The sequence below is a fragment of the Planktothricoides raciborskii GIHE-MW2 genome, from assembly GCF_040564635.1.
GTDB classification, from domain to species: Bacteria; Cyanobacteriota; Cyanobacteriia; order Cyanobacteriales; family Laspinemataceae; genus Planktothricoides; species Planktothricoides raciborskii.
Window position 1 is genome coordinate 5,595,949 of sequence record NZ_CP159837.1, and the last position, 461,373, is coordinate 6,057,321.

Annotated in this window: 365 protein-coding genes, 1 tRNA gene, 1 other RNA gene, 11 pseudogenes and 1 riboswitch; of the genes and pseudogenes, 206 read left to right on the forward strand and 172 right to left on the reverse strand. The window is 43.2% G+C overall.

Annotated elements, in window-relative coordinates; all coding sequences use genetic code 11:
• Positions 1-55: 55 nt before the first annotated feature.
• The 3 genes from cobI to cobG all read right to left on the reverse strand — a co-directional run bounded on the left by cobI (position 56) and on the right by cobG (position 3,046).
• A complete protein-coding gene (gene cobI, locus ABWT76_RS23950) occupies positions 56-769 on the reverse strand; it encodes a precorrin-2 C(20)-methyltransferase (protein ID WP_054464198.1) in 714 nt (237 codons plus the stop codon).
• Positions 766-1,395, reverse strand: coding sequence for a precorrin-8X methylmutase (locus ABWT76_RS23955; RefSeq protein WP_054464197.1), 630 nt, complete (start codon positions 1,393-1,395; stop codon positions 766-768). The genes cobI and ABWT76_RS23955 overlap by 4 nt, the downstream gene beginning before the upstream one ends.
• A gap of 163 nt (positions 1,396-1,558) precedes the next feature.
• Positions 1,559-3,046, reverse strand: coding sequence for a precorrin-3B synthase (gene cobG, locus ABWT76_RS23960; RefSeq protein ID WP_190879200.1), 1,488 nt, complete (start codon positions 3,044-3,046; stop codon positions 1,559-1,561).
• A 56-nt stretch (positions 3,047-3,102) separates the two neighbouring features.
• Positions 3,103-3,320: riboswitch (cobalamin riboswitch) on the reverse strand.
• A gap of 39 nt (positions 3,321-3,359) precedes the next feature.
• On the opposite strand from cobG, the gene cbiE reads away from it, so the two are divergent.
• Positions 3,360-4,595, forward strand: coding sequence for a precorrin-6y C5,15-methyltransferase (decarboxylating) subunit CbiE (gene cbiE, locus ABWT76_RS23965; RefSeq protein WP_354635048.1), 1,236 nt, complete (start codon positions 3,360-3,362; stop codon positions 4,593-4,595).
• A 33-nt stretch (positions 4,596-4,628) separates the two neighbouring features.
• On the opposite strand, the gene ABWT76_RS23970 is transcribed toward cbiE, so the two are convergent.
• The 5 genes from ABWT76_RS23970 to ABWT76_RS23990 all read right to left on the reverse strand — a co-directional run bounded on the left by ABWT76_RS23970 (position 4,629) and on the right by ABWT76_RS23990 (position 11,803).
• A complete protein-coding gene (locus tag ABWT76_RS23970; RefSeq protein WP_231636519.1) occupies positions 4,629-5,462 on the reverse strand; it encodes a cobalt-precorrin-6A reductase in 834 nt (277 codons plus the stop codon).
• A 160-nt stretch (positions 5,463-5,622) separates the two neighbouring features.
• Positions 5,623-7,176 carry an ABC transporter ATP-binding protein gene (locus tag ABWT76_RS23975; protein WP_190879198.1) on the reverse strand — a complete coding sequence of 518 codons (1,554 nt, stop codon included), beginning with the start codon at positions 7,174-7,176 and terminating at the stop codon, positions 5,623-5,625.
• A 134-nt stretch (positions 7,177-7,310) separates the two neighbouring features.
• A complete protein-coding gene (locus tag ABWT76_RS23980; protein ID WP_354635049.1) occupies positions 7,311-9,404 on the reverse strand; it encodes a nitrate ABC transporter ATP-binding protein in 2,094 nt (697 codons plus the stop codon).
• A 119-nt stretch (positions 9,405-9,523) separates the two neighbouring features.
• Positions 9,524-10,375, reverse strand: a complete 852-nt coding sequence (ntrB, locus tag ABWT76_RS23985; RefSeq protein ID WP_082348687.1) for a nitrate ABC transporter permease — start codon at positions 10,373-10,375, stop codon at positions 9,524-9,526.
• A gap of 99 nt (positions 10,376-10,474) precedes the next feature.
• The gene (locus ABWT76_RS23990) at positions 10,475-11,803 is read right to left on the reverse strand and encodes an ABC transporter substrate-binding protein (protein ID WP_054464192.1); all 1,329 of its coding nucleotides are present in this window, start codon (positions 11,801-11,803) and stop codon (positions 10,475-10,477) included.
• A 774-nt stretch (positions 11,804-12,577) separates the two neighbouring features.
• Here ABWT76_RS23990 and ABWT76_RS23995 point away from each other — a divergent pair.
• Entirely contained in the window at positions 12,578-12,709 is a 132-nt protein-coding gene (locus ABWT76_RS23995) for a hypothetical protein (protein ID WP_255353124.1), read from the forward strand.
• Between the two features lie 232 nt (positions 12,710-12,941).
• Here ABWT76_RS23995 and ABWT76_RS30720 read toward each other — a convergent pair.
• The 5 genes and pseudogenes from ABWT76_RS30720 to ABWT76_RS24020 all read right to left on the reverse strand — a co-directional run.
• Positions 12,942-13,022 (reverse strand): annotated as a pseudogene (locus tag ABWT76_RS30720) (transposase); the annotation flags it as partial.
• A 687-nt stretch (positions 13,023-13,709) separates the two neighbouring features.
• The gene (locus ABWT76_RS24005; protein WP_054464190.1) at positions 13,710-14,150 is read right to left on the reverse strand and encodes a hypothetical protein; all 441 of its coding nucleotides are present in this window, start codon (positions 14,148-14,150) and stop codon (positions 13,710-13,712) included.
• A gap of 57 nt (positions 14,151-14,207) precedes the next feature.
• Positions 14,208-14,585 (reverse strand): phasin family protein, encoded by a 378-nt coding sequence (locus ABWT76_RS24010; RefSeq protein WP_054464189.1) that lies wholly within the window; start codon positions 14,583-14,585, stop codon positions 14,208-14,210.
• 117 nt (positions 14,586-14,702) lie between these two features.
• An RNA gene (ffs, locus tag ABWT76_RS24015) (signal recognition particle sRNA small type) lies at positions 14,703-14,799 on the reverse strand.
• A 358-nt stretch (positions 14,800-15,157) separates the two neighbouring features.
• Positions 15,158-15,454, reverse strand: a complete 297-nt coding sequence (locus ABWT76_RS24020) for a hypothetical protein (RefSeq protein ID WP_054464188.1) — start codon at positions 15,452-15,454, stop codon at positions 15,158-15,160.
• A gap of 189 nt (positions 15,455-15,643) precedes the next feature.
• On the opposite strand from ABWT76_RS24020, the gene ABWT76_RS24025 reads away from it, so the two are divergent.
• On the forward strand, positions 15,644-16,441 hold the full coding sequence (locus ABWT76_RS24025; protein WP_054464280.1) for an MlaE family lipid ABC transporter permease subunit: 798 nt from the start codon (positions 15,644-15,646) through the stop codon (positions 16,439-16,441).
• 258 nt (positions 16,442-16,699) lie between these two features.
• Here the strand turns inward: ABWT76_RS24025 and ABWT76_RS24030 are convergent, their stop codons facing one another.
• Positions 16,700-19,132 (reverse strand): GH116 family glycosyl hydrolase, encoded by a 2,433-nt coding sequence (locus ABWT76_RS24030; protein WP_354635050.1) that lies wholly within the window; start codon positions 19,130-19,132, stop codon positions 16,700-16,702.
• 313 nt (positions 19,133-19,445) lie between these two features.
• Here ABWT76_RS24030 and ABWT76_RS24035 point away from each other — a divergent pair, with 313 nt between their 5' ends.
• The 3 genes from ABWT76_RS24035 to ABWT76_RS24045 all read left to right on the forward strand — a co-directional run bounded on the left by ABWT76_RS24035 (position 19,446) and on the right by ABWT76_RS24045 (position 21,289).
• Entirely contained in the window at positions 19,446-20,597 is a 1,152-nt protein-coding gene (locus ABWT76_RS24035; RefSeq protein ID WP_354635051.1) for a putative sulfate/molybdate transporter, read from the forward strand.
• Positions 20,598-20,790: 193 nt separating this feature from the next.
• On the forward strand, positions 20,791-21,057 hold the full coding sequence (locus ABWT76_RS24040; protein WP_354635052.1) for a type II toxin-antitoxin system HicB family antitoxin: 267 nt from the start codon (positions 20,791-20,793) through the stop codon (positions 21,055-21,057).
• Positions 21,050-21,289 carry a type II toxin-antitoxin system HicA family toxin gene (locus ABWT76_RS24045; RefSeq protein ID WP_054464184.1) on the forward strand — a complete coding sequence of 80 codons (240 nt, stop codon included), beginning with the start codon at positions 21,050-21,052 and terminating at the stop codon, positions 21,287-21,289. Before ABWT76_RS24040 ends, ABWT76_RS24045 begins: the two co-directional genes overlap by 8 nt.
• Before the next feature lie 115 nt (positions 21,290-21,404).
• Here the strand turns inward: ABWT76_RS24045 and ABWT76_RS24050 are convergent, their stop codons facing one another.
• Complete coding sequence (locus tag ABWT76_RS24050) at positions 21,405-22,775, reverse strand: ATP-binding protein (protein ID WP_354635053.1); 1,371 nt, start codon at positions 22,773-22,775, stop codon at positions 21,405-21,407.
• A 205-nt stretch (positions 22,776-22,980) separates the two neighbouring features.
• Here ABWT76_RS24050 and ABWT76_RS24055 point away from each other — a divergent pair, with 205 nt between their 5' ends.
• The 3 genes from ABWT76_RS24055 (at position 22,981) to ABWT76_RS24065 (ending at position 24,845) form a co-directional block, all read left to right on the forward strand.
• Positions 22,981-23,211: a hypothetical protein gene (locus ABWT76_RS24055; protein ID WP_190879188.1), complete on the forward strand. Its 231-nt coding sequence runs from the start codon at positions 22,981-22,983 to the stop codon at positions 23,209-23,211.
• A 78-nt stretch (positions 23,212-23,289) separates the two neighbouring features.
• A complete protein-coding gene (locus tag ABWT76_RS24060; RefSeq protein WP_354635054.1) occupies positions 23,290-23,856 on the forward strand; it encodes a GNAT family protein in 567 nt (188 codons plus the stop codon).
• A gap of 8 nt (positions 23,857-23,864) precedes the next feature.
• Positions 23,865-24,845, forward strand: a complete 981-nt coding sequence (locus ABWT76_RS24065; protein WP_190879184.1) for an MvdC/MvdD family ATP grasp protein — start codon at positions 23,865-23,867, stop codon at positions 24,843-24,845.
• Positions 24,846-25,131: 286 nt separating this feature from the next.
• Here the strand turns inward: ABWT76_RS24065 and ABWT76_RS24070 are convergent, their stop codons facing one another.
• The 6 genes from ABWT76_RS24070 to ABWT76_RS24095 all read right to left on the reverse strand — a co-directional run bounded on the left by ABWT76_RS24070 (position 25,132) and on the right by ABWT76_RS24095 (position 27,630).
• On the reverse strand, positions 25,132-25,512 hold the full coding sequence (locus tag ABWT76_RS24070) for a PIN domain-containing protein (RefSeq protein WP_354635055.1): 381 nt from the start codon (positions 25,510-25,512) through the stop codon (positions 25,132-25,134).
• 31 nt (positions 25,513-25,543) lie between these two features.
• The gene (locus ABWT76_RS24075; protein WP_354635056.1) at positions 25,544-25,840 is read right to left on the reverse strand and encodes a hypothetical protein; all 297 of its coding nucleotides are present in this window, start codon (positions 25,838-25,840) and stop codon (positions 25,544-25,546) included.
• Between the two features lie 182 nt (positions 25,841-26,022).
• Positions 26,023-26,427: a type II toxin-antitoxin system VapC family toxin gene (locus tag ABWT76_RS24080; protein WP_354635057.1), complete on the reverse strand. Its 405-nt coding sequence runs from the start codon at positions 26,425-26,427 to the stop codon at positions 26,023-26,025.
• 2 nt (positions 26,428-26,429) lie between these two features.
• Positions 26,430-26,726: a hypothetical protein gene (locus tag ABWT76_RS24085; protein ID WP_354635058.1), complete on the reverse strand. Its 297-nt coding sequence runs from the start codon at positions 26,724-26,726 to the stop codon at positions 26,430-26,432.
• 207 nt (positions 26,727-26,933) lie between these two features.
• Positions 26,934-27,110, reverse strand: coding sequence for a PIN domain-containing protein (locus tag ABWT76_RS24090; protein ID WP_354635059.1), 177 nt, complete (start codon positions 27,108-27,110; stop codon positions 26,934-26,936).
• A 385-nt stretch (positions 27,111-27,495) separates the two neighbouring features.
• Positions 27,496-27,630, reverse strand: coding sequence for a hypothetical protein (locus tag ABWT76_RS24095; RefSeq protein ID WP_255353123.1), 135 nt, complete (start codon positions 27,628-27,630; stop codon positions 27,496-27,498).
• A 91-nt stretch (positions 27,631-27,721) separates the two neighbouring features.
• Here ABWT76_RS24095 and ABWT76_RS24100 point away from each other — a divergent pair, with 91 nt between their 5' ends.
• Positions 27,722-27,916 carry a hypothetical protein gene (locus tag ABWT76_RS24100; protein ID WP_156331441.1) on the forward strand — a complete coding sequence of 65 codons (195 nt, stop codon included), beginning with the start codon at positions 27,722-27,724 and terminating at the stop codon, positions 27,914-27,916.
• A gap of 344 nt (positions 27,917-28,260) precedes the next feature.
• Here ABWT76_RS24100 and ABWT76_RS24105 read toward each other — a convergent pair whose 3' ends face one another.
• The 11 genes and pseudogenes from ABWT76_RS24105 to ABWT76_RS24155 all read right to left on the reverse strand — a co-directional run bounded on the left by ABWT76_RS24105 (position 28,261) and on the right by ABWT76_RS24155 (position 39,351).
• The gene (locus tag ABWT76_RS24105) at positions 28,261-29,496 is read right to left on the reverse strand and encodes a DUF58 domain-containing protein (RefSeq protein ID WP_054464278.1); all 1,236 of its coding nucleotides are present in this window, start codon (positions 29,494-29,496) and stop codon (positions 28,261-28,263) included.
• 45 nt (positions 29,497-29,541) lie between these two features.
• On the reverse strand, positions 29,542-29,853 hold the full coding sequence (locus tag ABWT76_RS24110; protein WP_156331440.1) for a hypothetical protein: 312 nt from the start codon (positions 29,851-29,853) through the stop codon (positions 29,542-29,544).
• Between the two features lie 494 nt (positions 29,854-30,347).
• Entirely contained in the window at positions 30,348-32,528 is a 2,181-nt protein-coding gene (locus ABWT76_RS24115) for a HEAT repeat domain-containing protein (RefSeq protein WP_354635060.1), read from the reverse strand.
• A 400-nt stretch (positions 32,529-32,928) separates the two neighbouring features.
• A pseudogene (locus ABWT76_RS24120) lies at positions 32,929-33,938 on the reverse strand (transposase).
• A gap of 172 nt (positions 33,939-34,110) precedes the next feature.
• Positions 34,111-34,605, reverse strand: coding sequence for a hypothetical protein (locus ABWT76_RS24125; RefSeq protein WP_354635061.1), 495 nt, complete (start codon positions 34,603-34,605; stop codon positions 34,111-34,113).
• Positions 34,606-34,636: 31 nt separating this feature from the next.
• Positions 34,637-35,062: a hypothetical protein gene (locus ABWT76_RS24130; protein ID WP_199317400.1), complete on the reverse strand. Its 426-nt coding sequence runs from the start codon at positions 35,060-35,062 to the stop codon at positions 34,637-34,639.
• Between the two features lie 101 nt (positions 35,063-35,163).
• Positions 35,164-35,406, reverse strand: a complete 243-nt coding sequence (locus tag ABWT76_RS24135; RefSeq protein ID WP_354635062.1) for a type II toxin-antitoxin system HicA family toxin — start codon at positions 35,404-35,406, stop codon at positions 35,164-35,166.
• On the reverse strand, positions 35,403-35,612 hold the full coding sequence (locus tag ABWT76_RS24140; protein ID WP_354635063.1) for a 2-oxoisovalerate dehydrogenase E1 subunit beta: 210 nt from the start codon (positions 35,610-35,612) through the stop codon (positions 35,403-35,405). The genes ABWT76_RS24135 and ABWT76_RS24140 overlap by 4 nt, the downstream gene beginning before the upstream one ends.
• A gap of 82 nt (positions 35,613-35,694) precedes the next feature.
• Positions 35,695-36,915 carry a CoxE gene (locus tag ABWT76_RS24145; protein WP_354635064.1) on the reverse strand — a complete coding sequence of 407 codons (1,221 nt, stop codon included), beginning with the start codon at positions 36,913-36,915 and terminating at the stop codon, positions 35,695-35,697.
• A 121-nt stretch (positions 36,916-37,036) separates the two neighbouring features.
• Positions 37,037-37,996, reverse strand: a complete 960-nt coding sequence (locus ABWT76_RS24150; RefSeq protein WP_354635065.1) for a MoxR family ATPase — start codon at positions 37,994-37,996, stop codon at positions 37,037-37,039.
• Positions 37,981-39,351 (reverse strand): hypothetical protein, encoded by a 1,371-nt coding sequence (locus ABWT76_RS24155; protein ID WP_354635066.1) that lies wholly within the window; start codon positions 39,349-39,351, stop codon positions 37,981-37,983. Before ABWT76_RS24155 ends, ABWT76_RS24150 begins: the two co-directional genes overlap by 16 nt.
• Positions 39,352-39,536: 185 nt before the next feature.
• Here ABWT76_RS24155 and ABWT76_RS24160 point away from each other — a divergent pair, with 185 nt between their 5' ends.
• Positions 39,537-39,752 carry a hypothetical protein gene (locus ABWT76_RS24160; RefSeq protein WP_072160596.1) on the forward strand — a complete coding sequence of 72 codons (216 nt, stop codon included), beginning with the start codon at positions 39,537-39,539 and terminating at the stop codon, positions 39,750-39,752.
• Between the two features lie 549 nt (positions 39,753-40,301).
• On the opposite strand, the gene ABWT76_RS24165 is transcribed toward ABWT76_RS24160, so the two are convergent.
• Complete coding sequence (locus ABWT76_RS24165; RefSeq protein ID WP_054464161.1) at positions 40,302-41,072, reverse strand: hypothetical protein; 771 nt, start codon at positions 41,070-41,072, stop codon at positions 40,302-40,304.
• Positions 41,073-42,047: 975 nt separating this feature from the next.
• On the opposite strand from ABWT76_RS24165, the gene ABWT76_RS24170 reads away from it, so the two are divergent.
• Together ABWT76_RS24170 and ABWT76_RS24175 are read left to right on the forward strand one after the other, a co-directional pair.
• The gene (locus ABWT76_RS24170) at positions 42,048-42,602 is read left to right on the forward strand and encodes an NB-ARC domain-containing protein (RefSeq protein ID WP_231636517.1); all 555 of its coding nucleotides are present in this window, start codon (positions 42,048-42,050) and stop codon (positions 42,600-42,602) included.
• A 202-nt stretch (positions 42,603-42,804) separates the two neighbouring features.
• Positions 42,805-43,272, forward strand: a complete 468-nt coding sequence (locus ABWT76_RS24175; protein ID WP_231636516.1) for a hypothetical protein — start codon at positions 42,805-42,807, stop codon at positions 43,270-43,272.
• A 162-nt stretch (positions 43,273-43,434) separates the two neighbouring features.
• Here the strand turns inward: ABWT76_RS24175 and ABWT76_RS24180 are convergent, their stop codons facing one another.
• A complete protein-coding gene (locus tag ABWT76_RS24180; RefSeq protein WP_054464159.1) occupies positions 43,435-44,853 on the reverse strand; it encodes a hypothetical protein in 1,419 nt (472 codons plus the stop codon).
• 414 nt (positions 44,854-45,267) lie between these two features.
• Here ABWT76_RS24180 and ABWT76_RS24185 point away from each other — a divergent pair, with 414 nt between their 5' ends.
• The 3 genes from ABWT76_RS24185 to ABWT76_RS24195 all read left to right on the forward strand — a co-directional run bounded on the left by ABWT76_RS24185 (position 45,268) and on the right by ABWT76_RS24195 (position 49,050).
• Complete coding sequence (locus ABWT76_RS24185; protein ID WP_054464157.1) at positions 45,268-46,218, forward strand: alpha/beta fold hydrolase; 951 nt, start codon at positions 45,268-45,270, stop codon at positions 46,216-46,218.
• Positions 46,219-47,132: 914 nt separating this feature from the next.
• Positions 47,133-48,215 (forward strand): M23 family metallopeptidase, encoded by a 1,083-nt coding sequence (locus ABWT76_RS24190; protein ID WP_054464155.1) that lies wholly within the window; start codon positions 47,133-47,135, stop codon positions 48,213-48,215.
• Positions 48,216-48,573: 358 nt separating this feature from the next.
• Positions 48,574-49,050, forward strand: coding sequence for a hypothetical protein (locus ABWT76_RS24195; RefSeq protein WP_054464153.1), 477 nt, complete (start codon positions 48,574-48,576; stop codon positions 49,048-49,050).
• Between the two features lie 145 nt (positions 49,051-49,195).
• Here ABWT76_RS24195 and ABWT76_RS24200 read toward each other — a convergent pair whose 3' ends face one another.
• Positions 49,196-49,687, reverse strand: coding sequence for a hypothetical protein (locus ABWT76_RS24200; protein WP_054464152.1), 492 nt, complete (start codon positions 49,685-49,687; stop codon positions 49,196-49,198).
• A 255-nt stretch (positions 49,688-49,942) separates the two neighbouring features.
• On the opposite strand from ABWT76_RS24200, the gene aroA reads away from it, so the two are divergent.
• Entirely contained in the window at positions 49,943-51,271 is a 1,329-nt protein-coding gene (gene aroA, locus ABWT76_RS24205; RefSeq protein WP_054464150.1) for a 3-phosphoshikimate 1-carboxyvinyltransferase, read from the forward strand.
• Between the two features lie 103 nt (positions 51,272-51,374).
• Here aroA and ABWT76_RS24210 read toward each other — a convergent pair whose 3' ends face one another.
• Positions 51,375-51,815: a CAAD domain-containing protein gene (locus tag ABWT76_RS24210; RefSeq protein WP_354635067.1), complete on the reverse strand. Its 441-nt coding sequence runs from the start codon at positions 51,813-51,815 to the stop codon at positions 51,375-51,377.
• Positions 51,816-52,197: 382 nt separating this feature from the next.
• Between ABWT76_RS24210 and ABWT76_RS24215 the strand changes: the two genes are divergently transcribed.
• Positions 52,198-52,365: a hypothetical protein gene (locus ABWT76_RS24215; protein WP_354635068.1), complete on the forward strand. Its 168-nt coding sequence runs from the start codon at positions 52,198-52,200 to the stop codon at positions 52,363-52,365.
• A 93-nt stretch (positions 52,366-52,458) separates the two neighbouring features.
• Positions 52,459-53,211 carry a hypothetical protein gene (locus tag ABWT76_RS24220; RefSeq protein ID WP_354635069.1) on the forward strand — a complete coding sequence of 251 codons (753 nt, stop codon included), beginning with the start codon at positions 52,459-52,461 and terminating at the stop codon, positions 53,209-53,211.
• Between the two features lie 59 nt (positions 53,212-53,270).
• Here the strand turns inward: ABWT76_RS24220 and ABWT76_RS24225 are convergent, their stop codons facing one another.
• The gene (locus tag ABWT76_RS24225) at positions 53,271-53,423 is read right to left on the reverse strand and encodes a hypothetical protein (RefSeq protein ID WP_354635070.1); all 153 of its coding nucleotides are present in this window, start codon (positions 53,421-53,423) and stop codon (positions 53,271-53,273) included.
• 267 nt (positions 53,424-53,690) lie between these two features.
• Positions 53,691-53,774, reverse strand: coding sequence for a CxxxxCH/CxxCH domain-containing protein (locus ABWT76_RS24230; RefSeq protein WP_354636438.1), 84 nt, complete (start codon positions 53,772-53,774; stop codon positions 53,691-53,693).
• 205 nt (positions 53,775-53,979) lie between these two features.
• On the opposite strand from ABWT76_RS24230, the gene ABWT76_RS24235 reads away from it, so the two are divergent.
• The 7 genes from ABWT76_RS24235 to ABWT76_RS24265 all read left to right on the forward strand — a co-directional run bounded on the left by ABWT76_RS24235 (position 53,980) and on the right by ABWT76_RS24265 (position 69,983).
• On the forward strand, positions 53,980-56,748 hold the full coding sequence (locus tag ABWT76_RS24235) for a CHAT domain-containing tetratricopeptide repeat protein (RefSeq protein WP_354635071.1): 2,769 nt from the start codon (positions 53,980-53,982) through the stop codon (positions 56,746-56,748).
• Between the two features lie 102 nt (positions 56,749-56,850).
• Positions 56,851-61,134, forward strand: coding sequence for a filamentous hemagglutinin N-terminal domain-containing protein (locus ABWT76_RS24240; protein ID WP_354635072.1), 4,284 nt, complete (start codon positions 56,851-56,853; stop codon positions 61,132-61,134).
• Between the two features lie 238 nt (positions 61,135-61,372).
• Positions 61,373-64,186: a CHAT domain-containing protein gene (locus tag ABWT76_RS24245; protein ID WP_354635073.1), complete on the forward strand. Its 2,814-nt coding sequence runs from the start codon at positions 61,373-61,375 to the stop codon at positions 64,184-64,186.
• Positions 64,187-64,258: 72 nt separating this feature from the next.
• Complete coding sequence (locus ABWT76_RS24250; protein WP_190879167.1) at positions 64,259-65,617, forward strand: hypothetical protein; 1,359 nt, start codon at positions 64,259-64,261, stop codon at positions 65,615-65,617.
• Positions 65,618-65,884: 267 nt separating this feature from the next.
• Positions 65,885-67,306, forward strand: coding sequence for a magnesium transporter (mgtE, locus tag ABWT76_RS24255; protein ID WP_156331437.1), 1,422 nt, complete (start codon positions 65,885-65,887; stop codon positions 67,304-67,306).
• A 45-nt stretch (positions 67,307-67,351) separates the two neighbouring features.
• Entirely contained in the window at positions 67,352-69,037 is a 1,686-nt protein-coding gene (locus ABWT76_RS24260; RefSeq protein ID WP_054464143.1) for a WD40 repeat domain-containing protein, read from the forward strand.
• A gap of 808 nt (positions 69,038-69,845) precedes the next feature.
• Positions 69,846-69,983, forward strand: a complete 138-nt coding sequence (locus tag ABWT76_RS24265; protein WP_190879164.1) for a PAS domain-containing protein — start codon at positions 69,846-69,848, stop codon at positions 69,981-69,983.
• Between the two features lie 482 nt (positions 69,984-70,465).
• Here ABWT76_RS24265 and ABWT76_RS24270 read toward each other — a convergent pair whose 3' ends face one another.
• Together ABWT76_RS24270 and hisG are read right to left on the reverse strand one after the other, a co-directional pair.
• Positions 70,466-72,319, reverse strand: coding sequence for an ABC transporter ATP-binding protein (locus ABWT76_RS24270; RefSeq protein ID WP_190879162.1), 1,854 nt, complete (start codon positions 72,317-72,319; stop codon positions 70,466-70,468).
• A 203-nt stretch (positions 72,320-72,522) separates the two neighbouring features.
• Entirely contained in the window at positions 72,523-73,167 is a 645-nt protein-coding gene (gene hisG, locus ABWT76_RS24275; RefSeq protein ID WP_054464140.1) for an ATP phosphoribosyltransferase, read from the reverse strand.
• Between the two features lie 173 nt (positions 73,168-73,340).
• On the opposite strand from hisG, the gene rppA reads away from it, so the two are divergent.
• Complete coding sequence (gene rppA, locus ABWT76_RS24280; protein ID WP_054464139.1) at positions 73,341-74,060, forward strand: two-component system response regulator RppA; 720 nt, start codon at positions 73,341-73,343, stop codon at positions 74,058-74,060.
• A gap of 577 nt (positions 74,061-74,637) precedes the next feature.
• Positions 74,638-75,396 carry a tetratricopeptide repeat protein gene (locus ABWT76_RS24285; protein WP_354635074.1) on the forward strand — a complete coding sequence of 253 codons (759 nt, stop codon included), beginning with the start codon at positions 74,638-74,640 and terminating at the stop codon, positions 75,394-75,396.
• Here ABWT76_RS24285 and ABWT76_RS24290 read toward each other — a convergent pair.
• A complete protein-coding gene (locus ABWT76_RS24290; protein WP_054464137.1) occupies positions 75,393-75,884 on the reverse strand; it encodes a hypothetical protein in 492 nt (163 codons plus the stop codon). The two genes, ABWT76_RS24285 and ABWT76_RS24290, sit on opposite strands and share 4 nt — an antisense overlap.
• A gap of 241 nt (positions 75,885-76,125) precedes the next feature.
• On the reverse strand, positions 76,126-76,218 hold the full coding sequence (psaM, locus tag ABWT76_RS24295) for a photosystem I reaction center subunit XII (RefSeq protein ID WP_072160594.1): 93 nt from the start codon (positions 76,216-76,218) through the stop codon (positions 76,126-76,128).
• 343 nt (positions 76,219-76,561) lie between these two features.
• Here psaM and ABWT76_RS24300 point away from each other — a divergent pair, with 343 nt between their 5' ends.
• Entirely contained in the window at positions 76,562-77,287 is a 726-nt protein-coding gene (locus ABWT76_RS24300; protein WP_054464136.1) for a TerC family protein, read from the forward strand.
• A gap of 68 nt (positions 77,288-77,355) precedes the next feature.
• Here ABWT76_RS24300 and ndk read toward each other — a convergent pair whose 3' ends face one another.
• Together ndk and ABWT76_RS24310 are read right to left on the reverse strand one after the other, a co-directional pair.
• Positions 77,356-77,805 carry a nucleoside-diphosphate kinase gene (gene ndk / locus ABWT76_RS24305; RefSeq protein WP_054464135.1) on the reverse strand — a complete coding sequence of 150 codons (450 nt, stop codon included), beginning with the start codon at positions 77,803-77,805 and terminating at the stop codon, positions 77,356-77,358.
• 476 nt (positions 77,806-78,281) lie between these two features.
• Complete coding sequence (locus ABWT76_RS24310) at positions 78,282-79,061, reverse strand: DUF1868 domain-containing protein (protein ID WP_054464134.1); 780 nt, start codon at positions 79,059-79,061, stop codon at positions 78,282-78,284.
• A gap of 135 nt (positions 79,062-79,196) precedes the next feature.
• Here ABWT76_RS24310 and holA point away from each other — a divergent pair, with 135 nt between their 5' ends.
• Complete coding sequence (holA, locus tag ABWT76_RS24315) at positions 79,197-80,183, forward strand: DNA polymerase III subunit delta (RefSeq protein WP_054464133.1); 987 nt, start codon at positions 79,197-79,199, stop codon at positions 80,181-80,183.
• A 427-nt stretch (positions 80,184-80,610) separates the two neighbouring features.
• Positions 80,611-81,120, forward strand: a complete 510-nt coding sequence (locus ABWT76_RS24320; protein ID WP_072160606.1) for a DUF4168 domain-containing protein — start codon at positions 80,611-80,613, stop codon at positions 81,118-81,120.
• Between the two features lie 329 nt (positions 81,121-81,449).
• Here the strand turns inward: ABWT76_RS24320 and ABWT76_RS24325 are convergent, their stop codons facing one another.
• Entirely contained in the window at positions 81,450-81,647 is a 198-nt protein-coding gene (locus ABWT76_RS24325) for a pentapeptide repeat-containing protein (RefSeq protein ID WP_054464131.1), read from the reverse strand.
• Positions 81,648-82,662: 1,015 nt separating this feature from the next.
• On the opposite strand from ABWT76_RS24325, the gene ABWT76_RS24330 reads away from it, so the two are divergent.
• From ABWT76_RS24330 to ABWT76_RS24365, 8 genes are all read left to right on the forward strand, one after another.
• Positions 82,663-86,187 carry a helicase-related protein gene (locus ABWT76_RS24330; protein ID WP_354635075.1) on the forward strand — a complete coding sequence of 1,175 codons (3,525 nt, stop codon included), beginning with the start codon at positions 82,663-82,665 and terminating at the stop codon, positions 86,185-86,187.
• Between the two features lie 138 nt (positions 86,188-86,325).
• Positions 86,326-86,709, forward strand: a complete 384-nt coding sequence (locus ABWT76_RS24335; protein WP_054464129.1) for a GxxExxY protein — start codon at positions 86,326-86,328, stop codon at positions 86,707-86,709.
• A gap of 40 nt (positions 86,710-86,749) precedes the next feature.
• Complete coding sequence (locus ABWT76_RS24340) at positions 86,750-89,632, forward strand: DUF1156 domain-containing protein (RefSeq protein ID WP_354635076.1); 2,883 nt, start codon at positions 86,750-86,752, stop codon at positions 89,630-89,632.
• Positions 89,633-89,879: 247 nt separating this feature from the next.
• Entirely contained in the window at positions 89,880-90,173 is a 294-nt protein-coding gene (locus tag ABWT76_RS24345; protein WP_354635077.1) for a hypothetical protein, read from the forward strand.
• 1 nt (position 90,174) lies between these two features.
• Positions 90,175-90,573 carry a type II toxin-antitoxin system VapC family toxin gene (locus ABWT76_RS24350; protein WP_054464127.1) on the forward strand — a complete coding sequence of 133 codons (399 nt, stop codon included), beginning with the start codon at positions 90,175-90,177 and terminating at the stop codon, positions 90,571-90,573.
• A gap of 308 nt (positions 90,574-90,881) precedes the next feature.
• Positions 90,882-91,109 (forward strand): hypothetical protein, encoded by a 228-nt coding sequence (locus tag ABWT76_RS24355; protein WP_054464124.1) that lies wholly within the window; start codon positions 90,882-90,884, stop codon positions 91,107-91,109.
• Positions 91,110-91,117: 8 nt separating this feature from the next.
• Entirely contained in the window at positions 91,118-91,534 is a 417-nt protein-coding gene (locus tag ABWT76_RS24360) for a type II toxin-antitoxin system VapC family toxin (RefSeq protein ID WP_190880738.1), read from the forward strand.
• Between the two features lie 181 nt (positions 91,535-91,715).
• On the forward strand, positions 91,716-95,177 hold the full coding sequence (locus tag ABWT76_RS24365; protein WP_354635078.1) for a Swt1 family HEPN domain-containing protein: 3,462 nt from the start codon (positions 91,716-91,718) through the stop codon (positions 95,175-95,177).
• Between the two features lie 334 nt (positions 95,178-95,511).
• Here the strand turns inward: ABWT76_RS24365 and ABWT76_RS24370 are convergent, their stop codons facing one another.
• Entirely contained in the window at positions 95,512-97,464 is a 1,953-nt protein-coding gene (locus tag ABWT76_RS24370) for a mechanosensitive ion channel family protein (RefSeq protein ID WP_354635079.1), read from the reverse strand.
• A gap of 308 nt (positions 97,465-97,772) precedes the next feature.
• On the opposite strand from ABWT76_RS24370, the gene ribD reads away from it, so the two are divergent.
• The 5 genes from ribD (at position 97,773) to ABWT76_RS24395 (ending at position 104,162) form a co-directional block, all read left to right on the forward strand.
• A complete protein-coding gene (ribD, locus tag ABWT76_RS24375; RefSeq protein ID WP_072160605.1) occupies positions 97,773-98,852 on the forward strand; it encodes a bifunctional diaminohydroxyphosphoribosylaminopyrimidine deaminase/5-amino-6-(5-phosphoribosylamino)uracil reductase RibD in 1,080 nt (359 codons plus the stop codon).
• A 42-nt stretch (positions 98,853-98,894) separates the two neighbouring features.
• Positions 98,895-99,776 (forward strand): hypothetical protein, encoded by an 882-nt coding sequence (locus ABWT76_RS24380; RefSeq protein WP_054464121.1) that lies wholly within the window; start codon positions 98,895-98,897, stop codon positions 99,774-99,776.
• Positions 99,777-100,067: 291 nt separating this feature from the next.
• Positions 100,068-101,099, forward strand: a complete 1,032-nt coding sequence (locus tag ABWT76_RS24385) for a hypothetical protein (protein WP_054464120.1) — start codon at positions 100,068-100,070, stop codon at positions 101,097-101,099.
• Between the two features lie 687 nt (positions 101,100-101,786).
• A complete protein-coding gene (locus ABWT76_RS24390) occupies positions 101,787-103,481 on the forward strand; it encodes a methyl-accepting chemotaxis protein (RefSeq protein ID WP_054464119.1) in 1,695 nt (564 codons plus the stop codon).
• 372 nt (positions 103,482-103,853) lie between these two features.
• Positions 103,854-104,162 (forward strand): hypothetical protein, encoded by a 309-nt coding sequence (locus tag ABWT76_RS24395; protein WP_054464118.1) that lies wholly within the window; start codon positions 103,854-103,856, stop codon positions 104,160-104,162.
• A gap of 222 nt (positions 104,163-104,384) precedes the next feature.
• On the opposite strand, the gene ABWT76_RS24400 is transcribed toward ABWT76_RS24395, so the two are convergent.
• A complete protein-coding gene (locus ABWT76_RS24400; protein WP_054464270.1) occupies positions 104,385-104,579 on the reverse strand; it encodes a hypothetical protein in 195 nt (64 codons plus the stop codon).
• Between the two features lie 750 nt (positions 104,580-105,329).
• Positions 105,330-106,754 (reverse strand): MFS transporter, encoded by a 1,425-nt coding sequence (locus ABWT76_RS24405; protein WP_054464117.1) that lies wholly within the window; start codon positions 106,752-106,754, stop codon positions 105,330-105,332.
• 39 nt (positions 106,755-106,793) lie between these two features.
• Between ABWT76_RS24405 and ABWT76_RS24410 the strand changes: the two genes are divergently transcribed.
• The 8 genes and pseudogenes from ABWT76_RS24410 (at position 106,794) to ABWT76_RS24445 (ending at position 116,615) form a co-directional block, all read left to right on the forward strand.
• Positions 106,794-107,327, forward strand: coding sequence for a phosphoribosyltransferase (locus ABWT76_RS24410; protein WP_054464116.1), 534 nt, complete (start codon positions 106,794-106,796; stop codon positions 107,325-107,327).
• 74 nt (positions 107,328-107,401) lie between these two features.
• Entirely contained in the window at positions 107,402-108,307 is a 906-nt protein-coding gene (locus tag ABWT76_RS24415; protein ID WP_313890711.1) for a D-alanyl-D-alanine carboxypeptidase family protein, read from the forward strand.
• Between the two features lie 197 nt (positions 108,308-108,504).
• A pseudogene (locus tag ABWT76_RS24420) lies at positions 108,505-109,514 on the forward strand (transposase).
• A gap of 281 nt (positions 109,515-109,795) precedes the next feature.
• Positions 109,796-110,412 (forward strand): annotated as a pseudogene (locus tag ABWT76_RS24425) (Uma2 family endonuclease).
• Between the two features lie 523 nt (positions 110,413-110,935).
• Positions 110,936-112,819 carry an NAD(P)H-quinone oxidoreductase subunit F gene (locus ABWT76_RS24430; protein WP_242053147.1) on the forward strand — a complete coding sequence of 628 codons (1,884 nt, stop codon included), beginning with the start codon at positions 110,936-110,938 and terminating at the stop codon, positions 112,817-112,819.
• A gap of 24 nt (positions 112,820-112,843) precedes the next feature.
• Positions 112,844-114,421 (forward strand): NADH-quinone oxidoreductase subunit M, encoded by a 1,578-nt coding sequence (locus tag ABWT76_RS24435; RefSeq protein WP_082348683.1) that lies wholly within the window; start codon positions 112,844-112,846, stop codon positions 114,419-114,421.
• A 179-nt stretch (positions 114,422-114,600) separates the two neighbouring features.
• Positions 114,601-115,899 (forward strand): CO2 hydration protein, encoded by a 1,299-nt coding sequence (locus ABWT76_RS24440; RefSeq protein ID WP_054464113.1) that lies wholly within the window; start codon positions 114,601-114,603, stop codon positions 115,897-115,899.
• Between the two features lie 314 nt (positions 115,900-116,213).
• The gene (locus ABWT76_RS24445) at positions 116,214-116,615 is read left to right on the forward strand and encodes a fasciclin domain-containing protein (protein ID WP_054464269.1); all 402 of its coding nucleotides are present in this window, start codon (positions 116,214-116,216) and stop codon (positions 116,613-116,615) included.
• Between the two features lie 184 nt (positions 116,616-116,799).
• Here ABWT76_RS24445 and ABWT76_RS24450 read toward each other — a convergent pair whose 3' ends face one another.
• Positions 116,800-117,513, reverse strand: a complete 714-nt coding sequence (locus ABWT76_RS24450) for a hypothetical protein (protein WP_054464112.1) — start codon at positions 117,511-117,513, stop codon at positions 116,800-116,802.
• A 429-nt stretch (positions 117,514-117,942) separates the two neighbouring features.
• Between ABWT76_RS24450 and ABWT76_RS24455 the strand changes: the two genes are divergently transcribed.
• From ABWT76_RS24455 to metH, 8 genes are all read left to right on the forward strand, one after another.
• The gene (locus ABWT76_RS24455; RefSeq protein ID WP_054464110.1) at positions 117,943-118,155 is read left to right on the forward strand and encodes a hypothetical protein; all 213 of its coding nucleotides are present in this window, start codon (positions 117,943-117,945) and stop codon (positions 118,153-118,155) included.
• An 11-nt stretch (positions 118,156-118,166) separates the two neighbouring features.
• Complete coding sequence (locus tag ABWT76_RS24460) at positions 118,167-118,979, forward strand: SPFH domain-containing protein (protein WP_354635080.1); 813 nt, start codon at positions 118,167-118,169, stop codon at positions 118,977-118,979.
• A gap of 373 nt (positions 118,980-119,352) precedes the next feature.
• Complete coding sequence (locus ABWT76_RS24465) at positions 119,353-120,735, forward strand: AAA family ATPase (RefSeq protein ID WP_354635081.1); 1,383 nt, start codon at positions 119,353-119,355, stop codon at positions 120,733-120,735.
• A gap of 1 nt (position 120,736) precedes the next feature.
• On the forward strand, positions 120,737-121,102 hold the full coding sequence (locus tag ABWT76_RS24470; protein WP_354635082.1) for a hypothetical protein: 366 nt from the start codon (positions 120,737-120,739) through the stop codon (positions 121,100-121,102).
• A 359-nt stretch (positions 121,103-121,461) separates the two neighbouring features.
• Positions 121,462-121,926 carry an AAA family ATPase gene (locus ABWT76_RS24475; protein WP_354635083.1) on the forward strand — a complete coding sequence of 155 codons (465 nt, stop codon included), beginning with the start codon at positions 121,462-121,464 and terminating at the stop codon, positions 121,924-121,926.
• A 186-nt stretch (positions 121,927-122,112) separates the two neighbouring features.
• Positions 122,113-122,802 (forward strand): ATP-binding protein, encoded by a 690-nt coding sequence (locus ABWT76_RS24480; RefSeq protein WP_354635085.1) that lies wholly within the window; start codon positions 122,113-122,115, stop codon positions 122,800-122,802.
• Positions 122,803-122,805: 3 nt separating this feature from the next.
• Positions 122,806-122,997 (forward strand): hypothetical protein, encoded by a 192-nt coding sequence (locus ABWT76_RS24485; protein WP_354635086.1) that lies wholly within the window; start codon positions 122,806-122,808, stop codon positions 122,995-122,997.
• A gap of 305 nt (positions 122,998-123,302) precedes the next feature.
• Entirely contained in the window at positions 123,303-126,941 is a 3,639-nt protein-coding gene (gene metH, locus ABWT76_RS24490) for a methionine synthase (protein WP_354635087.1), read from the forward strand.
• A gap of 326 nt (positions 126,942-127,267) precedes the next feature.
• On the opposite strand, the gene ABWT76_RS24495 is transcribed toward metH, so the two are convergent.
• Entirely contained in the window at positions 127,268-127,411 is a 144-nt protein-coding gene (locus tag ABWT76_RS24495) for a hypothetical protein (protein WP_199317350.1), read from the reverse strand.
• Between the two features lie 278 nt (positions 127,412-127,689).
• Here ABWT76_RS24495 and ABWT76_RS24500 point away from each other — a divergent pair, with 278 nt between their 5' ends.
• From ABWT76_RS24500 to ABWT76_RS24525, 6 genes are all read left to right on the forward strand, one after another.
• Complete coding sequence (locus ABWT76_RS24500) at positions 127,690-128,481, forward strand: isopentenyl phosphate kinase (protein ID WP_082348682.1); 792 nt, start codon at positions 127,690-127,692, stop codon at positions 128,479-128,481.
• A gap of 1,194 nt (positions 128,482-129,675) precedes the next feature.
• Positions 129,676-130,470, forward strand: coding sequence for a DUF928 domain-containing protein (locus ABWT76_RS24505; RefSeq protein WP_190883147.1), 795 nt, complete (start codon positions 129,676-129,678; stop codon positions 130,468-130,470).
• A 413-nt stretch (positions 130,471-130,883) separates the two neighbouring features.
• Positions 130,884-133,574 (forward strand): S-layer family protein, encoded by a 2,691-nt coding sequence (locus ABWT76_RS24510; protein WP_354635088.1) that lies wholly within the window; start codon positions 130,884-130,886, stop codon positions 133,572-133,574.
• 220 nt (positions 133,575-133,794) lie between these two features.
• Entirely contained in the window at positions 133,795-136,458 is a 2,664-nt protein-coding gene (locus ABWT76_RS24515) for a CHAT domain-containing protein (protein ID WP_354635089.1), read from the forward strand.
• A gap of 96 nt (positions 136,459-136,554) precedes the next feature.
• Positions 136,555-136,692, forward strand: a complete 138-nt coding sequence (locus ABWT76_RS24520; protein ID WP_156331433.1) for a hypothetical protein — start codon at positions 136,555-136,557, stop codon at positions 136,690-136,692.
• 23 nt (positions 136,693-136,715) lie between these two features.
• Complete coding sequence (locus ABWT76_RS24525) at positions 136,716-136,931, forward strand: hypothetical protein (RefSeq protein WP_054464100.1); 216 nt, start codon at positions 136,716-136,718, stop codon at positions 136,929-136,931.
• A gap of 129 nt (positions 136,932-137,060) precedes the next feature.
• On the opposite strand, the gene ABWT76_RS24530 is transcribed toward ABWT76_RS24525, so the two are convergent.
• Positions 137,061-140,153, reverse strand: a complete 3,093-nt coding sequence (locus ABWT76_RS24530; protein ID WP_082348681.1) for an adenylate/guanylate cyclase domain-containing protein — start codon at positions 140,151-140,153, stop codon at positions 137,061-137,063.
• A 175-nt stretch (positions 140,154-140,328) separates the two neighbouring features.
• Positions 140,329-142,215 carry a diguanylate cyclase gene (locus tag ABWT76_RS24535; RefSeq protein WP_190878463.1) on the reverse strand — a complete coding sequence of 629 codons (1,887 nt, stop codon included), beginning with the start codon at positions 142,213-142,215 and terminating at the stop codon, positions 140,329-140,331.
• Positions 142,216-142,695: 480 nt separating this feature from the next.
• Here ABWT76_RS24535 and alr point away from each other — a divergent pair, with 480 nt between their 5' ends.
• Both alr and ABWT76_RS24545 read left to right on the forward strand, forming a co-directional pair.
• The gene (gene alr, locus ABWT76_RS24540; protein WP_054464097.1) at positions 142,696-143,913 is read left to right on the forward strand and encodes an alanine racemase; all 1,218 of its coding nucleotides are present in this window, start codon (positions 142,696-142,698) and stop codon (positions 143,911-143,913) included.
• A 222-nt stretch (positions 143,914-144,135) separates the two neighbouring features.
• Positions 144,136-145,050: a mechanosensitive ion channel family protein gene (locus ABWT76_RS24545; RefSeq protein ID WP_231636508.1), complete on the forward strand. Its 915-nt coding sequence runs from the start codon at positions 144,136-144,138 to the stop codon at positions 145,048-145,050.
• Positions 145,051-145,369: 319 nt separating this feature from the next.
• Here ABWT76_RS24545 and ABWT76_RS24550 read toward each other — a convergent pair whose 3' ends face one another.
• The 3 genes from ABWT76_RS24550 to ABWT76_RS24560 form a co-directional block, all read right to left on the reverse strand.
• Positions 145,370-145,615, reverse strand: coding sequence for an endonuclease/exonuclease/phosphatase family protein (locus tag ABWT76_RS24550; RefSeq protein ID WP_190878465.1), 246 nt, complete (start codon positions 145,613-145,615; stop codon positions 145,370-145,372).
• A gap of 85 nt (positions 145,616-145,700) precedes the next feature.
• Entirely contained in the window at positions 145,701-146,048 is a 348-nt protein-coding gene (locus ABWT76_RS24555) for a hypothetical protein (RefSeq protein WP_156331430.1), read from the reverse strand.
• Complete coding sequence (locus tag ABWT76_RS24560; RefSeq protein ID WP_054464094.1) at positions 145,985-146,275, reverse strand: hypothetical protein; 291 nt, start codon at positions 146,273-146,275, stop codon at positions 145,985-145,987. Before ABWT76_RS24560 ends, ABWT76_RS24555 begins: the two co-directional genes overlap by 64 nt.
• A gap of 118 nt (positions 146,276-146,393) precedes the next feature.
• On the opposite strand from ABWT76_RS24560, the gene ABWT76_RS24565 reads away from it, so the two are divergent.
• On the forward strand, positions 146,394-146,846 hold the full coding sequence (locus tag ABWT76_RS24565; RefSeq protein WP_054464093.1) for a VOC family protein: 453 nt from the start codon (positions 146,394-146,396) through the stop codon (positions 146,844-146,846).
• Positions 146,847-147,111: 265 nt separating this feature from the next.
• Here ABWT76_RS24565 and lepB read toward each other — a convergent pair whose 3' ends face one another.
• Positions 147,112-147,717, reverse strand: a complete 606-nt coding sequence (gene lepB / locus ABWT76_RS24570) for a signal peptidase I (RefSeq protein ID WP_354635090.1) — start codon at positions 147,715-147,717, stop codon at positions 147,112-147,114.
• A 521-nt stretch (positions 147,718-148,238) separates the two neighbouring features.
• Here lepB and ABWT76_RS24575 point away from each other — a divergent pair.
• The 3 genes from ABWT76_RS24575 (at position 148,239) to cruG (ending at position 152,228) form a co-directional block, all read left to right on the forward strand.
• On the forward strand, positions 148,239-149,564 hold the full coding sequence (locus tag ABWT76_RS24575; RefSeq protein ID WP_354635091.1) for a dihydroorotase: 1,326 nt from the start codon (positions 148,239-148,241) through the stop codon (positions 149,562-149,564).
• Between the two features lie 231 nt (positions 149,565-149,795).
• On the forward strand, positions 149,796-150,734 hold the full coding sequence (gene cruF / locus ABWT76_RS24580) for a gamma-carotene 1'-hydroxylase CruF (RefSeq protein WP_054464265.1): 939 nt from the start codon (positions 149,796-149,798) through the stop codon (positions 150,732-150,734).
• 246 nt (positions 150,735-150,980) lie between these two features.
• Positions 150,981-152,228 carry a 2'-O-glycosyltransferase CruG gene (gene cruG / locus ABWT76_RS24585; protein ID WP_082348694.1) on the forward strand — a complete coding sequence of 416 codons (1,248 nt, stop codon included), beginning with the start codon at positions 150,981-150,983 and terminating at the stop codon, positions 152,226-152,228.
• A gap of 178 nt (positions 152,229-152,406) precedes the next feature.
• Here cruG and rnhA read toward each other — a convergent pair whose 3' ends face one another.
• Entirely contained in the window at positions 152,407-153,246 is an 840-nt protein-coding gene (rnhA, locus tag ABWT76_RS24590) for a ribonuclease HI (RefSeq protein ID WP_054464092.1), read from the reverse strand.
• 298 nt (positions 153,247-153,544) lie between these two features.
• Between rnhA and ABWT76_RS24595 the strand changes: the two genes are divergently transcribed.
• Positions 153,545-154,498: a ChaN family lipoprotein gene (locus tag ABWT76_RS24595; protein WP_054464091.1), complete on the forward strand. Its 954-nt coding sequence runs from the start codon at positions 153,545-153,547 to the stop codon at positions 154,496-154,498.
• A 30-nt stretch (positions 154,499-154,528) separates the two neighbouring features.
• Here ABWT76_RS24595 and ABWT76_RS24600 read toward each other — a convergent pair whose 3' ends face one another.
• From ABWT76_RS24600 to ABWT76_RS24625, 6 genes are all read right to left on the reverse strand, one after another.
• Positions 154,529-156,760: a tyrosine-protein kinase domain-containing protein gene (locus tag ABWT76_RS24600; RefSeq protein ID WP_156331428.1), complete on the reverse strand. Its 2,232-nt coding sequence runs from the start codon at positions 156,758-156,760 to the stop codon at positions 154,529-154,531.
• Positions 156,761-157,121: 361 nt separating this feature from the next.
• A complete protein-coding gene (locus ABWT76_RS24605) occupies positions 157,122-159,413 on the reverse strand; it encodes an SLBB domain-containing protein (RefSeq protein WP_054464088.1) in 2,292 nt (763 codons plus the stop codon).
• Between the two features lie 68 nt (positions 159,414-159,481).
• Positions 159,482-160,264, reverse strand: coding sequence for a cyanoexosortase B system-associated protein (locus ABWT76_RS24610; protein WP_255353121.1), 783 nt, complete (start codon positions 160,262-160,264; stop codon positions 159,482-159,484).
• Between the two features lie 134 nt (positions 160,265-160,398).
• Complete coding sequence (gene crtB / locus ABWT76_RS24615; RefSeq protein WP_054464086.1) at positions 160,399-161,283, reverse strand: cyanoexosortase B; 885 nt, start codon at positions 161,281-161,283, stop codon at positions 160,399-160,401.
• Between the two features lie 125 nt (positions 161,284-161,408).
• On the reverse strand, positions 161,409-162,548 hold the full coding sequence (locus ABWT76_RS24620; protein WP_054464085.1) for a DegT/DnrJ/EryC1/StrS aminotransferase family protein: 1,140 nt from the start codon (positions 162,546-162,548) through the stop codon (positions 161,409-161,411).
• Between the two features lie 254 nt (positions 162,549-162,802).
• Positions 162,803-163,345, reverse strand: a complete 543-nt coding sequence (locus ABWT76_RS24625; RefSeq protein ID WP_354635093.1) for an adenosine-specific kinase — start codon at positions 163,343-163,345, stop codon at positions 162,803-162,805.
• A gap of 122 nt (positions 163,346-163,467) precedes the next feature.
• Here ABWT76_RS24625 and ABWT76_RS24630 point away from each other — a divergent pair, with 122 nt between their 5' ends.
• The gene (locus ABWT76_RS24630; protein ID WP_054464084.1) at positions 163,468-164,067 is read left to right on the forward strand and encodes a tRNA-(ms[2]io[6]A)-hydroxylase; all 600 of its coding nucleotides are present in this window, start codon (positions 163,468-163,470) and stop codon (positions 164,065-164,067) included.
• Between the two features lie 337 nt (positions 164,068-164,404).
• Here the strand turns inward: ABWT76_RS24630 and ABWT76_RS24635 are convergent, their stop codons facing one another.
• The 5 genes and pseudogenes from ABWT76_RS24635 to ABWT76_RS24650 form a co-directional block, all read right to left on the reverse strand.
• Positions 164,405-164,779, reverse strand: coding sequence for a response regulator transcription factor (locus ABWT76_RS24635; protein WP_054464083.1), 375 nt, complete (start codon positions 164,777-164,779; stop codon positions 164,405-164,407).
• 160 nt (positions 164,780-164,939) lie between these two features.
• Complete coding sequence (locus ABWT76_RS24640) at positions 164,940-171,305, reverse strand: AAA family ATPase (protein WP_054464082.1); 6,366 nt, start codon at positions 171,303-171,305, stop codon at positions 164,940-164,942.
• 80 nt (positions 171,306-171,385) lie between these two features.
• Positions 171,386-172,051 (reverse strand): annotated as a pseudogene (locus ABWT76_RS30725) (sensor histidine kinase); the annotation flags it as partial.
• A 390-nt stretch (positions 172,052-172,441) separates the two neighbouring features.
• Positions 172,442-173,764, reverse strand: a pseudogene (locus ABWT76_RS30730) (GAF domain-containing protein); the annotation flags it as partial.
• A 520-nt stretch (positions 173,765-174,284) separates the two neighbouring features.
• Complete coding sequence (locus ABWT76_RS24650) at positions 174,285-176,066, reverse strand: ATP-binding protein (protein ID WP_190878470.1); 1,782 nt, start codon at positions 176,064-176,066, stop codon at positions 174,285-174,287.
• 629 nt (positions 176,067-176,695) lie between these two features.
• On the opposite strand from ABWT76_RS24650, the gene ABWT76_RS24655 reads away from it, so the two are divergent.
• Positions 176,696-183,805: a LamG-like jellyroll fold domain-containing protein gene (locus tag ABWT76_RS24655; protein ID WP_190878472.1), complete on the forward strand. Its 7,110-nt coding sequence runs from the start codon at positions 176,696-176,698 to the stop codon at positions 183,803-183,805.
• A gap of 436 nt (positions 183,806-184,241) precedes the next feature.
• Here the strand turns inward: ABWT76_RS24655 and ABWT76_RS24660 are convergent, their stop codons facing one another.
• Positions 184,242-185,561: a lipid-A-disaccharide synthase gene (locus ABWT76_RS24660; RefSeq protein ID WP_054464077.1), complete on the reverse strand. Its 1,320-nt coding sequence runs from the start codon at positions 185,559-185,561 to the stop codon at positions 184,242-184,244.
• Between the two features lie 173 nt (positions 185,562-185,734).
• Between ABWT76_RS24660 and ABWT76_RS24665 the strand changes: the two genes are divergently transcribed.
• The 5 genes from ABWT76_RS24665 to ABWT76_RS24685 all read left to right on the forward strand — a co-directional run bounded on the left by ABWT76_RS24665 (position 185,735) and on the right by ABWT76_RS24685 (position 189,493).
• Positions 185,735-186,217 (forward strand): ankyrin repeat domain-containing protein, encoded by a 483-nt coding sequence (locus tag ABWT76_RS24665; RefSeq protein WP_054464076.1) that lies wholly within the window; start codon positions 185,735-185,737, stop codon positions 186,215-186,217.
• A gap of 159 nt (positions 186,218-186,376) precedes the next feature.
• A complete protein-coding gene (locus ABWT76_RS24670) occupies positions 186,377-186,919 on the forward strand; it encodes a XisH family protein (protein WP_322096553.1) in 543 nt (180 codons plus the stop codon).
• Between the two features lie 51 nt (positions 186,920-186,970).
• A complete protein-coding gene (locus ABWT76_RS24675; RefSeq protein ID WP_277926277.1) occupies positions 186,971-187,246 on the forward strand; it encodes a XisI protein in 276 nt (91 codons plus the stop codon).
• A gap of 236 nt (positions 187,247-187,482) precedes the next feature.
• Entirely contained in the window at positions 187,483-187,863 is a 381-nt protein-coding gene (locus ABWT76_RS24680; RefSeq protein WP_354635094.1) for a nucleotidyltransferase family protein, read from the forward strand.
• Positions 187,864-188,308: 445 nt separating this feature from the next.
• Positions 188,309-189,493: a caspase family protein gene (locus tag ABWT76_RS24685; RefSeq protein ID WP_354635095.1), complete on the forward strand. Its 1,185-nt coding sequence runs from the start codon at positions 188,309-188,311 to the stop codon at positions 189,491-189,493.
• Between the two features lie 664 nt (positions 189,494-190,157).
• Here ABWT76_RS24685 and ABWT76_RS24690 read toward each other — a convergent pair.
• Positions 190,158-190,917: pseudogene (locus tag ABWT76_RS24690) on the reverse strand (IS5 family transposase).
• Between the two features lie 153 nt (positions 190,918-191,070).
• Here ABWT76_RS24690 and ABWT76_RS24695 point away from each other — a divergent pair.
• From ABWT76_RS24695 to ABWT76_RS24705, 3 genes are all read left to right on the forward strand, one after another.
• A complete protein-coding gene (locus ABWT76_RS24695) occupies positions 191,071-191,235 on the forward strand; it encodes a hypothetical protein (protein ID WP_354635096.1) in 165 nt (54 codons plus the stop codon).
• Positions 191,236-191,347: 112 nt separating this feature from the next.
• Positions 191,348-194,503 (forward strand): CHAT domain-containing protein, encoded by a 3,156-nt coding sequence (locus ABWT76_RS24700; RefSeq protein WP_354635097.1) that lies wholly within the window; start codon positions 191,348-191,350, stop codon positions 194,501-194,503.
• Positions 194,504-194,850: 347 nt separating this feature from the next.
• A complete protein-coding gene (locus ABWT76_RS24705) occupies positions 194,851-198,846 on the forward strand; it encodes a magnesium chelatase subunit H (RefSeq protein WP_354635098.1) in 3,996 nt (1,331 codons plus the stop codon).
• An 884-nt stretch (positions 198,847-199,730) separates the two neighbouring features.
• Here ABWT76_RS24705 and ABWT76_RS24710 read toward each other — a convergent pair.
• On the reverse strand, positions 199,731-200,006 hold the full coding sequence (locus tag ABWT76_RS24710; protein WP_054464069.1) for a hypothetical protein: 276 nt from the start codon (positions 200,004-200,006) through the stop codon (positions 199,731-199,733).
• A 542-nt stretch (positions 200,007-200,548) separates the two neighbouring features.
• Here ABWT76_RS24710 and ABWT76_RS24715 point away from each other — a divergent pair.
• The 3 genes from ABWT76_RS24715 to ABWT76_RS24725 all read left to right on the forward strand — a co-directional run bounded on the left by ABWT76_RS24715 (position 200,549) and on the right by ABWT76_RS24725 (position 202,859).
• The gene (locus ABWT76_RS24715; RefSeq protein WP_054464068.1) at positions 200,549-200,944 is read left to right on the forward strand and encodes a RidA family protein; all 396 of its coding nucleotides are present in this window, start codon (positions 200,549-200,551) and stop codon (positions 200,942-200,944) included.
• Positions 200,945-201,258: 314 nt separating this feature from the next.
• Positions 201,259-202,383, forward strand: a complete 1,125-nt coding sequence (locus tag ABWT76_RS24720; RefSeq protein ID WP_156331422.1) for a ParM/StbA family protein — start codon at positions 201,259-201,261, stop codon at positions 202,381-202,383.
• A 5-nt stretch (positions 202,384-202,388) separates the two neighbouring features.
• Positions 202,389-202,859 carry a hypothetical protein gene (locus ABWT76_RS24725; RefSeq protein ID WP_054464067.1) on the forward strand — a complete coding sequence of 157 codons (471 nt, stop codon included), beginning with the start codon at positions 202,389-202,391 and terminating at the stop codon, positions 202,857-202,859.
• A gap of 243 nt (positions 202,860-203,102) precedes the next feature.
• Here ABWT76_RS24725 and ABWT76_RS24730 read toward each other — a convergent pair whose 3' ends face one another.
• From ABWT76_RS24730 to ABWT76_RS24745, 4 genes are all read right to left on the reverse strand, one after another.
• Positions 203,103-207,866 (reverse strand): PAS domain S-box protein, encoded by a 4,764-nt coding sequence (locus ABWT76_RS24730; RefSeq protein WP_354635099.1) that lies wholly within the window; start codon positions 207,864-207,866, stop codon positions 203,103-203,105.
• Positions 207,867-208,007: 141 nt separating this feature from the next.
• Complete coding sequence (locus ABWT76_RS24735; RefSeq protein WP_156331421.1) at positions 208,008-208,304, reverse strand: hypothetical protein; 297 nt, start codon at positions 208,302-208,304, stop codon at positions 208,008-208,010.
• A 6-nt stretch (positions 208,305-208,310) separates the two neighbouring features.
• The gene (locus ABWT76_RS24740; protein WP_190878486.1) at positions 208,311-208,514 is read right to left on the reverse strand and encodes a hypothetical protein; all 204 of its coding nucleotides are present in this window, start codon (positions 208,512-208,514) and stop codon (positions 208,311-208,313) included.
• Between the two features lie 212 nt (positions 208,515-208,726).
• A complete protein-coding gene (locus tag ABWT76_RS24745) occupies positions 208,727-209,410 on the reverse strand; it encodes a ComF family protein (protein ID WP_054464260.1) in 684 nt (227 codons plus the stop codon).
• A gap of 1,056 nt (positions 209,411-210,466) precedes the next feature.
• Here ABWT76_RS24745 and ABWT76_RS24750 point away from each other — a divergent pair.
• Positions 210,467-213,097: a putative PEP-binding protein gene (locus ABWT76_RS24750; protein WP_082348679.1), complete on the forward strand. Its 2,631-nt coding sequence runs from the start codon at positions 210,467-210,469 to the stop codon at positions 213,095-213,097.
• Between the two features lie 112 nt (positions 213,098-213,209).
• On the opposite strand, the gene ABWT76_RS24755 is transcribed toward ABWT76_RS24750, so the two are convergent.
• Positions 213,210-214,058 (reverse strand): DUF1361 domain-containing protein, encoded by an 849-nt coding sequence (locus ABWT76_RS24755; protein ID WP_054464063.1) that lies wholly within the window; start codon positions 214,056-214,058, stop codon positions 213,210-213,212.
• Positions 214,059-214,499: 441 nt separating this feature from the next.
• Between ABWT76_RS24755 and ABWT76_RS24760 the strand changes: the two genes are divergently transcribed.
• Positions 214,500-215,216: a putative N-acetylmannosamine-6-phosphate 2-epimerase gene (locus ABWT76_RS24760; protein ID WP_054464258.1), complete on the forward strand. Its 717-nt coding sequence runs from the start codon at positions 214,500-214,502 to the stop codon at positions 215,214-215,216.
• A gap of 391 nt (positions 215,217-215,607) precedes the next feature.
• Positions 215,608-217,341, forward strand: a complete 1,734-nt coding sequence (locus ABWT76_RS24765; RefSeq protein ID WP_054464062.1) for a HAMP domain-containing sensor histidine kinase — start codon at positions 215,608-215,610, stop codon at positions 217,339-217,341.
• Between the two features lie 604 nt (positions 217,342-217,945).
• Here ABWT76_RS24765 and ABWT76_RS24770 read toward each other — a convergent pair.
• Positions 217,946-218,107, reverse strand: a complete 162-nt coding sequence (locus ABWT76_RS24770) for a hypothetical protein (protein ID WP_156331420.1) — start codon at positions 218,105-218,107, stop codon at positions 217,946-217,948.
• Positions 218,108-218,415: 308 nt separating this feature from the next.
• Between ABWT76_RS24770 and ABWT76_RS24775 the strand changes: the two genes are divergently transcribed.
• Both ABWT76_RS24775 and ABWT76_RS24780 read left to right on the forward strand, forming a co-directional pair.
• Complete coding sequence (locus ABWT76_RS24775; RefSeq protein WP_231636504.1) at positions 218,416-219,030, forward strand: type IV toxin-antitoxin system AbiEi family antitoxin domain-containing protein; 615 nt, start codon at positions 218,416-218,418, stop codon at positions 219,028-219,030.
• Positions 219,027-219,638, forward strand: coding sequence for a nucleotidyl transferase AbiEii/AbiGii toxin family protein (locus ABWT76_RS24780; RefSeq protein ID WP_082348678.1), 612 nt, complete (start codon positions 219,027-219,029; stop codon positions 219,636-219,638). Before ABWT76_RS24775 ends, ABWT76_RS24780 begins: the two co-directional genes overlap by 4 nt.
• On the opposite strand, the gene ABWT76_RS24785 is transcribed toward ABWT76_RS24780, so the two are convergent.
• Positions 219,581-220,966 carry an ATP-binding protein gene (locus ABWT76_RS24785; RefSeq protein WP_354635100.1) on the reverse strand — a complete coding sequence of 462 codons (1,386 nt, stop codon included), beginning with the start codon at positions 220,964-220,966 and terminating at the stop codon, positions 219,581-219,583. The genes ABWT76_RS24780 and ABWT76_RS24785 overlap by 58 nt on opposite strands.
• 464 nt (positions 220,967-221,430) lie before the next feature.
• Here ABWT76_RS24785 and ABWT76_RS24790 point away from each other — a divergent pair, with 464 nt between their 5' ends.
• Positions 221,431-221,655, forward strand: a complete 225-nt coding sequence (locus ABWT76_RS24790; RefSeq protein ID WP_354635101.1) for a hypothetical protein — start codon at positions 221,431-221,433, stop codon at positions 221,653-221,655.
• Positions 221,656-221,988: 333 nt separating this feature from the next.
• Positions 221,989-222,663 (forward strand): GUN4 domain-containing protein, encoded by a 675-nt coding sequence (locus ABWT76_RS24795; RefSeq protein WP_354635102.1) that lies wholly within the window; start codon positions 221,989-221,991, stop codon positions 222,661-222,663.
• Between the two features lie 22 nt (positions 222,664-222,685).
• Here ABWT76_RS24795 and ABWT76_RS24800 read toward each other — a convergent pair whose 3' ends face one another.
• On the reverse strand, positions 222,686-222,814 hold the full coding sequence (locus ABWT76_RS24800; RefSeq protein ID WP_354635103.1) for a hypothetical protein: 129 nt from the start codon (positions 222,812-222,814) through the stop codon (positions 222,686-222,688).
• Positions 222,815-223,188: 374 nt separating this feature from the next.
• Entirely contained in the window at positions 223,189-224,688 is a 1,500-nt protein-coding gene (locus ABWT76_RS24805; RefSeq protein WP_354635104.1) for a UDP-N-acetylmuramoyl-L-alanyl-D-glutamate--2,6-diaminopimelate ligase, read from the reverse strand.
• Between the two features lie 135 nt (positions 224,689-224,823).
• Between ABWT76_RS24805 and ABWT76_RS24810 the strand changes: the two genes are divergently transcribed.
• Entirely contained in the window at positions 224,824-224,967 is a 144-nt protein-coding gene (locus tag ABWT76_RS24810) for a hypothetical protein (RefSeq protein ID WP_354635105.1), read from the forward strand.
• Here ABWT76_RS24810 and ABWT76_RS24815 read toward each other — a convergent pair.
• Together ABWT76_RS24815 and ABWT76_RS24820 are read right to left on the reverse strand one after the other, a co-directional pair.
• Positions 224,955-225,224 (reverse strand): type II toxin-antitoxin system RelE/ParE family toxin, encoded by a 270-nt coding sequence (locus tag ABWT76_RS24815; protein ID WP_054464056.1) that lies wholly within the window; start codon positions 225,222-225,224, stop codon positions 224,955-224,957. The two genes, ABWT76_RS24810 and ABWT76_RS24815, sit on opposite strands and share 13 nt — an antisense overlap.
• Positions 225,214-225,402 carry a hypothetical protein gene (locus ABWT76_RS24820; protein WP_054464055.1) on the reverse strand — a complete coding sequence of 63 codons (189 nt, stop codon included), beginning with the start codon at positions 225,400-225,402 and terminating at the stop codon, positions 225,214-225,216. The genes ABWT76_RS24815 and ABWT76_RS24820 overlap by 11 nt, the downstream gene beginning before the upstream one ends.
• A gap of 618 nt (positions 225,403-226,020) precedes the next feature.
• Here ABWT76_RS24820 and ABWT76_RS24825 point away from each other — a divergent pair.
• Both ABWT76_RS24825 and ABWT76_RS24830 read left to right on the forward strand, forming a co-directional pair.
• Positions 226,021-226,242 (forward strand): DUF2281 domain-containing protein, encoded by a 222-nt coding sequence (locus tag ABWT76_RS24825; protein ID WP_354635106.1) that lies wholly within the window; start codon positions 226,021-226,023, stop codon positions 226,240-226,242.
• Entirely contained in the window at positions 226,242-226,628 is a 387-nt protein-coding gene (locus ABWT76_RS24830) for a type II toxin-antitoxin system VapC family toxin (protein ID WP_354635107.1), read from the forward strand. Before ABWT76_RS24825 ends, ABWT76_RS24830 begins: the two co-directional genes overlap by 1 nt.
• Before the next feature lie 141 nt (positions 226,629-226,769).
• Here ABWT76_RS24830 and ABWT76_RS24835 read toward each other — a convergent pair whose 3' ends face one another.
• The 3 genes from ABWT76_RS24835 to ABWT76_RS24845 form a co-directional block, all read right to left on the reverse strand.
• Positions 226,770-227,093 (reverse strand): DUF4926 domain-containing protein, encoded by a 324-nt coding sequence (locus tag ABWT76_RS24835; protein ID WP_354635108.1) that lies wholly within the window; start codon positions 227,091-227,093, stop codon positions 226,770-226,772.
• Between the two features lie 255 nt (positions 227,094-227,348).
• Positions 227,349-227,858, reverse strand: coding sequence for a DUF3368 domain-containing protein (locus ABWT76_RS24840; protein ID WP_054464054.1), 510 nt, complete (start codon positions 227,856-227,858; stop codon positions 227,349-227,351).
• The gene (locus ABWT76_RS24845; RefSeq protein WP_054464053.1) at positions 227,842-228,102 is read right to left on the reverse strand and encodes a UPF0175 family protein; all 261 of its coding nucleotides are present in this window, start codon (positions 228,100-228,102) and stop codon (positions 227,842-227,844) included. Before ABWT76_RS24845 ends, ABWT76_RS24840 begins: the two co-directional genes overlap by 17 nt.
• 393 nt (positions 228,103-228,495) lie before the next feature.
• Between ABWT76_RS24845 and ABWT76_RS24850 the strand changes: the two genes are divergently transcribed.
• Complete coding sequence (locus ABWT76_RS24850; RefSeq protein WP_354635109.1) at positions 228,496-228,753, forward strand: hypothetical protein; 258 nt, start codon at positions 228,496-228,498, stop codon at positions 228,751-228,753.
• Between the two features lie 198 nt (positions 228,754-228,951).
• On the opposite strand, the gene ABWT76_RS24855 is transcribed toward ABWT76_RS24850, so the two are convergent.
• Positions 228,952-229,218: a glutaredoxin family protein gene (locus ABWT76_RS24855; protein ID WP_054464051.1), complete on the reverse strand. Its 267-nt coding sequence runs from the start codon at positions 229,216-229,218 to the stop codon at positions 228,952-228,954.
• A gap of 205 nt (positions 229,219-229,423) precedes the next feature.
• On the opposite strand from ABWT76_RS24855, the gene cysH reads away from it, so the two are divergent.
• Together cysH and sbcD are read left to right on the forward strand one after the other, a co-directional pair.
• Entirely contained in the window at positions 229,424-230,218 is a 795-nt protein-coding gene (gene cysH / locus ABWT76_RS24860) for a phosphoadenosine phosphosulfate reductase (protein ID WP_231636501.1), read from the forward strand.
• 159 nt (positions 230,219-230,377) lie between these two features.
• The gene (sbcD, locus tag ABWT76_RS24865; protein ID WP_054464049.1) at positions 230,378-231,676 is read left to right on the forward strand and encodes an exonuclease subunit SbcD; all 1,299 of its coding nucleotides are present in this window, start codon (positions 230,378-230,380) and stop codon (positions 231,674-231,676) included.
• A 452-nt stretch (positions 231,677-232,128) separates the two neighbouring features.
• Here sbcD and larC read toward each other — a convergent pair whose 3' ends face one another.
• Entirely contained in the window at positions 232,129-233,637 is a 1,509-nt protein-coding gene (gene larC, locus ABWT76_RS24870) for a nickel pincer cofactor biosynthesis protein LarC (RefSeq protein WP_190878500.1), read from the reverse strand.
• 159 nt (positions 233,638-233,796) lie between these two features.
• Between larC and ABWT76_RS24875 the strand changes: the two genes are divergently transcribed.
• Positions 233,797-234,456: an L-threonylcarbamoyladenylate synthase gene (locus tag ABWT76_RS24875; RefSeq protein WP_054464048.1), complete on the forward strand. Its 660-nt coding sequence runs from the start codon at positions 233,797-233,799 to the stop codon at positions 234,454-234,456.
• A 327-nt stretch (positions 234,457-234,783) separates the two neighbouring features.
• Here ABWT76_RS24875 and ABWT76_RS24880 read toward each other — a convergent pair whose 3' ends face one another.
• Entirely contained in the window at positions 234,784-235,326 is a 543-nt protein-coding gene (locus ABWT76_RS24880) for a pentapeptide repeat-containing protein (protein ID WP_054464047.1), read from the reverse strand.
• Positions 235,327-235,909: 583 nt separating this feature from the next.
• On the opposite strand from ABWT76_RS24880, the gene ABWT76_RS24885 reads away from it, so the two are divergent.
• From ABWT76_RS24885 to ABWT76_RS24940, 12 genes and pseudogenes are all read left to right on the forward strand, one after another.
• Positions 235,910-237,445 carry a SagB/ThcOx family dehydrogenase gene (locus tag ABWT76_RS24885; protein WP_054464256.1) on the forward strand — a complete coding sequence of 512 codons (1,536 nt, stop codon included), beginning with the start codon at positions 235,910-235,912 and terminating at the stop codon, positions 237,443-237,445.
• A gap of 90 nt (positions 237,446-237,535) precedes the next feature.
• Positions 237,536-237,706, forward strand: a complete 171-nt coding sequence (locus tag ABWT76_RS24890; protein WP_156331417.1) for a hypothetical protein — start codon at positions 237,536-237,538, stop codon at positions 237,704-237,706.
• 76 nt (positions 237,707-237,782) lie between these two features.
• On the forward strand, positions 237,783-238,217 hold the full coding sequence (locus ABWT76_RS24895) for a hypothetical protein (RefSeq protein ID WP_354635110.1): 435 nt from the start codon (positions 237,783-237,785) through the stop codon (positions 238,215-238,217).
• The gene (locus ABWT76_RS24900) at positions 238,178-238,420 is read left to right on the forward strand and encodes a hypothetical protein (RefSeq protein ID WP_054464045.1); all 243 of its coding nucleotides are present in this window, start codon (positions 238,178-238,180) and stop codon (positions 238,418-238,420) included. The genes ABWT76_RS24895 and ABWT76_RS24900 overlap by 40 nt, the downstream gene beginning before the upstream one ends.
• 548 nt (positions 238,421-238,968) lie before the next feature.
• On the forward strand, positions 238,969-239,106 hold the full coding sequence (locus ABWT76_RS24905; RefSeq protein WP_354635111.1) for a hypothetical protein: 138 nt from the start codon (positions 238,969-238,971) through the stop codon (positions 239,104-239,106).
• Between the two features lie 45 nt (positions 239,107-239,151).
• Complete coding sequence (locus ABWT76_RS24910; protein WP_054464044.1) at positions 239,152-239,454, forward strand: hypothetical protein; 303 nt, start codon at positions 239,152-239,154, stop codon at positions 239,452-239,454.
• 144 nt (positions 239,455-239,598) lie between these two features.
• A complete protein-coding gene (locus ABWT76_RS24915; protein ID WP_255353125.1) occupies positions 239,599-239,775 on the forward strand; it encodes a CHAT domain-containing protein in 177 nt (58 codons plus the stop codon).
• A gap of 391 nt (positions 239,776-240,166) precedes the next feature.
• Positions 240,167-241,282 (forward strand): transposase, encoded by a 1,116-nt coding sequence (locus ABWT76_RS24920; protein WP_354635112.1) that lies wholly within the window; start codon positions 240,167-240,169, stop codon positions 241,280-241,282.
• A gap of 96 nt (positions 241,283-241,378) precedes the next feature.
• Positions 241,379-241,918, forward strand: a pseudogene (locus ABWT76_RS24925) (CHAT domain-containing protein).
• 162 nt (positions 241,919-242,080) lie between these two features.
• Positions 242,081-242,530, forward strand: a pseudogene (locus ABWT76_RS24930) (DUF928 domain-containing protein).
• A 117-nt stretch (positions 242,531-242,647) separates the two neighbouring features.
• Positions 242,648-244,906 carry a CHASE2 domain-containing protein gene (locus ABWT76_RS24935; RefSeq protein WP_354635113.1) on the forward strand — a complete coding sequence of 753 codons (2,259 nt, stop codon included), beginning with the start codon at positions 242,648-242,650 and terminating at the stop codon, positions 244,904-244,906.
• A gap of 46 nt (positions 244,907-244,952) precedes the next feature.
• Positions 244,953-245,177 carry a DUF167 domain-containing protein gene (locus ABWT76_RS24940; RefSeq protein WP_054464725.1) on the forward strand — a complete coding sequence of 75 codons (225 nt, stop codon included), beginning with the start codon at positions 244,953-244,955 and terminating at the stop codon, positions 245,175-245,177.
• Between the two features lie 214 nt (positions 245,178-245,391).
• On the opposite strand, the gene ABWT76_RS24945 is transcribed toward ABWT76_RS24940, so the two are convergent.
• The 5 genes from ABWT76_RS24945 to gyrA all read right to left on the reverse strand — a co-directional run bounded on the left by ABWT76_RS24945 (position 245,392) and on the right by gyrA (position 254,946).
• Positions 245,392-245,604, reverse strand: coding sequence for a hypothetical protein (locus tag ABWT76_RS24945; protein ID WP_054464888.1), 213 nt, complete (start codon positions 245,602-245,604; stop codon positions 245,392-245,394).
• A gap of 130 nt (positions 245,605-245,734) precedes the next feature.
• Complete coding sequence (locus tag ABWT76_RS24950; RefSeq protein ID WP_054464726.1) at positions 245,735-249,421, reverse strand: PAS domain S-box protein; 3,687 nt, start codon at positions 249,419-249,421, stop codon at positions 245,735-245,737.
• 166 nt (positions 249,422-249,587) lie between these two features.
• Complete coding sequence (locus ABWT76_RS24955; RefSeq protein ID WP_354635114.1) at positions 249,588-249,776, reverse strand: hypothetical protein; 189 nt, start codon at positions 249,774-249,776, stop codon at positions 249,588-249,590.
• 411 nt (positions 249,777-250,187) lie between these two features.
• Entirely contained in the window at positions 250,188-252,020 is a 1,833-nt protein-coding gene (lnt, locus tag ABWT76_RS24960; RefSeq protein ID WP_082348730.1) for an apolipoprotein N-acyltransferase, read from the reverse strand.
• A 346-nt stretch (positions 252,021-252,366) separates the two neighbouring features.
• Positions 252,367-254,946: a DNA gyrase subunit A gene (gyrA, locus tag ABWT76_RS24965; RefSeq protein ID WP_054464728.1), complete on the reverse strand. Its 2,580-nt coding sequence runs from the start codon at positions 254,944-254,946 to the stop codon at positions 252,367-252,369.
• Between the two features lie 453 nt (positions 254,947-255,399).
• On the opposite strand from gyrA, the gene ABWT76_RS24970 reads away from it, so the two are divergent.
• Complete coding sequence (locus tag ABWT76_RS24970) at positions 255,400-256,314, forward strand: histone deacetylase (protein WP_054464729.1); 915 nt, start codon at positions 255,400-255,402, stop codon at positions 256,312-256,314.
• A gap of 312 nt (positions 256,315-256,626) precedes the next feature.
• On the opposite strand, the gene ABWT76_RS24975 is transcribed toward ABWT76_RS24970, so the two are convergent.
• Positions 256,627-257,778, reverse strand: coding sequence for a DUF262 domain-containing protein (locus tag ABWT76_RS24975; RefSeq protein ID WP_054464730.1), 1,152 nt, complete (start codon positions 257,776-257,778; stop codon positions 256,627-256,629).
• A gap of 146 nt (positions 257,779-257,924) precedes the next feature.
• Here ABWT76_RS24975 and ABWT76_RS24980 point away from each other — a divergent pair, with 146 nt between their 5' ends.
• From ABWT76_RS24980 to ABWT76_RS25010, 7 genes are all read left to right on the forward strand, one after another.
• Positions 257,925-258,182: a hypothetical protein gene (locus ABWT76_RS24980; RefSeq protein ID WP_190877052.1), complete on the forward strand. Its 258-nt coding sequence runs from the start codon at positions 257,925-257,927 to the stop codon at positions 258,180-258,182.
• A gap of 490 nt (positions 258,183-258,672) precedes the next feature.
• Entirely contained in the window at positions 258,673-261,192 is a 2,520-nt protein-coding gene (ppsA, locus tag ABWT76_RS24985; RefSeq protein WP_054464731.1) for a phosphoenolpyruvate synthase, read from the forward strand.
• A 239-nt stretch (positions 261,193-261,431) separates the two neighbouring features.
• A complete protein-coding gene (locus ABWT76_RS24990) occupies positions 261,432-261,683 on the forward strand; it encodes a hypothetical protein (RefSeq protein ID WP_054464732.1) in 252 nt (83 codons plus the stop codon).
• 253 nt (positions 261,684-261,936) lie between these two features.
• A complete protein-coding gene (locus ABWT76_RS24995; protein WP_054464733.1) occupies positions 261,937-262,236 on the forward strand; it encodes a DUF433 domain-containing protein in 300 nt (99 codons plus the stop codon).
• Between the two features lie 81 nt (positions 262,237-262,317).
• Positions 262,318-262,599 carry a hypothetical protein gene (locus tag ABWT76_RS25000; protein WP_231636588.1) on the forward strand — a complete coding sequence of 94 codons (282 nt, stop codon included), beginning with the start codon at positions 262,318-262,320 and terminating at the stop codon, positions 262,597-262,599.
• 311 nt (positions 262,600-262,910) lie between these two features.
• Positions 262,911-264,239 carry a DNA cytosine methyltransferase gene (locus ABWT76_RS25005; protein ID WP_054464734.1) on the forward strand — a complete coding sequence of 443 codons (1,329 nt, stop codon included), beginning with the start codon at positions 262,911-262,913 and terminating at the stop codon, positions 264,237-264,239.
• 23 nt (positions 264,240-264,262) lie between these two features.
• Positions 264,263-265,798 (forward strand): hypothetical protein, encoded by a 1,536-nt coding sequence (locus tag ABWT76_RS25010; RefSeq protein WP_354635116.1) that lies wholly within the window; start codon positions 264,263-264,265, stop codon positions 265,796-265,798.
• Between the two features lie 235 nt (positions 265,799-266,033).
• On the opposite strand, the gene ABWT76_RS25015 is transcribed toward ABWT76_RS25010, so the two are convergent.
• The 6 genes from ABWT76_RS25015 to acnB form a co-directional block, all read right to left on the reverse strand.
• Complete coding sequence (locus ABWT76_RS25015; RefSeq protein ID WP_054464736.1) at positions 266,034-268,130, reverse strand: tetratricopeptide repeat protein; 2,097 nt, start codon at positions 268,128-268,130, stop codon at positions 266,034-266,036.
• A gap of 27 nt (positions 268,131-268,157) precedes the next feature.
• Entirely contained in the window at positions 268,158-268,682 is a 525-nt protein-coding gene (locus ABWT76_RS25020; RefSeq protein ID WP_054464737.1) for a serine protease, read from the reverse strand.
• A gap of 370 nt (positions 268,683-269,052) precedes the next feature.
• Complete coding sequence (locus tag ABWT76_RS25025) at positions 269,053-269,151, reverse strand: DUF29 domain-containing protein (RefSeq protein WP_231636604.1); 99 nt, start codon at positions 269,149-269,151, stop codon at positions 269,053-269,055.
• 16 nt (positions 269,152-269,167) lie between these two features.
• Complete coding sequence (locus ABWT76_RS25030; RefSeq protein ID WP_231636589.1) at positions 269,168-269,275, reverse strand: DUF29 domain-containing protein; 108 nt, start codon at positions 269,273-269,275, stop codon at positions 269,168-269,170.
• A gap of 73 nt (positions 269,276-269,348) precedes the next feature.
• Positions 269,349-269,819 carry a DUF29 domain-containing protein gene (locus ABWT76_RS25035; RefSeq protein ID WP_054464738.1) on the reverse strand — a complete coding sequence of 157 codons (471 nt, stop codon included), beginning with the start codon at positions 269,817-269,819 and terminating at the stop codon, positions 269,349-269,351.
• A gap of 226 nt (positions 269,820-270,045) precedes the next feature.
• Entirely contained in the window at positions 270,046-272,652 is a 2,607-nt protein-coding gene (acnB, locus tag ABWT76_RS25040) for a bifunctional aconitate hydratase 2/2-methylisocitrate dehydratase (RefSeq protein ID WP_054464891.1), read from the reverse strand.
• A 640-nt stretch (positions 272,653-273,292) separates the two neighbouring features.
• Here acnB and ABWT76_RS25045 point away from each other — a divergent pair.
• Entirely contained in the window at positions 273,293-277,231 is a 3,939-nt protein-coding gene (locus ABWT76_RS25045) for an EAL domain-containing protein (RefSeq protein ID WP_354635117.1), read from the forward strand.
• A 30-nt stretch (positions 277,232-277,261) separates the two neighbouring features.
• A complete protein-coding gene (locus tag ABWT76_RS25050; RefSeq protein ID WP_156331509.1) occupies positions 277,262-277,543 on the forward strand; it encodes a hypothetical protein in 282 nt (93 codons plus the stop codon).
• A 551-nt stretch (positions 277,544-278,094) separates the two neighbouring features.
• Here ABWT76_RS25050 and ABWT76_RS25055 read toward each other — a convergent pair.
• The 3 genes from ABWT76_RS25055 to petN all read right to left on the reverse strand — a co-directional run bounded on the left by ABWT76_RS25055 (position 278,095) and on the right by petN (position 279,363).
• Positions 278,095-278,346 carry a gas vesicle protein GvpG gene (locus tag ABWT76_RS25055; protein ID WP_054464742.1) on the reverse strand — a complete coding sequence of 84 codons (252 nt, stop codon included), beginning with the start codon at positions 278,344-278,346 and terminating at the stop codon, positions 278,095-278,097.
• A gap of 162 nt (positions 278,347-278,508) precedes the next feature.
• Positions 278,509-279,090: a DJ-1/PfpI family protein gene (locus ABWT76_RS25060; protein ID WP_054464743.1), complete on the reverse strand. Its 582-nt coding sequence runs from the start codon at positions 279,088-279,090 to the stop codon at positions 278,509-278,511.
• 135 nt (positions 279,091-279,225) lie between these two features.
• Entirely contained in the window at positions 279,226-279,363 is a 138-nt protein-coding gene (gene petN, locus ABWT76_RS25065) for a cytochrome b6-f complex subunit PetN (protein WP_322096536.1), read from the reverse strand.
• Positions 279,364-280,480: 1,117 nt separating this feature from the next.
• On the opposite strand from petN, the gene ABWT76_RS25070 reads away from it, so the two are divergent.
• Together ABWT76_RS25070 and ABWT76_RS25075 are read left to right on the forward strand one after the other, a co-directional pair.
• On the forward strand, positions 280,481-285,106 hold the full coding sequence (locus ABWT76_RS25070) for a PAS domain S-box protein (protein ID WP_354635118.1): 4,626 nt from the start codon (positions 280,481-280,483) through the stop codon (positions 285,104-285,106).
• Between the two features lie 179 nt (positions 285,107-285,285).
• Positions 285,286-285,888 carry a pseudouridine synthase gene (locus ABWT76_RS25075; RefSeq protein ID WP_156331510.1) on the forward strand — a complete coding sequence of 201 codons (603 nt, stop codon included), beginning with the start codon at positions 285,286-285,288 and terminating at the stop codon, positions 285,886-285,888.
• Positions 285,889-285,981: 93 nt separating this feature from the next.
• On the opposite strand, the pseudogene ABWT76_RS25080 reads toward ABWT76_RS25075, so the two are convergent.
• Both ABWT76_RS25080 and ABWT76_RS25085 read right to left on the reverse strand, forming a co-directional pair.
• Positions 285,982-286,635 (reverse strand): annotated as a pseudogene (locus tag ABWT76_RS25080) (MAE_28990/MAE_18760 family HEPN-like nuclease); the annotation flags it as partial.
• Positions 286,636-286,674: 39 nt separating this feature from the next.
• The gene (locus ABWT76_RS25085) at positions 286,675-287,787 is read right to left on the reverse strand and encodes a DUF262 domain-containing protein (RefSeq protein ID WP_354635119.1); all 1,113 of its coding nucleotides are present in this window, start codon (positions 287,785-287,787) and stop codon (positions 286,675-286,677) included.
• A gap of 405 nt (positions 287,788-288,192) precedes the next feature.
• Between ABWT76_RS25085 and ABWT76_RS25090 the strand changes: the two genes are divergently transcribed.
• The 5 genes from ABWT76_RS25090 to ABWT76_RS25110 all read left to right on the forward strand — a co-directional run bounded on the left by ABWT76_RS25090 (position 288,193) and on the right by ABWT76_RS25110 (position 295,882).
• Entirely contained in the window at positions 288,193-290,430 is a 2,238-nt protein-coding gene (locus ABWT76_RS25090) for a 6-phosphofructokinase (protein WP_242049680.1), read from the forward strand.
• Between the two features lie 142 nt (positions 290,431-290,572).
• A complete protein-coding gene (locus tag ABWT76_RS25095; RefSeq protein ID WP_354635120.1) occupies positions 290,573-291,742 on the forward strand; it encodes a glycosyltransferase family 4 protein in 1,170 nt (389 codons plus the stop codon).
• A gap of 185 nt (positions 291,743-291,927) precedes the next feature.
• Positions 291,928-293,133, forward strand: coding sequence for a glycosyltransferase family 4 protein (locus ABWT76_RS25100; protein WP_354635121.1), 1,206 nt, complete (start codon positions 291,928-291,930; stop codon positions 293,131-293,133).
• Between the two features lie 310 nt (positions 293,134-293,443).
• Entirely contained in the window at positions 293,444-294,571 is a 1,128-nt protein-coding gene (locus ABWT76_RS25105; protein ID WP_190877071.1) for an RNA-guided endonuclease TnpB family protein, read from the forward strand.
• A gap of 105 nt (positions 294,572-294,676) precedes the next feature.
• Complete coding sequence (locus tag ABWT76_RS25110) at positions 294,677-295,882, forward strand: glycosyltransferase family 4 protein (protein ID WP_054464752.1); 1,206 nt, start codon at positions 294,677-294,679, stop codon at positions 295,880-295,882.
• Between the two features lie 295 nt (positions 295,883-296,177).
• On the opposite strand, the gene ABWT76_RS25115 is transcribed toward ABWT76_RS25110, so the two are convergent.
• The 5 genes from ABWT76_RS25115 to ABWT76_RS25135 all read right to left on the reverse strand — a co-directional run bounded on the left by ABWT76_RS25115 (position 296,178) and on the right by ABWT76_RS25135 (position 300,052).
• Positions 296,178-296,999: a WecB/TagA/CpsF family glycosyltransferase gene (locus ABWT76_RS25115; RefSeq protein WP_054464753.1), complete on the reverse strand. Its 822-nt coding sequence runs from the start codon at positions 296,997-296,999 to the stop codon at positions 296,178-296,180.
• A 121-nt stretch (positions 297,000-297,120) separates the two neighbouring features.
• Positions 297,121-298,212 carry a folate-binding protein YgfZ gene (locus tag ABWT76_RS25120; RefSeq protein ID WP_199317232.1) on the reverse strand — a complete coding sequence of 364 codons (1,092 nt, stop codon included), beginning with the start codon at positions 298,210-298,212 and terminating at the stop codon, positions 297,121-297,123.
• A 104-nt stretch (positions 298,213-298,316) separates the two neighbouring features.
• Entirely contained in the window at positions 298,317-298,706 is a 390-nt protein-coding gene (locus ABWT76_RS25125; RefSeq protein ID WP_054464754.1) for a hypothetical protein, read from the reverse strand.
• A 275-nt stretch (positions 298,707-298,981) separates the two neighbouring features.
• Positions 298,982-299,755, reverse strand: a complete 774-nt coding sequence (locus tag ABWT76_RS25130; protein ID WP_054464755.1) for a hypothetical protein — start codon at positions 299,753-299,755, stop codon at positions 298,982-298,984.
• A 174-nt stretch (positions 299,756-299,929) separates the two neighbouring features.
• The gene (locus ABWT76_RS25135; protein ID WP_255353138.1) at positions 299,930-300,052 is read right to left on the reverse strand and encodes a hypothetical protein; all 123 of its coding nucleotides are present in this window, start codon (positions 300,050-300,052) and stop codon (positions 299,930-299,932) included.
• Positions 300,053-300,246: 194 nt separating this feature from the next.
• Between ABWT76_RS25135 and ABWT76_RS25140 the strand changes: the two genes are divergently transcribed.
• The 3 genes from ABWT76_RS25140 to ABWT76_RS25150 all read left to right on the forward strand — a co-directional run bounded on the left by ABWT76_RS25140 (position 300,247) and on the right by ABWT76_RS25150 (position 302,550).
• Entirely contained in the window at positions 300,247-300,648 is a 402-nt protein-coding gene (locus ABWT76_RS25140) for a hypothetical protein (RefSeq protein WP_242049705.1), read from the forward strand.
• Positions 300,649-300,831: 183 nt separating this feature from the next.
• The gene (locus ABWT76_RS25145; protein WP_054464756.1) at positions 300,832-301,083 is read left to right on the forward strand and encodes a hypothetical protein; all 252 of its coding nucleotides are present in this window, start codon (positions 300,832-300,834) and stop codon (positions 301,081-301,083) included.
• A 279-nt stretch (positions 301,084-301,362) separates the two neighbouring features.
• Positions 301,363-302,550: a serine/threonine-protein kinase gene (locus tag ABWT76_RS25150; protein ID WP_054464757.1), complete on the forward strand. Its 1,188-nt coding sequence runs from the start codon at positions 301,363-301,365 to the stop codon at positions 302,548-302,550.
• A gap of 157 nt (positions 302,551-302,707) precedes the next feature.
• On the opposite strand, the gene pyk is transcribed toward ABWT76_RS25150, so the two are convergent.
• Both pyk and ABWT76_RS25160 read right to left on the reverse strand, forming a co-directional pair.
• On the reverse strand, positions 302,708-304,495 hold the full coding sequence (gene pyk, locus ABWT76_RS25155; RefSeq protein ID WP_054464758.1) for a pyruvate kinase: 1,788 nt from the start codon (positions 304,493-304,495) through the stop codon (positions 302,708-302,710).
• Positions 304,496-304,695: 200 nt separating this feature from the next.
• Entirely contained in the window at positions 304,696-304,875 is a 180-nt protein-coding gene (locus ABWT76_RS25160) for a hypothetical protein (protein WP_156331511.1), read from the reverse strand.
• Between the two features lie 148 nt (positions 304,876-305,023).
• Here ABWT76_RS25160 and crtR point away from each other — a divergent pair, with 148 nt between their 5' ends.
• Positions 305,024-305,926, forward strand: a complete 903-nt coding sequence (crtR, locus tag ABWT76_RS25165; protein WP_054464760.1) for a beta-carotene hydroxylase — start codon at positions 305,024-305,026, stop codon at positions 305,924-305,926.
• 307 nt (positions 305,927-306,233) lie between these two features.
• Here crtR and ABWT76_RS25170 read toward each other — a convergent pair whose 3' ends face one another.
• The 3 genes from ABWT76_RS25170 to ABWT76_RS25180 all read right to left on the reverse strand — a co-directional run bounded on the left by ABWT76_RS25170 (position 306,234) and on the right by ABWT76_RS25180 (position 310,233).
• The gene (locus ABWT76_RS25170) at positions 306,234-307,571 is read right to left on the reverse strand and encodes a TldD/PmbA family protein (RefSeq protein ID WP_054464894.1); all 1,338 of its coding nucleotides are present in this window, start codon (positions 307,569-307,571) and stop codon (positions 306,234-306,236) included.
• A 282-nt stretch (positions 307,572-307,853) separates the two neighbouring features.
• Positions 307,854-309,326 carry a TldD/PmbA family protein gene (locus ABWT76_RS25175; RefSeq protein WP_054464761.1) on the reverse strand — a complete coding sequence of 491 codons (1,473 nt, stop codon included), beginning with the start codon at positions 309,324-309,326 and terminating at the stop codon, positions 307,854-307,856.
• Between the two features lie 833 nt (positions 309,327-310,159).
• Positions 310,160-310,233, reverse strand: a tRNA-Pro gene (locus tag ABWT76_RS25180).
• 87 nt (positions 310,234-310,320) lie between these two features.
• Between ABWT76_RS25180 and lipA the strand changes: the two genes are divergently transcribed.
• Positions 310,321-311,208 carry a lipoyl synthase gene (gene lipA / locus ABWT76_RS25185; protein ID WP_054464762.1) on the forward strand — a complete coding sequence of 296 codons (888 nt, stop codon included), beginning with the start codon at positions 310,321-310,323 and terminating at the stop codon, positions 311,206-311,208.
• Positions 311,209-311,228: 20 nt separating this feature from the next.
• On the forward strand, positions 311,229-312,146 hold the full coding sequence (locus ABWT76_RS25190) for an NAD(P)H-dependent glycerol-3-phosphate dehydrogenase (protein ID WP_054464763.1): 918 nt from the start codon (positions 311,229-311,231) through the stop codon (positions 312,144-312,146).
• An 18-nt stretch (positions 312,147-312,164) separates the two neighbouring features.
• Here ABWT76_RS25190 and ABWT76_RS25195 read toward each other — a convergent pair whose 3' ends face one another.
• The 3 genes from ABWT76_RS25195 to ABWT76_RS25205 all read right to left on the reverse strand — a co-directional run bounded on the left by ABWT76_RS25195 (position 312,165) and on the right by ABWT76_RS25205 (position 313,963).
• Positions 312,165-312,413 carry a hypothetical protein gene (locus tag ABWT76_RS25195; RefSeq protein WP_054464764.1) on the reverse strand — a complete coding sequence of 83 codons (249 nt, stop codon included), beginning with the start codon at positions 312,411-312,413 and terminating at the stop codon, positions 312,165-312,167.
• Positions 312,414-312,500: 87 nt separating this feature from the next.
• Complete coding sequence (locus ABWT76_RS25200; protein WP_354635122.1) at positions 312,501-312,998, reverse strand: mechanosensitive ion channel domain-containing protein; 498 nt, start codon at positions 312,996-312,998, stop codon at positions 312,501-312,503.
• A gap of 446 nt (positions 312,999-313,444) precedes the next feature.
• The gene (locus tag ABWT76_RS25205; protein WP_054464766.1) at positions 313,445-313,963 is read right to left on the reverse strand and encodes a hypothetical protein; all 519 of its coding nucleotides are present in this window, start codon (positions 313,961-313,963) and stop codon (positions 313,445-313,447) included.
• 88 nt (positions 313,964-314,051) lie between these two features.
• On the opposite strand from ABWT76_RS25205, the gene ABWT76_RS25210 reads away from it, so the two are divergent.
• The 4 genes from ABWT76_RS25210 to ABWT76_RS25225 all read left to right on the forward strand — a co-directional run bounded on the left by ABWT76_RS25210 (position 314,052) and on the right by ABWT76_RS25225 (position 319,427).
• Positions 314,052-314,258, forward strand: a complete 207-nt coding sequence (locus tag ABWT76_RS25210; RefSeq protein WP_054464767.1) for a hypothetical protein — start codon at positions 314,052-314,054, stop codon at positions 314,256-314,258.
• A gap of 1,427 nt (positions 314,259-315,685) precedes the next feature.
• On the forward strand, positions 315,686-316,348 hold the full coding sequence (locus ABWT76_RS25215) for a hypothetical protein (RefSeq protein ID WP_054464768.1): 663 nt from the start codon (positions 315,686-315,688) through the stop codon (positions 316,346-316,348).
• A gap of 288 nt (positions 316,349-316,636) precedes the next feature.
• Positions 316,637-318,430 (forward strand): OmpA family protein, encoded by a 1,794-nt coding sequence (locus ABWT76_RS25220; RefSeq protein ID WP_054464769.1) that lies wholly within the window; start codon positions 316,637-316,639, stop codon positions 318,428-318,430.
• Between the two features lie 166 nt (positions 318,431-318,596).
• Complete coding sequence (locus tag ABWT76_RS25225) at positions 318,597-319,427, forward strand: hypothetical protein (RefSeq protein WP_054464770.1); 831 nt, start codon at positions 318,597-318,599, stop codon at positions 319,425-319,427.
• A 124-nt stretch (positions 319,428-319,551) separates the two neighbouring features.
• Here ABWT76_RS25225 and ABWT76_RS25230 read toward each other — a convergent pair whose 3' ends face one another.
• A complete protein-coding gene (locus ABWT76_RS25230; protein ID WP_354635123.1) occupies positions 319,552-320,757 on the reverse strand; it encodes a phosphoglycerate kinase in 1,206 nt (401 codons plus the stop codon).
• A 190-nt stretch (positions 320,758-320,947) separates the two neighbouring features.
• Between ABWT76_RS25230 and ABWT76_RS25235 the strand changes: the two genes are divergently transcribed.
• The 16 genes from ABWT76_RS25235 to dnaK all read left to right on the forward strand — a co-directional run bounded on the left by ABWT76_RS25235 (position 320,948) and on the right by dnaK (position 346,118).
• Complete coding sequence (locus tag ABWT76_RS25235; protein WP_354635124.1) at positions 320,948-321,361, forward strand: universal stress protein; 414 nt, start codon at positions 320,948-320,950, stop codon at positions 321,359-321,361.
• Between the two features lie 187 nt (positions 321,362-321,548).
• The gene (gene ylqF / locus ABWT76_RS25240) at positions 321,549-322,406 is read left to right on the forward strand and encodes a ribosome biogenesis GTPase YlqF (RefSeq protein ID WP_354635125.1); all 858 of its coding nucleotides are present in this window, start codon (positions 321,549-321,551) and stop codon (positions 322,404-322,406) included.
• 305 nt (positions 322,407-322,711) lie between these two features.
• Positions 322,712-323,863 carry a glutamate--cysteine ligase gene (gene gshA / locus ABWT76_RS25245; RefSeq protein WP_054464774.1) on the forward strand — a complete coding sequence of 384 codons (1,152 nt, stop codon included), beginning with the start codon at positions 322,712-322,714 and terminating at the stop codon, positions 323,861-323,863.
• 290 nt (positions 323,864-324,153) lie between these two features.
• Positions 324,154-326,454 (forward strand): spermidine synthase, encoded by a 2,301-nt coding sequence (locus tag ABWT76_RS25250; RefSeq protein WP_190877075.1) that lies wholly within the window; start codon positions 324,154-324,156, stop codon positions 326,452-326,454.
• A 408-nt stretch (positions 326,455-326,862) separates the two neighbouring features.
• On the forward strand, positions 326,863-328,179 hold the full coding sequence (locus ABWT76_RS25255) for a folylpolyglutamate synthase/dihydrofolate synthase family protein (protein ID WP_054464776.1): 1,317 nt from the start codon (positions 326,863-326,865) through the stop codon (positions 328,177-328,179).
• A 163-nt stretch (positions 328,180-328,342) separates the two neighbouring features.
• Entirely contained in the window at positions 328,343-329,449 is a 1,107-nt protein-coding gene (gene pilM / locus ABWT76_RS25260) for a type IV pilus assembly protein PilM (protein ID WP_054464895.1), read from the forward strand.
• Between the two features lie 5 nt (positions 329,450-329,454).
• A complete protein-coding gene (locus ABWT76_RS25265; RefSeq protein WP_354635126.1) occupies positions 329,455-330,258 on the forward strand; it encodes a PilN domain-containing protein in 804 nt (267 codons plus the stop codon).
• Positions 330,242-331,093, forward strand: a complete 852-nt coding sequence (locus tag ABWT76_RS25270) for a hypothetical protein (RefSeq protein ID WP_354635127.1) — start codon at positions 330,242-330,244, stop codon at positions 331,091-331,093. Before ABWT76_RS25265 ends, ABWT76_RS25270 begins: the two co-directional genes overlap by 17 nt.
• Positions 331,094-331,375: 282 nt before the next feature.
• Positions 331,376-333,775, forward strand: coding sequence for an AMIN domain-containing protein (locus ABWT76_RS25275; protein WP_354635128.1), 2,400 nt, complete (start codon positions 331,376-331,378; stop codon positions 333,773-333,775).
• 547 nt (positions 333,776-334,322) lie between these two features.
• Positions 334,323-334,604 carry an HU family DNA-binding protein gene (locus ABWT76_RS25280; protein ID WP_054464779.1) on the forward strand — a complete coding sequence of 94 codons (282 nt, stop codon included), beginning with the start codon at positions 334,323-334,325 and terminating at the stop codon, positions 334,602-334,604.
• A gap of 19 nt (positions 334,605-334,623) precedes the next feature.
• Positions 334,624-335,712, forward strand: coding sequence for a threonine-phosphate decarboxylase CobD (cobD, locus tag ABWT76_RS25285; RefSeq protein WP_354635129.1), 1,089 nt, complete (start codon positions 334,624-334,626; stop codon positions 335,710-335,712).
• Between the two features lie 425 nt (positions 335,713-336,137).
• A complete protein-coding gene (locus ABWT76_RS25290; RefSeq protein WP_354635130.1) occupies positions 336,138-337,547 on the forward strand; it encodes an NAD(P)/FAD-dependent oxidoreductase in 1,410 nt (469 codons plus the stop codon).
• Positions 337,548-337,653: 106 nt separating this feature from the next.
• Positions 337,654-338,157: a DUF4112 domain-containing protein gene (locus ABWT76_RS25295; RefSeq protein ID WP_054464782.1), complete on the forward strand. Its 504-nt coding sequence runs from the start codon at positions 337,654-337,656 to the stop codon at positions 338,155-338,157.
• 51 nt (positions 338,158-338,208) lie between these two features.
• On the forward strand, positions 338,209-340,320 hold the full coding sequence (gene ligA / locus ABWT76_RS25300) for an NAD-dependent DNA ligase LigA (protein ID WP_354635131.1): 2,112 nt from the start codon (positions 338,209-338,211) through the stop codon (positions 340,318-340,320).
• 493 nt (positions 340,321-340,813) lie between these two features.
• On the forward strand, positions 340,814-343,768 hold the full coding sequence (locus ABWT76_RS25305; RefSeq protein ID WP_054464784.1) for a response regulator: 2,955 nt from the start codon (positions 340,814-340,816) through the stop codon (positions 343,766-343,768).
• 427 nt (positions 343,769-344,195) lie between these two features.
• The gene (dnaK, locus tag ABWT76_RS25310) at positions 344,196-346,118 is read left to right on the forward strand and encodes a molecular chaperone DnaK (RefSeq protein ID WP_054464785.1); all 1,923 of its coding nucleotides are present in this window, start codon (positions 344,196-344,198) and stop codon (positions 346,116-346,118) included.
• 140 nt (positions 346,119-346,258) lie between these two features.
• Here the strand turns inward: dnaK and ABWT76_RS25315 are convergent, their stop codons facing one another.
• From ABWT76_RS25315 to ABWT76_RS25375, 13 genes are all read right to left on the reverse strand, one after another.
• Positions 346,259-346,666 (reverse strand): type II toxin-antitoxin system VapC family toxin, encoded by a 408-nt coding sequence (locus tag ABWT76_RS25315; RefSeq protein ID WP_054464786.1) that lies wholly within the window; start codon positions 346,664-346,666, stop codon positions 346,259-346,261.
• On the reverse strand, positions 346,663-346,911 hold the full coding sequence (locus ABWT76_RS25320) for a hypothetical protein (RefSeq protein WP_054464787.1): 249 nt from the start codon (positions 346,909-346,911) through the stop codon (positions 346,663-346,665). The genes ABWT76_RS25315 and ABWT76_RS25320 overlap by 4 nt, the downstream gene beginning before the upstream one ends.
• Positions 346,912-347,184: 273 nt before the next feature.
• On the reverse strand, positions 347,185-347,394 hold the full coding sequence (locus ABWT76_RS30735) for a hypothetical protein (RefSeq protein ID WP_375339275.1): 210 nt from the start codon (positions 347,392-347,394) through the stop codon (positions 347,185-347,187).
• Positions 347,375-347,563 (reverse strand): DUF6888 family protein, encoded by a 189-nt coding sequence (locus ABWT76_RS25330; protein WP_054464789.1) that lies wholly within the window; start codon positions 347,561-347,563, stop codon positions 347,375-347,377. The genes ABWT76_RS30735 and ABWT76_RS25330 overlap by 20 nt, the downstream gene beginning before the upstream one ends.
• A 281-nt stretch (positions 347,564-347,844) precedes the next feature.
• On the reverse strand, positions 347,845-348,171 hold the full coding sequence (locus tag ABWT76_RS25335; protein WP_354635132.1) for a type II toxin-antitoxin system PemK/MazF family toxin: 327 nt from the start codon (positions 348,169-348,171) through the stop codon (positions 347,845-347,847).
• A complete protein-coding gene (locus tag ABWT76_RS25340; protein WP_054464791.1) occupies positions 348,152-348,373 on the reverse strand; it encodes a hypothetical protein in 222 nt (73 codons plus the stop codon). Before ABWT76_RS25340 ends, ABWT76_RS25335 begins: the two co-directional genes overlap by 20 nt.
• Positions 348,370-348,555, reverse strand: coding sequence for a hypothetical protein (locus ABWT76_RS25345; protein ID WP_054464792.1), 186 nt, complete (start codon positions 348,553-348,555; stop codon positions 348,370-348,372). Before ABWT76_RS25345 ends, ABWT76_RS25340 begins: the two co-directional genes overlap by 4 nt.
• A gap of 335 nt (positions 348,556-348,890) precedes the next feature.
• Positions 348,891-349,112, reverse strand: coding sequence for a hypothetical protein (locus ABWT76_RS25350; protein ID WP_054464793.1), 222 nt, complete (start codon positions 349,110-349,112; stop codon positions 348,891-348,893).
• Complete coding sequence (locus ABWT76_RS25355; RefSeq protein WP_054464794.1) at positions 349,109-349,477, reverse strand: GIY-YIG nuclease family protein; 369 nt, start codon at positions 349,475-349,477, stop codon at positions 349,109-349,111. Before ABWT76_RS25355 ends, ABWT76_RS25350 begins: the two co-directional genes overlap by 4 nt.
• An 80-nt stretch (positions 349,478-349,557) precedes the next feature.
• On the reverse strand, positions 349,558-349,695 hold the full coding sequence (locus tag ABWT76_RS25360) for a hypothetical protein (protein WP_354635133.1): 138 nt from the start codon (positions 349,693-349,695) through the stop codon (positions 349,558-349,560).
• Positions 349,696-349,910: 215 nt separating this feature from the next.
• Positions 349,911-350,840, reverse strand: coding sequence for a YbjN domain-containing protein (locus ABWT76_RS25365; protein WP_354635134.1), 930 nt, complete (start codon positions 350,838-350,840; stop codon positions 349,911-349,913).
• Between the two features lie 126 nt (positions 350,841-350,966).
• On the reverse strand, positions 350,967-353,975 hold the full coding sequence (locus tag ABWT76_RS25370) for a DUF4157 domain-containing protein (protein WP_354635135.1): 3,009 nt from the start codon (positions 353,973-353,975) through the stop codon (positions 350,967-350,969).
• Between the two features lie 542 nt (positions 353,976-354,517).
• On the reverse strand, positions 354,518-356,899 hold the full coding sequence (locus ABWT76_RS25375; protein WP_354635136.1) for a DUF4157 domain-containing protein: 2,382 nt from the start codon (positions 356,897-356,899) through the stop codon (positions 354,518-354,520).
• Between the two features lie 323 nt (positions 356,900-357,222).
• Between ABWT76_RS25375 and ABWT76_RS25380 the strand changes: the two genes are divergently transcribed.
• Entirely contained in the window at positions 357,223-359,220 is a 1,998-nt protein-coding gene (locus ABWT76_RS25380; protein ID WP_354635137.1) for an ATP-binding protein, read from the forward strand.
• Between the two features lie 347 nt (positions 359,221-359,567).
• On the opposite strand, the gene ABWT76_RS25385 is transcribed toward ABWT76_RS25380, so the two are convergent.
• Positions 359,568-359,981 (reverse strand): c-type cytochrome, encoded by a 414-nt coding sequence (locus ABWT76_RS25385; protein WP_375341512.1) that lies wholly within the window; start codon positions 359,979-359,981, stop codon positions 359,568-359,570.
• Positions 359,982-360,206: 225 nt separating this feature from the next.
• Here ABWT76_RS25385 and petG point away from each other — a divergent pair, with 225 nt between their 5' ends.
• A complete protein-coding gene (petG, locus tag ABWT76_RS25390; protein WP_072160640.1) occupies positions 360,207-360,302 on the forward strand; it encodes a cytochrome b6-f complex subunit V in 96 nt (31 codons plus the stop codon).
• A gap of 3 nt (positions 360,303-360,305) precedes the next feature.
• Here petG and rsmD read toward each other — a convergent pair whose 3' ends face one another.
• The 3 genes from rsmD to ABWT76_RS25405 all read right to left on the reverse strand — a co-directional run bounded on the left by rsmD (position 360,306) and on the right by ABWT76_RS25405 (position 363,840).
• Entirely contained in the window at positions 360,306-360,893 is a 588-nt protein-coding gene (gene rsmD / locus ABWT76_RS25395) for a 16S rRNA (guanine(966)-N(2))-methyltransferase RsmD (protein ID WP_054464800.1), read from the reverse strand.
• 691 nt (positions 360,894-361,584) lie between these two features.
• The gene (locus ABWT76_RS25400) at positions 361,585-362,172 is read right to left on the reverse strand and encodes a YkgJ family cysteine cluster protein (protein WP_054464801.1); all 588 of its coding nucleotides are present in this window, start codon (positions 362,170-362,172) and stop codon (positions 361,585-361,587) included.
• 156 nt (positions 362,173-362,328) lie between these two features.
• A complete protein-coding gene (locus ABWT76_RS25405; protein ID WP_054464802.1) occupies positions 362,329-363,840 on the reverse strand; it encodes a glycosyl hydrolase family 57 in 1,512 nt (503 codons plus the stop codon).
• Between the two features lie 130 nt (positions 363,841-363,970).
• Between ABWT76_RS25405 and ABWT76_RS25410 the strand changes: the two genes are divergently transcribed.
• Entirely contained in the window at positions 363,971-364,864 is an 894-nt protein-coding gene (locus ABWT76_RS25410; RefSeq protein WP_054464803.1) for an alpha/beta fold hydrolase, read from the forward strand.
• Between the two features lie 94 nt (positions 364,865-364,958).
• On the opposite strand, the gene ABWT76_RS25415 is transcribed toward ABWT76_RS25410, so the two are convergent.
• From ABWT76_RS25415 to ABWT76_RS25425, 3 genes are all read right to left on the reverse strand, one after another.
• Positions 364,959-366,152, reverse strand: coding sequence for a GNAT family N-acetyltransferase (locus ABWT76_RS25415; protein ID WP_054464804.1), 1,194 nt, complete (start codon positions 366,150-366,152; stop codon positions 364,959-364,961).
• Between the two features lie 67 nt (positions 366,153-366,219).
• Complete coding sequence (locus ABWT76_RS25420) at positions 366,220-366,951, reverse strand: RibD family protein (RefSeq protein WP_054464898.1); 732 nt, start codon at positions 366,949-366,951, stop codon at positions 366,220-366,222.
• A 212-nt stretch (positions 366,952-367,163) separates the two neighbouring features.
• The gene (locus ABWT76_RS25425; protein WP_354635138.1) at positions 367,164-368,132 is read right to left on the reverse strand and encodes a DMT family transporter; all 969 of its coding nucleotides are present in this window, start codon (positions 368,130-368,132) and stop codon (positions 367,164-367,166) included.
• A gap of 139 nt (positions 368,133-368,271) precedes the next feature.
• On the opposite strand from ABWT76_RS25425, the gene ABWT76_RS25430 reads away from it, so the two are divergent.
• From ABWT76_RS25430 to ABWT76_RS25440, 3 genes are all read left to right on the forward strand, one after another.
• Positions 368,272-371,853 (forward strand): DUF4347 domain-containing protein, encoded by a 3,582-nt coding sequence (locus tag ABWT76_RS25430; protein WP_354635139.1) that lies wholly within the window; start codon positions 368,272-368,274, stop codon positions 371,851-371,853.
• A gap of 337 nt (positions 371,854-372,190) precedes the next feature.
• Complete coding sequence (locus ABWT76_RS25435; protein ID WP_354635140.1) at positions 372,191-375,694, forward strand: DUF4347 domain-containing protein; 3,504 nt, start codon at positions 372,191-372,193, stop codon at positions 375,692-375,694.
• 445 nt (positions 375,695-376,139) lie between these two features.
• On the forward strand, positions 376,140-378,173 hold the full coding sequence (locus ABWT76_RS25440; protein ID WP_156331518.1) for a nucleoside-diphosphate sugar epimerase/dehydratase: 2,034 nt from the start codon (positions 376,140-376,142) through the stop codon (positions 378,171-378,173).
• A 291-nt stretch (positions 378,174-378,464) separates the two neighbouring features.
• On the opposite strand, the gene rpsJ is transcribed toward ABWT76_RS25440, so the two are convergent.
• The 7 genes from rpsJ to ABWT76_RS25475 all read right to left on the reverse strand — a co-directional run bounded on the left by rpsJ (position 378,465) and on the right by ABWT76_RS25475 (position 384,972).
• Positions 378,465-378,773, reverse strand: coding sequence for a 30S ribosomal protein S10 (gene rpsJ / locus ABWT76_RS25445; RefSeq protein WP_197285216.1), 309 nt, complete (start codon positions 378,771-378,773; stop codon positions 378,465-378,467).
• Positions 378,774-378,933: 160 nt separating this feature from the next.
• Positions 378,934-380,163: an elongation factor Tu gene (gene tuf, locus ABWT76_RS25450; RefSeq protein ID WP_190877107.1), complete on the reverse strand. Its 1,230-nt coding sequence runs from the start codon at positions 380,161-380,163 to the stop codon at positions 378,934-378,936.
• Positions 380,164-380,190: 27 nt separating this feature from the next.
• Positions 380,191-382,266, reverse strand: coding sequence for an elongation factor G (gene fusA / locus ABWT76_RS25455; protein ID WP_054464811.1), 2,076 nt, complete (start codon positions 382,264-382,266; stop codon positions 380,191-380,193).
• Positions 382,267-382,688: 422 nt separating this feature from the next.
• On the reverse strand, positions 382,689-383,159 hold the full coding sequence (rpsG, locus tag ABWT76_RS25460; protein ID WP_054464812.1) for a 30S ribosomal protein S7: 471 nt from the start codon (positions 383,157-383,159) through the stop codon (positions 382,689-382,691).
• Between the two features lie 226 nt (positions 383,160-383,385).
• Positions 383,386-383,760 carry a 30S ribosomal protein S12 gene (gene rpsL / locus ABWT76_RS25465; RefSeq protein ID WP_054464813.1) on the reverse strand — a complete coding sequence of 125 codons (375 nt, stop codon included), beginning with the start codon at positions 383,758-383,760 and terminating at the stop codon, positions 383,386-383,388.
• Between the two features lie 182 nt (positions 383,761-383,942).
• Positions 383,943-384,278, reverse strand: coding sequence for an iron-sulfur cluster assembly accessory protein (locus ABWT76_RS25470; RefSeq protein WP_054464814.1), 336 nt, complete (start codon positions 384,276-384,278; stop codon positions 383,943-383,945).
• Between the two features lie 277 nt (positions 384,279-384,555).
• On the reverse strand, positions 384,556-384,972 hold the full coding sequence (locus tag ABWT76_RS25475) for a phosphomannose isomerase type II C-terminal cupin domain (RefSeq protein WP_054464899.1): 417 nt from the start codon (positions 384,970-384,972) through the stop codon (positions 384,556-384,558).
• 1,189 nt (positions 384,973-386,161) lie between these two features.
• On the opposite strand from ABWT76_RS25475, the gene gltB (ABWT76_RS25480) reads away from it, so the two are divergent.
• The 14 genes from gltB (ABWT76_RS25480) to ABWT76_RS25545 all read left to right on the forward strand — a co-directional run bounded on the left by gltB (ABWT76_RS25480) (position 386,162) and on the right by ABWT76_RS25545 (position 397,008).
• Positions 386,162-390,757: a glutamate synthase large subunit gene (gltB, locus tag ABWT76_RS25480; RefSeq protein WP_354635141.1), complete on the forward strand. Its 4,596-nt coding sequence runs from the start codon at positions 386,162-386,164 to the stop codon at positions 390,755-390,757.
• Between the two features lie 110 nt (positions 390,758-390,867).
• A complete protein-coding gene (locus tag ABWT76_RS25485; RefSeq protein ID WP_354635142.1) occupies positions 390,868-391,212 on the forward strand; it encodes a hypothetical protein in 345 nt (114 codons plus the stop codon).
• A 111-nt stretch (positions 391,213-391,323) separates the two neighbouring features.
• Positions 391,324-391,497 carry an element excision factor XisH family protein gene (locus tag ABWT76_RS25490; protein WP_082348736.1) on the forward strand — a complete coding sequence of 58 codons (174 nt, stop codon included), beginning with the start codon at positions 391,324-391,326 and terminating at the stop codon, positions 391,495-391,497.
• Positions 391,498-391,624: 127 nt separating this feature from the next.
• Positions 391,625-391,804, forward strand: coding sequence for an element excision factor XisH family protein (locus tag ABWT76_RS25495; RefSeq protein ID WP_197285217.1), 180 nt, complete (start codon positions 391,625-391,627; stop codon positions 391,802-391,804).
• Positions 391,792-391,902 (forward strand): XisI protein, encoded by a 111-nt coding sequence (locus tag ABWT76_RS25500; protein WP_231636594.1) that lies wholly within the window; start codon positions 391,792-391,794, stop codon positions 391,900-391,902. The genes ABWT76_RS25495 and ABWT76_RS25500 overlap by 13 nt, the downstream gene beginning before the upstream one ends.
• A gap of 16 nt (positions 391,903-391,918) precedes the next feature.
• Positions 391,919-391,993, forward strand: a complete 75-nt coding sequence (locus ABWT76_RS25505) for a hypothetical protein (protein WP_255353148.1) — start codon at positions 391,919-391,921, stop codon at positions 391,991-391,993.
• A 22-nt stretch (positions 391,994-392,015) separates the two neighbouring features.
• The gene (locus tag ABWT76_RS25510) at positions 392,016-392,183 is read left to right on the forward strand and encodes an element excision factor XisI family protein (protein ID WP_197285211.1); all 168 of its coding nucleotides are present in this window, start codon (positions 392,016-392,018) and stop codon (positions 392,181-392,183) included.
• A 73-nt stretch (positions 392,184-392,256) separates the two neighbouring features.
• Positions 392,257-392,472: a YgiT-type zinc finger protein gene (locus ABWT76_RS25515; protein WP_354635143.1), complete on the forward strand. Its 216-nt coding sequence runs from the start codon at positions 392,257-392,259 to the stop codon at positions 392,470-392,472.
• Between the two features lie 527 nt (positions 392,473-392,999).
• Positions 393,000-393,143 carry a hypothetical protein gene (locus ABWT76_RS25520; protein ID WP_354635144.1) on the forward strand — a complete coding sequence of 48 codons (144 nt, stop codon included), beginning with the start codon at positions 393,000-393,002 and terminating at the stop codon, positions 393,141-393,143.
• Positions 393,144-393,519: 376 nt separating this feature from the next.
• Positions 393,520-395,145, forward strand: a complete 1,626-nt coding sequence (gene gltD, locus ABWT76_RS25525; protein ID WP_354635145.1) for a glutamate synthase small subunit — start codon at positions 393,520-393,522, stop codon at positions 395,143-395,145.
• A gap of 171 nt (positions 395,146-395,316) precedes the next feature.
• Positions 395,317-395,754: a type II toxin-antitoxin system prevent-host-death family antitoxin gene (locus ABWT76_RS25530; RefSeq protein WP_072160641.1), complete on the forward strand. Its 438-nt coding sequence runs from the start codon at positions 395,317-395,319 to the stop codon at positions 395,752-395,754.
• Positions 395,751-396,116: a DUF86 domain-containing protein gene (locus ABWT76_RS25535; RefSeq protein WP_054464819.1), complete on the forward strand. Its 366-nt coding sequence runs from the start codon at positions 395,751-395,753 to the stop codon at positions 396,114-396,116. The genes ABWT76_RS25530 and ABWT76_RS25535 overlap by 4 nt, the downstream gene beginning before the upstream one ends.
• Before the next feature lie 231 nt (positions 396,117-396,347).
• A complete protein-coding gene (locus ABWT76_RS25540; protein ID WP_054464820.1) occupies positions 396,348-396,689 on the forward strand; it encodes a type II toxin-antitoxin system RelE/ParE family toxin in 342 nt (113 codons plus the stop codon).
• 4 nt (positions 396,690-396,693) lie between these two features.
• Entirely contained in the window at positions 396,694-397,008 is a 315-nt protein-coding gene (locus ABWT76_RS25545; RefSeq protein ID WP_054464821.1) for a helix-turn-helix transcriptional regulator, read from the forward strand.
• Between the two features lie 335 nt (positions 397,009-397,343).
• On the opposite strand, the gene ABWT76_RS25550 is transcribed toward ABWT76_RS25545, so the two are convergent.
• A complete protein-coding gene (locus ABWT76_RS25550; RefSeq protein ID WP_354635146.1) occupies positions 397,344-397,931 on the reverse strand; it encodes an ATP-binding protein in 588 nt (195 codons plus the stop codon).
• Here ABWT76_RS25550 and ABWT76_RS25555 point away from each other — a divergent pair.
• The gene (locus tag ABWT76_RS25555) at positions 397,919-398,101 is read left to right on the forward strand and encodes a hypothetical protein (RefSeq protein ID WP_354635147.1); all 183 of its coding nucleotides are present in this window, start codon (positions 397,919-397,921) and stop codon (positions 398,099-398,101) included. The two genes, ABWT76_RS25550 and ABWT76_RS25555, sit on opposite strands and share 13 nt — an antisense overlap.
• Positions 398,098-398,316: a hypothetical protein gene (locus ABWT76_RS25560; protein ID WP_354635148.1), complete on the forward strand. Its 219-nt coding sequence runs from the start codon at positions 398,098-398,100 to the stop codon at positions 398,314-398,316. The genes ABWT76_RS25555 and ABWT76_RS25560 overlap by 4 nt, the downstream gene beginning before the upstream one ends.
• 332 nt (positions 398,317-398,648) lie before the next feature.
• Here ABWT76_RS25560 and ABWT76_RS25565 read toward each other — a convergent pair whose 3' ends face one another.
• Entirely contained in the window at positions 398,649-401,222 is a 2,574-nt protein-coding gene (locus ABWT76_RS25565; protein WP_354635149.1) for a hypothetical protein, read from the reverse strand.
• Between the two features lie 533 nt (positions 401,223-401,755).
• On the opposite strand from ABWT76_RS25565, the gene ABWT76_RS25570 reads away from it, so the two are divergent.
• Both ABWT76_RS25570 and gltB (ABWT76_RS25575) read left to right on the forward strand, forming a co-directional pair.
• Positions 401,756-403,126: an AAA family ATPase gene (locus tag ABWT76_RS25570; RefSeq protein WP_354635150.1), complete on the forward strand. Its 1,371-nt coding sequence runs from the start codon at positions 401,756-401,758 to the stop codon at positions 403,124-403,126.
• Between the two features lie 612 nt (positions 403,127-403,738).
• Positions 403,739-408,427 carry a glutamate synthase large subunit gene (gene gltB / locus ABWT76_RS25575; protein WP_354635151.1) on the forward strand — a complete coding sequence of 1,563 codons (4,689 nt, stop codon included), beginning with the start codon at positions 403,739-403,741 and terminating at the stop codon, positions 408,425-408,427.
• Positions 408,428-408,703: 276 nt separating this feature from the next.
• On the opposite strand, the pseudogene ABWT76_RS25580 reads toward gltB (ABWT76_RS25575), so the two are convergent.
• Together ABWT76_RS25580 and ABWT76_RS25585 are read right to left on the reverse strand one after the other, a co-directional pair.
• Positions 408,704-408,808: pseudogene (locus tag ABWT76_RS25580) on the reverse strand (type II toxin-antitoxin system HicB family antitoxin); the annotation flags it as partial.
• Positions 408,809-408,850: 42 nt separating this feature from the next.
• Positions 408,851-409,480, reverse strand: coding sequence for a PD-(D/E)XK nuclease family protein (locus ABWT76_RS25585; RefSeq protein WP_354635152.1), 630 nt, complete (start codon positions 409,478-409,480; stop codon positions 408,851-408,853).
• Between the two features lie 238 nt (positions 409,481-409,718).
• Here ABWT76_RS25585 and ABWT76_RS25590 point away from each other — a divergent pair, with 238 nt between their 5' ends.
• The 3 genes from ABWT76_RS25590 to ABWT76_RS25600 all read left to right on the forward strand — a co-directional run bounded on the left by ABWT76_RS25590 (position 409,719) and on the right by ABWT76_RS25600 (position 411,538).
• The gene (locus ABWT76_RS25590; RefSeq protein ID WP_354635153.1) at positions 409,719-410,657 is read left to right on the forward strand and encodes a hypothetical protein; all 939 of its coding nucleotides are present in this window, start codon (positions 409,719-409,721) and stop codon (positions 410,655-410,657) included.
• A gap of 252 nt (positions 410,658-410,909) precedes the next feature.
• Positions 410,910-411,146: a type II toxin-antitoxin system prevent-host-death family antitoxin gene (locus ABWT76_RS25595; RefSeq protein WP_354635154.1), complete on the forward strand. Its 237-nt coding sequence runs from the start codon at positions 410,910-410,912 to the stop codon at positions 411,144-411,146.
• Positions 411,143-411,538, forward strand: coding sequence for a type II toxin-antitoxin system VapC family toxin (locus ABWT76_RS25600; RefSeq protein WP_190877137.1), 396 nt, complete (start codon positions 411,143-411,145; stop codon positions 411,536-411,538). The genes ABWT76_RS25595 and ABWT76_RS25600 overlap by 4 nt, the downstream gene beginning before the upstream one ends.
• 65 nt (positions 411,539-411,603) lie before the next feature.
• On the opposite strand, the gene ABWT76_RS25605 is transcribed toward ABWT76_RS25600, so the two are convergent.
• On the reverse strand, positions 411,604-411,807 hold the full coding sequence (locus tag ABWT76_RS25605) for a hypothetical protein (protein ID WP_354635155.1): 204 nt from the start codon (positions 411,805-411,807) through the stop codon (positions 411,604-411,606).
• A gap of 191 nt (positions 411,808-411,998) precedes the next feature.
• Here ABWT76_RS25605 and ABWT76_RS25610 point away from each other — a divergent pair, with 191 nt between their 5' ends.
• A complete protein-coding gene (locus ABWT76_RS25610) occupies positions 411,999-414,983 on the forward strand; it encodes a CHAT domain-containing tetratricopeptide repeat protein (protein ID WP_354635156.1) in 2,985 nt (994 codons plus the stop codon).
• 67 nt (positions 414,984-415,050) lie between these two features.
• Here ABWT76_RS25610 and mutS read toward each other — a convergent pair whose 3' ends face one another.
• The 5 genes from mutS to ABWT76_RS25635 form a co-directional block, all read right to left on the reverse strand.
• Positions 415,051-417,747, reverse strand: coding sequence for a DNA mismatch repair protein MutS (gene mutS, locus ABWT76_RS25615; RefSeq protein ID WP_375341513.1), 2,697 nt, complete (start codon positions 417,745-417,747; stop codon positions 415,051-415,053).
• 298 nt (positions 417,748-418,045) lie between these two features.
• Complete coding sequence (locus ABWT76_RS25620) at positions 418,046-418,435, reverse strand: type II toxin-antitoxin system VapC family toxin (RefSeq protein ID WP_054464833.1); 390 nt, start codon at positions 418,433-418,435, stop codon at positions 418,046-418,048.
• Positions 418,432-418,662, reverse strand: a complete 231-nt coding sequence (locus ABWT76_RS25625) for a hypothetical protein (protein ID WP_054464834.1) — start codon at positions 418,660-418,662, stop codon at positions 418,432-418,434. Before ABWT76_RS25625 ends, ABWT76_RS25620 begins: the two co-directional genes overlap by 4 nt.
• A gap of 256 nt (positions 418,663-418,918) precedes the next feature.
• Positions 418,919-419,101 (reverse strand): hypothetical protein, encoded by a 183-nt coding sequence (locus ABWT76_RS25630; RefSeq protein ID WP_156331521.1) that lies wholly within the window; start codon positions 419,099-419,101, stop codon positions 418,919-418,921.
• A gap of 66 nt (positions 419,102-419,167) precedes the next feature.
• Positions 419,168-419,368 carry a hypothetical protein gene (locus tag ABWT76_RS25635; RefSeq protein WP_156331522.1) on the reverse strand — a complete coding sequence of 67 codons (201 nt, stop codon included), beginning with the start codon at positions 419,366-419,368 and terminating at the stop codon, positions 419,168-419,170.
• 205 nt (positions 419,369-419,573) lie between these two features.
• On the opposite strand from ABWT76_RS25635, the gene ABWT76_RS25640 reads away from it, so the two are divergent.
• The 5 genes from ABWT76_RS25640 (at position 419,574) to ABWT76_RS25660 (ending at position 427,405) form a co-directional block, all read left to right on the forward strand.
• Positions 419,574-420,530 carry a class I SAM-dependent methyltransferase gene (locus ABWT76_RS25640; protein WP_054464836.1) on the forward strand — a complete coding sequence of 319 codons (957 nt, stop codon included), beginning with the start codon at positions 419,574-419,576 and terminating at the stop codon, positions 420,528-420,530.
• A 426-nt stretch (positions 420,531-420,956) separates the two neighbouring features.
• A complete protein-coding gene (gene fusA / locus ABWT76_RS25645; RefSeq protein WP_054464837.1) occupies positions 420,957-423,050 on the forward strand; it encodes an elongation factor G in 2,094 nt (697 codons plus the stop codon).
• A gap of 409 nt (positions 423,051-423,459) precedes the next feature.
• Positions 423,460-424,569 carry an endonuclease/exonuclease/phosphatase family protein gene (locus tag ABWT76_RS25650; RefSeq protein WP_231636596.1) on the forward strand — a complete coding sequence of 370 codons (1,110 nt, stop codon included), beginning with the start codon at positions 423,460-423,462 and terminating at the stop codon, positions 424,567-424,569.
• Positions 424,570-424,590: 21 nt separating this feature from the next.
• The gene (locus tag ABWT76_RS25655; protein WP_354635158.1) at positions 424,591-426,978 is read left to right on the forward strand and encodes an ADP-ribosylglycohydrolase family protein; all 2,388 of its coding nucleotides are present in this window, start codon (positions 424,591-424,593) and stop codon (positions 426,976-426,978) included.
• A gap of 232 nt (positions 426,979-427,210) precedes the next feature.
• Complete coding sequence (locus tag ABWT76_RS25660; protein WP_242052975.1) at positions 427,211-427,405, forward strand: hypothetical protein; 195 nt, start codon at positions 427,211-427,213, stop codon at positions 427,403-427,405.
• A 9-nt stretch (positions 427,406-427,414) separates the two neighbouring features.
• On the opposite strand, the gene ABWT76_RS25665 is transcribed toward ABWT76_RS25660, so the two are convergent.
• Positions 427,415-428,794, reverse strand: coding sequence for an ATP-binding protein (locus ABWT76_RS25665; protein ID WP_354635159.1), 1,380 nt, complete (start codon positions 428,792-428,794; stop codon positions 427,415-427,417).
• A 198-nt stretch (positions 428,795-428,992) separates the two neighbouring features.
• Here ABWT76_RS25665 and ABWT76_RS25670 point away from each other — a divergent pair, with 198 nt between their 5' ends.
• From ABWT76_RS25670 to ABWT76_RS25680, 3 genes are read left to right on the forward strand one after another with little or no spacing between them, the layout of a single operon-like run.
• Positions 428,993-430,318 carry a radical SAM/SPASM domain-containing protein gene (locus ABWT76_RS25670; RefSeq protein WP_354635160.1) on the forward strand — a complete coding sequence of 442 codons (1,326 nt, stop codon included), beginning with the start codon at positions 428,993-428,995 and terminating at the stop codon, positions 430,316-430,318.
• Entirely contained in the window at positions 430,315-430,920 is a 606-nt protein-coding gene (locus tag ABWT76_RS25675) for a hypothetical protein (RefSeq protein ID WP_354635161.1), read from the forward strand. The genes ABWT76_RS25670 and ABWT76_RS25675 overlap by 4 nt, the downstream gene beginning before the upstream one ends.
• A 52-nt stretch (positions 430,921-430,972) precedes the next feature.
• Positions 430,973-431,128: a hypothetical protein gene (locus ABWT76_RS25680; protein WP_354635162.1), complete on the forward strand. Its 156-nt coding sequence runs from the start codon at positions 430,973-430,975 to the stop codon at positions 431,126-431,128.
• A gap of 213 nt (positions 431,129-431,341) precedes the next feature.
• Here ABWT76_RS25680 and ABWT76_RS25685 read toward each other — a convergent pair whose 3' ends face one another.
• Both ABWT76_RS25685 and ABWT76_RS30740 read right to left on the reverse strand, forming a co-directional pair.
• The gene (locus tag ABWT76_RS25685) at positions 431,342-431,521 is read right to left on the reverse strand and encodes a DUF6887 family protein (protein WP_354635163.1); all 180 of its coding nucleotides are present in this window, start codon (positions 431,519-431,521) and stop codon (positions 431,342-431,344) included.
• 548 nt (positions 431,522-432,069) lie between these two features.
• Complete coding sequence (locus tag ABWT76_RS30740) at positions 432,070-432,162, reverse strand: hypothetical protein (RefSeq protein ID WP_375339276.1); 93 nt, start codon at positions 432,160-432,162, stop codon at positions 432,070-432,072.
• Between the two features lie 152 nt (positions 432,163-432,314).
• On the opposite strand from ABWT76_RS30740, the gene ABWT76_RS25690 reads away from it, so the two are divergent.
• Positions 432,315-432,518 carry a hypothetical protein gene (locus tag ABWT76_RS25690; RefSeq protein WP_190877153.1) on the forward strand — a complete coding sequence of 68 codons (204 nt, stop codon included), beginning with the start codon at positions 432,315-432,317 and terminating at the stop codon, positions 432,516-432,518.
• Positions 432,519-432,618: 100 nt separating this feature from the next.
• Here the strand turns inward: ABWT76_RS25690 and ABWT76_RS25695 are convergent, their stop codons facing one another.
• Together ABWT76_RS25695 and ABWT76_RS25700 are read right to left on the reverse strand one after the other, a co-directional pair.
• Positions 432,619-432,756 carry a hypothetical protein gene (locus ABWT76_RS25695; RefSeq protein WP_354635164.1) on the reverse strand — a complete coding sequence of 46 codons (138 nt, stop codon included), beginning with the start codon at positions 432,754-432,756 and terminating at the stop codon, positions 432,619-432,621.
• 200 nt (positions 432,757-432,956) lie between these two features.
• On the reverse strand, positions 432,957-433,718 hold the full coding sequence (locus ABWT76_RS25700; RefSeq protein ID WP_054464849.1) for a hypothetical protein: 762 nt from the start codon (positions 433,716-433,718) through the stop codon (positions 432,957-432,959).
• Positions 433,719-433,916: 198 nt separating this feature from the next.
• On the opposite strand from ABWT76_RS25700, the gene ABWT76_RS25705 reads away from it, so the two are divergent.
• Together ABWT76_RS25705 and ABWT76_RS25710 are read left to right on the forward strand one after the other, a co-directional pair.
• Positions 433,917-434,198 carry a hypothetical protein gene (locus ABWT76_RS25705; protein ID WP_354635165.1) on the forward strand — a complete coding sequence of 94 codons (282 nt, stop codon included), beginning with the start codon at positions 433,917-433,919 and terminating at the stop codon, positions 434,196-434,198.
• A complete protein-coding gene (locus tag ABWT76_RS25710) occupies positions 434,195-434,617 on the forward strand; it encodes a PIN domain-containing protein (RefSeq protein ID WP_354635166.1) in 423 nt (140 codons plus the stop codon). Before ABWT76_RS25705 ends, ABWT76_RS25710 begins: the two co-directional genes overlap by 4 nt.
• Positions 434,618-434,822: 205 nt before the next feature.
• On the opposite strand, the gene purF is transcribed toward ABWT76_RS25710, so the two are convergent.
• Both purF and purL read right to left on the reverse strand, forming a co-directional pair.
• Complete coding sequence (gene purF / locus ABWT76_RS25715) at positions 434,823-436,340, reverse strand: amidophosphoribosyltransferase (protein ID WP_054464850.1); 1,518 nt, start codon at positions 436,338-436,340, stop codon at positions 434,823-434,825.
• Positions 436,341-436,711: 371 nt separating this feature from the next.
• On the reverse strand, positions 436,712-439,060 hold the full coding sequence (gene purL, locus ABWT76_RS25720; RefSeq protein WP_354635167.1) for a phosphoribosylformylglycinamidine synthase subunit PurL: 2,349 nt from the start codon (positions 439,058-439,060) through the stop codon (positions 436,712-436,714).
• 486 nt (positions 439,061-439,546) lie between these two features.
• On the opposite strand from purL, the gene ABWT76_RS25725 reads away from it, so the two are divergent.
• The 4 genes from ABWT76_RS25725 to ABWT76_RS25740 all read left to right on the forward strand — a co-directional run bounded on the left by ABWT76_RS25725 (position 439,547) and on the right by ABWT76_RS25740 (position 443,366).
• Positions 439,547-440,584: an aldo/keto reductase gene (locus tag ABWT76_RS25725; RefSeq protein ID WP_354635168.1), complete on the forward strand. Its 1,038-nt coding sequence runs from the start codon at positions 439,547-439,549 to the stop codon at positions 440,582-440,584.
• 211 nt (positions 440,585-440,795) lie between these two features.
• The gene (locus ABWT76_RS25730; protein ID WP_354635169.1) at positions 440,796-441,203 is read left to right on the forward strand and encodes an ester cyclase; all 408 of its coding nucleotides are present in this window, start codon (positions 440,796-440,798) and stop codon (positions 441,201-441,203) included.
• A 75-nt stretch (positions 441,204-441,278) separates the two neighbouring features.
• On the forward strand, positions 441,279-442,376 hold the full coding sequence (locus ABWT76_RS25735; RefSeq protein WP_354635170.1) for a DegT/DnrJ/EryC1/StrS family aminotransferase: 1,098 nt from the start codon (positions 441,279-441,281) through the stop codon (positions 442,374-442,376).
• A gap of 36 nt (positions 442,377-442,412) precedes the next feature.
• Positions 442,413-443,366: a hypothetical protein gene (locus tag ABWT76_RS25740; RefSeq protein ID WP_354635171.1), complete on the forward strand. Its 954-nt coding sequence runs from the start codon at positions 442,413-442,415 to the stop codon at positions 443,364-443,366.
• 38 nt (positions 443,367-443,404) lie between these two features.
• On the opposite strand, the gene ABWT76_RS25745 is transcribed toward ABWT76_RS25740, so the two are convergent.
• Entirely contained in the window at positions 443,405-444,652 is a 1,248-nt protein-coding gene (locus ABWT76_RS25745) for a glycosyltransferase family 4 protein (protein WP_354635172.1), read from the reverse strand.
• 291 nt (positions 444,653-444,943) lie between these two features.
• On the opposite strand from ABWT76_RS25745, the gene ABWT76_RS25750 reads away from it, so the two are divergent.
• The 3 genes from ABWT76_RS25750 (at position 444,944) to ABWT76_RS25760 (ending at position 448,475) form a co-directional block, all read left to right on the forward strand.
• Positions 444,944-446,584 carry an alpha-amylase family glycosyl hydrolase gene (locus ABWT76_RS25750; RefSeq protein ID WP_354635173.1) on the forward strand — a complete coding sequence of 547 codons (1,641 nt, stop codon included), beginning with the start codon at positions 444,944-444,946 and terminating at the stop codon, positions 446,582-446,584.
• Between the two features lie 82 nt (positions 446,585-446,666).
• Complete coding sequence (locus tag ABWT76_RS25755; RefSeq protein ID WP_354635174.1) at positions 446,667-447,398, forward strand: TylF/MycF/NovP-related O-methyltransferase; 732 nt, start codon at positions 446,667-446,669, stop codon at positions 447,396-447,398.
• 111 nt (positions 447,399-447,509) lie between these two features.
• Entirely contained in the window at positions 447,510-448,475 is a 966-nt protein-coding gene (locus ABWT76_RS25760; RefSeq protein ID WP_354635175.1) for a glycosyltransferase family 2 protein, read from the forward strand.
• 899 nt (positions 448,476-449,374) lie between these two features.
• On the opposite strand, the gene ABWT76_RS25765 is transcribed toward ABWT76_RS25760, so the two are convergent.
• Positions 449,375-450,112: a glycosyltransferase domain-containing protein gene (locus tag ABWT76_RS25765; RefSeq protein WP_354635176.1), complete on the reverse strand. Its 738-nt coding sequence runs from the start codon at positions 450,110-450,112 to the stop codon at positions 449,375-449,377.
• Positions 450,113-450,335: 223 nt separating this feature from the next.
• Between ABWT76_RS25765 and ABWT76_RS25770 the strand changes: the two genes are divergently transcribed.
• Positions 450,336-450,959 (forward strand): histidine phosphatase family protein, encoded by a 624-nt coding sequence (locus tag ABWT76_RS25770; RefSeq protein ID WP_354635177.1) that lies wholly within the window; start codon positions 450,336-450,338, stop codon positions 450,957-450,959.
• Between the two features lie 376 nt (positions 450,960-451,335).
• On the opposite strand, the gene ABWT76_RS25775 is transcribed toward ABWT76_RS25770, so the two are convergent.
• The 5 genes from ABWT76_RS25775 to ABWT76_RS25795 form a co-directional block, all read right to left on the reverse strand.
• Positions 451,336-451,782 (reverse strand): hypothetical protein, encoded by a 447-nt coding sequence (locus ABWT76_RS25775; RefSeq protein ID WP_054464864.1) that lies wholly within the window; start codon positions 451,780-451,782, stop codon positions 451,336-451,338.
• A gap of 263 nt (positions 451,783-452,045) precedes the next feature.
• Entirely contained in the window at positions 452,046-452,618 is a 573-nt protein-coding gene (locus ABWT76_RS25780) for a hypothetical protein (RefSeq protein WP_054464865.1), read from the reverse strand.
• Between the two features lie 169 nt (positions 452,619-452,787).
• The gene (locus tag ABWT76_RS25785) at positions 452,788-452,922 is read right to left on the reverse strand and encodes a hypothetical protein (RefSeq protein WP_255353144.1); all 135 of its coding nucleotides are present in this window, start codon (positions 452,920-452,922) and stop codon (positions 452,788-452,790) included.
• Between the two features lie 118 nt (positions 452,923-453,040).
• Positions 453,041-454,300: a glycosyltransferase family 4 protein gene (locus tag ABWT76_RS25790; RefSeq protein WP_054464866.1), complete on the reverse strand. Its 1,260-nt coding sequence runs from the start codon at positions 454,298-454,300 to the stop codon at positions 453,041-453,043.
• A gap of 467 nt (positions 454,301-454,767) precedes the next feature.
• Positions 454,768-455,469, reverse strand: coding sequence for a hypothetical protein (locus tag ABWT76_RS25795; protein ID WP_354635178.1), 702 nt, complete (start codon positions 455,467-455,469; stop codon positions 454,768-454,770).
• Positions 455,470-455,832: 363 nt separating this feature from the next.
• On the opposite strand from ABWT76_RS25795, the gene ABWT76_RS25800 reads away from it, so the two are divergent.
• From ABWT76_RS25800 to ABWT76_RS25815, 4 genes are all read left to right on the forward strand, one after another.
• A complete protein-coding gene (locus tag ABWT76_RS25800) occupies positions 455,833-455,976 on the forward strand; it encodes a chlorophyll a/b-binding protein (protein ID WP_054464868.1) in 144 nt (47 codons plus the stop codon).
• A gap of 129 nt (positions 455,977-456,105) precedes the next feature.
• Complete coding sequence (locus ABWT76_RS25805; protein WP_054464869.1) at positions 456,106-456,249, forward strand: chlorophyll a/b-binding protein; 144 nt, start codon at positions 456,106-456,108, stop codon at positions 456,247-456,249.
• Positions 456,250-456,907: 658 nt separating this feature from the next.
• On the forward strand, positions 456,908-457,831 hold the full coding sequence (locus tag ABWT76_RS25810) for a LysR family transcriptional regulator (RefSeq protein WP_054464870.1): 924 nt from the start codon (positions 456,908-456,910) through the stop codon (positions 457,829-457,831).
• A 101-nt stretch (positions 457,832-457,932) separates the two neighbouring features.
• Entirely contained in the window at positions 457,933-458,967 is a 1,035-nt protein-coding gene (locus ABWT76_RS25815) for an anthranilate phosphoribosyltransferase family protein (RefSeq protein WP_054464871.1), read from the forward strand.
• A gap of 107 nt (positions 458,968-459,074) precedes the next feature.
• Here the strand turns inward: ABWT76_RS25815 and ABWT76_RS25820 are convergent, their stop codons facing one another.
• Both ABWT76_RS25820 and ebsA read right to left on the reverse strand, forming a co-directional pair.
• Positions 459,075-460,160 carry a phosphotransacetylase family protein gene (locus ABWT76_RS25820; protein ID WP_054464906.1) on the reverse strand — a complete coding sequence of 362 codons (1,086 nt, stop codon included), beginning with the start codon at positions 460,158-460,160 and terminating at the stop codon, positions 459,075-459,077.
• A gap of 245 nt (positions 460,161-460,405) precedes the next feature.
• Complete coding sequence (ebsA, locus tag ABWT76_RS25825; RefSeq protein ID WP_054464872.1) at positions 460,406-460,789, reverse strand: type IV pilus biogenesis protein EbsA; 384 nt, start codon at positions 460,787-460,789, stop codon at positions 460,406-460,408.
• Between the last annotated feature and the right edge of the window lie 584 nt (positions 460,790-461,373).

The window sequence follows — 461,373 nt, forward strand, 5'->3', positions numbered from 1 at the left end:
CGAGCCATTATATGAGCTATTATATGAGCCATTATATGAGCCATTATATGTGGTTTTATTGGGGTTTGGTTTGGCTAGGAATCAGAATTAAAGCCCAGTAGGTAGCCGCTGCTGGATCGACTTCCCGAATGGGAATAATTTTTTGATTGGGCAAGGTAGCTCGTTCAATATAAAGGGCGCGATCCAACAAGCCTAACTCATCGAGAATTTGCCGAACTTTGGCAAAATGTCTGCCTAATTTAATAATGGCAGCAGCATCGACCACGGATAGGCGATCACGCAAAATTTCCGCCTCTAATGTGGCAGGCATAATGGCAAATACATCATTGCGATAAGTAATAGGAACGCCCAGCATCGCCGCACTAGCCATTACCGAAGAAATTCCCGGTACAACTTCCACGGAAAACCCCCCCGATAAGCGATTAAAAATATACATAAACGTGCCATATAACATGGGATCGCCTAGACATAAGACGGCCACATCTCGCCCGGCACTGAGATGTTCGGCAATATTTGCCGCAGCCATATCATAATGGGGCTGAGAACTGCGTTTCACACTAAAGGGCAATGGCATAGGAATTTCTATTTGGTCAGGGCGAATAAATTCAGCCACGATCCCCCGGGCGAAAACTTTGCCATTCTCTAAAGTCGGATAAGCAATCACCGGAACCGTTGTCAAAATCCGGTGGGCTTTAAGGGTGAGCAATTCTGGATCCCCTGGGCCAATTCCCAATCCGTAAAGTTTGCCTAATTTGCCTAATTCAGTCATAATTCATTCTCTTTTGCTAACGCATTGACTGCCGCTGCCGCGATCGCACTTCCACCTCTGCGTCCGTGCAGAGTAATAAATGGCACACCGCGACTATTAGCGGCTAATTCGACTTTGGATTCTGCCGCGCCTACAAATCCCACGGGAAAACCTAAAATCAATGCCGGTTTTGCGACTCCTTCATCTAGCAATTCTAATAATCTAAATAGCGCCGTTGGTGCATTGCCAATCGCCACCACAGATCCGGCTAAATAAGGTTGCCAAAATTCTAAAGCTGCCGCTGACCGGGTATTATTAATTTTCTTGGCGATCGCCGGAACTTCTGGATGATTCAAAGTGCAAATAATCGGATTATTTTTCGGCAAACGAGCCTTAGTAATCCCATTAGCTACCATCTGAGAATCACAAAGAATCGACGCCCCCTGAGATAGGGCATTTCGTCCCACTTGTACCGCATCTGGTGACGCGGCTAAATCTTCTACAATATCGGTCATGCCACAGGAGTGAATTAGCCGAACCGCTACATGAGCTAAATCTTCAGATAACTTTTCTAATTTAGCTTCAGCGCGAATTATCGCAAAAGATTTACGATAAATTTCTTCGCCATTTTTAATGTAATCAATCATATTAACTGCATTTTTTATTATACTAAATTATTGATATTTTTGTGATGTTTTGGTGCCTTACGGCGATCGCCTAACGCACCCTACAACTACTACAAATAAACCAGCCAAATTTTTGTGAGGTTTTTTTCGGTGCGTTACGGCGATCGCCTAACGCACCCTACAACTACACGAGCCAATTTTTCTGTGATTTTTTTAAGTTTAATTGATTTTGGCGCAAAAAATCTTCTAGCCTGGGAAGAATTTCCGCAAAATTGCCCTGGAAAATTTGAGTCTTGAACGAGTCTTTCTCATCCCCCACATAGACTTCATAGCCTTCAAGTATTTCGCCATTTTGCTCAATGGTCGTGCCTAAAAGGGTAATTTCGGCTGGACTCGGTTGAGCACAGGATTTAGGACAACCTGTAACATGAATATTCACCCCCCCTTGATCCCCCCCTTCAAAGGGGGGGCTGATGGAGAAGCGAGCGCGCAAATAATCTGCCAAGATTAAAGCATGAACTTGGGTTTGAGTTGCCGCTGCTGCACAACCAGGTTTTCCCGCACAAGCAACAATCCCATCATCCCATCCCCGGTCTGGGGACAATCCTAATGATGTCAATTTGGGCAACAATTCTGACACTTTTTCATTCGGGATATTCGGAATTAAAATAGTCTGCCAAGGCGTTAATCGCAACTGACCGCTGCCAAAAGTTTCTGAAATTTCTACTAATGCCCACAGTTGCTCCGCCGTTAGTTTTCCTAATCTTAAACCTAAGCCAATATAGGATAATCCGGCCTGCTTTTGGTGGTGAATCCCCAGATGATTATAGGGCTGACTTGGTAATACTGATTCAGTAACAATTTGAGGTAAGGGATGCCCCCCTAAATGAGAAACTAAATGCCCCTGAACTTTTTCAACATATTTGGCAATGCCCCAATCTTTTAACAAGTGTTTCATCCGACTTTTTTTGCCTTTTTTAGCTGTCGTTTCTGGATTTTTCTGTACATAATCCAGATAAACTTGGACTAGGGCAGCGACTAAGGATATACAATTTTCTGGTTTAATCACTACATTGGTATCATCCAATTGCCGATCGCCTCCCAGGGACAATCGATAGTAAACCCCTGGGGTTAAATCCGGTTGATTTTCCGGTTGATTTTCTAAGGCAATTGCTGATAGCTGAATTTCGTTATAGCGGTGTTCCCAGGGGCGGGGCGATCGCATCCCAATGCCTACGGAACCTCCGCTATCAATGCCAATACTAAATTTAGGACTCAGGGCGGTAATTGCCGGATGATTCTGAATAAAATGATCTAATTCTTGGACTAAAGGCCGAGGATCGATTAATTCTTGAGGGTCAATACCAGCGGTAGGACTACACATAATATTCCGCAGATGATCGATCTGCGGATTCTGGGCAGCTAATCCTAACTTTTGTAAAGTTTGAAAATCTTCTAAGGTGGGCGATGTTTGCACGGCACGAATTTGCAGATTTGCCCGATTAGTCACTTGTATTGTAGTATGCCACCGGGCGAGCAAATTAGCGATCGCGTGAACCTGTTCCGCATTCAGCCAACCCCCAGGGGTGCGGATGCGAATTAAAAAGCCATCTTGGGCAGGAGTGCCGTAAAATAACCCTGGACAAACATTCGGTTTAACTAACCAATTCACAGTTGTTTTTTTCTCCATGCGACGCAGAGAAGTAGTCAGAAACTAAGTTTCTAGCAGAGAGTGAAAAAACTTGTCGTTGGCGTTCTGACTTCACTTGCGGAAAAAATAGAATGCCTGCCTAAGTAGCATTCCAAGAAACCCGGTTTCTTCAAGAAACCGGGTTTCTAATAACCGGCTTTTCTCTTGATTACAGTTGCGGCACAGTACCGGAATCCCACCGGACTTTCCCAACGACAAGTGAAAGCACTATAGCACAAGTTAAATTTTTTTTAGAGACATTTAGAGACATTTAGAGACAAAGGATGAGAATCTCATGGAGAAATGGCTATCGATTGTCGGCATTGGTGAAGATGGCTTAGAGGGATTAAACCAGGTGGGGCGAAGTCTTCTTTCCCAGGCATCGGTAATTGTTGGCGGTGAACGTCATTTAGCCATGTTGCCCCCAGAGGATTGTCGAGAAAAGTTGGTCTGGAGAACGCCGATCCAAGACTCCGTGAATGAGATTATTCGCCGTCGCGGTCAAAGGGTCTGTGTTTTAGCTAGTGGCGATCCTATGTGGTATGGCATTGGCGTCACCCTGACTCGGCACATTCCTATGACAGAAATCACGATTATTCCATCGGTTTCTACCTTAAGTCTGGCCTGTAGTCGCTTGGGGTGGTCCCTGACCGAGGTGGAAACCGTGAGTTTATGCGGTCGTCCTCCGGCTTTATTGAATGCCTGGGTTTATCCAGGGGCAAAACTTTTAGTCCTGAGTGAGAGCGGCCAAACTCCGGCTATTGTGGCGGAAATTCTTACTCAGCAGGGCTTTGGCGATAGTCTTATGGTGGTTTTAGAGCATCTAGGAGGGAAGCGCGAAAGGTTAATTGAAGGCACCGCTGCATCTTGGAATGCCAAAGATATTGCCAAAGATATTGCCGACTTGAATGCGATCGCGATTAACTGTAGAAGAAACCCGGTTTCTTCAAGAAACCGGGTTTCTCTAATTGGGCGCTTGCCCGGACTGCCGGACACAGCCTATCACCATGATGGACAGTTAACAAAAAGAGAAGTGCGGGCGATTACCCTGACAGCTTTAGCCCCTAACCCTGGACAACTGTTGTGGGACGTAGGTGCCGGTTGTGGTTCTATTGGCATTGAGTGGATGCGCTGCGATCGCCGTTGCCGGAGTATTGCGATCGAACATCACCCCAGCCGATTGCAATACATTGCCGATAATGCCAGCGCCTTGGGTACTCCCGATTTGCAAATTGTCGCAGGAATTGCACCCGCTGCCCTGAAAGATTTACCTCAACCAGATGCGATTTTTATTGGCGGTGGCATCACCGTCCCAGAATTGTTTGAAACCTGCTGGTCGGCACTGCGATCTGGCGGTCGTCTTGTCGCCAATGCGGTTACAGTAGAAAGCGAATTAATCTTATTTCAATGGCATAGTCAATTAGGGGGAGAACTAACCAGAATTGGCATTCAAAGAGCCGAACCTGTGGGCAAGTTTTTAGGCTGGAAAGCGATGGCTCCCATAACCCAGTGGACTGTACAAAAACCATAGTCAGAAACCGGGGGAGAAACCCGGTTTCTTCATTTAGCATCGGTTCTTCAACCACTCTAAAACCCTTTCTACATCCGCCACTTTTTCCCCTTCGGGAACCGATGGCCGTTGCACCATTACCACCGGAATTCCTAACTCTCGTGCGGCGACGATTTTGGCATAAGTGGCATCCCCGCCACTATTTTTACTGACGATCGCGCCGATTTGATATTCTTGCAAAAGCGATCGCTCTTGTGTCAAAGAAAAAGGCCCTCTTTCTAACAGTAACTTACCCGGTGGTACGGGAACATCTGCTGCCGGTGGATCGATCATTCGCATCAAAAACCAGATAGTTTTTAAATGGGCATAAGCGGAAAGTTCTTGCCGACCAATAGTGAGAAATATCCGTTCGGCTAACCCAGGTAAAGCCTCTGCTGCGGCTTGATTATTTGCCACCGAAATCCAATTGTCTCCCGGCTGTTTTTCCCAAGCGGGACGGACTAACATTAAGCGAGGAATGCCACATTCATCGGCTGCTTGAGCGGCATTAAAAGAAATTTGGGCAGCAAAAGGATGAGTAACATCAATTAAAATATCAATTCGTTCTTGCCGCAGATAATCGACTAACCCATTTACACCGCCAAATCCCCCGGTGCGAGTAGAAACCCGGTTTCTTGAAGAAACCGGGTTTCTTTGGTTGGTTGAAGAAACCGGGTTTATTTCAGCCCTAGTTTTTTCTGTGCGACCGGCAAAAGATGCGATCGCTTCTACACCGGGAATTTGCTCAATTTTAGTCGTTAATTCTGCGGCTTCTCCAGTACCCCCTAAAATCAACACTCTTTTCTGATTGGTCTTTTTCTGACTGGTCAAGGGAAAATTGCCCATCATTTATTCTTCTTCAGATTGTTCTTTAGATCCATTTCATTTTCTCAAAAAATCTGTCGAAATCGAATCATAAGCATCAAAAAGATATCCTCCAGTTTCTCAGGAGAAACCGGAGGACTCTGAACAGGAATTACATCACAACCCGCTGGATGCAGGGGATAAGTCAAGGTTGAACAACGGGCGTGACTTCCAACTCACCTGTAGGGGTGAGTACCACTTGGAAAGAAGCCAAAGGTGCTTGTGAATCTGAAGTGGCTGCGGGGTTGGCGGTATCGACCAAATCCGGGAAAGGCGTTTCTTGGAGATAGTCTGATGCGGCTTGATTGCTGGGCTGGTAGCTAAAGATATCCCCAGATGAGTTAACTTTGACCAAGTAAATCAAATCCTCGGTGAAAGTGGGGAATTGCTGCCAATTTTGGTCGATGAGATCGTACAGTTTCCAGTTCAATTCAGAAATTTGAGTCGGATCGGTAATTTCTGGGGTTACAGATGTCACCGATGGTGAGGAGATGCTGGGTGTGGCTGTGGTTTCTGGCTGATTAGTTGTTATTTCTGATGGCTGCGTCGCGGGGTCAGAAGCGATTGGCGGCAGCGATTCGCTTTGAGAGATCGCACTCGGTGCGGAAACCTGCGGTGCCGGGGTAATCTTGTCAGCATTGCCTCGTTGTAACTGGTTATTTTGTAACTGGGCATAAAGCACAGAACCCAACAAACAAATCGAAGCGGTGGCGGCTAAAGCAATCGAGCCATTGCGGAGAGAAAACGCTCTTAAAGCATTGGAAGCATTGGAAGCATTGGAAGCATTGGAAGCATTGGAAGCATTGGAAGCATATTCTGAACTGGGACTGACGGAATTTACCGCTATCGTGGGGGCGGGTTCTTCACTGTGAGCAAACCTGTGGAACAAGAAGTCCAAAGCACTGTTACGCAGTTCCTTGTAACGGGGATCGTCCATGACCTGAGTTCTGACGCGAGGACGGGGAAAAGGGATTTCCAGCACTTCGCCAATTTTAGCCGCAGGCCCGTTAGTCATCATTACCAATTTATCCGCGAGAAACAATGCCTCGTCAATGTCATGGGTAATCATCAAAACGGTACAGGGATGGTCTTGCCAAATTTGCAGCAGTTCTTCTTGTAATTCTTCTTTGGTGATGGCGTCGAGGGCGCCGAAGGGTTCGTCGAGAATTAGGACTTCGGGGCGAATGGCCAAAGCCCGAGCGATCGCCACCCGCTGTTTCATCCCCCCAGACATTTGTCCGGGACGCTTGTGTCGGGCTTCGGTGAGTCCGACCATTGCCAAGTGTTCTTCGGCGATCGCCACTCTTTCAGCGTGGGATTTTTTGGGATAGGCCGACTTGACTGCCAGGTAAACATTTTCAAACGCCGTTTTCCAAGGCAAAAGGCAATAGTTTTGAAACACCATCATGCGATCGAGGCCAGGTTTGGCGATGCGCTGGTTGCGTAGGCGCACCTCTCCCTCGCTGGGGTGGAGAAAACCCGCCACCATATTCAGTAGGGTGGATTTGCCACAGCCAGAATGTCCGATCAAGCAGATAAACTCGCCTTCAGACACGGTGAGATTGACATTTTCCAGGACAGGATAAGATCCTTTGGCGGTGTCATAAACCTTGGAAACGTTATCGATCGCCAGAAATGCTTCGCGACTTGCCAGAGGGTTAGTTGTCGGGTTAGTTGTCGGTAAGGTTTGGATTTGCATAATTGATGGCTATTGATGACTGATGAGGGATGGGGCATTTGGCGGCACAACTGTTGAGGCAGGAGGCAGGACTGTTAGGGCGCATCGGCCAAGGCTAAAGTGCTCCGCACTGCGAGAGCGAACGGACGACCGCCCTACAAAGCTTTAGTGGTTTCAGAAGTGGTTTCAGCATCGAGGAAAACTTCTTCGATGCGAATGTCGCGCTTGATGGTGAGGCGCTGGAGGTAGCCAATCGGATCGTCAGGGTTGAACACCATGCGATCGAAGAGTTGAAATGATTGGCGATTGGGTTCGGTATCTGGCCAACCTAATTGACGGGCGGCTTCGCCGTACAAGTCCACCCGGCGCAATCGTTCCAGAACAGAAATCCAGTTTTTCGGAAATGGAGTAATTCCCCAGCGAGCGAGTTGGGTGAGAATCCATAATCCCTCGACCCGCCCAGGACAGTTGCTATGATCCACATGAAATTGGTGGTATTGCCGTAGGATCTGGGGTTCTGCATCGGTTCCCAAGTGGTAGGGTTCGGCGAATCCGGGCGCTACCCAGGCGATATCGCAGCCGATATCGCCGCCGATATATTGGGGCTGAGACAGCATTGTGGCGATTTCCGAACGGTGCCGGAAATCGTCGCAGTATTCGCAAGCTTCCATTAAGGCTTTGAGAAGGGCGATATGAGTTTCGGGATATTTATTTGCCCATTCCTCGCGCACCCCCAAGACTTTTTCTGGATGACCGGGCCAAATATCCAGATCGGTGGCGATCGCAAATCCCAATTCTTGTTGGATAGCGCCGGTGTTCCAGGGCTCCCCAGCACAATAGCCGTCAAGATTCCCTTGCTTCAGATTGGCGGTCATTTCCTGCGGCGGCACCACCGTTAAATTCACATCTAAATCCGGGTCGATGCCCCCAGATGCCAGCCAGTAGCGCAGGATTAAGTTATGAATTGAGGCTTGGTTAGGAACACCCAGGGTACTGACCCGATCGGGATTTGCCGCGATCGCTGCTTTGAAATCTGCCAGAGTTCGCACCCCTTGCTGGTAAAACCGCTTGCTCAAAGTAATCGCATTGCCATTGCGGGAGAGAACCATTGCGGTGACGACAGGAACAGGCAGTCGATTGGAAGATTGCTTGCCCATGCCGATAGTCAAGGCGAGGGGCATCGCTGCCGCCATCATCGCCGCATCCAAGCTGCCAGAGGAAATCCCAGAAGCGATCGCCGGCCAGCTTTTTTCCCGAACCAGATTGACGTTTTCTAAGCCGTGTTTTTGGAAAAAGCCTTTTTCTTTGGCCACGATTAAAGGGGCGCAGTCAGTCACCGGCAAAAAGCCGATATCGAGGCTAACTTTTTCCAGGACTTGTGCCTGCTGGGAGAAACCCGGTTGCTTCAAGAAACCGGGTTTCTTGGTCTCGATCGCGATCGATTTGGATTGTTTTGCCTTGCGTTGTTTATCCCGCTTTTGCTGATTGAGGAAATCAATTATTTCACTTCGCAAGCCGTAATAGCTGGGATGCTTAACTACTTCCATCCGTTCGCGGGGGCGAGGAATGGGAACTTCTAAAATCCGACCGATGTGAGATTCCGGGCCATTTGTCAACATCACGATGCGATCGGATAGCAATAAGGCTTCGTCTACATCGTGCGTCACCATAATCGCAGTGACATTACTTTCTTGGCAAATTTGCATTAATTTTTCCTGCAAACCGCCTCTTGTCAAAGCGTCTAAGGCGCCGAAGGGTTCATCAAGCAGCAGCAATTTCGGACGAATTGCCAGGGCACGGGCGATCGCCACCCGTTGTTTCATCCCCCCGGACAATTCTCCCGGTCGCTTGTCCGCAGCGTGTCGCAATCCCACCAAATCGATATGGTGTTCGACAATTCCCCGCCTTTCCCCTTTCGGCTGATGTCGCAAAACTCGATTCACCGCCAGACCAATATTTTGGCGTACCGTCAACCAAGGCAACAGGGAATAATTTTGAAACACCACCATGCGATCGGGACCTGGGCCTTTTACTTGTCGCCCTTCCAGAATCACTCCTCCGGTAGAAGGTTGATCCAAACCGGCAATCATATTTAGCAGAGTAGACTTGCCACAACCAGAATGCCCGATTAAGGAGATAAATTCTCCTTGATTAATTTTTAATTGAATATTCTTCAGTGCGATATAGCTACCGCCGTTGTCCAAACGAAAAATCTTATCAATGTGATCGACTTCAACAAATACTGACATTGCTAACCCAAATAATTAGTAATAGTGAATTGATAATTTGCCTATTGATTACTTGCCTAATGCTAATGAGTAATTAATCATTTTTTATTTCTTACGATTTATTACCCATTAAACATTTGCTATTTTTGTTGTTCTTTCGGCACCACAATAGAACCGATATAGGCCACAAATCTGTCCAACAACAAACCGACAACTCCTACATAAACCAACGCCAATATAATCTGACTAATCAGAGAATTATTGTAGGCATCCCAAATAAAGAAACCGATACCAACGCCACCGACCAGCATTTCCGCTGCCACAATTGCTAACCAAGACAAGCCGATGCCAATTCTCAACCCGGTAAAAATATAGGGAACTGTCGCCGGAAATACGATATTCAAGAAATATTCAAAACCAGATAATTGGAGAACTCTAGCCACATTTCGGTAGTCTTGTGGTAGTTGTTGAACTCCCGCCGTTGTATTGATAATGATCGGCCAAATCGAAGTAATAAATATGACAAAAATAGCTGAGGGATTGCTTTGCTGAAAAGCAGCGAGGGCAATAGGCAGCCAAGCCAAGGGAGGAATGGTTCGCAACACTTGAAAAATCGGGTCTACGGCTTCGTAGATTAGTTTATTAATACCGATGACAATGCCTAGGGTGATGCCAACCACCGCAGACAGGGAAAAACCGATCGCCACCCGCTGTAAGCTGGCAAAAATTTGCAAAGCTAGACCTTTATCGGTGCCGCCGTTGTCAAAAAAGGGATTAATCAAATAAGGATTCCAAGTGTCAGCCAGCACTTGCATCGGTCCAGGCAATCCTTTTGAGCCAGGAGGACAGAGAATTTGCCATACCACCATTACGATCGCAAGAGCGATTAGGGGTCTAACCAGCTTTGGGGAAGTGTTTTGGAGAAAATTGCGGATTGGCTTGGGCAAAAATAGGGGCAGCCTGGAACGTCTGTTTCTGTTGATAGCAGTCATAGTTTTTATGGACTCGTGGGCAAGTGGGTATATGGGTACAGTCGTAATTAAAAAAGATGAGTATGGGGTATGGGGCGGGATGCCTCACCTGGAGTGCGACTAAACTTTCTTAATCGCTAGGCTCTTTAAGTATTCCTCTGGTTTGTCAGGGTCAAATTTGACCCCATCAAAGAAAGTTTCAATGCCGCGAGATGTGCTGGTGGGAATTTCGGCGGCGGCAACACCGAGAGTTTTGGCCGCTTCTCGCCACAAATCTTCGCGATTTACTTTGTCAACGATTTCCTTAATATTCGTGTCCGCAGGAATGTTGCCCCAGCGAATATTTTCAGTTAAGAACCACAAATCGTGGCTCTTGTAGGGATAGGAAGCATTATCAGCCCAAAATTTCATCCGCAGAGGGCTGTTGGTGACAAGGGGACGCCCGTCGCCGTAGTCGATATTGCCTTTGGAGCGCTCGATAATATCTGTGGCTGGTACTTTGAACCACTTCGCCTGAGAAACGATTTGGCACATTTCCTCTTTATTTTCCGGCTTTTCACACCACTGTTGGGCTTCTTGAACCGCCATTAAGATTGCTTTGGCTGCTTTGGGATGTTTGTCAACCCAATCCGATCGCATCGCCAAAGCTTTTTCTGGGTGGTCTTGCCAAAGTTCTCCGGTTACTAAAGCGGTATAGCCGATGCCTTGATTGACCAGTTGGGCGTTCCAGGGTTCGCCCACACAGAAGGCTTCCATATTGCCGGTTCTCATATTGGCAACCATCTGGGGCGGAGGGATAGGAACAACGGAAACATCTTGTTCGGGAACAATGCCGCCCGCTGCCAGCCAATAGCGCATCCACAGGTCGTGAGTGCCGCCGGGAAAGGTCATGGCTACGTTAAAATCAGTTTTGCCCCCTGACTTGGCTTGGGCGAAAGCATTTTTCAGCCCCTTGCTATCCAGACTAATTTTTAAGTCTTTATAGGCATTGGCAACAGAAATCCCCTGCCCGTTGGTATTCAACCGCGCTAAAATGTACATCGGCACGGGTTGCTTGTTCTTGGTTTGGCCCAAAGACATGAAGTACGGCATCGGGGTGAGAATATGCGCCCCATCAATACCGCCACCTTGGGAACCGATTTCTAAGTTATCTCGTGTCACTGGCCATGAAGCTTGTTTGACTACTTCGACATCTTTCATGCCGTATTTGTCAAATAAGCCTTTTTCTTTGGCAATAATCAGGGGTGCAGAATCGGTCAGAGCGATAAATCCTAACTTGGCTGCGGTGACTTCTGGGGCATCAGCAGGGTTGACGTTGACTGCTGGCACGGTGGTAGATGTGCTCGTGCTGGTGTTGGTCGGAGCGGAACTACAGCCGTGAGCCAGTAGGCTGGCTGCTGTCGCTGCTCCGGCGGTGAGAATGAATTGGCGTCGGGAAAATTTCGTCATTTTCTTCCAAGTATCAGATTTCTGGAGGTTTGGGCGGACTAAAAAGGTACAAAGGGGGGTAAAAAGGGGGGTTTTGCCCTCACTTAATGAAAGTTTGTTGCTTTAGGTTTCGATATTGCATCCGCAACGTTTCGCGAACGGCTTATGGGCTTTGCTTATAGGAACAATGACAAATATTTATTTGTATAGAGGGCAGCAAAACCAGAATTTTAATTCTCGTCAGAATTCCGAGCGATTCCCTCGCCCTCCGCAAGACGAGCGCACGGAATATATTTGGATAGGTTGATGGATTTGGCTGTCTCCTTGGTTTGTTGAACGTGAATTGTTGATAACTTAAGGGGATAAATCAGGCAAATTCGTATCTTTTGTGACAATATATTGCAAATTATGAATTTACTGCATTTTGTCTATGCAGCTTTTACATGGAGATGGGTTTAATCTCTAGGTTGGTCGTTTTTAGATGCGATATTTTGTGACCATAAAATCAATAGATGTAGCCCACAGAGACACAAAAAATACAAAAAGCTTTGTGAATCTTCTCTCTCTGTGTTCTCTGTGTATGTGTGGTTTAAAATAATTTGTTTTTTGGCAATTAAATTCAATACTAAATGGGTAAAAATCAGGTGAATAAAATCACGGCGATCGCGCTAATAATGGAATTAATAATATTCACAATTTTATTGGTTAACCAAGTGTAACGCGATGGCTTGCCCCAATCACAGTTTATAAATTCGTGGCAAGAAAAGCGGCAATCTAAACAAAAATGTAGAACTTATGGTATTTTCTGAAGTAACTTTGGCGTTTCCCTTGATGGCTGGCTATGCTTATGGCCAAGGTAACTGGCGCGATCGCTCGGTGCGTCGGTTGGCAAACTTATTTAGTCAACCGAGTTTAGTGACAGCCTAATAAAATAGCAGAAACTGGGTTGCTAATACTTCAGAGAAAAACCCCGGTTCCTAAATGTTTCTAAATATTCTGTAGTTTCTATGTTTTCTGTATTGATACAATTACAGATTAGTAACTAAAATAAATGATACCACCGCTTTTATAGCAGTAGCCAACGCGATTAGGACACGAGAGCTAGAAGATGATCCATCGCTTTATGCAAAGAATCAAATTGGTCAAGACATTTACTCTTCCGGGCTTTTAGCCAAGACCAACAGCGCTCAATTTTGTTGAGATCCGGCGAATAGGGCGGCAGATATAGTAATCGACACCCAGCCAGCGCCTAGAATCAACTCTTGAATCCGTCCTCCTTTATGAAAAGTGGCATTGTCAATCACCACCAATAGACAATATCTTCTGGATATATACCTGATATTTCTTCTAGAAATTCAGCCCATTTTTGCTCATATGTGTCTTTGTAGCCGAATGTTTTTTTCGGGTAAATCCTATTTTGCCTAAAGCTCTCGAAATTGTACGTTGCCTGATATCTTCCGGCCACAATTGAGTCCTGTACGGCTTGTGTCTTGTCACCATGAAGCTGAACCTTCCTCACGAAATGTCTCCCAGCAGATAATTTTGTGGTTATTTCCCTGCGATTGGGCAAAGCCTTGTAACTACCGGAAAGGGCGTGACGCTTCAGCCACAAGTAAGTGGTATTGCGACTGATGTTAAACACCCGAATGGCTTCGGTTTTAGACAGACTATCGTTGAGAATCGCATAACTTTTTGAAGTAAATCTTCACTATAAGGCTTGGCCATTTTGTGCCTCTATTTCGAGCGTGTTTTCTGTTTTTCTCTTTCGTATTATTATATGTTATAACTGCCTTGGCTACTGCTATAAATAACTATAAAAGCTAAAAAAATAAAAAAATTGTTAATTGTTATTGGTTTTCATGGACAAATAACCAATAACAATTAACAATTAAAAATTAGCAATTAACGATGAATCATCCATCATAAATTATTTGGGTTCCCAGTCCGGGCATTCTTTTTCCTCCCAGCCATAAGGATGCATCCCACACACTAACACATTGCCTGCGTAAACGTAGCCGTGATAATTTTGGCAGCCCACACAAGCGGGATATTGTTCGGGACTGGGTTCCACATAGTTGATAAAGATTTCCGCTTCCGGGTTGACTTCATCTACTTCGATTTCAAACTCAAAAATCGGGTCAATAAATTGCTGAAAAAAGTCTTCAATTTCAGTCAGAATTAGCTGGTTGAATTCTGCCCCAAATTCCTCCGCTTCCCGGAAAATATCTTCGGGAAATTCCCGTAATTCATCAACAATTTCTGTCACCTCTTCAGTGAGGGCTTGGAAATACTGATCCACCTCAGCCGAAACTTTGGTAGTCAGTGTTTCCAGCATTTTTAACCAATCATAATTTGGCCAATATTCCATGAGCAAGAAAAATGTTTTTTTGCGATCGCCCTTAATCCGTTACTGATTCTATTGATTCTATTGATTCTGTAGCCGACGTAGTTCGTCTTTTAAGGCGTCTACTTGTTGCCGCAACCGATCTACATTATCCGGCTGTTTCGAGGCTGGTTGTTCCTCGTCATCTTCGATAATTTCAATCCGTCGCGGTTCTTTATTTTGATTTGTGGCTGCCGTCGGGGACTCAGAGGCCGTTTTTTGCCCCTGCTGCATCACATCTTCCACAAACCGGCGGGCTTCTTCCGTACTCATTTCACCCCGTTGGACTAATTCCGCCGCCAGTTTTTGGGCTTGATCCCGTAATTCCCCTAACGTTCCTCCGGCTTTTTCCCCAGCTAATGAAGCTAACCCCACACCTAGGTAAAAGGCTTTTTGAACCATATCTCCAAAACCAGCCATTGCCAATCGAGCTCCTTTGACTTATTTGATCAATCAGATTATCTTGTGGACTTATTCCAGCTTATGCCAGAATTTCGCCAACTGCCCACTGACAACCTGGAAGAATTGGCCAAAAAAAGTGACCCGGATACCACGCCTGTTCCAAGCATCCCGTGTTGCTGCTACCTTCCGGTCCTGACAAGATTTGGGCGTTGGCACCGCATGGGTCCGAGTCACTTATGAATATATCATGGTTTTTGTAAAATTGAACCATCTCGGAAAAAAATTTATTTGCACTATCGTCAGCCAAGGGGTTGAACCCCTGGCTACAGGAACAAAATCCGCAGGTGGATGCTGATTTGATTTTTACCCAGAGTCCCGCCCCGGGGCTGACTGGGTTCATCTAGCCACAAGTTGCAACTCCTATGCTACAAGAACTGATGCGTGACTTCTTCGCAGAATTGAAGGGGTATGGGGAGACTGCTGCTAGGTTCGGGGACTAAAAGGTGCGATTCCCGCTTCGGGATCCGCACCTTTTTGAACATATAAAATCTAATAAAAATGGCGATAAAACACTGTCCGGGTACAAATTCTTAATTATTAGGATGAATATTGTGGTACTGATAAAATGCATAGGTGTCAAATAAACCTCCAACCAGTCCACAAGAGAGGGCAATTGCTAACACGCCTTGCCAGGGATCCCCACTGCCAAAGACAATTAAGAATTGTAACAAGCGATCGCCACTAAATTGAGTAAAACCTTGCAGTCCGGGCAAATAACTTAACAAATAGATACAAAGAAACAGTAGCCCGAGCAATAAACTCGGCGCCATAAAACTAACCAGGGTCGTGAGGAACAATGAACGCAGAAAACTTGGTAAGATACTCATCAATCGTCTATCAGACTCCCTAAATTACATTAAGCGGACGAGGTTTAGGCTCGTTCTGATTTCTAGAATAAGCCTAATTTCCCGACGGGCGATCAAAATGTTATAAATATTCAGTTTTGATCAAAAAACTTGTTGAAGATTCGTAAATTTTTTAAAGTTGATTTAGTCCTTACTTTTATTGTCATCGTCTTGAGTCAAACAAATTCTAATTCCCCCCTTGGATTATGGTCAAAACGCTTACTGGCCGCCATCTTACTCGGAGGCCAAGTAATCACCCATTTGCTCTTTGCCAAAATTCACCGCCGCAACACCTTAGAGCAAATGGTCAGCGTTGGCCCGGATTCTCTTTTAATCGCCCTACTCACAGCGGCAACCGTGGGCATGGTGTTTACCATTCAAGTAGCCAGAGAGTTTCTCAACTTTGGGGCAGGCAGTGTCGTTGGCGGTGTTTTAGCCCTCTCTTTATCCAGAGAACTCTCCCCAGTGCTGACCGCTGTAATTTTAGCTGGGCGTGTCGGTTCAGCATTTGCGGCAGAACTTGGCACCATGCGCGTCACCGAGCAGATAGATGCCCTCTATATTCTGAAAACCGATCCGATTGATTATCTGGTAATTCCCAGGGTAATCGCCTGTTGTTTGATGTTGCCCTTGTTGACCATTTTCTGTTTGGTGATGGGACTACTTGGGGGCATGGGGGTGGCTGAGATTATGTACAGCATTCCGCCCAGTGTCTTTATGTCATCGGTGCAAAACTTCCTTGCCCCTTGGGATTTGATTAGCGCGATGGTGAAAGCCTTTGTGTTTGGTGGATTGATTGGGGTGATTGGCTGTAGCTGGGGTTTAACCACCACGGGTGGCGCTAAAGGGGTGGGACAATCAACGACCACAGCAGTTGTCACCTCTCTGTTGGCAATTTTTATTTTTAATTTCTTTTTATCCTGGTTGATGTTTCAGGGCATCGGTGCGGGAATGAATCAAGCCCTGTGATCTGGGGTGGGGAAAGGTCGAACGGTAGGGTGCGTTAGTCGCAGCACTAAATATTTGACCCCGAACAAAAAATTTAAATTCCGCGACGTAATGCACCACCTCATTTTAAAAATGGACACAACGGTAGGGTGCGTTAGTCGCAGCACTAAATATTTGACCCCGAACAAAAAATTTAAATTCCGCGACGTAACGCACCACCTCATTTGCACAATCGAGCGTGGATAGTGAATCATGGATAATTATTAATAATTATCCATTTCAATTCTTTGCCGATGGTTTAAAGTCTGTTAAAATACCATAGATTCCCCAAATTGCCATCGCCCGAAGATAATGACTTGCCCGGAATGTTTGATTCGCCGTCACCGCTTCGGGAGTGCGGAATTGCAGGCCATTTTCATATACTTGATTTACCACCGCTTTGGTAATCTCAAAAGCCTCATTTTTCATGCCCATTTGTAACATGAATGCGGCTAATCCAAAGTTAATTCCTGTCCAAACTTCTAGGGGATGAGTGGCTTTGGGGTTTTCCGGGTAACCATCTAGCATTACCCCATTGGCCATACCAAATTCACCGTTTTGGAATTTTCGGAAGCAAGCATCATAGACGGTTTTTAAGGCAGATTCGGCGCGATCGCACGGCACAATATCTGGTAATCCCAATAAACGGGCATAAAATTGACCGCATAATTGGTCAGCCATCACCACCTCAGAACCGCTTTCACTATCCAGGCGATAATATTGCCCATTCCAGAGTTTTTCTTGATAGATTGGTTGGGCTTTTTCTAACCAATTATAATAAGTTTCTATGGTGGATGTAACTGCTTCTGGATCGGGAATTGACCAATCATAAATGCCGTCAATCGGTGGGTGATCGATTAGGGTTTTACCGATCGCGATCGCTGCTTCCAAAGCTGCCAACCATAAGCCCCCACAATAAGCGCTCACCCCTTGCATCCGCCAATCATCAAAAGTCTGGTCAGGGGCCCCACTATTTTCGGGAATCCCATCATCATCGCGATCGAAAGTTTTCAGATAAGCCAAGGTTTGCACAATGGAAGGCCAACATTCGCATAAAAACTCATAATCATCGGCCCCAGTCAGCAGAAAATCCCGATAAACCTGCAACACAAAATCACAGGGCAAATCTTTCCATAAATTACAGTCTTGATAACTGGTGTAATTGCTTTTTTGCCAAGGATGCTCATTCGGTGCCCCCAAATCGTGAGGGGTTGCCCCGGTAATGCCGCGTACTGCTTGGGCTTGGTTATAGCCAATAATCCGCACCGTATCATCACTGGTGGGGATGGCATGGGCAAAAGCCCGCAACACCGATTTATCCAATTCCGGCCATAGCATCAGTAGGGCAAAAGACCCATACAGTCGGACATCCAGGCTTTCATACCAGCGATAATCAAGACATTCCAGCACCGCAAACCGTCCCTGGGGGTTTTCTTCATCCGCTGGCGACCAGAGGGTGCCCCCTTGGGTGAGAATGTAGAGCTCGTTAAATAAGGCCATTTTCAACCAACTGGGCAAATCTTGTCGATCTAATACCGACTGCTGCCAGGTTTCAATTTGATTGCGCCATAAGTCATAGTCTTTCAGGGTCGCCCGAATCATTGACCAGACTCCTTGCCCGTTGCGACCAAAAAAGTCGGTATAACGGCGGTATTGGCAAACCCCAGCGGCAAATTCCGTCACGGGCAAGTCCCAAGCCAGAATAAAGGGAATTTTCCGGGTTTTGCCCGGTCTGAGGGTAAATTTGACCGCCAAAGCTACGGCTGTCCGTTCTCCCGGTGCAGCAGGTCTTTCGTCTTCTTGGTCGAGGAGAAAGCCGTCTTTGGCGAAGTAGTTCCAAATATCGGCACCATTGCTGGTAGGATTCCATCGGGTGTGGTAGTAAACTTCGACCGCTGCATTGGTCATGGTGGCGATCGCTAAACTTCCTTCTCCTTCTTGGGGTTCGGGACTGCTGATGGTTCCGGTCATGGAACAGCCAAGCCGATGGAAATCTTCTACTAAAGTATTGATATTGCCGCTACTTTCTCCCCAGCGGGGTTGATATTCATAAACCGGCGATCCATCATCCCGCACTTTCACTTCGGGATTTTTCAACACATTGGTAAACCAACCGACAATATTTTCCCAAGTGAGCATAATACTCACGGTGATGGGTTGGTCCGTGGGGTTATGGGCTGTCCATTCAAAAATCGCTACGGGATAACTGGTTTGCTGGTAATTTCCCGGCAAAATTGGCGAAAACTGCTCGCAAGTTAGTTCCGCTTGAAACACATTTTCATAGACAAACCAACTGCGGGGATATAAAGCGTGATAAGTCCCGGTGGTTTTCTCTGGGGTTGATGGGGGATACCATTTCCAGGCGGAAAGGCTGCCATCTTCTGGCGGTTGCGTGGACATGGCGTAAGCTTGCCGCCGTCCGTTGGCTTCTTCAAAGACGCTAAATTGACAAGCGGGCAAGGTTTGATAAGTATGTTCGCCCCCGTCTAGGTGCCAGAGATTAAAGTCACCGCGAGGCGATCGGCCAATGCAACCAGCCCCAAATCCTCCCAAGGGCATACCATGCCAAGGGCCATCGTCTAAATTGCTGGCATAGCGGACAGTGTAGGGGTTGTCCCAACCAAGACCAATGGGACGATTCCAAGTATAAGCAGGGATATCTGGGCGCGTCATAGATATTTTGGCTTTTTGATGTGATTCGATGATGGATAAAACCAAGATATCAATTAGTTGACCTTAGTCCTTGGTTCTTTGTTATTCGTTATTGGTTATTTGTTGTTGGTTATTTGTTGTTGGTTGTTGGTTGTTTGTTCAGCAGCCACCATCCAATAACGAATAACGAATAACCAATAACTAAGATCATCCGGGGATTGACAAAAGCCTAAATTTTAGGTGTAAATGCGATCGCTAATAATCGCTAATAATCGCTAATAATCGCTAATAATCGCTAATAATCACTACTACAATTATAGAGTAAAAATCATTCATGTTTGGTAAATTTGGTAAAAAAGTTCAATTTAATCGCCATGAAATCGCGGGCAGTTTCGGGGATATCGGTACTGACTTACCCTTAATTGTCGGCATGATTCAAGCCGTTAATTTAAACAGTGCCAGTGTCTTTATTATCTTTGGTATTTCTCAGATGTTCGCCGGGTTTTTCTATGGCTTACCCATGCCCATGCAGCCCCTGAAAGCGATGGCAGTATTAGTGATTACCCAAAAAGTACCTGGGGAAATTTTGTTTGGTGCCGGTTTAGCTATTGGCATTTTTATGCTGATACTTACCCTCAGTGGGGGTCTGAATTTACTGGCTCGGTTGATTCCGTTATGTGTGGTTCGAGGGCTTCAATTTGGCTTAGGACTTTCCTTAGCATCCCTAGCTCTCAAAACTTATATTCCCTCAGCAGGAATTCCCGGCTATATAATCGCCGCTTTAGGATTTTTAATTCTGATTACTACCCCAAAATCTAGTCGGATTCCCGCTGGGATTGCGGTGATTTTATTGGGATTACTATATGCGGGATTGTTTAGTTTAAACTTTCAGGAGATCGGGTCAAATATTGGGTTAGCAATTCCCGAATTTTATCAGCCGAAATGGTCAGATATTTTGACTGGTTTTGTGATTTTAGCGTTACCACAAATTCCTTTGTCAATTTCCAATTCTTTGATTGCGACGGAGCAGACGGTAAAAGATTTGTTTCCAGAGCAAAGGGTTTCCATTAGACGAATTGGTCTGACTTATGCGATCGCGAATGTAATTGCACCTTTTTTTGGCGGAATTCCGGTGTGTCATGGGTGTGGCGGTTTAGCGGGTCATTATGCCCTCGGTGCCCGCACGGGGGGTTCCGTTATTTTATATGGTTCAATGTATTTGATTATTGGCTTATTTTTTAGCCCAGTTTTTGGCGAAGTTGTGCAAGTTTTCCCCCAGCCAATTTTGGGAGTAATTCTTTTATTTGAATCTTTAACCTTGCTGTTATTGATTGCTGACCAAGCTGCGGAACGAAGCAAGTTTATAATTGCCTTAATTGTGGGGCTTTTTGCTTTGTTAGTGCCTCAAGGTTATATCCTGGGAATGATTATTGGTACAGGACTTTATTATTTATCCAACCGATTAACTTTTTTTACGCAAATGTAGGTGTTAAGGAATCTGGAATTTCCGCCCCAGGGCTTTACCCCCGCGCAGGTTTCGCGCCTTCGCGGGAACCGGATTTGGTATTATTTTAAATCTCGCTATTGTGGTAAAAGCAACGGAGAACCCGGTTTCTTGGTTTGACCGCGTTGACTGTAAGTTATAATAGGGAAAATTTCAACAGACGAAATCAACGACTATGAATTTTTATACGGTTATTTTAAGAAAAAGCCAAGAATATTGGGTTTCATTATGTTTAGAGAATGGCTTAGTTGGGCAAGGCAATAGTCCAGAAGAGGCGATTGATCGACTTCAAGAAGCGATCGCCTCTATGGAAGAGATATATCAATCAGAAAGTGATGTTTATTCTGGATCTATATCAATTCAAGAACTCCATGAATTTTTAACCATAGAAGACCAAGAGGAAAAAACAGATGTTTATGAATTGAGGAAAGTGTATGCCTAAAAATATACCTGCCCTCAAACCCAAACAACTGATTAAAATTTTGGAAAAAGCCGGTTGTGAATTTTATCGAGAAGGAAAAGGAGACCATTCTTTATACATTCGAGAGTTTCAAGACCTAAAAAGAATTGTGCCGATTGATATGGGGGCAAAAGAAATGTCTCCTGCTTATGTTTTAAGAATTTTTAGACAATTTGGTTTCACCGATGAGGAAATTGAAATTTTCATTAAATAATCAGCGTGGAGTCTCAGAAACCGGGTTTCTTATTTTAAATCTCGGTATTGTGGCAAAAATTGGAGGCAGAAACCCGGTTTCTTGGTTTCTTTGCCGTTATTTACGCGATCGTCAATCAATCTTGGCAATAATTTCTCACATATTCACTAAATACTGGAGACAATTTAAACAAAATTTTATCTGACTTAATTTTTGTAACTATATATCTGTATTGTAAAGATTGTAAACCCTTAACAAAATCCACTGAAGACAAAGCTAAATTTTCTTTTAACTCTTCTCTCGACATAGGTCGATCTAATTTACTGAACTCTAAAATTATTTGCTGTTCTATTGGTGACAATCTGTGAAATAAATTATTAAAACAAAATTGCATATTTTGAGTAATAACCAAGCTATTTTCTGCCAAAAAATCTGCTGCATCACCATCATAAACATCTTGAATTAACCTGGCAATATCTTTTAAGTAAGTGGGATTACCTTGATAAAGCTGAATTAATTTTAACCAACTATCTTGATTATTTAAACCTGTATTGTCTAAAATATTAATGTCATCTAAACCTAATAATTCTAAAGCTTTAACGGGATATAGGCGATCGTCTAAACATTGCATCTCAGCACATTTTTCTTGACTGATTAATATAATATTACTTTGATGCTCTGTTTCAGCGATCGTTGTGAAAAACTTTTGATAATCTTTAGATTCAGCTTGATATTGTCCAGCAAATTGTCCCGGAGTAAAGATATGCTGCACATCATCAATAATGATTAAACATCGCTTTTCTTTTAATAAAGTTAATAACTGGCAAACCGGCGAATTATTTAAATTTTCTGGAGTTTCAACTGTGGTTAATATTTCGGCGATAATTTGATTTAAGGAGGGAGTTAATTCAAGATTTTTCCAAATAATGACTTCAAAGCTATCTAAGTTTAAATCAATAAATCTTCTCACTAAAGAAGTTTTGCCAATTCCTGATAATCCTAAAACCGAGATTAAAGGAGTATTTTGATTAAATATCCAGTTATAAAGGGTTTGTAATTCAGTTTCTCTGTTAGAAAATTTGATTACTTTAGGCGCTAAGATTAAATCGCGATAAGCTGATATTGACTTCTTATGAGGCTCACTTTTTTGAGTATTATTTTTTTGAAAATTATTGTCTAATATCTGTGGAGGATATACATTATTATTTCCATTAATATTATAAACATTTAAAGAATTGTCACATGATTGAATATATACTCTTTCTAATACAGAGCGACAATTAGTTTTTTTTATATCCTCACCTAAAGCTTCAGACAAAAGTTTCCATAAGTCACCCCCCACTTCACCAACATGACTTTTATTAAAATGATTCTTTTCGCCAATCTCATTATAGGTGTCTCCTTCATAAGATCCTTTAACCACAGCCCTCTGCACATCATCGAGGTGTTTTCCGGTGTGTTGATAAACTAGGCCATCCACAAATTGTAAAATTTCCGTTACATTCATAAAAGCCATATAGGGTAAAGGTTACAACTATTATAGCTTACCTTGATCCCGATTTTTCCGTATTTTTCCGTATTTTTGCTTAACACTTTGTAACAAAACACCCGTAAAAATCCGTTTTTTTGGTATTGGAATCAGAGCAATAAGTAGATTATCTTGATAAAAACTAGGTTTAAGCTAGAAACAAAGGACGAAAGGATAATCAAATATGAAAACAGCAACACCAATCGCAATGCTTACCCGTGATGAATTTGATCTGGAAAAAAGAGGATATGAACCTATACCCGATCAATGGGATTATAATCCCAAAACTCAAGTTTCATCATTAATAGAAATGGGAGGACCAAGTGAACCTACTACAACAAGTTCAGTAGCGGGTACAACTGGCCTAATTAATACCGATAGCGATAACTCTAATGATGATAAAGGTACTGATTAAAATGAGATTTTAATTCTTCTAGGGTGGTTCTATCTATTCTTAGAACCACCTTGATAAAATACAATTTTAGCATTAAATATGTTTCAAAATCTACAACTTAGAAACGCTGTAGCTGAAATAGATCGGGAATTTTATCTAAAGTGTTTTTTATCTGATAAGTGGTCATTACCATTTGACTTAAATTTACATAATCCTAATCTTGATAAAGAACAATATATAAATCAAAAAATTTATGGTCAATATCCAGATGTCAATCGTCTGATGGTTTATGATTTGAAAACTCTTAGCCAAATTGTTTTTGGTAATATTTTAATAGAAGATCGTCAAACAAAAAGATGTTCTTTAGTTGGAGGAGTCGATCCAGATTTACTAGCTAAAGGTTATGGATCGGTTGGACTTTACTTTTTTCTAAAATATATTTTTTTAGAAATGAAAATGAATAAAGTTACTTGTCAAGTTTATAGTTTTAACTTTCCGAGTTTTCAACTATTAGCAAGTTCTGGCTTTCAATTAGAAGGAATTTTAAGACAACACGCTTTTAATTATATTACACAAGAATTTGTAGATGTCAAAATTTATTCTTTGCTAAAAAATGAATTTCTTGATAGCCGTATTTGTCAAACATTCGCCAAATTAAATTACTAAAGAATATTATGTCAAAACAAATAATTTTAATTGTAACTTCTAAAGAAGATTCTCATGCGGATTTAGTGATTTATAAACTTAATCACCGTAATTTACAAGATAGAGTCATCAGATTAAATACAGAAGATTTGTGGTCAAACACAGAAATAACAAGTAATGGTTCTGATTTTGATGTTAAAATTGTTGATTCTCAACGTATTTTTAACAGTCAAGATGTTTTAAGTGTCTGGTTTAGAAGACCAAAAGATATAGAAGTTTCTCATTTGGAAGAAGGAAGTCAAGCCTTTATTAAATCTCAATGTAATGCTCTTTTAAGAGGACTTTATTTTTGTACTCATGATACAGCAATGTGGGTTAATCCTTTACCTTCTCTCCATCGAGCTAGAATTAAATTACAACAACTACAATTAGCTAAAAAATTAGGTATAAAAATCCCGAAAACTTTAGTGACAAATAATCCTCAAGAAGTGCTTAATTTTTTTGAAAAAAATCCAAAAGTTTGCACAAAAAGTTTAGATGAGCCTAGTTTTGAAATTGATGGACATATTTTTCCTTTTTATACTCGTCTTATTGATATTAATGAAGTTAAAGACAATATAGAAGGAATAAAAATTTGTCCTACTTTATTTCAAGAATATATAGAAAAAACTTATGAGTTAAGAATTAATGTTATTGGCGATCGCATTTTTGCTTTAGCAATATATTCTCAAGATAACGAGCTTTCTCGGATTGACTTTAGGGGGTTATCACCAGCAAACATGAAACAAGAATTAGTAGAAATTCCTGATATTTTAAAAAAACAAATTTTTCAATTTGTTAACCATCAAGGCTTAGTTTTTTCAGCAATGGATTTTATTGTTACTCCTAATAATGAATATATTTTCCTAGAAAATAATTGTAATGGTCAATGGCAATGGGTGGATGAAGTTGCTAACGGAAAACTAAGTGAAGCAATGATTGATTTATTGTTAATATCAAAAGTCAAATAAGTTTGTAGGGTGGGCAATGCTTTTTTAATGTTTTATTATCACTAACAATTTAGATACACTGCCCACCTTAAATTTACATTGTAGGGGCATGACAACATCAAATATGATACATACAGTTAAATTTTAAAATATCATGCCCCAATTTTGTGATTTAAATCATTAATTTAATTATCAATTATTGATGGGTTTGGGCATCGCATTTTTTAGGTTATTTATTAGTAAAATAAGAATAAATTAACGATGCCATGCTGCTACATTTGTTAAAAATCAGTTGATTAATAAAATTTTATAAATCCACCCAATTCTCTAAATTCAAACCCTCAACCCTAGCTAAGTCAGTATCATTAGAAACCACAATTAAATCTTTAATTATCGCAGTCGCCGCAATTAAAATATCCTCAGTTTGAATCGGTAAACCCCTTAATCTCAGGTTAGCATGGATTTCAGCAGCTTTTTCTAATATTGCCAAATCATCTAAAAGAATAATCGGATATCTGTGACAAAAATCCTCAAATCTTGCCCGTTGTTTAGGAGCATCAACAGCTAAAAATCCTCTCCTAATTTCAAAATAAGTTATGCAACTCATAAAGATGCTTTTTCTTTGAGCTTTAAGTTCTCTAATTTTTTGATTAATTGAGATATTATTCTTAATAGCTAAAAGAAACAATATTAGTATCAAATAAGTAATCCATGATCGCCTATTTTCGTTTAATCGCGTCTTCAAAAATTGCCATTTGTTCGGGAGTAAAATTTTCTCCAATCTTTGATAAAAGTTCTATGGCTAATATGCCACGTGAATGTTGTTTCAATTCTTCATCTGACATACTATTAAACTCATCAAAAGGTAAATTATCTTCAAATAACTTAACTAAAAGCTTTACCATTTCTGAATAATTCAGATCCTCCTTGAATAAAGGATCCTCTTCCATCAAAAGGGAAACGATATTTTCAATTCTTTTAACCATTGATTCTTGTCTAATATCTGTTGATAACATAATTATTACCTCTCTACCGTTGATGACTATTATATCAGGTTTTTGAATTTTCGGCCATATCATGCGATAATGCGATCGCTCATCTATCCTAACATAGACATCTCCAAATATCCTTGCGGTTACAATTATCACTAATTACCATTATTGGTAAGAGAATTGTTAGGGTTAGGGGTGCGATCGCTTTATAAAGCTACCCAATTCTCTAAATTCAAACCCTCAACCCTAGCTAAATCAGTATCATTAGAAACCACAATTAAATCTTTGACTATCGCAGTCGCCGCAATTAAGATATCTTCAGTTTGAATCGGTAAACCCCTTAATCTTAAATTAGCATGGATCTCGGCGGCTTTTTCTAAAATTGCCAAATCATCTAAAAGAATAATCGGATATTTTTGACAAAAATCCTCAAATCTTGCCCGTTGTTTAGGAGCATTAACAGCTAAAAATCCTCTCCTAATTTCAAAGTAAGTTATACAGCTAATAAAAATATTTTCTTCTTTAGCATCAACAGCTAAAATTTTTTGCAAAATTTGAATATTTTGCTTAATTGCCAAAGACACGATATTAGTATCTAATAAATAATTCATAATTATTTCCGTTTAATTGCGTCTTCAAAAATAGCCATTTGCTCAGGGGTAAAATCTTCACCTATTTTAGCCAAAACTTGTACCGCCATCATTTTATCACAACGATTTTTTAAGCTTTCCTCTGATATACTATTAAATTCTTCAAAAGATAAGCATTTCTCAAACACTTCAGCTAAGTGTGCCACGATTTCTGAATAATTCAGATCCTCTTTGAATAAAGGATCTTCCTCCATCAAAATGGAAACGATATTTTCAATTCTTTTAACTATTGATTCTTGTCTAATATCTGTTGATAACATAATTAGTACCTCGCTACTGTTGATGACTATTATATCAGATTTTTTAATTTTCGGCCATATAATGCGATAATGCGATCGCTCATCTATCCTAACATAGACATCTCCAAATATCCTTGCGGTTACACTTATCACTAATTACCATTATTGGTAAGAGAATTTTTAGGGTTAGGGGTGCGATCGCTTGTTTGTGGGAAAAGTGCGATCGCTTTATAAGTCTGACCAATTCTCTAAATTTAACCCCTTAACTCTGGCTAAATCAGTATTATTAGAAACCACAATTAAATCTTTGACTATCGCAGTCGCCGCAATTAAAATATCTTCAGCTTGAATCGGTAAACCTCTTAATCTTAGATTAGCACGCCACTTGGCGCCAGTTGACGCCACTTGCTCTACTTGGGGAGACCCCAAGACCGCAGTGGCTTCTCTACTTGGGGAGACCCCAAGATCGCACTGGCTTCTCTACTTGGGGAGACCCCAAGACCGCAGTGGCTTATGAACTTCGGCGGCTTTTTCTAAAATTGCCAAATCATCTCCTAGGGAAGGGGCAACGGGGTGTGGAGCAGAGGGGCAGAGGATCTTCTGGTGCTTCTGGTGCTTCTGGTGCTTCTGGTGCGGGGGAGAGCAACCAAAGAATCCCTACCCAAAGAATCCCTACCCAATAATCAATAATCAATAACCAATAACAAAAGGGCTCAGATTACTCTGAACCCTTTTGCATAATTTTGAAAAATAAAAGTTGCCATTTGTTTAATAGCGAAAATTAAAGGAGCTAATCAACCGCAAGCATGGATAAAACTTGAGATAAGTTCATATTAACGCTGGTCGAAGCTTTCGGCGGACTCAGGTTGAGGACTAACTGAAGTAAGCCGGTAATAATCGCCGCTTGAATAAATTTTTGTAACATAATTGGGTGTCTCCCATATCAGAGCAGTATCAGCCAGAAACTCTATATAAATAGAATGTAGAAAATACTCATAAGTTTCAGACCCCGTTATGTGCCACTGTTTCAAGTGGCTAACGGTAATGACACTCCCTCAAACCGGGCTACCGGGGAAAATATTCTTTTTTTATTGCCCGTTCAGACCATCTCTAGCGATCGCCATTCTCGCAAAAAGGAGGTAAGTCATAAGATTAATCTCAGTCTACGCCACTGGAAGTCATCAAAACTGATGCCTGAATCACAAAAATGATTAGAATTTGAGTGGACGAGGCGCAGGTCTTGGGTGGGCGAGGGTGGGCGAGGGTGGACGAGGGTGCAGAAAACAAAGATCATATTAAACTACACTGGACAATCTCTCGACTGGCACTGACAAAGGATTACTCAATGGTTCCGTTAGTGGATGCAGTCGAGGGAAAATTTTCCTAAGAGGGAGTATCAATTATACATACTATAACATAGTACATAAGGGGTTTCACCTATCATCGGAGAAATTACAGATTTTGCGGGAAATTTTTGCGGGAAATTTTTGCGGGAAATTTTTGCGGGAAATTTTTGCGGGAAATTTTATTTGATCCTTCTGCTGGTAAGCGGGAATTATTTGCTCCTCGATTGCAGTTGCAGTTGCAGCGATCGCTCTGGGTCAATTTGGATGCCGGGGAAAGTCTGATGAGAAACCGGGTTTCTTTGTATAATCTCTGCCACCCCACCAACATTCTTATAGAAACCCGGTTTCTTTGCCTCTAAGTTCGGCCAGAATACCCAACGACTGCCCGGAGGTAAATTATTAAGACTTTCTGGATTTTGGGTGAGCCAAATTACAGGAATACTGGGTAATTCTGCTGAGGTCGGTTCTTGGGCATTGGTGGCGGCTAAAGTTTCCAAAACTCGGCGGTTGCCATGAACTAAACCTGTGGTGGCAGTCCAAAGTCGGACATTCATTTGATTTCGACTGGCGTAAAAATATAGCGAGGCAGCGGCAATGACCGCTTGTTCAAAGTAGTCAAAATTCCACGGACTGCCACTATCAAGGGCGATCGCTACTTCTTGTCCCCCGGTGGAAGTTTCTAATTCTCGGACGCGGAGTTCTCCGTAACGCGCACTACTACGCCAGTGAACCATGCGGATCGGATCGCCATAGCGGTAGGGTCTCAGGTTCCGGGTGATTCCTTCGTTGGCGTTATGGAATCGGCGATCGCTTTGATTTTGGTTGGTTTCTTGATCGCCGATATTTTCGATCAGGGGACAGGTGTTTAAGGGTAAAACTTTGGGATAAACGATCGCCGTTGCCGGGACTTGGCGCGATCGCCGACACCAAAATAAGCCCAAAGGAGTTCCGGTTCTCAGTTGGACTTCATGCCAATGGTAAACTCCCCGTCGTTGGGTTGGTTGATAATAAACCCAGCGATAAACCTGATTTGCGGGAATTTCTTCGATCGCGGTGGTTACGGGTTCGCCCAAGACCCAAGGTAAAATATCTTGGATTTGTAATAGAGTTTTCGGTTGGGACGTAGGATTGGTAATTTCTATTTCAATTCTGAGGTCATCCCCCGCGCTAATGGGTTGAGTAGAAATACGGTGAAGTTGCAAAGAACGCAGCGATCGCACGGGCAACACCGCAGCGATCGATAAAAGTGCGATCGTCACCCCACTAATCACATACAACCAACCGGACATAGTATTAGTAGCCGCCCCAAAGAAGAAAATCGCCAAAGCCAACAGTAACCAACCGGCATAAGCGGGTGTGGCCCACCGAGTTTCCAGCCAGTTGGCAATTTTGTGGCGGATTTTCTCACGGGCTTTTTTGGTAGAGATGCGATCGCTGTGATTCATATCCATGTTTATTCGGCCTTGTTGCTACGTCTATAAAGGGATTTTCTAGGACAATCTTAACTTTATGCGGTCGGAAAACTCCCATCTGCCTGTAGGGGCGATCGCTTTTCTGCCAACTCTAAGAAACCGGGTTTCTTTTTTGGGTGATAAAGATAACTGTTGGTAGCCCAGAAGAAACCCGGTTTCTGGGTATATGCGATCGCTTTTCTGCCAAGTAGGGGCGAAGCATTCCCGCAAAAAGTCTCCGCTTTTCACCAATAACCTATATACGGGAATGCTTCGCCCTCCGGGATAATCATAATAATATATCTGCCTGTAGGGGCGATCGCATTCCCGCAGAAAATCTCCGCTTTTCAAGTCTAAGAAACCGGGTTTCTTTTTTCGGTGACAAAGATAACTGTTGGTAGCCCAGAAGAAACCCGGTTTCTGGGTATAAAAACATGGGGTTTAGGGCGAAGCATGACCGGAATAAATTTCTAGTTTTAACCGATAAATTATTTGCGGTCATGCTTCGCCCCTACAATTATATAAAATATATAAAATAAATAAAATAAAAAATCAAACCGGGGATGGGTTTCTATTCGCCTATCTGTCCGACTTGGGTCGCCCCACCAAATTCAGATCGCAATTAAAACCCATTCATTTATCAATAGCTTGGCCATTTTATTGACATATAAACCACCGGACACAGGAATACCCTGTTAAGTAGGTGGGCAGAAATAAATGCACCACAGACCATATCAAAAGAAAAACTGTCATTCCCGCGAAGGCGGGAATCCAAAGCCTATCGGCGGAGAACGAAAAGTGCAATTAATTATGTTCACCTACTTATAAGTTGCTGAAGATATTGTTTATAAATGAGGATTTCCAGGGTCTATTTTTCTTAAACTCTCTATCGCTCGCAAACGGATATTTTTATTCTGAGTAGTTTTGATAACTTTAACCAAACCCGCGATCGCCTCTAGATTGCCTGGATCGATTTTCCCTAAACTCTCTGCTGCCTCCCCACGGGTATATTCATTCCGAGTAGTTTTGATAACTTTAACCAAACCCGCGATCGCCTCTAGATTGCCTGGATCGATTTTCCATAAACTCTCTGCTGCCTGAATCCGGGTATATTTATTCTGAGTAGTTTGGATAACTTTAAGCAAACCCGCGATCGCCTCTTGATTGCCTTGTCCGATTTTCTCTAAACTCCGAATTGCCAGCCTACGGATATATTCATTCGGAGTAGTTTTGATAACTTTAACCAAACCCGCGATCGCCTCTTGATTGCCTTGTCCGATTTTCTCTAAACTCTCTGCTGCTTGCAAACGGGTATTTTCATCCTGAGTAGTTTCGATAACTTTAAGCAAACCCGCGATCGCCTCTTGATTGCCTTGTCCGATTTTCCCTAAACTCTCAATTGCCTCCCTACGGGTATTTTCATTTCGAGTGGTTTCGATAACTTTAAGCAAACCCGCGATCGCCTCTTGATTGCCTTGTCCGATTTTCTCTAAACTCCGAATTGCCAGCCTACGGATATATTCATTCTGAGTAGTTTGGATAACTTTAACCAAACCCGCGATCGCCCCTGGATTGCCTGGATCGATTTTCCATAAACTCTCTGCTGCCTGAATCCGGGTATATTGATCCTGAGTAGTTTCGATAACTTTAACCAAACCCGCGATCGCCCCTGGATTGCCTGGATCGATTTCCTCTAAACTCACTGCTGCCTGAATACGGATATTGTCATCCTGAGTAGTTTGGATAACTTTAACCAAACCCGCGATCGCCTCTAGATTGCCTTGTCCGATTTTCCCTAAACTCACTGCTGCCTGAATACGGATATTGTCATCCTGAGTAGTTTGGATAACTTTAACCAAACCCGCGATCGCCTCTAGATTGCCTTGTCCGATTTTCCCTAAACTCACTGCTGCCTGAATACGGATATTGTCATCCTGAGTAGTTTGGATAACTTTAACCAAACCCGCGATCGCCCCTGGATTGCCTGGATCGATTTTCCATAAACTCTCTGCTGCCTGAATCCGGGTATATTGATCCTGAGTAGTTTCGATAAGTTTAACCAAACCCGCGATCACAATAGGAATGCCTTGTCCGATTTTCCCTAAAGTCTCGGCTGCCTGCCTACGGGTATATTCATTCTGAGTAGTTTCAATAACTTTAACCAAACCCGCGATCGCCGCTGGATTGCCTTGTCCGATTTTCCCTAAACTCTCTATCGCTTGCCAACGGGTAGATTCACTATGAGTAGTTTCGATAACTTTAAGCAACTCAGCGATTTGATTCTGAGTTGCTTCATCCTGGGGAGTATCCGGGGGACTGGCAATCAGTTCCAACAACTCTGGGGGAATAGAGATAGTAATATTATTCCCCAAATCAACTCGATCGCCTTTAATCGTTAACTGAATAACTTCACCTTTTGCCTCCTCATATCTCTTGCGGCGATAATGCCCCATTGCGCGGGCAAAAATCAGTAACTTTTCAAACTCTGGAATCGGTTGATGCAGCATTTCCGTCAGAGAAACCAAGCGCATTAAATCCGCTGGATTCTCTCCAAGCGCCCGTTCAAAAGCTGCCACCAACCGTCTCACGGACTCTTGCGGATTAATATAAGCTAAAGCCGCCCAAGTTTGAGACTCCGCAAAATCTTTATAATAGAAATCAGGATGATCTAAATCCCGCCGTACATAAGCCAGCAACAACCCCGCCACTTCTTGCAAGCGTTTTTCCGTAAACTTAGGATGATTTTTAAACTGGTTCAGCAACTCTTGACGAACTGTACTATCCATTTCATAAAGTTCATCCCCCACCTCATCACAAAGACTAGAAAGAATTAAATCAGAAACCGCAATCCAAGGAATCCCTAGCGGTTTCTGCTCAATATCTCGTTGAAAATTTCCCCAGATACAATAGAGTAAATCCGGGGTTAAAGCCAAGGGTAAAGCCGCATGGTAAGCTAAATAAACATGGGCATCACTAAACCTTTTTTTAAAAGCAGCAATTCGCCGTTGGGCAGCATCAAGTTTCATAGTTAATTAATAATATTATTCTGATTATTTAAGTAGGTGAACATAATTAATTGCACTTTTCGTTCCGCGCCGTAAATCCTTGGATTCCCGCCTTCGCGGGAATGACAGTTTTTCTTCTGATATGATCTGTGAGTAAACTCCTCGTAGGTTGGGTTGAGGAACGAAACCCAACATTGATCTGTGAGTAAACTCCTCGTAGGTTGGGTTGAGGAACGAAACCCAACATTTTTCTGTTAAGCATTGCTTTATTTCATCAGGACTTACGCAAGGACGCTATATATAGCGCATTAAGGATCAGGCGATCGCTTGATTCAGACAGAAGCACGATATGCTTCCGGCACGCTACGTGCAAATCGCTGATAATAAAGAGAATCAATCTGTGTTTGAATTGATGAGTAAACTAAATAAAAGAAAGTTTCAGAGAGGGATGTTTAAGCTCTTGGCTCAGGTAATCTGCTAATAAACCAGCTTTTAACTGATAGACAGTTTGAGAAACTTTCTTAGCCATACGAGTCAGAAAAACCCAAACCAATAAAGCGCAAGCAATGTGATTTTTTTGAATATTCGCTCGACGGCATTGACAAGATTCGATCCCGGTTAATTGTTTAATCTCTCGGTGGAATTCCTCAATTTTCCATCGCCGTTTACATTCAGATATGACTTCATCTATTGAAGACTGATTTAAATCATTTGTAGCTACATATTCCGTTCTGTTGGCAGAAACAGTCACCCGAAATAGTTTGACTTTTTTATCCTTAGGAAATTTGTTGATTTTGATTATTTTTCCCTGTTTTTTTTCAATCTCAGACCAAATTAACTGTTCAATAGGCTGATATTTTTTTTGACCTCCTGTATCATCAACCAACCGGTTTTTTTTGAGCGGAACATAATAAATTTTCCCCAAATTATCAATCAAAGCCATTAGCTTTTGGGCTGCATACCAGCTATAAGCACTTTCGCTACAGGAATCTTTTTTTTAAAGACGACATCATTCAGCATATCTGCTACATGATCCAGCTTGGTGTGACCATCCCCATCTGGATCGTAAATTCGATAATCAATCACTGAATAGTATCCCGTTTCGGGATTTACATAAATACAGCTTATTAAACCAATTCCTCGAATCACTCGATGTTCATTGCCACTATATTGACGGCGGACAAGTTCAATTTTCGAGGAAAATCTCTTGTCGAGTACCGTATCATCAAAAACCAAACAAGCTTCGGGATGGCGAGGAAGTTCTGAATGCACTTTTTCCCAAATCACTTCGGGTGTTAAGTTTTCTGAATTCAAGTAACGATTAATTGTATCATGGCTAAACTCTTGAATATGTTCAGCGAAGTTGGTTAGAGTATAATTGATTTGGCTAGTCAGGAGATACTGGCAATAGTATAAATAATTGATGCTCATAGTTTTGGGCATGAATTCTGATGCTATTTTAACATTCATTATTCTCCATTTCCAGATTTTTTTGGGGTTGGCGATCGCGCTTCTCCTTAGTACGCTACATATAGCGTCACTGCGTAAGTCCTGTTCATGTAGGAACCCAATGCCCAATCTACGTTATAAAGCTGATGCTAAATTATCTTTTTTTCAGATATTTTTGAAAATATTCTCCGGCTTCTCTAACATCTGGATCTTCATGTTGTAACGCTCGTTGCGCTAACCTTTCAGTCAGGCAATGGTCAATCTTAATATACAGTTCTAATAACCGCCGATACTCTTCATGCGTCCCATCAGTCAACCACTCCTCTGCACTGTTTTCAATATTGGCTAATAACCAATTTTTCGGCAGAGAAAGAATCGCTTCTCGGCATAGTTCAATATCGGCATGAGCAACAGTAGCTAAAGAGACTAAATCATTGAATAAACGCTGACGTTCTGATAAATTTAGGTAAAAAAATAATCGTAATGCCGTCCCTCTTTCTCTGGGATTTTGTAATCCTTGTTGAAGCATAGCTACTCGATCTGTACAACTGTTCAGAAATTCTTGACGACTCTGAATATAGCCTAATTCTCTGGTGACAACGGATTGCCACAAGTCAATATTTTGAGCAGTTAATTGTTGACTTAGCATAATTCTCCTTTTTTACTTTTTAGGTTTTAAGTTATTTTAGTTCTTTCTTCCCAACGTAAACCCACCCACTGTTTAGAAATTTATCCACAAATTCTGTGAATAGCATTTTTCGGTTAGGATAGATAGTATGATGAGTTGGTGAATGAGGACCGCCAACATCTCGGCCATCAGCGATTACGTCAAGACCTTCAGGCAACAGAGTATTTTTCTCTAGTCTATGATAGTGTCCGGTCAAAGGTGCAGAGTCAATATCTGCAAAAGTTGATGCACCTGTTGGGGGTTGGGTTGGTTGAACCTGATTATTTTCAACCGCAATATCTTTACCCTGACGTGGTGTACGAGGACTCTGTTTGTTGCCAAATGTGTATAGTGTTGTAGATAGTACAACTTGCTTAAGTCCATTAACAGACTCTTTAGGTTCTATGGGTTGACCATTGATATTATTATCGATCGCCACTGATGTTTTCTCGCTTTGATTAACTGTTCAATTTTATATCAAGTTTATATCAAGAATCCCTCGTTCCTAGGCTCTGCCTGGGAACCAGGAGTAAATCTAGATTAACTAAATAATTGATTTCGTAACTCTTCTCGATCTAAACCCAAGTGATTCGCTACATCTTTTAAAATGGCATTTAATGTACCAATTTTTAAAGGATTATGAGCCGGAATAGTAATGTGATGTTCTCCCTGTTGCTGTGTAGTTAATCGAATATGGCTCCCGGTTTGATGGCTAACCTCATAACCAAATATTTTGAGAGATTTGACTAAATCTTGACCGGATAGATCCCTAGGTAATTTCACGATGCAATCACCTCCTCTTGGACAATATGCAGCCTAATTATTTTAGGCCGTAATGCTTCATCAGGAAAATGACAGCGAACGGCATCTTTAATTTCTGTCTTGAGAGTTTCCAAATCATCAGCTTGGGTAATAATCGATTCCCCTAGGGCTTTGGCAATATATCCAGATTCGAGATCAAGTTCTACCAAAAAAATAATTTCATTCATCGCTGACATAACCTCCAATATTAACCTCCAATATATCGATCGTCTTAATCCATGTTCCCAGGAAAAACCTAGTCACCAGTAATTAACCAGTAATTACCAAATTACCCCGTAACACTTTAATGGCATTTTTTAAACCAATTTTATCGCATTCAAACATAGGCATAAACTGAGCAATTAATCCCGCACTTGTCCCAGCCCAACGGTCTTGGGGAACCGGGTTCAACCACGCCATATAGCGTAACTTTTCTCGCAACTGCCGGATAAATTTTTCCGTAAATTCTAGTCTTTCTTCACTATAGCCTCCCCGGGCTGCCCCGGCATCACTAAAAATCAATACAGAGGAATATATCGGCGATAATCTATCCAACACTTTATCAATCGTTAAATAGTCTAATCGGGCGCGATCGCGATAGAGAAAATTCACCGGACAATTGTGGAAATAATACACCTGCGATCGACCTAACCGTCCCCCCCGCATTGCCGTTTCCTTAATTCTATCTCCCAACCGATGAAATGCCACCATTGAACCATCAATATCCAACAACAAAACCAATTCCACTCGATTAAATCGTCGGGGAACTAACACGGGATTCAAGAAAAATCCCTCTTGAGAAATCTGTTTTATCGTCGCTACCACATCCACTTCAACCTTTGGGCCTTCGCGGATTGTGCGGCGTAAATAACGCCAATTTTGTTTCATCTCCCGACCCGTCACCGGCAAATAATCCGCCAACAAAAGATAACTGAACTCCCTTTGTTTGCTTTTGGCAACCTGTACCTCATCCTGAAATTTTAAAGGAATTTCTGGCGCCAAATCCGTATCCGTATTTACGACAAAATCCTGAGTCAATCCTGTAACAGATTGCTCATCTTTTTTCAATGACGGACTGGGTGATGGACTCGGTGACGGACTCGGTGATGGACTCGGTGACGGACTAGAATCGGTTATTGGTTGTAGTTCTGGCTTTGAAGTATCTGAAGTTAAATTATCCTCAGTTTTTTGCGGAACATTTGGGGGTAAAATTGGGGTTAATGCCACCGTTTCCTTAAGAATTGGTTCTCCCATTCCCTCGATAAAATAACTCTTAAAGTAAGCGTCAAAATAATAGTCAAAAATCTCGCTTTCTTTCTGGGACTTAACCCATAAAGTTTTGCACAATCTCCCTAAAGCCTGTTTGTCAGCTAAACCAAAACCCGCCATCAAAGATTGTAGCAACATTTGATAGTCATCAATGCCCAAAACAAAGCCAACCTCCCGGAGGTGATCGAACAAATCTCGCAAAGGCAAATCATTAACTTGCATCGGATTGTACCACTTTAAATAAATTATGCAACAGATCCCGTCTAGCCCTTCTAGCCCCCCTTTTTAAGGGGGGTTGGGGGGATCTAATCAGGGAGGTTGGGCGATCGATAATCATTAATTTTCACCATCCCTCTGCCTCCTCAATTCGCTTTAAATAACGGCGATGGTCATCCCAACTTTTCAACAAAACTCCCAAATAAGGAAGCCGACCATTTAATTTACCCCTCACCTCATCTTGGGGATAGCGTCGCAGAATATCAACCCAATCAATTAACTCGCTGGTACTCACTTTTTTAGCCCCTTGACCTTTTTCTTCCTGCAAAATTTCCCGCAACTCGGAAAACTTATCTACCGCCGCTTCTATTAAGTCTATTACAGGATTGTCCTCAGAAATATTAAAATGTGCCAGAACAATCTCAATCAAACGTTCTCGCTGAGGAAACTCAATATAATGAAACAAGCAACGACGCAAAAAAGCATCCGGCAAATCCCGTTCCGCATTACTGGTAATAAAAATAATTGGCGGATGCTTGGCGATGATTTCCTCCTTAGTTTCGGGAATGGTAAATCGCTTTTCGTCTAACTCCAACAGCAAATCATTGGGAAAATCAATATCCGCTTTATCAATTTCATCAATTAATAAAACCGTTCGCTGTTCATTCATAAATGCCTGACCCATCGGCCCCCAATCTCGATAAGTTTTAGGGTCATCTAGACGCTGAATTTCTTCTGGGTCGGTGACGCGATTTAGGGCTAGTAATTGAGCATCCCGCAATCGGCCTAAATTATTATAAGTATAGAGTCCATCTTGGGCTTTGCTGGTGGATTTAATATTCCAGGAAAGATAGGGTAACTTTAACTCAAATGCTACCGCTTGCGCTAATTTAGTTTTGCCCGAACCGGGTTCACCTTGCAATAACAAAGGACGCTGGAGGGTAATAGCTAAATTAACCGCTTCCACCAGTTCAGGACTGGGTAAATAGGGATAAATAATCAGCCCTTTTTCATCCTCATGCCCTGGGGGGGGTTGGACTTTTCCGGTATAGTTTAGCGTTAGGGTTGGTTCTAATATTTCAGCCATTTTAATTCTTGTTCCTCCAATTCAATCTTATAATTTTTACATATTTTTTTCATAATTTCTCGATGTTTTCCTTCGCTGCCTGCTAAAATTTTTTCTACAACCGTTGGTTGCGCGGGCAAATTTTCATCACAGAGAACTTGTTCTAGCCAACAAGATAATTCCCTCCGGGTAATCGGTTCTATTTTCTTAAATTTAATCAGCGTTCGAGGATGCCATTCTGGGGTAATTTCTTGGGTACAGGGGATCTCCCAGTCATTCGTACATCCGTCGAAGTCCAGCAAAAATAACAGTAACCCATAATTGTCACAGGTTGTCCCCTTTTTGTAGGCTAAATCCGCTATGGGTTGCCAGATTTTTTTTAGAAATTCTTCTAAATAAGTTTCCTCAAGACTATGGGTGTCGTTAAAAATTAAAATTACCGTTTGCGATCGCCATAACTCACAGATTTTTTGAGCAATGTCTGGGATAGCCCTTGATGAAATGCCAATTGCCTTGCTAATCTCCCTAGCAATGCTATCTATTGAAAACCTTTGAGTCTTCTGAGAAAAGCTAATTTGTTTCTCCCAGTTATTAGGGCCGCCATTGGGAACCTGATCAATCAATCGAGTCATCAGCCATTGTGGGCAACACTCTGCCGACCCATGAATTAAACAAGCCCCAATTTGGTGTTTCTTGACAAATTCGTCAAACAGCGATTGTTGTTTAATATAGTCAAGTTTAAGTAAGGCTTTATATAACTTTAGGTCAGGGGGTTCGCTGGTATTTTCTGGTTTATTTTTCTCATCTGGTAGCGGAGGTGATTCCTCAATTAAACCAAATTCTTTATCCACTAAATCCTTAATCACTGCTAATTGTTGATTTTTATTAGCTGCCTCCTGATTATACTTAAGTTTTATAGAAAATCGCCAATAACCAGTCCGACCCTCGATATCTTTAGGTTTTCTTTTATCTGTAAATATTCCTAAATCTGTCAAGCAACTAAAAATATCCTGAAAAGCTTGTGCGTGCTTATTCTTATCCCACTTTTGATAATTAACGGGAGTCTCATCTTGATTTTTCGGTAGCCTTAAAGCTTTCTCATCCTGCCAATACGCTTTCATTAAAATCCATAAATCCTTTTTGGTGGTGCCTAATTCACGCTTTTCTTTACGTCCGGTTCTTTTGCTGGTGACAACCCAAGTCTCACCGGATATGGACAACTGATTTGCGTCTTTTCCTACCCATTCAATTTTAAATGTATTCTCCAGCTTATCTTCTGCAATACTAATCTCCCCATAAGCCAGGGCAAGTATTGCCTCAACAAATTTTAAAACATTGCCCTTGGTAATTTCGTGATTGCCGTATTTTCGTGACATTCTGACATTTTCAGTAAAATTTGCAGTTGCTGGGGCTGGGTGAGTCAGCCCAAAGGCACTGGGTTGATTCAAGCCTCAAAGCTAATCCTACCATAAGGTTCGCGATTTGTTTGGGCAGTTTGGATTGGGCAAAGCCCAAAGAAACAATTCACCTAAAAGGCACAAATCAAAGCCAGAGGTGAATTATGGACAGCCAACAAAGCAAATGGAAACAACGGCAAGCCCTGGAAAATTGCTATAGCAATTTTGTTGAACCTTACGTTAATCAATTTATTGAAGTGAATACACAGTCTTTACCGGATGTTCCGGTGACATCATATTCTGGATTATGCTTTACATCAGGATGGCTACTGCTGACGCTTTTGTGTTGTGTGCGGATGATGCGTTGGCAAAGGAAATAACCCCCACCAAGAACTAAAAAAGAAACCGGGTTTCTTTGGTGGATAATAAAGATAACTGTTGTTAGCAAATAAGAAACCCGGTTTCTGCCGAGATGAGAAACCGGGTTTCTTTCGTGCATAATAAAAATAACTGTCGATCGCAAAGAAGAAACCCGGTTTCTGAGAATTGGGGTTGACTGTGGGGATGAGAAACCGGGTTTCTTTGGTGCATAATAAAGATAACTTTTGGGAGCTTTCCAAGAAACCCGGTTTCTGATAATTGGGGTTAACTGTGGGGATGAGAAACCGGGTTTCTTTGATAAATAATAAAGATAACTGTTGATAGCTTTCCAAGAAACCCGGTTTCTGGTGCTCGGTTTAATACACAGAATCAGCACACGGCGAAAGCCTATGTCCCTACTCTCCAATTGGTGAAACCGTCTATTGGACAGTCCATTAGACAATTCTGGCAAAATTTCGGTTAGCCATTGTTGAACCGTCAACCAGGGGTGAGGGGGGTTTCCCCAATCGAACCAGCCACGTGAAAATGCAAACCTCATTTCCTGAAAGTTAAGCTTTCCGTATTTCTACGGAATTGTTACATTTTTGCTGGTGCAAAATTTGTAAATCCTGGTCAGAAAGACGCTGCCAATTCGCCCGCGCTAGGGCGGCGTAGTTCAGGTTCTCTGTAACTGCGGCTGGGAGGCGATCGCGCAACCCATCGAGCCGTTCTTGCACATAATTAATTTGGACTTCCCACTGAGAGCGCAGTTGTTCAATCACCTGCATTCTGGCATCGTCCAAAGCCTGCAAATGAGCATTAGCCGCAGCCCAATTCCCATCATTCACAGCCTGTCGAGTCTTTTGCAGCGCTTGGTTGGCAGTTTGAGCGTCCAAAAGTCCTTGATTTACCAAAGCCTGATATTCAGACTCAATATTGGGGAGTCGCGATTTTAAATCTTGAATTTTGCGTTGAGCATCCCTGTCCTCTGGCTCTACCGTAGGACGGGATGGTGGTGACTTAACCGTAACTTTAGACTTACTGGCATTAGCGCGAACACGCGATCGCAGGTCAGCAATGCGCTGCTGAACCGCTTGCTCCCGTTGACGGGCCGCTTCCTCTTGGCGTCGCACTCTTTCCTGGTAAGCATGAACAGCCTGAGAACCCAAATTGGCGATCGCGACTCCAGCCGCCAAAACCGCCCCAGTAGCCAGTATCACTCTTGCTGCGGGGGCAACCGTTGCCAAAGCCGCACCGAAGATACTGGGTGCAGCAACACCAGTGCTGGCAGGGGCTGCGGCAGCGCCAGCCACGATCTCGTATGCTTTTATCCCACTCATAATTTAATCCTCATCAACATGAAACCGACCTGATATGCAGCCCGGTGTAATTTGGCATTTCTGGGCTGCTGGATAGAAACGAGTAATAAAATTTTCTTAATTGCAATATCGCTAATTTACCAGAATATTTTCAGTTCATGTTTCTCTCGGTTTTGTGTCAGCTTTCGCTCATTTTTTGCTGCAATTAGATCAAATGTAGGGGCGAAGCATATAGCCCTGCGGGCATGGCTTCGCTTACCGGGCGACAATTTCTCAGATAAAACCATAGATTTTATCTCCGAATGCTTCGCCCTAAAACATATCCGAATGCTTCGCCCTAAAACTGAACTGGACAATTGCGGCATAATCTGTTAATAGTCAAATGGGAACGACAAACAAAAGTTAATCGGCGCAAGCCGAAGCGCCCCTACATAAAATTTTGGCGACGGTAGGGGCGCTTCGGCTTGCGCCCTAAAATATTCGCGATCGCCCTAAGATGCCTCGGCTTTGATTACTATTACATTGGCTATAGGCGGAGAGCATCTTTGTGAAATACAAAGTCTCTATGGATTCCCCCCTGCCCGGGAATAACAATCTGAAAGATTTCCTCTTTTTATGCTTGCACGCAATCTTACTGTTGACAACTATACTTAGGAGTAATACTTAGGAGTAATTTAGTGTAAAATAACAATTATTTACCAAGTTAATTGTGGGTAAAAAATGCTAATTTAGTGGCAAAAAGAGTAAAATGGTCTAAGATAGTGTTAGTGTAATCTTAGACAGAAAACCACTTTGATCTATGCACGTTCAAGAAGTCTTAGACTAGACAGACCGGCTGGTATTCGAGAAAACGGGAAAGCAGACTTTCTGCAAAAAATCGTGCTTGAAGAGACTTGGGCAGGCAAGAAGTACCCCGAAATTGCTCAAAACTGTAATCGCGGCCACGATCGCATCAAAAAAGTGGCCAGGAAATTATGGCAATTAATCTCAAAATAATTGAGAGAAGATGTTAGGCAATCTAATTTTCGTTCTATAGAACAGGTAGAATATTCCAATATATTAAATTTTCGTTTCGGTGACAGCGTACAAATTGCTAATTTTAACTTCTGTAAGGAACATTGCCCTTATCCCAAAGTAAAGAAAGTAGGAAAATTGCGATCGCCCTCTGCCAATTCCTCCACAAATTACCCTAGCAAACAACCAGAACAAAGCCACAATTTAACCGAAGCCCCGGAATGGGAGCATCATAATAACCGCCGTGCAGAAATAACCACCCTAAAAAAGTGGATTTTGGATGAAAAAATCCGCATTATCACTATCTTTGGCTTGCCGGGAATGGGCAAAACCACCCTCCCTAGAGAACTGGTAGAACAAATTAAAGATAACTTTGACTATATTCTTTGGCGCAACTGTAGCGAAACTCTCAGCCTAAAATCTTTCCAAACCAATTTAATCGAGTTTTTTTCCCAAAATCAGGAAACGAAATCATCATCCCCGATCGACTATTTGCGTTTAAATCGTTGTCTCATCATTCTCGACGACTTCCAATAACTCTTTGCCCCTGAAAAATTCGCAGGCACTTATCTCCCAGAAGCCGAAAGTTATGGTAAGTTATTAAAAGAAATGGCGCGTAAAGCGTAGCTATCGCTTTAGCGAATCGCCTCACAAAAGTTTCTTCCTAATTCTGACTTGGGAAAAGCCCACAGAAATTGCCACCTTAGAAGGAGAAAACCGCCATTGCCGCAACTTACAAATGGGTGGTTTGGCAGCAGCAGCAACCGAAATATTGACCAACAAAGGGTTAAAGGATGAGGATAAATGGGGGAAACTAATCCAAATTTATAGCGGCAACCCGTCCTGGTTAAATATCGTTGCCGCTACCATCGAAGACTTATTTAACCGCAGCGTCGATCGCTTCTTATCTTATCCTACCTTATTTCTCGGAGACTTAGAACCCATCTTAGAAGAATATTATCAACGGTTATCTGAACCTGAAAAAATAGTCATCCAATGGTTAGCCAACCAAAAAGCAGTAGATATTTCCCAAAAACCAGGAGTAGGGGCGATTCACGAATCGCCCCTACCTTTATCGGATGCTGACTTCATCAAAGCCATCAAATCTTTAAGAAAACGGGGTTTAATCGAAAAAGCCACAGATAACGAATCGTCCCTTTTTGATATTCCCGCTTTGGTGAAAAATTATGTGAAAAATTACTCATAAATAAGGACACGGCAATGCCGTGTCCCTAGGGGTATGATGGCGCTAGAGAAAAAATTTCAGCAAAATCCCTCTTTAATATATCTCTTGCAAAATACCTGTTTCGATCCCCCCAACCCCCCGAGGATCCGGGGGCTTTGCACGAATTTTGCCAGAATTGCCTAATTAAGAGCGGCTTAAGGCTTCTCGGCGACTATCAAAGACTTTTAAAATCCCATCCGTCACCTGATTCGTCACCGTAGAATTAAACCCAGCAATAAATACTTTAGCCGCCGAAATCTTAGAGGGTAAGTCTCCAGCAGAATCTAGTTGTTTAAAAAACTCTTTAGCATGGTTTAATTGATGATTAATTTCATCAAAGCCCATTGTTTTGACAAAAAATGTGGCTAAAGGCGAATGCTTGATATCGTAGGCGGAACTTTTCGTCCGTCCTTTTTCCAATAAGTTCAAAACCGTGGTTTCTAACTCATCTTTCGGGTGATAAGCTTGATCGTTTAAATTCGGCAAAAAGTCTTCTAACTTTTTGGCGCTGGTGGTGCCCTTTTCCGGTAGTTCTCCCATCATGGTGGAGAGAGGAATATCTAAGCCAACCCGTAAAGATATCGCTTCTATAAAAGCAATCGTCACCACTTTGGTGCCCAGATACAGTCGAGCTACTTCAATATTTTTGCGGGAGCCATTGACTAAATTATTGTAGGTTTCCTCGTCCGGTTCTCCGGCAAATTGACGAAAGACTGATTCCGGTTTCAGGAAATTCATAAATCCTTCCATCTTTTGTAAGGAAACCCGATATTCCTGAACCGTATAAGTGCTGGAATTGATTAAATTATGATTAGTTTCTGGCAGCAGATTCCAGGTATTATCTAGAAAACTGGCGGCACTGGGGGTGGCAAACCCTTCCACGTCTCGGTTAGCCATCCGAACTGCTCTTTTCACCGTGCTTAAGATTTCTTCGTCCGTAAACTGGAGGTTAAACTGATTGTTAGTTTCTTGTATCCGTTTGTAGAGGCGATCGCTTGCGGTTAAGCCGTCTGCACTTGGCATCTGAAAAGGAATGGTTGCCTCGATACAAGCGCTAATTTGAACTAAGATTTTTTTAGAGACAAATTCTTGGAGCGCTTTTGCCGCTACCAGAGCACTTAAAAACTCATTTTGTCCCCCGAAGGGAGACAACTGTTGACCGGGAGTAAACCCAAATACTGACAGGACAATATCAAAAATATCATCTTTACCAATTTCTGAGCGATCGCGGATTTTTAAATGTTCCTTGCCGCCACCTTTCAAAGGTTTGACCTCTTTGATCAACCCACTAATATAGTAAGCCAGATTAAAATTTACACTTTGATCTACCTGGACATAGACGAGATCGTGAAATAGTGCGGCTAAAACTTCTATCGGATCTGTAGAACCACCGACTTCAAAAATATGATCGGGAGTATGGAAATAGCGCCAAGGACCAGTCATCGGTTGGACGATGAGTTCAGCGATCTGCTCAAGTTTCGTTTCAGAGACTTCAAATTGTAGATGATTAGTCGCCCAGACTAGCTTATCCAGGCATTTTTGATACTCCTGTTCAAAATTCATCACGACCTCTGCACCTTTAATTTAGCCGGATCATACTTTATCATACCAACAAGAGAGAAAATCCTATGGCGATCTGGAAAATCGCGATTCGCCCCACGGAGTCCCCATAACCCCATCAGAGCATAGGCCGGTTTTATAGCAAATCATCTTGCCCCTACTATATCTAAGGATGATTTAAGCCAAAATATTCCCAAGATTCAATATCAATCAGCGAAAATGTTTTAGATTCTTGGAAATTGGGCGAAAATTCAGCCAACAGCAGAAAGCAACTTTAATTATTAAGCTGTAATTTGCTCCGTCGGGGACACGGCAGAAAATGCGACGCTCAGGCAAAATCCAGGCAAAATCACCGATCCTTTTCAGGCAAGATATATGCAGTGTCCTCAGATCACATTACATTAAATAAAATTGACCATGCAATCCCCAACCCTGACCCCGAAATTTCCCACCCATCTGGGTTCACAAAGAAATTGGATTTGGCGTGGTTGGCAAATCCGCTACACCTATATCAGACCAGCGTCGGCAAATGCCACGGCGGGAAATTCCCTTCAGACCAATGGCGAAACCAGTCTGACCGCCAAGCCCCTCTTATTGTTACATGGATTTGGTTCCGCCTTGGGGCAATGGCGCTATAACCTGCAACCTTTGAGTCAACACCATTGTGTCTATGCCCTGGATTTTCTGGGTTTTGGCGCATCGCAAAAAGCACCGGCTCATTATAATGTCAGCCTTTGGAGTGAGTTAGTCTATGATTTCTGGCGTTGTATGATTGGAGTGCCTGCGGTGACAATCGGGCATTCCTTGGGGGCATCTGTGGCTTTAAATACTGTCGCCAATCATCCAGAAATGGCCTCGGATCTCGTATTGCTGACTCTCCCGGATACCCAGAGTAATCAACCCCCCGCGTTTGCGAGATATTTGGAAAAACTCTTTGCAAATCCCTTGCTATTATCCCCGTTATTTCGGTTGATCCGTCGTCCGGCAGTGCTGCGATCGGTGCTGAAAAAAATTTATCGCCGTCCCGAATTAGTGGATCGAGAATTAGTGGATTTGTTTGCCACTCCCCCCCAAGATCGCGGCGCTTTAGACGTATTTTGTCGCTTGGCGCGATCGCGCAATGACCCGGACTATGGCAGCAAATCACTCCAAGATTTACTCTCAAAAGTAGCCATCCCAATTTTGGCAATTTGGGGTCAACAAGATCAAATTGTTCCCCTCCAAGGGTTTCGGCGCTATCTCAGCTTAAATCCCCAGTTAAACTTAGTGGAAATTGCCCAAGCGGGTCATTGTGCTTATGATGAGTATCCCGAACAAATCAATCAAGAAATCTTAGATTGGATTAGACGTAGCAACACCGGATCCTGATTGATTATTCCCTTCATCCATGCAGACTTGATTTATTTATTTCCCCACGGGTTTTAACCCGTGGGCTTTTTCCGGGTCATTAATGGGGATCAAGAGGTAAGACGGTAGCAAGAATCCGGAATCGCCGGAAAAGCGATCGCACCAGTCAGTCTTGTTGGAAAATCCCCATAATTACATCAAACTTTTTAATACTTGTCGTCGCCTTCATCGCCAATGCTATAAGCAAACTGGTAGAATATCAAAAGATTGTTGGCTACCACTTAAATCCAACATCAAGGTGCGTTGCCAACCCGCTTTTGTGGAACCGCAGATCCCTGAGTCCCTTTTGACAAAAATAGCTCGCTGGCTTAACCTAATTTTTCGGTTTTGTCAATCTCCCAGGAATTACTGGCAGTAATTTACAATACTTTTAAACAAACTTTGTCAAAACTTCACAAAAATATCTTGTCAAAAGGAATATTCATCGCTTAAGATGAGAATAATTAAACGTATAGTAGAATATTAGCTTAAAAAATATCAGGGAATTTACTAGAAAACTGCCAATCTAAGGGCTACATCGATTAACCACTCCGTAAAAATACGGATTTTTATCGCTGTTAAAGATAGCAACTTCATTCTATGTTGCTGGCAATCAGAGGAATCTACTGAAAATCTGGCGATCTTTTTGGTAAATCTGCCTGATCTCTTGTATATGACAACGAATCAAGCAGGATTAGACTTTGATTAACCAAGATAGATCACCGAAAAGCTGCGACTATCATCGATTTCCCGTGGGTTGAATCATTCATTTGATCTCCCACAGATTCAAATTCAGGGTTTGAGTGCATTTTGATTGGAAGGATAGTCGCCAACCAATTCAATCTTTATTAATCAAGACAGTTGATTGTCTTGAGGATACCTCTGAGGTAAAAAACATGAAATCAGGAATTTTAGCTACTACCACTCTCTTGGTCATCCTTGGTGCTGTGGAGCAGGTGCAAGCTCAAGTTAACACCGATGAAGACTTTGAGTCTGATGTAACCGAATTTGCCGAGCCGTCTGCGGATGCTTTTATCCCCACAATGGTCGCAGGGAACAACGATGCATCGGTAAATTTAGCTGGGCAATTAGCTTGGCAAACCGGCTTTGACTTCCCATCAGCCGCGATCGCCTCTACAATCACAGCCACAGAGGATCTCGAACCCCTATCCCCTGTCACCGAAGCATCAAATCTGATGTTGACAGATTTTCGCACCAAACCAACCGAAAATAGTCTGGACCCAAAGAATTTTCTGAATCGGTCGAACCAATTCCGCCCCCATGTACCGCCTCGCACCGCTACCCCTACAGGCAAGCCGCCAACTGCTTCCGTGGGACAAGAAAATCGTTCCCGTACTGCTACCAGAAATTATTCCGATCGCAACCGTCAAGAATCAGTCGCCCATCCCCAAAGAAACCTAGACCCCAACTACGACTCCAACTACCCTTTGAGTACGTCCACCACAGCCCTAGAGGTAGCACTCTTATTCCCTGACTCCGTTCATACCCCAGCAATTCCCCCCCTTGCGTCCGCTACGGCTTACTTGCCAGAATTGCAACCAGAACGCCCAGTTTTTAATGGCTATAATTGGCCAGCCCAAGGAATTATGACATCAGGCTATGGTTGGCGATGGGGCAGAATGCATCATGGCATCGATATTGCCGGCCTCATTGGGACACCAATTGTGGCCGCTGCCGATGGGGTGGTGATTACCTCTGAATGGCATAGTGGCGGCTATGGCAATTTGGTGGAAATAGAACATCCCGATGGCAGTATAACCCTCTATGCTCATAATTCTGAGAATCGAGTTGAGGTTGGCCAGGTGGTGAAACAAGGCGAACTGATTGCATTTATGGGTTCTACCGGATACAGTACCGGGCCTCATTTACATTTCGAGTTACATCTGCCTGGACAAGGCACTGTCAACCCGATGGTTTATTTGCCTTCGAGTAATTCCGTTGCTCACCAGCATTGGTAATGATGCGATCGCCAATAAGCCCTTACAGCGGTTTTCTACTGAGTAAACCACATTAACCGCCGGGGAATGAATTCCCGCCTGTAGGGGTCAACGGCCGTTGACCCCTACAGGCGGTTAAAACCGACTGAAATTCTTTTAATATAAACTTCCTAGTCGGATTTATCCGACTTGCGCGACATTAGGCGGGGATTTCTATCCCCGCCGGCTGTGGTTTATTAATCTAAAAACCGCTGTAACCTTGACCGAACATTAAAGAAAATAAAGAAGCCGAGAGACAGATTATTCTGTCCCTCGGCTTCATAGATTCCATCAGAATACTAGGTAAATTAATTACTTCTTAATTTTTGGTAAATCTTCCATGCCGCTTCTTGCCCCACTTGAAAAAATTATTCCCGTTAGCGTTTTGCTGACTGTGGTCTTGTCCAGTTGTACTCACAGACCTTTGGCCGAATGTCGTCCACTGATGACGATGCTCAACCAAGGGAACGACCTGTTGACGAATGTTGCTCTCAATGATGGCAAGGCGATTTCCCAAAAAGCGAATAGTTTAAAGCTTCTTAGGCAAGAATTAGAAAAGTTGGCGGTGACAGACGAAAAACTGCAAGAGTTTCGCTCCCAATTTGTGCAGATTTATCAAATCTATGGCGATGCCTTTGCTCAGACCAGTGCGGCGATCGCCATAGTGAATAAATCGACCCTAGAAGTCACCTTGCCGCAAGTCAAACAAGCAAGACTCAAGGTGACTCAAGCTCGGTTGTCCATTAGTCAAGCCTCCCAAGAAGCTGAGTCACTCTCTAAGCAAATCAATCGCTATTGTAAGGTGCCATCACCGTAGGGAATGCGGGGGTGCGGAGATGCCGCGATCGCGGGGAGAACCCGCCATCGACTGGGGGCGGTTACTCTTTAGGAGAATCACCTAACGAGTAACCAATAACTAATAACCAATAACCAGTAACAGAAAAAATAGGCGATCGCGGCGGTTAATGATGAATTTCCAAGTTAAGAATATAGCGACCTAACTGGACTTTACCTGACCAGAGTTCATATTCTAAACGGAGATAGTCCGGGATGGGGCGTCCGGTCAGGGTCAGGCTGCGAGTATAGTTTCGCAAGCGCATCTGGTCTGTAGCCCCGTCGGTTTTATTTTGGATCCAGTAGCGGCTAATCCCGTACATTCCTCGTTCCCAAAGATGACGGTAACTATATTCTCCGTTGCCTTGCATGGTCATCGTCGCTCGATAAGGGGAAAATTCTAACCACAGGAGACGAGATTTCGGTGGAGCGGGGAGGGTGGCCACTTCGGTAGAATTTAGGCTATAAATTTTATCATAAATTGCCGGTTCTGTCAAGAGCAGATGAAAGCGATCTTGATCTTTTTGATAGAGGGTGGCGGCAGTGTCTACCGCAGACCAAACGGGCAGGTCGGTAGAAATCAGCGATAGGGAGACAGGTTTGCGACGATGAGTGAGCATAAAATTCATGGTTTGGTTTTTAGGTGACAGAGATGAGGGAAGCTTTAATATCAAGTTGTTAACAGGATTTGGGGATTAATTTATTCAGAGTTGGACATAATTAGTTTTGATTTCAGTTTTGATTTTCCCAGGGTGATTTGTGGAAATCACCATAATTTATAAACAATTAATTAGTCAGGCGATCCGGGGAGTTGCAGTGGTACGATGTCTAGGGCTCTTATTGATCAGTTTAGCCCAATCCCGCTTTTTATCGTTATGACGGACATCACAGCCAATCAAAAAGATTTGAGTATTCGACCGAGTGCCGATCGCTGCTTGCACGGAAATATCAGAGTGCCGGGAGATAAATCGATCTCTCATCGCGCTTTGATGTTAGGAGCGATCGCCACTGGAGAAACCACCATTGAAGGACTTCTCCTGGGAGAAGATCCCCGCAGTACCGCCCAATGTTTTCGCCGCCTCGGCGCGGAAATTTCTGAACTGAATACCCAACTGGTGCGGGTACGCGGGGTAGGCTTAGGGAATTTGCAAGAACCCACGGATATTTTAGACTGTGGCAACTCTGGCACAACTATGCGTTTAATGTTGGGGATTCTTGCCAGCCATCCTGATAAGTTTTTTACCATGACGGGGGATCATTCGTTGCGATCGCGCCCTATGTCTCGTGTGGTCAAGCCGTTGCAACAAATGGGGGCGCAAATTTGGGGACGGCAGGGTAATGCTTTGGCGCCTCTGGCAATCCAAGGTCAGCGACTCCAAGGGATTCATTATCATTCGCCCATTGCCTCAGCCCAAGTTAAATCCTGCATCCTGTTAGCTGGGTTAATGGCCGAAGGTCAAACTACGGTGACAGAACCAGCCCTGTCTCGGGATCACAGTGAACGAATGCTCAAAGCGTTTGGCGCGGAGATTCAGGTGGATCCGGAAACCCATAGTGTCACGGTGACAGGTCAAGCACAGTTACAGGGTCAGCCGGTGGTCGTTCCTGGGGATATCAGTTCGGCAGCATTTTGGCTGGTGGGGGCGGCGATCGCGCCTGGGTCAGAATTAATCGTGGAAAATGTGGGCGTAAATCCCACGCGCACCGGCATCCTGGAAGCCTTGGCGATGATGGATGCAGACATTGAATTGATTAATCAGCGAGTGGTGGCTGGTGAGCCGGTGGCGGACTTACGAGTGCGCCACAGTCAGCTTAAAGCTTGTACGATCGCGGGTGATATTATTCCCCGTTTAATTGATGAAATTCCGATTTTGGCCGTAGCCGCTATTTTTGCGCGGGGGACAACGGTGATTCGCGATGCTGCGGAGTTACGGGTGAAAGAAAGCGATCGCCTGCAAGTGATGGCCACCCAGTTAAACCGCCTGGGTGCCCGCGTCACCGAATTGCCCGATGGCTTAGAAATTACCGGCGGCACCCCGTTAACTGGCACCGAGGTGGATAGTCACGACGATCATCGGGTGGCCATGAGTTTGGCGATCGCGGCTTTATGCGCCAAAGACACCACCACCATTCATCGAGCCGAAGCCGCTGCCATTTCTTACCCGGAATTTACCAGCACCTTACAAGAGGCGATCGGCGGATAACCAACAAGGGCGATCGCCGTTTTCTTTCAATTCAACAAGGGCGGATCTAATCATCCGCCCTTTACTGATTTGGGGGCAGAAATTAAGTCAAGTTCGGCAAAGACTACTCGTCTTTTGCTCCGAGATACTGGCTTTTAATCCCATTAATGTCTTGCCACAACTCCTGACGAGTAGAAGCCCGCAGCATATAACGGTAAACAAACCAGATCGAGTAGCCCATCCCAACTAACTCAAAAATTGGCGCCAGTAGGGGAATTTCGTTCACCGCATCCACCACCGCAAAGGTCACTTTAATGGTGACTAAAACGGCGATCAAAAGGGTCACAGTGACAATGGGTTTCTGGTATTGGTTGAAAAAACCACCCACATAATCCGGCAGTTCAGATAAGATATCGACCACCGTATTCTTGATATTGTCCCATTGTTGCCCCGATTCTTCTTTAGAGGCAACGGTACTGAGTGAACCGGAGTCGTCCGTATTCACATCCATATCCATCGTTTCCACATCGGCCATTTCTGATGTTGGCTTCATTTCAGGATCCATAATCACACCTCACCAATGATGATTTGTACAATCCTCCAGGGGTCTCTTCCCCTGCCTTTGAACCATAGCACTAAGCAGAGAAGCTGTCAGACAGGATTGTTCTGACTTAGTTTCTCAAAAATTGGCGAATTCTGAAGATTTTTAACAGATAATTTGGTTTTTTGGGGAAAAAGCGATCGCCTCCGAGTCCAAGGTAAGTTGTTTTCCTTGCTTTTGAACTTATGAGGTCGTTATATGAAGCTGAAAATTCATCAAGGCAAATAATTTCACAAAATATCCGCCGCTTTTTATCATAAGCAAGGGATCGGCTTCAGGGGTCGAAGGTGATTTTCCGGTTTTGGTTTCCGGTTTTGGGTCGTTAGAAGACTTTTTTCATCAGGTCTTGACAATTGAGCGCTCGCCCACCCTAAGCGCACCGGATCTCACCCCCGGACGATCGCCAGAATATCGCCAATTGATTCGGATCCTAGCTGACTTAAATAAATCCCCGGTTTTTCGCTTCGCCCTGATGAACGTTTTGAAAATCGATTCATCAGGGCGATCGCTTTAATTTTATCAGGGAAAAAATCTGGAATCGTTCTATTTATTTTTGTAGAATCTAATAGAAATCGATAGACAAATTTTAACCCCTCAATACAGACTTATGTTATTTGCTAAATTGCCAATTAAATTCATGGGGATATTGGCGCCGCTCGCCACGGTTTTTCCCATGTTCCTCACCAGTGCGATCGCTCACGACCGCTTCCCTGCCCTGAATCCCCAATCGGTTCATCCGACCCGCTTGAGTCAGGGAATAGATTCAGACAATCCGGGGCTCATCATACCCACAGAGGATCGAAATTGGCAGGATATTTTCCAATCTTTAAAGCAAAAGGAAGAAGAAGAACCCAGTTTAAGCGCTAGAAGTGGAGAAGAAGCCATTTGTCTGGTGGCTCCAGCAATTTTTAGCGGGATTAAACTTTGGCATTCTGCCCCGTTATTTATGTGGCAGGGAACTGTAAATAAAATTAAAGTCCGTTCCCGCAATACAGACCAGGAAATGTGGAGTCAAGAGATTTTACCAGAACAGAGCAGTATTTTATACCAAGGTCAATTTTTAGAGCCTGGTATAAGATATGAGGTGTTTATTGACTATGGTTTATCTGAGTCGATTCGGTTTACATTAGAGTTGCTCAATTCTGAGGAAATTGAGCGGATATCCCGTGAGTTGCAACTAGGAGAAGCTGCCCTGAAGAGTGGAGGAGCAGATCCAGAAACGATTTCTCGATATCGGGTCAGATATTTTATGGCAAATAATCTTTTATCCGATGTGGTACAAGAAATATTAGCGGTGGAGAATCCATCTAATGATCTAAGGGAAATCCAGCAAAATACAATCAAGATGCTTTGTGATTGATGGGCAAATCCATCCTAAATTCAGAAACAGGGTTTCTTTTTTGGCGATCGCCGTTAATTTCAGGATGTCACCCCAGAAACCAGGTTTCTTGTGCTGGGCAACGGATGTTTGGCAATGGATGAATCAAGCATGGTTGGCAACGGATGAATTAATTCTGGTTGGCAACGGATAATATCAACTGTCAAAACCCCTTTGAGCGATCGGGAATTCATCCTAAAACTTTTCTGTCATTCCCGATCGGGAGGGAATCCATCTTATCCAGATCGGGTATGATTTACGAGTGTTTTTCTTGATATTACTTATGGATTACCGCCGGAAGCAGGAATGACAAATTAGCTTTATATTTATAGGCTATAATTATAATAGTTGGATAAAGCTACCGAGTTAAAAACCATTGGATTCATGTTTCAGAATTTATTAATCAGTGTGTTTCTCTGGCAAAGTCTGCCCAATTTTAAATTAGGACAGTCAACAATAATTCAGACTGCACCCCAGTCAATTGCCCAGAGAGCAGAACCGCTGTGGCAATTGACCCCAGAACAAGTTTTAGAGCGATCGCTCACTGCTGGAGAAAGCCACAGCTATCAAATTTACCTCAAACCGGGCGAATATCTACAGATTACTGCCGAACAACGCGGAATTGATCTAGCAATTACCCTCTTTTCTCCCGATAACAACCCCTTGGTAAAACAGGATAACACCTATCATTTTGGGGGCGAAGAGTCAATTTATTGGATAGCATAAACCGCCGGAAATTATCGGATTGAGGTGCGTTCCGAACAGCCCAATAGCATTGCCGGAACCTATCAGCTAAATATGGCTGCTTTGCGGGTGGCAAATACAACGGATCGACTACGCTTTACCGCCGAACAACTATCTCAAGCAGGCGATCGCCTTTACCAACAAAAAACCAGGGAGTCCGATCAAGCAGCCCTGGCAAAATATGCCGCAGCCCTGAAGATTTATCAGGAATTAGAAAATCCGCTTCAAGTGGCTTTAACTCACCTTTGGATTGGCAATGTTCACAAGGATTTATATCAATATCAAGCCGCTTTAGCCGCTTATCATCAAGCTTTGATAAAGTTAGAGGAAATTAACCAACCCTATTATCAAGCCGTTGTGCTGACCCAATTGGGTTCAGTCGATCAATTATTGGCCAATTATCAACAAGCTTTAGACTTTTATCAGCAAGCCCTTCCCCTCCGAGAAAGGATGCGCGATCGCCTAGGAGTTGCCCGGACTTTTACCTATATGGGCAATATTTATCAGGCATTTGGAGAATATCAGCAAGCCCTGAATTACTATCAGCAAGCCTTACCCCTGAGAAAAGAATTGCAAGACCGCAAAGGAGAGGCGATTAATTTAAATAATCTGGGTTTAGTTTATTGGAGTTTAGGGGATAATCAGCAAGCTTTAAATTATTATCAGCAAGCCTTGAGTATTCAGCAAGAATTAGGGGATATTCGCGAACAAAGCACTGTCCTGAATAATATCGGCAATGTCTATCGTTCATTAGAAGATACCCAGCAAGCACTAAAATATTTGAATCAAGCTTTACCCCTGCGTCGGCAAGTGGGCGATCGCCGTGGAGAAGCTGCAACTTTACATAATTTGGGCAAAGTTTATGGGAATGCCGGGAATACTGAATTAGCATTAGATTACTTTGATCAAGCTTTAAAAATTGATCGAGAAATCGACAATAAACTAGGGATGGCTTATACTTTGATGAATCTGGGCACGGTTCACAGTAATTATGGTGAATTTGACCCAGCCTTAAATTACTACAACCAAGCGTTATCTCTCTGGCAAACCATTGGCAGTAGGAATGGAGAAGCGGAAGTCCGTTATGGCATTGCGCGGGTGGAAAGTCAACGAGGAAATCTGCAAATTGCCCTCGATCAAATCAAAACTGCATTGGCGATCGTGGAGGATATTCGCACAAATGTCGCTAGTCACGATTTGCGGACTTCTTTCTTAGCATCCAAGCAAGATTACTACGAATTATATATAGACTTGCTGATGCAACTTCACCAACAGCAACCCACCTCTGGGTATGATGCTTTAGCATTGCAAGTTAGTGAAAAAGCGCGAGCTCGTTCTTTACTGGATATTTTAATAGAAGCCCAAGCAGATATTCGTCAAGGAGTAGACCCTCAACTGTTGGATCGGGAAAAGTGGTTACAACGGCAACTTAATGCTTTGGAAACTCAGCGTTTGGCACTTTTCAGCCGGGAAACGACTAAAGAACAAAGTCAGGCAATTCTCAACCACATTAACTTAGAAATTGAAAAATATCTGCGGGAAAATCAACTGCTGCAAGCCCAAATTCGGGCTAACAGCCCGCGATATGCAGCCCTGACCCAACCTCAGCCGCTGACTCTCGCAGAAATTCAGCAGCAAGTCTTGGATGAAGATACCCTATTGTTGGAATATTTTCTGGGGGAAAAACGCAGTTATCTTTGGGGTGTGACTGCCGATCAAATCACCAGTTATCAACTTCCCAATCGGCAAACTATTGAGGAAGCGGCGGTTGGTTTTCGTAATACTGTGGCTAGCCGAATCACTCGGAATAACTTAACTAAAGTCGCAACAGCCGCTCAGTCATTAACCGAGATGATTTTAGAGCCAGTTGCCGATCGATTAGGGAAAAACTTAGGAGAAAAAACCGGGCAGAAACGCTTAGTAATTGTTGCGGATGGGGCTTTACAATATGTGCCATTTGCAGGAGTGGCTGTTCCCGGAACCGGAGAAAGAGATCGCGATTATCTGCCCTTAATGGTGAACCATGAAATTGTTACGTTGCCTTCGGCTTCTACTCAAGCAATTTTACGCCGTGAACTGCGCGATCGCCCATCGGCAAAGAACACTTTGGCTGTGTTAGCCGATCCAGTATTTGGGCTAAGTGATGAACGGGTAAAAATGTCAGAAAGTCATACAGAAGAATCATTAGTAAATTTCTATGCAAGACTGCCGTTTACTCGTCAAGAAGCTGAGGCAATTTTGGCGATGGTGCCAGAGGGCGATCGCTTTGAAGCCTTTGATTTTGCTGCCAATCGAGAATTGGTATTAAGTCAGCAGCTAAACCAATATAAAATTGTTCATTTTGCCACTCATGGGCAGGCGAATACCCGCCACCCAGAATTATCTACATTAATTCTATCATTGGTAGACGAAAACGGCAAACCAGAAAATGGTTTTTTGCGACTCCACGATATTTTTAATCTGAAATTACCAGCAGAATTAGTGGTACTCAGTGCTTGTCAAACTGGATTAGGTCAAAAGATTCGAGGCGAAGGAATTGTGGGGTTAACTCGCGGATTTATGTATGCGGGTGCAGCGCGAGTGCTGGTCAGTTTGTGGTATATAGACGATGAAGCTACCGCCGAATTAATGGTAAAATTTTATGAACAAATGTGGCAAAATAGTTTGACCCCCGCTGCCGCATTGCAAGCAGCCCAAGTAGAAATGTGGCAAGAAGAAAAATGGCGATCACCCTATTATTGGGCTGCCTTTACTCTCCAAGGGGAATGGCAATAACTTGCAATAATCTTGTCCGACCCTACTTTTATATAAAAAGTGTTAAATTATGTAAAAAAATCCCCAAAGCACTAAATCAGCTACTAAAATAAAAGAAAGATTTTGGCCAATAAAATCATGGAACAGGGCAAGAATAATTTTTGGATCACCCTAGGAATTACTCTGGGTACAGTTTGTTTAGGCACCCTCGCCAGAATTGTCCCAGTTCGGGCACAAATTGCCCCGGATAATAGCCTGCCTACAGAAGTTTCCAGCCCAGATAATCTCAACTTTACCATTAATGGCGGCGCCACCGCAGGCAGCAATTTATTCCATAGCTTTCGGGAATTTTCGATTCCCACCAACGGCCAAGCATTCTTTAACAACGCCACAGATATTGTCAATATATTCAGCCGCATTACGGGCGGGAATATTTCCCAAATTGACGGGTTACTGCGAGCCAATGGAACGGCTAATTTATTTTTAATCAATCCCGCAGGGATTATCTTTGGGGCAAATGCCCAACTAAATATTGGCGGTTCGTTTATCGGGACGACAGCAAGCAGTATTTTATTTGAAAATAAACTATCTTTTGATAGTACCTCTGCCGATACTCCAGCGTTACTCAGTATTAATGTCCCTATTGGGTTACAATTTGGCCAAAATCCGGGCAAGATTGTGAATCAAGCATCGGCAGCTAATAGCGATGGAAATATCACCGGGTTAGAAGTACAACCGGGTGAAAGCTTGGCTTTAATTGGCGGTGATATTACGATTGATTGCGGGGGATTAAATGCCCCTGGTGGTCGCATTGAACTAGGAGGATTAGCCGGTGAAGGAACTATCGGATTAACCGTGAATAACCAGGAAATTCGCCTCAGTTTTCCAGAGAATAGTTCACTGGCTAATATTAATTTAGCCAACGATAGCAGAGTCGCGGTGCGGGGACAAGGGGGCGGAGAAATTACCGTCAATGCGAATAATTTGACTGCTACAGGTGGGGGGCGTTTGACCGCCGGAACTGAAGGGGCTGGGGATGCCGGAAATATTATTGTCAATGCCAATAATATTAATTTATCCGGGGTAGGAAATAGCGAATCATCCAGTGGTTTCTACAACAGTGCCTTACCGGAAAGCTCTGGGAATGCGGGTAAGATTATTGTTAATAGTAACTCCCTGTCACTCACTGATGAGGCGGAAATCCGTTCGGATACTTTTGGGGCGGGCACCTCTAGTGAAATTCAGATTAATACTGACTCATTTTTGCTGTCTAATGGGGCAACCGTATTATCGTCAAGTTCAAGCTCAGGAAACGTGGGCAATATTTCAGTCCAAGCTACAGATTTGGTTTCCTTACTGAATGCCAGTATTACTACCAGCCCATCAAGTGAAGCAACAGGCAATGCTGGTAATATTGAGATTCAAGCAAATAATATTTCAATCGATCGCAGTGATATTACCAGTTTCTCCTCCAAACAAGGTAATGCCGGAAATATATCACTCACCGCTAATGACAGAATTTCTGTGACTGGACAGAATTTTGGGGAGAGTTTGATTTCTACTACTGTGCTTGCTGAAGGAGTCGGGAAAGGTGGCAATATCAATATTTCTGCCAATAATTTTTCAATGGATAGTGGTGGGCTAATTTCAGCCGAAATTTCGGGACAAGGGGATGGAGGGAATATCTCAATTCAGACTGGTGAAAGTGTCAGTTTGTCTGGGGGTCTTATTTCCACTGGTTCTGTTGGGCAAGGGGTAGGATCGGGGGGTGACATTTCTATTGATACGGGTATTCTTTCTTTGACTAATAATAGTAATATTCTCGCCGGTACTTCCGGGCAAGGAGATTCGGGAAATATATCAATTCGCGCTACTGATGAGATTATACTAACGGATGAAAGCAGAATTGCTAGTAGCGTAGGAACGACTGGTAATGGGAATGGTGGTGATATTTCTATTAATACTGGTTCTCTGTCTTTAACAAATCAGTCTTCTTTGTTTGCTCCCACCTTTGGTAATGGAAATGCCGGGAATATCTCAATTCGCGCTAGTGATAAAATTACACTCACCGATGAAAGCAAGATTGCTAGTAGTGTGGGAACGACGGGTAATGGTAAGGGAGGTGATATTCAGATTAATACTGGTTCTCTGTCTTTGACAAACTCTTTCTTATCCGCTGATACTTTCGGGCAAGGAAATGCGGGGAATATATCGATTTATGCTACTGATGAGATTACACTGACGGATAGCAGAATGTACAGCAGTGTGGCTCCGACAACAGTGGGAAATGGTGGCAAAATTGCGATTAAAACAGGTTATTTTTATTTACAAAACTCTTTCTTATCCGCTGATACTTTCGGGCAAGGAAATGCGGGGAATATATCGATTGAGGCGAATGATGCGGTGGCGATCGCGAATAGTCAGATTTTCACAAATGTACAAAGCACCGCAATTGGTAATGCTGGCGATATTTCCATTGCAACTGGTTCTCTATCTTTAACTGATGAGAGTGGACTGTTTAGTAATACTAACGCACCAGGAAATGCAGGCAATATATCAATTCGCACTATCGATGGGATGACTCTCACAGAGAGCTACATTTCTAGTGGTGTAGAAAACACAGCAATTGGTAATGGTGGCGATATTTCCATTGAAACTGCTTCTCTATCTTTAACTGATAGCAGTGGATTGTTTAGTAATACTAACGCACAAGGAAATGCAGGCAATATATCAATTAACGCTACCGAGGGGATTACAATCACGAATAGCGGTATTTCTAGCGATGTGGGAAATACCGGGAATGGTAAGGGAGGTGAGATTCAGATTCAATCTGCATTTTTAAATATGAGCAATTTAGGTTTTATTTTTGCCGGAACCGCAGGGCAAGGAGATAGCGGAAATATCTCGGTTGAGGTTCAGCATGGGATTTTATTAGATAATACCAGTTTAATTAATACTTCCATATCTCCTGAAGGAGTGGGTCAGGGAGGCAATATTGAGCTTTCAGGGCGATCGCTTTTACTCAACAATAGTTCAGCGATTGCCGCGTCGGTTTTGGGAACTGATAATGACATTCCTGGTGGCCAAGGAGCGGGAGGAACCATTCGGATTAATATGACTGATTCGGTCATTTTGTCTGGGGTAAATACGGAAGGCATACCTAGCGATATTGTCACTGGAACTGCACAAGGTGCGACGGGTCGAGGGGGTGATATTTTGATTAATACTTCACAGCTACAACTCCTCGATGGTGCGGTCATCACTGCGGAAACGCAAAACAATAGTGATGGTGGAAATATTACGGTTAACACCAACCGATTGGCAGGTTTTGATGGGGGTAAAATTGCTTCCAGTAGCAGTAGTGGTGGTAATGCAGGCACGATTACTCTCAATGTTGCTGACCAAATCATTTTTTCTGGAATTGACCAGAATTTTGCCGAACGGGAAACAAGATTATTAGCTGAATTGGGCTGGACTGTGGGCTCGGCGGTTGGCAACAGTGGCGTATTTGCTAATACTTCTAAAGCATCTACCGGAAATGGTGGCACAATTAATATTAATACTGGAGAATTATTGCTTTATGACCAAGCTCAAATTACCGTCAGTAGTGATGGCATTGGCCCTGCTGGTAATTTAACCATTGCGGCGGAATCTTTACGTTTAGACCGTGCGGTGCTGAGTGCGGAAACTGCCGCAGGAAATCAAGGCAATATCTGGCTCAATTCCAGAGAGGTATTTCTCAAGAATAATAGTCAGATTACGACTAATGCCACAGGAGAGGCAACTGGGGGGAATATTAATATTAATACCGGGGTTTTAGCCGCTTTGGAAAATAGTGATATTAGCGCGAATGCTCAACAAGCCCAAGGCGGTCGGGTGATTATCGATGCTGCGGGGATTTTTGGCACTGAGTTTCGCGATTTTTCAACCTTTCAAAGTGATATTACTGCTACTTCTGAACTTGGCCCTCAATTTAGTGGCACCGTAGAAATTAGTACGGAACTTGATGTGACTTCGGGATTAGTTCAAAACCCGGTTTTGCCAGATATTACCGGATTGGTGGCAGGGGGTTGTCGCGACTATCGAGGTAGTAGCTTTATCGTTACAGGACGGGGTGGCAAACCGCCTTCTCCCGATGAACCCTTAATCCCTGAATCTTTGGCGGTGCTTGGTTGGGTGGAGTTGCCGAATAGGGAACAGGGAACAGGGAACAGGGAACAGGCAAGAGGCAATATTCCCCGTTCCCTGATAACCGTTCCCCGTTCCCTTTTTGCAACTGAAGTTGTGGAAGCAACAGGATATGCGATCGGGCAAAATGGTGAGGTGATTTTAACCGCAAATCAGGGGAATTTTAGCCGGTTTCTTCCCATATTTATGCCTCCAGTTTGTCCGGTGGGCAATCAATAAGTTGGCAGCGGTAGGGTGCTGCCTTCGGAACGAAGTGAAGCGTAACGCACCACTGGGTGTTCGCAGCGGATGTGGCAGCGGATAGGCAACGGATAGGCAACGGATAGGCAACGGATAGGCAGAATTCAGAAACCGGGTTTCTTTTTTGGCGATCGCCGTTAATTTAAAGATGTCACCCCAGAAACCCGGTTTCTTGTGTTGGGCAATGGATAGGCAACGGATTAGCGTGGAGATAATTATGCTGAAAATTCTGAAAAATACACAGGTTATTTTAAAAATATTCGCGGCTGGTTTGATCATGGGGTTGCCTTTATTTACTGAATTAGGCAAACCCGCGATCGCCTCTTTTAATCCAGCAAATTTTAAGCCAGCAAATTTTAATCTAGCAAATGCAAGAAGGGCAAAGCATTCGGATCGTAAATTATCTGTTGTCACCAATAGATGCTTGCCCGAATGCTTCGCCGCTACCAGTCGATCTCCTGATTTGCTAACAGAAGGCAAGGCATTTTATCAAGCGGGGCAGTTTGCTGATGCCGTGAGAGTTTTAGCTGAAGCTGCGGAAATTTATGCCAGTGAAGGAGATGTCTTCAAACAGGCCGTAACCCTCAGCAATATATCTTTAGCTTATCAGCAGCTTGGACAATGGGAACTGGCGAATTTAGCCATTGCTCAGAGTTTAGATATTTTAGCACAGTTTGAAGCAAAAAATCAAGAATTTTCCAGGATTAAAGCCCAAGTTTTGGAGATTTATGGAGCGCAGCAGTTACAACAAGGCAACCCGGAAACAGCCCTGAGTATTTGGCAAGAGTCAGAGAAAATATATAGCCAAATTGGGGATGAACTTGGCCAAATTCGCAGCCAAATTAATCAAGCCCAAGCCCAACAATCTCTAGGGCTTTATCGGCAATCTCTAAATACTTTAGCCCAGGTAAAAGCTACCCTGGAAAATCAACCGGATACTCTGGTTAAAGCGGTTGCCCTGCGATCGCTCGGTGAAACTCTGCGGGTGTTGGGAGATTTGCCAGAGGCGCAAAAATGCTTAGAAGAAAGTTTAAAAATTGCTCGACAATTCCGGTCGGCTACGGATATGGAAGCGGCGTTACTGAATTTAGGAAATACTGCCCGGTTTTTGTCTCTGAGGCTGGAAGATTTAGCCGCCAGAAAAGTTGCCGCATCAAGCGCCGAAATAAATCAACTTAAAGAACAAGCAGCACAGGAAATAGCCATAGCCTTGAATGCTTATCAAGAAGTGGCGAAAAGCAGCGATTCAGCGAATCGGCGAATGCAGGCACAACTGAATATATTACAGCTTTTCATCGAAACTAATCAAGTAAATTTGGCTGAAACGCTGGCTGAGGAGATTCAGGAAAGTATTAATGATTTAAGCCCCTCCCGTGAGTCGGTTTATGCCTATATTAATTATAGTCAAAGTTTAGCAAAATTAAGTCAAAAACAAAATCAAAATAGCCCGCGAGAAATTTTCCGGGCTAAGTTGCTGGCAACGGCTACACAAATGGCCAGAGATTTACAAGATAAACGGGCTGAATCATTAGCTTTGGGTAATTTAGGCAAGTTATATGAAACAGGGAAACAATGGGCGGATGCGAAATCAATTACGGAACAAGCTTTAATGCTGGCGCAAGTGACGAATTCCCCAGAAATTATCTATCAGTGGCAATGGCAGTTAGGACGAATTTTAAAGGGTAAAAATGAACGGGAAGGCGCGATCGCCGCTTATGGGGAAGCGGTGAATACTTTGCAAGGGTTACGCCGAGATTTAGTCGCCCTTAATCAAGATGATCAGTTTTCTTTCCGCGATCGCGTGGAGTTAGTTTATCGAGAATTTGTCGATTTATTACTATCAGAAACAACGCCGAGTCAGAAGCCGAGTCAAAAAAATATGCAAACAGCCCGCCAGACTATTGAAGGGTTACAGTTAGCAGAGTTAGATAATTTTTTCCGGGATGCTTGTTTGGATGCCCAACCGAAGCAAATCGATCAAATTGACCCCAAGGCGGCAGTAATTTATCCAATTATTTTGCCCGATCGCCTAGAAATTATTCTCTCTTTACCGGATCAAACCCTACGTCACCACAGCCAGAAAATTTCTCAAGCCCAAATTGAAAGAATGCTGGATTATTTCCAGGATGATGTTTCTAATCGGCGGAAAATTAATAGCGATCTCTTCTTAGCCGATGCCCAAAAACTCTATGATTGGTTAATTCGCCCCTTTGCCAACGATCTAGAAACCAACCATATTGAAACTTTAGTATTTGTCCTCGATAGCGGGTTGCGGAATATCCCGATGGCGGTGCTCCACGATGGAGAAAAATATCTGATTGAAAAATATGCGATCGCCCTCACTCCCGGTTTACAAATGTTGCGTTCCCAAGGGTTACAAACCCGAAAACTTCAAGCCTTAACTGCCGGACTCAGTGCAGCGAGAGAGGGATTTTCGGCTTTAGAGAATGTCGAGGCCGAAATCCAAGAAATTAATCGAAAATTACCGGCACAATCTTTGTTAAATGAACAATTTACCAAAACCCAGCTAAAAACTCTGATTGATTTGGTGCCATTTCCGGTGGTACATATTGCCACTCATGGACAGTTTGGTTCCGTGGCAGAAGACACATTTATTCTCACCTGGAATGAGCAAATTAATAGTAAAGAATTAGGCAATATCTTGCAACCCACAGACCCGACCGCTAGAGGTGCGATCGAATTACTGGTACTGAGTGCTTGCGAAACCGCCACGGGCGATCGCCGCGCTGGGTTAGGATTGGCAGGAGTAGCAGTCCGGTCAGAAGCCCGCAGTACCGTTGCGACCTTATGGCAAGTCAACGATCAATCTTCTGCGGCTTTGATGATGCGCTTTTACCAGGAACTCGCCCAAGGCAATGTCAGCAAAGGCGAAGCTTTGCGGCGAGCCCAAGTGAGTATTTTGCGCGATTCCCTGCGGGATAGCCCCGCTTCACGCACCACCGGCAATCGTCCTGAATACGCCCATCCCTATTTTTGGGCTGCTTATGTACTGGTTGGTAATTGGTTATAATTGCCTCAACTGTTTCAACTGTGTACCGAGCAAGGCAGAATTAAAGATGGGAACGTCTGCGAGAAATGATTGATGAACCAACAATATAAAGCCTTGCGCGAAAAACTCACACAGCTAACCGAACGAAAGCCCGGATTAGGGGCAAGAATGGCTCAAGCTGCCATTGAACTCAAAGATGCTGGAGTCCCTCCGGCAGAACTGCTATTAGAACAGTTAAGCGCCTATCGCCAAGAGTTTGCGGCTTTGCGAGATCAAGCCAGGGAATTGGCTAAATCTTTGCCGAAACCACCGATGCCACCGCAAATCACCTCCCTGAAAGATATTGAGAATATCTTAGAAGCGTTGGAGGCTTCAGGGGCGCCATCGGTGGGCGAGCGGGAAACGGCGTTAAAAATTCTTGACCAAGTATTAGCGATCGCTCATAGTGACGATCCTAAGTTTCCCCCCTTGGAAGACGCCAAAGCCAAAGCCAGAGAACTGCGGCGGCTAATTGCCCAAGCGCCCGCTGATGCTTTACCGCAACCCGTACAGACTTTGAACTCAGGAGATCATCCGTTTGCTGGGTTGCTAACCTTAATTAACCCACCGTCAGGTTTAAGCGACGATCGCTGGGGAATTTTAGTGGAAATCGTGACTCGTGCATTCAGCAAATCCCTGACAGTGGCAGCGGCACGAGGAAAATTAACTATAGACATGACCATTCCCTCGGTGTCAACGGTGGCGAATCAGTCAACCACTGCCACTCCTGCACCCCCGGCGCCATCAAAGCAAAACTTTCCCGAAGTGCTGATTCTTTCCGAAGCGGGAACCGTGGGCAATGCGCCTCAGCCGGAAGAGTCCGTGTTAAAACCACCCATAACACAGATCAATTCCCCGGATGTGATTATTTTGCCCAGTTATGAAGAACCGCCAAAGCAACCGGGGACAAGCCAACCGGCAAAAGTGGCAGAACCTTTGGTCTTTGGGTCGATGCCTTTATCCGAGCAAAAGAACCCTAGCCCACCCACTGTCGGCGAGTCTCAAGGATTAAAAGTCCTGGTTCACATAGAACGGTTGGGCGATCGCCTATTTGGTCACGATGAATTTGCCGGAACCCGGGGCAAAGCACTGCGGATCGAAGGGTTTGCCATTAATATTGAACCGCCCATTCCTGGTTTAAGTTTGGAATACATGGGGCACCTGGAAGGGATTGGGGATACTCCTTGGACGCCCCAAGGTCAATTTTTAGGGACTCGTGGCAGCGGAAAACGCATGGAAGGTTTTGCCATCCGACTAACTGGAGAAAAAGCCCATCAATATAATGTCTATTATGTCGCCCATATTCAGAATATTGGTGATTCTTCAGTCTGTTTCAACGGTGATTACTGTGGGACAAGGGGGCAAGGATTAAGAATTGAAGGCATGAAAGTTTGGCTTCAGAAAAAACCCTAGAAAAAACCCTAATTTTTTCGGTAATATCTGAGGTAATTCAAGGGTTTTTGCTGTTGCTAATTCACCACTTCAGACCGAAAATACAAGGATAGATTACCCTCTGTGTTATCTGTCTGAAGTGGGGTGAAAATTACCGGGTAAAATTTTCACCCATCACTCCTCCCTTGCCCAATCAAAATCCCAGACAAGGGATTTAAGAAATATCTCATCATTGCTATTCTAAAGAAATTATCTGCTAGATAAAACTAACCACCCCATTTAATCGGAATGGAACCAGGGAGGCCAGCTTTGACTGATAATAACAATGTAATCTCTCCCCTTCCGACAACCATTTCGCGGAGAGAAATACGGGATTTAGTGCGATCGCAGCTAAAGGCGCTTTTAGATGTCAATGACCTCAAAGGTGCTAAAGCGATTTTGGTGCCAGTACAGCCCGCTGATGTGGCGGAAGCGATCGAAGGATTACCAGAAGCAATGCAGGCGATCGCCTTTCGCTTGCTATCCAAAAATGAAGCCACGGAAGTCTATGAACATCTTGACTCAACCGTGCAGCAAAATCTGCTCGAAGATTTCCGGCGCCAGGAAGTCCTCGACATTGTAGAAAATATGTCCCCGGATGACCGCGCTCGTCTATTTGATGAGTTACCCGCCAAAGTCGTTCGGCGTCTGCGAGCCCAACTGTCCCCAGCGGAATGGCAAGTCACTGCCCTGCTATTAGGTTATGAAGCGGGGAGAGCAGGGCGGATCATGACTCCAGAGTATCTGTCCATCAAAGAACAGCTTACCGTTGGTCAAGCCCTAGAGCGCATCCGCAAATTCGCACCCGTGGCCGAGGTTGTTTATTATTTATATGTCACCGATAACGCCCGTCGGTTAACCGGCATCGTGTCCCTCAGAGATTTGGTTATCTCTGACCCCGCAGAATATATCAGCGAAATCATGGCTCGTGATATGGTCTTTGTTCACACGGACACCGATCAAGAGGAAGTAGCCCGGATGATTCAGCGTTATGACTTTTTGGCAGTGCCGGTGGTGGATAGCGAGCAACGTCTGGTGGGAGTAATCACCGTGGACGACGTGATCGATATCCTGGAACAGGAAACCACAGAAGATATTTATGCGTTAGGTGGGGTGCAATCCGACGGAGATAATTATTTTCAAACCAATTTACTCACCGTAGCCCGTCGTCGCGTAGTCTGGTTATTTGTATTGCTCCTCACCAATACAGTCACCGGGAGCATTATTAACTCCCAAAGAGAACTCCTGCAAGAGGTGGTGGTGCTGGCAGCGTTTATTCCTTTGCTGACCGGAACCGGGGGCAATGTAGGCGCTCAATCTTCTACGGTGGTGATTCGGGGTTTAAATACCGATACCATTAGAATGATGGGGCCGCTTCAGGTGATTGGGCGAGAAGCTTTAGCCGGTGCTTTGTTGGGCTTAATTTTAGGCAGCATAACAACGGTTTGGGCTTATTTCTTGCAAAATAATTTGCCTGTGGCGATCGCCGTAGGAACTAGCTTAATTGCCATTTCGGTTTTAGCTTCCGTGTCTGGTTCGGCCTTGCCATTTTTGTTTCGGTCAGTAGGTTTAGATCCTGCCTTGATGTCGGCTCCTTTTATCACCACGGCGGTTGATGTATTAGGCGTTTTAATTTACTTTAATTTGGCACGACTCATTTTAGGATTATAAAATCTCACTGTTTCTGCAAAATATGTGAGAATTTGGAGATACTCAATGTTAAATAATCGTAATTGGCTGGAAAGTGCAGAATATGTCTCTTTAATTGGTTCAGTAATCGGCTCAATTGTGGCCATTTTTTCTGGGAATGCAATTTATGCCACGGTTCCTTTATGTTTTTCGCTAATTTTTAATACGATTAATCGCTCTCGCTTTGAGGTGGGAGTCCGACGCAATAGCATCAGTATTAATCGAATCCAGCGACAAGTCAAAGAAGAACTCTCGTTGTCCCTAGAGCAGCGATCGCCTTCTCCAGGAGCGAACGCCATGCCCTCTTCTTTGGGTCAAAAGTTGCTCGATCAAGCTCGTAGACAAAAAGCAACCGCGACTGGAGAAAATTCTACTCCGAGCGTTCAAAATGATCCGCAGATTCAGAAACAAATCGAAGAATTAAAAGAGCAATATGCTAATTTGCTCGAATCAATTAATCGTGTGATTAATTATTTAAATTCTAATGGTTTAGTAGGGCGAGTGGAGCGATTAGAGCAGGCGATCGCCGAACGGATGATTAAATCACCCAGTCCCATGACTTCTGATAGTTCACGAGCAGCCCCAGCAACCCCCTCGGCAGCCCCAGCAACCCCCTCGGCAGCCCCAGCAACCCAGACCGCCAAAACTGGAGAACACAAGCCTCCTGACTCTAATATTCCGCCGCCCGATCAACCTCAAAAAAGTAACGAGACAGCCTCGAAGACCAGACAACAGAATAATTCTCCCGTGTTGCCCAAATTTCTTAGCCCCGAAACAACCCCCATGCCGCAAACTTGGAAATATATTCAGTCCTTGTCCGGTCATTTAGACTGGGTAAAGTCGATCGCCATTAGTCCCGCTTCCACGCAATTAGTCAGCGGCAGTCTTGACAGCAAAATTAAGCTGTGGAATTTAGTTACCGGGCAAATAGAAGCAACTCTGGATTATCACGATCGCGGCGTTTTTGCGGTGGCGATCAGTCCTGACGGTACAACCCTGGCGAGTACCAGTTGGGATAAAACTATTAAACTTTGGGAGTTACCCAGCGGCGATTTGATCGATACCCTAACTGGTCATTCTGGATCGGTGCGATCGGCTGTATTTACCCATGATAGCCATACCCTAATCAGTTGTAGTTTTGACGAAACGATTAAACTTTGGGATGTCCGCAAAGGTCAATTAATCAAAACCCTGACGGATTATTCCGCAGCGGTGTATTCTCTGGCACTTCACCCCAATGGCAAAACCCTAGCCACCGGCAGCAGTGACGGCAATATTATCCTCTGGAATTTGGCCACAAATTCAGAAATTGCGATTCTGTCCAGCAGCTTGGATGTGGTGGAGTCCCTCATTATTACCCCCAATGGTCGAACCCTGATTTCCGGCAATGGCGATGGCAGCATTCAACTGTGGCAGCTTAATGAAGCGGAGTTATTGAGCGATCACCCTTCCGTGGCCGTAGCCTCCCTGCAAAATACCCTAACAGTTCATACTGGGGAAGTCACCGCATTGGCGATCGCCCCTGACGGCGAAAGCTTTGCCAGTGCCAGTGCTGATGGCACCGTCAAAATTTGGCACCTAGACACCTTGCAGTTACTCTCCTCTTTGCCTGCGGATTCCGGGGCGGTCATGTCCTTAGCCATCAGCCCCGATGGTAAATTTTTGGCCACTGGTATGGCAGAAGGCTCGATTAAAATTTGGCAACGCGCCTAAAAAATAGACCAGAAAGCTTTCTTGTCTAACAGACAATTCTGGCAAAATTCGTGCAAAGCCGATGGCGGTCGATCCGCCATCGGTTGGGGGGATCGATACGTTATGAAAGCTTTCTTGTCTAATAGGTGGTTTGTAGATTTACACAAGCCTACTTAGAGGAAAATATGGATCTACCATACGCAACAGAAATCCGTATTTTACTCCTTATCAATAATATAAAAAAAATCTAGAATAGAGAGATAATAGAATTCAGTTAAACAACCGGATTTTTTTAGCTAAAAACCCGGTGTGTTCCCATCTCCGTATAGAAAATATAGCACTTGTCAGAGTTATTAAGTCAGGACTTATGCATAAACCCTAAATCTGTAGGGTTGATTCGCTTTATCAACCCTAGATTGATTGATATTAAATAATGCCTAAGTCCTGTAAGTACAAAAAAACCTGTCCCGAACCGCGCCCGCTAGAATCTATAAAACCTCTGTAATCCTGATAATAACCGCTATACGCTATACATTATTAGGGGTTACGAAAATATTTTTTTATCGCTGGTTTACCTGATAAAAAATATGAATGAGTCTCTGAATTTGTCAGAATTATAGCTGCCAGAGACCGATTGATGTGAACTGAATATATTTTTACAAAAAATTAACTAATTTTCAGAGTAATTGATGATTTACAGTATTTTAACACCCAAGAATCTCCCTTTTACCTCCCAGGGAAAAAAAATTAAAATAAAAAAAATTGAAAAAATCAACTATTTATTTTGTGTAATTAATCCTGACGTAAGTTTACAAACAATCAATCAAGCTTGGCACAATACAATATTTTGGGCTGGACGGAAAAAGAATTAGCCGGGCAACCTTGGAGTTACTTAATCCATAAAGATGAGCGATCGGCAATTTTAGCCAAGTTGCAAGAAAATCAAATCAACTCCAAAATCACCTGAGAAACTCGCTATGGTCATAATAATGGATATTATCGGTGGTTATCTTGGCATCTATTCCCCGAATAAAACGAGTTAATTTATGCTTTTGCCAGAGACATTACCGAGGAAAAAAAATCCGTAGTTTCACAGAACATTGGGTAACAAAAATTGAGACCATCGCGCCTGGAAAAATAAATTTGCCGAATTTTTGTGGTGGCGATCGATAAATGGGGGCAATTGGTATATAGTAATACCCCAAACTCAATTGGAGGTTTATTTATTGAGGCAGTTCATCCATGGGATCGCCTAACCACCCAAGAAAAATTAGAGAAATTGCTCAATTCCACGGAACAGAATGCCTTTGCTGGCAAGCCCATTTCCTTTGTCAATCGCTATCTGACTGGTGATGGATCGTACAAATTGCTATCCTGGAAAGCGACTTTTTTAACCAAAAATCAATTAATAGGCTTAGGGTGGGCAAATTGCCCACCCTACTAAGATGATTAAGTTAATCCCAAAAACTGTAAATTGTACAAACTGGCATAAAGTCCATCGAGACTCATCAATTCTTCATGGGTGCCTGACTCCACCAATTCACCCCGCTTGAGTACCAAAATCCGATCCACATTCTTAATCGTGGAAAGTCGGTGAGCAATAATAATCGCCGTGCGATTTTTTAACAGCTTATCCAGGGCTTCTTGAATTAACGCTTCCGTCTTTACATCTAAATTCGCGGTAGCTTCATCTAACACCAGAATTTTCGGATTGCGAATAGCTGAACGCGCAAAGGCTAAAAGCTGCTTTTGACCGCCAGAAAGATTTGTGCCTCGTTCCCGAAGTTCTGTATCATAACTGTGGGGCAAATTTTCAATAAAACTAGCCACATTAGTATCTTCCGCCGCTTGACGAACCGCCTCGATCGCATACTCTTCTCCCAGGGTAATATTACTTTTCACATCCCCGGCAAAGATAAAGCCATCTTGAAGAATCACCCCCACGTGCTGACGTAATTCAGCTTGTTTTAAATCTCTAATATCAATGCCATCAACCAGGATGCGACCTTGGCTAATTTCATAGAGACGACATAATAGTCGGATAATTGAACTTTTCCCGGAACCAGTCGGCCCGACTAAAGCAATTTTTTCCCCCGGTTTGATGGTAAAGCTGATATTTTTGATCGCATATTCATCGGGCTTATACCCAAACCAAACATTCTCAAAGCAAATTTCTCCCAGGTGTGCTTGATCCGCTGAATTTTTATCTTGATTTTTGGCTAATAGATGTTGACCGGCGGATATTTCTGGGTCGCCAATTTCAATGGGTTCATTGAAAATATCCGTGACTCGTTCAATGGAGGTCAGTCCCGCTTGAATGGCGGTGAATTTATCCGCAAACTGCCGTAATGGTTCAAATAGACGCTGACTAAATAGGATGAATTCTGAGAGTTGACCAAAAGCCAAAGTTTTATCCATGACTAACAGACTGCCGAGCCATAAAACCCCGGCGATCGCGACTAAGGCAATCCATTCCAAAGTTGCCGATACTGCGGCATCATAAAAGATGGTTTTATCCATCTCATCTATATACTCTTGATTATTCTTTCTAAACAAATCAGCATTAAAAAATTCTCGGCGAAATATCTGCACAACCCCAATGCCAATAATATTTTCTTGCAGTTTCGCATTCAGATTAGACAGTTCTTCTCTGGCGATATAGTTCGCTTTACGGTATTGCTGTTGAAAATAAATCACCAAAGCCGTAACCGGCAACAACATCATCAACAACATCAGGGCTAATTGCCATTGTCGGGCAAACATGATAATAATAATCACGGCCATCGAAAATAAATCGGTGACAATGCCGATCGCCCCGTTAGAAAAAACCTCTCCTAAAGCTTCCACATCACTGGTTAAACGAGTAATCAGTTTGCCCACCGGAGTTCGATCGAAAAATCTGGTCGCCAAAGAGGTCACATGAACAAATAAATCATTTCTAATATCCGCCGTAATTCTTTGGCCTACTTCTTGGACTAAATATAATTGCACAAATTGCAAAGATAACCGCAAAAAAATCGTCGCCCCTAGTAACAAGGCTAATAAATTTAACCCCTGGCTTAAGCTCAAATTTTTCAGAAAGCTAAAGGTATTGGGTTCATTTTGAATCAATGAAATCGCCTGACCGATGATCACAGGCTGAATGGCACCGGCTATGGACAATGGAATTAATAAGAACATCGAAATCAGCAGAATTCGCCCACTGCGTTGAGCATAAGGCAACAAACGCAAGAATAAACGCCAGTCCGTTTCTCGTTGGCGCTGATGTGTTTGACTGGATTTTGGCGGTGAATAAATCGTCATTTCTTAGATTAAGGGTAATTTTTTGCCCAATAAGTTAGGTTATCTTAGTAGCTTAACAAAACTTAATGGATTATACACTAACGGGAAAAGCCCGGTGGAATTTAAGAAATGCTGCCGATCAATTCTGGGGATAACTTCTATCAGCGATCGGGTAACAGCAGCTTGCTAACTGCTGACCCCAGACCGCTGACAATAGGATAAAATTATACTGCTGCTAAGGTCATCTCCCGTAATTTGGTAACTAAATCATTCATCCCTCCAGTATTAATCCGATAACTCAGAGGATGGGCAATCAATCTGGCGCTACTTTGAAACAATACCTCGATTTCAATTAATCCATTTTCTTGTAACGTCCGCCCCGTAGACACCAAATCCACGATCGCCTCTGACATTCCAGTAATCGGGCCGAGTTCCACTGAACCATACAAAGGGATAATCTCCACGGGCAAATCGAGACGGTGAAAATATTCCCGCGCACAGTGAACAAACTTAGAAGCCACCCGACTATTCGCTGGCAGTTCTAAAGACCGGCGATAAGGGCTGGATTCTTTCACGGCGACGGATAGACGACAAGTGCCAAATCCCAAATCGATCAAATGCGCCACTTTGGGGCTTTTCTCTCGCAGCACATCATAGCCGACAATTCCTAATTGGGCTTGGCCATATTCTACATAGACGGGTACATCATGGGTACGAACTAGCAAAGCTTTCGCGGTTCCGGTGGGATCGGTAATCATTAGTTGCCGGTTGCCGGAGTCGAGAAAAGCACTAAAATCTAAACCCACTGATTTGAGCATCCGAATGCTATCGCGTAACAGAGAACCTTTAGGAAGTGCAACGGTAAGCATAAATTAATTGATGGTTGGTGGTTGTTGGTTGTTGCCCCCCTTTGAGGGGGGTTGGGGGGTTATTGGTTGTTGGTTATTGGTTGGTGGTTGTTTGACGTAAATAGCGAATCACGAATAACGATCAACAAATAACGATCAACAAATAACATATAACCATGTAGGAGATTGAATCTATGCGAATTCTTTTGGTTGATGATGAAGTGGAATTAATTGACCCCCTGAGTCGCGTTCTGACACGGGAAGGATATCAGGTGGATGTGGCTTATGATGGGGCGACGGGCACGCAGTTGGCGTCAACGGGGGGCTATGATTTGTTGATTCTGGATTGGATGTTGCCCCATCGGTCTGGGTTGGAAATTTGCCAGCAACTGCGACGCAATGGAGATTTGACGCCGGTATTATTTCTGACCGCTAAAGATACTTTGGACGACCGGGTGCAAGGACTGGATGCGGGGGCTGATGATTATTTGGTCAAACCGTTTGAGTTACGGGAATTGTTAGCGAGGGTACGGGCACGAGTCAGGCGATCGCCCAGTCAAGAGTCTAGCATTGTTTCCCCTCCGAATGAAAGTCACCCTCGCCGGTTGCGGGTGGAAGATTTAGAACTAGATTGTGACAATCAGATTGCTTATCGGGGAAAACGGGCGATCGCGCTTTCAGAAAAAGAAAGCCAACTACTAGAATATTTAATGACCAACCCCAATCAATTACTCACCCACGAAGCTATCCATCAACATTTGTGGGGCAGCACCACCAAACCTAGCAGTAATGTATTAGCTGCCCAAATTCGATTACTCCGTCGCAAAATTGAAACCAATGATGAAGCTTCATTAATTCATACGGTTTATGGCAAGGGATATCGCTTTGGTTTATCCACGGCGACCAACGCTTAATCAAGAAAAATTTACAATTTTTAAGGGAGGGAGAATTTTGTCCCTTGTTTTCCTTTTCTGGGGAAATTCCCCCAATGAGCAATCGCATACTGAAATTATGTATTCTGCATTACCAGCCATGACCAATTTTGCATTACCAGGTATGCAGTGGGCTTAAGGAAATTTAAGGATCCCTCTTTCCCGGCTAAACCCCTAAACAGCGGATCTCACTCATTACTAACTGTTTTTATTTGCTTTTAAGCCGCCAAATCAGGGCAATGTACTTATCAAAAATAAATATTTTCTTAATTTAAACTAGGTATAAAATAGGATATTATCTATTTATACTAAAAAAAACTAACCTCTTGAGTGGAGTCCCGAATCGAGTGCCTTATGATTACTAAATCAATGCCTAAATAGGCTATTAAATATCATCCTTAATATGATCCATTAATGATCCAAATTGTTACCTAATGTGTTTTGTTGTGTACTGATTTGAATCAGGGGCATGATCCGGTTATAAAAGTGACACAACCACTACTCCATCACGCAACGGAAGTTTATAAGCTGATTCTAGTAAATCATTCAAAAAAAAATTATGAAAGCTCCTGATAAACTCAATCGCCAAGCTCAGAAAAACCAATGCTCTTCTTTAATGAGAATGCCGCTGCCACCAACGGCATCCCACCGGAGAAGTCCGAGCATGAATCAAGCAGTGCAAGAATCTGGTGAAAAATTACCCAAAGAATTTACGGTGCAGATGTTACGCCAACAAGCGGCGCATCACGCCAAACGGGGAAATTACCCGCAAGCGATTTCTCTGCTGACACAAGTAATTAACTCTAGTTTGAGTGGGCGAACTCCGATGGACTATAACAATCGTGGGTTGATGTATTTCCACTGTGGTCAGCTTGAAGAGGCGATCGCTGACTACAACCGCGCTTTAGAACTGAATCCTAATTTAGCCGCTGCTTACAATAATCGGGCTAACTGCTATGTCAACCAAGGGGAGTTGGTTTATGCCCTTGTGGACTACGATCGCGCCCTTGACCTCAACCCATTTCATCTTCGGGCTTTGATTAATCAAGGAGTGACATTCCGTCATTTGGGAATGTATCGGGAAGCCCTGGATAATTTTGACATTGCCTTAGCCCAAGGCAAGCTAGAAGCCTATATTTATGCTCAACGGGGTCGGACCCATCACCTAGCCGGGGATTGGAATTGGGCGATCGCCGACTACCTGCGATCGCTCCGATACCTCAACCAAGAAAAAAATGCCCTTGGGTCGCTAAATTCGGGGATTGGCAAATTCGTCAACACCTGGCTTAAAGCAATTATTGCCCCGCTGACTGCTTAAGGCGCTAAAGCGGTTGCCCTGGGATCGCTAGGCAGACTATTCACGGGTTTTTTGGGAATCTGCCGTTTGGGTGCTTCTCTGGTTGATGGATGATTATCTTGCCAAACAATCTGCAACTGCTGTGGATCTTGCAGTTCAGTTTGTTCCTGCATAATCTTTTGCGTCTGCTGTGGGTCGAAGTTGTGACTAAACTCGGAGCGTAAGCGCTGCACACGCGCTTCAGTGCGTTGGACTTCTTGGGTAATCTCTTGCAGCTTTTGTTGTTGTTCTTTGCAAGAAGGAATCAACTGCGCCAAGGTAGAAATTGCCACCACAGATATTGCCAGATTAACCACTAATTTCACACTGGTTTCAACGGCGATCGCTCGATTGGGATTAGCGCTGAGTTTCCGCTTGGGGGTAGGTTGGCGTCGGACTGAGGCGTTGTGACGACTACGATCCCTGGTTGCTGATTTTAAATGAGTTCGGGAGACTTGTATGGAGTTCATGAGCTTTAAATTAGGCGTTGAGATTGAATTTACTAACTATTTACTAATTATTTACTAATTATCACTTTCGCCACAATTTACTTTACTCCGTAGCATTTCCGCATTCGGCTTAAATTTATGATGAAATGGGGACATCCATCCAGGACGCCCCCACTTCCACATCGCGGATCAACCCTGCATGGGTAGGAAAGTAGAAGCCTTTTCAGGGTTACTTGCCGATGGCTTGATCCAATGTCAGAGATTACTTATACAATTCCAAAGCCAAGCGATAGGCCAAAATTCCAGGAATCAAGGCTAGTACGAGAGCTACATAAACTTGGGTATCCGATAGCATACGAGAAAACTCCTTTGACGGCTAGTTATTTTTAAACTAATTTGCGCTATCTCGTGAACTTTTGGAAGAATTTGTTACAAGACTCAACAAAAATTAAATTCGTGATTGGTTGTTGGTTATTTGTTGTTGGTTATTTGTTGTTGGTTATTTGTTGCTAGTTATTTGTTGTTGGTTATTTGTTGTTAGAATTGCGAATAACCAACAACAATTAACAATTAACAATTAACAATTAACAATTATTTACATCGCCAGGTATCCAAAGATGACGATCTTCTGATATTGATCCATAATAGAAGATTGACTCACGGCTCATTGATACCCTGTCAGGTCTGAAGGATAGTTAATGGTAGAGCAGTTTATTGACCTCTCGCCCAATTTTGGGATTGATACATTTTTCCTCCTGCTAATTTTAGTGGGACTGGAAGCGGTGTTGTCTGCGGACAATGCGATCGCTCTGGCATCAATTGCCCAAGGCTTGACCGATCCGAAGTTACAACGTCAAGCCCTTAACTTTGGGTTGATTGCCGCGTTTGCCTTGCGGATGTTGCTGATTTTAACCGCCACCTGGGTGATTCAATTTTGGCAATTTGAACTTATTGGCGCATTGTATTTGTTGTGGTTGGTGTGGCAATACTTTGCATCTGAACAAGAAAAAGATGAAGATGGCACCACTCACCATAAGCATAGCTTTACCGCTTTGTGGCAGGTGATTCCCCTGATTGCCATGACCGATTTGGCTTTCTCCCTCGATAGTGTGACGACGGCGATCGCGGTAGCTGACCAAACTTGGTTAATTCTCGCTGGGGGTGCCATTGGCATCATTGCCTTGCGGTTTTTGGCCGGATTATTTATTCGTTGGCTCGATGAATTTACTCACCTAGAGGATGCTGGTTATATCAGCGTTGGGTTGGTAGGCTTACGGCTGTTGTTGAGAGTAGTCAACCATGACTGGGCACCGCCCCAGTGGTTGATGGTTTCGGCGATCGCTTTAATCTTTATCTGGGGATTCTCGGAACGCACAAAAGATCACAGCCCAAAAATTCAAGAAAAACCAGACGCCAATCCGTAATTCATGCATCTGGCTGATAATTTTTCGGGGCGTCCACCATCGTGGACGCCCCCTAGTTTTAATTTAGCTTACTCATACAACCAAGGAGTGTTCGCTGGAGTCCAATTCACCAGTTCTTCATCTTTAAACCAAAGCTTAATTTCGGTTTTAGCAGTTTCTACTGCATCAGAACCGTGGATAATGTTCCGTCCCACATCCACACCAAAATCACCCCGAATCGTTCCCGGTTCGCTATACAAAGGATTGGTTGCCCCAATCAATTTCCGGGCTGAGGCTACCACCCCGTTTCCTTCCCAAACCATCGCCACCAGAGGGCCAGAGGTAATAAATTGCACTAACCCAGGGAAAAATGGTTTTTCCCGATGCACCCCATAATGTTGTTCAGCTAATTCTTTGCTGACTTGCATCAGTTTCAACCCGACTAAAGTAAAGCCTTTGGATTCAAAGCGACGAATAATTTCGCCAACGAGTCCCCGTTGGACGCCATCGGGTTTAATTGCGATAAATGTCCGTTCCAAAATGTCTGTCCTAGATTTGTATCAAATTATCCAAACACAATATTATCTCACAAAGGCAATCTTTTAAATATTAATGATTGTTTATTGGTAATTAATTATTTTGATAAAAGCCGGCCCCGAAAGCCCCGAAAGCCCCGAAAGTCCCGAAAGCCCACCCCCCACCGAACACATTAAAAAACCGGGTTTTTTAGACGGCAGAGCAAAAAAGTGAGTCATTGACCGAAAAAAGAAACCCGGTTTTTTAGGATGATGAATTAATGGGTTAACGGATACTTAACCTGGGGTGATGATTACTGTTGTTTCAGTAGTCTATGATGGTTTTACCGATAATATCCATCATGTAAAGATAGTTTAGCAAACAGTTTATCAAACAGTTTAGCAAACACCACTTGTTGAGCAAAAGTAGCTTTTTAGATCATTGCTATGATTGCTATGATTGCTATGATTGCTAATAATAATGTTTGAACAGCAACTCCTTAAAATTGAAAAAATGGCCAGTCTTGTTCGCGTCTATACTCAGTCATGTTTTCAAATTTACGCAATTCCGCTCGTTCTACTAATAATTTCTGCGGATTATCCATCAATTGATGGTTTAATTCAGTGAAAATGGAACTTAGGCGATCGCGCTCTAAATCTTCAGGAATTTTGCCAAAGTAGGCGACAGTAATGTGAGCCGTAAAATGATATTGTTGCTCAATTCCCAAGGCAATTAGTCCTTGATTTTGATAGATAGCACGGCGTAATTGCACAGTCTGACTATAAGAATGCTCATCCACCGGCACTAATAAAACGCCAATTGAGCGGTTGGATACCATGATCCCTATCACTTGCCAAGCAATCGGGTCTCCTTTGGTTAAGTGACTAGATTGTTGAAAGCTGTCAGCAATGCGATCGCGTAGTTGCCTTTCCAGATCCGGGGTACAAATCACCTGAAGATAAGTATCATCCCAGATTAAATCCGCTAGGGTTAAATGAAAACTATCTGGGGGCAATGCCACCAGCCAATTTCCGGGAATTTGCGCCAATAACTGCGTTTGGCATTCATGGATCTGCTGATAAAATTCAGCATTCTTTAAGTCATCTTTCCACGGAGGAGTAATTACCGAATATCCGGGGAATGGTACAGGTTTCCTGTTTCCCGCTTCATCCGGCTTGAACTTCGGAGACTCTTGAATATGTTGCAGGGCAGACAGATATTTTTCGGGGAGGGTCTGTCGCACTACGCGATTGAGATAGACCTGATATGTATCGTCCAATTTATCACTCCTAATTATTATACTAGAGTTAGGTGAACATGATGAAGTCAACCTCATCAAGTTTACGTTTTGTAACTTTACGGGAAAGACTACATCATTATCTAGTGTACTCATTATTTACACAGGTATTTCTTTGTGCCAATTTACTTGTATTGGGGTGAGGATGATTTTGCGATGGGCAAAGCTGTGGCCGCTTTGCGCGATCGCGTCTTGGATCCTGCTTGGGCGGCTTTTAACTATGAAAAAATTTCCCCAGATACCCCCGATGGGGTGATTCAAGGCTTGAATCAGTCCATGACCCCCCCTTTTGGCAGCGGCAGTCGTTTGGTTTGGTTGGTCGATACCACCATTTGTCACCATTGTTCCGGGGATATGTTAGCAGAGTTGGAACGCACTGTCACGGCGATTCCCGAGTCAACGGTGTTACTGTTGACTACGCCGAGTAAACCGGATGGCCGGATTAAATCTACTAAATTATTACAAAAATATGCTCAAATTCAAGAGTTTTCGCCGATTCCCCCGTGGCAACAAGATCAGCTAGAGAAAGCTGTGGTAAAAGTGGCTCAAGAAATGGGGCTGAAGCTGACCGATGCCAGCGTGCAACTTTTAGCCGAAAGCGTCGGCAATGAGACGCGATTGCTCTATAGTGAAGTTGAGAAATTACAACTGTATGCCGGAGAAAGGCGCGATCGCCCTCTCAAAGATGAAATTGTCGGCACATTGGTCACATCCAGCGCTGCCAATAGCTTAAAATTGGCGAGCGCCATTCTCCAAGGAGATACTTCTCGCGCTTTAACATTGATCTCTGACTTGATCGGTCGCAACGAACCGGCTTTAAAAATCGTCGCTACTCTCACAGGTCAGTTTAGAACCTGGTTATGGGTGAAGGTGATGATTTCCGCAGGGGAACGAGATGAGAAGGCGATCGCCCAAGCAGCAGAAATTGGCAATCCCAAGCGGATTTACTTCCTGCGTCAGGAAGTCAAAGCAATCACCCAAGGACAATTGCAAAAGACCTTGAGCATTTTGCTAGACCTAGAAGTAAGCTTAAAACGTGGGGCTGAGGAACTATCCACTTTGCAAACCAAAGCGATCGAACTTTGCCAAGCCTGTCGCCCTTGATTTATTTGATAAGATTTAATTAAGTTTAGGGTTAATTGGAACTTCCAGGTTTTAAAATAAATCAAACACCATAAGAGCGGTCAAAGACCATTGATTCCGATCATTGATTCTGGCCATTGAATTTTCTGATGTTTGAACTAAGTAACGACAACAACATTGCTCAAGATAACTAGAATGCTTAAGTGTCTATCTGTTCAGCGGTTTTTTTAACCAATTCTGGGATATAACAATTCTCAGAGTTATGAAGTACAAAAAAACTGTCATTCCCGCGCCAGCGGGAATCCAGAAAACCTCTGTAATTCGCACAATAACCGCTATAAGCACACTAAATAGCAATCATAACACCAGGGAACGAAATCTTAAAGCTTGACCTTGTTAATGACTGTTGTACTTTTCACATACCCTGTTTTGTTGGTTTAATTTGATTATGTTAACTTCTAACTTTTCCCCATTGACTTCTAAATGGTTATCTAGATCGCTCCTGGCGGCGATATTGTCCACCATGAGTTGTTTCACTGGTCTAACTCCCAGTATTTCCCTCAAATCTGCGGCTATTTTAGACTTTAATTCGGCGGCTTTGGCACAACAATCGGCTCCAAGTTTGTCCGCAGCGGAAATTACGAATTATGCGCGATCGCTTTTGGCCATTGAACCATTGCGGCAAGAATATTATAATCAGATTAAACAGCGGTTCACAGGTAGGGAAGAAATGCCCCAGATTATTTGCAGCGATCAAGATAGTGTGAATAGGCTGCCAAGAGAAATTCGCGAATCGGCGATCGACTACTGCCAAAAATCGATTGCAATTGTAGAAAACAATAGCTTAACCATTCAGCGATTTAACCAGATTACTAATTTATTAACCCAGGACACGAGAATCCTAGAGCGAATTACTGCGGAATTGCTGCGTTTACAAACCCCGAATTTGTTTCAGTAATTTGTTTCAGTAATTTGTTTCAGTAATTTGTTTCAGTAATTTGTTTCAGTAATTTGTTTCACTAAATTTTATGGGCGATTCTCTCCGGGACAGGGTGGGCAATACTAACCCTGTGGTTGTTGTAGGGGCGCTTCGGCTTGCGCCCTTGACCCCTGGTTGTCGCCCTTGACCCCTGGGAATCTGTCCTAAATTGAGGGCGCAAGCCGAAGCGCCCCTACATGAAATAACGATTTTTGGTCATCAAATTTATCACCTTGACAGGGCTGGGTGGGCAATGCTCACCATTTTCTAGTTCCCAGACTACAGCCTGGGAACTAGAAAACGAGAAATTATTCCTTAGTGCTGCCATCGGGCATGGTGGCACCTTTTAACTTAGCACCATTCAACTTAGCCCCCGTTAAATTAGCTTCTTTCAGATTCGCTCCTTCTAAGTTAGCATTTTCCAAATTTGCCCCACTCAAATTGGCTGAACTCAAATTAGCTTGACTCGAATTAGCGCCGGATAAATTAGCGCCACAAAAATTCATTCCCGTTAAAGGTTGACCACTTAAGTCATACCAATTTTAAAAATTATTGCTACGATTTCGAGGTTAATTTGGGCGCAAGCCGAAGCGCCCCTACAAGCATCTGGCGATTTATCATTTGGGGCACAGTGCTTGCGCCCCAAATGATGGCATATTTGCATATTTAATTAGAAATGGTATCAGAAGATTGAGTTGTTGCGCTTCTGGCAGATTTTGACAGCGTTCCGTCAGACTGTCTACCTGTCGTTTCAACCCTGCCACATATTTTTTCAGCAGGGCTTGTTGATCTTCAACCTTTTGCAATATGACCGAGAATTGCGACGATTTCTTGTAGTTGATGAGACATAGTAATTGATTCGCAAATGTTCTATTTTAATTGTCTCACCGATTGTGCTCCAGTGAGTAGTGAGTAGTAGGGTGGGCAAGGTTTTGCCCATTCTACGGATCAAGCTCATAGTTATACTTTTGTCTACCATCGACCCTTTGTTAGCGCTAACTCCAGAAGAGTTTACCCCGCTGCTGCTGCAATTATCCCGCGAAGAACTTATCCCTAGATTTGCCCAAAACTCTTAGCCTTGATCAAGAGCGATCGCGACTGACGACAAAAAAGCCATCTCGTTTACCAAAAGAAAAGCGCCTCAGATTCAAATCATCTCCACATTAGAATTAGTCAAATATTGAGCTAAAGAACTTAACCCAGATTTAAAGCAGTTACGTTTAGCCATTGAATTAATTAGAGTAAAAAGTAAATACATCCCCAACAAAAACCACCCTTTATATAGCTGGTGGAAAAAGCACATCGACTGAATCAATATTCTTTGTGTCCTTTGTGCCTTTGTGGTAAAAAAAACCCAATTTTTTCCCCAAAAACTATTGACAAATCCCAAAATACTCGCTAAAATAAAAAAAATGGTAAAGTGGGAAACTGTGCCGACATATATATAGAGGCCAGAAACCGGGTTTATTCCTATTTTGCTTTTCCCTCTCCCTGTCCGACTTCTGTGGTGAAACAAAATCAATGGCAAAACTTGAAGACCTCACCCCAAAAACCATCATCAAAGGCATTATCCCCAATCAAAATGTCACGGTGATTAATGCCGAATGGCATGGGAATGATGTAGTAGAGTTAACCTACAAAGATATCCAGGGACAACCCCATACACAATTATTATTTAGAGATAGTGAAGCGGATTTAGAAATTGTCACCGCAGGGCAACCTTGGAGTTTTGATGGGGATGGGGCATTATTTCGCCTAGTTTCTGAAGCCCACCGGATTAATTTAGGCCATCTTTTCGACCCTTTATTGGCAGTTCATACCTCTTTGGTGGAACCATTGCCCCACCAAATTATCGCTGTCTATGGGGAAATGTTGAACCGACAGCCCTTGCGGTTTTTGTTAGCCGATGACCCAGGGGCAGGGAAAACTATTATGGCCGGTTTATTTATTCGCGAGTTATTAATTCGCGGGGATTTACAGCGGTGTTTAATTGTTTGTCCGGGCAGTTTGGCCGTCCAATGGCAAGATGAGTTAGACCAGAAATTTCATCTGCCTTTTGAGATTTTAACTAAAGAGAAAATTGAAACCTCGCGGACTGGTAATCCTTTGGCGGAAATTCCCCTGGCGATCGCCCGTTTAGACCAACTCAGTCGCAGCCAAGATTTGCAGATAAAGCTGAAACAAACCGACTGGGATTTAGTCGTAGTCGATGAAGCCCATAAAATGTCCGCTTCCTTTTTTGGCGGCGATATTCGGGAAACTAAACGCTATAAATTGGGCAAACTTCTTTCTACCCTGACCCGTCACTTTCTCCTGATGACCGCTACCCCCCACAACGGCAAAGAAGAAGACTTTCAGCTATTTTTAGCCCTCTTAGACGGCGATCGCTTTGAAGGCAAATTTCGGGATGGGGTTCATGCTTGCGATACCTCCGACTTAATGCGACGTTTAGTTAAAGAAGACTTATTGAAATTTGACGCCAAACCCCTATTTCCCGAACGGTTAGCCCATACAGTTCAATATAATTTATCTGACTTAGAAGCCCATCTTTATAAACAAGTCACCGACTATGTACGAGAAGAATTTAACCGGGCAGATAATTTAGCCAAAAAACGCCGAGGGACCGTAGGTTTTGCCTTGACTATTCTGCAACGACGCCTCGCTTCTTCCCCGGAAGCGATTTATCAGTCGATCGCCCGACGGAAAGAACGCTTACAAACCCGACTCCGCGAAGAAGAATTGCTAAAACGGGGAGAAGAAATTGATGTTCCTGAAGATTGGGAAGAATACTTAGAAGACTTATCTTCCGCAGAACAAGAAGCCGCAGAAGAAGAATTAGTAGACCAAGCTACTGCCGCAAGAACGATCGCTGAATTACAAGCGGAAATCGATCGCCTCAAAGAATTGGAAAACTTAGCCCTGCGGGTTAGAAGGAGTGGTCGCGATCGCAAATGGGAGGAATTATCGCGGGTGATTTCGATGATTTTCTCACCACAAAGACACGAAGAACACAAAGAAGAACACCCTTTGTGGTCTTTGTGTCTTTGTGGTTATGCTAAAAAGTTGGTGATTTTTACCGAACACCGAGATACTTTAAATTATCTTTATCATCGGATTACTACTTTACTCGGTCGTCCCGAAGCGGTGGTGACAATTCATGGGGGAATGGGTCGAGAAGAACGGAAGAAAGCTGAGGAAGCTTTTAAGCAGGATGTTAGGGTTGAGGTGTTAATTGCTACGGACGCTGCGGGGGAAGGGATTAATTTACAGCGGGCACATTTGATGGTGAATTATGATTTGCCCTGGAACCCCAATCGGTTAGAACAGCGGTTTGGGCGAATTCACCGCATTGGGCAAACCGAGGTTTGTCATTTATGGAATTTGGTCGCAGGGGAAACTCGCGAAGGTGATGTTTATCTTTCTCTATTGAAAAAGTTAGAAATAGAACAAAAAGCCCTAGGGGGAAAAGTCTTTGATGTCCTCGGTAAGGCGATCGCCGGTCAGGAGTTGCGGGAATTGTTAATTGAGGCTATTCGCTATGGCGATCGCCCCGACGTGAAAGCCAAACTCAATCAGGTACTCAGCGATCGCCTAGATCAGAACCGCCTCCAAGACTTATTAGAAGAACGGGCCTTAGCCCGAGACTCAATGGATGCCAGCAAAGTCCAACGCATTCGGCAGAACATGGAACGGGCCGAAGCCCGCAAACTCCAACCTTATTTTATCGCCACCTTCTTCTTAGAAGCCTTTCAACACCTGGGGGGAACTATTCGCCAACGGGAACCAAAACGCTATGAAATCACCCATGTCCCCGCTACTATCCGCAACCGCGATCGCCTAATTGGGCGAAAAAATCCCATCTTGCGGTCCTACGAACGCATTTGCTTTGACAAATCACTCATCAGCATTCCGGGCAAACCCCTCGCGGAATTCATCTGCCCCGGACACCCACTATTAGACGCCACCCTAGACCTAATCCTAGAAAGACACCGCCAACTCCTCCGCCAAGGAACTATTTTAATCGATGAAAACAACCCAGAATCAGAAACTTTCGCCTTAATTTATCTCGAACATTCCATCAAAGACGGACGGGGACAAATCATCTCCAAACGGATGCAATATGTAGAAATTCCCTTAGCAGGGGAAAATGAACCACAAAGACACAAAGAACACGAAGGCAGAAACGCCGGATATGCCCCTTACTTAGACTATCGACCCATCACCCCACAAGAAATTCCTTTGTGTCCTTTGTGTCTTTGTGGTGAAAATACATCCCAAACCATTGAAACCAAAGCCAAAAACTATGCCATTCAATACTTAGTCAACCAACATCGCCAGGAAGTATATCAACATAAAAAAGAATTGCTGGATAAAATAACTTATGCCGTCAAAGACCGGCTGACCAAAGAAATCAACTATTGGGACTGGCGGGCAGCGGAACTCAAGCAACAGGAACAAGCGGGAAAAGTTAACGCTAAAATAAACTCGGCTAAAGCCCAGCAACGGGCTGATGAATTAGCTGCCAGACTGGAAAAACGCCTAATAGAATTAGAACAAGAAAAGCAAATCATCGCCAGCCCGCCGGTAGTAGTCGGGGGGGCATTAGTAATTTCCCAGGGACGATTAAACCAACTTCTTGAAAGAGAAAATATCAGCAATAGCCTAGACAAAAAACAAATAGAAATAGCCGCCATAAACGCAGTAATTAACGCCGAACAAAAACTAGACCATCAACCCCAAGACATTAGCGGGGAAAACCGGGGCTATGACATCGAATCCTTAAATCCCCAAACTAGCAGACTAACATTCATCGAAGTCAAAGGCAGAATAGCCGGGGCTACCAATGTCACCATCACCAAAAACGAAATCATCACCGCCTTAAACCAACCGGAACAATATATCCTAGCCCTAGTAAAAATATCCCCAAAAACCGATCCAGAAATCCGCTATATTGCCCAACCATTTCAAAAAGAACCGGACTTTGGGGTTAATAGCGTAAACTATAATTGGGCAGACTTATGGAACCGAGGAAAAAACCCTTTGTGAACTTTGTGCCTTTGTGGTAAAATAAAATAGATATAAAACCACAAAGACACAAAGAACACGAAGGAAATCCCCCTTTGTGAACTTTGTGCCTTCGTGGTGATAAAATATAAAACCACAAAGACACAAAGGACACGAAGGATGAGTAGAGAAAGGGCTAATGAATTATCGAATATAATTATTGGGGCAGCCATTGAAGTCCATCGAGAATTAGGTCCTGGGTTACTAGAGTCCGCGTATCGAGACTGTTTAGAGTATGAACTAAAACAGCGAGGGGTATATGTAGAACGCGAGGTTTTCCAGCCAGTGACTTATAAAGGAATACGACTTGATTGCGGTTATCGTTTAGACTTATTTGTAGAGAACTTAGTCATTATTGAAATTAAAACCGTAGAAAGTTTACAACCTATCCATACCGCCCAACTACTCACTTATCTTAGATTAAAACAACGTTGGCTAGGTTTACTGATTAATTTCAACGTCCCTGTTCTCAGAAACGGCATCAAACGCCTACTCAACGGTTAACTTCTTCGTGTCCTTCGTGTCTTTGTGGTTATCTTATCTTATGCGTAAAAAACTCATCGAAGTATCCCTCCCCCTGGAAGCCATTAATATGGAGTCAGCCCGGGAAAAGTCTATCCGTCACGGTCATCCCTCAACGTTACATTTATGGTGGGCACGGCGACCTTTAGCGGCTTGTCGGGCGGTGTTATGGGCTTCTCTTGTAGATGACCCCAGCAGTTGGCCCGATAGATTCCCTACAGAAGAAGAACAGAACAAAGAACGGGAGAGACTATTTGATATTTTAGGGCGAATTGAAATAGAGACTGATAAGAAAGGGAACAAAAAAGAGACAGTACGCGGGTTAGTGTCTTGGGATGATATTAAAGATGAGAAGATTATTCATCAAGCCCAAGCAGAAATAGCCCGGTGTTTGGCGTGGGAACGGGGAGAGGAACCGCCCACGAAACCGGAGGCTGTCCGAGAATATATTGCCAAATATGCGCCACCAGCTTATGACCCGTTTGCCGGGGGTGGGTCTATTCCCTTGGAAGCCCAACGGTTAGGGCTAGAGGCCCATGCCAGTGATTTAAACCCGGTAGCGGTATTGATCAATAAAGCATTAATTGAAATTCCGCCGAAATTTAAGAATTTGCCGCCGGTGAATGGGGAAGATCGGAAGCGGAGTAACTTAGAGTCTTGGAAAGGGGCACAGGGTTTAGCGGCTGATGTGCGATTTTATGGTGGTTGGATGCGGGAAAAGGCGTTAGAAAAGATTGGGGATTTATATCCTTCGTGTTCTTTGTGTCTTTGTGGTGAAGAAGAAAAAAAATTAACGGTAATTGCTTGGTTGTGGGCCCGGACGGTGAGATGTCCCAACCCCGCTTGTGGGTGTGAAATGCCTTTGGTGAGGAGTTTTGAACTTTCGACGAAGAAGGGTAAAGAGGCTTGGGTGGAGGTTGAGAACCACAAAGACACGAAGGACACGAAGGTTCGGTTTACGGTGAAGACCGGGGAAGGGAAGGCGCCGGAGGGAACGGTGAGTCGCAAGGGGGCGGTTTGTGTGGCTTGTGGGACTCCGGTAGGGTTGGATTATGTGCGGTTTGAGGGGAAAGCAGGGCGTATGGGTCAGCAGTTGATGGCGATCGTTGCTGAGGGAGATAAGGGTCGGATTTATTTGTCGCCCACCGAGGAACAGGAAAAGGTTGCTTTTTCCGCTAAACCAACATGGAAACCGGAAACGGAACTCGTTGATAATTCTCGTCACATGACTCCGGTAATTTATGGCATGACCAAACACGCTGATTTATTTACAAATCGTCAATTAGTTGCCCTGACAACGTTTAGTGATTTGGTGAGTGAGGCGAAAGATCGGGCGATTCAAGATGCGATTTCTGCCGGTTTACCAGATGATAATGTGCCCTTAAGTGACGGCGGTACTGGGGCAAGGGCTTATGGGGAAGCTGTAGCAACTTATTTGGCTTTTGCTTTAGATAAAAGTGCTGATTATTGGTCAGGTTTATGTAGTTGGCATTCTTCGGGAGAAAAAATGCGTAATACTTTTGGCCGTCAAGCTATTCCAATGGTTTGGGATTATGCAGAATGTTGTCCTTTTAGTGATTCAAGTGGTAATTGGATGGCTTGCATTGATTGGGTTTGGAAAGTAGTTGAAAAGTGTTCTTATTTAATTCCTGGAATAGTCAGCCAACACGATGCCACAGCCAGCCATGAAAACGACGAAATCCCCAAATTAATCTCTACAGACCCGCCATATTATGATGCGGTGCCTTATGCTGACTTATCGGATTTTTTCTATACTTGGCTGCGGGAATCTCTGGGTTCAATTTATCCTAATATTTGCAGCACTTTATTAGTACCAAAATCTCAAGAAATGGTGGCGGATAAATTTCGGCATGGTAGCCAAGCCAAAGCCAAACAATTTTTTGAGAATAGCTTAATTAAGGTTTTCAATCGAGTCAATCAAATCAATCATCAAGATTATCCGTTCACAGTTTACTATGCTTTGAAACAAACAGAAACAGACGATGATGATAATGTGGCTTCAACGGGTTGGGAAACAATTCTCGAAGGCTTAATGCAGGCTAATTTTAGTATTAACGGGACATGGCCATTAAGAACCGAATTAAGTAACCGTATGAGAGGACAAGGTTCAAATGCCCTAGCTTCTTCAATTGTCCTAGTCTGTCGCCCCCGACCAAAGAATGCCCCGAAAATTTCCCGCCGCCAATTCCTCAGTGAAATGCAGCGAGAACTCCCCAAAGCCCTAAAAACCTTACAACAAGGCAACATTGCCCCGGTTGACCTCGCCCAAGCGAGTATTGGCCCTGGCATGGCCATCTATTCTAAATATGCCGCTATTCTAGAAAATGACGGCACTGCCTTGCCAGTCCGAACCGCCCTGCAACTAATCAACCAACTCCTCGATCAATTCCTCACCGAACAAGAAGGGGAATTTGACGCCGACACTCGCTGGGCATTAACTTGGTTTGAACAAAATCAATTTAATGAAGGACTATATGGGGATGCGGAAACTCTTTCCAAAGCCAAAAATACCAGCATTCAAGGCTTAGTTGCCGCCGGTATTCTCGAAGCCAAAGCGGGTAAAGTCCGCCTCTTACAACGCCAGGAATTACAACCGGATTGGAACCCAAAAACTGATGAACGAATGCCGGACTGGGAAATCACCCAACAGCTAATTCACACCTTAGATAAACAGGGAGAAATAGCCACCGCCGAACTCTTATCCCAACTGGGAGATAAAGCAGAAATTGCCCGCGACTTAGCCTATCGCCTCTATAACCTATGCGACAGAAAAGGCTGGACAAACGAAGCCCTAGCCTATAATAGTTTAGTCATCGCTTGGCCGGAAATCCAGCGCTTATCCCATCACCAGAAATCTTCCCCCGAACAACTTGGTTTATTGTAACCTTTGTGACCTTTGTGCCTTCGTGGTAAAATAAATATAAAACCACAAAGACACAAAGAACACGAAGGAAAAACCCTTTGTGTCCTTTGTGCCTTTGTGGTAAAATAAATATAAAACCACAAAGACACAAAGAACACGAATAAAAAACCCTTTGTGTCCTTTGTGCCTTCGTGGTAAAATAAATATAAAACCACAAAGACACAAAGAACACGAAGAAAGTCCTATTCGTAAAATAAATACATCTATTATGAGTCCAGAAATTGAAGCCGCGATCGCGGCTATTGAAAAGTTATCTCCCCAAGAACGGCAACAAATTTTGCAAATGTTGCTGGAAAGCCAACAACCCAATCTCGAAAAACTTAGCGATCGCTTTTGGCAAGGATTTGCTTTGCATGAGTTAATAGAATCTCAAAAACCAATAACAGTAAATCAGCCCCAAGAACTCCGGGCATATTTTTGGCCAGAAGAAGAGTCTATTGATGATTTTTTAACTTTTATGAGAGAACAACGTCAAGGAACATTAAGCAGTGATTTAAGTTAAAATGGGTGTGATACTAATCGATACTGATATTACTTCTTTTATTTTCAAGGGTAGTAATTACGCTGACCCTTATCTACCGCTTTTGCCCGGTCATCAGTTAGCCCTTTCATTTATGACAGTTGCCGAACTATTTCAATGGGCAATTCTGCATCATTGGGGCGATCGGCGTCTCGCACAATTAGAGGAATATCTATTAAATTACTTGGTGATTCCAACGGATCTACCTCTTTGTCGGCAATGGGCAAAAGTTCGGGGCGATCGACAAAGTATTGGACGGCCAATTTCGCCTCAAGATGCTTGGATTGCCGCTACTGCTTTGCGTCATAACTTACCCCTTGTCACCCATAATGTAAAAGATTTTCTAGACATTCCTAATCTCCAATTACTTACTCCTCCGTGACCTTTGTGCCTTCGTGGTGATAAAATATAAAACCACAAAGACACAAAGAACACGAAGAAAAAACCCTTTGTGTCCTTTGTGCCTTCGTGGTAAAATAAATATAAAACCACAAAGACACAAAGAACACGAAGGAAAAACCCTTTGTGACCTTTGTGCCTTCGTGGTAAAATAAATATAAAACCACAAAGACACAAAGAACACGAAGGAAAAACCCTTTGTGACCTTTGTGCCTTCGTGGTAAAATAAATATAAAACCACAAAGACACAAAGAACACGAATAAATTAAATAAATTACTAAAGGATAAAATATGAATACTCAGTTAGTTGATTCGATTATTCAAGTGATTCAGGCATTACCCCAAGCCGAACGAAAAATGCTGATCGACCAACTTAATCGCATGGTAGAATCTGACACAAACTCTATTAATGAAGATGCCTGGGAAGTTTGGCGATCGCTAGGGGATGATGCCGTGGCAGGGCGGTTAGAAAATACTTCTATCTACCATGATAAATATCTCTATTCTCAGGAGCAATAAAAAAATTAATGAAAAAAATATTTGTAGATACAAGTGCTTTTGCTGCCCTAGCTGACAAAAATGATGATAATCATATCAAAGCGGTAGAATTTAATCGTCAAGTTAAGGGAATTATTCTCGTGACTAGCAATTATATTTTAGATGAGCTTTATACTTTGTTGCTGATGAATGTTGGGTACGACCCAACGGTAAAATTTAAAGCCAAGCTGGATATACTCATTGCTCATAACCTATTACAAATTGTCTGGATTTTCCCAGAAATTAACCGAAAAACTTGGCAAATATTCGAGCAATTCAATAGAGATAAGCAATGGTCTTTTACCGACTGTACCTCTTATGTAGTGATGAAAGAATCTGGAATTACTGAAGCATTTACTTTCGACCGCCATTTTTCGCAAATGGGCTTTATTCGTCGTCCTGATTAACTTTTAACCTTTGTGTCCTTTGTGTCTCTGTGGTAAAATAAATATAAAACCACAAAGACACAAAGAACACGAATAAAAAACCCTTTGTGTCCTTTGTGCCTTCGTGGTAAAATAAATATAAAACCACAAAGACACAAAGAACACGAAGAAGTCTAATTTAGTTTAATTCTCAAATACTATTATGGCTATTACTAATTATGACCGAGTGACTAAGGCTTTGGCTTTACTCCAGGAAGGTGTTTATCCTTTTTTGGAACGTGAGATGAGAAGTCATTATGGCAGTCGTTGGTTGTCAGCGGCTTCCGCTTGTTTGCCGGATAATTATTTGGGGCGAAAGCAGGATATTCAGGAGGTTTTGCGTCAGGATGTTTCCGCTTTGTTGATTGTGATGTGGGAACAGTGGAATAATGTTTTTAAGAGTGTTTTGGGGCGCAGCGAACGGAGTATTGTTAGCGAGTTACGGGATACTCGGAATGAGTGGGCCCATACGACTACTTTTTCTAGTGATGATGCTTATCGGGCTTTGGATAGTGTTGCCCGGTTGTTGTCGGCGGTTTCTGCCCCCCAAGCGGTGGCGGAAGTTGAACGGCATAAGAAGGAGTTGTTGCGAGTCCAGTTTGAGGAACAAGCCCGTTATCGGTCTCGACGGGCAGCAGTGATTCCGACGGAGGGGCAGCCCCAAGGGGGTTTGAGTCCTTGGCGTGAGGTGGTGACGCCCCATCGTGATGTGGCTTCCGGTCGGTTCCAGCAGGCGGAGTTTGCGGCAGATTTGTGGCAGGTGTATTTGGATGAGGGGAGTAATGAGTATCGCGACCCGACGGAGTTTTATGGTCGGACTTATTTGACGGAAGGGTTAAAGCAACTTTTGGCGAATGCCCTACGGCGGTTGAGTGGTCAGGGTGGAGATCCGGTGATTTCTTTGCAGACGAATTTCGGCGGTGGGAAAACTCACGCGATGTTAGCCCTTTATCATTTGACTAATGCTTTGAAAATTTCCGATTTGCCGGGGATGGAGTCGATTTTTCAGGATTTGGGTTTTCAGGAACCGCCCCAAGATGTGAATGTGGCGGTGTTGGTGGGGAATAAGTTACAGCCGAGTGGGATTGTTGGTTATAAGCCAGAACATGAGGGTCAAAGTCGCCCGGTGATTAATACGCTTTGGGGTGAGTTGGCTTGGCAGTTGGGTGGGGCGGAGGGTTATGAGTTGGTTCGCAAGGCGGATGAAACTTCGACTAATCCTGGGGATGCGTTGAAGGTTCTGTTTAATCGGTTTGCCCCTTGTTTGATTTTGATTGATGAGTGGGTGGCTTATGCGAGGCAGTTGCATGACCAGAGTGATATTGCCGGGGGCAGTTTTGAGACGCAGTTTACTTTTGCCCAAACTTTGAGTGAGTCGGCGAAGAATGCCGATCGCACTTTGTTGGTGGTGAGTATTCCCGCTTCTGATATTTCCGACCCTCATACGGGTCAAACTCGCAGCAATGATATTGAGACGGGAGGAGAACGGGGGAAGGAAGCCCTGGAACGGTTGAAGAATGCGATCGGGCGGGTGGAGTCCCCTTGGCGTCCCGCGACGGGTGAGGAGAGTTTTGAGATTGTCCGACGGCGGCTATTTCAAACCAATACAGACCCGAATTTATTTGTGAAACGGGATGCGGTGGTTCGGGCTTTTGCCGAAATGTACCGCAACCAAAGTCAGGAGTTTCCCTCGGAATGTAAGGAACCGGATTATCAGCAGCGAATGAAAGCCGCTTATCCTATTCATCCCGAACTGTTCGATCGCCTCTATTCGGACTGGTCGAGTTTGGATAAGTTCCAACGGACTCGCGGGGTGTTGTGTTTAATGGCGAAAGTGATTCATTCTCTGTGGGAACGCAATGATCAAAGTTTAATGATTATGCCAGCCCATGTAGCGATCGATGATGTCCAAGTGCAGTCGCAACTTAGTCGCTATTTAGAAGATAACTGGATTCCGGTAATTGAGAAAGATGTAGATGGGCCAAATTCCTTGCCCTTAACTCTCGATCGCCAAAATCCCAACTTTGGCCGATATTCTGCTTGTCGTCGAGTGACGCGGACAATTTATATGGGGTCAGCCCCCACGTTGCGGGCGGCAAATCGCGGCTTAGAAGACCGTCGGATTAAGTTAGGTTGCGTACAACCGGGAGAAAATCCGGCAGCGTTTGGGGATGCGTTGCGGCGGTTAAGCGACCAAGCGACCTATATCTATTTAGATGGTAATCGCTATTGGGTTTCGACACAACCGAATGTGAACCGAACGGCGATCGAACGGACCAATCAATTATTAGAAGAAAACGAACGCTATAAGGTTGAGGCAGAAATCGTCAGACGGCTGAAAAAAGATAAGTCCAAAGGTGAATTTAGTGCGGTATTAATAGCCCCAGAATCTACCGCTGATATTGCGGACGATGCCAACAATTTGGGGGTGCGGTTGGTGATTTTGGGGCCGCAATATCCCCATAGTCGGAATAATCCAGAAAGTAAGGGGCAAAAATGGGCGGAAGACGCTTTACACCATAAAGGAAATAGCCCCCGGTTTTATAAGAATACGCTGCTATTTTTAGCTGCCGATAGCAATAAAATTGAGAATTTAGCCCGGAATGTGGCGCAATATCTGGCTTGGGAGGCGATCGTTGAAGATAAGAAGATTTTAAACCTAGATGCTTTCCAAGAAAAGCAGGCGATTAATAAAAAAGAGCAGTCAGATAAAGATGTAGCGGTGATTCTGCTGGATACTTATCAATGGTTGCTGGTGCCGACGCAAGAGTTAAGAATAGAGGAAAGAGAAGATAGTAAAGCGGAAAATAGTCTCTCTCCTATCTCTTCTATTATCTCGCCGATTGAATGGAAAGAAACCCGCTTGCAAGTGCAAGGTTCTCTGGTAGAAACTGCTAGTAAAAAAGCCGAATATGAAAGTAATTTACTCACGACTTATGGCCCTAATCTTTTGCGGCTTGAAGTGTTAGATGAGATATTATGGCGCGAACGATATCATCTTGACCTAAGCAGCTTGTGGGACTATTTGACCCGCTATTTATATTTACCCCGGTTAAAGGATAAATCGGTTCTTTTAGAATGTATTCAAAAAGGGGTAAATGTGATTAATTGGGCGGATCACTTTGCATTTGCCACAGGTTTTGATGAGGTCAAGGGCGAATATATCGGGTTACAATTTGGCACTGCAATTACTCCTAGTATTAGCCCAAATAGCCTGATTGTCAAACCGGAAATTGCCCAAAGACAAATCGATGCGGCACAGGCGGCAAAAGCATCTAATAGTCCCAGTATTTCAAAATGTGCCGCAAAAGGTGGGGCAGATCAAACATCAGGAACTAGCGAAAAAACCGACGCTAATGATGATAGCATAAAGCCACCAGAAAAGCAACCCCCCCGCCGATTTCATGGCAGTGTGGAAATCGACCCGATGCGGATTAATCGAGATGTAAGTGCGATCGCTAATGAAATCATCCAACACTTGACAGCTTTAACAGGGGCAAAGGTAAAAATTACCTTAGAAATTTCAGCGGATATCCCCGAAGGAGCACCAGATAATATTGTCAGAACGGTGACAGAAAATTGCCTAACTTTGAAATTTAAACATCAATCTTTTGAGTCAGAGTAAATAGATTTGAGGGAAAAAATAAGTAATTTAAACCACAGAGGCACAGAGAAACACAGAGGAGTTCGTCAATTTGTCTTTGTTTCTATGGGAATTACTGGCGGAATAATGGTCTTGCAACAGCGATAATTTCTGATGTTTTCGTAAAACAGGTGACAACCAACAACCACCTTGCCCTGAGTTTCGACCCTTCGACCCCACTCCCTTTGACTTCGCTCAGGACTCAACTTCCGCGAAGCGATGTCCTGAGTTCTGAGTCCTGAGCCCTGAACCCTGAGCCGGTCGGGATGCGAAGGGTCGAGATGCGAAGGGTCGAAGGGCAACCAACAACCAACAGCTAATTATTGTCCTTCAAAGATAACAATTCTAAAGCATTATTCACAAATAAAGTTTGCTGCGGGATGCCAATAGAAATACCGGATTGATCTAATCGGGTTTTTAATCGACGACGGCATTCTCGTCCCACAATCAAATGTTGTAAAGGCTTTACCTTTATCCAAACCCGAATCATCAACCCCGCATGATCCATACGGTCAATGCCTAAAAGTTCTGGAGGGGCAATAATTTTCTCGCGCCATTCAGGTTCGTTGTAAATCTCATCAACCACTTCTTGAATTACCGCAAAAGCTTGATCGATATTTGTCTGATAAGACACATCCAAAGTCAGATCGACTCTAGCCCATTCTTTGGAAAGATTTTGGACAATGGTAATAGAACTGTTGGGAATTGTAATTAAGCGACCTTCTCCGTTTCTCAGTTGAGTGATGCGTAGATTCATGTTCTCCACCAGTCCACCGACATCACCCACGGCAATCACATCGCCAACGGCATATTGGTCTTCTAATAAAACAAAAAACCCATTTATCGTATCTTTAATCACATTTTGTGAACCCAAAGAAATAGCTAAACCTAAAATTCCGGCTCCAGCCAGCAACGGGCCAATATTAATCCCAATCACGGATAAACCGACGAAAATCCCTACAGTAATTAATAGGCCACTACTGAGATTTTTAAGCACTCTGGAAAACGTAGAAAATCTTAAAGCGAGGCGTTCAGAATTGTCAATCGATTTAAATTTTCTGTTTTCTAAAGCAGCAAAGAAGCGATCGATTGCCATTCGACCGATCCGAATCGCCAAATAAGTGGAAAGACCTGTAAATATTAGCTGTAAAGGAATTGGCAAAAGGGAAATAATTATAGGTTGTAACCAGCGGCTATAAGGAAATATGCCTAAAACAACATAAGTGCCAACTCCCAAAACTCCCCCTTGACCCAAAGGCACCAGCCCTTGTTGGATTTCGTTAAAATTTCGTTTTTGCAGTAGGGTAATCCGTTGTTGCAATAGAGGGTTTACTGCTTCAGAAGATTCTGAAAAATTTTCTAAAGAATCTAAATAATTTTCCGATGATTCCGAGATGTTGGTCTTGGTTTCAGTTTCTTTATCTGCGGTTTCTGGAGTAATTTTAATTTCAATTTTTTTATGGTCTTTTTGCAGTTTTTGCTGCATAGAAACCAGAGTCAAATTAGACAATATTATGATAAAAATTACTACCGCAGCGGACATGGCTTGTTTTTTAAGTGCTTCGGGTTGACGTTCTAACTCAGCGTTTTTTAAGGCTTGTTGAATTTCTTGAATCCATTGGTAGGCTAAGGTTTCTAAGTCAATGCCCTGAATTTCCGCATCGAGATTGGTAACGGTTAAAATATAAATGGGTTGGGGTTGATTTTGCCAAGAAACGTAAATAACTGGCAGACCATTAACCGTTTCATAGTAAACTTTAAGCGTGTTTGGCTCAAAATTGCTTTGAAGCACGGTTTTTAGATGATGTTCAATAATTTCTGTCCGATTGTTGGTTAAGGGAGCGATGGAAAATATGATTCTGCCATCCAGTCTGACCGGGGCAGGAGTAATTTTTTGATTTTGATTAGCAGATAATAGAGGCGGCAAAATGATTTGCCAGCTTGTTCTGGCGGTGGATTTGGTGACTGGTTTAAACAGGGGAGGTGTTGACGAAGTTGCTGGGCTAGATGCTTTTGGTTGATCTGACGAGTTGGTTGGAGTTACTAAGGCTGGTTGAGGGTTGGTTTGAGCTTTTGTTAGTGGTTCTGAGGTAGATGTGGTGTTTGGACGGGTCGGTTCGGTTTGTGACCAGGCCGCAGAAATGGCTGATGGGTTGAAGCTGAGGGTACAAGCGATCGCGATCGCCATCAGGGTTTTTCTTGGCGGCTTTTTCCGGGGATGCTTTCTGGCCATTTTATTATGGTGATACATGGTCTGATTTTGGTTCATCAATCGATTTAGGGTTTGCTTTTGTCGCTGATACATATTGATTTGAGGTAAAAAGTCTCATACAATCCTGATGAACTTCACAAAACTTCATTGTCAGAAGATTATCACGAAAGTTAGAAATCTATCAGAAACTTAGTGGTGCGTTCTTATTAGCATAGAGGGTGATGATTCGGTAAACTGATGGCAAGTTTTTCTGTTAACACTTAATTTTGGATCGGGAGGTAGCGGTGACTGGGGGATATTCACAGAACAACGATGATACCAATGTCAATAATATCAGCGATCGGGTCTGCGAGTTTGACCGGGCGATGATGCAAAAATGCCTGGAACTGGCACGCCTTGCCCTGGGAAAGACTGCCCCTAATCCCCTGGTGGGTGCAGTGGTGGTCAAAGATGGTCAAATTGTGGGCACGGGCTTTCATCCGGGTGCTGGTCAGCCCCATGCGGAGGTGTTTGCTTTGCGGGAAGCCGGGGAAGAGGCGAAAGGTGCGACGATTTATGTCAGTTTAGAGCCGTGCAATCACTACGGACGCACGCCTCCTTGTTCGGAGACTGTGGTGCAAGCGGGGGTGGCTAGGGTAGTGGTGGGTATGGTGGATCCGAATCCCCTGGTGTCTGGTGGGGGAATTGCCCGGTTGCGATCGGCGGGGATTGAAGTGGTGGTGGGAGTGGAAGAGGAAGCTTGTCGTAAGTTGAATGAAGCTTTTATTTACCGCATTACTCACCATCGGCCTTTTGGGATTTTAAAATATGCTATGACCCTGGATGGCAAAATTGCCACAATTACTGGGGATAGCAATTGGGTGACTCAAGATGCGGCTCGCCATGAGGTGCATAGGGTTCGAGCCGCTTGTGATGCGGTGATTGTGGGGACGAATACGGTTTGCCAAGATAATCCATTTCTGACCAGTCATCATGCCGGAACTCATAATCCATTACGAGTGGTAATGAGTCGGAGCTTGAAGTTGCCCGCAGAAGCTCATTTGTGGGATGTTTCTGAGGCGCCAACTTTGGTGTTTACAGAAGTGGGCAGTAATCCTGAGCTACAAAAATTGTTGCTGAATAAAGGGGTTGAACTGGTAGAGTTTGACACTTTGACTCCAGGAAAGGTGATGGAATCTCTATATCAGCGAGAGTTGCTCTCGGTGTTGTGGGAATGCGGCGGGACTTTGGCGGCTCCGGCGATCGCCTCTGGTGCGGTGCAAAAAGTTCTGGCCTTTATTGCGCCGAAAATTATTGGTGGAGAGAGTGCGCCTTCTCCGGTGGGCAATTTAGGTTTAACATCGATGAGTCAGGCATTGATGTTAGAGCGAGTACAATGGCGCACGGTTGGCTCTGATTGTCTGATGGAAGGATATTTACCGGAAAATCAATCGGCAAAACCGTAAAGGCTTTACCAGTATTCTGGTGCTTCTGGGGAAGATTTACTTATGCTTGAAGTTTTGATCTGGAGCCTATTTGTGGGTACGTTAGGCATAGATGGCGTGCTGGTCAGTGCATGGCTGCGTTGGCAGCAAACGGTTGTCACCACTGAGGAGGAAGAGGAGGAGGAAATTTTGAGTAACCATGAATTTAAAGATCGGTTGACTGGAGAATCTTTTTCCGGGGGGACGGTGGGGCGATCGCCTCAGACTTTGAATGGTTTAGCCAGTTCTGCCGTTCCGCATCCAGGTTCCACCGTCCCCCCTAAACCTGTCCCTCCAGCTACGCCTTTACCTAACCGGAAAAATATGGCGGCTATAAAAACTCAACCCCAGAAAGCTGACCTCCCGCAGGAGCAAACTGCTGTGATTTATGAGCCGACAAATTTAGCTAATCTTGAACCAGATATCCTGAGCCAGTGTCCGCCGGTTGTAAATGGTTTTGATTATGCTGAAATCAGAGAAAAGCCAATGTATTTTACCGATGCTTCCACCACTGAGTGGGAATATAAAATTGTTCGCGCTCATTATGATTTATTTGGCAATGCTAATGAGTTTGTTAAGTTATGTGAAGAAGAAGCCCAAGCGGGCTGGATTTTGTTAGAAAAGCTGGATGATCGCCGAGTAAGGTTTAAGCGTTCTGTGGCCATGCGCGAACAATTTGATGGGAGTCAGCTTTCTTTTGACCCTTATCGGTGTTATTATGGCCCTTCTAATCAATGGACTCATTTTGTGGGGGCGATCGCGGCGATGACGGTGATGGTTTTACCGGCTTATTTAGGTTATATTTTGGTGTCTCAGACTACACAAGAAGCCCCGAAACAAAATTCTCAAACCCAAGCCCCTGTAGAGTTGATTAATCCAGATTTTGCTCCGCCACAAATTCCTTAATTTGATACTAATTGATGCTAATTGATGCTTGATGCTAATTGATGCTAATTGATGCTAAAATTGCCGATATATGCGGATATATAAAGTGATTTATTTGGGTATTTATTTTTATTGTTATAAAAATAAAAATAAATAACTGATCTAGGCCAGATTTGCTAGATTATTGTTAGTTTGTGAGGGCGGGCCAGAGTATCTGTGATTTTTAATTATAAAGTTTTAATGATTAATTGATGAAGGATTTCGCCAAATGATGCTATGGTTGATGGTTGGTTGTTTTCTTGAAGAGCATCAATGGCTGAAGTCCCTACATCTGCGGCAGAACTGGTCGCGACCCTGGCGGAACTGCCGGATCTGAATTTTCAATTGCCAGATCCAGAAGATGAACAAATCTCCGATTTTGATTTTACCGATCAGGTGGAAAATGCCTGGAAAGTTTGCGATCGCTTTGATTTGCAAACCGATATCTGGCGGGGAAGGATTCTACGAGCAGTGCGCGATCGGGAAAAAAAAGGGGGAGAAGGACGCGGCGCCGGTTTTCTCAACTGGCTCAAAGACCGAGAAATTAGTAAAAGTCAAGCTTATGCCTTGATAGAACTGGCGAACAGTGCCGATACTCTACTAAGTCAGGGACACCTTGACCCAGAGAACATCAATAAATTCAGCAAACGAGCTTTTGTAGAAACGGCCAAGTCCGCCCCAGAAGTTCAAGAAACCATTGCTCAAGCGGCTCGGAATAGCGATCGCATCACCCGCAAAGAAGTGCGACAACTGTCGGACGAATGGACTGCCATGACCAGCGATCTCTTGCCAGAGGAACTCAAAGAAAAAGCCACATCCGGGTCTTTACCCACCCGTTATCTGGCGCCCTTGGTCAAAGAAATGGAAAAGTTGCCAGAAGCCCATCAAAAATCAATTCGCGCTGAGGCGGCAGAAAATCCCGACGTAGATACGGTCAAGCAACTAACCTCTGATGCTCGCAACCTAGCCAAATATATAGAAGCAGCGGCACAGGTTCAAACGATTAACGAACAGTCGTTAGATATTGAAATGGCTTTAGAAGAGGCTTTACGCTTAGGCTGTTTAAACACCGCCGCTGATATGGTCAAGCAAGCCGCTATCTTAGAACAGTCTGTCACCAAGCTCTACACCACCTGGCGCAGGTTAGCGAATTTAACCGATCGCCTCTATGTCGATACCGGGGCGAGCACCCCAAACTTACGGGCGTTACTCACTTGCTTGGATAAACTTGCCCGGAACACGATCGAGGTGCCAATGGACGAAGGTAGCGATCGCACCATTCGCCTACAAGTCCTCAACGAATAGAGAAGTTTCCGGGGCAGGGGGCATCCGGGGCGGGGATGAGGGGCTTTAGGAGAGAAAAGAGAGGAGAGAGAATTTTCATGGTTCACCTCTTTCATTAGCATCCTATGCATCCTCTTTCATTAGTATCCTCCCCCGCCTGATTGACGGCTCGATTGGCGGCTCGATTGGCGGCTCCCCATTAAGACGTGGTGGCACACCGTCAGCGCAATAGTTGTGAAACAACCGATTTGAAACATCCCAAGGGTCAGGTCGTCCATGTTAAAGAAAATGGTCAAGCGATCGCCACTGAGTTAAATTACTCGAATATTCAACTATTGACCGTTGACGGTTGATAGTTACAGAAACCCGGTTTTTTAATTGAGATTTGGCTTTGATGCCTAAGCCTGCCCCCGTGAAGACGGGGGTTTACTCATAAACTCTGTTTCTTGGCTCGGCGATCGGTTATTAGTTATTGATTTTCGGAGATCAATAATAACATCACTTACTTAATATTTAGGGTTTTGTAGGGGCAATCCCCCCGTGGTTGCTCTTTTTCCCTTGGTGGTGGTTGCCCATCTTTCGTGGCGGTGGTTGCCCTAATATAAGGTTAATAGGCAATTCCTAAATGAATAACTCATCAGCGATCGCCATCAATTTTAATAACAGAAAAAATCAATTAGCTAGATTAGCGTATTAGATAGACCACTGATGCACAATCCATCTATTTCTCGGCCAAATGTTCCTAAAAGTATAATTTTCGGTATCATCATCCTGTGTATCTTACCGTTTTTATTAAATCAATTGGGACTAGATTTTTCTACGCCAGGAACTCCCCTAGAAGTCACCGAAATCCTTGACTGGGACTCAGAAAAGTTAACCGATGCGCTGCATCTCACTTTAGCCGGTAGCTTTGTACATACTTTATTAGAATGGACTGCTTGTTGTGCTGCCATTGTAATTGTCTTTTTAAGCTTACTAAATTACACCGCAACCGGCAAACCTATCTCGCCAATTTTAGGGTTAGCATTATTTTTTGCTGGACTAATGGATGCTTTTCATACTCTGATGGCAAATCGACTCCTAGATTTGGCGATTGATAATCCGAATCTGATTCCTTTTACATGGGTAATCTGCCGTTTATTCCATGCTCTGATTATGGTTTTTGGCGTCAGTATTTTAATCGTTTATTCACCGGACACAGATCGAAAAAACCAGCGAAAAACTTTGATATTTATCTCTATATTTAGCTGCATTTTTGGCATCATTGCTTATGGTATTATTAATTTCTATGCCAGCAACCATAATCTGCCCGAAACTATCTTTCCTAATCAGATAATCTCTCGGCCTTGGGATGTTATTCCCATGCTAATATTTGCTTTTGCCGGATTGGTCATTTATCCCAAGTTTTACCAGCAAAATCCGAATGTTTTTACCCATTCTATCGTGATTAGTGTCATTCCTAACATAGCGACTCAGCTTTATATGGCTTTTGGCTCTAGCGCCTTATTTGACAATGGGTTTAACATCGCTCACTTTCTCAAGATTTTTGCCTATCTTGTACCTTTGATTGGCTTATCCTCTGACTATATTAATAGTTATCGCAACCAAAATCGCTCTTTGTCAATCGACTTACAGCGCAGTTGGGAATTTCTTAATTCTCTCGCGGATCAAGTTCTAGATTCAACTCGGTTAACTCGACCACTTCAGGAATCGGGAGAACAACTAGAAAGCATGGTAATTCAACAAGTCACAGCCACCCAAGAGGCTGTCCAGACAACTCAAGAAATATCGGCAGTTTCAGAACAGTTATTCTCAATAGTAGGCGAAATAGAGCAAGCTTTTACTAGGATAAAAAATTCTGGCGATTCCCTTTCCTCTAAGTTGGGCAATATCGCCCAAGAAACCACGCATTTACCTCAGATTATTAACCAAATCAACTATATTGCCACCCAAACCAAAATGCTGTCGCTTAATGCATCTATTGAAGCCACAAAGGTGGGCAAAGAAGGGACAGGATTTACGGTGATTGCTAATGAAATTATCAAGTTAGCGGAGCAAACATCAGCCATTACTCAGGAGATTAATCCCATGATTCAGGGAATGCAAGCGGCTGTCAACAGTGGGGTTAAAGAAATGAATAAGTTGAATCATTTGACAATAGAAGAAGTTAATAAATTGACGGCAATTACTCAAACAATTGATCGGACAATTAAAATGCAAAGAGACGGAGCTTATAAAATTCAAGAATCCTTGAAAGAACTGAGTTATGCTTCCGAAAATGCCTCAAATTATCTGAGGAAGACTCTAGATAAAACTAATGATTCTCTGGAGAATTTGCATCAATCTGTAGAACAATTGCAAGCAGAGATGCTTCGGTTAGCGGATCGAGATAAAGCATTCTAGAATAATTAACAGGATGTCATGGTGCCGGTCAGCTAAAGCTGACCAGTCAACGCTGACCAGCCTTGGCTGAACACCTACGAGGATGTTGATTTAGTTTCCGCTTAGTGAACGAGGACATTCTCGCTTTTCCTCTGTTAGTAAAACAGCAATACATGGGGCTGTGGTCTGAAAGTGGAATGGTTTGGGCGGTAAAGGCTATAGGCTGTTCCCGCTCTCGGAAGGAATCACCTTGTTTTCAGGGGAAATGATCCGATCAAATTTTGACCAGTGACTCTTTAGACAAAAATATTCCTAGAATCTATTCCTAGAATCTATTCCTAGAATCTATTTCTAGAATCCCAGAATATTCAACGAGCAATGGAGAAAATGAAGATGTTTGATTGGCGTAAGTTTATTTTACTGAATTTAATTGTCCTAAATATTGCGTTGGTAATTTTAGGTTTTAGCAGTTTAGTTTCGGCGAAACCGACTTTAGCAACTCTGCCCGGGCAAGAAGAAGTTATGGCGCAAAATCCCCGGGTTCAAAGATGGGATTATTGGAGAATTAGACTCAGAACTACATCTCTTGAAGAAGACTGGAAAACAGTGATCGAAAGCGGCAAAAATGGCTGGGAAATGATTAACTGTGATGTCGAAAGTAGTGATAATTCTATCTTGTGTTTTTTTAAGCGCCCGATTTGAAGGGAGAAAAAAATTATCTACTTTCTTGAAGTATCTTTGATGGAACCGATCGCCCCACGGTGAGTGCTGGTTGGGGCGATCGCCTGCAAGTGAAAACAATTTAGGCAGTAGATTAGCCCCACATGGGGTTTTCTACTGCCTAGACTTTATAATGATAGATAAATTATGTGATTCTCCCAGGCGGATCCTGAGAGCGAATCGCCCGATAGAAACCAGTCAAAATTAATCCTGGGCAGCGCCCATTTTTTGCATGGTTTCATCATCATTATTGTCTTCATTATTGTTAGACTTGCCATAAGACTGGTTATAGCCACCATATCTTTTGCCTCGACGACCTGTGGTGCGCTTCCGAAACTTACGGGCGTATGCTTTGTTGCGTTCTGCTTTTTCTTTTTTTAGATTACGACGTTTAGCCACAATAACCTCATTTATAGGACAAAATAAAGCTTTGGGGATACGATTTTTAGGTCGATGGGCAGTTCCCAAAGGCTTTATTATTTTGATTTGATTGTCAGCGCCAAAATATTCCTAATTAATTCCTAATTATTAATTTTATTAATTATTTAGGATAATCATTAGGAGTCACTAGGAGTCACTGATCTGGATGGTTGCCCACTGGATACCCAATTCCCAGCCCTTGGGGGATCTGATGGATTGATTCAGGGGAAAAGCGATGTCTTGGTTAATAACTTACTGGCGATCGGGACGTGACCTTGAACTTTCGCTCTCTAAAAGCATCGCTCTTGATCTTTAACGGTGATACAGTTCAAGGGCTTGAAGACTTGTTTACCCGTTTCACGCCGCCCATCAGAGAGACGCATTAGCCAGTTATTGACAAGGACAAATGTCAATTTTAGCGTCAATTTTAGCTTGCTGCCGCGATTTCGCCAATCCTGACGATCGCTACCAAGAGTGCTGGGGGTTCAAAAAATTTTTTGAACTTGGAACCGTGAGCGGTTTATTGCAATTTTAGCAGTAAATGCGCTTATCTACTGCTTTGAGTTTTTCTCCGATTTTAATCACCGCTTTTCCAGGCGATCGCGCCCTCTACTGCTCATTAAGCATAACCCCATTGAGCATAACATTTTGCCAAGAGGAAATTCAGGCTTGGTCAAGAAACGCTCATAAATAATAAATAATTGATAATTATTTATTATTTATTATTTATTATTGCTGACGCCGCCGTTCGGCGAGTTGCAGTAAAATACTGGCGTGGATTTCGCGGGTAATGGGATAAAAGTAGGCAAAAACTAAGCCCCCTAAGAGAACCAAGGTAGGCAAAGGCCCGATCGCCACTCGAATGGCCATGAGTGCAGATAGGGGTTGTTCGGGCAAAGGTTGTCCGGCAACTCGTTCGATAAACCCCGCCGACTCTAAGGAAATGCCGACCAAAAATAAACCCACCGCTAGACCGATTTTTTGCAGCAACACCATGAAAGCGTAGAAAATGCCCTCACGACGTTGCCCTGTTTTCAGTTCGTCGAGGTCGATAGTATCGGGCACCATTGACCAGGGAATTAGATAAGCGGTGGAGACACCACACCCGGCTAGGACTGCGAGGAAATACATGAGAGGAATTTGGTCTGGTTGCAGAAAAAATAGTCCCCCTTGGGCAACGATCCACAAACTAACTCCCATAAAATAGACGGCTTTTTTGCCGTAGCGATCGCTGACTTTGCTCCAAACAAATAACATCAACAGAGCGGTTCCTTGCACCATAATAGCCACTTGGGGAAATTTTTTCTCTTCGAGTTGCATACAGTTGACCACGAAATAGGGAAGTATGGAGGCGGTCATTTGCACCGCTAACCAGGAACAGAGATAGATGCCAATGACTAGGAGAAACGGGCGATTACTCCAGACAATTTTTAACTGTTCGGCTATGGGCAACGATACCGGCTCTTCCATTTCTGGTTGCCTTTGGGTCATCATGGTCAAGCGGTGACGAGTGCCAAAAAAGCACCAGTAAATCGGTAAAACCGAAATCAAGGCACAGATACCGCTGAGAATCAAATAACGTTGCTGGGGGTCTTCAACGGTGCCAAAAATTACTTGGGCTAATATTAGGGAGCCAATACTGCCACCGATGGAAAACGCGAAGCGAAAACTATTTAAACTGGTGCGTTCGTTGTAGTCCTGGGTCAGTTCTGGGGTTAAGGCCGTGTAGGGCAAGTTGATGGCGGTATAGCCCAGGTTAAATAAGACCCCGATCGCTACATAGTAAGCAAATAACCCCCATTGACCCAAGGGTGGGACAATCCATTGGCAAAAGAATAGAATGCCAAAGGGTATAGCCCCAAAAATCATCCAGGGATAGCGTCTACCCCAACGGGACTTGGTGCGATCGCTTAATACCCCGACAATCGGGTCGTTGATGGCATCAGAAATTTTGCCAATCATTAAAATACTTCCGGCCAACCCCGCAGGCAGACCGGCCACATTGGTAAAAAATATCATTAAGAAGAATACTAAGATGTTGGCAGTGATGGCCGCACCGAGATCCCCCGCCCCAAAAGCCAATTTGGTGGAAAAATTCATCGGCGGGGCGATCGATACCTGAGCCTGTGAGGGATTGGAGGGAGAATCATTCATGGTTTTGATGATAATTGCTAATAATTAATTTCTAGGGTTATGACTGATTTATATGTTTCTTGGCCAGAGTATCATCAAACAATTGAGCAGTTAGCTGCCCAAATTTATATTGATGGCTGGCAATTTAATCAAATTGTTTGTTTAGCGCGGGGTGGGTTACGGATTGGCGATGTGTTATCGCGGATTTACCGGCAACCTCTGGCAATTCTAGCAGTCTCTTCTTATGGTGGGGTGATGGGTCAAGACCAGGGAAAAGTGGCGATCGCCTCCCACATAACCATGACCAGCCAGAGTTTGGGGAGTCGGCTGCTGTTGGTAGATGACTTAGTAGACTCTGGGGGGTCGATCCAAGAAGCGATCGCCTGGTTAAATCGTCATTATGGACAGGAAATCCAGGAAATTCGGACTGCGGTACTGTGGTACAAAGCTGGTTCGCGGTTCCATCCCGATTATTTTGTGGATTATCTGCCAGATAATCCCTGGATTCATCAGCCGTTTGAACGATATGAGACAATCGACCCAGGAGAACTCGCGGCAATGGTTAACAACACCAGGAATACCAGCATATTTTGAGGATAATTGAGGATAATTATTCTGGTAGAAGCAATCGATTGCGGAATCAAGTTAAAATCTGTCTAACGATAAGCGTGGATCGTCTTTGTGCAGGAGTTTGTGTTTTGGATAACCCCAGTCTGTCTAAAAAATCAGAATTAACCTCTTACTCGGCGATCGCCGGTGAGGATATTCCCCAAGCGGTTCGGGAGCCAGGAAAAAAACCGTTGGTTATAGCATCTGAGTCTCGACCCAAAGCGCTTTGGGCGATTGGGGGATTGATTGTCTTAGGTGCCATAGGTGCGATAGGCGCGATCGCCACCAGTGCCGGAGTTTGGTATGTTTGGCCTGGGCAACAGAACTCTCAGGAAGCGACCGCCAATTCAACTGCCAATTCAACTACCAATTCAACGTCCAATTCAACTTCAGCGGTGGCCACCGCAGCTTCTCCCGCAGCAGACGTGAATGCTTCTGCCCCTCAACAGACGGAAAACATACTCGGGCATTTGCCATACGAAGAAGCCCCCGAGTCAGAACTCAGCCCAATTACTTCCGATGGTAGGCTGAAAATGCGCCAAGCGGCAGCCGAGGCATTTCTAAAAATGCAGGAAGCGGCCCGTTTAGATGGGGTTGAATTAGTAGCGATTTCCGCATTTAGAACCTTAGAAGACCAAGATTATTTGTTTTTTAGGATGAAAGCCGAACGGGGTCAAGGGGCGACAAAACGGGCGGAAGTTAGCGCCCCTCCAGGGTATAGCGAACACCACACGGGCTATGCGGTAGATATTGGGGATGGGAATGTTCCGGCTACGGATTTAAGCAAGAGTTTTGAAAATACTCCGGCATTTAAGTGGCTAGAAGAAAATGCCCCTTACTATAGTTTTGAGTTATCGTTTCCAGAAAATAACCCCCAAGGAATTAGTTATGAACCTTGGCATTGGCGCTTTGTGGGCGATCGCCATAGCCTAGAAACGTTCTACAGAGCACAAACTTTAAAATAATTAAGTGATTAATTATGATCAAAATTAGGGTGTGTTCGGCGCAAAAATTAGATGTTTTTAGACTTTAAATTAATCAGGACTTACGCAGTGACGCTATATGTAGCGTACTAAGGAGAAGCGCGATCGCCAACCCCAAAAAAATCTGGAAATGGAGAATAATGAATGTTAAAATAGCATCAGAATTCATGCCCAAAACTATGAGCATCAATTATTTATACTATTGCCAGTATCTCCTGACTAGCCAAATCAATTATACTCTAACCAACTTCGCTGAACATATTCAAGAGTTTAGCCATGATACAATTAATCGTTACTTGAATTCAGAAAACTTAACACCCGAAGTGATTTGGGAAAAAGTGCATTCAGAACTTCCTCGCCATCCCGAAGCTTGTTTGGTTTTTGATGATACGGTACTCGACAAGAGATTTTCCTCGAAAATTGAACTTGTCCGCCGTCAATATAGTGGCAATGAACATCGAGTGATTCGAGGAATTGGTTTAATAAGCTGTATTTATGTAAATCCCGAAACGGGATACTATTCAGTGATTGATTATCGAATTTACGATCCAGATGGGGATGGTCACACCAAGCTGGATCATGTAGCAGATATGCTGAATGATGTCGTCTTTAAAAAAAAGATTCCTGTAGCGAAAGTGCTTATAGCTGGTATGCAGCCCAAAAGCTAATGGCTTTGATTGATAATTTGGGGAAAATTTATTATGTTCCGCTCAAAAAAAACCGGTTGGTTGATGATACAGGAGGTCAAAAAAAATATCAGCCTATTGAACAGTTAATTTGGTCTGAGATTGAAAAAAAACAGGGAAAAATAATCAAAATCAACAAATTTCCTAAGGATAAAAAAGTCAAACTATTTCGGGTGACTGTTTCTGCCAACAGAACGGAATATGTAGCTACAAATGATTTAAATCAGTCTTCAATAGATGAAGTCATATCTGAATGTAAACGGCGATGGAAAATTGAGGAATTCCACCGAGAGATTAAACAATTAACCGGGATCGAATCTTGTCAATGCCGTCGAGCGAATATTCAAAAAAATCACATTGCTTGCGCTTTATTGGTTTGGGTTTTTCTGACTCGTATGGCTAAGAAAGTTTCTCAAACTGTCTATCAGTTAAAAGCTGGTTTATTAGCAGATTACCTGAGCCAAGAGCTTAAACATCCCTCTCTGAAACTTTCTTTTATTTAGTTTACTCATCAATTCAAACACAGATTGATTCTCTTTATTATCAGCGATTTGCACGTAGCGTGCCGGAAGCATATCGTGCTTCTGTCTGAATCAAGCGATCGCCTGATCCTTAATGCGCTATATATAGCGTCCTTGCGTAAGTCCTGTTAATGTGAAATACCGCGCCGTAACGCACCAATAACCCCAAAAAAACCCTCTATTACCGTAGGGTGTGTTAGGCTAGGAAGATGATCGGCTAAAATCTATCTAATGAGCCAATCTCTATAATAGGAGAGGTCAAAATGGTACATACACTTACAAAACCGGAAACCGAAACGCTGTTACTTGAGTTACCCAGAACCCTAAAACTTTATGTCACCCAGGAACAATTTACAGCCCTAGCAGCCAGCAATCGAGAATTACGACTGGAGAGAACCGCAAAAGCAGAGTTAATTGTGAATCCACTAACAGGTTGGGAAACTGGAAAAGGTAATTTCAGCATCATCGGACAACTGCATCGCCGGTATGAAGATTATCAACAGGGAGAAGCATTTGACTTTTAATACGGGATTTATTTTACCCAATGGGGCAAATCGTTCTCCCGATGCTTGTTGGATGGATTAGTCAAGAACGTTGGGATGCACTGACGGATGAACAAAGAGGTGCATTTCCGAATATTTGCCCGGATTTTGTGGTGTAATTGCGTTCTGCTTCTGATACTCTGAAGTCGCTACAAGAGAAAATGCAAGAGTATATGGAGAATGGGGCTAGACTGGGTTGGTTAATCGATCCGCAAAATAGAATTGTGGAAGTTTATCGAGTGGGTTTAGAAGTAGAGATATTGTCAAATCCGGCTGAGTTATCCGGTGAGGAAGTATTCCCCGGTTTTGTGTTTAATTTGCGTCGGGTTTGGGGTTAGAACCTGCCCCCGCTTTCGTCGGGGGACGGGGGGCGATCGCATAAAATAGGTGAATAGAAACAAAAACCCGGTTTCTCAACGGAGTTTTAGGCAACCGATAAAAATTTGAGTCAGAAACCGAGTTTTTGACCGACTAAATCGCTAATCTCTATGATAGGAAAAGTCAAGATGGTACAGAGACACCCGCAAAATCAGAAATGCGCTCTTATTTATGGAGACAAATAGAAACAATTAGATTTTCTTATGATAATTCAAGAAAATTGTTTATATATCTCTATGCCTCTGAAAAAAAGCTGTAAATTACTCCATATAACAGAAATAGACTAAAGGCGATCGGGGAGCAATCGAGGATAATTCAAAAAATATTACCGCAATTAAACATTCGTATTAGTAAATACTTATTGTCTTTTGCTTCATAAAACTTTATAATCTGCCTCTAGTCATAGACTTTTAACAATGCAACATAGAAAAAACATAAGTAAATCTCATGTTTTAGATTAAGTTTTACTAATGTTGCTGGACTATGGCCAACGTTTCACCCATAGCGATGACCCATTGCCCAATGAATACCTTTAGTCAAACGATTTGGTTAGTCCCGATCTACGCCGTACTCGGCGCGGTGCTGACTTTGCCTTGGTCGCCCGGTCTGATTCGTCGGTCAGGCCCACGACCGGCTGGCTATATTAACTTACTAATGACTGCAATAGCCGTAGGCCACAGTTTTTTGGCTTTGGGGGAGGTTTGGTCAGCCCCCAGAAAATTCTCGATTAACTGGCTGCACGCCGCTTCTCTGAATATTACTTTCGACGTGACAGTCACCGCCACCACCGTGGGGGCGTTAGTTGTAATTTTGGGTTTAAACTTGTTAACCCAAATTTATGCGATCGCCTATCTAGAAATGGATTGGGGTTGGGCGCGGTTCTATGCCTTGCTTGCTGGTTTTGAGGCGGGGATGGCTGCCCTAATGCTAACCAACTCTCTGTTTTTCAGCTATGTAATGCTGGAAATTCTCACCTTGGGAACCTACTTATTAATTGGTTTCTGGTTTAACCAATCCCTAGTGGTGACAGGCGCCCGGGACGGCTTCCTGACTAAGCGGGTTGGTGACTTAGTATTGCTGATGGGTGTGGTAGCCCTCTATCCCCTGGCAGGCACTTGGAACTACGATGAATTGGCTGCCTGGGCAAGTACCGCCAAATTAGACCCCACCGTTGCCACCCTCCTCGGTTTTGCCTTACTCGCAGGCCCGTTGGGGAAATGCGCTCAATTCCCTTTGCAGCTTTGGCTGGATGAAGCGATGGAAGGCCCAATGCCTGCGACTGTGTTGCGGAATTCGGTGGTGGTTTCCACTGGGGCGTGGGTGTTGATAAAAATGCAGCCTATTCTCGATCTGTCTCCGGTGGTGGTAAGTGCGGAAATTTTTGTCGGCGCGTTTACAGCGGTAAGTTGTGCGGCGATCGCCTTAGCCCAAATTGATATTAAGCGAATATTCTCCTACGCCACCAGTAGCTATTTGGGCGTCGTGTTCATTGCTGTGGGTACGGGAGAAGCTGAAGCCGCCCTAGTCTTACTCTTGACTTATGCGGTGGCTATGGCTCTAATGCTGATGAGTGTTGGCGGCATTATTCTTAACAATGTCTCCCAAGATATTACCCAATTCGGTGGCCTGTGGTCGCGGCGACCAGTTTCGGCAATTTGCTTTGTCGTGGGAGCTTTGTCTCTGGTAGCAGTGCCGCCCCTGGGTTGCTTCTGGGGTCTGGCAACCATTGCCAACAGCTTGCCCCCGGTATTATTAACCGTCTTGTTATTGGTGAACGGCTTAACCGCTTGCAGTTTGGCGCGGGTATTTGGTCATATGTTTACGGGTTCAGCAACCGACTGGACGAAGCGATCGCCAGAAGGTTTATGGGCGTTGGTGTTGCCCATGACCGTGTTACTGGGTATTGCTCTGCATTTGCCGCAACTGTTAGCAGTCTTGGGACTATTACCAGATTTGGCTTTAATCATAGAACCCACCACCTTATTATTAATCGGCTCAACCATAACTGGTGCCGGAGTTGGTTTATACCTCTATGTGGGCGATCTCATACCGAAGCCCATTCGCTTGCCTTACCCAGGGGTGCAAGATTTCTTTGCCTACGACTTATACACCGCCCAACTATATAAAGTAACGGTGATTTTCGTAGTGGGATTTGTGGCTAAGGCGATTGATTGGTGCGATCGCGTCTTAGTTGATGGAGCGGTGAACTTAGTCGGACTGTTCACCATTGCCAGCGGCGAAAGCTTGAAATACAACACCAGCGGACAAGTGCAATTTTATGCCTTGTCGATATTGCTTGGCACCATTCTATTTGGCTTACTGCTGTCCTATCCTCTGCTGTCTAATTTGCATTTGTCCCTGTTTTAAATTCCCCAACCAAATAGAGAAACTATGTTAACCCCATTACTTCTGGTGCCTCTGCTGGGGGCGATCGCGATCGCCCTGTACCCAAAACCCCAAGCCAGTCGAGAAATCGCCACAGCTTTCAGCCTTGCCAGTCTGGGCTGGGCAGTTTACTTGCTCAGTGAGTTGAACTTGAACCTAGGCGCTGTCCAATTTAGTGAATTCCATTCCTGGGTTCAACCCTTGGGTCTCAACTACAGCCTGGGAGTCGATGGTCTATCCCTGCCCCTGCTGACCCTAAATAGTCTCCTGACCGTAGTTGCCCTATACACCAATCGACCACAGCTAAATCGTCCTCGCCTTCATAACAGCCTAATACTGTTAATTAACGCGGGAATTGCCGGAGCGCTGATGTCCCAAAACCTGCTACTCTTCATCATCTTTTACGAGTTAGAACTAATTCCGTTCTATCTACTGATTGCTATCTGGGGTGGGGAAAAGCGCGGCTACGCTTCTACGAAGTTTTTACTCTATACCGCTGTTTCCGGTTTGCTGGTGATTTTCTCCTTCTTGGGTATCGCCTTCACCAGTGAATCGTTCAGCTTTGAATTTGGCCAACTGCAATTGCAAGCATTTTCAGGACTGGATTTAGTTACCCAACTGTTGCTATTAACCCCCTTACTAATTGGCTTTGCCATTAAAACCCCCCTGGTTCCCCTGCATACTTGGATGCCAGACACTTATGTGGAAGCCTCTCCCAGTACCACGATTTTGCTCGGTGGTATATTCGCCAAGTTGGGAACTTATGGCCTGTTGCGCTTTGGTTTGCAACTGTTCCCGGTAGCATGGCAAACCGTCGCCCCCGGTTTGGCCATCATTGGCACCGTCAGCGTAATTTATGGAGCTATGAGCGCGATCGCCCAACGGGATATTAAGCGCATGGTGGCTTATAGCTCCATCGGTCACATGGGTTATATTCTCGTAGCCTCGGCTGCGGGAACCGAACTGAGTGTCTTAGGGGCGATCGCGCAAATGGTTGCCCACGGCTTAATCTTAGCCCTGCTGTTCTACCTCGTCGGCATCGTCGAACAAACCACTGGCACCCGTGACTTAGACATTCTCAACGGGTTAATGAACCCCATTCGCGGCTTGCCCCTGACCAGTGCGTTGCTAATTCTCGCGGGCATGGCCAGCGCCGGAATTCCTGGACTGGTAGGATTTGCCGCTGAATTTGTCGTCTTTCAAGGTAGTTTTGCCACCTTCCCCATTCCCACCCTGATTTGTATCATCTCCTCTGGGTTAACCGCCGTCTATTTTGTCATTTTGATTAACCGCACTTGCTTCGGCAAATTGGACAATAGTCGCGCTTATTATGCTCGCGTCACCGTCAAAGATCAATGGCCAGCCTTAGTGCTCACGGCAATCATTCTATTTTTAGGCATCCAACCGAACGGACTATTGCGTTGGATGGAACCCACCAGCACCACGATGGTTGCTCAATTACATTACCCAAAGATCAGCAATCGCGGAGGGCAATTTGATGCATATAATCCCGCAGTCGTCCCCAAGGGGATTGATAATCTCCCCTTTGTCAAGGAAATGATTCGGCATATACCCCTAAAATAGGGATAGAGGTAGCAGAGGTAGTAGAGGTAGCGGTGACACTCCGAAGCATCAAAAAAACCCGGTTTCTTCTGTGAATATTAAAATTTATCTGCGAAATACCAAAAAGAAACCGGGTTTCACAAAACCAATAACCACCAACCAATAACCACCAACCAATAACCACCAACTAATAACAAAATATGTCTGCAACTTTGACTCACAATACAAAAATACCGCCTTCTACTCACAAATATGCTGATGTTATTCATCGCCTGGAAGCGGGCGGTTCGATGTTACCAGATACACCAGAAAACTTAATGCAAATTATCGGCATTTACAAAGCTTATGCCGTGCCGATGGACTTTTATTGGCGCGATTTACTTTATATTGCCGAACGAGTTTTTCTCGATCCTTTACCCTTCTTTAAATATTTCTTGCCCCAGGAATATTTAGACCTGCCTAACCACTATGCCGGGGATACCGCAGATTATCGCGTTTGGCAAAAAGGCAAAGCAACTGCCCACCCGGAATTGTTGGAGTTTATGGACAAAGGAGAGTTAAAGAAAAAACTCCCGAAATTGTTCCATCACCTGTGGCACGATCGCGTTAATATGGAGTTTGCCGAAGCCTGTATGCGGGCAATGTTGTGGCATCAAGGAATGGGCGGTCAATTTTATGATTACCTGGAAAGTGAGGAATATATCGCTAACTGCGATCGGGCCATCAAAGCTTACTTTAAAGGCAATCCCTTGATGCTGGGTTTATATAAACTATTCCCGGAAATGTTCTATGAAAAAGTCCGGGAACTGTCCTACTATGCCAACCTCGGATTATTCTGGGAAGTCATGGCCCCGGTCTTCTTTGAAATGAGCGATCGCTATGATGCCGGGGACTTTAAAACCGTCCCGGACGCCATGAACTTTCTAGTAAATGGCATCTTTATCGCTGCCGGACGACCCATCTATCATCATGTGTATATTGGTGGGGAATGCTATGAAATCATCCCCAAATCCAAAGGCTTTATGTGGCTTTATGAAGCCGCATTACCCTACGTTGAAGCAGTATTTTATCGCACCGCACCGTTCCGAGGCACAAAATCATATAACGCCCAAGCCAAACAAGTCCCAGCAGAGCAAAAAGACTTTCACTATGGCATCCTTTATGCCGATGTTTTCCCAGTGGGTACGGCGGGAATTCCCCCCACATTATTAATGCAAGATATGCTGCATTTTTTGCCCCCATATCTAGTAGAATATTACCAGAAATATTGCCGGGGGGAAGATGATGTGTTGATTCAATTAGGGATTACTTTTCAGCGATCGATGTACAACGTCACCTCCGCCGTAATTCAAGCCTTACGGACGGCTTTACTCTATCCCTTAGACGACCCCAACCCGGAACACTTATTAAAAAATCGTCAATTCTTTGAAGGCCAAATGGATCGTTTTCTCCGTCCCGAAGCCCGGTTAACCGACATTCAGCGGCAGGACTATCGGTAAGAGAGGGTGTAGGGTGTAGGGTGTAGGGAAGAGTGAATAGTGAATAGTGAATAGTAAATAGTGAATAGTGATATTTTTTTTGTACGGGCGAATGGCCATATAGCCTGACGGATTATGCTTCGCAAGGACGCCCCTACGACTTTTCACTTTTAACTTTTCACTTTCCCCCCCCCACACCGATGGCTGCCGATGGCGGCCGATGGCGGCCCCAACAAACAACAAACAACAAACAACAAACAACAAACAACAAACAACAAACAACAAACAACAAACAACAAACAACAAACAACAAACAACAAACAACAAACAACATTATGCCTAATATTGTCGAAATCGCTGTCAGTAATGATGCCTTTACCACCTTGGTGACTGCTGTCAAAGTAGCAGGCTTAGTTGAGGCATTACAACAACCAGGACCATTCACGGTTTTTGCCCCGAATGATGACGCCTTTGCCAAATTATTGCCGGGAACAGTGGATACATTAGTCCAGAATATTCCTCAGCTTCAGCGGATTTTAAAATATCATGTAGTAGCAGGTAATTATACCACAAATGAGTTAAAAAATCTGTCAACCTTAACATCTTTGGAAGGTTCGCCGATTCCGATTCGCTGTGGGGATATTTTTGAAGTCAAAAATGCCACAGTTTTGGCGGCAGATATTGAGGCAACTAACGGGGTTATTCATGTAATTGATACAGTCATTTTAATGGGATAGAGTACAGCAGAAACCGGGTTTCTTAATTAACCTCTGGGATATTTTCCCCAAAAATGGGCTTTTATCTCTTTGTGACCTTTGTGCCTTTGTGGTAAAATAAAAAATATAAAACCACAAAGACACAAAGGACACAAAGGTTGTTGGTTTTTCTTTGTGTCTTTGTTCTTTCGTAGCCGGGGGGAAATTACAGCTTTAGGTCTTCAGGTTTTGGTCGGGGAACATTCCAAGGAAGTTGTTGCACCCAATGGACTTTTTTCACCACAAACAGATTATTGATAGTATAAAAAGCAATTTTTGAATTTCCTTGAGACTTATCTTCAATTCGCAGTAACAAGCGAATATAAAACTTTGCCGGTTCTTTTAGTAATATACTGAGGCGCATAAATCTTTTGCGTCTTCGCTTATCTTTATTCAGCCTTGCCAGATTAATCAAAGCGCCATCAAGTTTCAGGGTTCCCGTTTCCGGATCTCTGGTTAATGCCGCTTCGCTGGATAATTTTTCTTTAAACCTAGTTCCCGGTGACAAAACCGTAAACATTTGCGGGGGTAATAGGTCAAATGTAGAACCAGGAGGCACGCGCACCAAGCGTTTGGATTCCCCATCTACGGAAATCAAACAACTATAATCCCACTCTAAATAAATCCATTGATGCTGGGAAATGTTCTTAATAATGATGTCTACATTTGAAGGCAAAGCACTCCGGTCATATCTGGGTTTCATTTTAAATTCAATGCTAATCACCTCTTTTAATAGTTGTAATTCTAGTTGGTTTTGTAAATCTTGCTTGTCAAAAGTTATTTCTACCTGTTCAATAAATAAGGCAGAAATCATCTGCAATAATACATAAGAAATGCAGGTTAAATAGATAATTATGAGGAAAAAATCTAAATCGTTCACAATTATTTGAAAAATTATTGTTTATTTGTTATTGTTTATTGGTTGTTTATTATTGTTTATTTATTCGTTGGTGTTTGGTGGTTATTTTTTGGTGTTTATTTGCTCCTTGTTGGTGGTTGGTGGTCAACAAACGACAAACAACAAATAACAAACAACAAACAATTATTCTGAACAAGAGATGATGCAAAATATTTTAACCCCAATTAAACAAAATTAAAATTTTATGGTGGTAAACTGTTACATTTTTTAACAATTGGCGAGGGATGCACGCAACCGCAAAGCTGAGAAGCTATAATAAATAAAATGTTTCTGTATTACTAGGATCATTACTAAAATAGAAGTTACGAAATCTAACCCAGGAAATTGATTCACAATATTCTGGTTCTGATCTGGATCGTAATTTAGGCCAAAATTTAACATGGAACTAACATGGAACTCGCTCTTAAATTTTTGGGAATTGCCATTGAAGCATTTATTATCTCCAGTATCTTGACCAAAGGGTTTAGACTGGTATCAGAACCCAGTGATGCAGATGTGACTTGGGGATTTTTACTCATTGTATCAGCGATCGCTGTGGGGATTGGCAGCCTCTTTTTTTGGTTTCCTGATTTACGCAAGTTTTTTAATAAAAATGAAAAATAGGAGAGTTAGCTATGAAGAAAATTACTCAACTTCTTTTATTAAGTGTAGTCGGTTGGGGGTTGACCTCCTGTACTACCATTAAACCCGGATATGTGGGGATTAGAATTAATAATTTTGGGGGCGATCGCGGGGTTCAAGACTATACCCTAGAAACAGGTCGGGTGATGTATAATCCTTGGACGGAAGAAATATATACCTTTCCGGTCTTTGTACAAAACTATGTTTGGACAAAAGATATTAATGAAGGCAGTAGCACCGATGAATCGATTACTTTTAATAGCATTGAAGGGGCAGTAGTGAATGCGGATGTGGCGATTTCTTTCGTTTTTAAACGGGAAAAAGTCCCGCAAATTTTCCAAGAATATCGCCAGACTGCTGATGATATTACATCGACGATTATTAGAGCGCAAGTGCGGGATGCGATTAATTTAGTCGCCAGTAAAATGAAAGTAACGGATATTTTTGGCGCGGGCAAAGAAGGACTTTTAACTGAAGTGAAAAATATCCTCAATCAGCGCTTAGAAGCAAAAGGAATTCAGGTGCAGTTAATTACCTTTGTCAATGCCCTGCGAGTGGATCAGCAAGTACAAAATTCCATTAATGCCACCCTAACTGCAGCCCAAAAAGCAGCGGAAGCAGAAAATCGCTTAAAACAAGCGCAAACGGAACTGGAAATTGCCAAAATTAATGCTCAATCAAATAAGGTTTTGAGTGATTCAATTACTCCCCAATTGCTTCAGAAAGAAGCCCTGGAAAAATGGAATGGTCAACTACCTATGTCTACCAGTGGGATGCCTTTTTTAGATTTGCCAACGAATAAGTAATTGAATCAATTATAGGACTTACGCACGGTGCTGATATTTAGGGTTTTGTAGGGGCAATCCCCCCGTGGTTGCCCCTATATATAGGGTTAGTGCGTAAGTCCTAAATTAGTCATTCATGCGATCGCTATTTCTGGGCAGCGGATATATTTGGGCAACGGATAGGTTTGGGTTGGGGGCGATCGCTAGAAAGTATTTATATTGTAGGGTGGGCAAAACTCTACCATCATATATGGTAGGTTGGGTAAAAATTTTTGCCCACCCGAAGAATCTTAGGGGCTGTGGGATGAATTGTTGTAAATGGTATAAGATTGATGGGAAAATATCAACAGTTAACTAAGAAACCCGGTTTCTCTCTGACGGTTTCAGGTCTTGTATGCAGATAAAAATCAAAAACCTCGGTATTTTAAAACAAGCAGAATTTTCCCTGGGAAATTTCACGATTATTTGTGGCGGCAATAATACGGGTAAAACCTATGCGACTTATGCTCTATTTGGCTTTTTGTTCTATTGGAAGCAAGTAATATCGATTGATATCAAAGATGCCACAATTCAGCAATTACTCAAAGATGGCGTGATTCACCTAGATATTGCCCAATATAGCCAAGAAATTGCGAACATTCTGGCTAAAGGTTGTCAGCAATATACGGCTTTATTGCCGAAAATTTTTGCCGCTCCCGAAACTCGGTTTAAAAATACAGAGTTTCAAGTCTATCTGACCGATCGACCCAACTATTTACAACGGCAATACCAAGAATCAATTGGTTCAGCCAATGTGGATCTATTTTCCCTGGTAAAAAATGCCGATAGCCCAGATTTGACGATCGCTTTGCTGCTGAAAAAAGAGCCAATTAAGTTTCCCACCGAGATTATTAAGCAAATTATCAGTGATGCCGTCAAAGAGATTCTTTTTGGGGATTTTTTCCCAAATCCTTTTATTGCGAGTGCCGAAAGAACTGGCACCGCAATTTTTAGAAAAGAATTAAATTTTGCCCGCAACCGGCTACTGGAAGAATTGAGTCAATCGGATAGAACAATTGACCCAATGGAATTGTTATTTAAAGGATATGATGATTATGCTTTGCCGATTAAAAGCAATGTAGAATTTACCCGAAAATTAGAAAGTATTTTTAAGCAAACTAGCTTTATTGCCGAACATCACCCGGATTTACTCCAGATTTTTGCGGAGATGATTGGCGGTGATTATACCGTCACACAACATGATGAACTTTATTATATTCCCCAGGGGAAAAAAGTAAAAATTTCAATGGATGAAAGTTCTAGTGCGGTGCGTTCTTTGTTGGACGTGGGCTTTTATTTAAAGCATATTGCTAAACCGGGAGATTTACTGATGATTGATGAACCAGAACTAAATCTTCACCCGGAAAATCAGCGGCGGATGGCCAGAATTTTGGCTCGATTGGTAAATCTGGGGATTCGGGTTTTTGTTACTACTCATAGTGACTATTTGATTAAAGAGTTAAACACTCTGATTATGCTGAATCAGGATAAGAATTATCTCAAGCAAATTGCCAAAGCTGAAGGCTATGTTCCTGAAGAATTGCTTTCAGTAGATCGCCTCAAAGTCTATATTGCCGAACTCGCATCGATTAAACTTGATGGGGGTCAGCGAAAAACTCGCTGCCAAACCCTGACCCCAGCGGATATTAGCCCAGAATTGGGAATTGAGGTGAAGAGTTTTGATAGCGCGATCGCCACCATGAACCGCATTCAAGAACAGATCATCTGGGGCGAATAATATGTATGAGTCAGAAGACCTGATAATTCTCGATCAAATGATTCAAGATAGTGCCAAAGTCCCCTTAACTGAAGCCTATGGTAAATTTCAAGTAGAGTTAAGAGAAACTCATGGAGTTAACTACGAAGTCACCATTAAAAATATTCCTAAAAATACTCTTGTGATTAAATCTGATGAGTTTCCCGCCCCGACCAAATTTTTTCAAGGAACCCAGGGAGAATGTAAACGGGCTGACTATTTAATTATTTCTGAAGATAACCAACGAAAATTTATTATTGTGATTGAAATGAAAGCTGGAAAAGCGATTGAAAAGGAAGTGATATATCAATCAACTGAGGGGTTCAGAATGCTTAATCGCTTATTGTGAGAAAATTGGTCAGCTATTTTGGCATCAGCCCAATTTTCTCACCGGGTATCAATATCGCTTTATTAGTCTAAAACATATTAACATTGCCAAACGTTCAACTCGCGAAAAGCCTAACTCTCAACCGTGCGATCGCCCCGAAAATATGTTAAAAATTTATTCTCCCAACACTTTGATGTTTAACCGCTTAATCGGTAAATTGGAATAGGTTTTCTTTGACACCGAGGGACAGAGAGACAAGAAACCGGGTTTCTTAAAGAAACCCGGTTTCTGGACACAGAAGAAACCCGGTTGCTATTTTCCTGAATTAAAACCTGTTAAACCTGATATTATAATGCCAAAAGCTAATTGAGGTTTTAATTATGCTTGTAGAGTTCAGCGTGGAAAATTATCGGTCAATTAAGGAAAAACAAACTTTAAGCATGGTGGCATCTACAGAAGAAACTTTGCTGGCAAGTAATAGTTTTCCGATGCCTAATAGTAAAAAAATTCGATTATTGACAAGTACAGCGATTTACGGACCAAATGCTTCCGGTAAGAGTAATTTAGTGCAAGCTATTCAAACTTTTCAGAGAATTGTGCTTAATTCTGCTAGTCGAATGCAAGTGGGCGATCGCTTTCCTGTTCAACCCTTTTTATTTGATACTGCTTATGAGCAAAAACCCACTGGTTTTGAAGTTATTTTTATTCAGGATAACATTCGTTATGCTTATGGAATATCTTTAGACCAGAAGCGGGTATATGAAGAGTGGTTACTCGCTTATCCCAAAGGAAGGGCGCAAACCTGGTTTTCTCGTCGATATAATCCAGAAAATCCTGATTTATAACCAGAAAATCATGGTTATGAATGGTCGTTTCCCTCATTAAAAGGAGAAAAAAAGCGCATTCAACAATTGGTGCGGCCAAATTCTTTATTTCTCTCCCATGCTGCTCAGAATAATCACCCTGAACTTACAGAGATATTTAGCTGGTTTTTAGATGATATAAAAATTATTAATTGTGAAAATATATTTTTGCGAGTATATACAGCCCAACTATGTGAAACAAATCCCCAATTAAAAAACTTTATTGTCACCATACTTAGACAAGCAGATTTTGATATTTATGACATCGCGGTTAAAACTGAAGCCTTACCAAATAATCAACAAAATTTGCTAGATGCCATACCTTCATTTTTATCAGAAAAAGTTTTTCAACAAGAATCTAATGAACCAGTCGTTGAAGACCTATACCAATTATTCAAACTAGATCAAACAGAAAAAATTTTTCTCATGCATAAATTAGAAAATGCTGAAAATGATTTTAGAGAATTACAATTAGAACAAGAATCAGAAGGAACTCAGCGTTTATTTGAAATAGCTGGGTTTGTGCTAGAAGTTTTAATCGAAGGAAAAATTATCATCATAGATGAACTCGATCGCAGTATGCACCCAATTCTGGCTAGGGAGTTAGTCAGAATGTTTAATAATCCAGAAATTAACAAAAATCATGCCCAGTTAATTTTTACCACTCACGATACTACTCTGTTAGATAGAGAGATATTTCGTGCGGATCAGATTTGGTTTACGGAAAAAAATCACAGTCAAACCAAGTTATATTCTTTGCTGGAATTTCGCCCTAGGGAAGATGAATCATTGCAGCGAGGTTATCTGTTAGGTAGATATGGAGCCATTCCTTTTATTAGTGGATTGAGTATTTATTGAGTATTGAGGGAATCAAAAAAATCCGGTATCCTGAAAAAGGGCGATCGCTATCAAAAAAATCTGTCATTATATCAACCGTTAAAAGATTACCAAACAACAGCCATCCAGCGAGCCGAAAAGCTGACTAAAACTGGACAGGATAACCCATCAACACAAGTTCACGAGTTAGTCAAATACTTAAACAGTCAGAGTTAAACTAATTCAGAGTTAAACTAATTTTGATGTTACTGGAATTTTCTCAATTTCAGGCAGTTAAATTCATGGTCGCTTTAAAGACCTATTTCGACTGGGAAAAGCCGATCGCGCACCCCTATCTCTCCCCTCCGTGTAACTCTGTGCCCTGAAGGAGACAAGAAACCGGGTTTCTACGCAAATTGGGGGAAAATATCCCAGGTTCATCAAGAAACCCGGTTTCTGGTGCCTGCACCCGAAAACAAGGCAAAATAGAATAGCGAATAATGAGAAAATCCTTAAGGATAAAGATTTTTGGGAGAACACGAATGAAAAGCCCCTTCCTGGAACGTCTCCACAGCCCCGATCGCCCAGTAATTGTCTTTGATGGCGCAATGGGCACCAACCTGCAAGTCCAAAACCTGACCGCTGCGGACTTTGGCGGGCCGGAGTATGAAGGTTGTAACGAATACCTGGTTTACACCAAACCGGAAGCGGTGGCAAAAGTCCATCGCAGTTTTTTGGCTGCGGGGGCTGACGTAATCGAAACGGACACCTTTGGCGGCACTTCTATAGTTTTGGCTGAGTATGACTTAGCAGACAAAGCTTATGAACTGAACAAAACGGCGGCGGAATTAGCAAAATCCGTGACCGCTGAGTTCTCCACCCCGGAAAAACCCCGGTTTGTGGCGGGTTCAATGGGGCCGGGGACGAAATTGCCCACCCTGGGACATATTGATTTTGACACCCTGTATCACGCTTTCGTCGAACAAGCGGAAGGACTTTATGACGGGGGAGTAGACCTATTTTTAGTGGAAACTTGCCAAGATGTGTTGCAAATTAAGGCAGCCCTGAATGGTATTGAGGCGGTTTTTGCCAAAAAAGGCGATCGCCGTCCGATTATGGTTTCCGTAACAATGGAACAAATGGGCACCATGTTAGTAGGGTCGGAAATTAACGCCGCTTTGTCAATTTTAGAACCCTATCCCATTGATATCCTCGGTCTAAATTGCGCCACCGGGCCGGATTTAATGAAAGACCATATCCGCTATCTTTGCGAACAGTCACCATTTATTGTTTCTTGTATTCCTAACGCCGGTTTGCCGGAAAATGTTGGCGGTCAAGCCCATTACAAATTAACCCCGATGGAATTCCGCATGGCTTTAATGCACTTTGTGGAAGATTTGGGCGTACAAATTATTGGCGGCTGTTGCGGAACCCGACCAGAACATATTGGCGCATTAGCAGAAGTTGTCCAAACTTTGAAACCGAAACCGCGCCCCGTTCGCAATCATTTGCAAAATGAACAAGACCGGGATATTCTCAACTATATTCCCGCTGCCGCATCTATATATAGTACCCAACCGTATCAACAAGATAATTCATTTTTAATTGTTGGCGAACGCTTAAATGCTAGTGGGTCTAAGCAATGCCGAACCATGCTGAATAATGAAGACTGGGATGGGTTGGTTGCTTTGGCAAAATCCCAAGTAAAAGAAGGAGCCCATGTCCTCGATGTGAACGTGGATTATGTGGGTCGGGATGGGGTACGGGATATGCATGAATTGGTGTCCCGGTTAGTCACAAATGTGACTTTACCCCTGATGTTGGACTCCACAGAATGGGAAAAGATGGAGGCGGGTTTAAAGGTGGCAGGGGGCAAATGTTTGCTGAATTCCACTAACTATGAAGATGGCGAACCGCGTTTTTATCAAGTATTAGAACTGGCGAAAAAGTACGGCGCCGGGGTGGTGGTGGGCACCATTGATGAGGAGGGTATGGCCCGCACAGCCGATAAAAAATTTGCGATCGCGCAACGGGCATATAATGCCGCCATTGAATATGGAATTCCCGCCCATGAAATCTTTTTTGATACTCTGGCTTTACCCATTTCTACGGGTATTGAAGAAGACCGAAAAAATGGCCAAGCCACCATTGAATCGATTAAGCGCATTCGCGAAGAATTGCCCGGTTGTCATGTTTTATTAGGGGTTTCTAATATTTCCTTTGGCTTGAATCCAGCAGCCCGCCAAGTGCTGAATTCAGTGTTTTTGCATGAAGCGATGCAGGTGGGTTTAGATAGCGCGATTGTTAGCGCCAGCAAGATTCTCCCTTTGGCAAAAATTGACCCCGAACATCAAGAAGTTTGCCGTCAATTAATTTACGACCAACGTAAATTTGATGGGGATGTTTGCATTTATGACCCCTTGGCAGAACTGACTAAATTATTTGAAGGGAAGACCACAAAGCGCGATCGCAGCGCCACGGAAAACTTGCCCTTAGAACAACGTCTCACCCAGCATATTATTGATGGCGAACGGATTGGTTTAGAACAGGTACTAGCCCAAGCCTTAGAAAAATATCCTCCCTTAGATATCATCAATATCTATCTATTAGATGGGATGAAAGTTGTGGGCGAACTGTTTGGTTCCGGGCAAATGCAATTGCCCTTTGTATTGCAATCTGCGGAAACCATGAAAGCCGCCGTTGCCTATCTCCAACCCTTCATGGAAAAAGAAGAAGCAGGGGATAATGCCAAAGGAACTTTAGTCATTGCCACGGTGAAAGGGGATGTCCATGATATTGGCAAAAACTTAGTCGATATTATTCTCTCTAATAACGGCTATCGGGTGATTAACCTGGGCATTAAACAGCCGGTAGAAAATATCATCGAAGCCTACCAAAAGCATAAAGCTGACTGTATTGCCATGAGTGGGTTACTGGTAAAATCCACCGCTTTTATGAAAGATAACCTGGAAACTTTCAACGAACGCGGCATTACCGTCCCCGTGATTTTAGGAGGGGCAGCTTTAACCCCGAAATTTGTCCATCAAGATTGCCAAAATACCTATAAAGGTAAAGTGATTTACGGAAAAGATGCCTTTTCTGATTTGCATTTTATGGATAAATTAATGCCTGCGAAAAAAGCAGGTAACTGGGATGATATCCAAGGCTTCCTGGATGAAATATCAGAAACTCAGAAACCGGGTTTATTAACAGAATCTCTGTCAAATAACCAAAATCCTGATATAAACCCGGTTTCTAATTCTAGCCCCGGTCAAAAAGAGGGAGAGCAAAAAGCAGAAACAATCGTAGAAATTGATACGCGACGTTCGGAAGCCGTTGCCGTGGATATTGAACGACCCACCCCACCATTCTGGGGTACGAAAATATTGCAACCGGCGGATATTCCTTTAGAAGAAATCTTTTGGCATTTGGACTTACAAGCCCTATTTGTGGGGCAGTGGCAATTCCGCAAACCGAAAGAACAATCACGGGAAGAATATGACCAGTTTCTCGCGGAAACCGTCCATCCGATTTTAGCGGAATGGAAACAGCGAGTGGTGGCGGAAAATATCCTGCATCCCCAGGCAATTTATGGCTATTTCCCCTGTCAAGCAGAGGGCAACACTTTATATATATATGACCCGCAAGCTGTGGCCGAAAATCAAGATATTCAGTCTCTAGAACCGATTACTTTCTTTGAGTTTCCCCGGCAAAAGTCAGGACGACGGTTATGTATTGCGGATTTCTTTGCCCCGAAAGAAACAGGTAAAATTGATGTGTTTCCCATGCACGCGGTGACAGTCGGCGAAATTGCCACGGAATACGCTAAGAAGTTGTTTGATTCTAATCAATATACCGATTATTTGTATTTCCACGGTATCGCCGTCCAAACCGCAGAGGCGATCGCGGAATGGCTTCATACCCGAATTCGTCGGGAGTTAGGATTTGCATCAGAAGAACCGGACAATATTCGCGATATGTTGCAACAACGTTATCGCGGTTCTCGGTATAGTTTTGGTTATCCCGCTTGTCCGAATATGCAAGACCAATATAAGCAGCTAGAGTTGCTAGGATGCGATCGCATTAATATGTATATGGACGAAAGCGAACAAATTTATCCTGAACAGTCAACTACGGCGATTATTACTTATCACCCAGTGGCGAAATATTTCAGTGCTTAAATCAATACCCAGAAACCCCTAAGTTAACCCAGAAACCCGGTTTCTTCAAGAAACCGGGTTTCTTTTTCCACACCCAGAAACCCGGTTTCTTTTCTTGAGAAGTGCGATCGCTTATTTGCCAATTAATCTATCATATTCACCATGAGACCCAATCCAAAACCATAAAATCCCATTTTCAACTTCTATCCCTAAAGCCCGATAGGATTTTCCCACTCTAACCGACCAATATTGATTAACTTTCTTAAAATGTAGAGAAGGATGATTCGGTATATCGCATTATATTTGTTGATAGTCTCCAGCTTCAAAGTCAGCCAGGGCTTCTTTAGCTAAATCATTTTACCATCCAGAATATCTTGTTCTAATTGTCGATCCCATTGTTGGTAATCTAAATCTAGTAACCAATTGCGTAATTTAGCAAAATCTGTTTCGGAAAGATTTAAAATAGCGGCTTCAATTTGTTCAACTGTCATAATTACTCAATTCTCCTAAACAGTTATTAAGATTATAGCATTTTTCAAATTAATTAGGCGGAGATTGCTTTTTCGGTCGGCAGGCGATCAGGTGGCGATCGCCTTTTCTGTCAGAAACCAAAGTCCCAAGAAAACCGGTTTCTTAACTAAGATGTGGGCGATGATGCTAAAATTAACCCAGAAACCGAGTTTTTTGATTAAGTTAACCCAGAAACCCGGTTTTTTTTTCGCAACCCGGTTTCTTTTTTGTCAGCGATCGCTTATCTAAGAAAATTGCCATGATGTTAACTTTTATTAAATTGGGTGGTTCTCTGATTACGGACAAACGAGAACCTAGCAGCTTTCATCGCCAAATTATCTATCAAGTTGCCCAAGAAATTGCCCAGGTCAGAAGAACACAACCGGAATGGCGCTGGTTAATTGGGCATGGTAGCGGGTCTTTTGGTCATTTTGTAGCCAAAAAATATGGCACAATCGATGGAGTTGTCACCGCTGAACAATGGCAGGGATTTGCCGAAGTTAGTGTCATGGCTAGACGATTAAATCATCTAGTTATCGAGACTTTATCAGAATTTCGTTTACCGATTTTTTCTGTACAGCCTTCGGCATCTACTTTATGTGAAAATGGCCAAATAATTCATATGCAAACGGTGCCAATTGTCACCGCATTAAAACATCGCTTGATTCCCGTGGTTTATGGGGATGTGGCAGTGGATGCACGGCTGGGAGGCACGATTATTTCTACAGAAAAAATATTTGCCTATTTAGCCAAAGAATTAAAGCCGCAGCGGATTTTTTTATTAGGAGAAGTGGCGGGTATTTACGATCGCACCGGCAAGATTATTGAGAAAATTACCCCAGACAACTTTGATGCGATCGCGCCAGAATTAGGCGGGTCTGATGGCACTGATGTCACCGGGGGTATGGCGGACAAAGTGGCAAAAATGTTAGCATTAATTCAAGAATTACCGGATTTAGAAGTTAGAATTTTTAGCGGTAAAGTTGTGGGACAAATAGAGGCAACTTTATTGGCTTACAAGACTCCAGGAACTTTAATTAGTCGGAAATAGACTGGCAAAAGTCACAGAACAGAAACCACGAGCGATCGGTTTAAATAAAGCAATTTTATTTGGCAATAAACATAATAATATTCTAGCCAAATTATAAAGTTTTGCAAAATCCATTTATAGGGGTATTTACCGGATTTTATACTATTTACAAAAATTCATCCAACAGTAGAGGCAAAGCATTCCGTAGGGGCGAATGGCCATTCGCCCGTACAAGGGCGAATGGCCATTCGCCCCTACAATGATCAAAATATTAACCTATATACCGGAATGCTTCGCCCCGCCCCGCTATTCTATGCTTTTTTAATTGTAAACGGTATTAATTGCCGAAAAAACGCGAATATCTACCAGCTAAAAGTCGCACATAATTTATCTGCATTTGCTAAAAAAAACGCCAACACCCCGTGAATGTCGATCTGGTTTATCGGGTTTTGCTGACCTAAGCTAAGGGTTAAAGGGTGCATTGATAGATTAATTTTTATTGCAGAACTAGACAGATCCCAATATTATGTGTTAGGTTAGTGCCTACAGGAACTCAAAATAGGAGTACCTATGAAATTTGTGAGCAGAATCGGGAAAATAGCGATTGTTGGTTTTATTTTTACGATTGGTGGAATCAGTGGAACTCTCCGACCATTTCTCAGACTAGCCTATCATTCCGTAACCTTCGCCCAATAACCTTCCCCAAAAGAAAATAAACGGGCTAAATATACACCACCACGAAGAGGATTTGACGGCACTCCTCTTATACTTGGGGGAGGTACTCATAGAGGACAATGGGAAGAAGACTCAAAAACAGCGCCCGGATTCACCAATGCCGAAATTGGCCGATCATTTTTATGAATGTTGATGATTGATGACTGAACTCCCAGACTGAAAAACCCAAGCTAAATTGCTATATGATTAATCAGGTTATTGTTATGATTTAAAATCATATGGCTGCATCTAAATTATGTTCTCAATTATGTAATTAGTCGTGCAATTAGGCCAAAATTTGCCTACTTACATAAATGTCTGATTCCCTGGTGAAGGCTTAGATGATGACGGCTGATATAGCAAAGGCGGCTTTCTGCTCTCGGCTATCGTGATTGTCTGTCAATATTAAATATATCCTAGTAGGATTTTCTAATTATGAGCGTTTTATGGAAATTAAGCATTTTCAGTTGTCTTGTTTCAATTAGTGCAATTGCGGGAATTGTGCGACCTTTTCCCGGAGAAGCTAATACCTCAGTAAAATTTGCGCCCGACCCTTCTCCACAAGAGAATCTATTGGCCCACGACTGCCCCATAGATTTCCCTGGTTGCCACGAGGGAAACGGTTATGCACCACCGCCACCAGAAGCATTTGAAACATCTAAGCCATTTGCTCTAGAAAATCGAGGAGGAAGATGCGAAGCCGACCAGGAGTTAGACCAGGATTTAATCGGACCATCCCTGGCTCCATTAACTCCTAAATTGCCGAATCATCCCCCAAGATCGGGAATGACGGTTTCCGCTTCTCCTCAATTTTTCATCTATAGTCCTCAAACGACGGCATCAACCGCAGAATTTGTTTTAAAAGATGAAAATGAGGAGGATATCTACAGAAAGACCTTTCCCATTTCTGGGGAAGCGAAAACCTTAGTTATCCGCTTGCCTGAATCGATTAATCTTGAAGTTAATCGTAGTTATCACTGGTATTTTTCTATCGTGTGCGATCCTGATAATTTAAGCAAGAATGTTGATATCAATGCCTGGACGCAACGAATCGAAGTTAATCCAGCTTTAGCGAATGAACTGAAAAATGCAGATACCCTGACTCAATCGGGCTTATATGCAAAAACGGGAATTTGGTATGATGCGATCGCCATTTTAGCCCAACTTCGGCAGGAAAACTCTGATGATGCGATCGCTGCGGAAAAGTGGCAAAATCTCTTAAACTCCGCAGGACTTCAAGAATTTGTGTCCTTACCAATAGAGACGATCTCATTAGAAGAATCAACAGAAGAATAGACTCCTTAATCTGAAAACGTAACAGTGTTTACGGAAAAATCAGGAGCTACTTCTGGTTAGGGTGGGCAAAATTTTACCCACCCTATTGCGCTCTCATTACAAGCTAATTGTTAACGATCGCCAAAATCACTTACAGCGGTTTCGCCCCTACTGAACCACGGTAGGGCGAAGCATTCCGTAGGGGCGAAGCATTCCGGTATTTAATTTAATATTTTCAGCATCAAACTTCTGCCGGAATGCTTCGCCCGTACAATATTGTAGGGGCGTCCTTGCGAAGCCCATGCCGTCAGGCTATATGGCCATTCGCCCCTACTGCGGTCATGCTTGGCCCCTACAGATATTTCTGGTTTTCTAAATAGAAAATTCCTTAACTTCTCTGAAATTTGGTTTGCTCAATCGATGGTTTAAGTATAATGAAATATTACCTAGAAAAAATCGTAAATTTACGATTAAAAATCCACCTAAATACTCAAAGGACAATATTAATTTTATCGATATTTTTCATAGATTTAACCTGTGCAGCTAAAGCTCAAATCGTCCCCGATGCAACTCTTCCAGTGAATTCCCTTGTCACCCCACAGGGGAATATTAATCAGATTGACGGAGGAACCAAATCTGGGGGAAACTTGTTTCATAGCTTTGAAACTTTTTCCCTGACCACTGGTAGCGAAGTATTTTTTAATAATGCTTTGGATATTCAAAATATCTTTAGTCGAGTGACCGGCAACTCGATTTCTCATATTGATGGGTTAATTCGAGCCAATGGCACCGCTAATTTATTTTTGCTAAATCCTAACGGGATTGTCTTTGGCCCAAATGCCCAATTAAACATCGGCGGCTCATTTTTTGCTTCGACTGCTCATCAAATTAACTTTGCTGATGGTGCGACTTTCAGTAGCCTACCCAGTGACACCACACCCTTACTCACTGTCACCCTTCCCGTTGGCTTACAAATGGGAGTCAATCCGGGCAAAATTATTGTCCAAGGTTCTGGAAATAATCTCTCTGTTGACCCAAATACCGGATTAATCCTCAGAAACAATCGTCCTATAGGCTTAGAAGTACAAGATAAAACCTTAGCTTTAGTCAGTGCTGACATTGAGCTAAACGGAGGAAACCTCACGTCAAAAGGGGGAAGAATTGAACTCGGTGGGATTGGAGATCGTCAAACCGTTGGCTTAAATGCCACAGACAATGGCTGGGACTTAGGATATTCAGAAGTCACCGATTTCCGAGATATTTACCTCAATGCTGCTGCCTCGTTAGATGCTTCGGGATCTGGTGGCGGTCGGATCCAAATTCAAGGGCGAAATCTCTGGTTAAGGGACGGGTCAGCGATTCTTTCTTTCACAGAAGGAAACCAACCTGGTCAAAATCTGACGGTTCGCACCACCGAGAGCATACAATTAAACGGTTCTAACCCCTTGGGTTTTGCGAGTCTTGTCGGCACTGGGGTTGATGTCAACGGCAGCAACAATGCAGGCACAGTTATCCTGGAAAGCAATAATTTAACTCTCTCTGATGGAGCCGCTATCACCACCTCAACTTTAGGACAGGGAAATGGGGGAGATTTGAGTATTCGGGCTGCGGATTCAGTGACTTTCAGTGGGTTAGATAGCAATGGCAGGGGTAGCCGCTTGCAGATGGCAGTTTATCGACAAGCCACTGGGAATGCAGGCAATTTGACTCTGGAAACGACAAAATTAAATCTCTATGATGGAGCTTTTATCTCTACAGCAACCTACGGACAAGGCAATGCAGGGGATTTGACGATTCGCGCTAGTGAATCAGTCACTTTAAGCGGGTTGAATGCTGCCTATAAATCCGGTAGCAGATTGGCGACTTCCGTGGAATCAGGAACTATGGGAAATGGAGGAAACCTATTGATAGAAACAGGCCAGTTAACTCTCTCTGATAGGGCTACAATTACTGCTTATACTAATAAACAAGGCAATGCAGGCAACTTGACGATAAAAACAGGTCAGTTAACTCTCTCTGATAGGGCTACAATTACTGCTTATACTTATACACAAGGCAATGCAGGCAACTTGACCATAAAAACAGGTCAGTTAGCCCTCGCTGATGGATCTCAGATCAGCGCTATTACTTTTGCGGCGGGGAATGCTGGTCAATTAAGCATCACAGCCGAAACCATAGAGCTAATTGGTCAGACTGAAAGCCGTCGCACTGGGTTATTGGCCAGTGCCATAGATGGGACGGAAAATGGCACTGGGACAGGAGCGGGCGGCGATGTGAATATTATTACCGATCGACTGACGATCCGGGATGGTGCTACCGTCAGCGCGAGTAATTTCCACAGTCGTAACCTAACTCCTCCAGGACAAGGGCCAGCGGGTAGTATTGAGATTCAAGCAAATTCTGTTTTATTGGATAACGAGGGAATTATTACGGCAAAGGCAGCCTCTGGAGACCAGGGGAATATTACTGTTAACGCATCAAATATTGAATTACGTCGGGGTAGTACCATGATCACCGAAGCCACCGGCCTAGCAACTGGTGGGAATATTACCATCAATACGGACAACTTAGTGGCTTTAGAAAATAGTGATATTAATGCCAATGCCGCACAAAGTTTTGGCGGTCGTGTGATGATCGATGCAAATGGGATTTTTGGCACAGCGTTTCGGGATGAACCAACCCCCAAAAGTGACATTACTGCTACATCAGCACTAGGTGCGGAATTTAGTGGCATCGTGGAAATTAATACAGAAATTGATGTGACTTCTGGGTTAATCCAGTTACCGGAAAATATTGTGGATGCCACCAAACAAATCGATTCTAGCTGCCGTCCCGGTGAGCAACAAAGCGAGTTTATTGTCACCGGCAAGGGGGGGATACCACCAAATCCAATTGATGCGATGAATGATGAGGCCACTTGGATTGATTTAAGACCCCTGGGAGAGTTTTTCTCTTGGGAAAAAATCCCAAATCCGGTGATTTCTGCACAGTCAAATCTGCCACTGGTGGAAGCCCAAGGATGGACGATTAATGCTAATGGAAATATGGAGTTGGTGGCTAAAACGCCGACGGCAACGCCGAATAATCTTAATCTAAGACCCCAGGAGGGCTGTCTTGTGAATTAATCAGGAATTACGCATGAACGCTATCCGTAGGGTGTTGTTCCGAGCAGTAACGCACCAATACGCCATATATAGATTCGTTCCGTAAGTCCTATTAATATCCGAATGAAAGAAACCGGGTTTCTGCGATGATTTTTGCGTCTATTCCCAACAATTTTGCTAGAAACCCGGTTTCTGTCCGATCGCACTTAATATTATCACCATCATTCCTAGGGGAATATCAATGAAAAATTATCCAAAATTCTTTTTTAGCCTTGGGGTGGGAATGGCGATCGCTATGATGCCGATTCTGCCAAATCCGATCGCTATTTTAAAATCAAATAGCGATGACACCAAAGATATAACAGCCCTTGCCCAAACTCCCCAGAATTATAATTATCAACAACGGTTGCAAGAAGGTCGGGATTTTTTCCAAGCGGAACAATTTTCCCAAGCGGCAACGGTGTGGCAACAAGCGGTGACAGAATCTCATCGGGCAGGAGATTCATTAAATGAAGCGTTGGCATTGAATTATTTATCTTTGGCCGCTCAAAAATTAGGACAATGGCCAGAGGCGACGAATGCGATCGCCTCTTGTATTGCCCTGATTAAAACCCCGGAAAAAACTGATTTTAATGCCGCAGAATTATCGATTTTAGCGCAAGCGTTCAATACCCAAGGTCATTTGCAATATGCGACAGGTCAAACGGAAGCAGCCTTAAGTAGTTGGCAGGATGCCGCAAAAACTTACGCCGAAATTAATGATACCGCAGGAGCGATCGGCGCCAAAATTAACCAAGCTCAGGCAATGCAAACTTTAGGACTTTATCGGCGATCGCGGACAACTTTGGAAGCGGTAGAAATTGCCATAAAAAATGAACCGGCCTCTTTAATTAAAGCCACGGGATTACGCAGTCTAGGCAATGTCTTACGGGCTACCGGGGATTTAGCCAAATCCCGGGAATTATTGCAGCAAAGTTTAACTATATCACAAAATTTAAGGTTATCATCGGCGATCGCAGAGGCTGAGTTAAGTTTAGCCAATACAGCTAGAGCGATCGCCAAAAATGCCCTCGAATTCAGAGACCAAAAAACCGCCAATACTGAAATCAAAATTGCTCTCAATGGCTATCAAAAAGTAGCGGATCAATCTAATTCTCCCGCTTTGAGATTGCGAGCGCAGCTTAACCAGCTTAGTTTACTAATTGATACAGAAAAACTCAAGGAAGCGCAATCTTTAGTTCCCTTAATTCAACAACAACTTGAGCAATTACCCATTAGTCGTCAATCGGTAAATGCTCGAATTAATTGGGTTAACAATTTAATGCGATTATCTTTCGATCGCGATTCATCCTTAAATGAGCGATCGCAAATTTCTAAGATGGCTAGGGAATTAGCGATCGCAGTTCAACAGGCCAAAAAGTTAAATGACCCCCGCACTGAATCTTATGCCCTAGGTAGTTTAGGGAAATTATATGAACTGACAAAACAACCGGAAGAAGCCAAAAATATCACCGAAAAAGCTTTAGTTTTAGCCCAATCCATCAATGCCACAGAAATTGCTTATCGATGGCAGTGGCAGTTAGGAAGAGTGTTGAAAGCCCAAGGAAATAGAAAAGAGGCGATCGCTGCTTATTCCGTTGCCGTGGAAACCCTGCAATATCTACGCAAAGATTTAGCTTCTATCAATCCCGATAACCCGGATATTCAGTTTTCTTTTCGGGACAGTATTGAACCCGTTTATCGGGAATTTGTCAGTTTATTAACCGCTCCGAATGAAGAAGCGACTCAAGAGAATTTACGAGCCGCTAGACAGGCGATCGAATACCTACAACTCGCTGAACTAGACAACTTTTTTCAAGAAGCTTGTTTAGACGCAAACCCTGTACAAATTGACCAACTTGATCCCACCGCTGCGGTAATTTATCCGATTATTTTACCGGACAGAATTGCCGTAATCTTAGCTTTACCCAACGCACCATTACGTCTTTACAATACAATGCAAACTCAGGTAAAAGTTGAATCAAAAATAAATAAATTAAGGCAAAATATCGCCCGAGAATCGGGTAACAATAAACGAGGTTTAGAAACGGCTCAACAAATATATAATTGGCTAATTTTGCCTGCTGAATCTGATTTAAAAAATAGTCAGGTGCAAACTTTGGTATTTATCCTCGATGGACTCCTGCGAAATATTCCAATGGCGGCTTTGCACGATGGAGATAAATATTTAATTGAAACCTATAGTATTGCCCTCAATCCTGGACTGCAACTCCTCCCATCTCAACCGTTATTTAGAGAAAATCTCCAACTACTAATCGCCGGTTTATCAGCAGCAAGGCATGGGTTCTCGGCGCTGCCGAATGTAGAGAAGGAAATACAGCAAATTACCACAGAAATTCCCAGTCAGGTTATCTTAAATGAGGAATTTACTAGCGCTACTTTACAAGAGCAAATCAATTCACTATCTTTTCCAGTAGTTCATATTGCTACTCACGGCCAATTTAGTTCTCAAGCGAAAAATACCTTTATTTTAAGCTGGGATGGTAAAATTAATGTCAAAGATTTAGATAATTTACTCCGCAAAAAAGAAGCAGAATTATCGAGGCCGATTGAATTATTGGTTTTCAGTGCTTGTGAAACCGCCGCTGGAGACGATCGCGCTGCCTTGGGATTAGCGGGTGTTGTGGTCAGGGCAGGGGCACGCAGTACCTTGGCCACATTGTGGCAAGTCAGCGATGATTCTACGGCACAGCTAATGGTCAGATTCTATCAGGAATTAGCCCGCGATCCCAACGTTTCTAAAGCCGAAGCACTGCGACGGGCTCAGTTAAGTCTTTTACAACAAGATGGATACAAATTTCCTTATTTTTGGTCGCCTTATGTTTTAGTGGGCAATTGGCGATAGGGACATGGATAAGTCGGTTAAGCTACGAATTATGGTGATTGGTTGGTGATTGGTTATCGATCAATTCACCGGAATAACCAATAAGGATCATTGACTGTGACCAAAATCATCATCAGGGATAACGGAAATCACGCGATCGCAGGGAAAAAATCACCAGTGCTTGACAGGTGCGATCGCTCTCGCGGCGCGGATGCGCTATCGCAGGTTAATCTGGGTAATGGGGAGATGATATAAGTATCGAGTTAAAAAAACGTCCCATGTTCCCCATTAAACTGATCCCCGGAGCCATTTCTGAACTACTTGCCGTTGTCCGCGACACTCATAAAATCACCAAAGCAGACCGCTATGGACTAATGGCCGCAATTTTAGATGAATCCATCAGCGAAGAAGACCGCTTTTCCGTTGATCGCCTCCTGGGTTCTATCTACCGGGGACGAGTGCAAATTGTCGATGAACTCTCTACCGTGCTCTAAACCGTGTTCTAAACATTAATCCAAACATTAATCCAAACATTAATCCAAATAACTCGATAAGTCACTTGATAAATACAAAAAAACCTCGGTTTGGGACAACCGAGGTTTTTTGTCAGTTAACTTGGTCGGTTAAATAGAAGTTTTAGCGGTTAGCATATAAGTAGTCATCAGACCTTTACCTTTAACCTCGATCTGCCCGCGCTGTTCAAAATGATATTTATCCTGGTTTTTGAGTAACTGATAAGTGGAGGTGGTGATTTGAATGCAGCCCGGAATGCCCTGAGACTCCATGCGCGAGGCAGTATTCACCGTATCTCCCCACAGGTCGTAAATAAATTTTTTCAAGCCAATTACCCCAGCCACCACGGGGCCAGAATTAATCCCAATGCGAATCCGCAACGGTTCCGGACAGGGGATATTTAACTCATGGTTAAACTGGACTACTGCCGCTTGCATATCCAGGGCCATTTCCGCGATCGCCTCCGCGTGATCCTGTCGAGGAGTGGGCAAGCCTCCCACCACCATATAAGCATCCCCAATAGTTTTAATTTTCTCCAACCCATGTTTATCCGCTAATTGATCGAACAGGGAGAAAATTTTATTTAACAATTCCACTAATTGCTTCGCGGAAATTTGGGCACTTAACTGGGTAAAACCGACAATATCCGCAAACATCACCGTTACTTCGGGAAAGCTATCCGCAATCACACTTTCATTCAGTTTTAACCGTTCGGCGATCGGTTTTGGCAAAATATTCAACAGCAATTGTTCCGATTCTTCCCGCTGATAACGCAGGGCTTCCGCCACAATTTTCCGGGTAGTAATGTCTTGAACCGTACCTTCATAATAAAGGATTTGACCATGTTCATCATAAACGGCGCGAGCATTTTCAGAAATCCAAATTACATTGCCCCCAGTAGAATAAGCTAAAGACTCAAAATCCGATACAGCCCCAGAATTGGCGATCGCATGAATAAAATCATCGCGACGTTTTGGATCGATATAAAGTTGATTGCGAATATCCGTCACCCGCTGCATCAAATCTTCCGGAGTCCCATAGCCCAAAATTCTCGCTAATGCGGGATTAGCACTAAGAAAACGTCCATCAGGACTGGTTTGAAAAATCCCCTCCGTCACATTCTCAAAAATACTTCGATATTTCGCCTCCGCAACTCGCAAAGCTTCCGTAGCTTGCTGACGTTCTTGAATTTCAATTCTTAATTGATGATTAGACGCTTGCAAAGCTGCGGTGCGTTCTTCTACCCTCATTTCCAACTCTTCATTAGCTTTTTGGAGTTCAGCCTCAGCCCGTTTTCTTTCCGACTCTTCCATCGCTAAAGCCACAAAATCCGCCAAAGAAGCGGCAAAATTTTCTTCTTCTAAAGCCCATTGCCGGGGACTGCCGGTATGTTCAATACAAATCACCCCAACAATCTTACCTGCTAGTCTAATTGGGGCATCCAAAAGAGAAACAATCCCTAAAGGTACTAAATAATTAGCCGCCAATTCTTGAGCCCTAGGGTCAGTTTCCACATGACTTATTGCCAGGATGCGTTCAGCGGTTAAAGCTTGAAAATATTGGGGATAATCACTGACGGATATCGGCATTTCTGAACCATGGCGATCGCTGCTTTGCTCATACAAATCAAAACAAACAATCGCGCTTTTTTTCTCATTATATAGCCAGACACTCGCCCGTTCCACTTCCAAAGTTCGAGCCGCCACTTCGCTAATTTCCTGAATGGCTAAATGTAAATCTCCCCCGGTCCGGGTGCGATGTTTTGTCAGTTCTAATAAAGCATTACTTTGCCGCCGCAATCTTTGTTCGCTGGATCGGAGCGTTTTTTCCACTCGATTCCGTTCTACAATTTCCTCTAAAAACTGTATATTCACTTCTTCCAAAGCCGCCGTACGTTCAGCAACTTTAGTTTCTAAAGTTTCATTCAGTTCTTGTAACTTAGCTTCGGCGCTAATATATTCAGAAATATCTCTAGAAATTGCCAGAATTTCTAATTCTTTAGAATTTTGGGGATTCCGCACTAAGCGGCGATTGGTTTCCACCCAAATATAAGCACCATCCTGACGACGGATCCGGTGACGTACCAAGGGATTATTGCTGTTAAATATTGGCACTTTATCTTCTGGATGAAAAAACTCATCCGCCAAACAACCAATCATTTCTTCTGGTTCATAACCTAATAAAGAGCGACAAGAATCAGAAACAAATAAATAAATGCCTTCTGGAGTTTGTCGAGAAATTAAATCATTAGTGTTTTCCGTAATTAATCGATAGTAAGCTTCATTTTGCCGAATCGCCAATTCCATTTGTTTACTATTGCCTACTTCTCGACCCAGATAAATATAAGTTGATTTAATTTCTGGGATTTCTGAGTGAATTAATACGGCGGAAAAAGCTAGATAAATTTCTTCACCTGTTTTTTGCTTGCATAAGGTTTCGACATATTTTAGGCAATCATCTTCGGCAACTAGATGGTTGTTTTTGATATAACTTAAAATATTGAAATCAGTAATAATTTCATTAATATTTATGGCAATTAGTTCATTTCTATGATATTTTAAGATTTTTTCAGCCGCATAATTAGCTTTCAAAATATCCCCAGAGTCATCAGTAATAAATAAAGGAAATCCTAGCCAATCAATGATTTGATCGATGGACAAGTGATCCGTTTGAATTTTGTTGAGTAAAAAATTAACCTGTTTGTCCTGTTTCGCTAATTTTTGTTCTAAGATAAAAGAGGCGGTGGTATCTTCCAGGAAAATCATCAATTGATGGGGCTGATTCGGGGTGGACAAGTCGGTAGGTGCAGCGTTATCGTTGGCGATCGCCCACAAATCAAAATAAACCGGAGGCTGGTTTTTTGACCCCCGATGAATCTTGCTTAACTGAAAATGATCGGTTTGCCCGCTTAAAACAGCACTTAAAGAGTCTTTCCAGTCGGAAAGTTCCGGTAAAAATTCATAGATATCTTTTCCCACTGCGAGAGTTTCTGGAGCAATCACAAACTTTTGAACGTCGTGAGAAAAATCTTGGATTCGCCAATGCTCATCGACCTTCAGGTACTCCAGACCACGCCCAGCGCAGAATTTTTTTAAAAAAGGATTCATTGCGCTTGCCACATTGCTCCCATAAACAAGTTTCTCAGACCCCTGATATCCGCGTACCCAAGCGTGATGATGAACATCAGATTTGGTTCGGTTCATTCCTTATTATGCTCTACAGGACTTACCCATTACCTTTGGGGGAATTTTTGCTTGATTCCAGGCTTGATTCCAGATTATCTGCTTGAACATTTTAATCGGATTTACCCTGCCTTGGTAATTTAGTCTCGGTGTTTAGGGTTGCCTAGGTTTTCCTCACCCAACCTCAAATATCTGCTCAGGGATCGAAATCATGGGATTTCCCATCGGCGATCGCGATATCCGCCGCTGTGACGACGCGATCGCGCCCTAGCCTTTTCGCCTCATACAAAGCCGCATCTGCTGCCGCCACTAAATCCGGGAGGGTCTGGCCATGTTCCGGGAAGCAAGCCACCCCAAAAGAGCCGGAAATTGATCCCAGAGATTGGCCTTTATCCTCTAACCGGAGCAACTTCACCCCTGACCGGAGTGTTTCGGCTTTGGCTTGAGTCACTTCCAAGTCAGCATTTGGTAATACCACCAGAAATTCTTCACCCCCGTAGCGACAAGCCAGATCCCCATTGCCAATCGATCGGATTAATAATTGGCCGATCACCTGCAAAACGATATCCCCAGCCTGATGTCCGAAAGTATCATTAAAGCGTTTAAAATAGTCCACATCCAAGATAATTATCCCCATCGATTGTTGTTGTGCTGCCGCTCGCTGGATTTGTTGTTCCACAGATTCTTGGAGATAACGCCGATTAAACAATCCGGTCAGGGGGTCGCGAATACTTTGATTCTTTAACGTTTCTCGCACGGTTAAGTTGATCAAAGCTAACCCAATATGTTCGGCCACGGTCATGGCTAATTCTTGTTTTTCCTGAGTGATTTGCTCTAATTCAGGCCAACTCAAATATAATAAGCCGATGGTTTGTCCTTGCACGAGCATGGGAATACAGCAAGATGAATCCCTTGATGAATCTAGGCCGATATTTTGCCGAAATGAGCATAGTTGATGATCACAAATAAAATAGCGTTGTCCTGATGTCCATGCCGGACAATTAGATATCAAGAAGTTTTGCCAGTTGCTCGCAGGTAAGTCACCCCAAGTCGTCACCAGTTTCGGCTCTGATTGATCGTCGAGCGTTGTCAATATTGCCCCAATGCTTTCGGGAAATATTGGCGGCACCATTGCCGCGATCGCTCTTTCTGCTTCCTCTAAAGTAAAACACCCTTGAAGTTGATAGCTCAATTTGCTTAATCGAGTAATATCCTGGTTACGCTCTTGTAATTGATGCACTGATTCGGTCAGATTTTCATTAGCTTTTTGCAGTGCCGCTTCCATCCGCAGGCGATCGGTGATATCTCGACCAATGTAAATATAATTTTGTAACTCAGCACTCTCGGTGGAAAACATAGAACAAGAAAAAGCCACCACAATTTCCTTGCCATTTTTAGTCCGGCAATTTACCTCTAGATATTTCCCACTTTTGTCTTCCCAGGGATAATTAGGATCTAACTCATCGCTTTGTTTACTGATTTTTTTCAAAACTATTTCATCGGTAATAATCAGCGAAATTTGCTGGCCAATTAGTTCCTCTTGCTCATAACCAAACAACTGCTTCGCCGCCTGATTCAATTGTTTAATTTTACCCGAAAATCTCGTAACAAATAAACTATCTGCCATTGAATCAATTAATCGATTAATATAAGCATTTGTTTCCATTATTTTGTTTAAGAATAGGTAGTAATTATTCACCGATTGTACATACTTCTGCTTGAGGGAAAACTCCCTAGTTACATCTTTGATTATTAAGACAATGAAACCAGGATTTACATTTTCAGCAATTCCGACAATGTTTAAGTTAAAGTAAACAGGTTTTTTATCGCTTTTTTCTCGTGATATACCTTCGATTTCAAAGCTATGTTGATCGGTATTATTTATCAGATCCAGGCATTTTGCTTCTAGGCCGAATATTTCGGGAAAATAATTTCTGATATCGTTTCCAATTATAATAACATCCGAAGCATCTGTATATTTATTAACATTATCTGACGCCATAACAATTTTAAAATTTTTGTCAATTACTACATAAATAATCGATTGTTTTTGCAAAATAACTTGTTCAATTAGAGTTAACATAATCAAAATAGATCCATTATCTTGTGTAAATAATTTATCATTGATCAATACTTGGTGATTTAGCAAGTAATTTTAGCAAGTAATTTTAGCAAGTAATTTTAGCAAGTAATTTTAGCAAATAATTATTAATGGTAAATAAATGTGATGAAGTTGAGTTGATTGACGGGCAATTGTGAGGGATTTTCAATGAAGTTATTGCCGATATTTTGCCTCAACAATAGCCACTAGAGGATGATTTATATTACTTATAAAGTATTGTTTATTGGTAATATAGCCTTTTGAATAACGAATAAGTAATAACGAATAGCAAATAAATAGATGGTAAACGGTCAGATTAAATTGTAACTTGAGGCGATCGCCTCTTAAAATCTCTGTTTAAAATCTACTTGTCAAGGACTTCCGGATAAATAGTGCCGTCCCAAGTTCAATAGTGGTGTGACAAAATTAGGCAACATTAGCCAAAACAAGGAGTGATGAAAGATGTTAAGCCCCGATCCAACCCCCAGAGTGCCATCAAGGAGTGAGAGCAAGAATTCGGTGGACTGGTTGCGTCAACGTGCTTGGGTAGAAGTTGACCTGAATGCTTTAAGCCATAATGTCCGAGAGATTAAACGGCTGATTTCATCGGAGACGGATTTGATGGCAGTGGTGAAAGCAGACGCTTATGGTCATGGGGCGGTCAGCGTTGCCCAAACGGTACTGAAAACGGGGGCAAGTTGGCTGGGGGTGGCGACTATTCCCGAAGGAATTGAACTGCGGCAAGCGGGAATTACCGCCCCGATCGTGGTTTTGGGTGCCACCTATACCCCAGAGCAAATCTGCGCGATCGCCCAATGGCAGCTACAACCAACAGTTTGCACGCCCCAGCAAGCCCTGGTATTTTCTGAGATTTTGAGCGATACCGATTGGGTCGTGCCGGTACATATTAAATTAGACACGGGAATGTCCCGACTAGGGGCACCCTGGCAGCAAGCGGCAGAGTTTGTCAAACTGATCCAGGGTTTGCCCAATCTCACCATTGCCAGCATCTATTCCCATTTAGCCACGGCCGATAGCCTAGATCAAACGGTGATGCGGCAACAACAAGCCCGATTTCAACAAGCCATTCGCACTATTGCTCAGATCCAGCCTAAAATGCCCCGCCTGCATTTTGCCAACTCAGCGGCGACATTAACAGATCCAGGATTACATTACGATATGGTGCGAGTGGGTTTGGGACTTTATGGATTATATCCGGCGCCCCATTTGCGCCATACTTGCAATTTGAAACCCCTGATGCAAATCAAAGCCCGTGTCACCCAGGTAAAAACCATTGAAGCGGGGACTGGGGTCAGTTACGGTTATAGGTTTATTGCCGATCGCCCCTTACGCATTGCGGTGATTGGTATTGGCTATGCGGACGGTGTGCCCCGTCTGCTTTCCAATAAAATGCAGGTGTTAATCCGAGGTCAGCAGGTGCGCCAGTTGGGAGCCATTACAATGGATCAGATGATGATTGATGTCAGTAGCGTTCCCAATGTACAAGCGGGAGAAGTTGTCACCCTGTTGGGCAGTGACGGAGATTATGAAATTACTGCCGATGACTGGGCAAACGCGATCGGTACGATTTCTTGGGAAATTCTCTGTGGTTTTAAACATCGACTGCCTAGAGTCACCGTGGATCAGCTAGAACCCCTGGAAAAAGTAGCGCGATCGTGACAGCTATATATAGGAGCGATTCGCGATCGCCCCTACCCGTTGCGGGCGCAAGCGGGCGCAAGCATTGTGCCCCTACCATTCCCTATTTTTACAGGGGTTTTCAGATTACTAAACCACGATCGGGCCTGCGCCCAAGGGTAGGGGCGTCCTTGCGGAGCATAATCCGTCAGGCTATATGGCCATTCGCCCGTACAGTTAATATTCTAAGCATCGTAGGGGCGAATGGCCATTCGCCCCTACACTGCCGGAATGCGCGGGCCGCTACAAATTATTGTGGTTTATTTAATAGAAAATTGCTGTATGATGCTTCACACTCTATTAATCGTTTTAATCTCCGATCAGGTATTAACGCAAATTTGGCTATTGCTGCCAAAACTTTTGGTGGCGATCGCTATTTTAGTGTTGACTCGGTTTGCCATTCGTTTGGTTAGTCGAGTGATGACTAAAACCCTCAGCCGAACCGAGGCAACCTTACGCAAATTCTTAATTCAAGCGGCGGAAACTTCTACTTTAATTATTGGCGTAATTGCCGCTTTGAATGCGTTAGGAATTCAATCCACTTCTCTGGTGGCAGTTTTGGGGGCTGCTGGTTTAGCCATTGGGTTAGCATGGCGGGATACATTGTCTCATTTTGCTGCTGGGGTGATGTTGATTACTTTGCGTCCTTTTGAAGTTGGTGATTTGATTGAAGCGGCTGGAGTATCGGGTTTAGTAGATGCCATTGGTATTTTTTCTACTACAATTATTACCCCAGATTATATTAAAATTATGGTGCCTAATGCCCAGTTATTTAATGGCACTTTAAAAAATACGACAACTTTAAAAATTCGTCGAGTAGATGTCACCGTAGACTTGGGCGAAATCTGCTTAAATGAAGCAAAAAAATATTCTTTAGATACCACAATTTATGAGTTATTACAATTAATCAAAACTCATCCTTTGGTACTGAAAGAACCAGCCCCTAGCTGTCTGGTGAAGGCGATTTCTCCTAAAAGCACCGTATTATCTTTACGTCCTTGGTGTCAGTCTCAATATTATGAACAAGTGCGATCGGATGTGCAGAAATTGGTTCAAGAATGGTGGTGGCGATCGGCAAAATCCTGGGAAGCTAATGATATCAAAGCGCCATCAGATTAAGATAAAATTACCAAAAATTCAGCATGATCTCGTTCTAATTGGTTTAATTGGTTATAATAGGGATAATTTTTGATCGGGTATGGTTTGTTTGGGGGTAGATATAACATTACAAACAAGCAATCAACAATAAACCATAATAAACCATTAAAAACAACTAATAACGAACCGCAATTTTGACCGATAAAGGGAGATGATCTGAACCGATATTTTTTCCCACAATGCGCTCATAAGTCACCAGAGATTTACTATGTAAGCAATGATCGATGGGAATCATTAAAAACCAAGAAAATCCCGCTAACCAGGTCGGTTGTAAGCCATATCATTTTTGAGAATTCATTAAATCACTCGATCGCGGCATATGCCGCGGTGCGGAGCACCTTCGCACAAACTGGCGAAATCGATCGGACCAAGGCGTACTATTAAAATCCCCAATAATTATCACTTCTCGATTAGCCTTTAACTGCCTTTGACTCCATTGGGCAGCGGCAGAAAACTCTATTTCTTGATAAGCGGAAGTATCTTGACTTCGGGAACGAATGGTATGTAAACTTAATAAAGAAAGCAATTTATTTCCCAAAAAAGCGCATAATCGATGCAATCATCGGTCGGTCGAAACCGTCGGGTAAATGAATAATTTCTGGGTTCATAATTTATACGGAGGTTGAATTATTAGCCACAAACATGGCCACTCCCTGAGTATTTTTTAAGGGTCGGGAAATCACCAACCGATAATCCGCTAGACTAGCAGAAAGTTCTGTCAACCATTGTGGGGTCACTTCTTGCCACAAGAGAATATCGGCTTTTTGATTTTTTAAATAGGCGATCGCCTCTGAAAAATTCTGATTATCGCGGTCTAAATTGGCATGAACAATCTGTAAATTTGGATGCGGTAAATTGGGGATAGCACTGATATTAACCGATTTAAAATCCTGGGTTAAAGGTGGGAAAAAAATAACGGCAAAATTAATCCCAAATTTATGGCAATCGGGATACACCAAATAAAAATAACACTTTTGTCAGTAATAGTTTTGCCAGCGATCGCCCCAGCAATCATCGCTAATACCAACAGTAAACAATATTGGGGTCTGGGATGATCCAGCAGTTCAAACCCCCACCAAATTCGACCAGCAAACTCCAACATTGTGCCTAAAAATGCGGCAAAAACCGCCGAATTTATGGCAAAAATAATCCACTGAACGCTTTGGGGAAAAAAAATAGTCAGCATCTAGGGTTTTCATGGAAAATGTTCAATCGTGCGATCGCGGAGACAAGGGGAAAAATTTTTCAATTACGTTTTTCAATTAAGATAGAATAAGACTAAAAATATAACCTAGAGAATCATCATGTCTAATTCAAATCTGACCGGGATTGAGGCTGGAAATTTACGTCGCGTTCACCATATTGCTTTTAACGTCCAAGATTTGCAGGTTTCTCGCCATTTTTACGGCCAGATTCTTGGGTTGCGTGAACTCACGGGAGCGGAAATTCCTGCAACCCTGAAAAAGTTAGTGGAGGAGGGAAAAGTGGCTAATTTTGTCACTCCAGATGGCACCGTCATCGATCTATTTTCTGAACCGGATTTATCTCCAGCAGATCCAGATCCGAGAAAAGCATTTACTCGGGCAAATCATCTGGCATTTGATATCGATCCAGAGTTATTTGACCAAGCGGTAGCCGTGTTGCGATCGCATCAAGTTCCCATTGACCACGGCCCAGTCAGTCGCCCTACAGGAAGAGGCATTTATTTTTACGATCCCGATGGCTTTATGTTAGAAATTCGCTGCGATCGCTCTTAGCAAACATTCAGATATTGTTGGTTGTTGTTTGTTGTTTGCTGTTGGAGAAATGGGAACAGTTATCAGGGAACGGGGAACGGTTATCAGGGAATATTGCCAGAATGCAAGAATGCCTGTTTCCTGTTCCCTGTTCCCTGTTCCCTGTTCCCTGTTCCCTGTTCCCTGTTCCCTGTTCCCTGTTCCCTGTTGTTTGTTGTTTTTCGCTAGTAATTGATAATTGATAATTGATAACTGGGTTTAATTATCAATTATCAATTTTAAATTATTAATTATCAGCAGAATCAATGCCACCCATGCGATTAAAAGGGAAAAAACGAATCACTGCTTGACCAATAATATTTTCGCGAGGGACAAAGCCCCAATAGTGGCTATCATAACTATTATTGCGGTTATCTCCTAACACCAAATATTGATTTTCCGGCACGACCACTGGGCCGTAATCATAGTTAGGTTGCTCTTGAATATATTGTTCTTGGATCGGTTGATCGTTAACATACACCACGCGGAGTTTAACTTGTACTTTGTCACCGGGTAAACCAATCACCCGCTTAATAAAAGCATCTTTAAAGTTTTCCTTTTGTAATGCAGGGGTCGGGCTAAAGACAATAATATCTCCCCGCTGCGGGTCTTTAAAATGATAACTCAACTTATCAATAATTAGGCGATCGTTGATCTCCAGGGTGGGTAACATTGAACCCGAAGGAATATAACGGGCTTCGGCGACGAAAGTGCGAATCCCTATTGCTAAAATTCCACTCAGTACAATGGTCTTTAGTGATTCAAGCCAGGGGTTTTCTTCGGTGTACTTTGGGGCTTGATTAACGGGTAATTGAGATTTAGAATCAGACACGGTTTCCTCGATACGGGTCATGTTGCCTATTTAGATCCAAGATTTAGATAAGTGAATAAAATGCTAGGGGCTTTTGGTCAATTCTCTTTTCACTGAAGCCAACAGAAAATCCTCACCTCAAATTTTGACGAGGGCTTTTATCGGTCGGAAAGAAAGAAGAACCGATCGCCGGTAATAGGTTTTGATGATTGTTTTCTTTGTACAAATGGTTAGTGTCAGTGATGACCAGTGGTTAGGGTAAGTTTGGTGTCAAATCTGTGACTGGGTAATATGGGGTCTGGTAAGGGGAAATTCCACAAAGCTGCCCTGGTAAGCATATTGAACTGTTTGGATGGGGGAGATAGCGGAATCGCCCCAGCCGCCGATCTTCAGATTTACCAACGTCTTACTTCTAATTTAAAAGGTTAAAAGAATTTTTGACAACTTTTTTATTTTTTTCAGTTCTATCCCCTGGTGGCAACCATTCGGCACCGGAAAGTCATATCCTAGTATTGTAAAGCGACTCGTGAGGAAAGGTGGGGGAACCCCGCCTAATTGAAGCCATGTCTGCTGATTCATACTTATTAATCCAACAAGCTCGGATCCTCCAAACTGATGGGGAATTTTTACTCGGTGATGTCTTGGTGCGGGGGGGAGCAATTGTCCAAATCGATCGAGAAATTTCGCCCCCTGAGAGCCACCACTGTGAAATTATCGACGCCACGGGCTTAACTTTGTTGCCTGGAGTCATCGATCCGCAAGTGCATTTCCGGGAACCGGGTTTGGAACATAAAGAAGATTTATTTACCGCCACCTGTGCTTGTGCTGCCGGTGGGGTGACTTCTTTTTTGGAAATGCCCAATACTCGGCCAATTACCAGCAACCAAGCAGCCCTTGATGATAAGTTAGCGCGAGCAGCCCAGAAATGCTTAGTTAATTATGGCTTTTTTATTGGGGCAACGGGCAAAAACTTAGAGGATTTACTCACAGCCACCCCCACTCCGGGAATTAAGATTTTTATGGGCTCGATGAAGGGGGATCTTTTGGTAGATACCGATGAATTGCTAGAGCCAATTTTTGCCAATGGTTCGCGGTTAATTGCCGTCCATGCGGAAGACCAAGAACGGATTAGTCAACGGCGACAGGAATTTGCCGGATGTACCGATCCCGCGATTCATTCAACCATTCAAGATAAGCAAGCGGCGTTGTTGGCGACTCAAAGAGCCCTACGATTGTCCAAAAAATATCAGCGACGACTGCATATTTTGCACCTGTCCACGGGGGTTGAGGCGAATTTGCTGCGCCAAGATAAACCCAGTTGGGTGACAGCAGAAGTTACACCGCAGCATTTACTCTTAAATACCAGTGCTTATGAAACTATTGGCACCTTGGCACAGATGAATCCGCCTTTAAGAGATCCCGAAGATAATGAGATTCTCTGGCAAGCGCTGCTGGATGGGGTGATTGATTTTATTGCCACGGATCATGCGCCCCATACTTTGGCGGAAAAAGCCGAAGCATATCCCAATAGTCCGTCGGGGATGCCCGGAGTGCAAACCTCTCTGCCGTTGATGTTGACCCAAGCAATGCAAGGACGCTGTACCGTAGCACAAGTGGCTCACTGGATGTCCGCCGCCCCCGCGAAAGGCTATGGTATTGCCAATAAAGGCGCGATCGCTCCTGGGTATGATGCGGATTTGGTGTTAGTGGATTTAAACAGCTATCATCCAGTATTGGCGGAAAATATGCTCACCAAATGTGGTTGGAGTCCCTTTGAAGGCTGGAATTTAACCGGATGGCCCGTGGTGACAATTGTCGGGGGACAAGTGGTCTATAACCGAGGAAAGATTAACACCGAAGTACGCGGTCAAGCCTTACAGGTATGGTAGTACAGCTTGTTCAGAAATAATCCGATCTGCTTTCAAAGTCCCTCTCCCTCCCCCCCTTTCAAAGGGGGGTAGAGGATCCGGATTTAGGGTGAGGGCAATGTGTTAAGTAAATAATGAACAAGCTGTATCTGACAATCTGATTGACAATCTGTGGTTTATTGTTTAAATGTAAAGTAATATAAAGTTTAAAGCGAACTAACTCCCTATTCTAAGAATTTCTTTATGATTTCGATAAGGCAACTTGTAACGATCGAGCGCATATGCCTAATTGGTCATATCGCTGCAATGGCCTTTGGATTGGCGGGACTCATCCTGGTGATTCCCAATCCAGAATTTATTTTGAGCTTGTCAAAATTTGGCCAAGATGTTTTCCAAGTGAGCATGGCGAATGGCGGGGTCGGATATATTGTGTTAGGAGCCGCCGCAGTTGCCATCTATGCTTATCGAGTATTAGGGGTGCGGCAGTGGTTGGGTTTTATGTTGCCAGCGGTGGTCTTGTCCTTAAGCAGTGAACTTTTAGGCACCAGCACAGGTTTTCCCTTTGGTCATTACCAATATTTAAGTGGGTTGGGATATAAAATTGCCGGTTTAGTCCCATTTACCATTCCCCTGTCCTGGTTTTATCTCGGTTTTTCCGCTTATCTCCTAGCCCGCGCTGGGTTGGAAAATACTAGAATAGCCCCTTGGATTCAGCAGGTTGGCGCGATCGCCCTGGGTTCCATCTTACTCACCGCCTGGGATTTGGTACTGGACCCCGCCATGACTCAGACCGCCGTTCCCTTCTGGCAATTCCAAGAAGTAGGAGAATTCTTTGGGATGCCCTATCGTAACCTCAGCGGCTGGATCGGCACTGGTGTAGTCTTTATGACCGTTGCTGCCATCGTCTGGGAGAAAAAACCCTTAAATGTGCAGCGATCGCAACTACTGGTTCCCCTGACGGTTTATCTGGTTAACTTCGCCTTCGGTGCCGTAATTACCGTTACTTCCTTAGACTCTCGCTTTTTAATTCCCACCGCCTTGGGCTTACTGGTGGGTGTCGTACCGGCGATCGTCCTCTGGTGGATGGCCGCACCAACTTCTACGGAAGAAGCAATCAGCAACAGCGATGGGGTCAAACCGGACAACGCAGAAAATTTAGTAGTGTCCCCGGTAAAAATGCTGGCAAAATAACCATAGTCTCCGCCGCACTGATTTAACCTAGCAGCACCTTGGATGGCAATACTCATGCATCCCATAGCACTGGACGACTAACGCCACCAGTGCTTTTTATTTCTTTTTATTTGTATTTATTAAGAGTTTTGCCCCGCTCAAAACCTTTAAAACCGTCAATGTTTGCCTGGAAACCATCCCGGAAACAATTATGATAAGCAACCAAGTGATAAGCAACCAAGTTGCCTGATTAAAGATTTTGTTATGATGATTTACTTTTTATTTGCCCAATTATTTGCCCAAACATCGATTTTCGCCGATTGGTCAATCAGCGCTTGGGTTGTACCACTCCTGCTGCTGCAAATCCCAGCGGTGATTTTGTTACTTTCTCGCTTGATCAAAGGTCCATTTAGGATGCCGCCAATTGAACCCCAGTCCGCCACTCTGGAACAATTGGGCTGGGTGACGGTGGTGGTGCCTACTTTGAATGAGGCGCAACGGATTCAGCCTTGTTTGGATGGCTTGACCCGCCAAAGCTATGAACTCCGGGAAGTGATTGTGGTGGATAGTTATTCCACCGATCGCACTCCCGAATTGGTTCAGGCGATCGCCCACAAAGACCCCCGCTTTCGCTTAATTAATGACGATCCATTACCAAAAGATTGGGTGGGACGCCCGTGGGCATTGCATACAGGTTTTTTACAAAGTTCTCCAGCCAGCGAGTGGATTTTAGGCATTGATGCGGATACCCAACCCCACCCAGGGTTAATCGCTGGTTTACTCAAAGTAGCCGAAGCGGGCGGTTATGATTTGGTTTCCCTTTCCCCGCAATTTATTTTAGAAACCCCTGGGGAAATGTGGTTACAACCGGCGTTGTTGATGACCTTGGTTTACCGCTTTGGCCCGACGGGGACCAACAGTGGTGGAGAGCAACGGGTGATGGCTAATGGGCAATGTTTTCTCTGTCGGCGATCGGTGTTAACTAAACTTGATGGCTATACCACTGCCCGGAAATCTTTTTGTGATGATGTGACTTTAGCCAGAAATGCCGCCAAACAAGGGTTTAAAGTGGGCTTTTTGGATGGGGCAAAAGTGCTCAAGGTGCGAATGTATGAGGGGATGAAAGAAACTTGGCAAGAATGGGGCCGCAGTCTCGATCTGAAAGATGCTTCATCTAAACTTCAGACTTGGGGAGATGTATTGCTGCTATTCGCGGTTCAAGGTTTACCGTTGCCGGTGGTGTTGACGGGTTTGTTCTCAGGTGTTTTCTCGTTGGGTTTCGTTCCTCAACCCAACATACTATTCCTACTATTGCTGAGGTTAAATATATTTTTGCTGGTGATTAGATTTGCTTTGAATTTTGCGATCGCCCCTTCTTACGATCGCAGTCGTGCCACTCCATTAGCTAAGTTGATGTTTTGGTTTTCTCCTCTCGCAGATCCATTCGCTTTTCTGCGGATTTTTATTTCCGCCATAAACCGACCCACTCAATGGCGTGGCCGTAGTTATCAATGATTTTAGTTAGTTTAATCGTTAGTTGTTTGTTGTTTGTTGTTAGTTGTTGGTTCTTAGTTGTTGGGTAGGGATTCTTTGGTTCTTAGTTGTTGGTTCTTAGTTGTTAGTTGTTAGTTGTTTGTTGTTAGTTGTTAGATTAATAACTACCAACTAACAACTAACAACTAACAACTAACAATTAGCTTTCTGCTGCTTCTTCACTGACCAAATCCACTCTTTCTAATTGCCAGAGAATTTGGTTTCCTTCGCGCCGCACTCGTGACACAATCCAATTACGCCATACCCAATTATCACCACGACTGGTGACAGCACTGGCATTGACATCCATCAAGTCTGCGAGTTCGGAACTGGTAATTAAATACCCTTTCGTGGAAATTTCATCAGCAATTTGCAGAGTCTCGATCAAGTTTCTCAGTTGGTTTACCCTAACCTCACGAGGTAAGGAATCTATAGATTCAGAAGATGCGTTAAGATTAATGTCCATATTTAAATCAGAGAGTTTATGGTCAGAGTTCCCCGAACATTGTAACCTCTCTATCGGACTGTGGGATTTTGGTTGATATTCTTGAAGTTTGACTTTGTTACCAAATGCATAAGCTTTGGCGATCGCATCACATCGTTCATTGTATCGATCGCCACTATGACCGCGCACATGTTGCCATTTAATGACAGAAGAGTTGAGGCCATCTAACTTTTGCCACAAGTCTTGATTCAGCACAGGTTTACCGCTGGCAGTTTTCCAGTCTTTATTTTTCCACCCATGAATCCATTGGGTAATTCCTTTGATTAAGTATTCGCTATCCGTATGCAAAATAATTGGCTCAATTTGTCCAGATTTCTTGAAAAATTCCAAGGCGGCGATCGCCCCTTGCATTTCCATCCGGTTATTAGTGGTACTGGGATCCCCTCCCCCCATTTCATGGATCTGCCCATCCTGATAACAAATAATTGCAGCCCAGCCACCACGCCCAGGGTTGCCGTTACAAGATCCATCGGTATAAATGCTTTTAATTGTCATAGAAGAAACTCCATATTTTTTTCTTTAGGGAATGCCTTAAAATCATTTTTGCCCGCTAATCTTAACATTATCAATGGATAAAATCATATAATTTTATATAAAAAGTATAAAATTATATGAATATTTTTTCATATAATTTTATACTTTTTGATATTTTTTGATATAATCTTATGATACTCAGGATTTTTGCCAAAAATTATCCGTCATGGCAATGGTTAAAATTAACCCAAAGCGCATCCATGAGTTCGCTCATTGCTCGGCCAAAAGTCATCATTAAAAGAAAAAAAGAAAATCCGATATGCTCAAACTTCAAATTTATAGCCTGGTTTTGTTGCTGATCGGCACCTTAGCGGTTAGTCAGAAACCTGTTTTATCGAATGAAGGGATTGTCAATTCCGTAGAACCTTACCCCATCAAATCCTCATCATCAAACCCATCCGCCCAAGAGATTTTAAAACAACTGTTTGATGCCAATGTAATTTACTTAGGAGAAACCCATGATAATCCAGCGGATCATGCAGCAAAATTAGAGATTATTCAGCAAATGAGCCGAAACAACAAAATTGCGATCGCCATGGAAATGTTCCAGCGACCTTATCAAAGTGTTTTAGACGAATACCTCCGAGGCAACCTCAGTGAAGCCGAACTCATTGAACAAACAGAATATCAAAACCGCTGGGGGTTTCCTTGGGAATTTTATGCCCCAATCTTACGGTTTGCTCAAGAAAATCAAATCCCCGTATTAGCCTTAAATGTTCCCAATGAAATTACCCGCCAAGTTGCCCGCCAAGGGTTAGAAAGTTTGACAGCAGAACAAAAAAAATTTATTCCTCCATTTTCAGAAATTCGCACAGATAACCTTGAATATCGTCAGTTAATCCGCGAAGTATATGACGCAATTCACCAAAATCATGGCAGTAGTGATAACTTTGAAAATTTCTTTTTAGCCCAAGTTCTTTGGGACGAAACAATGGCCGAAGTCATTGCCAAATTTCGGCAAGCTAACCCCGATTATCAAATCATTGTGTTAGCCGGAAAAGGTCATATTGTTTATGGTTATGGCATCCCCAGTCGAGTCCTGAGAAGAGTCACTGAACAAAACACCGAGCAAAACACCGAAAAAAACAAGCGAGAACCTTTTCGCCAACTTTCGGTACTTTTAAGTCCCATCCCGGAATTAGAATGGGACACAAACAAACCGCTCGCTGATTTTGTTTGGCCAACATCAGCAGAAATATCCGGGGCTGAGTAACTTCTAGAAATTTAGGTTTTCTATTATCTATTAGGCGATTTTACTACTCTCGTTCTTAGACTCTTGGGAACGAGAGCGATCGCCCCGAACACCGTTAACAGAAATGTCGGCACCAGAGGGTTCAAATTGTTCAAAAGAGTCAGTGGTAGGTGGATATTCTGGTAAAAATTCACTGGGATTTTCGGCAAAATTTACCGGAATATCCGCCCCATTAATAATCCCACCCAATATTGTGGTTTCCTCTTGTTCAATTAAGGGCTCAATATATTCCGCCAGCAAACTGCTTTGAGTGTAACCTGGTCGAGTCACGATCGCCATCCCATCAGTTAATGGTTCTAACAGAAATGCATCATTACAAACACTCAAAGGAGGCGCCTCTAAAACCACCATATCAAACCGATGAGCAGCTTCTTTAATAATTCGCCGCATTTCATTAGATTCAAGAATAGCCGCGCTATTTGGTAATGGCCCAACACTAGGAATAATATAAAGTTCTTCTACTTCTGGAGCCAAGCGAATACAATGACTCAAATCGCTATAGTAACGTAAAGGTTCTAATCTGGCTGAAGTATCTGGAGTTAATTTTAGGGAACGACAAGCAGAAGCCGATCGCAAATCGGTTTCAATAATCAGAGTGCGTTTGCCCGCTCTCGCTGAGGCGATCGCCAAATTATACGCACAAAAACTCTTGCCTTCATCTATTCCCACGCTGGTAATTAACAACATTTTGATCTGCTTTTCTCCCAAACGCCGTAAGTTACTGCGGAGTTGTTCACAAAAACTCAAATAGGGACTGGGAGAGTCTAAAATTAGTGGCATTAAATTACTCTCTGGATCTGAGGAAATCACCTCGGGCAAAATCCCCAAAACCCGCAAATCTAATCCCTGTAAACCCGCCTTGATTTCTTCCATTGTGTAGTATTTGCCTTCGAGCAAAGACAGCACAAAAATGATTCCGCCACCCAACACCGTACCAATCACACCAGCCATAACCACCGTCAACATAGCGCTGAATGGTTGGGGCTTGTTGGTATTTACATAGGGGTTTTGCTTCAACAAACTGCTGACGGTTTCCGCCTCAGCCGCGAGAGCATCAGACAAAGCGGTTTGCATGCGATCGTAGCGTTGTTTATGCAACGCTACCTGCTGGGCTAACCGTTGTTGTTCCAACTGCAAATTAGGCAGGGTCGCATATTCTCTTCTCAACTCCGCTTCTCGTTTCGTCATTGCACTAAGCTGACCTTCTAAGCTTTCTTTCTGAGTCGATAAACCAATCAGCGTTTGGGCTAACCGCTGCCGTTCGGGATCTAAACTACTATCTTTTCTAATTTGCGTCCCACTCAACAAAGGTGCCGTAATTCCATCTCCTCCAATCACCTCAGCGGCACGATTTTCTAACAGTTGGTTATACGCTTCTTGCTGTTTGCGTAACTCAACCATCTGAGGATGGGCAGGCCGAAAATTCTTACTCGACAGTGAAATCTGAGTTTCAATTTGATGTAATGCCGCTCGGATATCCGCAATAATCGGATCGGCGCTCAGGGCTTGGGACACATAAGCTTGATCCACCGTTAATCCCAATCTTTCCTCTAAATCGATCATTTGCCCTTGCACCCCTTCAATTTGCATTTGGAGTTGAGCTTGTTGCGCTTGATTCGCAACAATTTCACTGGCCAAACTGCCAGAACGGGCGGCTAAAATTGCCACTCCTTGTTGCCGTTCATACTGTTCTAATTTTCGTTCCGCTTGATCGAGATTCTGTTCCACCTCTGGTAATCGTTGATTAATTGTCGTAATCAAAGTCCGCAATCTTTCCGTATTAATCAACCGACTCTGCTCAATCATTGCATCCAATAAGGCTTCCATAATTTCCAGCCCTCTTTCTTTACTGGGAGCACCGTCATAGTAAACGGTAATCACAGGGGGGGAGTCTGGCTTCGGTAAGCGAACAGTAAACGTTTTTCTAATCCTTTTCGGATCTTCCTGAACTTTGGCAGCAGCAGTATTCAGCACAAAATCAGATTTTAGAATTTCCTCCGTCAGTGCTTTTCCTTGTTCTTGAATCAGTCCTCCCGTATCGGAAAAAGTTACAGGCGGATGATAATAGCTCAGGATACCTCTAGCATCATAAGTGGTTTCCGGCGTTTCCTTGGTCATAACGATGACACCCGCACCGGCCAAACAGAGTACCACTACGGCGAATCCGAACCATTTGTATTTAGCAAAAGCTATTTGATAACGCTTAACAATTGAAGGAGCCATAAGTCAAAAATAGGGGGGAACGGGGGGAACGGGGGCAGCGCTTGTGCGCTTGTGCAGGGAGGTAGGGGGGGCAGGGGAGCAGGGAGGTAGGGGTGCGCTTGTGCAGGGGGGCAGGGAGGTAGGGGCAATTCCTTAAGGCGGTGGTTGCCCCGGAGCTTCTGGTGCGGGGGGAACACAGATGTAGGGGCGCAATGCTTGCGCCCTTCTGGAGCAGGGGAGCAATAACCAATAACCAATAACTAATAACCAATAACCAATAACTCATAACCAATAGCTTGATTAGACTTCTGGCAAAATTCTAATAAGCCTCCCTTGGGAAGGGGGGTTGGGGGGATCGATTCGGATTTTTGCAAGAGGTCTATTAATTAGAACCGGGTCCAAAGAGAGCATCAGCGCTATCCCGTAACTGATCAAAAAATAGCAAAAAGCCAAGAACATCGCGAAAAGGCTGGGTAAACGTATTCAGTGAATAGGTCAACTTGGTTAGGAGATTTCGCCCAATCACCACCACATCATTATTTTGTAAAGGGATATTCTGGGAGTTATCACCTTCAAGTAATTTTTTGACATCCACTTTTCGGGTGACAGCACGTCCTTGTTCTGGGTCAAAGCGAATCACGGCAATGTCTCTTAAATCTGCTTGACTGAGAGGAATGGTGTTGAGAATATCCGAAAAGGTACTGCCATTGCGTAGGGTAATTAAATTTGCCCCTTGTCCAGGATAACTTAAAATTCGGACAGTCATTTCCGGGTTGGCCAAGGTGGAACGAGCGATAAGCAAGCGGTCATAATCTTGATCGGTGCCTGGTTCAATTTTCGGCACATACACTACATCTCCATTTCCTAGGCGTAAAGAAGGTAATTCTGCCCCGGTTTGTAAAGGAGTAAATAGGTCTACGATTTCTTCACTAACGGTGCCATTGCCAATTAATCGGCGCACCCGAACGGATCGCAAGTCCGCTTCACTGGTGGTGCCACCGGCAATCAGTAAAGCATTGGGCAGGGGACGGGGAGCCGGATCCAGAAGATGAAATCCCGGTTGAGCTACTTCTCCGAGTACCGTAATTTGCACAGGTTGCTGGGCGGCTAAGTTGGATTGACCGACGATATTATGATCATAATCTTGATCATCGCCTAATGGTCGTTTGGGGACAAATACTACATCCCCATTGCTCAAGGGAATGGAAGGAAGTTCTTCCCCATTCATTAAAGGAGTGAATAAATCAACGGTTTCTTCACTGATGGTGCCATCTGCGAGTAAGCGACGCACTTGAATATTTTTCAAATCTGCGGTTGGACTGGCTCCCCCAGCGATTAATAAGGCATCTGGTAAGGGGCGAAGGGATGCCGGGAGTATATGATAACCCGGTTGGGTGACTTCGCCGACAATGGTAATTTGTACAGGTTGTTGGGCGGAAATATTAGAGCGACGAGCCAAATTATTGTCATAATCTGGATCTGCTAATGGCAGTTTGGGAATAATCACTATATCCCCATTATTTAAGGGAAAGTCTGGCAAGGTTTGGCCGTTGGTTTGTAAGGCATTATAAATGTCTAAGAAAATCGGTTCGGTTAAAGTGCCATCATCTTGTAACCGACGCACGATGACGCAGCGGAGGTCGGCGGCAGGAGTGGCTCCCCCGGCAATGAGTAAGGCATCGGCTAAGGGACGAATGGAGGGGGGGAGGATATAGAATCCCGGTTGAGCGACTTCTCCCAGTACGGTAATTTCTACGGCAGACGGGGGGGCTACTAGGTTGGAGCGGCTGATGAGGCTGCGGTTATACTGTCGGTCTTCCAGGGATTCCCGTTTGGGGACAACGATCGCATCTCCATCTTCTAGGGGGATATCGGGAATTGGTTGTCCTTGGGTTAAAGGGGTTAACAAGTTAACTTCTTGTTCTCTGAGGATGCCATCGTTTTCTGTCCAACGTAAACGCACCTGCCGTAAGTCGGCATTGGCGGTGGTGCCTCCGGCAGTGGCTAATAGGGTGGCGAGGGTGGCTCCGGTTGGGGTGACGGGATAGAATCCTGGTCGGGCAACTTCTCCAGTGATGGTGACGTTAATGGGTCTTGGCACCAGCAGTTGCAGGCTGACGATGGGATTGACGAGATATTGATTTAATTGAGCCTGGATTTTTTGTTGGGCTTGGGCAGGAGTGAGTTTTTCTAGAGAAATTGCCCCGATCAGGGGCAGTACGATACTGCCTTCTGGGTTGATCGCGGTTTGCAGGCTGAGTTCGTTAAAGGGTTGCACTTCTATGTAGATTTGATCCCCAGGACCGAGGCGATAACGTCCTAGTCGGTTGGCGCGATCGCGCCTCGTCTGCCGTGGTACTTCGGCGGGGGGTGTAGGGAGTGGCGAAGTGTTTGGTAAGTCAGGTTCGGCAACAGGAGAGACGGGGATGCGGCTACCCGGAGAATTTAGGCTGGGAATTGGGCTGGGAATTAGACTGGGAATATTTCCGCCATTGGCTGTCCCGTTGGCTGTCGGAGGGACTGGGTTCGATGAAATACCGGCACGAGTTGGTAGTTGACAGATATTCGTGGCGGCCAAAACTTGGGCGGGTCTGGCGAATATAGAAAATGGCCACTGAATGACTCCTAAACAAACCAAAAGCAGGATGTTGAGGGTTGAGTGTTGACTGTTCATGGTTGGGTAGGGATTCTTTGACGGTTGACGGCTAAGGGCGAAGCATATAGCCTGCGGCATTGCTTCGCTTACCGTGCAGATATATTGTTAAACGCTTCTGCCATTAAGGTCGCTTGAACGGTTTTGGCAAGAGATTCGATGAGGGGTCGGGCTTTTTCAATGTCACCGTAAGGTTCAATGGGCATGATGATACATACGGCTACCCAAGGTTCCCGTTTGCCAGAGATTTGGTAGAGGCGATCGCGCCAAAACCAACGGCTCGCTTTGGGATGTCCTCCATCAGGGAAGGCATACCATTGCATGATGGCGTAGGTTTGCTGCCTGGTGACACCCCGGAAATAGCGGGCTTCAACTAATGCTAATTTTTGTTTTAGATCCCCGTTTTCTGGCTTTAGAGCCCCTTTTAGATCCCCGGTTTCTGGTTTTAGATCCCCGGTTTCTTCAAGAAACCGGGGATCTGTGCCCGGTATTTCCACGGTAAATTCAGACCAGGTTTCAGAGTCAGATTTCCATCGCCAATATCCATTAATATCCATCCATTCAACTTGGGGTTGTTCCGTCGATCCCCGTTGCGATCGCAGGAGCAATAATGCCATCTGATTGTTTTGGTTGAGTTCATGGAGTAACCATTTCCGCCCCCCGGCTTCGATTGTCACTTTGTTTACGGTTTCCCATCCAGCCACTTGAATGCCATTACTTTGTAATTCTTGTAGTTTTTTCAGCCCTGGAACTGGGGGGGGTTCTTTCCAAGGCTTGATACCCTGGAGATAGCTGGGTATGTTTGCTCCTCCCAATAGTAATAGCAGGAGCAACAGTAATAATATTCTCATTAGTGAAGATTGCTTTAACACTTTAAATATACTTTAAATAGAAAAAAATAGGACTTCATCTAATTCAGGATTATCCACGATTTAAAGAAACCGGATTAGAAACCGGGTTTCTTTAATAAACCCGGTTTCTTGGTTGTTTTATGCTGAAACCCGGTTTATGACTCGTGAGGTGGCACCGTTAAATGGTCAGCGATGTTTTCTATGCCAATCAGCAGGGGAATTAACAAACCTAACATACATGCTGAGTATAAATCTCCGCCCCAACTTTCATGTAACCAATGAAAAAGATGATCCCGTTCTGTGCCATAAAAAAATGTCAGTAACGTATTTCTAATAATATTACCCAGTACACTCAAAATCACTGTACTGAATAAAAATAGATTTATTTTGAATCGGGAGGATAAGTCATCTCTCCAGTATAGTAACATTAACGCTACATATAAACTCGTTAGTAACATTTTTAAGCCAGAACAATGGGGGGCTACTTCGACTACGGCATCATTGACATATAAATAAATATTTTCCACTCTAACATTTATGCTAAATTGAAGTAAAATAAACCCAGCGATCGCGGCAATAAATGCTTGCAATGGAATAATATAAGGAGAGATTAAGTAGGGAATTTGGTTAGGAGTGGCAAGGCAAACCAGCAACAGGGGAAATCCTTGCATTTTTAATCCATCGATTCCTTTTAACCATAAACAAATTCCCGCTAAAACTATCGGCAAGGATAAATTTACTAAGTCTGGTAAAGTGCTGAGATAAAATACCGCTGCTAAACCAAGTAAAAATCCACCTATGGGATGAGTTTTTTCAGGCAATTTGAGCCATTTTTGGCGATCGCCCCAAGCAATATAGGCAGCAAAAGGCAGGCCAATTAAGCCGTGGCTAAAATATTCGTGCTCAATACTAATACTTTTATTTAACCATCCGTCATACCAATACATGACTAAAGGCGCGTAAATTATCGTTAATAATCCGATAACGATCCAGCCGGAATATTGCTGAATTAAACTAGATTTTTTTTCCAGAATTTGCATGGCTAAAATTTGCGTAAAATTTGCGTAATTTTAGAAACCGGGTTAGAAACCGGGTTTCGCCAAAGTTACCCGGTTTCTTGTTTGGTGGCAAAACTTATGCCAGAAACCCGGTTTCTTGTTTTAGATTAGATCAAAGCTGATTCAATGGCGGTGACAACTTGCTGAATATGCCTTTCGTTGATGCCCGGATACATTGGTAATGACAAAATTTCCTCGCAGAGCATTTCTGCGTGGGGAAAGTCACCCTGATGATAACCTAAATTTTGATAGCCCGGTTGTAGATGACAGGGAATAGGATAATGAATTCCCGTTTGAATCCCTTGATGATTGAGTATATTTTGTAAAGTATTGCGGTCAATGGGACAATCTTCGGTGACTTGGATCACATAGAGGTGATATACATGGCCGGTATTGCTTTGATTTTGAATGGGTCGAATGCCTTGGCTTTGCAGGGGTGCTAATGCGGCGTCATATTGTTTACCGGCATGGTTACGCCATTGGTTCCATTGGGCAAGATGGGGCAGTTTTGTTTTGAGAATGGCGGCTTGTAAGGTGTCTAGACGGCTGTTGGTGCCCACTTCGGTATGTAAGTATTTTTTGGGGGCGCCATAATTCCGCAAGGTTCGCATTTTTTGGGCGACTTCGGGGTCGGAGGTGACGACGATGCCCCCATCTCCGAAGGCGCCGAGGTTTTTGCTGGGGTAGAAGCTGAAAGCGGCTGCCATACCGATTGAACCTGCCCGATCGCCTTCTTTTTCCGCTAGGTGGGCTTGGGCACAGTCTTCGAGGATAATCAGGTGATATTTTTCCGCCAGATATCTGAGTTTTTGCGGCGAAACCATTTGACCGTATAAATGGACGGGAACGATCGCACGGGTTTTCGGGGTAATGGCTTTTTCCGCTGCTTCCAGATCGATTAAAGCCGTCCAGCGATCGCAGTCTACCAACACCGGAATTGCCCCAGCCCTTTCCACCCCAATTAAGGTAGCAATGAAGGTATTCGCGGGTAACATTACTTCATCCCCTGGTTGGATGCCACAAGCTTTTAGTCCCAAGGCGATCGCGTCGGTGCCACAGGCGACACCAATGCCATAGTTTACTCCACAAGCGGCGGCAAAATCAGACTCAAATTCTGTGACCGCTTGCCCCAAAATGAAATCCCCTTGGTGCAGTACAGAGGCGATCGCTTTTTCTAAGTCTGTTTGAATGGGCTGATGAATAATTTGCAGGTCAACGAAGGGGACTTTAACGGTAGGGCTAGACATAAGTGCTGATTTAAAACAATTTTTGCCATTGATAGCGGGCGCAAGCCGAAGCGCCCCTACTATTGTTATGCACGATGTTTCCGCCGATCCGCCACTGTTAGGGGAGTGTGGGGAGTGTGGGGAGTGTGGGGAGTGTGGGGGGTGTGGGGGGTGTGGGGAGTGTGGGAAGGAAATTTCCCCTCTTCCCCCTCTTCCCCCTCTTCCCTCTCTTCCCTCTCTTCCCCCTACACCCTACACCCTACACCCCCCAGTAATCAAAGCTTATAGCCGATTTGTCGCAGAAAATCTTTGCGGTGCTTCACGTCTTCTGGGGTTTCTACGCCTTTGGGAGAAAAGCCATCGATGACGCCGAGAATTCCTCGTCCTTGTGCGGTTTCCGCCAAAATCACTTCTACGGGGTTAGCGGTGGCGCAGTAAATTGTGCAGACTTCTTGACATTGTTTGATGGCATTCAAGAAGTTGACCGGAAATGCTTGCTGCATCAGAATGACGAAGCTGTGACCTGCGGCGATCGCTTGGGCATTTTTGGTGGCGATCGCTTGCAGACGATCATCATTTCCTGTAACCCGAATTAAGCAAGGGCCAGAAGCCTCGCAAAAAGCCAGACCAAATTTGACTGACCCAGAAATTCCTACCAGAATTTCATGTAAATCTTCCACGGTCTTAATAAAGTGAGAGTGACCAATGATGACATTGGCCCCTTCGGGAATTTCTACAGCTACGGATTTGAGTTCCATCGTTTTTACCTCGATTTCTTGTAAATTACACAAATATCCGATATTTGGGGCAACCAGCATAACCAGGGAATAGTTCCCTTTCTGTTGGTTGCCATTCTTTTCACCATTAAAATTGCGATACAATCACAGCTTAGTCAAATTTGCCATCAAAAATTGCCGAGATATAGCCGGAGTGTTGCCCTGTGGTGTCCCCTACTTTGCCGAAAATCAAGTTTCTCAAGCAACCAACTTTGAACGAGTGGGTCGAACAAGCTTTATCTAATCTCGATACGATTCTCTTGGATCATTCCCACTGCGAACGGAAAGCGGCAGGAGTTGCCTTAAATTTAATGTTTCGTTATCCGTCGAATACGAAGCTAGTCCGACAACTGACCGCGATCGCCCAAGAAGAACTAGAACACTTTGAACAAGTCAACCAAATATTAGAACAACGGGGCATTCCCCTCGGTCCCCTTTCCGCCCCTCCTTATGCGGCTGGACTCAAAGCGGCAATTCGGCGAGATGAACCCAAAAGATTATTAGATTCTCTGCTGATTTCCGCATTAATTGAAGCCCGCAGTCACGAACGTTTGGGATTACTTGGCACCCATTGCCCTGATGCAGATTTGGCGAAATTTTATCGCGGATTAATGGCATCCGAAGCCCGACATTATGGCATTTATTGGGTATTAGCCAATACTTATTTTGACCCCACAGAAGTCACCGAAAGGTTAGAAGAATTATCCACCGTGGAAAGTGATTTATTAGCCACATTGCATCCCGAACCTCGGATACATAGTTAGGTTTAAAGAAACCGGCTTTTGTAAGAAACCCGGTTTCTTGGTTGGTGGCAAATATTTGGGAAAGAAACCCGGTTTCGGGAATTTCGTTATCTGGTTATTCCGTTATCCGTTTATCCGTTTATCCGTTTATCCGGTTATTCCGTTATTCCGTTATTCGGTTATTCCGTTATTCCGCCGGGGAATCGTCTTCCCTGGCTAATAGCTAAAGTCGGTTAAAACCGACTGAAATTCGTAATTTTAAATTATATAATTTTAGTCGGATTTATCCGACTTGCGCTATGAGGCGGGGGTTAAAACCCCCGACGGTTTCTAACCTCTGCCTGTTTCTTGGAGGGAATTAACCTAAAACTTCCATTGCTTTTGCCAAAATTTCATCGGGGTCAAAAGGTTTGGTCATGTAAAGGTCTGCCCCGGCTTCATTGCCTTTTTGTTTATCAAACTCTTGGCCTTTGGCGGTGAGCATAATAATGTAAATATTTGGCATTCCTAACTCATTTTTCACCTTTTGACAAACTTCAAAACCGTTCATTTTTGGCATCATTACATCAAGAAATACCAAATCAGGCTTTTCCTGTTGAATGATTTCTAATGCTTCTTCCCCATTGGTGGCTGTTAGCAATTCTACCCCTTCATCCTCCAATTCTTCCAGGGTTTGCGAAATCAAAATTCTGATATGGGGTTCATCATCGACAATTAATATCTTTTTAGACATAAGAATTTCCTATTTTTTAGATTATTTTTGTTAATAAACCGGGTGATAAACATAAAAAAACCGGGTTTCTATGTAATTCTTGTACTTCGGCAAAGATTTGGGATAGAAACCCGGTTTCTGGAATACACAAAGATTTGCGAGATAAACCCGGTTTCTGGAATTAATCTTCTTGCCGGTCAGCTAACAAGACAAATAAAACGTTTTCCAGCCCTTTTTCAAAGCGCAAAGTTTTGACCAAATCATGCTGCTGTGACAGAAGAGAATCCACAATAATCATATCAGGTTTTTCAGCTAAGGCTTTCTGAATACATTCTGAACCGGACAAGGCTTCAACCACACTATATCCTTTGGCTTGCAATACCTCAGTTAGGGTCTTAATCGCGGACACATCTTGATCCACTACCATGACTTTCTTAGGGGAACTGCCGCGAGAAATTAGCACCTCAATATTTTTCAACAGTTTTTCGCTATCAATGGGTTTGGTGAGGTAACGGTCAACCCCCAGTTTCCAGCCCCGTTGTTTATCTTCCACGATGGATAAGATGATAATCGGGATATCCATTGTGGTGGGATTATTTTTCAGTACCGCCGCTACATCAAAGCCGTTGATCGCAGGCATCATTACATCTAAAATAATCAAATCCGGGGGCACTTGTTTGACTTGGGATATCGCCTCCATGCCATCCGCAGCTTCTTTGACGATATACCCTTGGTCTTCTAATTGTTGTCGCAGAAGCGAGCGAATGGAAGGTTCGTCATCTACTACCAGAATGGTTTTTTGCTCTTCCGTAGATTCCGAAGACTTGGGTACAATACTTTGTTTTAATTGTCGCACGAGAGTATCGAAGTTTAGATTTTCTGTTCCCTGAATATTAGAAGAGTTTAAGGGTAAGGCAAAGGAGAAATTACTGCCAACTGCTAACTCGCTTTCCACCCAAATGCGACCTTCATGGTGTTCGATAATTTGTTGGCAAATGGGCAGTCCCAGTCCAGTTCCCTGGGGTTTGTCGGTCATTACTTCACCGACTTGTTTGAATTTTTCAAACACTTTTTCCCGGTTTTCCGGGGCAATGCCAATTCCCGTATCAATGACGCTAACGATAATTTGCGCCCCTCCCTCTGGGGAAAATTGCTGTGCGGCGGTGATGGTAATTGAACCTTGGTTGGTGAATTTAACCGCATTGGAAATTAGATTAATTAGCACTTGAAGTAAGCGGGCTGGATCGCCCTTGACCTTTGGCAGTTCATGGGGGACTTGTTTAATTAGCTGTAGTCCAGAAGTTTGCCATAGACAAGAGGTGGCATTGACGGCGCGATCGATGATTTCGCCCAAGTTGACTGGCTGCATTACCCATTCAATTTTACCCGCTTCCATTTTGGCAATATCGAGCACATCATTAATTAGGTTGGTCAGCCGTTCCCCTTCGGAAATGATAATATTAATATTGTCGCCAATTTGTTGCACAGATCGCACTGTTTTTTTGTCCGCTGAAACTAAGGCGGGAGTGATTTGTTCCGTGAGCTTTTTATGGATAATTTTGGCAAATCCCACCACGGAGGTTAATGGGGTGCGGAGTTCATGGGAGACGGTGGAGATAAAGTCGGTTTTCATGCGATCGATTTCTTTTTCCGCCGTGATATCCCGGATGATGATGGCACAACCAATCACTTCAGGGGATTTGTCTGTGGTAATGGCGGTGGCTACTGCCCCACCAATTCGCCCAGGAGTTAGGTTAATTTCTGCACTCAAAACTTCTTGTGGTTTGCTTAAGGTTTGCGTCACCAAAGTGCCAATTTCTACGGTTAATGCTTCGTGGCAATATTGGCTTCCCAGGGAGGCAGATGAAGCTAAACCAAACAAATGGCATAGGGCGGGATTATATTGAGTGATCCGACCCGTTCGATCGGTGACTAATAAGCCATCGGCAATGTTGTTGAGGATGCTTTTGAGATAGGCTAAGGTGTTTTGCACTTCGTTGACGGAACGGGCAAGTTCTAAGGAGATAGCCGCTTGTCCTGATAGCAGTTGTAAGAATTTCAGCCGATCGCTGGTAAATGCCCCAGTGGTGAGGTTATTTTCTAAATAGATAATGCCCACTAATTTTGACCCTTTAATAATGGGCGCACATAACAAGGATTTGACTTGATGCCGGGTGATATAAGGGTCATTGGTAAAGACACCTTGGGTTTGGGCATCAGCCAGCATCAGATGGTTGCCCGTTCGTTGCACATAGTTGATCACTCCCAGGGGCAAATCTGTATTCGGGGGTGTAGGGTGTAGGGTGTAGGGTGTAGGGTGTAGGGTGTAGGGTGTAGGATAGACGATCGCCTCTTGGTTGACTTGGGTACTAGCCGCAAGTCCTAATCCTGCTTTTTCTTTTAAGAATAAAAATGCTTTTTCGGCACCGGCATTTTCTAGGAGAATGTTGATTAATTGGCCGAGTAATTTATCCAAAACAATTTCACTGGAAATGGCTAGGGAGGCTTTCATTACGGTGGCTAAGTCCAGGGCGCCGGTATTGCCTAGGGTGGTTTTGACAATGGTGGTTTGAGTGGATTTATCAGCCAGAGTTTTGTTTCCTGCCTGTTGTTTAATTTGCTCTAATAATTGAGGATATGCGCTTTCTAAGTCTTGGACTTTGGCTACAGCGCCCCATTTGGCATAAGTGTAGTAGGCATCGGTGATATAGGTTTTGCCGATTTTTTCTCGTCCTAAAGATAGATAAAATTCGGCGGCTAGTTCGTTGGCTAGGGCTTCTTCCTGGAGATATTCGTTTTCTTTCGCTCCAGAAATGGCGCGATCGTATAGTTCCATTGCTGCTAAGTTTTGCCCCAAGACTCGCGCTTTTTCTGCGGCTACCAGGTCATATTTATGCTGAAAATTCATCGGCGCATGGTTCGCCCATTGCTGTAATTTTTGTTGGTTGATTTCTACTTGTTTTAGGTATTCGATTTGTTTTTCTTCCAGGGCATTGGGATAATTTTTGAGCAGCACTAAAGAATAGTAAAAATTATGAGCGGTCATGGTCAAAGCCCCACTCACTGCACCGACAAAATCGACTGCCATTAACCCATGATGCAGCGCCCCGCGATGGTCTTTATGTATGTAAAGCAAAATGGTTTTGGCTAGATGGAAGTTGAATAAAGACCAGTTATCGTTAGCAGCTTGCAACCGAGGTAAGGCGATCGCTTCATCAAAAGTTTCCCCAATCAACCGATATTTATCAGTAGCCCGCCCTTGTAAATTTGCCGTTAATTGAGTCCAAATACTGCCATCATTGAGAGAAATCTCATATTTCAGTTTTCGCAGTAATTTCATGTATTTCGCTTGTTCGGCGGCTACAGAAATCAAATATTCCCCACTTAAAAATAAGTAACTGCAATACTTACAAGCACAATAGCTGGCATATTCCAGATCGCCCATTTCTAAACCACTTTGCATCCCATCAATGAAAGCATTAATGGTATCTTTGACGGGCTGTTTCCAGTGCAGAATAAAAGCATAAACCATATTATACACTTGACATTTTAGGGAAGTCGCATGAAATTGTTCTAGCAATTTCAAGGACAATTGAGCCGCTAAATATCCAGTTTCCAGTTCCCCAGCACCACACAACATGGTGCCATACCAACTATAGGTAAAAGCGGATAAGGCAGAATGACCTTTTTCTAAACCAAGATGCACCATTGTCAACACTAGCTGAGGAAATATATCAGATTTTGTGTGCAAAGCTGGCGCTAATAAATTCATTAAAATCCGCAAAGCAGCTAGTTGATATGGATCGGTCATTTCTGGAAAAGTCTCTAATTCCTCAACGTCGGGCAATTTGACGATTTTATCCTGATTTTTCGGGATTTTTGTCAGAGAAATTCCCATGGTGTCTAAGGCTTGCATTCCGATCTCAATGGCTTTAATAATTTGATGTTGCGCCGCATACATTTGCATCTGAATTTCATAAACTTTGATGCGATCGAGCAAAGTTTTTGCTTTTGCTAAAATCACTTGCCCTAAAACTTCTGTCCGGTCAAAGTTGGTATAGAAATATTCCGCTTCCATTGCTTCGGTGTATAAAGCTAATGTCAAGTCATAGTTACTGACCCAACTATCTTCGCTTAATAGATCGATACCCAAACTTAAATACTTGACAGCCGCTTCATAAGCGGTAGCTTCTTTGGCTTTTTTCCCCGCTAAAAGATTTAAATAAGCCAGTTCATCTTTTTCCCTTTGGTCTTTGAGTAAATCAATTCCATAATTCAGTTGGTTGACCAGGGCAAAGATATGCTCTGATCGTTCAGCTTCACTGGTATTTCGGAGCAGGGATTGGCCAATTTTTAGATGGGTGGCTTTTTTCTGAGATTCGGGAATCAAAGAATAGGCGGCTTGTTGTACACGATCATGTAAAAACTTGTAATTTATCTTCACATCCGATCGCGGCTGCCCGTTTTTCTTATCATTGCCAAATACCAGAGGAATTTTATAATCTTTACTCAGGGGTAAAATTAACCCGGATTGTAAGGATGCCCATAAATCTCCTGCGGTTGCTGTCTGCGATTTTTCCGCCACAATTCCCAGCACTTCTAAATTAAATTGGTGGCCAATACAAGCGGCTATTTTTAAGACTTCCTGGGTAGATGCCGGAAGTTTTTGCAGATTTCTGGCAATCAGTTCTACCACATTATAATCGGTGATGCCTAGGGCTTGAATTTCCTGGATATTCCACTGCCATGAGCCTTGGCTATAGTCATAGACTAACAAGGATTCTGCATATAAAGTTTTCAGCAGTTGGGTTAAGAAAAATGGGTTGCCCTGGGTTTTGTGAGTCAGTAATTCCGCTAATTCTTCGGTTCCCGCACTGTTGGTTAGGGTATCGGCAAGGAAGGCGCAAACCTGGTGAAGTTCCAATGGCTTTAAAAGGATATTATTTACCGGAGTTCCAGCAGCGGCAATTTTTTCTATGGTTTGAATTGTGGGATGAGTGGGACTGACTTCATTGTCACGATAAGCGCCAATAAATAGCAGGTATTTGTTATCTGAATTAGTCAGCAATAGGTGGATTAATTTTAATGAAGCACTGTCTGCCCATTGTAAGTCGTCGAGGAAAATTACTAGGGGGTGTTGTTTGGTGGTAAACACGCCCATAAATTGCTGAAATACCCGGTTAAAACGGTTTTGGGATTCCGTGTGGCCGAGGGAGGGCACTTCTGGTTGTTCGCCAATAATTAGGGCGACTTCGGGAATCACATCACAAATCACTTGGCCGTTGCTTCCTAGGGCATTTAATAGTTGTTTTTTCCAAGTTTGAATGGCGCTTTCTGGTTCGGTTAGCAGTTGGCGAATTAGTTCGGCAAAGGCTTGAATTAGAGAACTATAAGGAATGTTTCGTTTATACTGGTCGAATTTGCCACTGATAAAATAACCCCGACTTTTAACGATGGGTTTGTGTACTTCTGAGACTAAGGCGGTTTTGCCAATTCCCGAATATCCAGAGACGAGGATCATTTCTGTCCCTGCTTGCCCAGGTTCGGGGGGGTTGGCAACACGGTCGAAGGTTTCCATTAGTTGAGTGACTTCCGCATCTCGACCATAGAGTCTTTGGGCAATTAATAATTGACCGGCGCGATCGCTTTCTCCCGGAATTAGGTTAACAGTTCCGGTTGTTTCTAACTGTTGGCAACAGGTTTGTAAGTCATACATTAGCCCGTTGGCACTGCGATAACGGTCTTCCGCAGCTTTGGCCATTAGTTTCAGCACTAAGCCTTCTATGGCTGGGGGAATTTCTGGATTAAACTGACTTAATTTGGGCGGTTTTTTGGCAATATGACAGTGAATTAATTCTAGGGGGTCGTCTGATTCAAAAGGCAGGCAGCCAGCGAGCATTTCATAAAAAGTAACTCCCAGAGAATAATAATCACTGCGATAATCTAAGGTGCGATTCATTCTGCCGGTTTGTTCCGGGGACATATAGGCTAGAGTGCCTTCTAATTGGTCGGGATTACTCACCGTGGCAATTTCTTCGCTGAGGCGAGAAGCAATGCTGAAATCGGTGATTTTGACTGACCCATTTTCCGGGTTAATAATGATGTTTTGCGGTTTGATATCTTTGTGGACAATTTGCCTTTGGTGTAGTTCCCCCAGAGTAGTAGCAAGTTGAATGGCAATAGAGAAAAATTCTTTTAAGCTTAAGCCAGAATAGCTTAAGCCAGAAATTTGGCTAGATTGGGCTGATTTTTGTTCTAGATATTGTTTCAGAGAAATCCCGCCCATGTCATTTAAAATTAGCGCCATTCCATTTTGGTAATTTAGTAATTCTATGGGGGTGACAATGCCGGGAATTTCTTGAATATTTTTACTCAGTTCATATTCATTTCTGAATTGAGTTAATTCTTCCAGGGTGGGATAATCTGCCACCAACATTTTTATAATCACTGGCTTTTGGTCGGCAAAGCGAATTCCCCGATAGATTTTTGTGTTGATTCCTTGGTGAATTTTTTCAGTGATTTGATATCCTTTGAGGGTCAGAGTCATTTTTTCTTCTCCTGATTGAATTTTTCAAGTGATTATACGTGATTAATAGATGGCATCCCTGAAAATAAATGAAAATAAAATTATGTTTTTAACGATGCTTGCGGAGATCGCTCCCTAGTTTGCCCTTGCAGGCTTTGTCGCAGGGGTAAAGAAATCACAAACTCGCTGCCTTTACCAAGAGTGGAAATACAATCTAATGTGCCATGATGTTTTTCTACCACAATCTGATAACTAATTGAAAGTCCTAAGCCAGTGCCTTTGCCCACGGGTTTGGTGGTGAAAAAAGGGTCAAATAACCGCCGTTGCACTGCCTCAGAAACTCCCGATCCGTTGTCAATAATCCGAATCATTGCCCGATCGCTACTCGGTACAATTACTGTATTACCATATTGCTCTTGACCATTGCCAGAAATTTGCTCGTTGGGGACGCCTCTTTTGACTTCCGTGCGAATCCAAATAGTCGGCGATCGCTCTCCAATTACTTTCGTTTCTATGGCAGTTTCTAGGGCATCAATGGCGTTGGCTAATAGGTTCATAAAGACTTGGTTTAGTTGACCCGGATAACATTCGATTTCCGGCAAATCCCCATAGTCTTTAATCACCTCAATGGTAGGATGCCCGGGCTTGGCTTTGAGGCGATCGCGCAAAATCAGCAGAGTCGAATCAATCCCACTGTGGATATCCACTGACTTCATTTGTGCCTCATCCACACGAGAGAAATTTCTCAAAGTCTGCACAATTTCCCGAATTCTTTCTGTCCCAATTCTCATAGAACCAAGAATTTGGGGTAAATCTTCGGCTAAAAATTGCAAATCCATCTCCTCGATCGCCTGTTGAATGGCTAATGATGGGCTGGGATATTCCTGCTGATACATTTCCACCAAGTCCAGTAAGTCTTTTACATAGTCTTGCAGGTAGCTTAAATTGCCGTGGATAAAATTAACTGGGTTATTAATTTCATGGGCAACCCCCGCTACCATTTGACCTAAGCTAGACATTTTTTCACTTTGAATCAACTGGACTTCTGCTTTTTTTAAGTCTTCCAGGGCTTTGTGCAATTCTTCCGCTTTGGCTTGGGCTATTTCTTTAGCGGTCTGACTTTGTTGGTATAGTTCGGCTTGATCGAGGGCGATCGCCAACTGAATGGCTACGGATTGTAGCAGTTCCACTTCATCGTCACTCCACGGACGTAACGTTTGACAGTTGCTACAACTAATCAATCCAATTTTTCCCGATCGCGTCTCCAGTGGTACGGCTAAAAGTGACAGCAACCCTTGGGCGAGAAAAAAATCGCGCATAGCCTTATCTTCTAAACAATTGATATCATCGATGCGGAGAATTTTCATGGCTAACAGTTCTTTCGTCCAGCCGGTTATTTTGCCAATTGGCGATTCTGCATAATAGTGATTAATCAGTCTGGGCATATCCGCTTGACTTGCTTCATTGACCACCAGCCAACCGCTAAATTTTTCCAATTTTTTTCCCGATGGCTCCGTGAATAGTTCGGCGGGACAATTTGCCGGTCTATACCACATAAATAGACAGCGATCAATTTGCAATAACCGGCGGATTTCTTTCAGGGCAATAGTTAAAATACAATTAGAGTCTAAAGACAACCTAATTTGACTAGCTAACCGAAATAATAGGGCTTCTTTGCGACTTTTTTTTAGCTTATTTTCGTGCAGCAAAGCATTAATTGCGCTGGCGGCCTGGGATGCCAAAGTGGTCAGAAGTTTGAGGTCTTCTGCGGTATATGTCACCGGTGTTTTGTTGCCAAGGGCGATCGCGCCAATTATTTTATCTTTGGTTTTCAAGGGAACGCAAATCATACAAGTCACCAGCAATTGACTATCAATTAACCGAGGATCTGATGACACTTCATTGACAATTTCTCCCCGACCAGAAGTAGCCACATGATAAACAAAATCCTCACTTTTCCAGGGACGATACGTCCGGTATTCCGTTGAATATTCTGGGTCGGAATCAAACGACCCGATGCTCTCCAGTTCGCCGGTACTGTCATCGAATAACATCACCACGCCATTAGTGGCTTTGATAAATTTACGGGCTTCTTCAAACACTAATTTTGCTACTTTTTCTGGCTCGATAATCCCTAATATTTTATCAGAAATATTATAGAATAGCGTCAGTTCACGGTATTTATCTAATACTTCTTGCGCTAGGGCTTTTTTCTCTAGTTCTTTGCTGGCAAATAACTCAAAGAGTATCGCGATAATTTTAGATTTTTCATCCCCCTCTACCCAGCCAATGATTTCTCCCTCCCAGGTAATCTGATATTGATTTTTTTGATAACGCTCGGATTTATTGCCGCGATCGATAATGACTTTCCCGTCTAACTCTTTCAAAGTCACTGGGACTCCTAAAGTTTGGATTAACTCATCCACTACTTCCATAATTTCTTTCTTGGCACATAGTTTTTTCAGACTAATTTGAGACATAAATTAACCTCTGGTTTATCATTTTTTTAGGATAACTATTTTTTTCAAAAAAGTAAACATTTAACCTTACGCTTTACCAATTTTTATCTGTTAATTACCAAATAAATTGATTAATTTATTTTATTAGTCAAAAATCACCTTAATCACTTTCAGTCAGTAATCTCTTAATATTCTTGTATGATTTTTTTTCATCAGCCTGATACCGCGCCCTGGCGAAGCATTAGCCCTTATGTCTATAGGCAGATATGCGGGTGATTTTCCAGCAGAAAATATTCTTCAGGAATGGTCGGTAATTTTCACCATACAATACAATATTATTTGTTTAGTTTCACCATTTCAATTAATCCATCAATCAATTAATATAGAGCAATTAGCGGCTATTCCATTGCCTAGATGCTTTATTTTTACAAAAATTAACAATTTGATTGCGGGACAAAATTGTTAATAATTGACTGGGGTATTCCCGTGGCAAATTGGTGATTCTAGGTGCGGCTTCAGCATTTGGGACGAACCGTTGTTGCTAAAATAATACGCCACTGCGGTGCGCCGACGGAGACCGACGGCGCACCGCAGTGGCGGCAGAATTTTTCCCTAATTCAATCGATAGTTTTAGAGGAATTTGAATATAAAATTCTGTACCTAGACCCGGTTGAGATAAACATTTGATGATTCCTCCGTGTTTCTCCACGATAATTTTGTAACTGATTGATAAACCTAAGCCGGTGCCTTTGCCTACAGGTTTAGTGGTAAAAAAAGGATCGAATAATCGCGAGCAAATTTCTTCAGGAATACCAAAGCCATTATCGCGAATTTTAATTAGTACGCTTTCGTTGCCATCATGGGACATGGGTTCTCCTGTTGTGGCCAAAAGCCTTGGTTTATGGGAAATTAACTCAGTAGTAATCACAATTTCTCCCGGTTTTTGTTGTTCTTCTAGGGCATCGATCGCATTACTCAGAATATTCATAAATACCTGATTCATCAGCCCCGCATGACATTCCACCAGCGGCAGATCGCCATAATTTTTAATCACTTGAATATTCGGGCGTCCGGGCTGGGGTTTTAACCTATGTTGTAAAATCATTAAGGTGCTATCAATCCCCGAATGCAAATCTACGGGTTTAGTTTGGGCTTCATCCAACCGAGAAAAGTTGCGTAGGGATAAAACGATTTCTCTAATGCGATCGGTTCCCAATTTCATGCTATAAATGAGTTTTGGAAAGTCTGCCGATAAAAATTCTAAGTCGATTTCCGCGATCGCTGCTTCCAGGGCTGGGGTCAGATTGGGGAATTCTTGCTGATAGAGTTGCAGGATTTTTAACAGTTCCTCAGTATATTGTTGGGCGTGACAAAGATTCCCAGAAATAAAATTAATTGGGTTATTAATTTCATGGGCAACTCCGGCTACTAACTGACCCAAACTAGACATTTTTTCACTTTGAATCAGTTGGCTTTGGGTTTCTTGCAATTCCCGCAACGCTTGCTGTAATTTTTCCGCTTGCAATTGGGCTGTAGTTGCGGCAATACAACTTTCTTGATAGAGTTGGGCATTGTCGATCGCTGCTGCTGCTTGAAATGCTAGGGTATTCATCCGTTTGAGATCCGCTGCGGTATAGGTAACGGGAGAAGAATTGCCCAGGGCGATCGCGCCGATCGGACGACCTTTGCTGATTAAAGGTATGCAAATTAAAGCACTCATCGTCGCCTCAAAATCCATACATCGCGGGTCATTGGCAACATCATTAATAATTTCTCCCAAGCCATTTTTCACCACCACACCCAAAATACTTTCATCCAAGGGAATACGGAGGCGATCGCGATTCCATTCCTGACCAAAAGCTGAGACTACCTTCAATTCCTCAGTGTTGCCTGTGTTTGACAGTAACATGACTGCCCCACTGGTGGCCTTAATTAACTCTTTAGCTTCGGCTAATAATAAGTTAACCAATTCATCAATATCTAAACTGGCAGTTAGCTTTTCGGACAGATCGTACAGAAAAGTAATTTCCCGATAGTTATCCAGGACTTCGTGGGCTAAAGTCTTTTTCTCTAATTCTTTTTGGGCGAAACAAGAGATAATTGAGGCAATAGGGGCGACTTTTGCCTCCCCGATCGCCCATCCTATGACCTCACCATCGATTTCTATGGGCAATTGACTGCCAGCTTTTTTACTCTCATCACCGAAAATCACCCGTCCTTTAGTATCCTGTATTACAATGGATGTACCCATAGACTTGACTAAATCGGCGATCGCCTCTAACAATAGAGGAGAGTCACATAATTTCTTTAAATTAATTGCCATAATCTTTCTGCTACTTTACTCTGGTTTTGATTATTTGATTATCTATTTAAGTATATTATCTGTTTGATTCCTCATTCCGTCATCCGGGAAAATCCAGAGATTTTTTTCCGTAAATTCACTCAAGTATTAGTCGTATAAATACGGACTTTTTTTGTTGTTGATTGTTGGGTAGGGATTCTTTGGTTAGGGATTCTTTGATTGTTGGGTAGGGATTCTTTGATTAGGGATTCTTTGGGTAGGGATTCTTTGGGTAGGGATTCTTTGGTTGGCGGTCATAAGATATGCGTAGACCAAAGAGAAAAAAATAATCAAAGAATAAATTTTCACCATTCATGGAGTAATTGCCTTAACAAAACTTTAATAAAATGCTATTGACAAAATAATATTTTTACGATTTTGCCTGGAAAATCGCTGAATTATTAGGCGATCGCTACTTTCTTAAAAAAAGCTAAAGAATTTAGTCGTTCGATCGCTTTTACGCTACAGTTGAAAGCTAATCATCGGATAATGTCTGGTGAAGTTTGCATATAGATAGCAGCGATCCCCTCCACGGTAGGAGTGGGTGATCGCGATCTTTGTTAGAAGTGCGGAATAAAATTTCTAGCCAATTTTCCCTAAAACAGGAACTTATGTACCTAACAAAAGACAAACTCCAACATATTAGTACAATTACCCATGAGGGTAAAATAGTCGTCTTAGCCACCGATAGCGAGGGAAAAATTTCCTATACGGTGAAGCAAGATGGGTTTGAAGATAGCTACCTCAACACCCCCGCCGATCAAAGAACCGGCTGGGAAAACTGGCAAACTCTGGAATTCGCTGATGAAGCTGATGACCAGTCGGTAATTGAAAAAGAAAAAGCCGAACTGACTCACCAACAAAATCCCAGTCAATATCTCCTCAAATCCCTTTACAAAACCGAAAATATAACCGCAGTTGCGCCAGTACAAGCGATTTCTGCCCTGGGACATATTTACGTTTTTCGTCAGTCCAAATCCAACACTTTATTGGTAGATCGTTTTATATTAGACGGCATGACCAATAAGCTGAACCGCAAGCTAGAAGTCCGGTTTAAGCGGAGTAAGCAGAAACACACCCCCACGAAAAATATGCAACAGGGGTCTAACGGACTGGTTAATGTTGATACCTTAGACTTTCGTGATGCCAACGGTAACTTTTTCTACGAACCCACCACCGAATTATGCTTAGTCAATAACCTGCATAAGGGCTGGTTTTCCGTCGTATTGGTTCCGACGATTGAAAATGATGTTTATCGCTGGCATATTTTCGCCTACAACAGTCAAACCCAGAAGGTCGAATTAACCACCATTCGCGCCTCGGAAGAAGGACTATTTGATGTTCAAGATTACACCATTTTTGAAGAATCAAAGGATAGCCTAGTTCCCCGGAAGATTCCTGGGGTGATTAAGCGGACTTTAGACATTAATGGGGTGACAGTCACCAACGGTTTATCTGCCACTAAATACGATTTACAACAGGCCCAGCAAACCCAGTCTGGGGAAGAACAACTGTTAAAGACTGCCACGCGATTAATGTTAGCGATTCCCACAGATAAAGGGGCGGCCGCTTTTAGTTTTGCCATCGCAGGGGATGGTACTTTAGGAGAAATTGACGAAACCCCAGATAGCAAGATTATTCGCAGTCGTCAGCGAGAAGTTTTGTTACCCTTAAACACCTTAGATGAAATAAAAGCAATAGGTGACAGAACTCCTCCTCCCCAAGGCATTATTAGCGGATTCTCCGCAGGAACTGATGAGGAAGATATAGAAGATTTAGTTAAAATATCCACCGATGGCGGTGCTTCAGATTTAGCCAATTACGATTTGGTAAAAATCAGCGGCACCAGTGATTATCAAGGGTTGTATCCGACGATTAAAGTAGATGAAAATACCTTTGATATTGACATCTCCTTGGATGGTGGATTGGGTTATTGGGAAAAAGAAGACCAAGAAGAAGGTGGTTTGATTGTTGATGGCATGATTACCGCTTATCAAAAAACTGCCGATGGCAAATTACGAGTCACCTGTGCTAATCATGGTTTGCAAAATGGCGATCAAGTCCAAATTACTGGCACAGAAGACTACAACGATAGCTACCCCGTGCAAAAAATTGATGACACCCATTTTGTAATTGAACGCAAATGGGTAATGGGAGAAGCTGTTAATGTGAAATTGGTATCCCAAAAGCGACGGGGGATCGTATTTGATGGGGTGGATGATTATGTCTCTCTATCCGAGATCAATCACAATTTCTCCGAAGGAATTACCGTAGAAGCTTGGGTTTGGTATGACAGTATCCAATCTTCTTCAAGAATTATTGACTTTGGCAATGGAAGCGCGGCGGATAATATTGTGTTTACCAATGACGGCACATCCAATGACCTAGCCTTTTTTATCTTTCAGGAAGGAAAAGTCCAAATTATTAAAGCCATAGGAGCATTGGAAACCGGAAAATGGCTGCACTTAGCCGCCACAGTTGATGATTCAGGAACTGCCAAACTATACAAAAATGGTCTGGAGGTTCAATCGGGTAAATTTGCCTTGCCTAATAATAACAAACGGACTAAGAACTATATCGGCAGAAGTAATTGGTCTAATGACAGCTACTTTAACGGTAAAATTAGCGATTTGCGTCTTTGGACAGTAGCCCGGACTGCTGAAGACATTAAAAATAGTATGTACCTACAACTGACAGGAAAAGAAGTCGGTTTAGTGGGGTATTGGCGCTTAGGTGGTATCTCTGAAGGCAAAGTAGTTGACTTTTCTGTGAACTGCAATGACGGCACTCTCTATGGTGAACCTTATGTCAGTGCGGCAACTCTCAACCGCAATCTTGCCGGAGGAGCTGCAGCGGTTAAATATAGCAATCCTGAGCTATTTGCCGTTAGCGAACGGGCAACTTACGCAGAAAGTTTTGAGTTTAAAGTTAACTCAGCCAATCCGGTTAACTTAGCCTATTTAGACAATGCCGATGGTAAAAATATTGGCACGAAGATTTTTACCTTTTCCTATTGGGGAAAAACCAGCCGCAGTGCCGAAGAGAAAAAGACCATTTCGGGGGTACAAAATAAGTTTGAAGACTTGGGCAATGGTTGGTATCGTGCTTCCTGTAATGTGACAATTCCCGATGAAGTCAGTGTGTTACGTTCCTTTGAAATTGCCAATGTTAAAGGAAGTTGGCAATCCTTAGCAATTCGCAAACACCGGATTCGCCTCTTATCCGATAGTATTACGGAAGCGAAATACTCAGATGGTGTGACTTTGGCAACTTTGGCCGATGACCATGCCACCTTAACAGCGAAGTTAAAAGAACTGGAGGTGAAAGAGAAACAGGAAATTGTTCTGCTCAAAGAAAAGCGAGAGTTAGAAGCAAAAATTGCTGCCTATAATGCTCAGGCTGCGACTAGAGCAGAGATTGAGAAATTAACCGCAGAAATTCAAAAACTCACCAGTGAAGAGCAAACCCTATTATCTCGATTTAATGCCGAAAATAGTAGCCCTTTTAATTATTTCTGCTACATTCTAGTAAAAGTCGGTGATTCTTGGAAAGGAATTCACGTTGAAAACCAGTCGAATAATGACTATGCTCGGCTAATTCGACATCAGGGTAATGGGAATCTTTTCCGATTCTATGCCGTTGACAGTGAAAATTCTTACGTTAATGTACAAGTAGGAACTGAGTGGAAAGGAATCCACGTTGAAAATCAGTCGAATAATGACTATGCTTCTTTGATTCGGCATCAAGGTAATGGGAATCTTTTCCGATTCTCTGTCGCTGACGGGGGCAATTATTACATCAGTGTACAAGTAGGAACTGAGTGGAAAGGAATTCACGTTGAAAACCAGTCGAATAATGACTATGCTCGGCTAATTCGACATCAGGGTAATGGAAATCTGTTTCAAATCCAAAAAACGAATCAGACTAGCAATGATAAAATTATTCTTGCACGCGAAGCTTGGGAGAAAAAACTTCAAGAACTCAACCAAGCACAAGACCGCTTTAAATTGCTTAATGCAGCATTAATTGCGACTCCTGCGGATAAAGCAGCTTGGGATGCGCGTTTGGCACAAGTGATTGCTTTAATCACTGCACTTCAAACAGAGTTAAATACCCTGAACACTGACTTCCTCAATGCTGTCAAAAACACTCAGGCAAAGCCTCAAACAATGCCCCAGGTTGCTAAAGATAGCAAGGGGTTAGTCACTCAAGGAGTGTTACTTGGTTTTGTGCAACCTGCCGGCCGTCTGAATGCCATTGAAACCTGTGAAGGCAATGTCCAATTGAGTTATTTGGACAGGGAAGGACGGATGCGACAAACGAACTATGATGCCACAGCAGACGGAAAAAATGCCGCCTTTGAACAGTGGATTCCTGATGCTCAACGGGCCTGTTTAAACTTTAGCAACAGCAATAGTATCGTTACCTTAAATCAAGCCTTGTATCTTCCAGATGACTGGAGTATTGAAGCTTGGTTTGTTTATCCATTACCAGAAACGGCAGAATGGAATACTTTAATCCGAGGAAAAGATGCCAATCATCACATTCTGGTCAGAAATCGTAAACAGTTAGGGATTTATCTGACCAATGATTCTTTGGGGCAGAACTTTTACGATAGCGGTTTCAATATGGAGTTGTTAACCGAGGGATGGCATCATGTCGCTGCTGTCGGTCGGGGGGATACGACTCTGTTTTATATTGATGGCAAAAAAGTGGGTGATGTGAAAGCAAAAGCCCTAAAAGATGCGGAAGAGAATCTGAATAAAAACCCCAACGATGCCGCCGCAAAGCAAAAGGTTACAGACATTAAAAAAGCTAGTCTGAAATCTAATAGCCATGTTTATGCGATTGCGAACAATCATTTAGCTATTAATCAGTCTCCTGATTATTCAGTGATGAAGTTTGATGGGGTAAATGATTTTGTATCTTTACCGGAAATCAACTATGACTTATCTAAAGGAATGTCGGTGGAAGCTTGGGTATGGTATGACAGTTTCCAATCTTGGTCCAGAATTATCGACTTTGGCAATGGTGCTGGTAATGAAAATATCCTGCTTGCCAATGACGGATCATCTAACACACTCCAATTTGGGGTATATCGGCAATCCACACAACAGTCAGTTAGAGCAACAGGTGCATTAGAAACAAAAAAATGGATTCACCTAGCCGCAACCATTGATGCTTCAGGAATGGCAACCCTTTATAAAAATGGTGAGCGGATTCAAACAGGCATAGTGCATCTTCCAAATAATCTGAGACGGACTATTAACTATATTGGCAGAAGTAACTGGTCTAGTGACAGATTTTTTCATGGCCAAATTACCGATGTCCGCATCTGGAATACAGCCCGCACCCAAGCAGAAATTAAGGCTAATATGTCTCGACGCCTTAGTGGAAAAGAAGCGAATTTAGTGGCCTATTATCCCTTTAATTTCATTCAAGTCGAAGGTGCTACCAGAAGAGTTCTAGACCTAGTGGCGAATAATCGTGGCACTGTGGTGGAAGCGAACATCGTGCAGGATCAAACCCTATCTATTGCCAGCTTCATCCGAGGTGAGCAGTTCGGTAAATTGGCAGAAGTTCGTGTTTGGAAAGTTGCCCTAAGTGATGATGAAATTGCTATCAACAGCACCCTACTTCTGAGTGGCAACGAACCAGGTTTGTTGGCTTACTACCCCATGAGTGAAGCCACAGGAGTGGAAGTGCGCGACTATTCCGGTAATGGCAATCATGCCACGGTATCGGGGGCAAATTGGTGGGGATGTACAGCACCCATTGGCAAAATTGACAATCTCCCTAGTGCCGATGCCCTAGTTTCTGCTGAGTACAGCAGCGTGACTGTGGAATCATCCACGAAAACCAAGGTGGCCATCATGCGGCGATTCTTTGCTTATCCTGCCACCAATGGAGTCACCCTGCTACCAGATAAGCGGATTGAAACCTTAGAACTGAAATGGATTGGTAACGCCCAATTTGCTCCGACTTTGTTGGGTTATATTGAAGGTCCACCCCCCGTACCCAGTGAAAACCTAACCTTGTCAGACGATTACAATGGCGCGACTTCTGTGGAATTAACCATGTCTGAAGATGTCGAGTTTAGCTGGAACCGTTCTCAAGATGCTGGGTTAGGAGCAACAATTGATACCTTTATTGGAGCAGGGGGAACAATGTCTTTCCTCACAGCACCTATGGGTGTGGGGACTTCCATCGACAGCAGTGCCAGAGTGGGTTTTAAAGGCAACTTTGACTTCAGCTACCAATTCCAAAATGAAAGTAACATTACTTCGAGTTCATCTCTGAGCATGACCGATAAACTGGAACTACGCGGCACACCAGAAGAAAGCACTAAGTTCCCTCATTTGGGGACACGATTTATTCCCAAGAATATTGGCTATGCGTTGGTTGTTTCAGCCTTGGCAGATGTGTTTGTCACCCGACTGGCCCGCACTGGCAAAATGGTAGGCTACCAAGTGCAGCCGGTAGATGGCATTCCTCCAGATGTCAACACCATCACCTTTTTGATGAATCCTGCCTACACGATGAATGGTAGCTTGGATGGGATGACCGGCAGCAGTGCCACGAGCCAGCGCTTCTTCAAGCACGTTCCCGAAATGCGTAGCCAGTATGGTTCCCTCTATCCCGCCAGTTACTATCGCCTGAAAGAGGCGTATGACTTAAAACGCCAAATTGAAGCGGAAGATAAACGCCGAGAATCTTACTTTTCTAACTTTAATGTGCGTTTAGTCGATGAACTCTCTTTAGATCGGAATATCGACAGTGGGGATGCACCAACCACCATTGGAGTACAACGGGAAGAAGACAAACCGAATACCCAAATGACTGACGAGGAGAAGAAAAAAGCCCAAGACCAAAAAGCCGAACAATTTCAAGCAGATGCTGCTGCTGCTTCTGACAAGAGCAACGCTGCCGCTAAAGCTAAACAAGCGGAGATTCAAAGCAAAATTACTGACCAAGACAAACGAGTGCAAGCCACAGAAAGTTTTGCAGGCTGGCAGAAACGGATGGAAAGTATCCAAATCCGGGCAGGTAAGCGCAACATCGTCAATACCTATGTTTGGGATGCGGACGGTGGTCTGCGAACTGAAGCTCAAAGCTTTGCGAACACCGTAGAACATACCATTGGTGGCTCTTTTGGTCTGAATGCCGGGTTAGGAGTTGACAGTTCATTCTCAGTAGGGGGGGTTGATGTAGAACTCACCGCCCAAGCTACGGTCAACTTAACTCAAACCATGAGCAAAACTGAAGCTCGGAGTAAGGGTTTTGAGTTGAATGTAGACCTGAGTGGTTTGGAATATAAAGGCATTACCGACTACAACGATCGCCCGATTATGCCTGGGGAAAAAGTAGACCGCTATCGGTTTATGAGTTTCTACCTAGAAGGCAGTAGCAATCACTTCCACGACTTCTTTAACTATGTAGTCGATCCTGAATGGCTACGGAGCAACGACGAAGAAGCGCGAGCCTTGCGTCAAGCCCAAGCAGGCAAGCCAAATAAAGCATGGCGGGTACTGCACCGGGTTACTTATGTGGAACGTCCAGCATTGATGGGCTTTGGTCGCGATGTCCGTAAATTGCGGGCGGCAGCGGAAATTTCGGAAAATCAAGCACTGTTGGATAAGATTACTAAATTGGAGGAGAAAAACCAAAAACTTGAGGAAAAACTGGATACTATCCTCAGTTTGTTGCAAGAGCAGAAATAGTCGATAATTAGATAATTAAAAAGGAGGGGAAATGATTTCCTCTCCTTTTTAATTATCGCAATTGTCATAGTTATAAATTACAAAAAAAACCTGTCATTCCCGCGCAGGCGAGAATCCAGAAAACCTCTGTGTTATAAATTACAAAAAAAACCTGTCATTCCCGCGCAGGCGGGAATCCAGAAAACCTCTGTGTTATAAATTACAAAAAAAACCTGTCATTCCCGCGCAGGCGGGAATCCAGAAAACCTCTGTGTTATAAATTACAAAAAAAACCTGTCATTCCCGCGCAGGCGGGAATCCAGAAAACCTCTGTAATCCCGATAATAACCACAAATATTGGGCTTGGGCGAAGCATTCCCGTAAAAAAATTTATGTTTCTAACCATAAATTATCTGCGGGAATGCTTCGCCCCTACAGTCCCATAAATTGTCTGCGGTTATGCTTTGCCCGTACAATCCAAAATCAATTGGGCAAATTTTTGGGCTGCCCCGGTTTCCCCCCGCAAACTCCGCAAGCGCGATCGCATTTCTGCTAACTTCTCTGGATTAGCCAATAAATCTAAGGCAATATTTGCTACAAATTCTGGGGTTAATTGCCCCACTAATTCGGGAATAACTTCCTCTTTTGCCCAGATATTTGGCCACGCATATAACTGTTTTTTTCTCAATACCCACCAGTTAATTAACTTGGCAAAATAAGACCCAAATCCCGGTAAATTGGCTAATAATCCGGGAATACCATCCCAAGCTCGCATCGCATCTAATTGTTGGGTGGGCAATAAAACAATTGCTGGCACCGCTAAAGCCCCCAATTCAGCGGTATTTGCTCCCACAGTAGTTAAGCATAAAGCACATTGGGAAAGCAGATTATAGGCAGGAGTTTCTGTATATAAATCTACCCGCAAACCCGTAGAAGTTTCTAAATAATAATTTTCTATTTTTGCTTGAATTTCTATATTTAAATATGCTATATTTAAATTATCTGTTTTTAATTGAGCAGCAGCCAAACCTCTGGGGAAAATCACGGGATTTTGTTCTGGGTCAGCATATTTTGCCAGAGTGATTAAATCTAAAGTTGGGGCTACGGGAATAATAAACCGAGTTTGCGGTCTTGACCCATGAATTTTTTCCGCGATCGCTAAAGTCAAAGGCACTCCCTGGGAAAGTTTTGCCGCTTTCGATCCGGGCATTAAAGCAATTATTTCATCGTGGCGATCGGCATTGATTAATAATTCTTGGTTAGTGCGATCGATCTGTCTGGGCAAATCAGCAATTAAATCGCCCACAACCGTAAATTTAGCCGCATATTTAGGGTTAACTCGTTCAAGAATTGACTGATTCATTACCCCAAAGCGATCGATCCAACCTTGCCACCGGGCTTCCCATTCCGCATAAACAACCGTGGAATAACCCAGCCGTTTACCAATGACCACGGTAAAAAATTGGTCGCCCCCCAAGAACACCACGACCCCTTGGGGATACCAGTCCCAATTTTCCGCCGTTTTGCCCCACAACAGAAATGGCCAAAAATCCGCCGCCCCTTGGACGCGATCGACTTCTGGGTATTTGCGGGCGATCGCCGCTTCTTGTCCCGTCGCATGAGTACAAGGGGACAACACCACGGAAATTCGCACCGTCGAACCATTGCCCCCAAGCTGTTGCCGCAGTTGTTGCCGTAGTTCTTTAACCACAGGTCTAACCCAAGTGACTAACTCCCCAGGGCCATTAGACAGAATTAAAATATCAAAGGGTTGCACAAGCCAAAACCTCAAAAACCGAGCTTATTTGTAATATATAAAATATTAAGCTATCTGTAGGGTGTGAAAGCGCGAAGCGTAACGCACCAATAACTCATATATAGAGTCGTTGCGTAAGTCCTATAATATATAAAATATTAAGTAAAATATTAAAGGTTTAAGGAGAACAGAAAATGACAAACCTGATCGATGCCGTAAAAAACGCCAACTTATCCCAAGTAAAAGACTGGTTAAACAGCGGAGTTGATGTCAATGAAACCGATGAAGAAGGCACCACAGCCATCATTGTAGCTGCTGAAACAGAAAACCCCGAAATTGTCGCCGCACTCATTGCTGCTGGAGCACAAGTTAATGCTCAAGATAAAGATGGTTGGACAGCCTTAATGGGTGCAGCAGCAGCGGGTTCTACGGACATCGTGAAACTATTACTAGATGCCGGGGCTGATATTAATGCTAAAGCAGGCTTTGGCTTAACTGCTTTAATGAGTGCCGCAGGTCGCGGTAAAAAAGAAGTAGTACAAATGCTAATTGACTATGGTGCCGATATTCGCCTCAGAGATAACAATACTTGGACGGCGTTAATTTGGGCGTCTCAAGATGGTCATAAAGAAGTGATGGAATTGTTGAAAAAAGCCAGAGATGGAAAATTAATTTAAAAGCGGGGGAGCGGGGGAAGCCGCCGTCGTGTAGGGTGTAGGGTGTGGGGTGTAGGGTGTAGGGGGAAGAGAGAAAAGAGATGCATAGAATAGAGAAAAGAGAATAGAGAATTTTCCTCTTTCCTATGCATCCTCTTTCCTATGCATCCTATGCATCCTATGCATCCTCTTCCCCTACACCCTACACCCTACACCCTACACCCTACACCCCAACCAACAACCAAAGAATCCCTACCCAACAACCAACAACAATTTATGCCAACCAAAGATATATTTCACAATGCCGTCAAAAATGCCTTAATTAAAGATGGCTGGACAATTACCGACGATCCGCTATATTTAGACTATGGCGGCATTGATATGTATGTTGATTTAGGCGCAGAAAAAATTATCGCGGCTGAAAAATTATCCGAAAAAGGCACCGAAAAAATCGCCGTTGAGATTAAAAGCTTTGTTCACCCTTCAATGACTTATGAATTTCATACCGCATTAGGACACTATCTAAATTACCGTTTAGCCTTAGACGATATTCAGCCGGAACGAAAATTATATTTAGCCATAAGCGAGGAAACTTATGAAACATTTTTTATACTGCCATTTACGCAAAATTTTGTGAATAAAAATCAGATATATTTATTAATATATGATAGCAACCAAGAGGTGATTAAGCAATGGAAAAATTGCCAAAATACCGAGAATTAGTGGAACGCTTAATTAAAGAATATGGTCAATATAAACCCAGATACGGGGAGATTGAAGTTCAGACTATCTGTGATCGCGAAGCGTCCCGGAGGGAATCGCGAACAAGATCATTACCAACTGCTAAATATGGGATGGCATGGCAACCGCAGAGTCCGGGGATGCGTGCTGCAAATAGATATTAAAAATGAGAAAATTTGGATTCAACATGATGGCACAGAAATTGGGGTAGCCAATGAGTTAGTAGAATGGGGCGTTCCCAAGGAAGATATTATCTTGGCTTATCATGCCCCTTACAAGCGACCATATACCGGATTTGGGGTCGAATAAAGATAGAATCAGAAACCGGGTTTCTTTAGCAAATCTCTGATTGAATGCAAAAATTATCCCTTGAGTCCCGGTTGCTTGGTTCATGCCTTGTTCCTACAAGTATAATGTAGGGACAAGGCATTGCCCTGTCCTACTAAGTAGAAGGGCAGAAATAAATGCACTAGATACCATATCAGAAGAAAAACTGTCATTCCCGCGAAGGCGGGAATCCACAGCCTATCGGCGGAGAACGAAAAGTGCAATTAATTATCTTCACCTACTATCTGAGGTACTATAATTTTATTGAAGGACTTAATATCATGTCACCTAATGTCCAAAATTACCTGGATATTCAAGCGTTACTGAAACAAAAACGAATAGAAATCATGGAGATAGCCGCCAAGCATGGTGCTAAAAATGTGAGGATTTTTGGTTCAGTGGCACGGGGAGAAGCAACCGCAGAAAGTGATATAGATTTTTTGGTTGATTATGATTTAGAAAAAATTACCCCTTGGTTTCCTGTTGGCTTAAAATTAGAATGGGAAACTTTGTTAGGAAAGCAGGTAGATGTGGCAACGATCGCCATGTTAAAACCTCGGTTGCGCGATCGCATTTTACAAGAGGCCGTAAATTTATGAGGCGAACCGATGAACGGTTACTATTGACGCGATCGCGGCAATTGACCGTTATGCTATGCGAGGGCAGGGAGTTTTTGAAGAAGATGAGTTAATTCAAGTCTGGATTGCCCATCATTTGCTTTCTTATTGGTGAAGCAGTTAATGCTTTACCTATGCTAGGAAGACTGGGAAGTGCGATCGCACATTTGGGGATATCGCTTGATTAATTAACAACCGGATATGAACAACCGGGTTTAGGCATCCAAATCTCATATTTCAATGCCGAAATTGTCGCCGAAACCCGATTTATTGGCTAGTTAACAAAAATTCATGATCAAGTCTGGAGATGAAGTTAACAAATTAACATGGTGCGATGGGACTGCGGATTGTGAAAATCATAATTAATTAAATTATGGCCGCACCTAACACACCCTACCCACTTATTTTAATCAAGGAAAAATCAAAAATGGTTAAACTATCTCGTCGTTATTTCTTGCAAGCAACCGGCGCCGCATTCACCGCATGGGCAATTAATCAAAAATTAGCAAAGTATCAACAAACTTTAGCCCAAACTACCTCTAGAAAATTGGCATTATTAGTGGGAATTAATCAATATGTCGATCGCAGTAAGAACCTGGGAGGTTGTGTGAATGATGCGATTTTGCAACGGCAATTATTAATCCATCGCTTTGGATTTAATCCGCAAGATATTGTGATGGTATTGAATGAAAATGCTACCAGACAAGGGATTTTAGATGCTTTTGAAGAACATTTAATTAAACAGGCAAAACCCGGAGATGTGGTGGTGTATCACTATTCCGGTCATGGGTCTTTGGTGCGCGACCCTAATCCGATTTTTATCGATCGCCGATTCAATGTGGGTGTGAATGGCACCTTTGTGCCCACCGATGCCAATTTGCCCGTGGACTATCCCGAACAAGGGGGCACCGTTGCTGATATTATGGGACATACTTTATTCTTGTTAATGTCGGCGATTCAAACAGAATATTTTACCGCTGTTTTAGATAGTTGCTTTTCCGGTGCTGCCACTCGAAAAATTACGGTGCGATCGCGGGATGGTGGCGAAAAAGTCGAAATATCTCCCCAAGAAAAAGCCTATCAAGAACAATGGTTAAGCCGCTTAGGATGGTCGCCAGATGAATTTGCTGATCGCTACAAACAAGGCATTGCCAATGGCGTGGTGTTAGCCGCCACCCAACGCGATCGATTAGCCATTGATGAGCAGCTTAATGGAATTGTTTCTGGTGCGTTTACCTATCGATTGACTCAGTATTTATGGCAAAATAATAGTACCCCCAAAGAGGCGATCGCTGTTGTAGGGTCTCAACTGCCCCGCGATTATAAGCAGCAACCTCTCTGGGAAGCAAAAGCCGATAGCGGTTTTGAAGCAAAGCCGTTATTTTTTATAGAAAATCCGGCAAATGTTGCCAATGCGATCGTATTGGAACAAAAAGGCAATATGGTTACAATATTGTTAACGGGAGTTTATCCCAACTCAATGGAAACGGGCATAGAATTTGTCACCCTAGAAACTGGGCAAATTCTGCGCTTAATCAGTCGGGAGGGCTTAGTCGGTGTAGCCGAAATTTCGGGAGAAGTGCAAGCCGGAGATTTGTTAAAAATTCGTTAAATTTATCGAAATTAATTCCGCCAGTTCACAATTCCGACAATTCACAATTCCGACAGGGATTAAAATCCCTGTCTCATAGCGCAAGTCGGTTAAAACCGACTGAAATCCTGACCAGATATTGCAGGAGACAATCTGTTAAAATTGATTAAAATTATAGCCATAATCAAAAAAATTAGATAATTCCAAGCGTTTAAAATAGGACTGGAATATAATTCTTTTCTTGTGGTCAGCCTTTTAGATTAGCCCATTTAAATAAACAAAAAGTCTTATTAAATATAACCTTCAGTCGGTTTTAACCGACTTTAGCTATGAGCCAGGGATTTTAATCCCTGGCGGACTGGCGGACTGGCGGACTGGCGGACTGGCGGGTTATGACGCTTATGGCAATAGACAAGCCGTTAAATTCCGCCCGCCCACATATTTCGCCCACATATTTCGCCCACATATTTCGCCCACATATTTCGCCCACATATTTCGCCCACATATTTCGCCCACAATTCCGACAGGGATTAAAATCCCTGTCTCATAGCGCAAGTCGGTTAAAACCGACTGAAATCCTGACCAGATATTGCAGGAGACAATCTGTTAAAATTGATTAAAATTATAGCCATAATCAAAAAAATTAGATAATTCCAGTCCGCTAAAATAGGACTAGGGCGTGTCATCAATTAAGCCAAATGACAGAAGCGATGAGATAAATTGCTCCTAAAAAATTACGAGCAGTCTTATCATAACGAGTTGCAATCGCTCTATATTGCTTCAGACGGGCAAAAAAGTTCTCAATTAAATGACGGGCTTTATAAAGCTCTTTGTCATATGGGTAAGAGACTGTGCGATTCCCTTTTGAGGGAATCACCGCCTCACATTTTTTGGCGGAAGATATCGCTTTCGAACTCGCTCATCTGCATCATATGCTTTGTCTGCTAAAACTGCCTCCGCTTCTATCTCTGGTAACAAGACATCCGCTCCCTCTAAGTCATGGGCTTGCCCCGCAGTTAAATGAAATCCGGTCGGATTCCCCAGTGGATCACAAGTGGCATGAATCTTAGTGCTCAACCCCCCTTTGCTACGTCCAATGGCTTGGTCTTCTCCCCCTTTTTTTCCGCCCCGGCACTGTGTTGATGGGCTCGCACAATCGTACTATCAATCATGGCATATTCATCATCCGCATCTTCTGCCAGTAACTCGAAGATATTCTCCCACACCCCAGAACGACACCAACGACTAAATCGAGTGTGAATCACCCTAAAATCACCAAATCTGTCGGGTAAATCACGCCAAGGAATACCGGCACGATAGCGATAGAGAACTGCTTCAACAAAGAGACGATTATCTTTGGCCGTAACTCCGACATGTCCTTTTCTGCCCGGAAGCAGAGGCTCAATTTTTTCCCATTGGTCGTCTCTGAGAGCGTAACGGCGCATAATTCACCTGATGATCTAAAAAGTTTTCTGCTTCTACCTCTGCATTTCTCCTGCTTTTTGTCAAGTCTTCCAATTGATGACACGCCCTAGAATATAATTCTTTTCTTGTGGTCATACTTTTAGATTAGCCCATTTAAATAAACTAAAAGTCTTGTGAAATATAACCTTCAGTCGGTTTTAACCGACTTTAGCTATGAGCCAGGGATTTTAATCCCTGGCGGACTGGCGGACTGGCGGGCTGACGGACTGGCGGGCTGGCGGACTGACGGACTCGCGGGTCTGCGGGTTATGGCGGGCTCTGGCCGGTTGGATTGGTAATCTAACTCTTTGTGCTCTCTGTGTCTTTGTGGTAAAATATCAGATAAAAGCTTTCGGAATTCAAGCTTTATCCTTGTTAAAACTTCGTTAAATTTAGGAGAAGCATAAGTCAATGAATTTAAGCACTAAAATTTTCACTGGATTAATCTTTACCGGAATCTTATTCACTGTTCCGGGAGTAAATTTGATCGTTACCCCGGCAGCCGTTGCCCAAGGGCAAAATGCCGAAGAATTAAGCGCTGAAGCAGAAAGACTTTTTCAGGAAGGAATACAACTATCTGAACAAGGAACTGCCGAATCATTGCAACAGGCGATGGAGAAGTGGAAACAAGCACTCCAGCTATTTAGAAGCGCTGCGGATCGACGTGGAGAAGCGAAAACTCTAGGAAATATTGGCATTCTTTATTCCAGCTTGGGAGAACAGGAAGCAGCCATTACTTATTTAAATCAAGCCCTGGAACTATCTGAAGCAGAAAACAATATTCCCAATCAAATTACTTCCCTAGTCAGACTTGGGTTAGCCCACCACCAACTTAAGCAATTCTCGCAATCAATCTCCTATTACGATCGCGCATTAACTCTGTTGCGAAATACGGGAGAAAAAGCCAAAGAAGCTCATGTTTTAGCACAAATCGCCTCAGCCTACCACTCTCTAATAAATTTCCCGCAAGCGATCGCCTATAATAATCAGGCTCTTAGCTTATATGAAGCAGAACAAGACTTGGCTAATGCCGCCAATATCCTTAAAGTTTTGGGTTTAATTTACCAATCATTAGGCAACAATGAGCAGGCGATAGACCAATACAAAAAAGCCTTAGAATATTGGCAAAAAATTAACTCCCAAAGTGATGTCGCCACCACCCTAAGATTTATGGGTGATGTCACGGGTAATTTGGGGAATTATCAGCAAGCAATTGACTACTACAATCAAGCCCTTGCTATTTGGCAAGAAATGGGAAAAAAACCTGAATCCGCTCAGGTGGCGCAAGTCCTTGGTCAAATTTACGAAAAATTAGGCGATATTGAGCGCAGTTTGTCCTACCAAAACCAAGCGCTTTCTCTGTGGAAAGAACTCAAAGATTTAGCCGGTCAAGCACAGATGCTTTCAGAAATTGGCCTAACATATTACGCTAAATTAGACGATTCAATCCAAGCTTTATCTTACTACGAACAGGCCGTTACCCTTTGGCAGCAATTGAATCAGCCAGTGGAAGAAGCTAAAATACTCAATCTTATGGGTAGTATTTATTCTGAATCGGAAAATTACCAACAAGCCCAGCAATATCTCACTCGGTCGCTGCAACTTTTACAAGGGCAAAAACTTCCTCGTTATGAAGCAGATACTCTGCTAAAAATGGCGAAGGTATATAGCTTGTTAGGCGATAATAATCAAGCGTTGGCATCCGTTAACAGAGGAATGGCGATCGCGGAAAGCTTGCCGGAAACAGAATTCGGATTTAAAGCAATTTCTTTTTCCCGTGCTGGCAATATCTACTACTTATTGAACAATTACGAAGCCGCATTAAAATACCATAATCAAGCCCTGCAAATATGGCAGACAACTAAAGATTATAGCAATGAAGCATTTGAGTGGGCGATTCTTGCAGAAATTGAACGAGATAGAGGGAATTTAAATCAATCTCTAGATAACATTGAAAATGCCATTGAAATTGTCGAAAACCTCCGCCGCAATATTATTAATCCAGACCTACGGCAATCCTACTTTTCCACAGTTCAAGATTATTATGAACTGAAAATAGACCTGCTAATGCAGCTACACCAACAACAGCCCAATCAAGGTTATGATGCCCTAGCTTTACAAACTAGCGAAAATTCCCGTGCCCGTGTCCTGACGGAACTCCTTACCGAAGCAAACCTGAATATCCGTGAAGGGGTTGACCCCAATTTGTTGGCAGAAGAAAAACGCCTAAATCAACAATTAAGTGCCAAAGAAAAACAACGGCAAGATTTAGTTAGTGCTAGTTATAATCAATCTGATTTAGACAAAATTAAAGCCGAAATTGACGGTATTCTCAAGCAACTCTCTGAACTGGAAACTAAAATCCGGCAAAATAGCCCCACTTACGCTAACTTAAAATATCCTCAAGCCCTTTCCTTAGCGGAAATTCAAGAGTTACTCGATGAAGATACTCTGTTATTAGAATATGCCCTCGGAAAAGAACGCAGTTATCTATTTCTGGTGGGTAAAAATAGTTTCCAGGTTCACCAAATCCCAGCGGATGCTCAAATTGATTCGGCAATTGAGGCATATTTAGAATTGCTTAAATCACCAAGCCAAACTGACCTGAATGCAGGGAAAAAATTAAGCGATATGTTGTTGTCTCCCATTGCTGACCAACTAGATAAGGAACGGTTAATTATCGTTGGTAATGGTAAATTACAACTGCTACCTTTTGCGGCTTTACCAATTTATAATAGCGGAGGGGCAACCACGGGTGAATTGCCCCTACTAATCAATCACGAAATTATTAGCCTGCCATCTTTTACCAGTATCGCGGTGCAACGAGAGGAATGGCAAAAACGTCCCCCTGCCCCGAAAACTTTGGCAGTTTTGGCTGACCCGGTTTTTGATGCTAATGACTCTCGCATTGACCCTAGCATTAAAGGTAAAATTGCGTCCAATAATCAACAACTAGCTGACATTATTCCAGTGGATAATAGAGGTTGCAGTAGTATCAGACGTTTACTTTATAGCGGTGAAGAAGCAAATAATATTTTAGCCCAAGTTACGGATGGTAAAACGTTTAGTGCTTTGGGATTTGATGCCACCCGCGCACAAGCGATTAGCCCGAATTTACAAGACTATAATATCGTGCATTTAGCGACTCATGGCTGTATTGAAGATAATCTTTTACTCTCTAGTTTGGCTTTTTCGCGTTATGACGAATCCGGGAATAGTCAAGATAGTTTTTTGCGCTTGCAAGATATTTTTAACCTGCGATTAAATGCGGAATTAGTGGTATTAAGTGCTTGTGAAACTGGCACCGGAGATAATGTAACCGGGGAAGGAATTGTCGGTTTAACTCGTGGGTTTATGTATGCCGGAGCCCGTCGAGTGGTGGTGAGTTTGTGGGCGGTTAATGATGCCGCGACTGCTAATTTAATGGATAATTTTTATCAAAAAATGCTCCAAGAAAACCTGAGTCCAGCGGCAGCTTTGCGGGCTGCCCAATTAGAGATGTGGCAAGAGGGAAATTGGCGATCGCCTTATTATTGGGCTGCCTTTACTATTCAGGGGGATTGGTAATCTAACTCTTGGTGTTCTTTGTGTCTTTGTCGTGCATAAAATAGCTGATCGACGTTCGAGCGATCGCCGTCCCAGGAGACATACCAAAACTGGGGTGATGGTTGGCGACTAAAATGCCTGGGATGCTCGCCGGTAAATTCTGACGAATTTGGCTAATTTATCTCCAGCTTAACATATTTATGAGTATATACTCGCATAAGTGTAAATATTTGTAAAGATTTATGGCACTTTTTTTATCAGATTGGGGCAAATTTGGGCAAAACCACTCATAAAGTCAAGATTTTCTGGTAAAAAAATATATATGGCAATAAATCTTAAACCCAGATACATCAAAGGAGTCAAACTGAATGTTCACTCAAGTGAAGCCCACCGTTCGTCATATAGTCCCAGACGATCTCAGGGGTCGATCGCTGGTTAAGGTGGTCTATGTGGTGCTAGAAGCCCAGTATCAAAGCACCCTGTCAGAGGCGGTGCAGACGATTAACAAAGGAAACCCGAACATCGCCATTGAAATCAGCGGTTATTTAATTGAAGAACTTCGCAACCCGGAAAATGTTGAAGCTTTGAAACGGGATGTGGCTGAGGCCAATATTTTCATCGCGTCTCTGATTTTCATTGAAGACCTGGCTGAAAAGGTCGTAGCGGCAGTAGAGCCGTACCGCGACTCCTTAGATGTCGCTGTGGTATTTCCTTCGATGCCGCAAGTGATGCGCCTCAACAAGATGGGCAGCTTCTCCATGTCCCAATTGGGGCAATCCAAGAGCGCGATCGCGGAATTCATGCGGAAGCGGAAGGAAAAATCCGGTTCTTCATTCCAAGACGGGATGCTGAAACTGCTGCAAACCCTGCCGAAAGTCTTAAAATATCTGCCCGTAGACAAAGCCCAAGATGCCCGGAACTTCATGCTTTCCTTCCAATATTGGCTGGGGGGTTCTTCCGAGAACTTGCAAAACTTCCTGCTCATGTTGGCGGCTAAGTATGTGTTTAAAGGGTCTCTGGGAACTGGCAACAATGTGCAGTTTGCTGACCCGGTGGTCTATCCCGATATGGGTATCTGGCACCCTCTGGCGCCAAAAATGTTTGAAGATGTCAAGGAATACCTCAACTGGTACAACAGCCGCACGGATATTTCTGATGACCTGAAAGACCCCCTCGCTCCTTGCATTGGTTTGGTGATGCAGCGCACCCACCTGGTGACGGGGGATGATGCTCATTATGTGGCAATGGTGCAGGAAATTGAGGCGATGGGCGCCCGTCCTATTTCCGTATTTTCCGGCGGTTTAGACTTTTCCAAGCCCGTGGATACCTATTTCTGGGATGTGGGCGCTAAAGGCGTAGAACCCTTGCCTTTAGTGGATACGGTGGTTTCTCTGACAGGGTTTGCCCTGGTGGGTGGCCCTGCCCGTCAAGACCATCCCAAGGCGATCGAATCCCTGAAACGGTTGAACCGTCCTTATATGGTGGCGTTGCCCCTGGTGTTCCAAACCACCGAAGAATGGGAAGAGAGCGAGTTAGGTCTGCACCCGATTCAAGTAGCATTACAAATCGCCATTCCCGAATTGGATGGGGCGATCGAACCGATTATTATGTCCGGTCGGGACGGGGCTACCGGGAAGGCGATCGCATTACAAGACCGGGTAGAAGCCGTCGCCCAACGAGCAATCAAATGGGCAACTTTGCGCCGTAAGCCCAAACTGGACAAAAAAGTTGCCATCACCGTCTTCAGCTTCCCCCCGGACAAAGGCAACGTGGGAACTGCTGCCTATCTCAACGTTTTTGGCAGCATCTATGAAGTAGTCAAAGCCCTGAAAAACAACGGCTACGACATCCCAGAATTGCCCGAATCCGCTGAAGCGCTGATGCAAGAGGTGATTCACGATGCCCAAGCCCAATATGCCTCCCCGGAATTAAACGTTGCCTATCGTATGTCCGTAGAAGAGTATGAAAAACTCACTCCTTACTCGGAACGACTCCATGAAAACTGGGGCCCACCCCCAGGCAACCTGAACAGCGACGGTCAAAACCTGCTGGTCTATGGCAAAGCTTTCGGCAATCTATTTATCGGCGTACAGCCCACTTTTGGCTATGAAGGCGACCCCATGCGGTTGTTATTCTCCCGTTCTGCCAGCCCCCATCATGGTTTTGCCGCTTACTATACCTATTTAGAAAAAATCTGGGGCGCTGATGCGGTGCTGCACTTTGGCACTCACGGATCTTTGGAATTCATGCCCGGTAAGCAAATGGGGATGTCTGGGGACTGCTATCCCGATAGTTTGATTGGCAAGATTCCCAACATCTATTACTATGCGGCGAATAACCCCTCGGAAGCGACGATCGCCAAACGGCGTAGCTATGCAGAAACCATCAGCTATCTGACTCCTCCCGCTGAAAACGCCGGTCTGTACAAGGGCTTGCAAGAACTGAATGAGTTAATCGGTTCTTATCAAACTTTGAAAGATACCGGACGGGGCGTGCAAATTGTCAACACCATCATTGAACAATCTCGGATGGTGAATTTAGACAAAGATATTGCTTTCCCAGAAAAAGACGCCTCCGAGTTATCCGCTGAAGAACGGGATAATATTGTCGGTTTGGTTTACCGCAAGCTGATGGAAATTGAATCGCGGCTGTTGCCTTGTGGTCTGCACGTTATTGGTAAGCCACCGAGTGCCGAAGAAGCGATCGCCACCTTGGTGAATATTGCCAGCCTCGATCGCGAAGAAGAGGAAATTCTCTCATTACCTCGGATCGTTGCTGCTTCAGTTGGTCGTGATATTAATGATGTCTACGCCAACAACGATCGCGGCATTCTCCAAGATGTCCAACTCTTGCAAGACATCACCCAAGCCACCCGCGACGCCGTTGCTGCCTTGGTCAAAGAACAGACCGACGCTGACGGACGGGTTTCCCTGGTGTCTAAGTTGAATTTCTTCAACATGGGCAAAAAAGAACCTTGGATCGAAGCCTTGCACGCTGCCGGTTTCCCCAAAGTTGACCCAGAACCGATTAAGCCCTTATTTGAATATCTGGAATTCTGCCTCAAGCAAGTGTGCGCCGACAACGAACTCGGTGCCCTATTGCGGGCCTTAGAAGGGGAATATGTGCTCCCCGGTCCTGGTGGCGACCCCATCCGCAACCCGGCAGTATTGCCCACCGGCAAGAATATGCACGCCCTCAACCCGGAAACCATCCCCACTGCTGCGGCAGTCAAGTCCGCCAAAATCGTGGTCGATCGCCTATTAGACCGGCAACGGCAAGACAACGGCGGTCAATACCCAGAAACCATTTCCTGCGTCCTCTGGGGAACGGACAATATTAAGACCTACGGCGAATCTCTCGCCCAAATCATGTGGATGGTCGGGGTGAAGCCTTTACCCGACTCCTTGGGACGGGTGAACAAACTCGAATTGATTCCTCTGGAAGAATTAGGTCGTCCTCGCATTGACGTAGTAATCAACTGTTCCGGGGTATTCCGCGACCTATTTATTAACCAGATGACCTTATTGGATAAAGCGGTGAAAATGGCCGCTGAAGCCGACGAACCCGTGGAAATGAACTTTGTCCGCAAACACGCCATGAAGCAAGCGGCAGATTTGGGGATTAACTTACGGCAAGCGGCGACTCGCGTTTTCTCTAATGCCTCTGGTTCCTATTCTTCTAACGTCAACTTGGCGGTGGAAAATAGCACCTGGGAAAATGAAGCCGAGTTACAGGATATGTATCTGAAGCGCAAGTCTTTTGCTTTCTCTTCCGATAATCCGGGCAGCTTTAGCGAAAGCCGGGATATTTTCGAGGCTTCCTTGAAAACTGCTGATGTCACTTTCCAAAACCTGGATTCTTCGGAAATCAGCTTAACGGACGTTTCTCACTATTTCGACTCTGACCCCACCAAGTTGGTGGCGAAGTTGCGCGGTGATGGCAAGACTCCAGCGGCTTATATTGCCGATACCACCACGGCAAATGCCCAGGTGCGATCGCTCAGTGAAACCGTGCGTTTGGATGCCCGCACCAAAATGCTGAACCCCAAATGGTACGAGGGGATGCTGTCCAACGGTTATGAAGGAGTCCGGGAACTGTCCAAGCGGTTGGTGAATACCATCGGCTGGTCGGCAACTGCGGGCGCCGTGGACAACTGGGTATATGAGGAAACCAACGACACCTTTATGAAAGATGCAGAAATGCAAAAACGTTTGTTAAACCTCAACCCCCATTCTTTCCGCAAAATGGTGACAAGTTTGTTGGAAGCCAACGGACGCGGTTACTGGGAAACCAGTGAAGAGAATTTAGACCGTTTGCGTCAGTTGTACCAAGAAGTTGAAGACCGCATTGAAGGGATAGAATAAGCCGTTTAGAAGGCAATTAGAAACCGGGTTTCTTGAAGAAACCCGGTTTTTTTTACCCTACAGCGGTTTTCAGATTGGTCAACCAGAAATATCTGTAGGGGCGAAGCATTCCGGCAGATATTGATGGGTTAACAACAGAGATTTAATGCTGGAATGCTTCGCCCCTACTAATATCTGTGGTCTATTCAACAGAAAACCGCTGTAAAGAGCGATCAACTCCCAACATTTCATCATAAGATAAAATGGTATTGTGGCACTTGTTAGCCAAGTGAATTAGCCAAGTCAGTTAGCCAAGTGAATTAGCCAATTCAGTTAGCCAAGTGAATTAGCAAATATGGAATTTACCAGATAATCATTAGCCTTGAGGTCAACCTAAATGCTTTTTAGCCCATAAAAATTATTGATTTTGAGCCAGTTATTGTGGCCAAAGATAAAAATAAAAATTTATTTTTAATGAATGATTGATGTCAGATTCTTTCGGTTTTATTCAGCCACCAAATTATAAATAAAAAAAAGGTAATAATATCAGCATATTTTTTTTATTTTTGTGAATTTTTAGGCTAATAAAATATACGAAACAACATTTTTAACGGGTTCTAAAGAAGTAGCAAAATTGCCTAAAAATTTGATTTTATTATTTATATCCATCTATATATGGTGGATATAATGCTATTTGAATCTTATTTAATTACTTTAATTCAAGCTTGGATCAAAGATTTAGCTTACCACTGGAAAATTCAAAAGCCTCCATCTATTGATTTAATTAAATAAATAGGTTTATTTGATTGTTTAGCTGATGGCTATACTGAACAATTAGAATATGACAATGTTTGCGATTTTATATCTTCAGGTAAAAAATATCGGCAAATAATTGTGATGATATTTCACCGTTTTTTTTCCCAGTAATCCCGACAACCGATCGCGTCTTCAGTTAGAGCGATTTTCGGTTGAACCGGACATTTTAAGCGGAGATCGTTGGTAAAGAATTGACAACCTGTACAAGGAATTTTGTGCATTTCTTTGGCTTGATGAATAGTAGAGGCGATCGCGTTGTAAATAGTGCCAACAGTCACCACCAAAATCAGCCAAGCCATTAAAAAACATAAGGGAATTAATACAGACTGAAACCCGCGAATTAAATAGACAATCAATTCAACCATATCCAGGAATCTCCTAAATATATCGTTAATATATAGTTAAGCTCAAAGTTTTTAATCGCCTAGATGAATTTTGGCAAGTCAAGATTTGCTCAAAAAAAGCTGATAAGTGTGATTATATCTCGATGGTTGATTCAGATCAAGTAGAGTCCGGCATAATCTTAAAAAATCTTAAAAAATCTTAAAAAAAATCTGGCCAATGGGGAAAAATTACGCAAATATCCCGAAAATTACCGAAAATTACCGAAAATTACCGAAAATTACCGAAAATTTGTGCGATCGCCGATAAAATATTTCCGCAGTTTCTCTTGGCGTTGCTATTGATTAGGGGGATAAAATTTTTCCCAACCGACTAACTTTAGGGAATTCAGGGTTAGGGAAAAACCAGGCGATCGCACCTCGGAAAAATTCCTGAAAAATATTGCCCACCGTTATCGAGGGTTTCCCTCTTCCGGTAAGATAGACCCATACCAAAACAGGTAGATCGGGGAAAACACTTCTGAGGTATTCTCCAACTATCAGAAATTACCGGACCATCCAGATTAATGAGTCATAAAATTATTTGTACCGATCGCGCTCCGGCACCCGTCGGGCCTTACAATCAAGCAATTATGGCCAAAGGGCAGATGCTCTTCGTCGCCGGACAAATCCCCTTGGATCCACAAACCAATCAAATTGTTGGCGGTGACGATGTTCAGCAACAAACGGAACAAGTTATGGCCAATATCGAAGCTATTTTGAAAGCAGCGGGAGCGACTTGGCAAAATGTCGTCAAAACCACTGTTTTTTTAGCGGATATGAACGATTTTGCGGCGATGAATGCCATTTATGCCAGATATTTTGAGCCTGCCACGGCTCCAGCCCGGGCAGCGGTGGAAGTAGCTCGGTTGCCCAAAGATGTGCGGGTAGAAATTGAATGTATTGCCATGATTTCAGACTAAGAGGATAAATTTTCCGCTTTTGAGGGTGCATAATCCTGATCTATTTGCCCGATTAGAGTATTGAACTGCGGCATGATAATGCTGACCCTAAAAAGAGGCCGTTTCAGATCAATTCACTTGGAACTGAAAGCCCCCGATTGCCCCAGGGAACGAAAACCGCCCTTCAGTCCCTGGATCTTCCAGATTCAGGGAGAGTCTTAATTCGCGGGCGATCGATATCGTGCAAAAATAAGTCAATTCATTTGATTCAACCATGAATCAGCTTTTATGCTCTAATTTTGAATGAGAGATTGCCCAATTGTAATGAGGTATTTATGACCAGCCAACAGCCAATCAATAATCCGGTAACGCCGACACCCACGGTGTCCGTAGCTAGACCAAGCGCCAGCAGCATCCGCACGACGATTCTCAGTGTTGACTTAGGTCGCACCGCCACTAAATCTTGTGTCAGTCGGGATGCTAAAGATGTAGTCTTTATCCCCGCCAACGTCGCCAAGCTATCTTTAGAAAAAATTCGCGGCGGTGAGTTTGAATCTCGTCCTTCCGATCCTTTGTTGGATCTGTGGATCGAATATCAAGGACAAGGATATGCCTTTGGTCAACTAGCCGCTGACTTTGGCGCCAAACTGCGGGTCGGGGCTTCCAAGGTAGAAGACGCACTGGTGAAAACCTTAGCCTGTGCCTCTTATTTTGAAGTGAAAGATGATGTGGCGGTCGTGCTGGGTTTGCCTTTCATGTCCCAAGAAGAGTTTGAACGGGAAAAAGAACAAATTATCAGCCAACTGACCGGGACTCATCTGATGAAATATCGCGGTGAGGAAGTTTCCATCAATATTCGGAAGGTCTGGGTGATGCCCGAAGGATATGGCAGCTTGATTTGGTTGGAAGCGCAACAAAAATTAGACAAAAAGCTGGCTACTACGGACTTTTCCCGTTTGCCGGTGGCGATCGTGGATATTGGGCATCAAACCACTGACTGTTTAATGATTGACAATTTCCGCTTGGCTCGTGGGGTGTCTCAAAGTGAACCTTTTGGCATGAACGAGTTCTACAAACAAGTGGCCAAAGAAATTGAAGGGGCGGATCCCGAATCCTTGGCTTTGATTGATGCGGTGAACCGTCCCAAAGGGGAACGCTTCTTCCGACCCAGAGGTGCCACGAAGCCCGCTAACTTGGATGATTTTCTGCCCAACTTGAAAGAGCATTTTTCTCGCGATATGCGCGATCGCGTCTTAGCCTGGTTGCCAGAACGGGTGACAGATGTGGTGATGACTGGTGGGGGCGGGGAATTCTTCTGGAGTGACCTGGAAATTTTGTTTAAAGAAGCCAAACTCAAAGCCCATTTAACTCAGCCTTCCCGACAAGCGAATGCTTTGGGACAATATCTTTATGGAGAAGCTCAACTCGCGACATCATACACGCGCTCTAGTAGAGCCTAAATCTGATGAGACTGTGGTCAAATAAAAAAACTAAAAATGTTGAATTTACCGATGAGGCAGCAGACGAAACCTTATTAGCGGCTGTAGAAAATGAGTTAGTCAAACAACCCAATAAGACTTTCAGTGACTTGTGCAAAGAAGCACTCTGGCAGTTATTATATGTGCCGGAATCAGTTAGACCCGACTCCAATAAATTGAGTCAGTTGGAATCACAAATTACTCAACTTCAGGGTCAACTGGCTTCTCTGGAACAACGGATAGCCGCCAGAGAAGTCAGCCGAATCGATGCCTTAGAAAGTCATCTACAGCAACTCAGTCTTCAGGTTGGGCAGTTGGCCACAGCGATCGATAGTGGAGGCTTTACTGTTTCTGCCTCAAAGGTAATCCCGATTTCAGAAAAACCTGAGCCGTTGCCTCCACCCCAGGAGGTCGATCCTTTACTCAGTCGTCTGGGTGCGCTGTTAGATGATTTCTAACCTTGCCTGGAGTTTTTAGTCATGGCTCTAAACGGTAAATTCTTAGGATATTTTCAGTCTTGGGGATTAGATTTTAAGTCAAAATCATCTGTCGAAATCGGCAAATGATTTTGACTTTTTTTATGACTTTTTTTAGGAAATCTGAAATGATTAGACAAGAGTGCAAAATACCTGTTTAGATCCCCCCCAACCCCCCTTTTTAATTAAGGGGGGCTTTTGAGCTTGAGAAAGCATTCTTGTCTATTATGTAGGCATAAATTTGGTGTTAAGTTGCGCTACGGATAATTTAACCCGACTAAAAGTTGCGTCAATTTCCATGACTAAATTTTTGGCTTTTGCTAAGTTGTTTTCTTGAGAGATCATTTCTAATTCTTTGGCGATCGCTTCCAGGGTACAGACTCTAACATTGCCACTGGCACCTTTGAGTTGATGAGCATAAAATTTAACTTGAATGAAATCTTGCTGATCAATGGCTTTTTTCAGCAATTCAATATTATTCGACGCATCCAGGACAAACGCTTGCAATAGTTCATGGGCGAACTCGCGATCGCCCTGACAAGTATTTTCCAAAAGTTCGGCAAAATTGATCGGATTTTCGGCAACGGATTCAGGAGTGACACCATCGGGAGCATGAGATGGCAGCGGTAAATCTTCTAATAAATCTTCTAACGGTTCATTGACTAAATTTGGCGTCGGCAATGCAATAGCTGGGGGCTGATTATGTTTCCCAAAGACAGAACACCAGTAATCTAATATCGCGTTTAAATCGGGAATTTTTACGGGTTTAGTTAAATAATCATCCATGCCAGCCTTCATACATTTTTCCCGATCGCCCTTCATCGCATTAGCAGTCAATGCAATCACCACCGTATGGCGATCGCTCCCTTCTCGACGGCGAATTTCTTCAGTAGCTTGATAACCGTCCAGAACGGGCATTTGACAATCCATAAAAATTAAATCATAATCAGTCTGCGCCAGTCTTTCTAAAACTTCCTGGCCATTCACCACCGCATCCGCCTCATATCCTAACAACCTTAATTGATGTAAAGCGACTTTCCGGTTCGTATTATTATCTTCCGCAATTAAAATTTTTAATTCTCCGGTATTCTTCCCTTCCCCATTGCTGGAATCAACGACCAACTCAGAAACCCCACTTCTTGGAGAAACCGGGTTTTTTTCAGCATCGGCATCAACCGGCTTTGTCAGCGGTTGACTGCCAATTGTTTTTGCTTCGGAGTCTAAACAGGGTTCTAAACAGGGTTCTAAACAAAGGGCATCCGCTAACGTAGCCTCTTCAGCCTGTTCCTGTAAAGCCAGCAAACATTCTAACAAATCAGAATCTTTCACGGGCTTAATCAACAATCCAGCAAAACCAAAAGACTTTAAGTCCTCTAATTCTGTTAGAGGATCGGCGGTCAGAGCAATCAGTTGAGTCTTCGCCCAAGCGGGATTAATTCTAATAATTTCCGCTAAAGTTTTTCCTTCTAAAAATGAATGAGGATTCTTGACATTGTTGGAGAATTCGTCGATATCACAAGCTAAAGTTAGGTCAAGGATCGAGAAATCATAAGCGCGATCGCTTAAAGCCTCTTGTAAAGCTTTCAGGGCTGCCACACTGTCTTCAACTTCCATCACAGTCATGCCCCAAGATAAAGCCAACTCACGCAACAGTTTTCGAGTTGTCAAATCCACAGAAACAATTAACAAGCGATCGCCTTTCAACAGGTTAACTTGACCAGTGGGAAAGGGAATCATCAACCAAAAAGTTGAACCCACTCCCTCTTTGCTTTCTACATTAATTTCCCCGCCCATCAAATCTATCAGTTGTTTACAAATGGCTAACCCTAAACCAGTCCCCCCGTAATTTCGAGTTGTCGAAGCATCCACCTGGGAAAAAGATCGGAAAAGCTTATGAATATCCTTCTCAGGAATGCCGATGCCGGTATCCGTCACCTTAAACAGAACTTTCACCGGATTTAACAGAGGAGACAGAGAATGATCCTCAACGACTTCTACAGAAAGCCTCACTTCACCAGAGTCAGTAAATTTAATCGCATTGCCCATTAAATTCAGCAAAATTTGCCGCAGCCGACCGGGGTCGCCTAATAATATCTCTGGGACATTAGGCGCGATCTCTTTAATCACTGGTAGTCCCTTCTTATTCGCTTGGGTGGAAAGTAATTTCACCACATCATTGACACAACTTCTGACACTGAATTCCAAAATTTCTAGAGGCATTTCCCCGGCTTCAAGTTTGGAGAAATCCAGAATATCATTCAGAATAATTAATAAGTTTTCGGCACTGGCATGAATGGTTTGGACAAAATCCTGTTGTTCTGGGGATAATTCCATTCTTCCCAACACATCAGCCATACCCAAAATGCCATTCATCGGAGTTCTAATTTCGTGACTCATATTCGCGAGAAATTGACTCTTGGCCAAACTAGCAGATTCAGCCATTACTTTCGCTTCTTGAAGTTCTTTCTCTGACTTCTTGCGTTCGCTGATATCGATATTCGTGCCCACCATTCGCAGCGGTTGACCATCTTCGTCTCGTTCAACCACCTTAGCTCGTCCGAGAATCCAACACCAATCCCCGGTTTTTTTCCGCAACCGATGCTCTACTTCATAGATCGGCGTCTTACCGTCCAAATGCCTTTGCAGTTCTTCGCTAACTCGGTCTTGATCCTCTGGGTTAACCAATGGCGCCCAAGCGGAGATATCTTCAGGTAAATCTCCCGGTTGATATCCCAGCATTTCTAACCAACGAGGACTGAAATAACATTCTCCCGTAGCGACATTCCAGTCCCACAGACCATCTTCGGTACTATCTAAAGCCAGTCTTAAGCGTTCTTGACTAATCCGCAATTCTTGTTGCGCCCGGGCGCGATCGCTAATGTCATGGTAAACACTAATACTACCGATAATAGCATCAGTCTGTTCATCTTTAAGGGGAACCAAAATCGTTTCACAAATCACTTCCTGCCCTTGTTTATTATACAAGTGCATTTCAACCTGATATTTTTGGGGATATTCTTGGGGATATTCTTGGGGATATTCTTGGGGGTATTCTTGGGCTGAGTCTTGGCAAGAAATTGCTAATCCGAAATTTTCCAGAGTTTTGCCGAACACTTCTGCCTTACTATAACCAAACATTTTGCTGGCAGCAGGGTTCCAATCGGTAATTTGGCCTTTGAGATTAGAGATCGCAATTCCATCCTGAATACTCTCGAATGTCAGGGCTTGTCGTCGGAGAATCATTTCCGCTTTTTTCCGCTGGGCAATCTCCACCGCTAATTCTTGATTAATCTTAGAAAGTTCTTGGGTTCGCTCTTCAACTCGTTGTTCTAGGGTATCTTTGGCGCTTTGAATTTCATAGAATTTTCGCTCTAGGGTGGCCCCCATTTCCTGAAAGTTTTGTAATAAAGAATAAATTTCAGTCACCAAAGAAGTAGGCCAGTGAATTGTTTCTTGTTCCAGAAGCTTATCCGGCAAATTAGTTGTGACTAGAGCCAAGCGAAGCAGGGGAGATACTAAGTTGCGACTGAGAATGGTTGCCAATACCACCGATAGTAAGGCGATCGCCATCATCAAACTTAAGTTTTTAATATATAAAATTTGTAAATTATTAATGTATAATTCCGCCGGTTTTCCTACATAAATTTTCCAAGGAATCTCTGGATCGATCTCAATAGCTTTCACATATACAGAGTTTTTCCACCGGGTCATGGGATTTTTGGTACTTCTGGGTAGCCAATGAAAAGTAATATAATTATTTGCTTGATGCATTTGACGAAGTTCTTGGCTGGGGTAAGCGGGAAAATCTTTCAAAACTTCAGCCTGACTCAAGCTACTACTGATGACCCGGTTTTTTCTATCCACCAGAGTCACTTCTATGTTCATTTCTTCGACTTTGGGATGAATTAATTGGTCGATTTCCTGGATAGAAAGGGCTGCATAAACCAAGCCAGCAAACTGATTTGCTTTGATAATCGGCACCGCGAGCCCCACATGAGGCGTTGGGGAAGTCGAATCAACATGAATCTCACTCAAAGCGGGTTGCAGATTAAGTTTTACTTGCTCAAAAATTGGCTCATTAGCAAGATTAAATCCGGTTTCTTGAGGAAACCGGGTTTCTATCTGAGGTGCCGATGCCAGAATCTGGCCAGAAGCATCGGTAATATATATTTCCAAGAATCCTGGAAATGCGTCTTTCATCTGTTTGGCACTATCTTGTAATTTTTCCAATGCTTCAAATTCTGATTGACCGACAATTTTTGCCAGTTGATTTACGGCATACTTATGTTGCTGATACCAAAAACTTACCTCCGATACTAACGCCGTCGATGATGTTTTTAGTTCTCTACTAATATCAAATTCAATTTCTTTAAATACTTGATTGGCATAAACAACGGTCAGTAATAAACATGGTAAAAACACCAAAGCAACGAATAAAATTAACAATGTTTCTTCAAGAAAAATTGTCTTTTTTTCTTTCTTATTACCCAGCAATTTTTTTATTGGTAAATAGTTGATAATTAAACTGGCAATAACCGCATTAAAAATCCCATTAGCAGACTGTTTCAGCACGACGAGTCCCGCTTGAATTGGAGCCATTTCTAATGGGCCAGAATAAAATATCCATACCAAGGGCATCCCGATCGCAAACCAATAAATTGCATCGAGAATCAGCAAGTTTTTGCTTCGGCGATTTAATGAAATGCCAAGAAACGCGGCTTCACCCACCAAAATCATGGCGGCGTAGGGATGATTCCAAAGGATGTAAGTATAACTGCCTGCGACGATTGAGGCGATCGTTCCCCAGGTCATGCCATAGAGAGAAACCACTAGGAGAACCGCAATGCTGCCAAAGATAAAATCGACCCCAAAAAAAAGAGACAAGCTTAAAGCATTGCCAACATACCCCGCGATCGTCAGAATGCCTAAACAGATATACAAACGATGTTTAACAATAAAATCAAGACAGTTTTTTATCGTTTTATACATTTTGATTCGACCGTCATTTTTTCAAGAAATTATCTAAATTATAACCTCTGGTAGCATCAGAAGAAACCGGGTTTATCTCAAAAACCCGGTTTCTGGGAGTTTCGCCGGAGTTACCCGGTTTCTTTTCTGCCCAGCCTAAAACTACTTTCCCTTTCGCAGCAAACCCCTTCTCTGCCGCCACTCATGGAGAGATTTACTCTGTTGCCTCAGTGTCTTCCTTTTCTCCTCTGGTAGAACCTGTTCCGGTTCCTCCGTAATTCGCCACCAGCAAGCAATGCAACCGGCACAGACTCCCGCGATCGCACCTAAAAACAAACTCAAAAGCGGATGATATCCTAGCCAAACAAAGGCAACAAAGAAGAATCCGCCTGTTTTAATTCCCGCATCAATACCAGCTTCTTGAGGAGAAACTTGTGACCCTCGATCACCATTATCCATGTTCATTCACCTAGAAACCCAGTTTCTTCGAGTAACCGGGCTTCTTTCTTCAAAGAAACCCGGTTTCTGACTTCCAAAACCAGCCCAAACTTGATTCGTTTTCATGGTTAAGCTGAAGTAAAAACCATCCGCAGACCGATCGCTATTAAAATCGCGATCGCTCACTTCCCCAAACACATAACCGACGGACACTCGTAAATCGGGAGTCACATAAAAGCCCAACTCTCCCACCCAGCCGAACTCATTATAATCCGCCTCTGGTTGGCGAATCCATCGCCCTTCCGCTGAAATATCCCAGCGATAAGCAAAGCGATAAGTAGCCCGGTACTTTGCCCGGTACTTTGCCCGGTACTTTGCCCGGTACTTTGCCCGGTACTTTGCCCGGTAGTTTGCCCGGTACTTTGCCAGCTACGATGTTGTGATTATTTTTTGGTGGTAGCGATCGCAACCATGCCATAAACGGGAATTTTATTTTGTTGGAGCACTCTTTGGGCTTCGCGACAGGTAGTGCCTGTGGTGTAAATGTCATCCAATAATAAGACCGGATTTTGAGGCGGGCGATCGCGAAAAGCCGCACCTAGCCCCATGGCTTGGTTGATTTCTTGCATTCGCTGTTCGAGCGATAAACCGTATAGGGCTTTGGTGGGGCGACTTCGGGTTAACCCTTGGGTTTGGCAGGGATAGCCGGTGATATCACAAAAGCTTTTAGCTAAGAGTTCCGCTTGGTTAAAGCCGCGTTCTTTTAAGCGTTGAGGGTCGGAGGGAATGGGTACGACGGTGAATTTTTTCCCATAGGATAGGGGGGATTTTAACCAGGCTTGTCCCAGCCATTTGCCCAGGGGTTTACTGAGTTCGGGACAGTTTTGCTCCTGAGATAATTTCATTTGGGCGATCGCTCGTTTCACCGTTCCCTGGTAAGCGCCCCAGACAAAGAGGGATGGCACTTCTTGCCGCCAAAAGCGATCGGGTTGGGCGAATTGATATTGCTGTAATTGGCGCTGGCAATATGCACAAATAATCTCTCTGGCGGGGCGATCGCACAGAACACAGTTGGGTTGAAACCATAAGTCTAAAATCGGTTTAAGCAGTCGATTCCAATTAGCCACAGCCACTTATTTTCCCGGAAAATTATCTTTTTAATTTTTAATTTGTGAATATTCAGAAATAAAATAACACATATTTTTTATAAAAAAAACTCATTTTTGCTTGATTGGATGTATTAAAAAATAATACATCTATTTTTTATTCATTTAAAAACATTATCTCTAATTTAACCTGCCTCGATCAATCATTTATTTTTGATGATCATCGTTAAAAATATAAGTTAATCTTATCTATTATTACCCAGTAATTGACTATGCCAAAAGATAATTTCTTGGTTTACTTTTTTATAAATCAAGGTTGTCACCCCCCTATTTCGGATGGGTAATCCGAGAAAACCTAGGACAAGGCAGGGTTTCCCAGGGGGAACGCCCAGGCGGAGTGACAAATTTTGTTTACACTTTCAACTATCATACCATATCCACTTAAGTAATCTGTAAAATTACGGAAGATTTTTGGGAAATTTTTTGTAAATTTTTTGTTTTTGCGATATTTACACCTAAGTATTTTTGGCCTGATAATCCGATCATAAAGACAAGTAGATCGCTAGGGATTTAGCTAAGTAGTTTCTTGAACTAAAATGAGAGGTGGCAGCACCCTACGGATATTTCCAGGTTTCTAGACTCCGAGTTTTATCGGCTCATATGTGAGAAATCATCGAGGAGAAGGCAAACGGCTTGCAGTTCGCCAGAGCAAAAACTAGAAGGCAAACGGCTTACACAAAAAACTGATCGATAAAATACAAGGAGCCTACTAGATAAAAATACTGAGAAAAATTTGCTATATTCAAATTTGTCACTCTTGTTTAAAAAATCTAGGACAAATAAATTGCCACCCTTCCCAGGAGGGTTTTTTGTTGGTTGTTGTTGGGTAGGGATTCTTTGGGTAGGGATTCTTTGGGTAGGGATTCTTTGGGTAGGGATTCTTTGGTTGTTAATTCTCAATTAATAACCAGTTACCAATAAATTATAAACAATAACATAAAAATAATTTACGGCGGGGCTAAATCTGCCCTATTTTCTGCTCTATTTAAAGAGTAGGATGAGTGATAGAAAAAATAAGTGACTTTAAGTGTAACTGTGGATACCCTGTTGTACTGGATAGGTAAAATTCAGCCATCAGAACGATCGCTGGTGGGAGATCGGGCGTTTTATTTGAGTCAACAAGCCCAAGTTGGACGGGCGGTGATTCCGGGGTTTGCGATCGCCGCCCCAGCATTACGAGAATTTTTAGCCACTAATAAATGGTCAGAACCACTGATAGGGGAACTCCTCACCTCAATGCTGCATATTAATGTGGATAATGTACAGCAGTTAAAAGGATTGGCTTCACATATTCGCCAAGAACTTTGCGAGGCTGAGTTACCAGAAACATGGGTCGATACCTTAGAAGTTGCGGCAGATCAATTAAATTCACCTGTGTTAATCTTTCGTCCTTGTTTGGTTGAACGAGTGATATCTAGAGGTGCTGAATATACCCAGAATTTTTCTCAGATTTCTGGATTGCTAGAAAGTCGGGTTTGCCGGAATAACCGATATTCTTTGAGTCGAGTATGGAAAGAAACTTGGGCGGAATTATTTAGCGCTCGGAGTTTATTTTATTGGCAAAAGTCGGGAATTTGTTTACAACAGTTAGATTTGGCGATTTTGGTTCAGCCGGTATGGAATGCGATCGCCGCTGGCAGTTTGGAAACCCGATCGGATATTTGGGAGATTAAAGGAACTTGGGGGTTAGGAATGTCGATTCCTGCGGGGAAAACGGTTGCGGATTATTACCAAGTGAATCCCATCACGGGCAGAGTCCAACAACAAACTTTAGGCAATAAGCTGATTGCTTATCATGTTCCGGTGAATCAAATCCCACCAAAGAGTTTCATAGAATATGCGCTGGCCAAAAACAGCCATGACCACTCATCAGATTTGCCTTGGGAAATGGAGGTTTCGGTGGCTACGAATCTGGACTTTTGCCAATTTATTCAGCCGTTGATGCTGGATGAAGCACAACAGCAACAGTATGCCTTGCCAGAACCATTCCTCTCAGAGTTAATTGGGTTCACGGAAACTCTGGTTGCCGATTTGGGCGAGCGCGTAGTTTGGGAATGGATTGTTTGTCCAGGCCAAAAAATAGAAATTAACACGAGTGCTGATTTTAATTATCAGAAATGGCCTAGTCTGCAACTGTATTTAAGTCAAGTGATCAGCTGGGATAGCACACCAAAGCCCTACCCAAATAATGTCCCAAATAATGTCCCAAATAATTTGGCAGATCAAGGGGAAAATATACGGGATAATCTGGCAAATTTTAGTGAAAATCATCCTTGGTTGCTGGGAGTAGGGGCATCTCCTGGAGAAGCGATCGCCCCGGCATTTGTGATTAGTGATTACGGTCAACTGCCAACCACTATCCCGCCCAAAAGTATGATTGTCGCCAAAACAATAAATGTGGATGCGCTTTTTTGTTTAAAAGAAGCCGCTGGAGTGATTGCCGAACAGGGGGGAATGACTTCTCATGCGGCAATCCTAGCCAGAGAATTAGGTATTCCTGCGGTGGTTGGGGTCATCGGTGCCACCAAAAAAATTAGGTCGGGTCAATTGTTATTGATTAATGGAGATCGAGGGAAAGTTTTCCAGATGCAATCCCAAATTTCCGAAGTTAAAAAAACTCTTAATCAACTTCCCCAAAAAACACCTGTGTCTATGAATTCAGATCCTTATAGTCTGCCAATGAGTTTACCCAACAATCCTGTATATAATAATTATGCCTATAATAATTCTGGATCTAATTCTGCATATAACTCTGCCTATTTTGAAGCAATTGTCACTCAAATTATGGTAAATTTGAGTCAAGTAAAATCTCTGGAAAAAATCGACAATTTGCCGGTAGATGGCGTCGGATTGTTGCGTTCGGAACTGATGATTTTAGATATTGTTGGCCCGCAAAACCCGCAAAATTGGATCGAAGCGGGACATCAGCAAGAATTTATTGATTTAATGAGCGATGCAGTGACGAAAATTGCCCGATATTTTTTCCCCCGTCCAGTTTTTTATCGATCTTGCGATCTACGTGCCGATGAATATCTCGGACCGGAAGAAAGAAATCCAGCCCTGGGGGTACATGGAACATTTAGTTATTTGCTTGATTCCAGTTTATTTGAATTAGAATTAGCGGTACTGGATCGAGTGCAAAATGATGGTTACACTAATATTAATTTAATCTTGCCGTTTGTGCGAAGTGTTGAAGAGTTTGTATTTTGCCGTCAAAAAGTGGAACAAACTGGACTGACTCGGGTGAATAGTTTTCAACTCTGGATTATGGCTGAAGTCCCTTCGGTATTATTTTTATTACAGGACTATGTTAAAGCGGGGGTTCAAGGGATTGCGATCGGCACGAATGATTTAACTCAGTTGTTACTAGGTTCAGACCGCAACCATCCCCAGTTTCAACATATCTTTGAAACCCCTCATCCGGCAGTGAAAGAAGCAATTCGGCAGTTAATTACTCTGACGAAATCGTTCAATATTCCTTGTTCTATTTGCGGTCAAGCGGTGGTGATGGATCCAAGATTTATCGATGATTTGGTGCGCTGGGGGGTGACGGGAATTTCGGTGGAACCGACTTCATTTGAAACGACTTATCGAGCGATCGCCCGTTCAGAAAAAAGACTGCTTTTAGAAGCAGCCCGTCGCGAATGATACTCTTTGAATTCTTAAGTATATTCTCAGATTATCCCCAGATGTGATCTATAGTTTATTTGCCCAGGGTTAGGGGTGATTGATCAATTGCCCCTTATTTAGGCGATACGGTTCAATGTTTTTGATTTTCTAACAAAAACTGGGAATTAATCTTTTTTCGATGATGACTCAGTTGTTGAACCCCTAAAGTCAGCCACTTCATTAACCAGTATAAGGCAGAAATTACCAGAAAGGTAATTACCATTACCAGTACGGGACGTTTGGCGATTAACTCTTCCATGACGCTGTTGATTAAAGTGTGGGTGTTGGTGATAATGTCCCAACTATTAAACCGGAGAAATCGGCCTAGATAAATAGCGATCGCACTCAAACCATGTATAATCACTTCAGCGAAGAAAATCAATCGTCCCCACCCTTGGCCCTGCATATATTCTCCCAGGTGCATTAAGGAGAGGACATAAGCTTGGAAACCGACAATCATAAAGATTAAATATAAAGGAATCAACGCCAAAGTAATAATCCAAACGGAATAGCCTTCGCGAATATCGTCAATTAAATGAATGATATCGGTTAAGACATAAGGAGCATTGGGTAAAAAACTGATAAAAATTAAAAAGCCTAACCACCAAGTTAGGGAACGGGAATGCGATCGCTTAATCACCCAAATATCCACGATCATTAGACCAACGGTGAGCAACAATGTACCAAGTAAATAGGGCATTCCTAAATCGGGAATCAGGTGACGGAGAAACCATGCCACAAGTCGCGCATTGGGGAAAAAAGTTAGACCCATCAGCAAACAAACTGCCCAGGGAAACCAGCGGGATGTGCTTGGTTTAAATAAGCAAAAACTTAACCCTAACGGGACTAAGGCTAAAAAAGTATTCCAAGTCATCCAGCGACTATTACTTAACATCGCTTGAGATGCGTAATCTATCCAAGTTAAACCTTGATCGAGCATAGAGAGTTCCTCTCTTTAATTATTGTCAAAAATTGTCAAAATACGTTCAAACCATAGACACAGGTTCAGAAACCAGATTTATTGACCCAAAGACAGATTTGGTGCCAAATTTTGGTTGGGCTTTGGGCAATTTCCTTGATCTAACTCCCAGCTTATCCCCTATCTGATTTCTACGGTAACAAGGCTCAAATACATCGTCCAGATCCATCGTGCATATATAGTATTGATTCATTTGCTTCTTGCTTAACTTCAGCCACGCTCCGGAAAATTTCGCAAAATTGACTATTGAAATTCAGTTTTGAATTTTACCCAATGCGGTATTAATCAGGGCTGGAGATTTTATCTGGGGATTTTATGGCGATTTCGTTTTAGTGGTAAAACTAAGATTTCAGGTCTAAATCTGCTGACCAGCAACCTAGTGAGGAAGTCGAAAATATGCCAATGGTCAATTCTACAGATAAAAAATTGGTGTCCGGTTTGGTGTCCGGTTTAATTGTATCTTGTCAAGCACCCGCTGATTCGCCGTTATATGAACCGAAAATCATTGCCGCGATCGCCCATGCGGCAATTCTGCGTGGGGCTTCTGGGGTGCGGATTGATACCCCTGCCCATGTGTCAGCGGTCCGTGAAGAGTTGCAAAAGAATTTTGAGACGCCCTATCCGATTATTGGCTTGTGGAAACAAACGTTGCCAGACTATGAGGTTTATATTACGCCTCGGTTTGCGGATGCAGAGGCGATCGCGGCTGCGGGCGCGGATATTATTGCTATTGATGCTACGGAAAGAAAGCGTCCTCCTGGGGAATCTTTAGCTAGTTTAATTCAGCGAATTCACAATGATTTGGGCAAAATGGTGATGGCGGATGTGGATACTATTGCAGCGGCGATCGCCGCCGAAAAAGCGGGCGCCGATATGGTAGGCACTACCCTTTATGGTTACACCGCCGCCACCAAAAATTTTTCTCCTCCAGGTTTTGACCTGTTAGAGGCAATGGTGACAACTCTCCAGGTGCCGGTGATTTGTGAAGGGGGAATTTCTGCCCCGGCAATGGCGAAAAAAGCCCTAGAAATTGGGGCGGATGCGGTGGTTGTGGGGACGGATATTACGGGCATTGATTTAAAAGTCCAAGCCTATCAAGGGGCGATCGCTCGTGGTTAAACGATCGTTTCACGATCTTCGATCCCCTGGAATGGCTTTTGTCGGCGGGTGCGATCGCCCGGACGCACGAATCTCTGATTATGCTAAAACAATCCTCTGGACTGTAAATTGTCTGTAAAAATATTGTCTGTAAAAATGCTGAGAGGCGATCGCCCATAAGTTTCTCTGAGTAAAGCATCGGATATTGCCACTTATTAGTTCGGTTCTACGAATTTCTTAAGTGTAACAGTTTCGTTAGTCTAGAGTTAGCATTTAAGAATTTTATAAATGCCACCACATTTGAGGGAACTCAATCGGTGGCTTCTCTCGGTGGCTTTAATTCTCTGGATTTAATGGCCTATCCGGAGCTTGATTTAATTAATTGACGATAACATTCTGGGGGTGTTGACTTTTGTATAAGTGGCTATTACCGACCATTAGTGAACTTTTGGCTGCTGCCAATGCGGATATCGCTGGTTCGTTAGATCCAATTTCCGCCGTGAGTTGGGATGTGAATGTCGATCGCGAACGCTGGCTATATCAACAATCAACCAAGGAAGATCGGCGCATCACAGCCCAACAGCAATGGTATGGGGCGATCGCCGCCTTTTCTCGTTTGTTACAACGGGAAGTAGCCACCATAGAAACCGAGAATCATCCTTTACTTAATAAAAAATTCGCGGGGGATCTGCGGAGTCACTCGGTGAATAGCGTGCTGTTATGTAGTGCTTTGCCGGTGGATATCTCCGCAAATTTTTCTCAATATTTTGAACCGTGGAGATTTATTTCTGAAGCACAACTACCGGGGGATGATTCGATGAGCGTTCGCGATAGCGTTGCGGAGCAATATCGCCAATTAGCCCTTCCTCAAATTGTGCGGACACTCACCAACGATCCGTTAAGCGACGAGCAATTTTGTGTCTGGTTAACCAAAGAATTTAGTTTAGTCATGGCCTTGGGACAATCTCCCCAAAATGAACCCATATTTCAGTTTTCTTTTGAGCCGAAAATAGTAGAATTAGCGGTCAAAGCATTGCGATCGCGTGTCACCCTCACGGGCAGTCCAGAAATGGCATCAATGCTAGACAATGATTTAGCCGAATTCGTCCCCTTGATACCGGATTACAAAACGGTGATGCTGTTTAGTCAGCTTGCTTTAAAATATCAAGCGGATTTCGCGGATTTCTCTCCTAAAGTGGCAAGAGCAACGCGGAAACCTTACCAGCTTTTAAGTGGTACTAGCGGCTCGGTGGTTTCTGTTAGTCACCAGGAAGATCGCTTTAGCCAAAAAGTTCAGCAAAAATCTCTGACTATGCCCTCCGGTGATGGAAAAACTACCATTAAAACCTTAAAAAATCACTCTTATAATGCCACTTCTAAACATATTTTAGCAAAACTTTCGGCCACGGGAGATAAAAATTTGCGGAATCAAACCCCAAATCAATCTCCTAGTTTGGATGTGGAATTGTTACAGGCGATCGCCCATGAAGTCCGCACCCCTTTAACCACCATTCGCACCCTGACGCGGTTGTTATTAAAACGGCGTAATTTAGATGCGGATATTATTAAGCGATTAGAAAGTATTGACCGCGAATGTAGCGAGCAAATTGACCGTTTTAGTTTAATTTTCCGGGCAGTAGAATTAGAAACCTGTGAAAAAACCCGATCCCTGTTACAACTGACTTCAACTTCTTTAGCAGATGTCTTTAACCATTGTATTCCCCGGTGGCAAAAACAAGCCAGCCGCAGAAATTTAAATTTAGAGGTAATTTTACCGCCGAAAATGCCCCCAGTTGTCACCGACCCCACTATGCTGGATCAAGTGCTTACGGGTGCTTTAGAAAACTTCATTTCTTCCGTTTCCGGAGGCAGTGATGTGCAGGTGAAAGTGATGCTGGCTGGAAATCAATTAAAAATGCAGTTACATTCAGAAATTAAAGCGGATAAATGGGATCCTAGTTCTGCGACTACTCCCCCACTTAAGTCGATTGGTCAATTACTGATGTTTCAGCCTGAAACTGGCAATATTAGCCTTAATTTAAGTACCACCAAAAATCTATTTCAAGCCCTGGGTGCGAAGTTAATCGTCAGAAAGCGATCGCACCAAGGTCAAGTGCTAACTATCTTTTTACCCTTAGAAGCTTAGATATTTTGGTTTTCTCTTTTTACCACAAAGACACAAAGAACACAAAGAGATAAATCCCTCTGTGTTCTTTGTGTCTTTGTGGTTAGGAACAAATCGCGGATTATTTGCTAAACAATAGCAAATTTTTCCTCTGCGATCGCCTTTGTTAACCGATGATGATCCGTGTAAATTGACCAAAAAAATTACCCACTTCTAACCAGTGTTGCTATCCGTCAAGGTAAGTCTATTAAAGAATTAGCTACAGAGGCGATCGATGTTTATTTAGAACCGTTGGGGAAATATAATGTGTTTGACATTTTTTTACCACAGAGACACAGAGAACACGGAGGGCATATCTTTGTGTCCTTTGTGTCTTTGTGGTGTAAAAAAAATTACAATTCTTGACCAAAATAAAAAGAAGTATCGTTAGTAAATTACAGTAATAAGAATGCCACTATTCTTAATCTCCCCAACTTGGTTAATCACCTCCGAAAGTGATCTTTTGCATATGCGAGTAATTTACCGTTTTTCAGCGCCACCCAACAACCGCGATACTCAGCCCGGTGTTCCTTAATCCAGTCGATATCTGCCTGGACATCTTGATTTGGATCGCGGGGAACCGTTTTCAATTTCGGATGGGCGAGAATATACTCATATTTTTTAATTCTGCATGGTCTGGAAAATGCTTTAATGTTTCCACGGCAATTTCCCAAGCGCCATGCAAATTGCCCCGTGTGATTTCTATATCGGCTTGTTTGATGAAGTCTTCCGCTATTTTATGGGTCATATTTGTTAATGGTTTTTTTGATAATTTTATTTTACAACATTTTTGATTTTAACCACAAAGACACAAAGGACACAAAGAGATAAATTGCTGAGTCAGGGCGAAGCATATAGCCTACCCTGATGCCGGTTCGCGTCTACGGCATCGAAATTACCGCGCTGAAATTTTATTGAAGAATCGCCAAGATTGTTCTGGGAATAGGACAGCCCCTACATCCCTCTTTCCAGAGATGCCTTCGCCTATTTGTGACAAAGTGTTGGTAAAATAAAAAAAATACCGACATTTTATCACTAGAGATAGCGGCATTCAATATGGCAAACAATATGACCAATCCTAGTTCAAGACAAGCGATCGAACTTGTCCGAGATGCGGGAATCATGCGATCGCGAGATTTGAGAAAGCACGGGATTCATCCAGAGTCCCTACGGAGACTGGAACAGCAAGGGATGCTGGTTCGCTCGGCTCGTGGCGTCTACACCCTCCCAGAAAACGATCTCACGGAAAATCAGAGCGAAGTTGAAGCTTGTGCGCGGGTATCTCATGGGATAGTTTGTCTGCTTTCTGCACTCCGGTTTCATGGACTGACCACCCAAGCTCCTTTTGAGGTTTGGATGGCGATCGCCAACAAAGCACGCCCGCCAAAAGACGATATTCTGCCTCTGCGAATTGTGTATATGTCAGGTAAGGCTTTGACTGAGGGCATTGAGGAGCATTACTGCGCCGGACTGCCTGTGCGGGTGTACGGTGTGGCCAAAACAGTCGTGGATTGTTTTAAATATCGCCACAAAATTGGGATTGACGTAGCGCTTGAAGCCTTGCGCGAATCTTGGTTTACCCATCGCTGCACCATGAATGAACTTTGGCATTATGCTCAAATCTGTCGCGTGACTCGCGTTATCTATCCTTATCTGGAGTCACTGACATGAACCAGAGCAATCAAAATCTAGCCGCTTCAGTTCGTCAAAAGCTGCAAAATTTTTCCCAGCAGCAAAAAGATGACTTTCAATCGGTTCTGACCCGCTATGCTTTGGAGCGGTTTTTGTACCGTTTAAGTCGATCGCCCTATCAAAATCAATTTATTCTCAAAGGTGCATTACTTTTTTTCCTTTGGAGTAACCAAACCCATCGACCTACACGAGACTTAGATTTACTAGGTTATGGCGAGTCAACTGTTTCCTCTTTAGAGGAAATATTTCGGGAGATTTGTCAGATTCCGGTAGAACCAGATGGCCTTGAGTTTAAGCACGAACAAGCGATCGGTTCGCCGATTAAAGAAAAGCAAGAGTATGAAGGAGTCCGAATTAAGTTACCCGCTTTTTTGTCAGGAACTAGGACTCGCATTAATCTTCAGATTGATATTGGCTTTGGTGATGCGGTGACACCAAGGGCAATGGAGGTTGAATTCCCGACAATTCAATCCGTTATTTTGCACTCTTGTCTCTCTTGTCTAATGATCTCCATTACCCCTGGCAATCTTCAATCCCATCCCCGATTTTTCGCATACTCTCTCAACACCGGATTGAGGAAAAATTGAGTGACGCCTTCTCGTTCCTGAATTTCCACAAAAAAGCGTCTGCCGAGGGATTGCATCACATTAAAAAACTCAGCAGGGGAGAATTGTGTTAGTTGTAACAGGTGCAGTAATGTCACGGGTTCGGTTGCAGTGGCAAGTTGGGCGATCGCCTTCTTTTCCGCTACCGTTAATCTATGAAACTTTTGGGCTAATTGCGCCTGCAAAGGTTCCCATACAACCAGGGTTTGATATGTTAAAAACTCTGCCACTCGACCGGCACATAATTCTCGGATTTCGGTCGCGGTTAACTCTAACCAAAGGGGATTACCGTGATAAAGATGGATTAACTGATCCCAGGTTTCTGAATCCGATAAATTTTGCGCTTGTAATATTGCTTTTGCGGCGTCACCTAAACCCCCCAACACCAGCGATCGCACCGGATAGTTTTGCTTTTCCAAGGTGGCGATCGCGATAGGTTTTTCGTCTGCGATCGCCACCACACAACTCTGATGGGTCACTTCGGCGATCATCTTAAAAAATAGCCGATGCTCTTCGTAAACCGATCCATCTTCCCCTGCCAGTTTGCCAGTATGGAAGGGAATCTGCAAATCATCGAGAATAATCAAACAGCGAGACTGAAGTAAATGGGTGAGGAGTTGGGAGATTTGCGTTTCCAGGCGATCGGGAATCTCGGCATCAGGAGAAAATATCTGCAACAGATTGGCGAGAATCGCACCCAGATCCGAGTAAAAGCGCAGACTGCGATAGATGACATACTCGAAGTGATTTTGAATTTGTTCAATCAGATGCAACGCTAGAGTCGTTTTGCCCATCCCACCGAATCCGAGAAGTGCCACCAGACGACAGCGATCGCCAACAATGGCGCGATCGAGGGTCGCGAGTTCCTCCGTTCGTCCGTAAAAATTGAAGATTTCCGGCGCATTTGCTAAGTCAATATGCGCTTGAGTTTGAGTTGGTTGGGGTTGAGGGCGATGGGTAGGCGATCGGCGAGCTTCCGAACAAAGATGAACATTATTAATTGTTACATAATCTCTACCAACTCTACCAATAGCTGCTGATGAATAATTATAAAAATTTGCTTTTTCTAATACCGCTCTAAAATTCGCCTTGCTAACCTCTTTTCCCAACCCCTCCGAAAGCAGTTTCCAGAGATCCGAACCCACATCTCTAACATGACCCTCGCTGGCATAAGTCTCTTCCGCAATTTTCGCGTAAGTCTCACCCTCCAAAGTCCCTTGCAAAATCGCCTCTTGCAGATAGTCCAAATGATTCCCCGTCTGAGTGAAAACTAGCTCATCCGCCAGTTTCAACACTTCCGTGATGTCCATAGATCAAGGATAGTGGTAAAGTTTGAGCTATTATATCCGATCTTTCCGACATTTCCGACAAATCCGATTGAGTTATCGGATCGAATCTCCGATGTTTCCGACTTGGCAGGACGCAGAGTTTCAGAGATGATGTTTGCATAAGGGCTAATCCTGAGCCCCAACAACCACCTCAGCGAAGGAAAAAAACCGTGAGTTACCCAAGATCTGCAAAATACCAAGCTGACCCAAATGGAGATAACTACGTTTGCGGCAGTTGCCAGAGAAGCCAAGATCCTAGAGAAGGGGTACCCTGTATTAAGTGTGGAAAACCAACCGTCACATGGCTACAATCTCAGGGTCAATCCTGGAGTGACGTCTTGAACGAATGGAGAAAGTGGCACGGGTAAATCGAAAGTCAAAAACAGCTATTGTTTGCTGGCTTTAAAACCCAATGAATTGATACAAAAAAATCTTTTGAAGAACGTATGGCTAGATCTCATCCAGTAAAACTTTCTGATATTGAGCAAACATATGGCGTTTTGTCGGACAAGAAGTTGGCAGCACTGAAACAAGGTCAAACACCTTCTGGCCCAATAGTTCTTGATAGAAGCCAAAAACCGTATAAAGTTATTGATGGACGTCATCGAATTCACCTAGCTCGTCAAAATGGAAAACAGATAATTGAAGCTTGTTTTTCCGATGAAATGTAATTCTATCAACTTCTATCCTGATATTGCTACGTTAACATGAGTGACATCGAAGTAAAAAAATTTTGTCACGAAAAGATGCTGGCATTTTAAAAGTATCAGGTTCATTCCAGAATCAGTAAGGTATTGAACCTGATCACTCCGCAACGGGTAGTTTTATAGGCGTTAATTAAAGCCAGTTTTATTGAAAATCCCAGAAAATTCAACGATTCAAAAAAGTTAATAAAATAAAATAAATATAGTGATGTCAGTTTACCTACCGATCGCTCCGCTAAAAGGCTCACAGCCTTCTTTAGTCTACTCCATTGAATCGAGAACCCCTATTATATGAGATATTTGAGTGTAATTAAAAGAAAGCTTTTTAAGTGGTTCCTGTTTTTGCGAGAAAAACTAACGGCTACTTGGAATCCAGAAAAAAAATACTTCCTTAACGATGATTATCCACTAATTAAGAACGACGTTCCATTGAATAGCAATTTTAATATAGACTATACAGTTTTACGGGATTTGCTTGCAAGTGGAAAGTGGAGAGCAGCTAATGATGAAACTAACAGAATTGTGGGTAGAATAGCCTGGTTGAATCGGAGAAGAGAAGGAGGATCGGGACGTTACTTTGGAAATCCTAACATGACACATCTAGACAGAATCGATACCTTTTACTTTCCTAGGTCTGATCTTCATACTATTGATCGATTATGGGTCAAGTTCAGTAGAGGACGCTTTGGCTTCAGCGTACAAAAGAGAATTTGGCTAAGTATGGGGGGTGAAATAAAACAAGCTATTAAAAGTTATAGCCTTCAGCAATATTATTTAGGTGTGAATTTTGAAAAGAAATTACAACAATATGAAGTAATATACGATCGAATAACTTTCGATATTAAGGCTTGTCCGGGACATCTCCCTGCTTTGGCAGAGCTTTTCTTGGGCAATGACAATCAAAGCAATCCGCATATCTACACTGAAAAAATATTGAGTCATTTCCAACTACAATATTTTTTTCATCAACTTTAGCCTCTACTATAGCAGTCCTAAATCAGTTGTGGTAAAACTCCATAATAATTTTGGTAAAATCCACGGCAATTTCCCAAGCCCCATGCAAATTGCCCCGTGTGATTTCTAAATCGGCTTGTTTGATGAAGTCTTCCGCTATTTTATGGGTCATATTTGTTAATGGTTTTTTTGATAATTTTATTTGACAACATTTTTGATTTTAACCACAAAGACACAAAGAACACAAAGAGATAAATGGTTTAGTCAGGGCGAAGCATATAGCCTACCCTGATGCCGCTTCGCGTCTACGGCATCGAAATTACCACAAGGATTTTTAAGTAGGTGGGCAGAAATAAATGCACCATAGACCCCATTAAAATAAAAACTGTCATTCCCGCGAAGGCGGGAATCCACGGATTTACGGCGGGGAACGAAAAGTGCAATTAATTATCTTCACCTACTTACATTTTACCACAGAGACACAGAGAACACGGAGGGCATATCTTTGTGTCCTTTGTGTCTTTGTGGTTCGCAAAAAATCGCTGATTACTCGCTAACCAAAGCCAACTTTTCCTCTAAGGCTGCCCGGGCTTGTTCGCGATCGTCAAAATGGATTTTTTCGGTGCCCAAAATTTGATAATCTTCGTGCCCTTTTCCCGCAATTACGATGCCATCACCGGGTTTTGCTTCCATAATTGCCCGACGAATGGCTTCAGCCCGATCGCAGATTACTAGAGGTGAAGTTTCTGGATCAATTCCTGCTAGGATATCTTCTAAAATTTTCTCTGGATCTTCGGTCCGAGGATTGTCGGAAGTCACCACCGCTTTATCAGAAAGACGGGCAGCAATTCCTCCCATTAAAGGCCGTTTGGTGCGATCGCGATCGCCCCCGCAACCAAACACACAAATTAAATCACCGGACACAAAGGGACGGGTAGCTTTGAGGACATTTTCCAAACTATCAGGAGTATGGGCATAGTCCACAATTACCGTTAAATCTTGATCGGGGGTAATTTGCACTTTTTCCATGCGTCCGGGGACTCCGGTAAAGTTGGGTAATGCCGCCACAATTTCCGACAATTCCAAACCTAAATGTAAAGCTGCCCCTACTGCCGCCAACATATTGGACACATTATATTTACCCACTAACGGCAAGGAGAAATCCGCATTACCAACGGGAGTATGTAACAAGCCTGTAACACCGGATGGACTGTAGGTTACGTCAGCAGTCCACAAGTCCGCGCTACTATCTTCTATGCTATAAGTCCAGTATTTTTCTTTGGGGAGGCGATCACACAACCGTTTCCCATAGTCGTCATCAATATTAATCACCGCCCGACCTTGGAGATAGCGATCGCTAAACAGCAGGGCCTTTGCCTCAAAATAGTCCTCCATCGTCTTATGGTAATCCAAGTGATCCTGAGTCAAATTGGTAAACACCGCCACTTCAAACCCACAACCGAGAACTCGTCCCTGGTCCAACGAGTGAGAACTCACCTCCATCACCGCAAACTTTGCCCCCGCTTTCACTGCTGCGGATAGTTGTTCTTGCAATTCCACACTAAACGGAGTCGTATGCACCGCCACTTGGGAAAATCCGGGCCAGCGAGTGTAAAGAGTTCCCAGCAAAGCGACGGGATATTGATTCAGCAAATATTCAATTAAATGAGTCGTGGTGGTTTTGCCATTAGTCCCCGTCACCCCCACCATAGACAACTGTTTTGCCGGATAGCCATAAAAAGCCGCCGCCAAATCAGCACAAGTTTGGGTCATATCCGTCACCGAAATCACCGGATCCGTGGCGGTTTCTGGGGGTTGTTTTTGGGCGGCTTCCTGGGTGATGACTGCCGCAACCGCCCCAGAAGCGATCGCTGACGGCCAAAACGTCCCCCCATCCACTCGTGTTCCTGGCATCCCAATAAACAAGTCTCCAGGCTTACAAGCATGGGAATTGGTACTTAAACCCGTCACTTCTCGATCCAAAACCGCCTCAGCAGGCTGATGGGAAATATTCGATACCTGGGCTAACAAATCGCGTAACTTCATTTTTCTTACTCCTCACAGCGATCGGGCTGTTACAAATGAATAGTTACAGATTTTATCCACAAATATCTGGATTGCCTAGTTAACCCCAGACTCAGAAACCGGGTTTCTTTGGAAAATCTTTGCGGAAAAACAGAAATGCTGCTAAAAACCCGGTTTCTTTGCCCCCACCCCAGACTCAGAAACCGGGTTTCTTTGGAAAATCTTTGCGGAAAAACAGAGTTGCTGCTAGAAACCCGGTTTCTTTGCCCCCATTCGGCATCCTTAAATCAACTCCGATAGACATCCCGACGATGCTTGACGCGCACAATCCGAACCACCCTTTCGGAATCATCAATTTCATAAACTACACGATAATCACCGATGCGAATTCGATAGAGATTATCGTCCCCCTTCAATTTTACCACTCCGGGCGGACGGGGGTCAAAACTCAGGCTATCGATCGCCTCCCCAATGTCTAACTGGAGATTGATATCAAGCGATCGCAGTTCCTTAGCCGCCGACTTCTTAAACCGGACAGCATACCCTTCATTTGCCATAAGCTTCTGCCTGGATTTCTTGTTTTAACTCCTCCCAAGACACCTCTTCCTCATGCTCACGAGTATGAGCCACCAACACATCATAGAAATCTTCCCATAGCTCACCCCACTCAGCCAAATCAATTAATACAGCCTGTTTTTCTCCAGCTTCATTCACAACAAATTGAATCCCTTTCATCACCTTTTTTCCTGAGTAATTGAGTTCAAGGTACAGCCGAGTTAATTTTGATATGGGATAGCCCGGTAATCTTCCCTTACCCTATCCAGAATCATATTACTATCCACGAGGAAATTCGTCATTCCTCACCCCGCGTTAAATTCAGAATCTCATCAGTGGTTATATCACCTGTGGCTTTTCCCCGCAAACTGGCGATTTTGCTCCTTTGGGCGAGGTATTTTGATACCGCCAAGCTAAAAAGTCTAATAATATTTTAGCTTTTTCCAGGGCGGGTTGGGGTAGATTGCGAAGGATAGCTAAGATTTCAGTTTCCGTGGTTAGCATGGTGCAACAACTTCAGGATAGCATTCCCATTTTACCCCATCCCCGCATCTCAGCCCCGCATCCCAGAAACCGGGTTTCTTTCCTAAACCTTTGCTGAGAAACAGAGATGCTGGTAGAAACCCGGTTTCTTTCCCCCAACGAGACTCAGAAATCTCTCAGAAACCGGGTTTCTTGCTTAAATTTTTGTGAAGAAACAGAGATGCTACTAAAAACCCTGTTTCTTTTTCCAGACTTTTTCCCCCTTTCCCCTACCAAAGTAGTATAATCAAAGAAATTCCAAAGTTGAGGTAAATAATGAGTCCTCTCCTAGAAAAAGTCTTAGCAGAAGTCACCCAACTCGATCGCCAAGAGCAGTTGCAACTTGTTTCCTACTTAATTACCGAGTGGCAACAACAGCCGAACCTATTTGTAGACCAAAAAATCAGCCGTAAAAATTTATTTGGTTGTATGCAGGGCAAAATAAAAATTGCCGAAGACTTTGACGCCCCCCTCAATGATTTTGCTGAGTATATGTAATGCGCTTATTATTAGATACACATATTTTTATTTGGCTGATAGAAGGCAACCCAAATCTTAGCCAAGCCGCAAGGGAAGCGATCGAGGATGAAAGCAACACTTTGCATCTAAGTATTGTTAGCCTCTGGGAAATAACCATTAAAACCAGCCTCGGTAAACTCGATCTGGCAATTCCACTCGAACAAATTGTCATCAACTTTATCCTTCCCAGCGGTATTCAAATTATCCCCATTCATCTGCCGCACTTATTGATATTACAAAAGTTACCCTTCCATCATCGAGATCCGTTCGATCGATTATTGATTGCCCAAGCCAAATCTGAAGGTTTAACCTTGGTATCAGAAGATGGTACGTTTGAGCAATATGAAGTAAAAATACTTTCGTAGTTCATCTCACCCCACCCCCCACCGCGACTCAGAAACTTTCCATAAACCACTCAGAAACCGGGTTTCTTGCTTAAATTTTGTAAAGGAATAGAGATGCTGCTAGAAACCCGGTTTCTTTACCCCACAGACGCTAAAAAAATCTTAATTTACCGGGGCTGTTTGGTCTTTTTGCACAAGAGAATCAAGGTATTCTTCCAGTTGTTTTTGTCGGTGTTTTGACAGGTTGCGAAATTTACTTAAAATTGCTTCCTCTCTCAAATAGTCACTCAGGGGCATAATCTGTGATGCCGTCACTTCAATGGTAATTTGAGGAACATCAAACCCTTCTAAACTATACCCATCTTCTTGGGACTCTGGGTTATGATAATGTTCAACAATCGTGGCAATATCGCCCCGTTTGAGATGATATTGGGGTAAGTCTTCAGTGAGGGCTACTTGGGAAAATAGAGGATATTGAGGTTTCATTCATTTTCTCCTTTGTCGGGGACTAGGGTTACAAATCGGGTTTCATTACTATTGGTCATTTATATTGATAAAAATCCCAGAAACCGGGTTTCTTTAGAAAATCTTTGTGAAGAAACAGAGATGCTGGTAGAAACCCGGTTTCTTTGACCCCCACCGCGACTCAAAAACCTCCCAGAAACCGGGTTTCTTGCTTAAATCTTTGTGTAGAAACAGAGATATGGGTAGAAACCCGGTTTCTTTCCCCAAACCCAAAATTCATAAATTGTTTAGCCTCTCAGTTTCATCCTCAGAAACCGCTTGCAAAACATCATAATACAGAGATTCATTAACCCAGTATTGGGCTTCTGTCATCATTGCATCTAACAGGGGTTTAACCTGGGGGATAATCCGGTTTTGTTTCCCTAAAATCAAAATTCCTAAAGTGCCAATTACATTTAATCCTAACTCTTGCGCCACTTTTCTGGCTCTTCTTTCATCCAATACAACCCTGGCTTTTTGTTCACTCAGTGCTAAAGCGATCGCCTCCCTTTCTCCAGCATCTAATTCTAAAGAGATCGATTCTGACATCTCCTCCACTAGCTTAACTTTAAGCCAACCTGCTTTAATCCCATTAACAATGGTTTCAGAGTTAGGAAATCCTGATTCAACGGTTTCCGAGTAAACCGCTTTGGGAATGACTATCTCAGTAAACAGAGATTTTAAGATATCTAAGCGACCAATACTGGCAAAGTTAATCAACGGTGTAGCATTACAAATGATTTTCACTATCCCACAATCCTGATTTAATTTCTTCTATATCCTCTGCTAAATCATTTTTATCGTATTGGCGATCGATATGATTTTCTCCCAACAGTTTTTGAAATTCCCACACGGAATAATTCAACAAACGACGTGCTTGCCCAAACGTAAATATATTGTTTTCATAAAGCTGCATGGCAATTTGTTCCAAAACTGCCGTCTCACCTTGCTCAATTAATTCGATGGGAATTTGTATATTAATAGCTTGCATCTATCATCACCTCATCCTTTTGAAAGACATTCATTAATCACTAGGCTACATCCGCCTGATGCTGTTGTTCATCCATAGCCGTTGGTTCAGGACAGTGACCCTATTTTACCTCATCCCCGCAACTGAGAAACCGGGTTTCTTTCGCAAATCTTTGCGGAAAAACAGAGATGCTGATAGAAACCCGGTTTCTTTACGCGATCGCCAACGACTAAATCACCCCCAAACCTGTATATTCTCGCAAATCAGGCGGCTGTAGCCCCAAAATAATACCATTTACAAAAAATTATGCAACAATAAGTATTTATATTGTAAGGTGGGCAGGCATTCCACGATCATATCTGGTAGGGTGGGTAAAATATGCCTGCCCACCCGAAGAATGTTAAGGGCTGTTGTATGAATTTTTGTAAATGGTATTATTATCTGAAAAGATTGGGATATTATGAATTAATGGGGATACGAAAATACTGGATTTTAGGCTATTTTGGTTTAGGTAGTGGCCGCTTTATTGGTGATGCTAAAATTCCGACTATTTCCGTTTATACTATGGTTGATGGGGAGGACGAAGTTAAGCAATTTCACGATGATAAAATCATCTATTTTTTGGTTTTTACAGAATTAAAATTAACCGCAGCCCAAATTTTTCAAGCATAATTAAAGCATAATTAAAGCATAATTTTGCTGGATAATACCGAAATAAAAAATTCGTAGGGGATCAATGCTTGCGCCCCCTCAGAATTGTATCAATCTTAATTCAACCAACTATAAGGGTGGGCAATGTTTTGCCCACCCTACGTTAGAAATAGAGGTGGTAGTAGAAATTGCCGATTTCAAAACTCGGAAATATTACGCTTAAATATTACTGGGAAAAAATTTCTTTAACATAAGTGTCAAATCTTCTACTGTGGCTTTTGGGGAAAGTCGCGGCAGCAGTTCCTCTCCCGTATTGGTCTGTTTGATTAAGACCGGGATTTCATATTGATAAGCAGTAAACCAATCCTTACGAGTCGTAATGTCTCGCATTTCTAACTCAAAATCTATCCCTTTAACTTGTTTTAGCTTTTGCTGCAAGTCTTCGCACAGGTGACAACCTGCTTTTGTGTAAAAAATTAATTCCATGAATTGCCTCTCAAACCCTTGATTTTCCTGATTTTATCCCAGTCCAGGCGATCACGATCGGGCTTTTTAACTGAGGAATAACTGAGGAATAACTGAGGAATAACTTACCAACTAATTATACTTATATAATTAAATATTGGTAATTAGACATTTACAAAAATATACAAAAAATCCGCATTCTCGATCGAGTTATGTGTGTATTTGATTGACAAATCTGATACTATTTGGTTTAGTGAATATACACCAAGGTTATAAAAAACAGCGTCACATGGTTCACACCCTAAAAGCACCAGTTCAACCCATCAGTTTTGACCTCGATGAGCTCAACCAAAGATTTGAAGGCGCTCATCCCCGCGAAATTCTCGCTTGGTGCATCAACAATATGAGACAAGGACTGGTGCAAAGCACTGCTTTTGGTGTCACTGGCATGGTAATCATGGATATGCTTTACCGTGACCTGCAACCCAACCCCCCGGTGCCAGTCATATTTGTCGATACCCTGCACCATTTTCAAGAAACTTTAGATTTAGTGGCAAAATCCAAAGCCCACTATAATTTAGACCTTTATATTTACAAGAACCGAGAAGCCAGCGATCGCGATGAATTTGCTCATCAGCACGGCTATGCCCTGTGGCAGAAGGATATTCATCAGTTCCATGTATTGACCAAGGTCGAACCGTTCCAGCGGGCAATGGATGAATTAAATGTAAAAGCTTGGATTAATGGTCGGCGCCGAGATCAAGCCTCAACTCGTGCAGAAATTCCGATCTTTGAAATCGACAAGCACGGTCGTCTAAAAATTAACCCCCTGGCTTGCTGGACGCGCAAAGAAACCTGGAAATATGTATTTGACTATGGGGTGCCTTACAATGTACTTCACGACCAAGGTTATGCCAGCATTGGTGATGAACCCTTGACCACTCCTGTGGCACATGGGGAACACGAACGGGCTGGTCGTTGGCGTGACAGTGACAAAACCGAATGTGGTCTACATATTTAATTTTGGTGATTAGTTATTGGTTGTTAGTTGTTGGTTTTTAGTTATTCGTTCTTGGTTATTCGTTATTCGTTAGGGCAATCCACTTAATAACTAATAACCACAAAAGAATCCCTACCCAACCACCAACTAATAACCACCAACAAACAACCAACAACAATTATGATTAAAATCCTCCACTTGTCGGATATTCATATCGGTAGCGGGTTTTCTCACGGGAAAACCAACCCACAAACGGGACAAAATACCCGATTGGAGGATTTTGTTACTACTTTAACCACTTGTATCGATCGCGCGATCGGCTCTGACGTTGATTTAGTCCTCTTTGGGGGAGATGCCTTTCCCGACGCCACCCCACCGCCATTTGTACAGGAAGCATTTGCCAGTCAATTTCGCCGGTTAGCCGACGCCAAAATCCCCACAGTCTTACTCGTCGGCAACCATGACCAACATTCCCTAGGACAAGGGGGTGCAAGTCTTTGTATTTATCGCACATTAGGAGTACCGGGATTTATTGTTGGCGACTCCCTGGAAACTCATAGAATTGAAACCAAAAACGGGTCAATTCAAGTTATCACCTTACCGTGGTTAACTCGTTCTACATTGTTAACCCGACCGGAGACGGAAAAACTATCTCTTTCAGAAATTAATCATCTGTTAATCGATCGCCTTTCCACGGTTCTCGAAGGAGAAATCAGAAAATTAAACCCACAAGTGCCCACGGTACTTTTAGGACATTTAATGGTAGACAATGCCGAATATGGGGCTGAAAGATTCTTAGCGGTTGGGAAAGGCTTCACCATTCCGCTTTCTTTACTCACAAAACCGCAATTTGACTATGTAGCATTAGGTCATGTTCACCGTCACCAAAACCTCAATCCGGGCAATAATCCCCCAGTGGTTTATCCGGGTAGTATTGAACGGGTAGATTTTAGTGAAGAAAAAGAAGAAAAAGGCTATGTCTTAGTAGAAGTAGAACCGGGCAAATGTCACTGGCAATTTTGTCCCATTCCCGTTCGCAAATTCTGCACCATTCGGGTTGACGTTTCCGAGGCCGCAGAACCGCAAGCCAAGTTAGTCAAAGCGATTAAAAAACATCGGATTAAAGATGCGATCGTCCGGCTGATTTATCAGTTACAACCGCAACAAATAGACCAAATTGATAATACGGTATTGCACGATTGTTTAAATGAAGCCCATAACTACCGAATTCAACCAGAATTAGTCAGTCAGTTAATGTCACCTCGCCTCCCGGAATTAGGGGCTGGTGGGGGTATCGATCCATTATCAGCATTGAAAACTTACCTGGAAAATCGAGAAGACCTGCAAGATATTGCGGAGGAAATGCTGGCCGCTGCGAATAGTTTATTAGCGGGAGAAGAGGAGTTTTTTGCGGAAGATGAGGCCGAAAAAATAAAATCAGCCGAACCGAATAGTCAGGATCAATTACAATTATTTTAGGCTAACGTAGGGTGGGCAAAATATTGCTCACCCTACACCTTTATTTATAACGTAGGGGAGGCAATATTTTGCCCGCCCTACAAATCTATTTCACTACACTTTTATTTATAACGTAGGGTGGGCAATATTTGCCCACCCTACAAATCTAGGGGTTTCACCCCTCTTCGTTCCGTGATGTTCATCACAGACGATGATTGATCTTCCTAGCGCCAACATCTGATTTAAGTTCCAAGCTATATTTCAAGGCAGATCCGGCTGACTATTATTTTAGCACTTCAAAATTTTCTCTCTGAGAAGCAAAAGTGCCAGTTTATCAACTGCTCAAAAACTACCTGGTAATATAAGCATTACTGAACCATATTGATAATTGATAATTTTTGGCTATTAATTATCAATTGTTAATTATTAATTATCAATTATTTTCCCCGTTTCCTGTTTTTATTGATAACTATTTAAACGGAATTGATGCTGTACCATGCGGCTAATGCTTGTCGATGGATTTCACGCCACGGGAGATGATGTTTTTTGGCTAGGGCAGCACAGTCTTCATATTCTGGTTGAACATTAATAATTTTTCCTGCTTCATTGGTGGCAACTTTGACCGGAATTTCTCCGAACTTTGTGGCCACTTTCTGAATGACTCGATTTAAAATATGCCGCTGTTGGGTGGAGCGACGAATTCCCAGGGTGCTGGTTTCTTGAAAAATTATTTGTTCGCAAGGGGAGACTTTTTCTGGGTGGCAAATAACCGTGAGCAAAATGCCCGTGCGGGATTTTTTCATGGCAATGGGTTGGGTGAATACGTCGATCGCACCAACCGCAAATAACCGATCGCAGGTATAGGCGATCGCTTGGGGGTTGAGATCGTCGATCTGGGTTTCCAATACCGCAATTGTTTCCAGGTTTTTGGTCAGTTCATTTGTCTCATTTGTCTCATCTGTCAAGGATTTTTGATTAAGCGGTGCCGATTCCCCAATCCACAAACGCAGAATATTCGGAATGGCAAAATCCTGTGAACCAGCCCCTAACCCAATGTGGTGCAGGGACATGGCTGGGGGTGGGCCAAAACTCGTGGCTAATGTTACGGCGATCGCTGCCCCGGTTGGTGTGACTAATTCTTTCTCAATTCCGTTGGCATAAATCGGCACTTGGCGCGATCGCAGCAACTGGAGCACTGCGGGGACGGGTACGGGCAAACGTCCGTGGGCAGCCCAAACCGTCCCACCCCCCGTCGGCAAGGGAGAACAAGACAAAGCAGGCCATCCCTGGGAATTACTGTCAATCCCCAACCAATCCAAACCCAAACAAGTCCCCACAATATCCACAATGGCGTCGGTTGCCCCAACTTCATGGAAATGGACTTGATTCGGAGACACCCCATGCACCGCCCCTTCTGCTTCTGCCAGTCGGCGAAATACCGCCAAACTCCAAAATTCTGCCCTTTCCGGTAACTTGGCAGCCTTAATCATTCCCTCAATTTCTGGCAAATGTCGGGTATGGTCATGGTCATGGTCATGGTCATGGTCATGGTCATGGTCATGGTCATGGTCATGGTCATGGTCATGGTCATGGTCATGGTCATGGTCATGGTCATGCTTATGTTTACCCTCATGGTCATGCTTATGACCATGCTTATGGTCATGGTCATGGTCATGGTCATGGTCATGGTCATGGTCATGGTCATGGTCATGGTCATGGTCATGGTCATGGAAATGTTGGGGGCGATTCGCGTTTGCGATCCCCTTTGCGCGATCGCCTGTGGACAAATCCACATAAACTTTCGTAGCGACTTGACCATTGCGATGAACCAATTCGCTTCTCAGGTGATATTCATCAGAAATCCCCAGTCGAGACAAATTTTCATCCAGATAATCCAAGGGGACACCTGAACTAACTAAAGCACCCAAACACATATCACCAGCAATGCCGGTGGGACATTCCAAATAAGCAATTTTTTTCATGGATCGGTTCTCGCTAACCTCAATAAATGCTGCCACCCAGCCAAAAATTAAGAAACCCGGTTTCAATTTTACCGATTAGAATGCATAGTGGTGTCTAATCCAGCGTGACAGCCAGGGAAAAAAATTTTTTTCTTTTGTAAAAACCGATGACTTATTATTATGGCCACAATTTATCACATTCATCCCGACAATCCTCAGTTGCGTAGCATTGAACCGATTAAAGACGCACTGAGTAACGGCGCCGTCATGCTTTATCCCACGGATACCGTGTATGCGATCGGCTGCGATATTCGAGTTAAATCAGCGGTGGAAAAGGTTAGGCAAATTAAGCGTTTGTCCAATGACAAGCCCTTAACCTTTCTCTGTCCTTCCTTATCTAATATTGCCACTTATGCCAAAGTGAGCGATCGCGCCTATCGGATTATCAGGCATTTGATTCCTGGGCCTTATACGTTCTTGTTGCCTGCCACCAAGTTAGTTCCCAAACTCGTCATGGATCCCAAAAGGAAAACCACCGGAATTCGGGTGCCCAAAAATACGGTTTGTTTGTCATTACTCAATGCATTGGAAAGTCCTATTATTTCTACTTCTGCCCATCTACCGGACAAAAAAGACTACGGAACCCTGGGTACAGCCGAATTATTCGATCAACTGGAGAAATTAGTGGATATTATTATCGATACCGGAGAAGATCCGGGCTATCAAGTTTCCACGATTCTGGATTTAAGTGGTGATGAACCGATCGCGATTCGCAAGGGTCAGGGATGGGAGGAAGTCACCGAGTGGCTGCCCGAACTCGAACCCAGTTATGCCAGTTAATCCCCCATAAAGCCCCTGTAGATCATAAATCATAAATTACCGTCATATTGGCGGTAATTTATGATTTTGTGAAAATTTATTTTTACCAGATAAATACATATTTTATAAAAACAATTAACATACAATTAACAGGTTTATGGCAGATAATTTTCAAAAAAATAAATAATTTGCCATAAATAATTTGCCAATGATCCGCAAATTATTTAAATAATCATTATTAATAAATCAAGTCAACCAATATAACAATTATAACCAAACAATTATAACCAAACAACTATAACCAAACAACTATAACTCACTAATTCAAACAGAAATTCAAACAGAAATTCAAACAGAGTCATCATTGCGACGATACCCGTCGGGATAAATTGTGGTTTCATCCCAATAAGCATCGGTAAAATCTACCCTTGTGGCGCGAAAAAAATTTGCACCCGTTAAATTAGCATGACTTAAATTCGCTTTATATAAATTGGCGCCGGTTAAATTTGTATCACTTAAGTTAGCGTCACTTAAATCTGCATTAGACAAATCAGCTTTAGTGAGATTAGCCCCAGCGAGATTTGCCCCTCGTAAGTTGGCATTGCGTAAATTTGCCCGACAAAGATTAGCCTCGCTCAGGTTAGCTTGGCTGAGGTCGCTTTGCGCGAGTTTGGCATCACTGAGTTCCGCGTGAGTGAGTTGACTTTGGCGCAAATTGACGAGAGAGAGATTCGCATAAGGCAGATAAGCCTTACTTAAGTTACTGCCAGTGAAATTGGCTCCGCGTAAATTGGCTTCAAACCAGTTATTCTCACTTAAATCTAAATACTCAAAGTTACGTTGACCGTTTGCATACTGTTTGAGTACCTCTTCACTATTGACTTTTTGCATTTTGTACTGCCTGATAGTAGCCTGAGCCAAAATGTATAGGGAACGGGGAATAGGGACCGGGGAACGGGGGAGCCGCCATCGAGCGGGGGAGCCGCCGTCGAGCGGAGGAGCGGGGGAGGCCGCCGTCGGCAGAGGAGATGAGGAGCAGAGGAGCAGAGGAGCAGAGGAGCAGAGGAGATGAGGAGAAAAATATCCCCCCTAGGGCTGGCGTGGCGCAGCCTTGCACCCCTAGGGCTGGCGTGGCGCACCCCCGCTCCCCTGCACTCCTCTCTCTCCTCTCTTTTCTAGGCATCTCTTTTCTCTCTTCTATATCTATTGGGTGTTTACTAGGGCGGGGATGAATCACATCCTTTATGAACAAATGTAACAATTTGTAAATTTATTCAGGTTTTTTTTAGCTTTTTTTAATTTTTTAAAATTTTAGCAGCATCACAGGCGAACCGATTTGCACAATTGGGCGATCGCTGTGATGGCTAAGTTCCAGGAATCAAGCCCAGGAGCAATCTTTCTCTGGCTGAGGGTGCATCCCAGTCATCTCAGATGTCAAGATGAAAGCAGTAATTACACCAACCATCCTGCTTTTATGGCAAAACAGCAATTTTCCATTGCCCAACACTACCACGAGCGCACCAAATACGATCCAGAAACTTTGGCCAGTAAAAAGCACTTTATAGACTGGTCACAGCAGCCAGTGCCTTTCAAAGATTACAAGATTGGTGCGACGATTGATTTAAAGCCTTATTTGAAAAAACGACCGGAGTTAGAACACGACCCGGCCCGCACAGGGTTAGAACGTTTATCGCGGTTACTCTTTTGTAGCTATGGCTTAACCGCTAAAGTCAGCACGATGATGGGAACCCCGTTGTATCTAAGGGCGGCTCCTTCAGCGGGAGGGCTGTACCCGGCAGAACTCTATTTAATCTCTTTGGGGACGGCGGAGTTGCCCCCTGGACTTTACAATTATCAGACAAAAACCCATTCTTTGATTCGGTTTTGGGATAGTGATGTTTGGCCGACGTTGAAAAGTGCCACGTTTTGGCATCCGGCTTTTGATACGACCAAATTGGCTTTAGCGACTACGGCGGTTTTTTATCGTTCCGCTTGGCGTTATGAAGACCGGGCTTATCGGCGGGTTTTTCTGGATACGGGTCATTTGTTGGGCAATATTGAGTTGGCAGGATCGTTTACGGACTATCGACCCCATTTAATTGGGGGCTTTCTCGATGATGCCCTGAATGAACTGCTTTATTTAGACCCGGATCAAGAAGCGGTGACGACTCTGATGCCTTTGGCGGATTTGCGAAAACTGGATGAAAATTTACCGCCTTATCGGACGGCTTTACCGTCAGGGGTGAAAAAGGACTACCCGGATATTCGAGATGGTGAGTTGCTGGCTTATTGTCATCAAGCGACCAAAATTGATGCGGATACCACGGGACAAGAAGGCTGGACAATGGTGGATCGGTCTTCGGAAGATGATAAATATAATTTTCCCTTTTGTACCAAGGTGTCTACGAAAAGCCAGCCGATTGATTGGGGCGATCGCCTCACGGGACTGGAAACGACGATTTTGCGACGGCGTTCGACTCGTGAGTACAATGGAGGGGCGATCGCTTTAGCCCAACTGAATGCGATTCTGGACTTTACTTATCACCCAAGTCACTACAGCTATCAAGGCTTAGATCCGTCTCCAGACTTTTTCGATCGCCAGCTTATTTCTACGTTTGTGGCGGTGTTATCGGTGAATGGTTTAGATGTTGGCTGTTATTACTATGCACCGATGGCCCAAGAATTACGACAAGTGCGGTTTAAGAATTTCCGCCAAGAGTTACATTATCTCTGTTTGGGGCAAGAGTTGGGTCGCGATGCCGCAGCGGTGATATTTCATACTGCCGATTTGAAAAAGGCAGTGGAAAAATTCGGCGATCGCGCTTATCGTTATCTGCACTTAGATGCGGGACACCTGGGACAACGGATCAACTTGGGGGCGCTGTACTTAGGGGTCGGCGTCAGTGGAATTGGTGGATTTTTTGACGATCAAGTCAATCAAGTGCTAGGAATTCCCGAAGATGAAGCGGTGTTATATATCACCACTTTAGGTTGCCCGAGAACCGCTTAAACCAGGAGAAATCGTCCTTTTCGTTCGATCCCAGAAATGTTTTGCTTTTGCTGGAAGGAATGGCGTGGTTGAGACAATGGATCGTCAGATATGGCCATCAAATTTGGGTTTGGCGCGACTGTTCCGTTTCTCAACCGCCACCAGAAATCAGAAAAGCAAAATGCCAGGGAATTGCCTCAATTTGCCATGACAGCGGATGAATCACAAAACAGCCGCGATCGTGCTATACATTATTTGGGGAATTTGATTACAGGGCAATAGCTTCAGGATTTTTGACAAAAATTAAATCAAGCCTATCTATCGGTAAGGATCGCGATTAAAACACGATAAAAATATTGTGTGGTTAAAAATTAAACCCAGATTTAACCATAAAAAACCAAACCGCTTATGGTGGCAAAGTGATTGGCGGTTCATTGGTGTTTTCTTGGTGACAATTTTATTGGTGACTACGGGATGGCCAGTTTTTCCGCAATTTTATCCCAGTCAGGCACAAGTTGTTCAACTTCAGACTCAAACCCTAGCCCAAACCCCGGAAGCGCGGCTAAAGGAAGGCCGAAATCTGTATCAAATCGGACAGTTTTCTGCTGCTGTCAGCCTTTGGCAACAGGCAGCGAGAGACTACGAAATACAAGGGGAAATTTTCAATCAGGCTTTAAGCTTAAATTATCTCTCCTCTGCTTATCAAAAAGTAGGAGAATGGCAGCAAGCAGAAGGGGCAATTTCTATTTGCGTTTGTTACAAAATCAAGGAGAACTGGATCAAAGAGGTTTAGCCATCTTTGCCCAAGCCTTAAATACTCAGGGGAGTTTACAACTTGCCCAAGGGCAAACTCAGCAGGCGTTAGAAACTTCGATTAAAGCTGAATCGGTCTATGAGAAAGCCAACAATGAAACGGGAAAATTAGGGAGTCAAATTAATCAAGCCCAAGCTTTACAATCATTGGGACAATATCGCCCGGATAAAAAAATACTATAAAATATTTTTGAACAGTTGAAAAGTCAACCGGATTCTTGGCTTAAAGCAGATAGCCTGAGAAGTTTAGGGGTGGCGTTACAAAGCATGGGCAATTTACTTCAAGTCAAAGGGTTTTTATAATTTGGCAAATTAGCGATCAATTAGGGGCAAAAACTAATATTAGTGCTAATCTTTCCCGTGTTGGCAATATTGCCAAATATTTGGGTAAATTTTCCAGTTATTTTGATTACTATGAAGAGGCAATCTCCTTAGCGCAAACCGACTTAAAACGAGAATAAATTCAACTCAATCAATTTAGTTTATTAGTCAAAAGTCCGCAATGGGTAGCCGCCAGCAAATTAAGCCCGGATATCCAGTCAAATATCAGCCAGATTTCTCCGAGGCGTCGTTCAATTTACCCTAGAGTATATCTGGCATAAAACTTACTTCAAATCTGGCAATCAGCCCCCAGTCCAGAGACCGTAAATTATCAAAATATCGCGGATTTATTAGTCACCGCAATTCAGCAAGCCAGGGAAATCAAAGATTTACGGGCGGAAGCTTATAGCTTGGATCAACTGGGGAAAATATATGCGGCAAATCACCAATGGGCTGAAGCCAAAAGATTAACGGAAAAAGCCCTAGAAATTCCCCAGGCAATTAAGGGCGACTATCTAGTTGCTCGGTCATCCAGTCAGTTGGGTTGAATTTCAAAAAATCAGGGGAATATCCCAGGGGCAAAAGCGGCTTATTTGAATGCTTATCAGACCAGGCAATCTTTACGCAGTGATTTAGTGGCGATTAATACTGATGTGCAGTTTAACTTTACCGAAACGGTGGAACCTGTGTATCGCCACCTGGTCAGCTTGTTGCTGCAAACTGATGCGAATCAAGCCACTTTGAGCCAAGCCAGAGATGTCATTGAAGCGTTACAATTGGCGGAATTAGATAACTTTTTCCGGGATGCTTGTTTGGAAACAAAGCCGGTGTTACTTGATGAGATTGACCCGCAGTCGGCAGTGATTTATCCGATTATTTTGCGCGATCGCCTATAAGTAATTTTATCCTTACCCGATCGCTCTTTACGCCCCTACGCCACCCCACTGCCCAAAGGGAAAATTGAAGAAATTTTACAACAATTCTATTCTTCCCTTTACCTGGGTTATTCTAGTGCGGAGCGCCTGCGAATTTCTGAAAAAATTTATGATTGGCTAATTCAGCCCGCTGAAGCAGATTTGAACCGCAATCAAACGCAAAACCTGGTATTTGTCCTGGATGTTTTTTTACGTTCATTACCGATGGCAGCACTCTACGATGGTCAACAATATCTGATCGAAAAATATAGTCTAGCGCTCAGTCCGGGTTTGAAACTGTAACGTAATTGTTGGACAGATTTACCCATTGCTACTCAAAAATTGGTAGCTTTTGTCTTGCCGTCAGATATGGAGACATCACTTAAGTAGTCGGACATTTTGGCAGGGGGACTAATTTTCGTAAACATACTAGAAACCCTTGTGGCACAATAATTACTGGATAGCTGTTCGGGGCATACTCGCCCTTATCTACGTTTTGGCTCATTAGAGATTTTTGGCCAGCCGGATTGACAAGTTTAATTATACTCATATATCATTGTCAAAGTGAAACATTTACTCTTGTCGAGTCAAATGCAGTTAGTTGAGAAGCATATAATTAACCGACAGCATAAATTTTGGCAGGAATGCGACTATTTAGCATGGCAATCCAAAAATCTTTATAACTCGGCTAATTATGTCCAGCGTCAATACTTCTTTGAAACTAGAAAGTATTACAACTCGATTGATATTTACCACCAGACGAAAAACAAAGATAGCTTATCGATACCTACCAACGAAGGTTAGTAAACAGATTGTCCGTCGAGTTGCTGAAGCTTGGAAAGCTTGGTGCAGAGCGTTAAAAGATTGGTCTGGGCATCCTGAAAAATATTTAGGTAAGCCGAAAATCCCAGGATACAAGCATAAAGAACGCGGTAGAAATGTGGTGATTTATCCCAAGGATGCGATCTCCTCTCCACTGCTATCTCGAGGCATTGTCAAGCTATCTCAGACTAATATTGAGTTGACCACTGAGGCTAATAATATAAACCAAGTACGAATTGTTCCTAAACTTGACCACTATGTAATTGAGATTGTTTACACGGTTAGCGAGCCAGATAAATTTGATGGTAAATATCTAGCTGGTGTAGACCTGGGTTTAAACAATTTGGTGGCTATAACATCCAATCATCCCGGTATTAGACCGCTGTTGATTAATGGTAGACCATTGAAAAGTATTAACCAATTCTTCAATAAAAGAGTAGCAAAAGCACAATCAATCAAGGCTTGTCGGCTGGTAAAACAGCTAAACAGCAAGCGAGATAGAAGGATTGACAACTACCTTCATACTGTGAGTCGGCGTGTTATTGATTGGTGTCAGTTAAATGAGATTGGTCAATTAATCATCGGGAAAAATCAACGATGGAAACAAGCTCTCAATATTGGGAAAAAGAATAATCAAGAATTTACCAATATTCCTCATGCCAAACTGATTAAATTATTCACCTCACAATTAGCAGGGATTTCTGTAGTTTTAACTGAAGAAAGCTACACTTCTAAAGCCAGCGCTTTAGATGGCGATTATTTGCCGAATATCCGGGCTAAAACAGAAGCAAAAGTTGTGTTTAATGGTAAGCGTGTTAAACGTGGTTTATACTTGACTTCCACTGGTAGAATCATCAACGCTGATATCAATGGAAGCATGAATATAGCTAGAAAAGTAATTCCCGATGCTTTTGAGGGAATAGAGGGATTGCCGTTTATTCCTGTAGTTTTAGACCTTTGGACTAAAATTACAAACGTAGCTGTCTAACACTGTCTACCTTTGGGTAACTTTGTCCAGATTTTTACGAGCGGTTTACAGCTATTTGCTGAAGGTTTGGAACGGAAAAAACTCACAGCCCTAACTGTGGGACTGACTGAAGCAAGGCAAGGGTTTGCGGCGTTGCCTGGGGTGGCACAAGAACTTGCAGAAATTTCGCAAATGGTTGATAGTAAAGCTTTGTTAAACCAGGACTTTACCCGCGATCGCTTTGAATCTCAGGTCAACGCCAAACCCTTTCCCATCGTTCACCTAGCCACCCACGGTCAATTCAGTTCTAACCCAGAAGAAACCTTTCTGCTCACTTGGGACGATCGCATTAACGTCAAAGACTTTGCGGAATTATTTGAAAATCGACTGGAAGGAAGCTTAAACCCAGTATAATTACTGGTTTTAAGCGCTTGTCAAACCGCAGCGGGCGATCGACAGGCTACACTAGGATTAGCAGGATTTGCACTTCGATCAGGGGCAAGGAGTATCTTGGCAACACTCAGGTCAGTCAGTGACCAATCTACCGCTGACCTAATGAGTGAATTCTATCTTCAACTGACTCAACCCAAGTTGAATTTGACCAAAGCGGAAGCACTGCGCCGAGTTCAACTGAGCTTATTGAAAAATCCTGAATAGGATCATCCTTATTTTTGGGCGCCTTTCGTCTTGACTGGAAATTGGTTGTAGATCAACTAAATAGATCAACTCAAGTTTGTACCTGACTTATCATGGGAACATCCCTTATGACTAGAACTTCTAGCTTGATGTCCAAAACACTTTTCTACGTCACTCTAGCGAGTGCCACGCTCATGTTCACGGTTTTTCAGTCTGCAAGATGCTAATCGCAATCATCACTATCAAAAAACATTCAAGATTTCTGGTCAAGGCGGTATTCTCGAATTGACGCTTCCCGATGATGCCCCAGAACTGGAGATGGGGAAAGAATATGTCTGGTTCTTTGCGCCGATCGCCCCCGACGGCATTCTTTGACCAGATAACTATAGTGTCACCGGATGGATCAAACGAGTGGAGTCTCCTGTTCCCAGGGATCGAGTTGGATCTTTAACCCCGGTTAAATTGGCAACAATTTATGCCAAAGAGGGGATTTGGTATGACACTTTGAAAATCTTAAACTCGGCAAAGTTGGCTCAACCTGATGATGCGACTTTGGCAAGTGAATGGTCAGATTTGTTAAAACAGGTGGGACTGGAGGCGATCGCCTCTCAACCAATCACCGAGCAGTTGTAAAACTGTGGATAGTCGTTCGTCGTTCCTGAATTCGGCTCAAAAATTTAGTCAAAAACCAAAAGATATCAGGATTGTAAACCGAGAAGCAATGATCGGATCCCAGCAAAAACCATTTTAATGTGGCCAAATAATAAACAACAAGTTAATCTTTGGAAGGGAGTATTTATCATTGCTCCCAGCGTGGCAGCGGTTGTCATTGCTGGGAGTATTTCTGGTTTATTGCAATTAATGGAATGGGCAACTCTGGATCAATTTTTTCGCTTACGTCCTCCAGAACCCATTGAAGAAAGAATTGTGATTGTCACTGTTGATGAGCCAGATATTAAATATCTGGCTAAATGGCCGATGACAGACCGAGTAATGGCTCAGTTATTAAAGAATATCAAAGCACAAAAACCGCGAGGAATTGGGCTGGATATTTATCGGGACTTAGTGGTGGAACCGGGACATGAAGAATTAGTCGATGTCTTTAAATCCACACCGCAGATTATTGGCATTGAAAAACTTGCCGGAAATTCCGTCGCTCCACCCCCAGTTTTAGACAAATCCGGTCAAGTAGCCGCCGCAGATTTAGTGTTAGATGCTGATGGTAAAGTCCGGCGGGCTTTAGTCCTGATTGGCAATTCTGAGGGTAAATCTAGACAAGGTTTAGGGGTGAATTTGGCTTTAATGTATTTAGAAGCAGAAGGGATAGAACTGCGGGTAATTGATTCAGAAAAAAAAATCTATGGGTTAGGTCAAGCGGTGTTTGTCCCCCTCACGGGAAAAGAATTGGGCTATCGGCAGGAATATACAGGGGGATATCAGATTTTATTGAATTTTCGCGGGGGAATTGATCGCTTTACTACCATATCGATGACTGATGTGTTAGAAAATCGAATTCCCCCAGATTTAATGCGCGATCGCATCGTATTCATTGGGGCGATTACCCCCAGTCTCCAAGATGTGTTTCAAACTCCTTATAGTAGTAACATGATCTCGGCGGGAGAACCGACTCCTGGGGTGGTGATTCATGCCAATTTAACCAGCCAAATTTTAAATGCAGCCCTGCACAATCGTCCTATGATGCAAGCTTGGCCAAAAAAAAATGCTGCGGGGTGGATTTTGGTTTGCTCCCTGGCTAGTGCCATAATTTGTTGCGTGTTGCTGCCGGAAAAACCATTCAAAAAATGGATTTTTTTTCAAGTTACATTAGGCAGTATTTTAATAGAAATATTGATTTTGTTATCAATCAGTTATCTAGCTTTTTTGACTGGGTTGCTGATTCCGGTATTCTCACCAATTTTAGCCGCGATCGCCTCCACAATTTTAACGGCAAATTACCACAATCAATGGCAGTTAAAAGTCATCAACGAAAAACTAGAACAGGCCAATCAGCAATTAAATGAGTATTCTAAAAACCTGGAAATGAAAGTTGAAGAACGCACCCAGGACTTGTTGCAGCGAACCAAACAACTTTCCGCTACGCTTCAAGAACTCAAATCCACTCAAACGCAGTTAATTCAAGCGGAAAAAATGTCCGCATTAGGACAATTAGTTGCCGGGATTGCCCATGAAATAAACAATCCAACCAATTTTATTTATGGCAATCTTGATCATGCTGAAGATTATTTTAATGATTTAATAGAATTAATTGAATTATATCAAGATTATTATCCCAGTCCTGGGGAAGAAATTGAAAAATTTATGGAGGAAATTGAGTTAGAATATTTAACTGAAGACTTTTCTAAAGTTTTACATTCAATGAAAATCGGCGCATCCAGAATTCGGGAAATTGTCAAATCTTTAAGAACTTTTTCCCGGTTGGATGAAGCAGAAATTAAAGATGTGGATATTCACGAAGGCATAGACAGTACCTTGATGATTCTCGATAATCGGTTACAACAAAAAAAAGATAGACCGGAAATTCAGGTGATTAAAGAGTATGGTAAATTACCCCCGATCAATTGCTACGCAGGGCAACTGAATCAAGTGTTTATGAATTTGCTCACGAATGCGATTGATGCCATAGAAAGCCAACCAATTAAAAATGATTTAAATAGTCATTCTTCTAGCCATTCTTGGATTAAAATTGTCACCAAGATGAAAAATGCTGCGGAAATTGAAATTGCGATCGCCGATAATGGTCCCGGTATTCCCGATGAAGTAAAACATCGCCTATTCGATCCATTCTTTACCACTAAGCCAGTGGGCAAAGGCACCGGATTAGGACTCTCGATTTCTTATTCAATTATTGTCGAAAAACATGGAGGTCAACTGGAGGTAAATTCAACCCCAGGTAAAGGGACGGAATTTATAATATCTATTCCGGTTAAATTATCCAGTTTATTAAAGCCATCAGCGCCGGAAAACATCCAACAAAAAGAAGTTAGTTGATTCATCATTTCGCCTTAAATTTTCTTGTCGTTTATATGATTAAAAAATGTCAATTATTCAAGTTAAAGTCAAGCCAAATTCTCAGCAACAAAAGATAATTTCAGCCGAAGATGGGAGTCTGACGGTCTATTTAAAATCTCCGCCTGTGGACGGGAAAGCTAACCAAGAACTCATTCAATTACTGGCGCAGAAATATGATGTACCAAAATCGGCAATTACAATTAAATCTGGCCTGAGTTCTAAAAATAAGTTAATTGTGATTGGTGATTAGTTGTTATTTGTGGTTGGGTAGGGATTTTTTTGTGGTTGGTTGTTTGGGATTTATCGGTGATTTTTTATAAAAACTAATCACTAACAAATGACTAACAATCAAAGAATCCCTACCCAAAGAATCCCTACCCAATAACTAATAACCAATAACCAACAACCCGATGGCGTTTGACCGCCATCGGGCAATAACCAATAACCAATAACCAATCAATAAATTATTTTGTTTCGGGGAAATCAGGAATCACCCATTTCGGGGGAGCCATACGTTTTTGCCGGAGTGCTTCTTCGGCAATTTCCAGCATTTGATCTAATGAAGTATTGTCAATAAATTTTGAAGCTTGGGCAGCATATTCTCGATTGGGACATCGATCCCCCAAAACGCAGCCATTTACACAATCGATCGCACAGTTTACCGTATTCTCTGTCACAATATCCTCCTGGTGTTCGCAATACCCACCAATGGGTTCTGATTCAGTTAAGTTTTTCCAGTTTAACATCTCTCAACCAATAACCAACCAACCCATAACCAACCACTGATAATTAATAAAGATATTAGATTTATTGATGAATGGGCAATTCAATGATTAACTCCGTTCCTTCTCCGGGTTGAGAAACACAAGACAAATTACCATGATGTCTTTGAACAATAATTTGATAACTAATTGATAACCCTAATCCGGTTCCAGAACCGACGGGTTTCGTGGTAAAAAAGGGATCAAAGATTCGCTGACGAATGCTTTCGGTCATCCCCGGTCCATTATCGCGAATCCGAATGACTACGCGATCGCCTTCTTGGACTTTAGTAGAAATATAAATTGTGGGAATTTGTCCAGAATTGACCTCGGTTTTAGGCTGAGTCATATGGCCGGAATTTGAGGCATAATCCCGATTTATATTAGTTTTTAATTCACTTTTTAGGTCGGCGGAATGAATTTTGGCGATCGCGCCATTTTGGTCAGAGTTTTGGCCGTGATTCATCAACGAATGCTTAGACATCATCGGCGAACTTTCTAAGGCATCAATAGCGTTACTGAGAATATTCATAAATACCTGATTGAGCAAACTGGCAAAGCATTCAATTTTCGGCAAATTTTCATAATTTTTAATCACTTGAATTTTTTTGCCATTGTGGTGATAACTGGGGGGAAAATCTTCCCCATAAAGACGATGTTGTAAAATCAGCAGAGTATTGTCAAGACCTTCGTGTAAATTCACCAATTTATAATTGGCTTCATCTAACCGGGAAAAATTCCGCAAAGATAGAACAATTTCCCGAATCCGATTAGCGCCTACCTGCATTGATGACAAAAGTTTTGGCAAATCATCGCGAATAAATTCCACATCACATTCTTCCAGAAAAGCCAAAATTTTGGCATCGGGTTCCGAGAGTTTTTCCTGATATATTTCCAGTAATTTTAATAGATTATTAGTATAATCTTGAATAAAAGTAATATTCCCAAAAATAAAATTCACCGGGTTATTAATTTCATGGGCAATCCCGGCGACTAATTGACCCAGGCTAGACATTTTTTCACTTTGAATTAATTGGGCTTGAGTTTTTTGCAACTTTTCTAGAGTCTCTTCCAGTTCTTCAGCCTTTTCTTGGGCAACTTGGGCAGCGGTTTGGGCTTGAGAATACAGTTCAGCTTGAAACAAAGCGATCGCCAATTGATTGGTAATAGCTTGAAGCAATGCCACATCCGCATCAGTCCACGGTTTAATTCGGCGAAAATTCCCACAACTAATCACCCCAATTTGCCCGCTGTGAGTTTTAATCGGTAAAGCTAAGATGGATTGATAGTGCCAATCCTGGTAAATTTTTTTTAAGTTAATATCCGTGGCAATGGCCAGATTATCTTCCCGAATAATTTCTAGGTTTTGGATTTTTTGGCTGAGAAATTCATCAGGATTGGCAGCATAATCTCCTAGGATACTAGGAAGACAACGATGTTTTGCTTCGGCGACTACCTGCCAAATCCATTCACAGTTTTGGGCTGCATTTTTTTGTCGATACCAAATAAAAACGCAGCGATCGAGGGATAATAAAGTGCGAATTTGTTGTACCGTAGTTTTCAAGATGGTACTCAAGTCGAGGGAATTGCGAATTTGTTCCGTAAGCTGATTAACCAGGGTTTCCTGACGAGCGAGTTGTTTAAATTTATTTTCCGACTGTCTTAGGGCTTTTTCGGCGGCAACCCGCTCGCGAATTTCGGCGATCAGCATATCGTTATTTGCTGTCAGTTCAGCGGTTCTTTCTTCAACTCTTTGTTCTAATTGAGCATGGGCTTCTTCCAAGAGTTGTTGGGCGTGTTTTTGTTCGGTAATATCCGTGGCAATTCCTTCAAATCTTAAGGATTTTTTATCAGGATCTTCGATCAGTTTTCCTCGGTCACGAATCCAACGCACTTCCCCATCCGGTCGAATAATGCGATATTCAATATCTCTTTCTCCACTGGCAAAAATTTCCGCAGAAAAATCTATCACGCGTGGGCGATCTTCGGGATGGATGACATCAAACCAAAGAGATGGCTGGGTTAAAAAATCATTCACTGAACGACCATAAACTTTAGCGATCGCCGGATTTACATAAAGGATTTCTTGACGATTAATCTCCATCGACCAGACAATATCATTCAGAGAATTTAAAATACTCTCAAGACGTTCCTCGCTTTTTCTTAAAGCATCCTCAGCCTGTTTGCGTTCGCTAATATCCCGGTTGACCCCAATGGTCGCAATCAACTTATTACTATGATCCCGCAAAGGCACCACAATAGTTTCGCAAATGCCCCATGAACCGTCTCCGCGCATAAAGCGAAACTCCCCAGTCCAACGACCCCGACTTAACACCCCATGAATGATTTGTTGGGTCAAATATTGAGCTCGATCTCCGTCGTGACCTAATGGGGGTGGCGGATAACGTAACATCCCAGTCATATGACCGACCATTTTGGTTTTAGGATAACCAAAAATTCTCTCCGCCGCTGGATTACAATCAATAATGTAACCATCTAAATCCGTGAGCAAAATACCATCATGGATGGTTTCAAACATCAGCGCTTGTCTGCGTAAACTTTCAATCGCTTGTTTATGGGCAGAGATGTCTTGAACTAAACAAACAATTCCCTCCACGCGATCGTGTTCATCCCACATAATCGAAGCGGAAAAAGATACCGGAATTTGCCGCATATCTTTGGTGACTAATACGGTTTCTTTGGTGCCTAAAAAACTGTTGGCAATGTTTTCGTCAATTCCCAAGATTTCCTGGCAGACTTTTGGCGACAAAAACAGGGTCTCAATTGAAGTACCCAACAATTCGGCTTCTTCATAGCCCAAGAGTAATACCGTTGAAAAATTAAAGTCTTTAATTTCATAGTTAGCATTTAAGACAATTAAAGACTCATTGATATTTCTAATAATCTTATCGACGTATTGTTTGGATTCATTGGTTTGTTTGAACTTTTCCACAATTTGATTAAACGCTTTCGCCAAGATGCCTATTTCATCTTCGCTGTTAATATCTAAATCCGTGTCCCATTCCCCTTGGCCAATTTTCAGAGCTACATTTTTCAGTTTTAAAATCGGGTTAGCCACTTGTTTCGCAAATAACCAAGCCATGATGATGGCTACGCTGGAACCAACGGTTAAGGAAATGATATTCAGAAATAATGAACGACGAGCAATTTTCTCACTCATCTCTTGATTTTTTTCCAGTTGCCAGAGTTGCGATGATATCGCTCGATCCAGGAGGTGGCTTAGGGATTGACTATGTTCAATTAATTGCTTTTGTTGAGCGATCGCAGCGGTTGGCTGATTGGCATTCCGGCTCAAATCAGTTAAATACTGCTTGACGGATTCATTAAACCTAATCGCAGCTTGTTCAATGGCTTCAAATTCTTCTAGCTTAATTGAATTACTGGAATCCATTGTATTTACTGCTAATCCTTTAGCTTTGACAATACTGTGCAATAATGCCTGATTCCAATGTTCAATATTATCTGACATATTATATGACATCTTTGATGGCTTTGAGTCGGTGGCGATCGTCATGGGTGTCAGGGACTCAAGCATCGTCAAGTTTTGGTAATTTTTGGCTTGACTAAATTTTAAATAAATTTCCCGATTTTTTTTAATGGTTTGATGTAACTGATTGTGGTAAAGATGCAGATAAAGATTAATGGTTTCTAAGCCAATCACACCTGTAGCGACGGTCAAAATTAAAATCAAGAATTTAGCTTTTAGTCTCATTGCTTTTTCATCAGGGATATTGGTGAATACGGATAGATGATCTGTCGCTGAATTTTCATCCCTTTAACATAGGATCGCGGTCAGTGACAGGCTTTAATTTTCCAGTTAATGACCCCACGATTTCATCACTTTAATCCGACATTTAACCCGATAATTGAGAAAGTTTTTATCGATCAAGATTAGCCCGATCGCCCAGCAAATCATCGGGATAAGGACATGGCAGAATTCGTGAGTCGAGTTTACCGCTCGGTGCGAAAAATTTGAACGGTACGATATGAAGCCTTTGTTGTAACTTTGATGATGTTTTCCAGTGGTAGTCAAACCCCTGAGAAATCAACATAACCATGAATAGCATTTTATATACTTATGCGATATAATCGACCGTTAACAAAAAACTGGATATTGTTGTTAAGACCTTTGCTGCTTCCGCCTCAGCAGACTTGGGCAAGGGATCCGATCGCTCCCATTAGCACGGCGATCGCTCGGATCAATCCACAGAAATCATTACCGAGCAAGAAGTATTTTGCTGACGACTTATTGATGCAGCCAAGACAGGCTGCGATCCGGCTTCTTTTTATTGTAGCTCTATAGTTGCCTGGACTTTGACTGAGTAGTCAGTTTTGTAAATATTGCCTCTTGTTTGTTGCCGGATGTTATCTGATGGCCGAAAGGACTTACGCATTTTTTCGGAGTCAAGCGGTTTTGCTAGGGGCAATTGATGCATTTGATGAATTGCCCCACCAACCGATCGCTATTTGCCCCAGACTTATTTTAAACTCAGCTTTCCGGCGATCGCGGCTAAAATTAATAATGCCGGAGTGAGGCGATCGCCCCAAAGGACATAGAGAGTTTTTGTGGTACGACGATAAATTGTACCGGCATACAAATCATACTGATTAATTTGTGAATGCCAGTGAGTTTTTCCATGAGGATCGACAATGGCTGAAAGTCCGGTATTCGTCGCTCGCACTGCCCAGCGATCGGTTTCAATAGCTCGCATTAATTCTAAAGCATGGTGTTGCCACATAATATCCGTATGATAATGGGCATCATTGGATGCGGTTAAAATAAACTCACCCCCAGCGGCAGCTTGACGGCGAAAATGTTCGGCAAAGGGTGCATCAAAGCAAATGCCCACAACGGCTCGAGCAAAGGGAGTTTCAAAGATTTGGTCTGGGGAACCCGCGACTAAATGAGCATCTAAGGGAGAGAGGCGATCGATGAACCCGCCGATATATTTTTCAAAGGGAATATATTCTCCTAATGGGACTAAATGGGTTTTATCGTAGCGGCTAAATGTTTGGCCATTTCCTATCACGGTAAATAAACTATTGGTATAGTCACTGACTAGCTTTTGACCATTGTTCACGAGGCCAAAAGTTCCCACCCAAGCGACTACCCCTTTTTCCAGAATTGCTTGATAAAAAGAACTCTGCATCTGATTTTGGGTGGTCCATAAATAGGGCAATGCAGTTTCGGGAATTAACACCGCATCCACGCCGCGATCGGCCAATTCTCGATACCCGCGAGTATAACCCGCTAAAGCCTGTCGCCACCCTTCGGAATTAAACTTAATATCATTAGAGATATTCCCTTGGATGATGCCAACTTTTAAAGCGGTTTCTGCCGGTTGAATTAAGGGTCGGTTCCATAAATAAAACCCTAGGCTATGGGCAGCGATGAATAAACCAACTGCGATCGCGATCGGTGCAAGGAAAGAGGATAGAGGATATAGGATAGAGGATATAGGATAGAGGAAAATTCTCTCTTCTCTATCCTCTTTTCTCTCTTCTCTATCCTCTTTTCTCTCTTCTCTTTTCTCTCCGCTTTTTTGGTGCAATATCCAAGATTCCGCGATTAATCCATTGACTGCTACAATCAGCGCTGTGATGGTATTTGGGCCAGAAAGTTGGCCTAGATGTAAAATAATTGGGTTATGAGGACTTTGGGTATAAGATAACGATGACCACCAAAGCGGGCCATTACTCCACAAATATTCTAGGCCACACCAAACAGCGGTGCCAATTAATCCGCGAGTTAAGAAAATTAACTGCGGAAATTGGGGATGTTTTTCCTGAGATAGATTTTCTGGATTTTTTCCCTGAGATATTCCCTGAGATATTCCCTGAGATATCTGTTGCCAAATCCAGCCACAGACTACTGCCCAAATGCTGACTAATGCCGCCCCCCAAAGGGTGACAAATAGCCAACAAAATATCGCGATCGCCAAACTCGCTAACCAGGGCACTCCCAGCCAAGTCATTGGGTGAATTCCCGTTAACCAAAATAAGGCTACACCGTGATAACCAATGCCCCAACATAAGCCAAAAATATATTGAGGAAAGAGGATAGAGAAGAGAGAAGGGAGAAAAGAGAAAAGAGCGGGGAGAAAAGAGTTTATAGAATTTTCCTCTATCCTCTTTCCTCTATCCTCTTTCCTATGAACTCCTCTCTTTTCTGCCTTGTTGGTTTCGGGGTCGGCGATCGCCACCCACAAAGGCACTAAGGCAACATAAGCCAAAGGCCAGATATTCAAAGGGGCGGGGGATAATCCCATCAGAATTCCCCCTAGTAAAACAATTCCTAAACGCAATATCATCCGTCGTTATTTTTAGGGTTATTTTTGGTTACAGCGGTTTTCAGATTGGTCAACCAAAAATATCTGTAGGGGCGAACCATGACCGCAGATATTTCTGGGTTAAAAATAGAGATTTAATGCCGGAAAGATCACGCCCTTACTCCAAATATCTGTGGTCTATTCAACAGAACACCGCTGTAGGATATATCCCCGGATTTTTTATCACACCGAAGCAATATCTTTTGGAGATAAATTAAGTGCAAAAATAAGTGCCAAAAGCAGCCGGGGATTTTGGGAGAAAACTGAGAAAAAACCAACTTAGACAAAGGCGATCGCCTAAGTTGATTTTTCTCATAGTTATTCTTGTTTATTCTTGTTCTTCTGCTGATTCCTGATCTTCTCCTGAAGGGGGCACCAATGCCACTGCCACGATCGCATCGTCTGGATCGAGACGCTGCACCCGGACACCTCCGGCAGCACGAGACTGACAAGAAATTGCTTTTGCCACCTGCCGAATAATAATGCCGCGACTGGTGACAATAATAAACTCATCATCTTCATTCACCACCCGCAGGGCTGCCAACCGATCGTCAGGATTGCGGAATTTAATCGCCTTAATGCCTTTCCCTGCCCGCTTTTGCAGTCGGAATTTGTTCACTGGCACTCGTTTACCCAAACCCCCGGTAGTCAGGATCAAAACCATTTGTCCTACTTGATCGGCAATTTCGGTTTCTTCCTCTTGATTTTCTAAATCAACATCGTCTTGGTCAGCTTCTTCCTCCTCTTGATCGCTCATAAGCGCCGTCAATTGACTAGGAATAATATCCATACTGATAATGCGATCGTTTTTCGCCAATTTCATCGACTTCACCCCTCGTGTATTCCGACCCAAAGGACGCAGTTGACTATCATCGGTTTTAAAATGAATCGCGATGCCATTACTGCTACCAATAATGATGCTATCTTCGGCGGTGGCGCGACGCACCCAGCGCAATTGGTCGCCTTCTTCCAGAGAAATGGCGATTAAACCATTAGCCCGAATATTATTAAATACTGAAAGAGCGGTTTTCTTAATATAGCCGTCTTGAGTCAGCATCACCAAATATTCATCATCACTGAATTCACTCACCGGCACGATCGAGGTAATTTTCTCATCGTGAGGTATGGGCAACAATTGCACGATCGCACTGCCTTGGGCAGTCCGAGAACTCATAGGAATTTGGTAAGCATTCAGGCAATATACTACCCCGCGTTCACTAAAAAATAGGACTTTATCGTGGTCGCAGCAGGTTAAAAAATGCTCGACCATATCATTGTCTTTCATCTTCGTGCCCGCTTTACCGCGAGTTGCCCGATTTTGTGCCTCAAAGGTATTCACTGGCATTCGCTTGATATACCCTTGTTTGGTCAACAAAATAATCGCTTTTTCATTAGCAATTAGGTCAGTTTCATCGATTTCCCCTTCTGAATGTTCAATCTGGGTGCGGCGGGGTGTGGCAAACTTATTCTTAATATCATTGAGTTCGGTTTCGATAATTTCGAGAATCCGTTCGCGACGGGCAAGAATATCTTTTAAATCCGCAATCTGTGCTTGTAAATATTCGTGCTCTTGTTGAATTTTCTCCGCTTCCAGGGCTGTCAGTCGCCGCAGTTGCATTTGTAAAATTGCATCGGATTGGGCTTCGGATAGACCAAAAGAATCGATTAATTCTTGACGAGCAGTGGCCGAGTCTGCACTGGAACGAATAATCCGAATAATTTCATCTAAAGAAGCCAGGGCGATTAATAACCCTTGCAACAGATGATCCCGTTCTTCCGCTTTCCGCAGTTCATAGCGGGTGCGTCGGGTAATCACATCGATGCGAAAATCAAGGAAAATTTCCAGAAATTCTTTGATTTGGAGTAACTTTGGTTCACCGTTGACCAAGGCCAACATATTGGCGCCAAAGTTACTTTGTACGGGGGTTTGTTTGTAGAGGTTGTTGAGCACGACCCGGGGATACGCATCCCGTTTCAGTTCGATGACGATCCGCATTCCGTCGCGATCGCTTTCATCCCGGATATCGGAAATGCCATCAATCCGCTTATCATTCACCAATTCAGCAATTTTCTCAATCAATGCTGCTTTATTGGTTTGGTATGGCAACTCGGTGATAATAATCGCTTCTTTATCCGGTCGTCCTCGGTGTTGGATGGTTTCAATATTGGCCACACCGCGCATGGTAATTGACCCGCGCCCAGTATTATAGGCATCTTTGATGCCCGAAACTCCCAGAATTTGCGCCCCAGTGGGAAAGTCGGGGCCGGGAATATATTGTCGGAGTTCTTTGTTGGTGATTTCTGGATTGTGAATCAGGGCGATCGTCCCATCAATCAGTTCTCCCAAGTTATGGGGCGGAATATTGGTGGCCATACCCACCGCAATACCGGAGGAACCATTGAGCAAGAGTTGGGGAATCCGGGCTGGCAATACTAAGGGTTCTTGCTGGGAACCGTCGAAGTTATCCGCAAAATCGACGGTTTCCGAGTCAATATCCCGCAACATGGATTCGGTGGTCAGGGCTTGCAGGCGACATTCCGTGTAACGCATCGCTGCTGGTGGGTCGTTGTCAATGGATCCAAAGTTACCGTGGCCATTGATTAGGGGCGATCGCATGGAGAAATCCTGCGCCATCCGCACCAGAGCATCATAGACTGCCGTATCACCGTGGGGATGGTATTTACCCAACACTTCCCCGACCACACGGGCGCATTTTCGGAAGGGGCGATCGGGTGCTAATCCGAGTTCATGCATGGCGTAGAGAATTCGCCGATGCACTGGCTTCAGACCATCCCTAGCATCTGGTAAAGCCCGACCGACAATTACGCTCATGGCGTATTCCAGATAAGACTGGGACATTTCGTTCCGCAGATCCGTCGGGATAATCCGCTCCTGGGAGGTTGTCATACAGTAAAATACTCCAAAAACTTCAGTTTGTTGTAGCCACAACTCAAAAAAACTTTGAATCCGCTACTTAGCCGTGAAATTATGCCAATTTTGTGACTGTATTTTATCATATTTTCATCAATGTTTCGGAAAATTAACTTTTCCCCGTAATTTCTGACTCATTTTACTCCCATCTTTTTAATGATTCCCCATTAAATATTTGATAAGTTTAACGGTTATTTTGTGATTTAAATAACCCCAGGACTAATTTTTATTTGAATGATTCAGCAGACCCAGAGGTACAGGGTAAAAATTGCCGGTGTCGGAAATCCCCAAAATCTTTGGTCGGTGAGCATTATATTTGTGATGATTGCTTAACTTAAGAGTTGAGGAAGATCAAGCCAATTTACTTGCAAATTTAGGCAAAATTTGCTAAAATCGAAGGTTATATTAAATTAACGATTATTCATTCCTATGTTTACTATAATTTATGCTGATGATTTTCTAGACCATCAAACAGGTGGATTGCACCCAGAACGCCCAGACCGCTTGAGGGTGATCGTCAATGCATTGAAAGCCGCACCCTGGGCAAGTTCTTTGCAATGGCAACTGCCCACCTCAATTTATACGCGGGATGTGATGCCAGCGATCGCCCGCGTTCATACAGTTCGCCACATTCACGAAGTGGAAGCCTTGGCCATGAAAGGGGGTGGCCGCCTGGATATGGATACGCCAGTTTCAGCGGACAGTTATGATGTGGCTTTGTTAGCGGTGAGTGGCTGGCTGGATGGGGTTGAGGCGGTGATAGAAAACGAAGAACCGGCATTTATTCTCGCCCGACCCCCCGGACACCATGCGGAAAAAGATCAGGGGATGGGATTTTGCCTGTTTTCTAATGCTGCGATCGCCGCTGACTATGCCCTGCAAAAACCAGAAATTGAGCGAGTGGCGATTCTGGATTGGGATGTGCATCACGGCAACGGCACCCAGCATCTAGTAGAAAACAATCCTCAAATTGCCTATTGTTCCCTCCACCAATTTCCCTGCTATCCCGGTACAGGTCGCAGTAGCGATCGCGGCGCCCACAACAACGTTCTCAACATCCCCATGTCTCCGGGCAGTACCATTGCCGAATATCAACCAGCATTTGAGAAACAAGTAATGCCGTTTTTGCGTAACTTTCAACCAGATTTATTAATTGTCAGTGCGGGCTATGATGCCAATGCCGCTGACCCCTTAGCCGGAATTAATTTACAACCCGAAGATTTCGGCACCTTTACAGACTATTGTTTGCAAATTACGCGGCGGATTTTATTCGGACTGGAAGGGGGTTATGACTTAGATGCCCTGAGTCAATCTGTCCTGGCAACTATTGAGCGCTGTTTGTAATTGGTTGTTGGTTGGGGTGTGGGGTGTGGGGTGTGGGGGAAACAAAGGGTGTGGGGTGTGGGGGGGAAGAGAGAAAAGAGAAGAGAGAAAAGAGAAGAGAGAAAAGAAAAGAGAGAAAAGAAAAGAGAGAATCTTCCTCTTTCGTCTTTCGTCTTTCGTCTTTCGTCTTTCGTCTTTCGTCTTTCGTCTTTCGTCTTTCGTCTTTCGTCTTTCGTCTTTCGTCTTTCGTCTTTCGTCTTTCCTCTTTCGTCTCTTCCCCTACACCCTACACCCCACACCCTACACCCTACAACAACCAACAACAATTCAGAATTATTGTCCTACCTGAAAATAGGGAACATCTAGACCAATTTGTAACAACTTATTGCGCCACTTATCTAAGCGCATTTGAATCCGGTCTTTGTTTTTGGTGGATGAAGTAATCGATTCATTGAATTCCGCATCCTCACAAACTTCTCGCAGGGCTTCCGCGATCGCCGCTTTTTTCGGTCGGATCGCCTCAGACTTCAAAGAAGCAAAGGACAACATAATCACATCATAAATAGCTCGGTTGATGGCATTTTCCCAGCCATTCTCAAAAGTATAGCGACGAAACGCCCGATTATCAAATACTTCATAGACATCGCCAATCACCCGCATGAATAAGTCTCGATGCTGTTGGATAGTGGCGTCATCAAAATGAGAGCCTTTTTCCAGATAATGATCCAAAAATCTAGACAGGTTGCCCCGGTAATCTTTCAAGGCATAATGAAAGGCAAAAAACCTGAGAATTAATTCACAATCTCGCATGCGTTTATCAATTTCCTTGATATTGCGAGTTTTCTGGAAAAGCTCATCTTCCGAAAGTTCTAAAATTAAATCATTAAGTTTTCCGCGATAAACACTATTGCGAAGTTCTTGGGCATTCAGGGCAACAAATCCGCTATTTAATCTTTCAAATACATCAAATTTAATATCCGGGTGAGATTCTTTGACAATCACAATACAACGAATCGTCCGAGAATAAATATACCGTTGATAAGCAACATCTAAATTTTTAAAGCTTTTCCGATTTAATTCTCGGAGAACTTTTAAGCCTCTAAGCGCATATTTATTGGTTAAAAATTGATAGATGGCCGTGAGTCTTTGTTGACCATCAATCACGCTATAAGAACCATCCTCTAATTCGGCAAAATAGCAAACCGGAATCGGTACATTCAACAATAAGGATTCAATTAATCGACTGCACTTACTCAAGTCCCAGACTTGACGCCGCTGGAATTTGTCCGCCAAAATCAGGCTACCATCATCAACTTGTGCTTTCAGGGAACGAATAATAAAGTCATAAGGGTGGGTGAGGAGATGCCGCTGCTGAACCGGAATGTCCAGTTCGGGAAATTCCTCCTCTTCTTCCATTTCAAAGTTTTCTTCTTCTTCTTTGGTGACGATTTCTTTTTCCATCGCCCGAGCCGAATTATCTAACATTACGTTCCTCCGCCATCACAGGTTTGAATTTTTATAGGGGGGTCAGATATTTGTTTAGTCGATAGAATTTTACTCTGATCGGGATACAAATCCAGGATTGATCCGCCACCTATGGTAATCCACTTTAACAGTTACCCGATCGCATATTGAAGTCTGCAAGCAATTTACGGATAGATTACCGCCTTGTGATAGGCGATCGCCCATCACTGATTTCGCTGATTTCGCCGATATTCGCATTTCTTGACGGATGGGTACGCATCCTGGGTGGGGCGATCGCACAGTCAGTCAGCACCGGGCTAGATATAATTCAGCAACATCCCCGATCATCCTCTCCTTGGCTAGAGATCGTCCAACGATTTCGGGGCGATCGCCCCCTTGGGCTAAACATCCTTAACTGCTCTTAATCAACTCTTAATCAACCATCAATTGAGGCTCCCGTACTGTTCCCCCGCGCCGCACCCGTGGGAGGCGGTTGCCCGTTGCTGCCGAAAAGCCAGCCCAGAATTGGACTTTCTGCTTTCATTGAGATATACCCTGATGGTTCGACCGCCCCACCATCGTCAGCGTCACGGGAATTTAATTAAGTTAATGAAGGTTTGTTGCATTTTTAAGCTTTTGGTTAAAATTTCAGTAAATTTTCTTAAGCTTTATGGATCAATTACTGGTGATTTGCGAATAATTGTTACATTGAGCCTAGAGTTAAAATCTCATAACAATTATTCTAAAAAACTGTGTTAAGATGGAAGGTTGATAATATTTAAAATATGGTAATATTAAGGTTTTTTTAATGTTTTTCTGGTGAATTCTGTGTTTATAATCAAAACTGTGCAAGTCAAACAAAAGACATTTGACAAAAAAGTCTAATAAGATGACAGACAACAGAGGAATAAATCTATGGTAACGTCTGCTCCGCAACAACAATCAAAAAGCTCTAAAGAGACAGCATTTGTCCTATTTTTCGAGGAAGTCGGTCTAGCGGATTTGGCTCTCGTGGGGGGTAAAAACTCCTCCTTGGGTGAAATGATCCAACAACTCGGATCCAAGGGCGTCAAAGTTCCCACGGGCTTTGCGACCACCGCTTATGCTTATCGCTACTTCATCGAAAAAGCTGGATTAGAAGCCAAACTGCGTAAGTTGTTCTCTGACTTAGACCTGGATGATGTGAACAACCTGCGGGAACGGGGCAAGCAAGCACGGGCAATGGTGATGAATACCCCATTCCCCAAAGAACTAGAAGAAGCGATCGCGGCAGCCTACTTAAAGTTGTGCGAAACCTACGGCCAAAACTATGAATTCTGCGAACGCTTTGGCCCAGAATATCAAGAAGAATGCAAGAAGTTCAGCAGCGACCTAGACGTAGCCGTTCGTTCTTCCGCAACTGCTGAAGACTTACCCGATGCCAGCTTTGCCGGTCAACAAGAAACCTACCTGAACGTTCACGGTGTCAAGGGTGTAGTAGAATCTTGCCACAAGTGCTTCGCTTCCTTGTTCACCGATCGCGCCATTTCTTATCGGCACCAATATGCGGAAAAACGCCCTGATTTCGACGAATTCAGCGTTGCTCTGTCCGTGGGCGTGCAAAAAATGGTCCGTTCTGACATGGCCACCTCTGGGGTGATGTTCTCCATCGATACAGAAACCGGCTTTAAGAATGCTGCCCTGATTACCGCTGCCTACGGTTTAGGCGAAAACGTGGTACAAGGTGCAGTCAACCCCGACGAATACTTTGTGTTTAAGCCCACCCTGAAAGAAGGCAAACGCCCAATTCTGGAAAAACGCCTGGGCAGCAAAGAAATCAAGATGGTCTATGATGTCGGCGGTTCTAAGCTCACCAAGAACGTCCCAGTTCCCCAACCCGATCGCGACAAATATTGCATCAACGATGAAGAAATCCTGACTTTGGCAAAATGGGCCTGCATCATTGAAGATCACTACAGCGAATCCCGGGGCAAGTACACCCCAATGGATATTGAATGGGCGAAAGACGGGATTACTGGCGAACTCTACATTGTGCAAGCTCGTCCCGAAACCGTACAATCCCAGAAATCTGGTAACGTCATCAAGAACTTCAAGCTCAATGGCACCAGCGATGTGATCGTTACAGGTCGCGCAGTTGGTGAAATGATCGGCCAAGGTAAAGCTCGCGTGATCATGGATGTCCATAAGATCGCTGAGTTCCAAGAAGGCGAAGTCTTAGTCACCAACAAGACCGACCCGGATTGGGAACCGATTATGAAGAAATCCAGCGCGATCGTCACCAACCAAGGTGGACGTACCTGCCACGCAGCCATTATTGCTCGTGAAATGGGAATCCCCGCGATCGTTGGTTGCGGCAATGCCACTGATGTAGTCACCACAGGTCAAGAAATCACCGTTTCTTGCTCTGAAGGTGAACAAGGCAAAGTCTATAACGGTTTAGTTCCTTTTGAAGTGATCGAAACCCCAATCGACAACCTGCCCACCACCAAGACCAAGATTCTGATGAACGTGGGCAACCCCGAAGAAGCCTTTGGTCTATCCTCCATGCCTTGCGATGGCGTTGGTTTAGCTCGCTTCGAGTTCATCATTGCCAACCATATTAAAGCTCACCCATTGGCCTTGATTCACTTCGACAAACTCGAAGATCAAGCAGTCAAGAAAGAAATCGCCGAACTGACCAAGCTGTATCCCCACAAGCCAGACTTCTTCGTAGACAAGTTGGCGCATGGTATCGGCACGATCGCCGCTGCCTTCTATCCCAACCCAGTAGTGGTGCGGATGTCCGACTTCAAGAGCAACGAATATGCCAACCTCTTGGGTGGTAAGCAATTTGAACCCAAAGAAGAAAACCCGATGATCGGCTGGCGTGGTGCTTCTCGCTACTACGATCCGACTTATGCGGAAGCTTACGGTTTGGAATGCGTTGCCCTGAAACGAGTCCGCGATGACATGGGTCTGACCAACGTTATCCCGATGATTCCTTTCTGCCGCACCCCCGACGAAGGTCGCAAAGTGCTCGAAACGATGGAAAAATATGGCTTGAAGCGCGGTGAAAACGGCCTGCAAGTCTATGTGATGTGCGAAATTCCCAGCAACGTCATCCTCGCTGACCAATTCAGTGAAGTATTCGACGGCTTCTCCATTGGTTCTAACGACTTGACTCAGTTAACCTTGGGTCTAGACCGTGACTCCTCCTTAGTGGCTCATATCTTCGACGAACGCAACAAAGCGGTTAAAGATATGGTGACGATGGTGATCCAAAAAGCCAAAGCCAATGGTCGCAAGATCGGTATTTGCGGACAAGCACCTTCCGACTATCCCGAATTTGCTCGCTTCCTGGTTGAACTGGGTATCGATTCTATCAGCTTGAACCCTGACTCTGTGATGAAGACTCTCCTCGACATCGCTAAGTTAGAAGAATCGATGAACAAGTAATTAGCTTGTACGGTGGGCAATTCATCAATTACATTCAACCATTGGTGAATCAATTTTCAATTGCCCACCCTACTTTGTAGGGGCGATTCGCGAATCGCCCCTACTGACGGACTATTAAGATTAACCCGCCTTCGACGGCGGGTTTTTTATTCCTTTGTGACCTCCGTGTCTTTGTGGTTTTTTCTGTGAATCGCCTAAGCTATAATCAAAATGCTGCTCAATTATCGGAGGTCTGCATAATGAAATTAACCGGCATTAAACATGGCAATACTATTGAACTTTCAGAAAATCCCAATATTCCAGACGGGACTCAAGTGGCGATCGAAGTTAAACCAGTTGAGACTATGACCATTGAGGAAAAGTTAGAAAAAATGAAAGAATTTTTAGAGCGTCCCTGGGAAGGAAGAGAAGATTTTGTGCAAACTATGGCAGAAATCGAGAGAGAACGTCAGATCGCTTATGAGAAAAAGCTAGAAGCTTTGGAAAAATAAGGGGAAATTGTTGTGTATCTACTAGACACTAACATTTGCATCGCTATTAATAACCAAAATCCCCAAGCAATTGCACAATTTTCAAGAAAATATGCTCAGTCCTAGCCCAGCAAAACCAGTTTGATTGTAGGGTGGGCAATTCATCAATATACATTTTAGTTAATCAAGAGTGTTGCAATAAGATACACGGTAGTATCCCATAATCAAGTTATAAAAATGCTATACTTAGCTTGACGATTATTTTTCAAAATTTATGTCATCAGTCGCGATCGCACAACACATTGAAATTACTCCCGGTGTCTGTGGGGGAAAACCCCGGATTGCCGGACATCGGATCAAAGTTCAAGATATTGTCATTTGGCATGAAAGAATGGGAATGTCACCAGATGAAATTATCTATCACCATCCCAGTATTACTTTAGCGGATGTTTATGCCGCTTTAACCTATTATCACGATCATCGAGAAGAAATTAGACAGCAGATTGAAGAGGGTGAAGCTTTGGCTAAACAATTACAGGGCGATCGACCATCTTTGATTTCCAAAATAACCTGAATTATATGAAGCGATCGCAAAGTAAGGGCGAAGCATGACCGGAAAAAATATCGGTTTTTCAGCAGGAATTTATCGGCGGTCATGCTTATCCCCTACAATAAAATGACATTTGAGGATGAGTTTATGGCTTTTTATGTCATGTTGATTAAAGTCAATGAAGATGAACATGGAGTTACTTATAATTTTGGCATTGACTCAGAACATTTAGGGAAAATTCATCTTGATAAACACCAGGGAATATTTCAAGAAATTGAAGCGATAGGTAGTGATAATTATCAAGATATTTTACTGAGAGCAGAAGTCAAGTTACGTCAACATTGGAAAGCAGGCAATTTTCCCGATCGCACTTGTTGGGCTTCCTGAATTTACCATGCTGACAATAAAAAAGTCCTTCGTAGGGTGGGACGAGACGCGGCAGTGATTTTGGCATAAAAGCGATCGCCTTTATTCCGCGTCGTAGCCCACCAAAACCAGTAATCCTCCAAAACCGTGGTGCTACATTTTGTTGTAGTGGTGCGTTACGGCTGGAATAGGAGTTAATTGTTTATATCTTTCCGCGAACACACCCTACATTTGGCTGAATTTACTGGATGAGAATGTGAGTAATGCGATCGCGAAAATTTAAAATAGCTTAAAATAGCATCGTCAATAAATTATGCGTCTTATGCATCAGAATGAAAAGTATTGTCAGTTTATTTTGCGGTTGTGGCGGCTTGGATATCGGTTTCAAGCAATCTGGGTTTGATTTACTCTATGCTTGTGATAATGACCCTGCTGCCATAGATTGTTATGCCCGGAATGTCGATCAAAATGTCGTCCTGAGAGACGTAACCTCGGCGGAATTTCAGGCTGATATTGCCAAGCTGAGTCATTGCGATATTGTTTTGGGAGGATTCCCTTGCCAGGGATTTTCTAAAGCTGGCCCGAAAAAAGCAGAAGATGTTCGCAATGGGCTTTATTTGAAAATGCTTGAGGCCATTAATCATCTTCGTCCCGCTCTTTTTATTGCGGAAAATGTAGATGGAATTTCTCAAAACTTTGGCGGGTCATATATCCAGAAAATTATTCAAGATTTCCAAGCAATTGGCTACGGTGTAGAATATCGTTTACTTGATGCGGCTGCTTTTGGGGTTCCACAACATCGCCGTCGGATATTTTTTGTGGGAATTCGCCAACCCGCTCAACATCAATTTCCTTGGCCATTTCCTACTCACGCAGTTAAAACCCGTTCAGGAGAATTTAAGCTACCGGAAACCAATATTGAGCAATTGCCACTGTTTAATTGGTCTGGTAATCATCATGGGAAATCTTTGTTGCCACCACCAAGAACGATCGGAGAGGCGATCGCTCATTTAATTGAAATTGACGATCGCATCCCCGACCACCAAGTGACTTATAATTGGCCGAAAAAATATGAAAAAATTTTTTCCGCCATTAAACCTGGACAAAAGCTTTGTAACGTTAGACACGCCCCCACCTCGGTTTATACCTGGGAAATTCCCGAAGTTTTTCATCCTGTAACCGAACGAGAAAGAATTATTTTAGAAACGATATCTCGACATCGCCGACATAAAAAATATGGCAATCTTCCCAATGGTAATCCCTTATCTATTAAGCAAATCGAACAGCTTTCTGGATTAATGGAGATAAACCGGGAAATTTTATGTTTAATGGAGAAAAATTATTTAAAAGAAACCCAGGAAAAATACGACTTAAAAGGGGCGATGTTCTGTTCCGGCTTATTTAAGCGACCGCTTTGGTCAGAACCCGCGCCCACAGTGCTGACAAATTTCCATAATCCCCGTTATTTTTTGCATCCGTTAAAAAATAGACCATTTTCTCTGCGAGAATGTGCAACTCTCCAAGGTTTTCCGCAAAGTTTTAAGTTTACAAATAGCGAGAGTCAGGTAAATTTAGTTGCGGGATATCGTTTGGTCGGTAATGCGGTTCCTCCACCCCTGTCAATCAAATTAGCGGCGGCTACTTTACAGTTTTTTCAATAAAATTATTTTTTAGATAGCTCAAAATGAAACTCCCGATTGCAGAAAAAAATATCCCTCTCTGGTTGGCAGAATTTGATTTATGGATTACGCCATGTCTGGCAGACATTAAAGATAGCGATCGCTTTCATCAAGAATTAGATATCGTGGCTAATATTTTGGAGATAATCGGTTCGGCGACACAAAATTTTCAACGATTAGAAGATTGTCACCCAGAGGCGATCGCCGAGCAATTTATTAATTTTATCAACAGTAAAACCCAAACAGAAGCAGAAACACATCTTCAGGCATTCTCAGCCGTTCTTTTCCTGGTGACAGGTAAATCTGATAATAATGCAAAATGTCAATTACCTTTATATTTGCGGGATGTAGCGCGTTGGGATAAATTCCCAAAGTTAAGGGAAACTCAGAATAAATCTCAGGTAGTTTTACAAAAAATTCCTAGAGTTTTAACAGCGGAAACTTACATGAAACGAGTGGCGAGTCTGAGGGCATATCCAGACCAGCAAAAAAGATTATTGCAGGAATTTGTAAACTTTCTTTTAAATGATGACTCTTGCATTTCTCAGCTATGGAGTATTGGGCGAAGTTATTTTATGCTCAAAGAGTTTAAAAAAGAGCGCGACCTTTTAACTCCATTAGTGATATTTCAAGTGCGCGGTTCGGTTGCCGCGTCCGGGGGTCACGAACCAGAGAAACTACTCCGACAACGACTCGCAGAATGGGGGCTCCGAGAAAATATTGATTATAATACGACAGATGTTAACTTGACATCTGTTAATGCAAATAAAAAAGAAAAAAAACGGGCTTATGATTTTGTTTTGCCTTACCAGACTCCCCAATGGACAGGGAATTGGGGCAAAAGAATATTCATTCAATGTCAGTTTTACGCGGGTGACTCAGGTAGCGTTTCCCATAAAAATGTGGATCAAACAAAGGCTTCTCGTGAATATGTGCTGAAAATCGCCCCAGATGCTCGGTTTGTAGAATATGTTGATGGGGCAGGATATTTTTCATCTCTAAATGGCGACTTAAAAAAGCTGTTGGAAATGCCGAACACTGGGTCATTTTTTCAGGTAAGAACTGCGGCAATTCGGCTACGTCGGGAACTCCAGCAGTTAGGTTTTTTGGTGCCATTGGATTTAGAACATGGTATTATACGTTGCAGCGATCGCACAGTGACATCTCTCTATCAAATTCTATTAGCAGAAAATTACGGTCGGGAAGAAATTGACAGATGTTTGCAGGATTGTATTCAACGTGGTTTAATTAGATTAGATAATGGGGTACTGTCACTCATTCCAGAACGACGGACAATCGCTAGAAGGTATTTCCTTTTGGATGTGGTGGCTGGATTTGGAAATTCACTCGGATCGACAAGTCAAAAATTGACAGGTTCGTTAATGATTCCCGGATATGGATCTTGTCACAGTATGAAGTTAGACGATCTCGTATCGAAATCCCTTAATCTTGCTCCCAGTTTGAGAACAGACTGGACAGATCCAACGGTTTTTCCCAGAGATATTCGCTGGCTTTGTGACGAAGGTTTGGCAGAAACCTAGAAATCGGGTTTCTTCAAGCACTATTAAGATTAACCCGCTTGATAGCGGGTTTTTTTAGTTTTGTTATACCAAGCATCAAAAATTATTGCTACAATTACGACCTTAATTTGGGCATTAGTAGGGGCAATCCGATGTAGGGACTGCCCTAAGTAAGTGGTCGCCTCGCGCCTAAATTATTGGATTTTTGATTGCAAGCGGTATCAGAAATCAAACCCAGACTATAGTAAGGATGAGTTTAGTCAAAAACCGCTTTTATGGCTTTGGCGTAATCGGCTATGGCTAAATCATATTTTTTTAAGTTTTTGTAGGCATCACCCCGGTTATTGTAAACATCAAAATTGGTCGGATCGAGTTCTATGGCCTTAGTGTAATCGACTATGGCTAAATCATATTTTTTTAAGTTTTTGTAGGCATCACCCCGATTATAATAAGCCCAAGAATAGTTAGGATCAAGTTCTATGGCCTTGGTGTAATCGGGTATGGCTAAATCATATTTTTGTAACTCTTTGTAGGCATTACCCCGACTATTGTAAGCCCAAGAATAGTTAGGATCAAGTTCTATGGCCTTGGTGTAATCGGCTATGGCTAAATCATATTTTTGTAAGTTATCGTAGGCCAAACCCCGATTATTGTAAGCCCAAGAATAGTTAGGATCAAGTTCTATGGCCTTGGTGTAATCGGCTATGGCTAAATCATATTTTTGTAAGTTATCGTAGGCCAAACCTCGATTATTGTAAAGGAAAGAATAGTTAGGCTCCAGGTTGATAGTCTGGCTGTAATCAGCTATGGCTAAATCATATTTTTGTAAGTCTTTGTAGGCATTACCTCGATTATTGTAAGCCCAAGCAAAGTTCCGATCCAGTTCTACGGCTTTGTTGTAATCAGCTATAGCTAAATCATATTTTTGTAAGTTTTTGTAGGCATTACCCCGATTATTGTAAGCCCAAGCAAAGTTCGGATCCAGTTCTATGGCTTTGGTGTAATCAGCTATGGCTAAATCATATTTTTTTAAGTCTTGGTAGGCATTACCCCGATTATTGTAAGCATTAACATAGTTCCGATCCAGTTCTATGGCTTTAGTGTAATCAGCTATGGCTAAATCATATTTTTGTAAATTATAGTAGGCATTACCCCGATTATTGTAAGCCCAAGCAAATTTAGGATCCAGTTCTACGGCTTTGGTGTAATCAGCTATGGCTAAATCATATTTTTGTGAGCAAAAATAGGCATTACCACGAAGATTGTAAGCCTCAGCATATTTGGAATTGAGTTCGATCGCTTTCGTGTAATTAGCGATCGCTGATTTATATTGTTTCAAGCCATAGTAGGAGTCACCCCCTTTAATGTAATCGGCTATAGCTAAATCATATTTTTTTAATTCTTTGTATGCCTTAGCCCGACTCTCGTAAGCATGAAAATAATTTTGCTCTAGTTTTATGACTTTGGTGTAATCAGCGATCGCTAAATCATATTTTTTTGATTCCAAGTAAAGTAGACCACGACTATTATAAGCCGCCGCATCTTGTGGATTTAGTTCGATTGCGTTGGTGTAATCAGCCATAGCTAAATCATATTTTTTTGATGCTGAGTAAACCCAACCACGACCATTATAAGCCGCCGCATCTTGTGGGTTTATTTTGATCGCTTTGGTGTAATCAGCCAGCGCTAAATCATATTTTTTTGATTCTGAGTAAACCCAACCACGACTATTATAAGCTGCCGCATCTTGTAAATTTAGTTCGATCACTTTTGTGTAATCAGCGATCGCTAAATCTAAACTATCTTTAGCTTTGTACAACCCATTCAACAACTGGTATGCCGAACCACGATTTTTATAAGCTGCCGGATCTTGTGGATTTAGTTCGATCGCTTTTGTGTAATCAGCGATCGCTTTTTCTAAATTATCTTTATTAATATTATACCGCGTATAGGCATTACCTCTAAGATTGTAATTCGCTGGATCTTGTGGATTTAGTTCGATCGCTTTTGTATAATCAGCGATCGCTTTTTCTGTGTTATCTAGAAAATAATGAGCCGTTCCCCGAAGGAGAAAAGCTTTGCCCATATTGGCATCGAGTTTTATAGCTTCGTCCAATGATCCCAAAGCGGCGGCATAATCTTTTTCATGGAAAAAAGCGATTCCTTGACTGTAATAATCATTAGCAGTTTTCTTTTCTTGTTGTTTCAGATTCGCGTAAGTTTCTGGATTGATAAATATCTGAATGGGAATCCCTAAATTCCAGCTATTTTCTATGCCCTTTTCATCGCGATCGCCTTTTGCGTGAACCCCGACAATTTCCCCTCGGTGATTCAACACCGGCCCGCCATTCATACCCGGTTGAGTATTCGCATCATAAATTCAAATATAACCATTCTTCGGTTCCGGTACTCTACCAGTAATCTTGCCTGAATTAAATAACACCGTGCGATGCGAAATTGCTGCACTACTACCAGGAACACCGAGAACATAAATGCTGGTTGCTTCTACCACCTTTTCTGAATCGCCCAATTTCGCCACTGGGTAATTTTTATCACTGGTAAAAGTCAGCACCCCTAAATCCACATCCGCCACAGGTTTGGTGATAGTATCTCCTTTCACCTGATAAGTTTCTTGGTCTGGAGTAATAATTAAACAATTCAAATCCTTCTTTTCCACCACATGATAGGCAGTCAGCACCGAATAAGTATTTCTTTCTCGCTTAACAATTGCCCCCGACCCGGCACCGCACCCATCAATAATCACCGTGAATTCCTTACCTTTTTTGGCGATCGCTTCCTGACCCAAAGGCAGATCAAGCCCATCATTTTTTACCACAGAACAGCCACCAATTCCGCCAATTACCAGGCAAGCAAAAACTATCCCCATTTTTTGCCATTTGATCATTTTTATTGCTCCTGACTGCCGAAAATAACTGTTAAAACCGTTTTAAATGAACCATTGTCATTCCCGCGAAGTAATTCATAAATTATAGCAATTTTCTACTGACTGAACCAGGGCGGTGTTGTATGACCGGATTACATTAGACAATTCAGAGCATTATTCGTTCAAAGCCGATTAGCGCTTGATCCTCATATATCCGCAACGCGGGAACGGTTGGGGGTATCGATCCGTTATTTTGTCAGAGGTCTATTAAAAAAAGCGTCTAGGAGGTGAAAAATATTTTACTGAAAATAGCAAAAATTTTTGCCAGTAATCACGCACCCTACCGGCTAATTGCTAATTTTATTGCCAAAAATCATCATCTAATATTTCCTCAACGGCATAAGGACATTCTGGGGGAAATAAATTCAAATATCCGGAGATCGCGCTTGCCCATATCTTCAATTTCTGCTAACAAATTTTCCCAATCCACCTTTTCATAATTGCGATTACCTACGGTAGGCTCCGCCAACGCGCAATAGTTTTAAAGTGGCTTCTATCCATTGCAAATAATCTTGGTCGTAAAGAGTTTTTTGCTTAACTTGAGATAATGTCATAGTTCTACCTGTGAAACATAATTTTATGACTACAGTAGATTAAGTGTGGTAGGGACACGGCTGGCCCAAGTCCCTACTCTGGCCAAAACTGGCGATCGAGTACATCAGCAATTTGATAGGGACAGTCTATGGGAAAGGTTTCCTGGGGTAATCCAGTTTCTAAATAAGCTTGTTCTCTAGCATCCTCATAACATCCAGAAAAAATGCTGTCAATATAGGCGATTAAACTGGGAGAATCTTTTAATAACTTGGCGATTCTTCTGCGATGTTCAGCAATACTTCCCGACCAGCTACCAGTTCTATGTTCCGGTTGAAATTGCCATTTTAACAGGTGCAATAAAACAATCACTAGATTACTTTCTAAGCTACGGCGATCGCGCTTGCCCATATCTTCAATTTCTGCTAACAAATTTTCCCAATCCACCTTTTCATAATTGCGATCGCGCAATTGTTGTAAAGTGGCTTCTATCCATTGCAAATAATCTTGTTCGTAAAGATTATTTGTGTCCTTAATTTTTGCATAATCAGCTAAACTCTGTCTCATTTTGATTTCTCCAAATGTTTTAATTTTTGCTCAAATTAAACGTTTTTTTTATAATTTATACCAAATTATAAAATTTTTTCTACAATTCCGAGGTTTATTTGGGCGCAAGCATTTTAGTCAATTTTTTGCTGATTAATTCGGTGCGTTACGGCGGGAACGAATACTTTGCTAAAATAGCAAAAGTTTTCGCCCGCCTAACACACCCTACAGGCTACCAAATATCGGATTACTTAGCGCCCACGGGGATGCCTAAAATATCTTCAATTTTGGGCATTTGTTCCAGAGGAATCACGCGACCTTCATCTTCAAAACCTGCAATTTGGTCAAAGTTGAGATAGCGATATAAATCGACCGCAAAGGGGTCAATTTTCTTGCCGACAATTTCCATATATTCCTCAACGGTGGGAATGCGTCCCAACAGGGCACAAACTGCCGCTAATTCGGCGGAACCAAGATAAACTTGTGCGCCTTTACCCATGCGATTATTGAAATTACGAGTAGAGGTAGAAAACACCGTTACCCCATCTTCAACTCGCGCTTGGTTGCCCATACAAAGGGAACATCCGGGCATTTCGGTGCGGGCTCCGGCAGCGGCAAAAATGCCATACATTCCTTCTTCCCGCAGTTGTTTTTCATCCATGCGAGTGGGGGGACAAATCCACAGGCGAACTTTCACCGGCCCTGCCCCTTCTAATACTTTGGCGGCAGCGCGATAATGGCCGATATTGGTCATACAAGAACCGATGAAAACTTCATGGATTGTATCACCGGCACATTCGGACATTAATTTAACGTTATCCGGGTCATTGGGTGCGGCAACAATTGGTTCTTTAATCTCGTTGAGATTGACTTCTAAAATTTCTGCATATTCCGCATCAGCGTCCGCCGACATTAATTCTGGATTGGCTAACCATTGTTCCATTTTAGCGACCCGGCGCATAATGGTTCGCCCATCTTGATAACCACGTGCGACCATATTTTTTAATAGGGCAATGTTTGATCGCATATACTCAGAAACCGTCTCAGTACCTAACTTAATGGTAGACCCAGCGCAAGACCGTTCCGCCGTAGCATCGGTTAATTCAAAAGCTTGTTCAACTTTTAAATCTGGCAATCCTTCCATTTCCATAATGCGCCCGGAGAAAACATTTTTCTTATTCTGTTTCTCCACGGTTAATAAACCTTTTTGGATGGCTACATAAGGAATGGCATTGACAATATCCCGCAGGGTGACGCCCGGTTGCAGTTCACCCGTAAACCGGACTAAGACCGATTCGGGCATATCCAAGGGCATCAACCCCAAGGCAGAGGCAAATGCCACCAACCCGGAACCTGCCGGGAAAGAAATTCCCAAGGGGAAACGGGTGTGAGAGTCGCCTCCGGTGCCCACGGTATCGGGCAATAACATCCGGTTTAACCAGGAGTGAATGATGCCATCTCCCGGACGGAGGGCTACCCCACCGCGAGTGGAGAAGAAATCAGGCAATTCTTTATGGGTTTTGATATCCACCGGCTTGGGATAGGCAGCGGTGTGGCAGAAACTCTGCATGGTCAGGTCTGCGGAGAAACCGAGACAAGCGAGTTCTTTGAGTTCGTCGCGAGTCATCGGGCCGGTGGTGTCTTGAGATCCGACGGTGGTCATTATGGGTTCGCAGGAAGTGCCGGGACGAACTCCGGGCAGTCCGCAAGCTTTGCCCACCATTTTTTGCGCGAGGGTGAAGCCTTTGCCGGTGTCCGCAGGCAGGACGGGACGGATGAATAGGTTGCTGGGTTCTAAGCCCAAAGCGGCGCGGGTTTTGTCGGTGAGACTACGACCAATTAATAAAGGAATCCGACCGCCTGCGCGAACTTCGTCGGTGATGGTGTCTGGTTTGAGTTTGAAGGTGGAAATGACTTCGCCATTTTCGTTGGTGATTTCCCCTTTGTAGGGATGAATGGTGATGACCATGCCGGTTTCCATTTTGGTGACATCACATTCAATGGGTAGGGCGCCGGAGTCTTCAGCGGTGTTGAAGAAAATCGGCGCGATCGCACCTCCCAGGATATAGCCCCCGCCCCGTTTATTGGGGACAAAGGGAATATCATCGCCAATATGCCACAACACGGAGTTAATGGCGGATTTGCGGGAAGAACCCGTCCCCACCACGTCTCCCACATAAGCGACGGGATGGCCTTTTTTCTTTAATTCGGCGATCGTGGCTAGACCGTCGGGCATCCGGGATTCCAACATGGCCAAAGCGTGCAAGGGAATATCCGGTCGGGTGGTGGCGTGAGGGGCTGGGGATAGGTCGTCGGTGTTGGTTTCCCCAGGCACTTTAAACACGGTGACGGTAATGCTTTCCGCTAAGGGCGATCGGCTGGTGAACCATTCCGCCGCAGCCCACGCATCTACCACTTGTTTGGCGTAGGGGTTGGTTTGTGACAGTTCTAATACGTCGTTGAAAGCGTCGTAAACTAGGACTATTTTGCTGAGGGCTTTGGCGGCGCTATTCGCCAAGGTTTCATCGGATACCTGTAATAAGTCAATCAGGGATTGGATATTGTAGCCACCAATCATAGTCCCCAGGAGTTCGATCGCTTCTAGGGGCGAAACCAGGGGGCTGGAAATTTCCCCTTTGGCAATGCCAGTCAGGAAGGAAGCTTTGACATAAGCTGCTTGGTCTACTCCAGGGGGAACGCGATCGCGCAACAGGTGCAGCGTAATATCTTCTTCCCCTGGGGGCGGATTTTTCAGGAGTTCACATAAATCGGCAGTTTGTTCCGCATTCAAAGGTAACGGCGGAATGCCTAAAGCTGCCCGTTGTGCAACCTGTTGACGATATGATTCCAACATAAAATAACTCTCCATTTCCGGGTCATTAAAGACTAATTTGATCGGTAGATCGAAAGCTGTTAGGGATGAGCGATCGGTGATTCGCCCTCTTGAATCAGGCTAGGGCGCTAACTACTGAACTTTATTCTTATCTTGCATCATTCAGCCTTCATCCTTACAGTTTCTTAGGTTTAAGTTATCAGATTTCAACATTCTGCCTGGGTGATTTGTCCTTGGTGATTTGTCCTTGGTGATTTGTCCTTGGTGATTTGTCCTTGGTGATTTGTCCTTGAGAAAATAACCAATAACTAACAACCAATCACCAATAACTAATAAATAATCATTTTAACGACGCCAAGTCAGCGATCGCCAATCGCCCCTAAGATTTAGTAACAGAGAAAACAAAACCAGAAACCGAGGGTCGATCGCCCTCTTGGTGGGGCGGGAGGGATATGAAATTACTGAGAATGATTTTGATCGGTTGGGGTAAATTTGCTAAAACTTAACAAAAAATTGCTAATTTTTATCTTTTATTAAGAGATAATATGAAAAATTTTTTAAACTTTACACACAAGTCCGGGCACTGCCAATATTATTTGTGTGTTTGGATATCAGGGCATCGCAGGTTGTCAGTAAACAAAATGTTATTAGGTGGTTGTTAATGTTTTCTAAAAACCAAGATAATTTCGGATGGATGTCCAAAGATTTTCAGACCAGAGTTAAACGGGAATTCCGCAAAGGAAATCATCTTCGTAAATTAGCCAAGACCAGTAAAAGTTTTATTGGTGAAACATCTATACAACATAAGCAAGACAAATTACAGGAAGAATTCTGTGTGGCAGGAAACAAAGAAGGTGGATCGATAAACCCACCATTAGAGTTATCATTATCGCTGCCAGGGTCATTGGAGGCGATCGCCGCTGCCATGCCGGTTGCTTTGCTGATTAGTCGAGTGGCGGATGGGGTGATTTTATTCGCTAATTGCCATTACTGTGAGCAGTTTAATTCCTGTCCCGGAGAAATATTGGGGCTTCACCTCTGGGAGATTTATCCTGATGCTCAAATTTATCAAAAATGGCAAGCTATCCTGACAACAAAAGGTGAAGTGACTGATTATGAAATAGAAGTCCAGAAAGCGGATGGAACTTCTAAATGGGTGGCAATGTCGGCAAAACTTCTCAGTTTTGAGGGCGATCGCTTCTTACTGATGACATTTAGCCCGGTCAAAATCAATCGGGAATCAGAGCAGACTCTGCAAACTTTAGTAAAGAGAACCGCTTCAGTTATTGGCACGGCTTTTTTCTCCGAATGTGTTCGTTATTTAAGCGAAGTTTTCGGTCTGCGATATGTAATGATTTCTGAGTTAATTGGCAAAAAGCAAGATCAGTTACAGGTACTTGCTTTTAGCGAACATGGACAAATACAATCAAAATTTACATACCCGATTGCCGAAACCCCTTGTGAAATGACCCTGAAAATCGGTGAGTTTATTTGTACGGAAGAAGTCAGGGAAAAATTTCCTCAACTTCAGAGTATGCAACAATGGGTCGGGTCTTCAAGTTATCACGGAATTGCCTTACTCGATAGCAGCAAAAAAACCATCGGGGTGATGTCGATTTTGGATGATAAAGTTTTCTCATTGAATCCCCGATCACACTCCATTTTAAAACTATTCGCCGCCCGAACTGCTGCTGAATTGGAACGACACCAAGTAGCCAAAGTCCAGATGGAAAATGAGGCTAGGTTACATCTGGCTTTGAAAGCAGCCCATAAGGGAGTTTGGGATTGGGATTTGGCTACGGGGATGATTAGTTGGTCGAAAGAAGTAGCCGGAATTTTGGGATTTCCCCTGCATCTGAGCCAAGGGTCTGCCAGCATTTTTCTGCAAAGGATTCATCCAGAAGATCGCCCGCAGGTAGAACAGGCGATCGCCTGCGCGATTTCCGAAGGTACAGAATACCATGTAGAATATCGCATTATTCATGCCTCAACCGGCCAAATCCGTTGGATTGCTTGTGATGCCAACATTGTTTGTGAATTGAGCGATCGCGATGTCCGCATTATGGGGACGATTGCGGATATTTCCGATCGCAAACAAACGGAATCCGCGTTGATTCAATCTGAAGCCAACTTAAGAGCTATTTTTGATTCTTCAGTTCAAGGAATTTTACTAATTGACCGATGCTATAAAATTCAAGCATTCAACCCCGCAGCCAGTCAGATTATTCAAGGGATTTGGCAAAAAGAAATTCATCAGGGTGATTCTATAATTTTTTGCTTAAAAAATGATCTAACTTTGGACGATTTTGCTCAATATTTTGCCGATGCTTTAGAAGGAAAATTTTTAGAAGAAGAAAAAAATATTCAAGGAATAAACCGAGAAGAGTATTGGTTTAAAATAAACTATCATCCGGTTTATGATAAAAAGAGTCAGGTGATAGCCGTTTGTTTGATTATTTTGAATATTACTGAGGAAAAGAAAGCCGTTAATGCTTTAATTAATAGTGAACAACGGTTTAAATCCCTGGTGCAAAATTCCTCAGATATTATCACAATTTTAGATCCTGATGGCATCATTCGTTATCAAAGCCCGTCAATTACCCGAATTTTAGGCTACGATCCGGATGATTTAGTGGGGGATAATGCCTTTGATTATGTTCACCCAGAAGAGCGCGATCGCATTTCGGCCATTTTTGTCAAAGCGCTGCAAAATCCAGGTTCAGAGGGAGAAATTCAATTGCGATTTCGTCATGCCAATGGTCATTGGGTTTATTTAGAATCAATCGGCAGAAATTGGCAAGACGATCCGAAAATTAATGGGTTCGTGGTGAATTCACGAGATGTTAGCGATCGCCGCGAACAAGCAGAACGCTTAAAAATGTTAGAACTGGCGATCGCTGCCAGTAAAAATGGGGTCATGATCGCCGACGTTAGAAACAATAATCGACTGGTTTATGTCAATCCGGGCTTTGAACAAATCACTGGATATTCGGCGGCGGACGTACTCGGAAGTAACTGCCGATTTTTGCAAGGATCAGAGCGGAATCAACCAGAATTAGACAGATTACGAGCCGCCATTAAAGAAGGAAAAGACTGCACTGTTGTCTTGCGAAACTATCGGAAAGATGGCAGCTTATTTTGGAATGAACTACAACTTTCCCCGGTCTATAACGCCCAAAATCAACTAACCCACTTTATCGGCATTCAAACGGATATTAGCGATCGCAAAAAAGTTGAAGAACAACTAACCCATCAAGCGTATCACGACCCCTTAACAGGTTTGGCCAATCGTTCTCTCCTGATTGAACGTTTACAAAAAGCCGATTTAAAAGCCCAGCAAACCCCAGGTTATTTGTTCGCCCTATTATTCCTGGATCTGAATCGGTTCAAAGTGGTCAATGACAGCCTGGGTCATGCGGTCGGCGATCTACTCTTAATCGTCATCTCCCTACGGTTACAAAGTTGTTTAAAACCCAACGATACTCTAGCGCGGATCGGCGGCGATCATTTTGTGATTCTGTTAGAAGATATCCAGGATACCCATGATGCGATTCGAGTTGCCGAACAAATTCACGAACAACTCCAAGAACCGTTTACCCTAAAAGGTCACGAATTCTTTATTTCCGGCAGCATCGGCATTTCCCTCAGTTCAATGGGTTACGAATGTTCGGCGGATCTATTGCGGGACGCCGACATTGCCATGTATCGGGCAAAACAAAGCGGCAAAGCCAAACACGCGGTGTTTGATAAAGCCATGCACGACCGGGTACTCGCTCGCTTAAACTTAGAAAATGAACTGCGTCATACAATTGAAGCGGTGCAAAGCGGCGACAGTAATGCGCTCTGGTTAGCTTATCAGCCGATCGTTTGTCTCCGCACCGGCAAAATTAAAGGCTTTGAAGCCCTGGTGCGTTGGCATCATCCAGAACGCGGTTTCATTTCTCCCGCAGAATTTATTCCGGTGGCGGAAGAAAGTGGTTTAATTATCCCTCTGGGGATGTGGATCTTGCGGCAAGCTTGTCGCCAATTGCAGGAATGGCAATCGATTCTAGTCAATAACCACGCCACATCCGCCGATCAGCTAACCATGAGTATTAATTTGTCGGCCAAACAATTTTTACAACTGGATTTGATTCACTTAGTAGATCAAATTCTCGCCGAAACCGGTGTCAGCCCATACAGTTTGAAGCTGGAAATCACGGAAACGGCGATCGTGGAAAATATGGAATATGCCCTAGAAACTCTCTCAGAACTGAGAAAAAGACAAATTTTGTTGTCCCTGGATGACTTCGGGACTGGTTATTCTTCTCTAAGCTACTTACACCAGTTTCCCTTGGATACCTTAAAAATTGACCGTTCTTTCGTTAACTCAATTCATCAGGAAAGTAAACACCGCAAAATTATCCAAGCCATTGTCACCTTAGCCCATGCTTTGGGGATGGATGTCACGGCAGAAGGATTAGAAACCTCCGAGCAACTTCAACAACTGAAAATGCTCGACTGCGAATTAGGTCAAGGATACTTTTTCTCTAAACCACTCGATCGCGTAGCTGCTTCTCACTTACTGCTAAAACCATCCCACTGGTCAATCCAGGGTTGAATATGATTCCCCATTTTCCCCTATTCCCTAATGCCTATTGCCTATCTCCTATCTCCTATTTCCTGTTCCCTGTTCCCTGTTCCCTGTTCCCTATCCATTGTCAAGAGTTTCCAGATGCGATCGCTCACCAGCAGCCGAATCATTCGCCCTAAAATCAGCACCATGCCTCGGCAAAGCAATCAGGCAACCACTTACCTAGAAATCTATCAACTGGCTGTAGAAAAAAAAGCGTCTAAAACAAGAATTACAAGCCATAGAAAAGCGAAAAGTTACTATTTATCAGCGACTAGAAGCGATCGCCGAACAAATTGATTTTCTAGACAAATCCGCCCATGAAATTAAGGGTAATTCCCCGGAAAGCGAACGCACTCAAGCCGAAACAACTCAAGACCCGCTTCAGTCCCCGGCTGAAAAAAAATCAGAACCAAAAGATGCTCAACCGGGCTATTATTTGGAAACCATGACTTTGGATTTTTAAGTTATTTGTTGTTAGTTGTTTGTTGTTGGTTGTTAGTTGATTGTTGTTAGTTATTAGTTATTAGTTTTTAGTTGGTTGTCCTTTGGTGATAGGTTACTTGTCAAAATTAAATCCCTATTAATAATACCGTTTCCAATTAAAAATGCAACACTTTTGGTCGCGGAGGCGAAGCATGACCGTATATAGGTTAATATTTTGAGCGGATTTGCATATGCCGGAATGCTTTGCCCCTACTGTTGGATGAATTTTTGTAAATGGTCTAATTTATATAGAGGATAAAAGACAATCAACAATCAACCAAAGAATCCCTACCCAAAGAATCCCTACCCAAAGAATCCCTACCCAACAACAATCAACAATCAACAATCAACAATCAACAATTTTATTATTCCTCTTCTTCTCTTAATTCGTCTTCTTCCAATGCCTCGATCGCTAATAAAAGCTCCTCTTCTTGGGCATCATAATCCTCTTCAGAAATATCCCCTAAATCAAAAGCTAACTGTAACGCTAACAATTGTTTTTGTAAATTTTCTTTACTGTCTAATTCCCCACTGGCTCGTTCTAAAATTTGCTCGCCAATCCAAATAATCCCTTCAACTGGGCCGGTAATCGGTAACGTTAATAAGCGTAAAAGCATAATTTTTTCTCCTTAATTTGTTATGGTTTGGGAAAATAATTAATTAACAAACCCGGTTTATTTATTTAAGAAACCGGGTTTCTTTATTTGTTCTCAACCAAAGAATCCCTACCCAAAGAATCCCTACCCAACAACAAATTATGAATTGTGAATTATGAATTATCAATGGCTAATTGTCGTACCCAAGACCTTGAGAAACTCGGCTAACCAGCGGGGATGGGCAGGCCATGCGGGAGCCGTGACTAAGTTGCCATCAGCGATCGCCTCATCCACGCCAATTTGGACATATTGACCACCGGCAGCCGTCACATCTGGGGCACAAGCGGGATAAGCGGTGCAGGTTTTCCCGGTAAGCACACCCGCTGCGGCTAACAGTTGTAACCCATGACAAATCGCCGCAATAGGTTTATTCCCATCAGCAAAATAGCGAGTAATTTCCAAAACCCGGGGATTTAAGCGGATATATTCTGGGGCTCTGCCACCGGGAATCACCAGGGCATCATAGCTAGAAGGATCGATCTCATCAAAGGTAGCGTTTAGGGTAAAATTATGACCCGGTTTTTCGCTATAAGTTTGATCCCCTTCAAAATCATGGACAGCCGTGCGAACCTTGTCACCAGCTTTTTTATCCGGGCAGACCGCATGAACGGCATAGCCGACCATTTGAAGTGCCTGGAATGGCACCATGACTTCGTAATCTTCTACAAAGTCACCGACTAACATCAAAATCTTCTTAGGAGCCATAAGAACTTTACTTTTTTTCGATGGTTAGAAATTGGGGGCAAGGATCGCCTGTTGGCATTGCCCCCACTATGCCCCCACTATAACTTAGTCGCCTTTGGCTACTTGGCGGGAACTCTTAAGGAGTTTTTCAGGAAATTAGAAGCCGTTGCGACCCCAAACCACCATAGAGATGGAAAAGGTAAACACAACCATCAGCGAAGCCCAACCCACTGTCAAAATATCCATAGCTAAAAAGTGAATCAATAATCTTGAACGGTACCAGGAGACAATCATACAGATACATTTAACCCGGAAAAATCTGGTAATAGCCGGAAGTTTCTGAGTATGGCACAATCTGAAGTGAAGTAATCACGCCAGATGTGGAGGTATCTCTCAAAGCCTTTAACAGTTAGGTTAAAAGCGCTATTGTTGAGTCAATTCTGGTGGCATATTCAATTGCTTACTACAATATAGCTATAGTCAGCTACTTGATGCTTCGGCAAACCACCTTTGGCTATTGCTTAACTCTCTACTCGATAGACTACCATACTTAGAAAAATATTTCCTGAAATATCAGGTTCTTACCAGTGAATCCCCCTCCAATCACCAACAGTTAAATGTGTCTTCAGCATCAGACTCAAGCCATTTCTTACTTGTTACTTGTTACTTGTTACTTGTTGCTTGTTATGATTGGGTTGTGTTTAAACATCTGAGGGTGGTTCGGTGGTCGCCGATCGCCCGCTATCCGCAAGGCTAGTGGATCCTGGATTTCCATCGAGGATCAACTGTCATGGTCGAAGTTTCAGAGTTTTCGATTTTTGGCATTGCGATCGCCGCCAACAGCTTTTGGTCAGTTCAGCGCCCCTAGAATCCGGGGAAAAACCCCAAGATTCACTAATAAGATTCGTTAATAACTCTTCAATCCATTACTCAAAGACTGTGAAGTTTTGGGATTGAATTACCATACAATATCCAGATTATTTTATCATAGAAGTTGAGGCTCTTTGCCGACTGGTGCTCCCGAATGGAATCGATTGTGGTCTTTAATACAAAAAACCCTATAATAGGTGGATTAACTATAGAACACAATATTTTTTTGAGGGAAGATCAGCCAAAACTGCTCAAGAGCGCGCTCGCTGATAAATCGCGGTGCTAAGATTATGGTAAAGTTTAGGGATTAATTATATTTTCAGAAACGTAAATTATGTGAGTGGTTTTGGCCATAGCATATATTGTTATTCAAACATATATATAATATAATTGCCAAAATATGCTGCTTATTTGTAGCGTAATTTATTTGCCAATACCTAGTAATAAAAAAACAATTATCAATAACATAAATTATAGATCAATGATTAACTTGCCTTTACAAATCCCCAAATCTAGCTCGGTTATCTCGACCATTTCACTGATGAGTCAACTGAGTCGCAGCAGTGTATTAATTGTAGACGGGCTTGATAATTATCCCAGTAATTATCTAGAAATTGCTCAATCGAATATCGCTCAATCAAACTCAGAAATCTCTTACAAGCTGGAAAAATTTCCCGCAGCATCATTGATGGGAATTTTTACCCAAAGTGATGTGATTCGTTTAGTGGCTAGTGGTCATCTTACCGAACATAATCTGACCATTGAAGAGGTGATGATTACTCCGGTGATTACCCTGAATTTATTAGAATTTGTCCCAGAACATGGGGCATCTATGGATAACTTGGATCGGTTTAGCCAGTTAAATAGTTTAACCCAAAAAATGGTGATCGAGCGAGTCCTGGAAATTTTTCAAGAAACAGCAATTAATCACCTGCCGTTAGTTGATGGTAGAGGTAGAATTTTTTATGTAATTAATCAAAATTTTATCTTGAATTATTTAAGTAATAATTACTTTGAAAAACGAAGTATTGATACCGACAAATTAAAGAGTAAAAAAAATAATAATTTGTCAAAATCATTATTTTCAAAAAAAGCCGGAATATTTCATAAATCAACTGCCTTAAAGCTACAGAAATTCAAGGATTTAAGCCCTAATTTAGCATCAGAAAGTTTTCTGGCTGAAAAAAAACCATTAGCTGGCGTTTTTTCTTCTGTCAATTACCTAGATATTCAAAGAATGCTGGGGCATGAAGTGAGATTGGTATTGGTGTTGAATGGAGCAGGATATATCCGCATCGCCGAAGGAAATGAGGAGGTGAAAGGTTGGCAAGCAAATGAACTGCTTGGCCGAAATTTTTTGGAGTTAAATCTGGATGTTCCAGAGGCGATCGCCCAACTTCGGCATTGCCTTGCGACTGGAGAAGATATCGAAACAATGGCTGAACTGCCTTTGCTGTTTGTGTCAGAAAGTGATGGTGGTCGATTTTACCAGTGGAAATATTTACCTGTGAACAATTCCCAGGGAGAATTAATCGGCGCGATCGCCCTAGCAGTTGATATTACCAAACGGCATAAAACGGAAGCGGAACTGCGATCGCTTTTCCAGGCAATTACTGATATGGTTTTTGTCCTCGATCGCGACGGACGTTATTTAAATATTGCCCCAACCAAAAGTAACTTATTCTACAAGCCACCGCGAGAATTGCTGGGCAAAACTTTGTCAGAAGTGTTACCACCAGAAACAGCGGCACTAATACTGAATCGGATTCAAGTTGCTTTAAATCAGCAGGAAACCGTTCAGGTAGAGTATAATTTATCGATTCAAGGTCGGGAATGTTGGTTTGACGCGCGGATTTCACCGTTTTTAGAAGATTCGGTGATTTTGGTAGCGCGGGATATTAGCGATATTGCATCCGCAACGCTTCGCGATAGCGCATCCGCGCCGCTTCGCGAACGCATTCAAAGTCAGCAAAACCTGAGACAATCTCAAGAATTTTTACAACAAATCATTAATGCTATACCCGACCCTATATTTGTTAAAAATGAAAACCATGAATTTGTGATAGTCAACCGGGCTTTATGTGAATTGATTGGCTGTGGTCAATCGGAGATTATCGGTAAAAGTGACCCAGATTTTTTCCCACCAGAACAGGTGAATGTTTTTTGGCAAGTTGATCAAAAAGTTTTAGAAACAGGCTGTGATTACACAATTCAAGAAGAATTGACCGATTCAGCCGGAAATATTCATATTATTTCTACCAAAAAAACTAGCGTGACAGACTCGAAGCAAAATAAATTTTTAGTGGGAACGATCCGAGAAGTCACGGAGCAAGTAAAAATTGCCGAAGCGCTGAAACGCAGCGAAGAACGCTACCGCGCTTTTATTACCCAAAGTTCTGAGGGAATTTACTGTTGGGAATTTAACCCACCGATTTCTATTGACCAGCCAGAAGCAGCCCAAATTGAGCAAATTTTTCAGTATGGTTACATTGTGGAATGTAATGATGCGATGGCTCAAATGCATGAGATGACTTCTGGGTTAGAAATGATTGGCACACCTGTCACCCAATGGCGTTCTCCCAAGGAACCAGAAACTCTAGAGAAAACTCGGCAGTTGATTCGGGCGGGATATCGGTTAAATAAAATCGAAATTCGATGGAGTAATACACCGGAAGGCGATCGCTATTTTTTGCTAAATTTCTTGGGAATTATTGAAGCGGGTTGCTTGCAGCGGTTGTGGATTAAGAAATTGGATATTAGCGATCGCAAAAAAGCCCAAATTGCCCTAGAACAAAGTGAAGCCCGTTACCGAGGAATAATTGAATCTCAACAAGATTTGATTGTCCGAATTAATCCCGCTGGTGAATTAACTTTTGTCAATGATGCTTACTGTGTATTATTTGGCCGTACTCGGTCAGAATTACTCGGTCAAAGTTATTTTGCGCTCGTGGATCAAGAGGAGCAAGCACATACCTTAGATGTGATGAAATTACTGGAATTTCCGCCCTATCGAGTCAGTTTTGAGCAGAAAGCGTCTACTCCTCAAGGCTGCCGCTGGATTGCTTGGGAAAACTACGCCATCCACAACGAACAGGGAGAAATTATAGAAATTCAGGGAGTCGGTCGGGATATTACCAATCGCAAAAAAACAGAATTAGCACTACGAGAAACGGAAAACTTACTGGAACTATTCTTCTCTAAATCCCTGGAAGGCTTCTTTTTTATGATGCTGGATGCACCAGTGCAATGGGACGATACAGTAGATAAAGAACAAATTTTGGACTATGTATTTGCTCACCAACGAGTCACCAAAGTGAATCAGGCGATGTTGACTCAATACAAAACAAAGCGTGAAGAATTCATTGGTCTAACTCCCAATGATTTATTTGCCCATAATCTTGAGTATGGGCGAAAACTTTTGCGACACTTGTTTGATCGCGGCAAGTTGGAAATTATCGCCGATGAACGGCGTTTTGATGGTACTCAACTGTGGATTTCAGGGGAATATATTTGTCTGTATGATGACCAAGGCCGAATTACCGGACATTTTGGGGTGCAGCGAGATATTAGCGATCGCTATCGCACCGAAGCCGCGTTGCGAGAATCAGAAGAACGCTTCCGACAAATTGCCGAAAATAGTCAAGAAATTTTCTGGATTGCTTCAGACGATCGCCAAAAATTACTTTATGTCAATCCGGCTTATGAGATAATTTTTGGTCAAACTTGTGCCAGTCTTTATGCGGAACCTCTGGGTTGGATTGACAAGATGATTCATCCCAGCGATCGCTATCGAATTCTCGGCGCCGTAATGCGGCAGATCCTTGACCCCCAAGAAATCAGTCACGAATATCGGATTATTCGACCCGATGGTCGCATTCGCTGGTTGTGGGAAAGAATTTTTCCCATTTGCAACGAACAAGGAGAAGTTTATCGTCAAGCGGGTTTGGTGTCAGATATTACCCAGCGCAAAGAAATCGAAGAAACCCTGCGAGTCACCCAAGAAAGACTGGGTTATTTAATTACCCGAAACCCTGCGGTAATTTATAGTATGGAACCTTGGGGAAATTGTCGGACGACCTTTATCAGTGACAATGTGAAAACCTTGCTGGGTTATGAACCAGAAAAATTCCTAGAAAATCCTGGTTTTTGGATCGATCATATCCACCCAGAAGATCTCCCGGAGATAGCGATCGCTCTTGAGTCAGGGTGGCAACCAGGTCAAACCATCAGTTATGAATATCGGTTTCTTTGTGCTCAGGGTAATTATCGCTGGATACGGGATGAAAATCGACTGCTGTTAGATGAACAGGGCAACCCCCTGGAAGTGGTGGGTTATTTGGCGGATATTACCGAACGCAAACAAGCGGAGGAAGAAATTCGCTCCTGCGTGAAAAAAGAACGAGAACTCAACGCCCTGAAAAGCCGATTTATTACCATGACTTCCCATGAATTCCGTACCCCATTAGCGACGATTTTATCTTCCGCAGATTTGTTGGAAGTCTATGTGCATACTGGGGCGATCGAAAAAAGCAGTCAGCATATCCGACATATTCAAGCGGCGGCTGAACATTTAACTAATATGCTGAATGATATTCTGGAAATTGCTAATTCCGAAGCTCGTCAAAAAGACTTCGATCCGGGAAGCCTTGATTTAGCGGCGTTATGTCGTGAGATTATTTCAGAAGTCAAAAGCGGTTATCCGCACCGTAGCGCGATCGCATTTACTTGTAGTCGCGAGGTAGAAGATCGACTATCTCAGTCTTTAGTGGATATTACTTTGGTACGACAAATTTTAATCAATTTATTGTCCAATGCCCTGAAATATTCTGGGCGAGATGGCCGGGTAGAATTAACCTTAAGCTATTATGAAGAAATTGAGGAAAATTCAGAAAATTCCTCATCACCAAGCCCAGAAAGTTTATCTAAGGTGGTCATGTTCCAAGTCAAAGATAATGGTGTCGGCATTGAAGCTGAAGAAAAAGACCGCATCTTTGATGCCTTTTATCGGGGCAATAACATTGGTAATACTACCGGCACTGGTTTAGGTTTGACCATTGTTAAACACGCCATAGATTTACATGGCGGAAAAATTACTTTTGATAGTACCTTTGGGGGGGGGACTACTTTTACGGTGACGTTACCTTTGAGCGTGAAAAGTGAAAAGTGAAAAGGCAACAGGCAACGGGGAACGGGGGAACGGGGGAGTCGGTGTAGGGGCTCCCCTAAGTGGTCGCCCCGGAGCGGGGGAGCGGGGGCGCAAGCATTGCGCCCCTACGTTGGGCAGGAATAAAGAATTAGGAATCAGTAGTAAAAATAACCGTCACCAGTCAACATAAAATATGAAATATAAATATGAAATATATTCTCTTTTACAAGCCCTATAATGTTGTCAGTCAGTTTAGTGATGTCGGGTCAAATTATGGTGACATTGTGGGGGATAAAAGTTATCAAACGTTGAAAGATTATGTCCCGGTTCCTGATGTTTATCCCGTGGGTCGTTTAGACCGAGATAGTGAAGGATTGATGTTATTAACTGATAATGGTCAGGTACAAAATCGGTTATGTTCCCCCAAGTTTGCTCATCCTCGAACTTATTGGGTTCAGGTGGAACGCATCCCCGATGAAAAGGCGATGCAAAAGTTAAGGAATGGGGTGACGATCGCTGATTACCGAACTCGACCGGCAAAGGTGCAGTTGTTAGAAGGTGAACCCACCTTACCACCACGGGATCCGCCGATTCGGTTTCGGAAAACGGTGCCGACCGCATGGTTAGAGATAACTCTGACTGAGGGAAAAAATCGCCAAGTGAGACGCATGACCGCAGCGGTGGGCTTTCCGACGTTGCGACTGGTGCGAGTGGCGATCGCGCATCTCCGGTTAGATGGGTTAGAACCCGGTCAGTGGCGGGATTTGACCCCAGAAGAGCGATCGCGTCTTTTAAAACTGTGAATGCTTCGCAAAGAAACCCGGTTTCTTGAAGAAACCCGGTTTCTGCGAATGCTTCGCCCTGAAAACGCCTTTCTAGCTTTTTTGCAGTTATAATTATTTTAAATATGCTTCATTGGACAGGTAGCTTTCTATATTGTGTAATATTTCCCTTAAATAACAAATCACTCTTTTTTGAATTTTTAGCAAGTCATCCACAGTAGCATTTTTACCAACTTCCTCAAATGACTTAAACCCATGTGCTAAATCATTTCTATTCGTTTTCACGGTTAGTAAATCGCGCCCATCTTTTGTTTTTTTAGCATTGGTTTTATAAGAAAAACCATACATTTCGGCGATTTTTTTGATTTTTTTAGCATCAATATTGCCTGAAAATAATTTTTGTTTATTAAAACCCGCAGATATAATATCAACTGAGATTGCTTGAATATTAGCTAAAAGCGTATCCGTGGATTGATTATCTTTCAAATTTTTTATAATAATTTTTTTCAAGTCATCTCTAACCTCATCAAAATAAATATTTTTATTTTTTAGTTGATCAAAAATTATTTCAATTGCATTACGCATAGTAGCTTCAATTAAGTTATAGAGTAACAAATATCCTGTGGCTTTAAGAGTCTTAGCTAAATCATCGTTAATTTTTTTAGTTTTTGTATGTTCCCCATGACCCATACTTAACTGAATTGAACCTTCCTGTAAATTCTTCAAAAAGAAAAAATATCTACTCACTTCTTGAGCGCGTTCATCAAAATCTTTAAGTAAATCTTAAAATAATGGATTTTTCATAAATTACTTACCTAAAAGGCGTTCGCGAAGCGGCGCGGATGCGCTTTCACGCACATACCCAATGCGATCGATAACTTTATTTTTAGAACTGCTGGCATCAGATTGAGTATATTTTTTAAACTCATCAGAATCTAAAAAATCAGTTGATTCGGGGATTAAATTCGGGTTTTCTCTTAAGGCTAAAGCAATACCTACAGAAATTGATTCAAACTTAATTCTAGTTGTTGGCTCATATTGATTTTTTGTTTTCCGATAAATATGTAAAGCATCAGGAAAATGCTTGTTGACAAATTCTAACATTGTATAGAACTCATTTTTCATCGCCTCAGTATTTAGCGAAATTGATTTATTTTCTCGATCTAAATAATCATCCAAAAATTCGTGAACTTTTCTGCCAGAGTAGTTCTGATAATTATTTAAAAATGCAAAAAACCGCAACACAAATTCTTGAGGATCTCTTTTATTAACTTCAGTTTCAGTAAAAGAGCATAAATCTTGAAATAGTTTATTTTTTGATATTTCTTCAATTAAATCCAGAAACTTTCCGGGTTTACTTCCTCTCCGCTTCTCCATTTCATTTAATTCAACGCTCCCACTATTAATTCTTTCAAAAAGGTCTCTTCTAACTTCTTCATCGGCTTCGTTGGTTAAAACGATCATTCTCATACTTGTTCTTTGAAACCGTCTTTGTCGTGACAGTGGCAAATCTTTAAACGTAAACCCATTAAGACTTGTTAACTTTTCAAGATTTTTTAATTCGAGATCGTTATTCATAAACTTAGTGACAGTACGAATCCGTTGTGTACCATCTATAATTTCTAAACGGGATAAATTTTCGTCTTCTGATATGTCGGCCACAAAAATATAAGGAATTGGTAAACCTAATATTAAAGATTCAATGAATTTTGATTGTCTATCTTCATCCCAAGCCATTTCTCGTTGATAATCAGGAATAAACAGTTCACTTTTATCTTCGTCTCTTCCCTTTAAATATTTTTCAACAATCACCTCGATAGGATATTCTAAGGTATTGTAGTCAACCCGCTTTGTGCGATCGCGGATTTCAGCCTCAGCCTTGGCTTTAAGCTCATCGGTAATTGTTAATTGTGTAACCATATTTGATAAGTTATTTGTGTAAGTGTTTTAAATAAACTTCGATAATACAACTGGATTAGCCGAGAAATTGCTTGATGATTAATCTATAGATTAGATTATACATTCGGTTATTTCTATACTATATAATAGTACATCCTATAATAGTACATCGTCGTAGTAAATGATCGTATAGATATTTTAGGGAATTTATAGAATGAGGACACCAAGCAATCATACAGACAAGGGATGTTGCTAACTATTGCTGCTCTCTACAACCCCTTAATCGTCAAATTATTGCAAATAAATAACCAGTAATAAAAAGTCAAGAAACCCGGTTTGTGTATTTTTGGTGATATCGGATCAGGCCCGATAAGGATAAAAATAAATCTGGAACTATTTTATTAATGAGGGTAGGAAGTCGGTATCTTGACTACAAAAAAATTAGGCATTTTGACCAGTGGCGGTGATGCTCCCGGAATGAATGCTGCCGTGCGAGCGGTGGTGAGAACAGCATTAGAGCGGGATGTGGAAGTTTACGCCATTTATGAAGGATATCAAGGAATGGTGGATGGGGGCGATCGCATCCATAAGTGTGATTGGGGATTTGTCGGTGGGATTTTGCAACGGGGGGGCACAGTCATTGGCACCGCCCGCTGTATGCCGTTTCAAACCAGAGAAGGACGACGCCAAGCAGCGCGAAATTTGCTCTCAAGGGGCATCGATGCCTTAGTCGTGATTGGTGGAGATGGTAGCCTGACTGGGGCGAATATTTTTTACCAAGAATGGCCAGAACTTTTAACAGAACTGGTGGAAGCTGGGGAAATTACCCAGGAAGTGGCGATCGCTCATCCTCAACTCAAAATAGTAGGGTTGCCTGCATCCATTGATAATGACTTTTATGGCAGTGACATGACCATTGGCACCGATACCGCCCTGCATCGCATTACGGAAGCGGTAGACGCCATTTCTTCCACCGCTGCCAGTCACCAGCGCACCTTTGTGATTTCGGTGATGGGACGCAATTGCGGCTATTTGGCCTTGATGGGGGCTTTGGCAACTGGCGCCGACTGGGTTTTAATTCCCGAAATGCCCCCCACAGACGACAACTGGGAAGAGAAAATGTGTGAAGTCCTCAAGGCAGGACGAAGTTTTGGTCGTCGAGATACCATTGTGATTGTGGCGGAAGGAGCCAGAGATAGTCACGGAAATCTCATTTCTTGCGACCAAGTGAAACATATTCTGGAAGAACGGCTGGGTGAGGATGTCCGGGTGACAATTTTGGGTCATATGCAGCGGGGCGGGGCGCCGAGTGCTTACGATCGCATCCTGAGCACGATTTTGGGGCATAACGCCGTTGAGGAAATTTTAGCGGACAAGCCCCACCGTGAGCCGATGTTGATTGGGATGCGGGGCAACCGAGTCACCCAGGCGCCGTTGATGGAATGCGTGCAAATTAGCCGTTCCGTGGTGCAGGCGATCGCCGCTGGGGACTACCAAAAAGCTATGCAGTTACGAGGCCATATTTTTGAAGAAGCCTATAACACTTTTTCCACACTGATTCAGGCGAAACCGCCCGGTAGTCTAGGCGAACGACCACCGGGCGGTCAAAAGTCTTTACGCATTGCCATTCTCAACTGTGATGCCGCTGCACCAGGGATGAATACTGCGGTTCGGGCAGCGGTCCGGTTGGGCATCGATCGCGGTTACACCATGTTAGGCATTGAACATGGATTTCGCGGTTTTATTCAAGGAAAAATTCGCGAGTTGGATTGGGTCAGCGTTCGCGGTTGGGCAACCATTGGCGGTTCAGAATTAGGCACCAGTCGCAAAACTCCCCAGGGACGAGATTTTTATGCGATCGCTCGTCACATTGAAAATAATCACATTGACGCCCTATTAATCATTGGTGGCTGGTCTGGTTATCAAAGCGCTTACTATTTATATCAGCAACGAGAAAACTATCCGGCCTTTAATATTCCCATCCTTTGTATTCCCGCCACCATTGACAATAATCTACCCGGTGCAGAACATAGCATTGGCAGCGATACAGCCCTGAATAATATTATCGAGGCGATCGATAAAATTAAACAATCCGCCGTCGCTTCTAATCGCTGTTTTGTCGTCGAAGTCATGGGTTTATACTGTGGTTATCTAGCTTTAATGAGTGGCATTGCCACCGGCGCCGAACGAGTTTATTTACACGAAGAAGGCATCACTTTAAAGAATTTGCAGCAAGATGTATCCGATTTAATCGCGGGATTTACGACAGGAAAAAGGTTAGGATTAGTTTTATGTAATGAAAAAGCTCACCCCGTTTACAACAGCAATTTTATTCGGGATTTATTGACCGAAGAAGGTAAAAAAATATTCCAAGTTCGGCAATCAATTCTGGGACACTTACAACAAGGCGGCGACCCCTCTCCCTTCGATAGAATTAGCGCCACCCGATTAGCCCAAAAAGGGATTAACTATCTGAGCGAACAAGCAGGAAAAGAATCACCAGGAGCGTCATTTATTGGCTTACAAGGCGGCCAAGTCAATTTTTGGAGTTTGGCCAAATTTCCCCAATGGACTGACCAAGAATTTAAACGCGCCAAAGAACAATGGTGGTGGGATTTACGGGCGATCGCCTCAATTTTGGCTCAACCGGCGCCCACGCCCTGAAAAATTTAGAAAAATGTAGGGTGGGCAATGCCCACCCATCTGGAAAATGCCAGAAAAATGTCAAAATATAAGCAATGCTCTCCTTTTTTTGCGACAAACATCACCCTCAAGAAAAAAACAAAAAAACCGGCTGTAAATCATTATGAATAAGCGCGTTGTTCTGCTCACCAACTTTATTCCCCCCTATCGGTTGCCCCTCTACCAAGCAATAGGGGACAGAGTTCCAGAATTTCAAGTATTAATTTCCACCCCAATGGAACCCAACCGCAGTTGGCAACCCAATTGGGACGGATTGAATGTCACCGTACAAAAAAACCTCACCCTGCAACGGAAATGGCGGCACCCTCATGGTTTTTCTGAAGACTTATATGTGCATATTCCTTATGACACTCTCTGGTTATTACACCAAAAGCAGCCAGATATAATTATTTCTGGAGAAATGGGATTTAGAACCTTGCAAGCAGCCATTTATCACAAGTTTAATCCGAAAAGCCGTCTGATTTTGTGGGCGACAGTTTCAGAATACAGTGAACAAGGACGGGGCAAACTCCGAGAAATTTTACGGCGGTGGCTGGTGCCCCAAGCGGATGCCGTATTAGTCAATGGTCAAAGCGGTGCCCGGTATGTCCGTCAATTTGGCATCAAAGATGAACAAATTTTTCCGGCACCCTATACCACCGATATTACTCCATTTCTTTCGGTGCCTTTAGCCAAAGATGCCGATCAAGCTTATCGCTTGCTTTACGTAGGTCAGTTAGTAGAACGCAAGGGAATAGAGCCATTTTTATCGGCTTTGACCCGATGGTGTCAGGCCCATCTTGACCGAAAAATCGAGTTTTGGTTAGTAGGAGATGGTCCGTTACGGAACACTTTAGAGGGGCTCTCTATGCCAAATAATTTATCCCTGCGGTTTTTAGGCAATGTGGCTTATGACCAGTTAGCAGACATTTATTACTCTTGCGGAATCTTTGTGTTTCCCACCTTAGCAGACGAGTGGGGTTTAGTCACCAATGAAGCAATGGCCGCTGGGTTGCCCGTCTTAGGTAGTTTGTATAGTCAATCTGTCGAAGAGTTAGTCACTGAAGGGGAAACGGGCTGGACATTTCGGCCTGATCGCCGTGAAATGGAGGCCGCCATTGAACGAGTGTTAACAACTCCTCTGAATGTGTTAGAACAAATGCGATCGGCAGGACGCGATCGCATTCGCAACCTCACCCCTCAGTTTGTCGCTGACGGAATATTACAAGCGATTAACTATGTTTCTACGCCAGTTGCTCTACTTGGGGAAACCCCAAGACCGCACTGGCTTTAGTTTCTTCGCCTTACACGAGCCAAACTGCCGTAATTTGAAATAAATAATTGATTTAATAATTGATTCATCCCAGGGGCATCGAAAATCACCACAAATTCCCATATTAGTCAATGGCGAATTTAGTCAAATGGCGAATATTGAGAATTGCTGGCCTTTCACCATTATTATTGGAGGCTTTCCCCAAAATGAGAATCTTACAGCTACATAACCTCTACAAAATCGCAGGAGGAGAGGATGTCGTGGTTCAGGCTGAGAAAACCTTGCTAGAAGCTTATGGTCACGAGGTGATATTGCTGCAAGCGGACAATCACAACATTACCAACTTCTTCAGCCAAACCATGACCGCCTTGAACACGGTTTATTCCTTCTCGGCCAAAAAACGAGTACAGGCAGAAATTGCTAAGTTTCAACCGGATGTAGTTCACGTCCACAATTTTTTCCCATTGTGGTCTCCGGCAGTTTACGATGCCTGTCAGGAAGCTAAAGTGGCCGTATTGCAGACTCTCCATAATTACCGACTGCTTTGCGCCGCTGGTTTATTGTTTCGGGATGGAAAGGTGTGCGAAGACTGTTTAGGCAAGCTTTTCACCTGGCCGGGAGTGGTTCACCGTTGCTACCGAGGCAGTCGAGTCGGCAGTGCGGTATTAGCAACAATGCAGGCCGTCCACCGTGCCAGGGGAACCTGGAACGAACGGGTCAATTTATATATTGCGATGACGGAGTTTAACCGCAATAAATTTATCGAGGCAGGCTTGCCAGCAGATAAAATTGTCCTAAAACCGCATTTTCTATTTTCAGATCCCCAGATAAAGCAGGGGCATGGGGATTACGCTCTGTTTGTGGGGCGGCTGTCCCCAGAGAAAGGAATCGATACAATGCTGGCTGCTTGGCGATTAAAGGCATCAAATGGGCTTGGTGAACAGGTTCAAAATTTTTTAGGGTCGCTCAAAATTGTCGGAGACGGGCCTTTAGCAGATCAAGTGGCTATGGCAGCACAGGAGATCCCAGGAGTAGAATGGCTCGGTAGACAGCCCCAAGAACAAGTACAAAAGCTGATGCAAAATGCCAAATTATTGGTGTTTCCATCTGAGTGCTATGAAGCTTTTGGCATGGTTATTTTAGAAGCTTACTCCGTGGGTTTGCCGGTGGTCGCCAGTAACTTGGGCAGTCTCTCTTCATTGGTTGATTCGGGTCGCACGGGTCTTCATTTTCGTCCCGGAGATGCCGATGACCTGGCGGCTAAAGTTGAATGGGCGATCGCTCACCCCCAAGAACTGGCGCAAATGGGACGAGAAGCCCGCGCCGAATTTGAAGCCCACTACACAGCAGAAGCCAACTATCGGCAATTAATGGAAATCTACCAGTTAGCCCTTGGTTCTCAAACTAGATGATTTGAACCGTTATGCAACCTCTGGGTTAAAGCAATGGATCAATAATTTATGTGCAGAGCAAGGATTTAATCTGAGACTTGCCGGACATCTACGGACAATAAGGTATAAGCACCAAGACAAAAATAATTGCATCCCTGCGGCCAGTCTGTACAAGGGTTTCAGCGCATTATGGTATGCAATTTATTTAGCATGACTGCTTAATACCCAAGCCGAGTCGCAACTCAATAACTGATATACGGTTAAAACCCGGACAATGCTGGATCTCGCCCCCTACCTACTAAGGAAGCCGGATTTATGGTAAAATGGAACAATGGTTTACAAAGCTTTCCGCACAAAACTAAAACTCAATGACCATCAAGCAACCCTGATGGCCAAACACGCGGGCTATGCTCGAAAAGTTTTTAATTGGGGATTACGCTTGTGGATGTTAGCCGATCGAGAGGGACTAAAGCCTAACCTTAACTCCATCAAAAAGGTTTTTACTAATCATGTGAAACCTCAATATCCTTGGATGTCTGAATTGTATTCTAGAGTTTATCAATATGCTTTTATTAATCTAGGCGATGCGTTCAAACGCTGCTTTACAGGAATAAGTAAGTATCCTAAATTTAAGAAGAAAGGCTACCACGATAGTTTTACTCTTGACAATTGTGGAAAACCAATCAGGCTGTCAGGAACTCGCCACAAGCTTCCCTTTGTTGGCTGGGTTTCTACATTAGAAGCTATACCAGAAAGTCTGGTTAAGAAAGTCACTATTAGCCGCCAAGCTGGTGACTGGTATATGAGCTTTTTTGTAGAAACTACCCCAGAAATTACACCTAAATGTCGAGAGATAATCGGGGTCGATCTGGGAATTAACAATTTGGCGACTTGCTCCGATGGGACAAATTTTTCTAATCCCAAAGCATATAAATCAGCCGCCAAAAAACTAGCTCGATTACAACGCCATTTAAGTCGCAAAATCAAAGGCTCGAAAAATTGGTATAAATGTCTCTTAAAAGTCCAAAGGCTACATCGAAGAGTAGCAAATATTCGCCGTGACACAATTCATAAACTAACTACTTTTTTAGCTAAGAACCACAGCCAAGTAGTCATTGAAGATTTGAATGTGTCTGGGATGTTGAGAAATCATCGTTTGGCCGGTTCTATTGCTGACGCCTCATTTTATGAGTTCCGTCGGCAACTGGATTACAAGAGCTCATGGTATGGTTCAAAATTGATTATTGCAGATAGATTTTATCCATCCAGTCAACTCTGTTCTAATTGCGGCCATCGACAAAAAATGCCGCTAAACCAACGGATTTTTCAATGTCATAACTGTGGTCTGGTGATAGATAGAGACTTGAATGCCAGTCTAAATTTAGAAAAATCGTCGGGCTGCGGCGATTACACTTGTGGACGGGGTGCTGCCGACAGTCCCGGACGAAGCAAGAAATAAACATCAATATCCGGCCATGTCCGGGTTTGTCTAAGTTTTATAAAGCAGAAAAGCACTAGGATATAAGAAATGATCAGCAAGATGAAACGAACATAAAATCGGTCGGTGAACAACTCTACCTTAAAAATTCTCTGTACAATTACTGCCTACCCTCCGTCAGTGGGCGGAGCCCAGCTACATACCCATAAAATTGTCAGCCTCTTAAACCAAAACCATCAAATTAGTGTCATCACTCATTGGACGGAAAATCGGAATGATTGGTTATTGGGCACTACGTTGAATGCTCCAAAAATGGTCAAAAATTATGACCTCGATGGCGTTCCCGTTAAACAAATTACCCTAAATCAGTCAGAAAGACTGGCTTTAATTCCTTATGTATTGGGATATTATGCGATTAAAAAAATAGCAGTCGATCGCATTTCCGATCGCCTGCTGCCTAAATTAGAAGCATCTGCACCGGCAGACTTAGATTTGATTCAGAATGTCCGCATTGGTCGCGAAGGAATCAGTTATGCTTCATGGAAACTAGCCCGAAAATTAGATATTCCATTTATTTTTACGCCCCTGCATCATCCCCGGTGGGTGGGATGGAATTACCGGGAGTATATCAATCTTTATCAACAAGCGGATGGAGTGATTGCCCTCACCAATGTAGAAAAGCAAATTTTAATTGAACTGGGGGTTAAACCAGAAAAAATCTTTATTACCGGAATTGGCCCATTAATTGCAGATACCGCCGAACCGGAAGCATTTCGTCAAAAATATGCTTTAGGACGCGATCCGATTATTTTATTTTTGGGTCAGCAGTATCCCTATAAAGGATTTCAATCGTTATGGGATGCCGCCCCAGAAGTCTGGAAACGGTTTCCCGATACTCGGTTTATATTTATTGGGCCACGCACGAAGTATTCAAAAAAAGTTTTTGCTCAAATCAAAGATGAGCGAGTGATAGAATTAGGCCAAGTTTCCCTAGCAGAAAAAACCAATGCCTTGGCTGCCTGCGATATTTTATGTGTGCCATCCATGCAAGAAAGTTTTGGCGGAGTTTATCCAGAAGCTTGGATGATGAAAAAACCTGTCATTGGTGGTGATATTCCAGCAATTCGGGAGGTGATTTCCGATGGCATCAATGGTTTTTTGGTGCAACAGGATTCGGCGGAAATAGCTGATAAAATTTGCCAATTGCTCCAGAATACTTCATTACGAGAAAAAATGGGTGCTGCGGGCTATCAAAAAGTATTAGAAAAGTACACTTGGGATAAATTGGCGGAAAAAATCAATGGGGCTTATCGGCAAGTTTTGCAAGGATAATTTTCTAAGCTTCATCAGATCAATTAGAAGTGAAATTAGAAAAAATATATGAGGGTTGGTGGGCGTTGCCCACCAACAAAAATACGGTTAATTTTGGGACATAATTCAGTTAATAGCATTTACAAAAATTCATTCAACAGTAGGGGCGAATGGCCATTCGCCCAATGCTCAAAATATTAACCTATATACCGGAAGGATCACGCCCCCCCGCCCAAAAGGGTTGCATTTTTGGAAAATTGGAAACGGTATAACAAATAGGGAAAGGGGTAGTAGGTAATCCAGCAGAATCATCCACCTAAGAAAAATTCTTTTTCAAAGGGGCTGAAAGTGGAAGTAAATTGATTAGCTGAAGGAACAACAGAATTAAATAGAGGGGATTTAAAAATACATAACGTTGCCAAAGACGAAGCGGTTCTTGCCGCAACCGAAATAACCACTCTAAGCCAGCTTTTTGCATCCACGGAGGTGCTTGGGGAATATTGCCAGCATGAAAATCAAAAGCAGCCCCGACACAAACCAAAGCACAGTTTAACTGCTGAGAATGTTTGAAAGCCCAAGCTTCTTGTCTGGGGCAACCTAACCCAATAAACACAATCCCTGCGCCAGATTCACGAATTTTTTGCGTGTATTCGGCGTCTTCTTCGGGAGTGAGTGGGCGAAATGGTGGAGAAATGGCGCCAGCGATAGTTAAGTTTGGGAATTTTTCTTTGAGATTTTGCGCCAACTTACCTAAGACTTCGATACTGGAACCATAGAGAAAAATCCCCATATTCTCATTGGCTGCTGAGGCGCAAAGATGCAGCATTAATGTTGGGCCATACACCCGATCTTTTAGAGGAACTTCATCAGGTTGGCGGAATAAATTCATCGCCCAACGCACTGGCTGACCATCAGGAACAACCAGGGTAAATTGATTGAGGCGATCGCCATGACCCTTGGGATCTAAGTAACCAGTCATAATCCCATGTACTGGGGTGGGAGCTACGGTACAAGACTGGCGGAGTTTAGCCGATTTAATAATAAATTCTGTACAGTCGTAGTAGTTAGTGCGACTTACGCCGATGCCTAACACGCTGGTTTTCTTAGGTGGGGTTAAAGAAAGTTGGTTGCTGGTCATTTTGTTATTGATTGTAACCTAGTAATTAAGCGGGTAATTAACCTGGTAATTAACCTGGTAATTAACCTGGTAATTAACCTGGTAATTAACCTGGTAATTAACCTGGTAATTAACCTGGTAATTAAGTCAAGTCTTTCATTTCTGCTAAATAACCGCGAGTTAAAAATGGCACATCCACCACTTCACCGGCAACATTTCCCACTTGTACCTTTAAGCCCAAACCTCCCGCTTTGGTTCTAATATAAGCCAAGGCAAATGACCCGGTGCTACTGTTAGTATAACTGGTGACGATACCAACTTTGTCTTCCCCAACCATGACCGCAGTTCCCGGTTCAACGGGGGCGGGTAGTTGCACTCCCCAAAGTTGCTGTTTGACTCCTTTATAGGTGTTTAACCGGGCAATTGTTTCTTGCCCAATATAACAGCCTTTATCAAAAGAAAGGGTGTGCCATAATCCTGCTTCTAAGGGATTATAATCTTCTGTGAGTTCACAATCTGGGGCAGGGCGTCCTTGTTCAATTCTTAACTGTTCCCAGCAATTTTCTCCCATAGGAACCGATCCCGTATTGGTGAGGGTTTGCCAAACCTTTGCCGCTGCATCTTTAGGCATGATTAAGGTGTAGCCTGGGGTGACTAAACCACTGCCTTCGGCAATGCGTAATTGGCAGCCATTTAGGTCTATAATTTGATGCTTTGTTTGCTCAGAGAAGCTCAAATCTTTGAGTCCAAGCTGTGCTAAAAGATGGTGACTTTTTGGGCCAATTAAGCTAAAGATGGCGGTGGCGTCGCTGAGGTCTTCTAGTTCGACTTTATCTGCTGGAAAAATATAGCGATCGAGCAATGGCATCAGTTTTTGCCGTCGGTTGGGGGAAACCAGGACTAATACGGTATTTTCGGTAATGTAGACCGTGGCTAGGTCAATGGTTCGGGCTGTGGAGGTGACAAATACGGTGTCACAACTTTGACCGGGTTTGAGAATTTGAATGTTGTTGGTGCTTTGGTTGTGTAAAAACCGCAGGCGATCGCCCCCAGAAAGTTGAATCAGTCCCCAATGACTGCGATCGCAAAGGGCAACCGCTGATCGGGCTGCGGTCAAGGCTGCCGCATCATTACCAAAACTCATGGGGATATTTTCCCCAGCGCTAGAATCGGCAAAAATTGCGCCGGATGACTGCTGCATTGCGAGTAATTTTTGGTTCACTTCTTGGTTCATTTTTGATTAATTGATTTCCTCAATGTTTAGCTTCACCGTTTAGCTTCACCGTTTAGCTTCACCAAATGGGCTACTTTTTGATAGGTGAATTTAGTATTATGTAATTAAAGGGATTTACTCGGTAAATTAGCGAACATTTTTTCTACTAATTTTTTGGCTTTTATTTCTAATTCATTCCAATTAACATCTCCGTTTTCATCAATTAAACTGGTGTCAATTTCTACTGCCTGTGTTTCTGCCTCAGCGTGGGTTTCTTTGTAGTTTAAAAAACAGATTTGATAGCAGAGTTCCCAAATATCAAATGTCACCTGATTCTCCCCTAGATTCAAACATAAAAGATAACCAGGAACGGGGGTTTGCACATTTTCATAAGTCCCTTCCCACGGGGAATCTTCCAGATACTTACGGATATTATCCAGTAAACGAATCAAGCAAGGTTGCATTAATAATTCGGCTTGTTGCCATGCCAAGGAATTTTTAAATTTAGGTTTCATCGTTCAAGGGTCTCATAAATATCATCAAATTTACACTGAATTTAAACTGATCTCAAGCATCACTACCTGTTCAACTAGGATATCTCAAAAATGCCCTGCCGCCAAGCGGCTCTCTTGGCGAAATTTCCCTGGCTATTGAAAAAAGAACACAGGCAAAAGTGAAAAAGGACTTTTGCCTGTGGGATCTGAATTGCCAATTTCCCGGAATTCTGGAAAGTCCCGGTTCATTGAACCCCGGTTAATTGTTTGCCTAAATCCTATTTTGACTTAATTCCTTAATTGATCGAAGGCAAGGTCTCAATTTTAGACGGCAAAGTGGCTGGCTGTTTTATGTCAGTCTCAGATGGCATGGTGTTCGTTTCGGGGGATTCTGTTTCGGGGGATTCTGTTTCGGGGGATTCTGTTTCGGGGGATTCTGTTTCGGGGGATTCTGTTTCCGTGATTTCTTCCCTGGGAGGCAAATTATCCAGTTTTTTGCTTTCTTCTTTGGGGGTTTCCTCCGTGGGAACTACGACATCAGCACTTAGGGATGCATCAAAGAAATAAACGCGATCGCAATATTGAATTTTGCTAGAACAAATAGTTTCAATTGCGATATTACTAATATTGCTGACATCGAGGGCTAAAACGACTCGTTCTCCCGATGACACCGTATTGACGGAAGCTTGTTCGCCATCTAAATAGACAATCACTTGATTGGCAGGACTGGCACTATGTCGATCGCGCATTCCAAATTCCAACTTCAGACTTTGGAAATTTTTTTTCTTAGATGTTTCAGTATCTTCACTTTGGCGGATTCTACAGGCGAGAGACGCAAATTGGCTGCCCGGTCCCAGAAACATCACCGATCGATAAACTTCTCTACCGACCGAAACATCTTCTACTTCCCGTCGCCATCGTCCAGGACTTTCGCTGACACATTGCGCTTCAAATAACCAAGCTAAACGGGATTCGTCTTTTGCTTGGGCGAGGAAAGGACTTAAGGGCAGGATCGCAACCGACAGGACGCCAGCGGCAAGTAATTTAGCGATCAACTGGGTTGTTTGCATAGGGGAAAAGAAAAGCTAACAGATTTTAAATTCTCTGATCATATCGAATCTATTTCCAGGGGATCGCCACCGAGCGGATTTCTTTAGCCGTTGATGATTGGCGATCAGGGTTTTCCCGTCTAGTCTGGAAGGTTGAATCCTCAGAACCCAGACCAGACTGAGGTTGAATGATGTTTATTTTTTACTCGTAAACACGGTGGTAAACATCATCAGCATTCCACCGAGGAATAGCGCGATCGCCAATCCACCCGCAATCCAATTTTCTAGTTCAGTAATTTCCATGAGAGGTCGTTGCACTCTTTTAGATACTCTTACTTATTATCATCTCATAGTGATCGCCTGCTTGAACCTATTACTGAGTCTTCGGATGCCCAAGTAGGCGATCGCGGTGAATCCTTGAGACCTCGTGGCTGATGTTTTCTCGGAAATACAGCCGTGTTTCGGCTCTGATTTACTGATGTTCTTTTAACTGACATTAACCATTGACTGAAATGATTGACAGGATTTTTGCCTTTTCCCACACTCACTGCCTTGCCATTTGTGGCTTTTTGGTGCCCGCGAACCTGCTGGCCACCTTACAAACCATGATTTTTACCCCTTGGCCTCGATTTCGTTCACGGGTGCCGATCCTCGTCACCATTGCCAGCTTGTATGCCTTGGCGATGGTATTTCACGTTTTTACCTGGTTTGCCGTTGGGGTCGTGATGGCGCCGACCTTTATTTTGCTATTTTTAGCCTGCGTTTGTTTAACGATTAATGGTTGGGCGATCGCACATCCTACCAGTCTTAGTCAACTCTTACTGCAACTTTGGCACTGGTTGAAATTGTTAGGCAATCATTTGGCCATAACATTTCCCCTGCGTTCGGTACAATCTTCGGTGAATCCCGATTAACCGACAGGATTTACGCAGAAACCGGGTAATTGACGAAAATCTCTGTAATCCCACCAAAATTGTCATAGAAACCCGGTTTCTAGATCATGCGTAAATCCTGTCGCTCAAATTAATTTGCTCAAATTAATTTGCTCAAATTAATTCAAAGTCAATCACAAAGTCAAACACAAATTTTAGCCCACGATGAAAGATAAACTTTTGAATGGATTAAACATATTCTTAATGGTCGATGTATTCTTCGTACTATTAAGCTTTTTTTGGTTTGCGATCGCCCTGGTCGGTCGTTCCATTGGCGTTCCCCTAGGGTTTGACCTTTGGTATAGCCTCTGGGAGCCGGTTTTTACCCCCGCGATCGGCATTCTCATGGCCGGTGCCATTCTCACCGGCATCATTAACTGGATTTCTAAAAGGCTTAGTTCCCCCACCGCCAAATAACCAGTTCAGTCACAATATTCCCTGTAGGGACACGGGCTTTCGCCGTGTCCTTATTTACATATATCTTAATCTATATCTAATACAAATTAAAAAAAAATTGCTCCAATTCTAAAGTTTATTTTGGCGCAATCATTGCCCACCTAATGCTAACTATTGTAAATAATAGAAGTTTTTTACCAGCCTAAAAAATATAAACTTTCTTTAAAAAACGTAACATCATTACCCCAATCAAAATTTTAACGTTAAATTAGAAAAAATGGGTTTACAGGGAAAAAAGCCATGCTTGCGATCGATCAAATCATCCAAGACCGTTATCAACTCCAAGGGCAATTAAGTGATAATCCCGTCCGGCAAACTTGGCTGGCCAGAGATTTATCAGCCACGGAAATTGAGCGACAATTAGTGGTGATAAAATTCTTAGCATTTGGTGGCCTAGTCCAGTGGGAACACTTAAAACTATTTGAACGAGAAGCCAACGTATTAAAACAACTGGATTATCCGCGCATTCCCAAATATTATGATTATTTTCATCTCGATGACCAAACCCTTTGGTTTGGCTTAGTCCAGCAATATATACCAGGTAAATCCCTAAAACAATTACAAATTGAAGGGAAACGCTTTACCGAATCAGAAGTGCGGGAAATCGCTAAACAAGCATTAAATATCCTGATTTATCTGCACGAACTGAATCCCCAAGTTTTACACCGGGATATTAAACCCAGTAACTTAATTTTGGACAACAAAGGTTGCCTTTACTTAATTGATTTTGGTTCGGTGCAAGATTCATCTCCTGGGATAGGATCTACTTTCACCGTCGTCGGCACATTCGGTTATGCCCCAATGGAACAATATGGCGGCAGAACTGTCCCCGCTTCTGACCTTTATGCCCTCGGTGCCACCTTAATTCATTTACTCAGTGGCACTTCACCTGCAGATTTACCCCAATATGATGCCCATATTCAATTTCGTCATTTAGTTAATGCTAGTCCCAGCTTTTTGCAGTGGCTAGAAATGCTAACCGAACCATCCGTAGAAAAACGCCCAAACTCTGCTCGTGAAGCGAAAAATATGCTGGAATCTGGCATTATTTTAAGTAAAGAAAATCCCGAAAAAGTTGCCAGTAATTTTGTCAATAATTCGGGACAAGGGGGTTTATTTGACTCCTCTGTACCCGTCCCCGATGAAATTAAAGGTTGGAATTGGGGTGCTTTTTTGTTTCCCCAATTTTGGCCATTGACCAATCAAACTTGGATTGGATTGTTATCCTGGGCGCCGTTTATTGGGCCATTTATGACCTTTGTCCTCGCTTATAAAGGCAATGAATGGGCTTGGAAAAGTCGCAAATGGCGCAGTATTGAGCAATTTAAAGCCCACCAACGGGGCTGGACGATCGCCGGACTTCTGTTTGGGATTCCCGTATCTGTGGCTATTTGGGTCAGTGCGATCGCCTTTCTGATTGACTTGTAACATAAAGCGGGAGAATTCCTCACAAATCAAGCAGGGGCTGGTTTGAACCCGCCCCTGCTGAAACCTACCCCAGAATCAAGAATAACCAATAACGAATAACCAATAACTGTCAACGGCAAGCGGAAACGCCACACGCTGATAGCTAATTAATAGCTAATTAAGGAGTCAGAATCGTATCAGTTGAACTCGTACCCGTAGCACCGGAATAGACTAAACCCCGCTCGAGATCCATCGTCAGAATCGATCCTTCGCGAATCTTTTTCGTAGCATTTTTCACCCCCACCATCACGGGAATCCCTAAACGCAAGCCAATGACGGCTGCATGGCTGGTGAGACTCTCTTCTTCAGTAATCACTCCGGCTGCTTTTCTAATCGCATCAATATAATCAGCGGTAGTTTTGGGGGCAACCAGAATTTCTCCAGGGTTAAAATTGGCAACTTCCAAGGGGCGATCGGCAACTCTAGCCCGACCACTAATCGACCCTTGACCCAAACCGACCCCTTTGCCGAGTACAGACGTGACCACTTCTACCTTAATTAAGTCAGTAGATCCCGACATCCCTTGCAAAGTACCCGCCGTCATTACCACTAAATCCCCTTCGGTCAGGAATTCGTTTTCCATCGCCACATTAATCGCCGCTTGGAAAGTTTGACCCGTAGAAGGTAAATCCAGGACTAGCAAGGGTTTAACCCCCCAAACCACCTGAAGTTGACGCGCCACATAAACATGGGGTGTGATCGCCAAAATCGGCGTGTGAGGGCGAAACTTGGAAACATTCCGGGCTGTCGCTCCAGATTTTGTCATGGTCATAATTGCCGCTGCATGGAGTTGTTGAGCAATTTTCCCCACCGCTTGACTGATGGCATTGGGAATAGATAACCCGGTTTCTTGAGTTGTAATTTTACCGATCGCCTGATCCCGTTCAATGCGACAAGCAATCCGGGCCATTGTTTCCACCGCTTCCACGGGATATTTGCCCACCGCTGTTTCGTTGGAAAGCATCACCGCATCGGTGCCATCCAGAATAGCGTTCGCCACATCGGAGATTTCTGCACGGGTAGCCCGAGGGCTGCTCACCATGCTATCCAACATTTGCGTGGCGGTAATCACCGGAATTCCCAAACGGTTGCAAGTAGTAATTAAGCGTTTTTGGATAATCGGCACTTCTTCAGCGGGAATTTCTACCCCTAAGTCGCCGCGAGCTACCATCACCCCATCGCAGAGAGAGAGAATAGCTTCCATTTGCTCAACCGCTTCGTGCTTTTCGATTTTGGCAATCACCGGCACATTCTTATCGGCACTGGAGATAAACTCTTTGATTTCTAAGATGTCTTGGGGGTTACGCACGAAACTCATGGCCACCCAGTCTACTCCTTGGTCAAGACCAAAGAGTAAATCTTCCCGGTCTTTTTCCGTTAGGGCTTTAATCGAGAGATACACTCCCGGAAAGTTTACCCCTTTGTTGTTGGAAAGGACGCCACCAACCACCACTCGACAATGAAGATTACCGGATTCACGATCGATTTTGTCCACGAACATTTCCACCCGTCCATCATCAAGGAGAATGGTGGCGCCTTCGGGAACTTCATCGGCGAGGCGATCGTAGGTGACACAAGCGATCTCTTGGTTGCAAGCCACGGGGCGGCTGGTTAGGATAAAGCTATCCCCTTTTTTAACCTGAATTGAGCCTTTTTCAAATTTGCCCAAGCGAATTTTTGGCCCTTGCAGGTCTTGTAAGATGCCGACGGGCTGATTCAGTTCAAAGGAAACCTGACGGATCAAGCGGATACTCCGCTGATGATCTTCGTGACTCCCATGAGAAAAGTTCAGGCGTAAAGTGGTTGCACCTGCTTCGATTAAATCGCGCAACACTTCTGGTTTACTGGTTGCCGGTCCAATAGTGGCGACAATCTTTGTCCGACGCAAAAAATTTCGCATTTCCATAAGCAGAAAGCTAAGGGATAGATGGGGATAAATGATAAATAAGGATTAATGGATCATCACCAAATCCTGCGGATTTTTGTCTGGAAGTCTTTTAGAATAAACCATTGTGGATCGCCCCGCCCTTGATTACCCTTGATTACCGATGGAATTCCATCGCAGAAATTTGACCTGAGTCAAAATTTCTTCACCAGTCCGGCAGCTTAGAATATCATTGCCAGTTTCAGAGGCAAGAAATTCCCCAGGTGAGCCAAGGATTTCGGCGATCGCGGCAGGCCATCTTGGGGATGGGTTTGCTCGATCGCCGGGACACAAATCAGACAAAAACAACACAGTTCTGACAGATAGATGGGAGATGAACCGTCGGGTTGAATTGAAAGCAACCTTATTAACTGTCACTGTATTTATAAATAAAACTTATAAAATGTTCACTTATAAATACAATTATTTACAAATATTTACAAAAGTTTATATAATTCGGTTCATTATCGTATACTAAGCCTTAATTTATTGAAAGGAGTACAAAACAAGATGCCAGAGGCCCAGCACCCCACGCTGACGATTCCCAAGGAGTTTCTCGGGCCCCCTCCTGGCAGGATTAATCCCAACCTACTTATGTTTGTAGCCGCCGTGACTTTGGTTATCATGTCTACGATTGGTTACTGGCGTTGGGACTGGCCGGGGTGGTGCTGCTTTACGATTAATGTGATCGCGTTGCACCTGTCGGGGACAGTGATTCACGATGCTTCACACAATGCAGGGCATCGTAATCGTATCGTGAATTCCATCTTAGGGCATGGTAGTGCCTTAATGTTAGGATTTGCTTTTCCAGTTTTTACGCGAGTTCATTTACAGCACCATGCTCATGTCAACGATCCTGAGAAGGATCCGGATCATTTTGTGTCTACAGGGGGCCCGTTATGGCTAATTGCCGCCCGCTTTTTTTACCATGAAATCTTTTTCTTTAAACATCGTCTCTGGCGAAATTATGAATTGTTAGAGTGGTTTTTCAGCCGGTTGGTGGTGGTAGCTGTGGTCTATGCAGCGATTCAATATGATTTTTTGCCTTATATCCTCAACTATTGGTTTTCCCCGGCTTTAGTGGTTGGTTTGGCTTTGGGATTATTTTTTGATTATTTACCCCATCGCCCTTTTGAAGAGCGCGATCGCTGGAAAAATGCCAGAGTTTATCCCAGTGCCATTCTTAATATCTTAATCTTGGGGCAAAATTATCATTTAGTCCATCATTTGTGGCCATCTATTCCCTGGTACAAATACCGTCCCGCCTATCATGCGATGAAACCACTTTTAGATGCTAAAGGAAGTCCACAATCTTTAGGCTTGCTCCAAGGGAAAGACTTTTTTAGCTTTATTTATGACATTTTTTTGGGAATTAGGTTCCATCATTCTAAATCTAAGGAAAAAGTCTCATAAATATCTGATAAGATTTCCCCGGATTATTTCCCATGATTGTAAGGCGATCGCACCTTAATTATTAGAGGCGCGATCGCTTTTTCATCTTCCATAAGGATAAAAGCCAACGTAAGCATTCAGGTATCAGCTTTCATCTGTCAGGAAATAGGAAACAGGAACGAGGTAATATAACCTCATAACCTCATAACCTCATCACCTCATCACCTTAATGGGGCAATAAGACAATGGGGCAATTAATTGCCTTAAATTGCCCCAACAAAATCTCCTCAACCTCAAAATAATCCGTCAATTTTCGGTTTCAGAAAATTTACTCACCCGTAATCGAGAGATTTTCCACCCAAACTCGCGGAGAAATGCCCCCAGGGGTCAGTTCGGCTTCCGCTTCTAAAAATACAATTGATTTGAGAAATTCCAGAAAATCTCCCGCCACCGTAGCGGATTCTATGCTGATTTTTTCGCCACCCTTAATTAACCAACCATCAAAGGGTAAAGAAAAAGACCCCTGCAAAGCTTGAACCCCCGCATGGAGTGCTTGCAAATCATCAATTAATACCACATTATCGGCGGTTTCTAGACTGTACTCTGTCTCTGGTGTTGCCCCACGGAAAACATGATAAAAATGGGGACTGACCGTTACTTTCGCCCCAATATTCGCGTGTCCTGTGGGTTGAGCATTCATCCGTTTAGCCGTACCTGCACTATGAATAAAATTGCTCAAAATTCCCTCGGTAATTAGCGGGACTCGACGAGTAGGTGTTCCTTCCCCATCAAAGGTAGTAAAAGCCACATTATTCGGATGCAAGGGATCGTCACACACAGACAAGAAAGGAGAGGCAATTTGCTGCCCTAAGGACTCTGGGGTTGAAAGACTTTGTTTGTCTAAAATATTCTGGGCATTAAAGATATTAGAAAAGGCTCCCAAGAGACTTAAAAAGGCTTCCGCCGAAAAAACTACGGTATATTTCCCCGATGGGATCTTTTCGTAGTTTAAGTGACTAATGGTTTTCTCTGCCGCTTCTTTAATGCAACCAGAAATATCCAGTTTGTCCAAGTGACTGCCGATCCGATAAGCCCCAGCACTGCGGGGTTTTTTGTCCGGTTGTTCGGTTTTGGTGTATAGGTAAAGGGAGGTATAAGAAGCCCCTTCTGCCCGAGCAGCCCCATCACTATTCAGATAAAATCTGTCAATGTCTCGTTGGGCTAATCCATTATAAGGAACACTGGCGATCGCTTCGTGAGCCGCCAGCAATTCTTTCTCCGCCTTAATTAAAGTTTCGATCAACGTAGAAACCTGGACTTGTGGCATTTTGGCATCTTGTTTGGCCAAAGGCACTGTGGCTTCTGGACTAAAATCAGGCACATGTTCTGTGACCCCAAAAAAACTGGCTTCATAAGCCGTTTTTAAAGCTAATTCTAATCCTAATGGATTCACATCTGTAGTGGAAGTAATCCCCATTGTATTCTGCTCATTCCAGACGCGCACCGTGACCCCAGAACGTTGGGAAGCTTTCACCTGTTTCGGTTCACCATTGTCTACCTGCACGCTATTTTCATCCACGGCAGACCCGTAGATATCAAACTTTTTAATTCCTAGTCTTTTAGCAGTTTCTTGGGTTTGGGATGCTAGTTGATTAATCTCGATCATTGCTCTTTTTTTGGTACTTCTGTTGTTGGGTGTTGGTTGTTGGTTGTTGGTGGGTAGGAATTCTTTTGTTCGTTGTTGGTGGGTAGGGATTCTTTTGTTGGTTGTGGGTTTTTGGGTAGGGATTCTTTTGTTTTTGGTTTTTGGTTGTAAGTCAATCCTCAGTAAACGGTCATTGGTCATAATAGCCAAAACAAAGAACAAAGAATAAAGAACCAACAACAAATAACAAAGAACAAATAACAAAGAACAAATAACAAAGAACAAAAGAAAAATGAATTAAAATTACCGTCCACCCACGGTAATCGAATCAACTTTAATATGAGGCTGTCCCACAGTGACATAAACGCTGCCACTGACCGACCCGCAAAAACCAGCGGCGAGTCCTAAATCTTTGGAACACATAGAAATTTTATTCATAATTTCCTTTGCTTCCCCGATCAAAGTTGCCCCTTTCAAGGGTTTGGTAATCTTGCCATTTTCAATTAAATAGGCTTCATCAACCCCAAAATTAAATTGTCCGGTTGCCCCGACACTACCGCCGCCCATTTTTTTGCAGTAAATGCCCTTATCAATGGAGGCAAATAAATCGTTAATTTCATAATCTCCGGGAGCAATATAAGTATTCCGCATCCGCGAAGCGGCAGCAAAGGCATAACTTTGGCGTCGTCCACTGCCGGTGCGCGGGTGTCCGGTGCGAATTGACCCGGTGCGATCGGCAATAAAGTTTTTCAGAATCCCATTCTCAATTAATAACGTGCGCTGAGTGGGCATTCCTTCGTCATCCATATCAATGGTGCCAAAAGCATTTTCTGACAAGCCCTCATCCCAAGCGGTTAAACTTTCGTGGGCAATTTTTTCCCCTTTTTTGTCAATAAATGGCGTGGTTTTCCGTTCAATTTGCGTTGTTTCCAGCAGGTGTCCACAAGCTTCATGGAAAATCACACCGCCAAATTCATTGGCCATAATAATTGGATAAGTGCCGGATTCTACATAGTCCGCATAGAGCATTTTCCCCGCAGAATCGGCAATTTCATCCGCCAATACCTCAAAATTCCAATCCCGCAAAAAGTTGGGATCGCTGGTATCTCCCACCCGCTTATTGATCGAAGAACGATGGGCGCCATCGGCACAAAGTAGGTTGTATCCGACGGTTTGAGTCAGGCGAATGTCTCGAGCAAAAGTGCCATCACTGGAAGCCACTAACACTTCTTGCCAGTCCCGGAAATAAACCGCCCGTCGGGATTGAACGTGAGACGCTTTTTGTTTTAGTTTGGCATTCGCATGGAGGAGAATATCGCTCATTTCACTCATGGGGCTACATTCGCTCAACCAGCCTTCTTTGCCTTTGAGGAGGGCATAGTCTCTGAGGGGTTCCAGGTTAATTTCTGGGATATATGCATTTGGACTGGGTAGCTGTAGCCCTAAAATCGAAAGTCCTTTTTCTAGGGCTAATTTTAATCCGCTAAAAGATAAATCGTTGGTGCTGACGTAGCAATCAGCGGTGCCGCGAAATACCCGCACCCCGGCGCCGGTGGAAAGACGCGGGGAGATGCTGCTAATAATGTCGTCTTCGGCAAGGCAGTTAGTGTAGTTGGTTCTTTCGAGAAAAAATTCTACGAAGTCCGCCCCCGCTGCCCGTCCTAAGCCTAGGAGGGTGGCTAGGGGTGCTTGCCAGGTGGAGTCAAAGCGATCGCCTCTGGAGGTGTAATTGAGATTCGCTAATTCTTGGGAAATACGGGGAACCAGTGTTTGCATGGGTAATTATTGTTTTTGATAGAATAGAACCACAACCGTCTATGGTTCCGGCTGTACTTGACAATTCTGTTTAATTGTTTAGTTTAGCAGATGTAAAGATATTTTGCGGACTGATTCAGCCATTTAGATACAAAGGATACAGGGAAAGATATTCTTACTGTCTTTTATCTCCTGTATGTGCTTTATGTCTTTTATCTCCTGTATGTGCTTTGTGGTCAGGGTAATTGGGGAGATAGACAAGGAGAAGTAAACCATTCACCTGGGAAATAAACACGCGATCGCCAAGGTAAATTAAGGTAAATTAAGGTAAATTAAGGTAAATTAAGGTAAATTCAAGTAAATTAAGGTAAATTGGTGACTGGGATTGGTAAATTAAATATGAGATTAAGTTGCTTTACTCAATATTCTAGCAAGAGAAATTTAAATCAAGCCATTTCTCTTGATTTGATTGACTATTTATCAAAAAATTAATAATTTATATATGATTAATTATTTAAGTACGACCTTACTTACTCTGGCAGTGACCGAAGACCGAAATAGGATCTCGCTGGATGCAGCTTTATGCTATAGATTATATCTAATAATCAATTAGATACTTGATTTGAAAATAAACTAATTAAATGTATATCTCACCCGTTGACGACAAAGGTATGGTGGTAGCAAAACAAGGGATGGTGACTCAATTTACCGCTATACCAGAGTACAAATGAGTGAGATATGAGTGAAATATGAGTGAAATATGAGTGAAATATGAGTGAAATATGAGTGAACGAATGCTATTAGTGGTAAAGCTTAATCCCTATAAGCTATAGATTATAAGGATTTAGATTAAATCGGGATGACAGGATTTGAACCTGCGGCCCCCTCGTCCCGAACGAGGTGCGCTACCAAGCTGCGCTACATCCCGGAATTTTTTTTCAGCTTTTAGATTGTAACATATGATAGCCGATTTGGCTAGGATATTAATGACGTTATTTTTTAGGGAAACAAAAGGGTGACTGTAAAGCCAGACTGGTTAAGGGTTAAAGCGCCGCAGTGGCAGCGCGTGGGCAGCGTTAAAGAAATTTTACGGGATTTAAGGCTGAATAGTGTTTGTGAGGAAGCGTCTTGTCCCAATATGGGGGAGTGTTTTCACAACGGGACGGCAACTTTTCTGATTATGGGACCGGCTTGTACTCGTGCTTGTCCCTATTGTGATATTGATTTTGAGAAAAAACCTCAACCATTAGATCCCACTGAACCCAAACGATTAGCTGAAGCAGTGCAGCGGATGAATCTTAGGCACGTGGTGATTACTTCGGTGAATCGAGATGATTTGCCAGATGGGGGGGCGGTTCAGTTTGTGCGGTGTATTGAAGAGATCCGCCTCGGTTCCCCAGGTACGACGATTGAGGTGTTAATTCCCGATCTCTGTGGGAATTGGGATGCGTTGGAGTTGATTTTGCAGGCGCGTCCAGAGGTACTCAACCATAATACAGAAACAGTGCCTCGTCTCTATCGACGGGTGCGTCCTCAAGGGAATTATCAACGCACTTTGGATTTGTTAAAACAGGCTAGAACAATTGCTCCGGGAGTGTACACCAAATCTGGGATTATGGTGGGACTGGGAGAAACTGATGAGGAAGTTCAACAAGTGATGCGTGATTTGCGATCGGTGGATTGTGATATTTTGACCTTGGGTCAATATTTACAACCCAGTCCTAAGCATTTGCCGGTGGAGAGTTGGATTCCACCAAGTCAATTTGAGTCTTGGAGAGAGTTTGGGGAATCTGTGGGTTTTTTACAGGTAGTGGCTTCTCCTTTAACTCGGAGTTCTTACCACGCTGAACAAGTTAGGGCGTTGATGGAACTTTATCCCAAATCAGCCCGGGTTGACGCTTAAGTCTTGAGTGAGATGGGAATATGAAGCCAAAAACGTTGGCAATTTTAGGGGCAGGGGCTTGGGGAACTACCCTGGGGCAGCTTGTCAGAGAGAATGGCCATGAAGTGCGCTTGTGGTCGAGGCGATCGCCGGACAGTCTTGGGCAGGTTGTCGCCGGATCTGACATGATTTTGTCAGCGGTGTCGATGAAAGGAGTGACGGCAATTGTGGAGCAAATCCATGACTGTCGTCTTTCGGCAAATACGATTCTGATTACGGCGACCAAAGGATTAGATCCCCTAACGACTTGTACCCCTTCCCAACTCTGGGAACAAGCGTTGGGCGATCGCCCCGTGGTGGTTCTGGCAGGTCCCAACTTGTCCAAAGAAATTCAACAAGGTTTACCTGCCGCTACGGTGGTAGCGAGTCACAATGTCACCGCCGCCCAACAAGTACAAGGGGTGTTTTCGTCCCCCAGTTTTCGGGTTTATACCAATTCAGATCCTTTAGGGGTGGAGTTGGGGGGGACTCTGAAAAATGTGATGGCGATCGCAGCGGGGGTCTGCGATGGTTTGGAACTAGGCACCAATGCAAAAGCGGCACTCTTGACGCGAGGGCTGGCGGAAATGATCCGCGTTGGCACCCATTGGGGCGCCCAAACAGAAACCTTTTACGGTCTATCAGGATTGGGAGATTTATTGGCCACTTGTAATAGTCCTCTAAGTCGTAACTACCAAGTTGGCTATCAGCTAGGTCTGGGTAGATCGCTCTCGGAAATTCTGGCTTCTTTAGAAGGCACTGCTGAAGGAGTGAATACTACTCAGGTATTGATTCAACGGGCGCAAGCGCAGAATATTTCTGTACCGATTTCTTATCAAGTTTACAAATTACTTCAAGGAGAGATTACCCCCAAAGCAGCGGTAGAGGCGTTAATGTTGCGAGACACTAAGCCAGAGTAGGATCGATTGATTTAGTTTTTATGATGGATCTTCTGAGTTTTGTTGGCTGGGGTTGCGATTAGGTGACGGAGAAATAGACCGAGGCTCTTTTTTAGTTTGCCGATGATTGCTATTGCCGCCCCACTGCATATCGATCTGAAATAAATTGCCGAGAGGATGAATTTGAAATCCTCTGTTTTTATATTTTTTGGGTAATAAGTTCTCTGGCACGGTACTTTGATTTCCATCGCGAATAATGGGGCGAAAGAATTTCAATCCCCGCAGCATTGCAATCGTCGCGCAGATGCTTTTGCAATTCTTAAATAAGATCGTATTTTTTACTAGGCTGATTTGTATAAGTTTCTATCTCATACTTTACCGATAATTCACCCAGTTATAAGTGTAATATGCGGGTGGATCTGGTAAAAAATAAGGAGTTGTTTCTGCCGCATCATTGACAACTTCAGAGACTTTTTGCCACGGCACATCATACCCAAAATTGACGTTAATGGTAAGTGCTACCGGAATGTTGTGATCTCCCATGGGTGCATTGTAATTGAAGATGTTCGTGGAAAGTAAGTTAGAGTTGGGCAAGGTGACAATCACATTATCATCGGTGAGAATGCGTGTGACTAAAAGAGATTTTTCGATCGCATCCCCTTGAGTATCTTCAACTTCAATGCGATCGCCGATTTGAAATGCCCTAGTATAGATTAAAATAATCCCGGCAACAGCATTGGATAGTGCGGCAGAAGACCCCAAAGAAAAGAGCACTCCTAGAAACAGAGAAACCCATTGAAAAGCAGGAGAACCAAATCCAGGAAAATAAGGCGCACCCATGACCAAAGCTAGGGCAATAATCCCCAATTCCACCAATCTATAAGTCGGTTATGCCCAGCATAAAATACAGGAAAATAAATTCTTTATTTACTAATTTTAGTAAAAATAAATTTAGAAAAACGGAGGCCATAATAACTAAATAATACAATTGGACTAATGAAAAAAAATAGGAACATAATTTATCATCTAAAGCTTATATTTTATAATATTTAATATTTTTATGCAAAAAATATATTAAATAAAATTAATAACAAAATCCAGTATTTAATTGATTTAAACTTGGTAATAAAAGAAGAAAATAAGGTGATAAAATCGCTTATGATTAAATATACTTTTTTTATTTAATGGCGAATTATATTCACTATAATAGCGAGATAATGAATTTATTTTGCGCGATGAAGCTTTAATTAAAAATGATAATATAATGAAAATTATCAATGATTGTGTAAGCGATCGCCAGTCGATAATTCAAGCGATTATCATTGATAGTTAGGGATAGTTAGGGATGAAATTTTTTTCCAGGTTTGATTCAACCAGGTATCGCTAGAAAGGCTTTTCGGTTCACTGCCTAAGCTGGTTTTTTGTCGATAGTCTTTAAAAAATTCTTGAATTTTTTGTAAATAAATATAACTTAATTCTCTGGGAGTAGTGTTAGCGGCTTTGGCGTCTTCCTCCGTGATTTCGGTAATGATGGTACTCCCATAAAAAATGACCATCGTTTTCCCTCGTTCTCCCACTTGCAGGGACTCAATGGGCATTAAAGTATCCTTAGCGAACAGTTCTACCTGTTTGGCGATTTTCTGCGATCGCTGTTCTGGGGAGATCCCCTGAACCGTGTTCGGAATCTCAAATAATGAGTAACCTTCCACCATCACTGGCAATCCCTGGATTTGACGATCTGAGGTATCCGGTGGTTGAGATCCAGCTAAGGTGGGCGCTGAGACGATTAAACAGGTGATTAAAGCCAGAGCGACCAGTGCTTGCCAGTATTTTTTCATAGGAAAGTCAAAAAATTAGGCTATAATTACCTCTCGAATGAGCAAGTTTTGTCAAGGTTGCTAATTTATCTCCATCAAGCTGACTAAAATGAGTGAATTTAACCAAAAACCTAAATCATATGCTTTAGAGAATCTAGAAAATATGATTCTTGAGAGTTTCAATTTTCATCAAAATGACAAGGAAGATGAATTTAATCGGTTGCCGGAGATTTTAGTCGCTCCTGACCTGTTAAAAATGCGCGATCGCATGAGCCAATTAGAAAAAGAATTTTTTGGCATTTTCACGAATGGATAAAAAATTAATTTCTTAGAGATATTAAATAATCTTCGATGATTTTTCAGCAATTAGAAGCTATTAAAGCCAAAATACAGTAAATTAAAAGTGGCATTATTAGTAATAAACTAAACACCATTATTATCGTCAAAAATAAATAAATTCAAGCAATTAACATTGCCTAACTATTAAATACCACTATTTATTAAATACAGGAAAAAATCCTGAATAAAACCAGATATAACTGCCATAAATTTTTAGTATAATTTTAATATTATATCGATATTTAACAAAACTTTAGAAATAAAGTGTCAAAAAACTATGACAAAAACTCTATTTAATCGAGAAAAAAAATAAAATATATTCGCATTAGAGTAATTTTTTCCAGATATAACATTCAAACAGTATCACATAAACTGCAAATAATTAAGTCAAAAATTAAGTTTGGTAAACTTTGGGAAAACGTCAGTCCCCTGAATGCTCTTCAGACTTTAAACTCCAGGAATTGATGAGAAATTTATGAGAAAATTTTCCTATGGGAGAGATCCACCTAGATCGTAACGAGATCGAGAAGGAAGATCGATGCATAAAAAATGCGCTCGTAAAATGCAAAAATAAATATAAAATCATCATTTTTGCTGCCTTGGTTTGCTCAAGTTGCTCCGCAAAAATGGACAGGGGAGAAGGAAAAAAATAGGACAGGGACGTAGCAGTACAACTATACAGAGGCAACGGAACAATGGAGCCCGATTCCTAAATCATCAATCTGGTAGTGGCGATCGAGGTACTGCCGAAAAATAACCGGGGGAAGGGGGGATTTAAAAGATTAAGGAGGCGATCGCAGCGGAATTACCTAACTTTTATTTATGTATAAATTAACGTTTATAAATAAAAATTATTAAAAGTAAATTATGATTGTCTCTCTTATGGCCGACCGCGCTCATGCTGCCTCAGTCAGGAGTCGTCTAGCCTGATGTTAACACTTCAACAATCCGACTCGGTTTTAATATTTCATTTCTCAAGAGGGAATGCTTTATCTATACCTATTGAACTGAATCGCATCGGCTATTTTTCGCACATATGGATTTAGACTATAGATAAGTAAAAGCACCCCCAGGGTATGTTGTCCAACGGATTCACCGGATGGAGATAGCTTGACTGAGTGCTAATTTGGGAAAAGAGTTCTATTGCTTTTAACAGTTAGATAGCTTGATCGAGGATGAAAAACTGGGGTAAGTTAGCGTCCACCATAAATCTATCAGATAGATTCGCCGTTTACTATATCAATCTCGATCAACCTATGTTAGTATGTTGGCGGTTATATAAGAAGACTGGCTAATTCCTGATAATTGCTAAGTGGCTTATATAGTGAGTTGCCTAGATTCGATCTAGATATTCTGAGTCAAAAAAACCGAGGCAACTTATATAGAATAGGAGGAAGAATCAAGATGACTAACAACCAACCAGATTTAGGTCAAGGTTTTAACAACATTGAACAAATCCGTGAGCTTTTATTCGGCACTCAAATGAAACAGGTGAGTAGTCGATTAGATAGTCTGGAAGCTGCACTAAAAGAGCAAAAAGAAGAGACAGAAAAGCGGCTTTTTGTTTTGAGAATAGAAACCGATAAAAGCTTACAAAAATTGCAAGAATCTCTGTCCACAGAACTTCAGACTTATATGCGGACTTTAAGTGAAGAACTTAAGGCCATAAAAGAGAAAGGTATTAAAGATAAAGACGAAATCGACGAACAAATTGAAAGCATTAGTAAGCGGCTTTCGAGTAATGTTGCTAATCTGGATGAAGCAATTGATAAGCAAACGCGATCGCTGCGGGATGATGTCCTGTCGAGTCATAAAAAGCTTCAGGGCGATCTGATTCATATGAAAAAGCAGTTGTTGGAAAACTTTGAAAAACGCTTATCAACTTTAGGTTCTAGCAAAGTGAGTCGAGAAGATATCGCTGATATGTTTTTTGAGATTGTGCTAAAACTTAAAGGACCGGAACAACTTCAGCTAAAAGGAACTGAATTCCCCTCCACTTGGGAAGAAGAAAATACCTCAAGCAAATCTGAGTATCTCTTGCTGGAAGAATCTCAGGGTAATGGTTAATCTCCCTGATCCCAATATCATCATAGCATGAGTCCGCTCAAGAATACAGGAATATTCTTGGCATTTGGTCTTCTTCTGACCTTAGAAGAAGGCCAAAAGTGTTTTTTTGATTGGCATTATTACCCAAAAATATAACTAAAAGCATCTTTATATTCTGGATTTTCAAATCTTAAATAACTATAAATACCTAACTAATTTAAACACTAATGTTTAAACCATAATAATTTTTTTGATTTAGCAAGCAAATTTAAAATAAAATTTTTAAAAAACAGATCAAAAAAGTCAAAAATGTCAAAATGCTCAAAGTTACTCAAACATGATCTGGTTTGTCAAACCATGAATTACTCAGATAGAAAATCTTTTGACGATCGGGGGAACAGTCAGCCAAAGGATGAATTCATTCCACGGGCTGATTTCCAAAAAAAGCATCATACTATTTATAACAAACAATCGGATATGGCGGATATGGACTATCAGCAAATCCAAAGGTATTTGCAGCAACTTGACCAAATGCTAAATCGAGGTCAAAATGCTGAAAAAGCAATAAACCAAATCAGTCTTGAGATTGACGAAGTTGAGGAATTTGAGGGGTTATCCGGGGAATTACGATCGAGTGAACCGGCCAAAAATGAGGCTGAATTTGCGGAAACTACACTGGCGCTGGCTAATGCTGATGCCCAAGAGTTACAGTCCGGGGAAGGTAAGCCATCCCTCCAAGAATCTCCTGATTTGAAATCGATAGAAACCGCCGGAATTTTAGACGATTTACTACAGCCTTTTACTGCGGAGGCGAAGGAAGGAGAATCGGTTGAATATCAGGAGTTACTGGAACAACTTGCCCTGGATCAGACGGATCCTAAAACGATTAAAGAAGTGAATGATTTATTAAATCGTTTTAGAGATGAAGTTAGAAATGAAGCGATCGCAGACAATCAGGAAATATCTATCTTGGCAGGGGCAGACTTGGCCGCAGCAGAAATTGGTAATGATGGGAGTGAATATAACCAAGAGTCCAGTCAGACAATCTCTGAATTAGAGCATCTCGGTGCCGAAACGGAAACGGAAGCCAAAGCCAAAACCAAAGCCAAAACCAAAGCCAAAACCAAAGCCAAAGCCAAAACCAAAGCCAAAACCAAAAGCAATCGCTGGTTATCTGGGTTAGGGAAATTGATGCTATTTATGTTTCAGCCGTCGGTTAACTGTGCCAAAAAACAAAAGGTGCGGGCCGGTGTTTGGGGGTTTAGTTTAGGGATGATGGTTGTTATCTTGGTTGGTTGGGGGATTTATCACTATGTGCAAATTAATCAGGGCGATCGGGAAAAACAAGTCAGTAAGCTTTTAGATGCTTCTCCAGAATTAGCCTTTTATCGGCTCAACGTTGATGTTCGGGGCAAAATCCTATCCTTAACCGGAAAATTACCCAGTGCTTATCTCCGGGATCGAGCCGAAACAATTGTGCGGTTAGCGGCTCCAGATTTAGTGTTGGATAATCAGATTATCGTAGTAGATCAGCCGGTGAATATGATGCAAGTAGCGGCTGAGGTTGAACAGGTGGTTAAAATTCTCAATCAAATTGATGGGATTAGCATTTCTGCGGAGTTTGATCGGGGAAATGTCAGCTTAACAGGAACGTCTATTCAACATACTACCCTTAACAAGATTACTGAAATTTTTGCAGGCATTCCTGGGGTTCGTCAGGTTTCTAATCAAATGATAGTTCAGCCAATTTCTATTGGCATTCGGATTTATTTTAGGCAAAATTCTGCTCAAGTTCCTCCAGGAGACTGGGAAGAAAAGATTGAACAGATTAAAGACATTCTCGAAAAATACCCCGGTCTGCATTTGAAAATTGTTGGCTACAGCGATCGCACTGAATTCTCTAGGGAAAATTTGGCATTGCAACGGGTTCAATCGGTGGAAAATATGTTGGAATCTCGCGGGATAGATCGCCGTCGAGTTCAGGCATTTGCCGGTACAGGTTCCCCGCCAGATATTGATTTGAATCAAGAAAGATGGTTGCGGCGATGTGTGGTTTTTGAGATTATTGAAGCCGCAGCAGATTTAGCTAATTCGGGAAAATAGATAGTTTGGTAGATAGTCTGGTAGATAGTCTGGTAGATAGTCTGGTAGATAGTCTCGTAGATAGTCTGCTGATGGTATTGAATCAATATAAAGGTTTTAGGTTTAACCCAATTACCGAATTGCTCACATGATCGCTCACATTCAATCAAGGGAAATTTGCCAATCAATGATTCCTAAACAGGTGAAAAAAAGACACCCTGATGAACTGGTTTTAGCTACTTTCAGAATTCCATACGAAAAATGGGAGAAGTTTCAAGAGGCTGCCAGTGCATCTGGAACAACAGCATCGGCTACTTTATTGGCTTTTATTGAGGACTATCTGGCTAGATTTAATGCGGGAAATCAGCCAGAATTACTGGATTCTTTCGATTCCCCAGTTGATTCCTCATTAGAGGCCGAAGTAGAGGTTCCAGTAGCGAGTCAGTTACCGGAACAATCTCCGGTTAATTCTGGATTAGCAATCTCAGAAGTTCCTGAGTTAAATCGTGATTTCATTCCAGCAATGGAGCCACAAATTCAAAAACTGCTTGAAGCCAAAATTCAGGAAAAATTAGAGGCAAAAATTGAAAAACAACTTGAGGCGAGAATTGAAGCGAGAATTGAGGAAAAATTAGAGGCAAAAATTGAGGATATTGAACCGATAATACATCGGATTCAATCGCAAGTGAGTCAGTTAAGTAAACGCTTAGATAAAGTTGAACAGATTGTTGATAAATTTAAGGGAGCAAAGACTAAGAAAGACTCTGATTTTATCGATGTTGCTGCGGTGCCGATTGATGGGGATTTACATCAGCATAATTTAGAAAAAGATCGCCCCCTCACTGAGGATGAGCAAAATGATATCGGGCTAACCCAAACCGCTTTATGTATAGAATTTGGGATTAATCCCAACACTTTAAACCGACACGCAAGTGTCCGGGGTTTGTCTACGGTGGAATATTTGCATCAGCTAACGGGCTGGTTGTATCGGAATGGGAAATATTATCCGCCGAAATAATCGTAGGGTGGGCAAATTGCCCACCGTACATTTAAACCGGAGTAGGGTGGGCAATTTGCCCACCGTACATTTCAACCGAAATAATCGTAGGGTGGGCAAATTGCCCACCCTACATTAGTAGGGATTAGGCATCATCCAGGGCAGCAATGCCAGGGAGCACTTTTCCTTCGAGCAATTCTAGGCTGGCGCCACCACCCGTGGAAATATGGCTCATTTGGTCAGCTAAACCGGCTTGTTCCACCGCAGCTACGGAGTCGCCACCGCCAATGATGGTGCTGGTGCCTTTGGGGGTGAGTTCAGCCAGGGTTTCAGCGATCGCATTAGTCCCAGCGGCAAACTTCTCCATCTCAAACACACCCATTGGGCCATTCCAAATCACAGATTTGCAATCCGCTAAAGCCGCTTGGAAGGTCTTGACGGAATCGGGGCCAATATCCAATCCCATCCAACCATCGGGGATATTTTCCACGCTGACGGTTTGGGTATTGGCATCAGCAGCGAACTTATCCGCCACCACCACATCGGTGGGCAGCAAGAACTCAACGCCTTTTTCTTTAGCTTTAGCTTCCAAAGACTTGGCCAATTCCAGCTTATCCTCTTCCACCAAAGACTTACCCACGGATAAACCACGAGCTTTCAAGAAGGTGAAAATCATCCCACCACCGAGGAATAGCTTGTCGCACTTATCCAGCAGCGCAGAAATCACACCAATTTTGCTGGAAACCTTGGAACCGCCAACAATTGCGGCCAAAGGACGTTGGGGATTGTCAATAGCGGCTTGGAGATACTGAAGTTCTTTCTCAATTAAATAGCCAGCCACGGAAGGACTGAGATAGTGTGTCACCCCTTCGGTGGAAGCATGAGCGCGGTGAGCGGTGCCAAAGGCATCATTCACATATAAATCGGCCACAGCAGCCAACTGTTTAGTAAATTCTGGGTCATTTTCTTCTTCACCGGCATAAAAGCGGACATTTTCCAGTAATGCCACTTGGCCATTTTGCATGGCGCCCACTTGGGCAGCAACTTCATCGCCGATGCAGTCGTCACATTTGACTACTTCTTGATTGAGTAATTCAGAAAGGCGCTTGGCTACGGGGGTCAGGCGCATTTTTTCGTCTACTGTACCTTTGGGACGACCAAAGTGGCTGCACAGAATGACTTTGGCGCCTTTGCCGGTTAAATCTTTAATGGTAGGCAAAGCAGCCCGAATCCGGGTATCATCAGTGATGTTGCCAGCATCATCCAGAGGCACATTAAAGTCCACACGGACTAATACCCGCTTACCCGATAAATCTGACTCAGACAAGTTTGCTACAGTTTTCTTGGCCACAAAAATACCTCCTAGAATTTTCTATGTCTCGGTTAAAGTCCTGGAAAATCGATGCGAACCCTTTGTCTGTCCGGGAAGGCAAGCTCCCTGGCACAGAAAGTACACCGACGTTGCCAGACTTCAACCAGAGTAAATTTCACTTGTTTGTCGTAAACATTTTATACGAGAGTGTGTACCGTAAGAGGGTGCCATGTTCAAGACCGTTTTATTTCCCATCGATCGCAGTCGAGAATCCCGCGAAGCTGCGGACAAGGTTCTCAATATTGTTCAAACCTACAAAGCTCGCTTAGTCTTGCTTTCTGTAGTGCCAAAGCCCCCAGAAGGGGAAGAGTTACCCCCAGACGAGGCGATGATGTCCCCGGAAGCGGTGGCAGAATTGCTAAAAAATGCTCAGGATATGTTTTCTAAGGAAGGAATTGAAGCCGAAGTCATTGAACGCGAAGGTCAACCGGCTTTTGTGATTTGTGATGTAGCTGATGAAATCGACGCCGATTTAATTGTCATGGGTTGTCGGGGGATGGGTTTGACGGAGGAAGCACCAACGGAAAGTGTCACCACTTTGGTGATTAATCTGTCTCCCTGTGCAGTGTTAATCGTTCCGTAGTTTTTTACTTCTTTTTGAGGACTTACCCATAAACCCTAAATCTGTAGGGTTGATTCGCGAATCAACCCTACATGGAGGGGTTGATATTAAATCATGCGTAAGTCCTGTTTTTGAGGGTTCATGGGGATTATCCTATGAATCCTCACCAGACAAATGCCAGACAAAAAACTTAGGATTTCCTCTCATAATGATCATTCAATGGTATCCGGGTCACATTGCTAAGGCTGAACGACAGTTAAAAGAACAGCTAAAAATGGTGGATGTGGTGCTGGAAGTGCTTGATGCTCGTATTCCTTTATCGACTCATCATCCCCAAGTACCCAATTGGGTGGGGGAAAAAACCCGGGTTTTGGTGGTGAATCGCATGGATACGATCGCCCCACAGGTGAAAGAGCAATGGTTGACTTGGTTTAAGTCTCAAGGAGAAACTCCCTATTTTACTAATGCTCAAAAAGGGGATGGGGTGGCCCAAGTCGCTAGGGCAGCAAAATTTGCCGGAGTCGCGATTAATCAACGGCGGCGCGATCGCGGAATGTTGCCTAGACCCGTCCGCGCTGTGGTAATTGGTTTTCCCAATGTGGGCAAATCCGCTTTAATTAACCGCTTGCTGGGAAAACGAGTAGTGGAAAGTGCCCGACGCCCTGGTGTCACCCGTTCCCTGCGCTGGGTGAAAATTTCTCAAGAACTTGAACTATTAGACGCCCCAGGAATTATTCCGTCTAAGTTGGAAAGTCAAGCCGCTGCCCTCAAACTAGCCATTTGTGATGATATTGGTGATGCGGCCTATGATAATCAACGAGTCGCAGCGGGAATGATCGATTTGCTGACGCAATTGGAACGCCACGAGATTGGGGTAGTTGGCGCAAAATGTTTAGCCTCTCGCTATGAATTAGATCCCACAGAAATGACTGGGGAACAATATCTGCATACTTTAGCGGAGTTACGGCATCGTGGGGATGTGGAACGCACCGCAAGGCAGTTATTAAAAGAGTTTCGCAAAGGAGTCTTGGGTCCGATCGCCTTGGAGTTGCCACCGCAGCAGTAGGAGGGAGCGGGGGTGCAGGGTGTAGGGTGTAGGGTGTAGGGTGTAGGGGAAGAGGATGCATAGGATGCATAGGATGCATAGGATGCATAGGATGCATAGGAAAATTCTCTATTCTCTTTTCTCTATTCTCTTTTCTCTCTTCCCCCCACACCGATGGCGGCCGATGGCGGCCGATGGCGGCCGATGGCGGTCCTACACCCTACACCCTAAACCCTCTCTTCCCCACACCCCACATCTTTCCGTGTGAATGTTGCTCAAATTTCCGAGATACTAGATATAGATGAACACTGTTGTGGAGAAAAACTGTGCTACTAACAAAAGGCTTTGAGGTCGAAATGTACACAGGCACCCCGCAGGGGGATATTATCGGCCTCTCGGACAAAATTGTCGCGGCGTTAAATCGGTTTGTCCGCGAACCCGATAGCCGAAATGTGGAATATACGACTCCGCCGTTATGTTCCTACGATCGCCTATTGTGTGACTTGGTTCGACCTCGGTTGCAGCTACGAGACTATCTGAAAACATTGGGGGACTATACCCTGGTTCCGGGTAGTACCTTGTCCTTGGGTCACAGCGATCGCTTTTATCGGTCAGACCCAGGCAACCCTTACCATGACTATATCGAGCAAACTTATGGCACAAAAATCGTCACCGCCAGTATTCATATCAATATTGGCATTGAAGATCCAGAAGTGCTGATGCGGGCTTGTCGAGTGATCCGCATGGAAGCCCCTCTCTTCCTTGCCCTGAGTGCTTCTTCTCCGTTTTTAGATGGGGAAGTCACCGGCTATCATTCAACTCGGTGGCAGTTATTCCCGAAAACGCCTGTCCATGTGCCTCTGTTTGAAAGTCACAGCCATTTTATCCGCTGGACGGAAGAACAACTCGCAGCCGGGACAATGCAAAATGTGCGGCATTTATGGTCGTCGGTGCGTCCCAATGGGGATCACCGTCCTTATAATATTAACCGCCTGGAACTGAGGATTTGTGATGCGATCGAAGACCCGATCGCCTTATTAGCTATTGCGGCATTCTTAGAAGCCCGAATTATGCAGGTAATAGCAGACCCCAACTTAGATCCCCTGGTGCAAAGCCAACTCCCAGCCCAAAGTCGCGCTGAAGATTTAGCCAGTCTCGCTGATGCTAACGAAACCGCCGCCGCTACCAATAGTTTAGATGCTGAGTTGCGCCATTGGGTTGATGGTAGAACAATTTTAGCCCGGGATTGGATTGCTGAACTATATGAAGAAATGAACCCTTTGGCCAAAGAACGGGGTTTTGCTTGCTTCCTTTCACCCCTGAAAAAAATCTTGCGTCAGGGGAACCAAGCTCAACAATGGTTAAAACTTTATGAAGGAGGGACGGATATTCGCACGGCGATCGCGCAAGGGATTATCGCTATGATCAAAATGGAACATGAACTAGAAGATAAATTATGTCAACAATTGGTGGCGTAAACGTTCCCTGATTGTCGATATAAGTAGGTGGGCATAAATGAATTCAGTATATACTCACCAGATAAAAAGCTGTCATTCCCGCAAATGCGGGAATCCAATATATTGGAAAATCATCTCACCCTATTTTTTAGGCATTGATTCTCATGTTTGATCCCCCCAACCCCCATTAAGAATGGGGGATAAGAAAAATCATATTTCTCGGTCATTTCCACGTTCCCAGGTAAGACCTGGGAACAATCATTTTTTAATTTTTCGCCTCAAGCAAAAGTGATGAAAAACGGAGGCAACAGGTGCTACGTCTTTACTCTTATACCTTATTTTTAAGTGCATTTCTGTTATTTTCCGTGCAACTAATGGTTGCCAAAATGATTTTACCCTTGCTGGGGGGTTCGCCCTCAGTTTGGAATACTTGTCAGTTCTTTTTTCAAGGCACATTATTGCTGGGCTACGGATATGCTCATTTAAGCAGTAAATGGTTAGGAACCCGTCGTCAAGGGATGATACATATTCCTTTGCTTTTATTGCCACTGACTTGTTTACCGATCGCGATATCCACCCCTTTCTATACTCCTGAAAATTTGCGTCCTATTCTGTGGTTATTGACCGTCTTAACCCTCAGTGTCGGATTACCTTTTTTTGTGGTTTCCACCACGGCGCCGCTGCTACAGAAATGGTTTGCCGATACAGACAATCCGGGCAGTAGCGATCCCTATTTTTTATATAGTGCTAGTAATATTGGCAGTTTATTGGGTCTCTTAACCTATCCGACTTTAATTGAGCCATATTTTTCTTTAACATTTCAAAGTAAGATATGGTCTATATTATATATATTATTAATTTTTTTAGTCTGCTTTTGTGCTGTTAGTAGTTGGCAATCTAAACCGAAAATTAAAACAACAGAAAATGACGACGGAAATACAGATAATATTATTTTAGAGCGAGATATCGAAAATATCGAAAGAGAATCGCCACATTTAATAGAAATTTTCCAATGGATTATTTTAGCCTTTATTCCTTCCAGCTTGCTGTTAGGTTTAACAACTTATATTACCACAGACTTGGCGGCAATGCCAATGCTTTGGGCAATTCCTCTCGCCCTTTATTTGCTATCGTTTATTCTCACTTTTGCCCGAAAGCAATTTTTGCCTTATCCGCAATTTTTGGCCATATTACCGGCGTGGTTGACTCCGTTAATTTTCCTATGTTGGGCGCGATTAGTTAATCCTTTATGGTTTGTCCTATTGTTACATTTGGGCGGATTTTTTATCACTGCTTGTTTGTTTCATTGGCAGTTAGCCCAAAGACGCCCCAACCCGGAACATTTAACTAGCTTTTATTGGTGGATTTCCGTGGGAGGAGTTTTGGGCGGATTGTTTAATGCGATCGCGGCGCCTTTAGTATTCAACTACTTATTAGAATATCCGCTGATAATGTTGTTGTCTATTTTAGTGGTGCGTTCGCGGAGCGTTGCGGATGCAACATCGCCCCAATTATTCCAGGGCATAGAATTTGCATCTTCCGCCCAATTTTTAACCATTAAAAAAATTCAAACTATCAGTGTCGGGTTATTGTTTGGCGGATTATTCGTAGGATTTTCGCCAGAAGCATTTCTGAATAATCTCAGGGGTTATATTATAGCTATAGGGCTAATGATATTGATATTTTATCCCTTTAAATTGAAAAAGATCACCTGGGTACTGGGTTTATGTTTTATTTTCCTAATTGGCCAGTTTTCCTTGAATAACTTAGGCGGCATCCTCTACAGTGAACGGAGTTTTTTTGGCATAAATCGAGTAATTCAGTATGATAATGAAATTGGGGGTAAATATCATAGTTTACTGCATGGCACCACCCTGCACGGGAAACAGAGTCTCGATCCCAAACGCCGGAATGAGCCGCTATCTTATTTTACTATAGATAGCCCCATTGGTCAATTTTTCGCCTCGGTAAAACCGCAAAAGTTATCCCAGGTTGCTGTCTTAGGTTTGGGTGTTGGTACTTTAGCCGCTTATGCCCAACCGGGACAAGCATGGACTTTTTATGAGATTGACCCCACGGTGGAAAAAATCGCTCGCGACCCGCGTTATTTTACTTTTTTACAAGACGCCAAAGCCCCTTATAAGGTAATATTGGGAGATGGTCGATTGCAGTTAGCGCAGGTGCCGGATCGGGCTTATGATTTACTGATTATGGATGCCTTTAGTTCCGATTCTATTCCGGTTCATTTGGTGACAAAAGAAGCGTTTCAGCTATATTTTAGGAAAATCAAAGCATCGGGATGGTTGCTGGTGAATATTTCTAATCGGTATATTGATTTAGAACCCGTACTAGGCGCGATCGCTCATAATTTAGGACTGGTGGCCATCCATCAACAAGAAGGAGAAATATCCCAAACAGAAAAAGCAATGGGTAAATCCGCTTCTCACTGGGTAATTTTGACTCAGAAATCCGAGAATTTTGGCTCATTACTCCAAGACCCTCGCTGGGAAGCGATAGCATCCACCCAAACCCGGTCTAGTCCAGAAACTTTAATTTGGACTGATGATTATTCTAATATATTGAGTGCTTTACGTTGGGTGACTCAAAAATAATGCCATTATGGTTATTTGTTGTTTGTTGTTTGTTGTTTGTTGTTGGGTAGGGATTCTTTTGTTGTTTGTTGGTTGTTCTTTCATGGAAACCAACAACGAAGAACCATAGGAATTACGCAGGGAATCTATATATGGGGTGTTGGTGCGTTACGCTTTGCGCTAACACACCCTACGGATTTCTATATATGGGGTGTTGGTGCGTTACGCTTCGCGCTAACACACCCTACGGATTTCTATATATGGGGTGTTGGTGCGTTACGCTTTGCGCTAACACACCCTACGGATAGCTGATAAATAAGCCAACAATCAACAATCAACAACCAACTAACAACGAACAACCACCAAGCAACAACCAATAACCAACAACGAACAACAATCGCTGATTTTTTATCAATAGAGAAACTACCAATGACCACAAATATCGATGAAATCTTAAAAGAGTTTGAACATTTTGGGGTGAACCTGGGTTTAGAGAGAATTCAACGACTCTTAGGCGACTTGGGCAACCCTCAAGCCAAAGTGCCCATAATTCATGTCGCGGGTACTAATGGCAAGGGGTCTGTTTGTGCTTATCTGTCCGCAATTTTAACCGCCGCAGGTTATCGGGTCGGTCGCTATATTTCCCCTCATTTAGTTGATTGGACGGAACGAATTTCTCTGAATGAAAAGCCGATCGCCCGTGAGGAATTTATCTCTCTTTTAGAACAAGTTAAAGCAGCGATCGACCCAGCCGCCCCCTGTCCGACGCAGTTTGAGGTGATTACTGCTGCCGCTTGGTTATATTTTGCCCAACAGCAAGTGGATATCGCGGTGATGGAAGTGGGACTGGGGGGTCGATTGGATGCCACCAATGTCTGCGATCGCCCCTTGGTTAGCATCATTACCTCAATTAGTTGGGAACATTGGCAACGCTTAGGGCCAACGATCGCCGATATTGCCAGAGAAAAAGCTGGTATTCTCAAACCCGGTTGTCCGGCGATTTGCGGGTCGCTGCCTCCTGACGCGCAAAAGGTCGTAGAAAATCGCATTGCTGAACTGAATTGTCCCGCGATTTTTCCCGAACCAGCGCGGATCGTCGAACATAATTCTGTTAATTCCTCAGAGGATAATTTTTTGCCTAATCAACCACAATGGGCAGTTTATGAAAATATCAAATATCCTTTACCATTGTTGGGTGAAATCCAATTAACCAATTCTGCTTTAGCCATTGCTGCCATAAAAGTCTTGCAAGGGCAAGGTTGGCAAATTTCCGACGCACAAATTGCTGATGGCATGGGGAAAACACGCTGGCCCGGTCGTCTGCAATGGGTCAACTGGTCCAATAGTGGCACACGATTATTAGTTGATGGCGCTCATAATGCGGCTGCGGCTCAAGTTTTGCGCCAATATGTAGATCAAATATCCCCGCAACCTGTGAACTGGGTAATGGGAATGTTATCGACAAAAGACCATCCGGGTATCTTTAAGGCATTGCTCCGACCGGGCGATCGCCTATACTTAGTACCAGTCCCCGATCATAGTTCTGCCCTGCCCGAAGACTTAGCCGCGATCGCCCAGCCAATTTGCCCAGAATTGGCGGAAATCAAGTGCTATCCAGAATTGGCGATCGCCCTAGAACATTGTCATCATCCGGATCTGTCTAGTTGCGACACCCTGACAATTTTATGCGGTTCTTTATACTTACTGGGCTATTTTTTTGCCACTCATAACCAGATTGACCATTAACCCCAAAAATTGTTATTGGTTATTGGTTATTTGTTGTTCGGGTTTTTACTTAAATAATAAATAACCAATAATCAACAACCAACAACCAACAAACAACAAACAACAAACAACCAATAACCAATAACCAATAACCTAATACAGGAGCCATACTGCCGTGCAGAGTCTGCAAAATCTATTGAAAAAGTTCTTGCCAGGAAAAGCCCCTGGATTGGGCATCGAAATAGCCCCAGACCGGATTAATATTGTGCAATTGAGTCAGAAAAAGCCTGGATATAAACTAGAAACTTTTGTATCGGTGGAAGTAGGAGAAGGGTTGATCGAAGAAGGACTGATTGCCGATCCACCGGAAGTCGCCATGCTGATTCAGACAGCTTTAGCGGATAATAATATCAAAGCCAGACACATTGCCACGGCTATCCCTGCCAAAGAAGGTGTGATCCGGGTGGTGCCAGTGCCCGCCGAACTCAATGATTTAGAATTGCGGGAAATGGTGAATCAAGAAGCGGGGCTATACTTACCCTTTCCCAGGGAAGAGGCTGATGTAGATTATCAAAAGATGGGGGTGTTTGAGGATGAAGACGGAATTTCTAAATTCCAAGTCCTCCTAGTGGCAACTCGTAAAGAAGTCACCGATACTTATATTAGTACCTTTGAACAAGCAGGGTTAAAGATTGATGTTTTAGATTTAACTATTTTTTCCCTGCTGCGGACGATTCAAGGTGAATTAAGCCAACTGCCCCAAGAAGAACCAGTGGCGATCGCGGACATTGAATTTGACAGCACCGAAATAGCCATTCTCATGGATGGCATTCCCCAATTTTCCCGCACTATTCCCATTGGCACTTACCAAGTTCAGATGGCACTGTCCCAAGCCATGAACTTGCCTCCCTCCAGACAGACCGATATGCTACAAGAGATATCGATTCCCGCTAATCCAACGGAAATTACTGGGGAGGGTACAATGGGAGAAAGCAATCCTGGAGTCCAGGCAATTGTTAAAGTATTGTCTGAGCTTACCGATGAATTGCGGCGATCCATTGACTTTTTTATCAATCAAAGTGAAGGCCCTGATGTCTCCCAGCTATTTCTCGCCGGACCAGGGGCAGCGATCGGCCAAATCGAGGAATTTTTTAGTCATCGATTAGGTTTACCCGTTATGATCGTCGATCCAGTTGGTGACTTGGCGATCGAAGATGAAGAACAAAAACTATCCCAAGCCATCCACCCAGCATTGGGGGTCGTCTTGGGTCTAGGAATGCGAGAGGTCTAATCATTATGTATTCTATTGATATTAATTTTCTTAATGACCGACCTGATTATAAGCCACCGGATATTTCCAAACCAATTCCAGGTAAACAGACATCCACTGCCAGTCTTCCTTTCCTGATTGGGGGGGCAGCGGTGGCGGTGGCTGCCATTTGTAGTGCCGGGGGGTGGTGGTGGATTGTCACTACCAAAAATGCCCAATTACAAGCAGAAATTACAAAATTAGAAAGTGAAAGTGGTCTGCTAGAAGCTGAAGTGAAGAAAGTTGAAGAACTGGAAAATAAAACCAAGCAATATAATGAGCAAACTAAATTTTTTACCAGTATCTTTAACACTTCAGTCAAACCCTTATCCTCTTTGCTAGATGAATTGAGTAGCATTCTGCCTCCTGGGATGCAACTTTCCCAGATTAGTCAGACCTTGAAACCAGCAGAAGGAGAAAATATTCAAGCCAACACTCCTTGGGGGGTGATTTCACAAGATATAGAAATTACTGGACTTTCTCCTAGCTTTGCCGAAGTGAACGATTTGCTATTAATTCTGAAAAGCTCTCCTTTTTTTAATGAAAAAGAAACTGCATTAGTGGAAGCAGAGTTAATAGAGATTCCCATACAAGTAGAATGGACGGGAATTGGGGATGCGCCAGAAAATTTAACTCCCAAAGTGGTGCAATATAAAATTTCAACGAAGGCCACCAATGTTCTGGCTTCAGAAATACTCCCAGATTTACAAAGAACAAACGCACAAGGACTATTAAGTAGGCTGAATCGATTACAACAATTAGGGGTGAAGTTCGATGACACTAGCAAGTGAAGAAGGTTTTGTACCTCAACAGGAAAGTCCGCCGCCGCCGCCAGGTAGTTTGGTAGTCGGCCCACTGGTAATTACTCCCCAGATCCAAGGGATTGCGATTGCTTTGGTTGGGGTGGCTTTGGCGGGGGTTGTGGGCTGGAAATTGATTTTACCAGCTATGACCCAAACTCAAGAACTGGAAGCAAAAATTAGTGAATTAAACAATAACATTGAAGGGCAGAAAAAAAGAAAAGCTAAATTAGAAGAAGTCACGAATCAACTAGAAACTGCCAAACAGGAAAAAGAAAGTGTGATGGCATTATTTGGGAAAAACGACTTTTTGGATACCTTGCTATTTGATGTGAACAAAATCGTGGTGGAAAAACACCAGGGAACAATAGACAAGTTTAATCCGGTGAAAAGTTCTAGTAGTGGTTGGATTCTCGGGCAGACTGACGCCACTGCCGAGGCACAACCAGCCCCAGCAGACCCGGCTGCCCCACCGGGTCCTAAATTATCAGAAGCGATCGAAGGGGTGACGATTGAGGTAGAGATGCAAGGCAAGTGGGAACAACAGCAGGCTGCTTTGCAGGATTTGGAAAGATTACCGGCAATGGTGTTAATGGATGCATTTGTGTTAGAAGTCGATCGCTCTAACCAAAAACTTCTGTCTCCTAGACCGAATCAATTTATTCCTCAAGGAGAACCCCAACTCAAGACCAGGTTTAATTTATTGGCGGTTGTGCCTTTACCCGCCGAACAGTTAGAAAAGCTGGCCGCACCTCCGCCACCGAAGGAAGAAGAAAAGAAAGAGGGTGAAGCTGCCCCGGCAACGCCCGAAGCCAAGGCAGAATAAACCACAGCAAATCCGGTTCTCAAAACCCACTTATACTCGTGAGGTGTCATTCCCGCGAATGCGGGAATCCATAAGCGTTTTAGGTAACGATCATAGTAGGGGCGATTCGCTTTTTCGCCCGTAATGAAAAGCGGATTTGGGATCGCAGATTAATGTGCGATCGCAGCGATAAATTTAATTGCCTTAATTGCCCAATTAATCGCCCCGATCGCCAAAATATCGCCAAAATGATTAAAGACTAATTCAAAGATCGGATCAAACATATTTAGTGAGGAGGAAACAGTGAAACCAAATTATCTCCTGGGGGTAATCCTGGGCAGTTCTATGGTTGCCAGTCTAGGCGCGATCGCCTTAGTTCAGCCAGCTTGGGCTCAAGCCACCGCAATTACTAACGTAGAAGTCATCTCCAGTGGTGGCGGAATTCAACTGGTCTTAGAAACTTCTGGCGGCGAAGCCCCCCAAGTGTTTACCATCAATCGGGGTAATGACGTAGTAGCGGATTTAGTCAATACCACCCTCAACCTGAAAGAGGGCGGCAGCTTCCGGCAAAACAATCCGGCTCCGGGGATTGCCTCAATTGTGGTGACGCCCTTAGATTCTAATAGCGTGCGGGTGATTGTCAGTGGCAACGGCAGCGCCCCGAATGTAGACATTGCCGAACGTAGTCCCAATAGAATTACTATCAACTACGGCACCGGCATCGCTGGCGCCCCAGTGAATCCGCCACCTCCAGGGAATAATCCTCCCCCAATGGCGCAAGAACAACCCAGACCAATTTCTCAGCAACCGCAACAACCGCAATCAGAACCGGAAGTCCTGGTGCCGAACCCAGAGATCACCATTAATGGGGTGCCGGTTCCTTCAACGGGAACCAGCCAAGCCCCACCGTTCTTGCCCCGCGCTGTAGCGCCGCCGGTCGGGGATATTGCGATTTCCAATACCGACTCCTCTCCCAACTTAATTACGCTGGGAAGTAGCGAGATGATCCAAAGTTTAGTGTTCAAAGATACACCAGTCCGAGAAGCCTTATCGGTCGTCGCACGATTGGCCGGAGTCAACGTCGCCTATGCAGCGGCGGGAAATACCACCAACGCTCAAGAAGTCGGAGAACTGACCATTAACCTGGATATCGAAAACGAGTCCCTAGAAAATGTCTTTAACTATATTCTTCAACTGAGTGGCCTGGAAGCCAACCGAGTCGGCAACACTGTTTTTGTTGGAGTGAATCTACCAGACTCAGCAAGAGACATGGTAGCTCGCACCATTCGGGTTAACCAAATCACTGCTCGCGATGCCGGAATTTACTTGGCCAGCTTAGGTGCAGAAACAGCGGTGTCAAGCACACAACCACAAACGCAAACCGTGGCGATTCCCATCGCTGGCACTGACCAGTTTCGTCAAGAAACGACTACCTCGTTGAAAACTGTGATTGAAACTCTGACAATCGAGCCTGACTATTTGAACCCACTTTTACGCGGCCTGCAAGTGGTGATTGATGAGCGAGCCAACAGTCTCACCATATCCGGCCCTCGGCGTTTGGTAGAAATGGCTTCAGCCCAGCTTGTCGCCCTGGACGTCCGTAAGCGTCAAGTAGCTGTGAATGTCAAAATTATTGACGTGAATCTTAACAACGAAGATACTTTCAATACCAGCTTTTCTTTTGGTATTAATGACAGTTTCTTTGTCAGTGATAACGGTGCGGCGGCGATTAACTTTGGTGGGATCAATCCTCCTACGGAAAATACCATCACAACTCGTCGGGATGGAGGCTTGAATTTAGTCCCCCCTGTGGTTGTCAGTCCTTATGGTCCGAATGCTACGCAGGTTGGGTCACTTTCTGTTAATCCATTTTCTGACACCAGCCAAGTTCGGGTGCCGCTAACGGCTCCGGGTCAAGAGGGGGGATCGTTTTTACGTCCGATCGCCCCACTGGTAAATGAGGTAAATGGTCTTTTTCAACCAGGGATTTCAGGATACACCTCATTTAGCCTCGATCCCGGTGATACGACCCTTGAGTCTTTGGCACTGGGAGAAGCGACCTTTGCTCTGCCGACTTTATTTGAATATCCCACTAAGTTTTTAGCTCTGCTACAAGCACAGGTGGTCAGCCGCAATGCCAAAATCCTCACAGATCCTACAGTGGTGATCCAAGAAGGACAAAACGCCAGTGTCGGTTTAACGGAAGAAGTAGTGGGTAACATCGAACGAGAAACTGAATTTGGTGATGGTTTTTCCCGAACAACGACCACGGCAGAAATTAAGGAGGCGGGTTTACAGCTAGGAATTACTGTAGATAGAATCGATGATAATGGCTTTGTCACCATGCGAATTATCCCCAATGTCCGATCGATCGCCGGAACACAAACTTTTGGCGACACTGAAATTACTCTCTTAGCCGAGCGTTCTTTAGACTCTGGCACAATTCGCCTACGGGACGGCCAGACCTTAATTCTCTCCGGCATTATTCAAGAACAAGAACGGTCTACGGTGACTAAATGGCCAATTCTGGGGGATTTACCGATTATTGGGTCTTTATTTCGGGGAAGTACCACACAAAACCAACGGGCTGAGGTGATCGTGTTGGTGACTCCCCAGATTTTGGATGACTCCGATCGCTCTGGGTTTGGCTACGGTTATGTCCCCGGACAAGATGCCCAAGAAATGATGAACCGTTCCCGCTAAGACCGCCAATTTTTACGCCGGTCTGCCATCCGTGGATCCTTGATAAACCCAAAAAATACAATAACTTGTCAGATTTTACTCAAAACCCCTGTTGCCAAAACAGGGGTTTTTTCAGGAGTTTAGCAAATTTCAACTAATTTCGCTTGTAGCCACAAAAGTAATGATAAAATGACGTAAATTTAGAGGCTTTGGCACATCCAGTCGGTCGTGAATTGTTAAAAAAATCCTGAAATCTACAGAAATTAAAGGTTTCACCGATCCATTTTAAGGTTGAATACTTTCACAAACCGGGTTTCTGCGTTAAATTTAGCATCACAGCCAAAATCTCACTTTTGAGGTTAAATATGTTCAGAAACCGGGTTTCTGCGTTAAATTTAGCATCACAGCCAAAATCTCACTTAAGCAACCCGGTTTCTAGAAAATTAGATTGTATGGGAGTTTCAGAGATTTTGTGTCAGAATGACTGAGAATTGCCACGAAATCCCCCTGGGCGATCTGAAATTTCATCGTGGCGTTCAACGCCCAAACACATAAAAGGAGTATCGAAATGAACAAAGGTGAACTCGTAGACGCAGTTTCCGAAAAAGCCGGTGTCACCAAGAAACAAGCTGACGCCGTTTTGACCGCAGCATTAGATGTAGTCATCGACGCCGTTGCCGCTGGAGATAAAGTGACTTTAGTGGGCTTTGGCTCATTTGAAGCACGTCACCGCAAAGCCCGTGAAGGTCGTAACCCCAAAACTGGCGATAAGATGGAAATCCCCGCTACTACAGTTCCAGCTTTCTCCGCTGGAAAATTGTTTAAAGAAAAAGTAGCCCAAGCGCAATAATCCAGGCATTGCGAATTTAATGGCCGTTAACCGACCAGTACACGGGGGAAATTTGCTCTGGGCAGCCGCACTAGCAGGTTGTCCCCCAAGTTCACTTGTGGATTTCTCCGCCAGTATTAATCCCCTGGGGCCTCCTCAGTCCGCGATCGCGGCGATCCAATCTCACCTAGAGGAAATCGCCGCTTACCCCGACCCTAATTATCGTGAACTGCGTAAATCTCTCGGTGAGTATCACCAGATTTCTCCAGAATGGATTTTGCCCGGAAATGGCGCCGCTGAGTTACTCACCTGGGCCGGTTGGGATTTAGCAACTCTTCCCAGGGTGGTGCTGGTGACTCCAGCATTCGGTGACTATCGGCGCTGTCTGCGGGCATTTAACGCCAAAGTTGTTGAGTCTTGTCTGTGGGCAGACTTACCAGAAGACATGGGAGACGTTGAGATTGATAGATGGTCTTTGCCCTCTCCCATGTCCCCAAGTTCAGGACTCTTGCTGAATAACCCTCATAATCCCAGTGGTCGGTTATTTTGCCGGGAAACTTTGCTGCCCTATTTGGAGCAATTTGAGTTGGTGGTGGTGGATGAAGCCTTTATGGACTTTTTGCCGCCACCAAAACAAGAAAGTTTGGTCAGCGAGGTGGCAAGATTCCCTAATCTGGTGATTTTGCGATCGCTGACTAAGTTTTACAGCCTGCCCGGACTGCGCTTGGGATATGCGATCGCTCACCCCGATCGCCTGCGCCGCTGGCAAGAATGGCGCGACCCTTGGCCGGTGAACGTTTTAGCCGCTGCGGTGGGGGGCTCGGTACTCCAAGATACAGCCTTTCAGCAGCAAACTTGGTCTTGGTTGCCCCCAACGCGAGATGAACTATTTCAAGGCTTAAGCCAGCTACCAGGGCTGACCCCATACCCAAGTTCGGTTAATTTCTTATTAGTAAAAACCGAGCAGCCCAGTTCTGAACTGCAACAAGCTTTACTCCAACATCATCAAATCTTGATTCGTGACTGCCTGAGTTTTCCCGAACTAGGCGATCGCTATTTTCGGGTAGCCATTCGTTCCCAACCAGAAAACCTGCGTCTCCTCCAAGGACTCAGGGACGTTTTATCATAATTGTTGATTGTTGATTGTTGATTGTTGATTGTTGTTTGTTGTTGGTTGATTGTTGTTGGTTGTTGGTTGGTTGTTGTTGGTTGTTGGTTGGTTGTTGGGTACGGGCGAAGCATTCCCGTAGACAGATTGTTCTTTAAACCGGAATATTTCTGCGGGAATGCTTCGCCCCTACAAACTGTTAACTGCCAATAACCAATAATCAACAATCAACAATCAACAATATAGCGGTAGCAATGCGGATGAAGTACAGAGGTTTTCTGGATTCCCGCCTGCGCGGGAATGACGGATTTTTTTTGGACTTCATAACTCTGACATACGATATAAACAACCACCAACCAACAACAATCAACCAACAACCAACAACCAACAACCAACAACCAACAAACAACAAACAACAAACAACAAACAACAAACAACAAACAACAGTGAATTTTGATTACGATTTAGTCATTATTGGCGGCAGTGTGGCTGGGGTTTATGCGGCGAAAACCGCAGCCCAGCTAAAAGCCCGTGTCGCCCTGGTACAACCGCTTCTAGAAACCGGGTTTCTTGAAGAAACCCGGTTTCTCCAGCAGGAAATTTGCAGATTTCAGCAGCAAAGATTTTCCCTTTCTCCAGAGTTAAGTTTCTATGATTTGCCCGTAGGAGAACCGTATTCTCCGGGGATTTTGGCATCGTTGGGCATTGATGTGATCATTGGTGAGGGTCAATTTTGCCCCAAACCTAGGTTAGCTTTTGAAGTGAAAGATCGCCTATTGCGATCGCGTTCTTATTTATTAGCCCCGGGGTCAATTCCAGCAATTACTAACTATATCGAAGGATTAAATAGGGCTAAAGCCGAACAATTTAATCAAGAAGTTTTAGCCGATTTTATAGATTTAAATCCTTTAAAAAATACCGATAATTCACCTAAGCGTTTAATTATAATTGGCGGCAGTCCTCAAGGGATAGAAATTGCTCAATGCTTTGCCAAAATTGGCTATTTAGTAACACTTATTGTCAAGAGCGATCGCCTGCTTACGGAAGAAGATGCGGAGGCAGCTTTTTTAATTCAGTGTCAATTAGAAGCGGATGGCATCCGATTATTGACGAATACTTCCGTGAGTCAAATTAAGCGAATTAATGACAAAATCTGGGTGCAAGCTGGTGACAAAGCCCTGGAAGCTGACCAAATTTATATTGCTACCGGCAACCAGCCCAATCTAGAATCATTAAATTTAGACCGGGTTGGGGTGGAAACTGTTAAGCATGATTCATTATATCAGGAGTTAATTTTAAATAAAAAACTCCAAACCACACGGTTTTCTATTTACAGTTGTAGTCATTTATCCCAAAAATACCGCTGGACAAATCTGGCTATATATGAAGCAAATATAGCCATAAAAAATGCTTTATTTTTGCCAATTTATCAGGTAAAATCTCAAGAAATTCCCTGGGCTATTTTTACTCAGCCTCAATTCGCTAGGGTCGGTTTAACGGAAGCCCAAGCTAAAGAACGCTATGGTAAAGATGTTTTAGTATTTCGCCAGTATGAGAAGAATGTTACAGCGGCACAGTTGTCGGGAGAAACTACCGGAATTTGTAAAGTTATTACTCGGAGAAATGGGGAATTATTGGGAGTGCATTTGGTGGGAAATAGCGCCAGTGAGTTAATCCATACCTGGGCTTTGGCGATGCAAAATAATTTAAAAATAGGTGCGATCGCTTCTCTGCCGCATATTTTCCCGTCCTTCTCGGAAATTAACAGCCAAACAGCCCAATTGTGGCGATATCATCAGCGGATTCGACCCTGGGAAAATCTGCTTGAAGGCTTCTTTAATTGGCGCCGGGGTTGAAGCGATTCCAAAGCCAGTGCGGTCTTGGGGTCTCCCCAAGTAGAGCAACTGGCGTACTTATGCCACAATCTGATTATTACTAAATCTGTGATTTTTCCCCCTTGTAATGACTAAGCCCAAAGACCAACAATCAAACCAAGACTCTAACGCCAAAATTATCCAGCGATTGCGTACCTTAACTCATGTGCTGGATAATGCCATTCCGATTCCCGGAACGAACTACCGTATTGGACTCGATCCCTTTTTAGGACTGATTCCCGGTGGCGGTGATATTGCTGGGGCGGCATTGTCCGCTTATATTGTAATTTCGGCGGCACAGTTGGGTTTACCGCGAGAAAGTTTGCTGCGAATGGTGTTCAATATTTTGCTAGAAGTTTTTGTGGGGACTGTGCCCGTCTTGGGAGATTTGTTTGATGTGGCATGGAAAGCTAATGTGAAAAATATGGAATTGTTGGATATCCATATTAAGTCGCCACAGATGGGTAAAAAAGCTGATAAGTGGTTTGTGTTTTTATTAGTAGGTGGTTTGATGTTAGTGGTAATCGGCGCGATCGCTCTCGGCATTACCTTAATCACTTTGGTGTTTGGTTTACTCACCGGCAATGGATAGGAAATTTCTTCAGTTAAACTAAGACAGAGAAATTGTCAATGGAGAAAACCCTTGTCACAGCCAACCCCAAAAACTCAACAGCGGGCAGAACAACTGCGGCAACAATTGCAAAAAGCTAGTTATGCCTACTATGCCCTAGATAATCCGATCATGGAGGATGCGGTTTACGATCGCCTCTATCGGGAACTGCAAGACCTGGAACAGCAATATCCGTCCCTCATTTCACCGGATAGTCCCACCCAACGGGTAGGGGAACGACCTGCCACCGCATTTGTCTCGCTTCAGCATAAAATATCTCTCTACAGTTTGGAAAATGCCTTTAATTTGGCAGAGTTTGCCACTTGGCAGGAACGCTGGCAAAGGGTAGTGTCCCCTGAGAAACCGGGTTTCTATGTAGGGTCCGGTGGGGAGGCAAACATTTCTCAGAGAAACCCGGTTTCTGGGTCTGGGGGGGGTTATGTTTGCGAATTAAAAATAGATGGTTCCGCTTTAGCTTTAAGTTATGAAAATGGCTTACTGGTGCGCGGCGCCACACGGGGGGATGGCACCACTGGGGAAGAAATTACCCAAAATGTGAAGACTATTCGCTCCATTCCCTTACGCTTAAATTTAGATAATCCGCCACCTTGGGTAGAAGTGCGCGGGGAGGCATTTTTAGCCTTAGATGTGTTTGCCCAAATTAATCAAGAACGAGAAAAAATAGGGGAATATTTATTTGCTAATCCACGCAATGCAGCAGCGGGAACTTTGCGGCAGTTAGACTCCCGCAAAGTGGCCGATCGCCGTCTTGATTTCTTTGCCTATACCTTACATTTGCCGGAAGAACTGCAACCAGCATCTCAATGGGAATGTCTGCAATGGTTGCAACAAGCTGGATTTAGGGTTAACCCCAATCGAGATTTATGTCCCTCTTTGACCGAAGTCAAAGCTTTTTACGATCGCTGGGAAACGGAACGAGAACATTTACCCTATATGACCGATGGGGTGGTGGTCAAAATTAACTCTTTGGCGTTACAAAAGCAATTGGGCTTTACCCAAAAGTTTCCTCGTTGGGCGGTTGCCCTAAAATATCCCGCTGAAGAATTACCGACGATTGTAGAAGCGGTGACTGTACAAGTGGGACGGACGGGGGCATTAACTCCGGTTGCGGAGTTGAAACCCGTACAATTAGCCGGAACTACGGTGTCACGGGCAACTCTGCACAACAGCGATCGCCTGGATGAATTAGATTTACATATTGGCGATACGGTAATTGTGAGAAAAGCCGGGGAAATTATCCCGGAAGTGGTGCGGGTGTTGCCAGAGTTACGCCCAGAAAATGCCCCACGGTTTCAAATGCCTAAGTTTTGCCCGGAATGCGGGTCAACGGTGGTAAAACCCGCTGATGAAGCCGTTACCCGTTGTATTAATACCTCTTGTCCGGCAATTCTGAGAGGGTCTTTGATTCATTGGGCTTCGCGCAAGGCTTTAGATATTAATGGTTTGGGCGAAAAACTGGTACAACTTATGGTCGATAGCGCTTTAGTAAAATCCGTGGCCGATTTATATAGTTTAACCGTGGCAGAACTGATGACTTTAGAACGCATGGGTCAGAAATCGGCGTCCAAGTTAGTCACAGCGATCGCCAGCAGCAAAACCCAACCTTGGGCTAGAGTGCTCTATGGTTTAGGGATTCGCCATGTGGGGAGTGTGAATGCTCAAGTTTTGGCAGAAAAATTCCGTGACATAGAAGCATTAGCCGCCGCTACCCCTCTTGCGATCGCCTCTGTTTATGGCATTGGTTCAGAAATTGCCGATTCCGTGTCTCAATGGTTCCAAGTTCCCGCCAATCAAACCTTAATTGACCGCTTAAAAACTGCTGGGTTGCAACTAGCTACACCTTTAGAAACCAGTACACAACAGCCGCAAGCTATATCTGGAATCACAACAACATTGCCTCTATTGGGTAAAACTTTTGTGATTACCGGCACTTTGCCCACCATGACGAGAGAGGAAGCTAAGGCGAAAATTGAACAAGCGGGCGGTAAGGTCACGGGTTCAGTCAGTAAAAAAACCAACTATTTATTAGTGGGAGAAGATGCCGGGTCTAAGTTGGAGAAAGCACAAGCCCTGGGGATTCCCTGTATTTCCGAAGCGGAACTCTGGGAGTTATTGCGTCCTTGAAGATGGGGTGTAGCCCTGAGCCTGCCGAAGGGTAAGAGGTGTAGGGAAGAGTGAATAGTGAAGAGTGAATAGTGAAGAGTGAATAGTGATAATTCTTTTGTACGGGCGTCCTTGCGAAGCCCATGCCGTCAGGCTATATGGCCATTCGCCCCTACGACTTTTCACTTCTCGATTGGCGGATCCTCGGTCGGTGAGCGAAGCCTGTCCTGAGCGCAGCCGAAGGGCCGAACCGCCGCTCCTCCGCCCCTCCGCTACTCTGCTCCCCCGCACCAGAAGCTCCTCATCTATCAATTAGAAGCGTGAATTTGTTCCGGGAAAGATCGCGCCCGTACCTGGTGAAAAATTAAAATTGAGTTGCGATCGCTGACGGCAAGTTACGCGATCGCTACTCAAAATAGGATATTATTATAAAATAAATCCCGCCATTGAAATTGATTTTATAATTTATAATTTTTAATTTTTGTCACTGATTACTAAATAGTAAAAAGCCACTATGAGAATTTTACTGGTAGAGGATGACGAGGCGATCGCCAATGTCTTAGTTTCCACACTCAACAACCAAAATTATCTTGTAGATGTTGCCACTGATGGTCAAGAGGGGTGGCAATTAGTGGAAAGTTGTGTCTATGATTTGATTGTCCTAGATGTAGGACTGCCAAAAATTGATGGGATTAGCCTTTGCCGGAAGATGCGATCGCAGGGCTATCAAATGCCCATTTTGTTACTCACCTCCCGTGATAGCACCCACGATAAAGTCATGGGACTCGATGCGGGGGCGGATGATTACCTGGTAAAACCTTGTGAACCCCAGGAATTATCGGCGCGAATTCGGGCTTTACTGCGTCGAGGTGACTCCGCATTACCTCCGGTGATTTCTTGGGGCAGTTTACAGCTTAATCCTAATACTTTTGAAGTGACTTATGAAGACGAACTGGTGAATTTAACTCCGACAGAATATCGTTTGTTAGAGTTATTCCTGCGGAACAGTAGTCGAGTTTATAGTCGGAGTGCCATTCTGGATCACTTATGGTCTTTTGAAGATCCACCGGGAGAAGAAACTATCCGCGCTCACATTAAAGGATTACGTCAAAAACTCAAAGTATCTGGCGCACCGGGAGATTTAATCGAAACAGTTTATGGGTTAGGTTATCGCTTAAAGCCATTGCCGAAAAAAACTGAAACTACCCCAGCAATTAGTAAGGTTCTCCTGGCAGGACTGCCGGATGAATTAGGCGAATGGTTGGTTAAAAGACTAGAGTATATCTCCGTGGAAACCGCTTATACCGGAGAAGAAACTCTGCAATACCTGACGACAGATAAATGGTCTCTAATTATTATTGATGAAGGCTTGCGAGAACCTTCGGTGTCAGAAGTTTTTCGCTTAGGGAGTAAAAAAAATATTTTTAGGAAAATTCCGATTATTTTTTGTCAAAAAGTAGTCAATAATAGCGATAAAAAATCTATTATTAGTCAACTGATAGAACCCCTAAATTATCCGATCGCCATTTTCAATATCACTCCCCCAATCGATCGGGAAAAATTAGCGCGGCAAGTGGCGGAAAAACTGAAGATTTCTCTATCGCCGCCACCGGAAAAACTGTCGAGTCCGGCTAAAACTATTACTGAGCCGACTGTGGCCACTGCCGAAGAAGAGGGCAAAACAACGGCGCCTGACCATCCGCCATTATTCACCGCAGAAACTCACCAAGAAGAAGACCATCGAGAGGCGATCGCCGAAGTTTGGGAACGGTTTAAGCATCGGATTGGCCATCGAGTCACTGTATTGGAGCAAGCAGTCATCGCTTTACGGGCAGGAATTTTAGATGATGAACTGCGTCAGTCAGCCACGGAAGATGCTCATAAATTAATTGGTTCATTGGGAACTTTTGGCTTTGTCCGGGGTTCAGGCTTTGCCCGAAAAATTGAAAGCATTTTAGAACAACCGAAAGTAGGGCGAGAACAAGTGCCGGAGCTAGAGAAGTTAGTCCAGCATTTGCGCGACGAATTAGAACATAAGCCCAATGAAACCATCAGGGATGTTCAGAAAATTTCTCCTAGCAACCCTAGTTTCGAGTCAGATCGGGCAGTGACACAACTGCTGATTATCGATCGCGATCACACGGTAGCGGAACAAATGCAACAAGAAGCTCAACGCTGGGGCATCAAAGTAAAAATTATTGATGATTTATGCACCGCACGGGAGGCGATCGCTCAAGCACGACCGGAGATGGTTTTGCTAGACCTAGCCATCTCAGGAGAACCTTGCACCAACCTGGAAACTGCCCAGGAAGGATTAAAACTCCTCGCTGAACTCACGAATCACGTTTCTCCAGTGCCGGTACTGATTTTTACCGCCTCTGGCAGCACCGAAATTCGTTTAGAAGTGGCTAAATTAGGCGGACGGGCTTTTATCCAAAAGCCTCTCAGCGCCGCTCAAGTCATGGAAACGGTGATCCAAGTTAGACAGCGATCGCTTCGGGAAGAAGCCAAAGTCATGGTCGTTGATGATGATGCGGATCAATTAGTAGAATTACGCAGTTTTTTAGAACCTTGGGGACTCAAATTCATGGGCTTATCTAATCCAGAGAAATTTTTAGAAGCCCTCGACTCTTATCAACCCGACTTACTAATTCTTGATGTAGAAATTCCCAAAATCGATGGCATTTCCCTCTGCCAAGTCGTGCGGAATGACCCCCGTTGGAGTGGCATTCCCATCTTATTTTTAACTGCCCATCGAGAACCGAAAATGGTTCACCGTATCTTCGCAGCCGGTGCCGATGACTATGTAAATAAACCCATTGTCGGCCCAGAATTAGTCACCCGCATTCTCAACCGCTTAGAACGGATTCAATTACTCCGCAATATGGCCGAAACTGACCCCCTCACCGGGGTAGCCAACCGCCGAAAATCTAGCCAAGAACTCAATCGATTTTTACAACTAGCCAAACGGCATAAACAACCCATTTGTTTTGCCCTCTTAGACCTAGATCACTTTAAACAAATTAATGACAAATATGGTCACGCAATGGGAGATGCTATTTTACATCGCCTAGGTCGATTATTAAGTCTGTCTTTCCGCAGTGAAGATATTGTCGCTCGTTGGGGGGGAGAAGAATTCATTGTCGCCATGTATGGCATGACCAAAGAAGATGGGCTGAAACGGCTCACGGAATTACTGGAACAACTCCAAAATCAAGAATTCAATGCCACGATTTTGTCATCATATAATGAGCCAACCGATGAATTTACAGAAGACTGGGAGCATCAACCACCAATTACAGAAAACATTACAGAAAAAATTACAGAAAGCTTTTCTGTCACATTTAGTGCCGGAATTGCTCAGTATCCCGAACATGGTTCAGATTTACAATCTCTCTATCGATCTGCTGATAGGGTACTTCATCAGGCTAAGGCCGCTGGTCGTAATCGGATTATGATTGGTGAGTAAAAATCAGCGATCGGCGAGATGTCTGGGGAAACTTTTGTCTGGGGAAAAATTGGATTATTCATCCTAATTACCCCAGATATATCCCAGATACATTCCAGATATTTCATCCTGGAAACCCTCAGAATATACCGATAAGATACCGATAATATACCGATAATATCCTGAGCCTTTTCTTCCCTCTTCTCCTGCTTCCCATCACCTCATACCCCACCCCCTCACAGCCCCAGATCCGGGAACCGCCCCAATTTAGGTTCGGTAAATACCCCTACATAATCAGCCCAAATACCCTCACCATATAGATTAGTAAACGTAAAACAATATGGGAGCGCTGGAAACAAATTGCCGGTTGCATTCCCAGATCGCTGGTGAACAACTCGGCGCCAGCCATAAATAATATCTTTGTTATCAGTGGAGTGAAAATAACGGTATGGGTAAAGTAGTTGGCATCGACTTAGGAACTACAAACTCTTGTGTGGCAGTAATGGAAGGGGGTAAACCCACCGTGATCGCCAACGCAGAAGGCGGTCGCACCACCCCATCGGTGGTCGCATTTGCCAAAAACGGCGATCAACTCGTTGGTCAAATCGCCAAACGTCAAGGGGTAATGAACCCAGAAAACACCTTTTATTCCGTCAAGCGGTTTATCGGGCGACGATTTGACGAAGTGACCCACGAAACCACGGAAGTTTCTTACAAAGTTCTTAACGTCAATGGCAATGTTAAATTAGATAGTCCAACCCGTGGTAAGCAGTTTGCTCCTGAAGAAATTTCGGCTCAAGTGCTGCGTAAACTGGTTGATGATGCCAGCACCTATCTGGGAGAACCAGTCACTCAAGCAGTGATTACCGTTCCCGCTTACTTTAACGACTCTCAACGGCAAGCCACCAAAGACGCGGGTAAAATTGCTGGGATTGAAGTATTGCGGATTATCAACGAACCCACCGCCGCTTCTCTGGCTTATGGCTTGGACAAGAAAAGCAATGAAACCATTTTGGTGTTTGACTTAGGGGGTGGAACTTTTGACGTTTCTATCCTGGAAGTGGGCGACGGTGTATTTGAAGTGTTGGCTACTTCTGGGGATACTCACCTGGGTGGGGACGACTTCGACAAAAAAATCGTAGACTATTTAGCCGAAGAATTTAAGAGAGCGGAAGGTATCGATCTCCGCAAAGATAAGCAAGCCCTGCAACGCTTAACGGAAGCGGCGGAAAAAGCCAAGATCGAACTGTCGAGCGTTACCCAAGCGGAAATTAATCTGCCCTTTATTACCGCTACCCAAGATGGGCCAAAGCACTTGGATGTGACTTTAACCCGCGCCAAGTTTGACGAACTGACTGCTGATTTGATTGACCGTTGCCGCATTCCCGTAGAAAACGCCATGCGCGACGCGAAACTCAAGAATGCCGATGTTGATGAAGTGGTGCTGGTGGGCGGTTCTACCCGGATCCCCGCCGTCAAAGAACTGGTGAAGCGATTAATGGGTAAAGAACCCAACCAAACCGTGAACCCCGATGAAGTGGTGGCGGTGGGTGCGGCCATTCAAGCCGGTGTGCTGGCTGGGGAAGTGAAGGATATCCTGCTGCTGGACGTGACTCCCCTATCTTTGGGTGTGGAAACCTTGGGCGGTGTGATGACTAAGATTATTCCTCGCAACACCACTATTCCCACCAAGAAGTCAGAAGTTTTCTCTACCGCTGTGGATGGTCAAACCAATGTGGAAATCCACGTTCTGCAAGGGGAACGGGAAATGGCCACCAATAACAAGAGTTTGGGAACTTTCCGTTTAGATGGAATTCCCCCTGCCCCCCGTGGTGTACCGCAAATTGAAGTGACTTTTGACATTGACGCGAATGGTATTCTGAACGTGACCGCTAAGGATAAGGGCACTGGTAAGGAACAGTCGATCAGTATTACTGGTGCTTCGACTCTGCCGTCTGATGAAGTCGATCGCATGGTGAAGGAAGCGGAAGCTAATGCCGCTGCCGATAAGGAACGCCGTGAGAAGATTGATATGAAGAACCAAGCGGATACTTTGACTTATCAAGCGGAGAAACAGCTTAAAGAGTTCGGTGATAAGGTGCCTGCGGCTGATAAGACCAAGGTAGAAGGTTTGATCAAAGATTTGCGGGATGCGGTGACTAAGGAAGATTTCGATCAAATCAAGTCTTTGACGACCGAATTGCAACAAGCCCTGTATCAAATTGGTGCGAATATGTACCAACAAGCGGGCGGACAAGCCCCCGGCCCAGATGCAGCAGGCGCCCCTGGTGCTGGCGGACAAGCTCCCGGTGGTTCTAGCAGCGGTGGCGATGATGATGTGATTGATGCCGAGTTTTCGGAAACTAAGTAAGTGGTGATTCGTCGCTAGTTTTAATACCCTAAATTGGGTGCTAGATAGATAAGTTGGATAAGACCTGAGTCGATAGAATTGACTCAGGTCTTTTTTTTGTTGGATATCGCCGTGATTTTTCTGACTGGTTTGTGATCAGTTTAGGGGACAACCTCAATGGATTGATTTCCCCACAATCGATAAATATAGAAATCACGATCGAGAGTGAATATTTGTCTTTGATGAAGCACTTCAGCCATCGCTACTAGAGAAGCATCCGCTAAATCCATTGGTACATTTTGATACTGAGCCATTAAACTTTCCATTCTGGTGAGTTCGTTTAAACTATGATGGTGTATGACTAAGATTTCATCAGAAACATAATCCCATAATTCTTGTTGCGCGAACCACCCCCCATATCGACCTAACAAATACATTGCTTCAGTAAAACAAGCACAAGTGGTAATCAGGGGGTCTGACAGATATGGTAAAATTTCCAGGCAGCGTTGATGATTGCGATCGCCTGAGTTTATGAGGGCAATTAGGGGTGAAGCATCGCAAATTGTCATTGATTTAATGATGAAGCTTGAGTATCTAAAAGGTCTGTAAAAGCTTCTGAAACTCGTTCAGATAAGTCTGATGGCTGAAAATTTACTCGTCCAACTCTTCCTTTTAATTTTTGCTCTAGAGTGGGAATCATCGAGGCATTTGAAGATTCATGGGGTAAAATAGTCAGTCTGACTCGCTGACCAGCTAATTCAGCACTATGTTGGAGAATTTCTTCCCAAGTTCCTTCTAAAGTTTGTGGTTCCATTTGTCGTATTTTTGATGGTTATTGTTTTTAGTTTAGCATCCACCTTAGCCAAAATAAGATATGGAGAAATATCCAGAATTTATAGAACAATTACGCCGAGATTCCGGTAATCCTTCTATGGCAAGGATAGGCGATCGCTTCTCAGCCACCCAGAAACCGGGTTTCTTCGATCGCATCTCAAAGATAACTGCTGATATGAAGAAACCCGGTTTCTTTCTCGAAAAAAGAGGCGATCGCGCTTCTAGCGGATCCCGAAGCGGGAATCGCGCAAAATTAGGGATCTTTCACTTGTTTGGCGATCGCTTGCTCAAGGAACTTGAGATCCGCTTCATTCAAGCCCCCAATTTGTCGAATAACACCAGGATCATTGTGCATTCTATCCATATAGATCCGTAAAGCTTCTTCATCTTCCCGGTGGTTCAGAACATAAGTTCTAAGTTCTTTTCGGCTCATTTTTTGAAAGTCAAGCTTCTGTGTCATCATCTAACTCCCAAGTTCCATTGCTAAAAATTGTGATGCCGATCGTCTCCCCGGCTAAAATGTAAATTTCTTTTCTTTTTTCGTCATAGCGAAATAGATGAATATCGGTATAGAAGTTAGACAAAGTTTGACAAACTCGCACACAGGCGATCATTTGTTCTACACTAGGCATTATTTGTCACCACGAACATCCCCAAGTATTTGTTTTTCTGGTTCACCAGTTCGATCCGCTCATTTTTTGTCTGATATTGCGATCGCGCAATTTCTGTCGTCATCAGCTAGATTGTAACACTTTAGGTTTCATCCCCACTAGCCAAACGACCAGAGAGGCGATCGCTTCTCAGCCATCCAGAAACCGGGTTTCTTTGAAAGCATCTCAAAGATAACTGTTGATATTCATAAAAGAAACCCGGTTTCTTTCTCTAAAAGAGAGAGCGATCGCGGGAAATCGGACTAAAACTTGGGGTTGACATGAGAATTCCAGACATCTATAAGCTGTTGGGCATCGGCTGGAGAAATATGACCAATGCGAGCAATCAAGAGAGATTTTTCCAAACAATCTAATCGGGCGAGTCGGATGACTGAGGGGACTCGTAAACCACTTTTTTCCCAATCTTGGAGGATTACATCAGTTATTGATCTTGGGGATGCAGATGTTACAGCAGCAACGATCGCGTCTTGAGCGTCCAGCCATAAAATTAGAACTGGGCGTTTTTTGGCGGCACTCCCGTCGGTAAATGGGATTTCGGCAACCCAAATATCACCGGGTGTAATCATCATAGAGTCCCTCGTCTTCTGGAGCATAGCTATTCAGAAAAGCATCGTGACTGCGCTTTGGCTGATACTGAGGGGATAATACTGGTTGAATTGTAATCAACCAGCGTCCGGCGCCAATCCGGGCAGTTAATTCGGGAGGTAGATGAAGCAGTTCACCAGGTTGTAGATCGATTTCGTAGGTGATATTGATTGGCTGGCTTCTCATAAGATAAAGATTAATGGTGACATTTCTCCAATTATAGCGATCGCGCCTTCGCTACCCAGAAACCGGGTTTCTTCGATCGCATCCCACAGATAACTGCTGATATGAAGAAACCCGGTTTTTTTTCTCCAAAAGAGAGGCGATCGCGCATCAGCCATCCAGAAACCGGGTTTCTTCGAAAGCATCTCAAAGATAACTGTTGATATTCATAAAAGAAACCCGGTTTCTTTCTCCAAAAGAGAGAGCGATCGCTTCTCAGCCACCCAGAAACCGAGTTTGTTTTTCCATCCCAAAGATAACTGCTGATATGAAGAAACCCGGTTTTTTTGTCCAAAAGAGAGAGCGATCGGGCCTCGGATTAAAATAGTGCTGGGAATAGAGAAAGAGAGGCGATCGCTGATATTTTTTCAACCCAATCTGATCGCCGATCTTGTAGTGCGATCGGATTAGGTTGAAAGCGATCGCATTGAGGACAAATTGATCCCATCGAGTAAAAGGCGAGTAAAATGCGATCGCACTATTAATGCTTATTGTTCAGCCGTTGAGCGAGAAGACAGTCTTCAAAGCTCAATGCTTCTTCATCTAAGAAGTTGGCAATTGCCATTTCAATTGTAGCCTCAAGGGAACATTCAAATGCAGCAGACTTTTCCAAAAGTGCAGCTTTTATGTAGTCAGGCAAATAATTAACCAGCCGCTCGATCGCTTCTGGGGAAAGGTGTTGATTGGTTAAGGTTTGAGTCATAATTCTCTGGGGATTTTTACGTTGTAAGGGGGATTGGTGGCTTGGAGGATGAGGGTTTCTAGTTCATATAATAACCCGGGTCTTTGCCAGTGCTTGAGAGTGACGAAAGCAATTCGCACATCCTCTGGATTATAGCGATCGAGCCAGCCCCAGAGAAAGGCTTTATGTCCGCCGCGTAGTCTGTCTCGTAGGTTGTTGGCTTTGCCGATATAGAGTAGCCCTTCGGAGCAGTGCCGAAATGCGTATAAACCAACCCTGGCGGGGATAGTTTCAAATTGGCGGCTGAGGGGTTGACATTGCTCGAAGGGAGTAAAAACAAGAGTATCGAGAATTTGACGGGCTTCTTGTTGGATAGAGTCAGGCATGGAAACAGAAGAGGGTATTTGCCTGATTTTATCAAGAACGATCGCTCATCAGGGTTTTTCCCACAAAGAGCGATCGCTTCTCAGCCATCGAGAAACCGGGTTTCTTCGATCTCATCCCACAGATAACTGTTGATATTCATCAAAGAAACCCGGTTTCTTTCTCTAAAAGAGAGGCGATCGCTTCTCAGCCACCCAGAAACCGGGTTTCTTTTTTGCATCCCAAAGATAACTGTTGATATTCATAAAAAAAACCCGGTTTCTTTGTCCAAAAGAGAGGCGATCGCTTGTCTGATTAAAATAGTGCGGGGAATGGAAGAAAAGAAGCGATCGCCCCTCAATTCTTCGCAAGGGCGATCGCCTAGTCATAATTATATATAGCCATAGAATTGTCTATAACTTCCTGAACCAAATTATTTCAGGCAGAACCTTTTATCTAATTTAGATCGGACTGTAATTGTTGTAATTGAGATACATAAGCATTCATTGTATTCAGATTCCCAGTAATTATTTTTTCTAACACTTGTTGGTTTAACGTTTCTTTACTTAAAGGTAAAGAAGTTCTAAATCTTAATTCTCCGTCATCAAAATCCATTTCAAAATTACCGAAATTCAATTCATAATTAATTCCAGTAATAAATACTGCAAATTGCCCTCGATATTCTTCTGAAATCGTTTCAGGATAAATAGAATAACAGCAAATTTCCTGCTCTGGCTCATTTATTGCAATTAAGACTGACCATTGAGCCGTTTCTCCATTAAATACTAGCTTAATAACTTGCTCATTAAATTCCTCATATTTCCAATTCTTGTGATTAAGAAAATCAATCACAACCTCTTTGGTAGATTTAACTTTTGTACTCAATTTTTCTCGGATTAATTCCTGATTATGCCAGAGAGTCCGATAACCTTGTTTCAATTCCCCATCTTCTGCTAACTCAGGAGGTAAAGACACAACCTGTTTGAAAGCGATCGCCAACCAGTTTTCTGTATAGAATAAACAGTTGCTTTGAAGTCCACTTGAATCATCTTGATTCATTAAACCTCCTAACCCTTTTGCTGTTTCCATCTGTTGATTCAGGTAGGTAATTAGCGATGGTTTTAGTTCTAACTCTATTTCAACTTGATTCTCGTCAAAATCGTTATAGGGATGACTAATACCGATTTCAGGAAAAAGGTTAAAAAGTGATTCATCAATAATCTTTTGATAAGTTTCATAGGGTACAGCAACAGTAAAAATTAATGATGCAATCTGATTGTTTTCATCCTTCTGGAGATTAATTTCTTCTACCAAAATATTGATCGGTTCTCCCAGGGCAGATAAAAATGGGGTTTCTTGTCCAACCTTATATTTTTCTTTGTTCATAATTGATTGCGCGATGATGCGCTGATAATTTTGCCTATGTGACTCTAAAAAAAAGTTAAAAAGTAAAATTTCAACTTCTGTTTCAGAGTCACTAATTTCCGCTCATTGAGACGGATAACGCTTTACTTAAAATTTAAACGTCTTACTCACAATTTTATTGGTAGCTTCACCTTCAATCTTTAAGCGGAATACTTGCCCCAATAAAGCTCCCGTATCGACTGCTATTCCTTTGACTTGACTCAGATAAACGTTGACTTTAAAACCCTCACCTGACTCCCAAGAAAGGCCACCACCAATTTTCAATTGCTGTTTAATATCCAGAAGAGGATTCATAGCAGCTTCAGTAGCGGTACTCTTAATAATATCTTGGCCAACTTCCTCTCCTGCCACATTAACAATCTTACTGCCCCACTCGGCTCCGACTTCATCACCAATGGTTACAGCCATCATTCCTAAGTCACTGAAAATACCAGTAATTTCACCACCTTTTTCCGCTGTAGTCTTGGCCTTATTTTTGGCAACATTATAAGCTTTTTTGCCGATGGCTGCCAAAGAAGTCACATAACCGGCAATCGCTTTACAAACGTGATTCATAACGGTTCCATAGTCCTTGCCACCTTTAGCTAGGGCACTACTGAGGAATCCTGCCGCTTCTATTTCTGCACTGTTGAAAGTTGTGCCATCCCAGCCAAATTTAACTCCAGCTTCACCTCCCGCAAATTCTTCCAAGGCTTCCATTTTGCCATTAACTTCAATGTAGGTAACGTTTTTAGCAGCAAAAGCTTTATCTAGCTGTGTTTGGTTTTTAGATTTACCAACTGCTGTTGTACCAATTGATGTTGCTGAATATTGTTTGGCATAAGAGAATTTAGCTTCTAACTCTCCGGTAGCAAAGCCTAAATTGGCTTGAGCCTTACCTTTCAGCAATTCTCCGACTTCCACTTTTGATGTTTCGTCAATATTTCCTTGAGCATTTTTGAAGAGATACTCTTCCATCGCTGTTGCCCAAGTTTCTGCTTCTTTTCCTTTATGTTTGAGTTGTGATTTTCCTCCATAACCCCAAATAGCGTTGGCGACTGTACTATCAAGGTTTTTAGTTTGGAGAGTTCGATACAAACCATAAGAAATCAAGCCTACCGCTTTCTTGGTGTCAGTAGCAGTAGATTCAAAGAAGAAACCTACTTGGGCGTTCAGATCCAAACCAAAACGCTCCCAACCACCACCCAGAGAAAATTCTGAGCGTAAGGAAACTTCTAGAGGTTCAGTTTCTTCTTGTTCTTTTGATGCTTCCCCAATAAATTGAGAAATAAAGTACCCTCCCGTCATTGGGTCTTTAATCCTCAATTCAATATTGAGTGAAACTGAGGTTCCAGGAGCAGAGGCAAAAGCATCAATTAAAGAAGCAATTTTATCAAAGCCTTGGGTTAAGGTATCCGCTTCAATTACCTTTTGAATTGCTCGGCTCCCCACTTGATCAGTTGTGGTTTGCTGCTTAACTTTTTCTTTTAGTACTCCTTCTTCCAGCCGTTGAGAATCTCCCTTGGTGATTTGACGTGCGATCGCAACCGCTGCGGGTTCTTTTTGACTTAAGATTGATTTGGCTTGTTGAGTAGCGGCTTCAATTGCAGCTTTCTTAATGGCCTTAATGTTATCCTGATTTTGTAATTCAGGATCTTTGCTAATCAAACTACGGGTTTTGTCGATCGCCCGCTCATTGGCAGCTTTTCGCAAATCTAGAACTGTAGAAACTTTTGGTATGACGTTATCTACAATTTTCTCAGCTTGCTGTTTCATCACCTGATCAACGGAACCTTTAGCTAATCCATATGCTTCAACATTAGCCTTCATTTTAATGTATTCTTTACGAGCATCACCCGATAGTGACTGATGATTGATGGATTGTTCAATATCTGTGGCAGCTTGGGTTCTAGCAGCATCTTTCAACTTTTGGCGAAACTGATTCAACTCGTCCGATCGCCGCCATGCACCTCTTCCTACCCCTAGCTTGGAGAGAACAGCCCCATAAATCTCAGCATACAGTTCACTATCATAAATCGGATCAATCAATGCATTACTCACCCCTGTCTTCCCTAAAGTACCCCGATCATCTTGAGTAACATCTGCAACTTTTTCTTCTTTTTGGCGAGCGACTTCGGCTAACTCTTCTTCCGCTCTTGTGCGCGTATCGATAACTTCTGGTTTTTTTGTTTTCTTGGCACTATCAGCATCGGACTCAAGCCACGCTGTTGCTATTTCCTTTATCTTCGATAGGATTTCTTTTTGGAGATCGAAATTCTTATCATCCTGCTTAATCTGGTTATACTTGATGATTAATCCTTGAAGATCTTCGGCTTTAGTGCTGATTAAAGCACGGGTATCTATACTCGAAAGTTGAGGAATATTTTTTGTCTTACGTTGAATCGTTGAAGCACTACTTTGTTGAATAGTATGAGTTAACTCATGGGCAATTAATTCTTGTCCGTCTTTGCTACCAGGATCATATTGTCCTTGAGCAAAAAATACATCCTGCCCAGTGGTAAAGGCTTTGGCTTGAATGGATTGACTTAAATTATTAGCGGAAGAGTCAGTATGCACCCTCACCCCGCTAAAATCTGCCCCCATTGCCTGCCCCATTGACTGTTGCAGACCGGCATCTAACGGCTGGCCCCCACCTTTTGCCCGATTAATGGAAGATTCTAAATCCTGGGAAGCAGGTCCACCAGCGATCGCCTCTTTTGCTTGCATCATTCCCGCAAAGGGGGAAACGGTGATATCCCGACCAATGGGTTGCCGTTGCAAAACTTTGGTGGTTGGTTTTGCTTGGGCTGTAGGTGAATTAATCTGACTGACCACTTTTCGGGCAATGGTATCCGCTTCTTGTTCATACTTATCCCCAGGGGCGCCAATAGTTAACTTAGTCTGAATGGGCGGCAAGTCAGAAATATTCCCCATTAACGGATGATTTTGCAGGGCATTGGGTTCTAGGGGCGTATATTCGGGTAACGGCGCTTCGCTGGTGGGCGCGGCAACGGCATCACGCTGCACGACGATAGGTGGTGGCGCCAAGGATGGTGCTTTTTTCTGAATTTGTGGCGTCCAAGATCCGGATTTTTGCGCTTTTGTTGTAGTCATCATGTCACCTACTAGGTTCAGTGTGATCTATCAGTATGAAGCCCAGATGCACATTTTACCGATGGAGTGAATGGGACAGGATTTCTCTGGCAATTAGTCCCAGTCGTTAATAGTTAATTTTATATTCAGATTTTTCAATTTTTTTGATTGTGATATTTCTTAATATTTTCCCGGTAATGAATAGACATCTCCAAAAATCAGATATAAAGCCTTGATATGGCTTTGTGAAGGGCAATTATTGGAGATGTCTAATCGATTACAATATTGCGGGTAATAGAAAAAGAGGGGCGATCGCTTCTCAGCCACCTAGCTAGAAACCGGGTTTCTTTGATAGAATCCCACAGATAACTGCTGATATTCATAACAGAAAACCGGTTTCTTTCTCGAAAAGAGAGGCGATCGGGCCGCTAATTCAAATAGCACTAGCCATCAATAGTTCGGACAGTTTTGCAACAGCCACGTTAGAACAAAAACCCCAGCATCGGTTTTTTCTATAATTCCCAAAGATAGCATATTGCAGATTGTTTCGTTAATCTTCATAACTATTATTTATAAATATTCCTAAAGAATTGTTTGGATATTTCTGGATTCATTGCGGACAAATCTTTGATTTTGGCTCTCACTTCACTATTAAATTCCTGAGCCATTTGCAGAATTTTCACTTTCAGTGATGAAGCTGTATCTACATTTAAAATTGCTTTCATCTGCTGCTCTGCTGCTTCAATCTTCTTCGCTTCTGATGCCCCCTTAAATTCTCCATCCCCCTTGCGAATCAGCACTAATTTATCATTAATGTCTTGTGCAAGATTAGCCGCATTACCCTGTTGTTCCTCAATTTGTAAATATTCCAACCCCTTGAATTCTGGCTTGTATAAACGCAACTCTGCTACCGCCAAAAACAGACGATATAAATACTTAGAAGATCGATAAAAAATCTTGCCATTAGGCTCCCCGGCATAATGATTTAAATCTTTCAAAAAATCTCCAAACTGTTCATTGAAAGATTGCAAGTAATGCTCGGGTTTTAGGCTGCTCATAATCCTTTGTTTTTCTTGAGGATTTGCTTTAGATCCCTGAACACCAGCAACAATATGTTTAACCGCCCCTTCACTATGATAAGCCTCAGCCGCAAAGAAACAAGCTTCACCTAATAGTTGCTTGACTTGTGCTTTGAGAGTTTCAATTTCTTCTTTATTTTGTTGTTCTGCTTCTTTGTCCGGGCTGAGAACGCGAATTAATTCTTGAATTTCGCGAATCTTCGCCATCCTTTGCAAATAAAGCTTATTACTTTTTTCTAGCACTAAGTCAGAGTTTTCGTGGGTAACTCCTTGCAGTTGTTTAAGACCTAAAAACTCATCTCTCACCATTGATTGAATCTCTTTGGGCTGTTGAGCGATGAGTTTTTCTTCTTCATTACTTAATTTCGTTTTTTTGTTAACGTCAGCAATGATTTTTTGATTCTCCTCTGAAGGGTTATTCATCACTTCGTCACGAAGTTCGTAAGCGGCAATTTGATAAATAGCATCAGCTTCTTCATATTGATGTCGCGTAGTTTTCTTCTGGCTTTCATCCTGAATAGAGGCAACTACTTCCTCAACATATTTATTCCACTCCATTTGATTCATATACCGCCGTTGTTTTACCAAAGACGCCACATCTTGTGACAAGCCACCCATCTTGCCAAAACCACCATCCGGCTCATCTAAGTCAGTATCAGAAACTTGGTTTTTTTTCGATGCTTCGTCAATATTTTCTGTCACCTTCAGATAGTCTTTGGCATATAAATTGGTATCGAAAAGAGTACCTGGTTGAACCCCAAATTTTTTCTTGATTTCTCGATTAAAATCTTCAATCGCTTTAACATCATTTCCAGAGCCGGGCGTAGAGATAGTAATGTCATAGTCTGAAGTCGGATCCTGACTCCCCACTGACTTAGCAATTAAACCTTTATATTTAGAGCGAAGTTTGGAAATCAAGGAATCAACGTACCATTTACGATAATCAAAGCATAACCACATCATGGTTAAATCGCTACCATACTCACTCTTGATTTTATCCCAACTTTTATGATCTAAAAAATTTTTTTCAATTTTTTTACCGTATTTTTTAGAATCAAATTTTATCCGCGTATTAACATTATCTAAACCTCTAACTTGACGAATTTGATTAGCATATTTTACCTGGTCTAGAGTCAGTTCACTCAGTTCTCGTTGAACAGTGGAACCACCCTTCTGTTGCACCACATGAGTTAACTCATGGGCAATTAATTCCTGTCCGCCTTTGCTACCGGGATTATATTGTCCCTGTTTAAAAAATACATCCTGCCCGGTGGTAAAAGCTTTGGCTTGAATCGATTGATTCAACTGGTTAGATGTGCCATCAGTATGTACCCTCACCCCGCTAAAATCTGCCCCCATTGCCTGCCCCATTGACTGTTGCAGACCGGCATCTAACGGCTGTCCCCCACCTTTGGCCCGATTAATGGAAGATTCTAAATCCTGGGAAGCAGGTCCACCAGCGATCGCCTCTTTTGCTTGCATCATTCCCGCAAAGGGAGAAACGGTGATATCCCGACCAACGGGCTGCCGTTGCAAAACTTTGGTGGCTGGTTTTGCTTGGGCTGTAGGTGAATTAATTTGACTGACTACTTTTCGGGCAATGGTATCCGCTTCTTGTTCATACCTATCCCCAGGGGCGCCAATAGTTAACTTAGTCTGAATGGGCGGCAAGTCAGAAATATTCCCCATTAACGGATGATTTTGCAGGGCATTGGGTTCTAGGGGCGTATATTCGGATAACGGTGCTTCGCTGGTGGGCGCGGCAACGGCGTCACGCTGCACGACGATAGGTGGTGGCGCCAAGGATGGTGCTTTTTTCTGAATTTGTGGCGTCCAGGATCCGGATTTTTGCGCTTTGGTCTGGGTCATAATCTCACCTATCTAATTACTATGGAGAATTGCTGTTACATTGCTGTTACATTGTATCTGCGGCGCTTTTGACTCCTGAAAGGGAGACAAAGAGAGAAAAAGGGAGACAATTTGTTTTTGACTTTGTGATAGTTGTAAGAATCAATATCTTATCCTAAGTCAAGATTTTCTCTAAAAGTCTTTGGTTAATATTTCTTAATATTTTGCCAGCCGCAGGGTATGTAGAATAACAACCCGGTTTGATGAATAAAGTCTGATTACAATTAGAAAATGCCCTAATTATAAATCCTGAGACAATAGTGAGGCAATAGTGAGGCAGTAAAATGAATCATAAATGGTTTGAAGTGAATTCTCATTTTTTGTTAAAAAATGTTAAAGTTTTACAGGAATTCTTGCAGCAACAGTGGCAGCATCAACAAAATCCCGCTCGCGTGGCGCCACCGAATGAACTACCATTGGTGGAAATTCCTGAATTATCTCCACCTACAGCGTTAGAACAAGTTTGCACCACTTTTAACCTTTCTGCTTTTGAGGTTTATCTGTTGTTAATGGGGGTGGGGGTGGCGGTGTTTCCTGATTTTTCTTTTCTTTGTACTCAGTTGCACCAAAATCCCCAAATGCCTTACCCTACTTTTGGCCTAGGTTTGCAATTGTTTCCTAATGCCCATTGGAGTGCTTTTACCCCCCATGCACCTTTAAGACGTTGGCAATTGTTGCAGGTGGGAACGGGGACGGTGATTACCCAATGTCCGTTACAAATTGATGAGTGTATTTTACATTATTTGATGGGAGAAATTTATCAGGACGATCGCCTCTCTCATCTAATTAAATCTCTAGAGGATTCTGTCCCTGAGACTTTACCCAATTCCCATGAGAAAATTGTTCAAGAGTTGCTGGCAATTATGGATTCTGGGGATGATTTACTGAACTCATCAATGGACTCATCTATGGTGCAATTGTGCGGTTGGGAAACGGCGGATAAACGAGCGATCGCCTCTGCGGTTTGCCAGAGAATGAATCGCCCGGTAAAAGTTTTGTTGGCCGATCGCCTGCCCACGGATCAAGAAAATATTAGTTATATTATTCATCGGTGGCAGCGAGAATTTGCCCTGACCAAAAGTATCTTGTTACTCGACTGTGACGGATTAAATCTCAGGGAACCCCTGAAACTAGGGGCGGTTTTACAATTTATTGACGATGTAAAGACTCCTTTAATTATCTCCACGGAAGAGCGAATTTATCATCCGCGAAATCCTCTGATATCCTGGGATATTCCGGGGCTTAGTTATCCAGAACAGTTAGAATTGTTAAATAAAAATTTGGGTAGCTTGGCGGCGGAACTGAATGGAGATGTGGAGGCGATCGCCGCTCAATTTAACCTAAGTCAAAAAGCCATTAAAACCGCTTGTAATTCTCTGCAAAAAAATCAAAATCAATTAGCCAAATCCACCGATACCAAACCAATATCTCATCATTTGTGGAATATTTGCCGGACAATGGCGCGACCAAGATTAGATGATATCGCCCAAAGAATCGACGCCAAAGCTACCTGGGAAGATTTAATCTTACCGGAACCCCAACTAAAAATTTTGCGAGAAATTGCCGCTCAATTTCGACAGCGGGCTAAAGTTTATCAGCAGTGGGGATTTGCCAATAAAAATAATCGCGGTTTAGGGATGACTTCTTTATTTGCTGGTTCGAGTGGCACCGGAAAAACAATGGCCGCTGAAGTGATTGCCCAGGAATTTCGCCTCGATCTGTACCGGGTTGATTTGAGTGTAGTGGTCAGTAAATATATTGGCGAAACCGAAAAGAATTTGCGGCGGATTTTTGATGCGGCTGAGTCCGGTGGGGCGGTGTTATTATTTGACGAAGCCGATGCTTTATTTGGCAAAAGAACTGAAGTCAGAGACAGTCACGATCGCCACGCCAATGTGGAAGTCAGCTACTTATTACAACGGATGGAAGCGTACCAAGGGTTAGCTATATTAACGACTAATTTAAAAGGGTCATTAGACCAAGCCTTTTTACGCCGAATTCGCTTTATTATCTCTTTTCCCTACCCAGATATTAAGGCTAGAGAGCAAATTTGGGCAAGAATTTTTCCCCCAGAAACTCCTACAGAAGGCTTGAAACCGAATAAATTAGCCCAGCTATCTGTGGCTGGGGGCAATATTAAAAATATTGCCTTAAATGCGGCTTTTATTGCGGCGGATGCGGGGGAACCTGTGATGATGAAACATATTTTAGCGGCATCACGCAGCGAATATATCAAGATAGAAAAATCTTTAATTGAGTCTGAGTTTAAAGGCTGGGTTTAATTGGTATAATATTTGTTGTTAGTTGTTGGTTGTTGGTTGTTGGTTGTTAGTTGTTAGTTGTTAGTTGTTAGTTGCCCCCCCGTTGACGGGGGTTGGGGGGGTTGTTGTTAGTTGTTAGTTGTTAGTTGTTAGTTATTTGTTGTTGGCTATTCGTTAGAAAATTCTGGCTTTCATCCCGATTTCGATCCCCCCAACCCCCCTTAAAAAGGGGGGCTTTTTGACTTGGGAAAGCAAGAAGTCTATTATTCATTATTTGGATTGAAAATACTCAACCACCAACCACCAACCAACCAACAACAAACAACCAGCAACAAACAACCACCAACCACCAACCACCAACAACAAATCTAAAGTTTTTCCACATAACTGAGTAAATCAGCCATTTCTTGGGTGGTGGGTTTAAATTGTGGCATGGGTGGGGTTTGACCGCTAATCACTTGATGGATAATTTGAGGGCGAGATTTACGCCCAGCAACATGGTGCAAACTCGGCCCAACTTGGCCTTTCCCCTGGGGGCCGTGACAACCAGCGCAGTTCATTTGAAAAATGGCGTGTCCCTGTACGGAGTCGCCATTGAGAGAGAGAACGGTTTTTGTGTACGGATCGGAAACCTGATACTGAAGCGCGATCGCTGTAATAGTCAGCCCGAATGCCAAGACAAGCGCCAGAAGCAGGATTCTGGTTGTATGCTGACCTGATAAACTGCGGCGGTTCGCCTCAGCTTGGTTTTCCAGTTGACCTACCTGATTATCCAAGAGCACTTTGGTTAAAGAAGATTCTAAATATAACTTTTAATTCCATTACATAGCTTAATATTTCCGCACCTAACAAGCAAGGGTGTGGGCAGACCAGATCCCTGATTTTGCCAAAAAACCGAGAATTTCATCGACAAGCATCTAGCTTAGAAACGGGGTACTATGAGAAACTGGTAATAAAGGTTAACGATTGTTGTATCTTATCTCTGACTTGTAACAAGGAGACTTAACGTGGTAGAACCCTTACTTTCTGGTATCGTCCTGGGACTGATTTTTGTGACTTTGACTGGTTTATTTGTCGCGGCTTATCAACAGTATCAGCGGTAAACCCTAGTCTGTAACTAGCCGATAGAAGGTGACGGCAGTATTTCCGTACACTTTCTGTCGGCAAATTTCTAAGATTGGCCGATCCGTTTGTGCTTCATCGGTTTCTGGGGATAAGTCGCGATCGCCAAAGCATACCGGAGGCATATCGCGGTCATGTTCGACGGCCATTTCCCCATCGGGCGCCAGCAGAGACGCGGCTAGGGAAATCACTGGCTGATATAAATCGCTGGCATAAGGCGGATCGAAATAGATGCGATCGAACTGTTGACCCGCCAGATTTTTCAACTGCTTGACCACATCCCCCCGTAAAACTTGAAAAGATTGCTCATCATTGGCAACTTTAGCTAAATTTTCTTGAATAATTCCCCAAGCCCGACCGGACTGTTCGATCGCTACTACCTCAGAAGCCCCTCTACACAATGCTTCTGCACTCATCGAACCAGCCCCGGCACATAAATCTAACCACCGACAGCCGGAAATACTTCCCTGCCAAATATTAAAAATAGCTTCGCGGACTCGCGCTGAGGTCGGGCGAGTTTGCTGTCCGGGTACGGTTTTTAATAGGCGATTGCCGTAGATTCTTAAGCTCATTAATTAGGCGTAATTCTAAATTTCCATTAATATTAAAGCATTAAAGCAATTTTTGTAGGGGCGAAGCATTCCGGCAGATATTTTTCGGTGAAAACGATAAATTTAATCCCGGAATGCTTCGCCCTTAATTGAGCAAAACACAAATTTTTGTAGGGGCGAAGCATTCCGGCAGATATTTTTCGGTGAAAATGATAAATTTAATCCCGGAATGCTTCGCCCTTAATTGTAGGGGCAAAGCATTCCGGCAGATATTTGGCGGTGAAAACGATAAATTTAATCCCGGAATGCTTCGCCCTTAGATGTTTATGATGAATAAAATTATCGGCGGTTAGGGCGAAGCATTCCGGGAATAAGGTTAATATTTTTAGCCATAAATTATCGGTGGTCAGGGCGAAGCATTCCGGGACTAAGGTTAATATTTTTACCCATAAATTATTTGCCGGAATGCTTTGCCCCTACAACCTCCATCGTAAAATTATCGGCGGTTAGGGCGAAGCATTCCGGTACTAAGGTTAATATTTTTACCGATAAATTATTTGCCGGAATGCTTTGCCCCTACAGCCATGAAAATAAAATTATCGGCGGTTAGGGCGAAGCATTCCGGTACTAAGGTTAATATTTTTCCCGATAAATTATTTGCCGGAATGCTTTGCCCCTACAGTGATTTGGCGGCGATTTTGTTGGCAAAATATCATTCACCGCCATCACCAGTAAGTTGGGCAATTAAACCCACTCGTTGCAAAGCCAATGTTAAAGCTTGATTAATGGGAAATCTTTCAATTCCCGATGGATCTAGCATGGCCAATTGAATAGATATTTCAGCAAAATTCGGGGCGGGTAATCCATCAGCGATCGCGGCTTTGGTTTGCGCGACGGTTTCTGGCATCATTTCTTTGTGCCGAATACAAGCGGCTAATTCCGGTTTTCCCTGTTTATTTGTCACCGTGGCAAAGGCAAATAAACGACAAAGACTGGGACGAAATTCATAAACAGAACAACGACCATTTCCCGGTACAAAAGGGTCAGGTTGGTAGAACACACAAGGGCCACGGTTTTCCACGGCTTGCGATCGAGAAAGCCACTCCAAAGCTTCTCCTCGTTGCCACAATTCTAAGGCCAAGGGAATCATTTCTAACACCGTCGTTTCCACCTCTGGGTTTTCACAACAACGACCGCAACCAGCCGGACAATTTAACCCAGTTGCGGCTTGCAATACGGCAGTTTGTCCCTCGATTTGGGCAAAAATTTCTTTTACTTGCTGAATAACATCGGCATTCATATAATTAGGCTAAATTCCTACCCCTTAGAGGCAAAAATAAAATCATTCTAAATTTAGCGTATTTTTGCCCAAAAAGATCGCCGTAGGGTGGGCATTGCCGACCCTACGGGGAATTCCTAGGTGGGCATTGCCCACCTCAGACCGAATTTCTAGGGATTACATCAAAGCTTCACCTCGACGATAAATTTCCCGCGCATAATCCGTCCAAACTCCTTGCCCCCAGTAGCGAAAACAACTGGTTTGGAGTAATAAATTATACAGCAAAGCTTCGCGATAATCTGCTTGACGAGTAATTGCTGAATTTTCAGCTAATAAAGGGTCAAATTTTTGGTGAAATTTGGCACTTAATTGATTCATCGGTTCCAGGACATTTTCATATCCTTTAACCCAGCTAATATGATTTGTCCAAGAAGCCCCATCAACATGAAAATTATGATGTTCTTTTTTCGCATCTTGGATAGCTTTTTCTACCGCTTCCGGGGTACAATGATTTAAATCCACTCGTTCCCAGATTAAATGTTGCCCGATCGCCTGACAAGGGGGATAATCTTCCGGGTGACATCCGGCAGCTTCAATTAATTCTAAATATTCGGTGCCATTTAAAGCCACCACCTCCGCTTTTACCCCACCTTCTGCCTGAATTTTATAGGTGGCTTGCTTGAAAGCATCGGGAAATTCATTCATCATCACCCCGCCATTTTCCCCGTCGCCAATTTGGGTGACTAAAGCGGGAATAGAATTATTAGAGAAACCGGGTTTTTCTAAAAAACCCGGTTTCTGGCGATCGCGAGTTTTAGCCTCATAATAGGGCTGCATTTGCGCCACCAATTTAGTATCAGAACCTTGGGTTTTAATCAAAGCGGTGATGCTAATAGTTTCCCCGTGGGAATTGCGGGCAACTAAGCGATTTGGCAGATATTTTTCCCGCAAATAAGACCCATCTAAAGATTCTACGGAATGTTCTTGTACCATCACCCAGCGATAGCCACATTCTTTCAGGGCTTTGATATATTCAAATAGAGTATCCGGGTGATTGGGTAAGTGCATTTCTGGGGGAGAAAATCCTTTAACCCGCCCTAAAGCTTCCCAGCCAAAAATTGCGGCAAAATGATGTTGCCATGCTTGAATATGTAGTTTGATATCGGGAATGGGAGTAGTGGGAACTACGGAATGACTCCAGAGAGTTCCCAGCCATTCTACATAAGGTTGATATTCGGGATTACAGGTAATTTTTTTCAGGTTATTCAGAATATCTTCTCGCCCCATTTGTTGAAAAGCCCAGAGGAGATTTCCCGAATAATCTAACATCACACGAGGATTACAGCCATTAGCCACTAATTCGGGAATAAAATCTCCCATGCGACTGTAGCAATAGGCAAATGGCCCCGCATTATGATTATCCCCTTCTCCGGGATGTTCAAACATATATTGAAGGTTGCTAATTAGTTCGCCATTTTGCCCAGCAGGAATCGTCGGTTGGTGCATATGTAGCGCGATCGCGAATGCAGCTTTAATGTCCTCAATTTTAATATTCGTCTTTGACAAAAATACGGGTCGATCTTGGGTGGCGATCGCCTGCACGTCTGCTTCCCACCCGCAGATATTCGGCCAGCCATCAATCGATGGGCTTAAATGGGGTAAAGTCCGATCCGTTGCTGTAGCTATCATAATTTTTTAGTTTTCCAGATAATTGTCCAGGTATTTTTTTGTAAAAAATTTACATAGAATGCAAACTTATACTTATATAATATATCATGGATAGAGAAAATACATTTTCTGAATAAATCACCTAAAAATTGTGTTTGCCTCTTTTCTCCCATCCGACGTGCAAAAATTGACGGAATCAACCTCAATTTCCCTGGCGGAAAAAATTCAGCGCCAAGATATTGTCACCAGTTTGACCCCTGAAGCCATTGCTACTTCTTATGTTTGTCAAGGCAATGGCAGTACACCGATATTATTTCTGCATGGGTTTGATGGTTCCTTATTGGAAAGCCGACGACTTTTGCCATTACTCGCAACTCATTACCAAACTTATGCGATCGATTTATTAGGGTTTGGGTTTACCGACAGAATGGCAGGCACTCCTTTTAATCCCACTGCGATTAAAACTCATCTCTATTACACTTGGAAAACTCTGATTAGTCAGCCGATGATTTTAATTGGGGTTTCTATGGGAGGGGGGGTTGCCCTTGATTTTACTCTCACCTATCCAGAAGCAGTGCAAAAATTGGTACTAATTGATAGTGCGGGTTTTGCCAAAGGGCCAGCGATCGGTAAATATTTAATTCCCCCTTTGGGATATTTGGCGACTGAATTTTTGCGAAATGCCAATGTGCGGCGAAAAATTAGCCTTAATGCTTACAAAGACCCGAAATTTGCTACTACCGATTCTGACATTTGTGCCTCCTTGCATTTACAAATGCCGGGGTGGAGTAAAGCCCTAATTGATTTTACCAAAAGTGGGGGTTATAATTTTTTGGCGAATCACACTGATGAATTTGCCAAAATTCAACAAGATACCCTGGTTTTGTGGGGAGATTCTGACATAATCTTAGGCACTGGTGATGCAGAAAAATTTACCCAAGTCATACCCAATAGTCAGTTAATTTGGATTGAAAATTGCGGTCATGTGCCTCACTTGGAACAAGCGGAAATTACCGCTAAACATATTCTTGATTTTGTAGCCTAAAGGTAGGGTGCGTTAGGCGGTGACAGGAATTGGAGACATTTTCCCAAATCTAAAATCCGCCGTAACGCACCACTATATTATATAAATTTATTCATCAAAATTTTAGTTCAGGTAAGGTTTGTTTGAAAGGCAAATCCTGATTAATGGCATCGATTTGTTGTTGTTCAATTTTGTTGACTTCATTTAAATAAGGCCGTAAAATTTGACCAAAACGCTGATTATAAAAGCGATGTAAACTATGATTGGGCATAGCAGGAAATCCTCGGCGTTTTTTATGTTGTCCCCCTGCCCCTGGGTCAAAAAGTTGGATGCCATTTTGAATCCCCCATTCAATCGGTGAATAGTAACAAGCGTCAAAGTGGAGACAATCAATTTCTTGATTGCAGCCCCAATATCGCCCATAAAGCCGATCGCCTTTAGTCACACAAAAAGACATAGCTACCGGGTGATGTTCTTCCCCTTCGGGATAAGCGGCAATAAATATCACTCGGTGGCGATAATTATGATGCAGCATTTCAAAGAAATTCTTGGTTAAATATTTGCTGCCCCACCAGCCAAATTTATCGCAATGGTCGCTATAAAATTTATACATTTGAGGAAATAAACTATGGGGAATGTCTTCGCCGTGGTGTATTTTTACCACTAAACCCGCTTGCCCGATCGCCTTCCGTTCTCGTTTAATATTCCGCCGTTGGTTAGCGTTAAAAATTCCTAGGTAATCATCAAAGGTATTAAAACCTTTATTTTCCCAAATATAGCTATGGTGCAACCAACTGACGAACCCGTGACGTTCCATAACTAAACGCCATTCTGGATCGACATAGAGAAAATTGCAACCGGATACATTTTGGCGATCGCAAAAGCGATCAATTTCCCTGACCATTAACTCGGTCAATGTATCTTCATCTTCTCCAGGGGCGATTAAAAATCGATATCCCGTAGCGGGGGTAAATGGACTCATGCCCAGCATTTTGGGATAGTATTCGATGCCCAAACGATAGGCTAAATCAGCCCATTGATGATCGAAAACAAATTCCCCATAACTGTGACCTTTTAAATAAAGCGGGGCAGCAGCAATTAGTTCTTTTCCTCGCCACACGGTTAAATGAGTGGGCAACCAGCCAGCTTTTCCCACCGCACTATTGGATCTTTCGAGATTATGCAACCAATTCCACTCTAAAAAAGGCGTTTTTAAAGGCATGGCCATTGCATCCCAAGGTTCTTGGGGAATTTCTTGAATACTGTGAATCCAGGCAACAGAAATATGAGATTTAATCTGTTCTAGCATAACCACAAAAGAATAGAGGGTTTAAACTCTAGGTTAATCCAATGTCACGGGAAAAGCTAACTAAAACCTAAGAAACTCGATTTTTGATTGAATAGTGCAAAAATAGCTCTTGATCCACCTCTTTAACCTCCAAGAGTTGCAAGCGGGGCGCCATCTGGGTGGGCAAGCCTGGGCCATCTACCGGCGTTGGGGCGCGATCGCCCCCAATAAGTAAAGGGCAGACGGTCAGCCATAACTCATCAATGGCATCAATGGTCAGCAAAGAACCCACCAGTTCACCACCGCCCAAAACCGCTAGGCGTTCGAGTCCCATTTGAGCAAAATGGGCTAAAGCCGCCAATAAATCCACCTCTCCTTCTGGAGTTTCAAAGGTAAAAATATGCTCCCATTTATTATTTAATTCATTTAATTCATCAGCGGATGATTGTGATTGCCAATTTTTTACTCCTATTTTAGTGGTGACTAACCAACGGGAAATCGGTTGCTGAAAAAAACGCATTTGCGGGTCAATTTTGCCCGATCGCGAACAAATAATTTGCATCGGTTGTGGAGGTTTTCCCTGTTGCTTTCTGTGGGCTAATAATTCTGGATTGCTTACGGGCATAGCCGAACCGCCAGACCGCAGAGTTCCCGCCCCACCTAACACCGCATCCGCTAGGGCAACCTGTGTTTCTAAATGGGCTTTATCGGCGGGAGAACCAAATAAGATGGGCGATCGCATGGCATCAGAAATTTTCCCATCAGCACTCATAGCCAATACCACCGTCGTATGTGGTCGATTTAACCGATTTTCGTTCATAATCATAAAAATTAATTATTAACATTTATTCGCAAAATATAGCATAGCACTTTTCAGAGTTATAAAGTAAAAAAAACTGTCATTCCCGCGAAGGCGGGAATCCAGAAAATGTCTGTACTCAGAATAATAACCGCTATATAGGCAAACACCGAAGGCTTGCCTCTACAAAAATTGTCTATTTTTGTTTATTTTTGTCTAGTTTTGTTTATGATTTACGGCAATCGCCGATGTTCTAAACTGAGCATCGCGACACTCAATGTCACAATTATCACACCGAATAATTGCCAATAATTCAGGGTTTCTTGAATTGTAAACCAGGCCAAAATTACTGTCAAAGCTGGGTTAGTAGCGCTAATCATAGAGGCAGAAGTTGCCCCGATTAAACTAATGCCAAAATTATTCATCAAATGTCCGGTCAAAGTGAAGATCGCGGATAAAAGTCCGCCCACCCACAGCGGTGCCCAGTTCATTTCAGATTCAGGGTTATGCCAAATGAATAAACTGATGCCAGCAAGTACCAAAGTAGTAGCAAAACTGATCCAAGTAAAGGGAACTGGATGCATTTTGTCCTCAAATATTTTTTGGGCATTCACCGTATAAAGGGCATAAGTAATGCCCGATGCAATGCCCAAAATTACCCCCACCAGACTATAACTCTGGTCGCTACTTTGGTGATGGGGAATTGTCAGAAAAATGCCAGATAAAATTAGACCCATCACTAGCCAGCGAAACCGACTGGGAGCACTGCCAAAGAATTGCCAAGAAAATAGGGCAGTAAAGACGGGATAAGTAAAAAATAGCGTCATGGCAATTCCCGTTTCAATTAAGCCAATGGAGAGATAAAGTAGGGCTAAATAGAGAAACATTAACAGTCCTCCAGCAAGCGATCGCCACAACATAATGCGGGATTCAGACTGATTTAATCCTCGAATATCTTGCCAAGTGTTGGAATAGAGTTTGCTAGACAAACCTGCCATTAATGGCACCACTAATAGCATTCGCATAAACAGCAGCAAAAAAGAATTTTCTAAAGTGGGGAGAACATATCCGCCAATGATAAACTCTCCAAACATTGTGTATTGATTAAAGAGAATTCTGACAATCACATTTTGGAAACAGAAAAAAAACGAGGCCAGCAGAACAATGGCAAATCCCAGCATACAATCAAAAGTAGACGGCATTATGATTGTACGCCTATTTTATTTAAATTAAATCTAAATCGGTTACTTTTTTTGGAATTGGCTGAAATTTTTTCAAATTGTCCTGATAAACGACCGGCGAGTATGTATCAGGGAATAAGAGTGTTCTGGAGTCTTCCTAATGATAGCTAATTTATTTGCCAGTCAGACAAAAATTCATAATCAGTATTTTCCGGGAAATTCGATCGCGTTTATTGATAGCCGTTTAGATAATTGGCAGCTTTTATTCTCTGGAGTAGCTGAGAATAGCCCGGTTTTTGTCATCGATCGCACTGACAATGGTATAGACAAAATTACTCAAGCGATCGCCGAATATACCGCAGAATTTGGTAGGGTTGATGCGGTGCATATTTTCTGTCACGGGAGTCCGGGATGTCTTTACTTAGGCGATCGCAGCATTAACCTATCAAACTTAGAACATTATACCCCGCAATTAAAACAATGGCAAGCGGCAGAAATACTGCTTTATAGTTGCCACGTTGCCGCTGCATCCGGTAGTGATTTTGTCAATAAAATCAGTGAAATTACGGAAGCGAATGTCGCCGCATCTGTGGGTTTAATTGGTAGTAGAAAATATGGCGGAAACTGGGATTTAGAATTTACTACCGGAGAAATCAAAAGTGCCAATCCATTAGCCGCTAAAGTCCGAGAAAATTACGCCGGAATTTTAGCAGTGTTAACCGTCACCAGTTTAGCGGATAGTGGGTCGGGTTCCCTGCGAGAAATCATCAACCAAGCCCAAAATGGGGATACGATTAAATTTGCCTCAAATTTAGCCAATCAAAGCATTACTCTTACCACTGGTCAGATAGAAATTCCCGTAGGCAAAAATCTCACCATTGACGGTGCAGACGCGGCGGGTTTAACCATCAGTGGGAATAATAGTTCCCGGATATTTTTGCTGAAATCTACTTCAGTCAATCCCACCACATTAACTGTCAAAGATTTAACCCTAGAAAAGGCTTATACCCCTGAACGGGGCGGGGCGATCGCTACGGAACACCAAGGCAGTGTCAACCTGGAAAATGTCCAATTAAATAATAATGTGGCCGACAAAGGAGGTGGGGCAGTTTTTATCGCTTTTGAAGGCAATCTCACCGTTAACAAAAGTAAATTTAACGGTAATACTGCCACTGCTGCCAACGATGAACGGGGGGCAGGAGCGATCGCCTTTTGGGGGCCAAATAACCTGATTGTCAAAAATAGCGATTTTACCAATAACAAAGGGATTAATGGCGCCGCTATTAACAGTCTCAATGCCAAAGTCACCATTGAAAATTCCACATTTATCAACAACGATACCACCACAGCTTTCTACGATACTGGCAAATCAAATCCATTTTTAAGAGGCTATGGCGGGGCGATTTATACTGACCGCGCCAGCACAAATAGTGACGCGACATCGGGAACAATTCAGATTATTAATAGTAGGTTTGAAGGCAACAAAGGTCGGGGCGAAGGTGGAGCAGCTTATTTATACACCGGCACTCAAGATAATGTGGTAATTTCTGGCAGCAACTTTATCAATAATCAAATTTTAGAACTGCCAAATGGCGGTGCTCCCGGAAATGGCGGGGCGATCGCGCAATTAAACAATGCAGCCAATAAAGGCTTCACAATTACTGACACCACATTTGCCAATAATACCGCTACTAATTCCGGGGGTGGAGTCTGGTTTAATTTCGCTCCCACCACTATTACCAACAGCACTTTTTCCGGGAATAAAGCCCTCAGTCAAACCACCAGTGGTAACGGTGGGGCAATGGCCATTGGTGGCCCAACAGATATTATTAATACCACCTTTGCCAACAATTCCGCCGGGTGGGTTGGCGGTGCCCTGGTAGCGTCTGCTAACCAAGCTGTCAGCGTCAAAAATACCATTTTTGCTAACAACACGGCGGATAATGGGCCAAATGATTGGAACATTCAACAACATACAAATCGCCAATTAACTGACCTAGGTGGCAACATCCAATGGCCAGCAAAACTGACAAATTTGGGGAATGATTATAATGCCACAGCAACCATTACCATTGCCGACCCCAAACTAGGCCCATTACAAGATAATGGCAATGGCAGATTAACCCATGCTTTACTAGCAGGAAGTGCTGCGATTGATGCGGGAGTAAATACCGGCGCACCGACTACCGATCAGAATGGCAAATCTCGTCCGGTTGATGGAGACAATAATGGCACAGCTATGGTGGACAGTGGCGCTTATGAATTTTCTCTGGCTGCCCCAGAAGCCCCAAAAATTGAAGTTATTGAAAGCAGTAATAACATTGTTGATGGCACCACTACACCATTGGATTTTGGTAGTACCAATGTTGGCAGCATAATTACTAAAACATTCACTGTAAAAAATACTGGCAATGCGGCATTAAATCTGAGTAATTTACAACTGCCAACTGGATTTAGTTTAGTCGGCAGTTTACCCGCTACCTTGGCCGCTGCTTCTCAGGCAAATTTTGTTGTCCAAGTAGATGCTAATACCGCCGGTTCTTTATCCGGTGAACTCTCTTTTACTACCAATGATAGTGATGAAAATCCCTTTAATTTTTTCATTGCGGCTACGGTGACGACAAACCCCGGTACGACCGACCCCGGTACGACCGACCCCGGTACGACTGACCCCGGTACGACTGACCCCGGTACGACTGACCCCGGTACGACTGACCCCGGTACGACTGACCCCGGTACAAATTCTCCGATAAATTCTGGAACTAATAATAATAGTGTAGTATTGCCATCAGACTCTTTAACTGGAGGCAGTAATAGTGATGCGATCGCCAATAATACTGCCAATTTTTCTGGCAATTGCCAAGAAGTTTCTACCCCAACTTTCACCCTGAATATTGTAGAAAAAATTCTGAATGGTACTGATTTAGATGACATAATCACTGGTAGCGATATCCCTGAAGAATTACAAGGGTTCGGCGGTAATGATTTTATTCGGGGAATGAGTGGCAACGACAACATTTTCGGCGGCGACGGGAATGACATATTGCAAGGAAATATGGGCGATGACTTCATTGATGGACAAGCGGAACATGACCTAATTTATGGGGGGCAAAATAATGATGTTTTATTCGGAAATATTGGCGATGATATCTTGTTTGGAGATTTAGGCAATGATACCCTGCTGGGTGGAGATGGCGATGACTTTATGAATGGAAATCAAAGCAATGATTTCTTAGATGCCGGGGCGGGCAATGATACCTTGCATGGTGGTCAAAACAATGACATTCTCAAAGGCAACCTAGGGGCAGATATTTTATTCGGTGACTTAGGAGATGACACCCTTTACGGGGGCGCAGAAAATGATTTTATCAACGGCAATCAAGGCAATGATTTTCTCTGTAGTGGCGAAGGAAATGATACCTTACACGGGGGCAAAGAAAACGACGTTCTTAATGGAGGAAGTGGGGATGATTTCCTCAGTGGTGACTTAGGCAATGATACCTTAATGGGAGGAACAGATCGTGATACTTTTGTCTTCCGGGTCGAAGACGGTAGCAACACAATTCTTGATTTTGAATTAGGGCAAGATAAGATCGGATTAGCCAGTGGTTTAACCTTTGACCAATTAACTATAGATGGCGATCAAAATAATGCAGTTATTCGCACGGGCGATCGCCTATTAGTCAGCGTCAATGGAGTGGATGTCAGTGCCATGACCGCTGATAATTTTACTTTGGTTTAAAATCCGTTGATTCAACTATTCATGTTGGAACGCTTGCCCTAAGTAATTATTAGTTTTGTTCTGGCTGTTTAATTACAGCCTTTTATTGTGACAAAATAAATTATTACCAGTCAAATCCGGTCAGAAACCTTTTTTCAGAATTATAGTCTTTTAAGGTTATCGGTAGATTTAAAATTTTACCAAAAAGCATCCGTAAAATTACGGATAATTCAAACCAGACATCGGGCGATCGCATCAAAAAAAATCACAGAACTATTTCACAGAAATCTTTCTGTGAAAAATCTCACAGAACTCTAGGAGTGTGTCTACCTGCTAATTGTCCCCTGGAGTATGTAGTATGGCTTATCCTGGAATTTCCGCTAATTTTTCTTTCCCTGAAACTTTCACTCAATTAAATCGTGTAGTTTTCATTGATGCCAGCATTGAAAACTATCCCATCTTAGTCAAGAGTATCAAGAATCAAGCAGAAGTAATAGTGCTAGATGGGACGGGCGATCGCCTGATTCAAATCACCAACATCCTGAAAAACTATCAGGAACAAAATCGTAAAATTGATGCGATTTATTTATTTGCTCATGGTCGTCCCGGTTGTCTTTACTTAGGCGATCGCGCCATCAATCAACTTAATCTCAACCATTACGCCCCGCAGCTTCAACAATGGAACATCCCAGAAATTTTCCTTTATAGCTGTCAAATTGCGGCGGGATATGGAGCAAAGTTTATCCAAAAACTGAGTCAACTCACTCAAGCGACTATTGCCGCTACAGATGGGTTGATTGGTCATCATAATTTAGGAGGGACATGGGACTTAAATTATACCACAGGTGTAGTAAAAAATCCCCTTAATTTATCAGTAACTTTTCGGAATAATTACCCCGGAGTTTTGGGAATTATTACCGTAACCAGTTTAGCGGATAGTGGCGCTGGTTCTCTGCGAGAAGCGATCGCCACTGCGAATTCTGGGGATACCATTCAATTTGATTCTAGTCTAGCAAACCAGACCATCACCCTGACCACCGGACAAATAGACATCAATAAAAACTTAATTATTGATGGTAGCAATTCGGCGGGGTTAACCATTAGTGGTAATAATGCTTCTCGCGTATTTGACCTGCGTTGGACTACCGACTTTCAACCCACCAATTTAACCCTAAAAAATTTAACCATTGCCAATGGTCAAACTACGGGAATTGGCAAAGCTGGTGCCGGGGCGGGAATTAGAACCGACCAACAAACCACCCTCACCGTAGAAAATACCACATTTAACAATAACAAAGCCAGCGGTTTAGGTGGAGGAGCGATTTATAGTGGTTATCGCAGTAAACTCACAATTATTAATAGTGAATTTAACAACAATGATAGCAGTCAAGCCCTAGATGATAATAGTCAACTCAGCGAACATGGTGGCGGGGCAATTTTAATTTGGAGCGATAGTCAAGCCACCATTCAAGGCAGCCAATTTACCAACAATAAAGGCATTAATGGGGGAGCAATTAACAATCTCCTCAGCCAACTAGCGATCAAAACATCCACTTTTCTGAATAATAATTCAACCCCAGGCTTAACCGCAAATCATGGTTATGGTGGCGCTATTTATACCGATGGAGCTTCCCCGAACGATGGCATAAATCCTGGGACAATTCGGATTACCCAAAGTCGGTTTGAAGGCAATCAGGGGGCTGGTCAAGGCGGGGCTTTATTTCTATTTATGTATCCCCCAGATCAAGCCATTGTAGAAGAAAGTACCATTCTTAATAACACGGTAATTAAAAATGCCAAAGGAGATGCCCTCGGCGGTGGTTTAAGAGCCGGAAATGGTCAATTAACAATTACTAAAACCACCTTGGCTAATAACATTGCTGATTCTCAGGGGGGTGGTTTGTGGATTGGAGAAGGCACGCCAACCGCCATTATAAATAGTACCTTTAGTGGCAACCAAGCCCTCAAAGGAGCCGATGGCAGTGGCACTGGGGTCGGAGGTGCGATCTCGATCAATACCACCCAACCAGCCCAAATTATTAATAGTACAATCAGCGACAATTATGCCGCTTTTATGGGAGGGGCGTTTTGGGGAAACAATCAAAATACCACTGCAACTAATTCAATTTTTAACAACAATCAAGGGGGAAATCCTTGGAATATTAAACACCAAACTGGTGGTCAACTTCTCGACGGCGGTGGCAACATTGAATGGCCTGGTCCACAAACCACCGCTGCGGATGATGTCACCGTCACGGCAAATATTACCATTGCTGACCCCAAAATCGGCCTATTACAAGATAATGGCAATGGCCAATTATCTTATGCTTTACTATCCGGAAGTCCCGCCATTGATGCAGGAGTCAATACCGGCGCACCGACCACCGATCAAAATGGCCAAAATCGTCCGGTTGATGGAGATAATAATGGCACAGCCATTGTGGATATTGGTGCTTATGAATTTCCAGGGATGCTGCCAGAAATTGAATTTATTGGAAGCACTAATAATATTGTTGATGGCACAACTACACCATTAGATTTTGGCAGCACCCCAGTTGGCAGCGTCATTACTAAAACATTTACGGTGAAAAACACGGGAAATGCTGTTTTAAATATGAGTAATTTACAACTGCCAACTGGATTTAGTTTGGTCGGCACTTTACCAGCAACCGTGGCCGTAGGTTCTCAAACAACCTTTGATGTTCAAGTAGATGCCACCAGCGCAACTGCTTTATCCGGTGAACTATCTTTTTCTACCAATGATAGTGATGAAAATCCTTTTAATTTTGCCATTGCTGCTACGGTGACGACCGACCCCGGTACAACAGACCCCGGTACAACAGACCCCGGTACAAATTCTCCCATAGGTTCGGGAACTAATAATATTGGTGTGGTACTGCCATCAGAACCTTTACCGGATAGCCAGATAGCAACCATCGGTGATAATTCAAGTAATGCTAGTCAAAATAATTGTGGTTGCCAAGAAGTTTCTACCCCAACTTTCACCCCGAATATTGTAGAAAGCATCCTGAATGGTACAGATGTAGATGACAAAATCACTGGTAGCGATATTTCTGAAGAATTACAAGGTTTTGGCGGCAATGATTTTATCCGGGGAATGAGCGGCAACGACAATATTTTCGGCGGCGATCGCGATGATACATTGCACGGGAATATGGGCAATGACTTCCTTGATGGTCACGGGGGAAATGACCTAATTTATGGGGGGCAAGATAATGATGTTTTATTCGGCAATATTGGCGATGATATCTTGTTTGGGGATTTAGGCAATGATACCCTGCTGGGTGGAGATGGCAATGACTTTATGAATGGAAATCAAAGCAATGATTTCTTAGATGCCGGGGCGGGCAATGATACCTTACATGGGGGAAAAGATAACGACATTCTTAAAGGCAACCTAGGGGAAGATATTTTATTTGGTGACTTAGGAGATGATACCCTTTACGGCGGTGAAGATAATGATTTTCTCAACGGCAATCAAGAAAATGATTTTCTCTGTGGTGGGGCTGGGAATGATACCTTACACGGAGGCAAAAATGATGACTACCTTTGCGGTTCAACTGGGGATGATTTCCTTAGTGGTGACTTAGGGAATGATACCTTAATGGGAGGCGAAGGTCTTGATACTTTTGTCTTCCGGGCTGAAGACGGTAGTAATACAATTCTTGATTTTGAATTAGGGCAAGATAAGATTGGGTTAGCCAGTGGTTTAACCCTTGACCAGTTAACTATAGATGGCGATCAAAGTAATACATTTATTCGCGTGAGCGATCGCCTATTAGTGACTGCGATCGGGGTAAGCGTCAGTGAAATTACGGAAAATAGTTTTACCTTAATCTAACTGAACCCGTAGCCAAAACCCCCGTGGCCAGGTCAGCCCAAAAGGTATCAGCAGTTAGCTATCAACCGTGAGATATCAGCCAAAAGCTGATATCTCACGGCTTAAAACTGATACCGGCTTAAATGTGCTTGAATCTGGTTGAATCTTAATGGGTGAAGTTTATGGGTGAAGTGAAAAACCGTCATCCCGATACCATAAACTGACTTATGTGTCAATATAAAATCATCCCGATCAAGACAAATAACTTGAGTAACATCTCAGATGTCTTACAAGGGCATAAAAATGTAACCCAGCCTCTCCACAGGTTGTTTTTTTTGGTCTAATTAACTAAAATTATCAGCATTTGATCAAAAAGTCTTAAGATCCAAGTAAATTTAAGTGGTTTCCAGAAAATAAAGGGAACTATCTTTATCTAACATGATTCTCTAGTGAATAAACATGCGTTATGCTCCAAAACAGTCACAAGGAATCAAACTGTAGTGACCCTGGAGGAGATGATACAGTTCCCATGATGCAGCAAATGCTACTCAAAACTCTGGCAACTGCCATTAAAAAGGCAGCCGCCTCATTATCTAGGCAACAGAAGCATGGACTTCTCCTCAGCCTAGACCTTTGTTTATTTGTCATCGCGATTTACGGTGCCTTTGGACTGCGGTTTGGTTCCCTTAGTGCTTTTTCTGAAGCATTCCAGTACAGTTGGTTATTGGTCTTGTTGATTACCACCAAGACCGTTGTCTTTATGGCAACGGGGTTATATCGACCTGTACTACGCTATGCGGGCTTAGAATTCTTATTTACCAGTGCCAAGGCTGTACTCTATAGTTCCGGTGCTTTTGTTTTACTGGCGTACTTACTAGAATTTTTACAACTACCTCGCTCAGTTTTAATCAATGATGCTCTGCTGACCCTCAGCTTGGTCAGTGGCTTGCGGCTATCAATCTGTTGGCTAGTCAATACCGTCAATTTCCTCGATCGCCAAAGTCCTGCCCCACAGAGAGTCATTATATACGGAGCCGGATCTGCGGGTTCTCAACTGGCTCAATCTCTAGCCATCCATCCAGCATATAACGCCGTTGCTTTCGTCGATGATGACCCTTCATTAACTAAGCAAATGATTCAAGGGTTAACGGTTTATGGGGCGAAAGACATACCCAGACTAATTGTCCAAAAATCAGCGGACAGTATTTTATTGGCCATGCCTTCGGTGGGCTGGGTCAAAAAACGGGAAATTCTGGAGCGGCTGCAAAATTTTGCCATTCCCGTCAAAACTGTCCCCTGTATTAGCGAAATTCTCTCTGGAAAAGTTTCTCTCAGCGAAATCCGCGATATTGATATTGCTGATTTACTCGGTCGAGAAGAAGTGGCACCAGACCCAGAACTCTTGGGCATGAGCATTACAGGTAAAAATGTTCTGGTGACAGGGGCGGGTGGGTCAATTGGTTCCGAGTTATGTCGTCAAATTGCCCAGCAGCAGCCTAGATGTCTAATTTTATATGAACTGAGCGAATTTGCCCTCTACACCATCGATATGGAGTTGGGGGAAACCTATCCCCAGCTAACAAAAGTACCTTGCCTGGGTTCAGTAGCCGATCAAAACCAGCTTAGTTCTGCGTTATCCAAATATAAAATTGATACGGTGTATCATGCGGCAGCTTATAAGCACGTCCCGTTGGTAGAAGCAAACCCCTCACCCGGTATTTTGAACAACGTTTTAGGGACTTTAACCGCTGCTAAGTCCTGTATTGACTGTGGAGTCAAACAATTTGTCTTAATTTCCACCGATAAAGCGGTGCGTCCCACTAATGTCATGGGTGCCACCAAACGAGTGGCGGAATTAATTATCCAGGGATTAGCCGATCGCCCCGGTATTCCCACCCGCTTCACCATCGTCAGATTTGGCAATGTTTTAGATAGCAGTGGTTCCGTGGTGCCCCGGTTCCGCAAACAAATTGCCGAAGGCAAACCCATTACCGTGACTCACCCGGAAATGACTCGTTATTTTATGTCAATTCCCGAAGCCGCTCGTTTAGTAATTCAGGCAGGCGCCTTGAGTCAAGGGGGAGAAATCTTTTTACTGGATATGGGCGATCCCGTGCGGATTTACGATCTGGCTATTCAGATGATTAAATTGAGTGGCTTGACTCCAGGAAAAGATATTGAAATTCAAATTACCGGATTACGACCGGGAGAAAAGCTCCATGAAGAATTGCTGGTTGATAGCGCCACCGCTCGATCTACAAAACACCCGAAGATTTTCTGCGCTCTCGAACCAAAAATTCATTGGGAATTTTTACATCCTTGTCTAGATGTCTTGTTTAATGCGGCTCTATCTAATAAAACTGCGGCAATCAAAACAGAATTGCAAAGATTAGTTCCCGAGTATAAACCCAGTATTATTCAGCCAAAAAATCCCAGATTCATTCCGCCTACTTCCATGCCCAAAGCGGTGGGATCTACGGGAAGCGATCGCCTATCTTGAAGATATTTCCATTAGCTGAAATAATAGACTTCTTGCTTTTATACCCTAGAATATCCCCCCAACCCCCCTTAAAAACTTAAAAAGGGGGGCTTTTTACAATTATAATTCTCATAATTTAAAAGGGGCAATCCGTTAGTTAGGATCGCCCCTTTGATAATTAAAAAATCAGGATTGATTTTATTAGTTAAAATATGAATATTTCTTAAGCATATTCACATTTTACTCCCAATTTTGCTGCCCAAAAACTATCTGGTCGATCCAGCAAAATAATCGGGATAAATCTTCAGAAAATTACAGCTTGACCTCAATATCCACACCCGCAGGCAGGTCGAGTTTCATTAAAGCATCAATGGTCTTAGAAGAAGGTTGATAAATATCAATAATCCGGCGATGAGTCCGAGTTTCAAAGTGCTCGCGAGAATCCTTATCAATATGAGGCGATCGCAGCACACAATAAATTTTGCGCTTAGTAGGGAGAGGAATTGGCCCGACCGCTGTAGCGTTAGTGCGGTTGGCGGTATCGACAATCTTTTCACAAGAAGTGTCTAGTAAGCGGCGATCGAATGCCTTGAGACGAATCCGAATTTTTTGCTGTGCAATAGTAGCCATGTTTAATTTCTTACTCAGTTCAATTGTCTAGGTTCGGTTGTCAGACTGAAAATGCTGGAGTCTTCAAGTGAATCAATGACTGATGACTCCAGGCAATAGAGAAACAGCAGTCAACTAATCGACTTAGCTGATGCTGTTTCAGGAAATCATCCTACTTGATGATCTTGGAAACGACGCCAGCACCGACGGTGCGACCACCTTCACGGATAGCGAAACGCATCCCTTGTTCAATCGCGATCGGGTTAATCAGTTCAACGGTCATTTTGATGCGATCGCCGGGCATCACCATCTCGGCTTCACCCCCCTCATCATCGGTAAAGGCACTAATGGTGCCGGTCACATCAGTTGTCCGCACATAGAACTGAGGCCGATAGCCTGGGAAAAAGGGAGTATGACGACCGCCTTCTTCCTTCTTGAGAATATACACTTCAGACTCAAACTGAGTGTGAGGAGTAATCGAACCGGGTTTAGCAATCACCATCCCGCGCTCAATGTCAGTCTTTTGGATCCCACGGAGTAGCAAACCCACGTTATCTCCAGCCATCCCTTCATCCAGGCTTTTCTGGAACATTTCCACGCCAGTTACAGTAGTGCTGCGAGTTGCTTTAATCCCGACCAACTCAACGTTTTCACCCACTTTAACCTTACCGCGCTCAATCCGGCCAGTAGCGACAGTTCCCCGACCTGTGATCGAGAATACGTCTTCCACAGCCATCAGCAAAGGCTTATCGATATCCCGCTCTGGAGTCGGAATATAGCTATCCACCTCATCCATCAGAGCGTAGATCTTATCGATCCATGGATTTTCACCTTTTTTAATCTTTGGATTTTCCGTAATTGCTTCCAGAGCCTTCAGGGCTGAACCAGAAACAATGGGAATATCATCACCGGGGAAATCGTAAGAACTCAAGAGTTCGCGAATTTCCAACTCCACCAGTTCCAGCAGTTCCGCATCATCCACTTGGTCTTCTTTATTCATAAAGACCACGATATTGGGAACCCCGACCTGCTTGGCCAACAGGATATGCTCGCGGGTTTGAGGCATCGGGCCATCGGCAGCAGATACCACCAGGATCGCTCCATCCATCTGAGCCGCCCCGGTAATCATGTTCTTCACATAGTCAGCGTGTCCTGGGCAGTCCACGTGAGCATAGTGACGAGTCGTGGTTTCATATTCCACGTGAGCGGTGTTAATCGTAATCCCGCGAGCTTTTTCTTCGGGAGCCGCATCGATATCATCATACTTTCTGGCTTTTGCCTGACCGAGAGCCGCCAAGGTCATGGTAATAGCCGCAGTTAAGGTAGTTTTACCGTGGTCAACGTGACCAATAGTGCCGATATTAACGTGGGGTTTAGTCCGTTCAAACTTTGCGCGTGCCATGAATTATTTGTTCCTCTTTCGATTTGCTTATGCGTTCCCTTTATTTTTACCAATGATGGTTTCAGCCACGTTCCGAGGCACCTCATCATAATGGCTAAATTCCATCGTAAAGATTCCCCGGCCTTGGGTTCTAGATCGGATATCCGTAGCATAGCCAAACATTTCTGCCAATGGCACTTTAGCATTTACCTTGGCAATTCCGGCATCACTACCCATCCCTTCTATTTGGCCACGGCGGGAATTCAGGTCGCCGATCACGTCCCCAAGAAAGTTCTCAGGAACCTCGATCTCAACTTTCATAATCGGCTCTAAAAGCACTGGAGAAGCTTTTAGCGCCCCTTCTTTAACCGCGATGGAGCCAGCGATCTTAAAGGCCATTTCCGAAGAATCGACCTCATGGTATGACCCATCGATTAATGTCACCTTGACATCAATTAGCGGATACCCTGCCAAAATCCCAGATTCACAAGCTTCTTTTATTCCTTGCTCCGCTGGGGCAATATATTCTTTTGGCACTGTACCGCCAACAATCTTGGAAACAAATTCAAATCCGCTACCGGGTTCTGCCGGCTCCAGAGAGATCACGACATGACCATATTGGCCTTTCCCACCACTCTGGCGGATGAACTTACCTTCACACTTAATCGCTTTACGAATTGTTTCTCGGTAAGCCACTTGCGGTGCCCCAATACCAGCCTCTACCTTAAATTCCCGAAGCATCCGATCCACCAAAATTTCCAAGTGGAGCTCACCCATCCCCGCAATCACTGTTTGATTGGTTTCTGGGTCAATACTCACACGGAAAGTGGGGTCTTCTTGAGACAACGATTGCAAAGCCTTGGACAGCTTGTCCATGTCTTGCTTTGTTCTCGGTTCAACCGCCACGGAAATGACGGGTTCAGGAACATAAAGTGATTCAAGAATAATGGGTTGATCGGCATCGCAGATGGTATCTCCAGTAAAGGTATCTTTGAGCCCCAAAGCCGCACCAAGATCGCCTGCTCGCAGTTCCTCGACTTCAATTCGTTCATCGGCTTTGAGAACAATTAAACGAGAAACTCGCTCTTTCTTGTCCTTGGTAGAGTTATAAACATAGCTCCCCTTGGTTAAGACTCCGGAATAAACCCGGATAAAAGTGAGACGACCGTAAGGATCTGCTTGAATCTTGAATGCTAACGCTGATAAGGGGGTTTGATCGTCAGCTTGGCGAGCAGCGGTTTCACCACCGGGGAGAGTTCCCTGAATCGGCGGCACATCTATTGGAGCCGGCATATAGTCTACCACTGCATCCAATAAAAGCTGTACTCCCTTGTTTTTAAAGGCAGAGCCACACAACATCGGGACAATGCTACCCGTAATCGTGCCTTGACGGAGAGCCTGAGTGATTTCCTCTTCAGTCAATGGTTGACCTTCGAGATATTTCTCAGTCAAGGTATCATCAGTTTCCGCCACTGACTCGATCAATAAAGTGCGATATTCGTTAGCTAACTCAAGCACCTCAGCGGGAATTTCTGTATCTTCCATATCGGTGCCCAGGTCATTGGTATAGATTCTGGCTCGCATTCGCACCAAATCTATAATTCCCTGAAAGTTATCTTCGCAGCCGATCGGGATCTGAATTGGGACAGCATTCGCCTTTAAGCGATCGCGAATTTGGTCATAAACTTTAAAAAAGTTAGCTCCCGTGCGATCCATCTTATTGACGAATACCATTCTCGGTACTTTATACCGATCTGCTTGACGCCACACCGTTTCCGACTGTGGTTGAACACCCCCTACAGAGCAGAACACAGCAATCACACCATCGAGCACTCGCATGGAACGTTCGACTTCTATGGTGAAATCGACGTGACCGGGGGTATCAATAATATTGATCTGGTGGTCTTTCCAGCTAGTGCTAATGGCAGCCGCAGTAATGGTAATGCCCCGCTCCCGCTCTTGCTCCATCCAGTCTGTAACGGCTGTTCCTTCGTGGACTTCACCAAGTTTGTGAACGACTCCGGAGTAGAATAGAATTCGCTCAGTCGTTGTCGTTTTACCCGCATCAATGTGGGCGGCGATTCCGATATTGCGTATCCTTTCAAGCGGGACAATCCGTGCCACAGCTACCTCCTTCTTTGTTTCTGCTGCAAATGTTTAGTCACAAAAATTAATTGTTGGGTATTGACGCAATTAGATGATATTTATGGCTTAAGACTTAACCAACTAAGAGATATAGATAGATGAAGGCGTTTTTTTCGCCCTCAAAATCCGCTCCGGTAAGGAAGGTTGTTTACAGACTGCCATCATCCCTAGAGATGTTCTAAAGACTTGGGGCGGTCATTGTTTTTGTCGGCTCTAATCATCATTCATGGGTCTGCCCTCAGTATTGCTATGCTTCTAAACCCTTTCTGCGTCACATTTTAATATTTTTTGCAAGATTTGTTTACAAAACAAAACCAAATCCTTGCAGAAACTGGTGGATTTTGACGTTGCTCTGAAATTTTTTTACCGTCCTGCCGATCTAGTCTTGGTCAAACCAGGCATCAGTAACGATAATGTGCAAATGCTTTGTTTGCTTCTGCCATCCGGTGAGTTTCTTCTCGCTTGCGAATTGCTCCCCCGGTTTCATTGGCAGCATCCATTAACTCTGACGCGAGTTTATTGGCCATTGTCCGACCGGATCTGGCGCGGGCAAAGCGAATAATCCAGCGAAGTGCCAAAGCAGTCCCTCGATCTGAGCGAACTTCCATTGGTACTTGGTAGGTAGCCCCCCCAACCCGCCGAGCTTTGACCTCGACCAGGGGAGTGGCATTTTTCACCGCTCGCTCAAAGAGTTCCAGGGGTTCGGATCCGGTTTTTTCTTCAATGCTTTTCATCGCCTTATAAACCAAGTTCGAGGCGATCGATTTTTTACCCCGACCCATGACCCGGCGGACTAACATACTGACAAGGCGGCTGTTGTACACTGGATCTGGGGGCACCGGACGTTTTTGAATAGTCGTGCGACGAGACATAGTAACTTTTAAAACTAATTCACTTCACTGTACTGTTGTCTGTTCAACTCCCATCCACTTAATTGCCACCGGCTGGGGGCAGCGAATCATTTGCTCCCTGAACGGTTGCAGATTTCAGGTGGATTGGATGGCACTAAGAAGACTGATGAACGGTAGCTTTAGCCATAGAAATTTGATTTCACCGTTCATCTTGATTTTTTTCAAGCTTCCCGTTACCCGTTGTACTTTATTGTTTCGGACGTTTAGCACCGTACTTGGATCTACCCTGACGCCGATCTTTGACGCCCGCAGTATCCAAAGTGCCCCGAATAATGTGATATCGGACTCCAGGGAGATCCTTTACCCGACCGCCTCGGATTAAAACCACGGAGTGTTCTTGTAAATTATGACCAATTCCGGGGATATAAGCCGTCACTTCAAATCCAGAAGTGAGGCGAACCCGGGCCACTTTACGCAAAGCCGAGTTGGGTTTTTTCGGCGTGGTGGTGTAAACTCTGGTGCAAACGCCACGACGCTGAGGGCAACTCTTCAGAGCCGGTGACTTGGTTTTCTTTTGTGCCTTTTGGCGTTCACTACGAATGAGTTGCTGAATAGTGGGCATGAGTTAAAGCCTGTGCAGCTTGTTTATATTCCAACTTTCTTACAAACTATAACTATATCGGATTTAATTAGCTTCTGTCAAATTTTTGGCAAAAAAATTTGGCCAACTCGCAACCTTGTTGTGGTATGCTTCGGCTAAGATTTGGCAACAATCACGGATTTCTCAGGTTTACGGATTTAGCGTCAGCCCGCATCTGCCACCGAGAAGGAATGACCACAGCTACAGTGAGCCGTGGCTTGGGGATTATGAAAGCGGAAACCTCCCCCCATCAGATCCTCGGAGTAGTCGATGCTCAGGTTGCTAATAGATTTTAAGCTTTCACGATCTACCACCACTTGGATGCCATCACATTCTTGAACCTGGTCTTGTTCGGTCATTTCGGTGACAAATGCGATCGTGTAGGACAAACCCGAACAGCCGCCTGGAGTCACTCCCAGGCGAAACAAAGCATTTTGGCTGGGCTGCTTGGACCTTAGCCTGATTACTTCACGGATTGCCGCTTGGCTCAGATGAATCATTGAATCTACGCTGTTTGAGGCTAATTGGATAATTTTTATGGGGGTTTAGTCTCTTCTACTAACCTTTGTTGTTTATCTTGACACAAAATGATGCGGATCAGTCACCTAGAGCTAGACCGTTATTCGGCTCCGTTTTGACCATTGCCAAAATTTCGCTTCCGGGTTTTAAGTGAGTCAACCGCTGCTGAATCAAGGGGCATTGGCCTGGTGGCTTGGTTTTCACCAGCGGCTTAAATGAGTAGCTAAAATAATTAGCTCAAATAAGTAGCTAATTCAATTACTGGGGTTTGGCTCGCGCATAATCATCCTGAAAGCGCACGATGTCATCTTCGCCCAAATATTCACCGTTCTGCACTTCAATCAAAATTAAATCGATGACCCCGGGATTTTCCAGCCGATGGTTGGTGCATTGGGGGACATAAGTAGACTGGTTGCTGGTCAGCATTAATTCGCGATCGCCACAAGTGACTTTAGCGGTTCCAGAAACTACGATCCAATGTTCGCTTCTGTGATGGTGCATTTGTAGGCTGAGACGATGACCGGGTTTGACTTCAATGCGTTTAATTTTGTAACCCACTCCTTCTTCCAGGGTGGTGAAAGAACCCCAAGGGCGCATTTCCGTGGCCGCAAGTTTCAAAGAGGCGGCAGCGGTTGACAAGTTATTCACTTGAGCTAATTCTTGAGTTGTCACCATACTTTTTTCTCCAAAGGTTGAATACGCTGTAACACGGTCATAAGGTAGGATTTTTTCCACGCCAAAAATTCTGGGTTTTTCCTGGGTTAAGGAGCCTGCCCTTAAGAAGGCTGACAAAGCTTGCGATCTTGCGGCAATTTTTCCCGTTCGCGAAGCGTCCCGCGAGGGAATCGCACCCTGTTTGTCACCGATTTTCTTTCCGCACATACTGGTCAGCCCATTGCCGCTGTTTAACCCCCCCCTTAACCAGTTAACAATTCCCGGTGGTAATTTTCTTGCCTTTTACTTGATCCAAGATAACAAGTTCTATTTTGACTGGCTAATCAGTAATTATACTCATTTTATGGCGATATCGCTATTTTTTTAGCCTCCTGAAAATTTTTTTGATGATTCTTTCATTCCAAGATTAATTTTTACAAAATATTTATTTTTGATTTATTTTTGGCGGAATCATGGTGATCTATCGCCTCCTAAGTGGTTCAAATCAATTTGATTCATTTTTATAAAAAATTACTAATTACTTTTTGTTTCTATGATGTTTTTTTAAATTTATATCAGATGTTTTTTCGCAATCTAAAATTTATTTTTTTAGAAAAAAGCATTAATTTATATAATAATTTGGCAGCTATTGCCAATGGTTTGATATATCATTAATCTTCCTATTATACCCCCCTTAATAGCTAAATTTTTGAGACTTTTTGAGAAGTTTTAATATTTGGGTCAATATTTTTCTGCTTTGCCATATTTATTTTATGCCTGCCAATATTTTAATTTTTGTGAAAAAATGTTACAAAAAAGTAAAAAAAGCATCCGTAAGCATCCCGAATAAACCAGACTGGTTTTCAGCAAAAAAACGCTGAATCACCTAGTTAATTTGCGAATATGAAGATTTCCTGATATAACTTTTTGAGTCATAACAAAAAAATCGAGGATTGATTTAGAATATCAGTTGTTCCGGATGGAGTTAGCTAAAATTTTCCTTAAGAATACCGAGGAATCAGGGATTTTTGTTAGAGAATAAGGTCTAGCAGATCCGATGCAGACGCTCGTCATAATACCTGAGATAGATTTGTGCGAACGCGCAACGCTTTGCGGATGCAACATCGCCAAGAAATGACAAGTGACTTATGACTTATGTTATTTGTCCGCAAAGCTTAACCAACCTTGAATTAGTAAAATCTACATCAAAATGAATAGCAACGAAAAGAATCCCTACCCAAGAAAACAAGGCTTATACGATCCAAACAACGAACACGATGCTTGTGGTGTAGGCTTCGTGGTCAATATGAAGGGCAAAAAGTCATACCAGATTGTTCAACAAGCGCTGACAATCCTGGTCAACCTAGACCATCGGGGTGCTTGCGGTTGCGAAGCAAATACCGGCGATGGTGCAGGCATTTTGATGCAGGTGCCCGATAAATTTTTGCGGAAAGTGGCAGCCCAAGAGAATCTTACCTTGCCAGAGGCGGGATCTTATGGGGTGGGGATGATTTATGGCTCGACGGATCCCGCTATCCGCGAGCAGGGTAGACAAATTTTTGCCAGAATTGCCGCTGAAGAAGGTCAGCAGGTGATTGGTTGGCGGGATGTCCCCACGGATAATTCATCATTGGGCAATACGGCAAAGGCTAGTGAACCGTTTATGCAGCAGGTATTCCTGCAACGGGGCGCACAAGTGACAGATGAGGCAGCTTTCGATCGCAAACTTTATGTGATTCGCAAGCGATCGGAGATGGAAATTCACAGTTCCGGGGTAGACCCGGTTTGGTATGTCAGCAGCCTTTCTTGTCGGACTTTGGTCTATAAGGGGATGTTGATGCCAGTTCAGGTGGGGCAGTATTATCCCGATTTGGCAGATCCAGATATGGAAAGTGCCCTGGCATTGGTGCATTCTCGCTTCAGTACCAATACTTTCCCCAGTTGGGAGCGATCGCACCCTTATCGGTACATTGCCCATAACGGCGAAATCAATACCCTCCGGGGCAACATCAACTGGATGTATGCTCGTCAGTCCTTATTTGACTCCGAGTTATTTGGGGATGACCTGAAAAAAATCCTGCCGGTGATTGATTTAGAAGGCAGTGATTCGGCAATTTTCGATAACGCCCTGGAATTGCTGGTGCTTTCCGGTCGCTCATTGCCCCATGCGATGATGATGATGATTCCAGAACCTTGGACGGGTCACGAGTCCATGAGTGATGAGAAAAAAGCATTTTATGAGTATCACTCTTGTTTGATGGAACCGTGGGACGGTCCCGCTTCGATCGCCTTTACGGACGGGACGACCATTGGGGCAGTGCTTGACCGGAATGGTTTACGGCCTTCTCGGTACTATGTCACCAAAGATGACTTGGTGATTATGGCGTCTGAGGCGGGAGTTTTACCCGTGGAACCGGAACGGGTGGCTTATAAGGGGCGCTTACAACCCGGTCGGATGTTCTTGGTGAACATGGCCGAAGGTCGGATTGTCACTGATGAGGAAGTGAAAAATAAAATTGTCACGGCGCACCCTTATCGCCAGTGGATCGACCAAAATATGGTGGAACTGGCCAGTCTCCCGTCCGCAGCAGGGGTAGAACCAATTGAGTCCACCAGCACGATCCAACGCCAGATGGCTTTTGGCTATACCTTTGAGGAGTTACGCTTGCTGCTGACCCCGATGGCCATGAATGGGGTAGAAGCAGTCGGGGCAATGGGAACGGATACGCCTTTGGCGGCTTTGTCTGACCGGCCAAAACTCCTTTATGATTACTTCCAGCAGCTATTCGCCCAGGTGACGAACCCGCCGATTGATTCGATTCGGGAGGCGATTATTACTTCCGCAGAAACCACGATTGGGTCTGAGCGGAATTTGCTGAAACCAGAACCAGAAAGCTGTCATCTGATTGAGCTAAAAACTCCTATCCTGAGTAACGCGGAATTAAGTAAGCTAAGGCACGTTAACCAAGGACAGTTTAAATCTATCACCTTGTCGATTCTGTTCGATCCCAAGCAAGGGGTGAAGGGATTGGAAGCGATGATGGAGCAAATTTGCGCCAAGGCTGACGAGGCGATCGCTTCTGGCATCAATATTATTATTCTGTCCGATCGCGGTGTGGATAAAGATCGCGCCCCGATTCCCGCATTGCTGGCGGTTGCTGGGCTGCATCACCATTTAATCCGTCAAGAAACGCGGACACAAGTGGGCATTGTCCTCGAATCCGGCGAACCTCGCGAAGTGCATCATTATGCGGTGTTGATTGGCTATGGCTGCGGGGCAATTAATCCCTATTTGGCCTTTGAGACAATCGATCAAATGATTGCCGATGGCTTATTGGTCAATGTTGATTCCAAGACTGCCCATAAGAATTATGTCAAGGCTGTCACCAAAGGTGTGATTAAAATTGCCTCTAAGATTGGCATTTCTACCATCCAAAGTTATCGCGGTGCCCAGATTTTTGAGGCGATCGGGCTGAATCGTTCGGTGATTAAGAAATATTTCACCTGGACGGCTTCGCGCATTGAGGGCGTAGACCTAGAAACGATCGCCAAAGAAGCCATTTTACGGCATAGTCATGCGTTCCCAGACCGTCAGACCAATGGCCATACTCTTGATGTCGGTGGCGAATACCAATGGCGGAAGGACGGGGAAGAACATTTGCTGAGTCCGCAAGTCATCCATGCCCTGCAACAAGCGGTACAACAAAATGACTATAACCTCTACAAGCAATATGCCGCCGGAATTAATGAGCAAAACCAGAAATTCTTTACTCTGCGGGGATTGCTGGACTTCAAGCAACGGCAGCCGATTCCCTTAGAAGAGGTTGAACCCATTGAAGCGATTATGAAACGCTTTAAGACCGGGGCAATGAGCTATGGGTCTATTTCTAAAGAAGCCCATGAAGCATTGGCGATCGCCATGAACCGGATTGGGGGTAAATCCAACACTGGGGAAGGGGGAGAAGACCCGGAACGGTACACCTGGACCAATGAACAAGGGGATTCCAAAAATAGCGCCATTAAACAAGTGGCTTCTGGTCGTTTTGGGGTGACATCCTTATATTTATCCCAGGCGAAAGAATTGCAGATTAAGATGGCTCAAGGGGCGAAACCGGGCGAAGGCGGTCAGTTGCCTGGGGGTAAAGTTTACCCGTGGATTGCCAAAGTGCGCCACTCTACCCCAGGGGTAGGTTTGATTTCCCCACCGCCGCACCACGATATCTATAGTATTGAAGACTTGGGGCAGTTAATTCACGACCTGAAAAATGCCAACCGGCAAGCGCGGATTAATGTCAAGTTGGTGTCAGAAGTGGGTGTGGGCACCATTGCCGCTGGGGTGGCCAAAGCTCACGCTGATGTGGTGCTGATTTCTGGCTTCGATGGCGGTACGGGCGCCTCACCCCAGACCTCGATTAAACACGCGGGTTTACCTTGGGAGTTGGGTTTAGCGGAAACTCACCAAACTCTGGTGTTAAATAATCTCCGCAGTCGGATTGTGGTAGAAACCGACGGACAGCTTAAGACCGGACGAGATGTGGCGATCGCGGCTTTATTAGGGGCTGAAGAATTTGGCTTCTCCACCGCGCCCTTAGTCACCCTGGGCTGCATTATGATGCGAGTCTGCCATAAAAATACTTGCCCCGTGGGGATTGCTACCCAAAACCCCGAACTGCGGGCAAAATTTATGGGCGACCCAGCTTATGTGGTCAACTATATGCAGTTTATTGCCCAAGAAGTGCGGGAAATTATGGCTCAACTCGGTTTCCGCACCCTCAATGAGATGGTGGGACGGACTGATGTATTGGAAGCCAAGCAAGCAGTAGATCACTGGAAAGCCAAAGGGATTGACCTGTCCAAGATTCTCTATCAGCCGATCGTGGGCCCCGAAGTTGGTCGTTATTGCCAAATTCCCCAAGACCACGGTTTAGAAAAATCCCTGGATATGACCGTGTTGTTGGATTTGTGCAAACCGGCGATCGAAAAAGGGGAAAAAGTTAAAGCGACTTTACCGATTAAAAACACTAACCGGGTGGTCGGCACTATTTTAGGCTATGAAATCAGCAAACGGCACTGGGATGGGTTGCCAGAAGACACGGTTCATCTGCATTTCCAAGGCAGTGCGGGTCAGAGTTTTGGGGCTTTTGTACCCAAAGGGGTGACTCTGGAACTAGAAGGAGATGCTAACGATTATTTCGGTAAGGGCTTGAGTGGCGGCAAGATGATGGTTTATCCCCCAGCGGGTTCTACCTTTGTGGCGGAAGAAAATATCATTATTGGCAACGTGGCGTTTTATGGCGCTACCAGTGGGGAAGCCTATATTTCTGGTGTCGCGGGCGAACGTTTCTGCGTTCGTAACTCCGGGGTTCACGCGGTGGTAGAAGCGGTCGGCGATCACGGTTGCGAATATATGACCGGCGGTCAAGTGGTGGTCATTGGTCCAACCGGGCGGAACTTCGCTGCCGGTATGAGTGGCGGTGTGGCTTATATCCTGGATGAAGCGGGTGATTTTGCCAGTCGTTGCAATAATGAAATGGCGGATATTGAACCGCTGGATGCCGAGGACATTGACAAGATCCGCAAGGCGATCGAGAAGCACGTTCATTACACCAAGAGTCAGAAAGGGCAAAAAGTATTGGCGAATTGGGAGGAAATGTTGCCCAAGTTTGTCAAAGTAATGCCTCGCGACTATAAGCGGGTGTTGAACTGTCTGAAGAAGGCGTTTGAAGCGGGTTTGAGTGGTGATGATGCCCTCAGCGCAGCGTTTGAAGAAAATGCCCGTGACTTAGCCCGGATTGGTGGTAGTTAGGGTTTGATTCAGAAACCCGGTTTCTTTGAGAAACCGGGTTTCTTGCACCCAGAAACCCGGTTTCTCTCACCTGTTATGAACCCAGAAAATAGATACATTAACGGAATGAAATGGATAAATTCGTAGACAAAATTGCCGCGTTAGGTGTACCGGGTCTTGTATTAGTAGTAGCAATGGCAGTAACCGGATGGACAGGTGCAGCAGCAATCACGACTGCTTTGGCCATGCTGGGTGGGCCATTCGGAATGTTGGGTGGAATTACCGTCTTGGGAATCCTGGGCTTGATCTCAAAGGGATTAGCAGAGTTTGGATTTGAAACAATCTTTAAAGGAGTTGTCGAAAAATTGAAAAAAAAAGGCAAGTCTCAAGCTGATATTGAGACAGAAATTGATTCTTATCCAATTTCAAACACGCTGAAATTAAAGATTAAAGATTATCTAAATAAACTAGCATAGTATAGTTAAATCCTCGTTCCCTGGCTCCAGCCTGGGAATGCTCATCTAGAGGCTCTGCCTCCCGTGAATTTCTTTATACTAAACTAGGCATTTTTAACCCTAAAACCCACTATGCCTCAGCTAGATATCATTCATAATGCTGTAAAAAACGCACTGATTAAAGACGGTTGGACAATTACTGATGATCCCTATATTATTCAGTACCAGAGTACAAAGCTTTATGCAGACTTGGGCGCAGAAAGACCCATTGCTGCTGAACGGGGTTCTGATAAAATTGTGGTGTAGGGGCGAAGCATTCGCGTAGAAATCTGTTGTCTAAACCGGGATATTTTGGCGCGAATGCTTCGCCCTTACAAGTTTTGTCGGGGCGTCAAAATTTCAGAATTTAAAAGAGGCACTCGGTCAGTATGATATTTATCTTTATCTTTTAGAGGAAATTAAAGCCGATCGCAAACTATATGTTGCCATTGGCAATCTTATTTACAAAAACTTTTTTCAACAAGATGTCATACAACTCATTATCAAGAAACATCAACTGCCAATGATTATTGTAGATACAGAAAAAGAGGAAATTGTACAATGGATAAATTAACAGAATATCCCAAAATAATTCAGCAAATTTTGAATGAGTATGTTGAACTGTGCGTGAAGCGAAGCTATCGCGTCAGCGAATCGCCGTCCCAATCCTAACTTAGAAACATTTTTGGTGATAGATGAACAAAAGCAGCACTATATCTGGATGAATCTTGGTTGGAACAACGGCGATTCGCTGACGCGATAGCTTCGCTTCACGCACTGCTGGTATGACTGTTTATGTAAGAATTCGCGACGGGAAATTTTGGATTGAAGAAGACTGGACAGAAGATGGTATTGCCAATGATTTAGTCCGTGCAGGGGTGCCGAAAGAAGATATCGTCCTGGCATTTCACGAACCAAAAATGCGTCAATATACAGATTTTGCCTTAGCTTGATAATGATAGAAAAAATTCACCTAACAATCCAAACCAACCCAAAAACACGGTTTCTCGCCAAGGAGAAAATGATATGACGACTAATTTTAGACAAGAGAATTTTATTGAACAGAAGGTGACTTACACTTTAGAATTTGATGGGAAATTCTTTATTATAGAAAACGTTCCAGCAAGAGTTTGCCAAGAAACAGGGGAATCTTTCTTTTCTCCTGAAACCGTAGAACGCATTCAAGAAATTATTTGGCAAAATAAATCACCAAAACGAGTAATAAAAACACCAGTTTACTAATTTCAGTGGCTCGATCAGCCTAAAACGCCAGATGTTATAATTTATATTCATATAAATTTATTAGAGGTAAAATATGCCAAATCTGACCTTCTACGAGCAATTTCTCAATATTTCATAACATAATCGTTTCCCAAACGTAGGGGCGAAGCATTCGGGCAAAGAATTTATCGGATCAAACCCCAAAATTTTTTACCCGAATGCTTCGCCCTGACAGCCGATTCAGGGCGAAGCATTCCGGGATTAGGGTTAATATTTTTACCCATAAATTATCTGCCGAAATGCTTCGCCCCTACAATGCTTCTTCAGGGCGAAGCATTCCGGGATTAGGGTTAATATTTTTACCCATAAATTATCTGCCGGAATGCTTCGCCCCTACAATGCTTCTTCAGGGCGAAGCATTCCGGGATTAGGGTTAATATTTTTACCCATAAATTATCTGCCGGAATGCTTCGCCCCTACAATGATTCTTCAGGGCGAAGCATTCCGGCACTAGGGTTAATATTTTTACCCATAAATTATCTGCCGGAATGCTTCGCCCCTACCGCACCGATCGCGCTTCGTCAGGGCGAAGCATTCCGGGATTAGGGTTACTATTTTTACCCATAAATTATCTGCCGGAATGCTTCGCCCCTACCGCACCGATCGCGCTTCGTCCTGATTCCTTAACATGATTAACCTTAAATAAAGGTTACAATAAATACCCTAATTGGCGGGTACTCTGTATAATAGTCAAGATAGTGGTCAAGATTGTCCTCTCGTCCGGTCATCATCCTTATTAGAGATTAAAACATACATTGATTTACTTAACGATTGACATAACTTAGTCCTTTGTCCTTAGTCCAATGACATCAGACTAAAGACCACAAAGAAATGCTTTCAGAGAAACACCCAGAAACCGGGTTTCTTTTCGGGATACAAAGTTAACTTTTTGGTAGCGTCAAAGAAACCCGGTTTCTCATACTTAGGTAGCGTCAAAGCAACCCGGTTTCTCGCTTTTTTTCTAGAACCTTGCATTAATCTTGCATTCATTATTTGAGAGAGAGAACTATGGGAAAACCAACCGGCTTTATCGAATATCTCCGTGAAGTAGCAGCAGAAGTTTCCCCGGGCGATCGCGTCGGTAACTGGGATGAATTCCACCTGCATATGCCGGAGGAAAAACTCCGCACCCAAGCGGCCCGGTGTATGGACTGCGGCACACCTTTTTGCCATACGGGCACCACGATCAAAGGGATGGCTAGTGGTTGCCCAATCAATAACTTAATTCCTGAGTGGAATGACCTAATTTATCGGGGACTTTGGCAGGAAGCCCTCGATCGCCTCCACAAAACCAACAATTTCCCCGAATTCACTGGTCGGGTTTGCCCTGCCCCCTGCGAGGGTTCCTGCGTTTTAGGCATCACCAACCCCCCGGTGACAATTAAAAATATCGAATATTCGATTATCGAGAAAGGTTGGGAAGAAGACTGGGTAAAACCGGAACCCCCTGCCATGCGGACGGGTAAAAAAGTGGCGGTGATTGGTTCTGGGCCTGCTGGTTTGGCCGCAGCAGCACAATTAAATAAAGCCGGACATTGGGTGACAGTGTATGAACGGGCCGATCGCCCTGGTGGTTTGCTCATGTACGGCATTCCTAACATGAAATTGGACAAAGAAAAAATTGTGCTACGACGCCTGAAAGTCTTAGAAGCCGAAGGGGTCAAATTTGTCTGTAACACGGAAATCGTAGGGGCGAAGCATTTGCGCCAAAATATTTCGGATTCGACAACGAATATTTACGCAAATGCTTCGCCCTTACCCGCAGAAAACCTGCTGAAAGAATTTGATGCGGTAATTCTGGCAACCGGCGCCACTAAACCCCGCGACCTGCCCATTGAAGGCCGCGATCTGAAAGGAATTCACTTTGCGATGGAATTCCTCAGCGCCAATACTCAGGCAATTTTGGATCAAAACCAGAATGGGAACGGTAATGGTAATGGTAAAGTGGCCGGAGAAACCCGGTTTCTTGAAGAAACCGGGGTTCTTAACCCTGTGAAATATCCTTATATTTCTGCGGAAGGTAAGGATGTGGTGATTATTGGCGGTGGTGATACTGGGACTGACTGTGTGGGCACCTCGATCCGGCATGGTTGTAATAGTGTGGTGCAAGTGGAAATTTTGCCGAAACCACCCCTAGAACGGGCGGCGGATAATCCGTGGCCCGAATGGCCGAAAGTTTATAAGATGGACTACGGTCAAGAAGAAGCAGCGGCTAAGTTTGGGTCTGATCCTCGCGTTTATTTAAACACCGCTACGAAGTTCGAGGGGGATGAAAACGGCCATGTGAAAGCGGTGCATACGGTACAAGTGGAATGGGAAAAAGACGCCCAAGGTCGGTTTATTCCTAAGCAGATACCGGGGACAGAACGAGTTATCCCCACCCAATTGGTATTGCTGGCAATGGGTTTCCTCGGTCCAGAACAACCTTTATTAGACGCTTTGGGATGCGATCGCGATGCCCGGAGTAATGTGAAAGCGGAATATGGCAAGTACGCCACCAGTATTCCTGGGGTGTTTGCTGCCGGTGACTGCCGTCGCGGTCAAAGTTTGGTAGTTTGGGCGATTAATGAAGGTCGCGGAGTTGCCCGTGAGTGCGATCGCTTTTTAATGGGTAGCACTGACTTACCCGCTTAAAATTCCAGTAGGGGCGCCTTTCCGTAGCGGCGATCGCCCCAGGAAACTGGGTTTCTGTCACAAGAGAGAGGAGAGAGGTGAATCGTAAAAATGCTCTCCTCTCTCTTCTCTTTTCTATGCATCTCTCTTTAATAGATTAAAATAGATTAAACCTAAGTAGAGAAAGTAAAAATGAGCCTTAATATTGATGTGAAAGAAGCCAATATAAACCTAGAAACAATGTTGCAACAAGTCCGCCAAGGAGAAGAAACCATTATCACCGAAAATGGCGTAGGCGTTGCCCGATTAGTCCCCTGTACCTCACCGCCAGACTACCGCAAAACTTTGGCAGAAATTAAACAGATTTTAATCGCACAAAAGCAGATTATTCAGGAAAAATACCATGTAAGTGAGTTAGGGATATTTGGGTCTTATGTTCGCGGGGAAGATACCGAAGACAGCGATGTGGAAATCTTGATAGATTATGATGAAGCACCCACGCTGATAGAACTAATTGAATTAGAAGACTATCTGAGTGATCTTTTAGACCTCAAGGTCGATGTAGTGACAAAAAATAGCTTAAAGCCGCCAACCAAAGAACGAATTTTGTTAGAGGCGGTTACTGTATGACTTCGCGTTCTTTATTAGATTTTCTTCAGGATATTTTCGAGGCAATTCAGTCGATTGAAAAATTTATAGCTGGTCTTGATTTTGCAGAATTTGCCGAAGATGAAAAAACTATTTATGCGGTGTCTAAAGCCATTGAAATTATCGGCGAAGCGGTAAAAAATATCCCTGAATCCTTCAGAAACCAGTATCCAGAGATACCTTGGAAAGCAGTAGCCGGAATGCGAGATAAATTAGTCCATGACTATTGGGGGACAGATGTCGCAGTTTTATGGAAAACCACACAGAAAAGTCTTCCTATTCTTAAGCAGGTGATTAGCAAGATGATAGCTGACTTGAATAGTGAAGCAAATAGCTTTTGGTAGGGTGTGTTAGGCGGTTATAAAATTGGGATTTTGACCAAGATTTACCAATCCGCCGTAACGCACCATTTATATTACAAATATAAAGGTGCGTTACGTCGGGAAAGGAAATTGTTAATTGGATCCATAAATTTTTCCCCGACTAACGCATCCTACCAATTCTACTAGGTTGAAAGACGGAAACTGAGTTGCTGCAATTGGCAAAAATATATCAGATATGATATATCTGACCACATGGACAAAACTGATAAACCGTTAATTTGGCTGCATGGGGAAGTAAAGACTCCTCCTTTTAGCCCGGAGGCACGAATAGAGGCTGGTGTATTGCTTAGACTTTTGCAACAGGGTGAAAACCTAGAATTACCGCACTCAAGACCAATGCCAAGTATCGGGCGAAGTTGCCATGAATTGCGAATTCCAGACACAGACAAAAGCTGGCGAATTATTTATCGGATTGATCAGGATGCAATTGTGATTCTTGAGGTTTTTAATAAAACCACCCGATCGACCCCAAAAAATGTAATCGACATCTGCAAGAAACGACTCAGTAAATACGACAAGGATACCCAGGGTTAAAGTTATGGAAAAATCTAAAAGACAACATTTAGAAAAAAAAGGTTGGAAAGTTGGCACCGTTTCAGAATTTCTAGACTTGACGCCGGAAGAAACTGCGCTCGTTGAGATTAAACTTGCTCTTAGCCGCTACTTGAAAGAACGACGGCAACAAGCGATGACTCAAACAGAATTAGCAGAAAAATTGCACTCCAGTCAACCGCGAATTGCCAACGCTGAAAATGGTGATGCTTCAGTTTCTATTGAACTGCTGATTCGAGCAATTTTAGCGACAGGTGCAACCCCTCAAGAAATTGGACAAGCGATCGCACAGGTGGGCTAAGTTATCAGGCTAGGGTAAACCAGGGATTCAGCCGGTCTGGGTTTCTTTATATAATCTCTGCCACCCCACCAAAATCTTCATAGAAACCCGGTTTCTTATTCGGTTGAATTTATTTGTTGGTAGGGTGTGTTAGGCGGTGATAAAATTGGGATTTTGACCAAGATTTACAAGTCCGCCGTAACGCACCATTTATATTACAAATATAAAGGTGCGTTACGTCGGGAAAGGAAATTGTTGATTAGATACAGGAATTTTGCCCCGACTAACGCACCCTACTAAATCTTTTCTCTTTTCTCTTTCCTCCTTTTCTCTTTTCTCTCTCCTCTTTCCTCTTTTCACCGGGCTAAATCGAAAACCTGTGATGGTGCCTCAATTAATAACCCGGATTTTTCCCGCAAAAACGGGCGACGAGTCAGAATAAAATAAACTTTATCCGGGAGATATCTGGGTAAATACAATAAATTTGTCCCAAGGGGTTGATTTTGAGGATCGATTCTATCTAATCCATCAATAGCAATCGTCAACCGTTCATTCGGTGAGAGTAAATCGCTGATTTTTTGCAGCAATAACGGCATAACAAAACTTTCCTCAATGGCGTTTTCTGTCCATAAACGTCGCATCAATTCACTGCCAACAATAGCGGTAAATTCTTCAGGGTTATTTTTGCCTTCAAGTTCGGCACTGTAATAGATAACTTGGGGATTTTCGCTGACATATTTGGCAAGAATAGCACTTTTGCCGCTACCCGGTGGGCCGACTATAGTAAAATAACCTTTTTTCTTACGTTCCAGAAAGTTGTTAATCGCGGAAAAGACCAATTCGCCGCCGACAAAATTAGCGCTTTTTTCTCTAATGATTTGCCGAAATTCTGGCGGATATGCTTTAAGATGGTTAATATTAGGGATTTCTGATGTTGAATTCATGGTATTTTAGTTATATCTGTAGGGGCGAACATTACCGCATAAGAAACCGGGTTTCTGTGAAAATCTATGCTTTATACCGAGAAATTGATGAAGAAACCCGGTTTCTGAAAAACCGAAATTTCATCCCGGAATGCTTCGCCCTAATTCCAGAAGAAACCGGGTTTCTGTGAAAATCTATGCTTTATACCGAGAAATTGATGAAGAAACCCGGTTTCTGAAAAACCCGAAATTTCATCCCGGAATGCTTCGCCCTAATTCCAGAAGAAACCGGGTTTCTGTGAAAATCTATGCTTTATACCGAGAAATTGATGAAGAAACCCGGTTTCTGAAAAACCGAAATTTCATCCCGGAATGCTTCGCCCTGATCCCATTGGTATATCTGTAGGGGCGCAAGCATTCCGGCAAATAATTTATGGGTAAAAAACCGAAATTTTATCCCGGAATGCTTCGCCCTACGGTGGTTCAGTAATCAGAAAACCGCTGTAACTGCCGGTAAGGGCGAAGCATTCGGATATAAATATTTACTGTGAAAACCCAGAATTAACTGCCCGGTAAGCGAAGCCATGCCCGAAGGGCTATATGCTTCGCCCCTACATACAGACAGCCTGCCCCCGTGAAGACGGGGGCAGGGAAAGGAAATTGTTGATTTTCTCCAGAAATTTTGCCCCGACTAACGCACCCTACCAAACTAATTGCCGGGTACTATTGACCCATTTTTTAATAATTGATAATGATAGACAAAGTAACCTGAGTTCCTGAAGATTGAACCGATCCCTGACCTCCTGTGCTCCACCGTTCTTCCGGTTTTAAATAAATAGGAGGTTTATTTAAACCTACTAATCCTACTTGGATTGGCTTGTCGGTCATATTTTTAAATGTAGCGCGTAGTCCGGGAGGAACACACTGAGGTTCAATTTCTACTCCCCATAGTGTTGTTGAACTATCACTACATTTAACTCTAACTTCCTTAATTAACTGTCTGGAAGAGTAACTGTTCAGTGATAACGGAAGTTTATAAGGTAGGAAGCGCTCAATAAAATCAAAATAATCAAGAGCAGACGTTTGTATTCCTTCTGGTCGATTTTTCCAGTTATCTCGCAAATGCCAGGGAATGCTGGCTCTGTATGTCTGGCTTTGATCGGGGAGTAGTAAATCTGAACGAGAACCTGGGATGGGAAAACTTACTTCAACTGCGTTCTGAGAGTAATTGGTGGCTTTAATTAGAGAAATACCACCTTTTGAAGACGAATAACATGAAACTTCTATGATGACATCTAGTTCTTGATATTTCCGCTTGCCTGGATTACCAGGACTACAATCTAAGTCAATTGTCCTAGATGCAAATGGTGTGGTTTTAGTTCGAGAAGGATACTCCTCAGTAATTTCATTGACGGAGAAAGAAGCATAATACAATTCATTTTTAGTATTTTCATGTTCTAGATATTTACCAAATACGAATATTTTACTTACGGCAACACTTTTCTCAAAAACATTCAAAACATTTGCTGCTTTTTTTCCTGCATTTTCTAAAGTTTTTTCCCAGGCTTCGCCTTCAAATTTGATTAATTGAGAAAATAGCTCGGTAAAAATTTGTTCATTACTTATACCAAATATTTGAGCAATTATAATTAAATTATCGGCTTTAGCTAAACATTGTGTAAGCTGGGCAAAAGCAGATAATCCTTGTGGCTTTTCCTTGGAAATTTCTTTATTGAGTTCCGGGAGACAATCGGCAGCTATGGGAGATAAATTAATAGATCGATCGTTAATTTTTTGTGGTGTCATTGATTCATTTTCATCACCTGTAATGAAAGCAAGGACATCAGTTAGAAAAAAAAGTATATTGATTTGAAAAGCTTCTAACCCTTTTTGAGAATCGCTTCTTTTTAAAGCAGATCCTCCTGAGATCAATACATCATAATTACCTGGTTGCCATGTTTTGCCAGGTTTGGGTATTAAATCTATCTCTACTTGATTTCCCCCAGATAATGTTTTGATGGTGTTACCATCCCAAGTTCCTAAGTTAGCCGGATAAATAATTTCATCCACAACAGCATCCGTACTTCTATTTGTGGCATTTTGTGGAAGAACTATAACTTGCTGTGCAATGAGAGGAGTTCCTACAATTTTGATGCCACTAGAATCTACTTTTAATTCCAAACCATGCCAAAGCGGCCAATTTGTACCAGGAAATAAGCCATCATTAGTAAATTGACTCACCATTGAATATTCAAGCCACTTTGATTCTATTTGTGCATTGGCAACCGGAATTAATGCTTCTATAACGGGTTTAAAACTTAAATTTGAAAAAACTTTAAAAAATGAATTATTAAAAGATTGTTTGTGAGGATTTTCGTATATTTTAGGTTTGCCGACTTCTGCACTTCCTACTTTATCGGTCATAAATTTTTTGAATGCTTCAGCGCGATCGATACTTGTGAAAGAACCAACTTGAATTGACTCTTTTCCTGTTTCTTCTCTAATGAGTTGGTAAGCATCTTCACAAAAATTTAAGTTGATTTTTTTCAGGTTTGTTTCACTGTAATCAACAAACACCGGATAAAAGGACACTGGAAAATCTTTTGGATCCTTTGGGAAATTATCGCCACAAGATTTTTTTGGAAAACTTTCCTGGGCGAATGGGTTAGAATCTACATTATTTGGTGAAGTGGATGGACTTAAGGCTAAGGGTGATCCAGATGATTCACTGTTATTGTTATCATTTACAATGATAAGTTTTTGATTTTCTGCCACTCGTAAAGCAATTTTAGTAGATAAATCAATAATATTATCATCAAATAATGATAAAGAATTAGCAACGGCATCTACTAATTTCGAAAAATCGGGATCTTTTTCTATTTCAGTAAAAATAATTTTCTTGGCTTCAAAAGATAGTCCTAAAAATAAAGGATTCATAAAAACTAAAGAACGCGCCGTTGATTTAAAGCTTAAATCCGGTTGCTCGTTGATTTCTGGGCCAACAAAATCTATGAGTTTAATTTGGTTGTCAAATGTAGCTACGACTATTTCAGTAGATTTTGAGGGTTGTTCGCTATTTAAATTATTAAATTTTACTTTGGTTGTTTTAGCTGCTTTTTTGGGAACGCCAGCAAAGGTAATAATTTTACCTTTTTTTAAGCTGGGTTGACCGGCTGGCAAGCTAGACACTTTAACTGATACTGCATCTCTATCTAGCACCAAGCTACAAGCTGATAAGAAAAATAGGATTAAAACTATAAATATACTAGATTTAGTGAGGCAAATATTGATCGCTTTATTCGTTGGCAACATAATGACAGTCCTTAATTTTTCAAGAAACCAAAATTTTTGTTATCAGTCGATAGACCAATATAAATAAATTTTTATCAACATATAATTGATGTTAATTAACTAGATTTTCCATGTGTTATTGGTTTATGGTTTAACTTTGTTGTTAATTATGTTTTTCTCAAACACGAATTACGATCATTTATATGTTTGAGAAGTATGATTATTCGCGAATAACTTCTAGACTTAGAGTTTAATCGCAAATATTGCGTAAGCCACGTCAAATGAATTTACTTTTGTATTATGAGGTTATGTCGGGGATACTAAAATTTTGACTTATAAAAATAATAAGTTAATCTAATAAATCCTGTCAATCGGAAATGTGGCGGATTTTTTCCGACAACCGGATCGGAAATGTCGGAAATGTCGGCCAGGAAAGTGGATCCTATAGTACGGGGGGTTTATTCCCAGGCAAGATTTATCTGTAAAAATGAGGAAATGTCGGAAATGTCGGAAAAATCGGATATAATAGCCAAAACCGTTATCCTCATTGACCTATGGAAATTACGGAAGTGTTGAAGTTGGCAGATGATCTAGTTTTTACTCAGACGGGAAAGCATCTGGACTATCTGCAAGAAACGATACTGCAAGGCACTTTGAATGGTCAGACTTATTCGGAAATTGCGGAAGGGACTTATGCGGGTGAAGGTCATGTGAGAGATCGGGGGGCAGAACTTTGGAATATTCTCTCGAAAGGGTTGGGGAAAGAGGTTAGTAAGGCAAATTTTAAAGCGATATTAGAGAAAGTAAATTTTTGTACTTATTCAGCTATTCTAAGTGATAATGCAACAGTTACTAACTTAAATATTTGTTCAGAACATCATCAGCGATCATCGCCCACAAATTTCCCAAAACCCCAGGCAACTGAAAATGAACCGCATCTAGACTTAGATACAGCCCCAGAAATTTTCAACTTTTACGGCAGAACCATAGAACTCGCGAAGCTGGAAGAGTGGATTATTAAAGAACGTTCTCGTTTGGTGGCACTTTTCGGATTTGGTGGCATTGGTAAAACAACTTTGGCGCTACGTTTGGTTGAGCAAATTAAACCTCAGTTTGAATATGTCATCTATCGCAATCTGCATTTTTATGCTAATTTGAATGATATCCTGGTCAATTTGCTGACTATTTTTTCCCCGAATAGTCAGATGTGCGATCGCCCCGAAATGCAACTTTCACAACTGATTAAATATTTGCGTCAGTATCGCTGTTTGATTGTCATCGATGATTGGCAAATCCTGTTCCATAAGGGAAAAGTGGCCGGTGAAGATTGGTCGGTTTATGAACATTATCGGCTATTTTTCAAGACGATCGCGGATGTCACCCATCAAAGTTGTATCGTGGCGATCGCCAATGAAAAACCCTTGGCGATCGACTGTTGGGAAAAACAAAATTCTCCGGTGCGATCGCTGGTGTTGTCAGGTTTAGGTGAAGCCGCCAAAGAAATATTACAAGCGCACAATTTATCTGATCCAGATAAGTGGGAAAAGTTAATTGATCTGTATCACGGAAATCCGCTGTGGCTAGAGTTAACCGCTACTGAAATCCGAGAATTATTTGCTGGTCGAGTAGCGGAATTTTTAGCCTATCAAACTCCAATTTTATGGGAACCGTTGCAGGTGCAGTTAGACCAACAGTTGCAAAATTTGACCTTAACCGAACAGTCGGTGATGTGCAAACTCGCTATGACCACAGACCCGATAAATTTGCCAGAACTATTAAAGCTGACAAAATTATCCCCTGCGGATTTGTTGACTGCGGTTAAATCCCTAGGTAGGCGCTTTTTTGTGGAAATTAAATCAGGAGACGAAACAACAGAATTTATCCTGAATCCGGTGTTGAGAGAATATGTGAAAGATCGGCAATGAGATAGAATAGAAACCCGGTTTTTTCGCTAATAACACGGGCGTTACGCCCATCTCCTCAGCTTTTAGTAGGGTGTGTTAGGCGGTGACAAAATTGAGAGTTTTACCAAAATTTACAAGTCCGCCGTAACGCACCTTTCTGTTTTTCAATGGTGCGTTACGGCGGATCGGGTAATTGTTAATTGGAACCCTAAATTTTTATCCGCCTAACGCACCCTACCAAATTGCTGATGGTGGGTTACTGCCACCCCACCGCCCCAGGGACAAGAAACCGGGTTTCTTGGGTCAACCTTTGCCACCCCACCGGCCCCTACATAGAAACCCGGTTTCTAACCTCTCCAGGCTTCCCACCGCCCCAGGGACAAGAAACCGGGTAACTTCCACGAAACCCGGTTTCTGCCGATCGCCCAAAAGTAATAGATGGATGCAATATTGTTTTATTTTTTTGTTATAATCAAATACCCATAAATGGATCCAAAAACCTCACTATAAATTGTTATTAGTTATTCGTTATTGGTTATTAGCCATTGGTTATTGGTTTTTCGTCAAATAACAAATAATCAATAATGAAATAACCAACAGACAAAGGACAAAGGACAAAGGACAACGAACAAAATGACTGAAGTACAAAAAACTACTAACGAGTTTCAGGGACAACGTTGGTTAGTCGAAGAACGAGATGCTTGTGGAGTTGGCTTTGTGGCTGACTCTAAAGGCGTGGCCAGCCATAACATTATTGTAGAAGCTTTGCCCGCCCTTGCTTGTATGGAACATCGCGGCGGTTGCAGTGCCGATCGCGATTCTGGAGACGGTTCGGGAATTCTCACGGCAATTCCTTGGGAACTGTTGGCCCAAGACACCGCTTTGACAGAAGAAACTCGATCGCTGATTGCCAACCAACGGCAACATATCGGTGTGGGGATGGTATTTTTGCCCCTGGATAGTGGCGATCGCGCTTTGGCTGTTGATGTCACCGAGAAAGTTTTGGTCAAAGAAGGATTTCAGGTGCTTGGGTGGCGGGTGGTGCCCGTGAAACAAGAAGTGCTGGGAATCCAAGCCAGAGAAACCGAACCGATGATTTCTCAATTGCTGGTATTCCATCCCACGCAAACCGGGGATGAACTGGAACGGTCTTTATATTTAGCCCGTCGGGTCGTGGGCGATGCCTTAAATCAAACCGGGGTAATTTCTTGGGCGAATAACTATTATATGTGTTCGTTTTCCTGCCGCACGATTGTCTATAAAGGCATGGTACGCGGCGCGATCTTAGGCGAGTTTTATCAGGATTTGACCAATCCCGCTTATAAGAGTTCGTTTGCCGTATTCCACCGCCGCTTTAGCACCAACACAATGCCCCGCTGGCCCTTGGCGCAACCGATGCGCTTGTTGGGACATAATGGCGAAATCAATACCCTGCTGGGCAATATGAACTGGATGACCGCGCGGCAGGCGAATTTGTCCCATGAATGTTGGGGCGATCGCATTTCTGATTTGATGCCATTTGTTCGCACCGATAATAGTGATTCGGCAAACTTGGATAATGTGTTTGAGTTGCTGGTGCGATCGCAACGTAGCCCTGCGGAAGCGATTATGATGCTGGTGCCCGAAGCGTTTCGGAATCAGCCCGACTTGGCCGATCACCCAGAAATTGTCGATTTCTATGATTACAATGCCGGGGTGATGGAAGCTTGGGATGGCCCGGCTTTGTTAGTGTTTAGCGATGGTAAGCAGGTAGGTGCCAGCTTAGACCGGAATGGTTTACGCCCTGCCCGATATGCGATTACTCGTTCTGGTTTGGTGGTGGTTTCCTCGGAAGCTGGGGTAGTGCCTTTGGTTGAGTCGGAAATTGTGGAAAAAGGACGCCTCGGCCCTGGTCAAATGATGGTGGTAGACCTGGAAAGTGGCGAAGTTCTCCATAATTGGGACATTAAGCAGCGCGTTGCCCAAGCCCGACCCTATAAGGAGTGGTTGCAAAGTCGCTTTGTGTTTGAACGTCATGGCCATTTACCAGCCCCTCAATTAGATGAGTCAACTTTGCTGCGATCGCAAGTTGCATTTGGCTATTCCACGGAAGATGTGGAAATGATGATTCAGGCAATGGCGGAAACCGGGAAAGAAGCCACATTTTGTATGGGCAATGATACCCCGTTGGCGGTTTTGTCCGATAAGCCTTATTTGCTTTACGACTATTTTAAGCAACGGTTTGCCCAAGTTACTAACCCGGCGATCGACCCATTGCGGGAAAGTTTGGTCATGTCCCTAGAAGTTTATCTAGGGGGACATCGCAATTTATTAGAAGAAGATGCCGCCCATGCCAAACAGTTGCAATTAATGTCACCAATTCTCAATGAACCGGAATTAGAAAATTTAATTTCTACCGGCAATGGGCATGGCATTAACGTGGCGCGGATATCGACTTTGTATGAGATCGTTACAGGTTCCGATGATTTAGCTAATGCTTTAGCAGCATTGAAAAAATCCGTTTCTGAAGCGGTGGCCGCCGGAACTAAGATTATCATTTTGAGCGATCACTCCGAAATCAGTGCCAATATTACATATATTCCGCCGTTGTTGGCAGTGGGCACCGTTCAATACCATTTAATCCGGGAAGGTTTACGCACTCAAGCTTCAATTGTGGTGGAAACAGCCCAATGTTGGACTACCCATCATTTTGCTTGTTTAATTGGTTATGGCGCATCCGCAGTTTGTCCTTATTTAGCATTAGAAACGGTGCGGCATTGGTGGTCTAATTCTAAGACCCAAAAGATGATGGAACGCGGCCAAATTGAGGCAATTTCCTTAGAAAAAGCTCAAGAAAATTATTGCAAAGCCGTAGAAGCTGGCTTATTAAAAATTCTCTCAAAAATGGGAATTTCTTTGTTAGCCAGTTACAAAGGAGCGCAAATTTTCGAGGCAATTGGTATTGGCGAAGATTTGTTAAATATCGCCTTTGAAGGCACGGTTTCCCGCATTGGCGGCTTGTCTGTAGCTGATGTGGCACGGGAAGTTATGGCATTTCACGGCAAAGCTTTTCCTGAAACCCGGTTTCTTGGAGAAACCGGGTTTCTTGGAGAAACCGGGGCTCTCAAAAAACTGGAAAATTTTGGCTTTGTCCAACATCGTCCCAGTGGGGAATATCATGCCAATAATCCCGATTTAGCTAAGTTATTGCATCAGGCTGTTAAAACTAACGAATTTGACCATTATCAGCTTTATCAGGAATATCTGAAAAATAGTCCGATTGTGAATCTACGGGATTTGTTAGATTTGCAAGGCGATCGCCCATCTATTGATATTGCCGAAGTGGAACCCGTGGAAGAAATTGTCAAACGGTTCTGCACTGGGGGAATGTCTCTGGGGGCGCTTTCTCCCGAAGCCCACGAAACTCTGGCGATCGCCATGAACCGGATGGGTGGTAAGTCCAACTCTGGGGAAGGAGGCGAAGATCCCTGGCGGTTTGGGACGATCAATGATGTGGATGAAAACGGACAATCCCCTTCTCGGCCATATTTGCGGGGTCTACGCAACGGTGACACCGCCTCTTCTGCCATTAAACAAATCGCTTCCGGTCGCTTTGGGGTCACACCAGAATACCTGATGAGCGGTAAGCAACTGGAAATTAAAGTGGCTCAAGGGGCAAAACCGGGAGAAGGCGGTCAATTGCCCGGTAAAAAGGTCAGTCCCTATATCGCCATGTTGCGGAAATCTAAGCCCGGAGTGCCGTTGATTTCCCCACCGCCCCACCACGATATCTACAGTATTGAGGATTTGGCCCAGTTAATTTTTGACTTGCACCAAATTAATCCCCAAGCTAAGGTATCGGTGAAATTAGTGGCGGAAATTGGGATTGGCACGATCGCTGCTGGGGTGGCAAAAGCCAACGCAGATATTATTCAAATTTCCGGCCATGACGGAGGTACGGGCGCTTCGCCGTTGAGTTCCATCAAACACGCGGGGGTTCCCTGGGAGTTGGGCTTAACGGAAGTCCACCGGACCCTGATGCAAAATAAGCTGCGCGATCGCGTCCTATTGCGGGCTGACGGTGGCATGAAATGCGGCATGGATGTAATGATGGCCGCCTTAATGGGCGCTGAAGAATACGGCTTTGGGTCCATTGCCATGATTGCGGAAGGCTGCATTATGGCGCGGATTTGCCACATGAACTCTTGCCCGGTAGGTGTGACAACCCAGCAGGAGAAACTCCGCAAGCGGTTTAGTGGAATGCCCGAGCACGTGGTCAATTTCTTCTATTTTGTGGCGGAAGAAGTGCGGCAACTATTGGCGCGGTTGGGCTATCGTTCCTTAAATGAGGTCATCGGTCGCGCCGATCTCTTAACCCCCCGTCAAGGGTTGCAGTTAGCCAAGACTAAGACCATTAACCTGAATTCCCTGCTGAATTTGCCCGATACGCGGGAAAACCGCGATTGGTTAAATCATCCCGAAGTCCATACCAATGGGCCAGTGTTGGATGATGAGTTATTAGCCTGTCCAGAAATTTCCGAGGCGATATTGCATCCGCAACGCTTCGCGATCGCCAATCATGGCACAGCGGACAAAACCGTCAAAATTATCAACACCGATCGCTCTGTCGGCGCCCGCGTTTCCGGTCAAATTGCCAGCAAATACGGCAATACCGGCTTCAGCGGTCAAATTGTCCTCCGGTTTAGCGGGTCTGCGGGTCAAAGTTTTGGTGCCTTTAACATTTCTGGCATGACTTTAATCCTGGAAGGGGAAGCCAATGACTATGTGGGTAAAAGCATGAATGGCGGTGAAATCATCATCAAGCCCTCACCAGAAGCCACCTTTAATCCCTCAGAAAACGTGATTATCGGCAACACTTGCCTGTACGGGGCGACCGGCGGCACTTTATTCGCTTATGGTCAAGCGGGCGAACGGTTTGCGGTGCGGAATTCCCTGGGTAAAGCAGTCATTGAAGGGGCTGGCGACCACTGCTGTGAATATATGACCGGCGGTGTGATTGTTTGCTTGGGCAAAGTAGGTCGCAACGTGGGCGCTGGGATGACCGGCGGATTGGCCTATTTCTTTGATGAAGATGGTTCATTCCCGGAAAAAGTTAATCCAGAAATTGTCAAAATTCAACGGATTAGTTCCCCAGTGGGCGATCGACAATTAAAAGAATTAATTGAAGCCCACGCCCAACGGACTGGTTCCAAGTTAGCCCAGAAATTATTAGCAGATTGGGAAAATACCTTGGCTAAATTCTGGCAAGTAGTGCCTCCTTCTGAGGAAAATTCCCCAGAAGTGAATGCTCAAATTCAACCACAACCAGTAGAAATGGTCTAGGGTTGCATCTAGCAAAAAAGCCACGGGTGTCAACCCGTGGCTACTAGAACCAAGTCCGCTCAGAGGCGGCATAAACCAATCATAGAACCAACCGCTATAAATATATACTGAGATTCAGTTTTTTCTTATGGTGGCTGGTTTGTGCGTATCGCACTCCTGACGAGTTAGCCATAACAATTATTAATTAACAATTAACAATTAACAATTAACAATTGACAATTATTAATTAAACAAAATTATCAATTATCAATTGACAATTATCAATTATTCCTTTTGAGCATTTTTCAATGCTTCTTCATAAGTTTCCCCATGAGTATGAAATTTTTGAGAGGGAAACTCAGGCAAACTAACTAGATAGCAATTATCTTCATCAAGACCCAAGAAACCGGGTTTCTGAAGGCATTGCCGTGTCTAAATGGTCAATCAAATGGCTTGATCCATTTTTGCGGAACAATTAGCGGCAGGAACTTTACAATAACGACATTCCCAATAGCTAGGGTTTGCTTGAGGTGGCTGAGAATTACACAGCGTGGCAATGAGATTTTGTAAACGCTGTCTAAATTGCTGATTTACAGACCACTTAGGCAAATCGATCGTGCGATCGCCATAAACTAAACGACCGTGTGGAATATGTCCTTTAAATAAAGATTGAGTTTCCGGGGCAAACGGCAGCATAGACATATAGAGAAGCACTTGCATAATATGTGAATCTTTGGCTTTCCCTGTTTTCACATCTTCAACAACAGCCCAATCATCTTTGATAGCAATAATATCCGGTCTACCCGCTACGCAGATATTAAACTTTTCACCTTGATACTTAAAGGCATTTTGATCTTCGATGTACACCGTAAACCCTTGATTTTGTAGGTGTAATGCTCGTTGAATCAGCATATCGTCATGTTCTGACGGATCGTAGGTACTCGGTTGCTGAGGAAATTGATAATGAGTGAGTTGCCATAATGCTTGTTGGCAATGTTTTTCGTTGGCTAGGGCTTGTGCCAGCCAGGTGACAGTGGTGTAGCGATTGAATCGTTTTTGAGTTTTATTAACCATAACCATAATTTTTGTTTTTGAATTAATCGGCATATATTTACTCTGACAATCTAGCCAAAAAATGTCAATATTTTGGAAATTAAAGCAAATAGTAGTTTGGCTAATGAAATAGTAAATATAGTTAAAATAGTTCAAATAGTTTAAATAGTTGTTCAGGTTTTTGGGATGGCTTTTTCTGTTGTGAGTGTTATAGTGATGAAAGATAAATAACTGGCTACGATGAACTAAAGGAGGATCTATGCAAGGAGCAAAAGAGTTTCTAGAAGAAATCAAACAAGAGTTAATCGAACGGAAAAATTTGGGATTAATCGAGTCTGTGTTTTTTCCCCTAAGATTTGCTAAAGATCGCCGATTGGACTACCAACACAAAAAAATTGCGATCGAAGATATGCCAAAAGATCCGCGACTTTGTAAAGATGGGCAATATGCCAATTCGATTGGAACCAATGTCCAGAATATCGTTCATGCAATGGCTGATTTATATAGACAAGAGATGCAAGACGATGGCCTCGATCCTGAGAGTTTAAAAAATCGCAAGAGAGGAGAGAAAGGTGCTTGGCTCGATATTCATGATTGGTTATGGAATTATAAATTTAAGCGCTGGCTGGAAAAAAACGCTTGGTCAATATTAAAAGAAAAGGCTAAAAATTCTGATAATTGGTTACAGTTTTTAACCAATGAGGATATGGCTTCGTTGAAACGAGGCGATCGCGGCTTAATGATGCCGCCACCTCCAGCATCGGTACAGCAGACTCAGCCAACGATTCCGATTAATCAGTCTCTTTGGATGGTGATTGATTTAGAATTACAGCCAGAAACAAATTATCAGTTGCTATTGTTGAATCGTAGTCAAGATGGAGAATCTTTGCTTTGTCCATCGTCGGCTTTTGCCCCAAATGCGTTGATAGACAAACCGCCCATTCTGCTGCCTCAAAAAGATTCTTGGGCTGCCCAAGCTGAAAACCCAATAAATTTTAAGTTTGGCAAGTTGGAAACCGAGGAGTTTTTAGCCATTGTCTTGAATCAGTCGTTGGATTTACCGTGGTTGACTCCCCGGCAAGAAGAACTTTTACCAGAATGGACGGGTGAACGAATTAAGGAGTTATTTGAGAAGTTGGAACAGCAAGACAATTGGCAAGTGTTTTATCAAAGTTTTGATGTGGTAGAAAGGGCGTAGGGGCGTAAAGGCCAAGCATATAGCCCTACCCTACCCTACGGGAAGGCGTTCCGCCTACGGGAAGCCGCTCCGCGTCGCAGTTTACCCCCGCGCGGGGGGGCATGGCTTCGCTTACCGGGCATTTTTCTACTACCACCCTAGATTTTCTGTCCGAATGCAACGCCGCCCTTGCGATTACATTGTTCTTTAAGAGACCTGGTTTCTGAGAATCACTGTTATCATAAAAAAATGAAAGATTCATCGTGAATAGCCATGAAATATCTAAATTTACAGGAAAACAATCCTGAACTCACGGCAATTATTGATGAAATTGCTGCTAACCAGTCTGAAGTGATTATTACTCGCAATGGTTTGCCAGTTGCTCGAATTGTTCCCTATCCAATTTCTGAGACACCGAAAAAAAATTATCCTTTGCGGGGTATGCCAATTAAAATTTCTGATGATTTTGATGAACCGATGCCTGAACTGTGGGATGCTTTGGGAGAATGATTTTACTCGATACTCATGTTTGGTTATGGCTACTTCAGGATCCTAGTCAATTGTCTGAAACAGCAAGGATGGCAATTGATATTGAAGAACCTCAAAATGGCTTGCTAGTATCAGCAATTTCGGTTTGGGAAATTGCGGTTAAATCTAGTATTGGTAAATTGACACTCCCTTTACCGATCGAGGAATGGTACAAATTAGCATCAACTCATTCCGGTATTGTAGTGGAACCGCTATCTCCATTGGATGCGATCGCCAGCACATCTTTACCTGGAAATTTCCATAAAGATCCAGCCGACAGAATTTTAGTGGCGATCGCCCGACGATATGGAATTGCATTAGTCACTTGTGATACCAAAATATTGAACTATTCTCATGTACAAACTATCTGGTAGATATTCACCGTAAGGCACTTAAAAATATTAGGACACGGCATTGCCGTGTCCTACTCCTGGGCAACTTATTCAGCACTTTGAATCAGTTTAATGTTACTTCTCAGCCAGTCATTAACCAAGACTTGAACATCAATCTTTTTATGTTTAGCAATTTTAGTCATAAATTGCTCGACATCGGGTTCCAGATAAATGGGATAATGGCCGTAGGGACACGGCAATGCCGTGTCCTCCTCCGGGACAACTTGGGAAAGATTATATTCTGATTTCATAATTTCCTCTGTTGATAAGATTGTGTTTCGATTACCGCTAGATAGCAGGACACGGCAATGCCGTGTCCCTACAAATATAACTCTTTATTTTCTCAAATGTTCGGGTTCGATTATAGATACGCTAAATATTAGGACACGGCAATGCCGTGTCCCTACAAAAATGATAATCGCCAAAAAGGAAGGAAAAAAAAATGGACGATCGACGCATCGCCGCTTATGACCAATTCATCGAAAAGATTATCCAATCAGTCAATAATGAAGAATCTCAAGTTTTCAACATACCCACAGAGTTAGTCGAACCCGGATTTTTGCAAAGAATAATTGCAGTGGCTACATACTTCGATAATAATGGAGATCCAACCAAGGCTAATCTTTTAACAAATCTAGCTCTGAAACTGGGGGAATGGCTTTGGAGCGATCTGCAGCCAACCGCACTCCGAGAAAAGATAGCCGATATTTTATTTGATTGGGGAATTCAGCAACACAATATTAGCAACTTTGTCTTTGCAGTTCATTGTTGGCAACAATGTCTGATAATTTATCAAGAGATTCAAGACCGCAAAGGGGAAATATCTTCTCTGGGAAATTTAGGCAATGCTTACCAATGTTTGGGACAATATGAAAAAGCAATTGTTTTCCATGAACAGTGTTTAGAGATTAGTCGCAAAATTAAAAACCGTCACGGGGAAGCTTTTTCTCTGGGAAATTTAGGTAGTGCTTACTATTCTTTAGGACAATATGAAAAAGCGATTGTATTCCATGAACAGTGTTTAGCGATTAGTCGAGAAATCAAAGACCGCCAAGGTGAATCGATTTCTCTAGGAAATTTAGGTAATACTTACCGTTTCTTAGGACAATATGAAAAAGCGATCATCTTCCAAGAACAATCTTTAAGCATTAACATGGAACTCAAAGATCGCGAAGGAGAAGCGTTTTCTCTGGGCAGTTTAGGCGAGAATTACTGCTGTTTAGGACAATATGAAAAAGCGATCATTTTTCAGCAAAAGTCTTTAGACATTAGTCAGGAAATCAAAGACCGCCAAGGTCAAGCGATTTCTCTAGGAAATTTAGGCGAGATTTACCGCTGTTTAGGAAAATTTGAAAAAGCAGTCGCATTCCACGAACAGTATTTAGCTATGAGTCGGGAAATCAAATACCGCCTTGGGGAAGCAAATGCTCTGGGACATTTAGGAAATGCTTACTTCTCTTTGGGACAATATGAAAAAGCAGTCGCCTACCACGAACAGTATTTAGCTATTAGTCGGGAAATTAAATACCGCCTTGGGGAAGCAAATGCTCTCAACAACATTGGCAATGCTTACCGTGAATTGCAGCAACCAGACAAAGCGATTGAAAATTTCCGAGACTGCCTTAAAATTGCCACTGCCAAAACCATGCCAGTCGAATGCTTACTAACAGGTCGTAACCTCGGCAGTATAGGCTTTTTCCAAGGCAACTGGCATCTAGCTTTAGAAGGATACAAACCTGCCTTAGAAGCCGTGGAACAACTCCGCAAAGGTTCAACCACCGACGAACGTCGCCAAGAAATCATTGCCGATGCTTTCTCGGTTTACGCCAACGCGGTGCAATGCTACATCAACCTGAAACAATACGACAAAGCCGTAGAAACCGCAGAACGATCGCGTGCTCGCCACCTCGCGGACTTATTTGCCAGCAAAGACCTCTACCCCCAAGGAGAAATTCCCCCGGAAGTGGAGGAATACTATCGCCTGCAACAGCAAAGTAGCCGCTTGCAGTCCTTTAATAATGACTACATGAAAGGATTTGCCCCCAGTCGTCAAGCTGCCCCCAACAGTGAGGCAACTTTGGAAAAAATTAAACAATTAGAAGCCGAAAAGCAACAAGCGTGGCTGAAAATTCGCCGCAAAGACCCAGTTTTGGCCGGTCAATTGCAACCCAACCCCCTGAATTTTCAGGATATGCAAAAGTTAATTGACGATGGGGAAACCGCGATGCTCAATTTTTATACCACTCGCGAACATACCCATATTTTTATCTTGCGGCAAAATCAACCGCCCCAAGTCCATACTTGCGAAGGTGAAGGTCTGGCAACGTTGCAAAATTGGATATTCGAGAACTGGTTAAAACCTTATGTGGAAAATCGCCCGGTATGGCAACAGAAAATGAGCGAATTTCTGCCGCAACTTGCCCAACGCTTGCAAATTAACCACTTGATTTCTCAATATCTCACCGGCATTAAGGAACTAATTATCATCCCTCACTTGTTCCTGCATCAAATTCCCTTTGCTGCTTTACCTTTAAATAATGTGCCGATTCCCCAAAGTGAGAGAACTGCTGATAAAACACGGGGGTTATTCCTTGATTTGAGTCAACCCTTAAACACCTCTGCCAAAACTCCACCCCCACAACCGGAATATCTCAGCGATAAATTCCGCATTCGCATCGTTCCCAGTTGCCAAATCCTGAATTATTGCCACCAACGGGGCAACCTGAAACCCGCGAAAATGGGCATCGTGGAAAATGCTACGGGCGACCTGGTTTTTACTGGCTACGAATGCGAAACTCTGGCAACCATGCACCATGTCGAGCCAAATTATCGCCTAAAATATCAGCAAGCCACTGTTAGCAACTATCAAACTTTACTTAACCAAGTGCAAGCCCTCCATTCCAGCCATCATGCCAGTTCTCAACTAGATAATTCCCTGGAGTCAAAACTGCTATTATTCGATGGTTATCTTACCCTCGGTCGCATTTTTACCGGGAGATTTGAGAACTTAGCAGAACTGTTCCTCTCCTGCTGCGAAACTAATTTAAGCGTGACCCAAATTACCGATGACCCTCTGAGTATTGCCAGTGGCTTTCTCTGTGCCGGTGCGCGAAATGTCGTCAGTACCTTGTGGGCAGTGAATGATTTGGCTACGGCGTTATTTTGCATTTTATATTATGAGGAAAAACAGGATAAAAGTCGGTCGGAAGCGCTGCGCCAAGCTCAATTTAAATTACGCAATATGACCGGGGCTGAGTTAGCGGCTAATTATCAACAGAAGTTAGAGGCTTATTTGGAACGGCAACAATGGAGTGAACCGGAAAAGGTGAAGGATCAGCGGTTGCGATTAGATTTCCTTTGTCGGGAAACTTTGCCGTTTGTCAGTCCCCATTATTGGTCGGGGTTTGTGTCTCAGGGGATGGCGTAGAATATTGGTGTATTTCGGTTTTGGGTAAGGACATGGGCTTTCGCCGTGTCCTTACAGGCTTTACCAGTTAAAAAATATCCAACTGTTCGATCGGCGGTAATTCCTCCACCGGGACTTCTTTTTTAATCGCCCCTTTGCGTAAACCTACGGCAATTTTACTATGTTTTTCAATTTGCCCCATGACTTGTCGGGCACGGGAGATAACCGAAGCAGGTAAACCCGCTAACCGGGCCGCTTCAATCCCATAAGAACGGTCTGCCCCACCAGGATGAACTTGGTGTAAGAATACTATTTTATCCGCTAATTCTTTTACCGTGACTTGATAGTTAGCCACATTGGGTAAAATTGAAGCCAGTTCGTTTAATTCATGGTAATGGGTGGCAAAAATTGTCCGCGATCCAATGTCATTTGCCAGATATTCTGCCACTGCCCAAGCAATCGAAAGTCCGTCAAAGGTGGCGGTGCCTCGGCCAATTTCATCTAATAAAACTAAGGAGGTTTCTGTGGCATGGTTGAGAATGTTGGCGGTTTCATTCATTTCTACCATAAAGGTAGATTGTCCCGTAGCTAAATCATCCACAGCCCCAACACGGGTAAATATGCGATCGCATATTCCTAATTTAGCATAACTAGCGGGGACAAAACTGCCCACTTGGGCTAACAATTGAATTAATCCAATTTGGCGTAAATAACAACTTTTACCGCTGGCATTTGGGCCAGTTAAAATAATTAAATCTGGGCGATTAAATCGGGTTTCATAGTTGCCCGCTTCTGGAACATCTGACCCTAACCGGGCAGAATTAGGCACAAAGAAACCAGCGGGAAGACTTTTTTCAACTACGGGATGTCGGCCATCAATAATCGTCAATTCTCGCCCGGTAATCATTTCTGGACGGCAATATCCTTGTTCTTGGGCAATTTGCGCCAACCCACATAAAACATCGATCGCTGCCACTGCTTTGGCTACTTTTATAATTAAATGAGTATGTGCGGAAACTTCCGATCGCAGCCCCACAAAAATATCATATTCTAACTGATTTAAATCATCACGGGCGGTGAGAATTCTCGCCTCTCTTTCTTTTAATTCAGGGGTAATATAACGCTCTTCATTGGTCAGGGTTTGCCGCCGAATATAATTATTCGGGGCTTGGTCAGTTTTAGCCTTAGAAATACTGATATAATAGCCAAAAGTTTTATTAAAACCGACTTTTAAAGTAGGAATTCCCGTGCGTTCTCGTTCTGATACTTCTAAATTGGCAATCCATTGTTGATCGCCCTCTGCCTGCGATCGCATCTGATCCAATTCAGCATTTACCCCCGCACGAATTAACCCCCCTTCCTTAATATGAATTGGGGGCGACTCCACCAAATGAGTCCGCAGTCTTTCCGCCAAAGTTTCTAACTCTTGGGGGACTTCTTGTAATGCCCGCAAATAAGCACTACGACCTTTAGCCGCTAACTGCGCGATCGCTGGTAATTTTGACAAAGAATCCGCCAAAGAGATCAACTCACGAGCATTTGCTGTCCCGGAACCAGCCCGCACGGTTAATCGTTCTAAATCGTAAATATAGCGTAACTGTTCTTGCAATGTTTCCCGCAATTCTCGCTTTTCAATTAACTCTTGAATCGTCTCTTGGCGGGCATGAATTCCTTTTAATTGCAGCAATGGTTGCAATACCCAACGGCGCAAAGCCCGCCCCCCCATTGCGGTGACGGTTTGATCGATCGCCCATAACAAAGACCCATGAAAAGTCGCATCTCTAACCGTTTGAGTAATTTCTAAATTGCGGCGACTTTGACTATCTAAAATTAGATAATCGGTGATAGTATAAGTTCTAACGGGTTGCAGGGGGATGGAATTTTTTTGAGTCTTATCCCCAGAATCATACTCAAAAGTATTTTCCAAATATTCCAACAATCCCCCCGCAGCGCGAACCGCCAACGGCAAATTTTCACAGCCCAATCCTTCTAAACTTTTTAAATAAAACCGCTGCATCAATTTCTGTCTGGCTTCGTGAATGCCAAAAGCTTTCTGCGATCGCAAAGAATAGCAAAACGACGAAGGCAAACCGGGGGGCAAATGTTCCGACCTTTCTCCCGGACGCAACAACACCCCAATATCCGGGGCATTAGTGGGAACTAATATTTCCGACGGTTGCAAACGCATCAATTCCTGATACAAATTATCCTGATTATCCCCTTGGGTGGTAAAGAATTCCCCCGTAGAAATATCCGCATAAGCCAGACCCCAGTTCTTTTTCACAATCACCACCGCCGCCAAAAAATTATTTCGACGGGCATGAAGCATCCCTTCTTCCACCAAAGTGCCCGGAGTCAAAACGCGGGTAATTTGTCGTTCCACCAACCGCCGACCATCAGCCACCGCGTCTGCCGCATCTTCTACTTGGTCGCAAACCGCCACCGCAAACCCTTTTTCTACCAGCATTTGGGCATAACGTTCCAAAGCATGATGGGGCACCCCGGTCATGGGCACCCGACCAATATCCCCCGCTTGCTTACTGGTCAGCACCAGTTCCAGTTGTTCGGAAATCGTAATCGCATCCTGAAAAAAGGTTTCAAAAAAATCGCCCACCCGATACAGCAACAAAGCATGGGGATATTTATCCTTCATTTCCACATAATGCAGATACATCTGACTTAACTTGCTGCGATCGACTTCGCGATAATCTGCATTCGCGGGCATTTTTCTGTCCGAAGGGTTGGCTTTGCTGTCATTGGGCTTGCTGGGGATAGATGCAGTCATGGATATTTTACTGATACTTACTGATACTGATTTTCCTTAAAAGACTTTACCGCACTTTTCCTCTGTACAGACGTAGCAACACCTGATATATTACCAGGACTTACGGATAAACCCTAAATCTGTGGGGTTTATTCGCGCTCTCTACCGTACATAGAGGGCTTGATATTAAATAATGCGTAAGTCCTGATTACGTCTCTACATACTCTAATGTAGAGGTTAACAGGGGTTGGCCTCTACAAGTCTGCATTTTTATTAGACCTATTGTTTTGATCAATCCATTACCACTTGTTAGTTTTTACTATTTCAACACTTGGACAAATGGATAATTCACAATCTTAGAATCTACCGTCAATAAGGGACATTTATGAATCTGGGCAGTAGCCACAATAATTTGGTCGGCTGGGTCATTATGAAATCCTTTTAACTGCGTTGCCTGCACGACAATGGGTAAGGTTAATTCTAGTAGTTGAACTCCCGGATAAGCTAATGCCATATTCAGCCATTCATCCAAAGAATAAGCCAATTTTAAACGATTTTTTTCGACTAATTTAGCGACTTCCCAGCAAGAAAAAATACTCACCCCTAGTCCATCCGGTTGATGAGTAATGATGATCTGTCGCAGTTGGTCTGTGAGATGCGAGTTATTGTCTACCAACCAGATCCAAATATGAGTATCTAAAACAATCATTTCAACACTTCCCAATCTTCAGTAGGTACAGCCGGTTCAAATGGATCGTCATATTGAAGCACTGTCCCTTCTAATGGGTACTCATATTTTTCTGACTGGGATAATTTTTGCTCTTTTGGTTGTTTTAAGACAATGATTTCCACCTTGTCCCCAGCGTGAAAGGGTAAACCCGTCAGGACGAGTTTGCCATCTTCGGTAAATGTTGCAGCTAATTTATGAGCATTCATGGGTTATCTTTGATAATTTACTGGAAATTACGAATTAAGTCTTGTCGTTGAATTGATCCAAATGGGAGCATTACTTTATAGAAGTGCGAAATTTCCATCTACCTCTATTCTAAAGGGCGATCGCTCAGTTCAGGGGGGAAATTATCCCACCAGATGCGGTAGGGTGTGTTAGCGGGTCAACAAATGTGCCAAAGCCCGCCCCCGTGAAGACAGAGATCCAGTTCAATATTGCTGCCCCGTAACGCACCAAGAACTTTTAATTCTGCGATCGCCACTGTCTCTTCAGAATTAAAAGTTCTTGGTTGCGCTGCCGAAGGCGATCGCCTGCCTCTAAGCGGTCAGGGCGGCGTTGCATTCGCGTTTTTATCCGATCGACTGCTTTATCAACATTGTTGCGCGAATGCTTCGCCCCTACAGTCATTTCTCCGCAAAAAAACATAAATTCTTTGTGTCCTCTGTGCCTCTGTGGTAAAAATTTACATAACAATCATTCCTTCAATTAGAGTTAATTGCGATCGCACATAAAGTCAGGAGTAAAGCGATCGAGATTATCCCACCAGTCCGAGCCAATATTTTTGCTGGTTGTTGTCGGTGGTTCTGGTTGTGGGCGACGTTGAATAAAACAGATAAAGTCTAAGGCTTCTTTCATCAGTTCTTCGGGAAGGGTTTCCAGTTCTTGAATCAGTTGATCTTTAGTAGTCATCATGGCAAGGGATAGTTAAAGGAATCATTTGTTAATTATTTTAACCGGCACCCCCGCACAAGAAGCGCCTCTTACCCTGACCCCTGAGCCTGTGGAATGGCCGAAAGGCCAGCACCCCCGCACAAGAAGCTCCTCTGCATCATTTAGGCGATCGCGAAAAATTTTGTGCAATAATCAAAAATATATATCAATTCATCACTTTATATCTATGGAAGCAAAAGTCAAGCCAGACTGGGCTGGTGAAGATTTACTCTCTCGGTTTGTCAATCTCCTGATTCAAATTAAACCCATTTACGGTCTGATGAAACAGCAAGCCAGACAGGTACTCATTAAAACAGCGGAGAAAAAGGGTATTCCCTGGCGAGAAAATTGCCAAAAGCTAGATAACTCAGAGACTAAGGCACTTTTAGAGCAAATCACCAATCCAGAGATTAGCTATCCCGACTATTACCAGGTGCCATTTCATGCTTACGATCGAGGCAACCTCTGCTGGCAAGCGGCTTTTGAGGCGACTTCCGCTACCCAGTCAATGGCTTTGCGAGTTTGGCCAGAAGAAAATATCTCTTGGCAAACAGCCCAAGAACGATTACGCTCTAGTTTCCACCAGGTTTTGGGACAATATAGCCCCAACCATGTCCAAGATGTCTTAGATATTGGTTGTTCCGTTGGAATGTCTACTTTGCCCCTGCACCGTTATTTTTGCCAACAACAAAACCAGAAAATTAGAACAGTGGGGTTAGATTTATCTCCTTATATGTTGTCCGTGGCAAAAATCCAGGATTCTCAGGGAGAAATTGCCGAATGGATACATGGTCTAGCGGAAAAAACCCCGTTTGGCGATAATTCCTTTGATGTGGTGACACTCCAATTTGTTTTGCATGAACTGCCCGGTCATGCGACTGAGGAAATTTTCCGGGAAGTATTGCGAATTTTGCGACCGGGTGGCTGTTTGGGCATTGTCGATAATAATCCGCGATCGCCAGTCATTCAAAACTTACCTCCAGCCCTATTTGTCTTGATGAAAAGCACCGAACCTTGGAGTGATGACTATTACACCTTTGATGTAGAAGCTGCCCTGCAAAAAGTCGGCTTTGACTACAAAACCACCGTCGCCACGGATCCACGTCATCGCACCATCATTGGCATCAAGCCAATGAGCCCATAGGGGCTTTTGCCGCAGGGGAGCGGAGGAGCGGAGGGGATGAGGTTCGGGAGAAGCTTTTGGTGATGAGGAGCTTTTGGTGATGTAGGGGCGCAATGCTTGCGCCCCAGCCCCCCAGCCCCCCAGCACCAGAAGCTCCCCCACTCCCCCGCACCCAGAAGCTCCCCCGCACCAGAAGCTCCCCCCGCTCCCCCCGCTCCCCCACATCATTGAGTCGGTGATAAAATAAAATATCTTTAGGAGATGCAGAAATTTTGATACAATAATTTATAATTGTTTAATAATTGATATGAAAATCTTTAGAAGAATTGTCACCTCTAAAGTATTTTCTATGAATTCCTATCAGTGCTGGTGACAACAGCCACACTGATCGTCTCTGAAGCCCACTTGAGAGATAACCCTTATGGGTTGTAACACCTAGTTTAAATTATGAAGAAAGACCTCGCTCGTTACCGAAATATCGGCATTTTTGCCCACGTTGATGCTGGCAAGACCACGACAACTGAACGCATCCTGAAACTCACTGGAAAAATTCACAAAATTGGTGAGGTGCATGAAGGTGCTGCTACCACAGACTTTATGGAACAGGAGCAAGAGCGGGGAATTACCATTCAGTCTGCTGCCACCAGTTGCTTCTGGAAGGATCATCAACTGAATGTTATTGATACTCCAGGTCACGTTGATTTCACCATTGAAGTGTATCGCTCGCTGAAAGTGCTTGATGGTGGGATTGGTGTGTTCTGCGGCTCTGGTGGTGTGGAACCTCAGTCCGAAACGAACTGGCGCTATGCTAATGATTCTAAAGTTGCTCGGATTATTTATGTCAATAAGCTAGATCGTACCGGGGCTGACTTCTTCAATGTAGTCAAACAGGTTAAAGATATTCTGAAGGCTACACCGTTAGTGATGGTACTCCCCATTGGTGTTGAAACTGAATTTAAAGGGGTTGTGGATCTGCTGACTCGGAAAGCTTGGATTTGGGATGATTCTGGCGATCCGATGAACTACACCATCGAAGATGTGCCAGCGGATATGGTGGATGATGTGGAAGCTTACCGCGAACAGTTGATTGAAAAAGCGGTTGAGCAAGACGATGCCCTGATGGAAAAATATCTCGAAGGAGAAGAATTATCCATCGAAGAAATTAAGTCATGTATCCGTAAAGGCACTCATGACATGGCCTTTTTCCCCACCTATTGCGGCTCTTCTTTTAAAAATAAAGGGGTGCAGTTGGTGCTCGATGCTGTGGTTGACTATTTGCCTGCTCCCAATGAAGTGAAGCCACAACCAGAAATGGATTTGGAAGGTCACGAAACCGGAAAATTCGCGATCGTCGATCCAGACAAACCATTGCGGGCTTTGGCTTTCAAAATCATGGACGATCGCTATGGTGCCTTAACCTTTACTCGGATCTATTCCGGTACGTTAAGCAAGGGCATGACTGTGCTGAATACTGCCACCGGCAAGACTGAGCGGATCGGACGGTTGGTGGAAATGCACGCCAATGACCGCGAAGAAATTGAATCAGCCCAAGCTGGGGATATTGTGGCGATCGTCGGCATGAAGAATGTGCAGACAGGTCATACCCTTTGCGATCCCAAAGATCCCGCTACCTTAGAACCAATGGTTTTCCCTGATCCGGTGATCTCCATCGCCGTTAAACCCAAGCAAAAAGGTGGGGATGAAAAAATGATCGCGGCACTGACCAGACTGGTGCAAGAAGACCCCTCATTCCATGTGGAAACGGATCAAGACAGCGGTGAAACCATTATTAAAGGAATGGGAGAACTGCACCTGGATATTAAGGTTGATATCCTGAAGCGGACTTATGGGGTTGAGGTGGAAGTTGGTAAGCCTCAAGTGGCTTATCGTGAATCCATTACTAAGATGATTCAAGATAGCTACACCCACAAGAAACAGTCCGGCGGTTCCGGTCAGTTCGGCAGAATTGATTATGTGATTGAACCGGGTGAACCGGGCAGCGGCTTCCAGTTTGAGTCCAAAGTCACAGGTGGCAGTGTTCCCAGAGAATATTGGCCTGCTGTGGAAAAAGGATTTAAACAAAGCATTGATAAAGGTGTCTTGGCTGGGTTCCCCTGTGTGGATCTCAAAGTCAGTTTGACTGATGGTGGATATCACCCAGTTGACTCCTCGGCGATCGCCTTTGAAATTGCGGCGAAAGCTGGCTATCGTCAATCGATTCCCAAAGCAGGCCCACAGTTGCTTGAGCCCATTATGAATGTGGACGTATTTACTCCCGAAGATAATATGGGCGACGTGATTGGGGATTTGAACCGGCGTCGGGGCATCATTAAGTCTCAGACTAAATCCCTCATGGGTGTTCGCGTCAAAGCGGATATTCCTTTGAGTGAAATGTTTGGTTATATCGGGGACTTACGGACGATGACTTCCGGTCGGGGTCAGTTCTCGATGGAATTTTCTCACTATGCTCCTTGTCCTAATAATATTGCGGAGCAAGTGATTAAGGAAACTAAAGAACGCGAACTGGCTATGGCCAAGTAGCAATTAGTTTTCGCCTAAGAAAAGACACGGGCTTTCGCCGTGTCTTTTTTTTGTTTTAGAATCCTGCGTCGAACTAAATAAAAATCGAGGAAAACAAAAGAATAAAAGACACAGAAACCCAGAAAACCAAAACTCCGCGATCGCGATCGCCTTTCACAGGTGACGCGGATCATCCCCACCCGCGCTCAAATTGTTAATCTAGAAGGTGAGCAAAAATACTTAACTAAATCATCCCTGCTTCAGCGATATGAAATATCACATCACTGAGACAGGGATAGAGCAGAGATAGGAATAATTTCTACCAAATTTAGCCCAAAAAATTCGGCAAATTGCTGGACTAATGATGATATCTAGTGGTTTTATGATTTGGGCTTTTTTGTTGGATAGATAGTTAGATATATAAGTTATTATGGCCGATTTATTTGTCAATATGGCCAGAAAGGAAGTTTGTATGAAACGATATGTGCTGCGAGGATTAAAGGCGATCGCGCAACTGTTAGGTTATAGCTATTGTGGCTTGCTGATTGCCTATTTTATCCTGAGAGGTTTATTTTGGGATCGCCTTTGGATTGTCGCTTTCCTGAGTAGCTTAATTCCTTGGCTATTCTTGCCCATATTCCTCCTGCCATTAGTGGGATTTATCCCCCGCAAACAAAAATGGTTTTCTATTGGCTCATCCATTGCTTGCCTAATATTAATTGGTTGGCTGCATCATCATTATTTTTCCCCAGAATCAGCCCAATTCAAGTCAAATAGCTATGATGCACTGAGGATTAAAGTTTTATCCCTCAACGCCACTTGGTATCATACCACAAAAGAGGCTTTAGGTGAATTAATTTACCGGGAAATACCTGATATTATTTGTTTACAAGAAACCGTTTCCGAAAATACTAAAAAATTATTTCCCTATATCCAATCATCCTATCCCTATAATTTTTTTTCACCTCACTTAGCGATATTTAGTCGCTATCCTATTGAGACTAAAGAAAAAATTAACTTAGCTAATCATAAAGAATTTCAGCAACGGGTGATTTTGAACATAAACCAACAACCTGTGGTGTTATATAATATGCAAACCACCGCCCCTTGGATTCGTCCTCAGAAGATTTGGCCGGGGCTGAATATTCCGGTTTATCAATATGGCGATCGCACCGCCCAAATCCAAGATTTTATCCAACGCATCGAAACAGAAACTCTGCCGGTAATTGCAGCCGGAGACTTTAATTTTACCGACCAATCTCAAGACTATTCCTTAGTAGCCAGCGGACTGAAAGATGCTTTTAACATCTCTGGTTTTAGCTTTGGATTTACCTGGCCGCACGGTTGGCCATTAAGTGATTTAATTAAAGTCACCAACTGGAAATTAACGGTTCCTTTATTCCGCATAGATTATATTTGGTATTCTCCCCATTGGCAATCTCATTCTAGCCATGTGTTAAAACCTGTGGGTTCAGAACATCTGCCCATTGCCACTAAGCTAACTTTACTCACTCCCAGAGAAATCTCGAAAAAATCATAAATAACCAAGTAACCAAAGACTATGAACAATAAACGTGAAATATTAGATTACCTATTCCAAACGGGTCAAATTGACATTAAACGAAGCAAAATATTTGACCTAGATTTATCTCCCATGCCTCCATCTTTTTTTGACTTTGACAGAGTTGAAGGGATGATGTTAGGGTTGGCGATCGGCGATGCTTTGGGTGTGACCACAGAAGGAATGCTGCCCCGATATCGCCACACGATTTCCGGTTCCTTTCAACGCACCCAACAACAAATTGATAAGTCTCATCAGAGAAATATTCGGGACTATGCTAACCAACCCTTGCAGAAACCAAATAATCATTATTGGGAAATTCGCGATTATTTGCCTAACAAATATGCGAATAATCAGTGTATTGGTATACCATCAGATGATACCCAAATGGCTTTCTGGACTTTGGAACAAGCGATCGCTGATGGGGGATTTAATCCAGAAAACCTCGCAGAACGATTTAACCAAAATCGCATCTTTGGCATCGGTTCTACGGTGAGAAAATTTCTGATTAATTACCAATGTCATCAACCTTGGTTTGAATGTGGGATTAAGTCCGCTGGCAATGGGGCTTTAATGCGGATTGCCCCGATGCTAATTCCCCATTTAAAATTCGGTAAATCTGACCTTTGGGTGGATACGGCATTGTCAGCGATGTTAACTCACAATGACTCTGGATCCATTGCGGCTTGCTTATCGTTTATCTATATGCTTTGGCAGCTTTTAACGATGAAAACCCCGCCTAAACCTGAGTGGTGGTTGAATACTTATATAGAAATTGCTCGTGATTTGGAAATTGACAGTAGTTATTGTTTCCGGGGCGGCGCTTTTCTGAATTATCAGGGGTCTATTTGGCAGTTCTTGGATGAACAAGTCCGCGAGGCTTATCGGCAAAATCTTTCGGTGATTGATGCTTGTAATCAATGGTATTCTGGGGCTTATCTCCTGGAAACTGTTCCCACGGTTATTTATATTTTAATGAAACATGGGGATAATCCAGAAGAAGCGATTGTGAGAGCGGTGAATGATACTGTTGATAATGATACGGTAGCGGCAATTGTTGGGGCAGCAGTTGGGGCTTTACACGGGAAAGATCGACTGCCGCAACGGTGGATCGCTAATTTATCCGGTCGGACTAAAGAAAATGATGATGGGCGGGTCTTTGAGTTGTTAAAAATGGCGCGAAAAGTTTGGTGGGATTCGACGATCCCAAATCCGTCGATGAATGTGTTAGTCAAGACGGCTCAACTTCTAGCAGCAAAAACCGCTAAATTATCAGAAAAATCCTCTGAAGTTCAGCCGCCATTATCCCAGGATTTAATGGCGAAAGCAGCGGAAAAAACTGTCTCAGAATCAGCCCAAAATACCGAGGATGCGGCGTTAGGTTGTTTCCTCGGCGCGGTGGTTGGGGATGCTGCCGGTGGAGTGTTGGAATTTATCAATCGGTCAGCGACCCCAGAAGAAGTTGATCGGGCGATGAGAATGTGTGGCGGTGGTATTTGGAACCTCACCCCAGGACAAGTTACAGATGATACGGAATTAGCGATTTGTTTAGCGCGGGCTTTGTGCCTTAGTCCGACTTTTGACCGAGAAAATATTGCCCGCAGTTATGCGAAATGGATCGAGTCTGAGCCCTTTGATATGGGTTTAACCACTTATCGGTCTTTGGGCTGTTTCGATCAGAATCCCACCTGGCGAGAAATTTGCCAAAAACAAGGTTATGCAGCGGGAATGAGTCAGGCAGCAGCTAAGTTTTGTATGGAGTCAAAAGCGAATGGCAGTTTGATGAGAATTGCCCCTTTGGGGATTTGGGGATATCGATTAGATGATGCAGAATTAGCCCAGTATGCTCAAGAAGATTGTCGGTTATCTCATCCTCATCCAACTTGTTGTGATGCGGTGGCTTGTTATACGATCGCGATCGCTTCTTTAATCCGCGAACCAGGCGATCGGCAAACTGCTTTTGAACGGGCAGAACGTTGGGCGATTTCTTATGGGAATGCGGAGGTACGCGGTTGGTTAGAAAAAGCCCGTTTAAACTTGCCAGTTCTCTATTATCCTCAAGCGGGTTTTGTGAAAATTGCCTTTAGTCATGCTTTCCGACATTTAATTAAAGGCAGTAGTTTTGTGGAGGCGATTGAAGAAACCCTATTTGGTGGAGGAGATACGGATACAAATGCCTGCATTGTTGGGGGTTTACTGGGGGCAGCTTGTGGGGCTGCTTCTATTCCTAAAACGGCGATCGATCCGGTTTTAAACTGCGATACGGAACAAGGAATTCATCCTCGACCGGCGTTTGTTCATCCCCGTCAAGTTCCTGAATTGGTGACATATTTATTGCGCGAACGCGCATCCGCGCCGCTACGCGATCGCTCTACCACAATAAATTAAAAGAGAATATCCAATTTTTCATAAAAGCCGATCGCCCCTGGAATACCTGAGTCAGGAATAGGGGCGATCGCTCCTTATTTTCTCTTGAGGACTCTCTTGAAGACGATGTGGTATAGTATAATGGGTCTGGGTCTGAACTAAGATCGCCTTAATTACGAAATCATTAAATTATGATTTAGGCCAATCCATGAAAAATACAACTACTTTTAAATAAATTGCTGCTGAAGTGCAATTGTTTAATGATATAGAACAAAAGGAAAAATTTATTTTTGTCGTTGGGGCTTTAGCCTCTCGATTAATTAGTCTTGATAAAGCAGCAGAAATCATGGAGATGGAACCGGAAATATTATTGAATATTTTAGATATGATGGGCATAGATTTTTCTGATCTTACCCCTGAAGATATCGCGATGGAAAAAAATTGGTAAATAAACAGGTTAGCGTTGCTGACTACCTTCGCCGCAACTTCTCACATATTCCCGAAAAACGGGAGACAAATTAAACCGGACTTTTTCCCCGGTAATTTTCCTGACTAAATACCGTTTTTGCAAAGATTGCAACCCCTGAATCAAGTCCATTGAGGACAAATCTAAAGCTTGAATTAAATCTTCTCTGGTGACAGGTTGGTCAAATTTACTCAAGGCTAAAATAACTTGCTTTTCTATGGGGGATAATCGGTTTAATAATTGCGGCAAAGGCATATCCTGAGTAATCAATAAGTGATTTTCCCCTAAAAAATCTGCCACCTGACCATCAAAAATATTTTTAATTAAACCCGCCACATTTTTTAAATAAACCGGATTTCCTTCATATAACTTGATTAGGTTTAACCAACTTTCCTCATTTTTTAACCCTGTACCTTTCAGCAGTTCCACATCATTTAAACCGGATAAGTCTAAAGACTTAATCGGATATAATTCCCGATCTAAACAGTCCATTTCGGCACATTGTTCTTGACTGAGTAAAATCAGGGTGCTTTGATGTTCAATTTCGGTGATGAGTTTGAAAAAGTTTTGATAATCTTGATATTTTGGTTGATATTGTCCGGCAAATTCCCCCGGCAAAAAGATATTTTGCACGTCATCCAGGACAATTAAACATTTTTTCTCCGTGAGTAGATCCAGTAGTTGTTTTAGGCGATCGTCAATGGTTGCTTTTGCTTCTACTTGGCAAACTTGCAATAAATCTTCAGTCAGGAATTCTAATGATTTGGGGTATTTTAAGCTTTTCCAGATGATGACTTCAAAGTTGGTTGAATTAACATCAACAAACCTTTTCACCAGAGTTGTTTTGCCAATTCCACTGACTCCTAACACGGCAACTAAACGAGTCTTTTGATTAAATATCCAATCATCCAGGGTTTTCAGTTCAGAGTCTCTGCTATAAAAATTAATCACTTGCGGCGCTAGGGTTAAATCTAGAAGCGGGGATTTAGACTGAGGGGTGCTATTACTTTTTTTACGATCATTGCTTGGACTAGCTTCATTTAGTGCTTGGGGATAAGAAAAATGATTATTATTGCCATATATTTGATAAATATTGGAATTTTCTGATGATGCAATATAGATTCTTTCTATCGTAGAAATAAAATTAGTTTTTTTTATATTTTCATCCAAAGCTGCTGACAAAAGTTGCCATAATTCAGATCCCACCTGAGTTACATAATTTTTACTCACATGGCATTTCTGGGATATCTCATCATAAGTTTGTCTTTGCCAAGTCCCCTCAACCACAGCCCTTTGAACATCATCTAAATGCTTACCAGTGTGTTCAACAACGAGGCGATCTACGAATTGTAACACTTCGTTTACATCCATCAAAGCTATACCAGGTAATATTTTCAGCCATTATAGCGTATCTCGATCCTAACTTTTCCTATTTTTTCCTATTTTTTGCTTAATATTTTGTAACAAAACTTCCTTCATAATCTGACTTAATCTAACTTTTTTCTATATAGACAAATATTATTTAATATCATAGGATTGAATAGTAGCTAAACAAGTTAAACTTTGATTATGACTATTCAATACATAGCAGATTTAGAGAGTCAATTAATTAAAGACAATTGGTTTCTCATTAATAGCAATGATTTATCGGCTTGCTATTTATATAATAATGCCTTGGGTACTATAACTAAACTTCCTTGCACGATAGAACAATTAGATATATCAAATATTGCTGAACAGTTACCTAATCTTACAGCCGAAGATCGATTAAATTATTTTAATCCTCAAAAATATTTAGAAGAAAATAAACCAACCAGATTAATGATGTTTCTGACATCTATGTGTAACTTAAGATGTATTTATTGTCATTGTAACTCTACATCACAAGGGCAGCACATGAATGAAGATTTGGCATTTAAAATTGTCAAAAAATATGTGAATCATGTTCAACAATTCACCGGCACAACAGAAGACACTATTCAAATTACTTTTATGGGGGGTGGTGAGCCTTTATTGCAAATTCAGATTATTAAAAAAATCGTAGAGTATCTTGAAAGCCAAGAAATCAATGGTGATTATGTATTAGTTACTAATGGAACATTAGGAAATGATGATGATTGGACTTGGTTAATTAACAAAAAGTTTAGAATAACTATATCCATTGATGGCAACCCAGCAACTCAAAATAATCAGCGCAAATACGCTGATTCTCAAGTGGGAACTTGGCCAAAATTAGAATCTCGGTTACATTTTATCAGTCAATTAGGAGCTAAAGTTCACATTAGGTCTACTGTAACTGACATCAGAAATATTGACTCTACCTGTGAATACTTAGAACAATTTGATTGCATAGAAACTCACAGTCTTGAACCTGTTTCTATGGCAGGTAGAGCTATCGACGGTAGTCATTATCCTGATGATTTACAAAATTTTTACTCAGAATTTTTTAACATTTATTCAAAATATTTATATCGTAATCCTAGTCGTTATAAATCAGCATGGTTTAAACCATTTAAACGAATGGATGGCTTTTGTGGAGCCGTGTACTATAATGCTGTTGTGACTCACGATGGATATCTCTCACTTTGTACCGAGATGGATTCTTCTACACTAGAAACAAATTACGGCGATCAATTTATTGTTAGTCACATAGATGATGAGAATTCTTTTATATCTTATAAATCTCTAAAATTTTCCAATGATCACAGCATTAACAATATGGAAAAATGCAAAAGTTGCGCGATTCAATATAAATGTGGAGGAGGTTGTTATGTCAAAAGATATAGAGATTTTACTGAACCAGAAGTTTATTATAATTCCTTTTGTCGGAATGTGATTAAACTGAATTTATCTTATCTAATAGCTATGTACGATAAACATAGGAATGAACAATGAGTCAAATACAGATTACCTCACTAGATTATCAGCAGTTACATGATCAATTAAATACAAATCATGGTTCTAACACAAATTACTTAGAGTTTATAATAAATGTTTTTCTTTATAGCGAAGAAAGACATTTATTCTGGGGAAATACAGACATATTTAACAGAAAATATGCCGACAAATTAGATTTTAAGCGTCATTTTATAAATTTATTAAGCATGAATTGGGGTGATTTTAGATTTTTTATTTTAAAAGTTGATGATCTACCAAGTGGAATTTTAGCTATATACAATGTATCTATTTCTAATCAAAGAGCAGACATTTTAGCTTGGATAGAATCAAAATACAGAAGTTGGAATGTATTGATAAAATGGTGGATACTTTTTTTAAATCATCTTCAAGTTTTAGGGATCAAGAGAGTTTTTTGTAAAATTAGACACCAAAATTTAATCGCAATTAAAGCGGCTAAAAGTTTTGGATTTGAGCAGTGTGGTTTACTTCCAGAATACTTTAAAAATGCTGAATTCTCTGAGAGCGCATATATCTTCACTCGCTCTACTGAATTTAATAATTTTGAGATTTTGTATAACAACAGGAGGTATTTAGCTTAAAAAAATGTTTACCAGCTTAAGAAGCTGTTCGCAATGATTAACGAGGTAAATTATGACACTGATTATTAACCTAACCAACTTGTTTTTTGATTCAGAAGAGATTAAGTTTGTCAGTGAATTAGAGTTGGCAAAAATCGCCCAAGAAGATAACTGGATACATTGTGATTGCGGACATGATTGCTGTCCATGTAATTCAGAATGTAAGTAGGAATTAAATTTTGTTGAAAAATCACAAAATTGCTCGACAATGAAATGCCAGTATTGTGGCAGTATTTTTAGATGACAGTTAGTAGGGGTCGTTAGATCAAAAGTTGTCGCTCGAATAATTAGCTTAACTATTTGACGACCCCTACACACTTTTATTGAGTATAGCAATCTTCCCATCATTGTTAGGAAAGGCGATCGCTTTTATTTGTTCCCATTACTGTTTTGACTGAAGTTTTTCCGAAAACACAGCTTGCATCTCCTCCATAGGCAGGTCTAATGAGTATTTCGGGGCATTTTCATTTCTACGATTCATCAGAACCTTGAGGGCTTCGTGACAAGCGGATTCATCATTACGATTCGCTTTAATATAAGCTTTTAATTCGCTATTTGTCATAGAATATTTTGGTTCATGCCACAAACTTCCAGATTCCTGATTCATTAATGATGATGGCAAATTCATCGGGAAATTTTTTACCTCAGCTATTTCATTTCAAATGTACGATTGGGCGCACTTACAAAGTTACTCCACTTTTCCTAAAATTATAGCCGCGATCGCCTAGATATTGACGTTAGACTAGCTAGTTTACCCTAACCGTTTCTGGTATAGTCATTTAAACTAAGATTAATACAATTCTTTAGGGGCGCAAGCATTGCGCCCCTACGATATATTTTGATTTGCTTCTTTGGGCGCAATGCTTGCGCCCCTGATGTTTTGTCTCAAGCACAATTGAAATGAATATATAACCTCCGCCCTTGAGATCATCTATGTAAATCTTCAAAATTAGGAGGTTCGCGTAAAGAGTCTCTCGCGATCGTCGGCAGTTCAAAATCGCCAAAATGGGCAAAACGTTGCGCGATCGCTTTTGCCAAATTTAATGATTCGGGAGAGTTTTCTGTTTCGAGAGAGTTGTCTGTTAAGACAGCCCGGAGGATCTCTTTGGCTTATTCTTCCATAGAACGCTTATAATATTCTGCCCGCTGTTGTAGGCGATTTTTCAGTGAATCATCAAGGTTTTTAATAGTGATATTATTCATAATAGATTAATCACATTGGCGATCGCTCACTTCTGTTAAATATTATATAGCACTATATAGCGGTTCTGCCAGCGCTGACAATGAATGAGATCGCAATTGAATCCTGATGCTATACTATAATTAATAGTCAATCGTTTTTTGAGGAAGTGAAAATGCGACTAATTGTTTTAGATATTGAAAATGATGACGATCTAAGGCGTGCTAAATCTTTGCTTGCGGTCGCGTCTGCCGATATGGAGGAAATCAAAGAGCCCAAATCACGCCATATTGAAGCCCTTTTGCAATGGTGCGATCGGCACGAATTCACCTTAGAAGGGGATGTAATTCCTTCTAGAGAGGAAAGAAATGCTAGATAATGTTTTCTACGATACTAATATCTTGGTTTATTTAGGATTTCAGTCAAAAACTGATTTGTAATCCAAATTTTGCTCTAACTTGTTCAACAGAGATGACTCTTCAGGCTTCCCGATCGCGTAAGCCGGATTCAATGGCCTGCCTAACATAGATTTCGTACATTAAATCATCCCAAGTTGAATTCTCAGGCAATTTATCAATTAATCGTCGGGCTGCTTCTTTAATGTTTGTTGTTTCCATGACATTGGCGATCGCTTAAGTAGACGGGCAGAAATAAATGCACCACAGACCCAATGAGAAAAAAACTGTCATTCCCGCGCAGGCGGGAATCCACAGCCTATCGGCGGGGAAAGAAAAGTGCAATTAATTATGTTCACCTACTTACTTCTGTTAAATATTATATCGCGGTTATGGCAGCACTGGCCAACTCCCAAAAATTTCTAAGTTTCTGGTAACTCCCATTCCATAATTTCTCTTAAAAGTTCAATTGCTTCTTCATCGCTTACTTTTGGCAACCGATTCGTAAAATAATTCTCCGTAATTCCCATAGCTTCCGCATAGGCTGGATCCATACCATCAAGCAATTGAGGCCAATCGGTGACAAAAAACCAATCTCGATCCCACAAAATTATATCTGCTAGACAATCGACGGCAAATTGCCACTCACTCAGATCCGTTGACTTATATTTTTGCTCGTAAAATAAGTTAACGGAATCTTCTTGATCATATTCTTCCTCTTCTTCTTCCTCATATTCAAGTAAATCGGGCAAGATCATTTTTTCAAAAGCATCCCAAGCGATTTGGCGATAAAAATAATTGTATTCGTCAGGTTCAGGTTCATTTTCTATCTCTGCCCAATGCAATTCCTGAGATATTTCTTCATCAATCATTTGGGACAAATAAGCAAAGGGATAGAAGGCAGCAGCTTCTAAAATATGATCTAATTCAGGCATGGGAACATCGGGCTTTAGTAAAGCTTTTAGGCAGAAATTTATCAAATAAATTTGTTGATTAAAACTAGCCCGGTGAAAAAAATTATTACCTGTATTAGCCCAAAGCTGAAAATCTTTGAGATCATTTCTTTCCTCCTCGAATACAAATATATCCCAATCGGTTAGAAACGAAGTTTGCAATACTTTTAAATAAAATTCGGCTTCATATCCCTCAAGAACCCGATCGCCTGATTGCATATGCCAAGTCATATTTAATAGCCTCCAAGTTTTTTAGTGATTTCCTGAAACAAGAATAAACCCATGATTATTTGAGATTTATCACAAGTTATTCAGGCGATCGCGATCGCCCAGGTATTTTACATTATAACCGGAGTGGCGATTTTCCGATCTAGTCCCCCGCCCTGGAAATCATATATAATAGAAGCGATCGCAATTTCCCCTATTAATATGTTGAACTTACAACTAGACCCCACCACTGAATCTTATCTGGTGGATATTTTAGCCAAAGAAAAAACCACAACCGATGAACTCCTCAAGCGTTTACTCTATCAGCATTGGCTGAGTTTACAACCTCGCAAAACCCTAGTAGAAAGACGAGGAGGTCATCCGCAGCATTTGCTCGAAGATGCCCCGGCTGATTTATCCTTACGAGAAAATCGTAAACGAGTTGTAGCCGAGTATATTGCTAAACGCCATCAAGAGATGAAAGAAAGAAACGAAAAATCATGACTTACCATCCCCTGATAATTGTTGACAGTAGTATTTTAGTAGCTTATTACAGTGTTAGAGATCATTATCATCAACAAGTTAGAACTTTTTTTGAACAATGTAGCAGTGAACTTATCACTACACTAGCCTGTGTCACTGAGGTCATGTATCTTCTGAGTCATAATTGGCGCACTCAAAATGAATTTCTTTCTGATTTAGCCATTGAACTTTATAAAGTGGTTCCAGTTTCACCGGAAGATTTTAAGCGAATAGCTGAATTAAATGAGAGATATGCTGATTTACCAGGAGATTTTGCCGATTTGTCTTTGGTGGCAATTTCTGAAAGATTAAACATTACCGCTATTGTGACATTGGATAGTGATTTTGATATTTATCGTCGCTATCGAAGTCAACCATTTGACAGAATTTTACTTCCATAAAAAAACGGGAACTAATTCTCTCAAATATACTCAATATAAGAGATCGCACTTGCTAAAAATTAATCCGGGATTAAAGCGAGATTCGCTTTAGCGATACGATGAAGCGGAATCGCGAATAGTCCCGGAGGGTATCACTCACACAAAATAAAGGCGCAACCGGGGTTACGCCTTAAGGATAAAAAATCCGTTAATTCACTCGATCGCCTTAGACTTTTTCTAACATCAACTTAGAACGTTTCAGGGCATCGGGGACACCAATTGGATAATCTCCAGTAAAGCAAGCAGAACAGAAATGATTGGTATTTTCTCCCGTGGCTTCTAGCATTCCTTCCCAACTTAGGTAAGCCAAAGAATCTACCCCAATTTGTTCTTTAATTTGTGCCACAGATTTCGTGGCAGCAATCAATTGGTCTTGGTTGTCCGTGTCGATACCATAGAAGCAAGGGTGAGTCACGGGTGGGGAGGAAATCCGCATATGCACCTCCGTTGCCCCCGCATCTCGCAGGGCTTTGACAATTTTTCGGCTGGTCGTGCCCCGCACAATGGAATCATCGACCATCACTACCCGTTTGCCCGTCAACACATCTTTCAAGGGGTTAAGCTTCATCCGAATTCCCGACTCGCGCATCGATTGAGTGGGCTGGATGAAGGTACGACCCACATAGCGATTTTTAATCAGTCCTTCGGCGTAAGGAATATCCGATTCTTGGGAAAAGCCGATCGCCGCCGGAATGCCAGAGTCAGGAACGCCGATGATAATATCCACATCTGCCGGGGCTTCGCGGGCAAGTTGGCGACCCAGACGCAAGCGATAGCTGTACAAGGTTTCGTCGTGAACCAAGCTATCGGGACGGGCAAAGTAAATCATTTCAAAGATGCAGAGTTTTCGCTCCGGTTTTGCCCAATGATAGGAAGATAGACCTGCTTCGGTAATCCAAACTAATTCCCCAGGTTCCACATCTCTGAGATATTCCGCGCCGATAATGTCCAAAGCGCAGGTTTCCGAAGCGAGGACGTAACGCTGCGGTTGGCTGGGGATGATGCCAATCACCAGGGGTCGAATCCCGTGGGGGTCACGAGTTCCCATGATGCCTTCCGGGGTGCCAATGGTGAGACTGAAGGCGCCGATGCATTGCTGGAAAGCCGCGATCGCCCCTGACAACCAGTCTTTACCACTATTCACTTCTTCAGCGATCGCATGAACGATCATCTCTGAATCAGTGGTGGTGACTAGATTACAATCTTTTTCCAGCAACTTTTCTCTCAGTTGACTGGTATTCACCAAGTTGCCGTTATGGGCTAAAGCAACCGGGCCTAAGCGGGTTTCCAAGACCGCAGGTTGGGCATTGACCACATGACTCGATCCGGTGGTCGAGTAGCGATTATGACCAATGGCAATATTGCCCTTTAGCTGTTGCAGGATGGTTTCATTGAAGACTTGGGAGACTAATCCCATTTCTTTATGAACGTGAATTTGCCCATCGTCAAAAATCGCGATACCTGCGGATTCTTGACCGCGATGTTGTAAAGCAAAAAGGCCAAAGTAGGTGAGTTTGGCCACATCTTCACCGGGAGCATAGATGCCAAAAACGCCACAAGCCTCTTCGGGCTTATCTGGGCGTTCGATTTCGTCTAAATTTTCCTGATTTTCCTGAGAAAGAGATTTCTCAGGAGGCTGTTCAGCCTCATTCACCTGGTAAGAAACGGAAGAGTTGGGAATCATGGATAGAAATGTGCCTTGGTTTGGGGTCGTTAGTTATCGTTAGTTAAAAGATTTTGGATCGATGCTGCATTTCAGGTTAGAAACGCTGTTGCTTCAATTAACCGGGTTTCTCGGATACAGTTAACTAATCTTAATACTTTCTTAACATTTATGAAACTTGGGGCCGAGAAACCGGGTTTCTGGGAGTGAATATCAGAGTTAACTGTGGGATGCAACCAAGAAACCCGGTTTCTGGGGGTTCTGCAACCAAGAAACCCTGCAACAAAGAAACCCGGTTTCTGGGAGTGAATATCAGAGTTAACGGTGAGATCCAACCAAGAAACCCGGTTTCTGGGGTTCTGCAACCAAGAAACCCGGTTTCTGGGGTTAGATTAATGCATCCGCCTTTCGATCGCCTGATACCAGCGATCGCTCATCTCCTTAATACTTACCGCGATTAAGGGCTGGTTAACATCCGTGAAAATTCGTAAATCTCCACCAACCGCCCCTACAGTGCCTAATTTTTGCCAGTTATTCGCCAATTTTTCTGTCAAATAGGATTCCCAAGCAGAAATATGTGCCGCATCCACAGATACGATAATGCGTCCACCACCTTCGGCAAATAACAATTCATCCCAACGTTTAGGACTGTTGGCCACAGTAAAAGGCAGATGAATTTCCGCGCCCAAGTTGCCGCTGATGCAAGATTCAGCCAGGGCTACGGCAAAGCCGCCCTCCGCGCTATCATGGGCCGATCGCACCCAACCCTCGCGAATACCCGTCCGACAAGCGGTTTGCACGCGGCGTTCTAGGTCAAAATCCACCTTGGGCGTTTTCCCGGCAACCACCCCATGAATGGCGGCGAGATATTCTGAAGCCCCCAGAGTGAGGCGAACGCTTGTCGGGTGGTCTAAAGCTAATCCCAGCAGATAAATCACATCCCCAGAGTGTTGAAAACCTTGGCCACAAATTTGCTGCAAATCGCGGATTAATCCCACCATCCCAATTACCGGAGTCGGATAAATTGGCGTCGGATTGCCTTGTGAATCCAGGGTTTCGTTATACAGCGAAACATTTCCCCCGGTCACAGGGGTGCCGAATTCCTCACAAGCTTCGGCAATACCGCGACAAGCGGAAGCTAATTGCCAATAGCCGATGGGTTTTTCGGGACTACCAAAATTCAAGTTATCCGTAATCGCCAAAGGTTCAGCCCCGACACAGCTTAAATTCCGGGCAGCTTCCGCCATCACCGCTTTTGCCCCTTCGTAGGGGTCGAGATAGACATAACGGGGATTGCAATCTACCACACCCGCTACAGCCCGATTAAACTGTCCAGATGTTTCCAGTTGCGGACGCAAGCGCACCACCCCCGCATCAGCCCCTCCGGGCAGCAACACGGTGTTATTTTGCACTTGATGGTCATACTGCCGATATACCCAATGTTTAGAAGCGATGCTGGGAGTATCGAGGAGTTGCAAGAGGATATCTTGCCAAGAATGCTGCTTGCCGTTGAGTTCTATCCCTTCACGGGTACAACTGGGTAAATCATTCACAGACCATTCCCAAGCTTTTTGGGCATATTCTGGCGGTTCGCTGAGAAGTTGGCGATCGTAAATCGGCGTATCATCGGCCAAAGCACTGGCGGGAATTTCTGCCGCTACACCGCCTCGGAATAAAATCCGCACGATCGGTTCTTCTAGGACAGTTCCGGCAACCACCGCATGAAGTCCCCAACGGTGGAAAATATCAATTAATTCCTGTTCCCGTCCTTTCTGGGCAACCATCAGCATCCGTTCTTGGGACTCGGACAGCAGATATTCATACGGAATCATCCCCGCTTCCCGTACTGGAATTTTATCTAAATCCAGTTCAATGCCCAAACCACCTTTGGCCGCCATTTCTGAGGTGGAACAAGTAATCCCGGCTGCCCCCATATCTTGGGCGGCAACTACTGCACCAGTTTTAAAGGCTTCCAGGCAAGCTTCAATCAGGGATTTTTCCAGGAAAGGGTCGCCTACTTGGACTGCGGGGCGATCGTCCATTGATTTATCGCTCAATTCCACACTGGCAAATGCCGCGCCCCCCATACCATCCCGTCCGGTGGTGGAACCCACATAGAGCACGGGGTTGCCCACTCCAGAGGCACCGGCTTTGACAATTTCCGGGGTTTCCATGATGCCCAAAGCCATGACATTGACCAAGGGGTTGCCAGTGTAAGCGGGGTCAAAGTAAACATCACCGCCCACGGTGGGTACGCCAACCGAGTTCCCGTAATGTGAGATCCCATCAACGACCCCCGCAAATAAGCGCCGAGTCCGGGCATCATCGAGGGAACCAAAGCGCAGGGCATTGAAAAGGGCGATCGGTCGAGCACCCATTGTAAAGATGTCCCGCAGAATACCGCCAACCCCAGTGGCAGCCCCTTGGAAGGGTTCGATCGCACTTGGGTGATTATGGGACTCAATTTTAAACGCCAGTCGTAAACCGTCGCCCAGGTCTACCACTCCGGCATTTTCCCCCGGCCCAACTAAAATTCTCGGACCTTGAGTGGGAAATTGGCTCAGGAGGGGTTTGGAGTTCTTGTAGCAGCAGTGTTCCGACCACATGACGCCAAACATCCCCAGTTCGGCTTTGTTGGGGTGGCGTCTGAGACGCTTACAGATTTCTTCATATTCCGCAGGAGTAATACCTTCGGAGGCGATTTCTTCGGGGGAAAAGGGAGATTCGGAGATTGCAGACATGAGGAGGCAATTGCACCGTTATTACAGCAGACTTATTTTATCTGGATTTTCGGGATTAACCGGGAATTCTATATTTTTTTGTCATAATTTGCCTAAATTTGCCCTGGAAAGATGTTTTTCCCTCTGCCGCGTCCCCCGAAAGCTCCTCTGCTGGCGATCGCATTCGGGCAAAATGTTCTCACAAATGTTCTCACAATAGACTTAGAGCGGGGTTGAGTTGGCAAAATACCACTGTAGTCAACTCCAACGCCGATGTACTAGCGGTGGCAGCAAAAAAGTGGCATATATATATGGTAGCTTTTGATGAATCAAGGCTGATGCCTATATCATGTTCTTTCCTTCTGTTTGTTGTGGAGGGAATAGATTTTATAGCCTTTTGTTCGTTTTCTTTCTCACTAGACACTTGATGGCTGTCGTTGATATTTTTCACTCAATGCCTCAAAATTTTGTCTAATTTGTCTAATCTAACGCTTACATAAACTTAAGATGAAATACAACCAATTATGTGATAGCGATATACGAGTTTCTGAGATTTGCCTAGGAACAATGACTTATGGATATCAGAACACCAAAGAAGAGGCTCACCAACTCTTAGATTATGCGGTTTCTCAAGGGGTTAACTTTATTGACACCTCCGAAACATATCCTTTTCCCAATCCAACAAAAACCCAGGGCATGACCGAGGAATATATTGGCAATTGGTTAATTAACCAGCCACGAGACAAGTTAATAATTGCCACTAAAATTGCCGGTGTTAGTCCTCAACTAACTTGGATTAGAAACGGGAAAAATCGGATTGATAAAGCCAATGTCACCGAAGCGATCGAAGGCAGTCTGAAACGTTTAAAAACCGATTATATTGACCTATACCAAATTCATTGGCCTGATCGCTATGTTCCTCTTTTCGGTCAGCCTGACTATGATCCTCAATGGGAAAGGGAAACTATACCCATTGCTGAACAATTAGAAGTTTTTGCCACTCTGATTAAAGCGGGTAAAATTCGTTATTTAGGAGTTAGTAACGAAACCGCTTGGGGAGTTTGTGAATTTTGTCATATCGCCAAACAATTGAATTTACCTAAAATTGTGTCTATTCAAAATGGCTTTAGTCTTTTGAACCGTCTATTTCATGTCAATTTAGCCGAAGCCTGTCGGTTAAATCATGTTGGATTATTAGCATATAACCCTTTAGCTTTTGGATTTTTAACAGGCAAATATTTAACGGATATTCCCCAAAAATCTCGATTAGACCTATTTAAAGAAATCTATTCCCATTACGATCAAAAATCTATAATGGAAGCTACCAAACTTTATGTCAATTTAGCCCATGAAAACGGGATGACACCCGCCCAATTAGCCTTAGCTTATGTGAGAAGTCGTTGGTTTGTTACTAGCACGATTGTTGGAGCTACCAAAATTGAACAACTGCAAGAAAATCTGGAGAGTGTTAACATTGAATTAGATGAGATTATTTTGGCTAATATCGATCAAATTCATCGTGCTTACCCGAATCCAGCGGCCTAGAGACTTTTGATAAATAAAACCTGAAGACGTTCAGGTGAGCCGGATCGGAGAGTTATTTGAAGTCACTATATCTCTGAAACCTTTGTCCTATTTGGTTTTTTAATGATCGATCGCTCTTATTGGTGATTTTTTTAATTAATCATTTTGCGTTGAATCGAAGCAACTGACAAAATTCTGTTATAATGGTGGAGAATATTTTGGGTAAAATTTTATGAGTGATTTAACTAATAAAGAAATAGTGGCGGGCTTTTTTGAAATATATAACAATAAAGATTACCAAGGGATGTATAGTTATTTTGTGCCTAACTATTACGATCATAGTTTACCCCAAGTTAGAAGTATTGAAGATGCGATCGCCATTTTAAAGAAAACTCATGCCAGTTTCCCCGATATTCAGGTACGCATTGACGATTTGATTGAAGAAGATAATAAAGTGGTCTTTCGCGGTCGTTTTACCGGGACGCAGTTGGGGGAATTTGCGGGTTTCCCCCCGAGTGGATTACGAGTGGAATTTGAAGCTTTAGAGATTTTCAAATTGGAAAATCAGAAAATTACAGCATCTTGGGGTTATTGGCCGATGACTGAAATTATTCGTCAAATTAATCAGCCTAGTGTATAATCCTTAAACGAGCGTTAGTGATTCATTAACGACTGGTGAATATGTTGGTTTTTTGTCTAAATGAAGGAAAATATCATGGGAATGATTCTGCAAATTGAGCCCTGGATTGATCAAGCTGAGTTAGAAGCCGTCAAGCGTGTCATAGACTCTACATACTTGACCGAGAACCAAATTACTGCTGAGTTTGAAGCCGGAGTGCAAAAAATAACCGGGGCGAAACACGCGATCGCGACATCTAATGGCACAACGGCTCTGTATTGTGGGTTGAAAGCCCTAAATATCGGTTATGGCGATGAAGTTATTGTTCCCAATTTAACCTTTGTGGCTTCTTCTAATGCGGTGATTATGGCGGGAGCAAAACCTATTTTTTGCGAAATTAAAGCCGATACTTTATGTATTGATGTCGAAGCGGCGGAAAAACTGGTCACGGAGAAAACCAAGGCGATTATGCCTGTGCATTTGTACGGACAAAGTGCAGATTTAACGGCAGTTTTGGAATTTGCCGCTCAATATAATCTGAAAGTTATTGAGGATGCGGCCCAGGCGATCGGGGTGAAATTTAAGGGTGAACACGTTGGTTTACAGGGCGATGTCAGCGCGATTTCTTTCTATGGCAATAAGACGATTACCTGTGGAGAAGGGGGGATTATTTTGACCCAAAATGATGAGATTGCCCTAGCTTGTCGTCGTCTGAAAAATCATGGACGCGATCGCCGAGGGACCTTTGTCCATGAGCATATTGGTTTTAATTTTTCCATTACGGAATTACAATCAGCGATCGGGGTGGCTCAATTAGAAAAATTACCGGCGATTATCCAAAAGAAACAGGAAATTTATGACAAGTATGATCGAGAATTGGCTGATATTCCTCAGTTACAAATTTTAACCATTGATCGACGCTGTTCCCCTGTCCATTGGTTTACCTCTTTTTATAGTGAAAATCGGGCTGAACTGGAAACCTATTTACTCAATGAAAGCATTCAAAATCGTCGCTTTTTCTGTCCTTTGCATCAGCAACCTTGCTATCGGGATATGGTAGATCAGAGTCAAACCTATCCGATTAGTGAAAATGCCTACGAAAAAGGGATTTCTCTACCGTCTTCCTATAGTTTAACAACAGAAGAACAGGATTTTGTGATTGATAAAATTCGAGAATTTTATCAAAATAATTAAATCTTAAATTTTTGACAATAATAATAAAGTAGATCAATGCAAAACTATGAATTTAATACTATTTTAGAGCAAATTTGCCAGAGAGTTTTATCACTACCTAAAGGCGATCGCCTGATCGAATCTTTACGGCAAAATAAAGACTATATTGTGCTTTTAGAGCATCAGGAATTCGGCGCAATTAAAGCGATTTGTGCCTCCTATGGTGAAGCTCCTCAAAATTGGCAAGGAGAACCGATTTCAACTCGTTTTCAGGATTATATTCAGCAGGTTATTCAACCCCAAATTGAGCGGGGAGAAATTACTGATGGTCGTAATCCTGGGGATTATGATGATCGTAAATTGCGATGGTCTGGCGCCGGAGTTACAGGCCATTGGTTTCTGGAAAATCAAGTCTTATTTTTAGAAACGGGGCCAACGACTTACCCCCGTTACGCCCAGGATTTACATCGCAGTAAAACCGATGCTTTGAAATTAATGCTTAAAGGACTAGAAAATTATCAAGATCCCTACGCCTATTTTGCTAAGGCGATCGCTGTAACTGTTGTTCCCATTTCTCAAGAGGGTTATGTTTATATTGGAGAGCGATCGGGCAATGTGGATAATCCGGGTTTACTCAATTTTGTTGCCGGTTTAGCTACCTTTAGAGAAGACCTAGCAAAAGTTAATTTTTATGCAGATGCTCAACAGGAATTAGCGGAAGAAGTCGGGATTCATTCAACCTTAAATCCTGAGAATACCAAATTAATTGGAATTGCGGGTAATCCCTTTACCAGTGAAACTGACCTAGTTTTTGTCACTCAAACTGAGCAACCTGATAGCTATTTTAAAACCGTTGCCCTGAGCGAACATTTGCGATTAGTCCCTCTCCATAATCAAGATGAAGTCAATCAACTACTTGATCATGGTTTGTTACCAAAAGAATCTCAAAAAAAGGCAGTCGCCTACGGTTCGAGAATGGCATTAGAATATCTAGCTAACTATCATTTTTAAACCGGAAACTTAGGCTAGGAATCTCAAGTGTATAACCACTATGTGGAACAGGCATCTTCCCTGTGGTAATCTGAGACATTCTCCTTCCTGCTTTTTTCTAGCTCAGAAACATAGAATTTCTCAATTCGTTGAATATGATTCTTGATGTCATATTGTTGGGCGCAAAGAAAAGCATTGTTAATCATTTTTTCTCTAAGGTGGGAATCCTTTAAGAGTGCGAATATTCCTTCAGCAATTTGCTCGCTGTTTTTGTAATCAACAACCCAGGCATTTTCTTGATGGATAGCATGATCCGCCGCACTACCCGCAAGGGTAATAACCGATGGAACTCTAGAAAGCATGGCATCTACATAAACTTGTCCGAAAGTTTCTTGAATATCATCAGTAGGCACATGAACAAAAACATCAAATAATTTAAACAAAGCAAAAAGATCCGGTTCAAAGGGAATTTCAATATAACTATGATTAGGTAATTGCGACAACTTTTCTGTAATGCTGATAATGTCGTCGTATTGAGGAGCAACAATATCTTCTTTGCGTGCCTTACGAATCTTCTCCTCTAGGTTGGTACGATCGATCCCTGTACCTGAAAGGACTAAGAGAGCATTAGGATAAGTTTCGAGAACCTTTTTATAGGCTTCAATGACGTATTCAACGCCTTTCCAGCGAACATACCTCGCCGCCACGCCAATAACTGGGCCTTGGTGATTTGCTAAATATTTGGCTCGCAATTGATCGATGCGTGAAGTCTCTACATTCTCATATTCACTGACATCAAATCCAGTCGGTATAAGTGCGATCTTCTGCTCAGGTATGCCGTCTTCTATCATGCCTTCTTTGCTTTTATTCGTAACAGCAATAACATTAGTGGCACATTCCCAGATTAAACGATGTTTACTAGCCGCATGGCGTGTATAGTATTTAATTGAAGGGTGTTCTCTAGTGAATATTCGGACGGGAACCTGGGCATAATACGCGGCTTGCATTCCGGCAAAACTTCCCGCGAACCAATGAGTGTGAACAATATCAGTCTTATTTTTGAGCAAATGTTCATAGAGGAATTTGACCATTTCTGGAGTATTGCTATAGTCAGGAAAGGAAGTCACTGTATGACGAATATTAAGCTCTTTTAAACACGCGATCATGGGATCACGTTCATTCAAAATCACATAGTCAATGTCAAATTTATTCTTGTCAATATATTTGGCAACCAATTCAAAGGGAACCCAACGGATGGCATGGGTAAATATACAGGTCACATGAATTTTTTGCTGTGCTATCATCATCGTTAGTGAAGTCGTTGTTTTTGTACGGGCAATTTATTTGGTATGGTAGATCCTACCAGAGAATGTACAACCAACTTTGTAGGGGCGAAGCATTCCGGCAGATAGCTTATTGGTTAAAAAGAAGGATTTACTACCGGAATGCTTCGCCCCTACCGATATATTTGCCAATTCGGGATGATCCCACGGACAGTAAGCCTGAGAAAAAAAGACTTGTTATGCCAAGGGATATGTTATAATTGATACTTATGAATGTAAATAATTGTTCATTGTTTTTACTTACCCATACCAGAAATGTCTCATTCTCCTTGGTGGAATTCTTCTGTTATTTATCAAACTTATCTACGCAGTTTTCAGGACTCAAATGGGGACGGCATCGGAGATATCCCCGGCATTATCCAGAGACTCGATTATTTAGAATGGCTGGGGATAGATGCCATTTGGGTGACACCATTCTATCCTTCTCCTATGGCCGATTTTGGTTATGATGTTAGCGATCATAAGAATGTTGATCCTATCTTTGGCAACCTTTCAGAACTAGATACCTTGATCCGATCTTGCCATGAGCGCAATCTCAAGATTGTGATTGACTTTGTGGCTGCCCATACTTCTGATCAGCATTCATGGTTTATTGAATCCCGCGCTTCGCGGACGAATCCTAAGCGAGACTGGTATATATGGAAAGATCCAGGCCCAAACGGTGAATTTCCTAATAATTGGCTTGGCCGTTTTGATGGGCTTTCTGCCTGGGAATGGGATGATAAAACAGAGCAGTATTATCTACACTCATTTCTTAAGGAGCAGCCAGATGTTAATTGGCGTAACCCTGATGCTAAAGAGGCTATGTTAAATGTACTTCATTTTTGGTTACAGCGAGGTGTGGATGGAATTCGGGTTGATGCCGCTTATCGTGCCTTCAAAGATTCGCAGTTTCGAGATAATCCTGTGAATCCCAACTGGCATCCGGGCATGGAACCGTCCGATCGCTTGATTGAAGTTTTTAGCAAGAATATACCAGAAATTCACGATTTTAATCGCGTGCTACGAAGCCTTGTCGATCAGTATGGCGATCGCGTTTTGATTGGTGAACTATATAAATCCCTAGAAGAAATTATTAAGCACTATGGAGCCAATGATGAACTGCATTTACCCCTCAATTCAGAATTGATGTCTTCTGACTTTCAATGGAGTGCCGAATCCGTTAGAGAAATTGTTGAGCGTTACGAGAGATTACTGCCAGTCGGTGCATGGCCGAATTGGTCCTTGGGCAATCATGATAAGCATCGCGTCGCCAGCAGAATTGGACTTGCTCAAGCCAAAATCGGCATGATGCTATTGCTGACGCTTCGGGGTACACCAACGATTTACTACGGAGATGAACTGGGTATGGAAGATGGCTGGATTCCCTCCGAGCATATCCAAGATCCTTGGGAAATAAAAGCTCCGGGTATTGGGGTGGGGCGCGATCCTGAACGCACTCCGATGCTCTGGGATAACTCGGCTAATGGCGGTTTTTGTGGGGAATCAGTCCAGCCTTGGCTACCGATCACCCATGACTACAGCAGTATCAATGTCAAGGCACAGAAGCATAACTCCCGATCATTTCTGGCACTGACGCGATCGCTGTTGCGGTTACGTCGGCAACAATCCGCCCTACAACTTGGTGAATACCTTTCTTTATATTCACCCCCAGAGCTTTTCTGCTACCAACGCTTTAACGAGACATCAGATATCATTGTAGCGTTGAATTTCAGTTCTCAATACCAGGAATGGATCTTACCGACAGACTTTCGTAACCAGTCAACAGTTCTCCTTTCTACATTCATGGATCGGCAGGGAGGACAATTGGGACACACTGTTGAGCTACGAGGAAATGAAGGTCTAATAATTATCCAGCATATCGATCCATCATCATCTCGCACTAACTGGAGGTAAAGATTGGTAAAAATTAATGTATAATCACGAAAGCCTTGTAAAATCAATCTGATTGAACCATTCCTAAACCTTTACTGTTGCCATGACTACTGAACGCACAATCGTTTTCTCCACCAAGCATCAAGTGACTATGATAGATCCCGTCACGCCCGATATTGATAAAGATCCCGTGTTCATGGATTTATATCAACAGGTTATGCCCTACACCATGACGAGTAAAGAGGCTGTTTTTGCCCTTTATACATCAGTTAACTATGTACTCGATCGGAATATACCTGGTGATATTGTAGAATGCGGTGTATGGAGAGGCGGAAGCTCTTTACTGGCTGCCTTAATTATGAAAGCGCGAAACATCCGCGATCGCCAACTATATCTATATGACACATTTCGGGGTATGCCAACCCCCACCGAATTTGATGTGGACAAACGGGGAAACACTGGCTTTGAAATGATCGAAAAGTATGGTGATAAAATTGGCTGGTGTTACGCCTTATTAGATGATGTTAAAACGGCTTTCTCCGCCTATAATTTTGATTTTGAAATTAATTTTATTGAAGGAGATGTTATCGAAACATTGCCAAAAATAAAGCCAGAAACCATCTCAGTTTTGCGCTTAGATACCGATTGGTATGAATCCACCGCCCTAGAATTTGAACTACTCTATCCTCGACTCTCAACCGGAGGCGTTCTCATTGTTGATGACTATGGCTGTTGGGCTGGATCTCGTAAAGCTACAGATGATTATTTCAAGAAAGTTCCGCCTCCGATGTTAACACGAATTGATAAAGAAGTCCGTCTTGGGATTAAGGTCTAGGCAGTAAGAAATATGGAAAATCAGATCCATTTTGTCACAGCCCAGCCCTTTTTAATCATTACAGGAATGCACCGTTAAAGATAACTATAATGGAAAAAAGCAAAAGAAACAATGGAAAAATTAGCAATTATTTCTACCGTAAAAGCTCCCCTCAGTCAGCTTACAATGTATGTGAATTATCATTTAAACATTGGAATAGACGAAATTATTCTTTTTTTTGACGATCCCTTGGATGAAGGCATAAAGTTTTTTGCCAACTATGAAAATGTCACTGTAGTTCCCTGTTCATCGGAATATTGGACTCAAACAACTGAGCCAAGACCACCTATAGTTCTCGATAGACAAATTACCAATGTAAATGAAGGGGTGAAAATTGCAATCAGCAAAAACTGTAGTTGGATGACCCATATAGATTGTGATGAATTAATTTATCCCTTAAGAGATATTAAACAAGTGCTGAGGGATTGCCAAGCTGATGGGTTAAATTTCCACGTCATGGAAGTAGTCTCTGAGCAAGAAACCTATGAGCATATTTTTATGCCAACTCTCTTTAAAAAGAGACCAAATAAGTTGCAAATATGGGCGGCAAAAATGCTGGGTTGCTCTCAATCCTTCTGTGGAGGTCAATATTTCAGAGCTTATGAGACATCGAAAATGCTAATTAAGATTAGCCCTAAAATCAAAAAATATGGGATACATGAACCAGAGGAATGTGCTGATGATACAATTATCAAACAAAGTCATGAATTAAGATTATTACATTATGATTCTGTTGGTTTATCAAATTGGAAAGCCAAATTTGAACGACGCGCTCAGGAATTAGTTGAAGGAGATAATCTCTATGAATTTTTTGCAAAACACAGAGTTACACAATTCCAAGCTTATCTTCAAGCCCGTAGTGAAGGAGATTCACAGTTAGTAGCTTTATACAAACGTCTGTATATTATGTCTAAAGGACAAAAACAGATTCTATTCTTTCTGGGTATGTTAGAAAAGGTTATCTTAAATCAGGATTTTTTTAATCTAGTTGATGCAGAGTGCGATTCGTTCACGCGAAAAGTGGATGGTAATACCTGAAACGTGCGCGTGGTAATGGTTTCCGAACCGTTATAACTGTGGCTTTGTTGTCCTAAACGGAGGACAAATACCCGGACTTTCCGGCAAACAATTGCCGGGGGTAATTAGGCATCAGCCCCACCCGGAGACTCACCATCAAAGGCGTGAAGCGGGCTGAAAAGGAGGTAACTCTTAACCAGTTTGAGAATCCCTTCAAGCCAATTAGTCAAGGTCAGCCGTGAGGCTAAGGTCCGACTTGAACCCTCTCAACTATTATGTAGCGAAATCTGGTTGATACGCTGCGACCAAAAAGGTCAAGGGGAAAGGTGGAGAATTTCGCTTTTCATCCACAAAAGATACAGGAGTTTTGCGGCTCATGTATTAAGAAGTCCCAAAAGTACCCAGGGGGATAGGACAGTATCCTAAAACTAATAATCCCAAAGCCACGGAACGAAGTAACCCCATACTGGCTCTCAGCAATGAGTAGTGATAAGTGTAAGCGCAAGCCTATATGGGAAAGGGATGCCCTAAGAAGCCAACGACCAGGGTAATGCCTGGTATATGCTGACGTGGGGCGGCTGTGAAGTAGACCTGTAAGTATCTCTTATATGAACAAAGCCATCCGCAAGGATAGGATGTAATAGCCAATGTGCGTACAGTGAGCCAAAGGTTGAGCAGATAACTGCCTCTGCGAAAGGTGAATGCAAAACATCGAACGACCAATTAACCATCAAGGCGGCATTAGGCATAAGGGGAAAAAAGCATGAGTCGAAGCCAAACAGGATGTCGTAAGACGCCTTAGTAGGAGCAAGTTAAAGCACGCACAGCCAGGAGCGGAATGCCGTGAAAGTGGCACGTTCCGTTCTGAATGGGAGGTGAGGGGAGCGATTCCCTCATCGACCCCTAACACTACCCTAAATTTAAGCAACAGAAGATAGCCCATAAAATCCCTTCATGGTTTCCCAAGCTTCTGCCTGTATAGAAAGAGCCAACCAAGTGATATGAATAAAATAGGATGGGATTTTTTCACAATCTAGGGGATTATTATCGTAGGTATGGGTATAGCAAAATTTGAAGTCGCTATCAATATCCATTTTTAATAGTTTCAATTGGCTATTGTCAAGCATAAATTTTGACAAAACCCTTTGATCATTAAAATTATTAGGTGTTCTGTATCTGTTCTCAAAATTATCACAAATATAATTGAGCATCGTCCTATAAGCCCATTTATAGCCAATGATAAATCCTGAATTCATGTACTTAGCTTTTCTGGTTAAGTAATTAGATAGAAAAAAGGGTAATACCTCAGAACTATGATGAGCAAACACCGTCTCGGCTCCGACAATTAAATCTTTGCCTGTTGCTTTAAAATCATCCGTCAATCCTTGGGGATCATAACGTAAACAAGCCACATCGTAGGCATCTGTAAAAACAATTATATTGTCGTCAGGTATGGTGGTGTCAGCATTTAGAAACTCTTGGACTTTAAAGATTTTGGAAAGCAATTCTAACTGGGGGCAATAGGTTTCTAATATGCGTAAGTTGCCATGAAGCGATAAGCGCAGGGTATCTACCTTGGGACTCCCTGCATCGCAAAGAGTCAGGAATAGGGGATCTTTTGTAATATTTTCGGCGGATATTTTTTCCATAAAATTCACAATTCGCTTCTATGATAATATATCACTTTTTTGAAAAATTGACAAGATAGATGGATAAATACTTTTCTGCTAGAATGATAATTGCTAGGCTATCTCATTCTCTTTAATGAGTTCGGGAAAATTGCTCTACCGAACTTGTGGTGTAATAATGCTTTTTTCCCTAAAGCGCGAATCCCTTAAGAGTGCTAATATTCCTTCAGTAATTTTCCCACGATAACAAAACATGAAAATGATCATCGTCCGTCATGGCGAAGCTGAATGGAATCTACAGGATAGGGCAATGGGGCAATTAGATAGTCCTTTGACTCCGAAGGGAATCCGACAAGCTTATGCCCTTGGCGATCGCCTGCGTCGTCTTTCTTTTACGACTCTTTATAGCAGTGACTTGGGGCGTGCGGCTGAAACGGCAAATATCATTGCTTCAATCTGTGACAAAAAAGTTATTTTTAACTCAGAATTACGAGAATGGAATTTCGGCATTTTTCAAGGATTAACCCTTCCTGAAATGCACGAAAAATTTCCCCAAGAACGACAAGATTATGAACGTAATGTTTTTGAATATCTCATCCCTGAAGGCGAAAGTTTAAGGCAACTTAGACAGAGAAGTTTTCGGGTATTGACCGCGATCGCTCAACGGCATTCAGATGAAACGGTTGTAGTGGTTACTCATGGTGGGATCTTAATGTGTTTTTTTGAAGAAGTGCTGGGAATTATCCATAAAAAGCCTTTGCCTTTTCAGCAAGACAATGCTAACTTCTGTGCTTTTGAGTATGTTAACGGGGGTTGGAGTCTTATGGTTTGGAATGATATTAGTCATCTCGAAACGATGGATACCGTTGAGATTTAACAATTTCGATAAAACTTAGACTGTCATGGAACTTTCTCATAATTCCCTTAAGGTCGAGGCTGATTAATCTGATTGAGAATATCCATCATAGGGCAATAACCCCAGGATTTGGTGATTTTCTGATTTTCCAATTTGAAAATTTCTAAGGCTTCAGGCTACTCCATAGAAACCCGGTTTCTATATTGAGAAGTGTGGTTAGTCGATATTAATGAGCAATGTTTAGAAGTTTACCGAGAACCTACCTCGAATGGCGATCGCTTTTGATTACTTATCTCTATAAATTATCCCATCACAGCAATTTTATCATCAAAACAATACCCCTGTAGGGGCGCAATGCTTGCGCCCCTGTTCCCCCGCTCCCCGCTCCCCTGCCTTGCTATTTCATTCGGGCAAAATGTTCTAACAAAAGCCGGTGAATAAAAATATAACCGCCGCCAACTTTTTGTAAAAATATCCGTTCCGTTGCCCAATCTAAAAAACGAGCATAGTTCCAGGGAATATCGCCGTTAAAATATAATATTAAACGGAGGATAAAATGTTTGAGAAAAGCAGCGCCACCCCCAGCCGCCATGCCAAAATATAGTCCATAAATTCCCCAAGCAACAGGAATCCAGCGTAAAAATTTCGCCCCCATAAACATAATGATTCCCGTGATCAGCCCAAATATCAAAGAATTGCCGATAGACTGGAACATTCCTTGATTTGGTCGATAATATTCATCTATTCCTGGTTTAGTTAATCCCCGAATTATGCCAACGATGCCGCCAAGAATTAAACCACATAAAAGGCTACGAACAATCAGAATATTTCCATGATAAAACATAAGTTTTATCATGTGAATTACATAAATTTTTAGCAAAATAATTTCTCTGGAAATCCTGCCTATAATTACCACCACCGATAAACATTCCTTTAACAATATGTTGAATTGTATAAACACCTGTCCACCTAAGTTGAGCAATTGGCGAAATATTTTTGATCTGAAATATTTTGCCAAATAAGAATAAATAAATTGTTGACAACAAAATTATAAAATTATTTGGAGAAAAGGAAAATTGTTGATAAAAACAAATACGTAAATTACAATTAGTATAATAAATAAAATAAATAGATCGAGATTAAAAAACGAGACTGATTCAACAACCAAGTTGGTTGCATTTGTTCAATAAAAAATACCGTCTGGGACTGTTCTACCATTTTTTGCGCTAACCAAATTAACCAGTGTTTAGCTTGGGCTTGGGGATAGGGATCGCGATCGCCTCTCCGGTGAAACATTCGCTCAATATAAGTATCAAACAAATGTTGTCGCCGTTGGTCTAAATTCATCTGGGGTAATTCATCTAAAGACATTCCCCGATAAGCCAAAGTAATAATATTTAGCATCAGGGGAGAACTGGCTAACTCTAACAATTGACTATCGGTTTTTACCGCAGTTATAACTGCTGCTAATTCAGCCCCTGCATTGGCTAGATAATGCTCAATTTGTTCGAGAGAAAGAGGCTGAACCGTAATCGCCCCTTGAAACTTTAAACGGTGTTGCAATTCTTGATAATCTTTAATCCGACTGCATACCACTATCTCAATTTCCCCATGTTCTTGGTGAAATAAATTCAAAGCTTGGACGCAGGCATCTCGGACACTTAACTTCATCGAAGCCATCTAATAACAGCAATAGTTCTCCTTTTTTTACCCAGGTTTTACCAAGTTCCTTAGCCACCTGATATTGATTATTTAATTCGGTGACTAACCAATCCGTAATGGGCTGACATCTGTTCAACCCCAAGAATATGTTTGCTCTGGGACTGAGGCACATTTTTTTCCAACCAAGCTAAGACGCGATCGCGCATTCCTCTAAGCTACTCCTGATATTCGCCGGTGGGGGCAACCACCGCCAAGGAAGAGTCCCCACCGACCAGAAATTACAGCAATAATTCAGATTTTCATCGGCAATTTTTGGGGACAAATCGCCTCTCCCCTATCCGCCAGTGGACTCGGTACTGGAGGGCGGTAAAACCAGATACAACATCCCATCTTCCTTGGCTGTTATACGGTCTATTTAACCCCGCTTATTTATTTAGATATTATTTAGATAACGCTTTCAACCGATAAGTATTTTCCTCAACCAATTCTGAAAACAAACTTTCATAGCGGTTCAATGCTTGCTCATAAGCATAATTTTCTATCGCATATTGCCGACCTTTGGCACTCAAAGCCGCCCGTTTTTCCGGGTGCTGATACAGATCTAAAATCGCCGCAGCTAAAGCATCTTCATCTTCTGGAGGAACCACCACACCACCGCCACTTTTTTGCACCGCTTTGGCCGCTGTCCCGGTCAGAGGCACTGAAGCGGCGATCGGGCAACCACTCGCCAGCAGCACCGGAATTTTTGACGGCATATTAAACCCAATCACATTATGTTTTTGAACAACTAATCCCACATCCGCCGCCGCCAACATATCTGGCAAAGTTTCTCTGGGTTCAAAGTTTAATAACTTCACATGATGCGCCGAAAACATTTCACAATACTCTCTCACCCGATTAATTGCCTTGGTTTCCCCCACAATCACAAACACAATATCAGGAATATGATTAAGTTTAGCGGCGGCCTTAATCGCCGTTGGTAATTGTTGAGTTAAAGCAATATTACCTGAATAAAGCACCACAAATTTGCCTGGGAGGTGATGTTTTTCTATAAATGAATTTGTCTCCTTCGGTATGGGGCGAATAAAATTCACATTCACCCAATTGGGAATCATCACAATTTTTTCTAAGGGAACATTTTTCTGCTGCAAATTTTCCACAAACCCATCAGCAATCACACTAATTTTATTTGCGTGTCGGCAAGCAAATTTTTCTAATTTGGCAAACGCTTGAAACAACCACTTATTTTTGAGCAATCCCACTTCCCAGGCAGCTTCATGTTGAATATCTTGGATATTCAAGACCACTGGCGTTTGGCGTAACCTAGCCAGAATACTCACGGCAATGCAAACTGGCAAGGGAGGAACTGTCGCCAACACCACATCGGGACGCCACCCACTCAAGGCGTAGGGTAAACTATTAAAAACAAAAGTGCCGTCGAGTAAAAGTCGATCTAATAAATTAGGTCGTGGTCTAATCCAAACTACGCAGCGTTGGATGGTGACACCATTTCGTTCTTCGGTTAAATACCATTTACCCTGATAGTCAGGGTAAATTTCCCGTTCTGGATAGTTCGGCATAGAGGTGACAACTCTCACTTGATGCCCTCTTTTCACGAGACCTTCGGCCAATTCTGTCATCAGTGGTGCAATCCCAATTGGTTCTGGATGATAGTTATAGGAATAAATCAGAATTTTCATAACTGGAAGTGGTGAGTAAGTTTTTTCTGAGTGTCTTTGACTTGCAACTCGACTGGCAAATCAGACATTTAGAGATATACGGCCAAAATTGTAGACAAAATCATCACAGAATTATCATAAAGTCATTCATTATGATTGATTGACACATTGTTGGTCTGATGTATATTCTCCACGTTTTTACGGATTTCCTGCCGATAGGGGCAGCAAAACCGCCACATTAGCCCCGCTAAAATCTTTTAGCTTCCTGATAACCAGCGCCTTAATGCTATTTTTTTATAAAACCGATATCTTGGGCTGAGGATATTTTAACGTATTAGGGTAAATTTTCCGAGGAATCGCTCAAAATCTTTAAATTTGTGGTCGTTCTTGGGCAAAAATGATGATTTGCTAATAAATTTTTTTTTCATTCCAGCGATCGCTCGTAAGTCGGCGATGAAATTTCCGGGCTGAAATAGCTGAAATCTAGATTAGCTGCGTCTGACAGTATTTAAGCCTGTTTTAAAGTTGACGATCGCCGTAAACATAGAAACCAAAAAGTAAAATACTCTCAAAATCCAGCCTCGCCATTTAAATAAACTGTCGATTTTGGTGGGAGTAAAATATTTTTTCTGAAGCAGTTCGTTTGCATAAGCAAAAACATAAGCAATTCTTTGGTAAGTATTGTTCATCAACTCATCGGTTTCTACCATTTCTTTTTCTTTGGCAGGAATTACGGGGAAGTTTGCCGTGTACAAATAAAACCCCAATATGGATTCATTTTGAGTTTTATATCGCAAAAATGTATTGGTCATTTTTTGGGCTTGGCTATATGAAATATTTTCATTAATCGAGAAACTCTGCACCCAAATTTGATATTTAAAAAATACGCTAATGCTATAAATACACGGCACTAAGGTTAATAACAGAAGATAACTGACTCGATTACTAAAAGACCGGGGTAATAAAATTGTTGCTACTCCAAACCCTAGACCCAAAATGGCAAAGACTAAGACATTTAAAATTTCTATAATTTCTATACTCAGGAGTAAATCTCCCAGAAGAGGAATTTTATAGACAATTTCATCCCCAATCAGTTCAGCGACAAATTTTATGTAGAGTGAGATCGCCACAATGACTACCGTAGTGGCAATATACAAACCAGTTTGAAACAAAAGTCGTAATAAGAGCATAATGCCATGAACCAATAACAGCAAAGTTTTAGAGCTATGTCACTTTTACCAGGATACCCGCTTAAATTTTATCTTTTTAAATTTTATCTTTGTCTTTATCTTTATCTTCTGCCAATGTTTATCTTGATATTTTGTAACCCATTATTAGATATTTATTGCAAGTATGTAATCATATATTTTACGAAATAGAAGGAAAGAGGTGGAGGAATCGGCAAATTCTAGATCAGTTTTAAGACTCGAAATCTTTGCCGCACAAAGATTTCAGCCCAATTTACCAAAAAAATGTAAAAAAATGTTGCTAGTTTGGAAAACTTACGTTAAGTTATGTGTAAGTGGGTTGACAAAAAAGGAATTATCTGGACTATGGACACCAAAGAAACTAAATTCGGATTTACGGCGTTCGCGGAAACCTGGAATGGTCGCTTGGCCATGCTTGGCTTTGTGATTGGTTTGGCTACAGAACTGATCACAGGTCAAGGCATCCTGTCTCAGCTTGGCTTAATGTAAGTGCCAATCACTGCCAATCACTGCCAATCACTGCCAATCAGTGCCAATCAGTGCCAAGCCTCATCACATTTCCCCAAGAGAACTGACAGAAACACTGACTATCTCAGATCAAACAGGAGAACTTGAACAATGGAAACCAAAGAAACTAAATTCGGATTTACGGCGTTTGCGGAAACTTGGAATGGCCGTTTAGCCATGCTGGGCTTTGTGATCGGTTTGGCTACGGAGTATATGACCGGCCACGGTATTCTTTCTCAACTCGGTCTGATGTAATAATTTTTAACTCAGACGGCAACGGCAATTTTAAGTTAAAACTATTTCTAGCGGGATGGGGGGATTTTTCTCCCACTATCCCGCTTTGATTTTCTCTGGAGAGTCCCATGATTTTTGTGCTGCTACGTCGAAATATTCAAACCGATCTGGACTTCGATCTCTCCAGCAAAGTCCGGGTCGCTATCTGAGTCACGATTGTCACGTGAGTTTAATTGCATTTTTTGCATTTTGTCATGCCTTATATGCAATTAATGCCATAACTTTGTATCAATCGCTGCAAAATATTCCGTTTAGGTATGAGTTAACTTAAGGGAAAGCTGACTGAAAATATTTGAGAAAATCTGAGAAATTTTCCCAAGTGCCAGATTGTTTTATGGCTGTAATCATAAGGTTATTGCCGATTTAAATCTAACTGGCGTGTCCTTTGTGATTTGTTTATGATTTGTTGAGGATAATGCTCTAAGACTGAAGCCTAATTCTCAAAGATTATCCAAGATAATCCAAGATGATCAAATATGATTTTTAATCACTTAATATAAATACTTATTATCGAGTCATAAACCGAATAAATTTTAGTATAAATTAGTCAATATTTCGAGCAAATATAATTGATATCCATGTCATACACATCCCAATCATACACATCCCAGAACATTCTATGCGTGTCGAGCAGTTGCAAGCTTTTCTCTCTGTGGCAGAAACGGGCAGTTTTCAAGCAGCAGCCCGACGCTGTGGGTTTACCCAATCTACGATTAGTCGCCAAATTCAAGCGTTAGAAGCGGAAGTTGGATTGGCTTTATTTCATCGGACTGCTCAAGCGAAGCTGACTGTGGCCGGAGAATGTTTTTTACCCAGGGCGCAGAGAATTTGTCAAGAATGGCAAAAAGCTTTGGAGGAATTAACAGAACTTTTGGAAGGAAAACAGCCAGAATTATGTGTGGCGGCAATTCATTCTGTTTGTAATTATTATTTACCGCCGATTTTGCAGAAATTTTGTCAGAAATATCCAGAAGTCCAATTGCGGGTGACTACTTTAGGCAGCGATCGCGCTTTGAAAGTGCTCAAAGATGGCCTGGTTGACTTAGCGATTGTGATGAATAATCGATTTTTAACCACAAGTCCAGAAATGGTTGTGGAAATTTTATACAATGAATCGATTAAACTGTTAATGGCCGCCAATCATCCTTTAGGACAATATGAAACCGTCCCTTTGGCAGAACTAGCGAAATATCCCCAGGTAGTTTTTAAGGATGGCTATGGGATGCAACGCTTGGTGCAAGATAAGTTTATGCAGCAAGGACACAATCTGAAGGCCGCTTTAGAGTTGAATAGTCCAGAAGCTTTTCGTGGTGTAGTTCGCCTGGGGGAAATGATTGCTTTGTTGCCAGAAACGGCTTTGTGGGATGCCTACCACGATCCAACTTTAGCGGTGCGATCGCTCCCATCGGAGATCGACGCTGAAGGCAAAGATGCCTGGATCCGCCAGGTGGTGATGGTGACGACCCGCGATCGCCTGCAAATTCCCCCTATCCAAACCTTTTGGCAGCTAGTCCGGGAATTCGTTCCTGTGCAAATGCGGTAATATTGATTGTTGATTGTTAATTTAGTTACAAAATCAAATCATTAATCACTAATCACTAATCAAATGATTAATTGTTATGAGTAACCACATGAGTAATTGTTATGAGTAATCGTTTCCGAGAATTTATTCAAAAAATTGGCAGTGGCCCCCACACTGGAGAGAATTTAAATCGCCAAGAAGCCGCAGAAGCCATGAGCATGATGCTAAACCAAGAAGCGACTCCCGCTCAAATCGGGGCATTTTTGATCGCCCATCGGATCAAACGACCCACGGGAGAAGAACTGGCTGGGATGTTGGATGCTTACGAAGAAATTGGCCCAACCTTAAGGCTTTCCGGGGTAAAACCTATGGTGTTTGGCTGTCCTTATGATGGCCGATCGCGCATGACACCCCTGGTGGTGATTACTGCCCTAATCCTAGCGACTGTCGGTCAACCGGCGATCATGCACGGTGGGGACAAAATGCCCACCAAATACGGCGTCCCTTTAATCGATATTTGGCAAGGCTTAGGGATTAATTGGTGTACTTTTTCCCTACAGCAAGTTCAGCAACTCATCGAAACCACAGGTTTGGGATTTGTCTATCTGCCGAATCATTTTCCCCAAGCAGCGGGTCTGGTTCCCTACCGCGAGCAACTCGGCAAACGACCACCGATCGCCACTTTGGAGTTAATTTGGTCGCCTGTAGTCAGTGACTATCACCTGATTGCGGGTTTTGTTCATCCCCCAACGGAAACCTTGTTTCAGGAGGCGTTAGCCTTACGGGGAGTCAAGAATTTTACCACCATCAAAGGTTTAGAAGGCAGTTGTGATTTGCCCCGCGATCGCACAGCCATTATTGGCAGGATCCAAAATGGTGAATTCCAACGCCTACATCGAAATCCATACGACTATGACTTTGGCGGCAAAAACCCCCCCATCCCAGAGACAACCCCGCAACTGATCCATCAAATGCAGCGGATCTTAGAAGGGAAACCATCGGAATTAATGCATTCGGCGATTTGGAATGGTGGATTTTACCTGTGGCATTGTGGTTTTTGTCCAGATATCGCCACCGGCTTTGACACAGCGGAAAATTTATTGAGCACAGGTAAAGTGAACGCCAAACTGCAAGAAGTGATGAGAATTAATAGTTAATAGTTAATAGTTATTGGTTAGTGGTTATTGGTTATTACGCTCAAACAACCACCAACCAAAAACAAATAACCAATAACCACTAACCAATAACCACTAACTATTAACCCTTAACGACTCACCAAAATTGGTCGGTCAATGTTGAGGGAAGCCAACAAGCGATCGACCAGAAAATGCTCTTGGAATAATTGGCGAATATAGTCAACTTTCATGGGTTCATGCAGGCGGACTTTACCCAAACTTTCGGTAATAATTTCAACCGTTTTCAAAGTATCGAGGTCTACAGATAAAACCGGCACTTCGGCTTCTTCAGCGCGATTTAAAATAATCGGGGAAGGTCGAATATTTCCGGTGACAATCAGACAATTGGTAGACGTTTCTAAAGCGGCTAACTGAATATCCGTCCGTCCCCCTCCTGTAACCACTGCCATGTTGACTCCGTTTGATAGATACTTCAGCGCCGAGTTGACATTCATGGCTCCAATTTTCAAGGTTTCTACCATTAAGTTTAATCGGTCAGGTCGGCAAAGCACTTGAGCGTTTAATCGTTCGGCTAATTCCCCGACACTGACACCCCCCAAAAAAGCAATTTTTGGCAACATGGCAAACACGATTATATTTTGTTGTTCCAAAAATGGCTTAATTAATGTTTCTGTTTCTGCCAAATTTTCCGGCGGAATGTCATTCAGGACAACACCGATCAGGCGATCGCCCAATCGTTGTTTAGCCGACAACAAAATATCCACTGATTCTGGGGATTCAAACCGCGTCACCAACACCACAGAAGCATCAACTAATTCGGCGATATCTGGCAAAGATAACTGATAAAGATAGCCCTCATCGAAACTCGCCGGCCCTTCCATAATAATAATATCTCCGCGAATATCTGCCAAAGAATTTTGCAGATATTTTTTATAGTCGAGTGAGCCTTGATTTGTTCCTAAGCGTTCTTTAAAGAGTTGTTTCCCTAAAAATAGTACGGTTTTTCCCAGGTTTTGATCGCTCAAATTTAAGGTTTTGGCCAAAAACTTTACATCTTCATCGACAGGATTTGGTTCCCATTCATCCTCACATCGTCCCACAGGTTTTGCATAAGCAATTTCCAGGCCGCTTTGCTGGAGTTGTGGACTAATTCCCAGGATAGTGGTTGATTTTCCACTATAGGCTTCTGTTGACCCAATTAACAGATATTGCATTGGTTTTTTTTTGGTTGCATTAAGATTTTGCACGCTTAACTCCTTTTTATTTAGTAACCCATAAATAATTTATAGCTTATTTTTCGCTGGAAATGTTCAGAATTTTCAACTAATCAGCAAATAATCATCTCGATTTTGGCAAAAAAACCCTCACTTGATCTTTTGTTTACAAAGCTGTTTACAAAGCTTGGCCGGATATCCCTGATGCTTAAATATCTTAAATATTGATTCCTTGAGTTATTTAGTTAGTCATTTCTTTGGAGTAATTTTTTGTAGAAGCCTTTGCTAAAATCAACTACATGATGCCGCCGGTGATTTTCAATAATTTCAATTAAAAAGTTAATAAAATCAACATTCGTCATGGTCAGTTGATAATTTAAATCCGCATTACCATCAAACTGAACTCGACAGCGAGTTGGGTCAGCGGGAAGTGAAGACACTTGCCAACTAGCCACAAACTTAATATTTTCTCCCCATTCAATTTTTCTTTCCCCTTCTAAATGTCCTTGACGATAAAGGCTAATCGCTCTAGGTAATAATACCCGTTTTTTCTCTTGATTATAGTAGGGTAAATAGATGCCGACTATTTTTTTATCTGCGGGTTGTAACAGATCTAGATTAGTGGTCATATTTAATGCTCCTTTCCTGAATTAAGTGTCTCGCTCAAAAATCTGTAGTGGCAATATCTATGACTCACTAGAGAGTCATGGGAGTACATTTAATGATTTTCTGATTTTTGCTCGACGGGTTGCTAAAGTTAAGATTATTTGTATTTATATCTACATAGCAGATATCGCAAATATAGCAAATTTATCTTCAATTAATTTACCATAATATTTTTTAGATAACTTGTTTAAACATCAAGAAATGATTAAGTTTGACTAACGGCGTTGATTGACACCAGTTAGTTTTTCATAAAATTCAAGATTCTTCATAAAGAATCCAGCGTAAAGGTTTCAATAACTTAATGAGTATAAAATCAGGGTAATTCATGGCTTCCCATGAATCGTTTTCCATCATTTTTTGTCCGTGTGTAAGCTACTAGCGGTCTCCAGGAAATGATTCGACTGACCTGGGCGTTCAGGCGATCGCTCATCCCTAGGAGTCAGAGAGGGCGATCGCCTGAACGCCCAAAAGGAAAAAAATTATGGTTCCCCCGATCGCCAAGAGAGAAACTTAGAGAAACTTTCTGTTTTCATCCTGGCACGAGCAT

Coding starts and splice junctions, on each gene's coding strand:
- ABWT76_RS25415 (WP_054464804.1), bottom strand. CDS start 366,152: ATGCTAGAACAGATTAAATCTCATATTTCTGTTGCCTGGATTCACAGT.
- ABWT76_RS25620 (WP_054464833.1), bottom strand. CDS start 418,435: ATGATTGTTTTAGATACTCATATTTGGATCTGGTTGGTAGACAATAAC.
- ABWT76_RS24190 (WP_054464155.1), top strand. CDS start 47,133: ATGAAATCAGGAATTTTAGCTACTACCACTCTCTTGGTCATCCTTGGT.
- ABWT76_RS25780 (WP_054464865.1), bottom strand. CDS start 452,618: ATGGCTTCGATGAAGTTAAGTGTCCGAGATGCCTGCGTCCAAGCTTTG.
- ABWT76_RS24080 (WP_354635057.1), bottom strand. CDS start 26,427: ATGAATTATTTATTAGATACTAATATCGTGTCTTTGGCAATTAAGCAA.
- ABWT76_RS25400 (WP_054464801.1), bottom strand. CDS start 362,172: ATGAATGCCGATGTTATTCAGCAAGTAAAAGAAATTTTTGCCCAAATC.
- ABWT76_RS24970 (WP_054464729.1), top strand. CDS start 255,400: ATGTTTACTATAATTTATGCTGATGATTTTCTAGACCATCAAACAGGT.
- ABWT76_RS25640 (WP_054464836.1), top strand. CDS start 419,574: ATGGAAGCAAAAGTCAAGCCAGACTGGGCTGGTGAAGATTTACTCTCT.
- ABWT76_RS24825 (WP_354635106.1), top strand. CDS start 226,021: ATGAGTCCTCTCCTAGAAAAAGTCTTAGCAGAAGTCACCCAACTCGAT.
- ABWT76_RS24575 (WP_354635091.1), top strand. CDS start 148,239: ATGTCTGCTGATTCATACTTATTAATCCAACAAGCTCGGATCCTCCAA.
- ABWT76_RS25485 (WP_354635142.1), top strand. CDS start 390,868: ATGGATAAATTCGTAGACAAAATTGCCGCGTTAGGTGTACCGGGTCTT.
- ABWT76_RS24535 (WP_190878463.1), bottom strand. CDS start 142,215: ATGTTAACTCTAATTGAACAAGTTATTTTGCAAAAACAATCGATTATT.
- ABWT76_RS25755 (WP_354635174.1), top strand. CDS start 446,667: ATGACTACTGAACGCACAATCGTTTTCTCCACCAAGCATCAAGTGACT.
- ABWT76_RS24470 (WP_354635082.1), top strand. CDS start 120,737: ATGTATGAGTCAGAAGACCTGATAATTCTCGATCAAATGATTCAAGAT.
- ABWT76_RS23980 (WP_354635049.1), bottom strand. CDS start 9,404: ATGTCAGTATTTGTTGAAGTCGATCACATTGATAAGATTTTTCGTTTG.
- ABWT76_RS24340 (WP_354635076.1), top strand. CDS start 86,750: ATGCGTAAAAAACTCATCGAAGTATCCCTCCCCCTGGAAGCCATTAAT.
- ABWT76_RS24460 (WP_354635080.1), top strand. CDS start 118,167: ATGAAGAAAATTACTCAACTTCTTTTATTAAGTGTAGTCGGTTGGGGG.
- ABWT76_RS25220 (WP_054464769.1), top strand. CDS start 316,637: ATGTCAAAATGCTCAAAGTTACTCAAACATGATCTGGTTTGTCAAACC.
- gltD (WP_354635145.1), top strand. CDS start 393,520: ATGGGAAAACCAACCGGCTTTATCGAATATCTCCGTGAAGTAGCAGCA.
- lnt (WP_082348730.1), bottom strand. CDS start 252,020: ATGATATTGCGTTTAGGAATTGTTTTACTAGGGGGAATTCTGATGGGA.
- ABWT76_RS25820 (WP_054464906.1), bottom strand. CDS start 460,160: ATGCAATATCTGTTAATTGGGTCAACAGAAGCCTATAGTGGAAAATCA.
- ABWT76_RS24065 (WP_190879184.1), top strand. CDS start 23,865: ATGTCAAAACAAATAATTTTAATTGTAACTTCTAAAGAAGATTCTCAT.
- ABWT76_RS25800 (WP_054464868.1), top strand. CDS start 455,833: ATGGACACCAAAGAAACTAAATTCGGATTTACGGCGTTCGCGGAAACC.
- purL (WP_354635167.1), bottom strand. CDS start 439,060: ATGTCTGCAATCTCCGAATCTCCCTTTTCCCCCGAAGAAATCGCCTCC.
- ABWT76_RS25695 (WP_354635164.1), bottom strand. CDS start 432,756: ATGGAAACAACAAACATTAAAGAAGCAGCCCGACGATTAATTGATAAA.
- ABWT76_RS30735 (WP_375339275.1), bottom strand. CDS start 347,394: ATGATGACACAGAAGCTTGACTTTCAAAAAATGAGCCGAAAAGAACTT.
- ABWT76_RS24685 (WP_354635095.1), top strand. CDS start 188,309: ATGGTTAAACTATCTCGTCGTTATTTCTTGCAAGCAACCGGCGCCGCA.
- ABWT76_RS25280 (WP_054464779.1), top strand. CDS start 334,323: ATGAACAAAGGTGAACTCGTAGACGCAGTTTCCGAAAAAGCCGGTGTC.
- ABWT76_RS24800 (WP_354635103.1), bottom strand. CDS start 222,814: ATGACCCATAAAATAGCGGAAGACTTCATCAAACAAGCCGATTTAGAA.
- ABWT76_RS25000 (WP_231636588.1), top strand. CDS start 262,318: ATGCTTATCCCCTACAATAAAATGACATTTGAGGATGAGTTTATGGCT.
- ylqF (WP_354635125.1), top strand. CDS start 321,549: ATGATCATTCAATGGTATCCGGGTCACATTGCTAAGGCTGAACGACAG.
- ABWT76_RS25305 (WP_054464784.1), top strand. CDS start 340,814: ATGAGAATTTTACTGGTAGAGGATGACGAGGCGATCGCCAATGTCTTA.
- ABWT76_RS25810 (WP_054464870.1), top strand. CDS start 456,908: ATGCGTGTCGAGCAGTTGCAAGCTTTTCTCTCTGTGGCAGAAACGGGC.
- purF (WP_054464850.1), bottom strand. CDS start 436,340: ATGATTCCCAACTCTTCCGTTTCTTACCAGGTGAATGAGGCTGAACAG.
- ABWT76_RS24515 (WP_354635089.1), top strand. CDS start 133,795: ATGAAAAATTATCCAAAATTCTTTTTTAGCCTTGGGGTGGGAATGGCG.
- ABWT76_RS25335 (WP_354635132.1), bottom strand. CDS start 348,171: ATGATGATTACACCCGGTGATATTTGGGTTGCCGAAATCCCATTTACC.
- ABWT76_RS24770 (WP_156331420.1), bottom strand. CDS start 218,107: ATGACCCATAAAATAGCGGAAGACTTCATCAAACAAGCCGATATAGAA.
- ABWT76_RS24370 (WP_354635079.1), bottom strand. CDS start 97,464: ATGAACCAAAATCAGACCATGTATCACCATAATAAAATGGCCAGAAAG.
- ABWT76_RS25790 (WP_054464866.1), bottom strand. CDS start 454,300: ATGAAAATTCTGATTTATTCCTATAACTATCATCCAGAACCAATTGGG.
- ABWT76_RS24040 (WP_354635052.1), top strand. CDS start 20,791: ATGAATTTTTATACGGTTATTTTAAGAAAAAGCCAAGAATATTGGGTT.
- ABWT76_RS25105 (WP_190877071.1), top strand. CDS start 293,444: ATGGTTTACAAAGCTTTCCGCACAAAACTAAAACTCAATGACCATCAA.
- ntrB (WP_082348687.1), bottom strand. CDS start 10,375: ATGACTGCTATCAACAGAAACAGACGTTCCAGGCTGCCCCTATTTTTG.
- ABWT76_RS25255 (WP_054464776.1), top strand. CDS start 326,863: ATGACCACAAATATCGATGAAATCTTAAAAGAGTTTGAACATTTTGGG.
- ABWT76_RS25540 (WP_054464820.1), top strand. CDS start 396,348: ATGGACAAAACTGATAAACCGTTAATTTGGCTGCATGGGGAAGTAAAG.
- ABWT76_RS24115 (WP_354635060.1), bottom strand. CDS start 32,528: ATGAAACTTGATGCTGCCCAACGGCGAATTGCTGCTTTTAAAAAAAGG.
- mutS (WP_375341513.1), bottom strand. CDS start 417,747: ATGACTGCATCTATCCCCAGCAAGCCCAATGACAGCAAAGCCAACCCT.
- ABWT76_RS24380 (WP_054464121.1), top strand. CDS start 98,895: ATGCTTGAAGTTTTGATCTGGAGCCTATTTGTGGGTACGTTAGGCATA.
- rppA (WP_054464139.1), top strand. CDS start 73,341: ATGCGAATTCTTTTGGTTGATGATGAAGTGGAATTAATTGACCCCCTG.
- ABWT76_RS25760 (WP_354635175.1), top strand. CDS start 447,510: ATGGAAAAATTAGCAATTATTTCTACCGTAAAAGCTCCCCTCAGTCAG.
- ppsA (WP_054464731.1), top strand. CDS start 258,673: ATGGTAACGTCTGCTCCGCAACAACAATCAAAAAGCTCTAAAGAGACA.
- sbcD (WP_054464049.1), top strand. CDS start 230,378: ATGATTAAAATCCTCCACTTGTCGGATATTCATATCGGTAGCGGGTTT.
- ABWT76_RS24385 (WP_054464120.1), top strand. CDS start 100,068: ATGGCTGAAGTCCCTACATCTGCGGCAGAACTGGTCGCGACCCTGGCG.
- ebsA (WP_054464872.1), bottom strand. CDS start 460,789: ATGACCACTAATCTAGATCTGTTACAACCCGCAGATAAAAAAATAGTC.
- ABWT76_RS25670 (WP_354635160.1), top strand. CDS start 428,993: ATGACTATTCAATACATAGCAGATTTAGAGAGTCAATTAATTAAAGAC.
- ABWT76_RS25405 (WP_054464802.1), bottom strand. CDS start 363,840: ATGATAGCTACAGCAACGGATCGGACTTTACCCCATTTAAGCCCATCG.
- ABWT76_RS24060 (WP_354635054.1), top strand. CDS start 23,290: ATGTTTCAAAATCTACAACTTAGAAACGCTGTAGCTGAAATAGATCGG.
- ABWT76_RS23970 (WP_231636519.1), bottom strand. CDS start 5,462: ATGATGGGCAATTTTCCCTTGACCAGTCAGAAAAAGACCAATCAGAAA.
- ABWT76_RS24250 (WP_190879167.1), top strand. CDS start 64,259: ATGAACCAACAATATAAAGCCTTGCGCGAAAAACTCACACAGCTAACC.
- dnaK (WP_054464785.1), top strand. CDS start 344,196: ATGGGTAAAGTAGTTGGCATCGACTTAGGAACTACAAACTCTTGTGTG.
- ABWT76_RS25345 (WP_054464792.1), bottom strand. CDS start 348,555: ATGCTTTCGAAGAAACCCGGTTTCTGGATGGCTGATGCGCGATCGCCT.
- cobD (WP_354635129.1), top strand. CDS start 334,624: ATGGCCGTTAACCGACCAGTACACGGGGGAAATTTGCTCTGGGCAGCC.
- ABWT76_RS24820 (WP_054464055.1), bottom strand. CDS start 225,402: ATGAAAGGGATTCAATTTGTTGTGAATGAAGCTGGAGAAAAACAGGCT.
- gltB (WP_354635141.1), top strand. CDS start 386,162: ATGAATAGCAACGAAAAGAATCCCTACCCAAGAAAACAAGGCTTATAC.
- ABWT76_RS25365 (WP_354635134.1), bottom strand. CDS start 350,840: ATGAACAAAGAAAAATATAAGGTTGGACAAGAAACCCCATTTTTATCT.
- ABWT76_RS25140 (WP_242049705.1), top strand. CDS start 300,247: ATGATTGACAGGATTTTTGCCTTTTCCCACACTCACTGCCTTGCCATT.
- ABWT76_RS24510 (WP_354635088.1), top strand. CDS start 130,884: ATGAAATATTACCTAGAAAAAATCGTAAATTTACGATTAAAAATCCAC.
- ABWT76_RS25750 (WP_354635173.1), top strand. CDS start 444,944: ATGTCTCATTCTCCTTGGTGGAATTCTTCTGTTATTTATCAAACTTAT.
- ABWT76_RS24640 (WP_054464082.1), bottom strand. CDS start 171,305: ATGACTCTGACCCTCAAAGGATATCAAATCACTGAAAAAATTCACCAA.
- ABWT76_RS24755 (WP_054464063.1), bottom strand. CDS start 214,058: ATGCTCGATCAAGGTTTAACTTGGATAGATTACGCATCTCAAGCGATG.
- ABWT76_RS25035 (WP_054464738.1), bottom strand. CDS start 269,819: ATGAGACAGAGTTTAGCTGATTATGCAAAAATTAAGGACACAAATAAT.
- ABWT76_RS24125 (WP_354635061.1), bottom strand. CDS start 34,605: ATGCTAAGTCAACAATTAACTGCTCAAAATATTGACTTGTGGCAATCC.
- ABWT76_RS24285 (WP_354635074.1), top strand. CDS start 74,638: ATGAAAGCTCCTGATAAACTCAATCGCCAAGCTCAGAAAAACCAATGC.
- ABWT76_RS24880 (WP_054464047.1), bottom strand. CDS start 235,326: ATGCAAAAAGTCAATAGTGAAGAGGTACTCAAACAGTATGCAAACGGT.
- ABWT76_RS25685 (WP_354635163.1), bottom strand. CDS start 431,521: ATGACAAATAGCGAATTAAAAGCTTATATTAAAGCGAATCGTAATGAT.
- ABWT76_RS24365 (WP_354635078.1), top strand. CDS start 91,716: ATGGCTATTACTAATTATGACCGAGTGACTAAGGCTTTGGCTTTACTC.
- ABWT76_RS24495 (WP_199317350.1), bottom strand. CDS start 127,411: ATGACAGTTGAACAAATTGAAGCCGCTATTTTAAATCTTTCCGAAACA.
- ABWT76_RS24260 (WP_054464143.1), top strand. CDS start 67,352: ATGTTAAATAATCGTAATTGGCTGGAAAGTGCAGAATATGTCTCTTTA.
- ABWT76_RS25570 (WP_354635150.1), top strand. CDS start 401,756: ATGGAAATTACGGAAGTGTTGAAGTTGGCAGATGATCTAGTTTTTACT.
- ABWT76_RS25490 (WP_082348736.1), top strand. CDS start 391,324: ATGCCTCAGCTAGATATCATTCATAATGCTGTAAAAAACGCACTGATT.
- ABWT76_RS23955 (WP_054464197.1), bottom strand. CDS start 1,395: ATGATTGATTACATTAAAAATGGCGAAGAAATTTATCGTAAATCTTTT.
- ABWT76_RS24095 (WP_255353123.1), bottom strand. CDS start 27,630: ATGTTACAAAAATTTATTCAAGCGGCGATTATTACCGGCTTACTTCAG.
- ABWT76_RS25735 (WP_354635170.1), top strand. CDS start 441,279: ATGGGAATGATTCTGCAAATTGAGCCCTGGATTGATCAAGCTGAGTTA.
- ABWT76_RS25380 (WP_354635137.1), top strand. CDS start 357,223: ATGAATCATAAATGGTTTGAAGTGAATTCTCATTTTTTGTTAAAAAAT.
- ABWT76_RS24600 (WP_156331428.1), bottom strand. CDS start 156,760: ATGGCTCCTTCAATTGTTAAGCGTTATCAAATAGCTTTTGCTAAATAC.
- ABWT76_RS24005 (WP_054464190.1), bottom strand. CDS start 14,150: ATGGAATATTGGCCAAATTATGATTGGTTAAAAATGCTGGAAACACTG.
- ABWT76_RS24625 (WP_354635093.1), bottom strand. CDS start 163,345: ATGCTGGTTGCCCCAAATATCGGATATTTGTGTAATTTACAAGAAATC.
- ABWT76_RS25265 (WP_354635126.1), top strand. CDS start 329,455: ATGTATTCTATTGATATTAATTTTCTTAATGACCGACCTGATTATAAG.
- ABWT76_RS25115 (WP_054464753.1), bottom strand. CDS start 296,999: ATGACCAGCAACCAACTTTCTTTAACCCCACCTAAGAAAACCAGCGTG.
- ABWT76_RS24245 (WP_354635073.1), top strand. CDS start 61,373: ATGCTGAAAATTCTGAAAAATACACAGGTTATTTTAAAAATATTCGCG.
- ABWT76_RS25595 (WP_354635154.1), top strand. CDS start 410,910: ATGAAATATCTAAATTTACAGGAAAACAATCCTGAACTCACGGCAATT.
- ABWT76_RS24665 (WP_054464076.1), top strand. CDS start 185,735: ATGACAAACCTGATCGATGCCGTAAAAAACGCCAACTTATCCCAAGTA.
- ABWT76_RS24035 (WP_354635051.1), top strand. CDS start 19,446: ATGTTTGGTAAATTTGGTAAAAAAGTTCAATTTAATCGCCATGAAATC.
- ABWT76_RS25550 (WP_354635146.1), bottom strand. CDS start 397,931: ATGAATTCAACATCAGAAATCCCTAATATTAACCATCTTAAAGCATAT.
- ABWT76_RS24845 (WP_054464053.1), bottom strand. CDS start 228,102: ATGCAAGCTATTAATATACAAATTCCCATCGAATTAATTGAGCAAGGT.
- cobI (WP_054464198.1), bottom strand. CDS start 769: ATGACTGAATTAGGCAAATTAGGCAAACTTTACGGATTGGGAATTGGC.
- ABWT76_RS24850 (WP_354635109.1), top strand. CDS start 228,496: ATGAATTTTTGTAAATGGTATTATTATCTGAAAAGATTGGGATATTAT.
- ABWT76_RS25520 (WP_354635144.1), top strand. CDS start 393,000: ATGCTTCGCCCCTACCGCACCGATCGCGCTTCGTCAGGGCGAAGCATT.
- ABWT76_RS24620 (WP_054464085.1), bottom strand. CDS start 162,548: ATGTCTAGCCCTACCGTTAAAGTCCCCTTCGTTGACCTGCAAATTATT.
- ABWT76_RS24455 (WP_054464110.1), top strand. CDS start 117,943: ATGGAACTCGCTCTTAAATTTTTGGGAATTGCCATTGAAGCATTTATT.
- ABWT76_RS24730 (WP_354635099.1), bottom strand. CDS start 207,866: ATGTATAAAACGATAAAAAACTGTCTTGATTTTATTGTTAAACATCGT.
- ABWT76_RS24975 (WP_054464730.1), bottom strand. CDS start 257,778: ATGTTAGATAATTCGGCTCGGGCGATGGAAAAAGAAATCGTCACCAAA.
- psaM (WP_072160594.1), bottom strand. CDS start 76,218: ATGCTATCGGATACCCAAGTTTATGTAGCTCTCGTACTAGCCTTGATT.
- ABWT76_RS25650 (WP_231636596.1), top strand. CDS start 423,460: ATGGCCGATTTATTTGTCAATATGGCCAGAAAGGAAGTTTGTATGAAA.
- ABWT76_RS24650 (WP_190878470.1), bottom strand. CDS start 176,066: ATGGCAATTAATTTAAAGAAATTATGTGACTCTCCTCTATTGTTAGAG.
- ABWT76_RS25190 (WP_054464763.1), top strand. CDS start 311,229: ATGAAGCCAAAAACGTTGGCAATTTTAGGGGCAGGGGCTTGGGGAACT.
- ABWT76_RS24010 (WP_054464189.1), bottom strand. CDS start 14,585: ATGGCTGGTTTTGGAGATATGGTTCAAAAAGCCTTTTACCTAGGTGTG.
- ABWT76_RS25100 (WP_354635121.1), top strand. CDS start 291,928: ATGAGAATCTTACAGCTACATAACCTCTACAAAATCGCAGGAGGAGAG.
- ABWT76_RS24715 (WP_054464068.1), top strand. CDS start 200,549: ATGAGTCATAAAATTATTTGTACCGATCGCGCTCCGGCACCCGTCGGG.
- ABWT76_RS25070 (WP_354635118.1), top strand. CDS start 280,481: ATGAGTCAACTGAGTCGCAGCAGTGTATTAATTGTAGACGGGCTTGAT.
- ABWT76_RS25150 (WP_054464757.1), top strand. CDS start 301,363: ATGCTTGCGATCGATCAAATCATCCAAGACCGTTATCAACTCCAAGGG.
- crtR (WP_054464760.1), top strand. CDS start 305,024: ATGCCAGAGGCCCAGCACCCCACGCTGACGATTCCCAAGGAGTTTCTC.
- ABWT76_RS25730 (WP_354635169.1), top strand. CDS start 440,796: ATGAGTGATTTAACTAATAAAGAAATAGTGGCGGGCTTTTTTGAAATA.
- ABWT76_RS24225 (WP_354635070.1), bottom strand. CDS start 53,423: ATGAATTCCCGATCGCTCAAAGGGGTTTTGACAGTTGATATTATCCGT.
- ABWT76_RS25125 (WP_054464754.1), bottom strand. CDS start 298,706: ATGAAACCTAAATTTAAAAATTCCTTGGCATGGCAACAAGCCGAATTA.
- ABWT76_RS25170 (WP_054464894.1), bottom strand. CDS start 307,571: ATGATCGAGATTAATCAACTAGCATCCCAAACCCAAGAAACTGCTAAA.
- ABWT76_RS25005 (WP_054464734.1), top strand. CDS start 262,911: ATGAAAAGTATTGTCAGTTTATTTTGCGGTTGTGGCGGCTTGGATATC.
- ABWT76_RS24445 (WP_054464269.1), top strand. CDS start 116,214: ATGCCTAATATTGTCGAAATCGCTGTCAGTAATGATGCCTTTACCACC.
- ABWT76_RS24335 (WP_054464129.1), top strand. CDS start 86,326: ATGAGTAGAGAAAGGGCTAATGAATTATCGAATATAATTATTGGGGCA.
- ABWT76_RS24810 (WP_354635105.1), top strand. CDS start 224,824: ATGCTGCTAAAAACCCGGTTTCTTTGCCCCCACCCCAGACTCAGAAAC.
- gyrA (WP_054464728.1), bottom strand. CDS start 254,946: ATGACAACCTCCCAGGAGCGGATTATCCCGACGGATCTGCGGAACGAA.
- ABWT76_RS25710 (WP_354635166.1), top strand. CDS start 434,195: ATGACTTACCATCCCCTGATAATTGTTGACAGTAGTATTTTAGTAGCT.
- ABWT76_RS25510 (WP_197285211.1), top strand. CDS start 392,016: ATGACTGTTTATGTAAGAATTCGCGACGGGAAATTTTGGATTGAAGAA.
- ABWT76_RS25815 (WP_054464871.1), top strand. CDS start 457,933: ATGAGTAATCGTTTCCGAGAATTTATTCAAAAAATTGGCAGTGGCCCC.
- ABWT76_RS25605 (WP_354635155.1), bottom strand. CDS start 411,807: ATGAAATCAGAATATAATCTTTCCCAAGTTGTCCCGGAGGAGGACACG.
- ABWT76_RS23975 (WP_190879198.1), bottom strand. CDS start 7,176: ATGCAAATCCAAACCTTACCGACAACTAACCCGACAACTAACCCTCTG.
- ABWT76_RS25425 (WP_354635138.1), bottom strand. CDS start 368,132: ATGCCGTCTACTTTTGATTGTATGCTGGGATTTGCCATTGTTCTGCTG.
- ABWT76_RS25675 (WP_354635161.1), top strand. CDS start 430,315: ATGAGTCAAATACAGATTACCTCACTAGATTATCAGCAGTTACATGAT.
- ABWT76_RS24500 (WP_082348682.1), top strand. CDS start 127,690: ATGATGTTAACTTTTATTAAATTGGGTGGTTCTCTGATTACGGACAAA.
- ABWT76_RS24300 (WP_054464136.1), top strand. CDS start 76,562: ATGGTAGAGCAGTTTATTGACCTCTCGCCCAATTTTGGGATTGATACA.
- ABWT76_RS24050 (WP_354635053.1), bottom strand. CDS start 22,775: ATGAATGTAACGGAAATTTTACAATTTGTGGATGGCCTAGTTTATCAA.
- mgtE (WP_156331437.1), top strand. CDS start 65,885: ATGGAACCAGGGAGGCCAGCTTTGACTGATAATAACAATGTAATCTCT.
- ABWT76_RS24390 (WP_054464119.1), top strand. CDS start 101,787: ATGCACAATCCATCTATTTCTCGGCCAAATGTTCCTAAAAGTATAATT.
- tuf (WP_190877107.1), bottom strand. CDS start 380,163: ATGGCACGCGCAAAGTTTGAACGGACTAAACCCCACGTTAATATCGGC.
- ABWT76_RS24725 (WP_054464067.1), top strand. CDS start 202,389: ATGAGACTGTGGTCAAATAAAAAAACTAAAAATGTTGAATTTACCGAT.
- fusA (WP_054464837.1), top strand. CDS start 420,957: ATGAAGAAAGACCTCGCTCGTTACCGAAATATCGGCATTTTTGCCCAC.
- ABWT76_RS25610 (WP_354635156.1), top strand. CDS start 411,999: ATGGACGATCGACGCATCGCCGCTTATGACCAATTCATCGAAAAGATT.
- ABWT76_RS25315 (WP_054464786.1), bottom strand. CDS start 346,666: ATGACAATTTGCGATGCTTCACCCCTAATTGCCCTCATAAACTCAGGC.
- ABWT76_RS24220 (WP_354635069.1), top strand. CDS start 52,459: ATGTTATTTGCTAAATTGCCAATTAAATTCATGGGGATATTGGCGCCG.
- crtB (WP_054464086.1), bottom strand. CDS start 161,283: ATGCAAATTCTGGAAAAAAAATCTAGTTTAATTCAGCAATATTCCGGC.
- ABWT76_RS24990 (WP_054464732.1), top strand. CDS start 261,432: ATGAAATTAACCGGCATTAAACATGGCAATACTATTGAACTTTCAGAA.
- ABWT76_RS24145 (WP_354635064.1), bottom strand. CDS start 36,915: ATGCAAGTTAATGATTTGCCTTTGCGAGATTTGTTCGATCACCTCCGG.
- ABWT76_RS25535 (WP_054464819.1), top strand. CDS start 395,751: ATGACTTCGCGTTCTTTATTAGATTTTCTTCAGGATATTTTCGAGGCA.
- ABWT76_RS25655 (WP_354635158.1), top strand. CDS start 424,591: ATGAACAATAAACGTGAAATATTAGATTACCTATTCCAAACGGGTCAA.
- ABWT76_RS24955 (WP_354635114.1), bottom strand. CDS start 249,776: ATGCTATTCATGGTTATGTTGATTTCTCAGGGGTTTGACTACCACTGG.
- ABWT76_RS24175 (WP_231636516.1), top strand. CDS start 42,805: ATGGGTGGTTTGGCAGCAGCAGCAACCGAAATATTGACCAACAAAGGG.
- ABWT76_RS24815 (WP_054464056.1), bottom strand. CDS start 225,224: ATGGCAAATGAAGGGTATGCTGTCCGGTTTAAGAAGTCGGCGGCTAAG.
- cruG (WP_082348694.1), top strand. CDS start 150,981: ATGATTTACTTTTTATTTGCCCAATTATTTGCCCAAACATCGATTTTC.
- ABWT76_RS25600 (WP_190877137.1), top strand. CDS start 411,143: ATGATTTTACTCGATACTCATGTTTGGTTATGGCTACTTCAGGATCCT.
- ABWT76_RS30740 (WP_375339276.1), bottom strand. CDS start 432,162: ATGAATAATATCACTATTAAAAACCTTGATGATTCACTGAAAAATCGC.
- ABWT76_RS24545 (WP_231636508.1), top strand. CDS start 144,136: ATGGCCATTCGCCCCTACACTGCCGGAATGCGCGGGCCGCTACAAATT.
- ABWT76_RS24165 (WP_054464161.1), bottom strand. CDS start 41,072: ATGAGTGGGATAAAAGCATACGAGATCGTGGCTGGCGCTGCCGCAGCC.
- ABWT76_RS25225 (WP_054464770.1), top strand. CDS start 318,597: ATGATTCCTAAACAGGTGAAAAAAAGACACCCTGATGAACTGGTTTTA.
- ABWT76_RS25435 (WP_354635140.1), top strand. CDS start 372,191: ATGGCTTATCCTGGAATTTCCGCTAATTTTTCTTTCCCTGAAACTTTC.
- ABWT76_RS24195 (WP_054464153.1), top strand. CDS start 48,574: ATGCCGCTTCTTGCCCCACTTGAAAAAATTATTCCCGTTAGCGTTTTG.
- ABWT76_RS25565 (WP_354635149.1), bottom strand. CDS start 401,222: ATGTTGCCAACGAATAAAGCGATCAATATTTGCCTCACTAAATCTAGT.
- ABWT76_RS24085 (WP_354635058.1), bottom strand. CDS start 26,726: ATGTTATCAACAGATATTAGACAAGAATCAATAGTTAAAAGAATTGAA.
- ABWT76_RS24530 (WP_082348681.1), bottom strand. CDS start 140,153: ATGAACCGAACCAAATCTGATGTTCATCATCACGCTTGGGTACGCGGA.
- ABWT76_RS25700 (WP_054464849.1), bottom strand. CDS start 433,718: ATGACTTGGCATATGCAATCAGGCGATCGGGTTCTTGAGGGATATGAA.
- ABWT76_RS24185 (WP_054464157.1), top strand. CDS start 45,268: ATGCAATCCCCAACCCTGACCCCGAAATTTCCCACCCATCTGGGTTCA.
- ABWT76_RS25680 (WP_354635162.1), top strand. CDS start 430,973: ATGACACTGATTATTAACCTAACCAACTTGTTTTTTGATTCAGAAGAG.
- ABWT76_RS24670 (WP_322096553.1), top strand. CDS start 186,377: ATGCATCCTCTTCCCCTACACCCTACACCCTACACCCTACACCCTACA.
- aroA (WP_054464150.1), top strand. CDS start 49,943: ATGACGGACATCACAGCCAATCAAAAAGATTTGAGTATTCGACCGAGT.
- ABWT76_RS24780 (WP_082348678.1), top strand. CDS start 219,027: ATGAACCAGAGCAATCAAAATCTAGCCGCTTCAGTTCGTCAAAAGCTG.
- ABWT76_RS25295 (WP_054464782.1), top strand. CDS start 337,654: ATGACTAAGCCCAAAGACCAACAATCAAACCAAGACTCTAACGCCAAA.
- ABWT76_RS25360 (WP_354635133.1), bottom strand. CDS start 349,695: ATGCAAAAAAGAAACCCGGTTTCTGGGTGGCTGAGAAGCGATCGCCTC.
- ABWT76_RS24635 (WP_054464083.1), bottom strand. CDS start 164,779: ATGTCTAAAAAGATATTAATTGTCGATGATGAACCCCATATCAGAATT.
- acnB (WP_054464891.1), bottom strand. CDS start 272,652: ATGTTGGAATCATATCGTCAACAGGTTGCACAACGGGCAGCTTTAGGC.
- ABWT76_RS24355 (WP_054464124.1), top strand. CDS start 90,882: ATGAATACTCAGTTAGTTGATTCGATTATTCAAGTGATTCAGGCATTA.
- ABWT76_RS24055 (WP_190879188.1), top strand. CDS start 22,981: ATGAAAACAGCAACACCAATCGCAATGCTTACCCGTGATGAATTTGAT.
- ABWT76_RS24210 (WP_354635067.1), bottom strand. CDS start 51,815: ATGGATCCTGAAATGAAGCCAACATCAGAAATGGCCGATGTGGAAACG.
- ABWT76_RS25725 (WP_354635168.1), top strand. CDS start 439,547: ATGAAATACAACCAATTATGTGATAGCGATATACGAGTTTCTGAGATT.
- ABWT76_RS24565 (WP_054464093.1), top strand. CDS start 146,394: ATGTCTAATTCAAATCTGACCGGGATTGAGGCTGGAAATTTACGTCGC.
- ABWT76_RS24290 (WP_054464137.1), bottom strand. CDS start 75,884: ATGAACTCCATACAAGTCTCCCGAACTCATTTAAAATCAGCAACCAGG.
- ABWT76_RS24995 (WP_054464733.1), top strand. CDS start 261,937: ATGTCATCAGTCGCGATCGCACAACACATTGAAATTACTCCCGGTGTC.
- ABWT76_RS24020 (WP_054464188.1), bottom strand. CDS start 15,454: ATGAGTATCTTACCAAGTTTTCTGCGTTCATTGTTCCTCACGACCCTG.
- ABWT76_RS25015 (WP_054464736.1), bottom strand. CDS start 268,130: ATGAATGGCGGGCCGGTGTTGAATCACCGAGGGGAAATTGTCGGGGTT.
- ABWT76_RS24710 (WP_054464069.1), bottom strand. CDS start 200,006: ATGGTTGAATTGATTGTCTATTTAATTCGCGGGTTTCAGTCTGTATTA.
- ABWT76_RS24775 (WP_231636504.1), top strand. CDS start 218,416: ATGGCAAACAATATGACCAATCCTAGTTCAAGACAAGCGATCGAACTT.
- ABWT76_RS25420 (WP_054464898.1), bottom strand. CDS start 366,951: ATGAACGAAAATCGGTTAAATCGACCACATACGACGGTGGTATTGGCT.
- ABWT76_RS24155 (WP_354635066.1), bottom strand. CDS start 39,351: ATGTCACGAAAATACGGCAATCACGAAATTACCAAGGGCAATGTTTTA.
- ABWT76_RS24465 (WP_354635081.1), top strand. CDS start 119,353: ATGCAGATAAAAATCAAAAACCTCGGTATTTTAAAACAAGCAGAATTT.
- ABWT76_RS24605 (WP_054464088.1), bottom strand. CDS start 159,413: ATGAACAGTCAACACTCAACCCTCAACATCCTGCTTTTGGTTTGTTTA.
- ABWT76_RS24875 (WP_054464048.1), top strand. CDS start 233,797: ATGGCCACAATTTATCACATTCATCCCGACAATCCTCAGTTGCGTAGC.
- ABWT76_RS24330 (WP_354635075.1), top strand. CDS start 82,663: ATGGCAAAACTTGAAGACCTCACCCCAAAAACCATCATCAAAGGCATT.
- ABWT76_RS24940 (WP_054464725.1), top strand. CDS start 244,953: ATGTCAATTATTCAAGTTAAAGTCAAGCCAAATTCTCAGCAACAAAAG.
- ABWT76_RS25050 (WP_156331509.1), top strand. CDS start 277,262: ATGCCTATTGCCTATCTCCTATCTCCTATTTCCTGTTCCCTGTTCCCT.
- ABWT76_RS24360 (WP_190880738.1), top strand. CDS start 91,118: ATGAAAAAAATATTTGTAGATACAAGTGCTTTTGCTGCCCTAGCTGAC.
- rnhA (WP_054464092.1), bottom strand. CDS start 153,246: ATGACAATTAAAAGCATTTATACCGATGGATCTTGTAACGGCAACCCT.
- ABWT76_RS24105 (WP_054464278.1), bottom strand. CDS start 29,496: ATGAATCACAGCGATCGCATCTCTACCAAAAAAGCCCGTGAGAAAATC.
- ABWT76_RS25545 (WP_054464821.1), top strand. CDS start 396,694: ATGGAAAAATCTAAAAGACAACATTTAGAAAAAAAAGGTTGGAAAGTT.
- ABWT76_RS25625 (WP_054464834.1), bottom strand. CDS start 418,662: ATGAATGCTCATAAATTAGCTGCAACATTTACCGAAGATGGCAAACTC.
- ABWT76_RS24030 (WP_354635050.1), bottom strand. CDS start 19,132: ATGACGCGCCCAGATATCCCTGCTTATACTTGGAATCGTCCCATTGGT.
- ABWT76_RS25530 (WP_072160641.1), top strand. CDS start 395,317: ATGAGCCTTAATATTGATGTGAAAGAAGCCAATATAAACCTAGAAACA.
- ABWT76_RS24735 (WP_156331421.1), bottom strand. CDS start 208,304: ATGGATAATGGTGATCGAGGGTCACAAGTTTCTCCTCAAGAAGCTGGT.
- ABWT76_RS25590 (WP_354635153.1), top strand. CDS start 409,719: ATGCAAGGAGCAAAAGAGTTTCTAGAAGAAATCAAACAAGAGTTAATC.
- alr (WP_054464097.1), top strand. CDS start 142,696: ATGTTAAGCCCCGATCCAACCCCCAGAGTGCCATCAAGGAGTGAGAGC.
- ABWT76_RS24920 (WP_354635112.1), top strand. CDS start 240,167: ATGTCCAGCGTCAATACTTCTTTGAAACTAGAAAGTATTACAACTCGA.
- ABWT76_RS24790 (WP_354635101.1), top strand. CDS start 221,431: ATGGCTAGATCTCATCCAGTAAAACTTTCTGATATTGAGCAAACATAT.
- ABWT76_RS25690 (WP_190877153.1), top strand. CDS start 432,315: ATGCGACTAATTGTTTTAGATATTGAAAATGATGACGATCTAAGGCGT.
- ABWT76_RS25330 (WP_054464789.1), bottom strand. CDS start 347,563: ATGCCTAGTGTAGAACAAATGATCGCCTGTGTGCGAGTTTGTCAAACT.
- ABWT76_RS24160 (WP_072160596.1), top strand. CDS start 39,537: ATGGACAGCCAACAAAGCAAATGGAAACAACGGCAAGCCCTGGAAAAT.
- ABWT76_RS24525 (WP_054464100.1), top strand. CDS start 136,716: ATGTTCCCCATTAAACTGATCCCCGGAGCCATTTCTGAACTACTTGCC.
- ABWT76_RS24435 (WP_082348683.1), top strand. CDS start 112,844: ATGTTAACCCCATTACTTCTGGTGCCTCTGCTGGGGGCGATCGCGATC.
- ABWT76_RS24760 (WP_054464258.1), top strand. CDS start 214,500: ATGGTCAATTCTACAGATAAAAAATTGGTGTCCGGTTTGGTGTCCGGT.
- ABWT76_RS24150 (WP_354635065.1), bottom strand. CDS start 37,996: ATGGCTGAAATATTAGAACCAACCCTAACGCTAAACTATACCGGAAAA.
- ABWT76_RS25350 (WP_054464793.1), bottom strand. CDS start 349,112: ATGACTCAAACCTTAACCAATCAACACCTTTCCCCAGAAGCGATCGAG.
- ABWT76_RS24700 (WP_354635097.1), top strand. CDS start 191,348: ATGAATTTAAGCACTAAAATTTTCACTGGATTAATCTTTACCGGAATC.
- ABWT76_RS24705 (WP_354635098.1), top strand. CDS start 194,851: ATGTTCACTCAAGTGAAGCCCACCGTTCGTCATATAGTCCCAGACGAT.
- ABWT76_RS24325 (WP_054464131.1), bottom strand. CDS start 81,647: ATGAATTTTTGTGGCGCTAATTTATCCGGCGCTAATTCGAGTCAAGCT.
- ABWT76_RS25145 (WP_054464756.1), top strand. CDS start 300,832: ATGAAAGATAAACTTTTGAATGGATTAAACATATTCTTAATGGTCGAT.
- ABWT76_RS24410 (WP_054464116.1), top strand. CDS start 106,794: ATGACTGATTTATATGTTTCTTGGCCAGAGTATCATCAAACAATTGAG.
- petN (WP_322096536.1), bottom strand. CDS start 279,363: ATGATTGTCTCCTGGTACCGTTCAAGATTATTGATTCACTTTTTAGCT.
- ABWT76_RS25320 (WP_054464787.1), bottom strand. CDS start 346,911: ATGGAACCACAAACTTTAGAAGGAACTTGGGAAGAAATTCTCCAACAT.
- ABWT76_RS25775 (WP_054464864.1), bottom strand. CDS start 451,782: ATGTTTTATCATGGAAATATTCTGATTGTTCGTAGCCTTTTATGTGGT.
- ABWT76_RS25375 (WP_354635136.1), bottom strand. CDS start 356,899: ATGACCCAGACCAAAGCGCAAAAATCCGGATCCTGGACGCCACAAATT.
- ABWT76_RS24950 (WP_054464726.1), bottom strand. CDS start 249,421: ATGAGACTAAAAGCTAAATTCTTGATTTTAATTTTGACCGTCGCTACA.
- ABWT76_RS24140 (WP_354635063.1), bottom strand. CDS start 35,612: ATGAATGAAATTATTTTTTTGGTAGAACTTGATCTCGAATCTGGATAT.
- ABWT76_RS25210 (WP_054464767.1), top strand. CDS start 314,052: ATGAGTGAATTTAACCAAAAACCTAAATCATATGCTTTAGAGAATCTA.
- rsmD (WP_054464800.1), bottom strand. CDS start 360,893: ATGAGCTTAAGAATCTACGGCAATCGCCTATTAAAAACCGTACCCGGA.
- ABWT76_RS25030 (WP_231636589.1), bottom strand. CDS start 269,275: ATGACATTATCTCAAGTTAAGCAAAAAACTCTTTACGACCAAGATTAT.
- ABWT76_RS24320 (WP_072160606.1), top strand. CDS start 80,611: ATGTTAACTTCTAACTTTTCCCCATTGACTTCTAAATGGTTATCTAGA.
- ABWT76_RS25440 (WP_156331518.1), top strand. CDS start 376,140: ATGCTCCAAAACAGTCACAAGGAATCAAACTGTAGTGACCCTGGAGGA.
- ABWT76_RS24785 (WP_354635100.1), bottom strand. CDS start 220,966: ATGGACATCACGGAAGTGTTGAAACTGGCGGATGAGCTAGTTTTCACT.
- ABWT76_RS24440 (WP_054464113.1), top strand. CDS start 114,601: ATGTCTGCAACTTTGACTCACAATACAAAAATACCGCCTTCTACTCAC.
- ABWT76_RS25120 (WP_199317232.1), bottom strand. CDS start 298,212: ATGAACCAAGAAGTGAACCAAAAATTACTCGCAATGCAGCAGTCATCC.
- ABWT76_RS24180 (WP_054464159.1), bottom strand. CDS start 44,853: ATGAATTTTGAACAGGAGTATCAAAAATGCCTGGATAAGCTAGTCTGG.
- ABWT76_RS24405 (WP_054464117.1), bottom strand. CDS start 106,754: ATGAATGATTCTCCCTCCAATCCCTCACAGGCTCAGGTATCGATCGCC.
- ABWT76_RS25175 (WP_054464761.1), bottom strand. CDS start 309,326: ATGCAAACACTGGTTCCCCGTATTTCCCAAGAATTAGCGAATCTCAAT.
- ABWT76_RS25585 (WP_354635152.1), bottom strand. CDS start 409,480: ATGGTTAATAAAACTCAAAAACGATTCAATCGCTACACCACTGTCACC.
- ABWT76_RS25235 (WP_354635124.1), top strand. CDS start 320,948: ATGTTCAAGACCGTTTTATTTCCCATCGATCGCAGTCGAGAATCCCGC.
- ABWT76_RS25060 (WP_054464743.1), bottom strand. CDS start 279,090: ATGGCTCCTAAGAAGATTTTGATGTTAGTCGGTGACTTTGTAGAAGAT.
- ABWT76_RS24595 (WP_054464091.1), top strand. CDS start 153,545: ATGCTCAAACTTCAAATTTATAGCCTGGTTTTGTTGCTGATCGGCACC.
- ribD (WP_072160605.1), top strand. CDS start 97,773: ATGATGCAAAAATGCCTGGAACTGGCACGCCTTGCCCTGGGAAAGACT.
- ABWT76_RS25795 (WP_354635178.1), bottom strand. CDS start 455,469: ATGCTCTTATTACGACTTTTGTTTCAAACTGGTTTGTATATTGCCACT.
- ABWT76_RS24935 (WP_354635113.1), top strand. CDS start 242,648: ATGTGGCCAAATAATAAACAACAAGTTAATCTTTGGAAGGGAGTATTT.
- ABWT76_RS25665 (WP_354635159.1), bottom strand. CDS start 428,794: ATGGATGTAAACGAAGTGTTACAATTCGTAGATCGCCTCGTTGTTGAA.
- ABWT76_RS24655 (WP_190878472.1), top strand. CDS start 176,696: ATGTACCTAACAAAAGACAAACTCCAACATATTAGTACAATTACCCAT.
- rpsG (WP_054464812.1), bottom strand. CDS start 383,159: ATGTCTCGTCGCACGACTATTCAAAAACGTCCGGTGCCCCCAGATCCA.
- ABWT76_RS24430 (WP_242053147.1), top strand. CDS start 110,936: ATGGCCAACGTTTCACCCATAGCGATGACCCATTGCCCAATGAATACC.
- ABWT76_RS25770 (WP_354635177.1), top strand. CDS start 450,336: ATGAAAATGATCATCGTCCGTCATGGCGAAGCTGAATGGAATCTACAG.
- ABWT76_RS24835 (WP_354635108.1), bottom strand. CDS start 227,093: ATGAAACCTCAATATCCTCTATTTTCCCAAGTAGCCCTCACTGAAGAC.
- ABWT76_RS25340 (WP_054464791.1), bottom strand. CDS start 348,373: ATGAGAAGCCAGCCAATCAATATCACCTACGAAATCGATCTACAACCT.
- ABWT76_RS25635 (WP_156331522.1), bottom strand. CDS start 419,368: ATGATGACTACTAAAGATCAACTGATTCAAGAACTGGAAACCCTTCCC.
- ABWT76_RS24350 (WP_054464127.1), top strand. CDS start 90,175: ATGGGTGTGATACTAATCGATACTGATATTACTTCTTTTATTTTCAAG.
- ABWT76_RS24395 (WP_054464118.1), top strand. CDS start 103,854: ATGTTTGATTGGCGTAAGTTTATTTTACTGAATTTAATTGTCCTAAAT.
- ABWT76_RS25515 (WP_354635143.1), top strand. CDS start 392,257: ATGACGACTAATTTTAGACAAGAGAATTTTATTGAACAGAAGGTGACT.
- ABWT76_RS25370 (WP_354635135.1), bottom strand. CDS start 353,975: ATGATGACTACAACAAAAGCGCAAAAATCCGGATCTTGGACGCCACAA.
- ABWT76_RS25630 (WP_156331521.1), bottom strand. CDS start 419,101: ATGTTTTTTTGCGGAGAAATGACTGTAGGGGCGAAGCATTCGCGCAAC.
- ABWT76_RS25205 (WP_054464766.1), bottom strand. CDS start 313,963: ATGAAAAAATACTGGCAAGCACTGGTCGCTCTGGCTTTAATCACCTGT.
- ABWT76_RS25430 (WP_354635139.1), top strand. CDS start 368,272: ATGATAGCTAATTTATTTGCCAGTCAGACAAAAATTCATAATCAGTAT.
- ABWT76_RS25045 (WP_354635117.1), top strand. CDS start 273,293: ATGTTTTCTAAAAACCAAGATAATTTCGGATGGATGTCCAAAGATTTT.
- ABWT76_RS25215 (WP_054464768.1), top strand. CDS start 315,686: ATGACTAACAACCAACCAGATTTAGGTCAAGGTTTTAACAACATTGAA.
- ABWT76_RS24885 (WP_054464256.1), top strand. CDS start 235,910: ATGGCAAAACAGCAATTTTCCATTGCCCAACACTACCACGAGCGCACC.
- ABWT76_RS24045 (WP_054464184.1), top strand. CDS start 21,050: ATGCCTAAAAATATACCTGCCCTCAAACCCAAACAACTGATTAAAATT.
- ABWT76_RS24830 (WP_354635107.1), top strand. CDS start 226,242: ATGCGCTTATTATTAGATACACATATTTTTATTTGGCTGATAGAAGGC.
- ABWT76_RS25470 (WP_054464814.1), bottom strand. CDS start 384,278: ATGATTCATCTGAGCCAAGCGGCAATCCGTGAAGTAATCAGGCTAAGG.
- ABWT76_RS25500 (WP_231636594.1), top strand. CDS start 391,792: ATGGATAAATTAACAGAATATCCCAAAATAATTCAGCAAATTTTGAAT.
- ABWT76_RS25475 (WP_054464899.1), bottom strand. CDS start 384,972: ATGGTGACAACTCAAGAATTAGCTCAAGTGAATAACTTGTCAACCGCT.
- pyk (WP_054464758.1), bottom strand. CDS start 304,495: ATGGAAATGCGAAATTTTTTGCGTCGGACAAAGATTGTCGCCACTATT.
- ABWT76_RS24200 (WP_054464152.1), bottom strand. CDS start 49,687: ATGCTCACTCATCGTCGCAAACCTGTCTCCCTATCGCTGATTTCTACC.
- ABWT76_RS24345 (WP_354635077.1), top strand. CDS start 89,880: ATGAGTCCAGAAATTGAAGCCGCGATCGCGGCTATTGAAAAGTTATCT.
- cbiE (WP_354635048.1), top strand. CDS start 3,360: ATGGAGAAATGGCTATCGATTGTCGGCATTGGTGAAGATGGCTTAGAG.
- ABWT76_RS25805 (WP_054464869.1), top strand. CDS start 456,106: ATGGAAACCAAAGAAACTAAATTCGGATTTACGGCGTTTGCGGAAACT.
- ABWT76_RS24805 (WP_354635104.1), bottom strand. CDS start 224,688: ATGAAGTTACGCGATTTGTTAGCCCAGGTATCGAATATTTCCCATCAG.
- ABWT76_RS25355 (WP_054464794.1), bottom strand. CDS start 349,477: ATGCCTGACTCTATCCAACAAGAAGCCCGTCAAATTCTCGATACTCTT.
- ABWT76_RS24560 (WP_054464094.1), bottom strand. CDS start 146,275: ATGCTGACTATTTTTTTTCCCCAAAGCGTTCAGTGGATTATTTTTGCC.
- ABWT76_RS25020 (WP_054464737.1), bottom strand. CDS start 268,682: ATGATCAAATGGCAAAAAATGGGGATAGTTTTTGCTTGCCTGGTAATT.
- hisG (WP_054464140.1), bottom strand. CDS start 73,167: ATGCTTACCGTTGCACTTCCTAAAGGTTCTCTGTTACGCGATAGCATT.
- metH (WP_354635087.1), top strand. CDS start 123,303: ATGAAAAGCCCCTTCCTGGAACGTCTCCACAGCCCCGATCGCCCAGTA.
- ABWT76_RS25195 (WP_054464764.1), bottom strand. CDS start 312,413: ATGCTGCGGGGATTGAAATTCTTTCGCCCCATTATTCGCGATGGAAAT.
- ABWT76_RS25085 (WP_354635119.1), bottom strand. CDS start 287,787: ATGGTTACACAATTAACAATTACCGATGAGCTTAAAGCCAAGGCTGAG.
- ABWT76_RS25745 (WP_354635172.1), bottom strand. CDS start 444,652: ATGATGATAGCACAGCAAAAAATTCATGTGACCTGTATATTTACCCAT.
- rpsL (WP_054464813.1), bottom strand. CDS start 383,760: ATGCCCACTATTCAGCAACTCATTCGTAGTGAACGCCAAAAGGCACAA.
- ABWT76_RS25010 (WP_354635116.1), top strand. CDS start 264,263: ATGAAACTCCCGATTGCAGAAAAAAATATCCCTCTCTGGTTGGCAGAA.
- ABWT76_RS25130 (WP_054464755.1), bottom strand. CDS start 299,755: ATGCAAACAACCCAGTTGATCGCTAAATTACTTGCCGCTGGCGTCCTG.
- ABWT76_RS24075 (WP_354635056.1), bottom strand. CDS start 25,840: ATGTTATCAACAGATATTAGACAAGAATCAATGGTTAAAAGAATTGAA.
- gltB (WP_354635151.1), top strand. CDS start 403,739: ATGACTGAAGTACAAAAAACTACTAACGAGTTTCAGGGACAACGTTGG.
- ABWT76_RS24890 (WP_156331417.1), top strand. CDS start 237,536: ATGGCCATCAAATTTGGGTTTGGCGCGACTGTTCCGTTTCTCAACCGC.
- lepB (WP_354635090.1), bottom strand. CDS start 147,717: ATGACCCGTATCGAGGAAACCGTGTCTGATTCTAAATCTCAATTACCC.
- ABWT76_RS23995 (WP_255353124.1), top strand. CDS start 12,578: ATGGTATTTTCTGAAGTAACTTTGGCGTTTCCCTTGATGGCTGGCTAT.
- ABWT76_RS25270 (WP_354635127.1), top strand. CDS start 330,242: ATGACACTAGCAAGTGAAGAAGGTTTTGTACCTCAACAGGAAAGTCCG.
- ABWT76_RS25555 (WP_354635147.1), top strand. CDS start 397,919: ATGTTGAATTCATGGTATTTTAGTTATATCTGTAGGGGCGAACATTAC.
- ABWT76_RS25095 (WP_354635120.1), top strand. CDS start 290,573: ATGAATAAGCGCGTTGTTCTGCTCACCAACTTTATTCCCCCCTATCGG.
- ABWT76_RS24270 (WP_190879162.1), bottom strand. CDS start 72,319: ATGACGATTTATTCACCGCCAAAATCCAGTCAAACACATCAGCGCCAA.
- ABWT76_RS25055 (WP_054464742.1), bottom strand. CDS start 278,346: ATGCTTTTACGCTTATTAACGTTACCGATTACCGGCCCAGTTGAAGGG.
- ABWT76_RS25740 (WP_354635171.1), top strand. CDS start 442,413: ATGCAAAACTATGAATTTAATACTATTTTAGAGCAAATTTGCCAGAGA.
- ABWT76_RS25705 (WP_354635165.1), top strand. CDS start 433,917: ATGTTGAACTTACAACTAGACCCCACCACTGAATCTTATCTGGTGGAT.
- ABWT76_RS24720 (WP_156331422.1), top strand. CDS start 201,259: ATGACCAGCCAACAGCCAATCAATAATCCGGTAACGCCGACACCCACG.
- ABWT76_RS23990 (WP_054464192.1), bottom strand. CDS start 11,803: ATGACGAAATTTTCCCGACGCCAATTCATTCTCACCGCCGGAGCAGCG.
- ABWT76_RS24855 (WP_054464051.1), bottom strand. CDS start 229,218: ATGGAATTAATTTTTTACACAAAAGCAGGTTGTCACCTGTGCGAAGAC.
- larC (WP_190878500.1), bottom strand. CDS start 233,637: ATGAAAAAAATTGCTTATTTGGAATGTCCCACCGGCATTGCTGGTGAT.
- ABWT76_RS24475 (WP_354635083.1), top strand. CDS start 121,462: ATGCTTGTAGAGTTCAGCGTGGAAAATTATCGGTCAATTAAGGAAAAA.